Origin of the sequence: Pedobacter terrae, from assembly GCF_036946585.1 — a bacterium.
In the GTDB taxonomy this organism is placed as follows: domain Bacteria; phylum Bacteroidota; class Bacteroidia; order Sphingobacteriales; family Sphingobacteriaceae; genus Pedobacter; species Pedobacter terrae_C.
This window is the reverse complement of sequence record NZ_JAQIIV010000002.1, coordinates 57,672-519,044: the sequence shown is the minus strand read 5'-3', so window position 1 is coordinate 519,044 and position 461,373 is coordinate 57,672. Positions and strand designations below refer to the sequence as shown.

Below are 461,373 nucleotides of genomic sequence, written 5' to 3'. Positions count from 1 at the left end.
GGTCGGTTAATGCCTAACACACATGCTGATTCGCATGGTGCCGGACAAATTCTACCCGTAAATTCCGGAAAATTATTGGTGCTTAATAAAATGTTGGTGGCTAATTCCCATTGGCCCTGATAAACAGCATCGTTAAATTCCGGTATCACATTACCCAGCGGGCAACCTGATTGGCAGAAAGGCACACCGCAATCCATGCAACGGGCAGCTTGATTGTTTAATTCTTGTTGAGGTAAATTATTTAAAAATTCACCATAATGTTTTACACGCGTTGCAACCTCTTCTCTAATGGGTGCAACTCTATCGTATTCTTGAAATCCTGTTACTTTTCCCATGGCCTAGTGTGTTTTTACTTGTTGGTTACGTTTGCTTAAAACTGCTTTGTATTCTTTAGGGAATACTTTAACGAAATGAGCAGACTGAGTTTTCCAATCACTTAAGATAAATTCTGCTACCTTACTATCCGTTAAGCGGATATGTGCTTTAAGTAAAGCTAATATACGCTCCTCGTCTTCTGCTTGCAGTGGATCTAAATCAACCATTTCTTTGTTGCATTTGCGCTCAAAAGTCCCGTTGGCATCATAAATCCAGGCTACACCGCCACTCATACCAGCAGCGAAATTGCTTCCGGTATCCCCTAAAATAAGCACTTCACCGCCCGTCATGTATTCGCAGCCATGATCGCCAACACCTTCAACAACAGCTGTTGCACCAGAGTTACGTACAGCAAAACGTTCACCTGCTTTACCACGGGCAAATAACTCACCCGAAGTTGCACCATAAAGGGCCACATTACCAATAATAATATTTTGTTCAGGAACAAAAGTGGAGTTTGAGAAAGGGTAAATAGCCAATCTCGCACCTGATAAACCTTTGCCAACGTAATCGTTCGCTTCACCTTCTAACGATAAGGTAACCCCACGGGTATTAAAAGCACCGAAACTTTGTCCGGCTGAACCCACAAATTTAAAATTGATCGTATCTGGAGGTAAACCAGCGCTTAAATGAACCTTTGATATTTCATTAGATAACATGGTACCTATTGCACGGTCAGTATTCTTTACATTAAAGCTGGCAAATACAGGCTCGTTATGATCAATGGCAGGTTGAGCAGCTGCAATCAACTGATGATCTAAAACATGATCTAATCCATGATCCTGGCTTTCTGTGTTATATAAAGGCAAGCCATTTTCTTCCGCTTTGTATAATATGGCGGATAGATCAAGGTGTTTTAATTTCCAGTCTTCAGCAGGCAGCTCGCGTAATTTTAAAATATCAGCCTGGCCAATCATTTCGTTAATCGTTCTGAAACCCAGTTCAGCCATAATTTCACGTAATTCTTCAGCAAGAAAATAAAATAGGTTCACTACATGATCTGCATCACCGGTAAATAATTTTCTTAATTCCGGATCTTGTGTGGCCACACCAACCGGACAAGTATTTAAATGGCATTTACGCATCATGATACATCCGGTGGTTACCAACGCTGCAGTAGCAACACCCCATTCTTCTGCACCCAATAATGCTGCAATCGCGATATCTCTACCTGTTTTAAGCTGACCGTCTGTTTGTAAAACGATACGGTTACGCAATTTGTTTTTTACCAATGTTTGGTGTGCTTCCGCCAGTCCAAGTTCCCAAGGTAAACCCGCATGCTGAATAGAGGTTAATGGTGAAGCACCGGTACCGCCATCAAAGCCTGATACGAGAATTACATCGGCATGCGCTTTCGCTACACCGGCTGCGATAGTACCTACTCCAGCTTTAGACACGAGTTTCACATTAATCCGGGCTGCACGGTTAGCATTTTTCAGATCGTAAATGAGCTGTGCCAAATCCTCGATTGAATAAATATCATGGTGCGGAGGTGGCGAAATTAAACCTACACCTGGTGTAGAGTGACGAACTTTTGCAATCCAATCATCTACTTTGTGACCAGGTAACTGACCACCTTCACCTGGTTTAGCACCCTGAGCCATTTTAATCTGTAACTCATCAGCATTGGTTAAATAATAACTCGTTACACCGAAACGTGCTGAAGCTACTTGTTTAATCGCTGAACGCATGCTATCGCCATTTGGCAATTTTGTATAACGCATTTCATCTTCACCACCTTCTCCCGTATTACTTTTTCCACCGATACGGTTCATGGCAATAGCTAAAGTAGAGTGTGCCTCATGAGAAATTGAACCGAAAGACATAGCTCCTGTTGCAAATCTTTTTAAGATAGATTCAGTAGACTCTACCTCGTTTAAAGGAACGGAAGGACGGCTATAATTAAATTCAAACAGTCCACGGATGGTATAAGCCTGTTGTGTTTGCTCATTTACCAGTTTAGAATATTGTTTAAAGATGTTATAGTCGTTTTTACGGGTTGCGTTCTGCAACAAGTGGATGGTTTGCGGATTAAACAAATGTGCTTCACCTTTACGACGGAATTTATATGTTCCTCCTGCCGGCAACAGGTTTTCTGTCTGTGTAAGCGGACCAAAACTGCGGTGATGTTTAATCAAAGTTTCTTTTGCAATTTCATCCAAACCTAAACCACCTATACGGGAAACAGCACCGGTGAAGTAAGTATTGACCACTTGTTTGTTTAAACCTAAAATTTCAAAAATCTGTGCACCCTGGTATGATTGCAGGGTAGAGATTCCCATTTTTGAGAAAATTTTAAGTAAGCCACTATTTACGGCATAAATGTAATTCTTGGTAAGCTGTTCTGCTGATAAACCTGATTCTTGCTGAAAACCATTAATGGTTTCTAAAGCCAAATACGGGTTAATTGCTGTCACACCAAAACCCAATAAGGTCGCGAAATGATGTACCTCCCAAATATCTCCAGCCTCTATTACAATACCTACAGCACCACGGTAACCTTTGCGGATTAAATGATGGTGTACTGCTGAAACTGCCAATAAAGAAGGCATTGCAGCATGTTCAGAATCGATAGCCCTATCGGTTAATACAATTACCTGGAAACCATCTTCAACCGCATCAACCGCATAACGGCATAAACGGTCTAGCGCTTTCGCCATAGCGCCAGGTTTACCATCTGCCCTGAAATAAGTCTGTAAAGTTTTTGCCTGGAAAACACCAGTATCAATACTTCTTAATTTTTCTAGTTCCTGATTGGTTAAAATAGGATGTTTAATGGCTACACAGTGTGCCTGTTTTGGCGTTTCTTCCAGCAGGTTACCCATACTGCCCATAAAACTGGCCAAACTCATCACCACTTTCTCCCTGATCGGGTCAATTGGTGGGTTGGTTACCTGCGCAAATAATTGCTTAAAATAAGACGATAAATGTTGAGGGCGTTTTGATAAGATAGCCAATGGCGTATCCGTTCCCATTGAACCGATTGGCTCTTTGCCTTCAATAGCCATTGGTTTAAGCAGAAGATCTACATCTTCCCTACTGTAACCAAAAACCTGTTGATATTTGAAGATAGATTCAGTTGATAGCCCGGTAAACATTACACGTGGTTCAGGTAATTCCTCTAAACGGATCTGGTATTGGTTGATCCAATCGCCGTAAGGGCTTTTACCACAAACTTCTTCTTTAATTTCGTTATCGCTAATGATTCTGCCCTGCTCCATGTCTACTACGAACATTTTGCCAGGGGTTAAACGGCCTTTTTCGATAATCGTACTCTGATCAATGGCTAATGCACCAGCTTCAGAACCCATAATTACACGGTCATCAGAAGTAATGGCATAACGCGAAGGGCGGAGACCGTTACGGTCTAAAGTAGCACCAATTAATTTGCCGTCGGTAAAAGCAATGGCTGCTGGCCCGTCCCATGGCTCCATTAAGGTAGCGTGGAATTCATAAAAGGCCTTTTTAACAGGGTTCATATCTTCGTTGCCATCCCAAGCTTCTGGCACCAGCATCATTAATACATGAGGCAGGCTTCTTCCAGAGTGAAGCAACAGTTCAATCACATTATCCAAACAACCTGAATCTGAATTGGTTTCATCGATTACAGGCAATAACATATCAAGTTCTTCTGGTGTAAAGTAAGCTGAAGCAAAAGACTTAACACCTGCTCTAAACCAGTTTAGATTTCCTTGTAAAGTATTGATCTCGCCATTGTGTGCAATAAAGCGGAATGGCTGTGCCAACCTCCATGAAGGAAACGTATTGGTAGCGAAACGCGAGTGAACCAAACCTAGCGCAGAAACCATACGTTTATCGGTAAGATCGGTAAAATAGGTACGTACCTGTAATGAGGTTAGCTGACCTTTATATATAATAGTTTGTGCGGAAAGTGAAACAATATAGAAATCTTTACCACCGTGAACGGTATTAACGATCAGTTTGATGAGGTAATTTTTAAAAATATATAGTTTACGCTCAAAATCTGCACCTGGCGCTACTGCGTAAGGGCGGGCGATAAATACCTGCTCAATTTCGGGTTCAACTGAAAGGGCCATGTTGCCAATATCTGTAGTATCAACATCAACCTTTCTAAAACCTAAAATCTCCAGGCCAAGTTTTTCGGCAGCACGGTAAATCAATTCCCTGCATTCTTCCCTGGATCTGATATCCTTTGGCATAAATAACATACCAACACCGTAATTATTGGTTTCTGGTAAGCTAAAGCCAGCTTTTAAACATTCATCGTAAAAAAATTCGTGAGGAATCTGTATCATAATACCAGCTCCATCGCCAGTATTTGGTTCTGCCCCGCATGCTCCTCTATGATCTAGATTCTCTAAAATAGTAAGTGCATCAGAGATGATTTGATGCGATTTCCGCCCTTTCACATGTGCAACGAACCCAATACCGCAGGCATCGTGTTCAAATTGCGCGTCGTACAATCCACTGTTTGGTTTCATTCTTTGCTCGTTAGTTGTTAGTGTATAGGAAACACTAAGATATGAAAAAGAAATTTTAAATTACAGAGTTGATATAATTTTTGGAAAAATTTTAGTTCCTAGGTAATTTAAAGCGTTTAAATTTAAAAAATGACAAATATCTACTCTATGTTTTACTAAATTAATAATGTCAATATTGAACAATAAATGCGCATTTTGAGCTAAAATCGCACCTAAACCGTTTTAATAGTTATTTTAAATATGAAAATTTTATTTAAATATAAAAACAGGTAAGAAGTCTTGAATTTCATGAAAAAATTAAATATACAAATTTTGATTTTATTAATTTACTAATCAGCTACATAGCTCAAAAGTTAAAAAAAAATGCAAAAATGCACTTTGCGAAACAACTTCTTTTTCTACCTTTGTGGCCGGGCAAGTCTTTTACGACCAGCTCCCTTTGAACTCCCCCAGGGTGGGAACGCAGCAAGGGTAGAAGGTTGTAGCGGTGCGATAGAAGGTGCTTGCCCTTTTTTTACCCCCTTAATCCCCTGAAGGGGGGATACTAAATTCTTCAGGGGTTCTAGCAGCAGAACCTAATAATCATTTTAAGAATTTATAAACATGAAATTTTTTATTGACACAGCAAATCTTGATCAAATCAAGGAAGCGCAAGATCTTGGCATTTTAGATGGTGTAACCACCAATCCTAGCTTAATGGCTAAAGAAGGTATCACCGGAGATGAAAATGTAATTAACCATTATAAAGCAATTTGCGATATTGTTGACGATAATGTGAGTGCAGAAGTAATTTCGACAACTTTTGATGAAATTATCAAAGAAGGTGAAGCACTAGCAGCTTTAAACCCGAAGATTGTAGTTAAAGTTCCAATGATTAAAGATGGTGTTAAAGCCATTAAATATTTCTCTTCAAAAGGAATTAAAACAAATTGTACTTTAATTTTTTCTGCCGGACAGGCTTTATTGGCTGCTAAAGCGGGAGCTACTTACGTTTCTCCATTTTTGGGTCGTTTAGATGATATTTCCAGCGATGGTTTAGTTTTAATTGAAGATATCAGAACTATTTTTGATAACTACGGTTACGAAACTCAAATTTTAGCGGCATCCATACGCGGACCATTGCACATTGTAAACTGTGCCAAATTGGGCGCTGATGTAATTACGGCACCATTGGCTGCTATTGTTGGTTTGTTAAAACATCCATTAACAGATAGCGGTTTGGCAACATTTTTAGCTGACCACGCTAAAGCAGCGGGTAAATAGTTTTAAAAGTCTAAGGTCTTTAGTCCTAAGTCTTGAGTCGGATTTCCGTTTAAGACTTAGGATTTTTCTGTTTTATTGATAATGTAAGGTAGGATGGATAATGTAAGATGTATAATGAGAAATGATGAAATTGCGGATTAAATCTCCTGTCTTCGCTGTTACATTTTACATTCTTTGGTATTAAGAGTTAAGGCAATCAAGCTTTTTATTGGCGCTTGGTTTACAAATAACAGCTTACATCTTTCACTTTACGTTTTTTGGAGAGCATGGTCAGTACAAATCGGTTTCTACAGTCCTGCTTTCCATTATATTCCGGTAAATTTTCTGTAAAGACAAATTGATCTATTACCGGAATGCCATTTCAATCAGGTCTAGATTGCAATTACAGGAGTTCTTTGGCCAGGTGAAATAAGTATTAAAGCCTTACTGTGGTGCTTGCTATTCAAATTACAGATTACATTGTCCATTTTCCCTCTTCCATTTTACATTTTCCGTTACTACAGTCCGGCTTTCCATTATATTATTGCTAATATGAAAGATTGCTTCATCGTTCCTCCTCGCAACAATAAATCTATGAAATCTGTCATGTTTATTTGGATAAAGCACCGGTAAAGATATAATGTATATCCTAACTGGATGCCTGATTGATAATTCAAATTTTAAGTGATTGCACGGAAATTTCAGACAAAAAGCTCACGGCTAAGGACTTCTTTCACCTTCTCATAACTGATCTGTTCATCGGGTTCTATTAATATACCCTTCACTCCTGCCCCATTTGCGGCTTCTACATCTCTTGGTTTATCGCCTATCATAACAGATTGCGCGGGATCGATATCGTACATGTCAATGGCATCCAGAATCATTCCTGAGGCAGGTTTTCTACATTTACACGCTCCACCGACAGTTGGATGATGCGGACAATAATAAAAGCCGGCAATATCAGCGCCCTTAGCCAAAAAAGCATTACGAAGCATCTGATGCATGATAGCCAATTCTTGTTCAGTATAGCGCTTTAAAGCAATACCACCCTGGTTTGTAATAACAATCAACAAAAAACCCTCGTCAAAAAGTTTCTTTAACACCGGGATTTGATAATCCAAGATTTTAAAATCTTCCACACGGCAAATGTAATCGTATATTTCGTGGTTAAGTACACCATCGCGGTCGAGAAAAATAGCTTTGTTCATTCTAAAGATTTGAGTATTGTGATGTAAGATATGAGACTCGATAGCTATCTCTCACTTATAATTCGCCAAAATAACTGAAAATAAAGCACAAAAGAAAGCCTGACCTCACTAAAGAAGTCGCGTAATCATCATTTTATGTGATTTTATTATTTTAGATTTACCCCTACTTTATGCCCTTTTATCGCGAAATAAAGGATATATAAATAACATGGCAGTATGGTTAAAAGATAAGCCAATTGAAAGTTGATGTGCAATTTTTCATTTAAGAAAGCATATAATAATGGCATCAAAGCACCCCCTGCAATACCCATAATCATGATGGCTGAACCAATTTTGGTAAACTTACCTAAGTGGCTAATGCCCAGAGGAAAAATTGCCGGCCACATTAATGAATTGGCTAAGCCTAATAATGCCACAAAAATTACAGCGAACCAGCTAGAAATTGCAAAAGATAAAATGGTAAATATGATTCCTAAGATAGCACAAATCCTAAGCGCCTTTTGTTGTGAAATATATTTCGGAATGGTTACGATACCAATAACATAACCGATTAACATACTAAAAAGGGTAATGGAAGTTAATTTTCCGCTAATTTCAGTGTTAATACCTAACTCCCTGCCGTAAATTCCGATGATGTCGCCAGCCATAACTTCTGCCCCTACATACACAAAAATACAAAGCGCGCCTAAGAACAAATGTGGAAACTGAAAAATGCTGTTGTGTTTTAATACTACTCCTTTGCTTTCATCAATTACATCTTCTTCAACCTCTACCTCAGGCAAATTGGTAAATTTAATCAGCACGGCAAAAAGACAGAAAACGATTGCTAAAACGATGTAAGGCATATTCACACGGCCTAATACGTCATTTAACAGCTGCTCATGAACGGCACCCGTAGCTGCTTTGATCTGCTTTTCTACTTCAGAAGCATTTTTTAAAAACAGACTGCCCATAATCAAAGGCACAATCATACCGGCAAATTTATTACAAATACCCGCAATACTGATGCGTTTGGCTGCACTTTCTATTGGACCAATAATGGTTAAATATGGATTTGATGCCGTTTGTAGCAAAGCTAAAGCAGCACCCTGTACAAAAATACCGGTTAAGAAAAGGCTGAAAGTACGGGTTTGAGCTGCCGGAATAAAGATCAATGAACCAAGGCCTAAAATCACCAAACCTAAAACAATCCCATTTTTAAATCCTACCTTTTTGAGTATCCAGGATGATGGCAGCGCTAAAAAGAAATAAGCCATGTACGAGGCAAAGGTTACAAAGAATGCCTGCAAATTTGATAAACCAAAAGATAATTTAAAGAAAGGAATCAGGGTACCATTTGCCCAGGTTACAAAGCCAAAAATAAAAAATAAGGCGCAAATAATAATGAGCGGTTTTGGCCCCTGCATGGAGGCCGGTTTTGTTGTTGTTTGCATAAAGTTTGGTTCGGTTTATTTGTTATGCCAAACTAAACAATAATTTTTAATAAATATGGATCAAAGCTTTCGTAATTTCAATTTTAACAGCGCTCTACAGCCTGTTTTCGCTACGGCATATCTACATACTGAATATAGAAAGCATGGTCAGATGTCTTTAAAAAAGAGCGGCCAAATAATTAATTCACCTATAAATCAATACACTACCGCATTTAACGATTTTTTATTTGCATGAAACAGTCTATACGCCTATATTTGCACCACTTTAAAGAAAACGGATAACGTTTTATGTAAAGTAGATTCCGTAGCTCAGCTGGTAGAGCATTACACTTTTAATGTAGTGGTCCTGGGTTCGAATCCCAGCGGGATCACACCAAAGACTATCAAAACGTATAAAACCCTGCAATCGCACGATTAGCAGGGTTTTCCCTTTTAGGGAATTGCCAAAATTCGCACGAATTCACAAAACTTTGGTGAGTGATTCGGTGAGTAAGGCAAAATGGTTAAAATAGACTCACCGAATGATGCATAATCATTTAATGTACAGGTTGTTACAAACCGAACATCTTGTGTGGATTTAGTTGCAAAGCTATGTTTGCATCGCTGTTATCTATTGTTTTTTAACGGCGATGCAGCTCTTGAACCGAAAATCGGTTCTCGGGTTGTTTCACTTTAATCGTTAGATTATGAAGACCAATTTTAGCCTGCTTTTCTATCTGAAAAAGCAAAAGCACTATGTATGTGGAAATGTGCCGATCTACATGAGGATTACCGTAGAGGGAAACCGTGCGGAGATGGCCACCAATCGGGATTGCGATCCCAAGCGATGGAACGCCAAGGGCGGCCGAGCCATCGGTTCCAAAGAAGAGACCAAGGTATTGAACACCCATCTTGACCAATTGCAGAATGCGATTTATTATGCCCATCAACGTGTTTTCGATATGGGGTTGCCGATTACTGCCGATGCCATCAAATCAAGTTACCTTGGTACGCTTATTAATTCACATACCCTATTGGAAGCGGTTGCCGATCATAATTTAAAGATGGAGCAGCTTGTGGGTAAAGATTATGTGCGTGGCACATTGAACCGTTATAAAGTTTTGGAAACGCATCTTAAGGTTTTTATTCCTTTGAAATATGGTGTAGCCGATATGGACATTAGAACTATCGACCAGGCATTTCTGAACGGATTTGACCATTATCTAAGGTCTGACAAGAACTGTGCAAATAATTATGTGGTAAAAAACATCAAAAACCTAGGAAAAATCCTTCGCATCTGTATGGAGAATGAATGGATAGATAAATCACCATTTACAGCTTATAAGGGCAAAACAAAGAATGTTGACCGCTTTTACCTAAACAAGGAGGAATTAGCTCATATCGCGGGAAAAGAGTTTTTATCGGAGAGATTGAAACAGGTAAGAGACGTTTTTATTTTCTGCTGTTTTACGGGTTTGGCTTATGTCGATGTCTTCAAACTGAAACAGGAGAATATCAGAAAGGGAATTGATGGCGACCGATGGATCTTTACCAATAGGCAGAAAACCAAAACAAGGTCATCGGTTCCGTTACTTTCAACAGCTGTTGAAATTGTCGATAGATATTCCACCAACAAAGTTTGCCTCAATAAGGGATCACTTCTTCCAGTTCCCAGCAACCAGAAAATGAACGAATACCTAAAGGAAATTGCCGATCTGTGCGGAATTGAGAAAAAACTCACCTCGCATATTGCCCGCCATACCTTTGCCACTACTGTTACGCTATTGAATGGTGTACCTATAGAAAGCGTTTCAAAGATGCTCGGGCATACCAATATCAGGACAACACAACATTATGCGAAGATCTTGGATATTAAGGTAAGCGAGGATATGGCGCTGTTGAAAAAGAAGTTTGCGACTTTTGATACCTATAGCAATAGTAATTGATAGTTAACGACTTTGTATTCGAGAACGTTAATTTAGATTTAGCGGGACTGGACGGAGATCATTCCCGCTTTTCTTTTCCCTTAACGGCGTTCTAGCCATGTTTTTGTGAATTGGCTTACTAAACGTTTGCCTTTCCAAGTCCATTTATAATCTTCCTTTCTATCAAATTTTATCGCAAGCCCATCCATTCCCATAGATTTTAGAATGCTAAAAGCCATTTGCCTTACCACATTCCATTCTGGATTGATAGCTAACGTTAAGTCATCCCAAAATTCAGGTAATTTATCTCCACTCCGTTGTTCCAAAAAAAACATCCAAATCAGTTAGTTTAACAACTTGGTCAGTTTCCATAAGACCATATTCTATGTAAGAGTTAAATGACAATGTAAAGTAGGTATGAAAGTCTTCCGCCATTTCATCGCATACAGCACCATAACCGATAATTTCAATTTGTCTCTCGGCATTACTTGATAAAGTGATGAGGTTTTTGATCAGCTCAGCAAATTTATATAATACAAGGTTTCGTTCGTCTGATAAATCTGAAGAACCATAATTAAAGGTGGGATCAAATTTTACTCCCTCCGTTTCTATTTCAACATCGGTTAATAATCGGAGTTGATATCGCCATTCATTAATTATATCGGGATGGTTTTCCAGAATTTGATTTGATAGATTTGGATCTTCTTCGCTTAATTTAAAATCTATAGTATCTGTCATGTAAACACTGATATTATAAATGTGCTGAGGGTTTTTGTCAATCAGATAAATCATAAGTTCATAAACAGCAGCGGAGGCATTCAATGCATAACTTCCATCGAAGCTGCCAAAATCTTCTGTATCTGGAATAATTGGGTCTAGTTTATTCAGATAGGATTTAATATCAGAACTACTAACCACTCTTCCTTTACTAAAACGAGCAAGCTCTATGCATTCTTTTAGTAATTCTACATTACCCCAATGATGCTTTTCTGAAAACGAGATATATTCTGGAAGAAGTCTTTCACAAATATTTAAACCAAATCTAATGAGTTGGTCCGAATTTAATCTATCAGTTTTGTCATCAAATAGGTTTTTGAATTCGTAACGCGTCATGATGCACTTCTTTTTTGTAAATCGAATTAGTACTATCTATTGCTATTTTTTTTCTCAAACCATTTATACAGGCCATTCTCGCTCAACACGCCGTCACTATTAAAATATACTTTCAAGAATTCAAAAATACTGTTCGTCAAAACTAGCTGTTGGTTTTCTTTATGATTTCCATTGGTGATGAAATAAGTGTCCGAATTTTCAATTTTTATTCGCCAATTGTCGGTATAGATCATATATTCTGCAAAATAGAATTCCGATAGTTTCAATTCAGATTTGTAATAGAGTATCTGCTCTATCGAAAGTACGTTAAAAATCCAATCTTCAGTATCAAACCCATTGCAATAAGAATAAAAGCTTTTAATGTCCTCGGGGAGAACATGACCTACTGCAATTTCAAGTTTACAAATATCCTCGTTAGTTGAAGGCGGGTTCAATTTTACTCCAAGTGCGTTCATTCTGTCCTTGTGTTTAGCAAAAAATGCTTTGAATTTACTCATTTAATCATTCGTCAATTTAGTAAAATAGATTTTCAATTTGCAATCTAAACAGGTATAGAACAAAAACAACCATTATTGCTAGTAAATATGATTTTGCATGAATAAAGTTTTGTCGCATAGAGTTGAAAATTAACGCGATCGTGGAGCTTGCCAAAACTAAAATCAAAGCTCCCCAGTTTCCAATGAAGATATTGATTGGCAAACTTTCAATTCTTGCAGATTCCGCTCCTTCACCAAATGCTAACCAATATACGATAGGTATTGCTAGTAAGTATAAAAAAGCCCATAAAAGAACTGACGAAATAAGTACTAGTGAAAGATGCCAAAAGGAAATATTTGACCTTAATATTTGTTTCATTTGATGGATGCATTTATAGATAGAATAGCATAAAAATATTTTTTAATTGTGCTAGTAATTAGGGTGATGAAGATATTTTAGAGCACTAATACAACGTACTCCCCGCTGATTTTCAAATCCCCATTTCAGTAAGTGTTCGGTCTTCCGATAACTCTAATATATCATCAGGAATCCATTATAAACTTAACAACCGATTCACTCGCTTCCACTTCGGGTCAAAATCTATTTCGTAGGTAAAAGATACCAATCTGTTTTCTGCCAGACTAACCTTTCTTAAAAATTGCTCGATAGGTTCATTCTCTTCCGAATAACACTCGATTTCCATTCCTCTATCTGATACCAGCCTAGAAACCAAGTGGCAAATGCATATCCTCTTCAATTCATCTGAAAAGAAATCCTCAATTGTGCCCATATCCAAATCTGGATTATTCTCGGCAACTTTATCAGTGAGATCAATACTTATCCCGATATGATAAGGGCAAAATTCTTTGAACCCGTAATTTCTATATGATTTATCAACCCAGCCGGTGCCTAGCTTGCCATTTTGCATGGTTAGCTTTAAGAGGGTAAAAGAATGTTTCGGATATACCTGACCCGAATATTTTACCATCTCCCAGTCAACCGCAGGAGCTTTGTTTCCAAAAAACTTGTTTAAAAAGTTCAATTTTTAGGGGTTTATTGTTATTAGTTACGAGGCCTTTTGCTTATCCTCCTTAATCCTCCTGTAAAGCAGTTTAACTATGCAATCAAGTTCGGTCTGCTCACACCAATATTCATTAATATCTCCATAAGTCTGGTATGTTGATACGTTAAAGCCTTCCTCAATGTCATTGTAAAAAACGAAAGAATTACCGAAGATTGCGACCACCCAAAATCCTCCGCCCTCGTTTCCATATTCGGTTTCCTGCCATTTCTGTGGCGGAATTTTAATCAGCTTCCAGAAATTCAATGGCTCACCATCGAGTTTTGATTCTCCTCTTGAGATCCATCCTTCTAATTCGGTTAATGAAATCGGTGTCCACATGCTAAAAGTCGTAAACTGCTACTTCAATATTTGTTTCAGCCAAAGCAGATTTGATCAATGGCTCGATTTTATCCCATGTGCCGCCAGCCAGACCGCACCCAATCCTAGGCATATGCACCGTTGCATCATTTTCAGATGCAAATTGGGCAACTTTTTCTAAACCCGATGATATTGCCTCATACCGAATTGGCGCATTTCCCATTTCGTCCTTGTTAATTTTATGTTGGCCAATCAGATTCGCAATCCAAAGATCGTCTTCAACTTTCACGAACTGGACTTCGCCAAGAGAGAAGCCAGTCTTCGACTTGAACCACTCTCGATATCTCTTTTCGGGTTCTTTCCAGCGTTTCGAGATTGCCATCACAAAACCTTTTCCCCAACCGCCAATATCATTGCAGACGTGTACAATTACCTTGTTACCACTAGATGAAGGATTAGTAGCGTCACCTTTTAAATAATTTATCTCCATTATTTCGATCGTTCAATTCGATCATAATCCTCATTAAAAAATTCGCTCAAACTCACGCCAAAACAGTTTAAGATGTTAATCAATGTGCCAATTGTGATATTGGTATTTCCTGCCTCATATTTGCCGTACTGCGAACGGTTCAGATTGTTCTCATAGGAAAACTTATCTGGACTACTATAACCTTTGGATTTTCGGAGGGCTTTTAGTCTCAAGCCTATTTTCTTCAATTCCTTTTCGCTTGTTAGGAGATTGCTTTTTGCCATGAAATAAAGTAAAGCAAATACTCCATTTTAACACACTCCATAAAAAGAGTATTTTTATTTGGAGTATTGCAAATAACTGATTACCTTAGGGTATTGTATAATCGGAATATCGAAGATTAAACAACGACAAAATATTAATGGTCTTGCGGTTGCATTTCTGAAGCCGTGACGCAAGACAGCAGATTACCCAGCCTATTTATTAATATGCTATATTTGCATATTCCTAAAATAGGTGCGGGACTGCTGTACACTCGTGTTACGTAAGGCTTCAGAAACTTTTATGCAACCACGAGATGCAGTTCCGCACCTATTTCTGCATCTCCAAGACTCATTTAAATGCTATTAACTAAATGAGATCAATATGGAACCATCAAAATTATCAGCAACAGCCAATTATGCCATCCATTTCAGGGAGTTTATCCATCGGGTCGCCCAGAAGTTCGAACCGCTACGGATCTTCAGCTTTTCACAGAACAGCTATACTCATAATTCCCAAAGCTGCTTTAATGACAATCAAGGCTGCTTTAAATGTGACCATTGCCTATTGGTAGTTACCGAAACTGCAACCCGAATAGATTATGAAATGCAGGATTTTGCCAACAGCTATTATCAGCATGGAACAATTACTGTGATCTGCCATGGCAGGCAATCAGTTATCGAGGCAGTACAGCAAAACAGCCGCTTTTTTATCGGCGTGCTTACCTATGGCAAACTACTCTATAGTAAGGATGGAATATTAGACAATGATCCAATATCTGCGTTTATCCCCACAAAGAGCGCAATCAAGGCGCTGAAACATTATGAACACCGCATACCGCTGGCTGATGGATTTCTGATGTGCGCATCCGAATGTCTGGAGAAGGAACAGTTTCGAATTTGTGCCTTTATGCTCCATCAGGCCGTAGAACAAACTTGTATCTGTTTGGTGCGGGTTAATATCGCTTACCGTTCGGAATTCCATAACCTTTACCGCCTGCTCCGTTTGTGTACTTGCTTTTCTGAAAAGCCTTTTCAACTTTTCCTGTCCACTCCCGAAGATGAGCGGTTATTTGATGTAATGGCAAAAAGTTATTCTGGTTCACGTTATAAAGATGATTTTATGGTTTCCCGACAGGATGCGGAGCGTCTTTATCAAAGGGTCGCATCTTTTCTTTTGTTGGCAAAGGAGATGTGCAACGAAAAAATAGAACTGCTGGCTAAATCGGCATCAGATTATGCAGTCTTAAAAAACGCTGATCATGTACAGATCTAAAAAATATTACAGACCAATATTTAAACTATGAAGAAGCTAAAAAAAAATACATCAGATAACAGGATTGTTTATCTTGACAATGATGAAATAACAGATCCGATAAAGGTGGTACACGAGTTTTTCAGTCACTCCTGGTTGCCTAATCATTTGAAGATGCTGAAACGCTGGCGAAACGATGCAGCGTTTGAATCCGAAAACCAAAAAAATGTAGCCCAGCCTTCCTGGTGTATCATTACGAACTGACCATAAAGCTGATAGAGGCTACCTGGCTCTTAAAGCGCCACAAGCCTGGCAAACTTGATGTTGATCACAAACAGGAAAGTGAATTCGTAAAATGCTACATCAAAACGGAGGAGAATAAGCTACTAAACTATCCAAAAAATCTTAGCATTCGGGAAAATCGTAAAGCCCTCATCTTTGCTCAAGAAAATGTTTAGGATCTATCAACTGGACGGTTACAAAAAAATCCTGCACACTTCGCTTCACGATGCGCTGAATACCTCCTTCATGGAAGAAAGGCTGATCAAATTTGAAGTAATTATGGTTTACGAGCAATTGGTCAAGCTGTTCGAGGCTACCTGGCTGATCAGTGAGCATATAAAGGATGGTAATTAAACTTTATTTTCCGTCCCCACTGAACGAGTGGCCTAGCCGAAAGACAGGTCAACCGCCAAACCTTTTCCGTAGATACCAGAGTAAAAACAGCGGGGCTGTGTGGGCTGGCCGTTTTTGCAGGCCGCAAATGCGCGGGGGAGGGAATCTGAGACTACCTCCAAAGGCCTTGGTTTTGTTGCATCTTTCGCTTCCGCTTTTTCCGTTCTGCAAACTCCACTGAGTTTATGTCAGGTTCGATAGACTGCATTGCTTGATACTTTAGGAGTGTTGGACACCAATGTTAGTTTTGTGGGAGTTATTAATTGAACAGTTATTGTAGATAACCCATAATGGCGTTAGGAATAGTTAGCATACTGTTTAAAACGAAGGGCTATTGAATTATGTACTTCAGTCCGCCTGACGCAAAAACCCTTGTTATGGCCAGTTTTTTATGTTTCCAAAATTTCCCCTACTCCTAACGTCCTTGCTGCTTCATTGATAAACCACTTTTGTCCGACCAAAATATATTTTTCTATTTCCGGCAGTTTCAAAAATCTAACTGTCACAATTTTAGTTTCTCCAGGTTCTATTAAATCTTGGTCGTCAAACTGTATGTCACCAATATAAGTTCTTGAGTTTTTGAAATTATCTGGTAGTTCAAATAGGTGATTTGGTCTATAACCTGATTTAAAACCAGATTGTCGTCCACCTTCTTCGGTTGTTTTCATTGTGATTTTGGCTTTCACAATTATTAAGTCATTAGTCCACATACGTTCTTGCTTTATTCGTAAATTTTTGCTCCCCTGAAAATGTCTGCAAATGTTGACCAGTCGGGTTTTTCGGCATTTACATTTCGTTTCATATTATCGTAATAGCCTTGGATATCTTCCGTGTATGAACTCAACGCTTCCAGAAAGTCAGGTAAAGTTTTGTTTTCCCAGCTTTCAGGATTATCGAAAAAGTCCTTGCGTAATAAGTCAAGAAACTTAATGAAAGTTTGTCTGTCAGTTACGTTAAAGTTGCTAAGTGTGTCGTTCATAAATTAGCTATAACAGTTTGGAGCTTGCCGAAGGCGGGGATTTTTAGCACAAAAGTTTAACAGAAATACTGCTGTTGAACCTTGCACAAATGTTTCATAGAAGCACTTCAGTCGCCTTATTGCAAATACGATGTCAGTGGCAGTTTTTATCCTTTTAGTTCCTTTATCATTTTTAGTTTCTCAAATAGTTCGTCATACGTAATTATTGTCAGGTTATTCAAGCTGTTTCTAAACAAATCAAATGAACGCATTTGCTTACTATCCGGAATCTCAATGCTCAAATTTCCAATTATAACCATACAAGTAGGTTCTACAACTTCAAATTTTTCTGTTGTTTCATAAACCAATCTATGAAAGTCTCGCTGGATTTCTGTTTTATAATTCAATGTTTGTATAACTGCTCCAGATAAGTCACTCGAAATGGAATATGAATTGGTTCTATACTGTGAACCAAGAACTTTTGTTTTTGGTGTTTTTATTTCAACAATGACTACTGATTTTGCAAGTTTGTTTTGAAAAATGTAATCGCCAATATTTCCGCCTTTGTTATTTAAGTCTTTACCACCAAAATACGTCTTCTCACCAAGCTTCACAATTGGATTAGGAAACAAGAATGAAATGATTTGAGGATGATTTGAAAAAAATACTTGCCAAAACTCTTCGTTTGGATTGTCCTTATTGTCGTCCCAAAACTTAAGTATTTCGTCCAGATATAAGCCCGATGGAATTTCAATTTTGGTTATGGACGGTGTAATGACCGAATGAAATTGGATCTCGTTCTTCAGTTTAATTTTTTTCAGAAATTCTACAGAATAGACCTCGGGTTCTATGTCTATTAATCTGTGGTGAGTTGGACACAGATAGATGAGATTTTCCTCTGAATAATATTCATCAATTGTTGCTAAATTAGCATGTCTTGGTCCATTTGGGCTTATAGGTTTAATTGTGGCTATTTCGCCTATTAGTCGACCATCTGAAGTAAGTAAACTTGAATTGCAGTCAGGGAATGAACATTTGTTACCAGCTTTATTACGAAGAGTGATTAAAATATTTTTTGGTATTCCTCGACTCTTTAGTTTTTCTATTTTCTCTGTCATTTGAATGATTCGATCGTTTCTATAAATTACCGCTAACTTATATATATGCGTAATAAAACTACATAAAAAGTACAAAAATTTGTTGGCTTTATAAAGTAATTATCTGTACAATCGTTCATAATAACTTTTAATAATCATCATGTAATAGATAAAAGTTATCGTCCTAATCCTTGATCTATCGAATGTTTTTTTCTTTTACGTTTTTTGGTTTTATCAATATCTTGCTGTTCCGTTTCAAAAGTGGGCGCTAATAGCAGTTCAAAAATATTTGAGTGGTTAGTTTTCGATACCATATCGATAAGGGTTGGAAATTCTCGATTTGTAATCCTATCGACCAAATTGTTTTTTAAGAGTTTATTGTCTGGGACATTATCTAAGACGTCCAATTGCATTCTCTGTTCCAAACTTCTATTCTTTTGAATATTCGCATAGGCCATCTTATCTTTTAGTTGCCTATCGAAATCAAATGTCCTGTCAAAAAGTTCTTCGCCCCCTTGCTTGAAGGCGACACGGTTGAACTGTCCCAGTTTTTTGGAATGTGCCTCGTTCTTTCCTTTCGAATTGTTCATTGGGCTCAGCTTGATTTTGTTGCTGGCATCCTTTCGGCTTACGATGATCTGAATGTGCATTTGGTTGCCCTCTTTTCTCTCACCACGTTTCTTTTCACCGTTTAATACTTCTTTGTCCTTGTGGCCGTAGTAGCGATGGTGCTCGATCTTGCCAAACCACATCAGGTCTTTGGCGGAACTGATGCCTTCACGCTTGAAATTTCTTGCATATTCGTCCATTACCTTTTCGGCGTATTTCCTCAGCTGTTTGTTCATCTCCTTTTTGCCATAGCTTTCTTCAAGGTATTTTAGCTCTTTTTGGCTGGGACTGATGTTGACCAGAAAGAACTTTGCATCGGTCTTGCAGAGCTTGGCAATATTGCTATCTATTGCATTGCGAACCTCATAGGATTCAATGCGGTTGCCAGTATGATTAAACCAAAATTCCGGCTCAGGTTTATCCTTGATCCTGTTCTCCTTTTCAAGATAGTGTACTAATTCTCTGCTGCTGCCATGGTTGTTTGCGGTTTCGCTGTCGGTAATATTGATGTACATATCAGAGTAGTTCTATTTGTTTACGCGTCTGTTCGGCTAGTTCTTCTTTTTCCTTACCTGATGTCATCATGCCCATTCGTTCACGTTCCCTGATGTAGCTGTTCATTATCAGCATGAAATTCTTCTTCAACCTTTCCTTTGTGATTATTTTCATCTCGATGTTGGTGGCTACTTCGTGCAAAGTGCCCAGTCTTTTTGCCTGTGCCGACTGGTTTGACAGCATCTCATCATTATGCTTCAGTATCTGACCATTGAAGCGGTCAATTATCTTCTTCATCGCTTCGATCATCCTAGCCGAATCACGTTTGATGGGAATGAGCAGTTCGGTCTCCTGTGTCTTGATGAAGCCGATGTATTCCTTTTGTCCTTTAAGGATGGTGTTCTTCAACAGTTCATCGTTCATGTCGGTAGGATCTTTTTTGCTCCGATAGAAATAGTCCAGCATCTGGGAAAATACCAAACGCTTTGACCTGCCGAGCTTGAGGGCGATCTTCTCGAATTTCACATCATCCCGCAACGAATATTTTACCGTTCTCAATGTTTCCTGCATATCCATATATCTTTATAACCAATTATATCGCACCCTTAGTGGGGTTCCAATTTTGACTCCCATGCCACTTTAACATTGGACGAGAACCCCTGGAGGGTTCTCGAAACCCCCACCGCGCAGCGTGGGGCAAGCAAAGTAGGGCTCTGCCCAACTTCCGCTTGCTCCTTTTCCCGAAGAAGGAAAAGGACTTTTCTGCAATCTGCCTACCCATCATGATTCGCTATTATTATCCAACAAGGCAACACGGCTAGCAAGTTTTGGATGGTACGACGGTTCGTATTCGATAAGGCCGTTTGCGATCAGCTCGCCCATGCATTTGTGGTAGGTCGCGTAGGAATGGATGGCCGAATGTTTCATCAGTTCCCGCCTTGAAACCCGAAACGGATTTTGGCGCGATGCCTTGTCGTAGTACATGAGTAAGGCCGAATAAAGGCTGAGGTGTGATTGACGGAAACGCCTGTTCCCGCTGGCAAGCTTTAGAAAACTGACCAGTTGTTCTGCCGTTCCCATTACGAATTTCCAATTTCTCCCAACAACTGTACAATGTCCGCATGTGCATAGTAGAATATGCCACCGATCTTTTCATAGGGAAGTATTCCCTTTATGCGAAGGTTCTGTAAGGTTCCAGAAGAAATATTCAATAGCTTCCTTACTTCCGAACTTCTAAGGAATTGTTTGTTGGTTAACGTTTCATCGGTTCTGATGGTCTGTTTGATCTCCGCTAAAAGTTCGGACTTGAACCTGTGGAGCTCTTCTCTCGTTAAGATCTCGATCTGCATAATGCCTCCGTTTTTAAGTTTACGGAAGCAAATTTGTAGCGGGAAAGGTTGGAAACAATGACCATCCGATTGGTCTGGTCATATACAGCAGATGTACTGCCTGCTATTTTTTGGCAGGTTCTATTGGTATAACTTTGAAAAGGCGGTGCTCTGGTTGTATCGAAGTACCTTTAATAGTTACATCTCCTTTTTTGTCAACAAAGTAGTTGCGTGCCGTTTCGATGGGAATGTCCTTTCCTCCATGTGAGAAATATTTGGCGATCATTTTTGCGTAAGGGATTTTGTGGTCGCTTTTGAGTAATTTTCGGCCCGATGGCAGTGGTACTTCTCGCAGTTGTTGGATGATATCAATAAATGTTGGCAGGTGGCCATCATCGATAAGGATCTTTAGGGAAACTTCGTATTCGTTAAGTTCTGCTAGTTTCGCACTTAGTTTTTCGATGTCTATTTTCTGGTTCTGTATGAGTTCGTCTTTTTCGGCGATAACAATGTGTGATGGCCTTGCGTTCCACTCGTCTATGCTGGTCAGGTATTTTTGGAATTGTTGGAGCTTTCCGAGCTGCTGCCTGTGCATAGCATGGTTTCGAGAAAAAGGATCTTGTATCTCGAAATGTTTGATCCTAGTTTGTACGATCTGCCAGACATGGCAGAAGAAATCTTCTTTATTACTTAGATTGTTTTCTAATGTATAGTTTAGATGATAGCTATAGTAATTACTGAACTCCTTTTCGTCCATTCTGTATATCTTCAGCAGAAAATGATTGTCATCATGGTTGTGCCATAAGCCCATATATGTTCCTAGATCATATGGATGAGAGGAAAATGAAAAGGGCTTACGGGGTTTGAAGTAACTGACGTTCATAAACTATGATTCTTGAAAAAACTAATTTAAGTTTTTTTCGAAGAATGCACATCTAACACCTATTTGTTACGGATTGCGTGAGAATGCCATTTCATGGGTCATGAAAACTATTGCTATGTTAGTGACTTCAAATCAGGTAAAAAATAGTTATCCGGTTTTGGGAAACAAACAAAATAATTATATGGTTCAGGGCCGGGCTGAGCTTTCAGCCCGACTTTATTGGTTGAATCGTTTATATATAATATCTGAAAGATGTTGGGATGCTTTCGATATTCTTCACATTTAGTTCAGCGAGAATACCGCCGACTTGTCTTGAGAAAAATAAAGTAACAGGCTGCCCGCCGGTTATGCTTGAGGTGTTCCAATTCATTCGCGCTAAGCCTAAAATGTCTTTTGCCGCCGCATCGATATCCAAATCTTCATTGCTACGGATTTCTATGGGCCGTGGTATATGAGCACCTGGATAAGTTCCAAGTTCTTTAATATATCCCGTTGAGAATAGATAGGATTGTTTCCCATTAACAGTGCAAAGTGTTCCGCGATTGACGGGATAGGCGTTATGTTTAAGTAGTCTGAACGATGTCGGTAACAAATTGATCAAGTCAACAACTGGTATGCTGTTAAAAGCACGTCTAAAACCTTCTTCCTCACTTTCATTAAAAAAAGATGTTTTGTGTAGTACTACGCGTTGAGGATTGAGACCTGTACGGTAGGTATATTCCTCAATAATTTTTAAACCAAGATCGTAGGCCTGATCTTCTGATAAGTGAACCATTTTAGTCCGGTCTGGATCATAAGCAATGTCTCCACCGCGTAATGCAAAACCTTCACCGTCAGACGAGAATGCTTGTGCCAGACAGGATTTCACAACCGCTTTTTGATTGGTTTTTACGTGATGGAATGTTATGCCTACAAAACAAGTATCCGTAGACGTTGATTTCAAGCGCCAAGGTATGCCGCCCGCTTTGTAATACAGTGCAACGGAAAAGTTCCAGGCACGGGTTGCAGCATCTTGATTATCGTTTTGGTCTGTAAACAGACGGTTATGACCGATTTGAATAGGTATTTTAGCCAAAATCGCTTTGGCCTTTAAAGCACGGCGAAAATCTCGATACAGCAAATCTTCTTCTGTTTCTTGGGTGGCTTCTTCAAAAAGGGACAATTGTTGTGTGACCTTGTTGACATTGGACATTTTTTTAAAAGCAGTTTTTTCTTCTTTTGTCAGTTTCCGCTCCACATGGTGACAGGCTTCCATGACGCTGTCAGACAATGCACAAATGATCACATTAGGCCTATTATTTTCCAATTCTGATATGCGTTTAATGCCTTCTCCATACAACTCCAGCACAGCCTCAAAACGTTCCGTATTGTCTTTGAAAGATATGGCCTTTTCCAAATGATCTGCCGGGATATTAAATGTCCAGAATGGATTGGTATTTAGTTGTGACCTGAAAATTGTTTCAAACCCGTCATAATCCGGATATTGTTTGAAATTTTTCATGGTGGTAGGAATATTTGTCTTGCAAGCTTCTACCCATTGTAACGCTTTGGTAGTCATCTCTTCGGTTCCGACCAGTCCTATCCTAATCTCTTTCAACTGGGCTGCGCCGAATCGAAGATCAAATGGCCCTGCTTCTTTTAGCCCTACTTTTGGATCGGAAAAAACACCCGGTCCTCCAAATTCTAACTGTGCCGGTTCGAGTTCTACAATGCGGATTTTCATAGTTCTTCCTCCATATTAGTTGTCTCTTCCGTTTCATCTATAGCATCCTCTTCTTCTTCAGCGATCTTCGCGATTTCTTCGTCGATATCCGAGTCGTCTACGGTCAGGTCTTCATCGCCGATCTCATCTACATTCTCTACGTAATTCAGGCTTGCAGATAAATAATCATTGGATAGGATAATATCATCGTCCCAATCCTCATGTATTGAAACTGATAAACGGAAAACATCCTGTGCTCCTTTTGAAAGCACCCACATCCAAAAAGTGATATCATTCAATACATTGATATTATAATCTCGCGATGCTTTTTTTGTAGCAAGTGGTCCAATCCTTTCGGAGGCCAATAACAATTTACCGCCATCACGGGTAAACACATAAGTCGGTTCGATCAGTAGCCCCCATTGTTCGCCGAAGCGCTTAACGGAATAACTGAATGCTTTGTGCTCCCAATAACGTATTTTATCTTTCGCGGCGTTGTATCGCGGCCTCACTATGGTGCGAGTTGCTCTTTTAAACCGGGCTTGATAGGTGACTATTCGTTCGCCGTCTTCAGTTTTTGGAAAATAAGCCCGCTTTTTATCCTGGTCGACAATTAATCCTAATTTATACAGATAGGATTTCAGATAATCGTTCATCATTCTGATAAAGCGCCGGTCGCCTTCTTCCAATGCAAGGAATTCGTCGATAGCGCAATCTTGAACATTTTTTACGTCAATGATATTCCGCAAGGTATTTGTTGATTTGCGCGGGTCAGAGAAACTAAATACTTGTTTTTCATGCAGATGGAACGGTGGAAAAGAAATATTATCATAGGTGGCAAACATTTCCTTAGCGGTCCCATAAAGTGATGGGGCATAATAAATGCTATCCGGGATAGTCTTGAATTCAATGATGTTTGTTGAAAATTTGGTGGTTATTATAGAAAGCGATGACGCAGTATTTGTGACCTCATCGATAGCCTCAGGACGGCACCACATTTGAACACTGAAGACTGTATTGTCTTCTGTTGGCGAAAATTCAACGAACCCAGAGTTCTGCTCCACTCTCGTCACCACATCATAAAGACCGGAGCCTTTTTTATCCATGTCTCCGGAACTATAGAAAAGGTCGGCCAAAACGGGATTCCGGTAACCTTTAATACCACGACGTCCTTTTTTGATCTCTTCATACATAATCTCATCGTCGAAATACGGCTTTACCTCTTCGGTAAGACCGCCCGGATTTTTAATTACTAATTTATCCGGATAAATTTCAATGATATTAGGTTCATTTATTTCATAATCGCGGTGAACAAAAGAGTTGACCACAACTTCCTTCAATGCCAGGGAGTCATAGGGTAATACGTTTTCTGATTTTTCACCTTTCAATCGGAACGGCTTGTTCACCAGTGCCAAGGCGTTAGTAATTTCATTCAATTGATTCCAGAGGTTACCTTCGATCTCCTTTTCATAAACTTCACCAGTAATATCCTTATCGTCTAATATTTTTTGAAGCCAAGCGACCGTCCCTATAAAACGAACTTTGACAACGGCGCAGGGTATATATAATCTGGGTGATTTACCAAACAATAATAGTCCCGCGTTAGTAGCGTAAGTATGTTCTTTGACGTTTCGTATTAAATTCAGGTAGACCATTTGGTCTTGAAGCCAGCTGTCATCCACTTTATCGGGCATGGCAACATTTAATTTGCTGCAGTAATTGGTTACCCTTATCCTAAGTAAGGGGCGGTCAAAATCCTCCGGATCGTATACTTTACTATTTTTCAGATCGAAGTTTTGAAAATCGACCTGCCGTTCGTCTGATGCCATCACTGGTTGAACCGGCGTGATTTTCGATTTCTGCTCTTCCAGGTGCGACCAGATAACCTTATCGAAAAGATGGTCAAAGCTTTCAATTTCGACAAACTGGAAATTAGAGCCGATAGAGGCTGCTAGTGTTTTTACATAATCTGTGGCGTCTTCCGGTTTGTCGCCCTTTCGGATGCACCAATAGATACCGTTTTTAAAGTTGAATAGCTTTTCTGCGTTATTAATCAACAAATGCTGCATGATCGACGCTTCGTAACCTCGATAGCCGAGAACCACCAGCGGATAATCCTTGAGAAGAGGTTGCAAGTGTTGAATGAAAGTTTCATCCATTTTACCGATTTCCTCGATCACGTTTTTATCCGTGTAATTTTCTACAGCGCCATGCAAATAGATCGCGGCTGGATAAGGCGGCGTAGAAGAAATTTTAGTATAATCTGAAGGAGTTTTAATAATATCGATATGATGGGGTCGATTAGTTTGGTTTCTTGCCTTGGCGATACACTCGTCGAAATTAGTAGTCAACACATTTGTGATTTTCTTGAGGTGCATCAATTCGACCAGGCGCAGGTACCCAATACTAATCGGTACATCGGGATTGAGTATTTGTATCCAAAAATCCTTCCTTACTTTTTGAGGCTGCAATAGGTGTTCGACAGCATAGGGAAATAGCGTGGCTTGCGGAACGTCTTCTTTGAACCAAGATTGAGTGGCTAACAGCCATGGGTACCAGTCGCTCCTGGTAATGCGTGGGTCATTGGCGTCTTTTCCATTTTGACGTGCATAAGCCCACTTGGCCGCCAAGCTCACTACCTCGCCTGCCAGTGGAATGCCTGAAGTTACCGAAGCACCTGCACCTAATAAAAAAACAGGTTTAGGGTTTTCTTTCAATAAAGTGGCAATGATTGCCGAACTTTGAATATTCATTAATCTGCAAATAAAAAAGCAATTTACTAAAGTTTTTAGCGCACTTGCTTTTTAATTTTCCACATTCACCTGAACCTATGAATTGGCAAGAATATTGGAGATCTCGAAAATAGTGAGCAGTCCTTTCAGACCAAAGTGTCAAGTTCAAATTTGCCAGACAGCTGCCATAGTGTCCGCAGACGTCAATTAAGTTGATCAGTTTAGATGTCAGCTTCGGCGGTAAGCTGGATTACATAACCAACCATGAAAGCATCGATCATTGAAAGCGCATAATATTCAGCCCTTTTGATTTAAACACAATGGTAATCACTCAGGTTGCCAGTTGTAATATCGTATCCAGTCTATTAATTCACCAACGAGCAAATGAACCCCGGTCGAGGGGTTGGCCTGGATTGGTGGCTTGGCCCCGTGGTAGGCAAGCAATAGTTCCGCGCGCCTTGTTGCCTCTTCCTGGTTGCCAATCGCAGCGATCACCGGAACGACGGCTCCACCGTCAGTGTAGTGGTCATAGATATAAGCAGCGTATTCAGGGAAGCCCTGTATCGCGGCACCAAGCCTTTGATAAACGGTTTGCCGAGGTAAAGCAACAGTTGGATCGACATCCTCAAAATGCAGCAGGAACCAAAGTTCAAATACCTCATTGCTCATGGCCGTTCGGAATTTATTAGTAGCTATCTCCTGATGGGCCCGGTTCCAAGCTGCCGTCCGACCGGCATACAGGTCGGCATCATCCTTATCGAAAACCACCCAAGTAAAATCCACCTCTTTACCGGATTCCTTTGTTACAAGCGCTTTTTCCCTAACAGCCCGCTGTACAACACCTTCAGGGTCGCGTCCAGCACCAACCGGCTTGACATACATGGAATCGGGTGGAAACTGGGCGGCGAATAAATTGAAATAGGCAGGTTCCGTAACAGAATCCTCACATACGATCAGAAATAGTTGTTGATAACGCCTCCATCGGATAGGTCGCTCGGTCTGTTCCTGCCTGGCAGGTTTAACCAGATTGCCACGTTTTCCCATCAGATATTCAATTTGCCAAGCATTGGTATTGCGCCATAACGCCCTTCTATATAGCGCTTCTCTTTATCCGTATCCGGTCGCTCTCGACTTTTTACACCCGGCGTATCCCCGACATAAACAAAATCTGAAAGAGAATAAATTTCGGTTGATTCCCAATCATTCTTTTCGGCAAAATATATCTGATCACGACGCAGCTCGGCATAGGTAAGCAGGTTGGTGTCATGGGTGGCAAATAATATCTGTGCATCGTTTTTGTTGATGGTATTGTCCAGAAACAAGTTGATCGTGTCCAAAGTCATGATAGGGTGCAAGTTGGCTTCCAACTCATCAACGATCAACAAACCACCTTTTAAGAGTGTCCAAAGTATGGGACCACTCAGCTGGAGCGCGCGGTTAGTCCCCGCAGATTCCTGCGCGTCAAAACGCCACATGATCTGATCGGTTGTTTTCTTGCCTTGCCAGTCATAGATGTGGTGATAGGCCATCGGAATCCTTTTTTTTCGGTTGTAGCGTTCCAGGCCAGGTTTTATATCGGAATGATGGGTAGGCCCGTCATCTTTGTCCTCGATCAGGATATCCATATTGGAAAACCCGGTTTTCATGCGGGTCATGAAGTCAATGATGTGCGCCCGGTATTCAATATCGTCCCACATTTCCAGCGTCTGTTGTGCCTGCTCAGCATCATTCAATCCGTTGATGACCTTCAGGCTGTCAAACCAACGGAAGATTTCCTTACCCTCCTCGATATTAAATGCGTCGCAACTGGAAAGAAACAGGCCATTATCCCTGGTTGCGTCTATTGCACCATTAATAAGTGCTGCTGGTGCTTTAAAGGATGATGTTGCATCGATCACGTCGTTTTCGCGAAGGAATACAGGGACTTCACGTCCAGGACCTTTGCGATGCAACCATTCGGACTGGACAGTTGTTGTAAACTCAAAACCGTAGCGATAACGCAGGCCATTAAGCACAAAGATCACCTCAAAACGTGTTGGCTTCTGCGTCCATCCCTCCCTTAGCATAAAAGGCTCAAAGGGCAACGGACTGGTTGACGACAGTCGCGCAGAAATTCTGACAATCTCATTGAAAAGTACGAAGGCCATTAGCACATTGCTTTTACCGCTTCCGTTGGCTCCATATACTGACACGGCATTCAGCGCCTCATATCCCTGTAACTGTATTATATTATCCGGAAAATCGCGCTGCTTGGCAGCCGGGATCAGGCTTAGTATCTGTTTTTCGCCTATTGAGCGATAATTCGTTACATTAAATTCTAACAACATAGCATATTCGGAAATAATATCTCCAAATAACGTTATTTCAATTAAAAAAAACAAGCTCAACCAATACTTACCAAAATAATTTATTCAAAAAATTATAACCATGGAACATTTAATTGTAAAGGAATCCCGAGGGAACGAAATATTTGAAAGCAAAGAATTTCCTTTTCATGACCTGCTTTTTCGGTTCTAAAATGGCAATATACTTTTCTCCGTTCCTTGCCATCGCGTGATGGGGCTAAAACAAAATGAAACTGTATTAAAACCCAAATTCGCTTGTCGCCCTCAATTTGTATTTTCCGTCCAATTAATGGCGTATAGTATTTTACAAAGGCATCTTGATGTTCGGCGTAAATGGTCGAATGAATGAAATTGCTACCTTTCATGTTTTCCTCAGAAATACCTTCGAAATCGTCGGGATAATCTAGAGATAGATGAGCTATAAAATAGGCAGCTCGCCCCATGTAAACTTTACCGCGATCTTCTTCAGCTATTTTTCCATCGGCAACTTCTTTGTCGAGGTCGTCCAAAATAATGGTTAAATTTTCATTTATAATTTCCATTAGTTCTTTGTCACGTTTTCGCCTCATCAAATCGTTTCCCAAAAATCGAACTTTGGCTCCTGTTCTTCGGTATTTTCAAGATGGAGTTCGACTTTTTGATCTAATTTGTCTCCCGTTAGCGCATCTTGATGATAGGAAAAATCCACATCCGGACCGCTGTAATCGTTGTCTAAAATTGTGTAAGCGCACAATACGTTGAATAGCTCTAAATATGCTATCAGTTGCTTTGTCTCTGGTATTGAGCGGATCAAAATTAAATGCGAGGTTTCATCAGTAGCTGGTTTTCGAACCTGCTGTCGAAAATTACATAGTTTAACATTGGCTTTTGACTCATCAATTTGGTATATACTCTCCAGACGATCGGAAATGCTCTCGATATTAAGCCCACAATGTGCATAGTATTCTACCATGATTTTCTCTATCGCTAAGAGCAATCTAGGGGTCACTTGTAAGGGATTTTCAGCTACAAGTTCATTCGGCACAATCTGCTTCTCGACCACAACAAATTGGCGATTCATAACTGCGTTGAGCGTTTCTTCTTTTCCAAAGGTCCTCACCATTTTCTTTGCAAAAGCTTTTGCGGCCTGCTCCATCTGCCCACTAACAGCAACGCCTGGCATCCCATCTTGTTCAATTTTCTCAGCTGTCACTTTTATGCCAGTGATTTTGCCATTTTTATCCAGTTTATATTTTTCGCCTTTATCATCACTTAGTATCAGTGATGGAGCATTGTCAAACCCAAGAAAATGTAACTGTGCGCCTAAAGCCTCTTTGAGTATAGGATCAAGGTTGGTACCAAAATGTGCGTTACATTTTTTGCAGATTAGTTCTTTTGTATGCAATCGACCATTCAAACTGTCAGGAATGATATGTTCGTCGGAATTATCAAGTGGCTTAGCACAAAATATGCAGGTCTGTCTCATGCTCTTTACTCACAAATTATTACGCCTCGCTGACAAGATGATGTGCTTTGCGTCGTAAACAGCCTGTATAGCGATATCCTGCTTTTCGCCGAGCAATCTAAAGTCAAGAAATACTTTCTGACCGAAGAGATTTATAAAAGATTCAGTACAAACCTGCAAAGCATTAGTAAGAACAATAGTCATGTCATTCAATATTTGTTCGTTTGTCAACATAGGTTTAAGTGCGATCTCCTTTAAATGGGTGGTGGTGGTGGTTACATTCTCGACGCTGTTAATTACCGAAAGATTGCTTAAAAGCAGAGCATAATTTGAGTAAGAACCTGAAATGAACTTAGCATATTCTTCACTGAGTTGTTTTTCGTTCGGGGAATATCCAATGTATCTGTTTCTAACAATTTCTTTGCTGATCTCGCTATTGTCCCGGCAAATACTTTTTAAATAGTATTCACTGCTGACTATTCGTTCAAATGGCAACAATCCCATGCGTAAACTGAAGGTGTCGTCGGTTATTAACAATCGATTTGGATCATCAGTCATTAGCAACAATGTGCTAATTGCAAAATCAATAATTGGGTTTTCACCAAGATTTACCGGAGTTTGTTTAAGGGCATCGATTGTTTGGTCTGATAAAAGTACATCACAGTTGTCTGCAATCCAAGTAAGCAGACTTTCGAGGTAAGCAACCTGATCTTTCAAAAAATCAAAAGATGGATCATTGATTGCAACTTTTCCGACCTCGATCCCTGACGAGTCGAAGCGGTCAACTTTATATTGTAAACTGCTAAGCTCGTACCTGATCCGTTCAAGAACATATTTCGACAAGATGAATTTGGCGGGAAACTGGTACTGATGAAAAGTTGAGATCTGATGAAACAACAATAATGCGCTAAAGTCGATGACCATTTGGTTGCTTGCAAGGATTTGCCGGTTCGCGAATTCCTGAAGACGGATTGTGTTTATCCCATTATGATAGCGTATCAGGTTATAATAGCCACTGATAAACTTTTGATTGTACTCTGACGAGATTATTTCAGACAAGGAAATGTCGCCACGGTAGTATTTGTTAAACGATATTTCCTTCGTTTGCTCTGCAATTTTATGGCTATCGCCGAACATCGCCCACATGGTCTCGAAAAAACTGCCTGGATTTTCGGCATCTATATTCATTACCGAGAAGGGCAATCCAGCGTAAGGGTCTTCCCTTGACTGATTTAAGATCTGGTCAAATAACGCCAGATATTTGTTCATTACCCGTGTAATTTTAAAAGTATCAGAAAGATTGTTAAGTTGTCGGGTAACGGTCACCGAATCCCCCTTTCTTTTTCCAGGAAATAGTTTGTAGACCCGATGATTTAAAGCGTCCCCCGCCAGTTCGACATAAGAGACCTGGCCCTCCCGTTCAAATTTCACAAAATGGCCTGCTTCTACAGTATCATACTCCTTAAAGAAATTATAATTATCATCCCGGTTAAGAACAAGCTTTGCATAGGCCGCCCTTAATTCAATTGCCGCCGGATTTAAGGCTTTTGGGTAAAGGAGTTCAAAAGCCGCCTCGGCAAATCCGTGCATAAATAATACATCACAAACCGCTATTAAATGATTGGGCCGGTGAAAGTCGCTTAAGCGGGCTCGTTCAGCCAGTGTTGATATTTTTTGATTATACTGCGAATCATTAAGCAAATGCAAGCTGTTCGCATAAAGCGCAAGTATTGCTGAATCATCCGGCAGATGTTCAAGATAGTACTCGCAAATATCTACTATAGTTTTCCAATCTACCAGATCCTGACGTAGCTGAATTTCAAGTCTGCAAAACTGGTGGCTAAACGGAGAATTTAGCCGCCAGTGCTCAAGCAGCGACAGCAATTCGATATAGTCGCTGCCCGTTTTGTTTGCGGCATGAATATATTGATACAGTTCTCTTCCAGCAGACTTTCCATTGATATTCCGTGCCAAAATGTTAAGGGCGACCTGATACACTCCGGAAGCAAAAAAAGCAGAGCCTAAAATATCTACCAACTTCGAGTCTTCGCTGGAAAGTGCGATTTGTTGTAGGTAGGCTGAATCCTCTTCAACAGTGCTATCAAAAATTAAGGTGGCAACTTCGGTTACAAGTTGCTCCGTTTCCTGGTCGGAGAAAGTCTTGCCGGAAATGAAATCGTCTTTCGAGAAATTCTCCAGCAGGTTCATCAGTTTTATTTCAATCATCAAGTTGAGATACATCAGCAGATATTTGCTGTCGAAAATGGTTATTGATGCTGCAAATCTTTTAGATGCATCGCAATAGCCTACCCAGTCTTCCTTTTGTTGGTAACAATTCAGTAGCAATAACAGCGCTTCGGAAATAAGATCTGTCTCATTTTCCAATAGGTTGATTGCCCTGTCGACCATGCCACTTAACTGCAACGCGTTGGCCGTTTGAATAGCCATCACCGGTTCCTTCCTTACGGTTCGCTGGTAGATAGTTTCCATCTCAATCGCCTTTTCCTTATCGCTCGTCAGGCTGAATTCGGTAAGCGCCAGCAAAAACTCCAGCCGCTCAAAGCTGTCTGTAATTTCCGATCCCTTTACTTTTCCCAAAAAACGCGTCAGCATACTGTTCAGGAGCGTGATTTCTCTTCGAAATTCCTGGTTATTCTCTCGATAGTCTAAGAAATACATTCGAAAAATCTTTCTCACGGCGATATTGATCCAAAAAACAGCCTCGTAGTAACCATCAACGGTTACCTCTTTCACCTGATAATCAAAAAGATCAGGGACGATACCCTCATCTAGCATGAACCTTTGAAATTCTTCACTGGCTTCACTAAACAAGACACGTTTGAATGTAGGATCGTTATAAACCACGACGGGAACATTAGCAAGTGCTCCGGTCAGTTGTCCCGGTTCAGTCTTCGCCAAAGTATCCAATGCCCAGGCGACAGGGTTAAAAGGGTCCAATGCAAAAATCTCTGTAATAACCTGATTGGCCTGGTTTGTATCCCTTGCACGATAAAGGCATATAGCGGCCGACTGACCATAGAGAACATTGTGCCCGTCAAGATTCCAAGCCTTCAGTTTTGCACGAAAAAGATCGCCCCGGCGACTTAAAAACCCAAGACATTGACCTTTTTGGTATTCTAAAAAGGCAATGAAGTTCTGCGATGGTCTATTGGTACTGGTTTGAATACTGCTTTCCAGGCTTTCCAAAAGTCCCAGCGCGGTTGCGGGTTTGAAATCCTGTAGTGTTTTTACATAAGTTGTCACTCTGTCTTTCCATTGCAATTCCAAATCTGCTGTATATTGTTTTGCGAGATTTTCAATCCGGGCGGAAAGCTCTGTTATCTTTCTTGAAATGGCGAAGATTTCCTGGGTGTAAGTTTCTTTAATCTCCAGTTTTCGGAGGTTTTCCGACTGCGAAACCTTCGACATAAACAGATTATAAAAATTTTCCAATTCACCATCTGTTGGTGGAACTATGTCAGCTTCGTTCTCAAGCGCTCTTATCAGCTCGCTGGTATCATAATCTTCGGGTGCCATTACCCGGAACTTCAATAAACCTTCAACTATACTCGTTGAATGATAAAAAGGAGACTTTGGACCGTAATTTCTATTGTCATTATCTGAATATTCAACGACAGTATCCTGAATAACATCTTGCAATTCATCTTTAAGTGAGACACCTGGGTCGAGAAATTTGTCCATCCCTTTGCCTATAAAATAACCAGCAAGGGTTTCAGGTAAGAATGCTGACAATGCAGCTAAAATTGTGGTCAAAGGCATATTTGGTTTATATTGTTAGTTGTGTAGACTTAGTGTTTATTTGCTTGACTACAAATTGATTACCAAGTATAAATGAACGTCACTTTGGCATTTTGTTTCGTTAAACTACGTTCTGAACTTTACCTTTCTCCGCTTTAATTAAACTTTAACCTTATAATTTATGGACAAAACGGCAGTAATATGATATCGGTGCCGCCGAGCAATTTCCGACTATTTCAAAAGGTACAGCGCTATTGCGCCGATCATCATTAGCATGCCTACATAATATAAGATCGTTTCAAAAATGGTGACGATCACCGCACGGTAAGTTGGAGAACAATTGCTTTACTTTCGGTTGCACCCTATCGAGCCTACTATCCACTAATGACAATGTTTGTTTCATTTCTTGAAAAAAAGTTATGGCTCCATAGATGACATTCCCCAGATTATCATCCCCATTTTCGATTGAGATTGATTCAAGTTTTCTTCTGATCTGGTCCATCTCGCTAAAACCTGCCCTCAGCTAATTATTTTGCTTTCGGATAAGGTTGAGCCGCTCATCTATCTCCTTTAATAACAATGTGATATTCTGTATTTTATGCTTAAATTTTGCCTCACCTCCACAACCGGGTGGTCAATTTGGTGATCCAAAAAATCTATCTGTTGCCTGAGTTGGGGCTGGAAAGTTCTAAAATGGATATCAAACAAATCCTTAAGCTTGCTCGTATTATGCACTCCTCAAGCCTTTCTCGTAGTGCAAGGAAGATCTTTTCAATAAGCGTAGGATCAAAACTTGCTTTTAACGTATTTCTAGCACGTCTACAAAATTCGTTTGCGTACTCTTTAAGCTTATATACTTGCCTTGTTTGATCATAATATAAAAAATACTCTTGCAGATCGGCAATAAGCCTGTTATTAAACTCTCAAGAGTATCGCCCGGTCATGGAACCATTGATTTTAGCAGCAAAAGAAAGTGCTTGATGAACATCATTTTCGGTAAATGTTTTATCAGCAAATGAGCCATTTTCAATGCGCTCATATAGCCAAATGACATCAATACCAGCCCTTGGATCTGGAAAAAGAAGACTATATGTCGAGCCTTTTGATATTTCCTTTAGAAAATCAAAAGCATTTTCATTACGATTATCCAAGAGCACAGATTTGATTAACAATAAATCTACGATTTTAATAATAAGAGACGAAGTTAAATTTTCAAAGTTATTGACTAAAATCCAATTATATCATTGTTAAATCGGCCTAACTATCGAAGAGTAAGTAGCAATGTTAGCTGCTAGCTAATTCTATATTTTTTTATAATTTATGTCAAAAATTATTTATCTTTAATCTAGCAATTGCAACTAAAAAATACAGACAAAAAGGTGAGTGATTCGGTGAGTCGCTTTTAAAAACCCTTCCAGATAGCCATTAAACGCTGACAGTTGAACGAAGTTCACATCCCAGCGGGATCACACCAAAGACTATCAAAACGTATTAACCCTGCAATCGCACGATTATCAGGGTTTTTTTCTTTTAGAGATTTTACCAAAAAATGCACAAAATCGACTATAAAATGCCCGTCATTCGGAACGTCGTTCTTTATGATCTGAAAGCAGCTAGGCATAGCCCCCTCGATTAAACAGGTTAAAATTAACATATTCTTACCAGAGCGCAAATGTTGGAATTGAGCATTTTTTATTTCGCAGACTGGCAAGCATGGCATATGAATATTAACAAACTCACAGATTAAATTATAGAAGAAAACAGTAAGTATTGCATCGCTAATTCTTCATCCAGAGAACCTATTTCATCGGAAAATATAGGCTTCGCTGCATTTTTATATTGAGTTTTTGATTAAACTCTTTTAAGTCAAATTTATTTGCCTCATATTCTACCCGAACAGCCTCTTTGGCTCTCTGCATACATTCTTCATCTTTCCATATAGCAATTGTCATTATGGTGAGGATATTTGCACCTTCATTTTGTATCAGAACATCATCCTTTATAAATCCTTCCAGATTTTTGATCAGATCTCTATTGTAATCGAGCCTCTCTTTAAATGAAACAAAGGATGTTTCAGGGACTAAAAATTCATCAATAAAATAAACCTCATTATGCTGGCCAGGCTTTTTTTCGAGAAAATTCTTCGAAATAACGCCTAACTGTATAAAAAACTCCAATTTATCAGGCTTAGCCGTGTTACTGATTATCTTACCATTTTTTAGTTTATAGATGCTAATACCGCCTACTGTAATTTTTTTATTCGTGGCAATTATACCTTGATAATCATTTCGGTGTGTACCCGTCCAGTCATAGCATGTGATTAATTTACCGGAATCCTCAAATATCTCTTTTATCTCAAAATTTATATCAGGAAATGCTCCAAAGAGTAGTTTGTTGGAATTATTAAATTCCTTTACATAACCTTTATCAACAAATTCCTCCACTCTTTCTGTTTTCTTTTGATTTAAGATCGTCTCATACATATCGATGATCAGTGCTTTATTCTTATTCTTTCCCATATCATCCTTTTTATTTTGCGCATTGCTTGTCTGTAAGGTTGCAAAAAGAAGAAAGGGCAACCAAAAGTTCTTTTTGCTTTGTACATCCTATTTTTTACTACAAGTTTACCGATCGTAAAAATCAGATTCTTGTAAAAAATCATTGATTTAGCAAAACATATCTGGTGATTTGAAGAATTCTAAAGGTGTAAATCCAGTAAATACCTTAAAACATTTATTGAAATGTGACTGATCGTAAAAACCGTTATTAAGTGCAACCCGGACTAAAGAATCACTTAATGGTCTCGCTGTAATATTTTTTAGTTGAACGATAGAAGAAAATTGTTTAGGAGAAGAACCCACGGCTTTCCTAAACCGCTTTTCAAAAGCATCTTTGCTGAGATACAGATCGTCAGCCATTTTTTTTATTCTTATAGAACCATTTGAAGCATATATTTTTTTTATTGCTGTTGATATTAAACTATCATTTCTCTCCCTTTTAAGATTTGATAGTAAAAAGTTTTCAACTGTTACAATTTTCTGGACATTGTTTTCCGCTTCAGCTAACCGCTCCACTAAAATTTCTAAATCTTGTTTTTGAAAGAAATTATCGAGAGATACAGTTCCTTCAAACAATTCGTAAACAGAATGATCAAAGAATGCCTTCGCCCCCATTTCCGTAAATAAAATGATAACTGTCGCAGATTCATCAAAATAATGAATAACTCGGGCTGACTTTCTCAAGCCTGTAATGGTTGAATTAGGTAGATTTAGCTGGTTACTTGTATGCAAATAACTCACTTGCCCTTTGTAACAAAGGGAAATAGCAATAGAAGTATTAGGCAAAACAATGTTTGTCGTTGCTTCTGGGCTTTCAATAACTTTGAACGACCGAATGAAAGGCCGTAAAGCATCTGTTGGTATATAATTTCCGATTCTCATCATTGTCAAGTCTAATGCATTAACTTGGATTTTCAACTATCAACCTTCGAATTTTGCTGACCTTAAAACATGCCCCCAAATTTATCAATTTTACGGAGTATGGCTTTTTCTAATTTAAGCAAAAAATGCGCATTCACCGCACCAAAAATAGGGATGCAGAAATTATGCAGAAAGAGGTTTGTAATACGATAAAAACTGTAAAAGACAAATTTGAGATAACGGTGTATGACTTTATCCCCCACGAAATTAAGCATATACGTTTTATCTGCAGGGTCATCATTCAGTAAAAAAAGACACAACGATAAATTTTAAAGCTGATCCTACACGAGAAGCACAGACCATCATTATGCCTTTTGAAAACTTCAATAACAACGACGGCCTAATCGTTGTTATTCGAAATCGCTCATATATCGTCTCGGGATTCAGCTATAAAGCTGGTTATAAGTACGGGATGCTCGGACCAGGCGGACAATGTGAATGTGAGGGTGGCACTTACGAGAAAGTCAACGGAGTAGAGGTAGTTTCAGGCTGGTTGGTTAAAAAGGATGGGCTATTGAATTATAAAGTGCATTGATACCTTAATCAAATCTGCTATATGATTATCAAAATTAGGATTTAAATCAGGATAAGTTTGGATCACATATCTAAACGGATAAATTATCCTTACGTCAATCAATAAAAATTAAATAACTACAATAGCACAAGGGAGATTAGGAAATGTTTAAACTTTGGTCTGACGTATGTTTTTTCGCCATCTAACATTCCTATAATAGTTTCTCTATCTTGAACTTGCAATTCCTGTCTTGTCCATCGCTATCAATAAAGTTCACTTCAATATCTTTATTTTCATTCAACAGCATTTTCCGATAATCCTTTAAATCCTGGGTTTTCAATTTATTGATGGCGGTAATTACCTGTCCCTTCCGAAGGCCGCAGCGATAGGCCGCAGACTGCTCGAAAATTTCATCTATAACAACCTTGCCCCCTTGCAGGATAATTTTAAAGGGCGCAACAGCGGTAGTAAAATCCTGTTGATATAAAAAATTCGGCTTCAGGTAAAGTTTTTTGTTGCTATAGTCCAAAATAAAATCGAAACGATGTATAATCTGGCTGCCCAATATACCCAGGTATTTTTTAGAAGAACTTACTCCTTCTTTGTCTGAGGATATACTTACGGGAAGCTTTCCATTGAAAACATACGGACCGATTGAAAGAGAACTAATGGCAGCAAGTGTATTGGCGCTTTTAGTGGTTAAACTATTATGTGAACCCGAAACAGTTTTGCCGACTTTTCCTATCAAATTATGCTCTTGCTGGAAAGGTGTATTAAAAAACAGAACCAGGGCTGCACCGCTATCAAACAATATATCGCCGGAAAGTTTTTCCCCATTCAATAAATGAACATCAACGGCAAAACGCGGAATGGGTACTCCTTCATCTAAAAAGAAGTCTATGGCTTTGTAATTCGATGTGTCCAACCTGGTTTTAAAAGGATATAGCAATATCTGTCTTTTGGTAATATTTATAACGGTTAAATAATTACTCAAAATATCATTACCAATAATACCATCAAACTTTCTACCGACCGTTGCATTTAGCCTGGAAAGATCATCGAGAACAAAATTCAGATGATCAATAGTTACCGATTCGTTTAGAAAAATTTTTTGCCCCGTAGTATAGCTATACATCTTGGTACCCCCCGCCCCACGAATCTCCTGATGCAGATCTGCTTTGATATTAAATTTTTCGGCTACATGGCTATCAAGCAAAATGGTAGAGGCACCTGTATCAAAAAAAAAGGTTAACGAATCCTTACCATTCAAGGCGGGCAATTTGACCAAAATACTTTTATTATCATATAATTCAAATGGAAGTATAATTTGTGAATACGTTAATACATGAAATAAATTAAATAATAGAAAAAAAACAAGGGATGCACGCAGTTTCGATGGCATTGGTTGATCGATTAAGATTTACGGACGATTAATTTCGTGTAATTTATATAAATTATTCCTTTTATGGTATCTAGAATTAATTCATTTATCGATTACTCAAAAGAAAGCCACTATTAAAATTAATATACTACCGAACAAACTTTCGAATTGGGATATGAAGCGTATTGAAAGGTAAATCCTCAAGAGAATTTCTATGATATTTACTTACCATACCTTAGACCAACTTTCTCTTTACCTATTAGTTACCTATTATGAACCATTCAATTCACAGCGAGGCAAATATTTGATCTACCTGGTCTACATCAGGGCTACAACTCTACCCAAGCAAGTGCTTAGCAGTATGCAAGCAGACACCGCACGAGCCTGGCTGGAAGGTGACCCAAACGTGGGGTAAAGGTGGCATGAAGCAGGAGTTGGAAAACTTTTTTTGGAACTTTTTTTCAGATGGATTGATTTGGGCAATCATCCCTGTTGATTATTCCAATATAATCAAATTATGGTGAAACAAGTAAAAAAGCTTATTAATTTTCGGCAAGGTCAGTAGAAAGAAAATTATTTGTGTCTGGCCCAAGCGTTGCGAATATCCTACTGATTAATAGTGGAACAGCGTTCGTAATTCGCTTCGTGGAGTTGATCAACTCAATTTTATTCACCTATCCAGAGGTGAGATTGCTAACTATTAGTCGGGTAAACCAAATGAAGCTGTTTTGTTTCCGGTTACCTCTTCCCCATCCATACCTGTATGTACTAAATCAATGTAAGCTGAAATATCTGCTTTAAAGCATTAGTGAGGATTTTAAGGTTTGAATAATTAAATGAGGTATTAGCTCAAAGCATAACCGCAACTGTAGAGCAACACGAAACCTGGTTCAATACCTCTTTTATATGCTATTTTATGATTGCTGCACCTCAAGCTGCAAACCACTTAGATACTTATACAGTCCTTATTCAATTCTCATGAGTTCCTGGTGGGTGCCTGATTCAACAATTTGCCCCTTTTCCATGACCAGTATCCTGTCTGCTTCACGAATGGTAGATAATCGGTGCGCGATGATGATAGACGTCCGTCCGCTCATTAATTCTTCAAGTGCTTCCTGCACCAGGCGTTCCGATTCAGAGTCGAGCGAAGAAGTGGCTTCATCCAAAATCAATATAGACGGATTTTTTAACAGCGCCCGGGCGATGGCAATACGCTGACGTTGCCCGCCCGATAGTTTTACGCCACGTTCTCCAACAACTGTTTCGTAGCTTTCTGGAAATGCACTGATAAAATCATGTGCATTTGCCCTTTTAGCAGCCTGTATAACTTCTGTTTTTGTGGCCGTTAGCTTTCCATAGGCGATGTTCTCCAATATCGTTCCGCCAAATAACATCACATCCTGTGGCACAATCGCGATCTGACTCCGTATATCTGTAAGCGAATAGGAAGAGGCTGGTTTGCCATCGAACAGTATTTCGCCGCTTTGAGGATGGTAAAATTGTAGTATCAGTCCAGCAGTAGTCGATTTACCTGAGCCACTTGGACCTACTATAGCTATTTTTTGTCCGGCTTTAGCTTCGAAAGATACCTGGTTTAAAACCTCTACTTTCGGCCTTGAGGGATAGGCAAAATTGACGTTTTTAAAAGCGAGGTTCCCCGCTATTTGTTGTTTTGCCACCTTATCCTTTTCGACTATAGATACAGGTTCTCCCTGCTCGCCCAATATCTCCAGCACCCTTTCGCTGGCGCCTACAGCCTTTTGCAGGTTGGCAAAAAGTTCGGGAAAACTACCCAAAGAACTGCCGAGGAACATTGCATAAAGTGAAAATTTTAAAAGTTCGCCAAAGGTAATTTCCTGCTGACTGACCAGGATACAGCCATAACCGATCACCCCAAGTACACTTCCAAAAACACAAAGTACGATGAAGGATACAAACATGCCCCTGAATTTCGCTCCCTTAATGGCAATATCGGCTACCTCACGGATGGTATTCTTATACCTTGCGGCTTCAAAAGCTTCATTTACAAATGCCTTTACATTTGAAATGCCCGATAGGGTTTCTTCAACAATGCTGTTTGATTCGGCCATTTTATCCTGGGCCTGGCGCGAAATCTTTTTGATAAATCGCCCAAACAACACAGCAAACACAATCATTACGGGTAAAATCAAAAGCAGGACAAAAACCAGTTTTTTCGAAATGATGGCCATAAAAGCAAGGCCACCTATAAACAATACAAACTGCCGTAACATTTCAGCGATGGTGGTAGTTAAGGTATCCTGAACCTGCGATAGGTCGGCAGAGATCCTGCTGTTAAGCTCTCCAACCCTGCGGTTGGAAAAAAAGTTCATCGGCAAGGTGATCAACTTGAAATAGGTGTCGCGCCTGATATCGGCAAGAGAACGCTCTGCTACATTGACAAACCATAAGATTCTAAAATAAGATACCACCGCTTGCAATGCCAACACGAAAAAGGCTAACATTAAGATTCCGGGTATGGTATCCGGCAAATAATTATTAGAGCGTTTGCCCTGTGCTGTATCAATTAATGCACCGATAAAAGACGGAAAGGCCAGTCCAACCAAACTCGATAAAAAGAGAAAAAAAAGCGCTGCAATGAATTTTCCACGATAGGGTTTTAGATAAGTGAGTAAACGGTTAACATTGCTCAAACTTTTCCTGTTTATTTTTGCTTTTGATAATTCAACGCCCGGTGCATTACCGCTGTTTAGCTGTTTTCTCGCCATTATTTTGATGTGATCCTGTTTATGTTGCGATTTCCGCTCTATTGCTTATACTTGCGCCAAAGGGGGTTTTGATAGTGAAGACGGATCAATGCCGAAAATACTTTAAATATCTTCATACATTTAAGCAGTTTATCCTCTTCGCGTGGTTAATTTTCTCCAGCTTTCCAGAAATGGTTTCTTCGGCTAAAACAAGCCTGTAAAATGTCTTCGCTACACCAAAATTGTTCGTATTTGAAAAATAATTTGATAATATCATTTAATAAAAACATAATCACTTTGTTCCGAACACCATTCTATTCTACTGATTATCAGAACACTATTTTTTTTGTCGTTTAGTCGGTTAAAACTATCCAATAAGTACTCAATTACCGCTTAAATTCTAAAACTTATTTAATTAAACTCATTGATGTTTCGAATATTTACATTGGGCATATTTTTAAATATATCCTGCATGTACTTTCTATGGTTTGCTCCGGCAATAACAACTACTTTTTTAGCACCTGCTATTTTAGCCCTGTTCATTACATTTTGACACATTCCTTTATTTCTCATTATCCACCAATGTATTTTAGAAAGCATTTCTTCTTTAGGAAATCCTTCTAAATTATACATAACGGGCAGGTAGAAATCTCCTGAGGCTGAAATGCCGGCAGCCTCATCAGTGTTTAGCCATTCGGTTACAGTATTCGAAGAATTTTCAATATTTTCATATTTCTTAAAGCCATCATTCATAACAGCCAGCGCTAATTTCAACTTAGATTCAACTACAGCCGTCATATCCTTTTTAAATAAATTAAACGCGATGTCAAATGCTGTCCAGGAAGCCTGCCAATTTAAATCGAAGTCCTGGCAATCCATTGACAGCAATTCGCGAATTCCAAATTACTGCATCATCGGAAATGCAATAAAAGCATATTCCGATGTTTTCAATCTTTTCATACTTCGTCCGGTGGTATCTAATTGAGGGCTAAGCAATTTTTGTACATAATTTTCCAGTTCGACATCAGGTTTTTGTTTTAAAAAATTATGGACCTGCCAGAATTGATAGTGTCCATTCGCCACGTCCTGATCAAGGTAATAAGCGTGCGCAAGGTCAGCTTTAATGCGAAAATCATTAGGTTTAAGTAGAGCGCGTTTTTTTAAACTGTCAATCGTAGGCATTAATAACTCATTTTTGATATTCCGATTATTTCTTAACCTTTTTAGTCGGATGATATTCTGTTGTTTACACCAATAATCCATTACCAGCCGCTCGTCATCTTTACTCAGAAACTCACCAAAAAAGGCATCGGGTTTAAACTTTTTGATTTTTTGATAGATGCTGGAAAAATCCTGTTTGGGATATTTACTATAATCATGGGAAACCCCTATTAATAAGATATCAATATCCTGTGCGTCAGCTTTTATTGAAATAAAAAAAAAAGAAAAAAAAGATATACTTCATATTTTTATAGATAATTAGCTTATTTGGTATTTGAGTTGGTCTATATGCTAAAATATGACTTTGAAAACCGGTTCCACGCTAAAGTTAAAGATAAATCAGATCGTTTTTACATCATTAACCGGTTAATTTAATTTGACCGACTAATCAATTTTCTCTGTCCGGTTGAAAATTGTACTTTTCCAAAAGAATACAGCCGGTTATACCATTTAGCTATAAAATGAAAAAAATCTTTGTACTTACCCTTTTACTTTTTTCTACGACCTTAGTTTTCGGACAAAAAAAGAGTTCGATAGAAACTAACAGAAGTAAACCTTTTGTTTTAGGTCTAATAGATGAAATCCAATCAAAAGTATTGGCGGAGAAAAGAATCCTGAACATCTATCTTCCGGAAGGTTATCAACAAAGCGACACCATAAATTATCCGGTAATCTATTTGCTGGATGGCTCCGCTGATGAAGATTTTGTTCATATTGTAGGGCTTGTACAATTTAACAGTTTTGAATGGGTAAATCAGCTTCCTAAATCAATTGTAGTAGGCATTGCCACAGTTGACCGTAAAAGAGATTTCACTTTTCCAACATCGATTGCACGCGATCAAAAAAGCTACCCCACTACCGGCCACTCCGATCATTTTATTTCTTTTATTGAAAAAGAGCTTGAGCCTTACATTCAGTCAAAGTATAAAACGAATAACAACAAAACCATTATCGGTCAGTCTTTAGGAGGTTTGCTGGCTGCTGAGATTTTAATTAAAAAACCTACACTATTTAATCGATATATTATTATTAGCCCTAGTATATGGTGGGACAATGGTTCGTTATTAAAAGAGGAATCAAAAATCAGTGACGGCAATTTTAACCAGCATATAAAGGTTTATATTGCAGTTGGAAAAGAAGGCTTAACGCCAACCGAAATCCCCCGGGTAATGGAAGTGGATGCAAATTTATTGACCGAAAAGATCAAAAGCTATAAAAGTAAAAATGTAAAAGTGTATTTCGATTTTTTACCGCAAGAGAACCATGCAACCATTATGCACCAGGCAGTTTCCAATGCTTTTAAATTTCTTTATCCTATCGCAAAAAAGGACTAGGACTGGTTAAATGCCTACCAATCAAAATAGGAAGTAAATGACTTTCGGCTACAAGAAAATACTTTTCGGCTACAAGGGTGGAGAAACCAAATCTGAACTTTGCTTCATTAAATGATATCAAAATGAAAGTATTTGTTACAGGTGCTACAGGTTTCGTAGGAACGGCCGTAGTGAAGGAATTATTAGCTCATGGGCACCAGGTTTTGGGATTGGCCCGCTCGGAAGAATCAGAAAAAAAATTGCTTGCAACCGGTGCAGCAGCACTGCGCGGAGATTTAAACGACTTTGATAGTTTAAAATCAGGTGCTATAGACTCCGATGCGGTGATTCATCTTGGGTTTGTTCACGATTTTACAAAATTTGAAGAAATGTGTAAACTTGATGGAAAAGTAATTGAAGCCATAGGTGAAGCTTTAATAGGGACAGGCAAACCTTTTCTCATCACTTCAGGAACGGCACTTTTTTCAAAAGACGGGATCACAACAGAAAGAGATCTTACTGTAAATAATCCTTATCCCCGAATCGCAACAGAAAATGCAGCCGATGCCGTAGCGGCAAAAGGGGTAAAAGTTGCGGTGATCAGGCTCTCACCATCCGTTCACGGCAAAGGAGATGTTATTGGTTTTGTTCCAACATCCATTAACATTGCAAAAGATAAAGGAAAGGCTGCGATGATTAATGAAGGCAGTAATTTTTGGCCGGCCGTACACGTGCTGGATGCGGCCAAATTATATCGTTTAGCTTTGGAAAAACCTTTTATAAGCGGAACTAGATATCACGCAGTTGCTGAACAGGGCGTTCAATTCAAAGAAATTTCAGCTTTTATTGCCGAAAAATTGCAGATTCCACTTGTTTCCTTAACTAACGATGAAGCGTTAGTGCATTTTGGCTGGTTTGCACATTTTGCAAAACTTAATAATTTATGTTCTAGTGAGGAAACCCAGACAAGGTTAGGCTGGAATCCTCAGCACCCTACGTTGATGGAAGATTTGAAAAGTGATGTTTATTTCCCGGAGGTAGAATAGTCTTTACTCCTAAATTCATTAAATTTGATTAAATATTAAACTGATGTCTGATTCGCTGATAAGAATAAAAACCATCTCTCAATTTCATACTTTGCGTGGCTTGCCAAAGCCAAAACATCCGCTCATCAGTGTGATTAATTTTGAAGATATGGCGCCAGCGCTGGAAAGTGTGAAGCAGCGTTTGATATTTGATTTTTATATGATTTCTGTCAAAAGAGGGATGGATCATAAATATAAGTACGGACAACAGGATTACGATTTTGATGAAGGCGTGATGTTCTGTATGGCACCGCATCAGGTACTAAGCGTAATGCGGGAAGAAAATGGCAAAAATCCGTCTGGATGGATGATGATGATCCATCCGGATTTTCTTTGGAACACAGCTTTGGCAGGTGCAATCAAAAAATATGAATTCTTTGATTATTCCGTAAACGAAGCCCTATTTTTATCTGAAGATGAAGAAATCAAAATCCAACAGATTACGGAGAATATTAAACAGGAGTATCAGACCAACATCGATAAATTTAGTCAGAACATTATTATTTCTCAGCTGGAAACACTGTTGAACTATTCGGAGCGGTTTTACCAGCGACAGTTTATTACGCGTCATAAAGCCCATCACCAGTTTTTGGAACGTCTGGAAATGCTGCTCAAAGACTATTTTGAAGGAAATAATCTCAAAGAAAATGGTCTACCCAGTGTTCGGTTTCTATCAGAAAAATTTAATATGTCGCAGTACTACATGCGGACCCTTCTAAGAACGTTGACCGGACAAACTACACAACAGCACATCCACGAAAAGTTGATTGAAAAAGCCAAAGAAAGACTTTCCACAACTGAACTTTCAGTGAGTGAAATTGCTTACGAATTAGGATTTGAGCATTCTCAATCTTTTAATAAGTTATTTAAAGCTAAAACAGATATTTCGCCGCTTGAATTCAGAAAGTCGTTAAATTAAAATCATGCTGATTCATCAGGTTTATTCACAGGAGTAAAAGGTATAAAATTTTTATAGATGTTGGTGTCGAGACGATGTATTTGTCAAAAGCGACCATCTATTTGAATGCTCACCAAGGCTAAATGCAATTCCTCGTTTCTTATCGCTAGCTACCATGAAAAGACTATTTATCAGGTAGTTTTTACTGCTTATAAATTCCGCTATCGTATTCAAAAAAAAAGTAACATTTTATGCAATGTCCAAGTGAATAGAGCTGGAATTCTATAATTAACAGCAGTCAGTTTACGCAAAATTGATGTTTTTAATTAAAAGAATAATTAAATTTTTTAATTCAAATAAATAAACGTTAATTAGACATTTATTTATTGTTATGAGCAACGCAAACTATGTAATTGGAGTAGATTACGGGTCAGATTCTGTCCGATCAGTTCTAGTCGATACCGCAAACGGAAAAGAAATCGCATCATCAGTTTTTCTTTATCCAAGATGGCAGAAAGGTTTATACTGTAAACCAGCTGTTAACCAGTTCCGCCAGCATCCCTTAGATTATATTGAAGGTTTAATCCACACCATAAAAGATTGCCTGGCCAAAGCCGGCGGTGCAGAAATTGCACGTTCGGTAAAAGGTATTTCGGTTGATACAACGGGCTCCAGCCCGGTTGCTGTTGATGCCACAGGTACTCCCCTGGCCTTAATACCTGGTTTTGAAGAAAACCCAAATGCCATGTTTGTGCTTTGGAAAGACCATACAGCCGTTAAAGAAGCAGCAGAAATTAATGAGCATGCGACTAAGTTTAAAACCAATTATTTAAAGTATGTAGGCGGAATTTATTCATCTGAATGGTTTTGGGCAAAGCTATTGCGTACCCTAAGAGTCGATCAGTCTATTCGGAATAGTGCGCAATCGTGGGTGGAACATTGTGATTGGGTGCCGTTTTTACTTTGTGGTGGTAAGGATGTGAGAACGATCAAAAGAAGTCGTTGCGCTGCCGGACACAAAGCATTATGGGCAGAAGAATTTAATGGCCTACCACCAGAAGATTTTTTTAGCAGCCTGGATCCGCTTTTGACTGGTTTCAGGGAAAAATTATTTAATGATACCGATACTTCTGATGTTGCCGCCGGAACTTTATGTGAAGAGTGGGCAAACAAATTAGGCTTAAATACTGATGTGGTAGTTGGTGTAGGTGCTTTTGATGCACACATGGGCGCAGTTGGCGGGCAAATTGAGCCTTATTATTTAAGTAAGGTAATGGGTACCAGTACCTGCGATATCTTAGTGGCTCCTAATCAGGATTTAGACGGTAAATTGATTAACGGGATCTGTGGACAGGTAAACGGTTCTGTAATTCCGGGTATGGCAGGTTTAGAGGCAGGTCAATCTGCTTTTGGCGATGTGTACGCCTGGTTCAAGAATTTAATCAGCTGGCCACTAAACCATTTGTTAACTGAATCTACATTAATTGATGAGGCTACAGCAATTACGTTAAAAGAGGAGCTGGAAGCTAAGATTATTGCCAATTTAAGCAAGCAGGCAGAAGCTTTAGATGATGAAGATTATGCAGAACTGGCTGTAGATTGGTTAAACGGAAGAAGAACACCGGATGCCAACCAAGAACTTAAAGGTGCAGTTACCGGTTTAGGTTTAGGCACTGATGCCCCACGTTTTTTCCGCGCATTGGCAGCAGCAACTTGTTTTGGTGCCAAAGCCATTGTAGATCGTTTTAAAGAACAAGGCGTACCTGTAAAAGGAATCATTGGTATTGGCGGTGTGGCTAAAAAATCGGCATATATTATGCAAATGATGGCTGATGTACTCGAAATGCCTATCCGGATTCACCGTTTTGAACACACCTGTGCTTTAGGTGCAGCCATGTTTGCCGCAGTGGCAGCGGGTATTTATCCAAATATTGAGGCTGCCATGCAAGCCATGGGCACTGGTTTTGAAAAGGAATACAAACCTAACGTGAAAAAGCAAAAGCTTTATCGCTCACATTACCAGCAATATCTAGGTCTGGGCCGTTATCTGGAGAAATATAGTAAAAAAGACGTTAAACCTTATTTATCATGAGCAACTATCAGGATATAAAGCAACAGGCTTACGAGGCCAATATGCAGCTCCCAAAATTAGGATTGGTACTGTTTACCTTCGGTAATGTAAGTGCTGCTGACCGTGCAAAAGGTGTATTTGCCATCAAACCCAGTGGTGTTCCTTATGAGGATTTAACACCTGAAAAAATGGTCATTGTAGATTTTGATGGGAACACGGTTGAAGGCACACTTCGCCCCTCTTCAGATACAAAGACCCATGCAGTTTTGTACAAACACTGGGAAGATATTGGTGGTGTAGTGCATACCCACTCTACTTACGGTACCGCATGGGCACAGGCACAAAAAGCCATTCCAATTTTTGGGACCACCCATGCCGATCATTTAACAGTAGATATTCCCTGTGCGCCACCAATGGACGACGCCATGATTAAGGGCAATTATGAATATGAAACGGGTTTTCAGATTATGAACCATTTTGAAAGCTTAGGCTTAAGCCATAAAGAAGTAGAAATGATTTTAGTTGGTAACCATGCGCCCTTTACCTGGGGTAAAACAGCAGAGAAAGCGGTTTATAATAGTGCCGTAATGGAAGCAGTCGCGCAAATGGCTTTATTAACGCAGCAGATCAATCCGCAGGCACCTAGGTTAAAAGAGTCATTAATTGAGAAACATTATGAGCGTAAGCACGGTGCGGGAGCTTATTACGGACAGAAGTAGTTAGTTTGGAGTCTGAAGTCCTCAGTCTGGAGTAAAGGAAAAGCGAATAGTCTAACTATCGGTTGGTGCTTCACCGAACGAAAAATAAAAAACCTCAGATTTTAAAAACATGTGAGGTTTGATTAAATAAATTAAAAACTATATAAAACATAATGATTGATTTAAAAAAATTACAAGTTTGGTTTATTACCGGTACACAACATTTGTACGGTGAAGAAACCTTAAAACAAGTAGCAGAACATGCACAGCAGGTTGCTGATTCGTTAAACCATAACCAAAATATCTCGTTTTCAATAGTTTACAAGCCGATTGTAAAAACTACCGAAGAGATTTTTGAAACTTTACAGCAAGCCAATATTGATGAAAACTGTATTGGAGTGATTACCTGGATGCATACCTTCTCTCCTGCTAAAATGTGGATCAGAGGCTTAAATGTATTACAAAAACCTTTGCTACACTTGCATACTCAATTTAACCGCGATATTCCATGGAATACCATTGACATGGATTTTATGAACCTGAATCAAAGTGCACATGGCGACCGCGAATTTGGTTTTATGATTTCGCGTATGCGTAAAGACCGTAAAGTGGTTGTTGGACATTGGCAGGATGAAGAGGTAGCAAAACAAATTGATACCTGGTGTAGGGCTGCTGCCGGATGGAACGATTGGCAAGGTGCTAAATTTGTCCGTTTTGGCGATAACATGCGCTTTGTTGCCGTTACTGATGGTGATAAGGTTGAAGCGGAACTGAAATTCGGTTTTTCTGTAAATACTTATGGTATTGGCGATTTAGTAGCTGTAATTAACGGAATTGATAAGGATGCTATCCAGGCCTTATTAAGCGAGTACGAAGCTACCTATGAAATGGCCGATGATTTAAAAGCTGGTGGTGCCAGACATCAATCGGTATATGATGCTGCTAAAATTGAGTTGGGATTACGTAAATTCTTGGTTGATGGTGGCTTTAAAGGTTTCTCAGATACTTTTGAAGATTTACATGGCATGATTCAGTTACCAGGTATTGCAGCGCAACGTTTAATGGCCGATGGTTATGGATTTGCAGGTGAAGGCGATTGGAAAACAGCAGCTTTGGTTCGTGCCTGTAAAGTAATGGGTGCTGGTTTACCAGGTGGAAATGCTTTTATGGAGGATTATACGTATCACTTCGATCCGGCAAATGCGATGGTATTGGGTTCACACATGCTGGAGGTTGATGCCAGTTTAGCATCTGGAAAGGCAAGTTTAGAGGTACACCCGCTTGGGATTGGTGGTAAGGCCGATCCGGCACGTTTGGTGTTTAATGTGGGTGGTGGCGACGCCCTGAATGCGTCTTTAATTGATATGGGTAACCGTTTCCGTTTACTGGTAAACGAAGTTAAAGCTGTGGAAGCGGAAAATGACCTGCCTAACCTACCTGTTGCACGTGTGCTTTGGAAACCACTTCCAGATATGAAAACAGGCTGTGCAGCATGGATTTATGCCGGTGGAGCGCACCATACCGCTTACAGTCAGAATTTAACTACCGAGCACTTATCTGACTTTGCCAATATTGCCGGTTTAGAATACATTAATATTGGCGCCGATACGAAAATCAATCAGTTCAGAAATGAATTGCATTGGAATGAGGTGTTTTATAAAGGTTAAGTTTAAAAAAACCTTAAATATACAAAAGCCGATAATGATTTAAATTATCGGCTTTTTTGTGTGATTATATTTTGAATTTTACTGCTGCGATGAAATCGCTATTCTCGTTCATCCGCGTTACAAACGCGGCCGATTTTATTGTTTTAATGCAATCATCACCCTGAACTCACGCCCGGCCAGTCGGACGGGTGTTTCAGAGTCTTTAAGTAAATATGCTGATTTCATAGATGCTTAAATAAATTCAGCATGATATCCTTTGGTTAAATTATGGCTATTGTCAAAATATTCATTTTAGTTGCCCTTCCGATTTGAGTATTCAGCTCCACATATGACAATATTTGTTAATATTTAGGCAAGAAGATAAAATTTTTAATTAAGAATATTTATTTTATTTGTAGTTGCATGCTAATCAAATTAATATCGACCGCATTAAGTAAGACTATATTGTTCAGGATGCCTAACCAAAAAAGTATATTAAATCATCAATCATTTAAACCAGAAACATGTTTTCACTCAAAAATAAAAAAGCAGTAGTTACAGGCGGTGGAAGTGGAATTGGCAGGGCTATAGCCACTATTCTGGCTAAGCAAGATGCCGAAGTGCACATTATTGAACTGGGTATTGCGCAGGCACAAGATACGCTTGACGAAATTAAGGCAGCTGGCAAACAGGCTTTTTGTTATGCATGCGACGTTTCAGATCACCAGGCTGTTAAAGCTGTTTTTGAACAGATTGGAAGCATCAATATTTTAGTCAATAATGCTGGTATTGCACACATTGGTAAAGCCGATACTACAGAAGAAAGTGATTTCGACCGCATCATGCGTGTAAATGTTAAAGGGGTTTACAATTGCTTATATGCTGCTATCCCGCAAATCCGCTTGACTGGCGGAGGTGTAATCATCAATATGGCCTCAATTGCAGCCCTTGTAGGCTTGCCGGATCGTTTTGCTTACAGTACGGCGAAAGGTGCAGTAAAAGCCATGACTATGAGCGTAGCGAAAGATTACATTGGAGAAAACATCAGGTGCAATTCTATCTCGCCAGCTAGGGTACATACGCCATTTGTTGACGGCTTTTTGCAGGAAAATTATCCGGATAACATTTCTGAAATGTTTGATAAGTTATCCAAAACCCAACCAATTGGCCGTATGGCCAAACCTGAAGAAATTGGTGCCCTGGCTTTGTACTTATGTAGCGATGAAGCATCATTTATTACCGGTTGTGATTACCCGATCGACGGCGGATTTACCACCCTAAACAACTAATAAAATACAATAAGGACCTTTTTAATATGAAATTAATACGATTCGGAGAAGCTGGTGCCGAAAAACCAGGTGTAATTATTAACGATAACTATTTTGATGTTTCGGCTTTAGTAACTGATTTTAATGAAGATTTTTTTAGTGGGGATGGCCTCGAAAAACTTAAGACAGCTATCCAATCTGCTGAATTACCCCAGGTAGATAAAAATGTACGTCTTGGCCCTGCTTTGGCCCGCCCTTCAAAAATAATTTGTGTGGGTTTAAATTATAAAGATCACGCAGCCGAAACCAATGCCCCTATCCCGGCAGAACCGATTCTATTCTTTAAAGCGACCTCGGCTATTGTAGGCCCTAATGATGATCTTATTATCCCTAAAAACAGTAAAAAGACCGATTGGGAAGTGGAATTAGCAATTGTTATTGGTAAAAAAGCCAGTTATGTAACGGAAGAAAACGCATTAGATCATATTGCAGGCTATGTATTGCATAATGATTACAGCGAGCGCGAATTTCAGTTGGAGCGTAATGGACAGTGGGTTAAGGGCAAAAGCTGTGACACTTTTGCACCAATCGGTCCATTTATAGCTACCCAGGATGAGATTGCCGATGTGCACAACCTTCGCCTTTGGTTAACCGTTAATGGCAAAACTTTACAGGACGGCAATACCGCTAACCTGATTTTTAATGTACCCTTTATGGTTTCATACATCAGCCAGTTTATGACCCTTTTACCTGGAGATGTAATTACTACTGGCACTCCTGCAGGTGTCGGCTTAGGACAAAAACCGGAGCCATGGTATTTAAAACCTGGCGATGTGGTAGAATTGGGTATTGAAGGCTTAGGTACCAGTAAACAAATTGTTAAAGCCTATAGCGAAAATTTTTAGTGAAATGATTGATACCCACGTACATTTTTGGAATTTTGATCCGATTAGGGATAATTGGATTACCGACGATATGAAGATCATCCGCAAAGATTTTGCTCCAGAAAACCTTTTGGATATTTATAGTGATTTAAATATTAAAGGATGTATTGCCGTGCAAGCATGTCAATCGGAAGAAGAAAATCATTTTCTTTTGAAACTGGCTGCTCAGCACGAGATTATAAAAGGTATTGTAGGCTGGGTTGATTTGCGTGATCCAGATCTTGCTGAACGTTTAAGCTACTGGCAAAACCACAAAATCATTAAAGGCTGGCGACATGTGTTACAGGCCGAGAACCGTGAATTTATCCTGAATGCTGCTTTTATTGCAGGTGTCAGGCAGTTAAAAAAATACAATTATACGTACGATTTATTGTGCTACCATAATCAATTGGAAGCAATTATACAAATGGTTGATCATATTCCCGATCAGCCATTTGTATTGGACCATTGTGGTAAACCCGATGTAAAAAGCCAGGATTTGAAAGAGTGGACTGCAAACATTAAAACTTTGTCGGCAAATCCAAATGTACAATGTAAAGTATCAGGCCTATTAGCTGAAGCCGATTGGCAAAACTGGAAGGAAAAAGAATTATTTAATTGTTTTGATGTCATATTTGAAGCATTTGGCCCTGAACGTGTAATGTATGGTAGCGATTGGCCGGTAATGTTGATCAGCAGGCCTTATCAGGAGTGGTTCAATCTGGTCAATAAATACACGGAAAAGTTTACTGTTGAAGAAAGAAGAATGATTTTCACAGATAATGCAAAAGAATTTTATGGTATTTAAAAGTGCTTTTGATTTTGCAATGAGCAGAAAAACAAATGTATAACCGATAGTACAGGACGGAGACCTCAATGGATTATGTTAGTTTTCGGTTTTAAAATGCCACGGCCACGACAATAAATTAATAATGAGCAAAAAAATTACTTTCCCATATCATTCTCAATATCCTTCTGTAGCCGACCTTAGAAGTAAAGCAAAAAGAAGAATACCCAAATTTGCATTCGATTATTTAGAAGGTGGCTGTAATGAAGGACTAAATCTGACCCGTAACGAAGCAGATTTCGACAATATATTCCTAAAACCAAACTATTTGCGTGTTGGTGGAGACATTGATATGTCGGTTGAGCTTTTTGGACGTAAGTACAGTGCGCCTTTTGGCATATCTCCCATCGGTTTGCAAGGTTTAATGTGGCCTAATGCGCCCGAAATTCTGGCCCGGGCTGCAGCCAGGCACGATATCCCGTACACATTAAGTACGGTATCAACCAGTAGTATCGAACGCATTGCGGAAGTTTCAGAAGGAAAAGCCTGGTTTCAACTCTATCATCCTACGGAAAACAAATTACGTGATGACATCTTATCCCGTTTGAAAGCAGTTGAGTGTCCGGTGTTGGTTGTTTTGGTAGACGTGCCTGCTTTCGGTTTGAGGTATAAGGAGATTAAAAGCGGCCTTTCCATACCACCTAAAATGTCGGTCAGCAATATTTTACAGGCATTTGCCAGACCGTTATGGGGCATTAGAACCTTGCAACATGGTATCCCCTCTTTTGCAACTTTAAAACCTTACATGGAAAAGGGAATGGACATGTCGCAGCTTGGACAGTTTATGAACAAAACCTTTACAGGGAAAGTTGATATCGAAAAGGTTTCCGCTATCCGTGAAATCTGGAAAGGCCCCCTGGTGTTAAAGGGAATAGCTACCGATGAAGATATGCAGGCCGCTATACAGATCGGAGTTGATGGCGTTATTGTTTCTAATCACGGCGGTAGGCAAATCGATGCGGGCGAATCATCCATCAATTCCCTAATTAAACTTGCAGAAAATGATGCTTATAAATCGAAACTTAAGATCATGCTGGATGGCGGAATCCGTTCAGGTGTTGATTTGGCAAGAGCACATGCCGTAGGTTCTGAATTTAACTTTATGGGCCGTCCGTTTATGTACGGCGTTGGGGCATTAGGGAATGAAGGTGGAGACCATACCATCAATATGTTTAAAACCCATTTGTACCAGATTATGCAGCAGTTAACCATAGAAAAGATTTCGCAATTTCCTGAAAGGTTGTTGTAATAAACTATCTAATGGTTGGTGTCGCATCAACCACCTTAATTTTATTTATTGGTGCTTAATCTGTTTCGGTCGGTGTTGACACTGATAAAAAAAGGCCTCACAGGCTTTTAAAACCTGAGAGGCCTATTATAGAATAAATCCTTAAACAATAATCTTATTTCGAGAACTTATAAGTAGTGCTTGTTTTATAAGTTTCACCTGGTTTAAGCACGGTTGATGCAAAGTTCGGGTGGTTTGGCGCATCAGGAAAATGTTGTGTTTCCAGGCAGAAAGCCGAGCGATGTGGGTACGATTTGCCGCCTTTACCATCTTTATCGGCTCCTGTTAAGAAGTTACCACTGTAGAACTGCAAGCCCGGTTCAGTGGTAATCACTGACAGAATAATACCTGTTTTACTGCTTTTTACCACAGCCACAGGCGCTTTACCATCATGGTGGGTTAGAGCAAAGTTATGGTCGTAACCTTTACCAAATTTTAACTGCTCATCATTATCGCCAATTTGCCTGCCAATTAATTTTGCTTTATTAAAATCGAAAGCGGTACCTGCAACTGGCTGTAATTTTCCGGTCGGGATCAATGTCGAATCAACCGGTGTGTACGTATTTGCATCAATCATCAGTTCATGATCCAAAATAGTACTATCGCCTTCGCCATTAAGGTTAAAATAGGCGTGGTTGGTTAAGTTTACAATAGTGGTTTTATCAGTAGTGGCTTCGTAATCAATCTGCAGTGAATTGTCATCAGTTAAAGTATAAGTTACCTTAACATCCAGTTTGCCTGGATAGCCGGCTTCACCGTCTTTAGAAACATAACTTAACTCCAGCTTTGTGCTATCCAGTTGTTTGGCATCCCAAACCTTACCGAAAAAACCATCCGTTCCACCGTGTAAGGTATTTACACCATCATTAAGCTGTAATTGATATGCCTTTCCGTCTAAAGTAAATTTACCTTTGCCAATGCGGTTTCCGTAACGGCCTATCAGGGCACCAAAATACGGCTCACCTTTTTTACGGTAGGCACCAATGCTATCATAGCCCAGTACTACGTCGGTTAATTTGTTGTTTTTATCGGGTACCAACAACGAAACTACACGTCCGCCATAATTTGTAATCGATACCGAAGCGCCTTGTTTATTTTTTAGGGTATAAAGTTTTACCTCTTTACCATCAATAGTGGTGCTGTATTTTAAAGAATCTTGCTGTGTGCTGCTTATTGTGCCTTGATCAGCTTTAGGATTACAGGCGCTGAAAGCAAGGGCTAAACATAAAGTAGCCAATGGTAATGCTTTTAGAAATGGTTTTTTCATCAGTTTATAATTTTTTAAGTTGATGAAGCGATCGTGATTTTTACATAGCAAAACTCCTGATGCTTGCATATAGATTTATTTTTGGTCACGGCTAAAGTAGTAAAAAATAATTAACGTCAGCTTAACGATTATCATATTATTTCTGTTAATATTGATGATCATTCCCTACATCCAAAAAAATCATATAATTTAGCAAGAATATGCGCGATTTAAATTTCAGGCCTAAAGCTTTTCTGTTTGATTTAAACGGTACCATGATTAACGACATGGAGTACCACACCCTGGCCTGGTACAGTATCATGACCGAAGATTTAGGAGCAGACCTTGACTATGCAAGCGTAAAAAAAGAAATGTACGGCAAAAACCACGAAGTGCTGGAGCGCGTTTTTGGAAAGGATAAATTTAGTCCCGAAGAAGTAGAACAGCTTTCGGTAGAAAAGGAAAAGCGCTATCAAGCTGGTTATTTACCGCATTTGGCTTTAATTGCCGGTTTGGACGATTTTTTAGCGCGGGCTAAGGCCGCACAGATTCCAATGGCCATTGGCTCGGCAGCCATTCCTTTTAATATTGATTTTGTAATAGATGGTTTGAACATCCGACATTACCTGGATGCGATAGTAAGTGCAGACGATGTGCAAATGAGCAAACCTGATCCGGAAACCTTCCTGAAAGCTGCTGCTGCTCTTGGTGTTGCACCGGACGATTGCCTGGTTTTTGAGGATGCGCCCAAGGGTGTAGAATCAGCTTTGAATGCGGGTATGCCATGTATGGTGTTAACGACTACGCACGCTGCTGAAGAATTTAAAGGTTATTCAAATATTTTGGGTTATATTACCGATTACAACGATGCTAAATTAAATCTGCTTTTTTAAAAATGGGAAAATACATAAACCAGAAACCTGTATTGGTTGCTGTTGACTGCATTATTTTTGGTTACGATGGCGAACATCTGAAACTTTTGGTTATTAAAAGGGCTATTGAACCCATAAAAGATCAATGGAGTTTAATGGGAGGCTTTATCGGCGAAAATGAAAACCTGGATGGTGCTGCAAAACGGATTCTTTTAGAACTTACCGGCCTCCATGATGTCTATTTAGAGCAATTTCACGCTTATGGTAGTCCCGATCGTGATCCGATTGAACGTACGGTATCCGTAGTATATTTTGCGCTAATTGACATCAATAAATACAGCAAACAGATTAACGATCAGTACCACGCCGAATGGTTTAAGGTTAAAGAAGTACCTGAACTGATTTTCGACCATAACCTAATGGTTAAAGCGGCAATGGATAAAATCCGTTATCAGGCTGCCCTCCACCCTGTTTTATTTGAGTTGTTACCAAAACGTTTTACCATACCACAACTACAGGCTTTATATGAACAAGTGTATGATACACCGATTGATAACCGCAACTTTATCCGTAAGATAACCGCCAGTGGTTTGCTCATCAAACAAAATGAGAAAGATAAATCAAGCTCCAGGCGCGGTGCTTTCTACTTTAAGCTTGATAAAAATAAACATAAAGCGCAGTTTCAGTCGTTTTTGAACTTTATACCTAAAGTAGCCAAATAAAAATTTCAGTTTATTAACTGTGATTTTTCTATTGGATAATTTTTTTTAAAAATTAAGTATAAAATATTTTCAGGCTTAGCGATTTTAAATGAATGGATTATAAATAGATAACCTATTTTCGCCGTTAAGGGCTAAAACATTTTTAGGAAAATATTTGCAAAGCAAGTATTAATCTCTATATTTGCACCTCCTTAAACAAAAGGAAATGATTCCGTAGCTCAGCTGGTAGAGCATTACACTTTTAATGTAGTGGTCCTGGGTTCGAATCCCAGCGGGATCACGAAAGGCGCAAGAAATTGCGCCTTTTCTGTTTAAAAGACTTTTTAAACTACGATTCGCAAAAAATAATAGGTCATTTCTAACCATAATAATCCAATACAACTGGTGCCCATTTTGGTGCCCAAATGCATTAGGTAAATTTGGGCACCAGTTATCAAGAATATCTTGAATAACATTTGAAGGACAATCTGAAACAACATGTTTTACTAAAAGATTGAGAAATGAGAAGTAACCAAACCCTAAAAATCCTGTTCTGGCACCGCAAATCAAAAGCGGACTTAAAAGATTATGCCCCTATCATTTGTAGAATTACTATTGATGGCAAAGACGCTGAATTTTCGACTGGGCAAAAAGTCCATATCAACAATTGGGACGTCCAGTTGAAGAAAGTCGTTAGATTGGAAAATGCAAAGAAGATTAATTCCGAACTTAATCGTATATCCAGTGTTTTGGAAGTCAACTTTACAGTTTTAAAAACCAAGTATGAATATATTACTCCAACAATGTTAAAAAATTCATACAAAAATATTACGATTGAAAGCCACGGACAGATAAAGTCGCATAATCTGGACAAGGTGTCCTCATTATTGGAATTGGTCGATTTCCATATCAAGGAATTTGAAAGGCTAGTAGAGAAGTCCTTGAGGTCAAAAGAGACCTTGAAACAATGGAAGGCCACCAAGAATAAGATTTTAGAATTTCTACAGGTAGAATTTAAGGTAAATGATATGGATTTATCAGATGTTGAATACTCTTTTGCCCAAAAACTTTATAACTATCTTGTCTTAAAAAGATGCCCAACATTAGGAGATGCTGCTGCGATGAAGCAGATTAAGAACCTAAAACAGATATTGAATATAGCTGAAGCAAATCAATGGTTATTAAAAAATCCTATTGAAAAATTCAAGTGTGGTTCGGAAGATCCAGAAATAATACCTCTTGAAATCTCTGAGGTTGAAAAGTTATGGCGTAAGAAACTTACAATTGATCGTCTAATAAAGGTCAGAGATGCATTTATTTTCCAATGCTTCACAGGTTTTGCCTATCAAGATATCTATAGCCTCAGCAAAGACCATATTATATATGTGGGATCAGATAAAGAAAAATGGCTTGTGAAAGAGCGTGGGAAAACAAAGGTAATAGAAATGGTTCCCGTTTTACCGATTGTCGATGAGTTGATTCAAAAATACGAAAAAGCGCCATATTGCAAGATACATAACCGTTTAATACCCATTAACAGTAATTTAAGGTACAATTCTTATCTGAAGGAACTTTCCGATTTATGTGGTATTGGAAGGCCGTTGAACAGCCACCTTGCACGTCATACTTTTGCAGATATGATGCTGAATGTACTTCAATTTCCTTTGGAAGACGTGAGCAAAATGCTAGGTCATAAAAATATCCGAACGACTCAGAGATATGCAAGAATCAAGAAAAGTCGGATTGGAAAAAAGATGAACGAAGTAAAATGCCTAATATTTGATGATAGAGGTAAACTTAAGCGTTTCTCCCATTAAAAGTTAATATCATGGCATGATCTTTTTGGCACCCCTTATGAGGAATACTTTGAACATTTAAATTGCTTTCAATTGCTCTTAGAGCCTATAATTGAAGATTTAAAGAAAAAAAAGTTCATATAATTTGCATCTAAATTTAAGTCTTGTCAAAGTAGTACATACCTTGACAAGATTGTTTTAGAACTAAAAAGTTGATAAATATGATATTCAACTTTATTATGATAAGTCGTATAAAAGTTATTCAAAAGTGATTAAAGATTATTTCAAAATATGTGTTGAAGTATTACCAAGTGATAAAACTTCCTGTAATTTTTTTGTATTCCGAAGTCATCATTGCTTCTGAATCTTTTGGAATATTGGTAATGAGGTAATCCAAAACCTCTTGGTATTTTGGTGTTACTGCAGTACTTCGTAGCTGCTTTAATATTTGCATAAATTGATTTATTGAAATACTATTTCTGAGCTTAGTTCTCACTTTGATCTTTGTTATGAGGGCAAAAAAAGCTGGAAGAAAATCTTCTCGCATTAAACTAAAAAATTTTTCATATAACGGCTTGCTTTTTGGAGAAACTCCGTTTTCGTAGTTATAGCCTCTACCAATCCTACATCTAGTTATTATATCAATTAGCTCTTCTGCTATTTCAACTGGAAGATCCTTTGGAGAATCAATAAAAGTCATGATTTTTGTAATAATAGGATATTCATAATAATAATTATCATATCCAGAATGAGCAGATTCTAAGTCATCAACTAATCCACTTAAAGCTGATATAACCTCTGACTTTGGCAGGAAATTATTTCCTTGAACTAAATCAAAAAATTCACTGGCTTTTTCTAATTTATATACGTGAAGGTTTGTTTTATAGCCTTGAAGTGTAATACCTAACTTTCTCTTCAAAGCTTCATTTGAATTTGACCACAATGTGGGTGCTAACAGAGATATATTTTTCCTTAATGTTGTAGTTGTTTGCGAATCAATGTACAGCCCAAAAAAAGTTTGTAATATTCGACTGCATTGATGCGAATTAAGCTTATTTAATTCAGGTATTACGCTGTCAAGGGTATTTTGATCTAATACTACAGCATGATTTTTGAAATTATCTACGAAGCCCTTAATTTGGATAGCCCTATCAGACGGTTGATCATGCAGTACTTCTTTTACACAAGTTGTCAACCAACCAAGCAATTCGTAAGCATTTATAACGGCATTCGTTGGGTGAGATATACCGATATCATTTCTCATATCGAGTATGTGGCAAAGCTTCTTATAGGTAGTATCACCAATTAGCTCAAGCTTTTTACTAGCATCTAGAAGAGTACGATCTTTAATTCCACTAAGGTCTTCCTCTGTTGCATAAGAAGCTCTTATATTAGCACCAACTGCAGCATCATAAAACATATCTAAACCATAAGCAATAGCTTTTTTACGTAGTGCTAAAGTAACCTCATTCCATATTGCATTTAGCGAGTAATCAAACAAACCGAAACCTGCACCAACGACATATTTAGACAAATATCTTGCGTCGTGTTTTACTTCATCAGGAAGATTAAAAATCAATTCAGGAAGGTTTTTATTAATTATTGCTCTCGCTTCATCAGTAGCAATAATGTTATCCGAGGGCAGTCCTATCGCATCTAAAAGACCTACAATATTTTTTTCTTTAATGCCCGCGGCAATTTCAGAATTTTCAAGTTTGGATAAATCTCCCATATATTTTAGCGTTTATTTACAAGTTTAGGTAAAAGGAACATCGTCAGGCTCAGCAAGTTTACTAGCAAGGAAATCTTTTGTCATAATTTCGGTTAAGAATGTTTTTGCTGTTGCATCTTCAGAAATAATTTGATTAGAATCCCGTAATTTTAAAGTTGCTGATATTTCATTGGAGGCTTCGACAGTAGATTTTTTTCCAAATAATGGACTTATGTTCAAAATTCTAAGCTCTGTTCTCGAATTTAATGCTTGCGAGAATATATTATTAACATAATCATCTGCATAAGAATATCCGATAACGACAATCAATTTAGCTTCATTCAAGCATGCTTCCCTCAACTTAGATGAATAATAAAAATAGGGATCAACTGAGGTCATCTTATGTTGAATACCGAAAATAAGCTCTGGATTCTGTTCTTGACGTTCGCTTTTCATCAATTTATTTCCTACATCAATATACCAGTCAATTGAACCATGAAGTTTATAGAGATTATAACTTTTGTCGTGGTAGTTTTCAAAATTTGAATAGTGCCATTCATTTGTACCTTTTGTAAAACCCAATTCTATCTCCTTTTCCCTACCTACCACTGTTTCAAAGCAAAGGTCATAATTTAATGTGAATGCCTTTATTAAAGTTCCTATCTCACTTGCCAGAGCACTAAATGAAGTAAAATAATTTGCATTGTCGTAATTTCTTAGGCCAACCCACTCATTTAATTGCTTTCTTATTATTTTCTTGAATTTGGTAACGTTTTCAAAATTCAATCCTGCAAGATCTAATAATCTTATGTTCCACGTTCCAATGAAAGGATACATAATGTTACGTTCACGTTCTTCTATCTGAGAAATAACAACAAGAAGTCTTTCTACATTGAATGGTTCGTTAAATTTGCCCATGATGCCATCCGAATACTGGATACTGCTTCTTAAATAAAAATAAAGATCCTTAAAAGGTTTCCAGTCATCATCTTTAGTTATCAATTCTTCAATTTCTTCAACCATTTTATTGGAAATTGGTATTCCAGCCTCGAGACTAGCACCTGCCCCAAAAAGAAATATTAAATCTTCCCCTTTTATTTCCATTTTATCTATTTATAAAAACCAAGGTCGTTCATTTGACAAAATACTTTCATCGTAACTGTCAAGTGTTTCAAAAGCCTTTGTATATTTTGCAATAATTTGAGAATAGTATATAGAAATTGGTATTGACTTGGCATTGAATCCACGCCAATTAGCACCTGATAGATTTAAAACATCCTGAAGATATTTACGTTCGTCAAAAGATTTAGTTCCGGGAAGATTTAAAAACTGAATATGTACCGGGTTACCCATTCTCTTATCTACAATTTCCTTTCCATACAATAATCCCTCAAACCAAACTAAGTATTCATTTCTAGAAAGCTTGATAAAACTGCTTTCATAAGGAACATAAGTATTGTGAGTACTATAACCAAAAAACTTATTATCTAAGTTTATTTTTATAACGATAAATTCCATGGAAGAAACTTGTGCCAATGCTTTTGTGAGTGCTTCGATTTCTCTATGTTTAATTTTGAAAGGAAGATGTAATACACATGAAGTATAATTGCTATACTTACCTGAATTTAATAAGTTCACAAGATTACTTTGAAGTTTTTCTAGATAATGAGAGTGTTCTGTTTCATCGGCTAAAACCTCTAAGCTTTTGTATAGACCACTTGAATCTAAACACACAGAATAGGCAAAATATTTTGAAACTTCTCCGGTTTCATGATCTATTTTATGTGAACTACCAATACCTAAAATAAGACAATTTGTGTTGCTAGGTTTAACAATCCAAGGTATGCCACCCAATTTTGAAAAGATTGCAAGTGCAACATTTGATGTAGACCACTTTAAGGAATTCTTCTCGCCCAAGGTTCTATAATTGACAACCTGCAATGGAATATCTTCCTTAATAAAATTATACTTTAGATAATAATAGTTTGGAGATGTGGTGATTTTATTCTCTTCATCATGATCCTCAACGAATATTCCTATTACTTTTTCATAACCAAAGGCTAAATTTTTTACTGTTTGAGCAACATTTTTCAACTCATTTTGATCATTTGAATTCAAACTTATTTGCTTGACGTTACTTAATCCGAATTTAAGTTTAAACATTGACTCGAAACCGGAGAAAGTACCTGGATTAAGCTTACCTAATAAGCTTAGATACAATTGATTTGCAAAAGACTTAAATCTAGTTTCAAAAATAAAGACAAATAAAACATCCTGATCAATCTTTTTAAAAGGCCCATAATTCCTTAAACCTTGGAATTGAGAATACGCGGCGTTGTTTATATTAAAAAGATATTCTTTTTTGCCAAGCAGGAAACTAGGCACTTCTGTTAGTTGATTAGATATTTCTAATGGCAAATCATTACCAATTTGGATTCTTGCCCAACTGGGATAGGAATTTGAAATAAAATTTTGAATAATATGATATTTATCAGAATAGTAATTTTTATTACTTCTGAAATTATCATCTAAACTCAAACTTAATCGTTGAACATGCTTATTGAAAACAACATCTTTATTTTTAGCAAATTTAAAATCTATCAAAAAACCAAATTTATTCTGCTCCTCCAAATAATAAGGTGTTAAAACTATAATTCTATTTCCTTCAGCAAACTCTTCCAGTACAAATTCTATTTGTTCGTCAGTAAAAGACTTGTAATGATAAAATTTATAGGTATTGGAAGAATTACTTATAGAAGAAAGCAATCTTAAAAGCAAGAATTTCTTTGTTAATCCAATGAAATCGTGTGATGAAACTTTATAAGGTTCAAAATTTTGGTCGCTAGAGAATGATATTATATAATTGCACCGCAATTGGGTTTCCTCATTAGTGAATGAGTAAGCCATCTGTGTTTTATCAAGCTTCTCACCAACATCTTTTGGTTTACGAAAAACTGTGAAGCTAAAAGAACTGTCACTGAGAGCGAGAAAATTTAATCTTATTTGAGCCATCCCAAAAATGTCTTTTTATAATTTATTATTTGAAAAAAATTATCGAATAATAAAATGCAATATAAAAAGATTTCAAAATTTTACATCACTACTCTTTTCAACAAATGAATTTTTACACAACTTAAAATATATTGATGCCCGCAAGGGCCGCCCGAAATTTTGGGCATAATCAAAGCACTAAGAGCAATCTGCCCTTAGTGCCTAATTAAGTGTAGAAAATGGATTAATTCAACGCATTTACGCCAATCCTCGCAAAACCATTGCACAAATCAAATGTTGCTTGCGCCTTTCCCAATGCATTTCCAGACATAATCGAATTAAATTTTGCTTCGTCGGTCTTGTAATTTTTTACGTTCTGAAAATATCCAGTAACGGAATTGTAAGCACCAAACAAAGTTCCCTTCGTGGTCTCGAACTGCTGTGTCGGGCTAGTCTCGGCATATTCCAAAACCTTGTCTACGGTATTGGTAAACAGAGTTGAAAACTCGTCAATCTTGCCTTTCTTTAGATTTTCCAATATTTCTTTATTTGGCGCCATAGCCATTTGCACCAACTTCTTAACCTGCTTATCGGTAATCTTGACCTTTGCCCACTGGTTAAAAATCTGCTCCATTTCTCCACCCAATTGGTTGGTGATGCCTAACAGTTGGTGTGCCTGTTTCAACCGTTCGTGTGCGCTTGCGGTATGTCGTATTTTTATCGCCCCTTTTTGGTTTCGCAATCCGGCATTCAACGTATTTTGGCAACAAATCCTAATTGGTGTAAAAGAAGCGTTTATACTTCCAAAACCATCGTGCGAAGTGGTCAAAAACAAATATTGTTCAATTACATCATTTCTTCCCACCTTGATAAATTCGGGCAATTTTGCCGTTATAAAAATCCGCTCCCCCTTACCTAATGCTCCCGCGGTCTCGTACATAATCCCATTTCCACCGCCAACGATACTATCAAAGAACGAAAAGGCGTCCACATTCTGTACCACTTCGTAATCTCTACCGACTACGCCCAAAACCTGCTCGGTATCGATGCGGACGGTGGCAAAATAGTCCGGGACTTCTATTTCCGAATGTACCAAAAAATCGGGTTCGTCCTCGTTTGGCTGTCCGTTGTCAACTGTAAACAACCTACGTTTTTCGACCGTATAGTTTAAACCTGCGTGTTTGATGGCTTCCGCGCTTGTCGGATAGTCCTCTATGATCGTGCCCAGACTGTGCCACGCTTTTTGCTTCACACTAAAAAAGCTATGCTTTTCGGTCTTGCTATTATAATTTATGTTGTGTGCCATGATTGATATTTTTAATGTTCCTAACCCTTGATAATAAAATCTCCGTTTCCAGTACATTGATATTTGCCGTATCGCTAAGGGTCATTTTCGATTGGGTCTCTACCTCGTGTACGATATCTGATAGCTGTTTAAGGTCTGCGTGGACTGCCACACGTACCATGATAAAAATCGTTTCGTATTTCATCGTTTTTGGATATGTTGTTTCTTGAACTTGTCGAGTTGCTGATAAAAAGCATTCGGGTTTTCCTCCTCGAATTCTAAGCCGTAGCCAGTCCAGTACAAGTGGTCTAAAAATTCTATAAATGCTTCAAGCATGATTTATTAATTTGATTAAGAAATTAACCGCCCCCGATTTGGAGGCGGTCATTGGTTAATTGATTGGGAAATGAATATCCCCCTCGATTTCAGCAAGCTTGTCGATGCATAGTTTATTTACCATCGCTGCAACTGCATTGATGATAAAAGGGTTCTTTGTTGTAAATTCCCTTCCCTTGTCATCCTCAATCGTCAATTCGCATCTTTGGTAGTGGTTACTCTCGGTCTCGTCCGCATCATCTTTTTGCATTACCTCGAACTTTTCCAATGTGCTAATCGTCTCTAACAACTTGCCTCTTTGATTGATACGGCGGTTCAGTTCCAACGCAAATTTGATAGTGGCATCCAAATTAAGTTGTGGCTTCTGCTCCTGCAATTGCTCCCTCAATTCTGTTTTTGTCGGCCCTGCCTTTGGTGCTTCGGTCTTGGTTTCGGTAGGTTTCACGGTTACGGCTTCGCCCTTTGGATCTTCCTTAACCTCTTTTTTTTCCGCATCCTTTAAAGGCAGGTTAGGACGGATTGCCCCTTTTTCTGTCGATTTGTTAACTGTTGTTGCTGCGTTGTCTTTTCCGCTTCCGATTACTGTTGTTTTCATGATTTCTAATTTTTAGTTTATGTTCAATAAATATTTCTACTATCTGCCCCAAAAGGGCGGTTCTCTTCGCGTCCTGTACTCTGACTGTATAGGCTGCTAGTTGGGTGGGTGGGCTTCTGCCATTGGTTCTGCTCATGGGTTTTCTCCTTTTAAAAATGGTGTCGGCTGAAGCCTCCTGCCTTTTTGTTAAAAGCCCTCACTTGATACAATCCAATAGGCAGGCAAGACTTTGCCGAAAAAAAAACCTCGTGAGCGCAGCGAGCAGGGAAGATTTTTTTCGAGCAAACCCAAAGGGCTTGGTCTTGACCAGGCTAGCGGATTGTTCAGAAATTTTGAAACAAAAAGGTTGAGGGAAATTTTGACTATCTTTAATCAATAATTAAAGTACATGTCAAAAGAAGAATTCGAGAAAATAGATCAATCACTAAACGCCGTTGAAGAGCTAAATCAAAACTGGGCTGAAATACATGAAAAACTTGGAGAGATTTTGACAACAGGTAATTTTAAAGACATTACTGATGGATTTGTCAATCAAACAGAGTTGTATGTTCTAATTGATCAAAATATAACCGACAAGAAACTATTACATGGGTCATCAAGTATCTCATTATTTCTTGTACAATTCGTTTTCATCCATTACTATTTAGCAAATGGCAAGAACAATCCGGAAAGTCTGGAAGCTGTGAAAAATTTTGTCAATGACTTCCCTATGCTGAAGAGCATATTAGGTGATTGGAGCGGGTATTATAAAGTCGTTATATACCAAGATTATTTCAAAAAACATTCTTGGAACGACTATGTAAAATCTTCGACGTGGGCATGGAATGAAATCAATCTTTTGGATCATAGTATATTAAACTGCAAAGTAAGCTTTGAAACTGTATTAGAATATCTCACATCAATCGTAACTAAACATCCAAATGATTATGGAGTACCAAGGGTTGGCAAGAACATCATTTTGAAAATGGAACTCGATGGACTGTTTAAGCGTGAGGTTGAAAATAATATCGAGACAATTATTTCAATTGAAAGTGCGAGTGTATTTCTCCTAAGTTTTTTGCGTGGGATGATTGTATCAAGGACTGATTTTGAGAAGTGGTTTAAGTTGCTCTCGAAGCAATACCCTAAAGGTAAAGCTTTTAAAATATTATATGCTCTTGGAGTAGCATGTCCAACTGAACAATCTTGTCAAGAAGAACTTAAACAGGAAATAGATAACACTCTTGCTACAGGTAACATTTCATCAGCCGAATGCGTACAGTTGTACTCCATAAAAAACTTCAAGTCCGAAGACATACTCGATTACTTAATCAAGCTATCAGCTACATCAGTATCCCAGGAGGACACAAATGCCCTTATACATTTTCTACTGAATAATCTGGACAGTGATATCGATAGTGATTGGTTCCGTAAAATCCTTTTCAACATTGTTAAAATAGATGACGAAAAAAATCTTGGGATTTTAAACAACCTATTTTATTCTCTAATCGAAAAGGATATTAAGTTTGCCTACGAACTTATTGAAGCAAGGTATGAACTTTTAGGGCCAAAATCTTTCCTTACTGATCATTGGCATGAACTGGTCATTGCTGACAAGGATTTATTTAGTGCCAAACTTACACAATGGTTAAATTCTGATGTAACAAATATCCACTGGGCCTTATTGAAGCTTTGTACCATAAATGAAATTTCACCTTCCGATTTTAAGATCAATGCTACGATTTTCCGTAGCCTAGCATTAAGGGACAAGTTGTATATAGCAATTAAGATAATTGGCTTCATATACTCCAAAGATCACTTGCAATCTTTGATGTTCTCTTTGGTAGAGTACGTCGAACAATCTGAGACAATCCTTATCGATAATCTTTTTAGGTTCTTTTATAACTATGTAATCTATAATTATAGAACGTCATTAGACACAATCAAGGATATCTTAAAAGCGAAGGAGCTACCATCACATTTGCTGAAATTCTACGATGACCTAGATAAAAGCTATTACCAATATTTCAAAGACTTGGGAATAATAAAGGATCTTCCTGAACTCTATCCAGATAGTAGGCTCGTTCAGCACATACAATTTTATACCCAAAGTCATTTCGCAGAAAAGTCAAAGGATATTGGTAAGACGGGTTTCGCAGCTCTATTCAAGAATACACCTGTACACTCCCATAGATGGGCAATCAGACAAGATGATGATTCTATACATGCACCGAAATCGTTAGGATATTTTAAAACAAGTATGGAATTTCCTTCAGGTGAAAGGTTAAATCCAATTTATCAAGAAACTATGCGTAGAACATATCAAAGAATGAAACGAGATGAGATTGATATTAACTGAATACATTAACTCTTTAAAAGAAGACGGAGAGCTCGACAAATTAATACAGGATATTCTAAGGGCTTATCAAATAGAAATATTTTCAAGTCCAGAAAAAGGCAGACAATATGGTGTAGATATATACGCTGTAGGAAAGGACTTTGAAGATGGCAATAAGAAAAAAGTGTTTTTAATTACAGTTAAACAGGGTGATTTAGATCGCCAGAACTGGAATGTCCACCAAAATAGTGTTCAACAGTCAATCGATGAAATCAGGACAGTTTTTGTCAGGAATAATCTAGCGTCTCAACACAAAAAATTGCCGGTCAAAATCGTCGTTGCATTTAATGGTACACTCAAGCAAAGTGTCCAACAAAATTGGCGTGGATATGCCGATGCAAATCCAGGATTTGAATATGCACTATGGGAAATAGACTTTCTTGTCAATAATTTCCAGAACAAATTGCTCAATGAGCATGGCTTTTCGAATGAAGTAAGGTCATTGATCAGAAAGACAATCATTCACCTCGAAAATCCCTTTTATGATTTAGCTGATTATACTAAGCTATTGGAAACAATATTTGATCAGTTTAAACTTGCTAGTTCGAAAAAAGCCAAGTTAAAACTATTAAAAGAACTTCATTTAATCGTTGCAATAATTATAAAGTATAGTGCGGAAGCCAACAATCTAAAACATGCTATTAAATGTTCTGAAAAATATATTCTTAGGCTTTGGCATGAACTTTCGCCATTTGACTCCGAAAAGGAATATATCCATGCGATCATAGCTGGTTATAATATTGTTTTAGAAACATATCTTAGCTATTACAAGAAAATTGGCTTCATCGGGCATATAAAAGATGGGTTTAGCAGAAGTGCGAATGATTCGCTGACTTATAATTATACAATATATGAGCAGGTGGGCATATTATCTATGTGCGGTCTATCGATTCTTCAAATGCACGAGATAATATATAAAATTGAGAATATTTCACAGTTCGTGGATGAATTAAAGAAAAGCAGCCTAGAGATAGCAGACACAATAATTTGCACGTTTAACAATAATCCTATTATATACAGTCCCCGTGCCGATGACCAACACATAGAAATTTGTCTTGCGTTTATTTTCCTATATAAACTTGATCGTAAAAATGATATAAAAACTCTCCTAAGACTGTATAACCAGCAAATTGGAGAGGGGAAGATATTCTCGAATATTTTCCCCGAATTCAGTAACCATAGAAAAGTTATCGCTGAGCTCGAAGTAGATATAGATAAGCGGATGGAGTACGATTATCAGGCGAGTAATCTTTTTACGGTACTTATCGAATGGACTGCAGTATTAAGAGATAAAGGGCTTTATAATATGTATAAACTATTAAAAGACCAACTCTTATCAGAAATGGATTTGCTGTTATGGTTTCCTGAAGAAAATACGGAGGAAATGCTATATACAAAATATGCCACTTTAGAATCAGGCTATGCATTATCAGGCATTAAGTTACCCAATGATTTTGAAGAATTCTGCAATACCATTTTTAAAGAATATTCAAACAATGCCAATGAAAAAGAGTTTGGTTTCATAAAGCAGGGCATTTGGGCGATTGGCCTAATAGCTTCGAGACACTATAGAACTTATATATTTCCACATTATTGGCGTCAATTCTTGGAGGATGAGGCTGTAACCTTAAATGAAAAAGCCTAACCGTTTCTGGTTAGGCTCCAACCTGTTTACTTGATATTTTTCTTTTCAGTTATTTCCTTACGGATTTCGGTCGCCAAAATCTTTAAGTCCTGCATACCTTTACGTACTCTAGTACCTGCAGCACCATTAGCCTTGTTGTAGAATTTGTCGGCATCTGCTTCGATTGAAGCAATTAGTTCTTTTACTTTTTCGAATTTTTCCATGTTTTTTAAATTTTTATGTTCAATGAATTATTTACACTTGTTAGAACGAATATATCATTTTCGATCTACATCGTCATTCCCTGGCCTTGGGCAACATCTTTTTGCTTGCCCTGCTCGATTTTCTTATTGAATGAATTGCTGACTTCCAGTCCCGTTTCCTTTAAAAACTGCTCACGCTTTTCGGGTTTACCATCCTCTCGATAGAAGTTCAGTTTGCCATAGCGGACTGCCGTTTCCAGAAACATCTTGTTTTCTTGGCCATCCTTAAATACAGTAATCAATGGCCTATTGCCGTTTAACAGTGCATTCTCTAGTTTCTGCGCTGTCTTTGGGTCTTCCATTTCCTTAATTCTGTAGTCATTCAATTGCGCCTTAACATCAAAACCATACGCATCGGTGAAATGGCGCATGGTCAGGTTATCGTTCCTGTCTCTTGCCTTATCGGTATCTAACTGCACCCAGGCATTGTAAGGAACGCCATCTCGATTAAGCAAATCATCACGGTAGACCGATCTTCCCTGAACAAGGTTGGCCGCATGCTCACGCCCGAAACCCTCGCCATGGTTCAACCAGAAGGTCTGTGGCATAGGTGGTGATTTGAATGTACGCTCAAAATCCCTTGCCACATAGTTGATCTTGCCATTTTCCATATTGGCCAGCATGGTCTTGCTCGCCGCACTCTTTCCCACTGCAAGTTCTACATTTCCACTCTGTTTTTTGAAATAACTTATGGCCTCGTTCAGGTTCTCCATTTTCTTGACCCCGTTATCCTTTCCCTCTGGTGTATGGGTAATGATGATATACTTTTGGCCTTCTTCCAAAGGTTTGGCAAGGTTATGCACTGCTTCCAAACGGTTCAGGTAATAGTAATCAGACTGTCCGGATTGCTTGAATTGTAAGGTGATGTCCACTTGACCTCTCGTCGCCTTAACTGTGTCGTGGAGCTTAAAAAAAGGTTCATCTTTTCTCATATGTTCTTCCATCTTCGCGATGTGGGCATCTCCAAAGCCCAGTTTTTTCATCTCTTTCTTGAGATCTTCCAAATTGTTCAAATTCATGATATGATTTGTTTTTAGTGATAAATCAGAGTGGCTGTTTCGGTTTTCATAGGGATGTGATAGCCAATTTCTTTGAAGTTGCTTCAGTTCATAGAGCAGATTGCCTATGGGTACAGCTTCGTGCCAATTGAAAATCTGCTGGTATTCCCTGGCATCGTCAAGGGCATCTATTTCTTCAAAAAAAAAGTCTAATTCATAAGGAGAGCCTATTGGGTTATCTGTATCATAAACTACCCATTCGTAACCCTCTTTTGCCTTTTGATTCAGAAAATCAGTAAGCTCATTAACGGTCTCCTGTTTTTTTACAAGTCTAGACATAGCCACTTTTTCATGGATTAAATTATCTTGCCCTATGCTGGTTGTTTCGCAACAAAATGGAATAACCACCTTTCAGCTTTACTTTTATCTTCTTCACCTTTCTGCTGATCAGTTGCCTTGCCGCGTCAATACCTGCACCAGCGACCTGTGTGGCGATCGATTGGTCGAAACCAAAACCAACGCTACGTACGGCATTATCGGTTCCGTCATTTAGTGCGCCCGTTAGAGCAGCCTCTGGAGCTGTGATACCGATCATGCCATCGAGACCATAGACCGAAAGGTCTACGGGAATAATGGAAGTGCCCAATCTGATATTACTGATATCGATAAGCAGACGCTGGTTAGCTATACGGCAAGCCCCGAAAATAATATGCTCCTTGGGAATGACCATATTGCCGATACGAAGGCTGTCCTGCAACCTTATCTTTACGGTTGCACCTTGCACGACTTTTTGGTTGTCCACCAATGCGGCCGGCGTTGCACGGAATAGACTGTCAGGCGTAACTGAGCGGGAAGACCTTTGACGTTCTGCAATGCGCTCTGGATGCTGGATATCCAAAATGTTCTGCATCATACCGTTGAGTTGTGCCATTTCAGGGTCTTCTGATTTGTTCTCCTGCATCGTTTTCATTAAAGCCTCCAATCGATCTACATCTGATTTCATTGAAGTAGGTGGTGATTTTGGTTGATAGGCTGGCTTGCCAAAATTTGCTTCCGGGCGATTGATTTCCTTATGGAGCGCTTCAAGCTTTGCATTGATCTGCTGGGTCTGCTCAATGCCATTGACACTTGCAGAACTTCTATCTACATCAAAACCCAACTGTCCAGCGATAACCGCAATGCCCTGCTCATTTTTCTTTTGATCACGGTCTGCCTGTGCATAATAGTCGGCCTTGGTCTTTGGTGTATCTGCAGAGAAACTGGCATCTGGTAATCGGGTATTGATACCTTTCGTACTCGTTGATGATGCTCCATTTTCTTTTTGCTTTCGGAGCATATAGAAACCGAGTACCAACAATGGTACGATCAATAGCGGAAGGAATAATAGCGACTTTCGCCAGTCTTTTTTAGTTTTTTTGTTCATTTCAATATGTTTTTTGATTTTAACTGAATGCATTAATCATAATGTACAGCAGATAACTTGTGGCTATTGTACAAAAGACGATTAAACCATACATCACCGATTTTCTGGGAACATCGTTGGTTTTGATGTTCAGCCAATCGGCAAGTCTGCGCTGTCTTTTTTCTAGATAGCGAGCAATATGGTCGGTTAACTTTTCATTTGTTTCCCCGTTCTTTTTCTTTCCGAATAATTTCATGGTCTAGAAGGTTTATCGATATTTTTCAATGTTTCCCACCTTTGGATAAGAAAGCCGTGTGGATTATTATCCGACCTTGATACGTTCCTTACGTAGCCCTTGGTGATCAATATTTTCTGCATCACTGAACTAGAACGTATGAGCCTCTGTGTCGCATAGCATCTGAAATAGAATGGATATTGGCCGATGTCTAGGCTAATACTGTCCACCTCAATTTCCTGTGAAATATTGGCAGATATGATATTGTTATAATAGCCCTGTTCCTTAAGGTTGTCGCTCATTTTTTTGGCGCTTTCATCTGCTAGATATAGAGCATTTGCAATGTTTCTGTTAATGACTTTATCATCGGGATCGAGCGAAAAGAAATAGTTGTGGAAGGTTTTAATATGGTCACGGAGCTCTACAGGCAGGTTGTCCTTCCGCGTGGTACTGAACGCCTCGATCGCCTTCCCATTAGCCAAGATGTAAACCTTTGACTGCATTTCGCTGACCAGTTCTGTGCTCTTATAGATTGAAAAGCCGGATAGAAGTACACATGCCACAATGAGAAACAGGCTGAACCTCTTGATATGCCTAAAGGCGGTATCGATATTTTTAAACTGTGTAAACATAATATACTATTTAGAGTCGCCACTTAATTTATCTTTGAAATAATCTTGTCCTGAAGTTTCGGCCATTCCACCCATTTGCCTTTTGCCGTCACCGTACGCATCGGACACCATTCCACTTATCGCAAGTCCCGCACGCTTGGCACCACTTGCGGCAAGTCCACCTGCCATTGAACCTGTACTGCTTCCCCAATTTCCCATCCCTCCAGCCATGCTATTCACCTTGGTCAACACCGAATTACCACCTCCGGCATGCACTACATAATTGGCAACCGTTGGTACACAGAAGTAGCCCACGATACCGATCAGCATAAATATCATGTAGGCGGTGTCCTGACTTGAAAAGAAGGTATCACCATTATGTGCCACTTCATTGATATCTAGTTTGATCATGTTCTGCTGTATCTTGCCTAGTATTGCCCCGAAGATGTTGGCAATCGGCAGCCACAGAAAAATGTTGATATACCTTGCTACCCATACCGAAAGCGTATGTTGCAATCCATCAAATACGGCAAAGCCCAATACCAGAGGCCCGAGTATGGCCAGTACGATGAGAAAGAACGTGCGAAGCGTGTTGATACAGAGTGCTGCTGTCTGATAGACCAGTTCCAAAAGTTCGTTCATGAATTGCTTGAAGCTATGGCGCATCTTGAAATCCTGACGGTCTGCCCAGAATTTAATGTCATTGCCGATGGCCTCCACCCAGCCCTCGTCACTGCCGTTGGGGTCTTTAGGATGTGAATATTTGTACCATTCACTCCTTGAACCGCCGCCGTCCTCGCCAACGTACATTTTCCATTTGACCGACTTTTTAAGTTCGGCTTCCTTGCGTTTAAGAAGTTCCTTGATTACAAGATTACTATCTTTTACCATCGCACCCGTAGCCGAAACGGTGGGCTGAAGCATCCCATTGAACACCGAGAGCAGGGCGGGAAAAAGGACGATGGCAAGTCCAAGGGCAAAGGGTCGCAATAACGGATAGAAGTCGATGGGCTCGGCGGATGCAATCTGGCGCCATACGCGACTGGCGATATACCAAAGCGCACCAAATCCAGCAATACCACGCGCGACGGCGATAAGTCCCGAACAGAGCGGTATCATTTCATCGTATACCTTTTCCAGTACTGCGTGCAGTCCACCAATTTTTCCTGCCAGTTCCTGCGCATTGGAGACCATCGGAAAGACAAGTATGCCAAGCAATACTATCAGAATTCTCTTAGATTTTAAATTTTCCATAATCATGTTATTGATAAAGATTTCGAAGCTGTACCAGTTCCGCTTTTTGTTTTTCCCTTGCAAGGAAAAGAGAGGTAGCTTTGGTGTTGAAGTCACGTAGGAACATCAGTTTATCCTGGACATCCAGAAATATGCGGTCGATGGCGACCAAACGTTCCGCATCGCTCATACGAAGTTTGGAGGAAGTAATTATCATTGCCAGCTCGTCTAGATTGTCCATACTCTGGCTGAACAGTTGCCCATAAACTCGTCCGAGATAGTCCAGTTCATCGGAATTAAAGATATCGGTGGCACGAAACCTTTTAAAGGCCGCTTTGTATTCCGAAACAATATTTTTCTGAAAAGTGATGATGTCGGCAACACGCCTGTACTTTTTGACCTCGGGACTGACCAGCATTAGACCGTCCAAGAAAACCTCGTGCAGGGAAAAGTTGCCCTGCGATATATTCTTAATGGTATTATAGCCGCCCGAGATGACTTTATACCCTTTCTTCATGTCCGAGAGGATGTTCTTCAGCTGGCTGAGCTTCTCTACGTTGAGCAACAATTGCTGTGCTTCCTGTGATTGGGCATTGGCACCAATCATAAAGAACAAAGACAGCACCGCTATGGCAATTAGCCTCCTTATGTTATTCATGTACTTCATAATTTATCCTTAATTGTTCGGTGTCAGATTTTTCAAGTTGTTTTTGCAGGATCAGCTGTTCAACTTCAGTGGTAAAATGTTGGGTGAAGGATGACTTTTTCCGCATGGACAGATAGATCTTATCCAATCTCTTTAGTCGCTGTGTATCGTCCATTTCCAACTTGCCAGAGGTGATAACTAAAAGCAGTTCTTCCAGATCCTTTAGGCATTCCCCCCATAGGTTGTCCCTCACTTCCTGAACGTACAACTGGTTGGAAAGCGACAGGTGCACATTCGATCTGATATTGCCAAAAGCCTTTCCAATAGCTATCTGCATTTCAATGATTTCTGCAACCCGAACATTGTTCCTCACCACTGGGCTAACCTTGTTCAGTCCAGTGATAAAGGCATTGTGCAAACTAAATTCGCCATTTGAAAGATCCCTAATGGTATGCAGTCCCGAACTCGCGATCTCATAACCCTTCTTAAGGTAACCGGTGTAGACCTCTAATGCTGCGATCTGCTGTAGGAGATATTTCTTTTGGGTTTTTTTCTGTCGGAATAGCTCGTTCCAAGTTTGTGAATATCCTTGTCCTGTCCCAACAAAAAGCATGATTATGACGATCAAAAGCACCTTTATTCTACTCGACACCATAAATCTCCTTCAGTTTGGCGGTTTCGTCCAGTGAGGCCGACCTTGAGATGGAAAGGCCGATATTGCTTGCATTGAATTTCTTTAGTGACGAATAGTTGCCGTCCATCTCATCGGCTGCCTTTGCAATTAGTTCCAGCCTTGCCGCATCGCTCATTTGGGTCTTAAAAGAATTGATCACCAAAAAAATCTGGTCAAGGTTTTTAATACTCTCATCCAAAATCCCACTGTAGATTTTTCCCATGTATTCCAATTCCTCGGGCTTGAAATGTTTGTCCTTTTGAAACAGCCCCCATGCCCATTTGTATTCATCTACAATGGCTATCTGTTTTTCGGTAAGGTCTTTAATCCGCTTATAATAGGCAATGGCAGATTTGATGCGCCATAATTCATCATAATACTTTGCGTACTGTTCTTTCTGCTTTTCCGTCCAATCGGCAATTTCGGTCAGCTTAAGTTTTGACAATTGGTTTTCCAAAACCTTCTGCGCATTCTGTAGCCAAATGGTCTCGTTCTGCAAGCGCTGTACTTTGAGGTCAACGGCCTTGATGACCTTTTTTACTCCTGCCTTAATCACTTCCAGCACCGCCAGCTGTGCACTTGCCCCCTTGGGCAAGCCTACAAATAGCGTCATGGCGCTTAACGGCAGGACGATCATATATTTTTTCATAAAACTTCCTCCTGGGTTTACCTTAAATGGCTGGCCCAAAATTTTTAATAGTGATTTCATAATTCTGTTAATTGAGTTTTTGATACTCCCTGCTGCCGACCATCAGCATCCCTTTATCGGGATAAAAGGTCAGTGTTTTTCCTTTTTTGGTTTCAGTAAGTACGCCGGTCTGTTCATCGTAGGTACATTGCCATTGTTCGGTTTCATGTTTACGCCTACCTTTTTCGCCATCCCTGATGAGGTTGAATCCTGTTCTGCGGTAGATGAGGTAATTGTTAGCACTGGTATGTTCTATGGCTAGCGTATCGTCGGCTACACTATAATTACCGCCATCGTGATTGACATAGCTGCCTTCGATGAAAGATTTATTGCTATCCGAATTGCAACCAATAAAGATGGCTAGCGAGCAGAACGTTAAAATGATGGCCAAGGTGATCGTTGTTTTCATGATATTTTTAATTAGGGTTTACAATTTTGCTGTTCGATATCGACCACGAGCATGGCAATGCCTTTTGCGATACTTCCATATTTCTGGGCATACTCCTGAACGAGCATCTTTTCGCTTTCTTCGGTAGTGTAAGCGTAATATTCGCTAGGCGAAACCTCGGTACGATAGACCTTGCTATACTGTCCGCCTAATGAGATAAAGACTTCCTTGTACTTTCGCTTGGGATCATTCGCTTTGTTCATTGAAAGGATCAGCGCCTTTTCCTTATCGGTCAGTCCCAAAAGTTCCTGTACATGGTCAAACTTATTCTGGTACTTTGATTGGTCAAGTAGTATTTTACAGTCGGAATTGTTGATGATGGCCTGCTTTACGATTGGCGAGGAAATGATATCTTCTACCTCTTGGGTAACCACAATGGCCTCTCCGAAAAATTTCCTGACAGTCTTGAAGACATACTTTATATACTCTGCCATACCATCTTTTGCTATCGCTTTCCAGGCCTCCTCTAAAAGTATGACCTTGCGAATGCCCTTCAGTTTGCGCATCTTTGAAATGAACATCTCCATCAGGATCAGCGTAACTACGGGGAACAGAATAGCATGGTCTTTTACAGCATCCAGCTCAAATACGATGAAGCGCTGGTGCAATAGGTCGAGGTTCTCGGTGGCATTGAGCAGGTAATCAAACTCGCCACCCCTGTAATAGGGATTGAGTACATACAGAAAATTATCCACGTCAAAATCCTTCTCCTTAACCTTACCGTCTTTTAGCACCTGCAAATATTCACTTTGCAAGAATTCATAAAATGAATTGAAGCAGGGAAAGATATCTGCGTTCCTGTCCAGATGTGCATAATACAAGGTCAGGGCATTGGATAGTGCAACATATTCTGATCTGCGGAAAGTCTCATCATCTTTTTTCCATAGGGCAAGCAATAAGGTTTTGATGCTCTCTTTCTTTTCTGTATCCAATATGTCCCCATCGGTAAGATAAAATGGATTGAACCTAATAGGGTCTTTCTCGTAGTAGGTGAAATAGTAGCCACCCACCAGGTCGCACAATCCCTTGTAGCTATGGCCTACATCCACTAGTACCACATGTGCACCCTGCTCGTGGTAGCTCCTGACCATGTGGTTAGTAAAAAAAGATTTGCCCGAACCGGATGGCCCAAGAATAAATTTGTTGCGATTGGTGGTCAGTCCCAGCTTCATCGGTTCATCCGACATATCTACATGCACTGGTCTACCGCTCAAACGGTCGCCCATTCTCATACCGAAGGCAGAAAGCGATGACCTGTAATTACTTTCCAGATTAAAGAAACAGGTAGCCTGCTCCACGAAAGTATCAAACGTGTCGTTCATCGGAAAATCTGCCTCGTTGCCTGGAAGCCCTGCAAACCAGATTTGCGCTTGCCCGTCTGTCTCTCTTTTAGCCACCGCATCCAAAGCAGCCATAGCCGAGCCCACAAGATTTTTAAGGTCTTTTGTTTTCGTACCATCTTCCGACCATGCGACCACATTGAAATGTGCTTTAATTGGCAACTTTTGGGTAGCAATAGCCTCATCTAAAAAATCATTGACCGCATCACGGGATATTGCATTTTCTCGGGAATAGCCCGAAAGCGATTGCAGGCGGAGTTTTTTGGCCTCCAACTTTTTGATGGTCTTCTGCGCATCTTCGATAAAAACAAACTGGTTCAGAATATGGCTACAGTTCAAAAGACTACCCAATGGACTGGCAAAGCCGATTGAAAATTTGGTTCGGTCGGTAGAATATTTGTCATAGTTGATACGGCTGCCGCACATCGAGGGCAAGTCTTCCACATCCGATAGCGTGTAAACTTCCACTTTTTTAGCACCCACCTCAATACTGTCCCTTATCTTTATATCTGACAGTATCGGCATTTGTGCCTCTCCTAGAAGAAAAAGATACCTTTCGATAATACCCGCACTATTTGCCGTACCTGTAAGCTCATCATCAGACAATCTAGCGAGCGAAACAAATCCGCTATCGATGAGTATTCGCTCGAACTGGCCCGTACTGTCCAGAAAATCGCTGTATAATACCGAATTGACCGTTTGAGCAGGCACAATACTTTTTCGCAAAATATTGCTGTAGGCCGATGAGGAAAGTTTCCTACCGGAAGGCTTCCTCGTTAAGAAAATGTAGCAGCTATGATCAAGGCATTCACGTTCATTAAAAAACTTCTCGCTTGCTCTTGAAAGGAAAGCATTTCCAGCTTTTTCATAATCAGCTCTATAGCCACTTTCTAAAAACCAGTCCTGTTTGTGAAGGATACTGAAAGTCGGCAACACTTTTATCGCTTTTACCCACGCCTGATGGTAAGCTTCATAATCCCTGTCAGATAGGGTAAATATTTCGGGGAGCGTTGCTTTGTAAGCGATAGTTATATCACCCTGCATCGAAAGGATGCAGCTATGCTCCACTTTATAGATCGGCAATATGTCTTTAGCTTCTACCATGATGATTGTACTTAAGTTGTGTGAATAGCCGTCTTGAACGGAACTTCAGTGTTTTCGGAAGGCCGCGCTTGGCTAGGAACTTCATCAACCCGTGTTCGCCGAACCTATGGCTCAATTTGAAAGTTGAAACAAAAAGCCCTATGCCGAGCAACGCCACCAGAGGCAGTATGACAAGTAGGCTTACCCTAGAAATATAGAGGACAGCGAAGGAAATCAACAGCAGGACAAGTCCAACTGCCAGATAGGCAATGTACTGTGCCTTAAGCCCCTTAAAGACTATCGGCTTGGAAACCCCTTTGTTGATTTGATAAATACTGGCCATAGCTATATCCCGAAAAAAGATTTAAGCACGGTAGCCACTACCACTAAAAAGATGCAACTACCAAACCAAGCAGCCGCAACCTTATTGGTATCTGGTTCTCCGGCGTTCCACTTATTAAAGACCTTAATAGCGCCGATGATACCTACTACTGCGCCGATAGCATACATCAGGTCGCATCCGGTATCGAAATAACCTTTTACCTTGTTGGTTGCCTCGGCGATGCCCGCATTGCCGTCTTGTCCAAAACAGTAATTTAAAGTAACAGCTAAAGCCAACACCATAAGTGTCTTCAGCAAGGCTTGTTGCCTTGGACTGTACGGGATATGAGTAGCTTCCATACCCAAATGCATTCTAAAAAACGAAATGACTTTTTTTATTCTTTTCATCGACTTATAGATTATATTGAAATGTGATATTAGTCCCAAAGATTTTCCAGTTCCTCTAGCGTGAGATGGAAAGAAGCATGGTCTAAGATGAATTCGTTGATTTGCGTGATGTTAGGGTGACCAGCCATTTTAGGATATACACCTTTCATCTGGTCGAACATGATAAAAAAGTCCTTTTTTTTACCGTCCTTTTCCGCAAGTGTTTTAAACACTAGTCTGATATCTTGAAGGATATCTGGAACCAATCCCAATTGCTGTTCCTTGTCTTTTCCTTTTGTGCCCGCAAATCCAAAATCTGCACTACTCAAGAGAAACATCCCTTCAGGTAATTTCGCCTTTCCCATCACTTCTGATTCATCCTGATCGGCTAAAATATCAACGCCTTTTTCCCAGCGATGCGGTAAGGGAGCCGTATCCTTCAGATTATCACTAGTTGCTTCGGATTGCCTGCCAAGCAGATTTAAAACTTTCCTTCGGTAAAACAGAAGGATGACGGCCAAGTACCAAACGAGGGTAAGTACCGAGGCGGCAACCAGAAAATGTTGCCATGTGAAATTTTGTAACATAACTTTGCTTTTTGTAGAACACTACATTGTGTCCTAACGGTGAAGCAAAGTTTCAAAGGCTACGATTTTTTGATTGACAACTACTTAGTGACCTACCTAAAAATTTATTTGAAAAGTGCATTAGTAAGCAGGTTTGTACTCATCTTCATCATCTAATTTTTTAGTGATTGCTGAAGCCATTTCATCTATATATTTCGTTCGGCTCAACCGTTTGCGTTGGCGAATTTCTGATAGCCTTCTATACGGCCTGCCGATATTTACTTTAAATACTTGTTCTATTGTTTTAACAATATCAATAATGTTTGCTTTTCCATCGTTGATCTGTCCGGTAAAATACCATCCATAAGCTATTTCCAATAAATTAATTGTATCTCCTGTCCACTTCAATTTAGTGTCAATAGAATTTTGGTTTTTAGAATCGGGATTTTTGACTTCCATTATTTTATGCTCAAGCCAATCTTTAAGCATCTCATATGCTTTCATCTTCGCGAATAGATAATCGCTGTTGGTAGAAAAATTGGGATCTGGATCTGGTAGTTCGGGTAAGAGAACACTCTGAATCTCTACACCTCTAATAAAATACAGGTCGTCCAATTCATTGGCGTTGAGCTTGTAATATTGATAATGAAACTGATACTGGGTAAAGAACCTCTCTATGAAAAGTAATTCTTTACGGAAATGTTCTAGTCGGACTTTTGTTTCGCCTACAGGTATTCTGCTTTCAATGATATACAACTCTGTAAAATATATTTGCCAACAATAGAAATTAGGCTTTATGTACTTGAAAAATCGTATTTCATCTTCCTTTGCACTGAAAGGATTCTCATTGAGGAAATTCCGCAATTGCTTTAATGCAAATGCAATTGGCTTTAGAGCTGTTTTCATCTTTAATAGCGGGTCGCTGACCTCGATAGCAATTTGTTCTAACTCTCGTTCAAGCTTTTGATAAAGCTTCTCACTAAACTTTTGAATCATCTTGATATGGATTAAGTAACTCCTGCCGCCAGCTAATTATTTAGCTACCAAAACGGTCAGGGAAAAGGTAAGCTTCGCTTCATAGGCAATTCACGTTAATGTTTGCAGATATATTGATGTATACCAAAAATTGATGAAGCAAATTTGTAGAACAAGAGGAAAAATTGAAATAAGTGACATAGCGTATTTTGCTACGTAATCACTACGTATTTTAACTGAAAAGGCTTTTTCGGATTTTAGATTGGGTTGTAACTCATTGTTTTGATGAGTTCTTCGCGGTTATTGACAGCTGTTTTGTTAAAGATGTTTTCAGCATGTTTATCGACAGTTCGGGGTGATATAAACAAGCGTTCTGCGATTTCTTTATATTTTAGTCGCTGACAAATCATTTTTACTACTTCTATCTCTTTAGCTGTGAGGCCGAACTTTTTACCATTAGCTTCTATCAGCTTCTCATCATAAGATAGCAAAGCTATTTCCAAAAGCAATTTGCTTTCTCTTCTAGCCGTAGTAATTGAACGCCTGATAAATATAATGGTAATGATGATAAACCCTGTATTGGTGAATAGCACTTCTGTTAACTGAGATACATGCAGATAAGATAATACTGGCATTGATAGCCATGGGGCAACCGCACAATACACCGCAAGCATTTCCACAATATCACGCTTTTCGCCGTCTTTTAAATATTTAATCCAAATTGCTCTAAGTATGGCCGTTAACACAACAAAAGCGTAAACAAAGGGAATGAATGTTCCAAACTTAATGGCATCATCCAGATTTTCATCAACCCAATACCCAATAACGAAAAAAACAACATAAGGCGCTATCAAGAATAATGGAACACCATATATTGCATGGAATCGTAACTTCCTTAACCCAAAGCCTCTGTAAAAGTAATATGGAAAATAACAGGCAACCAGAAAACCGCTACCATAGGCGATAATATTTTGTGCTTTGATAGAAAGATTAATTTCTGGATCGGGAAACAGGCCTCCCGTAGTATTATAAATGATGAGTAGGAATAATAGAATTGTATACCACAATCTACTCTTTTCTTGCGGTCTAAATAAGTAATATACACTCTGATAAAAGAACATAGCGATTTCCAGAATCACGAACATGAAGGTCACGATGTGCATCTCTGTGCCAAATACTAGCATAGTTCTTAAATCCTCTCTTTCTCGTCACTATTACTGTGAGTCGCGTTTTAAAAAAATTAGTTTATAGCCCAAATCGAGCTGATCATATATTTTAAAGCCAAATTTTTGATACCAGGGTAAATTTAGCAGTGTGGAAGTTTCCAAATAAAGCGGTCTATCCATCTGCATACTGTCTGCAATGATCTCTTCTAATAATTTTGAGCCAATTCCTTGTTTTTGACTTGCTGGGTCTACCCCAACGAACCACAGATAATATATGGAGAACTTGGGTTGAAGTTTTTTGATTTTTGATTCTCTTGAAAGGGCTTTACCGATATTAGGTATGCCTATAGTATTAAGAATAAGTCGAATATCTAAAAGAATAGATTTGAAATTAGTCTTTTTTTTGTCGGGAAATAAAATTAGTGCGCAAGCATTTTTGTCGTTTGAGAGAAATACTTTGCCGAACGCGTAACAGATGTCAAATGAATAGGACATTAAGAACTCGATACGCTCCCTGACTTTGCTGTCCTGCTGAACAATGTAATTTACGCTATGGTTGTTTTCAAAGGATTTTGAGAGTATATCAATTACTTTATTTTTATCTGCGTAAGTAGCTGTTAACATACATGTAGTCTTAATTTTTAATCAATTTTAATAAGATTTAAACTACATATAACAAAAACGATACCATTAATTTGAAATATTTATTGACTACCAGATGCTTATCAAATTGACATCATTGAAAGTTTTAGCGAGACGATTGATTCGAAAATTAAAAAGCCCATTGTTACGGTAATTGTCATCCATAACAATGGGCTATGTTATCTTGAAGTAACTGCCTATTTCTTGTTTAATAGTTCATTTTTCTCCTGCTCACTTTTCAAGAGGCGTTCGTAGAGTTCAACAATCTTGTCGATAGGATTAAAGTTAGGACTAATAAATACCGATGCTGATTGATCATGATTATTTACAGTGTTCGCTATAATATTGACCACAGCTTCTTCACTAAAATTTTTGATTGCGTCAGAGCTTACTCCCAGAGCCTTAGATATTTTATCTAATGTTTCATCATCTACATCTTCACTCTGCTCAATCTTCGATATAGTCTGTTGACTAAGGCCTAATTCCATAGCTAAAGCATCTTGTTTAATGCCTCTAATCTCCCGAATACGACTGATTTTTCTGCCTAAATGTGTCTTTTTAAATTGCTCTTTGGTCTCCATAAAACAAATATAAAAAAAATTACTGTGAGTATTATACTCTCCCTATGTGGTAAAAAACCACCGGTTTTGGTAGGTTACGGCAAATAAACTCTGGAAATTTGCATAACAAGTAAATCTAAAGGTATGCATAATGACGATATCATTCCTAAAAACAGAGGCGAAACCGTAGACGCGCAACTTTCTATTATAAATGCTAACGTTAATCTACCTACCATGAATAATAATTACAAGAGAGTTATGGAAAAGACCCTAAAGAAGCAAAATCAAGATGCAAACTTTGCGAGGTTCAAAGAAGGTGATGAGAAAGGGCTAGAGTTTTTCTACAAACGATTATACCCAGCTCTATATTTCTATAGCTTTAGATACATCAAGGATGATATCAACGCGGATTGCATAGTTAATGAAGCTTTTCTAAGGCTATGGCTGGTTAGAAAAAGTATTGATGATCCGGACCGTATTGAGCCGTTTATTAAGAAGCTTACGACTCAGGCCTGCAAGGCATATTACAGGGCGTCTAATAAGAGGTTCCAGCGGAATATGCTAAGACTTGATGAAATCGAAAATTATGATGACTTTATTTTTGGACATGATCCTGAAATTGAAGAGGACATGGAGGTAATTTGTCAGGAAGAACTTGAAAATGAATTGAAGGAAAAGTGGACTAGGTTAAAAACACTGATCCCCAACCTCACTCAAGATCAACAATTAATTGTCAGGTTATGCTTAAAATACTCATTCAACTATGACCGAATTGCGTGGCATATCGGAGGGATTTCTGACTATCAGGTTGCAACAAAAGTGGAAAAGACACTTGAATCCCTTAAGGCCATTTTTACAAATAGCCAAAAGCTGGAGATCGTTGGAAACAATAATAGGTTCAGATTTGAAGGGGATTTAAATGAAGAACAATCTTCAATCCTCCATATGCGCTATCAACTGCAATATAGTTTCGAGGAGATTTCTTCTGCCTCGAATCTGGATCAGGGCTATATCAAAAAAGTGTTTGTAGGCGCAAGTATCAAAATTAAGAAAGTAAAAATGTAAGGTTATGGAAAGTAATAAAATGGTAATTACGCGAAAAATTCAGTTACTTATTGATTCTGAGGACAAAGAGGAAGTGAAAAAGATGAAGGATCAGCTTTACAACTGGCAATGGATCACCTATCGATCCGCAAATATGATAATGAGCCATCACTTTGTTCAGGAGCAGGTGAAGGATTTCTTTTATCTAACAGAAGGCGTTAAGCTCAAAATTGCTGATGAAAAAAAAGAACAAAATGGCATTTTGAAGTCCTCTCGTCAAAACACCACTTATCGGTTACTTTCCAATCACTTTAAAGGACAAATACCAACCAATATCCTTAGCAACCTCAACAATACCCTAATTTCCTATTTCAACAAGGAAAAGTCAGCTTATTGGAAAGGTGAAAAATCGCTAAGAAACTATAAAAAAAACATTCCCATGCCCTTTGAAGCAAGCGTAATCTCGAAGTTTGTCTACACTTCAGACAAAAGAAATTTTTCATTTAAGCTTTTCAAAATTCCGCTTAGAACATATCTAGGAAAAGACAGAAGCGATAAAAAAGTAATGCTTGAAAAGATTATGAACGGAACTTTGAAGCTTTGCGTTAGCAATATCCAATTGAATAAGGGGAAGATATTTCTACTCGCAGCCATTCAGGTGGATAAAGAACAGCATAAATTAGATACGTCTATCATTGCAGAAGCTTCGCTGGGCATAGAACACCCTATTAATGTTAAAATTGGACAACATGAGCATATAATTGGTACAAAGGAAGAATTTTTACATCGCAGATTAGCTATACAATCTGCCATCTATCGTGTACAAAAAGCTGTTAAATTTAATCGCGGCGGCCACGGAAGCAAACGTAAAAGAAAAAGTCTCGTAGATTATCAGCATCAAGAAAAACGTTATGTAGAATACAAGTTGCACGTATATAGCCGGATGCTGATTGACATCTGCGTAAAACATCAGGCTGCAACATTGTTACTTATTAACCAAGAGCAAAAAGAAGAAATAGCTAAAAATGATGCCTTCCTCCTGCAAAATTGGAGTTATTACACTTTGAAAGACAAGATCGCCTATAAAGCTGCAAAAGCAGGAATTCAGGTGATCGTGGAGTAATAACATAATTTAACGTCTGCATTTTGGAAGTCAATAGTTCATCGAAGGGAAGTCATCATTTTGAGGCTGCTTGTACAGCCATAGGGTGAGGTTAGATTAATACTCACCAATTGTTTGATTTAGGTTTTTTAAATTGTAAACTATGATGTTCCACTCCATTTGAAAGCAAATACAATTTTCTGGCAGAACATGTGAGAAATGGTATATGGAGAAGTCTCATAAATTATCTGTGTCAGAGCTACGTTGAATAAAAATTGCAAATACACAAGCGAATGCTGAATTAAAATGATCTGTAAGTAAACAACGGTACTAAATTCTTTGCAAATAAATTAATTATCAGAGGCTGCTTGTACAGCCATAGGGTGAGGTTAAATTAATACTCACTAATTGTTTCAATTCATTTGAAAACTAAGTACAATTTCTTGACGGTACCACATTACTTATTAAATAAGAGCGTGAAGCCCAATGCTAAAAGTTCTTTGAAAAGAAATATGAGAGGCCGCTTGTACAGCCGAAGGGTGAGGTTAGATGAACACTCACTAATTATTTCATTTGAGATTTGGTAAACTGTAATGTTTTGACTCATTTGAATGCAAATACAATCTCTTAGCGGTGCACATAATTTCGCAAACAAGTTCTTGTGGCCGCAATTTGGAAGCAAAATACAGTTTCAGGTGGCCTTAACAGCTAGGAAAATGCTGTGTAGAATACAAAATTAAATGCATATGGATGCTATTTGACAAATTTAGAAAGGTTACAAACTATTATGTGTGGAAAATAAAACAATTATTTGAGGCTGCTTGTACAGCCGTAGGGTGGGGTTAAATTCACACTCACTAATGTTTTCATGTGGGTTTTCGTAACCTCTAATGTTTCAATCCATTTGAAAATAAAATACAATTTCTTAGCGGTACCGTAGTTTCGCAAACGAGTTCGTCTATACAATTTCAAAGGCAAAAAAAAGATCTTTGCCTTGGCAATCGTATGTTCGATAGGCCCTGGTGGGTATGTTCTCTGTACATTCGAAGGTGGTATTTAATGTCAATGAAACGATAAGGATTTTTGTCACCTACACCACAGTTTTTAAGTTACTTACTAACCTAGTAGGAACCAAATGGTAATAGAATGATTTCTATTTGGAGGAAAAAATCATCTACGATTTAAATGGATTTTGAAGCAAGTACAGTATACCTTTCTTGTCCATATAATCAGCTAACTGTCCTAGCCAGGTATATGTAAATTCTTTTTTGTTAATTAGTTTTTGCGGGGAAATTGAACAAACATCCTTTAATGTTCTAAAACCCATCCTTTCACTTAATTCGCAAAATGCGGAATTAAATCCTAATTCTCTGAAACTGGTGGAGAGTACTTTGTCGAGTTCATTTGTTTTATCATTCATTTTTTTGTTATTCTATCTTCTGAACTGTATTTTGAGATTTCTAATTCTTCAGATTTTAATATTTACATCTAGCTTTTTTAGGACTCGCTCAGCTCAGATTAGCCGAGAAGACTTATATCATTGAACTTTGTATTGAACTGGAAAAAGTTATATTTACGTAAAATCTAAATTAATGAATAAATATATCATATTTTTTGGGACGTTGTGTATCTCTTTTGTTCTAATACTTACAAATCCGGATCGGCCAACACATGCAATGGCTGTCAAAGAAATTTTAACAAAAGAATTTAATAAGGCTATGACCGAGGAATTTCGAAAAAGTAAAAATAATTATCCACTCCTAGCATCGTAAATCATCATTAAAACGGCCACATATTTTCATAAGTGGCCGTTTTCCGCCCATAAACCGGAAGCGAACCGCTGCACTTGTTGATCTCAGTATTCATGCAGCAGAAAATTTTCGTACTTATTCCATAGCATGACACTTATACTTTTATTTCCATTTATCTAGCCCGAACCCGCCTACCAAGTGCACTGTTTTTATTTTTTCTGGCTGCGATAGCCGCTTTTCCAATTCAGCATACTGATAGAGTACTTCACCGAAATGTTTTGTTTGAATGGCATCGTAATCAAATCTATTGCTGTTATGGAATTTAAGAATAAGTTCCATCAAACGCTTTGTAATTTTGAGTTTGTACTTGTCCGCATAATAAAATGTATTAACCACACAGAGCCCATAGTTTGCATTTGCCGGTTCTACATAATCCAATTCCCTGTATTTTAAGAACCGGAGAAAGTGTTCGGTATAATAGAACTTCTTCCAGTTAATTAAATATACAATGGATGAAAAATTAAAAAACGCTGTTCTGGGGATATTTTCTCTGATCTGAAAATTCAGTGTATTATGACTATTTTTAAAAGCCCATGTATTTTCCATAAACCATAAATCCATGGCTGACTGGTTAAAAAAAATCTTGAAACCGCCAAAACTATTTTTAGTGATTTTCCTATCCCCAAAAAAGTAATCAATATCCAAAGCTTTCTCTAAAACGATATCAATGTCCCTATATTCCTCAACTTTTAGAAAATAGTTCCTGATCAGCCCACTGAAAAGATAGACTTTGGTATAATGCTGTAGTTCATTCAGCGGTATTTTAACCTCGTCCTCAAATATCTTATCAAGATGAAGAAAAAATGCCTGTGAAGAAGCGTCAACCTTATTTTTTATGTCAGCTAATCTTTTGTCCACTTAGTTTTTGGTATTGGATTAACGCGAACTGGTCCGTCATTCCACTAATATAATCAACAATCACACGGAGTTTATAATAATTATTCAAATCTTCAAACTCAGCTTTACCTGTTTCCAACAAAGCAGCTCGGACAATACTGTTTGAAAGCATACCCAGCGCTTTTTTTCTGTACTTTTTGTCATCATGAAATAGAAAATCTGTATAAAATTTAAGCAGACCGCTAAGCACCGAGTGACCTGTCATTTCCAGACTTAATATTTCCCTATTCGGTAATATTTTCTTCCTACAAAATTCGTGCAGTTTTTTTGCCAGACCTGCCGCTGAATCCTCTATTAATTCATGTTTATATGTACCGTCGTGGATCAAATCAATATTTGATATAAAGTTGTCTGATGCAAGCTTCACCAATCTCCTGATAACTTCTATTCTGAACTTTACCACTCTGGTAACTTCCAACTCCGCTCCAGGGTGCTTTTTATCCAGGTCACTGAAAACTTTTCCCAATCCGGGAGTTTCTTTAAAAAAATCCCTTATATCCTCATATTTATACCACTTCTTATTGAAACCATCTTCCATATCCATAACCAGGTAACAAATAGAATCAGCTGCTTCCATTAAAAAAGCAAGCGGATGCCGTTTATAACTATCTCCGTGGTTTAGTTCACATCCATCCGCAACCTTTCTAAAATAGTCTATTTCAGACTGGAAAATGCCCCTTTTATGCTTTGGCAGATCACCATCTACGATTTTTCCATAGTTTGGGTATTTACAGTACGCACCAAGAACCCCCAAAGTGAGATTGAGTCCAAAGGGATCATTTAAAACCTGTAATTTGGTTAAAATCCGAAAGCCCTGTGCATTGCCATCGAAGGAAGTGAAATCTTCTTTCTCTTCCTTGGATAGACCATATTTTTTTGTACCAATTTCATTTTCAGCAAAATGCTTTGAGAAAAACTCCTTGATGACTGTTTCGCCGAAATGCCCAAATGGAGGGTTGCCAATATCATGCACAAGGCATGCGCTCTGAAGCATAACTGGGATAATCCTTTCGAGTTTCCCTCTACTCAAACCAGTTTTTTTAACAAAAGCCCTATTTTTAAGGATATCCATGCCCAGTGAATATCCAATCGACATCACTTCCATTGAATGGGTCAGACGAGAGTGTATGTTGTCATCAGCAGTTAGGGGAAAAACCTGGGTCTTATCATGCATCCTGCGCAAGGCGGGACTGAACAAAACCCTGCCGTAATCGCTTTCAAATTCATTTCTTGAGTCCTTTATTCTTCCAGAAACCCTTAACCTTTCAGCATTTAAAATCTTTTTCCAATCCATTTTATTCTATATTATTTTTCCAGTGTTCAAAAATCATTACCATTGCCAGCGTATCCAGCTCACAATATTTTAATAGTGACTCAGCCAGCCGCTGTCTCTCTTCATTCCCCATCTGCGAAAACTGCATTTTTGCATAGGCCGCCATTGCAGCGCCCCCATCTGATATTTCGACGTCCTCATCGCTAATGAATCCATCAAGCACTTCCTGATCCACCCCAGCAAATGTAGATTCCAATGTCTTATAAGGATTTATAACTCTGCCCGATTCATCAAAAGTTATCCAAGTTTTTCCCTGAAAATTCAGACTCTGGATTTCGTTTCCGTAAATTGGCTCGCGATACTTATCCTTTATGAAAGTACTGTGTTCCAGTATAGCTGGTAAAACATCCTTTATCGAATTTGAGCCATTAGTAAGCGGCGAATAATAGTATTTCAAGACCAGCTCCCTTAAGTCTACCATGTTCCGCTTTCCTACCCAGTTTTCTTTACTTGAACCTGCCGAAGTGGTTATCGTTTTTATAAAAGCACAAAGCGCTTCACGGTCTGCTTCATTCGAATCCTCTAATTGTTTATAAATTGCATTGAGCACACTGTTTTCATGTGCAGCGTATCGAAATATGGTACCTTCGTCCTGACTGAGCTGCGCTTTCAGTGCCCTTAAAAATTCGAAATTGGGAAATACACCCGCCTCCAAATTTAGCCACTGCCCCTGATGCCTTATCGAGCCATCCCGTTCAAGCACATGATGAGAAAATTGAAAAGCTATCTGTTCGTAAGGTCTTCTGCCGATATTAAAGGGGATCGCAACAGTACAGGTTTCAAAATCAATGAAATGCAACGGGTAGGTGAAAGATTCAAGAACTGCTTTTAACCCAGTTTTATCTATAAACTCCGAATTATCACCCTTGATGGATCTATCCAACTGTAGCATTTGACGTTCTACACGGCTCATGCCATTGCCCTGCTTGGCTCTTTCCTTTTTTGGCTTGAGTTCTTCAGGCGAAATTTCGCTCTGAAAATAACGGCCTTCCGTTAAAAACTTATCTTTTGATCTGTAATCCCAAATGTTCATCACAGAAGGCTTAGCGAAATCCTTCAAACTAAAGCCGGCTTTATTCTGCCAGCATTCATGGTAACCGCTCTTAAATTCACCATTTCCATTCCATCCTGGCACCTTGAATTCACATTTTGAACAGCCTGCTTTTATGGGCGTTTCTATCATAGAATCCTCCTTGTACTGCCGTGAAAAAAAAGTGATCCATTCCTCAAAGCTCCTTTCCCCATCTTCGAAATCGAAAGGTGCTTCACCATATAGGGGATCAATGAGCTCATCTACCGATATGGAACAAAGTAACTGTTTGCCCAATGTCTGCTCCGATACATCCCCAATTACATGAACTTCGTTTCGGTCATTTTCACCCTTGACAAGCTCGAATTTCTGATTCAATGCATCCACGCTTGCTATGGCACTCTTATCCGCCAAGATGAGATAAGCATTGACCACATAATCAGGAAATGCTTTTTTGACCACATATTTCTGAAATGCTATGTCGTATACATAAGGTTTCCACTTGGCCTCAATTCCACCCTTTGTCCCGGTAAGACCGCTTTGTCCATCCTTAATAGACTTTGCTTTCACCTCATAAAGGTCTAGTTGGTTTCCCTTTTTGACAACGATGTCAGCCCTTATGAAAAGATTTTCATATCGAAAAGCTGCTTCATAGATTATTACATTTTCTTCGGCTAACAAGGCATTGGTTTCAGCAAGAGCAGTTTCGTAATCCAGACTCTGAATGTCATGACCACCCGGAAAATAGCACTTGGCCAATTCCCCCACCTGAAAACCTCCACCAGCAAGCGCCTTTAAAAAACGGTCATCTATTTTGCTATTGTAATAGCCTGGTTTGCCTGTGTAATAAAGTTTCGCCGGACATTCAAGCGCTAGCTTGAAACGGCTCTTTGTCAGATATCTTTCTTTTTCGCTCATGGAAGTTTAATTTGGTCCACTCACGAATTTGACAGCAAAAACTAAAATAAAGCGTTAAAAAAACAAGATATGTTTCTATCAAACCTTTCTTTAGCATCGATACCCTTTATCTATTCTGTGAGAGTGTTAAGCCCAAATATATATTTTTTATTTAAAGATGAGCAACATTTTATTGTTCATTTTACCTATCGTGTTTTTGTTTATATCTTTTACTCTAATTTTTAAGATACACCTTTAAAAAACCTTAATAGTACAACCTTAGTCAGTAAAACAAAAAGCAGATTTATACATTAGGACGATCAGTCCTAGAATAGCTGCACCATCCGGCCGTCGCAGTTAGGAGAACTATCCCCGACTCGATCGAAAAGATTAAAATTTTAAAGGATGCAAGGGCTACGGCGCTTTATGGTTCAAAAGGCGCCAACGGTGTGATACTGATTGAAATCAAAAAAGCATTCCGCAAAAAGGTCAAGTTCTCCAAATAAGGCTTAATTGGCTGTACCTATGCGGGAAAAGAAATCGGTAAACTGATGTTTAATTCTGGGGCAGTAAAATTAAAAAAACTGCAAAGATAATGACAGGCTAGCACTACCCGTTCTACTTGCAGCACTGCCCCATGGTTCACCACAAGCCGTCTCACGGGTAGATGCAAAAAACTTCATGCGAAGCTGATAGGTCGCAAAAGTGCGATGGGAAAACCCTCACAAATACCAGGCACATAAAATGTTCAGATCGAAGGATTTTGCAATTGTCCGTATCGACAGCAGCGTGAGCGGGTGCAGCGGCATCCTCCCGCAGGGAGATACAGCGGAAGACGCGACCCTTTAGGGGCACGCCCACAAAAAAATTAAAAGAATTTAGTTCGACATCTCCTTACTATAACCCTAACTCCCCCCTACCAGAAATAATATTGCACGCGTTCCAATAATACTTGAATAGTGCTTTTTAATTGAATTGTCATTGCTTTTTCGATCTGTTATAAAAAAGATACAGTGTGCCCCAATAGATTACGAAGTTAATTGAAAATATTTTCTGATTTTCGCTACTTATAAAAACCATAAAGATTATCACAAATACACTGAATTCCAGACAAAACATCGAATTATAAGTAACGAATAAAGGCGTAATCCGCAAATACGCCTCTTTACTTTTTTCTGTCCCAAGTCGTATATTGTTCCTAAAAAAAATACAAAATCGATATTCGGAATAGGCGGTAATCCACAAAAAGAAGAAAACGGGAACGATCAAATTAATGACATCCCCGCTTTACTAAATTAACACTCTCGGAAGCAAATATAGTAATTATGATAAATCCGTTTTGTTCAATTTTGGATTCTCAATCAAAAACTTATCAATATTTAACCCTAGTTCGTCTACCATGCTTTGCGGGTGCTGAATCTCGGGCCCGCAAGACTGGTACCAACCATTTTCTCCCTTTTTCATCTCTAGATAAAAATCCAAACTGCTGAATTTGTTCACAAAAAAATAGGACTTGTCATCACACGTGGTTATTGGACCGCGTACAAATTCACCATTGGGTAATTTTGCTTCTACGTCAATTATATATTTATACGTGGCCATTTTTATTTTAAAGGTACGAATAATTCTATAAATCAACTAATTTGCTACATTGATACAGCTTGTGACTCATTCTGTTCATTTGCATGTTTTTCTGACTGAGATTGTTTTTCCTTTGGATATTTGGCCTCAATTTTTTTGCACTCTTCTAGGAGCAATTGCTCCACATCGCTCTTGATCTTTTTATAATTTTCGGCAACATCGTTTGCCGATACTTTTTCTATGATAGGAATAGGTTTATAACTGGCTTCTTCAGCGTAAATGGCTTTGTGGTCATTCTGTATCTCGCAGTGGAACATCTTCAACTTAATTTTCTGTTCTGGATTATCGGCTACAATGCCCACAAATTCGCCAGAAGATAAAGCTGAAATCTTCGAAGCCGGAATGGCATAGTCCATTTGGGTTGATTTTGAAATCGAAATATCGCTGCTGTTGATACTTTTACTTTCCCTATCCTGCATAATTTTGCCAAAATTTTCACTTAATTTCTTGGCCGTATCACCAGTAACCTGACCACTGATGATATTTCCCACAATCCCCGTAATCACATCGGCCTGCTCTGCGCCATAATCCTTTTTCAATTGGCTGAAATCCTGCACCGCTAATGTAGTAGCAACCTTATTGCTACGCGCTGTGGCAATTAGGCTATCCATATTGTTGAAGTAGATTGTCGGGAACTCGTCGAACACCAAACTACTTTTCAATTGATCTTTACGATTAACGAGTTTAATCATTCTTGAAATATAAAGCGAGAGCACAGCTCCATATACTTGCAGCTTCTGCGGATTGTTACCAACGCATACAAGCTTAGGCTCCTTGGGATTGTTTACGTCCAGCGTAAAATCATTACCACTTAATACGTAATACAATTGAGGAGACGACAATCTTGCAAGACCAATTTTCGCGCTAGCAATCTGTCCCTCTAATTGTGCCATAGCTTTGTTTTGGTACGCAGAAATGAAGGGATTGACAAGCACCTTGATTTCTTCCTCTTCCTGCAATACCGCAAAAAGCCGGTCATAATCCGCCTGCATCAGTTCGATCACGTGGGGCAGCGTACAATATTTTCCATTTTCATATTTCCTTAAATACCAAATGATTGCCGTTAGGAAATTAATTGGGCTTTCCACAAAAAAGTCTCCCTGCTTCTTGATCCAATCACGGTTAAGCCCCATCATAATCGTACGGCTGGCCTCTGTTGCATCGGTTATATCGTCCATCGCATTGGGGTCTAAGGGATTGCAACGATGGGTACGGTTTAGGTCGTCAAAGTTGATAATGTAGAATTTGGGCATAACTTTATAATTAGCTTTATATTTCGAAAGCTTATTGTAGGCAATCTTTGAAAGGTCATCGAACTTAAAATCGTAGAGGAATAGACTAAAACCTTTTCTGATGTGCTGGTCGATGATGTGCCTAATCACAAAATAGGATTTACCTGCGCCAGGTGTTCCCGCCACTAGCATCCCACGAAAGGGATTGATGAAGTTGATCCAACTTTCTCTTACTTTATCTTTCAGCCTGTATTTTGCAGGTAAGTTGATGGAATACTCGTTTTCTAGCAACCGTTCCTCCTGCGGAAACGTTTCGTTCTCCGAGTTAAAGACATCATTGTTCAAACTGTCTTTGATCCGCCTGCTTAAATAGGTGCCACCCGTTAGAAATAGTAGATATCCTATAGCAGTAATGCCCATATACGCTATGGCAATGATATCCGCTGAGGCGTTAAGGTAAAGGCAAAGTCCACTCATGAAATATAGTATTAAACCCGTCAATACATAAGCTATAATAGTTTTTGCCTGCATCTTTTCGTCCTTCTTGCCCTTTACAGCAATTAGAGAAATGATTAATAATAGCAGTGCGGAAAGTTTGGGTATCAGCATACCCTGGAACAGACTCGTTTTGGCGATATTGGCAATTAGCCTATCGGTTATTTTAGCTGTCCAGCCCCATTGCGCAAAGGCCTGATGACAGCTTAGGTAAAAATGAATGGCGAGTATAAAAATACTGATCAGTCTTGTAAAGTCGATGATCTTTCTTAATCCTTGGATGTCTTCACCTGTCTGCATAACAATGGGGCTATCGGGTTAATTGTTGTTGCTGCTTCCTTCTTTTTTTCTTTTTTGTCAGTCCTCGCTCTATCGGGTCAAATCCCTGTTTTTCCAAAACCATATCTAGCAGATTGCCCGGTTCGCGTTTGATTTGTTGGAGCTTTTCTGGGGTTTTGAGGTAATTGGTCTGGGTACCTTTAGGCAGGTAGGTTTTTAGCTGGTCTGTCATTGTGAAATGTTGGGTAAGCGCCTTTGCTGTATAGGCTTTGTCAAGATCACTTCCCTTGAAGGCACATTTAGTACGATGGTCGATAAAGGTAACGCCATAGGTAAAGCCTTGCTCATTCTGACGAAATACAGCGACAATTTGCTGTTTCAGGAGCTCTTCCATAAAGGTTTGTTTGGTGATGGTTTGGTAGCGATCAATTACCTTAGCGATACGTTCCCTGATGCTGTCCCTATAGGTCTTGCGGATTTCTTTGCTCCGCTCGAACTTGCTTTCTACCTTATCGAGCGTTGGCCTACCACTCAATTGGCTGGCCTTAAATGGGATGCCAATACGTTTACCACTAGGGTCAATCATCGAATAGACCAGTCCACGTTTTTCGAACATGATGGTTTCTTGCTTCCCTCGGTCTGCGGTGATATTGAACTGCTTAAGGATGGTGTTGTATTCGGTAAAGGAGGTAAATTTGTAGCTTCGCAATGTGGCTGAAACTATGTTGTTGATCGCTCTTTTGGTGGGTGTTTTGCCATAAATCACCTTTTCGATATCAATAGGTGAAATAGCTAATGTCTCGCTCTTTTGCCTTCCCTCGGCCTTGACAAGGCCAAATTCAACTTCCAGCTCTTTACGGGCAGTTTCCGACGCGGTTCGCCCGATGCCGTGGATATCCATTCTTTCTCCTTGTGCATTGATATTGGTGGTAACGATGTGCAGGTGCGGGTGATTGGCATCTTGGTGCTCATAGACAAGGTAGGGCTGTTCTCCTAAACCAATGCTTTCCATATAGCTGGCAGCGATTTTCTGAAAGGTTGCAAGGTCAATTTTGTCATTTCTATCAAAATTCAGCATGATATGGATGGCATTGGTTTTGACATTTGGCTTTAAGAAAGTAAGGTGCTCGAAACGGGCAAGCTTGGCATCAAAGTCAAGTTTATTAAGTTCTGTACCGAAACGGCTGGCCATGATGAGCTTGGCGTCGCCACCACTGACTTTGTGCTCGTTGTAGAGTAAAAGTCCCCTAATGCTCTTTCCACTGATTATCTTTGTAACCATTTTTCCGTAAGTTGTGAGATGAGAAATAGCAAACGTTCTACTTTAAGATCTACTTTCTTGTAGAGCTCGGCTATTTGCAGAACGTATTGTTGCCTGTGGTTATCTTTGAATTTCTCCTGATTAAATGTCCTTGTGATTTGGTTGATGTTGATTCCTATGGCTTTGAGTTCCTTTCGGATGCTGGTGAGTTCTTCCATGGGTGCATTCATGGTTACATCCGTATGCGTGCAGTTGATCTTTTCCCTTGTGATGAGCTTGCGGGTAAGTTCGCCCATGCTTTGGCAGGTGCTACCAGCAAGTAGATTTTCCAATCGCTGATAAGTTTCTTTGTTAACCCTTGTCCTGATGGGGTAGTCAAGATTTTTCCGTCGCTTATCAATGTTTATGATACTCATATTCGCACATATCAAAAGTTCAGGCAGGCACGAGTTCCGAGTGGCTGCTCCGACCATAAGGGCGGCAAGATTTTTTTGTCCTGTGGACAAAAATACATCTTGCCAAACACTCGGGTGTTTGCACTTAGCCCATAGAACAGTGGTGCTGAACTTGGATTTCTACTTGATTAATGGTTGTTGGGATTGTAGTATTTCGATCTGTTTTTGGAAAAATTAGTGGCGAGCACTTTTGTTTCTTCCCTCGATCAAAGCCGCCACATCATCGTACTTGTAAAACATCAATCCACCGACTTTGCTAAATTTTAATGTCCCCGTGTCACGGAGACTTTGCAGCGTTCCAGGTGAGATGCTCAAAAGTTTGCGGACTTCATAGCTTTTCAGCCATTCCTTTTGTTCACTTGTTTTATGCAGTTTTTGCCCCGGTCTTCTTAATTCGGAAAACAGTTCTTGTTTGAACTGTTCTAGATCTTCTTTGGTTATAAATTCAATAGTTACCATAACATGCTTTTTAAAATGATAACTCAAAATTGGGGATGACGGCTGAGAATTTTTGGGTACTACTTGGGTAGTACCTAAAAATAAATTGGAAATGCTCGAGTGTGAGTATTTTATAATGGGAAGCATCTCAATAGTAAAACAGTTTAGTCTAAGAACGTTACAGGTTTGATAATGGAGCTAATTATACTAATCAACAGAAAGACTTTTTTAACTAAATTGTCTCTTAGCGCCGTAGTTCAATATAGTAAGTTGTGTAATTTTTTGATTCTAAATGTGTTTTTAAGCAGCCCAGACATAGGTGCTATATGGTTTTGTCTAAAATTTAAAGTTTTCACTTTATTCAATTCACTCATCCCAGTATGTTTGGTAATCATTCCTCTCAGATTAGGGTATTTAAATTAACCATGAAAAAATTAACACTCTTTAAAGGCAGAGCCGTGGCTTGCCTGTTCTTGATGTGCTTTCTTTTGGCGCAAGGTTGTAGAAAAGATCTACTTCAATCCAATTCACCTGTACTAAAACGTTCATTATCTGTTGATGAGGCTAGGGCCTATTTCGACAAAAACGTCCGAAAGCAGATAAGGTCTAAAGTGGTAATGGGTACAGGGCCTGTGACTTCTTCCTTTGACGCACAGGATATTGTAAATAGCAAGCAGCCCATGTGGGATGCTTCAATGCTTAAAGACCTTTCCATCAAAACCAACGCCGTTCTGACACCTCTCCATAAAGAGGGAGTATCTGTTCATGTTTCAGATAAGAAGATGGTGAAATTCGGCTTCTTGAATTACATGATGATGTACAAAAATGAAAAAGACAGCATCATTACAGAATGGATAGAATTAAAGCCGTGTATGAACTGGATCAATTCAACGGTGTCCAGAAGATATGAGGGTAGAATTTTAGTTAGAGATTGGGACGGTACAATAAAAAGGGTTATCGCATTTGGTGAAGATAATCTGAATAAAACTTCTACAATTGGAATCGCTACAAAAAAGTTGTCTGGAATAAGAGGGACGGTTATGACTGGTGGAGACCAGGTTTGTTTTTATAGAACTACTTATAGTATTACTTCTGGTGCTAGTACCTGCAGCTGTAAAGGGCATACTTACGCACAATGGGCCGCTGGAGGCTGTACCTGTGGAGATGTACCTAGACAAGGTTATACAACTACAATATCATACGAAACAACCGTTGATTGCATCAATATTGAACCAGACGAGCCGATTGGACCTGGAGGAGGAACGCCACCAAGTAGCGGTGGGGGCCCACCGCCCTATCCAGGGCATAACGGAGGCGGGGGAACAAATCCGGGAGACTATAATCCGATACAATGTAATCCTAATCCAATAGACACGTCGGTACCGCTTCCTTCCGGACAGGAATATGCAATACCTTGTTCTGAGATTTTGATACCTGATGATGACATTCCAGGGCCTAATAATCCTACAACTCCTTTAACAGCAACTGAACTATTAATTCATTATTATAACGCTGATCCCAACATAGATATGCATTTAAGTGATGCGGATGTTGGATTTTTAAATAGTCATTCTCATGTAGTTGAAGAATTAAGAAACTATTTGCAGGCTGAAACCGTCGAAACAAAAGAAACCGGAAGATGGGTTATTGGGTATTTAAGTGCAGACGAGAGCCGTTTTAACCAACAATTTAGAAATTTTTTAAATAGCAGTGATGATGCTGTTGGTGAAAATGAAAATTACAATTCTTCTTTAAATCTTAATATTCCCTCTAATTTAACCACAACTTTTTCATCAAATGGTTTTGGTGTTTATAAAACCAATGGATTTCAGACAGATACTTATCCAGAAACGCATCCGGTATCTGTAGCTATAGCAAACTATAATGAATTTATATACCGAGCACTAATAGGGGCGAATAACACTTCAGTGAAACACATGCATTTGAATAGTAAAGGATTGGCCAGTTCAGATGCTTACGCAAAAGGCATCGGGGCAATTGGAGAAGGAATATTTGCCCAAAGGGTTACTACCGAATATCCAACTAGTCCCGGAGGAAACATGTACATTGGTTACTATATCAATACTACACATATAGATGCTCTGCAAGAGCACTTTTTGCCTGGTGTTGGAGGCAGTTATTATGGATTACAGGTTAATTACACGGATATTTACGGCAACCCACTAAGCAAGAAAATGGAGTACCCAGACCCCAATCATAGCACAACTTTAGAAAAGGGTCGTATTGCCTATGAAATTAAAACTAATAGTGCGAATAGAAACTCTGAATCAACATTATACCAAACATTTTTACTTGGCATTAACCAAACAGTTCATAGAGCTAACATCTCGGGTATTGACGCTGGCGTATTAGTAATGGATTTTGATGCTTGGAAAAAGCTGATAAACTCTTCGTACAACCAACAAGTTATTGCTAGGCTAAATGAAGTTTACAACATTAAAAATTCGAAGAACGAGCAAAAAATATATCTGAGAATTGAGAAAAATTTATGGTCTGACGCTAACAAAGCATACTGGGACATCCTTGGTAGGATAAAAAATTTATGATAAGAAATATATTAACTTTACTAACTATTTATCTGAGTATTATGAGTTCTGCAGCAGGCCAAACTGATCAAAAAGATTTGATGATCAATTACTTGAAATTTGTTTCTACAAATAATTTTGAAAACGCTGATCAGATTGAAAAAATTTATGTTTTTAATGACTCAACATTAATTTTTCCAGTTATAAATGGCGAGAATATGCCAAAGAATGGCATTAAAGTAGAAATACCCAAATGGATAGGTGATTGTAAAAATTTAAAAGAATTTTATATGGTTGGTTTATTCATTTCGGATCTCGACAGTAATATGATGAAGCTGGACAATTTAGAAAAACTTAAGTTTTCAATACCTAAAAATACTAATGTCGAAAAAATAATTTCTGATCTTGCTAAGTTTAAAAATCTAAGAGTTTTAGATATATCGGATTCCGTCATAGACAAAAAGCAACTGGAAAAACTTGAAATCGGTCTACCTCAAGTTAAAGTTATTGACTCAAGTTTTTTTAAGTAATCGCTGTATTTTTATGGTGTTTATTAAGACAAATAAAAGTTATTATAATAAAACTGGAAAGATATTAATATACTCAAATTAAAGAGAAATTTAAATTAATGGATTATACAAGTTTTTTTTTTATTGGATGTAGAAGGCGGGGTTAAATATATCGTTTCAGAACAACTTAAAAAAGAAATAGAGGAGCCAGGTTGTACAGGGATTGAATTTATGCCTACAGACCTATCGTTAAATGAGTGGTTACAAGGTGGTGCTAGGGAGAGGATTTACGGAAAAGTTTAGACCATGCTATGTATGAAGAAAATAGTTGACAAAATTGATGAACTATTTGACGGTCAGGCGAGGTTAATTCTTGATTTAATTTCGCCTGCTATTGGTATTAGGATGCAAAATCAAAGTACCCGAGAAGCATGGCCTAAATTAGTGGATGACGCTTTCATCCAATCTAAGATTGGGGGTATGCCTGATATAGGAGAAGATTTTATTTGGCCAGAAATAAATAATTTACCCTTAACTTTTTTAGGGCAGATAAACTTAACTAAAGCCTCGATGTTCAATCCTGACTTACAGCTTAGAGGTATTTTGTATTTCTTTGTTGCCAATTGCAAATCGGAAGACTATAGCGAGTTAATAAACAATATTAAAATCATCTATTTAGAGAATGTTAATCCAAAAGATTTATTAGGTTATAAAGCTTCAGAACAAGATAGCGGATACCCTGTCGAATTTTACCAGCATTATACGTTGCCATCATACCAGGAGAAAATAATTCGTAACAATAGTTTCTATTCCACGGTACTAGATGAACTGGACGAACTTGAATGGTATATTTCTGAATTAACATACGGTGAAGAGGATTACACCAGGCATCATATGCTAGGTGATCCAAATGCTGTTCAGGGCTCGGTAAGAATGTTTTGGGGGGCTGCGGTAATTAAGCCGGAAGATATTTACTATCAGAAAATAAATGAATATATGGATTTGGCAGAAGAAATTGGTGATGAATTTATTCTGCTTTTACAGATAGATCTATGTGATAAGCGAATTAGTCTACCAAATTATGGCGACAACTGTTTATACTTTGGTATTCACAAGGATGATTTGAAATGCAAAAACTTCAATAATACAAAGCTTGTTATCCAAAGTACTTAAATTGATGACTTCAAGTATATTCAATAGGCTGGTATGTGTTTCAATAAAATGAAAAGAAGATAAATAGTAATAAGTTATTAAATATCAGATAAAAAACTTATATTTGGTTTACAATAAATTGTTCTTTAAAGTTAGTCATATCGTATCAAAATAACTGGTGCCCAATTTGGTGCCCAGTCAGAAATGACGATTAACTATTATTTATAACTTGCTCATTTAGTATCGCTTGGATTATTCGGTTATTATCCCAGCGGGATCACAAAGATCACTATCAAAATGTATAAAACCCTGCAATCGCACGATTAGCAGGGTTTTTGCTTTTAAGGAATTGCTAAATTTCGCACGAATTCACAAAACTTTGGTGAGTGATTCGGTGAGTAAGGCAAAACGGTTAAATTGACTCAACGAATGATACATAATCATTTATTGTACAGGATATTACAAGCTGAACATCTTGTGTAGATTTAGTTGCAAAGCTATATTTGTTTCACCTTTAATCGTTAGATTATGAAGACCAATTTTAGCCTGCTTTTCTATTTGAAAAAGCAAAAGAACTACCCAAAAGGGGCTGTCTATTTTATTTTTTTAAGAATTATGGTAAACGGGGTTTATGCGGAAATGTCAACAAGCAGAAACTGCGAGCCGGAGCGATGGAATGCAAAAGCCGGAAAAGTCATTGGCACAAAGGAAGATGTTAGAACTTTGAATACCTATCTGGAAAATATGAAAGCGGAAGTTTATGCAGCCCATAGCCAGTTAAGCGTGAACGGAGCCGAAATAACCACCGATAGTGTAAAATGCAAATTCTTAGGCAAAGAAAAAAAGCGCACACCATACTAGAAGCCATTAAAACCCACAATGAAAAAATGAAAACATTGGTGGAGAAAGAAGAATATGCGCCTGGATATCTCAGCAAAGGTGTTATCCTATGAACTAAGAGAACTAGAGCAAACCTCCTCATCTTACGAACCCCAGTAGCCAGCAATCCTCTGATTTATTCCTCTTGGATATGATGTTGGCCAGATGGCTCAGGCTTGGACCTCTGCGAGCAAATCAAGTCGGTTCGAGATATACCAATATTGGTTTTAAGTGTGCATGCTATTCAGGTTTTCAAAATGAACACCATCTGATAAACGCCCAGGTACACTTTCGCAATATTGAGGTGCAACCAAACCAGGACTGTTATTTTGGACACCAAGATAAGATACAAGAGAAACATGTAGACTATAACACTTGTCACCCCTGTTTCTTAACACAAGTGTTTTATGGTCATTTCTAAATCGTTTTTGTAAAATATTCGTTGCGCCAGCCATTACTGTATATTTTTAATTACAAGTATGTATATTCAGATGATTAAAAATCATTTCGTTATACCGCTAACCAAATACATCCCATCTATAAACATTATTTTAACTATGAAAAAGAAAATTACCATTGAGCCAAGAGGATTACATTCCTATGGACTGAAATTGAGCAACAGAAAACAACTCTTAGCAAGCCTATTCGCTTTCAGCTGTTTCTTTACTGCCTGTAAAAAAGATCCATCAGACATCGCACTTTTATCACCTGACAAAAGTGCTTTAAATGCAAAATCTAATGTGGTGGCAACCCTTTCCATTCCTACTAAAAGTGAGGCCTTAGTGGCCATGCAGGTTTATAACAATCACTTTTATAATCAATACGGCACATATGGTCCTTCATACAAGGCATACTACTGGAAGGATGATAACCATACCGGCCGGATGGATTTCTGGACCCAGCAGGAAGCGATTGAAATGCTGATAGATGCCTATAATATCAATCCCAGCACCGATTTAAAAAATAAGATTTCTTATTTATACAATGGAGTAAGGGATGGTTATGGTTTATTGTGGTCGGACAATAAGTTCAATGATGATATTGTTTGGGGGGCACTGATGTGTGTAAGGGCTTTTAAAATAACCAATGATGGCGGCATGTTGGACATGGCAAAAAATAACTTTAACATGATGTGGAACCGCGCCTGGGATACTCAATCGTTAGGCGGTGGCTTATGGTGGACCACCGATAATCAAACTAAAAACACTTGTGTAAACGCGCCGGCAGTGATATGTGCGATGCTGTTATACCAGGCAACAGGTGATGTAAGTTATAAAAACAAGGCTAAGCTCATTATGGATTGGATGGTCAGCAGACTTTACGATTCATCAAGCGGTGAAGTTAAGGGGGCAATCAACAAAGCCGGTACCATTACCGAAGGTGCACTTTCTTATACGCAGGGAACTTTTATTGGCGCCTGTGATTTATTACGTGCTGATTTTCCTGCAGTAAATTACCTGTCAATGGGCACCAAAGCGATGGATTATGCACGCAATAGCCTTTGTAATTCCCCCGGAGGAATCTTAAAAGATGAGAATGGCATTGCTGATACTCAGGGGATGAAAAGTATTTTTGCCCGCTGGGCCTGCCTTTTTGTAAAAAATACCGGTACAGCAGGTAATTACGGGCCTTGGCTTGATGCCAATGCAGCACAGGCATGGTCTATTCGCAATAGCCAGGGACTCATGTGGAATATATGGGGAACCCGCACGCCAGAAAGCACACGTAATGCTTTTGAAACTACCTGCGGCGTTGCTATGGTTAATGGTATCTACTATTATCGTTAATGATTAAGGCGTAATAAATTAAATTTAACCTTAAGTATTTTGATGTATTTGGACATTGAGCTTCCGATTATCATATCGGAAGCTCTTTTAAATGGTGACCTCACCTGGCCTAGCAAAAAAAAATGGCGGGCAAATGGAGCGAAAACAGGGCGTTCAATTGACGACGTCCCAGCCAATATAGATGCGACCCTCGATAAGCTCCAAATGTGAGCAATATGGTAAATTCTGCTCACAGAACTAAGGACCTAAGCGAAAATAGATGTCGTAGGCACCTGGACAAATTAATTCTGATGGTCTTATTGCATTTTCATTAGCTTGCAGGCAAGCAAGACATTTCACCAACTTGAGTACTAGTTAATGGATATGATATAATCCATTTGCACAGGCGTAGCCTGATGTTGATTTGCAGCCCAGCCAATCAAATCCACAATTTTAATTCGCTCAGCGGATAAAATATTGCATCAGCAGATTGGACTGGTGAACGTTTCTCCCCCGCAATTGCAGCAGCTAATCTCTTTTTCATTATTCGGCAACTCTCCACAATTGATGCAAACCTTATGCTTTTGCCGGGACTGACGGTTTAGAAATTCTTCATCAAAAGCCGGCAATACCGATAGCCCGGGAGTTGGCTGATCTTTTTTCAACATTGTAAATTCGCCATCTACCTCCAGATACAATCGTTGAACCTCGCCAAGATGGCGTATGCCATGTGATCTCAACTGGGCAAATAACCGGTCTTCAGTCAGACGTACCCTAAGCATTTCCTTTTTATCAATTACCCCATTTTCAATCAGTAAACTGACATCGCCATGAGCAAATTGTTCCATTAGCTGATTTCCATACGCTCTTGTTGCTATAAGCCTTTGAATCGTTATCACAACCAACGCCACCACCAGAGCCGGTAGAATACCCCTATCAGGCGATTGGATAGGAAGGCCTATTGCTGCTGCCAGGGAAACCAGAGCTGCCATCTCATTACGGGATAATTGTGCGGCCATCCTCTTGCCCATTGCGCGCATCGAAAAAATTAACAAGATAAAAACAAAAGTAACCCTGATTAATAGTTCTACGTAAAACTCGGCTGGTAAATCGCCAAGAAGAATTCGTTGCCAATCGTATAAGTGTATATCTTCTTTCTTCATCATTTGGCTATTATCACGGCTTCGATCCATTCATCGTGTGTACAATTTGAACATTTATGAATTGCTTCAACCTCCTCCGTGTAACCGCAATTTTTGCAGGCCATTAAATTATCATGCTTATCCTGTTCAGTCCAAAGCATATGATCTGTTGGAGGGAAAACCGACAGCCCCGGCTTTGAGTGATTGAAACAGTAAATACTGAAAATCCCTGAAGTTTCCATATACAGGCGTTCTACACAACCGAGTGACATTACCCCATTTTGCCTGAGTTGTGAAAAAATCATTTGCCGGGTGATCTTATTTTGACGTAGCTCGGCTAACTCAAATACACCATCCCGTACGAGCATAATTGGTTCGCCCATATATAGTTTTTCAAAAGTGGCACTCTTGTACCCAAACCAACTCATTCCCCGTTGAAAAGTTAAGGTACATACAAGAAGCAGCATGCCCTGTGCCAGTCCACTTCCAGGCAACTGCATCGGCACGGAAACGATGGCTCCCAAAACAAGCATCACAGCCATCTCGTTTATAGATAGCTGACCGCTCATCCTTTTTCCAAGCCACCTGATGATCAATAATAAAAATAAATACATGAGCAGTGTCCTGATCAGGGTCTCAATTAAAAAGATCCCCGGAGCTTCTCCGAATAAAATTCTTTTAAAATCATTTAACTTAACTTCTTCAGGATCCATATAAGATTTAAATTTTGATTTACGTTAGGTAAAGCCATGATATTAACATGATGAATCTTTAAAGGTTTGAATAAGACGATTATAGTTAGTATTATTTTTTCCCCGATTTTTAATAATTACTAATCAATTAGCTTAAATACCTTTAGTTTTACAGCTAAAATCTCGCAAACACACAGAAATTTTAAGTTTTTCCCTCTTATTCCGTATATAAATGCATATAAAGCGCTTACCAACGTGTTTTTTTTTTAGATAAATGCAGCCTTTGCCGACAAACATTAAACGATCATCTTTTTACGATGAACCCTAACCTGATGTTACATTTGTTTTTCGGCCTGAGCGATAGTTTTGATTAAGTCGCGATGATTTAACATCACTAATTGTACTACCTCTACCCTTAAGATTACCTCCAGCTGAAATAAACGGTCAATGGTTAACCTACTATAACCAAGTTCAATTTTGCTATAAGCATTTTGGGATATGCTAAGCTTTGCAGCGAGATAGCCCTGGGTGTAACCTCTGTATTCTCTAACCAATCTGATGTTCATGGCAACAATTTTTGCCTTTTGGGAAAGTACATTTTCCATAGGATGCGCATAGTTTAAATATTTGTAAAATATGGAACATGTACTACAGGGTCTGATGGTAAGCTTTTAATACACGAGGGGTTACACAGGAATGAGAACATGACCTATAGATTAACAAAATGATCAACTAAATGTTTAGACATGTCTTATCATGCTTCGGATAGCTTCCATTTTAGCATCATTAACCCCGTAGTTAGTAAAGCAGGGTAAAATGCTGAAATGATATTTATTAGCAATCACCAACCAATTTTGCATGACCATTGATCATCTATCAAATTTAGTTCTGATCATTCAGAATTACTGCGAAGTTGATCAGGGAATCATATTTTAAATTTAACGCCTATGTAACAAACTATTGATATTCTAAGTTGGTCATATTGTAAATTAACAATGGATATGAGAAATTATCTTGTATCACAATCCCGCAAAGCGTATTGCTTCCCCGCTTGTTGGATATTGACCTACGATACGGCCCAGTTCGTGCCATGCTTTTTTCTTAACCGAAAAAAATGAATACTCACCTGTGGTTTGGTTTAAATTTAAATGGTGTCCCATGATTTTAAAATTTTTAAATGAGTGATAAGAATGGTTTAAAATGGCAGATCATCGTTTCCAACACCACTATTTACTACACTTGCCTCCGCATTAGGCTGCATAACATCGGTGCCATCCAATCGATTTTTTACCACCTCCGTGAAATCTAATCTGTGGTGTGTTAAAATTTAAACCTGCTTGTGGCTCTCCGTCCCGGCCCGTCCAAGCCCTTGCAAAAACCCTCCCCGTAAGTTCAACAAGGATGCCTTTTGTAAGGAATTCTGCTACTTTTGCGCTCAGCCAGTATGCGCAGTCAAAAAAGGTTGTTTGCTCAACTTTTTCCCCGTCTTTGTTCGCTGTAGCTGTTGTTAATCGCTACCGAAAAATTTACAACTTGTTTGTCTTCTGCCACGTTGCGCACCTCCGCATCCCGTGTCAATCGTCAGATAATGTTCATAATCGTTCCTTTTAAAGGTTATACATTATTTCTTATGCCTTCCTTTTCCGCTGTAGCCCTGAGCTGTCTGCCCCTCCCGCAAATTTTCCAAAAGAAAAACCGGAAAAAAGAAAGCAGGTCATAAGTGCGGCCAAAGCGCAAGACCAAAGGAAACGGAATAATTGGAGGGGCCCCATTTATGGGGGAGGAAACCGTTTATGCCGTAGTCTTTTGGTGGGCATAGAGTTGGGTGGCCGCAATACCTTGGCTGCCTTTTTACCGGTTGATTATGGAAATGTTTCTTTTACGATTGATTAATAAACACCAATTATTGAGCAGTTATGGAAGAAAATCCAGATCGATGGTCTTAAAAACTATAGCGCTAGATGAGTCGAACATATTGAAAATCAACACGGAAAATCTTTTTAACACTTACCTGCCTGAAAAATTTCACAACGTAACCCCCTATGTTTTGTGAGGGAAAGGGTTGCCCACGAGTATCCATACGTAACAGCGGAAAATAAACCCTCTAGTGAGTCAATGTGGTTTGCTTGACAATCTGATCAAAGAGGTTTTTTCAAGTTTTATTTATGAAGTGTTGATAATGAATAGAAATCAGGAAACAGGCAGCCAGGCTTCGGTGTATACAAGTGCACACGAGAAGGAACTTTGGCAGGAAATGAAAAGCGAACTCTGCAACACTAACCTTCAGAATTGGTTATTCAATGCGACAAGCGGCAAAACCAGGCATGGCGATCTGGGCTATAGGATGGGATATAAATAGCGGAATCTTTTTATAAGAATCTGAAGAGAAAACGACGGCCATAAAAGAAATGATCGAGACCGATAACCCGCTGGTGTTATTGGATAAGAGAGAATATAATCTGAAATTTAGATAAACTGTAAAGCTTATTTTGAGCACTAAAGAAGCTGCATGGAAATGAGTGATTAAATCAGCGCTTCTGCTTTTTTTATTTGATGTGACATCCGGAAAAGAAAAGGATTTCTAATTCGATATGTAATAGGTCATCCACTAATCATATTCTATTAAATCCCTATCAAATTACCGCCATGTATTGGAAGCACTATTGCAACTCATAAATATTTCATAGTTTCGCGGCATGACATTACCGGAAGTTATTGCGTTGGAAGAGTGGTTTAAAAATGTGGAATTACCAAAACCACCAGTAATGCTGTTTCCCGGGACGGACATCGCCGACGTCAATAAAATTCCTTAAGATTCAGTTTATTTCTTTGAAAATGATCCGAGTAAAACTAATGCTCCGGTGATCTATCGGCTAAAGGCTTTAAAGCTGCTTATAGAATCTAATCTTCAATTTTTTTTTCAGCTGAATAGAACTGACTTTCAAAAGCAATGATGTGCTGTGGCTGTTCAGTCCATTTTGATTTGCTAGTAGTTCTTTTTGGCTCCACATGTTTAGCTTTTGAAAAATGGTCCTTACAAAAATAAGGAATGGATCAGGTATTTTATTATGGTCATACAGCTGTTTCTGCTTTGTAATTTCTCCAGGAAGATTTTTAGCCATGGATAGCGTTACACACCTGATTATTTGTCACTGCCTATTTTTGCAAAAAGTAACCTTGGGTTTGAGCATTCTTATCTAACAAATCTATCATTGCCTGTTCAGAAAGCGGTTTAAGCAAATAACCTATTACCATTGGAAATTCTGCAGCACGAATTTCATCGCTGGATTCCTTGGAAGAGGATACAATTACCACATGAATTGAGGATAATGTTGAATGTTGCTTTAAATATTCCAAAAATGCCCATCCATCCATGCCGGGCATATTGATGTCAAGGAGGATTAAAAATTGTTTGTCTTTATTATCAGGGTGATAAAGATAATTGATTGCAAGTTCCCCTGAAAGAAAATCAAACAGGAATATAGGATTTAAATTTGCTAAAATAACCTGATGAATATACAAAATCACCGGATCATCATCAACCAAAAGTAATTCCCTAATCACGTTATTTTTATCAGAAATAATCATTTTTAAATAAATGTTTAACCAAAATTAGCTGAAAATTTTTGTTTTGCTGGCCGGAGATATACTTTAGTTCCAAACATAATTGATAGAGCAGTCGGTTCATGCCGGCGATATATATTATTAAAGTATGATAATCTTATATTTAACTACTTCTTGTTGAAGACGATAGTCTCTCTAATCAGCTTAAAAGTGGTTAGGCAAGGAGATTGATCTTTGAATACCAAGTTCACTTTAAAATTAAATTGGAAAAAGCTGGGATTCAACTGTTTTGGTAAGCTCATTAAGTGAAAACGGTTTTCCGATAAACCTCCCAGGCATATTACGCCATTTTTTTTCTACCATGCAGCGTTCACTACTTGACATGATGATTACAGGGATTTCTTTTGTTTCGTCGACCACTTTTAATAAATCGTAAATTTCGCTGCCGTGCAAACAGCCTAAGTTGACATCGAGTAAAATGAGGTCCGGCAAGAATTTTTTAGCAACAGCAATGACATGATCAGTCTCACTGGTGCAACATACCTTAAAACCTTCATCTTCCAGAATAAACTGGCAGATTGCTAAAATCTCATCACTATCATCAATCACAAGAATCTTTTTCATAAACAACTAACTCATCAGGTACGTAACTTGGTGATATAAAGGTTTTAAATTATTTTTGTTTGGTCAAATCAGATTGTTCAGCGTGTCAAATGAAGAAAAATGATTAGCGTTTTAACTTCTGGGGTATGTAGATTTATCATTTAAGGGAGCTAAATCGTTTTAATAATTTTCTGAAAATAATTTGTATAATTTTTGCTTATTTCGAGAAAAAATGGTGCGCATGAAGAAAGAAGATGTTGTTACGCCAGGAACGGTTAATAGATTCATTGATTTAAATTTGACTGGAAATTATGAATTCCAATCTATCCTAGATATGGTAACTGATATATGCAGTAAGTCAATCGCTTTTATCACTTTGATCGATGATAGCAGGAACTATGTGAAGATTGCCAAAGGGATTCATCCTGATCAAATTGTCAAGGAAAGCGATTTTTACCGAAATGCGATAAAATCTTCGGTTATAATGATTGTCTCTGACGTATGTAATGATGAAAGGATAAGTAGTAATTCGCTGGTTACAGGGGAACTGGATGTAGGTTTTTTTGCGTTGGCCCCTTTGATTACGCAAGGCGGTGAAATTATCGGTGCACTATGCCTATTAGATCAGAAAGTTGGAAAACTAACACCTCAGCAACTACAGATGTTTGGGATATTATCTCGTCAGATGATGTATTTGATGGAAATTCAATCGATTACTGAACAGCTTAAGGAACAACTCCAACGTGCAGAATCACAGAACAAATCGTTACAGGAGATCGCGTTCATTCAGTCTCATGAAATAAGGCATCCCTTAACAATAATCATGGCTCTGGTCAACCTAGGCTCTAATGGCCAGATGAGGCTAGATAAAAAATGGTTCGAAATGCTTTCTGATGCAGCTTTTACCTTGGATGGCCGAATAAAGGCAATAGTGAATGAAACCATCAATGAAAAAGACCTAAAGCTTGCCAGGTTTAATAGAATGGTTCAGGAGATAGAAGACTATGCTATTTTAATGTTAGATCAAGAAGGAAATATTGAAAACTGGAACCGGGGCGCACAAATCGTTAAGGGATATCACGAGGAGGAAATAGTTGGCAGAAACTTTAGCATATTTTATTCATCAAAAGATATTCAGGAAGGCAAGCCCCAAAAACTAATACAAGAAGCAAAAGCCCTCGGCAAGGCAACAGATGAGGGATGGAGGGTAAAAAAAGACGGAAGCACATTTTGGGCTAACGTAGTGATTACCGCTATCCATGATAAAGACGACAATGTGATAGGATTTACAAAGGTTACAAAAGATCTGGGTAGACATCATGTGTGTGATTCATATAGATCCTTTCCATAACTTTATATTAAAATGATGGAAAAACCGTTGGTTTTACCACATTACAACATAAATAACAACAATGAATAATGAAGTAAAAAAACGCCTTGAATGGGTTAAGCTTTATGAATCCATTGGTGTGGCAGTTATTGTTTACTTGCGTTGCGGTATCAGCCGTCCAACACTACGAAAATGGATTAAAAGGTATAAGGAACGTGGTATTGATGGCCTTAATGAACACAGTAGAAGACCTCATAAAATACACACTCAAATAACCTTAGAAGATGAGCAGCGAGTTCTCGATTTAAGAGACAACCGAAAGCTCGGCCACTGTAGTATTGCCAACGAAATGAAACGTTTATATGACCGGACCTTATCTACCGCCACTATCCATAAGTTACTGATCAGAAATAATAGGCAATACTTAAAACTTAGGCGAAATTACCGTAAACGATTACATCGGTACAACAGGCCAATACCTGGCGACCGCGTTCAAATGGATGTTTGTAAGATAGCTGGCAAGCTTTATCAATATACTGCAATTGATGATTGCAGCCGTTTTAAAGTTGTTGAACTCTTCACCAGGCGAACAGCAACTAATACTTTGAGATTCCTTGAAACAGTAAAAGAACAGATGCCTTTCCCTATACAACGCATTCAAACGGACAGAGGTAAGGAGTTTTTCGCCTATACATTTCAAGAAAAGCTTATGGAGTATGGCATTAAGTTTCGGCCGATCAAGCCGCGCTCTCCACACCTTAACGGGAAAGTAGAAAGGACTCAAAGAACCGACTTAGACGAATTGTATTCGACTATTGATATTAAGGACCCAGATTTGCCCAATCTGCTATCGCAATGGCAATTTCACTACAACTGGTTTAGGGAACATAGCTCGTTAAAAGGAAAATCTCCCATGCAAGTGGCTAATGATCTGGCAGATAAAACACCTGTATGGGACGAATTTGGTAACATGTATGATCCTTTGAAAGAAAGAATTAAGGTGCAAAATTATTGGCTTGATTCTAAGCTATATAAGTGAAACGATCTCTGTAAATCCCACACCTAATACCCTATTTCTTCTATTCAGGAGAATGATCTTAAATTCTTCGATCAGGTCTATCCCATCCTGATTCCAATTGTTGACGAGCGCATGGTACGCTTTATCGGAGCTATCAATCTGTGGCCGCTCCATGGCCTTAAACTTCAGGCGGCAGCTGATTTCGATCTCCGCAAGCTGAGAAAGTGAGTTTTCCATAATATTTCGATTTAATTATGGTGCTTCGCCAGGTTTGCCGGCCGCCAAAGCAAAAGAAGCAACGGAATAAATAGCAGCGCGCGCAAACGCTGCTAAAGGGTTTATGCCGGAATTTCTTTCTGCGTGCCGGACGTAAAACCTAAATTTGTACATTGATCAATTGAATTCCCCAATCTTTTCAACACCCAGTTAAGGGGATTCCAAAGAATAATTTTCTTTCTGCATTGTGGGAAAGTTGGTGAAGTTAAGTAAACAGATGTCAACATTATTATTGGTATGACCATTCAACAATATGTAATCCTATCCTTATCCGCTCTATCGCTTGCTGATGATGGATCAGCATTTGTTCTTTCATTAACCCTTCCAAAAACAAAGTGATTTTTTATTTTGGAGTTGACGGTGCCCTTGTTTAGCGAATCGTTTTATACGGAAATGCGCAAAATCATTCTGTAAGTTCAAGGTATTGTTTTTGCTTGAGCAACCTTGCCTTCAGTTCGCTATAGCTGATCTCCTGTATTCCGATATGATGATCAATCGCCAAGGCAGCGGCAGTGGCAGCTGATTCCCCCAAGATCATAAAAACCGGTTCCATACGTATTGACCCATAGGCAATATGCGATGAAGACAGGCATACCGGAACCAGCAGGTTCGCACACTCTCTTGCTTTGGGCACAATCGCATCATACGAAATGCTGTAGGGCCTGGGTGCTTTTACGCCAATATCTCCTTCATTCTGCACATACCCCTCCGGTGTAATGTACCGCTGTGTATTATGGGAGTCTAATGCATAGGAACCCATGCCAATCGGCTTTGGAACATTTTTCCTACCCAACACTTCATGCTCAGTCAACACATAATCGCTTACCATTCGCCGTGCCTCACGTACATAAATCTGGTAGGGCCAGTTTCCATTATCAACAAATTCATCTTTTGCAAGCCCCCATTTCTGCATTGCTGTCCTGTACAGCTCCGGAACCTTTTCATCATTGGCCATAAAATACATCAGCCCTTTCTGGTAATCTTCATGTGCCTTGATGATCTTTTTTCGCTCTTCGTAGGAAGCTTCAGGATATCCATAATTCATGCCAATGAAATCTGTGCTGAAAGGACCATGGTTATTGGTATCCGTTTTTCGGTTTGGTACAGGATCATATTTATTGAAAAGTTCATTCCAGCCGCTTTGAAAAAGACGCGCCAGTAGCTCATATTGCATTGGATCATAGAGATCAGGTTTGGTAAAGGCTTTTCGGTTTTCAGGCTTATCAGTAAGGCACATCCTGTAACAATAAGCCTGCAGTTTATGGTCGCCGCTACCTTTTACTGCCACCGGCTCATTGGACACTCCAGGTAGTAACCCGCTGTTTTTATCACCTGATATGCGATAGGGGCTTATTTTTGTTGCAAAATGATGATTGTGCTGGAACGCTAATTGCTGGACACCATTCCAGGTTTCCTTATATACCGAATTAGCTTCCCTTCCAATATGATAGCTTACTTTGGCAGCAGCCATCAGGTCACCCTCATAGGTTGCATCAATAAACATTTTACCCTTAAACTCTTTTCCAGACAATGTCCGGATAGCCGAAATGACGTGCTGTTTCATTTCCACTCCATTTTTTCTATCCAACCATTCACCGCGGAATACCTGAAGATTATTTTCTTTTACGAAATCCTCCATAATGGATTCAGCAACATGTGGTTCAAAGATCCACATCGTTCTATCAGCCCCATCAATGGCAGGCGTCCCCTGCCCTTTGTTACCATACTCTTCTTTGTGTTGCCATTTCCAGGCTTCTCTCCCCTGGTAATGCAAATAAACCCGATGGTAAAATTCTCTGGCTATCCCGCCTATTACCGACTTGTTTCCGGTATCGGTAAACCCTAGTCCGGAAGATGAAAGTCCGCCCAAGTGCTGGTCCGGGGAAACGACTATGACCGATTTCCCGGAGCGCGATGCCTGCACCGCAGCAATGACCGCCGCAGAAGTTCCCCCGTAAATAATAATATCTGCCTCATAGGCTTTTACGGTTTCTGCATGTGCACGGGAAGTTATATTTGCCAGAAATAAAACGGCTATTATGATCTTTTTTAAATATTGAACGTTCATTTCAGGATAACAATTTGCTTAAATATGCCGGATAACTGTCTTGGTCAATCGACCCGTCGCCCTTGGTTATACTATCACCGAAGCAAACGATAGATCTGGAGGCATGTAAATGATTAGCTTTCAGATAATCATACACGGAAAGGGCGATAAACCGATAACCATTGGCCGTTGGATGGATTCCATCTGTTTTATTGGTATTTGCCATGTTCTGGATAAGTGAATCTTTTTCAATTCCTATCTTCCCTATGGCTTCAAAGCGATGGCAGATATCCAGAAAATGTACATTGTTTTTCCATACCAATCTTTCCAAGGCACCATTTAGCTGTTTCCGTCTTCCAGCGACACCCTCGGGTTGATAAAATGCTTCAGGGTGGCGGGTGAAAAGGTAGGGTTCATAGGCAGGAAGGATGTTCAGTACCAATAAGGCACTTCCTGCAGATGTAATGCGCTTCATCATGGAATCCATGTTAGAGAGGTATTGCGTCAGCTGAACATGTTTGACACTGTTCATGTCGTTTGTTCCGGCCATTAGTATGGTTAGCTGTGGTTGGTAAGCCAGGCAGTCCTTATCCAGCCTGGCGATAAGATCGTTTGTGTTATTACCGCCGACCCCCGAATTGATCACTTTAGGAATGAGTCGGGCTAGACCGGTCAAATTAAGGGAACCATCCAGAGCGCTTTCAGCAGCTGGAAGCTGAGCGATTGTCCCCATTCCCAAGGCTGTAACAACACCTGCTTTTATGAGCTGTCTTCTTTTCATTATTTAATTACTGGTTACCTTCTCCGCCCCCATTGCTTATGTTAGCGCTGAAGTAAACTGATTCTGCTTATTAGGCTTATAAATATAGCTTGGTTAGAAAGATGTCTGATAAAATAAATATAGCAATTTTCTTTTGATCATCAATCGAAACAGCATATAATCCCTATCCTAATCTGAAAGTGTAAATGGTGAAGGGAAAAATTATCACCAAACCAGATTATCGTGAGCAATGATATAAAACCTGCTTTAATAGGCAACTATCGGGGGAACGTTTAATCATCAACCCCATGTCGTTCCTTGTTCTTGGTAGCTTAGCACAAATGCTAAAATTTGCAATAAATTCTTATCAAATATAACTTCATTACCGTGCTATTGCTATCATAAATGCTATATGGCCCAAGAGAGGATGAAGTGATCGATCAGTTGTTATGTACCGTTCAATGCTTAATTAATGGAGAAATTCAAAGATTATATTTTATAACAAACGATGATATTAAGAAACTATTTGAACTTTGATTGGTTGTAATGTAAGTATCGACGCTTATGAGAAAGACAATTATGGTGGTAGAAGATGATGAAGGTATTAGAGATATTATCTCCATTCTACTATCGGAAGAAGATTATGATGTAAAGCTTTATCCAGACGTAGGGTCTTTTAAAAATGAAATTAAATCAATGTCCCCTGATTTATTGATAACAGATGTCATGTTGCCGGACGGCAATGGTCTGGAGCTTTGTAGTGAAATGAGAGCCGATAACCGCACGGATCAAATTCCGATACTGATGATGTCAGCCAATGCATCGATAAATGATTTTGGGTCAAAATGCACACCAGATGATTTTATCGCAAAGCCGTTTAATATAGATGACTTCATCAACAGAGTTACGACAATACTAAACTAAACCCACTCTTTTAACACTTATCTTTTTCCATAATATAACATGTTCGATTTATTGTAGAACTTATAGCGGAAACAAATCCTTAGTACATGTATAGCTCAATGCCTGTAGATATGAGCCTGATAGAATCGCAGAGTTCATCACCATCCAAGTGCTTCAAAAGATATCCTGCCACACCTGCCTCCCTGGCCCTTCTGACAAAGTCTTCTTTTGTATGCATCGTTAGGACAATGACTGTTATCATTGGAAATTCTTTTTTTAATTTTAAGCTAAATTCGAACCCGTCCATTACTGGCATACTGAGATCTGCAAGTACAATATCACACTCGACTCCTGAACGCAGACGTTCCAAGGATCGCTGGCCATTAGATTCGGCAGCGGCGATAGAAATGTCCTGCTGGTTGCCAAGTAGTCTTACCAGCTCAGCCCTGACAATTGGATTATCTTCTGCGATCAGTAGTCTTATCATAACTATATTAACTCGGCTATAAGATTAAGTTTCCTCAAATGTTGATCATTTAATTTCTCATTACTTTAATTATCCGAAAATCTCTTTGCCTGCTGATTTACACTAGCAGAACACATAGGCTAGTCGACACCCTAAAATAAGCATTTATCTCAAAACATGATCATATCCAGAGAAGTTTTGGAATCTTCAAGTTATGCCTAAAAGTAATCCAGGCTTCTTTATCCCGACCCAAAACGTATGTTAAATAAGACCATTTGGATTATTATACCTTAATTCCTTCTTACGAATCGGTGTTGTCGTATAAATCAAATCCGTTATTTATACCCGCCGGAAGAGTGGTAAATACTTGTTTTTATCATTTGTCGCTAAATCATGTTAAAATGATTAACTTCAAAAAACCCCGGATCTGAATTTAAGTGTCATTTAACCCGAAAGTTCTCAATGATGAAGCTGCCGTACTTGGCCAATTCTAGTACCCTATTAAAGAAAGCTAATGACATTACCCTCTGACGAACAACTCACCCATATGCGATTGCTTCAAGCAGTGCTAGATTCATCGCCATACATCATACAGGTCTTTAGTGCTGTATTCAATGAAAAAAATGAGATTATCGATTTTGTATGGACCATGAATAATCAAAAGGGTGTCGAACAAAATGGACCAGTCATCGGAAAGAGTTTATTAATGCAAAACCCGGCAGTTGCAGAGACCGGGATATTTGATAAGATGAGGCAAGTCGCAAAGACAGGCGTTCCGTGTACACAGGAGATCAAATATTCGTACGAACAGTTTGATGGCTGGTTTCGTCAGTCACTGGTGAAACTTAATGATGGTGTGGTGATGACCACCGAAGACATTACGGAGCTCAAGGCAAGCAGGGATCTGGCACAGACCGTTTTTGAAGTAGCAAGTAATCCTATGGCCTATCACAAAGCCATCCGCGATGAAAAGGGCCAGATTGTGGATTTTGAATTCAAGCTGGAAAACAAGGAAGCCCGCAAGTATTCGGAGATTGACCGTAAAGGACAACGATACTCCGATGTTTATCCAGGCATTAACAATACTCACATTTTCCAGCTCTATTGTGATGTAGTAGAAACCGGCCATCGGTTGGACACTGAAGTAGAGATAACGTTGAAAGGGGTCGCGCAGTGGTTTCACCTGACTGCAGCTAAATTAGATGATGGCCTAATCTCATCCGCAGTAGACATTTCGCAACGTAAAAAAACGGAAAAGGAAATCCATGAGCTAAAAGACAAAATAGCCCTTAATCTCAAGGACAGATATTACTCCATTTTCAATGCTATTGATGATGGCTTTTGTATATATGAAGTATTGTATAATCAGGAAAACAAACCTTATGACCTGAAATGGATAGAAGTCAATCCTGCGTATCAAATCCAGACCGGCTTAAGCGATGTTGTCGGTAAATTACACAGCGAGCTTTCAGCAGGTACCGAACAATATTGGTTTGATCTATTTGACCAGGTCATCAGGACTGGTGAAGCCGGCAGGTCTGAAAACCTTCATGAACCGACCGGCCGTTGGTACCGCGTTCTTGCTTCACGTGTGGGCGAAGCAGCAGGCAGGCAGGTCGCTGTAATTTTCGAAGACATCACAGAACGCAAACAAAGGGAGCAGCAGCAAGCCTATCTCTTAAAACTCAATGACGCTCTGCGATCGCTTGCCGATCCGATAGCCATCCAACAAGTGGCTATGCAACTGTTAGGGGAATTCCTGAAGGCAGATCGGGTGGTATATGCAGATGTGGAGGGCGAAGAATTTGTTTTGAATGACAATTATGTTGGAGAAGGTGTGCAGAAACTTACGGGCCGGTTTCCTTTTGGGACTTTCGGTGCTTCCGTCAGTATACTCAAAAAAGGTAAGGCCGTAATTACAGATGATGTGAGTCTTGGGAATTACGATGATCTGGAGAGAGAGAATTTTTTTGCGGTAGGCGTGCATGCGGTTCTTGCTATACCGATTGTAAAAAATGGCATATTCGTCGGCAATCTGAGCGTACACCATCAAACGCCACGGAAATGGAAGGAGGATGAGATCGCATTGACTACAGATACGGCTGAACGCGTCTGGACTGCATTGGAACGCGTAAAAGCCGAACAGGCGCTGCGCAAAAGTGAAGAAAAATACCGTACGCTTTTTGAAAATATAGATGAATCCTTTGTACTCGTCGAGCTCGTTTTTGATGCATACGGCAAAGTCAGCGATTTTATCTATCTGGAGGAAAATCCAAAACATGCCGAAACCACCGGAATTCCCAAAGTGATCGGCAAAAAAGCAAGCGAACTCTTACCAAACCTTGAAGCGAAATGGCTTGCTTCATTCAATCATGTTTACGATACAGGAGAAGCGATACGCGGTGAAGATTATAATGCAGATACAAATCGGTGGTACCGGTTCTACCATTCCCGTGTCGGAGGATCTGGAAGTCGCCTTATTGCCAGCGTTAGTTTAGACACCACTGAACAAAAGCGCCGCGAGCAGCACCAGGCTTTTATACTTAATTTTTCAGACCGTCTTCGTAAAGAACCTAATCCTGACGCCATTGCCAATCTCGCGCTCGAGCTGTTGATCGCTTACCTCCAACTTGATCGCAGTTACATTGTATCCTATTATCTGGACGAAAATAAGGCGTTGTTGGACTATCAGATGGGAAACGATACGGTGCCGCCTTTGCCAGAAATTTTTGACCTCTCCCAATATCCAGAAGCATATAAGGCGATCCTGGACCAAACGCTTGTCATAGAAGATGAACTTGAAAGACAGGGCCTGTCAGAGGCCGAAAAAGAAAAAAGCAGTAAGCTTGGAATGAGGGCAATGGTGGCTGCTACGCTACGCAAAGGTGAATATTCACCACTTTGGTCAATGGTAGCGATCAGTTCAAAGCCCCGCCGATGGCAAACTGACGACATCCAGCTCATCGAAAAAGTTGCCGAACGTACCTGGTCAGCGATCGAGCGGTCAAAAGCTGAAAAGGAAATGGAGGAGTCAAGAAAACGCTTCCAATCGATTGCCAATTTGGTACCTGACCTACTCTGGGACAGCGAGCCGGACGGTTCAACAAACTGGTACAACAAGCGTTGGCTTGCCTACAGGGGCCAAAGTTTGGAGGAAGCTATCGGCCTGGGATTGATCGATGCCATTCATCCTGATGACCGGGAAGGCTGGACGATCGGCTTTTATGAAGCTGTCCTGACCGGCAATGAACTTCGACAGGAACATCGCATACGCAGACATGATGGCGCATACTGCTGGTTTGTCGTAAATGCATCACCAGTCATTGACCCAAATGGTCAGGTGGTAAAAATGTACGGATCCGCAACAGACATTCATGATCGAAAGATAGCAGAAGAAGCGCTCCGCGAGAGTGAAAAGCGCTTTCGAACGCTCACGCAGACATCCCCAGTTGGAATAGCCGTGAACTCCCTTGAGGGTCGGATCATTTACGTTAATCAAGCTTATGCAAATATTATTAATTACAGCCCCGAAGAACTATTACAAAAGCCCTCAGGTTTTGTTTATGACGAGCCCCGAGAGCGGGAGGCTTGGTTGAATGACATCAGCAAACCATATACACTGTCTAACCATGAGGTCAGGTTCAGGCAAAAGAATGGCAACCCGGTATGGGTCTCAATCAGTGCAGCAACGATAGAATATGGCGGGCAGCAGGCCATGCTTGATGTTGTGCTAGATGTCAATGAACATAAGCAGACTGCGATAGCATTACGAGATGCCGAACTGAAGTACCGTACACACCTGGAACCAGAGGTCCAAGAGCGCACAGCGGAATTACAACAAAACCGCGAGCTATTACAGGCGACACTGGATAGCAACCATGAAATGATCCAGGTATTTCAGGCCGTGAGGAATGCTGATGGAAAGATCACTGATTTTATTTGGATATTGAATAACCATGCCTCGGAACAGATCTATGGCGATGTGATCGGAAAAAGCCTGGTGACCCATAACCCAGGAGTCAAAAAAGAGGGTATATTCAAAGCTTTTGTGGAAGTAACTGAAAGCGGTATAGCCCAGCAGTACGAAAAGAAATACAAGTATGAGCAATTTGAAGGATGGTTCGATCAATCCGTTGTAAAACTTAATGATGGCGTCGCCACCACAACATTGAATATTACCGCCCGAAAAAAGGCAGAACTCCGGCTCAAGGAAAACCGCGATCAACTAAGTTCGATACTCGATACAACCCTGGTTCAAATGTCTATCCTGAAAGCCATACGGGACAGCGGAGAGCAGGTCATAGACCTGGAGATCATCGCAGTCAACAAGCAACTGGAAAGTGTCACGGGCCGAACTGATCTGATCGGCAAAAAATACACAGAAGAATATCCCGGAATCCGCGATGCGGGCCTCTTTGATCTCATTATCAAAACTATCGAAACCGGCCAACCTCAGTCGACAGAATATTTATATAGTTATGATGGGTTCAACCAGTGGTTCTCCTGCGCCTTCGTAAAACTCAATGATGGCGTAGTGGCGACCAACATGGATATCACAGTCCGCAAAGCGGCTGAGGAAGAGCGTCTCAAAAATTATACACTATTGAAGCAATCCGAAGATCTTGCCTTTCTTGGAAGTTGGGATTATGATATCATCAGTGGGACGTTTAGCTGGTCGGACGGGATGTATCGCCTCTTCAGTATAGATAAAGGAACGCCAGTCAAACCTGAAATCTATATGACACATGCTACAAAAGCGACAAGCGCGGCGGTTAAAGATTTAGTCCGTCATATTCTCTCAGGTGATAAGGATTTTGAAGAAACCATAGAATTAAAAATTGATGGAAGAAGAAAAGTACTCCATCTCAAAGGTGCCGTAATCAGAGATGAAATTGGCAGGGCCTTGCGTGTGCTCGGCGTTGATATGGACATTACGGCCATGCGCCAGGCGCAGGAAAAAATTCACAGCATGGAGGCCGAGCAGCAATTGGAGATTTTCAGGGTAACGCTCGAAACCGTAGAAGAGGAACGGCACCGCATTTCTGAAAGCCTGCATAATGGAATCGGACAGATTCTCTATGCGGTCAAAATCGGCTTGTCCAGTGTAACTTACGGAGGCGAAGAGGATCAATTCAAAAAAAACAAAGCTTACATCAGTAAACTGCTCACCGATGCAATTGTCGAAACGCGGCGTATATCCCATGAGCTGATGCCCACTACACTCGAAGAATTTGGACTAAAAAGCGCCATTGACGATGTTTGTTCACAGCTGAGCGGCGCGACAAGGTTCCGCTGCCAGATTTCAGGCTATCAAGGTAGAATGGAAAAATTCCTGGAACTTGCGGTCTACCGTACTGTTCAGGAGCTGATGAACAATGTGGTCAAACACGCTAATGCCACTATCTGTAACCTCGGCATCCACATCACCGCTGCACAGATCAGAATATGGGTGAGCGATAATGGACAGGGTTTTGCAGATCAGGAAAAAGCCAAGCCAGGGATCGGACTTGCCACTATCCGGAGTAAGATCAAACTCCTTAAGGGAAAGGTATCAGTGAATTCGGTGCCTGGGCGTGGCACTGATATCCAGGTAATTATCCCACGGGCATTAAAAACAAAAAATAGCCAGTCTGGCTGATATAATAACTTTCAATGCGCCTTCCCATGCAATCCTGGACCGCCTGTATGGCAATCCGCGCGAACTGGATATGACCAGATCGGTTTTTATTCCTGAATTGCTCTCCGGTTCGTGCTCACGACAACGCCGTGTAAAGATGTAAGGACTCTCTTTTGAATAATAAATTTAAATCGCAACACAACCCGTAAATTTTGATTCTTATTCCGCAAAGGACCAGGCATTCTAACCCGCTAATGGAAATGAGAGCACAAAAGTACTTCCGCTGCCTTCCTCACTTTCGATTTTTATAGTTGCCCCATGGCGGATGATAATTTTCTTCACCGTGGCTAATCCCACACCGTTGCCTTCAAATTCATCCTGCTGACCAACCCTGGTAAAAAGGCCAAAAACTTTTGTTTGCTCTTCCGAGTTGATCCCAACACCGTTGTCTGTAATGCGGTAGACAACATTGTTTTCAACTATGGCCCCATCAATGGAAACAATAGGAAAGGTAGTTTTATGAGAATATTTCACTGCATTTTCAATAATGTTCAGGAAGACCTGAAAAAGAAGGACGGGATCGCCATCAATATCCGGAGTTTCCAGGATATTGAGTTTAAGATTTTTATTGATGTCGCCGATTAAAATCTGATCCTTGATCTCAGTTATCAGGGAGGTCATATCTACTTTCTCTTTATTTAAAAGTTTCTGACCTACTTTAGCGTATCCAAGGACAGTATGGATCATGTTACCCAACCTTGCAGAATTATCCACAATTTTGTCAGACATCTTTATAATCTCATTCTCTGTTGACCTGCGGGAAATCAATTCAGCAAAAGCTTTAATGGCGGTCAGTGGCGTTTTTAAATCGTGCGAGATTGTATGTGCAAAAGTGTCCAGCTCAGCATAAGCATCACGGAGCTTTTCATTGAGTATGCGCAACTCTATCGTTTTACGCCCTATAGCGAAATTGATTTCATCCCTGATTTCCAGAAATGTTTCTATCTCTAGACCAGACCACATTTCGGAACTCCCCTTAACCTCCTGCAACCATTGATCAAAAGAGTTTCTTGGCGAAATATATTGGTTGCCATTTTCATCAAAACGGATGATTTTAGCAGGGTCACCTGCCCATTTCACAGTGAGGGAAATCTCTGTCCTAAATATAAAAATACAATCTTTAACATCTTCGGTAAACTGGCATGCGATCAAACCCGCAAATTTACTATCGCAAGCTGTAGCTGAAGGAACATCCTGTGATATATTCTGTGAAATGATGAGGCCTTTGTCCCGTCTTCTGAGTTCTTCGGTCAAGCAAAAAATATCGCCAATATCCGGAACCTCTCCCCATGAATAATATTCACCTTCAAAATATAAAGAGATCCCAGATGCTTTGTAAGCATTCAATATGGTGTCGCCACAATCTTTTATAAAATCAGGAATTTTGTTGTTGTTCAATAAACTCCTGGTAACCTCCATCACGACGCCTTGCAACTTCAAATTATCCTGATGAATCTTTTCCTGATTTCTCAGCCCAACACAGGAACTCAGTACCTGACCAATCAGTTTAGCGGTTTCCCTCTGTCTGAAATTTATAAAACGGCGTGAATAATTATGACAGGCAATGAGCCCCCAGAGCTCATTATCTACAACAATGGAAACACTAAAACTTGATTGAACACCCATATTTTTAAGATAGGTAATATGGAAAGGAGATACTGCCCTGATCGTGCTATTGGTCAGGTCTGCAGGAATACTGCTCATAGCCAATATCGGAACAGGCACATCATCAACATTTGCAATCAACCTGGTATAATTCTTTTTATAGAGCTCCCGTGCCTGTAGTGGAATGTCGGAGGCCGGATAATGCAATCCAAGCCAAGTTTCCAGATCAGGTTGCTTATCCTCGGCGATTACTTCCCCATGTCCGTCTTCGTGAAACTTATAGATCATGATCCGATCATAATTAATAACCCTCCGGATCTCAACTACGGTATTTTCAAGAATGGTCTGCAACTCTTTCGCCGCTAACATTTGTGATAAAGCAGCCCCTACGGTGTTCTGGGGATCTGCGAACAAGTCGGATGCTTCAGGTTCAAAATCGAGTATGTAGTAATCACCCGATAGTGAAATGATCATATTATAAACCTGTCCCTTAATCTCTACAATATAGGGATTGTGCGGTTTAAATTCTTTTCCTTGCCATGAAAGGTTAATGATATACTCAATAAATTTATCATTGGCCGGTTTACCAAGAATAGCACTCACGGCGGTGATATAACTTTCCAGAATTTCAATACCAAGTTCCCTTCTCGCCAGTTCCTTAAAATTGGCACTGCAGTATTTTACTATCCCAATAGAATCAAGGATAACAAGATAACCGTGTGCCTGCACGTGACCAGGAATATGTATTGGTTCACGACTACATAAATCTAGTGGATCAACTTTACTCATTCTTTTTTAAATTACGCAGATTTGATGATATCAGATTGCTTATCGTCACACAAATCTTTTAATTAATCTTGCTGATACGAATTTCTCAAGATGGATTCCCTATCCTGAAATCATCACGCTTAAAGAACACGTGATACCAGCAATAGTTTAAGAAAAGCGAAAACATCATTGCTGCATAATAACCGGGCTTTAGCAATTTGAAACTGGCTGATCGACGCGTTTATGGTGGGAGCCGGTAATCCTGAAAATTGGACAATCTGTATTTTTCGGGCTTTGATCGGTTGAGCGCATTCCCAAATAGAATCTGGAAAAAGGTCAATGCTATCCCGGAAGCAACGCTTCAATTAAAAGATGATTATGTCTCAACGTTGTCGCTTTCAGTGAAGGATTTTTTACAATTTATAGTAACTATTGTTCAACCGTATTAACATAATCAGGATACCGCTGCAAAGTCCTCGGAAGGATTGCTTAGTGGTAAAGTAAATATAATGCTTGTACCTTTCTGCTCGAGGTCTTCCACCCAGATGCTGCCCCCATGGCGAACAATAACCTCTGCGCAAAGATACAGCCCTATTCCAAGGCCATCCACTTTCAAATTTGTATTGGCCCTGTAGAACTTCTGGAATACTTTTTTACGGTCTCCTGCAGGTATCCCTATCCCATAATCCCTGACCATGAACCTGATCTGATCAAGACCTGTGGCTATGGTAATTTCCAGGTTCGGTTCATTTTCAGAATATTTGATGCCATTGTTAATCAGATTGGTAATGACCTGTGCAATCCTGTAACGGTCAGCATCCACTAAAACTTCATCCGCATCAGCATCCACTTTGATCTGGGCATTGATGTGAATGACCATCGCATTGTCCGCCATCTCATCGGCAAGCCTGCGAATATCGAAAGTTGATTTTGCCAGATTAATTTCTTTTAGTTTTGCATTGACCGGTAAGGCCATCTCCCCTAAAAGACGGTTGATCCTTTCGGTTGATCCCAGTGCCCTGGTCACGATACTGGAAGCTCTTTCATCATTTCGCGACTGCAACAGACGCTCCAGTAATTGCAAGGAAGCCCTTACAGTAGAAAGTGGCGTTTTCAGTTCATGCATGGCCACATTCAAAAGCTCATCACGTAGTATTTCCAGATCTTTCTTACCAGTAATGTCTAGTGTGGTTCCCAACATCTCATATGGTATGCCATTTTCATACAGAACCCTACCATTTGCCTCAATCCAGTAAATGACGCCATCAGGATGCTTTACCCGGTACTCTGACCGGTAAAGCTGTTGCTCTTTTATCGCGTATGAGACCCTGGACTGCATTTCAGAAAGATCCTCTGGAAGTATGCAACTTAACATGTCAGCATAACTAAATGCTGTGGACGGATCCCATCCGAAATTTTTCTTACACTGCTGGCTGCAAGCCATAAAGTTGCTATCCGCCAGATTCACTCTCCAGAAACCCATAGACACCTGTGCCAGGGCAATATCCAGATGCTCGTCAGAGATATTAAATGTTTGATCTGCGTGGGGAAGTTCAGCACTCATAACTAATTTGCGAATATTTTTAGCAAAAGTACAACATTAATGTGAATTTCCTAACACAACATGGTACGTTAAATTAGATAGCTAAACTATTTATCCTAATCATCAAGGAAAAAAAACTGGTTGGCAAAGAAAGGTGATCTTGTAAAATAATTGGATGATCTGGTGCCACTACACATCACTGCTTGAGTATAAAGTCCATTAAATAAAATGTCCGCAATCAGCTAATCCGACTCATCTGAATCATACGGGAGCCTGGGCCCTCAATGGCATCGTTCATTTGGACTGCGCAGAAACCTGCGTCTTTAAAAATACCTAACCTAAATTTGCTTTTCTTAACAGACGGGTATCTTAAACGTAAATTTTGCTCCACGCTCGCCTTGGATCTGCTCAGCCATGATTTCTCCCTGGTGTAATCGGATAATCTCCGCACAGATAAAAAGTCCTATGCCAAAGCCCGCTACTGTATAATTTTTTTGATTTCGACTTCTGAAGTACCGGTTAAACAATTTGTCCTTTTCCTCTTCCAAAATCCCCATTCCCCTGTCCCTGACGCTCAACAGAACATTTCCATCAATAAGTCCAAAGCTGACGTTCACCTCCGAGCCCATTGGCGAATACTTGATGGCATTGCTTATTAGGTTGTGCGGTACCATTTCAAGCCTATCCTTATCTGCATTAACGGTTACCGATTCCATTTCATTAAAGGTAATCTTATGGGTTGAAATTTCATTGATGAACTCCTGTTTACAATCCTCGATGAGTGAAGCAAAATCGAACTCACTCTTTTTGATTACCATTTTGCCTAGTTCGAGTCTGGAGACATCGAGAAAACCCTCTATCATCCTACCCATTTTTTCCAACTGTCGCTGAATCTTTTTGCAGATTGGAGTAAAGTCTTGCGTTTCTGCTTTCAATGCTTTGTGTACTAAAATCTGGGTAAACCCGCCGATTGAAGTCAAAGGGGTTTTAAGCTCATGGCTGATCATGGATATGAACTCATTTTTCCTGTTTTCTTCTTCCATTTGTCGGCTTACGTCCATCACCACTGCATAAATCGACCGGGGAAATCCATCGTTATCCTTCCGGACTTTACCTACAACCCGCATCCATTTTCTTTCTCCAGATATCAAATGCCGGATGGGATACGTAGTGTCCACCGGAGTGCCATACTTTGCTGACCGGGCAAGTACCTGGTTTACTTCTTCCCTGTACTCTGGTTCCACAGCATCGGTGACCATTTCCCAGTTGATCTCTCCCGATATCGGCAGTCCATAGTGGTTACGATATTCCCTGGACATCTCAGCTTTTAGCGTCGCGATATCAAGGCTGCAGCTTCCCATCTCAGCTGCGTCAAAAGCGGACTGAAGCTTCTCGTTGCTGGAAATAAGATCAGCATGGGATTTAGTAAGTGCTGTATTGATCAACACCAGCTCAGCCATCCGTTTTTTTAGTTCGCTAATTTCAATTCCGGTGCAGATGTAACCTAAAAACCGCCGCTGTTCGTTGAACCTCGGGGTTCCCTTGATCTTTAGCCAGCGAAAAGCCCCGTTTTGATCCATCATCCTAAACTCAGAGCTGAATGCACTTTGTTCTGATATCGCATCGTAAAGCGCTTTTTGAACGGATTTTATATCATCAGCATGAATGGCATCTTCCCATTTAAATCTTCCCTTATCAGGCATCTCCTCCCCCATATATCTAAGCCAGGCGGGGTTTCGGTATTCCATATTTCCGAAATTATCCACAATACTGATCAGGATGTCTGTATCATCGGTCATGCTGGTAAAAGCCATCTCTAGGTCTAAAACGGTAGCCTCATCTTTTAATGGTGCCCCGACACCGAAATTGATGATAATGGCGGCAAGCTCATGATCTTTTTCAATGGTATTATAGCACACCCCGGTAAATCTATTGGCAAAATCATCTTTGGCCTTCTCGCTCTCGAGGATCGCATGATTATCAGAAAACCACGTGTCCATACCATACAAGTGCGAAAGGGACTTACTGTTCCATGTTTCTAATACCGTTTCCAGGGAATACTTAAAATTATCCCCAATGATTTTATCAGCAATACCTCGCAGGCATTGCTGAAAGTGATGATTGACCATCAGTACTTTATTTTCGGGCGAAACCGTCATCAAACAACTGGGAATTAGGCTCATGGTATCCGCCAATTCATTTAACGAAGGTGTTTTCATAGGTAGGTCGATGTTTTTGGCTGCAATTAATCGTATCAGGTAGCTGGCCGATATTTTACAGTTATAAAAAATTATTGTTCTCAACTAACCAAGAAACCCTAATGAAAGTTTGCGGAAAGTTTCTATAACTCCTTTTGACAAACCAAGTATTTGTCGCCCTCTAGTGAAGACCAGCATAACAATCATTTTTCCACGTTGCGTATTTTTATTAATAAGCCTGATTCGAGAATTTCACTCCTATAGCCATTATAACTCACGCTTTATTGTTGCAGACTTTATTCAATTAGCAAACTCTATACGGTTCTTTTAATTTTAAACAAAAAAGTAATAGTATTTTACAAGAGATGCTTGACTTGTCGAAAAGCACCTCCGTCAGAATGAGTGTTAGCGTATTACACTGATTGTTCAAACCTAAAAAAGTCCCTGACCTCGTTCTAAGCAAAGACCGTTACCGCAGTAAGATCTGATTAATGAGAGATAGCATCCTGGTCTTTGTTTTGCTATTTTAGCCGCACGAATGATTGATCCCTTGCAATATGAGACTCACGACCTGCTGATCCACCCCTTCAGACCGGAAGACCTGGAAAATTTTGAAAAGCTGGCAGTTGATATTTTTTCAATTCTTTCAGATGAACAAACCTTAAGATATATACCTGAAAAACGCTTACATAACATTCAGGACGGGGAACTTTTCCTCCAAACTATGGTAATGAACTACCATGCCGGATTCAATTACCTGCACTTTATCACCGATAAAAAGCGGGACAATGTTATCGGACTTATCAACCTCATATCTCCGTAAGTTGCCAAAAAGCATTACAAAATTGCAAGCTACCCTTTCTTTATTGAATTCTCTCTTGCTGCAATGGAAACCGGATGTTATATTATGATGGAAATACTCCCACCGCTCATCGACAATCTGCTTTTGCAAGGCATCACCAGGATTGGCGCAGTAGTCAACAGGGATAACACCGCGACGAGAAAACTATTGGAAAATGCACAATTTTCATATAAAGAACCATTTGATTCGCTTCAGGATCTATACGAAACTGCGTAGCCCTCATCACTTTCTGTAAAAAGCGATGAATATCATTTTATTTGAATGCAGTAATTTTCTTTTCCTCAAGATCTTTCTGTCACTCATTTGTCTATTCGCAGCGTTATAAGCAAATTATTCTTTAGGACTTTGCAGCAAATTGACGGCATATATCAGATAGATTTTACCAAGGTACATTTTATAAAAAGAACTATGGAACCCTGGCAAAGAAAATCTGGTAAGCGTGATTATAATTGTTGCGGTATGTAATGCCCAGCACGTGGCCGTTTACAATGGCATCCTCTTGTAGCGAGGTATGTTGGATGAGACAGTTTCGATGGCCACGCTAACAGGTGATTAATAAAACCTTTTCGCTACGCATTTTATAGATAATCATAAAGAAGGAGGTATTTTTACCTCCTTCAGATAACCTGCGCTTCCGACAGCTTGGTAAATTAGAAAAGTTGAAATGACGAATTATTAAATGATTCTCGATTTCCCGATTAAACTCATCAATATTAGTTTGTAGTTGATATAGACATTGAAAGGATTTTAGGAGGTGCTTCGCCAAAGTGTTTGGTATACCATTCAACCAGTTTTTCCGATTTGAACTGGCTATTCCCATTTACTCCTCTAATGAATCTTTTAGCAGATTTAGTTCCATCTTCACCAGTCATGGCTTGGCAAATCACATAGTCGACGATGATCTTGTCTTCAGGCTTTGGTCCTCTGTAAGATAAAATTGCCCCGTCTTTTCCAATAATGAATGGTGCAGGATCATTAATTTTTAAAATATTTCGGAATTCAGCTGATGAATCATTATTAACCAGCCTGTTCGTATTTGATGCACTATCTGAACCGATACAAAGTTTAGTAAAAACAACATCAGGATACTTAGCAAAACGTTCCTTCAACAATAGGTATGATTTTTCCTGTTGGGCAGACAGTTTTTTATCCTTCCAAACATATAAGTAAACTGTTTTCCCCTTATATAAGTCGTTAAAAGTTTGAAGTTTTCCATCTGGATCTATCACTTGTATATCAGAAATATGAGTACTGGTGTAGTCATTGTAATTTTTAACTACGAGTTTAGCAATCCCCTTAACCATCATGGTACAAGAACTTGCAAGAACGCAAAAAGAGAAAATAAGAAAGTAAATAGATTTTTTCATGTTCAGAATAATTTGATACGATAAGTACTTTGAATAAGTATGTAGGAAAGACGGCAAGAATCTGATTAAGGTTGCATCATCATTTATTTTTATTTAAAATGGCTCGTATCGAGTAAAATAATTAAACAACCAAGAAGTGGCCATAGATACTAATTTCATCATAATTTTTATGATGGGCCTATCCTCTGCAGAGCTTGATGAAGTAACGGAACGTTTTTATGGCTATTGCGCTTTAATGGTTGAAGAACACAGGTTATCCCCCTGCAACCTCTAATAGGCAGTGCTGCCGAAGCCAGATAGCCCACTGGCTCTTAAAGGGAAGATAAAACGTTATCCCCACAACAACGAGTTATGAGGCAGCGAAGCGCAAAAAGCAAATACGCTACCTGTTTAACATAGGGCTTGCGCGCCAGGTAAACTAATCATTAGCGCTCTTGTATTGCTGCCTCAAACTTCTATTTGGTACCAATTTCTACCTTCCCACCATTCTTAAACAGATCATGAGAGATAAAATATCCATTACTCACTTTGCCGTTCACTTTAATCTGGTTAATCCCCCTGCCCTTACCCGGTTTACTAATCGTTAATAGTTTGCCGCTATTGGTTTTCCATTTAATTTCATCAAAAAGTGGCGCAGTAACCAAATATTCTGCATCAGTTGCCGAAAATGGATATAACCCCAATGCGCTGAATACATACCATGCCGACATTTCGCCGGCATCATCCATTCCCGAAAGTGCCAAACCATCGTCACCAATTCCGTAGAGTTCATTTAAAATTTTATCAATAATTTTTTGTGATTTTTCTGGCTTGCCGATAAAAGTGTAAGCAAAAGGTGCTTCATGATCAGGCTGGTTGCCCTGGCAATACTGTCCGATCATGGTTTCCACATTCCGGGCTATATATTTCGGATTCCAGGGTACGGTAAATAGTGAATCCAGTTTGGATTCGAAACCTTTTGCACCGCCATACAATTCGATTAAACCTTCCATATCATGAGGTGCATAAAACGAAACCTGCCAGGCATTGGCTTCCCTGTACATATATTCATAGTAAGGATATTGAGGGTTAAAAGGTTTGATCCAATCGCCATTTTCCAGTCTGCCCCTCATAAAGCGCGTACCCGGATCGAACACATTTCTATAATTTTTTGATCGGGCCATCAGTGTGCGGTAGTTACTACTGTCGCCTAATTTTTTGGCAATTTGGGCCAGCGAATAATCATCATAAGCATACTCCAGCGTTTTTGATACTCCAGCCTTTGCTTTGGTTTCCACATGCGGATTTTTGACATCCGGATCTGAAATATATCCTTTTTCTATATATTCTTTCACAAACGGACGGGCGCCACCATTTACATTGGCATTTCGCAATAAAATCTGGTAGGTAGCTTTGATGTCGAAGTCATCGATTCCTCTCAAATAAGCTCCTGCAATGGAAGAGGCACCATGGTCGCCATGAAAAAACGTAGGGATAAAACCCGTTTTATCGCCAACATCTTTCATAGATTTAATTACATCTAAAGTCACCTTAGGTGTAATCAGACCCAAAAGCACGTCTTTATTGCGATAGGTATCCCAAAGTGATGGTTCCGTATAATAATTGAAGTTTCCTTTTACCACATTGCGTTTTGCATCTCTAAACTCACCGTTAACATCACTGCGCAAAGCCGGCCATAAAAAAGATCTGTACAGACAAGAATATAACAGCTGCTTTTGTTTTTCCGTTCCACCCTTCACCTGAATGTTAGCTAATAGCGCTTCCCATTTTTCAGTTGCTTCCTTACGGACCTGTGTAAAAGTTTTATTGCCGATTTCTTTAGCGAGATTTTCTTTGGCGTTGGCGATACTTACAAAAGATAAACCAATTTTAAGTTCCACAGGTGCTTTATCACCGTTGGAGAGGTGTACGATGGCATAACCTGAACGTTTTCCAGCATCAGTGATCTCAAGTTTATCTATCTTTCCATTCACTTGCGCATAAAAATATACGTTCTCTCCACCTTGAAAACCCTGTATGGCCGATGGCCCATCTTGCGCAATATTCCAGGTATTAACGCTACTGTTGGCTTTGCCCATACTGAATAGGATTTGCCTGTCCGTATTATCTTCATAAGTGTATTCGTGAAAACCACATCTCAATGTTGAAGTGAGTTTCACATTCACTTGATAGTCATCTAAATATACCTGATAAAAGCCCGGTGCCGCGCTTTCCCTTTTGTGCGAAAACTTTGAACCAAATTTACCTTTCGGATTAGATAGTGGTAAGATGGGAATATTACACAAATTCCAGTGCCCTTTATTGGTGTGTGCAAAACCATAAATGGTATCGTCTTCATATTCATAGCCAGCACCAGAGCCAAATTCTGTAATCGGACTCAACTGCACCATCGCATTTGGTAACGAGCTGCCCGGAAAGGTTAACCCTGCCCACGATCGCCAACCTTCAGGTAACTCATATCCCAGGATTTTAGGATCAGTTAAAGGCGCAGTGCCGATAAAAGTATTTACATACTGTGTTAATTTGGTTTGCGCCTGTGATTCCTGAAGAATCGCAACAATCAATATTAAAAGAATGGTAGAGGATTTGGTTAGCAACTTCATTACATAAAACGTTTTAGTGTTTCGCCAAATATATAAATTCTATCACGCTGATGCATAAAATATCATAATAATTACGGTATAGGTTATCAGAATTCGTCATTGCAGGAAAGGACTAAGACGTGAACTTTCATGCTAGCGATTCTGCTCATAAAAAATTGCTTACCGAAAAGTGGAGACAGGCTGGCTGCTGAAAAAAACTTCTTTTAGCGATACCTATATAGGTGATAATCAATATATTTTTCTATTATACAAACATGAGGGTATATCAGTTTAAAGCATCATCGGCATTTTCTTTAGGTAATTCTCCTAGAGATTTCAACAATCCCAATGCTGAAATTATTGAATAATATGCCAATAATCGAGATGCATTCGCCTGTACGCAACAAAACTATTTAGCTGATAATCTATATCTTTGGTTTACACACTAATCAAATAACCACCATGCTTTTAAATTTCAGGCAAAATAGGATTTGCGCCATGTTATTGTGCATAACCTTCTGCTTCACCAGTCAGCTTTTGGCACAGTACAAAGAAAATCCAGCTTTCACAATGTGGGATGTTAAGCCTGCACAGCAATGGATGACCGAGGCCTACCCTATCGGCAACGGTCGTATTGGCGGGATGATTTTTGGTGGTGTTGATCAGGAACACATACAGTTTAATGATAACACACTCTGGACAGGCGATGAAAATGACAGAGGTATGTACCAGGCATTTGGTGATCTGTTTATTGATTTTAATAATAAAGAAAAAAGATTTACCAACTACAGCCGTAAACTGGATATTATCAACGCTATACATACCGTTAATTATACTCAAAATGGTACGCAATTTAAACGTGAGTATTTTTGCAGCTTTCCAGATAAAGTGATGGTGTTGCGTTTTACGGCAAACCAGAAAAAAGCTTACTCGGCAGTGATAGGTTTAAAAGATGCCCACGATGGGATAATTACCGCTAAGGGAAATGCCATTTATATCAATGGTAAATTACCAAATGGCATGACTTACCAGGCTACTGCTGTAATTAAGGTAGAAAATGGAACAGTTGAGTCGATAAAGGATGGTAATAGTGAGCAATTAAAAATAACAAATGCTGACGCTGTTACCCTTATTTTTACTGCAACTACCAATTACATCAATAAACGCGAGCTAAACTGGAAGGGTGAAGAGCCGGCAACAAAAATTGATCGTGTTTTAGATGCGGTTAAAACCAAAAGCTACGATAAACTTTTAAAAACGCATATTCAGGATTATCGAAATTTATATAATCGCCTCGTGATAAACCTGGGAACAAGCGATACAGATACACAAAAACTACCTACCTACCAAAGATTGATCAACTATAAAAAGCAGGCCGATCCTGCACTTGAATCTTTAATTTTTCAATACGGTAGGTATTTGTTGATCAGTTCATCGAGAGCGGGTGGCCTACCTGCCAATTTGCAAGGTCTCTGGAACGAAAGTAATACACCACCATGGGGAAGCGATTACCACTCAAACATCAACATCCAGATGAATTACTGGCTGGCAGAGCCGACCAATCTTTCTGAATGCATGATTCCTTATCTGGATTATATTAACAGCATGCGCGAGGTGAGCGCCATGCATACCCGCAAGCAATATCCAAACACCAGAGGCTGGACGGTTAAAACCGAAAACAATATTTTCGGTGGCATGAGTTTTCTTTGGAATACACCTGGCAGCGCCTGGTATGCACAGGCCCTTTGGGAACATTATGCCTTTACAAAAGACAAAAATTATTTAAAAAATTTCGCTTACCCGATCATCAAAGAAATCGCTGAATTTTGGGATGATCATTTAAAAAGGAGACCTGATGGAACATTGGTATCGCCAATGGGCTGGTCGCCAGAACATGGACCGACCGAAGACGGCGTTACGCATGATCAACAAATTGTGTTTGATCTGTTTACCAACTACATTGAAGCAGCTGAAGTTTTAGGCATTGATACCGATTATAAAAAACATATTGCCGATTTAAAAGCACATTTATTAAAACCTAAAATCGGAAAATGGGGCCAGCTGCAGGAATGGGAAACTGATCGTGATGATCCAAATGACCAGCACAGACACATTTCACATCTATTTGGTTTACATCCTGGAAGAGAGATCAGTACCATTAACACACCAGAACTGGCAAAGGCTGCCAGGATAACCTTAAGTGCCCGTGGCGATGAATCGACTGGTTGGTCGATGGCCTGGAAAATGAATTTCTGGGCCAGGCTACAGGATGGAAACCATGCTTATAAAATCTTGCAAAATTTTATTACGCCCGTTGGCGGCTCCGGGACAGATTATAATAAGGGGGGAGGGATTTATGCCAACCTATTCTGCGCGCACCCACCCTTTCAAATTGATGGAAACTTTGGCTATACAGCCGGCATTTCGGAAATGTTATTGCAAAGCCAGACTGGAGAATTGCAACTTTTGCCGGCCTTGCCAGATAAATGGGCGGTTGGAAATATTCAGGGATTACGAGCCCGTGGAAACTTCGAAATTACCAATCTGGAATGGAAGACTGGTAAAGTTATGGCTGTAGCTATCAAATCATTATCGGACGGGGAATGTATTTTAAGAAGTCCAAATCAGCTAAAAGGAAATGTAAATGGTATAACAGAGAAAATATCAGGTAAAGATTTTAGGTATAGCTTTAAAACGCAGGCAGGAAAAACCTACTACTTTAACTAATTATCTTAGTTCGAACATTACCCTGGCTCACGAAGCAAATTATATTTTGGTATCGTCACTCCCAATTTAATTGGAAATCCTAATGCTATTGCACGGGGCTTTAAGATTCCTGCATACGCGGGAATGACTATAGCACTAATGGATTCTATCAATGATACAGTAGCTTAGGAAGCTTCGCTAAATAGTTAATTTAATTGCTAAAATAGATTATAGTACCTCTGTCCGGCGGTTGATATAAACATTAAGCTAACAAATCTGTTTAAGTTTTCTTACTTCAATTTCGCCATGTGCCAATACAAAGCGGAAACTTAAAAACTCGTCAGTTTCGCTGATCTCTATCTTTTCGATGATACCGCTAAGTCCGTGACCATTGATGATTTCGTCGCCAACTTTTAATTCTAAAAGTGTGGAAGTTGGAAGTTTATCGCTAAGCAACATTGTTCTGAAAGTTTAAAGTGAAGCAGGTTTTTTCACTATTTGAAGTTACTTTAAGGGTACCTTGATGGGCGCGGGCAATTTCCGAGGCAATATACAAACCTAAACCCAGGCCTTTTTGGTTCGGTTCAACTTCTCCACGCGAAAATGGCTGAAACAAACGTTCCATTGCCCCTGCAGGTATCGGTTTACCCGAATTGATTACACACAAAGTAAAGTCATTGCCGGCACTGGTAGCGTTTACTTCTACAATAGAATCAACAGGTGAATAATTAAGCGCGTTTGCAAGCAAGTTAGAAAAAAGTTGCGCCAGTCGTTTTCCGTCAGCATGGATCGGTTGTGCCATATCAAAAGATGCCATAATTTTTCTGGAAGGCCAAATGGCTTGCAGTTCTTCAATTACTTCAGTAAGCAAACGTTCATGATCTTCGTCGCTATTGCGGTTGATGGCAATACCATCTCCCAGACTACCACTGGCAAAATCGAGTATATTATCAATTAAACCATTCATCCTGAAAGAGGCGTCTTTAATGATTTTTGTTAAACGTCTGCCTTTCTCGTCCAAATTCACCCGTGATAAAAGCTGTACGCTGTTTGATATGGCATTCAAGGGATTTTTCAAATCATGTCCAAGTATAGCAATAAACTGATCTCGAACGATAGCAATTTCCTGCTCCTTTTTAAGTTCCTGTTCTGCTTCGGCCACCTTTTCCAGAGCGTCCATGTGGGACGCAATCAGCTTGGCAAACATGGTAAACATCCCAATAATGGCCGGATTCTTGAGCTTGGCTGGTTTGGGGTCTATAGCACAAAGCGTTCCGAAGAAATCGCCGTTTTTGAGAAAAATCGGCATCGAAATATAACTTTGGAAACCATACATTAAGGGCGTATGGTGGCTTGCAAAATCCGGATCTTCGGCAACATGATCGATAATAACCGCTTCCCGGTGCTGCCGGATTTCATTGCAAATGGTAGTTTCGAGCCGAAGTTCGCCTCCGGGCACTAAGCCAAAGTTAATCTCATCTCGAACGACACACGCTACCCATGCATCAGATGTTACGCGGGCAACTGCAGCAAATCCCATGCCTGTTGTGCGGCATACAATTTCTAAAATATGTGATACTGCTGGGATGTTATTAATCGCTTCAATATCAGCCTGAATGTTATATTTGGGATTTTGCAAAGCTTAAATCAGTAAATTTTCAGCAATTTAGCTAAATTTAAGTTCCCAAAGACAAGACTTACTTAAGTTTGCAGTTATTTTACACAGATCAATGTATATCACCAAATTTTGTGGTATCGGGATCACAAAAATATAATGATCTGTGCCATGAGTTGCAGAGAAATTCTTATTTAAAAATCAAAAATTGCATGAATGTAATTACCTGATTTACAGTAGTTATTAGTAATACATACATGCAATTTTAAATTTCACTGTTTATGCTTTTAATAAAGCAGGTTTTTCATGATAAGTTTTCCAGAGCAATTCTCCAAATAAGGTGTTAGACCAGGCAAACCAGGCTCTTGTAAAATTGGCTGGATTATCTTTGTTAAAAGATTCATGCATAAAACCTTTTCCTGCATGTGTTTTACGTAAAGTATCAATACAGTGTTTAATCTCTGCATCATCTTTAGAAGTGAGGGCCCGCATGGTAATACTCATCGGCCAGATCATATCCTGCCCCGCATGTGGACCACCAATACCTTCAGCCGCTGTACCTTTGAAGAAGTAGGGATTATCTTTAGAAAGTGCAAATTTTCTGGTATTTTGATAAATTGGATCTTCAATTTTCATCGCACCCAGATAAGGCAAGCTCAACAAACTTGGTACATTCGAATCGTCCATTAAGTATGAACTGCCAAAACCATCCACCTCAAAAGCATAAATTTTGCCATATTTAGGATGATTTACAATGGCGTGTTTTTGAAGTGCAGCATTTACCTCATTGGCAAGATTTAGCAAATTGCTTTCTAAAGTTCTGTCGCTGTTTAGTGCTTTAATCATTTCTGCAGCCTGCTTTAGGCTCGATACTGCAAAAAAGTTTGATGGAACCAAAAAAGGAAAAATGGTGGCATCATCACTCGGACGGAAGGCAGAACAGATCAAACCAACTGGATTTACCGGAAAACCGTAGCCCGCCATAGGTAACGAATCAGTGGGTCGCGTAGTTTCCCGCTGGAAATGATATGGTCCCTTATCGCTTTTGCGCTGCTGCTCTTCAAAAGTTTTTAAAGTTGCTTCTATTCCTTTCTTCCAATCAGCATCGAAGGGGGTTTTATCACCTGTTTTTTTCCAGTAATGGTAAGCCAGACGGATAGGGTAACATAAAGAATCGATTTCCCACTTGCGCTCATGTACACCTGGCTGCATAGCGGTTTTATCGGTTTTCCACTCGCCTACCTTATTGGCATCGCCATAGAAAGCATTGGCATAAGGATCCTTTAAAATGCATTTGGTTTGGTGAATAATAACGCCGGCAATCAGTTTTTTAAGTGGTTCATCCTCATTCACAAATTGTAAATATGGCCAAACCTGGGCCGAACTATCGCGTAACCACATGGCATCAATATCGCCTGTAATGACATAAGTATCAGGTCTGCCGTCTTTTTCAGCATGATAAACAGTTGTATCTAAGGTATTTGGGAAACAATTTTCAAATAGCCAGGCTAATTCAGGATTTTTAACATTTGCCTGGAAAGTGTTAATGGCCGCATCTACCGCTTTACTCTTAAAATGTCGTTTTGCAGCAGCTACACGTACCACAGGAAATTCAGGCGCCAGATTAGTGGCGAAAGAAAATTTTGATGCAACAACCCCTGCCCCTAATAAGCCTGTGTTTTGTATAAATGTCCTTCTTTTCATTATGATTGATTATGATATTTTGGTTTAATTTTTAGTGAATGTTCCCCGTTACAAGACAAAATTTATCTTACTGGCAGCGGTAGATATTATTCGGTTAGTCTTAAAACAAATATTATCATAATTTTTCGAACATCAAAATCAATATAGTCAATTAAACCATTCCTAAATCGATTTTCTTTTGGATTATACGTAACATTTCATTTGATATTTATTAGTCAATGTCATCAATCAGGCATATAAAATAAAGCAGCGTAATTGTGTTAAAAGAATCAAACCTAATGTTTTTATGTGATAAAGCCGACATTAGCAATGGTGGTTAAGCTATGTTTAACCTTTGTTCCATTTTGATAGCTGGTTTATCTAAAGTTTAGCAAAGTATTTTTTAATTCAGTTTCGCTAAATTCTTTTTCATAAAATTGCCTTGTTGTCTTGTTTACAAACAAGGTAGCAGGAATCGCTCCCAACCATTTTTTGTCAATCCGATTTATATACTGTTGTTGGTTGGTTTCATTTAAAAGAAATACCTCCGCATTGATGTTGTTCTGCTGTACAAATGGAATCACTGTCTTTTGTAATTTTGATTTAAAATCCAGGCTCACCAAAATCACCTTTACCGGCTTTTTTAGATTCGCTAAACGTAATTTCTCGAAATTTGGCAACTCGGCTACACATGGCGAACACCAGGTTGCCCAAAAATTGGTTACATAAGTGGTGTCTTTTCCGTTTGTGATTCGTTTATCCAAATCATTAAGCGTGAGTAATTTTACTTGTGCATGGGCGGAATAAGTAATTAAGGATAGGCAGATTATGAGGAATAGGCGCATAGCTATATAGCGTAAATAATTGGCAATTAGTTTACAGAACATCTGTCTATTGCTTTGGGTTTAAACCCAAGCAATGAATTTAATTTACCGAACCTGATTTAGCCAGCACACGTTGATAGGCAGGTAAAGTCAGATCGTCAACAATTACACCTCTAGCTGTACTGGCATGAACGAAAAAACCATTATTGAGGTATACGCCAACATGATCGACGTCGTTTCCGCCGAAAGAAAAAAACACCAAATCGCCTTCTTTTAAGTTATCTACATTTTTACGCTTTATAACATTTGCCTGATCGCGGGAAATCCTTGGTAGCGTAACTCCATAAATTTCCTTCTCTAGCAAGAAAGCAAAACCGGAACAATCAATACCGTTTTTATCTAAACCTCCGAAACGATATTTTACACCTGTCCAATCGGTAATGAAACGATAAAGCGATTTGCTTTTTAAATTTGCCATTGCATCAGCCGCTTTTGCAGCTTTCGTATCACTTTTAACCGTGTATCTTCTGGCACCGCAGGAAGAAAGCAAGAATATCACGGCTACAAAAAAGAATAAGTTTATTTTGAGGCGGAAGTTAAAAGGCTTAAGGTTTAAGGTTCTTTCCATAGTATAGTATAATAATTGTGCGCGATAAGATTTAAAACCTCATGCCTTAAACCCTATACTCTTCTTAATTCTTGATCAATCGCTGTATTTCATCCAGTTTTAATAAGGCTTCTACTGGTGTTAACGCATTAACATCTAAATTATTTAATGTGTCACGTATTTTTACCAGAATTGGATCATCAATAGCGAACATTTGTAATTGATAAGCCTGGTTCTGTACTTTTTTAATACTGTCTTTTATGCTCTGTCCTTCGGTACGGTCTATTTCTAGTTTTTTCAAAATCTCATTCGCACGGCCTATTAATTTTGTAGGCATACCAGCCATTTTTGCTACATGTATACCAAAACTATGTTCACTGCCACCGGGTACAAGTTTGCGTAAGAAGATTACCTTATTGGTCATTTCTTTTACGGATACATTAAAGTTTTTAATCCGTGGCATGGTGTTGGCCAATTCGTTTAGCTCATGGTAGTGGGTGGCAAATAAGGTTTTTGGTCGCGCTGTAGGGTGCTGGTGCAAAAATTCAGCAATGGCCCAGGCAATTGAAATACCATCGTAGGTACTCGTTCCACGACCAATTTCATCGAGTAAGATCAAACTATCATCGGAGATATTGTTCAGAATACTTGCCGTTTCATTCATTTCTACCATGAAAGTACTTTCGCCAGAAGAGATGTTATCTGACGCCCCTACCCGGGTAAAAATTTTATCTACAATACCTACTTCTGCATCTTTTGCCGGCACGAAAGATCCCATTTGTGCCATTAATACAATTAATGCGGTTTGCCTTAAAATAGCCGATTTACCCGCCATATTGGGTCCGGTAATCATAATAATCTGCTGACTTTCGGTATCAAGATATACATCGTTAGTAATGTATTCTGTGCCAACAGGCAATTGTTTTTCGATTACAGGGTGACGCCCCCCTTTAATATCCAGAACCTTTTTTTCCGTAACTTTTGGCTTGTTATAATGGTTTTTAGCTGCCAATTGCGCAAAACACAACAAACAATCAAGCTGTGCAACCAAATACGAATCCAATTGGATGGGCTTAATGTAACCGGCCGTTTCATACATCAGTTCATTGTATAAGCGGATTTCAATGGCCTGTATTTTTTCTTCAGCACCTAAAATCTGATCTTCGTACTCTTTAAGCTCAGGTGTAATGTACCTTTCAGCATTTACCAAAGTCTGTTTGCGGATCCAACCATCAGGCACTTTATCTTTATGGGTATGGGTAACTTCTAAATAGTAACCAAAAACATTATTAAACGCGATTTTTAGCGATGGAATACCTGTTGCTTCTGCCTCACGCTTCTGAATCTGAACCAGGTAATCTTTACCACCAAAAGCTATTTTACGCAAGCGGTCTAAGTCTTCGTCAACCCCATCAGCAATAACATTTCCTTTGATCAGCAATGCTGGCGGCTCGGCCTGCAATTCCCTTTCTATCCTTTCACGGATCGCCAGACATGGATTTAATTGATCCGCTATCTTAATTAGGAAAGGATTTTTAGATTCTGCAGCCAGTTTTTTGACGGCCTCAATATGATAAAGTGCACGTTTTAAAGCAACCAATTCCCTCGGACCAACCCGCTGCAGGCCTACTTTGGAAATCAAGCGTTCTAAATCTCCAATCTGTTTAATTTGCGAAAGAAATTCTTCCTGTAGCGTTTCGTTTGCTACAAAATATTCAACCATGCCCAGACGTTCCTGAATAGGTTTCAATTCTTTTAGCGGCATAACAATCCACTTCTGTAACAAACGTGCGCCCATTGGCGTACAGGTATGGTCTAAAATATCGAAAAGGGTTACGGCATTATCGTTAGGCGAATTCACCAATTCGAGGTTTCGGATGGTAAAACGGTCTAACCACATATAGCGGTCTTCCTCTATACGGCTAATCGACGTAATGTGCTGCAGGTTGCGGTGTTCGGTTTCACCTAAATAATGTAAAATAACACCAGCTGCAACAATCCCACTCTGTAAACGCTCAACGCCAAAACCTTTCAAAGAAGATACGTCAAAATGTTTCATCAGGGTTTCGTTCCCGAAATCAGCGGTAAAAGGCCATTCGTCTAAACCAAAAGTGTAAAAACGGTCGCCGAAGTTTTCCGTAAAAATTTGTCGCTTTGATTTTTGAAAAATAACTTCTGTTGGTTTAAAGCCTTGTAAAAGTTTATCAATATAATCACTATTGCCTTGTGCAATCAGGAATTCACCTGTTGAGATGTCTAAAAATGAAATGCCCAACTGTGTTTTATCAAAGAAAACACAGGCCAGAAAATTGTTCGATTTCTGGTTTACAATATTATCCCCATAAGCCACGCCCGGCGTAACCAACTCTGTTACACCGCGTTTTACGATGGTCTTGGTGGTTTTAGGATCTTCCAGCTGGTCGCAAATGGCTACACGTTGTCCCGCCCTGACCAGTTTCGATAAATAGTTATCCAAAGAGTGATGCGGAAAACCAGCCAGTTCTAAAGCACCTCCATTGGGGCCGGTACCTCTTCTGGTTAATACGATGCCTAAAATCTGCGCCGTTTTAATGGCATCTTCGCCAAAGGTTTCATAAAAATCGCCAACCCTAAAAAGTAAAAGTGCGCCTGGATACTTCGCTTTTATCGCGTTGTACTGCTGCATTAGTGGGGTTTCTTTATTCGTGTCTTTAGCCAAAACTGATATTAATTTACAAAAGCCATAAAGATAACACGAATAAGCATTTTACAACTGTTTTGTTGAAAAGTTGAAAGATTGTTAAAATCGAAAGGTTAATGGGTTAACCATTTTTTTGAAAATAAAGGGTTCTGTATATTTCGGGGCGCGTAGTCCTGTTAACCGCTTTACTTCGTTAAACTCCGTGCCCGCTCTTACCAGGTTTAGGTAAAATGGTCGGTTCTAATCTAGTTGTATGATCATGCGCTCAATGCTACAGTTAATCAGTTTATACAATTAGCCATTTTTTGAAAATGAATGGTTCTGTGCATTGCAGGGGCTGTAGTCCTGTTATCCGCTTTACTCCGTTACACTCCGTGCCCGCTCCTACCAGGTTTAGATACAAGGGTCTGCTCTAACCCAATTGGACTATACTCCGCTCAATGTTACAGTTAACCAGTTTGTACAATCAACCTTACTAAACAATTCACTTACTTCTCTGTTAATAATAACATAACTTTAACTTAATATTTTCAATATGACGATCCAACTGAACACCGACAAAAATTTAACTATACACCAGGAATACGAGGAAAAAATCAATAACCAATTAAATGAAGGCCTAAGTAGGTTTAGTGATTTAATTACCCGATTGGAAGTTCATCTTTCTGATGAGAATGGCAGTAAAGATGGTTTAGATGACAAAAGATGTTTGCTGGAGGCTAAAGTTGCGGGAAAAGACCCCATTGCAGTTACCAATTTGGGCAATACCTATGATTTAGCCATCACAGGGGCGTTATCAAAATTAAAAAGCGCCTTAGAAAAGGTGGCTGGGAAAATGAAGGCACATTAATCTATTTAAAATTTTAAAAAAACAGTTTCTTAAATAAATAATATCGTCATTTCGAGCGGAGTGAAACGTAGTCGAGAAATCTTAATAACAGATCTCTCCATTTCACTGCGTTACAGTCGAGATGACGATTTTGCTTATATACTAACGTTTTCCAGTTCATCTATATATCCCAAAAACAGATTCAAAGCTTTCTTTCTATCTTCTGTAACTTCAAATTGAAGTTTATGATACAGATAATCTTCCAGGTCGAAATTTGGTGACTCAGGTAATTCTGCTAAAACTTCCTTTCTATGATCTAATCCAAGTTTCAAAGCAGCATTAAATTCAGCTTTAAACTCGTCTGAAATTTTTTTGTTAGCTACCCAGGCGGCATACATGAATGGCAATCCGGTAAGGTTTTTCCATTCCTCTCCCATATCATAAGCATAAGCAAAATCATTTTTCTTACCAAAGGTCCTATCTCCGATCAAAACGAAAGCATCTGTTTTTGCATCAGGATCAGTCGTAAACTCCACTTCTTTTTTCCAATGGAACTTCAACAACACTTTGGCTAAATTATTTGATGTACGCGAGTGGGCATCCAGCCTCACCGTCTTTATTTCGTGAGCTGGAACATTACTAAAAATAAATACAGAGTTTACACCACCATCGCTTCCTATACAATAATCGGCAACAATGTTGGCATTTGGAACCAGCGGAATGGCTGCTACTGGCATTAAACCGATATCCACCTGGTCATTAATTACTTTAGCTGCGCAATCTGAAGGGATGTCTAAACTTAAATCAATTTTATTGATGATATCCGAATGTTTTAATCCGTATATAAAAGCTTTGGTGTTGGTGTAAGCAACTGCCGATATTTTAATCTTATTCAAGGTGTTATGTTTTGCGCCCCGCGTTTAGCGAAAAGCGTGTTATTCAATTATTAAACTGCCTTGGTTCGTGTTTCCACGAACCATCATAAAATTCTATTAATCCTTAGATCCTGAAATACCCGTCCACCCGGGCGGAAGTTCAGGATGGCAACCATGGCGTGTGATTTGTTTCATGGGGAGTAGAACTTAAGCCGTTTATTTACATTGGGTTATCCCATTACCAAACCGTCTAAATGAACTGCACTGTTAAACTCAAGCACCGTAAATTTACCACCTTCGAAACCAATTTTATAAAGAACTGTATTTTGATGGGGAAATTCGGTCATTTCGCTCAATGGTTTTCCTAGCAGTAAGCATAAGAAAACGCGCATGGCCCGACCATGCATACAAAGCAATACTGTTTTTTCTTCTGGCCGGGTCATCAAAACCTCCATAGGCTGTTTTAACCGTTCATAAACATCCTGAACGCTTTCTCCCCCCTCAAAATGAGCGGTGTAATCACCATTCTCCCAGCTTTGTAACATCTCACGAAAAGCCTCACGCGCCTCTTCGGTATTCGGTTTTCCTTCCCATATACCCCATGCAAGCTCATCTAAACCCGAAAGTTTTTCCCAGGGTAATTTAGCGTCAATAAACTTCTGCACCGTTTGCCAGGTGCGTTTCAAATCTGATGTATAAATCTTATCAAAAGGAACATCCTTATATTTTTGATAGAAAGCCTCAGCTTGTGCCCTTCCTAAATCATTTAGATCAGAATTTATTCCCCTGCCCTGTACTATGCCTTGTCTGTTGAGTTCTGTTTCGCCGTGGCGTATGATGTATATTTCTTTCATCTGATAAATTATTGAATGAGGGATTTTTGAATGATTGAACGCTAAATTTAACGCTCAAACCCTCATGCACTCATTCAGTCATTCTCTAATTCAATCCTTAATTCACCACCGGTAATTTATAATATTGCGGTTTTTTCTCTTCCTCAAAAATAACATTATCGAAATCCGTAACTACGTTGTATAATGTATCCCGTTCTATTGCTTTCCTACCTACCTGTTTAATCAGACTGACCAATTCTTTTGTACTCATTGCCGGATTCTGTTCTTCAGCTCCTGCCATAGAGTAAATTTTAGTGGTATCATCCAAAGTACCGTCGATGTCGTCAACACCATAATTTAATGACAACTGTGCAGTTTCGCGACTGATCATGGCCCAATAAGCTTTAATATGATCGAAATTATCCATATAAATCCTGGCAATTGCATAGTTTCTTAAATCTTCAATTACTGAAGACTCAGGCACATTGCTCATTTGGTTATGCTGATTGCGGAATTTTAAAGGAATAAAAGTTTGAAAACCACCTGTGCGGTCCTGCAGTTCGCGGAGCTTTTCCATGTGATCTACACGGTGCCAGTACTTCTCGATATGGCCATAAAGCATGGTTGCATTACTGCGCATGCCTAGTTTGTGCCATTCTTCATGTATATCTAACCACTGCTGACCAGTACATTTATCTTTTGCAATCTGTTCTCTGATTTCTGGGTGAAAAATCTCTGCCCCCCCACCCGGTATCGATTCCAGGCCAGCTTCTTTCATCAAACGCATACCGGTTGCATAATCAATTTTAGCCTTTTTGAAAATGTAATGGTATTCTACAGGTGTCAACGCTTTTACATGTAAATCCGGACGATGCTGCTTAATTGCGGTGAACAAGGCCGAATAAAATGCCACATCATATTGAGGAAGCACCCCGCCTACAATGTGTACCTCTGTTACCGGTTCGCCATCGTATTTTTTAACAATATCAAGCATCTGCTCCATTGTTAAGGCCCAACCTTCTTCTTTTTGTTTAATTAAACGGGAATAAGAACAAAATTTGCAATCGTAAACGCAAAGATTGGTAGGCTCTAAATGGAAATTCCGGTTGAAATAAGTTTTATCGCCATGCTTTTCTTCGCGGATAAAGTTGGCCAGAACGCCAAGATAACCCAGTTCTGCATGTTCGTATAAGTAAACACCTTCATCAAAGGTGATCCGTTCTCCATGAAGAACTTTGTGTGCGATGTTTTGTAATTCAGTTGATAAATTGGTATCAGCTAATATTTTTTCAACTTGCTCAGTTGTATTCATTCCTGATTTATTTTGAACAAAAATACAATAATGAGCCGATCTGAAAATCATTTTCTTGTAACAAACCGCGTTTTTTGAATGTAAATGATATTATTTAACCGCCAATGAACAGTGACACTGATTTCTTTTTAGCGTGAGCTTTGGTATAGGCGTTGATATTAGGCGCGGAAACACAGAAGTCACGGAAAATAACTATCAAACTCCAGTATAAATTTATGTTTCAGCGCTTGACGGCAGTTTATGTGCGATAAAACCTGAATCAAGTTAAATCAGTGCTAACAACCTGCTAAAAATAATTCTAAGAAACTCCGTGTAATCCGTGTTTCCGTGGCAACCGTAAAAAAAAAGAAACAAAAAAGCACCTCTTTTAAGAAGTGCTTCAGGGTGTGTTTTTCAGTGTTAAATATTATCTTGCTGCTGGCACAAAAGTTAATATGATATTAGCCGTTCTGCCGCCAAACTCAATTGGTGATTTTAATACCATTTGCGTGCTTGAAAGTTCCGTTAATACCAAACGGTAACCTTCTGTTACGTTTTTAGCTTTATCACCTTCATAGATTTTCTTAAACTGGAAAGTTTGATCTTTTGGTGCAGCTGACCAGAAAATAGTCTGCATGACAGAACCACAGGCGCTTGACGCGGGTAAGGTATAAGATCCATTACCACTATTGGTTAAATTCCATGTACTTCCCTCAAAACATTTGTAAGATTTCTCCCCAAATAATCCTTGAACAGCACCATCGGGCAAACCTTCTAAAGCTACATTACTCACCACCCATTCGCGAACTACTGTACCTCTGCTACCGGTTACACCTGCGGTTACTCTTTTTGCAGTATTACAACTCTGTAACATTACTAACGTAGAACATGCAATGGCGATAGCTATAAATAATCTTTTCATTTTCAATGTAATTTAAATTTTGTCAAACTAGTTACATAAATCTTGCCAAAACCGTTACTAACCTTAAATTAGCGCTAAATTTGTAAATGTATCCCGAATCACTTCGTTCAAAATAAATAACCATGAAACCAGAAACCCTTGCTATTCACGCTGCTAATCTTGTGAAAATCAATACAGGTGATGTTACACCGCCTATTCATTTATCCACAACTTTTTTTCGTGACGGGGACGGTGGTTATCCTGGCGGACACATGTATAGCAGGGTAAGCAATCCAAACCGGTCTGCTTTAGAAAACACTGTGGCCAAATTGGAATATGGTGAAGATGCAGCAGCCTTTTCTTCGGGCAATACCTGTGGTTTAGCTTTGTTTCAGGCTTTAAAACCTGGTAGCCACATTATCGCTCCAGACGATATGTATTGGGGCATTAAAAAACAACTACTCACTATTTTTAATGATAGTATAGCGTCCGATTTTGTTGATCAGACCGATTTAGATCTGATACGTTCGAGTATTAAATCCAACACCAAACTGATCTGGATCGAAACACCATCCAATCCACTATTAAAGGTTACAGATATTGAAGAGATTGCTAAAATAGCCAAAGCCGAAAATATTACTCTTGTCTGTGACAGTACGTTTGCCTCTCCTATTCTACAAAACCCAATCTTATTAGGAGCTGATATCGTGATGCATAGCAGTACAAAATACCTCGGGGGTCATAGCGATGTGCTTGGAGGAATATTGGTGACAGCAAAAAAGAATGAACTATGGGAGAAAATCAAAAATATTCAGCAAACCGGTGGCGCTGTTCCTTCTCCTTTTGATTGCTTTTTGCTAACCAGAAGCATAAAAACGCTTGCTTACCGGATGAAAGGACATTGTGAAAATGGAAGGATTGTAGCTGGTTATTTAAATAACCATCCAAATGTTGAAGCTGTTTTTTATCCCGGTCTGGAAGATCATCCACAGCATGAAATTGCCAAAAAACAAATGAAAGATTTTGGCGGCATGATGTCGTTCCTGGTAAAAGGAGGTGTTGAAGCTGCCCATAAAGTCGCTAATCATGTTGAGTTATTCGCCCAGGCTACCAGTTTAGGCGGTGTAGAGAGTTTGATTGAACACCGTTATTCGGTAGAAGGACCTGATAGCAAAACACCTAAAAACTTGCTTCGTATCTCTGTTGGATTAGAGCATGTAGATGATATTATTGCCGATTTAGCGCAGGCCTTAGGGTAAGTAGATCCGTCATTGGGAGTAATCATCATGGGTCTTGCCTGAAAAAAATAAGGATGAGACTTGAAACTTATATGCGCTCATATGTCCTGTATGGTAAAAAATACACTGATTATCAGTCGTTTATATAAACGTCATTATAAGAAGGCTTTTTCAGCCGACAGCCATTCCCGAATTTTCGGGGAAGCAATCTTAATGCGAACGCTGGTAGCTGTCGTTTGAAGATTGCTTCGTCGTTCCTCCTCGCAATGACGATTTATTTTACTTAGGATTACAAACCGTGGATAATTTCAGCGAATAATTTGCTTCTACCGGCTCATTCGTCTGTGCTAAACGTTGCGAGCCTGTATTTGCAGGGCATGCAATATCTCCTGCTGCATCATAAACCAATCTGTTTCCGTTCGCTAACAATTCTCTAGGAACATATACCTGTACTTTGGTAACTGAATAACCCGAAGGGAAATAACGTACATAATAACCGTCAGGATGTTTAGTCCAGATGCCGCTTGGTACATCGCTTCTTGGCGGAGCCATACCTGCTATAATAGCGTACTTTTCCATGTCGGCATAAGTGTAATTGCCAGAAGCGACTAGTTGTCGGATGTTGTTCTCTGCTTCAAAAACGGCCTTTACGCCCTCAGGTAACTGATCTTTAGCCTTTTCCATTACATCGAAAGGTAACACACCTAGCGCACCACCCTCTAATTGCGTAATTTGTTTCGGGGTTAGTAACTTCACAGCAGCAATTTTAACTTGTCCACTAAAATCGGCAAATTTTGTTCTGGCGATTATGGTCCATAATAATGCCTGAATATCATGCTGATCAACTTCAGGATGTTTTTCAGCACTTTTCAGTATAGCAACTACAATTTCCTCTTTCTGACCTAATACAGGGGCAAACATGTAACCATCACCTTTGGATGGTGCAAAGGTTCCGGCTTTTAAACAATAACTCTTGTTAGTCATTTCATAAAGCCCCTCACAAAGCACGAAACCACCTTCCGGGTTTTTAGGCAGCAAATACAAGGGTTGAGCTTTTAAATTTAATGAAGTGATAAAATCTGGCATTTTTTCACCATCTCTGTTTACATCTTCAAAACTGGTTGTAATGGCAGCGGGCTGTTTCAAAAACCTGTCTACTCCTAAAGCCTTAGCACCTTGTGCGGTACCGATTTTTAATAGTTTGTCCTTTAAACCTCCAAACTGCGCACTTGCAGTGCTAAAAGATATTACTGTGAATAGCAAGGCTAAGCCTGTAACGCCGGTATTTTTCATCATCATATTCAGATAGGTAGCACAAACTTAGAATTTTAAGCGTTAAGTTTATATGAAAAGTTTTGCTTATTAACGGAACCAATCAAATACAATACTCATTTTCAGTTACTTATTTTAAATTCAAAATTTTATTTTGCAGATTAAAAATAATTTCAGACATTTGAAATATTATTTGGCGGAAAGCTAAATAAAAGTCAATCTTCATAGGTTGATTTATAAAGAAGTGGCGAGAGACTGGCTCGACGACCCACTGGCAACCCTCAGAAAGAGAAGGTGCCAATTCCTGACCAAATAACATGGTGCTGTTTGGTGATATAAATTAAAACTGATGAAAACATTAAATCTTCGATCGCTAAGCGAATCTAATGCAAACCTGAAAAAGGTAAAACAAACTTCTATTTCCTTGATTTGTAGCCATATGCCTACGATAACTTGTATGTGCTGTTGCATACAGTAATTTAAAAATCTTCCTTTTTTGTTTCTTTCAAACTGGAAGGTCCCGGATAATTGGGATACGCCCTGCCTTTTTAGGATTAACCTAATCTCTTAACTCATTATTAACAATTAAAAACAGAAATTATGTCAACATCATATAAATTTGAAACTTTACAATTACACGCTGGTCAGGAAATAGATCCAACAACAGGTTCAAGAGCAGTACCAATTTACCAAACTACTTCATACGGGTTTAACAGCGCCGAGCATGGCGCCAATTTATTTGCCTTAAAAGAATTTGGCAATATCTACACCAGGATCATGAATCCGACCAATGATGTTTTTGAAAAACGTATTGCCGCATTAGAAGGTGGTGTTGCGGCTCTGGCTGTGGCATCCGGGCAGGCTGCTCAGTTCATCGCTTTAAATAATATACTTGAAGCTGGTGATCGCATTGTTTCTTCTTCTCATATCTACGGTGGAACGTATAATCAGTTTAAAGTAGCTTTTAAACGTTTAGGTATCCATGTCGATTTTGCCAATCCGGACGTACCTGAAGAATTTGAAGCTAAAATCACTGATCAAACCAAAGCGATCTATCTGGAAACCATTGGTAACCCTGCGTTTAGTGTACCTGATTTTGAGAAAATTGCAGCCATAGCTAAAAAATATGATCTGCCATTGGTGGTTGATAATACTTTTGGTGCAGGCGGTTATTTATTTAAGCCATTAGAACATGGAGCCAACATCGTGGTAGAATCTGCGACGAAATGGATCGGCGGCCATGGAACGAGTATTGGTGGGGTAATTGTTGATGGTGGAAACTACAACTGGGGCAATGGAAAATTTCCACAGTTCTCTGAACCTTCGGCAGGTTACCATGGTTTAATTTTTAGCGATGTTTTTGGTATTGGTGGGCCGTTTGGTAATATTCAGTTTATCATCCGTGCCCGTGTAGAAGGATTAAGAGATCTTGGTCCTGCCCTATCACCTTTCAATTCTTTTTTGCTGTTGCAAGGATTGGAAACCCTATCTCTCCGTGTACAAAGACACGTAGATAATGCGCTTGAACTGGCCACCTGGTTAGAGAACCATCCACTGGTTAAAGAGGTGCAATATCCTGGATTAGCAAGCAGCAAATACAACAACCTTGCAAAAAAATATTTAAGCAATGGTTTCGGTGCCGTACTATCTTTCGAATTAAATGGAAGTAAGGAAAACGCCACACAGGTGATTGATAATTTAAAGTTGGTTTCACACCTCGCAAATGTGGGCGATGCCAAGACACTAATTATACAGCCATCGGCAACAACCCACCAGCAATTGAGCGAAGAAGAACAATTGGCTGCAGGTGTAAAACCAAACGCTTTAAGGGTTTCGGTTGGTATTGAACATATTGATGATATTAAGGCCGATTTTGAGCAGGCTTTTGCAGCCATTAACGCACAAGTTCCTACTGAAAGTTTATTAGCCTAAGCCCGTTTATTTTCCGAATACAGCAAAACAATGAGTAAAGCATCAACATATAATTACAATAAACAGTTCAAACTAGAAAGCGGAAAAAAAATCCGTAACCTACAGATCGCCTATCAAACATATGGTAAATTAAATGCAGCTAAAGATAATGTAATTTGGGTTTGCCATGCACTTACTGCCAATGCTGATGTTTTTGAATGGTGGGAAGGTTTATTCGGTCAAAATGCATTGTTCAATCCAGAAGAGCATTATATTGTTTGTGCCAACGTTTTGGGTTCTCACTACGGTAGTACCAACCCATTAAGCACCAATCCGGTAACGGGATCGCCTTATTACCTTTCGTTTCCGCAGTTTACTATCCGCGATTTGGTATCAGCACACCAGTTATTGGCTTCGCATTTAGGGATTGATTATATCAAATTATTAATCGGTGGGTCTTTGGGTGGGCAACAGGCTCTAGAATGGAGTATTTCGGAACCAAATAAAATTGAAAACCTGATCTTAATTGCCACTAATGCAGCACATTCTCCATGGGGAATTGCATTTAACGAAAGTCAGCGTTTAGCCATTACCACCGACAGAACTTTTTACGCCAACCAACCAAACGGTGGCAGCAAAGGTTTAAAAACAGCGCGTAGCATTGCACTATTAAGTTATAGAACCTACAATGCCTATGGCAGTACACAGGTAGAAAGCGTTAATGATAAGACTGATAATTTCAGATCATCTTCTTACCAGAATTACCAGGGCGAAAAATTAACTAACAGGTTTAATGCTTACAGCTATTATTATTTAACCAAAGCCATGGACAGCCATAACGTGGGCCGTAACCGGAAAAGTATTGGGGATGCCTTAAAATTAATTACAGCGAATACGCTGGTTATTGGTATAGAAAACGATGTATTATTTCCAATTTCTGAGCAAAAATATCTGGCAGACCACATCTCTGGAGCCGAATTTAGCGCTTTACATTCTGATTATGGCCATGATGGTTTCTTAATCGAAACCAATGCTTTGACCAATGTAATCGGAAACTTTATGAAAGAAAGCCGTGATAAAAAGATTATCAAGTTACAGCATACCGCTTAAAAGAGGTAAAAGGTTGAAGGTATAAAGGTGTAGGGTGAAAGGCGATGTTCGCGTAAAATTTAAAAACAAATTGCAAAAATAGAACAGCTATGTTGAAGTAATCTACGTATCTGTGTAATCACAAAAATAATAATGAGTAAGAATTTAAAAATCGGTTTATTTGGCTTTGGTGTTGTAGGACAAGGTTTACTGGACATCATCCAAAGCCAGAACCTAAACCTGGAGATCATTAAAATCGCGATAAAAGATCCAAGAAAGAAGCGTACCCTTAATAAGGAGCTGTTTACTACTGATCGTAACGAAATATTGAACAATGCGGAGATCAATACCATTGTTGAATTGATCAATGATGCAGATGCAGCCTATGAAATTGTAACAACTGCGTTAAAAAACGGCAAAAATGTAGTTTCTGCCAATAAAAAGATGATCGCTACGCATTTAAAACAGCTGGTAGATTTGCAGCAAAAGTATGGCACTTCATTATTATATGAAGGTGCAGTGTGTGGCAGTATTCCAATTATCAGGAATTTAGAAGAATACTATGATAATGAATTGTTTCATGCGTTGAGCGGAATTTTCAATGGTTCATCTAATTATATTCTTTCGAAGATATTCAACGAAAACCAAAGTTACGATTCAGCACTAAAAGAAGCACAGGACTTAGGTTTTGCTGAAACCGATCCGATTTTAGACGTAGGCGGTTACGATCCAAAATACAAACTTGCTATTGCTACTGCACACGCCTATGGATTGTTTGTAAATCCTGATGCCATTTTAAACATTGGTATACAGAACCTATCCAACAATGACATTAAATATGCACGTGAGAAAAATTTCAAAATTAAATTAGTTCCTACGGCACGCAAAGTAAATACGAAAGATATAGTGACCTACGTACTTCCAAAACTGGTAGCAAAGGATGATTTTCTGTACAATGTGGAAAATGAATACAATGCTGTTGCCGTTCAGGCAGCTTTTGCAGATAAACAGTTTTTTTATGGCAAAGGTGCGGGCGGCCATCCTACTGGCGCTGCTGTACTTTCTGATATTGCTGCCCTAAGGTACGACTACCGTTACGAATACAAAAAATATCATTCAGAAAACGGTGTAAAACACACAGAAGAGATTCTTTTGGAAATTTATTTGCGTTATGCAGATGAAGACCTGATTACCTTATTGGAATTTGATAACATTAGCGAACGTTATGCAGCCAGCAGTTACAAATATGTAGTGGGTACACTTAAATTAGATAGTTTGATAAAAAACCGCGATTTGCTTTTAGATCAATCTGTTTTTGTGGCTTATACCGGCAGACAGATTTATAAACAAGAGCAATTAAGCGAAAATGTTTTTGCCGCAGAACTGGCCAGTCTATAATTATTATTCAGGGTTAATTTTTTTATTTGTTTTGTTGTTAAGTATAAAGGTCGGAGCGAGTCTGGCCTTTTACACTATTTAAAGTTTTCTAAAATACGCTGCCGGTCTTCATTTTCCTTATCATTTTTATGATAAAGTTCAATAAATACGATCTTTTTTTCCTCTTGAAAATAAGCATAGATGAGTCTTAAACCAGAGTTTACTCCTCTGCCCTTTAAACTATTGCATGTAATTTTCTTAACTTTAATTACACAGGTAGTTATGCCTAAATTATCAATACGAAAACTAAAGGGATTACGCTCGTCAGGTTTCACTCTTAAAATCACTTTTACATCTTCCAGATCAGATTGCAAGCTGCGAAATCGCTTTAAAAGTTTTTTAAAATCCTTATTAAACTCGTCTATTGATTCAAAAAGCATCATTAATTATTTTCTTCTTCATCGTAAACGCGGACAGAATAAGGTAGTTCACGATAGAAAGCCAAGTTATAGCTAATATCCTTTCCTTCCTCTGTAACTTCCCAGGGCAGATCTTTATGCGAGTAATCGCTTATGGCTGTGGCCGACCAATCGCTCATCTGTTCAATAACTTTATCTATAACATCTTTTTCGCTGGCTTTAAACACGGTTAAATCAGCTTTTTCAAGTGGTAGATAACGCTTTTGCGGATAACCTTTAAATTCTGTTTTGATCCGTTGAAGCTGGTTGGCCTCTATCATTTGATTAATAATAGCATCCAACTTTTGGGGAATAGGGCCATAGGGCAGTTTCTTGTACTTCGCCCCTGTTAAATGCTCTTCGTATAACTCATAATAATTAAAATCACAAAAATAAAGCAGTTTATACAGTACCGTTTCACCAACATTAGGTTTTCCGGCACAACGCTCTAAAATATAAAGCAGAACATTTTTAAACTTATTGATATTTAAGGTCGGCACAGAAATACGTTCTTCTGTAACTTCGTCCTGTAAGTGATCTGATGGCTGCAGACTTTGCTTGGTCAGAAAATCCCTGGTCATAAAGTCGTCCAGTGAAAAACCTAGCACTAAGGAGAGTTTTTGCATTTCATTTAGGCTAATACTGCGATTACCCAGCTCAATCTGCGTTAGGGACGGCCTTGAAATGCCAATACTTTTTGCTAAATCTTCCTGAGAGAAACCTTTTTTTAACCGCAAACCAGCTATTCTTTCGCCAATTTCTTTTTTTGATAGTTCAAATCCCATAACCCAAAGATGCAACATGTTCTAAAACAAAACAACATCGCGATCGAATTAAGAACATTCTGATGAGCTCGAGCTATCAAGAAGAGCAAATGAAAGAACTTACTATTTTTGTATTTTAATATATTTTTCAATGATCACGCGGTCTACCCCAGCCTTTTCTACTTTCTCTATGCCTTTCTGAACCAACGTATCATTTTGGATGGCGAGTTTAAACTTAAAGGTTTTGCCTTCCCAATCTTTGTCTTTATAATATTCAAGCGTTTCGATATAATCATTGCCATTTAAGCTGAAAGTTCCTCCACCTGCATCAAAACTGCTGCTATCTTTCGGATCATGGCTATGTTTCAAAAAAGCAAAATGTGTGTGATTAAATAACTTGATCATTTTGAGCTTTCCGGAATAATCAGTGGTTTGACTGGTTCCATTTTCAAGCGTTGTAGCTGATACCAATTGCCAGGTCCCCTGTACATCAAGAACGAAATCTTTTTTGTTCTCATCTTTATTCTTACAAGCGAACAAAGATAAAATGGCCAATAACATTAATATATCTCTCATAAACAGATGATTTTTTATCCTCTTCCAGCCATTTTAATCAGCTTGTGGGCTAAGTCCTTGCCTAAATAACGATCAATAATTGTATGTACAATATACAAAATCGGTGTCATTAAAATGGCGACTATAAATTTGTAGGTGTAGTTAACCAAACCGATTGCAGCAACCATTTTCCAGCTGTAATGGTATTGCGGATTTAAATAAAATGCGATAAAAATGACTACAAAACTATCGATCAGTTGAGAAACCAAGGTAGATCCTGTTGCACGAAGCCATAAAGCACGTTCGCCCGTAATTTTCTTAATGCGATGGAAAATGAGTACATCTGCCATCTGCCCGATAATAAAAGCCGTAATGGAACCAGCGATAATCCACATTCCTTGCCCAAAAATCCCGGCAAAAGCATTATTCATATTAAGATCTTCTCCATTAATATTCTGATGTACCCAAAAATCAGCGGCGCTTAAATGCATCGATCCCCAAACCACCAAAAAAGCGAAAGCAATTAAAATGGAGGTAAGGATAGATAAAAAACGAACCTGTTTTACACCAAAATATTCATTTATGATATCTGTCATGATAAAAATAACAGGCCAGGTTAAGACCCCTGCAGACATGACAAAAGACAAATTAGGGACACCAAGTAAATTGATATTGAACTTTTTAAAACCCAGTGTTTCTTCGACGCTGAATAACTTAACCCCAATAAATTCTGATAGTATAGCATTTGCCACAAAAAAGCTACCCAGAACGAGTAGCAAACGGCTTTCTTTCGTCTTAAAAGTCATAGGCAATAAATCTAAAAATAATCTGGCGAATTACCGCAGAGATTGATTTATTTTAATTATTGCCATTTAAGCACTCAACCTACTATGGTTCCAGACTAGAATTTTACAATCTTTCAACCTGCAGATTAGGTTGGCAAATTAAATCTCACAATCTTTGCGCCTCCGAAAAACAATCAGATCATGGCTAAAAAACAACATTTTCTATTAATCCTTATTCTTGGCTCATTGGCTGCCCTCGGTCCTTTTTCAATTGACATGTACCTGCCTGGTTTTGTTGATATTGCGAAAGATTTAAAAAGTACCGAATCTACCGTATCACTTTCATTATCCAGTTTTTTTTATTGGGATTTCTGCCGGTCAATTGTTGTACGGTCCACTTTTAGATAAATTTGGAAGGAAAAAACCGCTATACTTTGGGTTGTTGCTTTATATTTTTGCTTCTTTTCTATGTTTAGCAGTAACTGATGTAAACCAATTGATTGTGCTGCGTTTTGTACAGGCCATCGGAAGCTGTGCTACCGCTGTAGCATCGGTTGCCATGGTTAGGGATCTGTTTTCTGTAGAAGAAAGCCCAAAGGTATTTGCTTCTTTAATGTTGGTGATTGCGGTTTCACCCATGCTGGCCCCAACTGCAGGTGGATACCTAATTTCGGCATTGGGCTGGAAATATGTATTTGTATTTTTAGGATTAATGGCCATCTTGATGCTATTGGCTTCACTTTTCAAACTACCGGAGAGTTATACACCAGACCCTAACTATTCCTTAAAACCCAAACCCATTTTAACCAATTTTTTTACGGTTTTAAAAGAACCCCAATTTTACACCTATGCTTTAATCAGTTCAATCACCTTTTCGGGATTATTTGCCTATGTATCTTCATCCCCAACCGTGTTTATGAAAATATACGAAGTAAGTAAAACTGGTTACGGCTGGATTTTCGCACTGTTATCGGTAGCATTTATTGGGTCGAGCCAGATCAATAGCCTGATATTAAAATGGTTTACCAGCAAAAATATTGTTACTTACGCGCTAATTGCCCAAAGCATTTTCAGCTCAATTTTTTTAATATTTGCTTTAAACAACTGGCTTGATTTATACAGTACGATCGGTTTTATCGCCTTATTTTTGGCCTGTTTAGGGTTAATTAATCCCAATGCAGCGGCTTTATCTCTGGCCCCATTTTCTAAAAATGCAGGTAGTGCATCGGCCTTAATGGGTGCTTTGCAGATGGGATTGGGCGCGCTGGCTTCAATCATGGTGAGTTTGTTTAGTGAGCACTCGGTAGTACCAATGCCTTTGGTGATGACAGCCGCAGCTTTTATTGCCCTATGTTGTTTACTAATTGGAAAGAGGTTTATTACTACCGAAGTGGAGTCCTCCACAGATGCTGCAATTGTAGCGCATTAAGCTTTTTCCTATAATTTCTATATCTATTAATGTATTTAGGAGTCTGGAATAAATATATCAGACTAAGTGTTTAGCTTTTAACATATTGCTATTGGTTTTAGGTGAGTGCCTAACAAATTTGCGAAGAAATTTATGAACTACAATTACGACACCATGGCTGGGCTTTTAGCATAGGCTTTTAAGTCTTAATCTTTTTTTCCTATTTTCGCTTATACGATGCTTCATATACAATCTAAACTTCCCGGCGTAAACACCACCATCTTTTCGGTGATGAGTAAACTTGCCACCGAACATAATGCCATTAATCTATCCCAGGGATTTCCGGACTATGCCTGTGATCCAAAACTAATTGAATTGGTAAATAAAGCCATGCAGGATGGTTTCAACCAATATTCACCAATGCCTGGCTCAACTTTTTTAAAGGAAACCATTGCAGAAAAAGTTGAAAACCTATACAACATCAAGTATAATCCCGAGACAGAAATTACCGTTACAGCGGGTGGAACGCAGGCAATTTTTACTGCATTGGCGTCCATTATCAACGCTGGTGATGAAGTAATCATTTTTGAGCCGGCTTATGATAGCTATGCACCTACGGTTAAGCTATTGGGAGGTTTGGTTAAAACTTACGAACTGGCCCCACCCGATTACGGCATCGACTGGGACATGGTTAAGAAGTTATTTACGGTAAAAACCAGAATGATAATCTTAAATACACCTCAAAATCCTACAGGTAGTATTTTGTCATCAGATGATATGAAATCGCTTATTAAACTCGTTAGCGGTACCGATATTGTGATTTTAAGTGATGAAGTTTATGAACACCTCATTTATGATGAACAAAAACACCAGAGTGTAATGTGCTATCCGGAATTGAGGCAAAGAAGTTTTGTGGTGGCCTCTTTTGGTAAGCTTTTGCATGCTACGGGCTGGAAATTGGGTTATTGCCTGGCACCGGAAGATTTAACCAAAGAATTTAGAAAGGTACACCAATTTAATGTTTTCAGCGTTAATAGTCCCATGCAGCAGGCCATTGCCCAATACCTTCAGGAACCAGAAAATTACACCAAAATCGGCAGTTTCTTTCAGCAGAAAAGGGATTACTTTAGAAACCTTTTGGCGGAAAGCCGCTTTGAACTTTTGCCTTGTAACGGTTCGTATTTTCAATGTGCAAGTTATAGCAGTATCAGCGATGAAAAAGATACCGATTTTAGCGTCAGGTTGATCAAAGAATTTGGAGTGGCCACCATTCCGGTTTCTGCGTTCTACCAAAAGGCAACTGATCATAAAATTATCAGGTTTTGCTTTGCTAAAGAAAATGCTACCCTCGCCTTAGCTGCAGAAAAACTTAAAAATGTTTAACCAGACTAAACCGATATAAAATGGAAGCACCTGTTTACACCCAAATTGAAAACCTGAAAGTAACTGTTTTTCAAGCTTATCTTTTCTGGGAAAACATCGAGAAAAATCTTCTGAATCTGGCACTTCGTCTGTCAATGGGTGTGAGGGAGAAAACTGATATTATCATTCTACCCGAAATGTTTAACACTGGTTTTAGCATGAATTCTGAAGCTTTAGCAGAAGAAATGGGTGGCAAAACGATGCAGTGGATGCAAAAAATGGCGCACCAGTACAGTTGCGTGGTTACTGGGAGCTTAATTATTAAAGAAAATAACCAATATTTTAACCGCCTGATCTGGATGGAGCCAGATGGTAAAAACCAGCATTACGATAAACGCCATCTGTTTGGCATGGGTAATGAGGATCAGCATTTTAGTCCCGGCAAGGAAAAACTCATAGTAGAACTTAAGGGTTGGAAAATCAGGCTGGCCATTTGTTACGATTTACGATTTCCGGTTTGGCTGCGCAATGTAGATCAGGAATACGATATCTTACTTTTGGTGGCCAGCTGGCCTGATAAAAGATCGGCACACTGGAAGGCCTTGATCCCGGCCAGGGCGATTGAAAACCAAAGTTATGTAATTGCCGTAAACCGTGTTGGGCACGATGGTAACCAGATTTATCACAGCGGATTATCCATGTGTTTGGATCCATTCGGCAATACCGTTTATTATAAACCGGAAGACGAAGATTTATATACTTTCAGTATCAATTATGAAGAACTGGTTAAAGTCAGGAGACAGTTTCCATTTTTAAAAGATGCAGACCATTTTACGATCGAATAGGCAATATGCAATGATCGAACTACTATTTAAAAACCTTAGTAAAACGATTATTTATGATCGGAAATATTCAAAATTAAATCGCAATTTTCAGGCGACATCAATAGATATACCAATAAACCAGTTAACCAACCAAACAAATGTTTAACCGTCGTAAATTTATAAAGGCTTCTGCCCTATCAGCCGGATTGATGGCTATTGATAAAAGCAGTATTGCTAATGCTATTCCTAAAAAATCGTCAAAAGCAGCAAATTTTCCCATTGTAATTTCTACCTGGGATTTTGGAATTGCGGCAAATGCTGATGCCTGGAAAGTTTTATCATCTGGCGGCCGTGCGCTAGATGCCGTTGAACAAGGTGTATGGGTACCAGAGGCCGACGAAAAAAATCAATCTGTAGGTTATGGCGGTTTGCCCGATCGTGATGGCCGTGTAACGCTCGACGCCTGTATTATGGACGAATTGGGTAACTGTGGTGCTGTTTTGGCACTTGAGTATATTAAACATCCTATCTCGGTAGCACGTAAAGTGATGGAAAAAACACCGCACGTCATGTTGGCTGGCGATGGTGCATTACAGTTTGCATTGGAACAGGGGTTTAAAAAAGAAAACTTGCTTACACCTGCCAGCGAAAAAGCATGGAAAGAATGGCTAAAAACGGCAAAATATGCGCCGGTCATGAATATCGAAAACAAACTTTACAAAAAAGCCGCTCCACAAAAACTTCCGGGCAACCAATACAACCACGATACCATTGGAATGCTGGCTATTGATGCGAAAGGTAATATTTCTGGCGCCTGCACCACCAGCGGGATGGCTTATAAATTACATGGGAGAATTGGCGATAGCCCGATTATTGGTGCCGGCCTTTATGTAGACAATGAAGTTGGTGGTGCAACATCAACCGGTGTGGGCGAAGAAGTGGTACGGAATGTAGGTTCGTTCCTGGTTGTAGAGCTGATGCGCCAGGGTTATACGCCGGAAGCAGCATGTAAGGAGGCAGTAATGCGAATCATCAAAAAGAAGCCGGAAACGGCCAAAAACATACAGGTTGGGTTTTTAGCCATCAATAAAAAAGGCGAATACGGTGCTTATGCCATTCAACAAGGTTTTAGTTATGCCGTTTGCACTGCAGAAAAGCAAGATCTATTAATTAAAGGCAAAAGTTATTATTAAGTTGGTTTCGAGTATTTGGCGAAAGTGAATATTTACTTTTAACCAGCTAATAAAGGCTAGAGTTTAATATTCTTAGTTTAGTTGGAGGCCGTATCGTGAAGGATAATTGTCATCCTACGCTTGTAGAAAGAGCGCTTTGAATTTTATAAAGGCGTTTCGAAAGGCTTAACGTGACAGATTAGTGGTGAAACTACAACTTATGATACAGCCCCTGAAGATTAGAGAATAAAAACCGTTCAATAAAAATTTTCCAGCGCTGTAAAGCCTCTTTAAAGAATATAAGTCGAAATATCATGAATGAAGGAGCAATTCCCTGCTTAGAAGTTTGTGCCAATTCTTATCAATCGGCATTGGCAGCCCAAAATGGTGGTGCAAAAAGAGTTGAATTTTGCGATAACCTGGCAGAAGGTGGCACCACACCTAGTTATGCCCAAATATCACTAGCAAAGAAAAATCTATCTATCGAAATTTGGCCAATCATCCGTCCCCGGGGAGGAGATTTTCTATATTCTGAAACGGAATTCGAAATCATGAAAGAAGATATAAAAGTCTGCAAATCATTAAATTGTGAAGGAGTAGTTATCGGGATACTTAAAGCTGACGGTACAATCGACAAAAAACGTTGCGCTGAACTTATTGAGTTGGCCAAACCGATGGAGGTAGCATTCCACAGGGCTTTTGATATGAGTAACGATATGGATCAGGCGCTGGAAGATATAATTTCCCTTAAAATTAAAAGGGTACTCACCTCCGGAGGTGCTTCTTCTGCAATGCTGGGTGCAGAAAAATTAGCACAGCTGGTAACACAGGCCAACGGGCGGATTACCATCATGCCCGGTGCAGGGATCAATGAAAACAATATAAAAAACCTGATTGATCAAACTGGTGCCACACAATTCCATGCCTCTGCCAAGGAATTTGTTCCAAGTAAAATGGAATTCAGAAATACAGAAACCAAAATGGGCACAATTGAAGACGAGTACCGCTATGAGTTAACTTCGGAAAACAAGGTGAGGGCGTTAGTTAATTGTATAAATGAGGCATTTAATTTAAAATAACATCTGCTTAATAGCGATCGTAAACCTTAAAGAAGATATAATCTCCCAGAAAAATCGTCATTAGGAGAAGGCTTTTCAGCCGACAGCCTGTCCCGATCTTTTCGGGGAAGCCTGCCTGCAGCAGCTACTATTAGGACACATCTTAAGTTTTAAATGCCGCAAGTTTCCAGCCTTGATAGATATCTTCAAATTTATCCAATCCTCTTTTTATTATAATGGGTCCTGCTGGTTGGGATCTAACATTTCCTTTCCATCCCCCAAGTCTTGCGATAATCCAACTTGCCCAGGAGAGTTTGTCTTTTCGGTATGGATTAATCGTTTTCGGTGTTTTTGGCAGATGATTTTTCTCAATAGCTTCCAGACAATCAATTTCCTGTTGATCAAACACTTCCTTAAGCTCTTGACAGTCCTCTTTGCCATAGGCCAGATAAAGCTGCATCACCCTCAGTGCTGCATTTAATACCATCAAAAATAGTTTTCTAATTGCCCATCCTGTTTCCAACTGGCTCTCTTCTATCTGAAAACCTTGTTTTTTTAGTATGCGGAACAGTTGCTCGATATACCATCGCTGTGTATACCGATAAACTATCTTCAGGGCTTCCTCTAAGCTTAAGGTGGGCTGGTCTGTGAGCAGCCTCCAGCACACGCCATCTTTGGTGTCATTATTCTTTTCCCTTGCTTCTATAGCATATAGTTCTTTTTCTTCAGCTATCTCTTTGCCAACTCCGTTCCTTGGCTTTTTGATACTTACCTTTTGACACCTTACCTCCATTTCCACGACTCTTTTGGTTTTATCTTTGCGCAGGTCGGCCGGTAAGGTTAGTAGGTATCCGCCCAGAACTGGGGCGTTCCTCAATACCGAATGTAATTTGGAACCATCAGCCAGTCTTCGGTTATCCCTGCTCCGGATGATCAAACTGGTACGGGAATCTGGAACTAAACAGAACTGCTCATAGATATCGCCCTCTCTATCCTGGATAATGGTAACATGGGCTGCCTGTGATAAAACATCTTTGGTTTTCTTGCCCGCTTTAATCCATTTATAAGATTCCTTTTCTTCAATCGCTTCTGTTTTGTAAACCTTGGTGGTATTATTCGACTTGTCCCTGGTTCTGTGCCATAACTGGAGGTCGCAATAGCCCAATATGTCTTCACTACCGGCATCAAGTACCAAACTCACATGGGAAAGAAATCCTAAACCTGTTTTATTCCCAACCAAACCGAGTCCACTTCCAGGTTTAATGTTATTGGCATTTTTGCTTAGACCGAAGGAACTGGTATCCTGAATTACCAATACATCTTTACCCATCGTGTTTTTAACACACCGCTGTATCATCTCTTTAATCAAAACGGACTCATTAACAGCCTCATTGCCCAGAAAACGATAAAAACCTCTCTGTTCTGCTTCATTTTTTGTAGCTGAATGAATGCTGGAGCTCCTGCTTTGAAGTAGGGATGAAGATATCAGCTCTGCTCGACGCTCTAATCGTTTATCTCCCAAAAGCCCATCAAAATCTGGTTTATGTCCTATGCGATCCATTCTGCAAAGATATTTTTTATTTGTGTCCTAATAGTAGCTGCAGCAGGCAGGCAATCTTTATAGCAGGGATCTTTAGTATGAGAAATTGCCAGTCTGTTGCCGGCAGGATTCGTCGTTCCTCCACGCATTGACGATGTTGCTTACGTATCTATCACAATTTTAAATAGTTTATCAACGCTAATCTCCACTTCCAGGCACGTAGTGTAGGCCCGGTGTAAGGTAATGAAGCAAAATCACCCTCGAATAGCGATAATTAATCGGCGACAATAATAAAACACCCGCCAGGATTAGTCCCACATAGTACCATAGGTTATCATACACTAAATCCAACCCTAAAATATACGAGGCTACACCAATGGTAATAATTTCGGCAACATTCATGGCATAACTTACGAACATGGCTACGTAGAAAAAACCTGGTTCGCGTTCAAACTTTAAGTTGCAATGCGGGCAGTTTACATTTGTTTTTTGTAACCTGAATGAATAAGCACTTCCTGTAAAAATATCTCCTTTGCGGCATCTCGGACACTTACACTGTAAAAAAGCCTGGAATTTTGATAACTCTGCCATAATCTAATAATTTGATAGGACAAAGATAAGCCTTATACTGAATACCAATTTATGATCTAGGTCATGTTTGAGGCATCAGTTTAACAGTTCGATAGTTATTTGTTATTGAACATATACCTGTTTATCGTCCGATTGTATAAACCACCTAAGGGTAATTAAAGTTTAACAATTTTGCCTTTAACTGTTTTGATCAGGCCGTTTTCGGCTAGTAATTTTGTTCCCCTGATCACTGTCTCTACTCTTAAACCAGTCATGTCAGCTAATTCCTGTCGCGTTACTTTTAAATTTTCACCTACATTAATATCACCAAGGAGGTAATTAATAATGGTTAACAGGCGATGATCAGCTTTTTCGCTTGCCAGCTCCTCCAGCATCATCGATTTATAAAATAACCGTTTACTTAAAGTACGAATCAGCTCCATGCTAAAATCAGGGTCGTTTTTAACCAATTCGAAAAAGTCTTCTTTACTTACTGCAATAAGCTGCGAATCTTTATTGGCAATGGTAAAGGCTAAATAAGGACGATCGATTAATAAAGCCGGCTCACCAAAATATTGCCCGGTTTTAAAAATGCCCTGAATAAATTCCTTTCCTTCATCGCTCACGGTGACCATTCTCACCTCACCCGACTTGATAAAATACACATAGCGGGGCTGCTCTCCAGGCTCATAAATCACCGAACCTTTTGGGTAGCTTTTGAGTTTTAAACCTTTATCAATCAGTATTTGAATGTTCATGGCTGTGCGGGCTTTGGCGAAATATGATGTAGATATATCATTTTAAAATACCGACTTAAGAACACCTCGTAAAAAAACAAATATACATAAATACGCGGCCACTATTTAAAGATTCTTCATTGCATTCAGAATGACAAAGCTAAAGAAAACTATCCCAGCGTTTCTTTCATTAAACGGGTATAAAACTCTTTCAGGGTAATGCCCATAGCCGCTACCTGTTGTGGAATAAAACTCGTTGCTGTCTGTCCTGGGATGGTATTGATTTCGATAAAATAAAACTTATCAGTTCCTTCTTCTAAAAAGTAATCTACACGCACCACTCCTCTACAGTTCAGTTTCAGATACACCTCTTTTACCACCTGTTGCACCCGGCTTTGCTCTTCCGCATTCATTCTGCCTGGGGTAATTTCTTCTGTCGCACCTGGTGTATATTTAGCTTCAAAATCGAAAAACTCATTCTGTGGGATCACTTCTGTTGCAGGTAAAACAATCACTTTGCCTTCTGAGCCAAAAATGCCGACCGAGAATTCCCTGCCGCTCACAAATTCTTCGATTAAAATTTGGTTGTCCTCTTTAAATGCTTTTTCTAAGGCTTCTTCCAGGTCGTCGGCATGTTTTACCTTAGTCATGCCAATACTGCTTCCCCCGCTGTTGGGTTTAACAAAATAAGGCAAGCGTAAATCCTGCTTAATCTGATTTAAATTATGGTTTCCACCTTTAAATATCTGAACGGATTTCGCGGTATGCAGGTGATCAATATCTGCTACAATGGCTTTGGTATAACCTTTATTCATCGTAATGGAAGAAGTTAATGCATCGCAGGCGGTATAAGGAATGCCCAGCATATCGAAATAGCCTTGCAACTTTCCATCCTCGCCGGGAGAACCATGTATGGCAATAAAAACGCCATCAAATCTAATTTTTCTTCCTTCCAGCATTAGGGAAAAATCATTTTTATCAATTTCAATTTTAACAGAATCAGCGGGCTCGTAAAACCAACCTTTTTCGTTCAGCATAATCTTATACACATCGTATAAGTCGGAGTCGATATTTTGAGCGATCGTGGCTGCACTTTTTACTGAAACAACCCATTCGCCTGTGGTACCGCCTGTTAACAATGCTATCGTTTTCTTCATGTTAAAAATCCTTTTATAAATAGAAATTGAATATAAATATATCCTCAAAAATATAAATATCTTTGTGCTTTAGTATGTTTGAATGAGAATTATTGAAGGAGTGTGTGATGGAATGATTGAGTGAAGAAATAGATTCGATCATCCAATCCATCATTTAAATAGTTACATTTGAGCTTGTACGCATAACCCAAATTAAGATTCATGTCTAAATTTATAGAGTATTTAAAAACCAAATCATTTAGAAACAACATTTTAGCAGCTATAGTAACTGTTATAGTAATTTTATTGATTGCTTTTTTTAGTTTAAGATATTACACCAAACACGGACAGGGTCTTAATGTACCTTTGGTAAAAGGTTTATCTTTTGAGCAGGCCGTAAACAAACTGGAGGGTGCCGGCCTAAAATACGAAGTAGATTCAGTTTTTATTATGGATCAACCTCCCGGAATAGTAATTGATCAGGATCCCGACCCCAATACTTTTGTTAAAGATAACCGTACCATTTATTTAACCATTAATGCGGGCAAAACACCAAATACAAAATTCCCGGATATCGCGTTTAAAACTTTAAGAGAAGCACAGGCGATTATAGAGAGTTCGAGATTAAAACTTGGCGATACCACTTACAAGCCTGATGTAAGTCGTGATGTAGTCCTGGAAGCTTCATTTGGTGGCCAACCGATCACAGCCGGTCAGGTGGTGCCTGTTGGCTCAAGGATTAACCTGGTATTAGGCGATGGCCGAGGAAACGAAGAAGTGGATATTCCGCAACTGATGGGATTAACCATGGATGAAGCCAAATTTAGCCTAAGGGGATCAAACCTGAGCTTAGGTAACATACTTTACGATGGGCCTATTACCGATAGTGCTGCAGCGGTTATTGTTAAACAAGACCCTATGCTGCTTGATTCGGTAACCAAAGTGCCTATAGGTACCAGAATTAACATTACGCTATCTAACAAACAACCATAAACAAGTATCATTATTACATGACTGAAGTAGAAAAAAAGAATATGAGTACAGGCAAAAAAGCAGCAATCGTGATTGCGCTTGCTGTTGTTTTAATCGCCGGTTACTTTGCATTGAATATTTACAGGCTTTATTTTGCCCCTAACGTTACAGAAAATCAAAAATATTTATACATCAAAACCGGAAGCAATTACGATGATCTGGTTTCAGAGTTTAAAAAGAAAGATCTCTTAAAAAGCATTTCTTCTTTTACAGCCGCCGCGGGAAAAATGAATTTAGCCGCAAGTGTTAAACCGGGCCGTTACCGCCTGAAAAAAGGAATGACCAACCGAACCTTAATTAACATGATCAAAGCGGGAAACCAGGATCCTGTTAAATTAAAATTCCATAACATCCGCAAAAAAGAAAATTTTGCAGCCTATCTGGCCAACAATCTGGAAGCCGATTCGCTAAGTTTTATCAAGGTATTGGATTCTACAGCGTTGATTAGCAAATATGGATTTAACCAGGATAATGTGTATGCCATGTTCATCCCAAACACCTACGAAATGTACTGGAATATTTCGCCGGTTGATTTCTTTGAGCGCATGCACAAGGAGTATGAGAAATTCTGGACAGCAGATCGTAAGCAAAAGGCAGCAAGCTTAAACCTTAGTCCTGCACAGGTGTATACGTTGGCCTCTATTGTAGATGCCGAGGCACTTTATGATAAAGAAATGCCAATTATAGCAGGTTTGTACTTAAACCGATTAAATAAAGGTATATTGCTTCAGGCCGATCCGACGGTGATTTTTGCCAATAACGATTTTACTGTTAAAAGGGTAACCGGAAAATTATTGCAGGTGCAATCGCTTTATAACACCTATAAATATGCAGGTTTACCTCCCGGACCGATTATGATGCCGAGCATTAATGCCATTGACGCTGTACTTAACCGCGATAACAACAATTACATTTACATGTGCGCCAAAGAAGATTTCTCTGGCTACCATAACTTTGCTGAAACCAAAGCTGAACACGAAGTAAATGCAAAGAAATACCGTGAGGCTTTAAACAAAAGAAATATATTTAAATAATGTTTAGTCACAGTACGAAAATCAGGGTTCGTTATGGCGAAACCGACCAGATGGGTTATATGTATTATGGCAATTATGCGCAGTACTATGAAGTTGGCCGGGTAGAAATGTTAAGAAGTTTAGGTATGAGCTACAGCTCAATGGAAGCTGATGGCATTATGATGCCTGTATTGGAACTAAAATGCAAATACATTAAGCCTGCTCTTTACGATCAGGAAATTACTGTAAAAACCATCATTAAAACCCTACCAGGCATTAGGATCTTTTTTGAATATGAACTATATAATGAAAAAGAAGAATTGATCAACATTGGATCAACCACGCTGGTTTTTGTTGACATGAAGAAAAATAAACCAACAAATCCACCCGAAAATTTTATGGAAAAATTATCGGTGTTTTTTAATTAATCAGAAGAATGGAATGGTTACACCGGCAGTTATTACATCTTAAGCTCTATTCTAGATTTATAGAATGGACCAAAGAATGCGTTTTGCCTGGATTTAGCCCACTTCCCCTATATACGGTAGCTACATTTTTCTTTCGTGAAATAGGAAAAGATGCCTTGGTAAATAAGTCATCATCTCTAGCCTACAGTTTCATGCTGGCCATTTTTCCTGGCATTATTTTCTTGTTTACGCTAATTCCTTTTATTCCGATTAAGGGTTTCCAGGATCAGCTTCTAAATTTAATCCAGCTGGTATTGCCGCACAATGCTTTCGATGCCTTTGAAGCAACATTAAAAGATATCATTAAAAATCAAAATCGCGGTTTATTGTCTTTCGGTTTTCTATCTGCACTGTTTTTTGCCACCAATGGAGTTAAAAACCTGATGAAGGCATTCAATAAATCATCCTTGATCATCGAAACGCGGAGCTGGATCAAACAACGTTTAATAGCGCTTGTACTTACCCTAATTATCTGTTTTTCGATCATCATCTGCATCAGTGCGATGGCCCTGGGTGAAGTTCTGCTGAACAAAATCAATGATGAACTGCATCTGCAGGATAGTTTTTTGAGTTATACCATCAAATTTACCCGTTGGGCTTTACTGGCTATTTTGTATTTCATTACCATTTCCATTTTATATCGTTACGGCCCCTCGCATACCAAAAAGTGGCGCTTGTTTAGTGCAGGTTCCTGGCTTGCCACTATTCTGGCCTTTCTTACCATTTGGGGTTTTTCCTTTTACATCAACCATTTTGCTTCCTATAATAAAGTTTACGGCTCTATCGGGACATTAATCGTAGTAATGATTTGGCTTTACCTCAATTCATTGATTTTATTGATCGGTTTCGAACTAAATGCCAGCGTTGATGTAAGCAAAAGAAGTGTGAAGATTATCCGCCCTACGTTCAATTTATTCAAAAAATCGGAGCCAATTGAAGAAAATATACAGAAGAAATAATTTTTTCTCCCTCTGTGTTAAGTAATTATCAAGTTTATATAAAAAAAAAGCTTTCGGAGTTTGCAGAGTTAAGCCGAGTTTGTACTTTTGCAGCGGAGAGCTGGCAGAGTGGTCGAATGCGGCAGTCTTGAAAACTGTTGACTGTAACAGGTCCGGGGGTTCGAATCCCTCGCTCTCCGCAGCAAAAAAGGAAGAATTAGATTTAATTCTTCCTTTTTTTGTATCTACAAAATCTGAATCTTTAGGAAGATGGAAGCAATCCTATTTTGTGGCATTCAGGCAACCGGAAAAACTACTTTTTTTAAAGAGCAGTTTTATAAATTTATATGCATAAAAAGTTAACTATCATCACTTCCCAATTTTCCTGTCATACTCCACCTGCAGTTCATCCAAATAATCGTAAAAGTTTTTTACATCCATAAAAACAGCTGGATTATAAGGATCTCCGGATTTGTGTTTTTTTAGAAGGTCGAATTGTACACCGTGAGAAGCCACCCAAAGGTCGAACTTGAGGTTTTTCATACTCCGCAAAGTGTAGGCGTAATCTTTCGCAATTTGAGGATAGGTAGTAATATCTGTAAACTTTTTGTCTGTTACAATCGTCGGTAAATTGGCAATCAGTACCCTGTAATTCTTTTTTTGATCGTTAACGGTAAGCAGAAAACTGCATGAACCTTTGGTATGCCCGGGGTGGTGAAGCATAATTAATTCCGTCCCTCCTAGCCTGATGATATCCTTATCGTGCAAAATGCGGTCTATTTGTACAGGTTTGAAAACAGCAACATCACCATCCAAATCATAATCAGAACGGCCACCATCAGCTGCAACCTGTGCATCGGCATAATCTACCATAAACTTAGCTCCGGTAGCCTTTTTAATGGCTGCCATTGCGCCAAGGTGGTCAAAATGTGCTTGTGTGGTCAATAATATTTTAATGTCTGAAAGTTTAAACCCCAGCTTTTGAATGCTTTCCCCAATCAGCTTCTCTGATGAGGCCAATCCTGTATTGATCAGGATATTTCCTTTTGGCGTAACAACGAGATAGCAGGCCAGATCGGCAGTACCTACGTAATATAGATTACCAACAATGCGAAATGGCGGAAAAGATTTTGACCACTCGGGATGATTTTTAGATGATGGCTCATGTACTTCTTGCGCCTGAATGAAGCCATAAAAAAAGAAATGAAGATCAGCAATAATATTTTTTTCATATATCGTTGAGGCAATTTTATACGTTATTTCCTAAGTTCGACACCATAGCGGTAAAGATCTTCATAGATGTCGAAGAATTTATTTTCTTCCTGTTCGCTCAATGAGGTATTGACAAATAGGATGACGGCGACTTCTTTATTGAGATCAGAAAGCATAAAAACCCTTACTCCCGGGTCAGATCCATTATGCCCAATCCTGGTAGCGCCCATCTTTGTTGCCCAGAAAATACCCGAATTCAGTGTTTTTGGTTTTACATTTTGAGGTGCATGGGTTTCATCAAACTGGAACCGTAGCATTTCGTTGACGGTTTCTGCCTTTAATACCTGCTTGTTTTGATATTTTCCATCATTTAACAGACAGATCAAAAAATGACAAAGGTCATCTACCGAGCTACGAACACCTCCGTCCGGATAAGTAGTACAGCCATAAAGTGGGATTTCCTGAATTTTATTGTCCTTTTTTTCGTAAAGTTTAGTATGTTTTTTGAGGTTTATTTCTGATAGAAACCATCCGGTATCCTCCATTTTCAATGGATTGAACAGGTATTTTTTACTGTATCCGTCCAATTTTTGACCAGTCCTGATTTCAACAATATAACCTGCCAATGCCGCCCCAATATTGGAATACTCTCGGAATGTACCAGGTTGGTGATTTAAAAAATTTTCTTTCGAGTAATATTGTCCGCCTGGCATAAAATACTGCCGTAGAAAATCGCCCAAGGATTGCGGCGAATCTTTTCCATTGAAGTAGAGACTATCGGTATAAAACGGATACCTGTCGGTAAGACCTGACGTATGGGTAGCTAAATTTCGCAGTGTTACTTTAGCTTTTGGAAAATAAGGATTGTGAATTTTGAATGGAAGGTAGTGGTTAATATTCTCATCAAGTGAGAGTTTCCCTTGCTCTACTGCTTTCATCAGGCAGGCACCGGTCACTGTTTTAGAAACCGATGCAATGTTCATTAAAGTTGAGGTTATAAAAGCGGCACCAGTTTGCCGATCAGAAAATCCGTATGCTTTTTTCCAAGCCACTTTTTTATCAATGATAATCGCAGCACCAAGTCCCACAAACCCATTTTCAGCCATTCTTTTTGTGATTAAGCTGTCAATGTTGGTGCTTACGAGATTAGGTTGTGCAGAAACATTTGTAGTATGCAATAATGTGATCGAGCAAAAGATAAGAATTCGAGTATAATAATCCATAAAACTGATTGTAGAAATTGAAGTTAAGATTTTTATGATTGGTTTAACTAAATTAACCCACTTAATATCCTCATCATTTTCTCGAATTTTATATTACTTAAATAGCTGATGATTCTATTTTCAAGGCTATACAAACAATATAATGTTCATCCTTAGGAATAAGTTATGTAATACAAATTAATGTGATTAACAGATAACTAGATTTAATAACCGGTTAAAGCTATCTCCCACCCAACGTTGGGACTCTGCCTCAGTCGACATAATGATTTTTTGTTGGGAGTTCCTTATTTACTATTTCCTAAACCCAGCAACCTGAAAGTTACTCACCAGTACCTTTGCTCCATTAGCATATTCCCAGGGAGCAGATATATAAAAGTTTTTAGCCGCTGTCGGGCTGAACAGAACCGTATCTGCAAGTTTAACATTGTTGAGGTAAACGGCCATCTCTTCTCCATTGACGGATAGCACAACATGAAGCGGACGGTAGAGCCATGGTGCAAGGTCAAACGTGGTACTTACAAATTTTTCAGGCTTATTGCTACCTATATTTACTTGATCAGTATCGTAATAGTGCAGTTGTACATAAGTGCCGATGTTGCTTTCGTGTTGGCGAACACTGTTATCACTTGCAAACCCGAACGACATTGGTGCAATGTCCTTGATCTGATCCGCTATTGCAATGATATCAAAAGACAAGGTAAACTCTTTTGGGTAATTGAGCTGGCGTGAAAATTTATAAATGGCCTTATCCTTTATATCCATCCATTTACCTTTCTGGCCCTTTATGGTTACCATATTGGCCACTCCGTTTGTTTTGAAACTGGTTGCCGTTGCACCAGTTTCAAATAAAGAAAAATCTTCTGAAAAAATAGATGAATCACCAATCACCACCTTGCTGTTTCCTGCATTAATAGTTGCTTTAGATTTTGTAGCTGTGGAATTTTTATCAATCTTATTTTCAAGGGCTTTTTCTGCTTTCGCTTTAGCCTTTTCAAACAGTCCGCCGAGTTGCGCATGTACTTCTATACCGGAGATCAACAACAATACAATTGTTATGGCTAGGTTTATTTTAGCAGTTTTCATAGGGTAGACATTATAATTTCTGAATTAGTGCAATTTGACCTTCACCATCTCTCCGTTTTCTTTAACCTCCACAAACGTTTCGATGCGGTCCTGAATGTTCTTGTAATAATCTTTTTGCTGATAATAATCGGTTCTTCCGCCATAATCGTTATAACCTGAACCTGTATAAGCATTATATGTACCTCTTAGTGTGTAATCTAACATACCTTGTAAAAAATATTTACCAGGCTTCATATCTGGAAAGGTAAATTCACCGTCGCTATTGGTAACGGCTTCCAACCTATAACGGTAAGCCTGGTCAGAGAGGTAGACAAAGCGTCTTCTTTTGATGTTTTCTTTATCTTTTCTCAACCTGTACCATTCTTCAAAATAAGGTGTTACAGGTAATAGAACAACCGTAATTTTATTGGCAAGTATGCGAGGAGAAAACGGAACACTATAGCCTAGTGGATGTTTCTGCTTAGTGTAAGCGACACCTTTAATCACTGCAGTGCCTTTAGCAAGCATTTTTTTTGCCAGCAAAGAATCAAATGGCATTTCTGGACGGTAAATCTCCGCTTTATCTTTTTTCTCTGGTTCTTTATACTGGGCAGAAACTACAGTTACTGCTGATACCACACAAAAAAGTGTAAGGACATATTTTTTAAGCTTCATGATATTGATATTAAGGATTAATAATTGTTTCGTAAGGAAGATTAAATGTACCTTCGGTAATGCTGATGGCCTCTCCTGCCAGGCTTCTTACCGTGCCGGAAAAAGTTCCCTTGATACCTGTTTTGCTGATCGCTTCAATTTTTACGGTAAATACATCATCGCTATAGGCCGTATTGTATAACAAAGTGCCATCGCTTTTTTGTATGGCATAACGGGCAATCATATTTTCACCAGGTGTAGCATAAGTTCCGGGGGTGATATTGCCACCCACTTTCCAGATCTCAAAGTCAAGCGATGGCGACACCGGCCCTGATGCAGGATAAGAAGTCTCGTGACCACCAATAACAATGTGTTCAAACCGGTTATCATCGCCGCCGCCCTGAAAATTCACTTTGTAGAAATTGATAGCTTTTCCGCCAACTTTTGCACGGAGATAATAATCCCCGGTAGGTGCACTGCCACCGTCATCATTTTTTGAACATGATGAAAGGCATATGGCGATCATGGTAAAACAAAAGATAGCCAATGCGTTGCTTAATGGCTTTCGGATCAGATTAGCTTTAGTTAAAAAAGCCTTCGAAGATAATATTTTCATAGTTTTATGCTAATTATTAGGTTAAGGGCAAAGCTATTGCAAGTATTGGCCAAAAGAAATACCGGTTTTTGCCGTTTTTCTTCTACTGGTTTTCAGGTATTTTTCATTACGACCTGCTGAAATGATGGTGGGACAAGAATTATGTTTGATATTTAACGGTAAATTTGCCTTACCGTCGAGATAAGCTCATTTCCATCCTGGCAAATAAATTTAGTTTAAAGCATGACCAGATTTTTTTTATTCCTGATAGTGATTTCCATCTCATTTAAATCTGTTGGCCAACAACAGATTCCACTGAATGAGCAGCATTATCTTGATAGCCTGCAGCATATTTTACAGAAAAAAATTCCAGACAGCTCAAGAGCAAATACCAATTTCCTTTTGGTAGAATATTGGAAATTTAAAGATACCTTAAAAAGTAAAGCCTACCTCATAGCAGGTACAGCTGCCGCAAAAAACGATAATTATTTAAATGCATTGGCACTTTTCTACAAAGGTCAGTATTATTTCAACTGGAATAAATCAAAGGCATCCGATGCCTTTAAAAAGGCTGCCGAAGCATTGTCACCATTTAATACGAAGATTGCCTATGCCAAGCAGGCTGCATCGTGGTACAATTACGCTATAATGAATGTAGACAGAAAGGGTTATGATTTTATCATGAAAATAACCCTGGAAAAGGCTATACCTTTTGCAGAGAAAACCGGTGATCCCAAACGTATTGCTTACTATTATACCCAGCTCGCCACAATTTTGATGAATAACTATCAGTTCTCAAAAGCAGCTGCATATAATGAAAATGCCATCGCTTTACTGGAAAAAAAAGGGTCTGAAGATACTGATCTATTGTTTTCCTATCTTACTGGTGTAAGCATTTATTGTTATGATAACAAGGCAAACAAAGCCCACCTACTTTTGGAAAAAGCACAACGGTTACTGAAGCCCTATCCTTCCTCTTTAAACTATCCGCTTTATTACTACAATGAATCTCTTTACTACTTCACAAAATCATTATTTGATGAATCACTTGCGAGTATTGATAAGGGCATTACCCTTGCTAAAAAGTATAATCAGAAGCAGCTTTACCAACAGTTTTTATTTCGCCGATATGAGATTTATCAGCAGCAAAAAAACTATGTTAAAGCCAGGCAAATTTTACTAGATATTATTAAAGAAGGTACTTTAACTGCTAAAATTAATGATCGCGCCATGCTTTATTCTGAACTATCCAAAGTAAGCGAGAAACTTGGTGATTATAAAGAGGCATACCGATGGCTCAGCAAATACCGACAGACCAACGACAGTATAACCAGCGACCAGACGAAGGTAAAAATCAATGAACTGGAAACAAAATATAGAACGGCGAAGAATCAGCAAAAGATACAATATCTTCAATCGGAGAACAAACAGGTACAGTTAAATGCCCGTAATGAGCGTTTATACAAATTGATACTTGGTTTAGGATGCCTCTTTTTGTTGCTTCTATTGGTTTTTGTTCTGCTCACCGCCCGGAGCAGGCGTAAATTAGCAGCGCAAAAAGAGATTAATTACAAACAGCAGCTAAACGAAATGGAAAAAAAACAGCAGCTGAAGATTACCAAAGCCATGCTTGAAGGTGAGGAGCTGGAAAGAGAGCGGGTAGCGCGAGATCTTCATGACGGCCTCGGCGGCATGCTATCGGGCGTTAAAATTGGTCTTTCAGGATGGACAGATACCCAACCGACGATCTCGGATGATAAAGACCTGCACCGCATTATCAGTCAGCTGGACACCTCGGTTACCGAACTGCGACGCATTGCACGCAACATGGTACCTGATACGCTACTAAAATTTGGTCTTGAAACCGCCTTGAAAGATCTGTGTGAATTCTACATGCGCGATGGGTTACGCATCACCTCTGAAATGTTCGGCATTCAGAAAAATATTGCAATGAATGTGCAACTCAATATCTACCGGATTGTACAGGAACTCATCTCTAATGCAATCAAACACGCACAGGCAGACAACATCATCCTGCAATGCAGCCAAAATGAAAATACTATTTTCATTACTTTTGAAGACAACGGTCGCGGTTTCGATATGGCCACGCTTTCCCAGAAAAAGGGAATGGGATTGGACAATCTAAAAAACCGTATCGCCTTTTTGCAAGGAAAATTTGAAGTGCATTCTGCTCCCAGTGAGGGAACCAGTATAGATATAGAACTTAAAACCAGTATCGATGAATAAACTGCGTACAGTTATTGTAGATGACCACCCTATTGTTATTGAAGGGCTGAAAACCTTGCTTAAAAATGAAAGCAATCTGGAGATTGTGGGCGGTTTTTCAAATGGCACACAACTACTTTCTTATTTAGACAGCAATCCTGTAGAACTGATATTGCTGGATGTTACCTTACCAGATATCAATGGAATGGACCTTTGCCAGATGATTAAAGAGAAATTTTCCACCATAACCATTCTCATTCTCAGCAATCATACCGAGCGGAGCATTATCATGCAAACCATACAAAATGGTGCCAATGGCTACCTGCTTAAAAACAGCTCACTTGATGAACTTAGGCGATGTATTTCATCAGCAGTAATGGGAAATATCTGTTACAGCAAGGAAGTAGTAGAAATTATCAGCCGTCCGACCAAAAACCAGTTGCGCAATACACCACAGCTTACCAGACGGGAAAAGCAGATACTATCACTTTTAGCGGAAGGAAAAACCAGTCAGAATATTGCCCAGGAGCTTTTTTTAAGTCCACTGACAGTAGATACGCACAGAAGGAACCTGATACAGAAATTTGAAGTGAAGAATGTGGCCGAACTGATAGCAGCCGCCCATCAGCAGCAATTGTTGTAAATTATAAAAACTTATTTATTGGCCAACCATATGAGAACAATCGCATACAAATTCACATTGCTCTTTCAACTTTTGTCATTATTTGCATTTGCGCAGAAAAACGCCAGGCTTAAAACACTTTTAAGCAAAAATCAGGAGTTTATTTTCCCTCAAACACCAGAGAAGATTTCTGCGATACTAGGTGTAAAAACAGTTTTTTACGAGGATGCCAACGAGCAGCCCTATGCAAAGTGGCTGAGCAAATCCGGGCTTGAACTCTATTGTGGCCTTCAGGAAGACAAAAGCATAACTGAAATGTTTTTTGATGTTCCAAATGATCAGCTTATTGTAATTGAAGGTCTGCCATATAATCTAGTAATGAATAAGACGAGCCCCCAGGAAAGCATGTTAAAGTTCAGCAAGTACAAAATCAAGAAAGAAAAGATTGGTGAGGATAGTTTGTATCCTGGAGGTACGAAACTTTACTTCAAAAAAGGAGATCGCTTTATCACCCTTTTTTACGACAAGAAAGATTTACTTAAATCTTTATCAATTACCGTTGGGTTTACTGATTCCTCTGTTAATTGATTTAACAACCTGATTTCCAACATTTATTTTTTTTTATAAAACACTATTTTTTTTATAAAATCAGCCAAAACGATCATCTTGACGATTTATTGTCGTTGGGTTTAATTGACAAATAAGAAAACACTTTCTTTTGAGGCCATTAAGTTTGCTTATGTCCTAAAATCATTTTTCAAGGCCCAGATTTTTAGGCTGCTGACATTTGCTTTTCTACATTTATTTATTGGGAGACAAGGACCTTATTTTATAAGGCCTTCTACCCTTTTAAACAAATTTTAACCCTCGTCTTAAATAACCGTCACTATTGCTGCCTTTCAATTAATGAAGTAACTTCTTCGATCTTATCTTTTTAATTTTTGGACTTACGAAATATAGTTTTCTGAACATCTGAATGTTATATAATTTACTTATTCTAAAAAGCTTAAAACCCTTTCATGCGAGACCGTGTTATGCATATACAACAAAAACAATGTATATGAAAAAGTTTATTTATGTAATGGCGATTTCAGCCATGGCCTTTCAGGCTTGTAATGGAGGAAATAAAGACGCCAAAGAAAGTGCCGATAGTTTAAACATGGCCAAAGATACGACCACCAATACTGCCGCTACAGGAGGAATTGCTGTAGAGGAAGCTGATGCCAAATTCACCACTCAGGCAGCTGTAGGTGGTATGGCAGAAGTAGAATTGGGAAAAATGGCGCTTGAAAAAAGCAGTAATCCGCAGGTTAAAGAGTTTGCAACCATGATGGTTAAAGATCATGGTATGGCAAATACAGAGTTAATGGCGATCGCAAAGCAGAAAAATATTACGCTTCCAAGTACAGTTGATGATGAGCATAAGAAAAAAATGGAAGACCTTAGTAAAAAAACAGGTTCAGATTTTGATAAAGCTTATGTAGATGCCATGGTTGATGGGCACAAGTCTACCTTAAAACTGATGGAAGATGAATCAAAGAATGGAAAAGATGCAGATCTTAAAGCTTTTGCAACCAAAACTGCGCCAATTGTTCAAAGCCATTTACAGATGATCAATAAAATCAATGATAGCATGAAATAACATGCTTATATATTAATCTTCATATTGACCGAAGGAACGCAAAGTGGAGAGATCTTTGAAGCGGATTATTAAATTAAAGTTTAAAAGGTCTCTCCCCGCCTGTACCTATCGTGTGGACACATCTCTGTTAGCCTCCATTTCTTCTTTAGCACGTTTTTCTAAAGCAATCGTCATGCTGAATTTATTTTACAAGTAGAAATATGGTTTCAATTGCCCTGTAGCTACTTCGTGGTCAGCATCTTTCTTGCTATTAATTCCATTGATTAGGAAAATTATTTTCAACAAAAATATTGTTTTTTCGCTCTATGCCGCTGGGGCATGGTAGTTTTTCGCAATTGTTAGTTTTTCAATTGTGCTCAAAAATGCTGCGCATTTTGGAGCGCCAAAGTACCCAAAGCGCTTTGTCATCCAATGGCTATCGGATCCAGCTAGGAGCCGTTCACACAATCATACTCACATCAAAAAAACAGTGGCACTTCGTTTAATCAGTTTTTGTTTGTGGTTTCTTTGGGCTGATTGAGCCCTTCGGGGTTTGTGTTCAATTCTCTGTAACAATTAAATTAGTATTATGAACACAAAACCACTGCGTTTTATGTTTGGTAATGCTATTTGTTCTTTCCTGCAACTGTTTTTTTGATATCTCAGGCTCTTGGGATTGACGGCGTTTTTCGGTAAAACCTGTAATCTATTAAAGAAAGCTAGCAAAGCGTATAAAAACAAACAAACAAACCAAAAGATGTGTCTACACGATAGCGCCTGTACGAGAAGGCCTGTCCGTACAGGCGGGCACTGCGGTCGAAACGATGTTGAACCGATAGAATCCACCATAAAGGGCTTCTACCAACTTTATTTAACGACCATTTTATCTTTGCCTAACATTCTGAAGACATGCGGCATTCTAAATTTCTGGCGGGGTATGCCAATCAATAAATGTTTTTCTACTCAGCATTTTTAGATAGGGATAATTCCCATTCAACTGTTTCCGTTGTTTAAGTTCATATAAAAAATGGCCACCTAAATCAACAATAATTTTAGCGGTGGCTGCATACCATACGCGATGAGGCTGTTTCCAGCAAAAAGAATATAGGTTGGAGGTAAATTTTATCTCTTTCAGTTCAGGATGGTAAAAATTAAGTATTTTCGGATTGGATATTCCCTGTATTACCTCCGCTTTCCTAACCATGGAAAGGTGGTCGGAATGACAAAACTCATATCCATCTAATCTTGCATCATCCACATCAGGCAAATGTTTTAATATTTTAAAGCCCTTAAATTTCTTACCATTTAATACCCATATCAAATTTGGATAAAAGGCCTCCCGGCTATTCAGTTCGGCAAGTGTTAGCGGTGAATTTTGAAACTCTATTGTATAACCCGAAGGCGTAAAGATATCTGCCCGGTGAAGATCGGAATGCGTAGCATCAAAAAAGGCAACTTCTCTAAACGATGGTGGAAATGCCAACTTCCAATCGCGATGCCAAGCAGTTTCTTTTCGATAATATTCTTTTTTAGGTAAAGAAATAACCGGAGCCACCTCATCACCTGGAATATTTTTTCTGATTTCACCATTATCCATTCTCTGTCCACAATAAAAACAATAAATTAGGGAGACACAAATTTAAACTAAAATTTTCAGTAAGGAAATTAGATCTTGCCAGAAAGAAATATATTTTGGATAATTATATAAAGTTTTCACTTCGTGCAACTTTTTTCAAAATTCCACATCTTTTATATAAACAATATTTACATGAAAAATACCAGTCGTTTATTTTTTATAATCTTATCATTATACGCTACTTATAGTTATGCTCAGACTTCAAAGAATATTTTTAGCGAGGATTTAAGATTCTATAAAGACAGTCTTCCTGTTAAGCACAAAAATCTCTTTGCAAAACTTCCTAAATCAGAATTTAATGCAATGATCACGCGTCTTGAAGCGCATACAAATGGTATTTCCACTGAACAATTTTATTTGGAAATGATGAAAATACAGGCGGCAATTGGTGATGAGCACAGCACAATAATCCCTCCATACACCACTAAATATCCAATAAAATTTGAGCGGTTCGACGACGGACTGGTCGTCACTTCAACTAATGAGGCAAATAAGAAACTCCTGCTTGCAAAGGTGATCAGAATTGGCAATAAAACTTTATCAGAAGCTGAAAAGGCCGTTTCTTCAGTAATTATTTCTGGCAATATCCCTTATTTTAATATTGCTGAAGCAAGTTATCTGGCAAGTCCGGGTTTGCTTTATGCATTAGGGTTAAGTCAGCATTTAGATGATGTAACGCTGGAACTTTTAAGTCCTACCGGAGAAATATTAACGGCGAAATTAGACGCCATACCAAAAAACAAACAGGTAGATATGGTATTTGCGCCCGTGTATGGCAGCCTACTAGCTAATACCCATCAAGACAATTACTGGTATTTAATGGAAAAAGGTAACCTGTACTTTAATTACAACAAGTGCGGAGATGATCCGAAAAAACCGTTCAATGCCTTTAATGATCAGTTATCTAAAGAGATTGAAAAGCAAAAACCAAAACGTATAATTATTGATTTAAGGATGAATGGAGGTGGGAATAGTGCGGTATTAGAACCTTTTATCGAAAAGATTAAAAATAGCGATTTGAATAAAAAAGGCAAGATTTTCGTATTGGTCGGCCGGGCTACATTTTCTTCTGCCATTATGAATGCCATAAAACTGAAAAAGGAAACCAAAGCCATTTTGGTTGGACAGACAACAGCAGGTACCATTAACCATTACGGTGAAGTGCGTGCATTTACATTACCGAACACCAAATTACAGATAAATTACTCCACCATGTATTGGGAAAACTGGAAAGGACATGATGGACCGCTTGTACCCGAATTTAAAATAGAGAGAAATCTATCAGACTTATTTAAGGGGAATGATAAAACATTGAATTATGTAATGGCAAACTAATCAAAGAATCCGGTCATGATATGACCTTGGAGAATTGTAAAATTTAGATTGAACATGAATGAGATACTCATTCATGTTTAGTTTGTTTGGCTCAACTCCCTATATAATGATAACTTTGCAACATGACCATTCAAGAAATACAGCAGTTAGAAGATTTTTTTGCCCGTGCTGGTAAGCAGCAGGTTCCCATTTATCTTAATGAGGCCACGGTGATTACCGATTATGATCATTTTTTGGAAAGTCATCTGATGCCGCTAAAGCTAAATCCTGATGCAAAAGTTAATCTACCGATTATACACAGGCTCCAAATGTTGAAGTTATTAATAGAATCAAATATTTAGGATATTAGAATAAGTAAATCACTAATATAGAAACTGTGGTTGTGATTCAAATTTGTAAATATGCTCGTGGAATCGTTATTTTGAGGGGGCTTTTCAGCCGACAGCCTGTCCCGATTTTTCGGGCAATCTATGGAAAGAATCGCTAGCAGGAAAGATTGCTTCGTCGTTCTTCTCGCAATGACGAGCGGACTAATAGATTCTATCAATTTTAGCCTGTTGAAGGATATGCTAACACAAGCACGAATCCACCTTGGAAAACTATTCGTGATAACTTAATAAAATGATTGTCATCACCATCAAATAATTATCTAAGGAGGCTATATGGACATGAAAAGCATTTCACTTAGTTTAATCGCGCTATCTAACAAGCCATAATGCATCAACCAATAAATAACTTAATGCACTTTAATTTTTAAAATAAATATTTCCAACTATATTGGGCATAATTCGTTATTGATATGCATTTGCGCCTTTATTATGACTAAAAATATATTCATTGCCTCAGCCGAACCTTATACCGGCAAATCAGTAATTGCTTTCGGGATGATTAATATGTTGTTGGCAAAAACCCAAAAAGTGGGTTATTTTAAACCCATTATTGCACAAGACGATCCGAATAAAAAGGATGCACATGTAGAAGCCATGTTAGATTGTTTTTCGCTGCCTGTTAACTATGAAGATGCTTTTGCTTTTACCCGGCAGGAAATGCTCCACCAATCAGAAGACAGTGGAGGAATCATCAATACCATCATCAGTAAATATAAAAAACTCGAGGATAACTACGATTTTACCGTAATTGAGGGCAGCGATTTTTTAGGTGATGGCACGGCATTTGAGTTCGAATCGAATGCTTTGATGGCCAAAAACTTAGGTGCTCCTGTTTTAATCGTGGTATCGGGAAAAAACAAAACGGCAAGTCAGCTTTTTAAATCAGCCATTAATATTTACCGTAACTTTTTGTTGCGCGATGTACAGGTATTGGGCGTAGTGGCAAATATGGTAAATCCGGAAGAGGCGGAACGTATTAAGCAAGCTTTGAGTAATCAATTACCAGCTGAATTATTAATCGCTGTAATTCCGACTGAAATAGGTCTGCAAAGTCCAACCATGAAGGAAATTACGTTGGCCTTAGGTGGCCAGGTACTATTTGGCACGGAACTGCTGGATAATCAGGTTGATAATTTTGTAACGGGTGCCATGATGTTGCCCAATTTTTTAAGGCACATTAAAGATAACCTGCTTATTGTTACGCCAGGCGATCGTGGTGATATTATTATTGGTGCACTTCAGGCCAATTTATCAGCCAATTACCCAAAAATTGCAGGCATTGTTTTAACCGCAGGCAGTTTACCCGATGAACCGATCATTAAATTAATTGAAGGTTTACAGACCATTATCCCAATTATAGCCGTACCAAAAGGAACGTTCGAAACCACCACGACTATTGGCGGGATCCACTCCAAAATTACTATTGAAAACAAGAAAAAAATTGCGCTAGCCATAGAGCTTTTTGAAAAATATGTGGATATCAAAGCGCTTGATGATAAAATCATCACCTTTAGCTATCAGGGCATTACCCCACATATGTTTCAATATCAACTGGTTAAATGGGCCAAAAGCAATAAAAAACATATTGTTTTACCAGAAGGTAATGATGAACGTATTTTAAAGGCTGTAGAAAAGCTTATTACGCAAGATATTGTAGACATCACCCTTTTAGGCGATCCTGCAGAAATTACCAACAGTATTAAGAGGCTTGGATTAAACCTTGATATCAACAGCTTTAAAATACATAATCCCGCCCAGTCAGCTCATTACAGTGATTATGTAAACACCTTACATGAATTGCGCAAAAACAAAAATGTAAACCTGGAAATGGCCCGAGACATGATGACAGATGTTTCTTATTTCGGAACCATGATGGTATATAAAGGTGATGCTGATGGAATGGTTTCTGGCGCCGTTCATACTACTCAGCACACCATTAGGCCTGCTTTACAATTTGTTAAAACAAAGCCAGGGGTATCTGTAGTTTCTTCCATTTTCTTTATGTGTCTGCCAGAACGTGTGGCCATATTTGGCGATTGTGCAGTTAACCCTAATCCTACGGCCCAGCAATTGGCAGAAATAGCCATCTCGTCAGCTGAAAGTAGTGCAAAATTTGGCATTGAGCCACGTATCGCGATGTTATCTTATTCTTCCGGTACATCAGGCGAAGGTGAAGATGTTGAGCGTGTTAGAGAAGCCACTGCAATAGTTAAGGCAAGGCATCCGGAATTAAAAATTGAAGGGCCAATACAATATGATGCAGCTGTAGACCCGCTTGTGGGTAAACAAAAACTTCCGGGATCTGAAGTGGCAGGAAGGGCAAGTGTATTGATCTTCCCTGATTTAAATACCGGCAATAATACCTATAAAGCAGTACAGCGCGAAACCGGTGCATTGGCTATTGGCCCAATGTTGCAGGGATTAAACAAACCTATAAACGATTTGAGTCGCGGATGTACCGTAGACGATATTTTTAATACTGTTGTGATTACAGCTATCCAATGTCAAGACATTTAAATATGAACATTTTAGTCATCAACTCTGGAAGTAGTTCCTTAAAATACCAGCTCTTTAAAATGCCGGAAAAAGCGCCTGTTTGTAGTGGACTGGCAGAACGCATCGGTATTGAAGGTTCTTTTATAAAACATACCGTTTACAGCGAGGGCGAAAAACGCAGTATTGAAGAGCCGGGTTTCATTGGCAATCATGGCGAAGCCTTGAAGCAGGTTTTAGCGTTATTGACTGAAGGAGATTATGCCGTAATTGCAAGCCCTGACGATATCGCAGCTGTTGGTCACCGTGTTGTACATGGCGGTGAACATTTTTCAGGACCTACCCTAATTACTGAAGATGTAAAACATCAGATTGAAAAACTTTTTTCGCTTGCTCCTTTGCATAATCCTGTTAACTATAAATGTATTGAAGTAGCGGAACAGACTTTTGTAAAAGCCAAACAAATCGCAGTATTCGATACCGCTTTTCATCAAACGATACCCGAAAAGGCTTATCGTTACGCCATTCCAGAATCGTATTATAAAGAAAATGGCATCAGGGTATATGGATTTCATGGTACCAGCCATAAATATGTAAGTGAACAGGCTGTTAATTGGTTAGGTAAAAAAGAAAGTAAAATCATCAGTATCCATTTAGGAAACGGTTGCAGCATCACTGCTATCAAAAACGGTCAGTCGATAGACACAAGCATGGGATTTGGCCCTTTAAGCGGATTAATGATGGGCACACGATCAGGAGATATCGATCCCTCCGTTATTTTTCATTTAATGGAACATTCCGGATATACTTTATCACAATTGAGTACGCTGGTCAACAAACAATCCGGACTTTTAGGCGTAGGCGGCTCTAGCGATATGCGCGACATCAGAAAAATGGTAGACGAACACAACGCAGCGGCTGCTTTGGCCATTAAACTATATGCTTACCGGATTAAGAAATTTATTGGGGCTTATGCAGCTATTTTAAATGGAATAGATGCCATCGTATTTACTGCAGGTGTTGGCGAGAATGACATGCATATGCGCGAGGAAGTATGCTCAGAACTTGAATATTTAGGCATTGATTTAGATTCAGAACTTAATTCAGGGTATAAGGGTAAATTAAAAGAGATTAATACAGCAACTGCGAAGGTGAAAATATTGATTATTCCAACTAACGAAGAATATGAAATCGCCCACCAGTGCTTTGGACTTTTAATTTAATCCAGGTACGACTTCCAAAGTTTGGCAGGGAAAAGATTTACGAAGTTTGCACTGTGCCTTTGTGCGTTTTGCTAACTTTGGAAGCCTAGCCAAGCTTAGGAGGTTTCCAAAACAGACAAAATGTTACCTGCTGGATCTCTAAACCACGCAATGTTTGGTCCGCCGTTTCCCCTCGAAATGCCTTTTTGATCAGTCTTAATTGATTCCTGATTATAAATCTCAAAATTCACTCCTTTTGCAATCAATTCATCAACAGTTTGTTCAATATTGTCCACTGGAAAGTTAAGCACTGTAAAAGTTGCCGGAACATGATTAGGTTTTGGGTAAAGCAAAATATTTGAGGAACTAGAAACCACCAATTCAATCACACCCATTGAGTTATCTTTAACTTCAAGGCCCAATACGTCCTGATAAAATTCTTTTGCTTGCTGTATATCGCTTACAGAAAATGAGCTGAATGCTTTTGAGTTTTGCAACATAGCTTAATTGTTTTAATTCTTTTTTGCAGAACGGACAGTTAAAATTTGGCTGTTTGTCGTGCGATAATCACTATTTTGACAGCAAAATGCTAAAGTCTAAAATTAATGTTAACTAGGTTTCCCATGCACCCAACAAACGCCTGATGACTACAATTTCGGCAATATGATAAGCATTATGATCTGCAATCTGTAAAGCCTCAGTCAAAATACGCTGTCCATTACCGTGAGGTATCGTCTCGTATAAGTTTGATGAATCCAAAAGCGATATAAACAACTGAAGATCGGCTTCGATCTGCTTTAAAGTATTGTTCCAGGTTTCTTCGTCTTTTGGAGACACTTCTTTAGGCCAATATTCATCAGGCCATTTTGGCGATTGGTGAGTGCCGTCTTTACTAAATTGTAGCATATCCCATTGAGCGATTCTAATATGTTCTACCAATTGCCAAATGCTATAAGGTAAGTTGTAAGGCTTTTCACCCAGGAGATTAAAAGGTAAATTGGCAATTGCATCGTTCAATCTCACATGTGCTGTACCCCCGTTTAAAAGCTTTTTCAATTCAGTAATCAATATTGCACTTTGATTTTCCATAATGCATGACTGTTTATAAAACAACAACTCTGATTCTCATAGGTTTGTATAAAAATTAATTTATGGATGGCGGGCGCCTGATTTTAATGCACAATTTCCTTAATTTAGGGCATGAAGCTATCGTTCCCCATCCTAGAAGGATACACCTACCTTAATACGGCCAATTCGGGCATTTTATCAACTAGCTTAGCTGAATGGCGGTCCCACCATGATGAAGGGTTTATGGCTGGTGGGAGTATTTTCAAAATGGAAAGTATGGCCCTTATTACTGACCTCAGAAATAACATCGCAAAAAATTTTGGATCAAAGCCTAAAAACACCTTTCTCGCTCAGAATTTTTCAATAGGCTTCAATATTTTACTGAATGGATTGGATAGGAATCATCGTTTTTTACTTTTAGAAGAAGAATATCCTTCGGTAAGTTATCCCATAATGAGTATGGGTTTTGATTATCATAGTTTACCAATTGATGAAAAACTAGAAGAAAACATCATCAATGCCATTGAAAAATTTAAACCGACCATACTGGCATTTAGTATGGTACAATACATTAGTGGCTTCAGAATGGATGATGATTTTATCCAGAATTTAAAAACAACTTACCCTAACCTATTATTGGTTGGCGATGGCACTCAGTTTTTAGGCACCACTGGCTTTAATTTTGAAAAATCGGGCTTGGATGCATTGATTGGCAGTGGATATAAATGGCTTTTAGCCGGATATGGAAATGGTTATGTAATGTTATCCGATCAGATGAAAGATGAAATTTATGCAAAGAACAAATTGGCAAACCTGCCTACCGCACCATTCTTAAAAGATAAAGATCATTTATCCATGTGTTTTGAACCCGGGCACCTGGACACGTTAAACTTTGGCACCTTAAACGAAAGTTTAGATTATCTAAGCAAAATCGGATTCGATTATATTGAACAAACTACGCAATTGCTCAGTAACCAAGCAAGGTTAGCCTTAAATGCGAGGGGATTAGTTCCCGATTGGATGCTCAAGAGAAAGTATCAATCTACAATTATGAGTATGCCGCTGGATCAAAAGACAGTAGATAAACTGGTTGCGGCTAAAATTATCTGCTCACCCAGAGGCGCTGGCACCAGGATTTCTTTCCATTTTTACAATACAGAGGAAAATTTGAGCCAGCTGCTTGAAGTTTTAGATGGGAAGAATTAACCTACCCTCCAAATGGCATCTACAAAGTAATGTTTATGATCAAAAAAACTTTGAAGCGGCTTAAAACCAGTTTTTGTTGCCAATTGATTAATATCTTCTAAAGAATATTTTTGCGAGATTTCCATATATATGTATTCATTTTCGGCAAAATGAATCACGTTACGGCCGATGTTTACGATCTGATTTTGTAAACTAATAAGGTAACTTTTGCAGGCTCCTGATGCCGGATCATAACTGGCATAATGTTCAAACTGATCAATGTTAAAATCACCGTCAAGTTCTTTATTAATGCGGCGAAGCAGATTAAGGTTGAAAGACCTGGTAATTCCCCCTTTATCATTATAGGCATTTAAAATCTGTTGCGGATTTTTTTTAAGATCAAAGCCAATAATCAGTAAATCATTTGGAGAAAGCAGTTGCTTTAGCGAGTGGCAAAAATTCTCTGCATCAATAACAGTCATATTACCAATATTTGCCCCCATAAACAACACTACCTTCCGGCGGCGGGATATTTCAGTAGCCTTTTTCAGCATATCAAAATAATCACCATTTAAACCGGCAATGTCCAAGGAAGGAAGTTTTTCAGGCAGATTTTCCTCCAGATCAGCAATAACATGTTCAGAAATATCAATGGGGAAATAGCTAAATTCCATTTGAGCATCTAACAGGGACTTTAGCAGATGTATAGACTTGGTGGCATCGCCGGCACCTAACTCGATCAGATCGAAGGCCGTCCCATCTGCAGATATGGCCTGGGAAAGTTGAGCAGACTGATTTTGGAGAATCTCCATTTCTGCATTGGTCAGATAATATTCATCCATATTCATAATCTGCTGAAATATGCGGTCCCCATCAGCATCATAAAAATACTTGGAAAGCATGAATTTAGGTTCAGATTGTAGCCCTGCTAAGGTTTCCTGAAGAAACTGCGTTTTGTTGTCAGTTGGTATTTCAATGGTATTGATGCTCATAATAATTTTATTTTACCAGGCGTATGCCCGTATATTGCCACCTTAAATGCGGATGAAAAAAATTTCGATAAGTAATACGTGAATGATTTTGCGGTGTAGCGATGGAAGCCCCTCTAAGTACTTTTTGATTGACCATAAACTTGCCATTATATTCGCCGATGGCCCCTGGGGCTTTACTAAAACCTGGATAAGGGAGATAAGCACTTTCGGTCCACTCCCACCTTTCGCCCCAGTTGAAATTTTTAGCCGCTACTTCCCATTCAAATTCGGTAGGCAAACGCATGCCTTTCCAACTGGCATAAGCATATGCTTCATAAAAGCTGATATGGCTTACCGGCGCCTTCGGATCAATTGGCAAAAGTCCACCTAGCGTATAATTAAACCGCTCCCCATCTATTAAATGCCAGTACATGGGTGAATTGACTTGATTGTTTTTCACCCAGTCCCATCCCTCGGAATGCCAATAGTTAAAATCTTCATACCCACCAGCATGTACAAATTCCAAAAAATCGGCATTGCTTACCAATGCTTTACTGATGGCAAAACCCTGCAGATAAACCTTGTGTCTGTTCAATTCATTGTCGAAGCTAAAACCTGTTCCTTGATAACCTATTTCGTAAATTCCAGCTGGGATATCAATCCAGCCTGATTCATTTTCTATGGCTAAAACTTCTTTTTTATCTTTAACATAAACCGGAAATAGCAGATTATTACCTAATATATATTTGATATCCGTTAACAACAATTCCTGATGCTGCTGCTCATGATTAAAGCCTAAGACCAACAATTCCTTAACTTCATCATTTAGCGTGGTACTTAAAAAACTTACCATAGCTTCATCTACATAAGCCCGGTATTGATAAATTTCATTCACGCTTGGGCGACTTAAATTGCCCCGATCAGTACGTATTACCCGATTGCCTACGGTTTCGTAATAACTATTGAACACAAAATTATAATCATCGTTATATAGCTGATAATTAACCGAAAACGGCTTTAATATGAAAGTTTCGAAGAACCAGGTAGTATGACCTAAATGCCATTTTGGTGGACTCACATCTACAACTGGCTGCACTACATAATCTTCAGTTTGTAAGGGCTCACAAACCTTTTCGGAATATTTCCTAATCTGCAAGTATTCTTCTACAAGTGTCATTAATTTTTATCTAAGTAGTTTGCAAGGTCTGTAATCGTATTAACATTCAGTTCTGTCGATTGTTTTCGACGCATCATTAAAGCATAAGAATTATTAAAACCAATAGGCTTAAGCCATTTAATTTTAAATCTTTTTTCAAATTCTGCACTTACATAATGGTAAGTTTTCTCTTTGTCGTGAGTCATTTGCTTTGCAATTTTTGGATCAGGCTGCAACAAAACCAAAAGCCCTGTACCTGTATACTCAGGATAAAAGTCGATTTGGTTGTTCATCAGTGCGTCAAAACAGATTTTCGTTCCGCCCAGTCCGGTTTTGGTGGCTACATTGTAATCGGTATAGCCTTTAATTAGCATGCTGTATATTTCAGCAAGAATATACTGTTCACCAAAAATCTTAGATCCAATCCTAACAACGCCCTTATGTCCATTTTTGGGCGCTTTATACAAGCCCTTGCTGATCAGGAAATCCTTAGCTACACGCTCAGGTTGTTGATGCTGATAATCTGTTCTGTAGTTCAGTTCGGTCATAATCGAATCAGTAATTTTACCAGCGAGTAGATTTAAAGTTTGTTCCAGTTCGGGAAATTGTTTTAACGCTTCATCGCGAACGATGGGTGCAGCATAATAAGGAGGAAAAATGTTCTTGTTATCCTTTAAGATTTTCAGATCGAAAGCTTTTAAACGTCCATCAGTAGAATAACCGCTGATGACATCTAATTCTTTCGCGTAAGCAGCTTTGTACATCACGGCATCGCTGATCACAATAGTATGAATCTTTAGGCCGTAAGTTGATTTCAATCCCAGATCTCCATCCTGCCTACCCATAAATTCTGGGGTAAATCCAGCGGTTAAAATAGAGCCATAAGCTGAGGGCAAAGCATAAAACCCGCCTAAAACCAAAATTACGACAGGAAAAATGTATAAGGCTTTTCTTAATTTTTTAACGTTCATTTTTTGAACAAGCGAAAGCAAGGCATCGAGTATAATTGCCAATAAGGCGGCCGGAACGGCTCCAGCTAAAATCATATTGGTATTATTGAGTGATATACCACCAAAAATAAATTCGCCCAGGCCTCCAGCGGCAATAAATGACGCCAACGTGGCTACACCTACATTAATTACGGTGGCAGTGCGTATACCTGCTAAAATAACGGGCATGGCGAGTGGCAGCTCCACCTTTAATAAAATCTGGCTTTTACTCATTCCCATAGCCCTGGCACTCTCCTTAACATGTAAATCGATACCAACAATGCCTGTATATGTATTTCTGATAATCGGTAGCAAAGCATAAATTAGTAGGGCCACAATCGCTGGTTTGGCACCGATGCCCAAAACAGGAATCATAAAACCCAATAGCGCAATACTTGGGATTGTTTGTAAGACCCCGGCAATACTTAAAACCATTCCTGAAAGTTTCCGCTTCCTGGCAATGAGTATGCCTAAAGGTAAACCGATGGTAATAGCAAGAATTAAAGAAATAAAAGTTAAACCTAAATGTTGGAAGGTTTGAGTGAGCAATTTATCAGACTGCCCAGACATAAATTGCCATAAGGTCTGCTGTTGCTCATTCATGTTGTTGTGTATTTTGATATCGGTTGAATGCTTTGGTTAACTGCTCGAAATTGACAGACTTGATGGTTTTGTTGGCTCCTGATATAAAAAGTTCAGACCTCTCACTATCCCTTAATAATTCCATAGCTTCCCAGATGCTTAAATTGGCCGCTACACTTTCTACGTCATCAATCGTTTCTTCAGGTAAGTAATCCCAAATATCCTGAATACTAACAACTTTAAATTCTAGCACCAATCTTTGTCCGGCAAGAAAACCCTTCACGATATCATTTATAGGCTGGTACAATAACTCTTTGGGGGTGCCGATCTGAATCACCTCACCCTTATCCATCAAACAAATCCGGTCTGCCAGTTCAAAAGCTTCCTGCACATCATGTGTTACCATTACAATGGCTTTCCTTTTCAACTCCTCTAAAGCTTTAAATTCTTTTTGGATACTGGTCCGCGTAACGTTATCCAGGGCTCCAAATGGCTCGTCCATTAGCAAAACAGGTGGATCGGTAATCAACGCGCGGGCCAGGCCAACACGTTGCTGTTGTCCACCACTCAACTCATGCGGGTACATGGCCAAAATACTGTCCGGAAGATGAAGTTTTTTAATCAGTTCCTGCGTACGACTTTGAGTTTTTAACTTATCCCATTTCAGTAGTTTGGGTAGAATTGCAATATTTTCGGCTATGTTATAATGCGGAAAAAGTCCGATATTCTGCATCACATAACCGATTCCTTTACGCAACGTATCGGGATCCTCATCAGTGATATTTTTTTCATTAATCAGGATCTGTCCTGAATCAGGCTCAATTAAACGGTTGATCATTTTTAGCGTGGTGGTTTTACCACAGCCACTGGTACCCAGCAATACCAATGTTTCTGCCCTGAGTATACTAAAAGAGACTTGCTTTACCGCCTGGGTATCTCCAAATTTCTTGCTTATCTCTTTCAATTCGATCATATTATTTATCGAGTTTCATGAAAAGGTTATTCAGCGATTCAGTATAGGTTGGATGTGCAAAAACGCAGTACCTGATTCTATCGTAAGTAATATCTCCTTCCATAGCCATTTGTAAGACAGACATGATCTCCCCGCCCTCTGAAGCCAAAATGGCTGCCCCTAAAATCTTTTTTGTATCCGGATCGACAATCGCTTTCATAAGCCCTAAAGTTTCATTGGTCTCTATCCCGCGAGCCACCTGCGACATTGGAATCACGGCTACTTCATAATTTAATTTCTTCTCTTTCGCTTCTTTTTCCGAAATGCCAATCCTGCCCAGTTGAGGGTCGGTAAACATGCAATACGGTAAAGGCCGATCTTGAATAGAATAATTTTTTTCTTCTATCAAATTACGGTAAACAATGGTATAATCATTATAAGCGATATGCGTAAAGGCAGGCCCACCTTTTACATCCCCCAATGCGTAAATGCCCTCAATATTGGTTTCCAATTTTTCATTCACCACCACATGACCTTTATCATCCATTTTAACGCCACAATTTTCGAGTCCTAAATCAACAGTTTGCGGCATTCGCCCTGCAGCAATAAGTACATGACTGGCTGTAATGTTCTTTTTGGTTTTACCACAATGGAGTGAAATATGTATCTGTTTTTGTTCTTTACTGATTTTATCAACCTTTACGTCGGTAATGACTTCAATTTTTTCATCGCTTAAGATTTCGGTTAGCGCTGATGAAATATCTTCGTCTTCTTTAGCCAATATACTAGTTGACTTCTCCAAAATGGTGACTTTACTACCAAAGCGGCTAAACATTTGCCCAAACTCTAGCCCAATGTAGTTACCACCAATTACCACTAAATGTTTTGGAACCGCTTCCAAATCCAAAATTGTTGTTGAGGTAAGATAGTCAATTTGATCCAATCCATCTATATTTGGTATGACGGTTTTTGCACCGGTATTAATAAAAATCCAATCTGCGGTCACTTTTTCTTCTCCACCTTCACTCAGGGCAATGGTTAATTCTTTTTCAGCACTGAACTTTGCCGTTCCGAAAATAAGCTTAAGACCTTTGGTTTCGTCGATTCCTTTTTCTGACGAAGACCTGAATTGTGCTACAATTTCGTCTTTACGTTGAACAATCTTCTTAAAATCAATTTTGACAGCTTCGATTTCGACGCCTAATGCGGAAGCTTTTTTAGCCTGATATACAGCCTTTGCAGAAGCAATCATGGCTTTGGTGGGTGTACAACCATCATTGATGCAGGTACCACCAACCATTCTTTTCTCTACAAGCAGTGTTTTTTTACCAGCTTCAGCAAGCTTTTTAGCTAATGGCACGCCGGCCTGCCCAGCTCCAATAACTATCGCGTCGTAATGTTTCATCAATGGGTTTTGTTTTGTTGTACTAGTAACCTGAATTAGTAGGTCAATGTTTGAGCAGTAGTGATTTATTCTTGCGTTGGACAATCTCAGTTAAATTAAAAAAGTTACAAACTATATTCGAAAATTCGCGTTACATGATTATAAACAATTGAATTGAGAACATAAATCCCTAACTCATGCAAACGCAAACAACAGAAAATACGAACCTTACCGTTTTTATACAGGATGATATTACTATTGAAGATCAAAGAGAAATTTTATTGAATGGCTTATTGGAAGATTTGAATAGCCAGACAGAATCTTTTAATTAAAAAGAATAGATAGGCAATCCTTTAAAATATTGTAAACTAGCGTTATCATTAAGATTTGTTCTTGCCTCAAGATGACTGGCTTATTTAGAAAAGAATGTTTAATTCAATACAAAAGAAAAGGGCAAACAAATGAATGCTTACCCTTTTCAAATCTAAATTAACGCTCTCGCGACAAAAGTAAAAATTCTTTTCAAACCTGTATGTAACAAATTTAGTCAGAAAAGCTAAAATTATTGCACGATTTGTTGTGCCCGCCTTAGGTTATCTGTGGTTTGCAAAATCTTCTCTTTTAGTTTTGGATTATAATCGGGATGGGATTTTAAGAAATCCTGTACCACTGCATTTGCCTCTTCATTATTATAAGTTGAAAAGGTGGCGGCTAGCCAGGATTGCGGAAAAAATATATCGCCTGTTTTCTGTATTTCCGTCAGTAAATCCAAACTTTCTTTCAGGTACCGGACAGATGTTTTTTGCCTAAGTGGATGATGCAAATAAGATAGTGCAGTTGTTACCCAGGCTTCTTTCTGCCTGTTTTTTCTGTCTTTTAAGCTATTAAAGAAAAGATCTCTTTCTTTAACAGCTAAAGATAGTGCAGGCATTAAATAAACCAATCGATTTTTACGGTCCTCATTTTTGGTACGTGCTAACTGTTCTTTTAAAATGGTGTTTGCTGTGTCTGTTTTAAGGGCCAGCGTTAAAGCAAGGGCACTATAATCATCTTCCAACAACTTAATGCCATCTGGTGCAGTCTGCTTCAGCCAGAAATCGTACATCCTTCTTCCCGCTTCGGCACTTAGATACACATTTTGATAAGCATTGAACAAAATTTTCTTATTGTTTTGAGTCTGCTGCCGCTCAATTGCATTCCATATGCTTTTTTCCATACTTTCGTGCATAACATTCCGTACGTCATCTTTAAGAAAAGTCCAGTAAATATTAGTGAGGTATCCTGTAATCAGCCTAAGGTTCATCTCATTTTTCTCGACCGCCAACCCCTGCAGAAATATAGCTAAAAGTTCTTTTGGTTTACTGTCTTTTCCAGAAAGCATGTTTTCATAGGCGTTGATATAAGCAGACGCCCGCTCTAAAGGATCGCTGATATGATAAAGATTTGCCATCATCTCTTTCTCAATTGGGAAAAGACCATATCCTGCGCCATTTGCGTTAAATAAAATATATTGTGGCTTAGGCAGGCCTTTTGCTTCTATTAAATCTGTTTTCGCAGTTTTAGCATTAACTACAAGTAACTTACTATAGCTTGGATAAACCAACTTAACCGTAAAAGATTGTGGCCATATCCGAGCCTGCCCCTGCTCACTGTTTTGGTTTAAACTGAAATGACTTATTTTATCCTGGTCATATATAATATGATAACTAAACGCTGGTCTGCCAGGTTCATTTACCCAAACTTTGTTCCAACTGAACAGATCACTTTTACTGTATTTGCTTAAAATGGCAATCAGATCATTCCAGGTAGCATTGCCGTAACTGTATTTTTTTAAATATTCTCTTATTCCCTTCTGAAAATCGTCTCTACCCATTAATAATTCCAGCTGGCGCATCATAATGGGCGCTTTATGGTAAATGATATTTCCATACATTGATCCAGCTTCCTGTAGGTTATCCAATTGCTGACGAATTGGATTAGCACCCAAAGTTCTGTCTACGCCATAAGCTGCCGGATAGTGATCTTGTAAAAACTTTAGATCAAAAGTGCTTTTACCCATTAGTTTTTCGGTCACCTTATCGGCCATAAAATTGGCAAAAACCTCTTTCATCCAAACATCATTAAACCATTTCATGGTAACCAGATCGCCAAACCACATATGGGCTGTTTCATGCGAAATAAGATTAGAACGCGAAATAAACTGATCTTTAGTTGCGCCTTGATCTAAAAACAACGATGATGCTTTATATTGTACCTCACCGGGATGCTCCATTCCACCAAACTGAAAATCAGGAATGCTCACAAAGCCAATTTTCTGAAAGGGATATTTAATTGCTGTCCAGTCTTCCAAAAAATCGATGGCATCACGGTGTGCTACAAAAACAGAATCAACACTAAACTTAATCTTTGCTGAATCGGTTTCACGATGCAGAAATTCCATGTTATTATTTTCCATTTTCCGATTGATAAAAGTGTATTTACCAGCCGTAAAAGAAAATAAATAGGTTGGCAATTTGTCTGACGGGTTAAAATGATAAGTAATTGCTTTTTCCTGAACCAGTGAGTCTTTTTTTGATGCATTAGCCATTACTTTCCAATCCTTTGGAACGGTTAATGAAAGTAAAAAATTAGCCTTCAAATCAGGCTGATCAAAACACGGAAATACAGTTCTGGCATGATCAGGTACGAAAAGGGCATATAAAAAATTTTCGTTTCTATTTAATGATTCGTTTCCAGCGAAGAATTCAGTTTCGATATGGTTATTCCCGATCCTTAAATATTCCTGCTTAACCAGGATATGTTCTGACCTAAAATTAATCGGTATGTTTTTTCCATTAACCGATATCCGTTTTATATGATCTGAACTTTGCTTAAAGTCAACCTGCAGATGAATTAACTTATTTAATTTAAAATCAACTCTTTCTGTCGATTCAATTGAAGCGTTTGGTTCAGCAGGTATGATAAAGTGAAGCTTGTATTTAATATTACTTATCGCAGCACCTCTGGCGTTTGCCAGCGCCAGAGACACGCCAGGTTCTACAGCTACTGTTGTTGGATGCTGCTGCGCAAAACAGGTTGCAATTAATAATGGTAACAAGCAAAAATATTTAAGTTTTATATTCATTTTATCAAATTTATTCTCCGTTTATCATCTGTACAATGGTACCATAACTCATCCAAACCATGGTTAATACCACGGCCAGGCCTGTCAAAGTTAACCATAATGGTTGCTTGTAATTTGCAATAATTTTGGTTTTGTAAGCTGCAATTAGCATAATACCCAATGCAATAGGTAAAATAAAACCATTTATGGCTCCTACGGTAAGCAATGTTTTAACCGGTTTGCCTATCAACAGAAAAATGACGCAGGAAATGGATATAAAAACGATAATGATCTCTCTGTTAAACTTTAATATCAGCGGATGAAAACTTTTGATGAAAGAAATTGAAGTATATGCTGAACCTACTACAGACGAAATTCCTGCAGCCCAGATCACCACTCCAAAAATCTTATACCCTATTTCGCCACTGGCCAGTTTGAAAACTGAAGCGGCGGGATTGGCCGGATCTAGGCTAAAACCTTTGCTTACTACACCTAATGCGGCAATAAACAGCAATAATCGCATAATAGATGCGATTCCGATAGCACTCAATGCACCTTTATTTACGGCATCTAAATTTTCTAAGCCGGTTTGTCTGGCATCAAGTAAACGGTGAGCGCCTGAAAAAGTGATGTAGCCACCAACGGTTCCACCAACGATGGTTAATACTGCAGCAAAACTAAACTGTGTTGGGTTTACAGCTCTTAATGCAGCCTCTGCCAATGGCGGTGAGCTGGTATAAGCGATAATTAAAGCAAGTACAATTTTAATCAGCCCCATGGTTTTGGCAAAAACGTCCATGGCTTTACCAGCTTCCTTATAAATAAAAATTCCTATAGCCAAAATAGCACTGATTACAGCACCCTGCCCTACACTGATGCCAAATAATACATTTAGTCCTAAGCCGGCGCCAGCAATATTGCCGATATTAAATGCCAAACCACCCAAAAAAACCAGAAAAGATATAAAATAGCCTAAACCGGGGAAAACCTTATTGGCAATATCTTGCGCCGGTTTGTCAGCAACGGCAATAATCCGCCAGATGTTTAATTGTGCAATGGCATCTAACAGGATGGATAACAAAATGACAAAAGCAAAACTTGCGCCAAGTTGCTGGGTAAAAACAGCAGTTTGTGTTAAAAAGCCAGGCCCTATGGCTGAAGATGCCATTAAAAAAGCTGCCCCTAAAAGTACACTCCAATTGTATTTTGGCTTCATATTGCTGGTGCTTTAATCATGATACCTTCTTTTTCTAACTTTTCGGATATCAATTTAGCAAACTCAACCGCATGTTTACCATCGCCATGCAAACAAACAGTTTCTGCCTTAACTGCAATATGATTTCCATTTACACTTTTTACTTTCTGTTTTAAAGCAAATCCCAATACCTGATTAACAGCATCTTCGTCATTAGTGATCAAAGCATAGTCTGAGGAGCGCGGGGTAAGTAAACCATCGTCCTGATAGCTCCGATCTGCAAAAACTTCCGATGCGGTTACAATACTCAGTTTTTCAGCTTCTTCTATCATCTTACTTCCTGCCAAGGCATACAAAATTAAACCAGGATCAAAATCGAAAACAGCCTGCGCTATCGCTTTTGCCAAAGCAGCATCCTTTGCAGCCATGTTATATAATGCGCCATGTGCCTTAACATGATGCAATCTGCTTCCGGCAGCTTTTACAAAACCGCCCAGGGCACCAATTTGGTACAGCGTAAGCTGATAGGCATCATTCGGGCTAATTTTCATTTCTCTACGACCGAAACCTTGCAAATCGGGCAAACCAGGATGCGCACCAATAGATAGCCCCTTTTTTATGGCTAAATTTACAGTTTGCTGCATCACAGCCGGATCGCCCGCATGAAAGCCGCAGGCTATATTTACCGATGAAATATAATCCATCAGTTTTTCATCATTTGGCATGGCATAATTTCCAAATGCTTCTCCCATATCGCAATTCAGATCGATCACTTTCATTTTTAAGTATATTTAACGTTTATTGCCTTGGTAATCAATGATAAATCATACTCACGTTCAAGGTAAAGTTCTTCTGCTTCTACTCTCGAAATCTCTGAAAACTGAATACCATCTCCTGGTTTAAGCTGGGCACATAAAGGCAAATCAACCGCCGCGACATGAGCGATACGTGGGTACCCGCCTGTTGTCTGGCAGTCGGCCATGAGTATAACCAAATGGCCATTCCCAGTTACCTGGATCGTTCCTGGACTAACGGCAGTACTAAGCAATTCTTCTTTGACTTTCTTTACCAATGGTTTTCCGGTCAATTGATAACCCATACGGTTACTCCTTAAATCGATTGCATAGGTATTGGTCAAAAACGAAAGAATGGATGTAGCATCGAACCAACAGATTTCATTGGCCAGCACAACCCTAATTTTTTTCCTGTTCTCTGGCAATAAACTGTTGCGAGAAATGCTCCAATTTGGATAGGTCAACGATCTTTTGGTCAATTGATTTAAAATTTTATATGATATTTCGCTAAGCTTGGAACCGCTCACCAGTATATCAGTTTTTTGCAGGGCTCTGCCTTTATAGCCTCCAAAAGCCGCGGTAAGGTAAGTACTTTTGCTTTCCATCACATCAGGCACATCCCATCCACCGGCAATGGCCAAATAAGTACGCACCCCAAGTGGATTATTGATCAATTTGATCACCGAGCCTGCTGCAACAAACAATGGCTTTTCTGCAGGCATTAATTCATTATTATAAACTAAAAATGCGCCATCACCGGCATAAGCTATCAAAATTGACGTTTCAGCTTTAAATGAAGCGTCAGCATAGGTAAATTCAATGGTGGCACAATGATCATCATTACCAACGGCTTTGTTAGCTAAACGATGGGCCAGTTCATCCATGGCACCTGCAACGGGTACAGCTTGCGAAAGATATTGGTACCTTCCCATATCCTGAACAGTACTCAACAAACCGGGCTTGATGATGCTGATTTTCATATTCCTATTTCAGCATAAGCATTAAACTCGGCCTGATCAATGGCTTTGAAGCTGACCCGATCTCCACCCCCCAAAAGCGATGGCTGTTTACGGTTTACATCAAACATCTTTAGCGGCGTTCTGCCAATAATCTGCCAGCCACCAGGTGTCTCCATAGGGTAAATACCAGTTTGATTACCTGCGATACCTACAGATCCGGCAGGGATTTTAGCAGCAGGCATCTGTTTCCTTGGCGTTGATAATCTATCATCCATCCCTCCCATATAAGCAAAGCCCGGGACAAATCCGATCATAAAGATGGTATAATGTCCAGCCGTATGTATATCAACCACCTCGCTTTGAGTAAGATTATTGGCGTTGGCTACGGTCAAAATATCCTTCCCAAAATCGCCTCCATAACATACCGGAATAACCAGCTGATTGGCTATCGCCTCTGATTTTTCAATTTTTATCTCTGCAATTTTGTTTAAATGTGCCGATACCTTTTCGAAACAAGCTTCGCCCGGAAGATCAGATAACTTAACTGTTAACGGATCATAAACAACAGTTAAGGTAGTATAAGCAGGAACTGTAGTGATTAAGCCAGAAAAAGGGTTATCTAAAAGCAACTGATTAAAGTTGGTAATCAGATCCAATAAACCACTATCAACTGCCGATCCAAATGTTATAGTAACCGATTTCTCACTCAACCCATAAATTTTTAAAGGAATGTTTGCCCGAAGATATCTTTCCTCCTTAATCATACAAAACGGAAAGACTTATTCATAAATCATCTTCATTATACCGGCATCATAACTAAATTACCGCTATAAAAATGGCTATATATTATTAAAATCACAAAAATTTTGGAAGTTGACTCGTTAAATTTATTTATAGGTTAGAAATTAAACAGCTACAGGTTGATATCAGACCATTTTTTAGTTGGTTCAAGGCCTTTTATCAGCTGCTGTAGTTCATGCTGTTCTTCAGCTTCTAAATCAATCAGGCCATTGAACATTTCGAAAATCTCATCATGGAGGTTGGCACGCATTAACAGGTCAATCAGGCGTACAATCGTTTTCTTTTGATCAATATTTAAGCTGCCAAACAATTTGGGTTCTATTTCATATAAACCTTTAAGTAAATTAACCAATGCAGGTTTGCTTAAGTCCCTCGCTCTCTCATCGGCATAAACCGGAAATACCCCATCCTGCTCATAACTTTGAATTAAGTTACTGGCATATTCTTTTAAAAATGGCTTGCGTTTACTTTTGAGATATTCTGTTAATGCTTTAATCAAAAACCTGTATTCGTCAGAAGATTTAGCTGCGCCAAATATCGCAACCTGTCCTTCATTTTCGAAACTCTTAAAATCGAAATCACGAAAAAAATCACTGTCGATATACACACTGTGGAAATAATCGTCGCTCTTTTTATTTAAGGTGGTGTAGTCTTTATAAATTTCTTCGCCACCAGCTAAAAAATAATATTTGGATAATTCTTTGTGCAAGTTTTCTTTCCAGTGAACATACTTGATCTTAAAAGTAACAGCTGTATCAGGATAAACAAGTTTAAACTCTTCCATGCTTTTAATATTGCTGTTAAAATCCAATGCTTCGCCATTCACAATAATGGAGTATTTCTTGTGCTTATTCAATTCTATAAACCAACAGAATTCGTTGATTAAAAAAGGAAGAACAATCTTTTCTAGATCTTGCTGGCTGATTTTCAGATTGCTAAAAGTAACGGTTGTACCTGTTTCACCTGTTTGGCTAACAGTTGAAGAAAAATCGGAACTATAACTGTTTAAACCGGCCGTGTTAATGCGGATTTCGCCATCATAAAAACCTTGTTCGGATTGATAAGTGGTATGCCAAACGGCATCGTGCGCAAAAGTAAAAAAGGTAAGCCTACCTACCCCATTACGGCCATGCATTTTGGAAGTATGTTTTGGCGCTATAATCTGAATGGCTTTTTCAGATTCGAAAAAAGGATCGAATTTTTGTTGTAAGCGTTCGAAATTAATTCCATAACCGTTATCAGCTATCGCCAAATGAGTTAAAAGACCTAAAGGATTGGCCTCATAATCTAAACAGATGGTATTTGCGTTGGCATCAAAACCGTTCCAAATATATTCCGCAATTGCCTGCCTTTCATTATAGTTTTTAAGTACTCTTTGTATTCCCTTCGAAGTGATATTAACTTTTACCGACATATTTACTAATATAATTAGCAAATATATTATAAAATTCGATCATTTAAGGATCGCTGAATGCAAAATCTACAAGTCATTCACAATTACATTTCAGCTTTCCGCTACAGATAATGCTCAAACAATTAAAAACCAAGCAAGATCAATTTAGGTTCAACCAAAAAGATCGCTGCTCAAATACCGATCTCCCCGATCGCAGGCGATAAAAACAACGGTACCTTTATCTAATTCGCTGGCAAGCTTCAAAGCAGCTGCACAAGCACCACCCGAACTCATACCAGCAAATAAGCCTTCTTCTTTAGCCATTCTTCTGGCCATCAAAGTTGCTTCTTCCTGTGCAATATCCACCACACGATCTACCCTTTTGGGATCAAAAATTTTAGGCAGATATTCTTCAGGCCAACGCCTGATTCCTGGAATGGATGAACCTTCTGTAGGTTGACAGCCTACAATCTGAATATCAGCATTTTTTTCCTTAAAAAATCTCGAACAGCCCATAATCGTCCCAGTTGTTCCCATAGAACTAACAAAATGTGTAATCTGCCCATCAGTATCTTTCCATATTTCTGGTCCGGTTGTTTTATAGTGGGCCAGGTAATTATCCTGATTGGCAAATTGATTTAACAGATAATATCCTTTTGAAATACCTTTCTCTTCAGCATAATCCCTACAAGCTTCTATACTTTCCAACAAGGTAACTTTTGCGCCAAAGGCTTCCATAGTCACTTTCCGTTCTCTCGTAGAATTGGCCGGCATCACCAATTCAATATCTAAATGATACAAACTTGCAATCATGGCTAACGCAATTCCGGTATTACCACTTGTAGCCTCCACCAATTTAGTGTCTGGAGTAACCTCGCCACGTTCAATTGCACTTCTGATCATATTAAGCGAAGCCCGGTCTTTAACACTGCCACCTGGATTGTTGCCTTCTAATTTAGCAAATACTCGAACGGCGGGGTTTACATTCAGCTTTTGGAGTTCGGCCATTGGCGTGTTTCCGATCAGATCGATTATTCCTGCCATATTTAATATAATTAATGGGTTTCTTTATGATTTCTTATGGTAATGATAGGCGAATGGTAAGCAGTAGAAAATGCAGGGATACTTTCAGTAAGCCATACGTTCCCTCCAATAATACTATCATGCCCAATGATGGTTTCGCCGCCTAAAATGGTTGCACCGGAATAGATCACCACCCGATCTTCCACTGTAGGATGACGTTTACTGCCCGCCAACGTTTTTTTAACACTTAATGCACCAAGTGTTACGCCTTGATAAAGTTTAACATAACGACCTATGATGCTGGTTTCTCCAATAACAATCCCTGTTCCATGGTCAATATAAAAATATTCGCCTATACTGGCTGCCGGATGAATATCGATTCCCGTTTTAGAATGCGCATATTCAGTCAGTATCCTGGGAACGAGCGGAATACCAAAATTGTAAAGCGTATGAGCAATTCTGTAAAAACAAATGGCATAAAAACCCGGATAGGTCCTAATTATCTCAAACCTGCTCTGTGCTGCAGGATCACCCTGATAAATAGCCTCTATATCGGTGTTTAAGATGCGATAGAGTTTTGGTAAGCTTTCGAAAAACTGATTTGCTGCATTTTGGCATGCACTATTTTTTAGCTGGCAACTTGCTGATATGATATCATAAAGCTCAAGTTCCAAAGCTGTAACATATTTCTTTAGTTCTGTAATGTTCGAAAACACTTTTGCAGAATTTTCTGAAAAAAGTACCTGAATAAGCTTTTCTGCCCAAAGGGATATGACTTCATTGGGCGGAATGTTTTGTTGTTCAAGAGGATTCTTGAGAATTTGTTCAAAAAAATGGTCTTCCATAACTGCTGGCCGATCTGCTCATCGACTAAATATATAGATTTAATGGCTAAATGTAAGTTTTGTTTTTTTAAACTGAAACTACAAGCCGGATTTTATGGACAAAAATGGCGGGGAAATAACAAATTAGTTGGCAGTTTTTAGTCTGGAGTCCCGAGTATTTATCGGTTAATGCTTTGGGAAAGTTCGTTCGATCTTGTTGTTATTTATGCTAACAATTTAACTTGAGATTAATCCAGGTAAAGACCCTGAAACAAGTTCAGGGTGACGAATAAAAAAAACGTACTGTTGAAATAAGAACCTTTACTATTGGACTGAATCTTCCCTAAAGACACATAGCGAAGATTTCTATAGAATAGAAACCTCCGCTATGGCCTAAATGAAAATACTTTGAGATGATTATTGCTTCTGTTCTGATAAGAAAGAAACTAAAGAAGCCAACTCTTCATAAGATAATGAATTGGCCAAACCCTCCGGCATCATCGAAGTTTCCATTTCTTTTCTCGAAAGAATATCGCCGGTTTTAATGGTAAAAACTTCTCCTGCAATATTACGAAGTACCACTTTAGCTGCAGTTTCTTCCGTAATAAAACCCATATAGGTACGGTCACCTTTAGCGGTGATCATTACCGAAGCAAATCCCTGAGAAATTGAAGCATTGGGTTTTAATATCGATTCTGCAATCTGCTCACGGTTCATAATCGAACCAATCTGTCCCATAAACGGACCTTTCATTTTTTCGCTTTTGCTTAAACTATGACAGGCTATACAACCCTGACTATTGAAAATATTTTTTCCTTTTAGCGGATCGCCCTGTAATTTATTGATGGCCAACAATACATCTTCAATAGATGATTTACCCACCTGGCCTTTTTTATTTTTGATCTTATTCAGATCAATTTTTGGTTCTTCAACTGCTGCGACTTTTTCTTCCACGTTAAATTCAGGGATATCCATCCTTTGCCGCTCATTTAAGTCAACATAAAATTGTTTACCTTTCGCACCAGCTTTAGTGGCTTCTTCTTTCAGAAATTTCTCGATGATAGGAGAACCTTCCCACGAAACAGCTTTAAAATAAGGACCATGAGAATCAGGACGAGTGCCCCACCACCAGCTTGCATCATAAGCAATTTCCTTTTTATACAAACGGCCCAAGGTAAACAATATCTGCTGTTTTAACTTTTCATCTGTTGCTTGCTTATAATTTTCAATCAATCCGTTAACCGCTTTTTCGGTATGTATATAACGTAAAGCCCAAAGTGCAAGCGTAGAATTTTCCGTTTTAACTGCGCCAAGCAAAGCATCTTCAGCCTGAAGATCAACTAAGGCCCTAACCGCTAAATGAGGTAAGATAATGGCCGAGTTTGGTGTTGCATGAGGTCCTTCAATACCTTTTGCAGGGGCTGTAAATGAAGCTGGTACTTTGGTTTGTAAAAGCACATTAGCAACTTCTGGTCTTCCTAAACGGTTTAAGCCAATGATCGAAGCTGCCTGAACGCGAAGATCAGCATCCTTTAAGCCCTCTAAAAATGGTTCAACCGGTACTCTATTTATATAAGTTTTACGGTCAGCGAGTGCCTTCAAGGCAAACTCCTTTATTGCTTTATCTTTTGTAAATTCAATCAACGTTGCAATGCCATTTTCTTTCGTTAATTGTGCATAAGTGTACATACCTGCTATACGCACATCAAGTGCTAAACCCTGATCGGAGGCTACTTTTAAAGCTGTTGAAATAGCCTGTTTATTGTTCCGCGAAATCAATTCCTGCGAAGCTGCTAACCTACCTACCGCACTATTTGATTTGAGGAGCTCGGTTAGTTTTTTAATGGAAGCTTTTTTAACATCTGGAAAAGCTTTATAGGTCCAGTTATTAGGCACTGCCCGAACAACGTAGCCTTTATTTGGGCTGCCGGAATAACCTGCGCCATCCCAGGCTGAAAGGTATAACCTTCCTGATCCATCCACGTCAAGATCTGTAATTTGAGGTAGTTTAATAAATTCTTCGTCTTTCTGCGTAAAGGTTGGTCCATCAGCATTAACTCTGTGGATATAGAGCATGCTTCTGCCCCAATCGGCCATCATGGGTACACGGTTATATTGTGCTGGCCAGTTGGGTTCATCCATAAACAATGCTCCAGTTCCTGATCCACCACCTAAATCAGCAAGTGCCGGAATAATTTCTTCGGTAAAATTCTGGAATAAAACCGGATAACCGTATTCGCCAGATTGTATATGATGGGAGAATCGTACATTCCAACCTCCGCCATCATTGGTATTTTCCCTGGTAAAAACGTTCATGTAAGGATCAATAGCCACATCGTAAACATTACGGGTTCCGTGTGTATAGACTTCCATTTCTGTTCCATCCGGGCGAACGCGCAAAATTCCTCCGCCCAGCATGGTTAGCTTTTTACCTGAGCGGTCTACCGCATCATGGAATCCAAAGTCCCCCACAGAGATATAAATCCATCCGTCGATGCCCATCCTGATCCCATTGGTGGCATGATCGGTACCGCGTTCGCGGATATACTTGGCATTGCTGATATGCTCAATAAGCGGCTTTTCGGGGCCATCGGCCTTTCCATCGCCATCTTTATCTTCGAAAACAACCAAGTTCATGCCTGTAGCCTGTTTTGTTTCTTTCGAAAAAGTAGTATGCAATACATAAACCTGGCTGCCTTGAACAATAATGCCACGCGGATTATCTACTTCCGCAAAATCTACGTGTTCATCCATTTTGCCATCATTATCCTTATCAATCAATTTAAGGATATGGCCTTTACCGAGATCTTTCCCTAAAGACCCGATCATATCAACACCTACATACACTTCGCCTGTTGGTGCTACAGCTAAACAGGCCGGGCTTGGTGTAACATCGGGTCCGGCGAAATTTGAAATAGTTAATTCAGGGGGCGATATGTGCTGTAGCTGTGGTTCGCTAAAAAAGTTTCTTAATCCAAAAAAAACTAATGTAAAAGAAATTAAGCTTAGAGAAAATTTAATCATTTGTGTGTTATTAATTCTGGTTAGTTTGTGCGTGGTAAACTTACACAAAATATAAATTCCTTATTGCCACAATTTTGTGCTGTTTCGTGATATTCAGCTATTGATCTGGTTAAAATGTAGGCAGTTTTAATCATATTGAAAATGAAATTGATCTTTTCTATGATTACAAAATCATAGAGTGGCTAAAATTTCAATATTACTCCACATAGAAAGCTGAATATCTCATTAGAAAGCGTATTTTGCATGATAAGCATCACAATCAGGTAAATTATTTCAAAAACTATTGATTTTTGACAAAATTTTATTATATTTACTTAATTCAACATTCATAAAATCAGTTCGTTATGAAAAATATTCTTTATTTCTTCCTGACCACTCTGATCTCCTCTGTTGCGTTGTTAATAACAAAGGATTCTTTTGAACCTGAATTGGTGTATAGCACAATTGTTTTGATATGGATCCTATATATCTGGTTCCATGTTTACGCTGCTGATAAGAGGAATTACAGTAAGTAAGTCGTGATTAGTTAGACTTTGAAGCCCGCCCTAAACAGTTGGGACAGATGGACTGTGCGTTCAAATTTTACGATCCATTTGGCGGTTGGTAGTTTTCAATTAACAGTTCAGCTTACAGAGCCAGTTTTTATTATATTTGGTTAGATAGAGAATAAGCATAAATTTGATTCTGTTCTTTTTGTCTTATGAAATGTAGTGCATTCAGGTTTGTTTTTTTGAATGAATAAATAACTAGCCCATTACCCGACTCCCGGTAACGTAAACTTAACATACAGTACATATCATCAAGTAGCAGATCTTTATATCTTTATCGATATGTACTGGTACGAAGAAGAAGTCAAACTATTGGAAAGAGCACATCGCTTAGACCGGGAACATCCTGGCGTTATTTTTTATGGTAGCTCATCTATTCGGCTATGGAACAGCCTTGAAGATGATTTCGATTACATGAAAGTAACGAACTTAGGCTTTGGAGGCTCTACCTTAGCGGCATGCGTATGGTTTTTTGAACGGATAATGACAGATTACAGGCCAAAGGCTCTTGTGGTATATGCAGGTGATAACGATCTTGGCGATGGACGAAATCCGGAGGAAATATTTATTTTTTTCCAGCAGCTAATGTTTAAAGTTAACCAACGGTTCGGCCTGTTGCCCTGCTATTTTATCTCTTTAAAACCCAGTATAACCCGCTGGCAAATGGCCGATCAGTTTAGGTATACCAATAACCTTATTGAAAGCGAAATTATTAAACTCAATAGCAATTGGAAATTTATTGACGTTTATAAGAAAATGCTGAACAAAGATGGACAGCCAAACCCGGCACTTTACGATCATGACGGGCTTCACCTTAGCGAAGAAGGTTATCGATTATGGGCCAGTACAGTTAAAGAAAAAATAGGTTAATTATCACGCTTAATTAATATTCCGATAACATAGATGCATTAATTTTCCGCAAAGGAATTAACGCAATGAAAAGGGAATATCACAAATGGTTCAGCCAAAATCTTCAGCGAGATATGGAGCTTCTTGTTTTCGGCCATGCAGGCAGGGCGGTTATTTTCTTCCCTACTCGTATGGCCAGGTTTTACGATTACGAAAACTGGGGAATTATTGCTTCATTGAGTGAACAGATTGGAAACGGTGAAATTCAGATTTTCTGTGTGGATAGTATAGATGGAGAAAGCTTTTATAACGATGAAGTGTTTCCATCAGTACGGATAGAAAGGCATTTACAATACGAAAAATACCTTCTAGAAGAAGTATTAGCACTTATTTACCAAAAAAATCATGGCAATTATATTGAGACTGCAGGCTGTAGCATGGGTGCTTACCATGCGATAAACCTGGCCATGAAATATCCGTGGTTGTTCAAAAAAGCAGTTGGCATTAGCGGCCGATACGACCTGACCAATAACATCGCCGATTTTAGAGATCTCTTGAACGGATTTCATAACGACGAAGTTTATTTTAATATGCCTGCTCAATACATGGCTAACTTAAACGATGATGAATTATTATCGGCTGTTAGAAATATGGAAATTATTCTTGCAGTAGGTGAAACTGACCCTTTTTTGAGCGAAAACCAACACTTAAGCAATTTGCTATGGGAAAAAGGGATTCCCAACCAGTTTCATACCTGGGAAAGCAATGCACACAGGCCGCATTATTGGCGAAAAATGGTGCCCATGTATCTTTAATTAGTTATAAGCTTTCCTTACTATTTTACTGCCAGGCTAAAATATTGCTTAATATGAATGGTATCTACAGGTATTTTAGACTTTTCGGCTGCTAAAACAATATGCGCGTCCAATAGCCAATTTTCTGCCGAACTATTGGCATTTGCTACCTTGATCCCCTTAACCGTACCTGCAATAGGCGTTACCTTGATATAGTCGCATGAAGGACAAGAAAACAGATATTTCACCTTTCCGGCCTTTATATCAGCATCCGTGATCAGAAACTTATCCTCATCCTGCATTGGTGCCTGCATGTAGATGCGTGTTGTACTTAAGCTATTATGCTTCGTAACTGAAAAAATCCGGTATTGCCCAGTTTTAATTGTGCCCTGCTCATCTGGCATTGCTGAATAATTAACATATTCAAACCTGCAGTTTCCTTCTGTACAAGGAGTCAGATCTTGCGCATTAATGGAAAAATCCATGGGATTATCAGTTTTCTTTTTGCAAGCAACTACAGTGGCTAACCCAATCAAAAAGATCGCGGTAACTATAAAAGCATTTCTCATGATTTAATTTTATATGAATACGTTAGAAATTTAGCATACGCTACAATCGAACATTATTTTTTTAATAAATCAAAAAAATAGCTAACTCAAAGCTTTCCCGCAAGTAGACTATGAGAGACGATTATTCTTAATCCGATCTAATCGCTATCGGATGGAACCACATAGTGGTCATCATCACCCGAAATAAAAATACTCATGGATAATCTTAATAAAGCGCTTTAAGATTTCCAATCAAGTTGGAAATGATGACATTGCTGATTGATTCTATCAATAAAGCATAACTGCGAATTGTGGATGTAAAACCTCGTCTTAACATTAATTGAACAAGAAAATACTAAGTTTGCAGATAAACAGATTAACTTTTATCGCATGAAACAAGGATTATTAATCGATATGGACGGTGTAATTTACAGTGGAGAGGCACTCATTACCGGAGCAGACAAATTCATTAAAAAACTGATTGACGAAGACATCCCGTTTGCGTTTATGACAAACAATAGTCAAAGAACCCCATTGGAGGTGGTACGTAAATTAAAAGGATTGGGAATAAAGGTTGAAGAAAGCCATGTATACACCAGTGCAATGGCTACTGGAAAATTTCTTTCCGATCAAAATCCCAACGGTACCGCCTATGTATTGGGAGAAGGTGGTTTATTAAGCAGTTTACACAATCATGGTATTACTTTGGTCAATACCGATCCGGAATTTGTGGTATTGGGCGAAGGCAGGAATTTTACACTTGAAATGGTTCAGCGTGCAGTGGATATGATTTTGGCAGGCGCTAAATTCATTACTACTAACCGAGATCCATCACCAAAGAAACCGGGATGGAATAACCTTGGGATTGCAGCCACCACAGCCATGATTGAAGAAGCAACCGGCAGAAAAGCTTTTGTTACAGGTAAACCAAGTCCGGTAATGATGCGCTCGGCCCGGAAATTTTTAGGCTTGGAAACCAGTGAAACCACTGTTATTGGCGACACGATGGAAACAGATATACAGGGTGGCGTACAGATGGGCTATAAAACCATTTTGGTACTCTCGGGAATTTCAAGCAAAGATACTTTGGGGCATTATGCCTTTAAACCTGATATGATCGCAAGCTCTGTTGATGAAATTACATTTCCACTAACCTGGTGGGAGAATAAGTAATTGGGAGTTCATAGTCCTGGGTCTAAAGTCTTTATTCTAGAGTTCTAAAGTAGACCGACTATCTGCTAATGCTAAAACTTTGGCCAGGATCAGGATGTGCAGGCTTAAAAAGGCTTAAGCGATGGTCTGTTGAAAATACAAAAGGCATTCCATTAAACTTAGCCACTTCATCATCGCGATCAAACCAATTTAATTTTATTGAATCATTTGTAAGCTGCCTATGCACTGGTGTAGCTGGCATTTTTTTATGGATAAATTTATTTGAATTGGTTAAAAGCCCAATTGCTGGTATAACCATCAATAGCGCTACGCAAGAAATCAGTCTCATATCATCGTGCTTAACTCGTATTATTATTTGGTTCGCTGCTCCAAACAAATATGCACAGACGTTATTAGCAAGATAATTAGCCAGCATTATTAAATTGTTAAAGTTATGATGCAGATTTAAATCAATATTAAGTACACCGACCTGAAGATCAAACCATTTGGAGTTTTTTTTTTGCAGTGGCACGAAACACGGCAACAAAATGTTGACTGCATTTAAGGATTTATATCTAAATAACATCCCAGCTCGGTTAGCCCAGTGATTCTTCTCAATCAACTCGGTGGTTTAATGACATACATTATTATATATAAGTGGTTCGTGTCGCCACGAACCACAGCGACACGCCATGGCTACAAAATATTGATTTCATTTAAGGATTTGTATCTAAACGACATCCCAGCCTGGTTAGCTCGGTGATTCTTCTCAATCAACTCGGTGGTTTAATGACGCACATTATTATAAGTGATTGGTGGCGACAAGAACCACAGTGGCAGCGACACGAACCACTGCAACATATTTAATTACTTAACTTCCTCAAACTTCAGCACTACACTCATTCTTTCGGTACTTAAAATTGGGTTGAATCCAATATTCATTAAAAAATCTCCTGTATAGGTTTTGCTGTCATCAATTGGCGATTTGGTATCAGGGTACAAGTTGATCTCCCTGATCTGGTATTTTTTTGCTGCATCTAAACCATTTAACTTAACCGGATACTTACTGCCTTCCCCATAACGGTAATTGACGAGGTAATTAAAAATTACACCTTCCGTTTTTTGTTCATTCACATACAATATCGAGGCCACGCTCCCCTTGCGCGGATCGGCCAAACGATATTGTTCGCCCTGCCAGATAATTCCTTTTACCTCATTATAGTTTTTAATTGCCTCCTGACAAAACTGAAGTTCTTTTTCGGGCAGTTTGTTTACCACAATATCAAAGCCCAGTTTTCCCATCATGGCTACATCGGTACGGAATTTAATCGGTTGTTTGCCCCAATCGGTTACGTGGTTGGAAGTGCTGATGGCTGGATAAAAATAAGAATATTCCCATTGCATAAATATACGTTCCAGTGGGTCGGTATTGTCGCTGGGCCAAAACTCTGTAAAATACTGGAGTGCAGCATAATCTACCCTACCACCACCGCCAGAACATAACATCATCGGTACAGTTGGATATTTGGCACGGATGCGCTGCAATACATTGTACAAACCCTTAACATAATTGATATAAAAATGTGATTGATTCTTCTGGTGAGCCGAGTAAGCGTTATAAATTACCGCATTACAATCCCATTTAATATAGGCCAGTTTTGGATTTTTGGTAAACAACCCATCAACTACCCCGAAAACAAAATCCTGTACCTCTGGATTCGAAAGATCAAGTTCCAGCTGGTTCCTGAAATAATATTCGGGACGGTTTGGCTGTTTCACTACCCAATCGGGATGTTTTTCATATAGTTCACTTTTTGGGCTCACCATTTCTGGCTCAATCCAGATCCCAAACCTAGTTCCAACCTTATCGGCTTCTTTCACCAACGAGGTGATCCCGTTAGGGAGTTTCTTTTTATTTTCCTGCCAGTCGCCAAGTGCTGCATTATCGCTGTCGCGTGGATATTTATTGCCAAACCACCCATCATCCAGCAAAAAGAAATCTACACCTAGTTTTTTGGTATCTTTTAACAATTCGGCCAGTTTCTGCTCGTTAAAATCGAAATAAGTGGCTTCCCAATTATTCAAAAGTGTTAAACGACTCCCTTTACCATCTAATATTTTATAGTTGCGCGCCCAGCTCTGCAATTTTCTGCTCGCATCTCCTTTCCCCTGGTCGGAAAATGTATATAAAAATGCCGGCGTGTTAAAAACTTCACCTGGTTTTAAACTATAAGGTGAAGCATAATTATTCATCCCTGCAATAATGCGCAGGTTATTCTGATAGTCGAGTTCCAGGTCGATCTTAAAATTACCGCTCCACTCCAAAGCACCGTATAAAACCTGACCTGCATTTTCTTCTGCAGGTTTATCCATCGAAATCATGAAAACCGAAGGTTGAAAAAGGTTGGCCCTTGTACCCAGTTTGCTATCCAAAGTTTTAATGCCATGGGTAATTTCACTCTGCTCAGGCTGCATTTCCTTCGCCCAATCGCCGTGATACTGATTAAGCCAGAAATGTGGTGATTTTAAATAAAGGTTTGCCGAAGCATATTTATTCAATATCACCGTTCCTCTTTCGTGATGCTTAATTTCGGTCCATTGTTCGATTACATCCTGTTTATAAAATGATTTATAAAATAATGTTACTTCGAAATTATAAACCGGATCTTTTAACCTGACTTTCAACAGGCTTACATTATCATCTACTTTGATAACAGTATGATCAGCGTATTTCAGATCAAGCGAATTATTGCCATCGGCATGGGTAACGCTAATGGCCGGTTCAACCAGATTTCTTGCGCCCGAAGGTGTGTAAGCCGAATTTAGCTGTCCGGTATAGTCTTCTGTTTGTTTGTACTGACCGCTTACCTGCTTATACTCCTGTATATCAGCAAGTTTTTTTCCAAAAAATATAGTATTTACATCTTTTTTAGCATCGGCTTGCAAAACCAGCGCATTGTGGGCAGTTTCGATGGGTATTATGGTTTGGGCATTAAGCCTGGTAAAGCCGAAAACTGACAGTGAAATAGCTAGTACTCCATACCTGATACAACCTGTAAATTGATCTGATTTTTTCATTTGCGTTTTAATGGTATCGTTGATATTTTTATAGATAGCGGGTTGATTAATGGTTAGGGTTTGAGCGTAATTTTAAAAATTGCAGCATCCTTTTCTGCTAAATAGAGTACTTGATTATTTTTAAAATCAGCTGTTTTTCGGTTAATCAGGTTTTCAGTGTTATAAGTCTCATTTACTTTTAAACCAATTCTCGAAAAGTCAATAGTAAAAGCTTTTATCTCAGCGCTGTAATTAAATATGGCCAGGTATTTTATATTTCCAACCTGTTTAACAAATAACGGTGATGCCGATTTGCCCCTATTCCCTTCTACCGGAACAAATGCTTTTCCGTCTTCCAAAACCTTCAACATTTCGATGTTGTTCAATAACCGTTTTGCGGTACCTATCCATTTGCCCTGAATGGAAAAATCATCACCTGTAATGCAAGTTCCCGTAACTATGGCAGATAAAAACCTTGCGTTATTTTCACCATCTGACTGATCAGAAAAAACTACATGATCGGCATCGATATGGTCATATCGGTAAGTTTGCCACCAGCCATTACTTACACCGTTTAAAGTATATTCTGTGTCTTTTATGGATTTAAAGGCATCACAGGCAATGCGACGTACATGTACATATGGCCCAGAAGCCAGATTTGGCGAAATGGCCGCATAAACCATCATTTTGCCATCAAGCTGTTTTAATAAAAACTCCATTCCGTTTTTATAGGCCTGCATACCGGTAGTGATTTTGGGGTCGTAAAAATGATCAGACTCGATGGCTGCATGACCTAAAAAATCAATCTTAATCATTTCGAAACCGCATTCTTTAAATTTTTTGATTACCAATGCAATACGCTGCCGTGTACCCGGATGTGTTGGATCTAATGCCCTCGTGCCATCTATATCATGATAACCAGTACCCACTTTTGTCCACATCTCGCCAAAAGTGTAATCTGATCCTTCAGCTTTCCTGTTGCTGCCACCAGCAAACCCCCAGTCAACAAAAGGTGCCCAGTAGATACCTGGTTTCAATCCTTTTGTTTTGGCGTGATCGGCAAAGGCTTTCAACTTACCATAATCACCCGTTAAACCACCATTTAACAATTTATCCCAATACGAATCGAGGTCGATATACGCTACGCCCCCGCTCCTGAAACTTTTTAAACTATCGGCAAAAAAATCGATTACCTGATTGGCTTTTTGGAGTGTAATTTTCTCCTGCATCGCACCCCAACTGTTCCAGCCTACCGGCGTGGCCTTATTCCACTTAAAAACACTGGGTGGTTCCGAGATCCTATTTAGTTTGGCGTAATTTTCCATTCCTGAACGCCAATCATCATAAGCTCCGAAAAATAATTTTGCGGAACTCACTGTACTGCCCTTTAAATAACCATGTGCAATTTTATCCCGGGTAATATTTTCACTTGTAAAACCACAGATAGCCTGTATACTGATCTTTTTGATACTATCCATTGAGGTGATGACACCCGTTTTCCAATTGCCATGTTCAATAGAGCCGATTACAAACCCTTTCCGCGACTGATTATGGTATAAGGATGTAACCTCGGCACTTGAATTGGTCGTATTAGCTGTTAAAGGAATCGTATTGTAAGAAATGAAAGTATCGTTATCAAAAGGTACAAATAGACTGATAGGCACGTCAGTATATTCCTGATCGATCAGATTGCCGTTTAAAGGGATAATACGGTTAACCGCTAAATCAGCACCACTTAGTATCATACTGATCATGAAATAATTTTTACCATTGTAAGTATAGAACACTTGTTGCATGGTTGGTAAGCCAGCTTGTTTTAACAAAAAAACGTGTTTAAAACCTATACCAAATCTATCTTTAACAGCCTTTTTACTATAGCTTATGTTTTTATAATCCTTTGAACTGAACTGCTTTTCCTTGTATTTGGACTGAGAAAAGCCATTAAGCAGCAGATTTTTCGCCCCGTTTGACACATTAAATATCCCGGTTTTCAGGTTATAATCTATTTTACCACTTTTACCGTAATTGATCGTAATTGCGGAAGCGGGTATGGACAAAAAAACTAAGAAACCTACGAGGATAAACACATAAAGTTTGAATAATTCAAGATCTTTAATTCCATTGAACAATCTTTCCTTATGCATGCAATAATATTTGGTTTAATCGATTTATTAGCGGTTAATTGTCCGAAATATATAAATTTAATAGAGATAATTGGCAAAAATTTATGAATGATGGCACTATACTATTGAATTTATCAATCGTTGTTTAATACCTGATGGCACAAACATGCAAATGCATATTTGCAACGGAAACACGGATAAGTACGGAAAATCCATGAATGTACAAAAGGCGTCATTTCGAAAGCAGTGGATAAATCTTTGAACTCTGTTAAAAGACTGCTCCCAGCCCGCACAGGTAGGCCTGTCCGCACAGGTAGGCATTTCGCTGCGCTTCAGTTGAAATGGCGGTGATCATTTAAATCTGTCATTGGTAGCGGAGTTGGAGGATCTCACCGATTAAAATATCGATCTACACTAAATCACCAGGCTAACAGATGGCCAGGTAGCACATTATTTGTAACTACAGTTATTTAGCATTGTCTAAAACTTTTAACCACCTCAAAATGTTAATTTTAAAAAACAGAAAAGAATATGGGAATTTTAAGAACAGCCATTATTGGCGCGGCAGTATATGCAGGCGTAAAATATATCACGAAGAAAGATCCAATTACCGGACAATCGATCGTTGACGAATTATTAGATCGTGCACCACAATGGGCCGACAAAGCAAAAGGATATACAGAAGACCTGAAAAGCAGAGTGAGCAACGCCGCTGAAGATTTGGCAAGATGAATGCCTGGAGAAAAAAAGGAACCCGAAGAGGCTAAATATTTATTTCTCTGATTAAACAGAAACGTCCCGGTCTAAAACCGGGACGTTTTTTTATAAGGTCAGGTGGTATCACCCGAAATCACATTCAGACTGATCGTCTTTTCAGCGCAGGTGGGAATCTTAAAGCGTGTGGCGTTTAAGAACAATTTTCTTTTTTTTAAGATTAAACTAAAAAGCATCAAACCAAAGTTTGGTGGTTAATAAATCGGCCCCCTGACTGCTTACTGCATTTTTATAATTCTGTCCGTTTAAGGACTGTTCAGTTCCCGGATAGATAAAACGCACAGGAATTTTGCCGTTCAATACGGTATTTACCGAAGCGGTTAATTGTGGATAATCCAATCTGCGCTGTTCTGCCCAGGCTTCCAAGCCCTGACCAAATAAAGCAATCCATTTCTGCTCACCGATTGATTTTTTATAATTTGCAGCATCATACTGTACCGCAGCGCTATTTAAATATGTCTCAATATTACTGTTAAGATTAGTCAAACCATACTGTGCATAAGACGCCGTGATGGCCTGTTTATATAGATCCTGCGCATTTTCTGTAGTAAAACCACGGGCCGCCGCTTCTGCCCTATCAAAAAGCACTTCAGCATAGCTTAAGATCACGGCCGGTGCTTTTGGATCAAGAAAATAAGCACCCGGTTTTGAAGAGTTGGCCAAACCAATAGCACTTGCTTCGGAGTTGGTAGAGCCGTTCGGAATCCCTACATAACCGTTTGGCGCATTTTCCGTTTTACTGGCATAAATAGGCAACCTCGCGTCACTTAATGCCGTAAGTCTATCTATAATGGTTTTACTGATCCGGTAATCGTTTCTGGTTTCAAATGAAGCTGCTACTGGATTTTGCTGAGGTGAAACATCATAATCAAGTTTGGCATTTTCCGAATTGTCAGAAATGTATAGGCCACCTTCAGCTTTTATTTCGTCTATTACCTGCTTCGCTTTGGCAGGATCTTTATCTGCAATACGCAAAGCGATACGAAGGCGTAAAGAATTGGCAAATTTTTTCCAGTTTTCGGTACTTCCCTTGTAAATGATATCGCCGGCAATACCATTTCCGGATTTTAAATTTAACGCCGTCAGCGCTGATTTCAAATCTTCCAAAACACCGTAATAAACATCTTTTTGTTTATCGTAAACCGGTGTAATGAATTGTTTAATTTTTCCTGCCTGCGTATACGGAATATCACCATACGAGTCAGTAAGCAATAAAAATGTCCACGATCTTAATACCAGTGCAACTCCTTTATAAACAGAATTACCCTGTGCATCGCCCAGTTCGATAATTTTATTATAACCGGGGATACTTTGCGCATAACCTGTAGACCATAATGAAGTAAAACTACTGTTTGAATAAATAAAACGGTCTTCTTCGGTATATTGTACTTTAGCCCAATGCTGCGCAAAAAGCAGGCTTGAGTTCATGTTATTGCTTACTCCCCAATAAGCATCTACCGTAGCTTTGATTGTTCCGGTAAGTAAATAATCGGGTACCGGAATCTCTGGAGCATTTGGATTAATATTCACCTCATCCAATTCTTTGTTACATGATGAAAATGCAATTGCCAAAATGGCCAGTATATATAGTTTCTTATTTTTCATGATGATGATATTTAAAATTTAACATTGAGGTTGATGCCATAACTGCGGGTACTCGGGTTTGAAAGACTTTCTAAACCCTGGCCGTTACCCGTATTAAAAGCCACTTCGGGATCGATATCAACCGTATTGCGGTGTATAATCCAAAGGTTACGGCCCACAAGTGATACTGAAACGCCTTGTAAACTTAGCGGACGGAGCCATTTTGCAGGTAAATTATAGCTTAATTTCACCTCACGGAGTTTCACATAAGAAGCATCGAATATATTAGCTTCATCTATATTTCTAAACGTTTTGTAATACTGCTGCGCAGGTAATATCTTCTCGTTGCGTTTGCCATCAGCCGTTACGCCATCAAAAATAATTCCATCATCATACACGGTAACACCTGCCGGAGCTGCTCCATTTACCCGAACTGTTCCATTGGCTTTATCGTTACCGGGATAATAATAAGAAATACCTCCGTATTCAGCTGCCCTTCCCGGAAGTGTAGAAGCTAAAACGCCGGTATAAGTTCCGGTAGCATAAGTTCCGTTATAAATAGAACCGCCAAAACTGGCATCAACCAATACACCTAAACTAATGCCTTTATAGCTAAAAGTATTGTAAACTCCGCCAATCCAATCTGGTGTATATTTTCCTAATACCTGTTTGGTTGGGTTTGTAGCCGGCGCGCCCGTTGCGTTAACAATGATGTTTCCATTGGCATCCCTTAGGAAAGCTGTTCCGAACAATGATCCGTAAGGTTGACCTACCGTTGCGATTACCTGGGCTGAGTTTGAAGCCACAACATAATTGGTTAAGAATTTTTCAGCATCCAGCTCAATTACCCTGCTCCTGTTTGCAGCGAAATTAATATCAACATCCCAGGTAAAAGCTTTTTTAATTGGTGTAATCCCCAACTGCGCCTCTATTCCTTTGTTGTTGATTTTTCCGGCATTTAATAATTTCGAACTGAAGCCCGTACTTTGACTTACATCTGCAGCTAAAATTTGATTATAACTATTCGTATTGTAAGCACTTAAATCAAATCTTAATCTTTTATTAAAAAATACAGCCTCAACTCCAAGTTCGGTAGAGGTGGTGGTTTCTGGCTTAAGATCAGGTTTTAAATCAATAGAACCAGTGGTGAGCTGTGGATTGCCTGTAAATGGCGCGCCAAATGCGTAAGTGTTGATCAAGCGATAAGGATCAGCATCTTTACCAACTTTAGACCAGCCTCCACGTATCTTCAAATAGTTAAGTGCCTCACTTTTAATATCAAATGCTTCGGTTGCTACAAAACTTCCGTTAAATGAGGGGTAAAAGTAAGACCTGTTCTGCGCTGGAAGAGTAGACGACCAATCGTTCCGAGCGGTGATGTTGGCGAAAAGGTAATTTCTGAAACCGATTTGTCCGGAAGCATAAACACTGTAAGATTTCAACCTCGATAAATTATTTGACGAGATGAGCGGATCGCGGGAGTTTTTTAGCGTATAAAGTCCTGCAATAGCCAGTTTAGGTGCGCTTTGGTCATTTTGTTCAATGTATTGCCTGCGGATATTACCACCACCCAATAATTCGAAGCTGAAATCATCGTTTAATTGTTTGTTAAAGTTTAAGGTTGCATCGGTATTATTTTCATTTACAGTAAACGCACTTTCGGTATAAGAACCAAATGGTGTTCCGTTGGTGCCGTAAGCAATTCTAACTTTACGCCTGTCGTTGTAATAATCTGTACCTGACCTGAAGTTGAAATCTAATCCATCAATAATTTTATAATTAAGGGCCAAACTTCCAATAATCCGGTTACGGTTTTGCGAAACGGTATTTTCATAAGCTACCCAATATGGATTGCTGTAGTAGCTATTGTTCCAGTTAAACGTTTTTCCATTTTCATCCAGATAGTTTTTCAGTTGGTTGATATCCACCTGACGGCCAAACCAGGTAAACTGCAACATGGTACTGGTTGATCTTGAACCACCTGTACCAGGCAAATTATCCGAACTCAGTTTGCTGTAATTTGCATTGGCTGTTAAAGTTAGTTTTGGTGTTATTTTTAATGAAGTATTGAATACAAATGAGTTTTTGCCCTGTCCGGAGTTAGGCACAATCCCAACCTGTTTCAGGTTATTATAAGAAATCCGGTAATCGTATCTTTCGCCTGCATCTGCAACCGATATGCCGTTGTTTAAAGCATAACCCGTCTGGAAAAAATCGCGTACATTATCCGGATGGGCTACAAATGGGACGGCCACACCTTTTGAAAAAAACTGTGGAATTAATCTGCCGTCCATTTTTGGTCCCCAGCTTTCATCTACCCCATCATTAAGGCCTTTACCAGCGCCATCTACATAACTGAATTTACCTTCTGACCCCTGTCCGAATGCATTTTGATAAACCGGTAGGGTAAGCAAGGTTTCCAGCACAGCATTGGAGTTAACATCAATGCCTAATCCTTTTTTTGATTTACCTGTTTTAGTTTTAATTAAGATTACACCCGCCGCGGCCCGCGAACCATATAATGCGGCTGCATTTGGTCCTTTTAAAACACTGATTGATTCTATATCTTCCGGATTGATATCGGAAATGGCATTTGCATAGTCTCTTGCGCCGGCAGAATTTAATTGGGAGTTATCTACCGGAATTCCATCAACCACAAACAAAGGCTGATTATTTCCGGCTATAGAGGTTTCTCCCCCTGATCACCACACGTGATGAACCCATACTCCCCTGGCTATTGGTTACCCTTACACCGGCAATTTTTCCGGCCAGTGCATTTACCAGGTTAGATTCTTTTGCTTCGGCTACACGATCTCCCTTCAATTCCTGGACAGCATAGCCCAACGATTTTTTCTCTCTGGAAATACCCAAAGCTGTAACTACCACCTCATCTAACGCATTATCGCTCGATTGGAGGATGACTGAGATCGGCCCGCTTTTGCTGATCTGTATCTCCTGGCTTTTAAAACCGATATAAGAAAATACTAATGTGCCTTTTTCAGGTACACTAATAGAAAAAGCACCTTTGCCATCGGTAATGGCAGTTTGTTTGGTTTCTTTTATTAAAATGGAAACACCTGGCAGTGTTTCTCCATCTGCCGACTTTACGGTTCCGGTAATGGTTGCATTTTGAGCAAATAACTGCTGCGTAATAAAAAGCAGCAAGATAAACGCTATTGATTTAAAATTGGTGAACATGTGTGTGTAATTAATAATAGATTAAGGATAAAATTTGGCAAAACAATTCCACCACGGCTAAAAACCGTATTTTCAGTTTAATAAGAAAAGGAATGGTTAGCTTAACAGCCTGTTAAAACAACATTACTTCAACAGGGCATGCGCATTCGGAAATAGGCATCATCAATGGATTTTAATTCGTCTGTTTTTTTCATTTCAATGGTTTTATATAAAACGTATTACCTATCAAAAGCAGCATTGGGGTAAAAAAAAAGAGCACCCCTTAAAATCAGAAGTGCTCCATATATTTTAGATAAGGATCATGCAAACAACTGACTTAACTACCCCAGATTCATCCGGGATGGAATTAGCACCATTTCTAAAATTAGATGGTTGCTAAGGTTTCACAGGGCCATTCCCTCCGCCTTTCTTGATAAGTATTTTAAAATAACTGGAGCAAAGGTATAATTAATTCCATTTATCCTATAGTTTTTATAGATTTTTATTAAAATATTTTTTCTTTGGTCATTCCCTGCGTATATTTGTCGACTAAATTAGTAGATTAACACACCAATGAAAATAAGGTCCCTTTTAGCTGCCGTATTGGCCATATCAATATCTTTAAGTTACGCACAAAACAGCACCGTAGCCAAGCCTATAAAAACCACGGCTTTTGTGGCATTGGGCAACTGGCGTGGTGTAGCTAAAGTAAAAGAGGGATTAGAAATTCCTTTCAATTTTGAAATCAATGAAAAAAGTGGTCAACAGAAATTGTACTTCCGTAATGCGGAAGAAAGTTTCGAAGGCGGTTTGGTAAAACAAACGGCCGATTCGCTCTTTGTGAAACTGGATCAGTTTGATAATGAGTTGGCATTTGCTATAAATGGCGATCAATTAACAGGGACTTTGAGAAAGCAGGACAAAACCGGCAAAGCATTAATAATTGATGCCGAACGCAAAAACTATCGTTTTAAAACAGATAAGCCTGCCTTGGCAGACTATTCCGGAAGTTATGATGTGATTTTTACCTCGCCGAACGGCAAAGAAGAAAAAACAGTAGGTTTATTTAAACAAACAGGAAACAAACTTACTGGAACTTTCCTTCGTGTTACCGGCGATTCGCGTTACCTGGAAGGTATTGTAGAGGGAAATGAATTCCAACTTTCGAGTTTTATCGGTTCCTCTCCTGCCTACTATAAAGGAACGTTCCAAACAGACAGCACTCTGAAAGGTGAGGTTTTAAGCGCAAGAGGCAGTCAGCCTTTTACCGGAAATAAAAATAAAGATGCTGCTTTGCCAGATCCTTACCAACTTACTTACTTAAAAAAGGGATACAAAACACTGGATTTCAGTTTTCCTGATATAAATGGCAAAAAAATTTCCTTAAAAGACCAAAAGTATAAGAACAAGGTAGTGGTGTTAACCATTACCGGAAGCTGGTGCCCTAATTGTGTTGATGAAGCTACTTTTATGGCGCCATGGTATAAAAAGAATAAAAACCGCGGTGTAGAGATTATTGCCTTGCATTATGAACGTTCAACTGAGCCCGAATATGCAAAAAAAGTAATGACCCGTTTCCGTGAACGCTTTGGAATTGAATACGATCAGGTATTGGCTGGCACAGCAGATAAACAGGTGGTATCTGAATCTTTGCCCGCACTCGATTCTTTTTTGTCGTTCCCAACCACAATAATAATCGATAAACAGGGAAATGTTGCCCAGATTCATACCGGTTTTAACGGCCCCGCAACTGGTAAATTTTATGATGAATTTGTGAAAGAATTTAATACAGAAATTGATACGTTATTGAAAAAATAAGCATTTTAAGCCATTCCCTTATCTGTCATTCTGAATGTAGTGAAGAATCTTTTAAAATGAAACGATAAATGAAACTTTGACATTGGTCGGTGAAATCGAAATGACGATTTTTCTAGAAAATGAACCTGCTTTCTTTTGGAAAGCAGGTATAGTGCTGTTCGGTTCCGGCAGTCCTTCTTTCCGCTTCTATCTTTTTGTGAGGATACCTCTATAATGAAAAACCACTGCAACAAAAAGGATAGCCGCTGCAATAAGGTTTATTGAACAAAGTTCTTTACAGGAAACAAAATAACATTTCATACTTCGTTAGTTTGTTCTTGGCAGGAACCGCGTTTTTAGACCCCTGCCCGGGCAGGCGAAGCGGCATCCCTTGAGCGTAGCTTAATGACATAGAGGAGAAAGGGAACTACCGTCAATAATTGCTAATGTTACAGCGCAACAAAAAAATGTATCTGTTAAACAGTGGTCGGCGGGACACCGACCAATAGAAAAATCTTAAAACGCTTGCATTAAGATCCCCAATCAAGTTGGGAATGACGATTTCTCGAGGGATATTACCTAATAAAATTTCTATCGCTCAGAACTTTCAGTTAATTTATTCAATATAGGCTATTTCACATGCTTCGTAACAAATTCAACAATGGTTTTCTTTGGAATCACAACGGTAGTCGTGCGGCTGAATCTAGCGATATTGATTCCGTAAAAACGACCTTCCCAATCAAAAACAGGCGATCCGCAATCCTCAGTTTTAATGGCGGCGTCATGCGTAAAAATGGCATTAAAACCATCTCTTCGAGCTGATTTCCCACCTTCAAATTTATCTGCCGGATGATTGGAGACCGATTGTCCCCTCCTATCCAGTTTAAAAGTTTTGGTCATCTTACCAGATGCATTTGTCCATTCAAAAGCAACCTCATCATCTGCCCAATATTTCAGTATTTCAGGCGCAAATTCACTCGCTTTTTCGATGGCTTTTCCATTAATACTGATCAACTCATCGCCAACTTTTATTCCTGCTTTTTCTGCCGGGCTGCCTGCTTTAATTAATGAGAACTGAACCGGACTGGAATTATATACCACCATGGCGCCTAAATAAGGCTGACTATTTATTTTTGGTAAGTTAAATAAGGTACTGCCTAAAACACTGCGCATTACTTTGTCAGCAGCATTTATACTGTACAACAGTTTACCCATTTCTATTTTTTCGGTGCCGGTTTCAGCAATATTCAAATCAATCCCACCGGGTATGTTTTTTTAAGCGCAAATAAAACCAGGTCATTTTCCTGATCTTTTCCAATGAACTCAATTGGCATTCTGGTTCCGTTCATATCACATTGTGCCTCTTCACCAACCATGGTATTGTTGCTTAACAAAAACTGTTTTTCGCTACCTCCTGTTGTTTTAACATTTAACAAACAGGCATTGATTTGCTGTTTCTGCCCTTTTATCGTGCTGATAATAGTGAAACAACTATTTTTGGACATTGGTACAATAAAATCCGGATGCAAGGCCTTTTTTATACTTTCTTTCTGCAATTGCATAGACAGCGGATCAATTTCAACACGATCCGTTTTTTCGGGAAAAACCGTGTAAAGCGTTTCACTGTTCAGGGCTGTCCAATAGCGGCGATAAAGATCAACAGGAATTTCAAAATTCATCTCCTCTGAAACGTCAATGGCGCTATGCAAGCCAACTACACGACCGTGATAGTCGAATAAAGGTCCACCAGAGTCGCCAGGCTCCATTTTGCAGGTTGAACGGATAAACCCGTATTCATTTTTCACTTCCGCAATATTACCCAACCTTAAAGTTGGCAGGGTTTGGTTCAGGCTTTCGGGATAAGAAATACTGATGCAAGGTTCATTTTTAAGCAAACTGCCCGAATATCCCATCTCTGCAAATGGATAGCTGCCCTTATCCGTAATTTTCATCAGGCCAACATCTGGAATACCCGGGGTTTCTTTATTTTCTATTTTACCAAGCGCCACAGCAATACATTCGCGCCCGCCTGGAAAAAAAACCTTGTAATTTTTACCCGGTGAAATGGTATGTGCGGCCGTCAAGATGTAACCGTCTGCACTTACTACCACACCACTAAATTGTGCACTTGTCCTTTGGTTCTGCTGCACATCGAAACCCCACATCCGCACACTGGCGGGGTACGCTTTTTTAACCGCCTGGCTAATGACGTACTGAAACTTAGCCACCTGCTTTTTCTGCGCAGTAGCATCTAGGCTAAACAGCAACGCAAAGGTTGCTATTATGGCCTTTAGGTAGTTATTCATTATTTTTTATGATTTTTAGGGCGGCGGCTTTACTGGCGCCACCCTCTGAAAGGTTCATCAAGCTCAGTATGACATTTTAGTTTAGTGAAACCAGCATTAGCCATGCTATTAGCATCAATATCATCCAAATCGGTTTAGCCAATAACTAATTAAAAATTTCAGCAAGCTTTTTGTTTAATGGTTCTCCACGAAGACCATTTCCGATAATTTTGCCCTGCGCATCTACCAGAAAGCTGGCAGGTACTGCACGAACGCCATATAACCGGCCCACTTCGTTGTTCCAGCCTTTCAGGTCAGATACATGAATCCAGTCTAAACCGTCTTTCTCTATCGCTTCTAGCCAATTCTCTTTTACATGATCCAATGAAACTGAAATAATCTCAAAGCCTTTATCTTTATAAGTTTGATATTGTTTTACCAGGTTAGGATTTTCTGCCCTGCATGGGCTGCACCAACTTGCCCAGAATTCAACCAATACGACTTTTCCCCTTAAACTGGCCAATGAAACCGGCTTGCCAACCACATTGTTCTGGGTAAAAAGGGGTGCTGCATTTCCGATGGCAGTAATACCACTTGCGGCAATACGCTGTGCCAGCTCTTTACCCATGTCGGTCTCCCGGTATTCTTTGTTTAGTGCATTAAAAATCGGCTGAACTTTGGCAACATCCACCTTGCTGCCTGCTGCTTCTGACAGGGCTACCAAGGCGAAATAGGAAGTTGGATGTTCTTTAGCAAACTGAAACTGTTTGTCTGTTCTGTTCTGGATGTTTTTTCTGAAGCGCAGATCCACCGCTTTCATGTAGGCAGTATCTTTCTGCTGCTCGGGTGTTCCTTTATTAAAATCAATGTTTACTGCTTTGGTAAGCGCCATGATGGTACCGCCAATGGCTTTGTTATAGGCATCATATTCCTGATATACCTTGGACCCCGTAAAAACAGCATTATCTAAAGAATCTTTTGAGCTAATGTTAACCTGCTCTTTCCCGAAGTAAAAGTAAATGACATCCCCTGTATAAACCGCCTTGTTTTTACCAGCACCGGTATGATCAAGCGCCATACGGGCATAGGCATTACCGGAAATATGTCCGGTAAATTTGAAGCTTCCGTTAACCAGTGCTACGGAATCTTCGTGACTTACACCGTTATCCATGTAATCGATATAGGCTTTTGCCGGAGCACCCAGCGTTCCTATTTTACCCGTTAAACTAAAATTTGGCGTTTGTGCCCAGGTTAAAGCTGGTAGTAAAAGGGCTAATAAAACTAATTTTATATTTTTCATTTGTATTTTTTTTATGATTATAATTTCTATTTACTGTATCATTAATTGTAATTTAATCGAATTGGTCACGTTGAGCCGAGCTTTAAAGCGCTTGATGAAGTATATAAACGTCTTGTAACACATTTCAAACATTTCCTTGGACAAGATAACATTGACAGAAATCCAGTGGAACAACCATCATCTCGACCAGAGCAACGTGAAGTGCCCGCCTGTGCGGGCGGGGAGAGATCTTTGGAACAGATTATTGAATCAAATTTTAAAGATTTCTCCGTTACGCTACCGATGAAAAATCGGTGAGCTTCAGTCGAAATGACGGTACTATTCATTTAAATTTTTCTGTTACTCATATTGATTTTTATACAATAAATTATTCAGGATGAGAATTCTATATTTATTAAATAGCCTCGAGAAGAAAGTTATTTTCTGATTGCGATATCTACCGGGCTGCCTGGTATACCTTCAATCTTTTTAATAAATGCCCCATTCATTCCTGTTGCTATGTTCAAAAAAGAAACAGCTTCTTCTGTGCCGACCATCAGGGTCTCCTCATCTTCGCTAAGTTTCAACATTGAAATTGTTTTTCCGGTAAAACTGGTCGCCAGTTCCCTCAATTCTTCATTTACGGGGTTATAACGATAAACTTTACTGCCATTGGCCATGTAGATTACCCCATTTTTAGCACCGCTCCATTTAGTATTTTCATTAATCAACTCCTGGCGCACAAATAAGCGTTTGTGTTGTGGGGTAAAGGTAAATGGCCCGTTAAACTGAACGTTAAACTTGAGCTCATAAATTTTACCATCGGTTCCTTTGCAATAAGCAAAACAGTCTGCGTTGTTAAGTTGCTCCATATGAACAAGATCCATCCCCACATTTAGCGGATCAAAAACATTGGCAGTAACTGAATATTGGGTACCAAAGTAAACAGGGGCACCATACAGGTTAATCCGCACGAATTGTTTTCTGTTCCGGTCAAATCCAATAAAATAAGTGGCCGATTGCGTAAAACTCATCACAAAAGAAGGAGCCAATTCATAGTCACCATCAGCTGGTAAACCAAACATGCCGTAAGTGGCAGCCTGATCCCAGGTACTGGTTGTGCCACCATAAAATTTACCGTTTACAACGCCCATCATCACGCCTTGTGGATGCGAGATCAGTGACCCCACTTCCAAATTATCTGGCGATGTAAAAAAGTTGTCTTTCAGCGTATTGGGATATTTTGGATCTTCCTGCATGGTATTGGGCTCCAACCTGATGCCACCATTTTTGGTAATGATCCAATAACCCAACAAGGTACCACCTGTAAATGTATTTCTTAACAGGAACAAGTTGGTAGGGTTTGAGGGTAAATCTTTACCTTGCATGGCACGGTACAAGCGGGCCTGGACACTACCATCTGGTTTTACAAAAGAAAATTGAGTGACTCCATTTTCAACGCTTAGTACGGTTGTGCCTTTGGCAAATTCGGTAGCCCCCTCTATGTAAAACTTATGGAAATATTTCATTCCATTTGCTTTATTGTAAACCGTAAGGCGGGCTGGATATCTTTTAGCCTGTAATCCGAAAATGATCCTTAATGCAGGGCCATTATATATCACATCATTCCCCTCAATTACACTAATTCTCCACTGAAGTTCAACATTGGCGGCATCAGCCCCTTCTATTTTCGGTTTGATGATCAAACTATCGCCTACACTTGCTGTGTAAACAGAATCGAGGTTGGCCACTTTTGGCTCTAGAGGCATTTCGATGTCGTAATTGCCCAGGTCTTTATGACATGCAGCTAAGGAAAGTACACCAATAATGAGTATGGTTAATTTTTTTATGTTCATGTTCTTCGAATTAAATAACCTCATTGCCATTTTCATCTATAAAATAATATTTACCGTTCTGCATATTTTTTCGCAAAAGCGTCTTTTTAGCTGGATTACTTTTGTTATAGAAGTAATAGCTATTGGTATCGCCTGCGGTTACTTCTTCGATGACATAACCTTTTGTTGCATTTTTGGTTACCCAATTAAATGGGTTGTTTAACATGGTGGTTAATAAACCGATGTAATACAGGTTTTTTGGTGCGTCTAGTCCATCGGTAGTAAGAGAAGTCTGCGCAGTTACCAGAATAAACAATTCATGTTTGGTTCTCGAGTAAGGCGGCAACGGCCAGGTATCCCACCAGCTTGGTTTTTCCAATTTGGATGAGAATACTACTTTTGCCCTGATCAGGTAAGGGTTTTCGATACCCAGATCCGGAGTTTCGGTTAATTTGATCAGTACCGAAACCGATCTGTTTTCCAATTGCCGGTCCTTATTATAAATCACCACCGGGATATAACCTATTCCTTTATTCGGAAGAATGGAATATTGCGGTTTCAAAGCTTCATAATGTAAACCAGGCGTAGCGGTAGAAGAATCAGCATCTACGCGTGCACTGAATTTGCGATCCGCATCGGTTCTGATGCCGGATAGACGTACCGGGAGCCATACGGTATCCTGGGCCAGCGTAGGGTTATAGGCAAAGGTTCTTACGATACTGTCTTTATCTCCATTATAAATATCGAAATAAACATTTGCACTATGATCAAAACGCATCTCTTCTGCTTTCTTACAGGAAGCCAGACAAATGACTGCGAATATTAATATGTATATTTTCATAATTTGCTATTAATAAATTTCAAATTTTATTATCTGCCTCCATAAACTACCTCATCGTTAGGCAGTGGGAGCACAAAAATATTATCAGATGCGGGAATGATTACACCAGTTTGCCCAACGATACCCCTATTTAGCCTTTTATACATGTAGAACAGCTGGCCTTCTGCCAACCATTCTTTACGTGCATCTTTAAGTAGCTCCTTTAAAAGGTCTTCTTCGCTATTAATGGATAAAGGATCACCTATCTGCCTCGCTTCGCGAACCTGTTTAAGGTAATTTACGGCTTCAGTTGGACTAATTGCATATGAACATTCGGCCGCGATATAATACATTTCACTAAGCCTGATGGCAGGAGCCATTAAATAATGTAAGTTTGCATTTGCTTCAGCGCTTAAAGGGTTTCTTCGGTATTTAACAATATCGTAAGATCTTGATGATTGGTTAGATGTTGCAGATAACCAATATTTATAACGCGAATCACTCGCGCCTGCGGTAGCCTTTTCATAAATATAATCTGCGGCATCCTCAATTAGATAAAATCCCCGGGTACCACTTTGAAACCAATTGTCTTTAATCTCCTTTGCAGCACCTGGTATATACCACCCAAAAACGAGCTCCTTATAAAGAATCCGATCTTTTTTTGAATCTTCAAAAGCTTCAAAATCACTCTTAGCGGTCCAGGGGAATTTTTTAGAGTCGATTACCTCTTTTGCGTTTTGTAAAGCTTTGGTTTTATCATTTTTATACAGGTATACACGGGCAAGTGTACCACATACGGCATAATAATTTAAACGGTGTCTTCTGTTCTGTAAAAACAGACTTGGATTCCGTTCTTCTGTATTTTTGAGTGTATCGGTAACCAGGGGATAGTTAACAACATAACTTGCACTGCGGATGGGATCGGCCATTAACAATTGTTTAGCTTGCTCCAGATCTTTAATGATGAGATCAATCGTTTCTGATACGCTTGAAACCGGCGTAATGTCTTTCGTATATTTATTTGCATACGGAATACCTTTTGCAGTGGGATTTTTCAGGTAAGAAGGCGCAAAAAGACGTAATAAATCGAAATGCAGATATGCTCTCAATGCAAGGGCCTCTCCTTTCACAATAGCGTAATTGCTACCATTGAAGACATTCTTCTTTGCATCTACGTTTTCCAGAATGAGGTTGCAATTTACGATTGCATTGTATAAACCAGCCCAAATCTTATCCTTCCTTTTAATAAATTCGCCATGTTTATAATTATATAGCGAGGTTTCCCTATAATTTTGTCCGTCATCACGCATCGAAAAATTTTGCGCCAGTACTTCTGTTGTACCAAAAGTAAGTTCTTTGCCATACAAATCTGATTCGGTACTGCGGTTATACACGCCGTTTATGGCTTCCATAAAACCACTTTCTGTGCTGAATAAAATTGGTGCCGCAATTTCTGATTCAGGTTCCACTTCCAGCCATTTTTTACAGGAACTAAATACTCCTGTGATTACGATGAGGCAGATTAACAATTTAATCTTCATATTTTTATATTTTAAATCTGTTATTAATATCGCTTAAAAAGCTGCTCTGATGGAGAAGGTTAAACTCCTGGTAAATGGATAATTAATCCCTCTTTCTTCTTTTACCGATGACCAACGCACCACATCATTTGCGGTTACCTGAAACATCAGGCTAGACATAGCCAATTTTGACGCGATCTTTTTGTTCATATCATAGGAAAGATTAACTGATTGCAGGTTGATCAGGTTATCAGGCTGTATAAATCTCGAGCTCACATCCGTTTCACCATTATCTGCTATGTTTTTATAAAAAGATAGGTCGCCGGGTTGCTTCCATTTTTCCTCGAACACCCGTTTATCCACATTATATCTCGGGTCGGCATTCTCAACACGTTCTACCAGGGTGAGGTTATATTTATCACCTCCAAAAAACGTTTGAAACTGTACATACAGGCTAAACCTTTTGTAGTTAACGGTTCCACCAAAGTAACCGCTTACTTTAGGGTTTGGATCGCCGATTACCACATAATCCCTCTTATCATAATCGTAAGTAAGCGTACCATCTTTTTTAAGGTATAATTCCCGTCCATTTTCCGGATCAATGCCTAATGAGCGTACACCATAAATGGCATTAAATGGTTGCCCTTCGCTAAATCGAAGCAATGGAATACCCCTGTAACCTCCATCTCCCGGCTTTAATGATTGGAGTTCGTCTGCTCTATCGTTGTATTTCTTTAAAGCGTTTGAGATCCTTACCACCTTATTTTTATTGGTAACCATATTCGCGTTCAGATTTACCGACCAGTCTTTGCTTCTTACAGCCTCAACGTTTATACCCAATTCGGCGCCTTTATTTTCCATGTCTCCAAGGTTTTCTTTATAAGATAAAAACCCTGTTGACGGAGGTAAGGTGATATCGGCCAAAATATCTTTGGTAAACTTTTTATATATCCTTGGCGTAATCATTACTCGGTCTTTAAAAAGTCCAATATCTACACCAATGTCCGTCATTTTGGTTTTTTGCCACCCCAGGTTTTCATTGCCGTAACTGTTTACGCCAGCACCTATACCTGATGAATACCAGTTTCCGGTATTGTACCTGTAAATGGTTTTTGATAGGTAAGGATCAAACTCTACCGACCCGGTAAGGCCTGTTGAAGCTTTTATTCTCAACTGGCTAATTACGGGATTTCCCTTAAAAAATTCCTCCTGGTGTACATTCCATCCTAATCCAAACGACCAAAAGGGAGCCAGTTTATTGTTCACGCCGAATTTTGATGAACCATCAATACGAACAGTTCCATCCATCAGATACCTGTTTTTGTACGAATAGTTTACTGAAAAAAACGAACCGAACAAACGTGCCTTTTCAAGCCTGCTTTGCGGTTTTCCATCTTCTGCGTAACCTTTAGCAAAGCCAATGCTGGTAAAGCGATCATTAGCAAAGCCAATCGCTGTAAATTCTTTTTGGTCGCGGAGCTCTGTACGGGCATTTACCCCTACCAAAGCGTTAAAATAGTTGCCACCAATCTGCTTTAACCAGGTTAACCTAATGTTACTATCCCAGTAGGTTTCTTTCATTTCCCGGTTGGTATACTCCCCTTTTTCATCAATCTTATCGGTGGTATACAGGTAATATTTATTAGCCTGTGGCGAGGTGAAGATATCATCTGAATTAGCCCGTGTGGTTAAGCTCATTTGCGCCCTTAACCTCAGGTCTTTGGCTACTTCTAAATCTGCAGAAAGGTTATCGATAATTTCGGTGTATTTAGATTTGTTGAAACTGCTTAAATTGGCATCAAATAATGGGTTAAATACATATTCTTTTGATCGATCTTGTTTTTCATACACGTCCGAAATCCTCATGGCCATCCCATTGGCATCTTTTAAGGGATAATAGGGATTCATCTTTACATAATTTGAAAAATCGCCATACGGAGATTCGGTAGCCCCCACTTGTGTTACCGATAGTTCATTTCTGAACTGAAGTTTCTTCACATTATATTGAAAACTCATTCCACCGGAGTATTGATCTCTTTCGGAGCCTTTCATCGCGCCAGGTCTATTCTGGTATCGGAGATTTACATTGTACCGAAATGCCTGCGAACCGCCATCCAGGTTTAGCGCATGTTTATGACCTACGGTATTACGCAGCGGTTGTGATAACCAATAACTATTCACCCCACCAACAACATTGGCTTTTTTATGATAATAAATTTCATCCAGCTGATCTTGGGGTACCTGTTGTTTTGAAGAATTGTATATTCCTGCCAAAACTTCGTAATCCAGTTTTTCAGCCGCATCTAAAACCTGGTAATCACTTAAATCAGCAGCAGTCAAATTCAGTTCATAGTTGTATTCTACACGTAGTTTCCCTTCTATTGGTGTTTTAGTGGTAATCACAATTACACCGTTTGCCGCACGCGAACCATAAATTGCTGTTGCGGCAGCATCTTTTAGGGAGGTCACCGATGCAATCCGGTTTACGTCCAGGTCAAATACTTTCTGTACGCTCACTTCATAGCCATCAAGCATAAAAACGGGCATATTTGCCGTTCCAAGAATATCATCTCTTCTCAGCACCTGTCCATCACCGCTGGGCAGCGCAGAAGCCCCCCTAACATTGATAGAAGGAATGCGGTTGGGGTTTGAACCTGCAAGGTTATTGTCGATCAGCTTAAAGGATGGATCGAAAGTGCCGATACTTTGCAGCAAATTCTGTGGATTTACCCTTCTCAGCTGTTCTCCTGATATCGTTACTGCGTTACCGGTATAGTTATCCTTCTTGATGGTTTGATAACCGGTAACTACTACATCATTCATTTGAGTCATCTTCGCAGTAAGCTTAACGTTTAACGTTTTAGTACCTGAAACCTTGGTTTCAAATAACTCGTAGCCTACGTAACTAAACACTAAAACGCTTCCATCATCTACACTGATTTTGAATTCACCTTTCTCATTAGTGATGCCTACGCTTGCGCCATTTTTAATGGAAACGTTAACCCCCGGAAGGGTTTCGCCAGTAGTTTTATCAGCAACCACACCTCTTACCTCAATTTTTACTGCCGCGCGCGTGGTAACAAGTGGTAAATTTTCTTTGAGGCTAATTACAACGGTTTTGTTAACAATGTTATAACTCAAATTTTGATCTTTTAGAGAAGCATTCAGTGCATCTTTCAGTGAAGCGTTATTGAACTCTACCGTAACATCGGGTTTATCCTGTAGCAATTGCCCCTTGTAGAAGAAGAAATAGCCCGTTTGCTTTTTTATCTCTTTAAAAACCTGTTTAAGTGAAGTTTTTCTTCGAGAGAGCGTTACTGTCTGTGAAAAGGTGGCTGCCGACAAGTGTAAGGCACCTACCAATAGTAAGATTGTAGTCAATTTCATGACCAATAAAATTTTAATCTTTACCCTCCGCATGTCGCACACGGGGTTGTAAAGGGTAGTTAATTTCATACCTTTGTTATGAATGAGGTTAAAAAATAGCAGCTGGGTTTCGAAGCAAGCTGCTTGTCCAAATTTCTACCGGAAGCGTTGCCGCGCTTTCGGTTTTTTTTAGGTATGCCGTTAAATTTCTGGTAGTTTTTTCATCATAAATTTTAGTTAGTTTGTGAATTGGTTGGTTGATTTTTGTGGCTGTTTAAAGAAAAGCCCTTCTTATTAATTTCCTTTTATGGTCAGTACTTTTCCTTTAGCATCAATATGAACGTGGTTCAGTTCCAATATTTCAAAAACCTCTGCCAGGCTGCTATTTCTTGGTATTTCCCCCTCGTATTTTTCTGATGTAATTTTGCCCTGATAAACTACATCTACATCATACCACCTCGAAATTTGACGCATAATGCTCCGCAGATCCTCGTTATCGAAAGCGAAAACATTATTTTTCCAGGCCATTTCTTTATCTACATCTACCTGCTCATTAAGCGATAACCTATCACTAGTTGCATTCAATAGCGATTGCTCACCCGGATGCAGATTTACTGAGCTCAATGGAGTACTTACTTTTACTGCGCCTTCTAAAAGCGTGGTCTTCACAATCGCTTCATCCCGATAGGCATTAATATTGAAATGTGTACCTAAAACCTCCACCGTTTGGGCTTCCGTTTTTACTCTAAAAGGACGGCTACGATCTTTATAAACTTCAAAATAGGCTTCACCATTTAACTCTACGAGTCTTTCATTTTTTGCAAAAGCATAAGGATATTTTAGGGTTGTGGCTGCATTCAACCAAACTTTTGTTCCATCAGGAAGAGTTACCTGATACTGTCCCCCCCGTGGTGTAGCGATCGTATTTGATCCTGTTACCGTTCCATTCGGAATTTCTTTAATGATATATTCGAGCTGACCGTTTTTTGCCTTTCTAATCACAATGCCGCTCTGATCCGCAATCTGACCAGTTTTTACATCGTCCAGGTTGACAACAGATCCATCGGCCAGGGTAAGTACCGCTTTATTTCCACCAGGAAGAATGTTTTTTAACGATCTTTTAGCAGTTAAAGGAGCCAAATCATGTCGCTTAATAAAATATAACCCAACGCTAAGGCATAAAATTATGCTAGCCGCGATGGCAACCCATTTAACGATAACCAATTTTAATGATTTACTGTCAAGGCTTAACCTCTTCCAAACTTCTTGCTTGCTTGCTGCTATTAAAGAATAATTGGGGGCTGCTTTTCCAACAGGCAATTGATGATACCAGTCTTCAATAATGGACTTCTCCTCGGGCGTACAATTACCCGCAATGTACTTATCTAAAAGCTTTCTCGCATTTTTCTCCATTGAAAAAGAAGTTTGTTTGGTTGATTATTGTATATACGGCGAAGGTGTAGGTATGGGGGTATCAGAAAGTTATTTTTTTTAAAATTCTTCGGAAACAGGCTCAACCAAATAAAAAGGAATGAGTTAATCACACTTATGGGACGTTAGTGATAATTTTTAAACAATAAAGTAACATAAACAACCAAACCCAATCTCGATTTCAGAATTCGAAGGGCTTTTTTAACCTGTGTTTTAACCGTTAATTCAGAAATACCTAATTCCAAGGCAATTTCCTTATGAGATTTGTTTTCTTTACGACTCAAAATAAAAATCTCACGCATTTTGGGAGGCAAAGCATCAATTTCCTGCTCTATCAATAATGCCATTTGCTTTTCGCGCACCATATAATCAGTCAATACATGATCTTGATCAATATAATCCTGCAAAGAATCTACATATTTATTTTCTACTTTTTGATGAGCAAATACATCCAGCACGCGGTTACGTACAGCTGTATATAAATAGCCTGATAAATTGCCATCAGGGGCTACCTGTACACGTTTAACCCAAAGTGATTCAAACAACTGGTGCAGTACGTCTTTTGCTTCTTCTTCATCATTTAAACGCTTGCTGGCGTGGATGAAAAGTAATCCATAAAACCGATTGTAAATTTCGGTAAAGGCGAGCTCATCACCTTGAGTTAACAAGTATGCCAATTTGCTATCAGAATATGATCGGTAAATACCCATAGAGATCACACAAAGATAATACAATACAATCGGTTTCATTGTATCACATTGTCCGTTATCTCGCTAATAACCTTACGTTTCCAATTTTTTACATACCCATTCAATGTAAAAGGCATCTCGATAGTTCGTCGAGCTCGGTGCAGGCCTCAAATAAAATTAAAGTCGAAACTACATTTAGAAGATGGCCTCATGCTGTCTAAAGAACAAAAAATATGATAACTTAAGCCAAAGCTTGAGGAGATAAAAAAATCCTATCTAAAAAAGGAGCGCTAATTTAGATAGGAAAGAGAGATAATTTAGATACTATGTTGTTTATAGGCAGCTATTAATTTATTCATCAATGTGATATGACATGTATTGAAATCCATGCATTTTCTCATTGTCTACTAATATCGCATTCTATTCTCATTTTCAACGCCAGCTTACACAGATCGGTGTGTTTCCGTTATAGATCGTGCAAATAGTAATCAAATCTGTAGTCAGTACCGACAAATATTTCGACCTCCGATCCAAGCATTTATACGTCAATATGAAAAATTTAGATCTACATACAAAAGATACATTTCTCTACTTCTAAATTTAAAATAAATTATTTCGTTTCTTTTTCAGGATCAGTAATTTTAAAAAATCTGACCTAAGCAGGCCAGTTGATCGTTTTTACCCAGATTAAAAATTTTCTTTTGGATTTAAGATACACTCTTGAAAAGAAAATTAAAGGTATTACAGGATAATTTTTCTATTTTCAATGCAAAAAGGTGTAAATTCGTTATATATACAAAAAAGATTAATAAATGATTAGGTGTATAGCCATTGACGACCAGCAAAATTCAATCTTAGGTCTTGAAAAATACATAGCGGATACTCCGAATATGGAACTTTTGGCTAGTTACACCGATCCTATGGCGGCTTTGAGTGAGCTAAAAAACATTGATCTGGTAGATGTGATTTTTATGGATATTCAAATGCCGCAGCTTTCAGGCATTGAACTTTCTAAAGCAATCCGCTCCAAAACCCGAAAACTGATCTTTACCACCTCACATGAGGAATATGCCTTTGAAGCTTTTGAAGCCGAGGCAGATGCTTATTTACTTAAACCTTATGGTTATGCCAAATTTGCGTTAACGCTGAACCGGGTTTTTGGGGACGAAATAGAAGATATTAAACAGGAAACCTACTTCTTTGTCAAAAATAAATCTGAAGCCCATAAAGCTGTTTTGGTTCGATATGCAGACATTATAGCTTTTGAGAGTTTTCACAATTACATCAAAATCCACACAAAAGAAAAAGTAATTATTTCTTACTTAAGTCTGAAAGATGTTAAAGAACAGTTAAACATCGAAAAAGGCTTTATTCAACTGCATAGGGGTTATATCATTTCCATCAATCATATTTTACATGTTGAAGGTACCAAGGTAACACTTTCTAATTACACTAGCTTTACGGTGGGCGACCTTTACTACAATGATTTCCGTGACTTTCTCAATGATAAACTGGTAACCAGCAAACGCAGTAAGTAAAGCTAACTATAGCTTAAAGCATTAAACTTAAATACGTATATCTACAAGAAAGCCCATCTAATTCTTGATGAGCTTTCTGTTTAATGCGAAAACAAATTATTTTACGCTATTTTTTTTATCTGTTACTTCAGTTCTAATTTCTTGAGCTAAAACTTTTAAATCTTGCATGGCTTTACGTACACGTGTACCCGCTGCAGCGTTACCGCCATCATAAAATTTAGTTACATCTGCTTCAACAGAAGAGATCAAATCTTGCACTTTTTTAAATTTGTCCATAATTTTTGTTTTATAGGATGACATCACATCCGTTAATAAATAATATTCCTTTCCGTCAACAATAAACGGGCCGCAAAACTATTGCTTTTTATAAATTAAACAAACGTTTATGCCACATCAATATTGCAAGCGATAATAAAACCGAATGAAAATACAAGAGTTAATTACCGGTTACTCGCATTTGATTACAGGATGTTCATTTTAATGTTGCAAAATTCATCATTAAGAAGTTAAAATCATGCAATTTAATGTTGTAATTATCTCTTATCTTGCCTGCAAATATGCAGTCGTTAAACCTTCTCATTAGTACCACTTGTTTATTCTTACTTTTATTCTCTATACATCTTTTTTTCGCTCAAAGAGGGAATAGATTATTAAACATATTACTTTCAGTTATATTTTTTGCAAGATTTGGACAGATCATCACCTCATTGCTCTTTAAAACTGAGCAATCCTATACTTTAGCCATCTTTCATCAAACTTTTACACCGTTTTATTATGCTGCTCCAGCTTGTTTTTATCTATACATTACCGGCTTTCTTCAAGATCGTAGAAGTTTGGAAAGTGTAGAGTGGCTTCATTTTGTGCCTGCGCTATTGGCCATTATCCATGTTATCCCCTGGCACATCTCTACTTCAACTGATTGGAATTTAGTAGGCACTCAATTAGCCTATAATGGTTACTTTTCGTTAAATGCTAAAACTGGTCTTTTTCCACCGTATTTTCATTACATCTTTAGGCCTTTATTGGTAATTAGCTATTTATGCGCAACATGGATTGCAGTAATGCAACTGAAAGATCAGCCCCAACAACTACTGGAAAGCGAAAGCAGAACATGGATTATCTTCTTTCTTCGGATTGCAACTTTTTTTCAGTTATTCGGTTTGGTACCCATAATCCTAAAATGCTTACACATCTCCTATGTTAATACTTATTTTATCGTAATTAACTGCCTGGCACTACTGCTCATTTTTTTATATACACTTCATAAACCTTATATTTTTTATGGTTATTTGCTTGTGGCGGTAGACTGGACTAAAAAATCTACACCCGAACAAACAGGTACTGATCATATCTTTGTTCCATTAACGGCAGATAATCCGATACGTAATTCTTCAACAGCAAAAAAAATTAACCTGCTAGATGAACAACTGGCTGATTATGCTTTTGCCATGAAAGAAATAATGGAAAGGGAAGAGCTTTACCGCCTTCACGATTTTCAGATTATTGATCTTGCCGCAAAACTTAATATGCCGATCCACCACTGCTCATTTGTGATCAACAAAAAGATCGGTAAAAATTTCCGCGATTGGATAAACGGTTACCGAGTTGATTATTTTTTAAAACAATACCCTTTAAGGTCGGATAAAATAACCATCGAAGCTATTGCGTCAGAAGCTGGCTTTAAAAGCCAGGCCACATTTTATAATGCATTTAAAAAGGAAAAAGGTTTGATGCCAAGGGCTTATTTCGCTCGAGAAATAAGCCATTAATGTGCTGTAAAACCATTTTTACTCTAACTATCGTATCGTTAGAGATTACAAACATCATATTCTGTAGTACTAAATAAAAAACAGGATACCTTTGGTTCCAGATCGTTATAGCTATATGTCTATTTGAGCGAGTATGCTTAAATCCGTTGCCAAAACTAACACAAGCACTAACTATGCCTTATTCAACCTCATTTTTACGCCCCCTTTTTGATTATCTCGAGCAAATCTGTCCTATATCTAATGTCATTAAAGGCGAACATGAAAAATGCTGTAAGCTTATTCATGTTAAGAAAAATAAATATATTCTTTCTCCTATAGATAGTAATGCTTTTTTATATTTTTTAGTAAACGGACTAGTACGTGGCTTCATTCGTGATGGTAAAAAAGATATCAGTACCTGGTTCAGTTTAGGAAATGAATTTATAAGTGCAATACGCAATCCTGATCAGCAGACGTGTCCTTCTATAGAATATCTTCAGGCCTTAGAAGAATGCCAGCTCATCTGCATTCCATACGACTTAATCGACCTGCTGAATAATAACTACCCGGAGACCAACCTAATTGGCAGAAAGCTGTTGGCACGTCATCACTACGCAGCTTCAGAGCGCGCTATTCTTTCACGTATCCCTAAAGCTATTGGTCGCTACCGTAAACTTCAGGATAGCGGCCTGGACATCGACAGAATACCACAGCGTTATCTGGCCAGTTACCTTGGAGTACGTGGAGAAACGATGAGCAGACTCCGGAATAAAGCCTTACCCAAAGATCAATAATTTAATTTGCAACTAATGCAAAGTCTAACAGATATAATACCAACATACATACAAATTCTTAGCTTTCCCGCTAATCAATAGCTTTTACCATAACAGTTACAAAAAATGAACATGGAAAGCGTTAAGTTATTTTAATCATAAGCACACTCAAATAAAACATAGCACCCATTCAACTTCTTTTGTTAAATTTGCAGCAATGATTTTATATAAAACCAACGAAGAAGTAGAACTGATGCGGATTAGTGCGCTGTTAGTGAGCGATACTCTTGCAGAAGTAGCTAAAATATTAAAGCCAGGCATTACTACCTTAGAGATAGATCGGGTTGCCAACGAATTTATACTGGATAACGGAGCTGTACCTTCCTTTTACAATTACAATGGCTTTCCTTTTCATATCATAACCTCTGTAAATGATGTGGTTGTACACGGTTTTCCAACCAAAGATGAATTAAAGGATGGCGATATAATTTCTGTAGACGTAGGTACGATTAAAAATGGTTTCCATGGCGATCATGCCTATACGTTCCTCATTGGTGAAGTATCACCAGCGATATTAAACTTGGTTAAAACAACTAAAGAATCACTTTTTCTTGGAATTAAGGAAGCTGTTGTGGGCAAACGCATCGGCGATATTGGTGCGGCTATTCAAACTCATAACGAAAAGCAGGGATACGGGGTGGTGAGAGACCTGGTTGGCCATGGCTTGGGTAAAGAGATGCATGAGGATCCACAAGTACCTAATTACGGCAGAAAAGGTACTGGTTTACTATTGAAAGAAAACCTGGTAATGGCCATTGAACCGATGATCAACATGGGTAAAAAAGATGTGTTTCTGGACGAAGATGGGTGGACAATCAGGACGGCAGACGGTAGTCCGTCAGTACATTTTGAACACGATGTATGTGTTAAAAAGGGCGAGGCACTTATTCTTTCTGATTATACTCCTATCGAGGCTGCAGAAAAGCAAAACAGCAACCTCAATACTACTTATTATTAAATGTAAGGTAAAACGCAAGAAGATCTTGTAAAGATTAGATCCCTTGCGTTTTACTTTTCTATATAATTTCCATCAAAAAGCTACCCTTTCTCAATTCCTGATTTGGTAGCCACAGGTTTTTTCTTCCTAAAAATAGGGAAAGTCATCGGACTTCTGGCCGGGCGTTCGTCTCCTAGTAATACACCCCATTGTTTAAATGACTCTGTACGATCGAAGATAATTTTCAATACCGCCACGATTGGCAAGGCAAGAAACATCCCTGATATACCCGCTATGCTGCCACCAATAAATACCCCAAGGATGGCAAATAGAGCATTTATTTTCACTTTTGAGCCTACTATACGTGGCATCAGGATGTTATTATCCAAAAACTGAACAAAAGCAATCACTCCTAAAACGGTGAGCACCGGCCACAATTCCTGCGATGAGGTGAGCGTTAGCAACACTCCTATCACGTTACCGATTAATGCGCCGACATAAGGAATCAGGTTCAAGATGGCAAAGATTACTCCAATTAACAGGGCATGTTTGATACCCACCAACATTAATATCCCGCCCAACAAAATAGTCATATAGGTGATCTGAATTAACAGGCCGATCAAATAACTTTTAATGATGGATTCTGTTTCATAAATGGCTTCCTTAACTTTTGGATGATCGTCTGCTTTAAACCACATAAAGATGAAGCGCAGTATGATGTCTTTATAAAAGAGCATCAGATATATATAAATAGGCAACAGACCGATAAACACAAAGATGCCGCTTAAGGTAACCGCAGCACCACCAGCCATTGAGGTACCCATATTCATCAAATCGTCGCTTTTGGCCTGGATGAAGGCTTTTTGCTGTTTATCATTGTAATGAGTAATGCGACTGATCCAATCACTTAGTGAGTTGATATGCTGGGTAACATTGGCCTTTATCTGGGGAAAATCTTTAACCAAAATCCCAATCTGGTTCGAAAAAAACCAAATAATCAAAGCCACAAACAAGGCCACCAACAAAATAGGTAAGATAATGGCTAACGATTCGGGCACTTTTTTTCTTTTTAAAAAGCGATACACAGGTAACAGCATAATACTGATGAAAAAAGCCATCAATATCGGCATGATAATGTCTCGTCCAATAACCATTACAGCTGCAATGGCAATCAGTCCCAATAATTCTATTGATCGTTTTACAGTTAGGGGTAAATTATTCGTCATAAAAGCTTATTCTGATTTTGAGATTTAAACACAAGGCAGGGTTGAAATGTTTTAAATAATTGCTTTGCATGTGGGGCTTTGCATTTGGTGGCGGGCATCAGTTTGGAACCAATTGACCGATTAAACAATTGACTGATTAACCAACGCTTAAAAAAATTACTTCCCTTACACCATATCCCCGTAGATTAGCTTTATTTTTGCAGCTTTAATACCACATATGAACAATCAAGATACCATTATTGCTTTATCCACTCCTTCTGGCTCTGGTGCCATTGGCGTAATTCGTTTATCTGGTCCAGAGGCTATTTTATTGACCAATACCGTATTTGCTGGAAAAGATTTGGAAAAGCAGGCCTCGCATACTTTACATTTTGGCCTGGTTAAAGATGGCGACCATATCATTGATGAAGTGGTAGCGGGTTTATTTGTTGCCCCAAAATCGTATACAAAAGAAAATGTGGTCGAAATTTCCTGCCATGGCTCTAACTACATTATTCAACAGATTATTAACCTGTTAATCAGCAAAGGTGCCCGGGCGGCCAAACCTGGTGAATTTACCTTGCGTGCCTTTTTGAATGGTGCTTTCGATCTAAGTCAGGCAGAAGCTGTTGCCGATTTAATCGCCTCTAATTCCAAGGCTTCGCATGATGTGGCCATGCAACAGATGCGTGGTGGTTTTGCCAACGAACTAAAAGGTTTACGCGAACAATTGATCCATTTTGCTTCGATGATTGAACTTGAACTTGATTTTGCGGAGGAAGATGTAGAGTTTGCCAACCGCGAACAGCTAAAAAATCTGGTAAACAAAATCAATTACGTTTTACAACGATTAATCTCCTCTTTCGAAATGGGAAATGTAATTAAAAATGGTATGCCCATTGTAATTGCAGGTAAACCAAATGTCGGCAAATCTACCCTACTGAATGCCCTCCTGAATGAAGAACGGGCCATCGTTTCCGACATTGCAGGTACCACACGCGATACCATTGAAGATGAACTTACCATTGGCGGCGTTGTTTTCCGTTTTATCGATACGGCTGGAATCCGCGATACAGCCGATATTATTGAAGCTTTAGGTGTAGAACGCACCTTAGAGAAAATGAAACAGGCCAAACTGATCATATACATGGCCGATGCGGCACAAAGCACTGCCGAAATCGAAGAACAAATCCGCGGTTTAGCCCAATTGGGTATCCCCTATTTAGTTTTGGTTAATAAGGCCGAACTCCTTAATGATATACAGCGCAAAGCTTTGGAAGCCTTAAACATCGTTTTTATATCAGCCAAGGAGAAACGAGGTATTGATGAATTAAAAAACACTTTACTGGAGCAGGTTAATTTACATCATATTAACACCAGCGAGACTTTAGTTACCAATATCCGCCACGTTGAGGCCTTAAAACAAACTGAACATGCCTTGCAAAGGGTTTTGTCCAATGTAGATAATCCGGTAACCTCTGATTTTCTGGCTATGGATATTAAACAGGCCCTGCATTATCTGGGTGAAATTACCGGAACCGTAACTACCGATGATTTGTTGGAAAATATTTTTACGAAGTTTTGTATCGGTAAATAGACTACTTGCTTTCATTAGCCGAATCGTGGTTCTTTGTTATTTAAACAAAGAACCATTTTCTTTTCCTACTGATTTTTTCGTTTTATTAAACATAAATTCATTTTTTCAATAGCCAGATTAGTCTAGTAAAGCCAACTGCAAGACATCTCTAATCACCCACGTACTATTTAACTTTTCGAAGAATGCTGATACAATTGCACCTCCGGAGTTTGCACCTTGGTAGCTTATTACAAATAATGCTTTATTATTTCTGTTGTTGAAAGCGATTGGAGAAAAGGATAAAATTATCTTTCTACTGCCGCTTTGTTTAAAAGTTTTAAACCAAGATTTACGGTCTGTTTTGAGTGTGTATTCTTTAATCGCCGAAGTATCTATTTTACTGAGGAATTCACTCCAATCTTTGTTATGCCAAAATTTGGTGTTGGTTGTATCTAAAGTATTTAGGGAAGGATTAGATAGATTGATGTTATGATAAAGCTGTCTGTTTGTTGTTGGTCTGACTATTTTCACAAATTTGGCCAACTGCATATGCCTTAGTGCAGCTTGATATAGCTTAATACTATCCAACCGGGTTTGAGCAGTTGCCATTGTAAAAATGCATAACATTAAAAGATGAACTAACGGTATAACTTTTTTCATTATGGATAAGGTTTTAATTTTGTTGATGTGAATGTATTATTTGGTTTTGTTATGCAGTTACATTGATCAAGTTAAAATTTTTAGAAATTTATAGTCGCGCTTATAGCAAATCCTTAAATTATTCCATAAAGATGAGATTCCAAAAAAATATCGATATGTTTTTATAACAATCCTTTATCTATGGCTTGAAAAAGGAGATATTTTAAATGAGGATGCTTTTGAACTTTTTCCGAATCGACGCACCGAAATATGACAGCGTCTATTAGAAAAAATATTAGCAGCAAAAATTATCCAATAAAGCTAAATATTGTTAGCTTTTAAAAGCTAATTAATAACATATAATCTGTAATCTATTTGTTGATTTTGAAATCATAGTATTTCATTGCTTTTTCTTTTAGTGGATTTGTACTCCACTCACTCCATTCTCCAGTGTAAGGGTCATATCCACATTTCAAAGGTTTAGAGGTATCTAAACCTTCTTCATTTTGATGCGTTTTTTCAGTAAAGGCCCGGCAGTCTGTGCATATATAACGGAATTCACAGTCTTTGCATATCTCTATATGATCTTTGGTGAGATTCCAATATTTTTTAAATCCAGCCATTTCTAATACTTTTTCTAAGCTAGTATTATGGATGTTTCCAAAATGATCTGGCATTAGCGGACAATTCTTTATATTTCCCTCTTTATCAATACCAATTTTCTTAAATAAACAAGAATTATAATTTTTACTCTCAAATATTTTGGTATTGTTTGTATTAAAGTACTTCAAATCAACAATTCCACAGTTTTTTATAGTTATATCATCTTTTGTATATTCTAAACTAAATTTGAGGTTTTCATTGGTAGAAAACGTAAATTGATCACAGTTATAAAGTACCAGTTTATAAATTCGCTTGCTCTTATTACTAAGGTCAAAAAGAAAAGCGTCATTAATCTCATCATGATAAGGGCAATATATTTCAATGCCTTCCAACGAGGTATTTTCGAAAATAAAATCAATCTCTTTCAACTCATCTTTTGATAACGGACGAATGCTATATATGACTAAATATCGAATATTTAAAGTGTTCATTGATAATCTAATTTTATGCAACAAGGAAAAATTATCCAATTCTAAAAATAGATTACTTATCACATCAGAACTGTTATAGTCAAAAGAAAGAGGATTAAAGCTGTTGTCCCAATCGTGATGGGAAATAAACCCGTATTCATTCTCTAATAAAAAGTCGATATATTCGTTAATAATTTCTCTGGAATCATGATCGTATTCTTTAATAACGTCTTCAATTGAGTTTAATTTAAGATCCTCAATTAAATCATAGAGATCAAGCGACTGTAACTCTGATACATTTCTTTCCAAATCAGAAATCAGTACTCTACTAGCTCCTTTTGTTATTAATACGCTGCTAAATAAATTAAAATATTTCATAACATTCTAGTAAAAGCCTTGAAAGGAGTTACTCTGGTCATAAAATCAGTTTGGAATTTGTCACATTTGACATAGAATATTTTGTTATTCAATTCTTTTGATTTTTTTGAGCCCAATTTGTTGAGATATTTAAAGTTAAGAGGAAGCTTATTCTTTTCTTCAGATAGTATTCTATTTTCCATATATTAGAGATAATCAGCTATTTCTTTTTCCAGTGTATAATTACACATATCGGATATTCCTAAAAATTGTCCTACAGGATTGACTTCTAAAAAATAGAATTTTCCATCAATTGATTTTATAAAGTCAATTGAACCACAATTATAATCCAGATCAGTCATTAAAATACAAATTTTATCGTGTATTTCAGGGGGTAGGGTATATCTAACATTTCTATTGGGCTTTCCATAATTATAGATTCTGTTATCTATTTTTGTCTGTTCATCATTTTGAGAAAATATTGCACATGACCAAACCTTCCCATTCAAATAGAAACATCTGATTTCAAATTCTTTCTCAACTTTTTCTTGAAAAAATGTTGGAAAAAATACTTCATCTTCATGCTTATCTATTATGGAAGTATATAAAATTCCATCAAAATCGTCAAAGGCAGACTTAACAATTATATTTTCAGAAATAGATTTGGTAATTGTTTTCCCCAGATTTATATTATCAGTAGTGTCAGCCAGAAAATAAGATGGTACATTTAATCCTGCCGCTACAGCTTTTTCTAAAATTAACAGTTTATTAGTGCGGTTATTACTTTGTTTATTTATATGTCTTTTTGATTCTAATTTTTTTATTACATAATCTTCCAACCAAAATTGTGTTTCATTCATAATCTCATTAACAGAATCATTTTGAAACTGTAATCGATTAAATTTTATCCCCCCTCTTCTAAACCAAACGCTAGTAATATCATCAATGTAAAATGAATTCCTTTGACTTTTAAGCAAAATTTTTTGATCAATTACTTTAATTTCAAATAATTCAAATTCATGAACCCTGATATACTTTTTATCAAAAATATGAAGCCATTTAATAACTTCATTTGTAGTAAAATCTTTATTCGCAGATAATATCAATATCATGTAGACAATAGGGAAAATAAAAAAACCGTTTCAAAAAGATGAAAACGGTTTAATTTTTTTTGAAAAATAACGGATTTAATTCACATCGAAACTACCTTCAGGAACTCCTACCGACAATGTTCTTCTTCCTAAATATTGTCCGGTTCCATTAGGCCCTGAATATACATCCCACTCTGCACATCCATCACCACAATCAACATTAGATCTGATAACAGATTTACCACCCTGAATAGATTGAAGATCTTTTAATTTTTTGTTTTCAAGAGAAGAAATTGTCTTCCTAAAAGAATTTAAATTTTTCATAATTGATTTGCTTTAGATATAAAATTTGAATTAAATTAAAGGCATTTGTAGGTAACAATAAAATTATTTGTAATATTTAATTTACTTTCTATACAACGAATATATACAATTAGATTTGATATTTTTATAACACGTTTTTCTAATTTTTAGAAAAAAAATTCTAAATTATTCTTCTTTCAAATATGGTAATAGGTGCAAAGCTTAAGCAAGCAAGAGAAAATAACAGAATGAGCCAGGAAGAACTGGCGCTCATTTTGAAAACAACGCAAAAAACAGTTTCCAACTGGGAAAGTGATAAGGGTCTTCCCTCATTGGATTATTTAGCCAAAATAGAAACTGTTTTGGGAGTAGATATTTTATCCTGGTTGGCAGAGAACGGTATTGTTTTTAATCACCATAACGAGAAAAGAGAGAATGCTGTAGTCAACAAAAAAAATTTTTCTGAAGAACTGAAGGAGCAATATGAAAAAAGGCTGGAGGATAAAGACAAGAACATAGAAGAACTTAAAAAAGAAATTCATTTTTTACGAAATATGCTGAAGATAAACTAAACGGTTATAAAAAATGAGACATTTTAATTTAACAGAACTTTTATACAATTCACGAGGGTGCTGTGTTAATTATCCGCGCTGACCTTTGAATTGATTGTTATAGATTACTTCAAAAACGAATTCAACAAGCATATACAGGAATCGGTGATGCAGATGCGAACATCTTTGGTCAAGGCGATTTTAGAGTTAAAAGTAGCAGGTTTTACATCATACCCGTTATAGCCAACAGTTTGCCAACAAGTATTATCAACCCCTTGAAAACAGTAAGGTCAATTACTTCCCATGGCCAAACTGCATGCCTATTAAAAAGACTTCGCAGAAGCCAACCTACCCGATCGGATTCTCATTCAGAATCATCATATCCCAAGTGTGGAAGCAACATTTGGCGTCACGCCCAAGGATCAAGGGACCGCTACAATCCGTTGATTCAGAACTTCTCCGAAAATGGTCAATAGAACACCTGACACAACATCAGATCCTGCCTGGAATATCAACCTCAAACCGCATGATTAATCCAAAAAACCCAAAATGTGCCTACCGAAACAAAAAACAGTACAAGGGGGCTTGAATTTCCAATAAAATATACCGGCAGTGCTTAAATTTAGCGGAAAAAAAACAATGAAGTCTGAATGCATAATTTATCTAGGCGTGCAAAAGTGATTTTAGATTTTACCAAACCTGGATCGCTGATTTCTGTTGGTAATGGTATACAATTCATAAGTGATGGAGAAAAAGGCAAATGTAATCAAGGTAAAGGGCGCAAGAGAACATAACCTGAAAGATATTTCCCTCGAGATCCCAAGGGATAAACTCGTTGTATTTACAGGAGTTTCAGGATCTGGAAAATCATCCCTGGCGTTTGGAACGCTCTATGCGGAAGCACAGCGACGCTATCTGGAATCCGTTTCCCCTTATGCGCGCAGGCTTTTCAATCAGATGAATGTTCCAGAAGTAGACTCCATAGAAGGATTGCCTCCCGCAGTCGCACTCCAACAACAGCGTTCCGGAGCCTCCACCAGATCTTCGGTCGGCAGCGTAACCACTTTATCGAACTTGCTCAGAATGCTTTTCTCCCGTGCCGGAGACTATCCGCCCGGTCAATCCATTATCTATGCAGAGGGCTTCTCTCCTAATACACCTGAGGGTGCCTGCCTTGAGTGTCATGGCATGGGAAGTGTTTTTGAGGTAAATGAGCAAACGATGGTACCGGACGATACGCTTAGCATCAGGGCGGGCGCAATTGCTTCGTGGCCACGGGCCTGGCAGGGGCAAAACCAGCGGGACATCTTGGTATCTCTGGGCTTCGATATCGATACCGCATGGAAAGATTTACCCAAAAAGCAAAGGGATTGGATACTGTTCACTGAAGAGACACCTACAGCACCGGTTTATCCAGGCCTTTCACCAGAGGAAACCGCTTTAGCAGTTGCCAAAAAACGTTCGCCGGACTATATGGGCACCTTCATTGGTGCCAGGGCTTACGTATTGAAAACATTTTCATCAAGCCAGTCGGAACTCATGAAAAAAAGAGTCTCGAAATATATGATCAGCAAGATATGTCCGGTTTGTTCAGGTAAGCGGCTGAAGAAACAAGCACTGTCTGTGAAATTCAAAGGCAAAGATATTGCAGAAACTTCCGGAATGACATTAGCAGAACTTTCAAAGCTTTTCAGCGAATCAGCCATAAATCAAAAACCTCTAAAACCCGAAGAAAAACAGTTGGTAATAGAACGGATTTCAACAGACATCCGTTCCAGAATTAGTGTGATGCTGGAACTTGGTTTAGGTTATCTCACGTTGGATAGAAGTACCCCAACCCTTTCCCCCGGGGAATTACAGCGTTTGCGTTTGGCCACACAGGTGCACTCCAATCTTTTCGGTGTCGTTTATGTGCTTGATGAGCCTTCTGCAGGATTGCACCCTGCTGATACCGAAGCTTTATTGAGCATACTGGATAAACTAAAAAGTGCGGGGAACAGCATTTTTATCGTTGAGCACGAAATAGAAGTGATCAAACGCGCAGACTGGATCATTGATGTCGGCCCGGGCGCAGGAGAGCAGGGCGGGCAAATTATCTACAGCGGCACGGTCTCGGGCCTGAAGAAAAGTTCGGCCTCCGCTACTGGAAGATACCTTTCAGACACAGCCAGCCGTCCCGAGCACCAACCAAGAACCTCCATAGGGGCGCTCGCCGTCCGTGGAGCCAGAAGACACAACCTGAAGAATCTGGACATCGACTTCCCACTTGGCGTAATGACCTGTGTAACGGGCGTTTCAGGTTCAGGAAAAAGCACTTTGGTCAGCCAGGTACTTGTAGAGTTACTTTCCAAGCAATTGGGAATCAAAACTGAAAACCCCAGCGATTCCACAGAGGAAGGCTCATTATCCAGTAACTCGAAGCCTGCCGAAGGAAAAATCGTCGCTGGAGCCGATCAGATAGCCAGATTGGTTGTCGTCGATCAGCGTCCCATTGGCAGAACACCGAGATCAAACCTTGCTACCTATACCGGACTTTTCGACCATATACGCAAACGCTTCGCCGACACGCCAGCAGCTAAAAAAAAGCGGTATGACGCCGGACGTTTTTCTTTTAACCTTGCCAAGGGCCGCTGCCCAAATTGTCAGGGTGAAGGATTTGTTATGGTGGAATTACTGTTTCTGCCGAGTGTATACACCCCCTGCCCGGCCTGTGGAGGTACACGGTACAATCCTCAAACTTTAGATGTGACTTATAGAGATAAAAATATTGCCCAAGTTCTAGAAATGACAGTCGAACAGGCCTGTAATTTTTTCGATGAAGACTTGCAAATTTACCAGGGCCTGGATATAGTACGTGAGGTTGGCCTGGGTTACCTCAGGCTCGGGCAGTCCGCAACTGAACTATCCGGCGGAGAGGCACAGCGCATTAAATTGGCCACTGAACTGCAAAAAAATAGCAAAGGCTCCTCTCTTTACATCCTTGATGAACCCACGACCGGGCTCCATCCATCCGACGTTGAACGGCTGCTCTTACAGCTGAACCGGCTCGTTGATAGCGGGAATACCGTAATTGTTGTGGAGCATGATATGCAGGTCATCACACAAAGCGACTGGGTCATTGATATTGGACCAGATGCCGGGGACCAGGGCGGAAAGATTGTATTTTCGGGCCTACCCGAAGCACTATGCAAACAATCAGACAGTAAAACCGGTAAGTATCTGAAAATGTATAAAAACCCCTAAACAATAATCTTAACCCGTGCTTTAGAAAGGATGAGTAATCCACCCAAATCAGTATAGATCCCAGATTAATACAGCAGATCAAAATAAAACCTATCCAAACTTGATGCTCATATACAATAATGTAAATACGAAAAGCTCTCTTTAGTAAAGCAATTAATTAAAATCTGATGTTCAACCCGGGAGGGATTTGATTCATAAAGCCAGCAGATAATGAAAGTATATAATTAGTTGACAGGCCCATTTTTGTAGTCACGAGGTATAATTTTATCGATCATCACATAAGGTCCGCTGTAAGCACTTGATGGGTTGGGAAATGCAACAATCACCACTTTAAATAGCTCATTCCCACTTTTGCTAACCGCATTAAACGCAAATGAAGAATTATCCAAATTTACTAATACAACTGTATCTCTACAGCCCTCAATAATAATTTGCCCACAGTAGCTAATCTTCTTGATGTCCAATCCATTTTGTAGCGCTATTTTTTTCAACAAAGGCCCCTTATGTACCTTGACACTCGCTATTTTCTGGGCCAGGACCGTAACCGATTTCTTCTGATTGGAAAGCAGTTCTTTTAAGATTTTACAGGATCCCGTGTTCTGAGCGAATGATAGAGCTGATGTCAGTAAAATCATTAGGGTAAAAAAAAACTTGATCATGTCATTAAAGTTTAGGAACACTTTTTCTTTCTTGTGTAACAATGTAGTCGTGCCCTGAAGTAGATGATTGTGAGGTATAACCCGCCTGAGCTGGTCCACTAATTTTATAAGTAGTTGAATTATAATACAACCGATTTGGATCACTTGTGCTTTTGGTTGAGTTATTGGTAGATGAATCATAAAAATTAAAATAATTCCCATTTACCGGATCTATCCCCACTTCCAACTATCAGCACAAAGTGATCCGTTACGTTATCAGTATTGGAGGAACCAGCAAACGCGTCCACTCCTGCCAACACAGGGATCCTTTGATAAAGAGCACTTTGCAAATAGGTGATTGCTTTTTGAATTGTATTCAAGTTTACACCATTCTATCCAAAAGTCTGGAAAGTTTGCGTACTTCGCAATATGCGGAACAGGTATTCTCCTTTTTAGCTAACATCTCTTTGCATAGTCAAAAAATTAACTGCGAGCCCGTTTACTGTACGAAAAGTAACAAATTTTATCTATTGCTATTACATTTGTCACGTTTTCAAAAGGTCCATTCTGAAGGATCAAATTGTTTATCTCCCGCCCAGCGGGCAACAGGGCATTGCACCCTCATATTCACACCTAAGATACCGCACCTTCAACACACCTGATTCCTTATTCCCCACACAAATTTAAAAAACCTATCCCATATTTTTATTGTTAACAATAAAACGCAGTTAACAAAACTATTATGGAGACAAATCCGCAGCACCCGCAGCCCCAAGGGGTGGAAAACCATTTAATTACCCTGAAAATAAATGGCGAGCACCATAGCATTAATATCCGCCCCTGGGTCAGCCTATTGGACTGCTTACGTGACCGCCTGGATCTGACCGGAACCAAAAAGGGCTGTGACCATGGACAGTGCGGCGCCTGTACAGTAATCTGCGGGGGAAAGCGCATCTTAAGCTGCCTGACCCTGGCGGTGATGAAAGACGGGGCAGAAATCACTACTGTAGAAGGAATTGCAACCGAAACTGGTCTTCACCCCCTGCAACAGGCTTTTATCGACCATGATGCCTTCCAATGCGGCTATTGTACTCCGGGACAGCTGTGCAGTGCTTTAGGCCTTTTATCGGAGGGCAGGGCCTCCTCCCGAGAAGAGGTGAAGGAACTGATGAGCGGCAACCTTTGCCGTTGCGGGGCCAATGTGGGCATCATAGATGCAATCATGCAGGTAAAAGATGGAGGAAGTTATGAATAGTTTCAAGTTTCTAACCGTTCCTGATGTCCCTGCTGCCATCCAGCTTAACAATGATCAGCCCCTTTCCGCCTTCATCGCCGGCGGAACCAACCTGCTTGACTTATGGAAGTACAATCTGGTCAACCCTCAGGCGCTGATCGACATCAGCCAGCTGGCTGCGCTCTCGGAATTCAGTGAACTTGAAAATGGAGGTTTCCGGCTGGGCGCCGCCGTAAAAAATGCTGAAACTGCCTACCACCCCATTATAGAATCCAGATATCCCCTGTTGTCCAGGGCCATACTGGCAGGCGCTTCGGCGCAGATCCGCAACATGGCCAGTAACGGGGGCAACCTGCTCCAACGTACGCGCTGTTATTATTTTTATGATCATCAGGTACCCTGCAACAAAAGGGTCCCGGGATCGGGCTGTCCGGCAAGGGAGGGTTACAACAGGATGCATGCCATCCTGGGTGCCAGTGAAGCCTGTATTGCCGTGTTTCCATCGGATATGTGCGTAGCATTGGCCGCGCTGGAGGCCAGGATCAATACAACGGGTGGGGACGGCGAACGCAGCCTGGCATTTTCAGACTTCCACCGCCTGCCCGGCGAAAGGCCCGATCTTGACAACAATCTGAAACCAGGTGAATTGATTACCTCAATAGATCTGCCCGAAAAAGGCTTTCCCATAAACTATTCCTACCTCAAACTCCGTGACCGCCACTCTTATGCTTTTGCGCTGGTTTCGGTAGCTACGGCACTTGAAATGGAAGGCAATACCATCAAAGAGGCAAGGATTGCGCTTGGCGGGGTGGCTCATAAACCCTGGCGTTCCCTGGAAGCGGAAGAGTTTCTGCGCGAAAAAACGGCATGCCGAGAAAACTTTGCCGCCGCGGCTGATATTATTCTTCAGGGAGCAGTAGCATTTGAATACAACCGCTTTAAGATCAAACTTGCAAAAAATGCCATTATACGCAACGGCATGATGGCACTCGATCCGGATTCACAGCTTCCCGGCGCACAACCCTCATTGTAATAAACACCTAACAAGATCAAAATGAATACAGATAAAAACGTAGGCCGGCCGATTAGCCGTTTGGAGGGAAGGGAAAAAGTTACCGGATCGGCCAGGTATGCTGCTGAATACCCATTAGAAGGCCTGCTCCACGGCTATGTGGTGAGCAGTCCTATCACCAGGGGTAAGATCATGGAAATCGATACCTCGGAAGCCATGGCCATATCAGGCGTGGTGGATATCCTCTCGCACCTCAACCGCCCTAAACTTGCCTGGTTCGATCTGCAGTATACCGATATGGATGCCCCTCCTGGAACCGTTTTTAAACCGTTATATGATGAAAACATCCTCTATAATGGTCAGCCTGTTGCGCTGGTCGTCGCTCGCGACTTCGAGACGGCAAGATATGCATCCACAAAGATAGTTTTACGTTACCATCAGGAGCCGCACCAAACTTGCCTGGAAAAACACCTGGATAAGGCCCGGGAGCCTAAAAAAGGCTTGGCAACCGCACTTAAACCACCACCCCCGCCCCCAACAGGGGATTTTGAAAACGCGTTCGAAAACGCAGCAGTTAAGGTAAGCTCAACGTACCGACATGGTACCGAGCACCATAACCCTATTGAACTCTTTGCAACCACAACCCTTTTCCAGGGGGATGGAAAGCTGACCATTTACGATAAAACCCAGGGCACGATCAATAACCAGCTTTTTATCGCCAATGTATTCGGGCTCCATTATAAGGACGTCAGGGTACTTGCCCCGTTCGTCGGGGGCGCATTCGGTTCCGGGCTGAGGCCGCAGTATCAGTTGTTCCTGTGCGTAATGGCCGCCCTGCATTTAAAAAGCAATGTACGTGTTGTACTGGACAGAAAGCAGATGTTCTCCTTTAGCCACAGGCCACCGGCGGTACAACAGATGCGCTTTGCCACCGACATTAACGGAAAACTAACTGCGCTTGGCCACAGCACGTTTGCCGAAACCTCGAATTTTGAAGACTATACCGAACCCACCTCCAACTGGAGTCATAAACTCTACCCTGCCCCAAATACGCTTTTTGAACAAAAGGTTGTCCCGTTGGACGTTTATACCCCCATGGATATGCGCGCACCCGGCGGTAGTACGGCACTCCATGCCATCGAATGCACCATGGATGAACTAGCCTATAAACTCAAAATCGATCCCTTGGAACTCCGCCTGCTCAACTATTCGGATGTTGATCCCTCGGCAGGAAAACCATATACCAGCAAAGCGCTTAGGGAATGCTACCTTAAGGCGGCGGCAAAATTTGGATGGGATAAACGCAGTGCAGAACCACGTAGCATGCAGCGCGGCAATAAACTCGTCGGTTACGGCATGGCGACCGGGATCTGGGATGCCTTCCAGTTTCCCTCCAGGGTGCAAATCATGATCAACAGCGAAGGAAAAATGGTAGTCGACAATGCCACTACCGATATTGGTACAGGAACCCTAACGGTAATGACCCAGATTGCAGCAGATGAACTGGGACTGGAGATAGCCGATGTGGAATTCAGGTACGGGGACAGCAAAAAACCGTTTTCCATGTTCCAAGGCGGATCAGCGATCACCTCCTCAACAGGGGTTGCCATCGTGGTTGCTGCCAGATCACTGCGTAAAAAACTGTTGAAAAAAGCAGCGGCGATGGACGGCTCCCCTTTCAGGAAAGTAAAGGAAGAAGAGGTCGTGTTTTCATCGGGCCATATCTATCTTAAAAATGATCCAACCCTAAAAATAAGTCTGAAGGACATCGTTGCCTTTAATAAAGGTGCGGCCATCAGAACCACAAAAATGGGCAGACCCCACATGCTCAAACTGCGGAAATACAGCCTGGCAACACACAGCGCATCGTTTGTGGAGGTGGAGGTTGACCGCGACCTTGGAACCGTCACCCTTACCCGGGCAGTAACCGCTGTGGCGGCTGGAAAAATCATCAATCCCAAAACAGCTAAAAGCCAGATCCTTGGATCAATGGTCTGGGGTATCAGTAAGGCATTTCATGAGGAATCTATTATGGATCCGCACCTTGGCAAATACATCAATGCTAACCTGGGAGAATACCATATCCCCGTACATGCCGACATTGGTGACCTGGAAGTGATATTTGCCGATGAAAAGGACAGCATGATCAATGAGCTGGGCACCAAGGGTGTTGGAGAAATCGGATTAGTAGGCATGCCGGCCGCAATCTCCAATGCCATTTATCATGCCACGGGCAAACGTATTTACAAGCTTCCGATCCATTTTGATGAATTGATCTGACTGCCAGCAACAAAGCCAGGGAAAAAGATAGCAAAAGTGGTAAGAGATTGATAGCAAGAAAAACTAAAGGATTAAACGGCAATAAATGATATCATGTCCGTGCATTCGTCCCAGCTTTAAAGGAACGGCCACTTTTAACGGCCTTTTCATTTTTTAAACGAAATCGATAAAGATGAGTATACAGAATATAGACTACCTGAGTTCCCTTTTAAATGCAGATGAGATGAACTCGCTTAAAAAAGCGGCAGAACGGCATTCGCAGCAGTCCAATATCGATTTCGCAATCGTTTCAGTTGACGGTAAGATGGTAGAAATAGAGACAAGTCAAGGGGAGACAGCCTCTGGAAAATATGCTACCCAGCAGGTGCTGCTTAAAAGAACAGCAGAACTGTTCAAAAAAAGGCTTCCTGGATTGGAGCTGCAGATAACGGCAAATGCTGTTCTACCCGCTCCGGCCGATGTAGTTGATGTTCCATGGATTGACCAGAAAATGCAGGAAAAGGGATTGCGGATCAAGCAGATTTCCTTTGAAACCGGCATTGACCGCGAAAGTATTTCGGACTGGGTGACAGGTAAAAAAGCTATGGGCAAAACCGTTAAGGCGATGTTTTATTTTTACCTTTCAAGATAATTTGCACATCAGCCGATCCAAATTGAAAATTAAATCATAGACCCTATACAACAGATCAAAATGAAAGAACAAGGCAAAAGCATCCAGCCGTTTGAAATGGATATAGATCAGGATGGTGAGCGTAAAACAATCAGCATACAGGAGGAAAACGGTGTATTTGAAATTATTCACGATGGAAGGTTGATCGGTGCACTAAGGCCACCAGGGGAAGAATGGCAGCTGCTTGATTATAGGGAGATTACAGGTAAGATCGCATTGTTTGAACCCGATCTTGAATCTGAAAAAAAAGGGATCGAATTGCACTCACCCCTGCTGAACCAGATCGTTGGTGAAATTGAGAATCATCTGAATAACCGCTAAGTTATTGGGAAGGTGGCCAGCTTGGCCGAAATTTAGTTTGGTGGGTATATGGGTCTTTTTTAATCTCAAAGCTATCTTTTTGGTTTTTGGTAAAAGAATTAAAAGAACAATTACCAAGATAAGCATCAGGTTATCATAATCGCAGGTAAGCCGCACCAATAGCAGTGGTCTTGCATTTTATTAAAATAGCCTGTTGATAACGCCTTAGAAGTATACCTATCATTGCCTGCTGTGGCATATTCATTTTGCATATTTAGTATAATAACATGTAAATACGGATTGATTTCCGTGATGGTTTCCTAACTTTTTCCTCCGACGGCTGATTTGCAAATAACTGAAGTTCATTGCTGAATGCCGAACTTCCCGTAAATCCTTAACTCCTCTCCTAAAATTCCTTCTAAAAGTATTTCACAGACAACTTGTCTTTCATCAATAGATAATCGGTTATTAGTATTTTCGGACTTGATCCTTATTTCAAATATGCCATCATCATATTTTAACAACACATATTCCTATGTATTGCGTTTACTTCAATCTGTTCCCCAGAATCTCTTTAGAAATCAAAAATAAAATCCTATTGCTTTGGTGGTTTAGATTGATTTTTGACTGCACTTCCACGCGGCCTGTCTGCTCACTTAGGATATTGATCATACAAAAGGTCTTTTTCAGATGATTCCTTAAAATCTTTATGCAGAACCAAATCTGCAATTTCTTCCAATATCACTTTAACCTGATCCGATACGAACCGCTCTCAAATATCATATTCAGATCAGCGTGACGCATCAATCACAAAGTATATGCTCATCGAGGTAGCTTGGTCCAAAGATAATCGGGTTTCCGCCCTTCATTCCCAGGTAAATAAAAAGTGTTTTGTCGCGAAAACTAAAATTTTACCGTTTATAGCTATTAGACAATAATCATATCGTAACCTGTGGCGGCGTTTAGTGTAACTTTATTTGTTACAGGTAGAGCACAACTTAAAGATTTTGATGAGTTGTTTTAAAAACGTATTTATTATGATAGAAACATTTTTTAGAAGGGGAATAGTGGCAACCGCAATACTGCTTATTGCTGCCAATAAATTAGCTGCGCAGGAAAACTATATTTTTTTTAGTCATCGTGAACAATCGGGCAAGAACATCCGGGACGATAAAGCGCTGCTCGACCCTCGCTTTACAGGCGCTCAAATAGTATATACCTGGAGAAATTTGGAACCGAGTAAAGAACAGTATGATTTTAGTGCCATCAAGGAGGATATAGACTATCTAAACGCTTTAGGTGGCAAAAAGGTTTGGATCCAGCTTCAGGAAAAATCTTTCGCTCCGGATAAAAAAAATGTACCCGATTATATTTTAGAAGATCCGCGCTATAACGGAGGTGTTATTAAACAAAGTATGCTTTCGGCACCTGAACGTGATCCGGATAAAGCGGTTGCAGCAGATGAATATGGGTGGTCAGCAAAAATGTGGGAAATACCGGTGAGGGATCAGTTTCAGAAATTGATCCTTGCATTAGGAAATGAATTTGATGGGAAGGTTGAAGGAATAAATTTTAGTGAAAGTGCTATTGATATCGGTACAGAAGCTGCCGATGGCACAACAAGTTTTCCGCCAGACTTTAATCCGCGTAATTATGTAGATGCTATTGAAAGCAATATGATTGTACTATCCCAGGCCTTTAGGAGATCTACACCAATGGTATATTTAAATTTTTTGCCTGGCGAGTGGCTACCATGGGATGACAAGGGATACATGAAAAGATTATTTACCAAAGCTAAAAGTTTGAAAATGGGAATCGGCGGGCCAGACTTGATGCCTTACCGCAAAAGCCACATGAACCAGACCTACGGTTTCTTTAAGGAATATCCAAAAGAGTTGGTAAAAGGCATGGCTGTTCAGGACGGAAACTTGAGGCAAACAAATCCCCGCACCAATCAGAAAAACACCGTAAATGATATTCTTAAATTCTCACGGGATTATCTGGGCCTTGATTATATTTTCTGGGTGGAAGAGCAGCCATATTTTGAGCAGAAAGTTTTGCATGATCTTCCTGAAAAAACGTAGACTTACATGCGATAAATGGTTTAAAATCATTAATCATTTTGAAGGTGAAATTTAAGGCGGCTGAATCACTTATCATTACATTAAACAGCCTTATATTGATCCTAATAGTGATTTTACATGGATTGCTTTACCATAAAATATGCTATAAAAAAATGGTAGACCATCGCGGCACTACCATTTCATCATTAACTAATCCTGAATCAAATCAGGTTAAGATCATTCGTGCTTTACTTAAGAAGGCCACTACTTTCTGCATTGAATTTACTATCGATCAATGCGATCATTTCTTTAAGGTGGAGTTTATTAATTGAATCCAAACCTGGTTTTGACAAAGCTTTTTTAAATAATGTCTGTTGCTGCCTTAGTTCGTTTCTTATTAACGCATTGATATCGGTAACTGTGAAGCGGTAGGTATCAGGTGGATTGATTTGCACCATATCGTTGGTGAAAAATCCCTGCACTAAAAGTCGCCAAACATATAACTTTTGCATATTCCTTCTGTAGACATCGGAATTTTGCCCCTGGTAAACTTCTTTAAAGATTCCTTTGTTGAGATCGGTAAATAACTCACTTATGGTGTAAGTATTTTTTTGATTCATTTCAGCGGTCAGCATTCTGCTGAGCCTGTTCCTGGTGATCACACTATTGATGGTATTTTCCTGGATGTTGCTCAATTCTACCCCGAACTTAACATTAAGCTTTGAGTTTAAGCTTTTATTGTTTAGCCATGTAGGTGTTGAAAATACCTGATCATTTAAGAATTTCACCGCATCTCTTTGTCTCGATACCGGAGTTAGCGCATTTGCTGCTCCACTTTCTCCAACAACTTTTGGGGTATTATATTCACCGGCGATATTTTTGGTTACATGACCGATATATAATTCATACTGACTCCATATTCCTTCATAGGCGGAAAAAATTTTGCTTTTATCATCACCCGGTATGCTGACCCAGCTTTCAATTTTTGGCAAAATATACTTTAGATTTTTAATTCCATAACTACTCGCAAGCATCGCATTATCACCTAAATCTTCATTTTGCGAGCGGGGATCATAAGGATCTGCCTCAAAACCGAACCAAAGCCTATGATTATTTCGAAGTGAATCGCTTACTTCCTGCACCAACGCTTTACTCTCTTGCTCTGCAGACTCGTATTGGGGATGCCATGTATAAGCCCATTTGATCGCCCATTTATCATAGTCGCCTATACGAGGAAAGATCCCTTTTTGACTGATGTTATCCTCTGGTTGAGCTACATAGTTGAAACGTGCATAATCCATTATGGACGGAGTGTGTCCATTGGCTTCCACCCAGGCTTTGTTCCGGAGATTTTCAACCGGCACCGTTGAACTTGATCCAAAGTTGTGCATCAAGCCTAATGTATGGCCTACTTCATGGGAGGAAACGAAACGGATCAGGTTACCCATAAGTTCATCATCAAATTCAGGCTTCCGAACTCTGGGATCAACAGCCCCCGCCTGTGTTCTATACCATTTTTGAAGAACCGACATTACATTATGATACCAGAAAATATGGCTTTCTATAATTTCTCCGCTGCGCGGATCAGATGTACTTGGCCCCATTGCATTTGCAATGGCAGACGGCCGGTAGATAATAGCGGAATGACTGGCATCATCAATACTCCAGGTGCTATCCTGCGCTTTGGTAGGCGCTTCTTTCGCTATAATTGCATTTTTAAAGCCAGCAGCCTCAAAAGCCTTTTGCCAGTCATTAACACCTTCAATAAGATAAGGAACCCACTTTTTTGGGGTTACCGGATCGATATAAAACACAATTTGTTTTGCCGGTTCAACCAATTCTCCTTTTTTGTACCGTTCTATATCTTCCGGCTTTGGCTCCAATTTCCAACGTTTAACATAGGTAATCGTTTTTACACCTTGTGGATCAGCATCAAAATCCCTAAAAGAAGTAGAAAAATATCCTACCCTGGGATCTGCCATTCGTGCACGCATGGGCTTACTGTCAAGCAAAACCAGCGATGAATTTATACCAACGGTATAACTTGATCCGGTAGGGTTTAATCCGGCAGAATAAGTTTTCACCGCACCTATCTCAATATTCCTGGCGTAGGCATGAACATAGTCAATATAGCTTTTGTCGTTCTGCTGAGCGGCAAATCCCGCCTTATCCTTCAGGTATTTTTTCTGAAAGTATAAAACATCATTATCGCTATTTAAAAATTCAGTTACCTCTACAACCACAGCCGATGAATCTTTTGGCATGGTGAGTACAGGGAATGAAGCTACAATAGCACTTACATTATTTTTTTGCAGACTGGCAAACATGGTCTTGGTACTGTCTGTTGACATCTCGGAAAAAGAGATTCTTCTTAGAAACAGTTTCTTATTCGGGCCTTTTTCAAAACGGTAGACTGTTTCACCAATCTGATCGCCGGCGTATCCCGAATTCCCGTTTCTCATATCCGCTGAAGCTTTGGAAATGCGGTTAACAATCAAGATATCCCGATCCAAGATCTGATTGGGAATTTCAAAATAGTATTTTTCGTTATTCTGGTGCACGGTAAAAAAACCTTTGCTGGATTTTGTTCCAGAAGTGATGATTTCCTGATATGGCTTAAGCGCAGAAAGTTTTTTTAAGCTATCCGCCTTTTTCTTAGCGGGGTCTACGGGCACAGTAGCCTGAGCCGGTACCTTTTTCTTTTGAAACAATGCGCAGCTTGTTAAGATAGCAGTGAAACTAACCGCTGTTGCAAGCAAAACTGATTTTTTATTCAACATTTGTAAAAATTTATCTTGGATTTTGTGTGATTTCTGGATTCAGGGTGATGTACTTATCTGCAATTGCATAGGTATAGCGGTTTGAGCCGGGCTGTAAGGTATAGGTAATTCCTTTAAAGACTCTGATCACCGGAGCAACCAAACCGGGGTCTTTCGCCAGTCTTCGCTGATCAAACCATCGAAAACCCCTGCCTACAAATTCTCTTTTGCGCTCATCAATCACCAGGCGTAATGCATCGTCAGCCGAGGAAGCAGAAAGCGCGGGGTAAGCTTGCGTATTATCAAAACGCTTACGCCGAAAATCATTTAAGGTTGTCAGACAGGCTGTTAATTGCCCTGCACGGGCCTCACATTCCGCCTTAATTAAAATGATCTCAGGAACGCTGGGTCCAACGTATCCCCCATCATTGGTAATGAATGCTTTATAATAGGCTCTGGTGGTGGTAAATTGGGGAAAGCGTCCGGATGATCCCTGAATAGTCAATACGGTGTAGCGAAGATCTCTTGTTTTATCATACATATTTTCGGCATCGGCACTCAACGGAAAAGCCGAAGGATACTGACCTGTTTTTTTAATCATCAGCTCTTCACTGTTGAGCACTTTTGAAGGAAAGGTAGAAGGGCTTGCCTTATAAGCATTCAGATCAAGCAATGTACTTTTGATAGCCAGAGCCATTTCTGCATAGCGCTTTGCATTTGTAAAATCGCGCTGATGTAAATATACTCTTGCCAGCAAGGCATAGGCCGCAGCTTTTGAAGGATTGGTATTGAAATCTGGCACGTCCCTTAAACCAGGTAAGGCAGTAGTCAGGTCAGTGGTAATCTGATCGTAAACGGATTGAACGCTGGCGCGTGTCAAATCGGTGAGAAACTTTGGCGCAAGGATCAAGGGCACAGCAGGATCAGTTGATGCGGTTGCACGATCATACTGCTTGCCGTACAAGTTAACCAGCACAAAGTAATCATAAGCTCTGTTTACCAACGCGTACGATAAACCTGTTTGTTTCTCAGCATCTGTACCCTGGCTACCCATTATTCCATCGATCACCGTATTCCAGATAAAGATTTTCCTGTAAGCAGTTTGCCAGTCAAAATCTTCTTCATTGCTGCCAAATACCCGGTCTGCCCAGGTATAAGCATTGGCAACCGGTACATTGATCCCGTTTTGCCAGGTGCTTTCTGTACTTCCGGCATCATCACCAGAAAGAACCGGATAATAATAGCTTTGCTCATTGGTAAAGGAATTGTTCATCAGCATCATATAATCTGAAGTAGTACTCAGCACACGTTGCTGTTCAGGTGCGATCTCCACATACTTCCTGCACCCCGCTATAAAAATCAAAGATGTAATAGCCAGTATAAATAATAATTTTTTCATGAGCATTTAAAGCGTTACTTTTAAGTTAAAAACATAACTGATGGTTGGAGGCAGATTGATAAAGGATCCGGTCATCTGGTAATCGGGATCCACATGTTCTTTATTTGCAGTCCAGATCAAACCTAAGTTCGCCAAACCCAATCCTGCACTCAAATTTTTAATATAGGCCACCTTTTTTAGCATGTATTGAGGTAAGCTATAGTTAAGCGATACCTGCTGAAAACGAATGTTCCCCGCATCGCGGACATTCAGGTCTCCGTATATATATCTGTTTATGCTGTTAAAATTATTGCCGGTCAGTCCAGGAACATCAGTCAGCGCCTCATCTCCCGGATTTTGCCAGCGATTGACAAGCGTTTTACTGGTAGCGAGTAAACCTGTTGAAGAAGTCCCGTTCGGATAGTTTGAACTACTGATGTTCTGTAGGATAAACTTATGACCAAGGCTGTATGTAATCCTGGTAAACAGTTCAAAGTTTTTATAGGAGAAAGTATTGATAAAACCGCCAAAATACGGCGCAGTTGTCCGCCCTGCATATGTTCTATCTTCCGGCTTTAGCGCAACAGGACTATTGGATTTAATTATCGTTCCATCAGCGGTATAAACCTGTGATTGGCCCGTATTGTCCAGTCCTGCCCAGCGGTAAACAAAAAGATTATCAATCGGATACCCTGTTGTGATTACCGGCAGGCCAACAGTAGCCGTTGTCGCCGGAAATCTTGCATCGGTAACTTTATTGGTGTTATATGAAAAATTCAAAGTGGAAGACCAGTTCCATTTCAGATTCTGGATGATCCTGCCTGTTAAGCCAAGGTCAACACCATTACCTGCAAGCGTACCACCATTGAACATTAATGTCGTAAATCCATAAGCAGCGTTAATTGGCTGGCTGATTAAAATGTCAGTGGTGCGTTTACTATACACATCAAATGTTAAACTGATCCGGTTTTTTAAAATGGATGCATCGATACCTCCGTTGACCATTTTGGTCGTTTCCCAACCAATATCCTGGTTTGCAGGAGTGGATATGGTGGCGTAAGGCAACTGTGTATAACTATCTACAAGACCAGTTGTTATGGTAGTAAAATTAATAGAAGAGTTTGGTGGATTACCCGCAGTTCCCAATGTTCCTCTCAAAGTAAGTGAAGACAACCATTCTACATTAGCCAAAAAGCGCTCCTTTTTAGCATCCCAACGAAGTCCGGCAGACCAAAGCGGACGAGCCCGGTCTCTACGCTCAGCGCCAAGGATATTAATATCATCAAAGCGCATGCTTCCACTTAAATAGTAACGGCTTTTATAACTATAGGTACCATTGGAATAATATGACAAGAATCGCGTTCGGTTTTTAAACACAATGCCTGGAGTAGACAATCGGGCACTTGATCCAACAAGCGTAGAATAATTTACGGTTGTACTAACTGGTACCGAACTGGAGGTAACCTCATCGTATCCATACAAGGTTTGTTCGCTACCCTGATATTTTGATTGGCGGATTTCTGTTCCTGCGATGAAATCAAGGTGATGATCTTCGCCAAATCCCCTATTAATATTGAGTTGTCCGCGAAGTCCGTAATCATCTACAGTTCCCCGGCTTGACCGGTAAACGCCACCTTTTGGAACTGCATTTGCCCGTAAGAAACTGGCATTTGTCGCATTCGCAGGATTGGTTGAATTATTAATTAAATCTCTTGTTGCGTAACTATTTAGATTTTGCAGGTTGATTTGATCATTGATTGATTTTTGGTATTGTCCGGAAACGGTTACATCCATCCAGGAAGTGATTATTCCTTTTAAGGAAGCGTTCATCCTGATATTATTTTTATTGCTGATGGTACTATTATAATCCAGTTCATCAATGGCATTATAAGTCCAGGGATATAAATTTTTGGTTCTGGTTAAGCTATCAGATACTCTTTTGGTAAAGGCAATGCCCCTGTAGATTTTGTTTCCCTGTCCATCAACCAATAAATCATAGGGTGCGAGTCCAAAATTCCCTACACCAAGTGCCTGAAGGGCGGCTCCGTTTACCATTGCTGACTGATAAGTATAAACCAAACCAGTATTCAGTGATATACGCTTTTTTAAAAAATCATTTGTAAAGTTGGTATTGACATTATAACTTTCGGATCCATTGCTCTTATAGATAGGCTGGTCTTTAGTATAATTTCCGGAGATGTAATAAGAGCTGTTTTCTGTACCACCTGAAAACGAAATATTATATTGCTGCGTAACTGCCCGTTGCAAGAGATAATCTTTCAGCTGATTCACGTTTGACCGGTTTCTTAAAACATTTAAAGCCGAATCACGTTGCGCGGCATATATAGGATTTCTTTTTGCTTTAAACATCCATTCCTGCGCTTCTGATACAGGCGTGGAGCGGTATCCGTTTGCCGGAGAGGCTATGATAGCGGCAACCGGATCCTGAACAAAACCTTTGTCGACCAATTCTCTTTCCAAATCGATATATTCAGCGCTATTCATTGAGGTCAGCTTCGAAAAATCTGCAGGAGCGGAAGTGGATAGTGTCGTGCTGAAATTAATAGTATTAGCACCACGCCTTCCTTTTTTGGTCGTGATTACAATTACCCCATTTGCAGCCCTTGCTCCCCATATCGATGATGCTGCAGCGTCCTTTAAAAAAGTGATATTCTCAATATCATCAGGATTAAACTGACCTAGAATAGCATTTCCGGAGGTATTGGTAACGGTCGGGCTGCCTGGATTACCGTTGATCAGTCCTGAAGAAACCGTAGTTAGGCTTTGATCAATCGCAGGAAAACCATCAATCACAATTAAGGGCGAATAGCTGGAAATAAATGAGTTTACTCCTCTTACCTGAATTTTATTGTTTCTGACGTCGACATTTACTCCGGGCGTTGTTCCCTGAATACCCTCCAAAATATTGATTCGCGGACGGCGTTCAATGTCCTTTGCGGTAAGCACACCAAATGATCCGGTTGTACTTACTTTTTTCAAAGTCTGATATCCTGTTGATACCACCACCTCATCAAGCTCTCTACTGGCCATTACCAGCTTCACTACCATATTTGGTGTGGCTTTGATTTCCTGGGTCACATAGCCCACGCAGGAAAACACGAGTATGGCGTCATCAGGCAGCCCCGCGAAACGAAATGTTCCATGCTCATTTGCAAGCACACTTCTTGTCGTCCCTTTTAAAGTAACTGAAACATTGGGAACTTCCGACCTCGTTTCAGCATCCAGAATTTTACCGTCAATATCTATCGATTCAAAAAAATTTACAATTTTATCGATTAAAGGTATTTCGGCTTTTCGGACAACAATTGTTTTGTTGACAATTTTATAGCTTAGGGCATTTGACTCGAGCACACTGTTCAATACTTTAACGAGTGGTGCCTTTGAGAAATTTGCTGTTACCCTGACCGCATCATTGACCTTATTGTTTTCATAAAGAACGTTATAACCTGTCTGCCTTCTGATCTTGGAAAAAAGATCTTTCAGGGAAACATTCTTTGCGTGAAGGGTTACTTCCTGTGCAAAACCCTCGGCCTTTACCTGTATAAGAAAAACCGTGAGCAGTAATATGGTGATCTTCATAGCGCGAACTACAGATTTATTTATCCAGGCAGAATGCCAGGAAGGGATCGGATCCTTAAATTTCATTACATTTGTTTGTTTAGTGGTTTATTGTTTGGTATGATACTTACATTATTGCGCTAAATTCTTTGACCGGTGGTGTTGGCGCACCCCCGGTTTTTTCTATCGCAATTCATTTAATTGAGTTAAATTATTCCTTTACGAATACCCTCCTTCCTTCAATTGCAAAATGAACTGAACCTGTTGACTCCAGCACTTCAAATAGTGCTGAAATATCTTTAAACCGCGAAATGCTTCCGCTGAAAGTGTGTTGCTTTAGCGATTCATTTTGGAAAACAACATCTACATCATACCATCTGGACACTTCTTTCATGATGGTTGCTAAATTTTGTCCGTTTAAAATGAAAAGTCCATTCTTCCATCCCATCTGCTCTTCAATATCTACTTGATTAATTTTAATCTGTGAGCCATTGTTAACACCCTGTTCCCCTGGCCTTAAAACAGCTGATGAAGAGATTATCCCTTTTTTATCTATTAAACTTAAGGCTACAGCACCTTCCAATAAGGTTGTTGAAACAAATCTTTCATCCTGATAAGCGTGCACGTTGAAGTGGGTGCCCAAAACTTCTACGCGTTGATTGGAAGTAAGGACATAAAATGGAAGACGAGTCCTCTTACCCTTCCCAGCTTTTGCAGTAAAGTAACTTTTGGCCACTTCAAAATAAGCCTCACCCTGCAAACGGACGCTTCGACCCTGCTTTGAAAATTTAATTGGAAAAGTCAGTTTCGACTCGGCATTTAGCCAAACTTTCGTACCATCAGGCAGATTAATCTGAAAATGGCCACCTTTAGGTGTAACTATGGAATTTTCCTTGTGCTCATCCACCTGAGCGTTTTGAGAAACGGTGTAGGTTAAAAACCCATCTGATGACTTTGAAATATTAACTCCGTCCTGTTTCAGAATTTTTCCTTCTGCCAGGTTATCCAGGTTAATTCGTAAACCGTTAGTGGTTAGGAGATAAGCTTTATCTCTGGCTGGCGCAATACTTTTTCCGATAATCGCTTCAGAACCACTTTGATGAATAGTAAACAAATAAACGCCTACAGATAAGATAAAAAATACTGCTGCAGCGGCCGCATACCTCATCCAGGCCTTGACTGTAACTAAGCCATTACGCTTAACCAATTTAGATTTTGCTGCTAATAATTTTTGAAAAATAAGCTCTTCTTCCTGAGCGGTATGGTAGCGCTCCTCTTCCTGCTGCTGAAATAGATGTTCCAGCACAGGTAAAAATTCGTCCGCTGTGCGATCTGAATTGAGCAGTCCCATCAATTCATCATAATCTGGTCTGGATATAGTTCCGTCTGTATATTGGGTAAGCAGAAAATTTACTCTGGACGGATTAACCATAACTTTACTTTGCCTTTATATTTCGTTTATAATTAGATTACACCACAAAACAATAATAGGACTAGTCGGAGAGAAATTATTTATCACTTTTTCATGAGAAAAGAGCAAAGAACAAGAAAACACCCCATATCAGAGGTATTAAAATGGTTTCGGAGCGTCTTCAGCGCAGCAATCAGATGGTTCTTAACCGTATTTCTGGATATTCCGAGCTTCTCCCCGATTTCATCATAATTTAACCCATCGTATCTGCTAAGTTTAAATACGAGCTGTTGTTTCGCAGGCAAAATAGCTATTGATGAAGTGGTGAAGCGTTTTAGATCCGAAAGCATAACGGATTCCTCCGTATTGTTACTCACCTTTTCAATGTCAAGCCACAGCTGATTCATCATTTTTTCCGAAGTTGCAATATTCCTTAACGCATTTAAGGTAAGTCTTCTGGTGATTGTATAAAGATATGGAGCAAGCGGTAGATCTTCGTTAAGCTTAGCGCGGTGAACCCAGACACTTAGAAGCGCATCATGACAGACTTCTTCAGCGAGTTCTCTGTTTTTGAGCAAACGAAAACAAAAAGCATAAATTTTTTTGAAATGCTGATCGAACATCCATCTAAAAGCTGAATCTTGACCGTTCTTCAAATGATGGATCCGGTCTTTTTCTGTTAATTCTTCTGTCAATGCCAATTAGAGACCGTACATGAATATCTAGGTTAATAACAGAGCGCTTTTAGTAGTATTTATACAGGCGTGCGACACAAGTGAGTGATAGCTTGTATAAAACACAAAAATAATACTTATAGGCAATTCTACAAAATCGCATATCAACATTATTTCCCAAATAAGTAAAATTTAATATCTATAGGGTTGGCAATTCACGTAGTTTCCCGGGGAGTTATGTACCGGAAAGATGTTAAACTGACCCATTTCTCTTTGCAGGTACCGGGCATCCAGATATGCTGACCTTGTGCTTGTGTGAAATCTAACATTGTACTATTGTTTACTAGAGGTTTGTTGCCCATATCGATGCATCAGGAACGAAGCCGACATCTCTTAATGTAAGCATGTTTAAAACCACCTGGGCAATTTGAAAAGGCTTTAATTTGCTTTCCTCGTTTTGGATAGCCATTCGGCTTTTGATATAAAATCAGTAATTACCTCAATGGGATTGATCTGCATCACCCTCATTGTACGGACGAAGTTCGGCACGCCAGCATTCGGTAAGACCTGCCACAGCAAATTACTGGATACGTAGGCCGAGCCTTTAGCATATCCCTTTAGTGATGCCGTTGAACCGATATTGATGATATTACTATATTGTTGTTGCTGAAAAATTTTTGCTGCCTGCTTTCCCGCGAGGAAATAGCCTTTCACATTTACTTCCCACATTTTTTGAAATTCCTCCACATGCGTATCTGTGAGCGTGTTAAAGGTTCCGATACCCGCGTTATTGATCAGTACATTGACGCCCCCCACTTTCTCTCTCGCAAATTCGAATAATGCAACCACATCATCCTCTTTAATGACATCTGCTTTTATACCGTTAAAGCCTAATTTTTGCACAGCCTTTTCGACTTTGTCCGGGTCCCTTCCTGAAATCACAACTTCGGCACCTTGTTGCTTCAGCACACTGCCGATTTCGTAACCTATTCCACCCGTTGCACCTCATTAAATGATACAGATTGCCCCATTGTTTGTTTGCACAAATCAAACCGATAGATGCAAAATTCAAACATTTTATCTGTAAACAACTATCGGGATAACAAATATCTACACATCATCCAAAACCATTAGGCCCATCAGGTTGTACTAGCTATATCTAGGTTTCAGCCAAGGCAATTTTCAAGGAAAAACCTAATAAATAAAAACTGATTAAAAATTCATCAATCAAAATAATTTCTTTCCATAAATTAATATATGTCAGAACGTTCCGATAAAATAAAAGCATTCAATAAAAATCGATTACCATCCATCATCAGACTTAAATACAGTGCCATGCTGGAAAACGCATTCAGATTTTACCGAGGCACCTGCCATCTGTTCTACGAAAGGATTGCTTCCCTTAAAACAATGCCCAAATCGCCGGTCGGATGGATCAGCGGCGACCTGCACCTGGAAAATTTCGGCAGTTATAAAGGTGATAACAAACTGGTGTACTTTGATCTCAACGATTTTGATGAAGCGATAAAAGCGCCAGTGCTTTGGGAAGTGGTGCGTTTGGTGACCAGTATCTTTATCGCTTTCCAAACCCTGGAGATCGACGGAGAACAGGCCATGAATATGGCTACGCTATTCCTGAAAAGTTATGGTTCAACCCTAATCGGTGGAAAAGCCATGGACCTCGACCCCAGAACGTCCCGGGGCATCACTGGTGATTTTTTAAGACGTGCGGAAAGGAGTTCTGCAGATGAGCTACTACAGAAAAGGACGTTAAAAAAAGGACGAAAACTCCAGCTTGATACCAGCGATGAGCGTCACTTCAAACTGAAAAAAGAATTGAAAACCGAATTGATCAGCCACATGGAAAATTGGCTATTAAATAACAGTGACAGCCCATATAATTACCGAGTAAAAGATGTGGTCTACCGCCTGGCCGGAACAGGAAGCCTTGGACAAAAACGATACCTGTTCCTGCTTAAAAGTACACGCAAAAGAGACCGTTATCTACTGATGGATATGAAACAGGCCTATCCATCTTCGATAGCGCCCTATTCAAATATTCCGCAACCCAAATGGGAAAACGAGGCTCAGCGGATTGTTTCAATACAAAAACGCATGCAACATGTTTCCGCATCCCTGCTTTCTACCGCAACATTTAAAGGCGAGGATTACGTGGTTCAGGAATTGCAACCAGTAAAAGATACCCTTAAATTTAAACTCATTAAAGAAGAATACCGTAAACTTTATCAGGTGATTGATGACATGGGCATGCTTACTGCATCCTCCCAGCTAAGGAGTTCGGGGATGGACGGCACTGCCACAAAAGATGAGCTGAAAGCTTTCGCTATAAAAGCAGGATGGCAGGAGCAAATCCTTCACATCGCCACCGAACAGGCAGCATTGGTATGTGCAGACTACGGGGCCTTTCAGCAGGATTACAGAAACGGGGCTTATGAAAACCAACAGGAAAATAAGCGGAAAACTGAACCAGTCATGGATTAATCCTTTGGAACAACACATTTTTCAAAGCATTTTACGATGTTCTAAATTTTATGGCATTTAACTAAACTTATTACCAATCGGAAAACGGCAAAGAGATCGCTTCAATAGAAAATAAAAAGGAGTATGCAATTTTGACTCTGCTTCAAACCAATTAGCAGTAAATTTGTATTACAATAACATTTGCAACAAATGCAAACCAATAACTACCACTATGGAAAACTCAACATTATCAGAAAATGCAAAAAGGTTTATGGACTACGCCATAGACACGATTAATGCGATGGATGGTGCTCCCGAGCACAGTTCAGCACAAAAAGATGAAGTGACCGCTAAAATCAGTACACTCAAAACCTTACTGAATCAACTTGAACAGTCTTATCTTGATAATACGCCGAGTAATATGACATTACCTGTGGACCCTGAATATATTGCAGCTGCTGGACACAGCTAAATAATAAGAGCTTGTCTTAAAGCAGCATATTTTTTCACCACGCACAATAAATATCAGAAAATTACGCTTATCTATTTGAGAGCGTTAATTTAGATTAAACGGGAAGCTGTCTTAAGATAGTTTCCCGTTTTTCATTTCTCCATAAACGCATTCTCCGATTCGCCGCACTTACCTTGCAATTTTAGTAATCATGATACCTAAACCAAAGGATATGATATTAACCTCACGCAAGAAACTTTCAAATAAAAGAGGATCAGCAATTGTAAAATTTAATACAGGCAATAGCCAATAAGAATCATATCACCGATTACTTATTTTTCCCGCTAGAGCATAAGGAACCAAGTTTAGCCATTTCCTGTTAATCGTACAATCTGAATACTAAAGCCTGAATCATATCCTTTTTAAACTAATTTACTCCTTTGCTGTTATGATTGATATGAATCTGCAGCACCTAAATCATCACTCCACCCAATTCCTCTTAATTAATGGTTAGTATTTCCAGTAACCAAGAATTATCACCCAGCATTCGGTTACCTCATCTCTTCATTATATTTTTCGGAATCTTAAAATTCTTGATCCATTTAATTGCCTTAAAGGGATATGGCTATCATGCCGATGAAATTTATTACGTTGAACTTGGAAAGGAGTGGAATTGGGGTTTCCCTGATATATCACCCTTTGTAACCTGGATGGCTTATATTTCAAGACTGTTTTTTGGTTCGACTTTAATCGGCTACCGAATGCTACCTTGTTTGTTCTCCGCTGCAACCGTCGTCATGACTGGTTATATCACTTACTTTCTGGGAGGAAGACGTTTAGCCATTACGATCGCTTGCTCAGCAATCATTTGTTCGCCTGCATTTTTAGCAACTTCTTACCTTTTGCAACCGGCTGTCTTCGATGAGTTCTTTTGGACACTTCTTTCCTTCGCCCTCATCGCTTACCATAAAAGCCGTAAAACGTCTTTCTTATGGCTTATGGCAGTAGCATTGGCATTTGGCATACTCAACAAATACAGCATCCTGTTATTGGTATTTACAATATTTATCGGCTGGTTAATCTGTAAACAGATTACAAGTGCGCCCCACTGGAAGAAGCTATTATTTCCCGCAATAATTTTTCTGTTGATTTTGACACCACATCTCGCTTGGCAAATAGAACAAAGTTTTCCTATTTTTAAATTCACTACCCATGTGGCAAAAACAAACTTCGACATTGACCTCGGCGATTACTTTCTTCAACTATTTTTCTTTCATGGAGCAGCGGTAGCTGTCTGGTCTGCAGGATTGATTTTCCTGATGACAAACCGGAAAAGCAAAGAATACGTTTTTCTAAGCATAGCATCTTTAATGGTGATTGCACTACTATCCGTATTAAAGGGTAAACTGTATTATGGACTGGGTCTTTTCCCGCTGCTATTTGCCGCCGGTGGCTATTGCTGGGAGCTCATGTTGAATCGCTTTAGAATTACTCATAAAGTGATATTTGTTGGAATGCTTTATGTTTTTGCACTTTTTAGTTTCCCTATAGTGGTTCCTATATTTTCCGTCACCAATAATAAATTTTACATGTCTGAAATGGTTAGGCTAACCGGTTTTTCCCGACCGCTCCGTTATGAGGATGGCTCTTATGGTAAACTGCCACAATTTTTCGCCGACATGACTGATTGGGAATACCTCACTGTGAAAGTACAAAATGCCAGCAAACAACCAAGCCAATTGGGTAAAGCCAAAGTAATTTTAACAGACGATTATGCCATCGCCGGCGCATTAAAACATTACGGCAATAAGGAGTTACCCTTTGTAATATCAGTAAAAAACAGCTTTCTAAGCCAATCGCCAAAAAATCTGGATCAGCACACGATCATCTACCTCACTAAATCATCTGTACCTTCCATTCGAGGTGCTGCCGGTAACGTAACCCTCATCGATACCATTCGTTCGAAAAATTCACATATTAATGGGCTATGTATCTATAGACTATCCTTCCCTAGCAAGGCATTTAAACAGCAATATGTTGAGGATCGGCTGATATTCGTCGAAAATTAACCACTAACTGCCTCCTTTAAACTTATCTAAAAGTCCCATCTATTCCGGCACTAATTATGCACCCGCATCTTTATTTTAAGTGTTTGCCTATTTAGCTTGAATCGATTGTATTCAACAAAACGCTCTCCAAAATATATTGATAAAAAAAAGCCATCGATTTAATTTCGATGGCTTTTTATTAAAATTTGGATCCATTAAGCGTGAGCATCTCTTAATGCTTTGATCGCGTCATGGCTGGTATTAATGCCTTCCTGTTGTTTTAATAATACAGATCTAACATTTTCCCCAAGCTCATTTTCTGCAAGTGCATCACGGTATGCTTTCTTAATCGCATCTTCACCACGTTCACATTCAGCCAGAATACTGTGTCTGTCATCGCCACCAAAGCTCGCTTTGATATCGATCCAGGCTCTGTGTAATGTTCCTAAAATCGTATTTCCAGTATCCGGGGTTTCAGCTTTTCTACCCACTAAACCGGCCAACTCTATCACGTTCTCGCGGCTATCAGATGATAGTTTATCAAAAGTTGCTTTTAAATCAATGTTTTCTTCTTTTAGATCGGCTGCTGCTTTATCAAAACCATCGGCTCTATCATTATTGATCTGGATGAGGTCATTTAAGATTTCAACTGTTTTTTCTGTATTTTCCATAGTTTAATGTAATTTCTAAATACAACAAGGGGAGTATAAATATGTTTGGTTCAAGAAAAATAAATCGCAATACCTATATGTATTTTGCTTAACCTCATCTTCGATAATATGCGTCAAACGCGTATCAATAGGCTTTTTATAGCAATAAAAAAGTTCAGATTAGCATTTAAGGTCAGTTGTCTGGGCATTGAGATCAGATGAATATCCGACTGCGATAGTTTACCTTTTAGCTAAACAAATCATGAGAAAGCAGTGTTGCATAAACGATAGGATAACTAAAAAGCTTGCATTAACAGTTATCTGCAAATTAATCGACCTATAAAACAAAATAACAATGTCTGAAAACGAAAAAAAAATCGAAAGTCCATTAACGAAATATCCAAGGCCACCATTTGTAAAACAACCACAACAGGTACCCGGACTGGCGTCAAAAATGGATCCGATTCCAGATCATGGAGAACATAGCTATAAGGGCTCTGGACGATTGGCTGGTCGTAAAGCCTTGATTACCGGTGGTGACTCTGGAATAGGCCGAGCGGTAGCCATAGCCTACGCACGCGAAGGCGCTGATGTAGTGATCAACTATCTTCCGCAGGAGCAATCTGATGCGGATGAAGTGTTAGCACTGATCGCCGAAGCCGGAAGAAAGGGATTTGGTATAGCAGGAGACATTACTTCAGAAGATTTCTGCCGTCAACTAGTTGAAGAAGCTGCAGATAAAATTGGTGGGATCGACATCCTGGTCAACAATGCCGGACACCAACAAGCCATTGAATCATTGCTTGACGTTACAACTGAAGATTTTGATACCACCATGAAAACAAATGTATATGCGCCATTCTGGATCACCAAAGCTGCACTTCCGCTGCTTGAAGAAGGCTCAGTCATCATCGCAACCAGTTCAGTGCAGGCCTACGACCCATCAGAAAATCTTTTTGACTACGCTCAAACCAAAGCTGCAAATGTTGCTTTCGTAAAGTCGCTTGCAAAGCAGTTGGGGCCAAAAGGCATCAGGGTTAACGGTGTGGCACCTGGTCCTGTGTGGACACCGTTGCAAACCAGTGGAGGCCAACCTCAGGATGCGATCGTAAAATTCGGTGAAGTCACCCCATTAGGACGCCCAGGTCAGCCCGCCGAATTGGCATCAATCTTCGTGCAGTTGGCTGATAGTAATGCCAGTTATGCAACCGGACAGATTTATGGTGCCGCTGGAGGGAATGGTCACCCGTAGAACAGAAGCTGGTGCCGGAAGCAACATTTCATCCGGCACCAACTCAATTGGGTTGAGTAAGAGCCCATAAAAGTACTAAATTTTCACCTTTTACCTGATTCGCAATCTGCATTCGCATCTACTCCCGTTCAAGCTAAAAAAAAATAATTTTTTAAACTTTTTAACTTTCTATTCGTCTGTTTTATATGATAGAAACTCAAGAAACCTTCAATTTCACCACTATGCCATTTATTAGTGGAATTTTAGCGCTGATTTTCGGAGCATTTATTTTCATCTTCGCAATGTGGCGACGAAACAAACGGCGAAAACTAACGGGTATTAGCGAATTCACCTGCAAAGACAGGATGGTAAATACCAAAGGTACAGAAAAGCTATTGCAATTTTTGGCACTGGTGTTGTTGATATCAGGTTTTATGCTTATCACCTTTGAAGCATTAAGAATTGAAGATAAGGTAAAAAACGAAGTCACCACAAGCTAGAAAAAGATATAATTAAATTCAGGTTTTCAAAAAAGATTATTGATGTCTGATCGGAAAAGACCAGCTCAAATGTACTCATAGCGTCATGATTTCGCGATAGGCCTGACTTTTTCAGCTAAAAAGGCTATATTACTATTGCTGTCCAAATTAACCACTCCATTAATAGAATTTTTCACTAAAACTTATCAAATTTGGCATTAAAAAAAGCAGGATTTTATAGGGGGCCACGCTTACCCTTCAGAAAAAAAGAAGCAGAACATAAAATTAATGAATTCATAACCGCACTAGAGGTGCGTTTGACGGGAGAAAATGTTGAAACCAGTATTTACCCGCTCGCCAAGGCAGTAGAAATGGCGAAAGAACTGGATCTGGATCTGGTTGAAATCTCCCCAAATGCCGTCCCACCCGTTTGCCGGGTCATCGACTATAGTAAATTCCTTTACGAACAGAAAAAGAAGCAAAAGGAAATTAAAAGTAAAGCCAAGCAAACCATTATCAAAGATATCCGTTTCGGCCCGAATACTGACGATCACGATTTTCAATTTAAACTTAAACACGCGGTTTCGTTTTTAGAAAGTGGTGAAAAAGTACGCGCCTTTGTTCATTTTAAAGGTCGTTCTATAGTATATAAAGATCAGGGCGAAATTCTACTGTTGAGATTTGCGCAGGGCCTGGAAGATGTTGGTAAAGTAGAACTGTTGCCAAAACTGGAAGGCAAGAGAATGTTTCTGACCCTGGCACCGAAAGTTGGGAGAAAATAAGTTATGGGCAATCTAAATCATCAAAAATTTGAGGCTTGCACCACTATCAACCGCACAAGGTTCGAAACCAGATCGCTATTTTATCGGTAAACTTTATCTGTATAATAAGCAGCTGATGATTTTATATTAAATGGTAGCGGTACTTTCCGCTACCATCTTTCATCAATCAGTGAAATATTTAGGCAATACCGCTTGGTTCCTCCCTGATTTCCGGAATGATTACTTCCGTATAAAATCAATTAAATCTGCATTCAACCGATCTTTTGCAGTAATGAACAGACCATGTGGCTCGCCCTCATAAACAATGTATTCTGCATGAGGTAAAAGTTGTGCAGCCTGCTCACCAGTTGGTTTGATTGGCACGGTCTGGTCTTCATCTCCATGAATAATCAGTACAGGTACATTTATGGATGATATTTCGGCCCTCAGATCAGTCGAAGAAAATGCAGCTGCGCAGCCGAGAGTTGACTTTAAAGTGGCCTGCATCGCAATAGTCAGATCTGTTGCCAACCTTTCGCTGCTCACCGGTTTATTAAGTAGTCCTTGTCCATAAAATTGTTTAGTGAAGGTGCCTAAAAACCCGGGGCGGTCATCGATAAGACCTGCTGTGATCTCATCTATTTTCTCTTGTGGAACCCCATCCGGATTATCGGGAGTTTGCAACATAAAAGGCGCTATAGAACTGATTAAAATTGCTTTTGAAATGCCCTTACCCCCATATTTGCTAAAGTAGCGCACCACTTCACCGCCACCCATTGAAAACCCGGCCAACACCGCATTTTCCAAACCAAGCTCATCAATGATCGCCTTTAAATCGTCAGCCAGTGTATCATAATCGTAACCCTCCAGCGGTTTGTCTGATTTACCAAAGCCACGCCTGTCATAACTGATTACCCTAAATCCGGCATCAGTAAGGGCGGCTGATTGGTAATCCCACATCTGATGATCAAGCGGCCAGCCGTGAATCAGGATTACCGGTATACCCGCCCCGAGGTCCTGATAGTGCAGGTTAATTTCTCCGCCATTTGCGGCTGTTGTTTTTACGAATTTCATAGGTTTTAATTTTATTATTGTTTAAAGAATACAGATTTAAAACACCCGCTGGGAGGCAATGTTTTTGATTTTCAATCCACTGATCCTAAATTCACAAAACCAGCGGTTGTTACAGCCAAATTTAAGTGAACGTGTAAGCGGCAAATTTTAATGATATTAATTTCTCCCAACGGCAGTCCATAAAATGACCAATTGTTGCTTTCCACTTTATCTTAATATGTCTTTCTGTAATACAGCCAAAATCAGCATATTTGATTATGCGATTACTAAAAGTTTTTTTTCTTTTCACTCTATTCTTATCCGTTAACGCCGTTGCCAAAGATTGCAATTGTAGCCAGATACTTCAACATAGCATCAAAGGCATCGAAGATAATTATGCCCTCTTTAAGATCAAGGTCAATGCAAATAATTACGAAGGCTATCTGGCGTTTAACCGGCTTTACCTCAAAAAGGCTCAGTCCGTTTATCAAAGTGATGTCTGCCAGAAATTGCTTAACGATTGGGTTGCTTACTTTAAAGATAAACACCTATGGGTCACTGTCGACACTGAAGCCGAAAAAATTAATTATATTCAGCATCGTTTGTCGATAAAGTCATTTCGAAAACGTTGGAGCGATACTAAAATTGCTAAAGATCCCGTTGAAGGCTTATGGGAGATGGATGGCTACCGGGTCGTCATTATCCCGGATCCCAAAGCGTATGGACACTTCAATGCCCTGATTGTCTCAGCCGACAACGACATTTTCAAGCCAGGTATGCTAAAGATGCACCTGATAAAAAGAGATGGCTTTTATAACATGAACTTCTATCGGCGCGACTCGACGGTGGTAAATTCAACGATCAGATTTACCAGCAAACACACCTTATTGGACGACGATGATCTTCGCTGGCGTAGATTGGAACCTACCCTGCCCACTGACAGCATTCCCACATTGGCCGAAATGAACCGACCTTCTTCATACGAACCGACGCTTAAATGGGTAGACGCAAATACGGCTATCTTCACCCTGCCAAGCTGTGCTCCGAGATTTGGACCCGTGGTTGATAGCCTGATCAGCGTGCATAAAAATAAATTAGAGCAGTGTCGAAATCTAATCGTAGACATTAGGGGCAACGGAGGCGGAAGCGATAGGACCTACCGAGCCTTACTGCCCTATCTGTTAACTAAAGCGAGTGTACAGCCTAAGGTGGGCTACTATCTCAGCGATGAAAACATCAAACTTTTCCGTGAATTGGGGATCCTGCAGAAACTGTCCCCTTCAGATACGACCAAACGGGGAATATGGGCAATTACCTCGGAAACCCCTTACTTAAGCGCAGCTCATTACGCCAAATATCCTCAAAGAGTGGCTATACTCATGGACTCCAAAACTGCAAGCAGTGGTGAAACTTTTGTGCTGAAGAGTAAAACAAGCGAAAAGGTAACCACTTTTGGTACTGCCACAGCCGGCTGCATAGATGGTTACAATGGGAACATCATCCGGCTTAACGGTGCCAGTCTACGCTACCCAACTTCTATCCGCACCATGAATCTTCCTCAAGAAGCCATTGATCCATTTGGAATCCTTCCCGACATCCCCATCCCAGATACGGTATCAGATCCGATCAGGCTGGTAATGGACTATCTTGAACAGATATAAAGGAATCAACAATTAGTACTGCAGAACCAGATATGATTTTACGCTAAGGTGTTTATTTGCAAAAAAATAGATTTGACAAAAAATTTAAGCATCTAAAGGCTTTGATAATTCTGTAAGGTGATCTAACATTGGGGCTGAAGCGATTAAACAACATTACCTATTGAATAAAAACATATTACAACAAACAATACGATTTTGCTACACCACAATTCCATCTCAAAATTTTTCTTTTGTATTGGAAGAGTGGCTAAAGTTTTTTAAATTCTATTTCTATTGTTTCCTTTCTGATATCGCCTTGTTGATTGTCTGGCAATTTATGATCCAGAAATAACTTCATGCTACTTTTATCAATAACATTAATATTGAAATCATATACAGTGTCAATAATGAGTCTTGAATTACCGTTCGCATCGATTGATACCTTATAATTAAATGTCTTTTCCCCACGGTCATCATTAAGGTAAAGCATATCGTTATCGCGAAAATCCCAAACCGGAGCAGGTTTGCTTCCTGACATATCTTCCTGGTTAATTACCTGCCCGTTGACCCCGTAGTAAGTGGTTATCCCTTTAGTTAATTCCCATTTACCAAGAACATTAATTTTTAGCGAGGCAGCAGTTTCTGGCCGCTCATCCCCTACGCCCTTTTTCTTACAAGATGGAATGATTAATGACGTTGTTAACAGCAGCGTTAAAAGAAGTAATGTTTTTTGTAAACCTTTTTTCATGATTTATTTTTTGTAACCAAAACGTCCCTACGAAAAAAATGTTTGTTCGTATGACCCCGGAAAGTAAAAACTTATTTAAAATTTTTATGACCAATAATTATAACTGCTATCCAAATTTTGTGTACGGGAAACAATTTTTAACAGCATCATGATGCATTTGAAAAAAACTGTTCAACAAGTGATATGGCTTAATTGCAGTATTTTTTTCTACTGGTATTTCGGTATTTTTCATTACCAAGGGGAGATATTGATGTGAATTTGGAATGATGTTTAATTTTTACAGCTAAATTCGTTACAGCATTTTTGGTAAATCGGGAAATTAAAACCCTGAAAAACTAAAAAAGCAATCTTGTTAATAGACTAATCGTTTAATCCCTAAGTGAATTTATACCTATGAAAAAAATTGGATTTTTATTTGCAATAGCCGCCATTGTTATTTCCTGTAAACAAAAGCCAAAAGAAGATGAAGCAAAAACCGTTAAACCGGAAGAACCAACTCAGCAACAGGTGAAGCCAGATACCACACAAGATTTTAGCTTCGAAACAATTCCATATACCAAGGCAGATCTCGGCGTATTTCCTTTTTTTACCTTGCCAAAAGGGTTGAAAGAAATGAACAAACCCCTGTTGAATGATTTTGATATCTGCTTTTTCCCAATAAAGGGCGTGATGCAAGGGTTCGAAGGCAGATTATACAAGGCCTATATCACGAGCCAGGAAGGAACACAGTTCTCTCAACGCTATTTTGAAAGTAGCGTAGACAATTATCTAAAATCAATTGGAGCCATTAAGGTTTTTTCCGGAACCATTACAAATGAGGAATATCAGCGCTACAATAAAAAAGACCCGAATAAAGGTGGCGAGGGCGACATTGGCTATGATGGTGAGCAAATTAATGTTTATGCCATTCGAAGTAAAGCTCAGGGAAATATTCTGGTGCAGTATTCATCTACAAATGCCAGTGCCAAACTGAATATCTTACAGCAAAAAGCACTCACCCAAACTATTGGAAAGATTACGGCTGACGTGATCGTGAAGGATCTCACTAACACCGGGAAGTCCATTTTATATATTAACTTCGATATCGATCAGTCTACCATCACAACAGATGGTAAAGAAACTGTAAATCAAATTACAGAGGCTTTAAATAAAGATAAAAGCCTGAAAATTAGCATCGAAGGTCACACTGATAACACTGGTGATGCGGCGCACAACAAAAAATTGTCAACCGATCGGGCGAATGCCGTGATGGCCGCACTGGTTAGCCAAAATATAACAAAATCACGTCTGTCAGCCAGGGGTTTCGGTGCAGAACGTCCGTTGGTTGCTAATGATTCTGAAGAAAATAAAGCAAAAAACAGAAGGGTTGAGTTGGTTAAAGTAAACTAACAGGGATATTTTTGAATGATCTGAATGAGGCCGGAATCCTTCGTTTTATATAGCGGATTCTAACTTTTTATTGAGTAAAGCAAAATCATTGAGCTGATAGGCGATGCAAACATTTTTAAATCGAATATGATTTGCGGACGCACCAGGTGGTCATGGCCCTCATGTTCTGTACGTTAGTCGTCTTGATCGGTTCGTACAGTTGTCCGCCAAGGTTTTTGGTGAGCCTTAGCAGCATTTCCTGATTAACTAAAAACCGCGTTGACCCGTCTGGAAGCATATATCTGCCATTTCCGATAAAATAGATCAATGGTTCGATACCGATTTCCGAGGCCAGTCGACAAAAAATATACCCACCGGGTTTAAGTACACGCCATATTGAATTTAACATCGCTTCAAAATGCTCCTGGTTTTCGGCAAAATGAAGTACTGCAGAACTGATTATCAGATCAAAACTTTCATTTTCAAAAGGCATTTTTTCTACACATGCGATACGGAAGTTTTCTTCAAGATTGATGTGGGGGAAGGAACTTGCCAGAATTTTAGCCTGTGCTATCGCTTCAGGATTTTGATCTACTCCATAAACCTGCGCACCGCTTCTTAAAAAGTAAAGCAGGTTTCTTCCTGTTCCACATCCGGCATCCAACACAGTTTTGCATTCATTATAAGTACCCTTTAATAACTGGTCGAATAAATAAATATCAATGTTCCCGAAGGTTTGCTGTAGCTGCTGGCTTTTCATCTATGCTGTAAAGATAATTACAAATTGCCGGAAGGGAGAAATAATCAATAATTTCTAGAAATTCAGCGAAATCACAAAGGCTTACAATAAATTAGAATTTATTGCAGTAAATTCAGCTGATTAAAACTGTAATAGCGTATAAATACTCCATAACTTTAACATCCCGACTTATGGAATATTTTATTACATTCTCATCAATTAATCCATTGTCTCGTTGCTATATATACAAGCAAAAACTACTGCCATTCGAGACAGTAATAAGAATTAAGTCTTAAACAAAACATATCCCTCCTTCAACATGTTTGTAAACTAACAATCACCAAGTCATGATAGTTAAGGTTATCCTGATTAATCTTTTATTACTAGCCGTTTATTGCGCGCTGATTTTGATGGGCTCAGCTGATGCCCATAAGGGCTTTAATATGGCCGTTGGCGCGGGAGTTTGTATAACTGCGCAGGTTGTTCTTAATATTTTCATTGGCCTTGTAATGCTGGTGATGGCCAAACTGGAAATTGGCAAAGCCCTTTTAATAAGTGCCCCCGTAGTAGGCATTGTTGGATTTTGCAGCTGGTTGATCTTGCTCAGTATTTATGGATAGATTTCACGCGAGGGTAAACGCGTTCCGCGTTTCACACATCATCAAACAAATATTAAGTTCGTCATTCCCAGGTCTCCCATTCACCGTTCTGGCGATCGTATTTTGCATATTCTCCTGAGTCTGTAAATTCAGAAACAGTCATGCCCACTTCAAAAATCGAATCCTTATTCCAGCCGGCTGTAAAGTAGACCGCTCCTTTTGTTAACAAGGCAGTTCCGTAATCTTCGTCTGGATGATTAAAATGCAATCCGTAACTGTCTTCAGCCGACAATTTGTAACCATACTTTAATAACCGTTCTTTTAAGGCTTGAAACTGTTCTGCTGTAAATGGAACCAAGTTTTCTGTATTTTCGAAAAACCCATCATCATTGCTTGTCTGCTCTTTTTCTTTGGTTTCAATTTTATAAAGGGAAATGTCGTAACTCATTTTTTTGGTTTTAATTTTGGGTTCAAATCAATTTAAACTATAGATGTAATTATTTTCTTCATTTATACAACAGTTTGTCAGAGGATTTGTTAGTTACCATTAGGAAAATATCTATTTCACCATTGTAATACTATCGCTATCATGAACAAACCATTGAAGTCATTTTTGATCAAATCCAGTATCGTTTTATGCTTCATACACCTAGCCTACTTTTTATATGGTTTTTTTAAGTTTACGGGCATCAGGAAAATCAATATTTACACTGAGTTTTACCGTTTTAAGTTTTACGATGATGTATCTATTTCACACTTTTTTATAACCGGTTTATTTTTACTGATTGTTCTTATTTTACTGATAAGAAATCATTCCAAAGAAAGATATAATACGCTAAATCTAATTAAAATCGGGGGTATATTGCTTTTTATCGTCTGCTTATCCCTAAGTTTCTTTATGAGTTATAGCTTCGGGATGAATGCCAAACTTAAACAGGAATTATCGGTGAAAAATTTCAACGCAGATAAAAGGCTGCTAAACGTTTTGAATCCATTTTTGTATCCTATCTCTCACTACAATTCAGAAACACTGTTTAATGTAACCAATATCCTATATCCGAAGCCCTATCCCGTAATGGAGGTAATTGATACGGTTTTTTATGATCCGACAAACAAAGAATATTACAACCTGCAATCTGCCTATTACAGTATTGATACGTTGAAAATGCTTACCAAGGCTTATGATAAGCTAAAAAGCGCGGCCAGCACTGCAGATGAATTGCTGGGCTTTGATCAACAAGAATTACAGCATAGAATCCTATCAAAAAACGTTAAAAAGGATAGTACCGAAATTATATTCAGAGGGGCTAAAGTCGACCCAAAATACGACGATAACATTTGTATCTTTCTGGAAAATAAAACATTGATCAGTCCGGTATACGGTGAAGATATAGCAAAACAACAGCGGCAAAGTGCCATCGATCGATATCAATTACTTTATCAATTACCCCAGGATTCTTTACTTCACGCATTTCAAAAACTGGATTCACTGTTAGAAAGATATCATGTTGAATCTTCTATCAAACCATTAAGCCTTACACAGGATGTATTCCGTTTTAGGAATAGAAATCGTGACCAGTTATATCAGATTAGGAACAATTTTGATCGAAATGCGCTAACGGAAAAAATTAAAGTTTTGAACCGGCTCTTTTATCAGCCCAAATTTTTTCATCCATCCATCAGCGCAATTTTCTTTATCGTATTAGTTTCAACATGGCTTTTTGGATTTGCCATTTTTGTGATTTCGATTTACTTACGAAAGCCAAAGCCTGGTATTTTAACATAGTGAAATTTTCCCTGGTTAATTTACAGAAAAAAGTATTGGTTCATATGTGCTCTGTATTCGATTAAAATTAATAATTTAGCCTCGACAGATTCCTTCGCGAACGAATTATAGTGAAGCCTGTATAAACATGGAAAAAAATCTGTTGAAAACCATCATCGTAAAACCTGAAAATATCGTATTAAAGCGGTATGTAGAATATTTTCTTTTTCTGCGGAAAAAAGATGATGTATCTGTTCAATATACTACCTTTCCTAATAACAATTTGTGTTTGGCCATTTATCGGCATAATCATGTTGACTATCAGTATGGTGCAAAAATGAACCATTGCCTCATCAGTTCGGGCAGGCAAGAATTCACCAGCCGCATTTATGGCTTTCATAACATGCCCTTCCGGGTGGATATTCAACAGCAACTCGATCAGATTTGTATCATTTTTCATCCTGCTGCTTTAAAAGCTTTTACCCGGCTCAATTTTGATGAAATTGACAACGCTGGTTTTGTATTTGAACAATTGTTTAAACCAAAAGATCCGTATTTTCTTGAACAACTATTCGGAGAGCCTGATCCTATCCAACAATCCAGGCAACTCGAGGGATTGTTATTGGATCAGCTGGAAGAACACCGTATATCAAAAATCTGGCAGGCACTTTACCATTTGTCGCCAGCACAACCAAGTCAACAAAATGTGAGCACGGAAATGCTTTGCCAAAAACTTCGGGTTAGTGATACCACACTCTTCAGGCTTTTTAAAACCAATTTAGGGCAAAACCCCCAGAAATACCTCAAAACCATCCGATTTAGGCGGGCATTAAAAGACCTCACCACTACGCACGATCCGCTTACAACCGTAGCCTTGCGCCATTATTATTATGACCAGGCGCATTTCATCAAAGATTTTAAAAGCTTCACAGGTTATTCTCCCAAAAAGCTGCTTAAGGAAGTATCTGTGCAACAACAATCCCTCACCTGGATTTACCAGGAAAAGTAAGCTGAATGATTTTTACAATTTCTTTTGCCTGCAATGCTTTTTCTTTGTCGAAAATCTTATTTCATGCGATACTTATTCATGCTTTTAGCCATTTGTTTGGCAACTTCCTGTGCGCTTAAACAAAAACAATACGCGTTTAGCCCCGCTCCGTCTCCTGATCCTTTACCGCAGTTAACTTATCAGCAAATGCGCGCCGAGCATGATACCCTGGTTTCTTATATCAAACAGGTAAGCCCGGTAATCCAATTCAATAAAGAAGTTAGGGGAATCGATTTTAGCTGGCACGCCGCTTGCTTAAAAAAACAGATCGGTCCAAAGACCACTATGGAATCGTACCTACATATCATTAAAAAGACACTTAACGCAGCACAAGACGGTCATACCAGCCAGCTCAATACGGTTTTGTTGGATATTGCCAAGAAATACTGGATCCCAAGTGGTGTAGTTTCCTTCGATAGTGCATCTACTAAAAACATGTACAAATATGTAAAATACCTAAAAGAAAGTTTCTATTCCAAAGTTGACCTTAACCTTATTTACATATCGGGATCGTACTATAATTTAATGCCATTCAGCTATGAGGGTAAAGCGTACCCTGCAGCCATGAAACTGATTAGCTGCAATGGAAAAAATATTCATGAATTTGTGGCTACCCTTACCGAACTTTATTCTCCACTGCGCTGGGACAGGGTAAATAACAGGGTTTACGATGAAAATTTCTATTGGCCAGCTGAAATCTATCAGCAGGATACTTTGAAACTAAATTTTGTTGATCAAAAAAATATTCAGCACCAGCTTAATATCAACAAGAATGATTCCGTAACCTATCTGGCAAAAAAGGTAAATGAATATGGCTATTTCAGTCAAACCGACACGGTGATAACACATTATTTTGAAAAAGAAGGTATATTTTATGCCAAACTCCCGGCCATGCGGACGGAGTTGGGTGATACGATTAAACGGCGTATGGGAGCCGTTTTCGCTAATCATCTGGTAAATAGCGTGGTCATCGATATCAGGGGAAATGGTGGAGGATCAGACAATACCTATAATATATTTTTGAAGAAACTAGTGAGGGATACCTTGAAAAAAAATGTTGTGGTTGGTCGAAACTTTAGTCCCGAAATCCAGAAAAAATATCATCTAAACCGAGATTCCATACGAACAAGCAAAAACAAAACCTTTAATCCTGGCTTACCTCAATTCAAATCGCAAGAGATGTACTACATAAAACAATCTTTTAATTTTGTGGTGCCAGATAGTGTCAAATTTCCATTTAACGGAAAGATTTATATCCTTCAGGATAAATTTATCTACTCTTCAGCTAGTAATCTTTCCAGCTTAGCGCAAAATACCGGGCAACTGATCAGCATTGGTGAAACACCAGATCTACTTGGGGGACTTCAAGCCGATGTGCTCATTAAAATGCTGCCTTATAGCAAATTTATTTTCAGGGTTGAACCCCAGGTGGATTTTACCGGCATCAAAAAACTTGATGATGTTTTCCAAAACCATGTAGACTACTCTGTATCTTATCCTATTGAAAACCTTTATTTGAGAACAATAACGAAAGATATATTTGGAAAAACATTTCTATTAGAAAATGATCCCATGTTCAGAAAGGTTCTGGAACTGGAACAAAAACAATAGTAGGTAATTATAACAGATGTCAACCTGGCATAGCTATCTTTTAACATCTTAAATTAACTAGTAACGGCCAGCCTGAAAGATAGCTGTCCCATTCATTAGCATTGGAGTTACAGCTTATTAACAGCCGCTTAGTTTACTGCTGTTTTGGAGCTTATCCAGGTTAATTTTTTATAATTAGTATATTGATATACATTTCTCCACCAGTTTGCTCCGCCCCTACAGGCTGTAATGAGCCATTTGTGCTGCTTATCCAGCGTTACATCACAAAATCCAGCACATTTAGCGCGCGGATCATCTGGTGCTGTGAGCAATTCAAACCGCTTCGACACCGGATTATACAAATAAATGGTAAAAGTCCGGTAAACACCCATTCCAGCATCGGGTATCGAAAATGCCACATCATCGTAACCGTCAAAATTATAATCTGCTATGGTGCCTTTGCGTTGGGGTTCGGGACTGTCGAAACCGGTTAAAAGGGCTGTCTTTATCATTTTGTCTGGGTATCTGAACGTTAATTTGTCATCCATACCTGCTGAAAAAGATATGATTACCCCATGTAACAGGTAGCTTGCCTTTTCAGAGTTATCTTCCAGGCCTTTCTCCTGCTCCAGCTTAAACAACTTTTGATCTTTAAGTCTCAAATACGATGCCCCTGATATCAAATTGGCTTGCTGGCTCAATTTATACGTCCCCGTCACCTTCCCTTCCACTACTTCATCCCAAACGTAAGTAACTTTTAAGGCTGATGTTTTACCCTGTTCGGTTCGGCTTTTTAATCGAAGGGCAATAAACCCCTGCTGCCCGTTATACTTTACATAAGCTCCCTTTCCTCCTGTACCATAATAGATATGCATCTGAAAGGTTTTGGCTGCTGAAATTGATTTGAGCCCAAACGGCTGTGCCTGAACACCGAAGCTTATCATGGCCAAAATGATTATTAGTTTTAAATTTCTCATCACGTCAGCTTTAATATTTATATTAAAAGATTAAAAAAGTTGACCACAACTAATGATTAAAAAATATGGTCATCGAGACCGCTATTTCACACGCTTATCGCTAATTGCGGCTACCCATTCCTCTTGGTTACAACGACTGCAAGCCTGTTGGTGCGCTAGTTGTAAAACTTCTGCACAGTGTGTACAGGCATAAAGTCCGGGTTCAGCTATCGCTTTAGATTTCTTATTGTATAGCTTTGGGTAAATGGGCAAACCTGGTTTTACGCCTTCATCTTCGAAAAGAAGAAAACTGACCTGACCATTTGTTTCAAGCAACGCCGTCCTCACCTGGCCTACATGTTCAATGCCCTGTACCCCGCATTTCAGCAAAAAATTCATCTTGTGCAAAATTCGCATCCCCTTCCTCATTCATCGTAAACTTGCCATTCTCAATAATATACATCGGTATACCTTCCAGTATATTTTCCACTTTCTGATATTTGGCCGCAAAAAAGGTAATAACCCTGTAAACCAGTAAAATCACCAGAAAAACCAGTACTGATGGAATGATGGCTGATTCGCCACTCAACATCGGGTCGCCGGCAGCGCTACCCAATGCGATAATGATTGCCACCTCGAAAATACTGAGCTGACGCACGCCTTTTTTGCCGGTAGATCTTAGGAAGATCAGTACCAGGGCAAACATAATTACAGTACGCATGCCAATCTCTACCGCAATGGTGAGGTCGAGATCTTTCAGAAATATGTTTTTCCAGTTAAAGGATTCCACAGTCGTCAATTAAATAATCACTTAAAACTTTTTTAATTAAAATGGCAACCAGCTAAATCGTTATGGATACAAACGTACTTGTGCCGTAAGGTCAGCTAGAGAATGAACCGCGCAAAGCATATTTATCCTCTTGGTTCCAAAATCAACTTCAGTTCCTTATCCAACCAGATAATTAAATGTGGCAAAACAGTTGCCCTTTCGAGTGCGGACCGTGCCCTTAAAACAGTAAGGATAGTTACTGGTAGATTTCCAAAATTTCTTTGCTGCCTGGGCAAAAAGTAATAAATCAGTCCCATCATGAACAATAAATGTGATGTTGTGCTCATCTTTATCGGATGTGGGGATGCTTTCCAAAAAATGATTTTGATAATATTGGTTGCTTTGTGCTAATTCTTGATTTGAGTAAGGGATAGGAGATGTAATGGCCATTAAGCTAAAATTGTGAATAACTGCATTGTTATTCTTTCTTCTACACTTAACATTAAATGGCAGGAAAGGTTTATAGATTTCAAAAGCTTTTTAATTTGGTAAATTATTTATTCGATCCTTTTATTTGAAAAAAATTTAGCTTTACCGGAAAACCGCTTGATCAATTTTTGTGTAAATGGTGATCTAGAGTATAAGAGTCCTACAGCAGGTGAAATCCTGAGAGCGTTAATTTAGCTTGAGGGGATAATTATGGATATAATTAATTCCCTTTTTTTAAACTAATAATTGGTTAAATCACCTTTAATCAGTTCATGGATAGCATGATTAACTGTACAGAAATAAATTGATTTATTGGCAGTTGCAGGTTCGATACGGTATATCATCGCTAATATCTCCTTATTGGGTGCCATGGTCTACTCATGCTACTCCAACCCACTAGGCCAAAACAAGAACGAATTTGCCTCAAACACCCGTTAACTAAAAAATGCAAGCTTACATCATCATATACTACGCCACAACCTTTTCAAACAATACCCCTTTCTTTGCAATGCCAGGCCAGCAAAAAAGTTGACGAAATATTTAATTTCTCTCTTAGGTCTTTAAGTTTTTTCTCGATATGGCTCAGACTAGAGGAAGACATCTCCTTTTTTTTGAAATAGGCTGCTATCGATTTTTGCTTTACCCCTTCGGTAATGAGTGTTAAAATAAGTTTTTCCTCCCCTGTCAGTTCAGCTAAAATTTCATCACCCGGAAAGCGACGAAGATTGACTGAACAATATTTCTGACCATCGTTAACTGCTTTAATCGCTGTTTTAAAAGCGTTAGCTGCGCCAAAAGATTTATGCACGTAAGCATCAATCAGGTAATCTTTAAAAAGCCGGTCAGCAATATTTTTACGGTCAGCAGCAGAAAAAACCATTATTTTGATTGCCGGATGTATTTTCCTAACGGCCAGGATCAATTCCCATCCGGAAGAAATTTCCCTCTCTTCTGGATCTCCTTTAAAAGATAGATCAGCGATAAGCAAATTATAGGGATTAGCTTCGCTGATGGCCTTTTTTACCCGGCTATAGGCCTGATCGCAGTTCACTACATAATCGCGGTTATCTTGTATAACGCCCAAGTCTTCCAGCGCTATTCTCAGTGCAATATTCATAAAATCTTCGTCTTCTGCGATCAGTACTTTTTTAAACATATATCACTATCATAAATTATTTAAGCCTATTGAGGTTCCAAGCCCAAAATTAAAAAGAAGTAACCGACATCAGTTACGGTTTCCCTTTCAAATATTTTGTGTCAAAAGATGAGTCGATAGTCACCAAATAAAATCTAAAATCATGGTCGGGATCAAAAAAAATTGCATTAACTAGAAATAAAATTTACTGCTTCAAGTAACCGACGATTTTTTCGTTTGGAAAGTCATAGGATAATTCTGCGAGCTAAATTTAGTGACAGAAACGAATGCGGTCAGTTTCCCTGGAATTTTTCTAGACCTGCCGTAAATCGCAGAATAAATATTTGCGGTTTCCTCGGACGGGAAATAGTTTTCTTTTAGCTGGATAAAGGCATAACCATTGGCTACAGAATTAAGCAAATATGATGCAACACGGTTATAATGACGATTTTAAAGAGCTTACATTGAAAATGGTGATAAAGTTTATCAATTTTATTTAAGAGGATTTGATTTGGCAAACAATGCTTCTAACCTGTTTGTTCGAATGCTATTATTTAAGCCAATACCGTCTTAAATCAGTTTAAAATCAAATGAAACATTTGAATGATTTCAATAGTCATATTTTTTTAATCAAAGGGTAAAAAATGAACAATCCATTAATTTTAACGCTAAAGATGGATGAAAAAAGCCAGTCTTTTTTTAACAGCAAACGAAAGGTACATTTCCCTCCTGAAAGGAATTTTCTTGAAGCGCATTTAATGGTATTTCACCACTTGCCCTTCAATGAAGAAACGATATCCTTTCTTAAAGCTTTTAGATTTCCCGGTTTTGTGGCTGAAGTAACCAGGCTGATGAAATTGGGACATGGCGTGGCCTATCGTGTGGAATGTACTGAAATGGTGCAGTTACATCAATTATTATTCAAACATTTTTTTCCGGTGCTACAAGCACAGGACAGGCAAGGTTACCGGCCACATGTTACCATCCAGAATAAAGTAAGGCCCGAAACAGCCAGCCAATTGTACAGCGAGCTGAACAGCAATTTTGTAACGTTCAACGTGGGCATTAGTGCCATCCAGGTTTTCTCTTATCTAGGGGGGCCTTGGCGTCATGAATTTGATGTGGACCTGATATAATTAAACTTTTTTGATGGCTACCAAAAATTTCATTACATTATTCCATGTTAACCAAACCAGTTGTTTATATGGATAGGGCAAATTTACCTTTCAGCAATCATCAATTTAAATTTCTCGCGTAGGATATCGGCAACCCTGCCCTGGGGATTCATCTCTTGCACCTTTGATGGTTTTACCTTGCGGTAAGTAATGGATACCCTACGCCCACGAAGCCGGACAGTCCCATCAATCAGGTCTTTTTTCCTCGGCGGTATGCCATGGTCCCATTTTTTACGGGCATCATCCTGCATGATATATAGCGAACGTCTTGGCAATTCAATATCTACCACTTCCCGGGTCTTCCCATTGGTGAAACGCATGATACAGCCGCTTGCCAAATTGATCCCGCAGATTTGGTTTTCATAATAATTCCTGTCTTTATGTGGCCTGATGCCTTCACCGGGCTGATATTCATTGATGATCACCTGATCGGGATCATGCTCCAGATTTTTTTCGGTAAATATTTTCCTCGCAACTTCGTTAATGATGTGCGGGATAGGCAGCGGGATACTAATAAGCTCGTATGGAGCCTCCAGCTCATTGCGGAAACCATAGTACTGCAACCGTCTGGAATAATCCACCATCCATGGCTGCGCATCAATTTCCTCAATTAATTGTTGTTCCAGTGCTTCGTTGATAAAATCAGGGTATATCAAAAATCCGGGTATTGGTGTCTCCATGCTTATAGAACAGTGAAAGCAACGCGGGAGTTTTTATTTATTAGAATGGTCTTTTCGGATCCATCTTAATCAAAAAATAAAACGTCTGACCATTTTTCGGCAGACGTTTTAATAATATTAATGATGCAAGAAAATGGGCGATCAGATTATAGTTTAGCCAGCATTTTTATAGACTACTTCAAAACTTCCGTACATGGCCATTTCTGCTGTGTGCGCTACTGAAAGTTTTAGCTTTAACTTTTCAATCACCTCATTGGCGTAAACAATACTTTTGTTTAAATCCTTAATCCCGCGCACCTCTATTCCCCTCGCCAAGCGTTTAAACTTAGAAGGTTCAAATTTTTCAATGAATTTTTCGATATCAGATGTTTGTGTCATTTTACTCATAGCTTAATGATTTTACCATAGCAAACCGAACTTATGAAGTTTTGTTTGCATGTTGCACGCCCTAAGATATTAACAATTCAACAACATAAAATCCATTTCATTCATAATCAGATTATTAATCATTAAAAATCGTTAATAAATCCTTAATATTGAAAACAAAAAATCAAGGCTGGTTGATCCGGTTCAATATGCAATGTTCCGGCGCATAGTATACGCTTTTAGTTGGGTGGGCCACTTTCCATTGTAAACGCAGGCCGGGCAAAAAAAACAGTTTAAAATTCCACTTGTCTTTTGCGGTACCAAAAAAACTATAAAATTTTCCAATTAGTTTCCCATGCTGGATGCTGCCAGCTTGGTTATAGATCACATCCGGTTCACAATCTGTTTTTCCTCCACTTTGGGCATGGCGCAGTACTCAATAGCTGCATAGATCGTGAATACACATCCCTCCAACCAAGGTGTCTTTACCTTTTATTAAAAGTACAGATAAACCCTATCGACGCAAAGGGATGACAGCAACAGACCCATTCGGTGCAGAATCTACCATTGCATCATATTGAGTATGATTCTTCATTTATTTAATTTTAAGAGTGGATGCTGATAGCTTGATTTTCTGAGCTCAACATACACCGAGTCATTGTGATCATCCCTGCCGCTCAAAATCAAAGTACGCGCATCAGGTTTTTGATAAGTTAGTCTCATTTTTTCACTTCTATGATGTTTGTTTTTATTCACCAGTTTAAGCACCTGTTTAACAGTATCAATTTCATAATAATAAAATACCCGACCTTGTATACCTGAAAATTCCCAATCAATCCGCAAATCTCTTGGGGCTTTAAATTCAGGCTGTAGTTTTCCATTGGCATCTAAGTGATACCTCCGCAAGTCCCCTCTCCAATCGAAACAGATTTTACCATTATACGGCTCGTTTAACCGCGGATAACTTCCTGCAGAAAATGGTGCAATCTGTTGTGGCTTGTTCACATATCTCACCCCCATTGATGACCATTTTTCGAAAATAACATCTTGCCACCTGTTGTTATCTAACGGATTGTAGGGCACTTCAATACCGTTACGTTTAAATTTTGCCACCTCATATATCCCCACTGCATTTACCAATCCCGGGGTATTAGGTATTTTATAAAAATCATTTTGTACTACAGCCCTCACTTCGTAATAGGCAAACAACAGGACTAATAAAAAATTAAAAATCACTTTTAAACCAGTTCTGGTCCAACGTTGCCAGGCTTTATTAAATTCGGGATAGTATTGCAACAATACAGCATCTTTTTCTTTAATAATGAGTTGGTAAATGGCAGGAATATCCTTACAAAGCAGGAAAAAAGCTAAAAGGGCCATCAAAGCGCTTGGAACTTGTTCTCCTATATCATAAGCATGGTTAGAGATGGCGATATTACCAAAGACAACGAAGGCCAATGCTGCTCCGATAGAGGTAGTTTTTCTGAACAGCAACAAAAATCCGGCAAAAAACTCGGCAAAGCCTAAGTAAATTTCATAAGTAGGGGCTATGCTTAACACTTCCCAATACAAACGCTTGGCAAAAAAGTTTATTAAATCAGTATTCCAAATGGCCTCAAATTGTGCAGGCATTTGCATTACAAATATCTTTTTGTAGCCCCAGCCTATACCTGCATAAGCTACCCTATAACGCGCAAATACCCTTACCCAATAATACAACTTATTATACGAAACGCTGCGGCGATCAAAATAGCCCCAAATCAATCCGCTAATGACGGCCAGAAACAAGACAAATGGCCAATTGATATAACTTGCGATGCCGAAAAAACCACTTTCCGAATAAACATTGATAAACTGCGGATTGAAAAAAGCTGCCATTTCAGTTAGCTGCCTGTAGTTTAGGTTTACCCAATCGAAATTGGACAGCATCACATAATATCCGTAATCTGTAGGTATACTCATCAAGGTGAAGAAAATAAACGCAATCCGGAAGGCAGACTTTTCGGTTTTAGTCCAGGGCTTTTGATTAGGGCTTTTTTCCCCAAGTGGGAAAGCCTTATTTTTTGATTTAAGAAAACTCATCTTATTCTGATTGTTAAGGTATCCAAATATTTCGTTGCCCGCGATCTTGAAATAAGAGATAAGTTTTAGGCTTTCGCTTCAATACCATTTCTATGGGTTGCCCATATTCATTATTGCCTTGTAGCCACAGTTCGTCCGCATGGGGTCTTTCATAACGGAGCGTTAGTGATTGCGCTTTATATGCCTTGTTCTTGTTCCTTAAGGTCAATACTTTGTTCAATGTATCTATCACATAATAATAGTGTCTGCGACCTCCGCCCGTACCTGCTGATTCATAGGTTCTGTCAATATCCTTGTATTGCTTTCCCCTACCTGCCTCGCCATGAATATTGAAAGTATTAAATACCGTAAAAGATAGCGTAGACCATTTCTCGAGGCTTACATCTTGCCATCTTAACGAATCTAAAGGCGAAAAAGGTATTTCCTTTCCGTTTACCTTAAAGTGCTCTACCTGATAGAGACCTCTGGCGTTAGTTAGACCTGGTGTTTGTGGTACCTTGTAAGAGTCGTAAAGGTAATTTTGCCAGTGCAGGTAAGCGCTAAGCAAAAAAAAGAAAAAGAATATAAAACTTTTGAAAGCAATCCTAAGCCATTTTTCCCATGGCTTTTTGAAAGGGTAATATACAATGTTAAGCCTGGTATTTTTCTCTCTTACAATCAGATTGCATACTGCAGGCAGGTAAGGCCATAATACAAAAATACCGCCTAATATATAAAATGAGGCAAGTAGATGAATACCACCATCGTAGGTGTGGTTTGCCAGCGCAATTACGCCTATCATGGCAATACTCAGCGCAGCACCAATCGCCCGTGTTTTCCTAAAGAACAGTGTAAGCATAATTACCAATTCAGCAAAACCAGCATATCGCTCAAAATTGTGGACAAAACTGAACTGAATCCAATATAGTTTCTGGGCAACGAAATCGCCAAATGGTGTATTTAATTGTGTTATAGCCAAATCGGGCATTTGCGACGGAAATATTTTCGAGAATGTAAGGCCTTGCAACCTTATGATCATCGAGTAGCTTACCAATACAGCTAAAAAGTAATAAAGCATATTGTAATTCGTAGACTTTTGTTCAAAGATTGTCCAGATCGCTGCCCCTACAATACCAATACCGAACGCTATAGCCCAATTGATGTAGCTCCATGCACCATATTCGCCAGACTCGGGATAGATGATGTATTTATATTCCTTTTTTTCGGGAGCACCTCCTACATCATTCCCTCCGGGCCTTTTTGTAGCCACTTCTACAATTTTAAAACTTGATCCACTTAGCGTACCCATATCCCTGATATGCAGATTTTTCCAGTCTGTGGTAAACCATTGCTGATAATATTTACCATCGGTTGGAATTATCATGACAATAAAAAAGACAAAAAACGTTCTGAAAACAATTTTTTGAAAACCAGTCCAAACCTCTGCTCTTAAATAGTTATCTTCTATTATAGCTCCCATATTCTTATAGCTTTATAGGTTTTCTCCTACCTTCGAAAAGAAGATATTTTTTATTGATCCTGTTTAGTTCAGCATAGATAGAATCTCTGTGTTCATTTATACCGCTCAGTACAATTGTGCTATCATTAAGCCATTGATAGCTGAGGTCGAAGTGTTCTGTCTTGTGGTGCGGGTTTTTGTTTACGAGCTGTATCGTCGTGGACAGCGTATCAGCCTGATAAGCAAAATACCTTCGTCCCCCTACTCCAGCAGATTCAAAGTTCCTATCTGCATCCAGGTCTGTAAACTGATCTCCAAATCCTTCATCAATTACGATAGGCTTAGCCGTTTTAATACTCAATGTTGCCCATTTTTCGAACACTACATTTTGCCACCTGTTTAAGTCGGTTGTAGAATAAGGTAACTCTACGTTGTTAAATTTAAACACCTTAACGTTAAAATAGCCATAGCTGCCTTTTAAGCCTGCGGTTTTAGGATATTTGTATGGGGCAGTGTTAAAATTATGGTAAGTAGCATAAGATAATGTCAAAACAAAAACTAAAATAATTGGCCTGACAATAGTTCTAAACAATTTTTCCCTTTTACCGAACCGGGGATGGTAAGTATTAGCCACCGTATATTTCTGGGTAACCAACAGCCTGTACAGACGAGGACCGTCATAAATGAATAGTGCAACCGCAAAAAATGCCAATTGCAAGCTGAATACCGTATACCCCATCTGATAGGCTGTGTTGGAAGCGAAAACATTGCCATAATAACCTGCCAGAATACCAGCACCGAACACAACTGTTTTACGATAAAGCAATAACAGTCCGGCAATTAGCTCCACTGAACCTAAAAACGCTTCAAAAGGCGGTGCTATGGCCGTGGTATGAAAGTAAATTTTCCACGGTAAAAAATCACCATAATTGGTATGCAGGTTACTTAAGCTGGGATAAGGCATTTGCAAAGGAAACACCTTAATCAGCCCATAAGCTATGGCTGCCAGTGCCAAACGATAACGTACAATCACCCTCAGCCAATAATAAAGCTTATCGAAATCCTGAGGCTGTTTGCGACAGATTTTATCCCACAAAAAACTCCCTAATACCGCAACCGCTACAAAAAGCGCCCCATTTAGATAGATATTGTGTCCATAAGAATTTGGGGGGTAACTGGCGATTTTGAACAAGGCATAGAAACCTTTTTCTCCGGCACTGCCTTTTAACAGATCGACATAAAACTTGTAATCCAAGGGGATATACAGCAAAAGGATGAAGATAAAAAAAAAGCGTAATGTAAATTTGTTTGTCCTGTTCCAAGAAACAAACACATGATTAAAAAAACTCATTGTTCTCATTTTAAAGTTAATAACCAGGGTTTTGCTCCAAATTTTTATCAAGCTGAATTTGTGTCACAGGAATAGGAAATATATATTCATAATCAGCCACTTTCGTATTCGGATCTAACGCTTCCAATACCGCCTTCGCCCTACCCGTTCTTGCCAAATCAAACCAACGATGTGGTTCGAAAGCGAACTCAAACCTTCTCTCCTCTTCTATCGCTAATAAAATACTTGTTTTATCGACAGCTGCAGACGGCAACAAACCTGCCCTATCCCTCACTTTATTGAGATCGAACAAAGAACCGGTGGTAGCTGAAAGGTTATTTTGCTGTGCTCTTGCCTCAGCCCTGATAAGATACATTTCGGAAATCCGGAAGATATATGCCGGATCGGTAGCGTCTCGCCTGTAATACAGATTACCGAACCAGTTGGTAATGCCGCTCTGGGTAACACTTCCTATCAAAGCCTTTCGGCCGCCCCCAATGTTCGGATCGTTTAACAACTGTACAAACCTGTCATTTGGCGCATAGCGATACTGACCTCCGTTGGTAGAGTGTGCCATTTGAATGCGGGTTGAATTTGGATTGTTTACGCTGAACTGTAGTTCGAAGACAGACTCCTGGCTTGCTTTTACATTATCGGCAAACCAGGCGCTAAATGGCTTTACGAGGGTATAATCTGCAGATTTGTCAATAAGTTTTGTAGCATAGCTTTCGGCCAGCGCCCATTCTTTTTTGTATAAATGCAACCTGGCTCTTAGTGCCCAAACCGTTCTTTTGGTGGCCCTAATTCTATTTACCGCGTCTGGCAGCAAGGGTTCAGCATCTTCCAAATCCTTTAGCACCTGAGCATAGGTTTGCGCTAAAGTACTTCGTTTCACCTGCGGGGTGCTTTGCAGCGAAGTAGTCGGTTCCAAAATAATCTGCACGCCACCCCAAGCCCGTGCCAAATCAAAATAAGCAAGTGCCCTTAAAAATTTTGCTTCTCCTATGTACTGATTTTTTAAGGCGGCAGTAAGTAAGGGATCATTAACTGTTGGCACTTTGGCAATAACGTGGTTAGCGCGATTGATTGCGCCATAAATTGCTACCCAAGTGGCATTAAAGAGCACATCATCTGACCGGAAATTGACGTTAACAAAGTTTGCAGATCCGCCTGTAGTCAGGTTTTTGATATCGCCGCTGGGGAAATATCCGAAAGTAACATAATTTTCACCATAGTAACCGATATTGCCAAATTGGCGATAAACTGCCCTGAGAGCGGTTTCTGCCGATACCTTGTCTATAATAGTGGTTTCATCTGAAACGGCATTCACAGGTTCGGTGGTTAAAAATTTCTCGCAACCGGTAAGAGCAATTAAGCTGGCGGAAAAAAGTATATATCTTAATATTTTCATCTTTTTAGTTTTAAGGAAAGTTACAGGGAAACATTCAGGCCAAACTGGATCGTTCGAGGTTGTGGAGGCGTGTCGTAGTCGTAGCCCTGGATATTTTGTGTACCTAAATTTGATTCTGGATCCGCCCCGGTATACCTGGTAAATAGCAAAAGGTTATTGCCGGTTACATACAATCTTACTTTATTAATTTTAGCACGTTGTGTAAGCGATTTTGGAAGTGTATAACCGAAGCTGAGCGTACGCAAGCGTAGGTAGGAAGCGTCCTCAAAAAAACGGCTGTTTTCCTGTCGTGAATAATTAGCGGCAGTAAGCCTGGGTGTTTCGGTAATTTGTCCGGGAATGGTCCATCTATCCAGCTGACTGGCTAAAAGTACCCTACCCGCATCAAGCGTTCCACCGGTTTCACCCAGCATGCGGTTATGGTTCCAGATGTAGTTACCGTATGAAAAAACAAAAAATGCCGACAAATCAAAGGCCTTATAGGTAAAGCTATTGGTAAGTCCTCCAAAAAATTTCGGCCAGGTACTTCCTATAATCTGCCTGTCTTCTGCAGTAATCTTACCATCGCCATTATAATCTTCAAAAATGGCATCACCTGTATCAGGGTTTACGCCAAGTTGTTTATATAACCAATATGCATACAAAGAATTGCCTTGTTGTAATCTGATCAGATCTCTTCCTGCAAATGGAATATCGGCGGGTATTTTTTCGATTGTATTTTTGTTTCCTGCAATATTAAAATCAGTTTTCCAGGTGAAAGATTGGTTGCGGATATTAATGGAGTTAATGGATACTTCATAACCGTTATTACTAATTTCGCCGTAGTTGGTCAGATATGAGGTAAAGCCGGTGATACCCGGCGTTGCCACTTGTAAAAGTGCATCGCTGGTATACTTGCGGTAATAATTAAGTTCGATACCCAACCGATCATTGAACAAGCCAATATCCAAACCTGAACTAAACTGGGCAGTGCTTTCCCATTTTAAATCGGGATTTGCAATTTGTAAAGGACCTGTACCTGGTAATTCTGATCCCCCGGCTACATCGGCATAACCAAAACCGCCAGTCCATAATCCCCTGGAGGCAAAATCGCTTACCCCACCCTGATTACCTGTAATGCCGTAACTCAGCCTTAGTTTTAAATTAGATATTTGTGGTATTTTCTTAATAAAATCCTCTTCACTTAAACGCCATGCTCCGCCTACAGCAGGAAAGTACCCCCATCGGTTATTGGCGCCAAACTTTGATGAACCATCGGCACGGATGATAAATTCTGCATAGTATTTCGAATTAAAATTGTAATCTACCCTAGAAAAAAAAGAAGCCAGTGTACTGTTATTCTTATACTGAGAGGCGGTTTGTGTGGCTGCCGAAGAAATTTGGGTGTACGAATTGTTAGGAAAATTAGTTCCCGTAGCTGAAACGTTTTTAATCTCTATTCCCTGCAATGTGTTTCCTACCAGCACGCCAAAACTGTGCTTGCCTATTTTGTCGTTATAGTTTAACGTTTGTTCATTTATGGCGGTAGATGATTGAGTTATACTTTGTGTACCACGACCACCGTTATTGCCGAGTATAGTCCTGGTGTCCCAGTACTCATTTTCTTCGTAATTGTTATAATCTACCCCAACTGTAGACCTAAAATTTAATTTAGAAGTTATTTTATAATCTAAATTCACATTACCTACGTAGTGATAACTATTTGACCATAGGTTTTGCGTACTGGTAAGTACCGCAATATTATCAAAATTCACCCATTTTAAAGGCGTACCCGCAGCATCAAAAATAGGCAGATAGGTAGGAATATTTAATGAAGCCTGTAATAGTGTACCGTTTGCTCCGTTGGCTGGCCTTGCCTGGTCACGATGAGTTTTACTGATACTATTGCTGGTACCGATACTGATCTTATCAGAAATTTTGTGATCTAAATTGATTTTCACAGCACCACGAGCTAAACCCATAGGACGCCATATAGCTTCCTGTCCGGTATATCCCGCTCCAAAATAAAACTTCGTTTTTTCACTGCCGCCTTGAAGTGAAACATCATAATTGCGAAGTTGAGCATGACGGAATAGATAACTCAAACGATCGTAAGTGGGCTGTTCAGAAGGTAAGCCCCTACCTGCTACTCCATTAATTACAATGTTCTTATCTCTGAATGGCTCCGCAGTGCCCATGTTTCTATTATATTCGTTAATCAGGATGGCATGTTCCTCTCCCGTTGTGGCTTTCCAGATTCTATCGCCGGGCGCCCAGGCTATGCCTTCAGATGCGTTGAAATCTATCCTGGTCTTCTGACCATAATTACCTCGTTTTGTGGTAACCAACACAACGCCATTAGCTCCTCTGGAACCATAAATAGCTACTGCAGAAGCGTCTTTCAAAATTTCTATACTTTCAATATCGGCCGGATTGATATCAGCTAAAGGAGAAATCCCCCTATCCTGAGCAATATTTTGCAGGCTTGAGTTATTCACAAAAACGCCATCAATGATATACAATGGATCATTGGAGGCGTTAATCGATGTTGCACCTCTAACCCTGATGAAAACATCTGCTCCAGGCACACCGGAATTGGCATTAATTTGAACGCCGGCGGCCTTACCTTGCAGTTGGACGTCGAAGCTGGCTGCGGGAATAGTTTTGCTATCTGAGGGATCTATTTTTGATACGGAGCCAATTAAATTTTTACGGCTTTGCGTACCATAACCTACCACTACCAGATCATTTAATTGATTTGACAACTCCCTGATTGCGATAGTTACAGGACTACCGTTAACTACAACGGTTTGCTTTTCGTAGCCGATGTAGGAAATTTCCAAAGTATAGGGAAATTTCTGCCCGGTAACGAAATCAAAATTTCCATCATTATCGGTTTGTACAGTATGAGTAGTTCCGGTGATATGGATACTGGCACCTGGAATACCGGTCTTGGTTGCGGCGTCGATTACCTTACCTGTTAAGGTAGAATTGATTAATGGCCTCGTTTGGGCTTTTAAGCGGGAGGAAAAGGTTAATGAGAGGAAAAATGCATAAATTAATACACACTTAGGCTTTCCAAAAGCAAAAACATTGGCAAAATGTTTTGATCTTTCAAAATTTTGCATAATTTTAAAAAGGTTTTAATTACGAAACAATTGATTAAAACTAGATGCTGACAAGTGATTGGCGTTGCGTGTCAGCGCATCGGAAGGACAGGTTCAAGCCTGTCTTTTTTTCAATAGCAACAACACATCCGGTTGAAGCTTACTAATATTTTGGTTTTTGAGAAAGCGCTACCTAATTGTAGAAATGCATCCATATTGCTGTATTTTAGTTTATTGACTGCGAAAGTATAAACAAAAAACACAAATAGCAACTAAATCTATAGATTTAGTAGATTAATTTTCGTACACACCGCTTAAGCTATTTATTAAGCCCGTTTAAAGCTCATCACATAACATCCTTTCCGGGGTATTCTTGAAACAATTTGTTGAGGTGTACCGGCGAATTTTTGATGTTTTAGAAAGCGTCAATAGTCACTAAATTTCAGCAAAACTGGGCCAGACAAATTTGATCGTCATAGCCTTTGGAGAATTAGCCGTGCAAACATGCAATTCTTTATAAAGCTGCATATCGAATTAATGGGGAGCTTGTCTATTTGGTTTTTTCATGATGAGGCGTTATCAGTTACTACAATTTAATCAATAAAATAAATTATATACCCCTATAAATTCTTCAAGCCCTACTAAAATATCAGATCGAAATTAAGCTAAACAAACAGCATAGCTGTAAGGGAAACCATATGGTTTAGCAGTTTTTTTGATATAGATAGATTGATTGAGGATAAGAAAAGTAAACCCTATTTCTGATATTAATTATTATAGGCGAATAATCTGTTTTTTTTACTGCTGAAAAACAAATGAACATCTAAAAGACTTAATTTTAATTGCTTCTATTTTAACCACTTATTTAAATTAGAAAAAGTACGTTCTAAATAGTTTAAAATATATTTTTACATATTAAATAGAACTTCTATATTTGCAGCTCATTAAAAAACGGGCCTCGGTAGCTCAGTTGGATAGAGCAACGGTTTTCTAAACCGTGGGTCAGGGGTTCGAATCCCTTCCGGGGTACAAAAAAAGCTTTCAGATCTGACCTGAAAGCTTTTTTCTTTTAGAAACCACTTCTAATTTAATAAACCTAAACCCAAAATCAAGCATCTTCCCCATTCCAAACATCATCATCGGCCTGCCTGATTCTTTTGTGACCCGAACTTACACTTTTTAATTCTTCGTGGTGATAGTTTCTTTCCGGATTTTCTGGTAAGGTATCGTCATGATCACTGGGCATTTTACGCAAGTGCTTATTTTCTTTAGCCTCTGGCAAATCATCGTGTACAACAGAGGGTTTTAAGATTTTTTTTGTGGGATTGTTGCTGTTTTCCATGCTTTAAAGCGTAACAAATTTTAAGCCATAAGCAAAGCTGATTTTGAAATGGTAGCCATTGGGTGTGTTGTTAAGCTTCAAGGCTTGGCAGGAGATTCATAAATGTGGCCCACAGAGAAAATTTGTACAGATAAATGTGCAGCGATAGTAATCATATTTAAAAGATCATTCTACTGCATTAGGGGGGATAAATAAAGGAAAGAAATTAATAATAAACATGCAAATAAACCTTTTGTGTTTAGCTGCACAGAGCGATATTGAATCAAATTATCCTATAGATTAATCTCACACAGACTCAAATAAATGAGCTTGAAGAATGAGGAAATGAGCGGCATGTGGTTCTTGGACGGTTTGCAACCCCGCTTCCGCTTATAGATACAAAGGTTAGTAGGCCCTGCAAACGCAAATATGAAATGCTGCAGAGCAATTTAGCCCTGGCTGGAGCGGTTACCCTGCAGCAACGAGGAACGAGGAAGCGAAGCGTAAAAGCGAAAGACGGGAGCACGCTACCCTATTTAGCAAAGGCCTAGCGCTCCAAATAAAATTTGACCAAATGCGCCTAAACCGATGATACTTTACTGTATCGGGATAACAGCAAAAAAAACCGCAGGTCTTTCGATCTACGGCTTAAGTTGTTCCATTAAGATTAACGCATGCGCGAAAATGACGACCTTACCAACGGATTTACTTTAGGGATATCACCTAGCAAAATTATCTGTCACTGATATTGACTTTTGTACCATAAATTATCCCTAAGGATGACAAAAGAAAAAAATTAATAATTCCCTGTAACCCCTATTTCCAACCCCCTTAATTCAGCCAAACCTCTTAATCGTCCAATGGCCGAATAACCCGGATTGGTTTCTTTAGCCAGGTCATCCAACATTTGGTGGCCGTGATCTGGACGGAAAGGAATGGGTTGATCGCGTAGTGCATTTTCTTCCGTGAGCGCTTTCATGATTTCGTACATGTTTACATCACCACCTAAATGATCGGCTTCATAAAAACTACCATCTTCGTCCTTTTTAACATTACGCAAATGCGCAAAATATACCCTTTCTTTAACTGCATTGAAAATTTCTAAAGTATTATTTCCCATACCTGCGCCTAAAGAACCTGTACAAAAACATACCCCATTAAAATGCTGATCCACTGACTTGATAATGTAGTTAAAATCTTCGAGTGTGCTGGCTATCCTTGGTAAACCTAAAATGGCATAAGGAGGATCATCAGGATGAATGGTCATTTTAATCCCTTCTGTTGTACATACTTCTGCGATGGATGACAAGAAAAATTTGAGGTTTTCTTTTAAACCTGCTGTACCAATGGCTTTGTATTCATTAATGCTGTGGCGGAGGGTTTCCAGTTCAATTTCCTTTTCGTTGGGTATGCCCATTAAAACGTTTATCCGGAGGTCAATTAGATCCTGTTCGGTTAAGGTGGCAAATTTAGCGGCAGCACGATCTAAAACAGATGTTGAATAATCTGCCTCTGCCCCTTCGCGCTTTAAGATATAAAGATCAAAAATGGCCAGATCGATCCAATTAAAATAGAGTGCTTTTGATCCATCGGTCATTTCGAGATCCAGTTGCGTACGTGTCCAGTCTAATACCGGCATAAAATTATAACAGACTGTTTTAATACCGCAGGCTGATAGGTTGCGCAAGGAGCTTTTATAATTTTCGATATACCGCCCGGCATCAGCCCTGCGGGTTTTAATGGCTTCGTGTACGGGAACACTTTCTACTACTGACCAGGTTAAACCTGCAGCCTCAATAATTGCTTTTCTCTCCCATATATCTTCCACAGGCCAAACTTCGCCATGCGGAATATGATGTAAGGCAGTTACAATACCCGTAGCACCTGCCTGTTTAACATCTTGTAAGCTAACCGGATCATTCGGGCCATACCAACGCCAGGTTTGTTCTAATTTTTTCATTTATATGATTATACTGATTTAAGGGAAAACACAGATTATTTTTCAATATATATGTGACAGTTAGACACCGGAAAAAGCAGTAAATCCACCGTCTACTTTAACGCTTTCGCCATTTACAAATTTAGCGGCATCACTTAGCAGATATACCAATGCCCCTATTAATTCTTCGGGCACACCAAAGCGCTTGAAAGGGGTTTTAGCAATAATGGCCTGCCCTCTAGCGGTTAAGGAACCATCTTCATTGGTTAATAATGTCCTGTTTTGGTTGGTAATAAAAAAACCAGGTACAATGGCATTCATCCTGATTTTATCCTGGTAACGGTTAGCCAGTTCAACAGCCATCCACTTGGTATAACTTTCGATAGCTGCTTTGGCCATTGAATAGCCCAGTACACGGGTGAGCGCCTGGGTAGCTGAAACCGATGATATATTGACAATACTACCCCCATTTTTTGCGATGGCCGGACCAAAAACCTGGGTGGGCATAATGGTTCCGAAAAGGTTTAAATCAAAAGCCTGTTTTAAAGCAGGAACGTTCAGTTCAAAAACGTCGCTCCCTGGCTGAATTACGGCTTCAGCCACATTACCGCCAGCTGCATTGACCAATGCATCAATGCGGCCATAGGTTTTAATGATGGTTGCGTTTGCTTCCACGAGGTCTTGTTCATTCAATACATCGGCAAGTATATAAATGGCTTTACCACCGGCATTAATAACGTCAGCAGCCCGCTGTTCGGCTATTTCTTCGTTTCTACCAATTACCACGATGGTTGCTCCCGCCGCGCATAAACCATTAATAAAGGCCTCGCCCAAAACACCTGTGGCACCAGTAACCACCACCACCTTATTTTCCAACGAAAACAGGCCTGCAATTTCATTTTTCATTTTTAATATATATTGTATGCGAATATTAATTTTATACTTTAAATGAATCCGTTATATTCCTTAAAGAAAAGCATATATTACCATTAGAAATAGCCATGCACGATCTAAAAATATTATTTTTCACTTCTCAGCAAAGCCTCCAAATAATAATAGTCGGCATAATTGATCGGCACATCTATTTCAGATTTGGCCGGCCGATGCCCTGTACTATGTTCTAGAATAAAACCATAGTTTGAACCAATTTTACTGACGTATTTGGTCTTGAGTGCGTTTAAGATTTTATTGGCTGCGGCTTTATATTTTTTACTGTTGGTACTGTATTTCGCCAGTTCGTAAAGTGCAGAAGCGGTGATTGCAGCAGCAGATGCATCCCTTGATGCTTCAGGAATTTTAGGATCATCATAATCCCAATAAGGAATACCGTCAGCCGGGGTAATTTTATTGTTTAAGATAAAGCCTGCAATACCATCAGCTTGAGCCAAATACGATTTAGTTTTAGTTTCGCGGTAACACATGGTATAACCATATAATGCCCATGCCTGCCCCCTTGCCCAGGCTGATTCGTTCGCATAACCCTGTGCCGTTACTTTTTGCAATACTCTTCCTGTCAAGGTATCATAATCGATAACATGATAAGAACTAAAATCGGGCCTGAAATGTTTTTTCAACGTGGTATTGGCATGCTTTACCGCAATTTGATAAAAAGATGAGTCCCCTGTTAATTTCGTGCTTTCGAACAACAGCTCAAGGTTCATCATATTATCAATAATTACAGGATATTTCCACTTGTCGCCATTATGATCCCATGATTTGATTACGCCCGCAGTAGCATTAAACCTGGTTGATAAGGATTTTGCAGCCTGAATAATGACCGCTTTGTACGCCAGATCGCCTGTTAACCGGTATCCATTTCCGAATGGGCAATAGATCATGAAACCGAGATCATGAGTCCCTTTGTTAAATTGCTCTTGTTTAATGTCTTCGGTATATTTTTTAGCTAATTCCAGCCATTTTTGATCTTTGGTATACTGATAAAAATACCAAAGTTCAGCAGGAAAGAAACCGCTGGTCCAATCTTTTGAACCAACCATTTTGAATTCCCCATTTTCTACAGTACGCGGCGAGACCAGATTGGGTTTAATTTTTCTGGCTGAATCTACATTTTTGATCAATATATCTGTTTGTTTCGCTGCCGCCGAAAATGCCTTTGCTACATCGACCTGTTGCGACCTTACCCTATTAAATGCCAGAATACTTACGATGACTAATATCAATTTTATCTTCATATGATCACCACGTTTATTGGGGTACGGATAGATAGCCAAAAATTACCTTCATTAACAACTTGCTTTGATTTAAATTTGCCAAACATGATTTTTTTAAGCCATTTGTCCTAATCTGTTTATTGTACTATTTATATTTTTCCTGCATTTGGCCGTAAAAAGCTTTAAGTACATAAAACGCTTTCTTCTTCTGGCCTGTTTCACTGATCAAACCTTTACGGTTCCAAAAATTCTGATAGATGGGATGCTGTCTTCTTGGTGACCTGAAATCAGTCAAAATCCATGGCGTCATACCGCGTAAGGCGCCGATTTTGCTCAACATGGTAATCTGGTTCTTGTATAAGGCTTCCTGATATTCTTCGCTCCAACGAGTATTCTCATCCGCGTGGAAACCAGCCAAAGCACCACCACCAAATTCAGAAACGACAACCGGTTTTTTATATTTGATATCGAAATTATATTTGGCAATTTCGGACGGATTGCCTCCCCAGTACCAGCCAGCATACTCATTAAAACTGACCAGATCTATTTTTTCGCCTAGTGGATCATTTAAAACCATATTATTTCCTTCGCGGTGCACCTCTAAAGCAGCGGCAATTAATCGGGTATCATCCAGCGTGCGGGCAGCATCTGCCAAATTGCTCATAAAACTCAAACGGGCATCGCTAAGTGGCGTTTCATTGCCGATTGACCATACAATTACACTTGCCCTATTTTTATCACGCAGGATTAAATCAGTTAATTGTTTTTTCGCATTAGCATAGGTTGCCGGGTTAGTCCAGCTGATGGTCCAGTAAACAGGCACCTCAGCCCAAACCAACAAGCCCATTTCATCAGCAAGGCGGATCATCTCTTCATTGTGCGGGTAATGGGCCAGGCGCACATAGTTACAATTCAGATCTTTGGCCCATTGTAACATCATACGCATATCCCCTTCAGAGCGTAAACGACCGGCTAAAAGCGGATTCTCATCATGAAGCGAGATGCCCCTTAAAAAAACTGATTTGCCATTTAACAGGATGCTATCGCCATTCACCTGAATGGTTCTAAAACCAATTTTATCATTGATATTTTCTTTATCGGTTTTGATGTTTACCTCATATAATTTTGGTGTTTCCGGCGACCATAAACTTAAATTGTTCCAGGTAAACTCATCAGCAATTTTACCTTCACCATCTGTTTTATATTTCTTTTCGAGCTTAAGTTCAGGGATGGAAAGCGTAATTTCCTGCCCAGCGGTTGCATCAGCCAGTTTTGCCGAAAAATTTAACAGGTTATTATTTCCTTTAACCAACTGCAATTTATAATCACTGACGAAATGCTCGGGGAACTCTGCTAAAAAAACATCGCGGGTAATGCCTCCATAATTCCACCAATCGGTATTTACTGTCGGAATTTCATCCTGTTTGCGAATGTTATCAACCTTGAGCACAATGGAGTTTTCGCCTGTTTTTAAATTATTGGTTACATCGAACTGGAACGGTGTAAAACCGCCTTTGTGCACGCCGAGTTTTTTACCATTGAGGTAAACATGGGCTTCGTAATTTACTGCAGCGAAGTAAACGAAATATTTTTTTCCTTTTTCAGGTTTAGCATCAAACTTTCTGCGCAGCCAAATATTACCTTCGTAAAATTCCAATTTTTCTGATTGTGAATTCCAATCACCAGGAACGTTCATCTGTGGTGAATGGTCAAAATCATATTCAATCAGCTCTGATTTATCTTTCTGCACTTTATCGTCATAAAAACCTCCTGATCCGGATTTAGATTGATCAAACGGATCGTGACGATAATCATAATAACCGTTTTCGTATGGATCTATAATATAATTCCATTTACCGTTAAGACTCTGTATTTTTCGGCCCTGGATGTTCTGTATAGCCGTAACCTGACCGTAACTGAATGATGAAAGAAGCGAGAAGCAGATTAAAAATACGCTATAGGTTGTTTTTAGCATAACTTAAATTTTAATATGATTAATTGATCGTTTCAAAACTAACAATTAATTGCGGACGGTTTCGCTTTCACTGGTCTAAATTTGAGTAATATGCCGTTTTTGCCTGGTTGTGTTACCATCACGAATTTAGAAAAGCTTAACAGATTAAATGGCTTTAAATTGGACAAAACTCCATAAAACCTAATCAAGCCCTATTTCAAACGTTTGAAATAATGGCATTTTTTATTAATTATGTATAGCGATTGAAAAAGATGATAAACAATACCCCCGTTACCCTGAAATTCTTGGCTGAAAGGTTAAAGATGTCTGTTTCTACAGTATCAAAAGCCCTTAATAATTATCCCACTATAAATGCCTACACCAAGCAGCGCGTTCAGGAAATGGCCCGCGAGTTGCATTTTACCCCCAATAAATCAGCCATCAATTTAAAGGAAAAAAGGTCTCGCATTATTGGCGTTATTCTGCCCAACCTTTTAGACCACTTTTTTACCAGAAGTATATACGGCGTAGAGCAGTTTGCGACAAATAATGGCTACAATGTGATCATCAGTCAATCACACGATGAGCTGGAAAAGGAAATTCAATCGGCAAATATGATGTTAAGGGGTCGTGTTGACGGTTTAATTGTTGCCATCTCCAAGCATACACAAGATTTTGAACATTTTAATCAGTTTGAAAAGATGGGCATTCCCATAGTGTATTACACACGCAACCCTAGTTTTAATTTGAACTGTCATAAGGTATTGGGCAACACTTTTCAGGGTTGCTACCAGGCGACGAAATTTTTAATTGACAGAGGACATCTCAAAATTGCTTATCTGGGCGGTCCAAAGATGACCAATTTTACACACGACCGCTTCAATGGCTATATCAATGCATTAAAGGATCATGAAGTACCTTTTTCAGCAAAACTTGTCGCTTATACTGATTTTGACAAGGAAAACACAATTACTGCGATCAAGAATTTATTTGCTCATCCAGACCACATGCCTACTGCGCTTGTGGCTTTTAAAGAACCTATCCTGTTTGACGCGATAAAATATCTGAAATCTATCAACCACCCGAACTTTAATAAAATTGAAAGTATTGGATTTGGAAACAATGCTTTTATCACTTACCTCGATTTGCCGCCTATCGCCTCTATTGAAGAAAATCCCGAATCGGTGGGTGAAAATGCCATAAAACTCCTGCTTCAGTTAATCAATAAAGAGATCGATATGGAAAACTATCAAAAAGTGATGGTCGATTGCAAGTTGGTGGTGCATAGCAGTTAGCGTGGGGAGTTTAGCGTGGCTTTCCGTGCAGTCAGATGTTAGCGTGTAACTAATTTTTGCTTTATTTTACACTTCGATTATTCAACAGTGTAAGTTGGAAACATCTTACACCACTTACTATACTCCAAGGAAAATACTAATTCAATGACATTGCCCTGCTATTCAATTGATTCCTATGTTTTTCATTATACACAAAGGCAGCTACAATTAATAATCCGGCAATCCCTTCGAAAGCAACCACTACCTGCGTGCCGAAAAGATGCGCTAGATATCCCATTAACAAACTGCCAATTGGCAACACGCCTTGGTAAGCCATAATATAGTAACTCATCGTCCTGCCCCTCATCGTATCATCAGCATGGGTTTGCAGGTAAGTGTTAATAGAAGAGTTTTGCGCCATTAAACCTAAAGCAGCTAAACTGGTACAAATTAAGGCTAGAATAAGTGACGGTGATATGGCCAACGCTACAACCGAAACGGCCAATAGAATACCAGACATCATGACGATTTTCTGGAGATTCTGGCTTGCTTTTAAGGTAGCCATATAAATGGCCCCGAAAAAAGCGCCAAGCCCCGCAGCACTTTCAAACCAGCCAAACGTAGTGGCATTTCCATTAAAAATATCCTTAGCAAAAACGGGTAATAAAGTGGTAAACGGAATGACCAATAAACTTGATGCCGCCATGGTTAATACCATTGAGGCAAGATCTGGGGATGATTTGAGGTAATCGTAACCTTTCTTCAGATCGACCCAGATATTTTCTGTAGATTTTTGATGTTCGGTGAGGTTAAGCTTCATCATCACCATACAAGCCAACACCGCAATAAAACTGATAAAGTTTAGGATAAAACAGGTATCCTCTCCCAAGGTACTTAAAATGACACCTGCCAGTGCTGGTCCGATTAACCTGGCCGCATTAAACATAGATGAGTTGAGTGCAATGGCATTGGGCAAATCTTCTTTATCATCAATTAAATTTACCATTAACGATTGACGTGCAGTCACATCAAAAGCGTTTACCAGGCCCTGAACCAGCGAAAGCACTGCAATCCAGAACATATCATACACTTTAAACCAGATCATTAATGCAAGCGCACCAGCCTGCAGCATTAAAATGACCTGGGTAATCACCAACACTTTATATTTATTATGCCTGTCTACATAACTACCTGCATAAGGCGCCAGCACCAGTGAAGGAATTAAACTTAAAAAAGTGATCAAGCCCAGCAGAAAAGCTGACCCGGTTAAACGGTAAACTAACCAGCTTATGGCAACGCGTTGCATCCATGTACCAATTAATGAAATTGCCTGACCTGTAAAAAACAGCCTGTAATTATAATGCCTTAACGAACGGAAAATACTCATGATTAAAATAGTAAAGTAACTTTACAAAATTATAAATTATTACGAAAATCTTAAAACCAAAAAAGCCATTTTTTATCATTTCAAAATCAAAAATTACATATTTTAAAAATATGTTCTCAGTTTGGTATAAAAATAAAATATTATATTTGTAAAGTATATTTACTAATAAGATGCCTACTCAAACACAGGAAATTGCCGCAAAGTTAAGAAGCACCGTTACCAGGTTGACGAGAGAATTGCGCAAACAGAACGTCAGTTCAGACTTTAGTAACGCTGAATTACTGACCATGTCGCTACTCGAACAGCATGGCAAAATGCTTTCTACAGAACTGGCGGATATGGAAAGGGTATCTAAACAGGCCATTTCACAGATCATTAATCGGCTTTTCGATGCTCAATGTATAGAGCGCTTTCCTAGTAAGGAAGACAAGCGAAAGATTTTTATCGGATTAACCAAACTTGGTGAGAAACACCTCGTTGCTACCAGGAAAACAAAAGAAGAATGGCTGGTTCAAACCATGGAAAAAATCTTTTCTTCAGAAGAAATCAATTTAATCCAGGCTTTCCTGCCCCTGCTTTCGCGTTTGGTAGAACACAGTGGCACAAGAGTATAGCAGGGAAATCGCGTTTAAATTTTCTCTCATTATTCTTCTTCTTTCTGTTCATGCCTGCGCATTATGTTTGCCAAGGAAGCACGAAAAACAAGGAAAAAATTTAATTTACTCCGTGATTTCTGTGTTTGCATGGATAATTAATTTTTGCAAATGTTTTAAAAGCAATTTCTCTGAAGAGTATAGTTTTCTTTTTTCCTTCGCCGAATAAGCCGTATCTTGCAACCTCAAATGGCACTATACTTTACCTCAATTAATTCGGGCAGTAATGGTAATTGTTACTATATTGGTAACGATCAGGAAGCTGTTTTGGTTGACATAGGCCTAACCTGTAAAGAGGTTGAAACCCGAATGAACCGTTTGGGTTTGCCTTTAAGTCGAATAAAAGCGATCTTTATCTCGCACGAACATAGCGACCATATTAAGGGATTAGCTGTTTTTGCTAAAAAGTATAAACTCCCGGTATACATTAGCCCGGCAACGTTAAAAAAGAGCAGACTTCTTTTAGATGCGGATAATACTTTTTCCCTCGGTCATCAACAGCATATTCAGATCGGCAGTTTAAAGATCGCTGCCTTTTCCAAATTCCACGATGCGGCTGATCCTTATAGCTTTACAGTAGAATGTAATGAAGTGCGTGTTGGGGTTTTTACAGATATAGGTTCTGTATGCGATCGTCTGATTACGCATTTTAAAAATTGCCATGCCGCTTTTTTAGAAGCCAATTATGATGTGCAAATGCTGGAAAATGGAAAATATCCTTATTTCCTGAAGAGAAGGATTACAAGCGGTCATGGCCACCTCAGCAATGCCCAGGCCCTGGAGCTTTTTATTAACCATAAAGCGCCGTACATGAGCCATCTTTTATTGAGCCATTTATCAAAAGACAATAATGATGCTACACTTGTAGAAAGCCTTTTTAAAAATGTAGCAGGTGAAACTTTTATCAAGGTAGCTTCTAGATATGAAGAAACGGAGCTTTATTATGTTAGCGATAGCCGAAATACGCCAGAAACTTATTCTTTCGATCCAAGTCTTTACCAGCCTGAACAGCTTAACCTGTTTTAACATCTAAAAGTCAAAAACGCTTTGTTTTTTCTCTTGATTTGGTTAGAATAAAGCTTATTTCCTGCTATACGCACGATTAAACCATTTTGGAAAACAACTAACAGAATAATTTAATTTTTACGAAAACTATTTGTCTGTGATAGGCGTTATATCTATACTTCATAAATAGTTTGTTTGGTTTATTTGGGGCTTATGGATTTAAGCCCCTTTCTTTTTTCTAAACCTCTGCTAATTCGTTAACAATACCTTAGTTCCATTAATAATACTCATTATTGTTCTGTATAAATATTTTGCATAGACGGGGCGTCACCCTGATCCGACGGTTATCGGATTTACTTCAGGGTCTTTGCCGCAATTAAGATGCTGACCACGGAATAGCTATAGACCTTTAACAACAGCATAAACAGCTAATAAAATAAATTCAGCATGACGCGACGAATAGACAAAGGCGGGATAACAGGCAGATACTTGTTGCAAATATTAATCGCACTTAAGTTAATAAAAAAAAGGCAAAATGGCTGTTAACCACCTTACCTCTCTAGTTAGCTGAAACACGAAAGATTACACATCTTCCATCTTACATTCACCATTTTAGATCCTTTTTACAGGTATTTAGTAATGGCTTCGTCAGTAGGTTTCGTTTTTGAACGGAAGCGGTGCACTAACTCACCTTTCTCGTTAATTAAAAACTTCTCAAAATTCCACTTAATATCACCTTGCTCCTCTGTATTGGTTTGAGAAGTTAAATATTTAAACAAGGGATTGATATCCTCTCCTTTAACACTGCTTTTTTGGGCTAGCAAAAATGAAACATTATATTTTCCGCTACAAAACTCTTTAATTTCTGCATTAGTAGAAAATTCTTGTCCGCCAAAGTTACCTGCCGGGAAACCGATTAATACGACCTTTTTACCATACTGTTTCTGAAGTTTTTCCAAATCTTCATATTGCGGCGTAAAACCACATTTGGATGCGGTATTTACAATCAGGATTTTTTTTCCTTTAAATTTAGAAAGCTTAATTTCCTTACCATCAATGGTTTTAAAGCTAAAGTCGTAAACATTTTTTGGTGGCGACACCAGTAAGTTTAATAGGATTAGAATTGTGCTGATCATCGTTTTTTTTATTTTAATATACGAATATAGGGACAAATAGTTTTTTAAGGTATGATTTACATATAAATTCTACGATATCCATCCTCAACATCATTGAGGTATTCTGGTTATGCCAGCTATTGATGCTAAATCATCATTTCTTTAGGTTCGTAAATGAACGGGTAGCAGTTCTTAGGAATTTACAGTCCCGCTATCGCTTATAGTCCTCTGCCGACGGGATGTCGGGATCCGGGCTATTCCGCTCTATCTGGTTTAATTAACAGCAGCCTATGCGCTTTTGTAACTTCAGTTTTAGCACAAAGCTATTAAACCTCAATAGCAGCATCGGCCATGCCACCTGGACCCGACTGAAGCGGAAAACCCGGAGACCGAGGAATGAGGTTGAGGATTTGTAGCAAAAAGCGGGATCATACCTTACCTATCCGGTACTGAAATTGATTTTCAAAAGAATTAAGACCAGATTAAAATCACCGTAAAACTCAACAGATTTTACCGGCATTTCAGATTTTTTTTGTATTAAATTCTCCTCAGGTTTGGAATTATGCCCTAATTATAGCTTTATTTGCACAAAAACGTATTTCATGGCCAAAAACTTATTAATCGTCGAGTCACCCGCAAAAGCCAAAACCATAGAAGGCTATCTAGGCAAAGATTTCCTGGTGAAATCTAGCTATGGCCATATCCGTGATTTAGTTAAAGGTGATATGGCGATTGATATCGAGAACAATTTTGCCCAAACCTACGAGGTACCTGCCGATAAGAAAAACGTAGTTTCAGAATTAAAAAAACTAGCTAAGGAAGCCGAAATGGTATGGCTAGCATCCGATGAGGACCGCGAGGGAGAAGCGATCTCGTGGCACTTATTCGAAACCTTAGGACTAAAAAAGGAGAAAACGAAACGCATTGTTTTCCATGAAATTACCAAACCGGCCATTTTAAAAGCAATAGACAGTCCACGTGGAATTGATTATAACCTGGTAAATGCCCAACAGGCACGTCGTGTGTTAGATCGTTTAGTGGGTTTCGAACTTTCTCCGGTGTTATGGAAAAAAGTAAAGCCATCACTTTCTGCAGGCCGTGTACAATCGGTAGCAGTACGTTTAATAGTAGACAGGGAACGTGAAGTTTTAAACTTTAGCGCCAGTGCTGCCTATAAAATTACAGCTCAGTTCTTAACCGGCAAGGGAAAAGAAATGGTGAAGGCAGAACTGCCACAACGTTTCGAAAATGAGGCTGATGCAGAAAAATTTCTTCAGGACTGTGTAAATGCAAGATTCAACATTACCAGTTTAGAAACCAGGCCTGCCAAACGTAATCCTGCAGCCCCATTTACTACGTCTACCCTACAACAGGAAGCTTCCAGAAAATTAGGTTTCTCGGTGGCGAGAACGATGCAGGTAGCACAGCGACTTTACGAAGCCGGTAAGATTACTTACATGAGGACTGACTCTGTAAACTTATCGGAAACAGCGGTTAATGCTGCCGCTGCTGAAATTAGATCAGCTTATGGCGAAAAATATCACCAGCCGAGGGTATATAAAACCAAGTCGGCAGGTGCACAAGAAGCGCACGAAGCCATCCGCCCTACTTATTTCGACAGACATACGGTAGATGGGGATATTTCAGAAAAACGTTTGTATGAGTTGATTTGGAAACGTTCCATTGCATCGCAAATGAGCGAGGCTCTATTCGAAAAAACCACCGCTCAGATTACTGCATCAACCAGAAAAGAACATTTGGTTGCCGAAGGAGAAGTATTAAAGTTCGACGGCTTTTTAAAGGTCTACCTGGAATCTACCGACGATGATGAAAATGAAGAAAAAGAAGGTGGTGCAATTTTACCTCCTTTAGCAAAAGGACAGGAACTATTTTTAAAAGAAATGCAGGCTACGGAACGTTATTCACGTCCACCAGCAAGATATACCGAGGCCAGTTTAGTTAAGAAACTAGAAGAACTGGGCATTGGCCGTCCTTCTACCTATGCACCAACCATTTCTACGGTACAAAACCGTGGCTATGTGGTTAAAGAAGATAGAGAAGGAAAACAACGCAATTTTACGGCCATTGTTTTAGCAGACGGACAGGTTAAAAAAGAAATTAAAACAGAAATTACCGGCGCTGAAAAATCAAAACTCTTCCCCACTGATATTGGTGAGGTAGTAAACGATTTTCTAGTAGAACATTTTAAAGGAATCGTCGATTTTAACTTCACTGCAAAGGTGGAGAAAGAATTTGATGAGATTGCACAAGGTTTACAGGAATGGACTAAAATGCTGCATTCTTTTTACAACCCATTTCACACTGAAGTAGAAACCACACTCGAAACTGCAGAACGTGCCACCGGCGAGCGCTTGTTAGGTATTGACCCTGCAACGGGTAAAAATGTATATACCAAAGTTGGTAAATTCGGTCCGCTGGTGCAGATTGGCGAATTGGATGATGAGGAAAAACCGCGATATGCCAGTTTGATGCGAACACAATCTGTTGCAACCATTACTTTGGATGAAGCGCTTGAACTGTTCAAACTTCCTTTCCAGCTTCCTGATTTCGAAGGTAAAGAAGTGATGGTTGGGGTTGGCCGTTTTGGTCCATATGTTAAATGGGGCGAAAGTTTTATTTCTCTTCCTAAAAACGAAGAACCTTTATCGGTAACTTATGAGCGGGCAGTTGAAATTATCAGGGAGAAAATGGATGCCGATGCACCCATTGCTTTTTATGAAGGCATAGGGGTAACCAAAGGAAAAGGCCGTTTTGGTCCATTTATTAAATGGAATGATCTATTTATTAATATCCCGGCAAAAGGATACGATTTCGACAATTTAACACAAGAGGATATTAATACCCTAATTGGCAAAAAAGTAGAAAAAGAAGCTAACAGGTACATCAAAACCTGGGATGCTGAAAAAATTTCAATTGAAAATGGCCGTTGGGGACCTTTCATACGTTTTGGCAAGCAAATGCTCAAATTACGGAACAACGAGCTCACCAAGCAGAAATATACACCAGAAGAACTTGCCGATATCGACCTGGAAACCGTTAAGAAAATGATTGTGGAACAAGTGCCAAATGCTTTTGAAACCAAGAAGAAAGCACCGGCAAAGAAAAAAGCGGTGCCGGCAAAAAAGGCTGTAGCGAAGAAAAAATAAAACAAAAATCGTCATGCTGAACTTCCGCCCGGTCGGACGAGTGTTTCAGCATCTTTTACTCAAGACTCTGAAATAAATCCGATAGCTATCGTATCAGAGTGACGTAAACAATGGTTATGAAAGCAGATTTACCAGAAAATACAGTTGAAGATATTGCCATGGCTGTGGTATTAATGGGCGAAACGCCTGAAGTAAAAAGCTGGACGGTTTATCTTGTTAATCTCAAAAGTGAGCCGATAACCAATGTATTGATCAGCTCTAAAGGTTATGGTGAAAAAAATGGTAAACAGGTAAAAACTTCTGTATTAAGGCATTTTATAGGAGATATGGAAGCAAACTCTTTTGCAGGAGTAGAAGCCATTGATCCTGAAGTATTTGGTTTAACGAATGAATACTGGCTAAGCTATTATATTGGCAGCACCATTTACGACAAAAAATTTATATTCCTGCCCGAAAGCATTATCGATTCTAATCTGATTAAAGTTCCATTGGTAAACAAACCTGGGGTAATGATTAAATAGTTGAGAGTTTGGAGTACCGAGTTCTGAGTCTCATTCACAGTTTTAAAGTAAAGTTGCTATTTCGAACTACGTCTATATTATAAAATAGAGATGAAATAGGATATAACAATATTCCATCTAAAGCTACAAACGCAAAAACAACAGGACGTATTGTAACATTCTGAATTGTTCTGCGCACAGAACTCATAACGCCAAACCAATACTTTGAACGAACTAACGCGTTTCAACTACCTGGATGGTTCTGCACCCAGAACTGAAAACTTCAAACTGAAAACTCCAAACTATTTTAAGGTACCTTAACCGCTTGTCTGCCAAGCAACTTCCACCCTGCTTTTTCCTTGCTCCAAATCAAAAGGATATATAAGTTTACGCTCCCTCTTACGCCTTTATCATTAGTTTGCGCCATTAGCTTATGCCTTACCAGGGCAGTATTTCCCTGAATAATTGTCTTAGGATCGCCTAGAACGATATCGTCAAGGAAATCAGACTCGCCAGAAAGCAGAGAATGCATGAATTCGTGTTTAGTTTGCACTTTCCCACTGGAATGACCGTAACTCAAATTTTCCAGTAACAACTTATCCAGCCCTAAGCTATCTGGATGAATCATTAAGTCTATAAGTTGATCTACCGCTTTGTTGACTTCCTTTTCGGCATTTGTCTTCTGCGCAAAACAAAACGTTGTAGAAATTAGTAAACACGAAGAAATAAAGAGTTTCCTGATCATATCTGGTCATTTAAAGTTGAAGCTGTAAACTTATCCAAAAGCCCTTACACGAGCAACACTTTCGTTATAATTTTCAATATTATTTCATTTAGTGTTGCTTTTAATTAATTTTCGATGAAATCTATTTTTTTGGTTAAAATAGACTAATTACGGCATAGCAATTGCTCCAACCGGAAGATTATAATCTCATTTATCTTAACGAATTTCATTTATGGAACAACCATCTACCTACCAATCGTCCTCAAAAAAGAAATTTATTTTTATTGGCTTGCTTGCGGTCTCAATAGCGGCAATTGTATTTATCTATTTTAATAGAAAAAAGAAAAGCAACGAAGGAAACCAGGCCTATGCAAAATACATCGAAGCTTATACTTCGGGTACCATTTCAAAAAAGAGTTTTATCCGTGTACACCTTGCCAATGCTGCAACAGGCATGCAGGATCTGGGTAAAGCCGATGCACGAGAGCTTTTCGACTTCTCTCCTTCTATCTCAGGGAAAGCCTATTGGATAGACCCTCAAACCATTGAATTCAGACCTGATGAAAACCTTAAACCAGGCAAAAACTATGAGGCCACCTTTAAACTTTCAGAAGTTTCTGATACCGAAAAAGGGCTGGAAGATTTCGATTTCGAATTTAAAGTCATTACCCCAGGGCTAATGCTCACTCAAAATGGGCTGGTTTCTCAAAATAATACTTCTTTAGATTATATGAAACTCACTGGTGAAGTGGCTACTGCCGATGTGGAAGAAACCAGTAAGATAGAAAAAAACGCTTTCGCTGGACTTTGATCAGAAATTGCAAATTAAATGGCAGCACGATCCGGCAAAAAATAGTTCAAAATTTACTATCGATAGCATCAAAAAGATAGGCAACGATCAAAATTTAAAAATAGAATGGGATGGTGACGCCATTGATGCAGATCAAAAGGGTGAAGTGGACGTTCGTGTTCCCGCGGTAAACAAATTCGAAATCCTGGATATAAAAGCCATTCAAGGTGAAGAGGGTTATGCTTTGGTGCAATTCTCTGAACCCATTGGCGTTGGTCAGGATTTAACCGGTATGATTACACTGGGCAATCTGGGCGATTTAAGATATACTATAGATGCCAGTCAGGTTAAGGTTTATGCCCCAGAAGAACTTAAAGGCAATTATGCGCTGAACGTAAATGCAGGGGTTGAAAACATCAATGGAAAAAAATTGGCAGGCGGTAAAACGGCCAATCTCATTTTCGAAGATAAAATACCTGCCGTTACCATTGCCGGTGCAGGTACCATTTTACCAAACTCCGGAAAGCTGGTTTTACCTTTCGAGGCGATTAATCTAAAAGCGGTTGATGTTACAGTAATTAAGATTTACGAAAATAATATTCCACAGTTTTTTCAGACCAATAGTTACAAAGATGGCAATGAACTCCGTAGAGTGGCGAAACCTATTCTGCAAAAAACGGTACGCTTAGATGAAGATAAGGCACTTAACCTCCACAAAAAGAACCGCTTTACACTCGACCTAGATAAGATGATCCGTACGGAGCCTGGTGCGATGTACAGGGTTACCATTGCTTTCAGACAGGAATATAATGCTTACAATTGTAAAACCGGAGAAGAAAAAACAGATGGCAATGATGAAGAAGGCGAATACGGTGATTACGAAGGTTATGGTGAAAAAATTGATGAAGATGATGATTTTTGGCAGCGCTACAACAACTATTACCCTCGAAATTACAAGTGGAATGATAAAGATAATCCATGTACGCCTTCATTTTATACCAACGAGCGCTGGGCAAGCAGAAACTTAATTGCTTCGAATATAGGTTTGGTGGCCAAACGTGGTAACGATAACAGCATGCTGATTGTGGCAACTGATTTATTAACTGCAAAACCATTAAGTGGTGTAAACCTGGAATTAATGGATTACCAAAAGCAGATCATTTTTACCACTAAAACTGATGGCGATGGTTTTGCCAGATTCGACCTGAAACGACAACCATTCTTACTAATTGCTAAAAATGGTTCGGAACGCGGCTACCTTAAACTAGACGATGGCAGCTCGTTACCTTTAAGCAGATTTGATGTAGGCGGCGATGTAGTACAAAGTGGCTTGAAGGGCTTTATTTACGGAGAACGTGGTGTTTGGCGGCCAGGTGATAGTTTATTTGTTTCTTTCGTTCTGGAAGATAAACTTAAAAAACTTCCGGCCAATTATCCGGTAACCATGGAATTCTATAATCCAAAAGGTCAGCTGTACAAAAGACTGATTAACGGCAAGCCTTTAAATGGATTCTATACCTTTAAAACCGCAACAGAAAGCACTGCGCCAACGGGAAACTGGATGGCTAAGGTGAAAGCGGGCGGTGCTACGTTTACCAAAACCTTAAAAATTGAAACGGTGATGCCAAACCGTTTGAAAATTGATTTCAACATTGGCAATAGAACCTATCTAAGTGCAGGAACTTCAGCCGCTACCCTATCGGCCAAATGGTTATTTGGTGCAGTGGCACAAAACTTAAAGGCAAAAGTTGATGTAAACTTAAATACCACCGAAACCAAGTTTAAAGGCTTTGAAGGCTTCAGTTTCGATAACCCTACGGTGAACTTCCAATCGCAGGTTAAAACCATTTTTGAAGGAACTTTAAACCAAAATGGTACCGCGCAGATCAACACCAACCTCAACGAGAACAATACCGCCCCTGGTGTATTGAGGGCTAACTTTACCACTAAGGTTTTCGAACCTGGAGGTAATTTCAGTATCGATAATTTTAGTATTCCTTATCATGTGTACAAGAGCTATTTGGGTATTCGTACCGAAAAAGGTGACCGCTTAAGCGGTATGTTGGTTACAGGAAAAGAACATAAAGTTGAAATTGTTAATGTAAATACTGATGGAAAATTATTGAGCGGCACCAAAACCGTTACTGTAGAATTATATAAAACCCAATGGCGCTGGTGGTGGGAACAGGATGACCAGTATACCTATGCCAACTTTACCCAAAATCAATACAATAAATTAGTTGAAAGCCATCAGGTAAACTTATTTAATGGAAAAGGAAGCTGGAATTTACGTGTTGATGAACCAGAATGGGGCCGTTATCTGGTTCTGGTACGTGATGTAAACGGCGGACATGTCACCGGAAAATCGGTTTATATTGATTGGCCGGGTTGGGCACAGCGCGAACAAGGCACCAACCCGACAGAAGCCTCTATGTTATCATTCACCGCTAATAAAGATAAATTCACTGTTGGAGAAGATATAACCTTAACTATACCCACAGGTAAAAACGGAAGAGCACTCATCTCGATTGAAAATGGAAGCCGCGTATTAAAAACCTTCTGGGTAGATACCAAAGCCGGTCAAACGCAATTTAAATTCAAAGCGGAGAAAGAGATGGCACCAAATGTTTTTGCCAACATTACTTTACTTCAACCGCACGCACAGACGATTAACGATTTGCCTATTAGAATGTACGGCGCTATTCCACTTTCTATTGAAGATCCGCAGACGATATTAAAACCGACCATTAAAATAGCGGACAAAATTAAACCTGAAACTGAAAACACCATCACCGTAGGTGAACATAACGGCAAAGCGATGACCTATACCATTGCGTTGGTGGATGAAGGTTTGCTTGATTTAACCCGCTTTAAAACACCAGATCCTCATGCTGCATTTTACGCCCGTGAAGGTCTAGGGGTTAAAACATGGGATTTATTTGACTATGTTCTTGGCGCCTGGGGTGGAAATTTAGAACGAATTTTAAGTATTGGTGGTGATGGTAGCATCAATAAAAATTTAAATCCGGCAAAAGCCAACCGTTTTAAAGCAGTAGTTAAATTTATGGGACCATTTACTATTGGTAAAGGTGAAAGTAAAACGCATAAGTTTAAGTTACCACAGTATATAGGCGCTGTAAGGGCCATGGTAGTTGCCGGACAAGATGCAGCATATGGTTTTGCTGAGAAATCAGTTCAGGTTAAAAAACCATTGATGGTTTTGGCTACCCTGCCAAGGGTTATTGGTCCTGGCGAAAGTTTCACCTTACCGGTAACCGTTTTCGCCACAGAAAAAAACCTTAAAAATGTGTCAGTACAACTGCAGGCAAATAATTTAATTGTTCAGGGTAATAACAAGCAACAGCTGTACTACAAACAAACAGGTGAGCAAATGGCCTATTTTGAGGTGAAAGCACCGAATGCCGTAGGTATCGCCAAAGTAAAAGTGATTGCACAAAGTGGAGCTGAAAAAACAGTTTACGATGTAGAAATGGATATCAGAAATCCAAATCCGTATGTAACCAATGTAGTGTCTGCTACTGTTCAGCCACACACCAAATGGGCTGTAAACTATTTACCGATCGGGATGACAGGTACCAATTCTGGTTCGCTGGAAGTATCTTCTATCCCCGCAATTAACCTGAGCAAAAGGTTGGGTTACCTGATCCAGTATCCACATGGCTGTATCGAGCAGACCACATCGGGCATATTTCCTCAATTATTTTTAGATCGCTTGAGTCCATTGAATGAACAGCAAAAAGCTAAAACAGAGAAAAATATCAAAGCCGGAATAAACAGGCTGAAAGGTTTTCAAACTACTGATGGTGGTTTATCTTACTGGCCTGGAGAAGGTACGTCTGATGAGTGGGGCAGTAATTACGCAGGCCATTTCTTAATAGAAGCTCAAAATGCTGGGTACACCTTGCCTGTTGGTCTTTTAGATGAGCTATTGCGCTTTCAAAAATCAAAAGCCACAAACTGGGCACCAAACAGTAATAATTTTTATGGTGGAGATTTATCACAAGCGTACCGTTTATATATGCTTGCGTTGGCAAAAAAACCAGAAATGGCTGCTATGAACCGTTTAAAAACTTTCCAATACTTATCTGTAGCCGCAAAATGGCGTTTGGCAGCAGCTTATAAACTGGCCGGACAAAATGAGGTGGCTCAAAACATGATCAGAGGTTTGGATACCTCCATCCAACCCTATAAACAATTAGGAGGAACTTATGGCTCAGAGGTACGAGACGAAGCGATGATTTTAGAAACCTTAACCTTACTCGGTCAGAAAGCAAAAGCCGCAAGTTTATTGCAGCCTTTAGCAGCTAAATTAGGAGAACATACCTGGTATAGTACACAAACAACCGCCTATAGTTTGCTGGCAATTGCTAAATTCTGCGGATCAAACCAATCGGCTAATAAGCTGCAATATCAATATGTATTGGATGGTAAGTCTGCTCCTGTTAATTCAAATCAGTATATCAATAGTACGCCGCTAACCTTTAAAGGAAACACAGCTTCGGTTACTAACAATGGAAACAATGTACTTTTTGTTCGTTTGGTTTTAGAAGGACAGCCAGTTGCTGGTCAGAATAACTTTTTGCCAAACCGCCCTGATGTTTTAGATATGAGCGTGACCTACAAACGTTTAAATGGAAAAGTTTTAGATCCTGCCACGCTAAAACAGGGAACAGATTTTTATGCAGAGGTAACGGTAAAAAATCCTGGCAGAATGGGATACTACGAACAGATGGCATTAACGCAGATTTTTCCCTCAGGATGGGAAATTATCAATACCCGGGTGAATGATAATCAAAGTATCTTGGCTTCATCTCCATTTACTTATCAAGACATCAGGGATGACCGTGTTTTTACCTATTTCAATATAAGAGAAGGCGAAAGTTTGGTATACAAGGTACTGCTTAATGCCTCTTACCTGGGTAAATACTATCTATCGGCCGTTCAATGTGAAGCGATGTATAATAATGATATTTCGGCTACAGAGCCTGGTAAATGGGTGCAGGTGGTGAAATAGCCGGTAAAGATTATTGCTAATGGTTCGTGGAGACACGAACCATGGCATTAGTTTTCATGCATCGGTTCGCGTCCAAGCATTCAGCCTCGGTTCGTGTCTCCACGAACCGAAGTTCCAGTTATTTTGTATCTGCATTTTCATAAATAGCAATCTAATACTAATGGATAAATTATTTGGAGCTAGAAGAAAGAATTTTATTGAAATCGGAAAAATTTATTTTTGGACGGCTACCATTAACAAATGGCAAAAACTTTTAGCGAAAGATATCTTTAAACAAATCATATTAAGTTCATTTGAACACTTGAGCAAATTGAATAAACTTGATATTTTTGGCTTTGTCATTATGCCAAATCATATGCATGCAATCTGGCGGACTAATGAACTAAACGGAAAAGAAACCGTTCAGGGATCATTCTTGAAATATACAGCACATGAATTTAAAAAGCTTTTGAATCAAAATGAATTGAATAATTATTTTTCAGGCTCAACAAATAAGAATTATGAATTTTGGCAAAGAGATCCTCTGGCGATACCTCTGTACACTCCGGAAGTTGCTTATCAAAAGCTAGATTATCTATACAATAATCCTTGCACAGCACATTGGCAATTAGCTACAGAACCTGAAGAATAATTATATTCCTCGGCTTCCTTTTATGAAAAGAACGAATTAAAGTATGCTTTTTTGAAAGACTTAAGATTAGAATTTTAAATAGCAAAATGGTTCTTGAAGACACGAACCATGGCAGATTGGCAATTAGCTACAGAACCTGAAGAATACTTATATTCATCAGCATCTTTTTATGAAAAGAATGAGTTAAGGTACGCTTTTTTGAAAGATTTAAGATTAGAATTTTAAAAATGGTTCGTGGAGACACGAACCACGGCCTAGGATTTTTTGTGGAGACACGAACAATAGCGTACAAATACTAATAAGAGCCTCGGTCCGTGTGGACACGGACCGAAATTTATATTAACAATTAAATGAACAAAACACCAAAAGCTTTCCTCATTTCTGATCTTATTTGCTTTGCATTGATTTTGGGTTTTCTATTTTCATTACCTTCAAAACTTTTCAAAACACCTACCTCCTATGTTATCGAGGCCAGCAATGGTCATTTACTAAGTGCCGCAATCGCCAGCGATGGACAATGGCGTTTCCCTGAAGCAGATAGTGTTCCCATAAAATTTAAGAATTGTATTATTGCCTTTGAAGATAAAAGATTTTATAAGCACTTTGGTGTAGACATATTGGCCATGAGCCGGGCCATACGACAGAACTGGAGCGCCAAAAGTGTGGTCAGTGGCGGTAGTACTTTGACCATGCAGGTCATCCGTTTATCGAGAAAGCAGGATCGAACCATTTGGCAAAAATTATTAGAAGTGATTTTAGCTTTCCGTTTGGAAATAAAATATTCAAAAGAAGAAATTTTAGGCCTGTATACAGCTAACGCTCCTTTTGGCAGTAATGTGGTAGGATTGGAAGCCGCAAGTTGGCGATATTATGGTCGCGATGCTAAAACGCTTTCCTGGGGTGAAATGGCTACCTTGGCCGTTCTTCCCAACAGTCCATCCTTGGTTCATCCCGGGAAAAACTCCACCAGACTGATTAAAAAAAGAAATGACCTGTTGGATAAGCTGGCTCAATTTAAATACATCGATCAGGCAACAGCCAATTTATCTAAGCTGGAGCCTGTTCCGGGCAAGCCTATGCCATTGCCTCAGCATGCACCACATTTATTGAACCGATTTAAGATAGAACGAGCTAATCTTAATATTCCTTCTACCAGAATTACCTCTACATTGGATGAAGATATACAACTAAAAATTAATGCCATCTTAAAACGATATCATAATCGCTATCGGGCAAACGACATCAATAATATTTCTGCATTGGTACTTGATGCCAGAACAGGTCAGGTGGTAAGTTATGTAGGCAATATCTATCAACCGGAAAACACCGAACTACAAAGCCATGTGGATATGATTAAGGCTCCACGAAGTCCGGGGAGTACTTTAAAACCATTGCTATATGCCAGTATGATGAATGATGGCTTTATATTACCACATACCATTATTCCCGATATCCCTACTCAAATAGCAGGCTATTCGCCACAAAATTATGACCTGGGTTATGATGGCGCCATTGCTGCTGATAAAGCGCTTAGCCGTTCATTAAATATTCCTGCTGTGAAAATGTTGCAGCAATATAAATATGAACGTTTTTATGACAAATTAAAAAAGCTGGGAATAGGCACATTAAACCAGCCGGCAGATCATTATGGATTATCGCTAATTTTGGGCGGTAGTGAAGTCACGATGTGGGATCTGGCCAATACTTATATGGGCATGGTGCGTACATTGAACCATTTTAATACCTATAAAGGTCTTTACAATCCGAAAGATTACGAACAGGCAACCTACTTTAATCTTCAAACTAAAGACGAACAAGACTATCAGCGCAATTCGTTTTTAGATCATGGCGCCATATGGGCTACCTTTAATGCCATGGAAGAAGTAATGCGCCCTGGGGATGAAGGTTTATGGGAACAATTTTCTTCTTCGCAACGGATAGCCTGGAAAACTGGTACCAGTTTCGGTTTTCGCGATGCCTGGGCCATAGGTTTAACACCAGATTATGTGGTATGCGTTTGGGTAGGTAATGCCGATGGTGAAGGTAGGCCAGGACTAGTGGGAATAGAAGCAGCTGCACCAGTGCTGTTCGATATTTTTAGGCTATTGCCAAATGATAAATGGTTTGAAACCCCTACTACCAAACTCAAAAAACTCAATGTATGCAAACAAAGCGGTTATAAAGCAGGTGAATATTGTACCGATGTAATACAAGAATTGGATCCTGTTGCTGGAGAAAAAACAGCTGTCTGTCCTTTTCACAAATTGGTTCATTTAGATAAAACCGGTACATTTAGGGTTACCGACCAGTGTGAAAGTATAACACAAATGCAACACAAAAGCTGGTTTATCTTACCTCCAGCCATGGAGTATTATTATAAGATAAAAAATAGCGACTATAAATCGCTCCCCCCCTTTTAAGGCCGGTTGTGATATTTCAGGAGGAAACAGTGTAATGGAAGTTATTTACCCTAAAAATAATGCGATAGTTTATATTCCTCTGGAACTGGATGGATCAAGAGGAAAAATCGTGATTAATGCAGCACATAGAAATCCAGCTGCTAAAATATACTGGCATATTGACAATGAATATGTAAGCACCACTACCAACTTTCATCAATTGGACATTAGTCCGCCGCCGGGTAAACATACTTTGACACTCGTTGATGAAAATGGCGAAAGGCTCGTGCAAGTTTTCACGGTTTTGGATAAAGAAAAAAAATAATTAAAAATTTTAGGCACAGTTTTGAACTGACAATTGATGCTTTAAACCAGCAGTTCTTTACTAAAACACTCAATATCAAACTAATATTAACCACAAAAAATATTCTAAACACAACTTAAAAGCCGCAATTATTTTTCTTACCTTTGTATCCCGTACAAAAACAATTAACAAGGTTTAAAAAACCTGGTTAATATCACAAATTATCAATCATGACAAAGTATATTTTTGTTACGGGCGGTGTAACTTCCTCATTAGGTAAGGGCATCATTTCCGCATCTTTAGCTAAACTTTTACAGGCACGTGGCTACCGTGTAACCATTCAAAAATTCGATCCGTACATTAATATTGATCCAGGAACATTAAACCCTTACGAACATGGCGAATGCTTTGTGACTGAAGATGGTGCCGAAACCGACCTGGATCTTGGTCATTACGAGCGTTTTCTTAACGTTCCCACTTCACAGGCAAATAATATCACTACAGGCCGCATCTACCAAAATGTAATTAGCAAAGAGCGCAAAGGTGAATATCTGGGCAAAACGGTACAGGTTGTTCCACATATTACCGATGAGATTAAACGCAACATGCGCATTTTAGGCGAAAGCGGCGAATACGATATTGTGATTACTGAATTAGGTGGTACAGTTGGTGATATTGAATCTTTACCGTTTATCGAAGCCGTTCGTCAGTTTAAATGGGAAGAAGCCAGTACCAATGCCATTGTCATCCACTTGACCCTGGTGCCATATCTAGCCGCTGCAGGTGAATTAAAAACCAAACCTACACAACATTCAGTTAAAGCATTATTGGAATACGGTATACAACCAGATATATTGGTTTGCCGTACCGAGCACCACTTAAGTGCTGACTTAAGAAAAAAAATCGCCTTGTTCTGTAACGTTAATATCAATGCAGTAGTCGAATCGATGGATGCATCTACTATTTATGATGTGCCATTGTTGATGTTAAAAGAACAACTGGACAAAACGGTTTTATCGAAATTAAAACTGCCTACCAAAAACGATCCGGATATGGAAAGCTGGAAAGATTTCCTGGGCCGTTTGAAAAATCCGACAGCTGAAGTAAAAATCGGCTTAATTGGCAAATATGTAGAGTTACCGGATGCTTACAAATCTATTATCGAATCTTTTGTACACGCAGGTTCGAAAAATGAATGTAAGGTTAGGGTAGAATATATCCACTCTGAAGGTATTTTCCCTGATAACGTAAAAGAGAAATTGGGTCATTTACAAGGTGTTTTGGTAGCACCAGGATTTGGTAGCCGTGGTATTGAGGGTAAAATTGATGCTATCAAATACGTTAGGGAAAACAATGTGCCTTTCTTTGGAATCTGTTTAGGTATGCAATGTGCCGTTATCGAGTTTGGACGTAATGTTTTAGGGTTAAAAGATGCGCACACGACAGAAATTGAAGAAAATTCGGCAAATCCTGTCATCAATATGATGGAAGAGCAGAAAAAAATAACCAATAAAGGTGGTACCATGCGTTTAGGTTCTTACCCTTGCGATATTAAAAAAGGTACAAAGGCTTTTTCTATTTATGGTAAATCTCATATTAATGAGCGCCATCGCCACCGTTACGAATTTAATAATGCTTATTTAAAGCAGTATGAAGATGCAGGTATGACGGCATCTGGCATTAATCCTCAAACCAATTTAGTTGAAATTGTAGAACTTAAAAATCATCCGTTTTTCGTTGGCGGACAGTTTCACCCAGAATTAAAGTCAACAGTTGCTAATCCTCACCCACTTTTTGTTAAATTTGTCGCCGCTGCAATGGAGTTTGCAAAAAAGAAAACGAATTAAAAGCAGTACATACATAAATAATGGATAGAAATACCTTTACAGGACTGTTCCTGATTATGATCATTTTGGCAGGATCATTCTACTTTTTGAAGCCTAATGAGGCCGAAATAAAAAAAGCCAAAGAAACAGAGCGTTTAGATTCTTTGAAAAAAGCCGGTATCACACCTGCACAAAAAGATACCACCAAAACAGCTGCAACAGCTAACCCTGCTGTAGATTCAGCAGCTTTAAAGGGTCCCTTTGGTACTGCCATAAATGGCACCGAAACCAGTACTGTTTTGGAAAACGAAAATTTGTTGATCACTTTAAGCAATAAAGGTGGTAAGATTACTTCAGTTGAAGTTAAAGGACAGAAAACCTTTACCGGTAAACCGGTTATTTTATTCGATGGGAATCAGAATAAATTTGGTTTAAATCTAAATGCTGGCGGTAAAGTAATTAACACCAACGGTTTATACTTTACGCCGACTAAAACCGGCAATACGGTTACCATGAAGGCCAATTATGGCTCTAACGCTTATGTAGAGTATATTTACGATTTAAAAGCTGCAAGTAACAAAGTTGGTTTTAACATTAATTTAGTTGGTTTACAGCAGGTAATTGCCGGCAATAGCATTGATTTAAACTGGCAAACCACTTTACTGCAACAAGAAAAATCAATCGAAAGCGAACACCGCTACTCTGCACCGTATTATAAATATTTAGATGGTGATGTAAACCATTTGAGTGTTTCAAAAGATGAAAAAGAAGAATTAACGAAAGGTAAAATCCAATGGTTTTCTTTTAAACAGCACTTTTTCTCAGCTTCGTTAATTGCTAAACAGGCTTTCGAAAAAGGAAGCTTAGAAGTTAAAATTCCAACCGCTCCAGGCCAGGTGAAATTTTACGATGCCAATATGCAATTGCCATATGCGCATAGCGCTAACCAGGTTTATGAAATGGAGTTTTATTTTGGCACCAACAAATTCTCTGCCTTAAAAGCACAGGGATACGATTTGGAACAGCAGGTCGACATGGGCTACTGGCCTCTAAAATACATTAACCGCTTTATTGTATTGCCGGTATTTAATTTCTTAAACAGCTTTGGCTGGAACTACGGTTTAATCATCCTGGTACTAACTATTTTGTTAAAAGTTGCCTTATCGCCGCTTACTTACAAATCATACCTATCAATGGCTAAAATGCGGGTATTGAAACCAGAAATGGACGAAATTAAAGCTAAAGTAGGTGAAGATAACCCAACACTGGTGCAGCAGGAATATTTAAAACTGTACAAAAAAGCAGGTGTAAATCCACTGGGCGGTTGTTTGCCGATGGTATTACAATTGCCTTTGGTAATGGCCTTCTTCTTTTTCTTCCCGAACTTGTTTGAGTTACGTGGCGAGAGTTTCCTTTGGATGAAAGATTTGTCAACCTACGATGAATTTATCAAATTTGGTGTTAAAATCCCTTTCATTGGCGATCACTTAAGTTTAATGTGTGTATTGATGACGGTGTCAACACTGATCATGACTTATTTTAATAACCAGGTTTCTGGTGCTACCGGACAGATGAAATACATCGGTTACATCATGCCGATTATTTTCTTAGGCGTATTAAATAGCTACCCTGCCGGCTTAAACTATTATTACTTCTTAGCCAACTTAATGACTTTCGGACAGCAGTTCCTGATCCGTAAAATGGTTGATGACGAAAAAATCCATGCTTTAATCCAACAGAACAAAGCAAGACCGGCTGATGAGAAAAAGAAAAAATCTAAATTCCAACAGCGTTTAGATGACTATATGCGTCAGCAACAACAACAACAAACTAAAAAGTAATTTTGCTTTTACACTATATGAGATCCCCGGTTACTTAACGTGAACGGGGATTTCTGTTTTGGGTATGGCGTTTAGCGCATAGCGTTCATGCTCGGCATTTAGTTTTGAGCGTTGATAGTTAAAGATCTGATTTCCTCACAAATTCATTTTCCATCCTACACTTTACAGATTCCTTCTTGATTGTAATATTTGGTATACAAGTTTCCTAATAAGCTAAAAATTTCCAATTTTAGAAGATTAAATCTCAACCAACAAATTAATTTAAAATGCAAAAGAGACTAACTGTTATTCTGTTTTTCGTTGTCAGCTTTGCCTACGCACAAAAGAAACCATTAGATCATTCCGTATACGATACCTGGGAGTCGATAGGGTCAAAGCAATTATCAAATAACGGCCAATGGGCAATGTATAGCATCTTACAACAAGAAGGCGATGCACAATTATACCTAACCAATATTAAAACCAATACCAGGATCAATGTTCCTAGAGGGATGAACGCACAATTTAGCAATGACTCTAAATTTGCGGCTTTTAACATCCGTCCACTCAACAAAGATTTGCGTCAGGCTAAAATCAAAAAGAAAAAGCCAGATGAGTCACCAAAAGATTCATTAGGCATAGCCAACCTGACGAGTAATTTGGTTACAAAAGTAGCAAGAGTAAAATCTTTCAAATTTCCGGAAGAGGGCGCTGGTGTATTGGCCTATTTAACTGAAAAGCCAGATACAGCACAAAAAGGTACAAAACCTGTAGAAAAAAAAGATGGCGAAACTGATTTTGCAGATGATGATCCTGCCGGAAAAGGTAAAACAGAAGAGGGAACAGATCTGGTTATTAAAAATCTGATCACGGGAACAGATAAGACCTATAAATTTGTCACTGATTATTATTTCAGTAAAGATGGTAAACAGTTGGTTTTTGCCTGCAGTGGATCTAAAAAAGACAAAATGGCTCCTCAGGGCGTGTTCTTGCTTAATACGGAGAAAGGCACCTTAAAAACATTGATTAAAGGCAAGGGAAATTTCAAAAATTTCACTTTTGATGAGGAAAGCGAACATTTGGCATTTGTGGGTGAACAAGGCCCGGAAAAGCAGGAAATAAAAAATTACAATATCTATTATAACTCTTTAACGATTGATACAGCGCAAATCCTGGTTGATTTTGATATGCCAGGGCTGCCTGAAAAATGGTCGGTTAATGGTGATGGCAAAATTACTTTTAGTAAAGATGGCAAAAAGATATTTTTTGGCATATCCCCTGTCAAAAAACTAAAAGATACCACGATTGTAGATTTTGAGGTGGCCAAGGTTGATGTATGGAATTATAAAGACGATTATTTGCAGCCCATGCAGCTTAAAAATATTGAAAGAGACAGCAAAAAAAGTTACTTATCCGTAATTGATGTTTACAGCAGTGATCCAAAAGTAATTCCACTAACAGACGTAAAATTGCCTGATGCCAGTATCATGGCCGAAGGTGATGCACCGCAGGTTCTAGCTTCTACTGATTACGGCAGACGGGTAGAATCGCAGTGGAGCGGTTCAACTTCAAAAGATTATTACCTGGTTGATATTAAGAATGGTCAGAAAAGAAAGATTATTGAAAACCTTAACGGTTATGCCATGCCTTCGCCAGCAGGAAATTATGTTCTTTATTTTGATCGGAAACTGGGCAGTTGGAATACTTACCAAATAGCCACAGGAAAGATCACCGTTTTAACCGCTGGTTTAAGCGAAAAATTTGTTGATGAAGAAAATGATGTACCGGATCTTCCCTCTGCTTATGGTTTAGCCACCTGGACCGAGGGTGACAAAGCTGTTCTAATTAACGACAAATACGACATCTGGTCGTTCTCGCCAGACGGAAAATCAGCACCTAAAAATATCACTGCGGGTTTTGGGAGAGCGAACAACATCACGTTCCGTTACGAAAACGTACAGCTAAACAGAACAGAAAGGAACGCTAATAAATTTATTAAAGCAAATGAATTAATCTGGTTATCTGCTTTTAATAATCTTACCAAAGAAAATGGTTTTTACCGTACCAATGTAGGTACTGCCAAAGCGCCCGAGCTAGCCATAATGGCCAAATTTAAATATGCCAACCTGGTAAAAGCTAAAGATGCTGATATTTATATCTATGATAAAGCCAATTATGTAGAATCGCCAAATGTTTACATTACTACCGATTTTAAAACGGAAACCAAATTAAGCAACACCAACCCGCAACAAAAAGACTACAACTGGGGTACAGCAGAACTGGTAAAATGGACTACACCTAAGGGTTATAAAGCTGAAGGTATTCTATATAAACCGGAAAATTTCGATCCAAGCAAGAAATATCCGATGATTGTTTATTTCTATGAAAAGCTAACTGATGGTTTGTATACCTATCAGGCGCCTGCTCCCACTCCATCACGCTTGAATATCTCCTACTTCGTGAGTAATGGCTATCTGGTATTTGCACCAGATATCAGTTATGAAACCGGGCATCCAGGAAAGTCGGCAGTTGAATATATCAACTCCGGTGTAGAAAACCTGAAGAAAAATAGCTGGGTAGATGGTAATAAAATTGGAATTCAAGGTCAAAGCTGGGGTGGTTACCAGGTGGCTTACCTTATTACCCAAAATAACATGTATGCTGCTGCATGGGCGGGTGCACCGGTAGTAAATATGACTTCTGCTTATGGGGGTATCCGTTGGGAAACCGGTATGAACCGTCAGTTTCAGTACGAAAAAACACAAAGTCGCATTGGTGCAACACTTTGGGAAAAGCCAGAATTATATATCGAAAACTCTCCTTTATTTATGCTTCCAAAAGTAAATACTCCTGTTGTAATTATGGCGAATGATGCAGACGGAGCTGTGCCCTGGTACCAGGGTATTGAAATGTTTACCGCATTACGACGTTTAGGTAAACCAGTTTGGATGTTAAACTATAATGGTGAAGCGCATAACCTGGTTCAACGCCAAAACCGTAAAGATATTCAAATTCGTGAACAACAATTTTTCGATTATTATTTAAAAGGAGCCAAAGCTCCGGCCTGGATGACCAATGGAATTCCAGCTACCGAAAAAGGGAAAACCTGGGGTTTTGAATTAACGGATGACAAGCCTTAGTTAGTCGGAGGTCCGAAGACCGATGTCAGAAGTCCATGGTTGCTAGTATACTCACTATTTGCCATGGATTTTCTGTTCAGGGATATAATAAATCTAATGTATACTTGTAATCGTCACCCTGATCTGATAAATTTCAGGGTCCATTCAGCAAGAAAGATGCTGGCCACGAAGTAGCTTAAAAATTTCATCGCTGCTTGTAAAATAAGTTCAGCATGACAATCGCAAATAGAAAAATGATTCTTATGAAATTCGGCTTAAAAAAACTATTTTCACGCATAAAATAAACTAAACAACCCTAATGGCATTAAGCAGAATCTGGTCGGCATTTATTATTGTGGCTATTGTTGTAGCAAGTATTAAATGTTTCTTTTTCGGACATAGCGATATCTTTAATTGGATGGTGATCGGGAAATCAACCGATCCTTTAAATCCTTTAAAATTAGATGGCATTATCGAAACCTGCTGGATTGCGGTTGACCTTTGTATTAAATTAGTGGGAACATTGGCTTTATTTATGGGTTTAATGAGCATCGCTGAAAAAGCAGGCGGTATCCGTTTATTATCCAGGATTATTGGTCCCTTCTTTTCAAAACTTTTTCCGGAAATTCCAAAAGGGCACCCTTCTATGGGACACATGATCATGAATTTTTCTGCCAATTTATTAGGTTTAGATAATGCGGCTACGCCATTTGGTATAAAAGCCATGGAAAGTTTGCAGGAGTTAAATCCCAATAAAGACGTGGCCAGTAACTCCCAGATCATGTTTTTATGCCTGCACGCGGCTGGTTTATGCTTAATTCCGGTAAGTGTAATTGCCATCAGGTCATCTCAAAATGCGCAAGACCCTACCGACATTTTTATCCCTTGTTTAATTGTAACCTTTGTGGGTACCATGGCGGCCATGCTCATCGTTTCTTTCAAACAAAAAATAAATTTACTTCAACCTGTTATTATTACCTGGGTACTTAGCATTTCTGCTGTAGTGGGTTTATTGGTTTGGTATGTAAGCAAACTAAATGCAGAAAGTATAAAATCATTTTCAGGCTTATTAAGTGGTGGGATCATCTTATTGATCTTTTTATTGATTGTATTAGGTGCACTCTATAAAAAAATAGATGTTTTTGATGCGTTTATTGATGGTGCTAAAGGTGGATTTGAAACGGCATTGAAGATTATCCCTTATCTGGTTGGTATTTTGGTTGCCGTAAGTATGCTGAGAACCAGCGGAACTTTTGACGTAATCATGAGCGGGATCAAAAACATATTTATATTTCTTGGAGCCGACACCAAATTTGTTGATGCCCTGCCTACGGCGTTAATTAGACCGCTAAGTGGTGGTGCTGCCCGTGGCATGATGGTGAGTACGATGATTTCGAGCGGACCAGATTCATTTGCGAGTAAACTTTCAGGAGTTTTCCAGGGCGCTTCAGATACTACATTTTATGTGGTAGCTGTTTACTTTGGTGCAGTTGGGATAAAAAATACACGTTATGCCATCGGTTCAATGTTGCTCGCCGATCTGGTTGGCGTTTGTACAGCAATAGCGCTCAGTTATATGTTTTTTAGTTAAGTTTGGTTTATAGGTCATTCGTGAATTAATCCTCCAATCATTATTAACAAACCAGTTTTTTTTAACTGATGAAGCCATCTAACATTCGCTTCGTTATGGAGATAATTAGGCTTCAGATTTAGCTTTTAATCAAGATCTTCATTTGCATTCAGAATGAAAAGAAAGGAAAACAGTGCAAGAAATCCCTACAGAAATCAATTCTGGCAGGGATGGTAACATACTTTGAGTTAATGATGGGATTTATGCTTTAACACTTGATAATGTGGCATTAGCAAGAAGTTTGAGGAGATATTCTATTGATGATTTCATCAATTGCGTCAGGATCAATCACAGCATTTTTAGAAGCACACCATTTTTCTGTCTTATTATCTAACCAGATACAGAAAGAATGGTAACCATCTAAAACTACAGCATAGGTTTCATGAAAATCATCTTGAATACGCATGCAAAATCCCTTAAAAATTTTGCCTCTCACATCAAATTGCAGGGTTGAATAATTTTCTAACATGGCTCATTATATTTTTGGTTAATTTACAACAATATATAAATGAGAATGTTTTGTTAATTTTAAGGAATTAACAATTTATTCTTAAGCGTTGTGCGTTAACTTAACCTATGTTTAACATATTAGAATAACCTTTAGCAATCAGGCGATTTTTCGATGGTAAAGATAGTTCACATTGCAGATTTAAAATCGTGCGTCCTCTTTTTACGATTGCAGTTTCGGCTATAACTTCGTCGCCTTCACCTGCGGTAGCGAAATAATCGATGTAATTATTTACGGTAGTATACCGCTCATTTAATCCCATCGTAAAAACCGTTGCACCAATCAAATCGTCAATAATACCTGCGGTTACGCCACCATGCAAAATCTGATATGGATTGGTCATTTCTTTTCGGATTGTATATTGGCAGACCAAAATCCCATATTCTGCTTTAATTAAAACAGGTGCCAGCCAGTTCATAAAGTTAGAAGGCGAACCGGTAATTACCTTACCAATCGATTGTCTTAAAAAATTCAGTCGCTGCTCGCTCAAAGAGGCTTCCATAAATGTAAACGTTTAATACTTGATGCTTTAGGTAAAGATAATGAAAATGAGCGATAGTCGCTAAACTGACTTTTTATATCACCGATTCCATTATTTTAAGTGGATTGATAACGGTTTTATCATTCGGTTTATAAATCTGATCTGATGATTAAACCATATGAGAAATATAAGAGTCATATAAGCTTATATTTACTGTCCTATCTATATGGTAAATCAGTTGAGTTTGGGCAAAAGCAGATCTTCATAGCAGCTCTTAAATCGGAACAATCACTTTAAAACTTACATTTCTACCCATATTGTAAATTCCCGACCGGCCATTGGGCGAGCTATTATAGTATTCAAAATACTTCAATCTGTTTAAATTAGATTGATAAGCAATATTAAAAATGTTATCGGCCTGAAGGAAAATATCACAGATGGTTTTTCCTTTTTTTGTTGTCAGCGTCGATCCTATTCCGCCGTTAATTAAAGTATAACCTGCGGTAAAACTTTCTGTATTATCGAGCACATAAAATCTGTTCTGATCGGCGAAAAAAGCCGCATCGATTTTGATATAAGGTTTATCAAAAATGCCTACAGGTTTTTGAGCTGTCGCTTTAATTTCCGTTCTGATTTGTAGAGGCGGAATAAAAGGCAGGTATTTGGCGTCATTACCATGCTGATCCAATAGTTCCCGATTTTGATTGAGTCCTACTGTATAGGCCAAACTATTATTGAAACTGATCCATTTTAAAGCTGTAGGATGCAAATTGATAGAAATTTCTGCACCATATAACCTGGCTTTTGACTGTTGGTACTGATAAGTGAGATTTCCCGGAACAATAACAACCGGATCTCCATTGACATCGGTTAAGCGCGATTGATAAATGTAGTTTTGAATCTGGTTGTTAAATAGCTCTATAGTGATATCCGCATCTTTTAAATACGCAATAATACCAATGTCTCGCTGCAGGTTAAATTCCGGTTTAAATGTTCTGTTACCTAAATACACGATGTGTGCACCTGGATCTAGTCCATTAGAGCCGATTTCTGTAATATTTGGAGCGCGGTATCCCCTAGCAATATTGGCTTTAATCAAAAACCTTTCTGAAATATTGTAGGTTAAGCCTAAACTACCAGATAAACCATAGTAGTTTTTAGAAAATGATGGAAACTGCAATTTGCCTGTAAGGTCGCCTGCACCAACCTGTTTATCAAAACCCGTTTGCGCATTAGTACCTACATAAAAATTATCCCAATTGATGTTACTTCTGTCGATCCTGATTCCTCCTGAAATGGCTACTTTACCCATCGATTTCTTTGCGAAGTAAAATGCACCGATATCAAAAAGGTCAAAGTCCGGGATAGGGAAATCGGTGGCATCTTTGCTCCTGTTTACCTGGTACATACCATTAAGCCCCACCGTACTTTCTATACCTGCGAAATCAGGCAGGTTGTATTTGAAATCGTAATTAAAGGTATTTAACACCACGTAAAGCCCGGCCTGATTGGGCCTTGTAGGGTGATTATATTCTCTCCTCACACTCTGCTGCCCGCCAATTAATACATTTAAATCGCTGGTTCCAAATTTCAACTGGCTGGTGTTGTAAAACCTGATGTGTTGAATGTGTTGATGCAAAGGATTAATGGCATAGGTTCGAAGATCACTTTCCGGAACAATCGGTCTGTTTTTAATATCGTCTCCATCATCCAAAACCTGCCTGGTAAATTTTCTGGATAAAGAATCTCTACTGCCATCAGGAATTTCCATAACATTATCATAATAGGTAACGGCTGTTTTAGAATAACCCCAGCTTTTATCTAATCTGGCACTGGCAGATAAATTATACTCCCTAAACGCAGTTCCATACACCCATCCATCAATTTTATTCCGGTAATGATGTGCCGTTTTTCCAGTAGCCCTAAAGCTATATTTCCAATCGTTTTTAATGTAAGCCAATCCAATCGACGAACCCATCATGCCATTATTACTTTGATAATTTGCGGTAAAATCGCCTTTCAATTTTCCGTTTTCAAAATTTGGTGTGTTAGGGATCATATTAATGACGCCCGCCAAAGCATCAGAGCCATAGGTTAAACTGGCCGGACCTTTTACTACCTCGGCCCTGGTAATCCCGTATTCATCCACCTCAATTCCATGTTCATCGCCCCATTGCTGCCCCTCCTGCCTTAACCCATCATACAAAGTTAATACACGGTTATATCCTAAACCCCTTATAAATGGCTTAGAAACATTTGGACCGGTTGTAACTGCTGTAATGCCAGGTATGCCTTTCACAATAGCCTCTATTAAATTGGTATTTACGTTTTGGTCCATCGTTTTTTTGGAAATTACAGCAATGGGCACCGGGCTTTTCCGTAATTGTGTAGCCCTGTTTACCCCAGTAATCACCACATCATTTAAGTCGGAAACTGAACTTACCAAATCTGCATTAACCAGAACTGTATCTGCTGTTAAAGTAATCCTCACTTTTTTAGATTGGTAACCAATGCCTGAAAAGACGAGATCGCAATTTCCGTGAGGAATACCGCTTAATTGATAATTTCCTGCACTGTTTGATTTTGTCGAACTTTTAGTACCTACAACCCTAATGGTGATCTGATCCAGCGCTTCACCATTTGATGTAATTATACCCTTAACTGTTGCTTTCTGGGCAATGGCGTTTAGCGATAGAAGAAAACAAAAAAAATAAAAGGATAGTGATCTCATGAACATAAATGATTTATCTAAATATAATGTTAGACAAATCTAAATTTTAATTTAAATATATCAAATAAAATATTTAGATAACAATTAAATCTCTTTAATTCTGTGTTTAAAGTCTTGACAAGGTAGCTTTGTAGCGCACGGACTATCTTGTGCCGATCCCACAAGGCCTTACTGGTGCTCTTAATTGAATCTCCTACAATAACCCTATCCTATCATAATTCTTACGTTATCGCCGTGCACAGCAGCCTAACTTGTGTTTTCATCTCCAAACCAGAACGAGTTTTAGTTCCTGATGCTAACCAAATGCATAACTAATGCTTAAATTATCTGATCACTATTTTAGTCATAGAAAAGTAAATGAAACTATATTCATGATGAGTTGTTGTGCCTAAGCATTTTAAAGCGAAACAAACTTTATAAAGAAAATATATGTTGGTGATCAATAATTTCGAAGAATACGAATCCTAGGCAAAGAACTAGGGATTTCGCAATGGCATACTATAGACCAGGAACAAATCAACAGATTTGCTGATGCAACTTTAGATCATCAATGGATACACACCGATCCTGAAAAAGCTAAAAATGAAGGGCCATTTAAGGCAACAATTGCACATGGCTACTTAACCTTATCGTTAATTCCCTATTTATGGAAGCAAATTGCAGATGTGCGCAATATTAAAATGGAAATCAATTATGGTATTGAACGTTTTAAATTTGGTCAGCCTGTTTTAGTGGATAGCCAGGTTCAGTTAAAAGCCAAATTGATGTGCATCAGCAACTTGCGGGGTATTACCAAAGTAACCATTCAGGCTACACTGGTAATTAAAGACCAGCCTAAACCAGCCTATGTAGGCGATGTACTATTCTTATATCATTTTATATAAATGCGGAGGTGGTATGAGGAATTCAAAACTTTTATTTTATTCTTTTTACTACTAATTTCACTTAATGCGGATTAATACCTTTTCCTGATTGTTACATTGGTCATGAAACAATTCAATTGGTTAGTCGTTAAATTATATAGATTAGATCATTAAAATTTTAACTATGGAAAACATTATCACCCCCAACCAACTAATCATCAACCATGCGAATAACGGTAATAAAGCTACTTTAAAAATTGGAAGTAAATTTCAATGGGATCCTAGATATGCGTCGAAAGATACACCTTCTTTTGATTCTTTTAAAAGCGAAATCGAAAATTTTTACGAATATAAGTTGGTGTTTGGTTATGAAGGTGCAGTTGGCCAGAGTGTTTATATGGTAACCGCCGTGAAATGAACTATATCAAACAGTTCTCAACTGTTATTAAAGGAATAGCCTGTGCTGATCAACTAGCTTAGTTAAATGAAATATTTGGTATAAAGCTTAAAAATATAAAAGCCCGGATATCCATCTGGGCTTTTTTATCAACTAACCTAAACTTATAAATACTAACCAAATATTTATAGCACAAAACTAAATATCGATTATTAATCCAGTGTTAAATATTTATCACCTGTTGAGATAGCTTGATTCTTTTTCATTAGCGATATTGAAGTCAGGGTTATTTTTTATCAAAAATTTGGAAAATATAAACGATTATTTTACAGCCCTCGTGGCCTTATCAAAAGATAGTACCAGGTTCTTTTGGTCAACCTGATTTAAAGGCACCTTATGTACATTTTTACCCAGGCCTGTCGTAAAATAAACTTCCGCTTTGGCCGTTTCTCCTTTGTCAATACCATCATCAAATAAAGCAATACCAAAGAGGGTACTGTCTACCTTCGACGATGCCGTAATACTTACTGTGCCTAAAGCATATTTACCGCTATTTTTCAGGGTAACAATGCCATCCTTGTAGGTATAACTCACTCCTTTCAACGTTTCGTTGTAGGTTTTATTTTTGCTGGTAATCGGTTGATAGGTTTGCCCGTAACCTGAAAATCCACAGGCTGCCAGTGCTAAAAGAAAAAAGATTTTTTTCATGATTTATAGAGATTAAACAACAAATAAATTTCATTAAAAAGCTGGTCATTATCGCAAAAATTTACTTGATATACATGTTTTTGACATTCAAAAGACAAGGTCACAATAACATTAAATGGCATTTGTGAAATTGAAGGTTTCTTAGACCTAAAATGAGTACTATATTGATAGCGTATCCAATTGATTAACTCCAATTGAGTAAAATCCACAACACTAAAAACACCGGGATTGCGGTTAATGTATTCAAAAAATTAACCATATTATTGCCGATGATGCCTTTGCGCTCCAATACAGCGCCTAGGATAGAATCAGTCAGGTTCCCCGCCGTACCTGCAATAACCACCAGGTAGAAGTTCACGTTCCATCCAAACCCCAGGGCATAAATAGCAGCAATGATTCCACTACCCACCACACCAATTAAGGTCCCCTCTAAACTGATTACCCCATCCAACCCACGTTTATCGGGCCTGAAAGAAATGATATTAAAGAAACGCTTTCCATAAACCATTCCCAGTTCAGAAGACAAGGTATCTGCTGTGGCTGAGGCAAAAGCTGCCGCCATTGCCGTAAGCATCAAATCAGTAAGCAGAGGATAAAGCAAAATTACTACAGCCGCCACACTGGCAACCCCGGCATTAGCTAAAACCTGCAGTGATGTACGTCCATTCCTGGTTTCCGTAATGGTAGCAGAAGCCTGCTTTTTATCTCGCTGCCATGAAGTAGCTGCAGAACCAAAAATAAAAAACGTAGTCATCATCGCCACGCCGGTGTAACCAGCCGCAAAATAAATCAAACAGGTCAATATGGCGCCTGTACAAGCTGCTGTAACTGTGAGTTTTTTAGCCAGGATACTGTAGGCCATACCGGCCATAACAATAGCAGGCAAATACATAGCGCTGTTGAACATTTGGCAAATATATTTGAATTATTGATAAATTTAATCCCGCCAAATTAGCAGATGAGCAATAACCTATACTCTCCTTCTTTTTCCAGCGGTGCCCGGTGGATGCAGGGCAAACAGGATTGATCAGGATGATCTACCGCCAGCCTCCACAAATGGCCCAAGCCCAATTTTATAGGTCTTGCGCCGGGTTTAGCCTCATAATGCAAGTCGAAATAATGCTCCGTCAAAAAGTGTTCAAATTCTTCCTCCCTTCCCTCATGCAGTTCTTTAAGTTTGAGTCTAATCGCTGGTACCAGCAGCTTTTGTTCAGCTTGATGGTTGGGTAAAATTTCACTCACAGCACCATAATAGGTACATAAAAAAGTATCAGTACCAATTGGCGATCGGTCTACATGAAAAGAATATACATCTGTTGGAATGAAATCGAATTCTTCATCCCGCTCGTAACTTTTAATTAAGTTCAGCGAAGGTGATGCGCCAGCATCGGTTAACAGCTGAAAATCGTTTTTGATGCGCGTTCTGGCTTCACAACCCTGTTCTGAAAGTTCGAGCGACCGGAGATCATCCATCGAAATTTCAGTCAGGTTTTCTTTTAGCTCTAGTTTAGATACAATTTCCTGAAAATCTCCACTAAGTGCTCTTTGCCAACAAGCTGCGTTTAGTTTCCCGCTAAAAACTGTATTTATCAGATGGGAAAAAGTAGAAACTACTGCAACCTGTGTTTGATCAGAAAATGTGCTATCCATTTAATTAAGCCATTTAGACATTATTCACTGCAAAAGTAAAAATTAGCGCAGAAGATGTGTCGCAAGAGCAATTATTTATTAAAAAAACGAGGGATTGGCTTTACCGGTTTCTTTCAGTTGCAATATTTACGCGAACGTAAATTGAGATTAATTATATTCGGCTATATAAAAATCAGTTGACCTATTTTTTTGTATCGTTAACATATTAACTGGTTGACAATAGCTTTACCAAGCCTGGCGGACAGCTCAACTAAAACATCATGCCAGATATTATTTTTAATAACTTAAAACATACTTTACGATAATGATTTCAAGCATGAAACCCAATTTTAAGATTTTACTCTTTCTGCTGTTTTTAACTACAGCCTGCAAAGATCGTGAACCCAAAAATCTTGAATTAAAACCCTTATCTCCTGTTACTTACGAGTTCACTTCTGGCGCTAGCACCAATAGAATCGACTATTTTTATATTTCCGACGGCTTTTCGTATCAAAAATCATACTATACCATACTGGAGAAAAAAGTACAACAAAAAATCAAAAAGGTAAACTTGAAAGCTTATAATTTATATTCCGCGTACATCTATCAGCAATCTGCTATTCTTAATGGCAAATACAATGGCGGCAGGGCTGGTTTGGAGGGACAGAGTAACAAGCTGTTTGCATATATAAGATATCAGCAAAATCATACGGATATTTTTTACCTCATCCGGGATGGAAATGTGGTTTACAATCTTTTATCACAAAAGGAGGAGCATTTTGAATTTGATAATTAGTTTTGAACATATTGTTAGCAAATCCTCCACTACTCTCGTAAAATTAGTTCATGTTCGAGAAAAGAGCTAAATCTTTTGTTTTTTCCAAAACCTGTAATTGCAATTAAAAGTAAGTGTAAATATTCTGATTCTATTTTTAAGTATCGATTAAATTCAGCAGCAAGTTATTGCAATTATATAACCTCTTAATTCACCACTGCGTTTACCCTGGCAACAAAATCATCAATATTAAATGGTTTAGGAATGAAATCATCTGGATGGCATTTTCTATTCACTTCGGTTGCTGAGCAATGTGCAGACATCATCAGTACTGGAACATCCAAAGTACGTTGGTCATTTTTGACTTCCCGGCATAGATCATGGCCATTCCCATCTGGCAGTCGAACATCCAAAATCATCAGATTCGGCGAAGTGAAAAGTAAATCTTTTCTGAAGCTTCTAATATCAGGATATAATTTAACTTCATAATTCTCTTCGTCCAATAACAAACCTATGATCTCTCTAATATCATGATCATCCTCTAAAACCATTATCTTCTTTTTCATCATCGTTCCAAGTGTATTAGTATAACCATTTGGATCCCATTTAGTTTTAGTAAAATAAAAACAGTTAATAATTTGCCTGAAAAGCGGTTTAAAATGAGTATCTCGCCATAACGAAATTGATTCAATCCAGTGGTTGCTTAATCCGAACCGGCCCTTTTATCTTTTCTACATCAACAGCCTTACCTTGCTGCGTAATTGAAATCTTTCCCTCTATATACAGACCAATTGCCACTTCCATCACATTACTCATGTGTTCTCGCCAATGATCGGGGAAAAGCATTCTGGCAATTTCAGACGGACAGGTACTCTTATCGGCTCCCCGCTGCGAGGCCATATGCAATATCTGCTCGGCTATTTTTTGCTTCTCTTGCATTATCAATAAACGCTAACTTTTAGCAATTGGTTTCAAACCAATCGAAATTGTATTAATTAAAAAACCATTGTGTTTCACCTCAATATTAATAAAGTTTAAATACGCGAAATAATACAATAAGGGCTGGGCATCAGAATTACTTAAAACTTTAACGGTTTTATCAAGTTGTTAGAGTAACATCTTTAAAAATCCTAATGAATATCGGAATAATAGCACATCTAAAACATCCCATCCGTAAGCCATACATGGGCGGACTGGAGGCTTTCACCTACGAAGTTACCAAAAGACTCATTGCCAGGGGACATACCGTTACCTTATATGCGAGCGAACTAAGCGATCCTGATCTCAATGTTAATGTGATACTCACAGACGTGGATTATGATAGGGAAACGCTAAGTAGGTTCAGGTCACATGAACTTAGCGAAGATTTTATATCTACACACCATGCTTATTTGGAGCTAATGCAGGATATTGATGGCCGTGAACATGATGTGATTTTCAATAACAGCCTTAATTATGTACCGTTAACCATGTCAACCATTACGGCAACGCCGATGGTTACGGTACTACATACGCCTCCTATCTTCGAAATGAAACGAGCGATGTTACAAGAGCGTAAAACTGGACGTATCCGCTATGTAAGCGTTTCAAAGCCCAATGCACTTGCCTGGCAGCCTTTTCTTAACCATTGTGAGGTGATCTGCAACGGTGTGGATATCTCATTATGGAAATTTTATGCCCAACCCACCGGAGATTACGTAATCTGGTTTGGAAGAATTCATCCAGATAAAGGTACGCACATAGCCATACAAGCTGCTAAACTTGCCGGCTATCCTATTAAACTAGCAGGCAGTATTGCAGATTCTCACTATTTTCAGACCTATGTTGAACCGTTGATTGGTGAGGGCGTGGAACTGCTTGGAAACTGCAGCCATGAAACACTTAATGAATTAATAGGCAATGCGAAATGTGCGCTCATTACCCCTTGCTGGGACGAGCCATTTGGTCTTGTTGTAGCTGAAAGCCTGGCCTGCGGTACACCTGTAGCAGGTATCTCTCGTGGAGCATTGCCTTATCTGGTAACTGCAGGAACTGGTTGTTTAACCAGCAGCAATGATCCTGAGGAATTAGCAAATTGTATAACTAAGGCCGTTAACATGGATCGCGCAACCTGCCGCCGCCAGGCCGAAGAAAATCTGGATATTGAACGGATGATAGATGCTTATGAATCGCTGTTAATGGAAACAGTAAGTCATGTAGCCTGATATGGAAATTGCATTTTACGTCCATCACCATGGATCAGGCCATTTAATGAGGTGCCTGGCCATTGCTTCTGCACTTAAAAATTGTCATGTTACCTTTTTGGGAAGTGCGCTGGGACAGTACAGATCACTGATTCCCAATGATATCAACCTTATTTTTTTACCGATGGATACTCCCGGTGATCAAGATCCTGACTTTCTGGATAAAAGCCTGGAGGGACTGCATTATGCACCGCTTAACATTAATGGACAACTGCAACGGGTAAATATGATAACCAGTTTTTTGACCAGCCGTCCCAAACTGCTATTTATTGTAGATGTTTCGGTTGAAATCGCCATGCTTTCCAGACTCTGCGGTGTACCCACTATCGTGGTTAAGCAACACGGTTTAAGAGGTGATTTACCTCATCAAATCTGTTACCGCAACGCAGTTGGATTGTTGGCCCCGTTTGATGAGCAAATGTCTGGCCAGGTGCCCAAATGGATAAACAAGAAAACCTTTTATACTGGCGGACTTAGCCGGTTTGCACCGAGTGAAGATCTATCTGATGCCAGCAAAAAGCATGTTGCGGTACTGATTGGCAGTGGTGGCACAAGCATCAATAGCGAATTTCTGGATTATTTATCTAATAAATGTCCTCAATGGACATTTCATGTCATGGGCAACATCCAAAATACGCAAAACATCAAAAACCTACATTTCCATGGAAAGTTGGAAGATCCACGGGATATTTTAGCAGACTGTTGTATAGTGATCGGTAATGCTGGCCATAATACGGTGATGGAATGTGCTTCACTTAATAAACGTTTTATTGCCATAGCCGAAGAGCGTCCGTTTAAGGAGCAGGAAGAAAAGGCCCGTATTATCGATGAATTGGCATTGGCAGTGCACATTCCCGCCTATAAGATATTCGATGTTGACTGGAAAGAAATGCTCGAAAATTTGCTAACGAGTCGCCCGAATTGGAATGGACTGATCAAAAGTAATGCAGCCGAACGGGCAGCAAATTATTTAACAGATACCCATCGCGATCTTTTTCAGCGTCATTAGGTAACTTTAAGTGCGATTTCGATTTCCGAGGTTGAAGGCATGCGCCTTAGCTCAAGCCGATCTTGTGACCATTCGACTAATCCTGCGCGTTCAAATTTACTTAGCCAACCTTCCATAGGCCAAATGCCCCATTTTTCCCTAAAAGCTTTTGCATTGCTGATGATATCCAAAAGATGGTTCATCGGCGGATCGTAACTTGGATGGTATTGATGGAAAGCCATTGCATTTATGGTCATCAAAGGTACCGACTTTGCTTTCGCGGCAAAAGCAAAGTCGGTGTCTTCTGCCCCATAACCGGTAAAAAGTTCATCAAATCCACCGATTTCTTTAAAAGTGTTTTTATTACAGCCAAAATTGAGCGACCAAAAAAGTTCGTATGAATACTGCTCAATATTTTCGCGTACGGGATCTGCTATGCTGTATTCCATCATATGCTCGAGTAGATCGTTTTTTTTCATCGCTTCGGCGGTAAGGTAACGGACGCGGCCGGAAATAAGTGCATCAGGGCGATTAAAGGCTTTATAATAAACAGAAAGAAAATCTGGTGCCGGAATACAGTCAGCATCAAGGAAAACGACCTGATCATAATCCGCTAATAACATCGCCGCATTTCTTGCTGCAGCCAATGGCAGATGATGCAAACTGTTCACTGTTTGCTGTCTGATTGGAAAAGTAGCCGCAGGTAATTGATAGGGTTCCTCATTCATGTGTATAATTACAAGTTCAGCAGGTTTTGAGCTGCAGCATTCTAAACCGCTGATCATATTGATAAGCGCAGCCCTACGGTTTTTGACGATCGTAACCAATGAAATATTCATATTATAATTAACCAATCCTAATATCAAAAAGTTTAATAGAAATCCTTCTGTAATCACTATTTAAGCAAAACCGTATACATCAGGAAGAACTCATCTCACAGCATAGGCATGTATTTATATCATCATATAATTGTCAGCATTTAGGTTATATTATTAAATCGCTCCCCAATGTTGTATATTTGTTACATAATCAAATCCGAACAGCCTATACTATAAAGCCCTACTTAAATCATTTCAATTAGTTATCTATGAGAAAATACATTCTGGGCATCTTCTGTATCATTTTATCTTTAAGCCTTTTCTTAGTGGCAATGAGCGATAAAAAAATTGAGCATCCAAAAACCGTTGTCGATGTTTCAATGCCAATTGAACCAAATTATGCAACGTATGCTAAATCGCTTTATAATCAGGTTGATTTAAAAGGTTCCGGCCTGACTTACTCAGTGTTTGAAAAAGCACTTACCGGCTATTATAACCTTAAAGAGGCTGGCAGGTTATCGAACCACGCGCTTTTGAGCATTGCAGACTTTGACCAAAAAAGCACCAGGAAAAGGCTTTATGTGCTTGACTTAAGTAAAAAGAAAATTATCCTAAATACCTGGGTAGCCCATGGCCAGCGTAGTGGCGATGATGAGACAGTAACTTTTTCCAATCAAAACGACTCTTACAGCAGCAGTATCGGTTTTTACGTTACAGGTGAAGAATACGTAGGTTCACATGGCAGATCACTCCGCTTAGACGGCATGGATGCAGGTTACAATGATAATGCACGAATGCGTTCCATTGTCATTCATGGCGCACCATATGTAAGTCAGGGTACTATTGAAGCTTTAGGGCGTTTAGGTCGCAGTCAAGGCTGTCCTGCGGTAAGTCCGGAATTATCTGATCAATTGATCAGCGCTATGGGTGAAGGCAGTGTGCTTTTTATCAATAAAAGTGCAGAGCGATATGCTTCACGTTACCTGGACGAGAAGCATGCCGCATTGGCTGTTCTTCCAGCCCTGAACAATGGCGTTGATCAGGGCCAGTTCCACGTGAACTAAGCTTTGTTCAAGTGCGTATAAAGCACCGCATCCTGACCATAAATATCATTGGCAAACATGAGCTTACCGCTGCTTGAATCTTTCCAACACGTGAAGTATACTAAGTAAACGGCAACCTGCTTAGGAAGAGAAAGGTTTTCCGCTTTTGGATCTTTGCTTTGCATGCCTGCACTGATCTTATCGAATTTTTCGCCCGGACCAAAAAGCACCCTGGCAAGTTCCAAAGGCTTTTCCAGCCTTACACAACCATGGCTTACGGCCCTCACCGCTAAATTGAAAGCCGCTTTTGCCGGTGTATCGTGCAGGTAAACACTGCTTTGATTATTAAAGAGGAATTTGATTTTACCCAGCGAGTTGTCTGCCCCAGGTTGCTGCTTAAAGGTATACATCTTACCCGCATCAGGTGCTGACCAGTCTATGGTTTCCGTATCTTCAACCTTTTTTCCTTTATAAAAAACATCAATATTTTTGTTGCTTAAATAATAGGGATCTTGTGAGGCATACTTTACAATTTCATTACTGGCTATACTTTCAGGGATATTCCAAACCGGGTTAACCTGTACGCTGTGTATCATGCTTTTCAGTTGAGGAGTTTCGCGGTTAAAGGCGCGGTCTTTTTTCAGGTCATTTTCATCATATTCCGTCAAGGAGGTTGCCTGCCCGGTATTGCGTCCTTCACCCACACAAACTTTCATACTTAAAACCGGCTTTTGTTTTTCAATTACCTGAAGTTCAAACGCCGGAATATTTACCCATACATATTTATCTTCCTGTTGTGCAGTGTGCCATCTCAGGCGTTCCAAATTCACTTCAATAATCCGTTTGGTTTCTTCAGCGGAGTGACCGGGGGCAGCAATATTTTGAATCAGGGCGGTCTGTAACATTTTATAGGTTTCAGCGCTCGGCTGAATACTATCTAAAAAGGCGGTGATATCCTTGGTTTGATATGGTTTTTTAAATGAAATAGAATCTGGTCTGAGCACCTTGGTATAAAACTGTGCAAATATTTTCCTGGGACTTACAATTCCGTACTGCATAGCCGAAGCATAATCGGTAATGGCACCACTAGCGATCAATTCAAGATCAATAACTGCATCATAAGCTTTATCAAGTGTATTTACCGCTGTTTTAGAATAAATTTTCTCCAATGCGGCGTTTAATCTTGCCGCCTGAAAGTTTTCAGGCGAAAGACCATGTTCTTTTGCTGCATTGATCTTTCTTGACGCATTTCTTAATCCACTGTCAGGAAGAAATTTTGCTACTAAAATAGGTTGATAATCTGCCTGTTCATAAATCTGCTGAGTAAATTTTGGGTTAGACATCGATTTCGACCTTTTGCTTAATGCAGTTTTCAATTTGTCGCTCAATACCTCCGCATCAAGGTCTTTATATAATTTAATGCCAGTAATTTTTGTTAGTTCAGCACCCGTTTTAGATTTAGGCTTGTTACAAGCCTCAAATAGAAAAAATAAGGGTAAAAGCATCAACAGGCTTCTCAGGAATTTAGGTGAAGTTTTTTTGTTCATGCTCATATAATTAGTTTTTAGCAAAATTGTTTTCAATAATCGACTAATTAACTGTAAATTAAGCTCTTAATTTTTTTAATACAAAAGAGAAGAGCGATTCCCTACCCCAATTCTCTTTGCTAATCTGGAGTGTGCTAATTGATAGTTGATTCGAAGTATGCTTTTAATGTTTTTGTTTTTCTACCTAACAAGCGCTCTAAATCACCTGATTGATATTCAAATTCACCTGCCTCCATTGCGGTTATCCAGCTCGTTATAAACTCGGCCACATGAAGCGGAGCTCCTTTTGCCACCATCCCATCGATATATTCTACTGTTGTAATCGTAGTAAAAGGAATGGATTGACCTTTTATTTCGGAAAGGATTTTCGCAATGTCAGCGAATGAAACAGCCTGGCTGCCTCCTAATGAATAGGTTTTGTTTTCATGTCCAGGTGTAGAAAGTATCGTTGCATGGGCTTCAGCCAGTTCATTCCTTGTAGCAGGAGCTATTTTTCCGTTATTGGCCGGAACTTTTATTCCGTTTTTGAAGGGATTAGGATCAAAATATAATGATAAAACATCAGTAAATGGTGGATGGTATACAATGGTGTAATCAAGTCCTGATGATTTAAGAACCTGTTCGGTAAACAGATCTGAGTCCGTAACCTCAGGTAGGATATATCCGGAATCCTCCTTACGCATAATTGCCATGTATACCAAATGCTTAACACCAGCCTGACGTGCGGCAGTAATTGCATTGTAATGTTGGGCAGAACGGTCTGTGAAAGCTACGGTACTGGTTAGCATCACCTTATCAATGCCTTCAAATGCGCTTAATAATGAATCATAATCAAAATAATCGCCAAGACGTACTTCTACGTCTTGCTTAGCCAGATCTTCTATTTGTTCTTTTTTTCGGGAGAGCCCGATAATCTGGCTTGCCGGAATTCCTTTTTTTAATAATTGCTCAACTGTAGCTTTTCCCATCGAACCAGTAACCCCTGTTACTAATATTTTTTCATCCCGTTGTATTGCTGAATAGTCTTTCATCTTTTCTTTATTAACTTAAAATCATTAAATTCGCTTTTTATTTGCAAGTTAAAAACCAGATTTAAACTTGCAAATTGCAAGTGCAAAATTATAAATTTACTTTCAAAATGCAAGTAAAATTTTAAAAATATGAAAACCAATGAAAAGCGTTCCGATTGCCCCATCAGTTCATCGCTCGATATTTTCGGAGACAAGTGGTCGCTACTGATCGTGCGCGACCTTATGCTTCATAAAACGCGAACTTATGGTGATTTTACAAAAGCGAAAGAAAAAATAGCGACTAATATATTGGCCAATAGGTTACAGGCATTGGAGGAACAGGGAATAATCATTAAATCACCTTATCCTGATAACAAAGTGAGGGGGCTTTATAAATTGAGTGAAAAAGGTGTTGATTTAATACCTGCTGTGATCGAAATAGCCCTTTGGGGTAACAATCACCTATCCGATACGGATGAATCTTCCCCATTTATCGAAGAAGTAAAAAAGAACAAAGTTAAATTTCTGAAAAAAATAATGGATAAACTAATGGCAAACGACGCGGCCTGATAAAAGCCCAGCAGCAAAACCATCACTACGATATGCTTAAGCCCGTTTCGACGAACTAAAATACGAGCATATCTACATCTCAACATGAAATTGCATGAATGGATCAACCGATATTTACCAGCGAAGGATTAATGAGGTAATTGACCACCTTAACCAAAACCTGGATAGATCCGTTTCTCTGGAAGAGCTGGCATCGGTCGCTTGTTTTTCGCCATTTCATTTCCACCGCATATTTACAGCTCTGATGGGCGAAACCGTTCATGCTTTTACCAGTAGGATGCGGATCGAAAAAGCTGCACGTCTTCTCAAATTTTCTAAGGAATCCATCACTGCAATCGCAACAGCATGCGGCTTCTCCTCCGCAGCAACTTTATCCCGTCAATTTAAACAATATTTCGCTACCTCCCCTGGCCGTTACCGTAAAGGTGGTAAAATAAAAAACAGCAAGATCTGCAAAGAATTACAGCCAGTAAATAAATATCATTGTGACCTGAAACAAGAAGAACTGGAACAACTTTTTCCTGTAGTGATAAAAAAAATGGAGGAAAGAAAAATTGCATACATCAGGGTAACTGATGCGTTTAGGCATTGAGTGGTAATTTTAGCGTTTTCAAAACTGATCAATTGGTCAAAGGAGGTGGGTATTTACAAAACGGAAACCATTTTTGGTATGTCTAAAGATGACCCGGAGGTGACTCCAAAAAAGAAGTATACTTATGAGTCTTGCATTACCCTGCCGGAAGGCTTTAAGTTAAGCCCGGAAAGCCCGGTACAAACGACAGTTTTGCCGGCATGCAAATATGCATTTACCAGTGTTTGCGGTGATATCAAACTGGTTGGAGCAGGCATCAATTTTCTTTTCGACAACTGGCTGATTAATAGCAATTATGAATGTGAAGCCCAGCCTGGGCTAGAGGTATTTTTAGATAAGGAAAATGTATGCAACTGGATCCATTTCGATCTGGAGATTGGCATACCCATTAAAGCAGTAATCAACTATAAGGCAGAATGACAATAAAAGTAAAGAAAACAGGATTAATCTTCCTCATGTTAGCAGCTTCCTTTCTTTCCGGCTTTACCGCCAGTACAATGATTAGCAACAATAAACAAAAAATGAAAAGAGTAACCGGTATAGGGGGCATATTTTTTAAATGCAAAAACCCAAAAGAAATTAACCAATGGTATAAAACACATCTGGGTTTCGACACTACACCTTACGGAACGAGTTTCGAATGGCGCGATTTGACAGACAGTACAAAAAAAGGACTTACGCAATGGAACTCTTTCCCTGAAGATACGAAATATTTCGAGCCCTCGGAAAAGGATTTTATGATCAATTACAGGGTTGAAAACCTGGAGCAACTAGTTGAAGTGCTTAGAAAAGAAAATGTGACCATTGTTGATCAGATGGAAACCTTCGACTACGGTAAATTTGTCCACATTTTGGACCCGGAAGGCAATAAAATTCAACTTTGGGAACCAAAAGATTAAGTTGGTACCATAGCTATTAGCGTTCTAAACGTTTTCCTGCTTGATAATAAATTTCCGCCATCGCCTTTTGCAGATTAGCCAAAAGCTCGGCTCGCTTTACCTGCATTTCGATAAGTTTGGATTCCCTGGCATTGATTAGAAAAAGATTGCTCTCCCCCAGCTCAAACTTCTGCTGTTCACCATTAACCAGCGTACGTTGGCTTTCTACATTTCTGGTTTGCAATGCAAGCTGCCCCTGGTAGCCTTTATATTGGTTAAATGCAGTCAAAACAGCGGTCTGGATCTCCCTGCCTGTTTGCTGTAGACCGTATTCCATATCAGCTTGTTTAATTTTCACTTCTCGGAGCTTACCTCGCTCCTCTCTTAAAAATAAAGGGATGGAAAAATCGATACCGACTTTATAATTTGCTAGACGAAAATCATAGCTATCTGCTACATAAGAAAAATCTCTGCGGCCAGCTAAAAAGGCTCCCTTTACGCTCAGCTTGGGCTTTAACATTTCCCTTCTATATTGTTCCTCTACGCTTAGTTGTGCCTGCTTGCTCCTGATCTTCAACAGCGTTGGATGAGCTTCTGTGGCATGACTTACCAGTGAATCGAGCTGCAAACTGTTCATTAAATGCTGCGCAGCTGCTACATTTTCTGGAACAGCAAGCGAGGGAAGTTCCTGTGGTACACCATCAGCAGACCATAAATTATTAGACAGCACAAGCCTTGCGTTATTTACTTTAACAATCGACTCCTGAAGCTGAACCCTGCGGTCTTGAAGTGTAATGGATGCTTCTACAGAATCAATTGGTGGCTTATCTCCAATAAGCACCTGTTCTTTTAAAGCGCGGAACCTTTTTTCGGCGAGATCAACCCCTTCAGCAGTAAAACGTTGCTGTTCGAAAGCGTAATACCAGTTCCAATAATCTTTAAGTGCATAAAGCCATACCGCATTGATCTGCGAAATTTTATCTGCTTCTGCATAATCAACCATAATTTTTGCCTGGCGCAGGGTATTTCTGCGCGAATCGATTAAAAACCCTTGCCCCAGCGGAATACTGAGACCTATCCCTGTAAGCCCCGTATTACTGGTCCTGGTTTCCGGATTATTATAAGTACCGACATTACGGTCGTACCCAATATTTAAATCAGCACCTGCGAGCCACAGCGGAACCTTTAACTGACTGTTCCAGTGGTTATAATATTCGGTGCCACCAAAGATTTTCCTACCAAATGAGGCCACCACCTCGGGATCAAAATTTCCAAGCGATTGTAATACCTTTGCTTGTGAGGCTTTAGGGAGCAAGGCTGCCTGTTTAACAACGGGATGTCCTGTCAATACAATTTCCTGAAGATCGCGGATCGAAAATACCTGAACACCTGCACCAGGCTTTGGCTGGGCCGATGCAGAGAATACCAAAATAGACAGGTATGCAATAAAAATATTGCGCTTAAATGATGCCGCCAACCATCCTGGCCCGGAAGCCTGTTTTGCGTTATAAGTTCTCATCTATTTGTTATTGATATTTTCAGCTGTAGGCGCTTTCTCCAAACTTGGTGGAAACCCATTAAGCTGTCGCCAGATCTCATACCATACCGGAACCGAACGTAGAATTACCCTACCATAAACCCCAGATCCCTGACGTAATTGAATCGGCCACGGCTCATCGCCTGCAGGCACTTTATTCAGCTGCCTAACCAAAATCCGATACTTGCCATTTGTACTTACCCTGTCAATAACCGATACTTTACCTCCAAAGGTACCTACTGCAACAGACGGCCAGCCAGAAAACTGGACAGACGGCCAGCCTTCAAACTGAAGCCGAACGTTAGCACTGTCCAAAATCAGCGGAACATCCATTGCATCAACATAAATTTCAGCAGCAACTTGTGGAGATAATGGCTGCAACGTTGCCACAGATTCCCCCTCTTTAATATTTTCTCCAATACCCGCCTTATATGTTTTTACGATATAACCATCTTGTGGCGCCCGCACGACGTAAAGTCCTCTTCTGATATCAATATTTTTCATCTCGTTGCGCAATTTTGATATCTCTTCCCTCACAGATGCTTTGCCGGAAATTGCTGAGCTTAGGTCAGCCTGAGCAGATGCTAATGACTGCGCATACTTTACCTTGATATTATCCAATTCGATAATAGCATTGGCCAATGATTGCCTTGAATTATTAAGTTTGTTCTGTTGCGCAACTTCTTTTGCTTTATCTTCAGCCAGTTTCAACCTTCTTGATTCGATATCAGTCAAAGAAAAAAGACCATTTCGGTAACCAACTTCATAGCGTTCTAATCTTACTTTACTCGTCTGATAAATATTTTTTACTGCCACTAATTCAGCACTATCAATAGTCACCTTATTTCTTGCCTGCTTCACGTCGTTGCGGGCAGCATCAAGCTGTACCCTGAGGCCGTTATTCAGGGCATTGATCTTAGCGTCGCTTGCTGAAATTTTCTGACTGGCTGCCTGCTCGCTCCCCCTTTTGGCGTTAAGCTGTTCATCTAACCGTTCAGGCAGTTCGGGATTGAAATAGGAATGACTGGTTTCAGAAAGCACTAAAATGGTGTCGCCTTTCTTCACTTGTTGTCCTTCGGTTACAGCCCAGCGCTCAATACGCCCCCCAATTTGGTTTTGTATGGTCTGCGGTCTGTCTTCCGGGCGTAATGCCGTAACGGTTCCCCTGCCAGATATGGTCTGTCTCCATGGGAGTAGTAATATAATCACAAAAAGTACGGTTATCCCAATCATTATTCTTCCCAACAATCTTGGTCCGTTAACCGAAATCAATTGCCCCTTAGATAATACTGCATGTTCATTCACCTTCCTTACCACCAGTTTTTTTGTCTGACTAATCATGCTCCAGTTCTCCTTCCTCCAATTCCATATCGGTTACTACAGCAAGTTTTTCACTTCCTGTTACCATATCGAAAACGGTATTTAAACTGGTCATCAACTTCTCAACGGCATAAGTAATTTGAACAATAATCACTTCAGCAGCAACAAATTGACCAAAAGTCATCTCCCTTTGAACAACAAAATAAGAACCGAGGAGCAAAAGAGCACCCATCAAAGTTGTTCTTAAAACTACAGCGCTGGCAAACAGTCTTTTTAAAATACTAAAATGATCATTTCTGGCTTCCACATACCTGGCAGTAATTTCATCTGTTACCTGTGCAATTTTATCCATCTCATGTTTTTTTCCACGGTAGGCGTCTAAGTCTTCAGCAACGTTTTCCAGATAAGCCACAACCTCGTATTTATACTCCGATTCTTCGATGCTGGTTTCTACTCCCCTGCGGTAATAAATGGCAATAATTACGACGATACAGGTGATGGTAAAAATTCCGAAACCAATAAATATCGGGTGGTAGAACGACAGCAGTATGGCACTGAAAAATATCAGAACTCCTGATGCTACAATATCGATCAATAGCTTGGTAAGGCCTTTCTGAATAGTGAGCACATCAAAAAACCTGTTCACCAGTTCTCTCGGATCCTCCCCTTCAAACTCCTTCTTTTTTATTCGGGGCAAACGATAAGCAAATCCAATAGCTGCCTTGATAAAGATCTTCTGCTCCAGGTATTCTACCAGTGAAAGCTGCCCCAGTAGAAGCATTCCGCCAACCACAATACCAATTAAAATCGCAGCAATTAAAATATAGGTTGAACTGTACATAGAACCATTGGCTAGCAAATTAAACACAGCTGCCGTTCCTAATGGAAGGGATAAGCCGATAACCCCAATGAAACCTGCGTACAGAAAGATGTAATTAATTGTAGAGCGCTCTACATGAAGCATTTCTACAAGCCGCTGCCAGGGCGTAGGACTGTGGTTTGTATGGTGTTTTTTCATAAATCGTACACCTAACACCTATCCAACACGTTATGTTTTTGGAAAACGATTTTTTTTCAGCCTTGCTCTTCCCGATTATAAAACTATAATATACATCGCCTTAACTCCAATTTGACAGTATTCTCAATTACTCATTGAAACAGTATCTGTTACCAAAGCTTTAAAAGGTTTTAGTAATTTACCCAGCTTCTTCTGTCTATCAATTTAATGGTCCACAGAAAACAAAACATTTCCCAACTACTTTATCTTTTATGGCAAAAAAATGACGCTGTTTATCTCGCTTTGATCAAGCATAATAAAAGCTAAGCATAAGTTTTTTAAGTAATCCGGCCTTGCAGATGACACATTATGTGTGAGATCAGGTATGATTTATTGCCAAGATTACCTATATTAAAGAAATATTCCCCGCTCACTTAATGCTACAACATTTACTTACATTAAGCGATTCCTGCCTATAGCTGTGCAAATTTCTAATATCTTTGATCATTCCAGCTATGTCAAAAAAATCACAATATATCCCAGTTAACATTTTACCAAAGGGTACCAACCGAGGCATCATGATGTTAAGGAAGTATTTCGACGGATATCCTGACAATGAAAACGTTAGTCGACCGCATCGTGATGATGGCTATACCTTTATTTTGCAAGAAAAAGGAATTACACATATTGAGATAGACTTCAAAATCTACAGTATTCAGGCACCGGCTATCATCTACCTTCATCCAAGCCAGGTCCACCGGCTGATTACCTTTGAAAAAGCCAAACTTAGTACCTGGATTATTAAAGAGGAAAACCTCCATCCAGCATACCTAACGATACTAAACGACCTTATGCCAACTAGTGCTTTGACACTGAGCGATAAAACACTTTCCATTTTTTTACAAATGGCTTCTCTATCTTTTATCCTTTATACGGAACCGGAAGAAAACTTATATCATGCCGCACTGACAGATAGCATCAATAGCCTGGCAGCACTCATCAGTTCGCTGTATCAGGCCCAATCCAGTCTTAATGAAAACCATAACAGGTTTCATTTGGTAGCCAGAGCTTTCAGCAAGGAATTAGAACGCAGTTACAAAACAGTGAAACGTCCGGCCATATATGCAGATCTCCTGAACATCTCAATTTCTTATCTCAATGAATGCGTAAAAACTGCTACAGGGCAATCGCTTTCAAAAAATATTCAACAACGCGTTATATTAGAGGCCAAAAGGCTCCTTTATCACTCAGACAAATCGGTAAAAGAAATTGCAAACGAACTGGGTTACGATGATTATTCTTATTTCGTACGGCTGTTTGTAAAAGTTACAGGATCAAAACCGCTATACTTCCGGAATAAAAACCGCGAATAGTCCTATACTTACATGGTTTAGCCATTTTTTAAACTGGTCAGACAACGTTCCTTTGTGCTGATTAAACATTGCATATGGAAACTTTGAAAAAAATAAATCTAATAAATGACCACCAAATCGCAATTGTTGGTGGAGGGCCCGGCGGGCTTGCTCTTGCTCGGTTGCTACAGCTCAAGGGTGCAAATGTAAAAGTATATGAGCGGGATCTTAATCAAAAAGCGCGTGTACAGGGTGCAATTGTGGATCTCCATTATCATTCAGGCTTAAAAGTGCTTGAAGCAGCCGGCCTAACGGATGCTTTTAAGGCCCGATACATGCAAGGGGCAGATAGCTTCAGGTTGGTTGATGAACATGCAAATATTTTATTGGATGATTATTTACAAAGTGGCACATATACATTCGGCGACGAACATTTTCGTCCCGAAATTGACAGAGGTGCGCTTCGGGATATCCTGATTGATTCACTACTGCCTGGCACGGTGATATGGGATAGTCAATTGCTCAACCTCTCCTTTAGCAACGGTAGATGGGAATTGCAATTCAAGAACGGCACATTAGCCAGTTCAGATCTGGTTATTGGCTGTGATGGATACCGATCCTGCGTTCGGCAATACCTAACTGATGTCAGTCCATTGTATTCGGGTGCCAGCATCATTCAGGGAGAAATTGATAATCCCGAAACAGCTTGTCCCGGGTTGTATCGTATGATCAACCAGGGAAGCCTTATGGCGGCAGGGCCGGGTAAAATGCTGGTGGTTCAGCCAAGGGGCGATGGCGGGCTAACCTTTTATGCGGCATCAATGTACCCGGAAAATTGGAAGCATGTTAATGGTATAGATTTCCATGTTCATGAAGAGGTATGTACTTATCTTACCCAATTTTATCATGACTGGCATGCGTCATTCCATTCCATGTTTAGCGCTTGTTCAAACTTCACCTATAGGCCACTCAATTACCATCCGTTAAAACTACGCTGGCAAACCAAACCCAACATTACGATTTTAGGTGATGCCGCCCATCTGATGCCGCCAAATGGCGAGGGCGTAAATTTGGCGATGCTGGATGCACTTGACCTAAGTGAGTGCCTGACGAACGAGACTTATCAAAATATAGAAGCTGCATTGAAGGCTTATGAAGATATAATGTTTGAGAGAGCTTCTCCTATCTGTGAGGAGACCGTACAGGGGATTGGGGATTTCGCTTCACCCAACAAAGAAGCCATTCAAAAACTCATACAGATTTTCGGAAATGACGAAAACGTTTGAAATAAAACGCGGTAGAATTGCAGCATTTTATTTAGGAATCAATTTTTTTCTTATACCGTTTGAAATGACATTTAAGTATGTAAATCACCCAGAAGTGAACCCGAAAGTTAAAAATTTCGGGTTCACATTATGCAGAAATTAAATTGGCGTAACTTCAGATAATTTATCTGTGGATGTCGTCTCATTCAACAGATCGATAAGCGCCTTAGCCGTCGGGCCAGCTGATAATGGATTTTGACCGGTGATGAGTAATCCATCCTTCTCCACATGTGATAAAAATGGCACGAGTGCTGTTTTTACCTCTGCACCGAACTCTTCCAGTTTGGTTTGAAGTAAATAGGGAACGTTTCCACTTCGGCCCACTAAAGTTTCCTCGGCATTGCTGAAAGCAGAGATGATTTTCCCCTTCAAAAACCCTGGCCGTTGCCTTTCTGCACTGATCAATGCTGCCGGTCCATGACATACAGCAGCAACCGGTTTTCCAGCATCAAGGAAATCGAGAATTAAAATTCCACTGTTATTATCCTGGGCAAGATCCCATATCGGGCCATGACCTCCAGGATAGAACACTGCATCATAGTCATCAGACCTGATCTGATCCAGAACCTGGGTATGCGAAAAGGCTGTGTTTGCTGCCTCATCGTCACTAAACCTACGGTTGGAACCCGTTACATGTTCCGTTAATTCACTCATTGGATCTACCGGTGGCCTCCCTCCTTTCGGGCTGGCTAACGTTATCTGATAACCGGCATCTATAAATTCATAGTAGGGATCTGTAAACTCACCCAGCCAAACACCTGTTTTACCATCGGTATTTTCCATCCCACTATGTGATGTTAATACCATCAATATCTTTTTCATAAGGTCTTATTTAATATCATCAGGTTCTAGTTCATTACCTTCCTCATCAACGCTTTGGTGTTCACTCCAGTTTGAATCCTGGCTAGTGTTATCATGCTGCTCCACATTTTCGTCTTGCGCTTCCGCTTCCTTTTCTTTTGGGTCTATCATAAAAATGATTTTAGTTTAAATGATAACAGCGTCGGACATCAAATAGTTCAGTAAAGTTGAATAATGTATTTTAATTTTCGATTGCCTACTACTGCTTGCAAATTACTGTTGATAAAAATTAATGTATATATTTATCTGGAGAGACTAATCATGATCATAACGGAAATCTTAACAGACAGGCTGATATTGAATGAACTGGAAATAAATGACCATGCGTTCATTTTTGAACTGGTCAATTCTGCAGGCTGGCTGGAATTTATTGGCGACAGAAATATCAGGACAATTGAAGATGCGTTAGCCTATGTCGAAAAAATAATCGCCAATCCCTTAATTCAATATTGGAAAGTTAAACTGAAGGCGGATGATCTTTCGATTGGAATTATCACACTTACTAAAAGAGATGAGCTGGAACATTACGATATCGGATTCGCTTTTTTACCTGGTCATACAAAAGCAGGATATGCCTATGAAGCGACAAGCGGCGTACTAAATGTACTCCCTGATGCGATCCTGGCCGATAAAATACTGGCCATTACGGCAAAAGAGAACATCCGTTCAGTAAAGCTGCTGGAAAAATTGAAATTTAAATATGAGAGCCAGGTAACCACAACAGGAAAAACGCTGCTGCAATATGCTTTAAAAACAGATGAAATAAAGATCGGTAAAGTTACCCGTTCGTTTTTTAATCTGTTTAACAATACTTTGAATGAACCTGATTTTGAACCGGTTTCTCAGCTATGCCTTGCGTCTGCAAGCATTATCAGAAAGTCCGCTGCGCATGCAGATGTTTATGGGCTGGAATCTTTTATTGAACCCAGAAAAAAGATATTGACGGACGGGACTTTACAGCAATTTAGTGAATTTGAAACATTTGAAGAAACCAGGATTATCGGGAATATCGCACAGCGTTATTCAAAGTACCGTAAACAAGGAATGCTAAACGACGTTTACTTTGAAGGCCACGGACATAAGTTTTTTCATTTTATGAAGGAGGCTGACGAATGGAAAATTGCACAGGTTATTTGGGAAGATGAAGTTTAAAGCGAATAAGAAAGCCATAAACATTTCCAGTTCCATATAAAGCCCCAGCTACTTTTAAGCCTCTCTAAAGGTTAGCGGCTTCTGCTGATTTTAAATCATTTGTTTTCCTGATCAGTAAATGATAAATGGCAAGGCATCCCGGAATCATCGGAAGAACCGCAGTCCACATGCCCGGAAAATAATACTGCCCGGTGGTTTCAACGTAAAAATTGGGCATATGTGGAATTCTGGTGCCTTTGATTGATGCGGTTAATGAATGTGGATCATGCGGAAGCAGCTCAGGAGCAATTAGCGGAAAAATAAAATGAGTAAATTCTGCCACACCCGGGCCAATAAAGATAAACCAGGCTACAAATCCGGCTATCGGCACCTTGTAATACAGCCCAAGTGAAGTAAGGGTGTAAATAACCGGACCAATTAGTGCAAAAACCATTAAAAAACTTTTCTCACTCCATGGAATACCAAACAGCCTGCTCATTGCAGGTGCAAAACCCATCAGGTATTCTTCAACAATATGAATTTGTAAACCGGCAACAGTAAGGATGAAAAGTGGGAGGATAATGTTCGGATCTGCAGGCTTTTTAAGATATGTAAAGTACCAGCAAAATAACCCGATTAATGCGGAGCCTCCTACGATAATAACAGGTGGAAGCCCGATAGAGAAATAGCCCATAACGGGCGCTACAAACGTAAAAGTACAGGCAACCAATAAACTTAATTTTTGGGATGATGATAGAGGGTTTTTCATAACAGATTAATTTTTACCCAAAATTACCTTCCATAACTAGCCCTACATTTATCAAATGATAAAAACTATTTCATGGCCCTGATCCGGCTTAAAGATACCTGTGTAATACCGAGATAGGAAGCCACATCGGCCAGGCTAAGTCGTTGCAAAAGCATTCCGTGTGCTTTTAGGAATCTATGGTAGGCAACATGGGCTTTTTCTTCCAGGTTGCTGCCAATCCTGTCCATCATATTTACCGCGGCCATTGAAAGGAGTTTTCGGTAAAAGGTTTCGATGACGTGATGCTGCTGGCAAAGCATTTCCAGGTCGTTATAATTTAGACAGGTAATCACGGTATCTTCAAGGGCCATAATACCGTATGCAGACGGGCGTTGAGATATAAAACTGTCGAAAACAGTAAACATATTCCCTTCAGCGAAAAAGCGCATAATAAATTCACGGGTATCAGTATAAAAGAAGGTTTTGACCAAGCCGCTGTCTATAAAACAGATCCGTTTACAAATTGTTCCACTTTCCAGGATCAGTTCTCCTTTACAATATCTTTTTTGATAAAGTTTGGATCGCAAAGTATCCTTTACTTCGTTTTCAAGAGGTGAAAGAGAAGAAGCAAAACCCAAAAAGTCAGTTGCATTTAAAAATCGATTGCTAATCATGACAGCAAGTTACAAAAGGATAGCCTTAATGCAGCTCTCTTTTTTACCATAAATTTACGCTGCGCATTGCCTTTAACGGTTCTTTAACGGTGCTTTAATGTGATCTGATCATCAGTTAACTATAGAATTCTATTCAGCACATGATCAATCATAAGCAATCCGAAATTCCATAGGTGAAAGACCCGTCCGAGCCCTAAACATCTTACTAAAAGATTGCGGATGTTCGAATCCCAATTCGTAGGCGATCTCTGCCACCGTGAGGTCAGTACCAGTTAGTCTCTCCTTTGCTTTTTCGATAAGCTTGCTGCGGATATATTGCTGTGCGTTCTGGCCGATTAATGTGCGTAACATGTCACTTAAATAACCAGAAGAGATATTGAGCTGCTCCGAAAGGTAATGTACCGTTGGAAGGCCCTGACGCAATGCTTCCTGATTGTTAAGATAGTTATCAAGAACGCTTTCGGTTCTTTGAAGAATATCATTATTGGCCATTTTCCTGGTAATAAACTGCCGTTTGTAAAATCTATTGACATAGCTCAGCAACAATTCGAGTTGGGCAATTATGACCTCCTGGCTGAACTCATCTACTCGGCTATTGAGTTCCTGCTCCATGATTTGATAAACTGATAGAATAATCTCTCGTTCAGCATGTGACAGATGCAGTGCTTCATTGGAGGCATAAGAAAAATAGCTGTACTGTTTTATTTTCCGGGCGATGAGGTGCCCCAGCAGGAAATCAGGATGGATCAGTAAAATGTAGCAATAGGTTTCGCTATTATAATCAGTGCTTCCAATCAGTTGATTTGGTGCCATGAACAGCATGCTTCCCTCATCAAAGTCATAATAATTCCGGCCATATTTTAATCTGCCGCTATTTCTGGTAATGAAAGTAATCTTATAAAAACTTAACACGTCATAGATTGGTGCCATTGCCGTATTGAACGGATTGTTCTGATTGAAATGAACGAGACTGATCAGCGGATGCTGCGGCGCTGGCAGCCCAAATGCCTGATGGCTTTCCGATATTGATATAAAACGGATCAATTTATCTTCCTTACCTTTCATGCTATAAATGTATAAAAAACCTATGATTGACAATCATAGGTTTTAAATGTTAAAAATTACCAGGGAATAATGTTGTTTTCGCCGCTGAAATTGGCCGGACCGGTAAAACTTCCGTTCGGAAGATCTTCGGCCAGGGCTACCCTGATCGGCTCTTTAGAGCCTTCTTCCACAGTGTCTGTTCCCTGAAAGTTATTAAGTGCCGTAGCAGTAAAGCCCGGACTTACCAGATGAACCGTGATGTTGGTGTGCTCCAGCTCGATCGCGAGGGAAAGGAAAATCCCATTCAGTGCTGTTTTTGAAGCACCGTACACGGCGTCGAAATTTAAACGGTACGGGTTTTCCGGATTGGCATTGATGGTTAGCGATCCCAGTGCACTGGAAATGGTTACAATTCTCGCATTTGTGGCTTTTTGCAATAAGGGCAAACCAGCCTGTGTTAAGGCCAGTGTTCCAAAAACATTCGTTTCCCAAACCGTCTTCAGCTCCTCAACTGGTACAATGCTGGCGCGCTGCGAAGCCAACACATTCTCCATGGTGCGGCCCGGCTTACCGGCGTGAGAAACCGCTGCATTGTTGACCAGAAGCGTCAGGTATCCGAATTCATCTTCAATAGCTTTAACTGCTGTTCTGATCGATTCATTATCCGTAATATCCAATTGAATCGCGATAGCTGATTCGCCAAGCTCTTCAGCCGCCGCTTTTCCCTTTTGCGGGTCGCGCGAACCAACATACACCGTATACCCGTTTTCCACAAGGGCCTTGGCAATCTGAAAGCCCACACCAGTATTCGCACCCGATACCAATGCCACTTTGTTTTCATTTATCTGCATAATTTTTCATTTAAAGTTGATACAGCAAAGATGAGGATCAAATTAACCATCAACGTAACCCAATCGAGATTATTTGAAGCCGAATCGAAGGTGATATATGATTTTAGACTTGGTATAGCGATGGGTTAAAGCCAATAATAGATGATGAACTACCTAAACATTCTTCCAACAGTTAGATATAGAAATCAAGCTGACCTTCCAATAAAAACAACAGTGTAACATATTAAATGGTATTGGATTAAAATTAACAATAATGCAATAAAAATTATCAATCAGATGCAACGCGCAGATAAATCTGGTGTCTTATTCTTAAATTTTATATTTATGAATAAAACTGGAATTATCGCTCTTCTATTGCTTAGCTACACTAACCTTTTTGCCCAGAAGGCCATCAGTGCCAAGTTAGATAGCGTGTTTACCTTCATGTACAACCAAAGACAATTTAACGGTTCAGTACTTATAGCCGAAAAAGGCAAAATATTGCTGGCAAAAGGTTATGGTTTCCGCGATACTTTATCCAGGTACCAAACAAATAAAAATACTATTTACGAGCTGGGTTCCTGCTCAAAGCAATTTACAGCCGCAGCCATTATACTGTTACACCGGCAAGGCTTGCTGCAATATGATGATGCGATAGACAAATACATCCCCGAACTGAAACGATGGCACGCTGTGACCATATATAATCTGCTTAGGCACACGAGCGGCCTTCCTGAATACATCGGAGATATGGCCAGAGGATGGGACCATCAAAAAATTGCCACTAATAACGATCTGATAAGATTTTATGCAGCCCGGAAAGATACGTTGAGTTTTGAACCTGGCAGCATGCACAGGTATAACAATACCAATTATGCACTTCTCGCCAGTATAATCGAGCACATTTCTGGTAAAACTTACGCAGATTACCTTAAAGAGAACATTTTTATCCCCTTAAAAATGAAATCTACCTCCGTTTATAACAGAAGATTAAATCCCAAAAGAATAAAGAATTATGCTACCGGCTATGTGTGGAAGCGCCAATCTTTCGATAAAATCACATCTGAAAATCCAAATTACGGAGACAGCGTAGTATACTACCTGGATGGCATTGTAGGAAGTGCAAAGGTCAATTCCACCATCGTCGATCTGTATAAATGGGAGAATGCACTAAAATCAAATACATTTTTCACTCCCGGCGAATTTGAACTGATGACAGAGGTGACCAAAACCCCAAAAGGGAGAAACATCCCTTACGGTTTCGGGCTTGAACTTTCCGGAGGAAAAAAGAATCTTTCATATGGCCATACAGGCAGCTGGGATGGTTATGCTTCTTTTATTTACCATACCGTAAATAAAGACCGTACGATTATTACCCTACAGAATTTCAAAATGGGTGCTTATCCCTTCAAAACGATTAACCAGATTCTAGACAATCGTAAAATTGAGATCGAATACCCTAAGAAGATCAAATTGCCTGATGCCCAGATCGCGAAGTTTGCAGGCAATTATAAGAGTAATGATGGAGAAGAACAGCTGATTACCTACCTGGAAGGTCACCTGGTTCATAACACCAAAAAGATTAACTGGGATATGCGTTTCTTCCCCATTGCTGAAAACGAATTTCAAGGCATCAGGCAGGGAGGTGCAGATGGTGTACTTCGATTTACCCAATTGCCCAACCAGGAGACAAAACTCGAAATGCTGGAATATGGAAAAGTGATAGGAACCGCTTTTAGGAAAAACAATAATTGATGTATACTTTGACAATGCTACATCGCTTAATTTCCAAGATTGATATTATTTATCGCAGCAGTGTAACCAAAATCCATCAATCCACATCTAATAGAGAAATCTGTATAGCATGCAAAGTACTTGCCTAAGAATAACCTATTTAATTTTGTTACTCAGTTTTGTTTTTTTTAGTCGTTCAATTGCACAGGATGCAACAATAAAGCCGAAGGAGAAACCTTTTTCACTGCCCCTGCAATTGGAAATGCGCATACCATATGGTCCCACCGCTTTCCCGAACGGATCAAATTTTTTCCTGATCTATGAACTTTACCTTACTAACTTCAGTACTTCACCGGTACGCTTACAACGCATGGAACTGCTTAAGGGAGGCCTAAAAAGCAACGTTCCAATCGTATCTTTTGATTCCCTGGAACTCAAAAGCATGGTGAAAATTTTGGGTAACGAAAATCCAGAAGACCGCCTAAGTATTGGAGCTGGGCAAAGTGCGGTGGTATATATTGAGGCCAAAACGAGTAAAGAGAAACCTTTTTCTAATAATTTGAGGCATCGGATCATTACCTCAGCTGATTCTTTAGAAGGAGCAATAGTCAATATACATACCACTAAACTTCAAACGTTTAAATCTCCTGTAGCAGGTCCAGATTGGATTGCTGCCGATGGTCCTGGAAACAGTATTGATAATCATCACCGTCGCGGAAATCTCATTCTCGGCGGACGTACAGTGAATTCAAGGCGATTTGCCATTGACTGGAAAAAAGTTAAAGATAGCCTATCATTTTCAGGCGATCCGGCAAATGTACAATCGTATTTCTGTTATGGCGAAAAAATATTTGCCGTGGCCGATGGGACAGTCGTCTCTGCTACGGACGGATTACCAGATAACGTTCCGGGACACGGAATGGCCTTTCATCCGGCAGTAACGCTAACATTAGAAAAACTGCCAGGTAACCATATCATTATTGATCTTGGTGGAGGGCATTACGCCCATTATATGCATATGAAGCCGGGTAGCGTATGGGTTAAAAAAGGAGATCATGTAAGTAAAGGACAATTATTGGGCAATATTGGTAACTCTGGCGATGCACGGGAACCGCATTTGCATTTTGAGGTGACCACTTCAGCCCAACTCCTTTTGGGAGAAGGTATTCCTTACGTAATTGACCGTTACCGATCGGGCTACCAAAAGGGTTTTGATGATTTACACCATAATGAGTTGCCTAAAGAGAAAGATATTGTCGATTTTGGAAAAGTAAAGAAGAAATAACCTTCAAAGGCATTTATTATCGACTATTCAACTTTGCTAAATGATTATAAGAGGTTTAGCAAACAGTTTTAACAGCGGCGTTATTTGCTGGCAGATATGTTTATTATTGCTTATGTTTATTTCAAATATCTATTCCTTTATTAAAAAATAACTCGCTTGAAACCATCTACCTTATTATTACTGCTATGGCTATGTTTTTTAAAAGCAAATTCCCAAAATATACATCAACAAATCATCACATCTGATATTAAAAACTTTTGGACGGCTTACGACTTGATTAAAGAGACCAGCGATAGTACTTTGCACATGGGTTACATCAACGATCTGTTTATTAAGAAAGGTACTGATGGCTTAAAGTCGATCATGAAAGCGAGAGGATATACCGCTAAATCTTATTTAGATGCCATTAATCATTATCCGCTTTTTTGGCGTTCGATAAGGGCCAATACCCTACGTGCAGATGAATTTGCAGATAGCATTTCCACAGAAATAGATAAATTGGCCAAGATTTACAGCAAGCTTAAACCTGCCCATATTTACTTTACCATCGGAGCCTTACGCACCAACGGAACCACATTGGATGGAAATGTGCTGATTGGCAGTGAACTCGCGCTGGCTGATGAAAATACCGTTTCTTCTGAATTCCCGAAAGCACTATCACACTTGAAAACTTTTTTTAGCAGCAACCCGATCAGCGGAACGGTATTTTTAAATGTGCATGAATATGTGCATACCCAACAGAAAAGCAGTATTGGCTATAACCTCCTCTCGCAGTGCATTATTGAAGGCGCGGCTGAATTTGTAGCAGTTACCGTTACCGGGAAGCCTTCACCAACACCAGCTTTTGAGTTTGGAACGCAGCATTTTGAAAAGATAAGAAGCGTATTTTCCAAACAAATGCTTTTTGAAGATAGTGGCTTCTGGTTATACAGCAATGCCGATAATGAATTTAAGATGCGCGATTTAGGCTATTACGTTGGCTATGAAATCTGTAAACAATATTATCAGCATGCCAAAGATAAAAACCTGGCCATTAATGAAATGATCAATCTGGATTATAATAACCCATCTGCTTTATATCGATTTGTTGATCGCTCAGGTTATTTTGATAAACCGTTATCCAAATTTCACCGGGAATACGATAAAGGTCGGCCGACAGTTGTGGGCATTAAAGAATTTAAAAACGGAAGCAAAAAAGTTGATCCGAATTTAATGCAGATTACCATCAAATTTTCTTCCAAAATGGATAAAAGATACCGGAATTTTGAATTTGGACCTTTAGGAGAAACACATGTATTGAGAATAAAGGAATTTAAAGGCTTTTCTGATGACGGATATTCTGCCTCATTTAATGTAGTTTTAAAACCCAACAACCAATACCAGCTTATTTTAGGGAGCGGTTTTCGTAATGAAAATGGAATACCACTTAAACCATATCTGATTGAATTTACAACTGCAAAATAGTATTTATAGGCGGCTTCTTGATTATCACACTTCGGTTTGACAACTTCCAGCAGCTTTTGATTTAAAGCAGTAGTTACCCTAAACACAGATCTGGTTTAATTACTTCATTCTGGCATCCGTTCAACCTAGACCAGGCAAACGCATAACTATTGAACCACGAATGCTCTATCTTAAGAAATTTTCATCATGTTAGCATGATAGCGCGTTACTAGCACAAAAAGCCTTTCTTTTGAAAGGCCTTTTGTTGCTTGGAAGCAAGTATTATATTTTGCTTAAACTTTTTTGACGTTTATAGCTTGTAAACCTTTTCTGCCTTCAGCTACTTCAAACTCTACTTTGTCGTTTTCTTTCAAACTTTCAATTCCGCCCAACACATCTTTGAAATGCACAAATAGGTCTTTATTGTCTTCTTGCACAATAAATCCAAAGCCTTTTTGCGTATTAAACCATTTAACTCTTCCGGTTGCCATAAAAAAAATTAAAAATTGTATAAATAAATAAACATTTTACGCCTTGATCAGCATTTAATTTAAACAATTGCGTATAATTTAAATAAAACAACCCGTTTAAAGCATTAATATTGAAACAAAACTACCAAATATAATAACTTACGCCTATAATGCAAGTCATTTACGCCTATTCAACAAGAATGTTGCGTTAAAATCTACATCATTTATTCGGTTGAGGTGTTGTGCGTAAATAAGGTTTAATCACCTGGTGTCCCTTAGGAAATTTAGCGGGGATGTCTTCAGTCTTAATGCTGTTCACCACAATTACGTCTTCACCATCTTTCCAATCGGCCGGAGTAGCTACGCTATAATTGGCAGTAAGCTGCAAAGAATCAATTACGCGCAACACCTCATTAAAATTACGTCCGGTTGATGCTGGATAGGTAATGATCAACTTTATCTTTTTATCAGGACTAATCACAAACAACGACCTCACCGTTAATGTTTCTGAAGCATTCGGATGGATCATATCATAAAGATTCGCTACGATTTTATCCGGATCTGCAATAATCGGAAACTCTACGGAAGTATTTTGAGTTTCGTTGATATCATTTATCCATCCCTTATGCGACTCGGCAGAATCTACGCTTATCGCTAAAACTTTAACATTCCTTTTTTCAAACTCATCTTTCAATGCAGCAGTTCTGCCTAGTTCAGTGGTACAAACGGGTGTATAATCAGCTGGGTGAGAGAACAGCACACCCCAGCTATCGCCTAAATAGTCGTAAAAATCTATTTCGCCAATGGATGTATCAGCCTTGAAGTTTGGTGCGGTATCGCCTAATCTTATACTCATGATCTTATTGATTTAATTTTTGATTATAACAAATTTAAACAATACCCCAGTAAATACATAGACTTAATGTTTATTTTAGACTTCCAAATTACAAATTCAGTAAAAAAGCCCTGAAGAAACGATCTTCAGAGCCTAAAAGTATTAATTTGTTTGGGGGTATATTTTAATATGCTTTAATCATAAACACGTAATCTTGTATTTTCTCAATCTGTTTGGTTCGCTTTAAACCAGAAAGCAAACTCTTTTTGTTGGCAGAAAGTTTATTTACGCCCAAAGAATCTTGAGGAATAGCCCTCATGGCTTCTAAAATATATTTTGATTTTATGGCAAAAGCTGCACCTTCAGTTTGATCTGGCTTGCCACTAATAATACCAACTAAATTTCCATTATTATCTAAAACCGGACCGCCGCTATTACCTGGGTTAACCGAAATGGCTACCTGATATTGTGTGGTATCTCCTATAAAACCATTTTTAGAGCTTACATAACCTTCTCCAAGTACCGCATCATCTTTCGGGTAACCTAAAGTGTATACAATTTCACCAATATTACTGGTATTTCTTTTAATGGTATAAGGAATAGAAGATAAATTGCTGAAATGTTTATCACTTATTTTAAGAATGGCGATATCATTTTGAGGATCTGTATAAACCGATTTTACCTTAAACGATTCTCCCTTGCTATTTTGTACGTATAAAGAATCAGCACCATTAATAATATGTAGATTGGTTAAGATGTAACCATTTGTAGAAATGGCAAAACCAGTACCGCCAAAACTATTCTGATTATTTGGCTTATCAGAAGTGGCGTTATTATGCTTGATGTTTCTGATTAAGCTGTTTTGTGTTTTAATGGCGTTATTTACCCGGTTACTTAACTGTCTATAACGCTCGGCCTGTTGAGTGCTGTGTTGAATAGAGTAAATTGAAACCAAAGAAAGTACAACAAAAGATGCTGCAACTGCAATGGCAGATTTATGTTTCCGCCATAGTTGGACCACTCGCGATGGATGCGGCCTAAGTGTAGCGGCCAAACCTTCCACATCAATTTCTGAATGGATATGATTTAACTGTTCTTTTAAGCGCAACTGCTCCGCAAACGTATCCATAGAAGCTAAGAAGAACTTATGCGAAACTACCTTATGATCTACTGTAGCATCATTGAGACGCAACTTTTCAAAAGCTTCCATTTCCTGTGCATTAAGTTTACCTAACAGATAATCTTCAATAATTGCGTCTAACTCCAAATCGTTTCTCATTTCAAATTATGGTTGAAAAAATATTTTCTTTAACCTCTGCAGGCATTTATACTTCTGCGTTTTTGCGTTATCGGTATTGGTATAGCCGAATTTTTCGCATATTTCCTGCATGGATAAATTGTGGATATAAAAATCCTGAATAATGGTTTTGCAAGGTTCGCCAAGATGATCAAGCGCTGATTGCATTTTTACAAATGATGCATCTTTTTCTTCGTGGTGCTCAATATCTTCCTCTACAGCGAAAACATCCTCATAATCAGTAATACTCCCCGTTTTTTTACTATTGAGACTTAGTTTTTTTAGCCAAATACGCCTGCAAACTGAATAAATATAAGTTTTCAACTTGCTGCTAAGCTCAAAGTTACCTGCCTTAATTTTGTTATATAAAATAATTATGCCTTCCTGATATACGTCTTTCGCATCGTCTTCGTCACCATTATTGTTCAGGATAAACTGCAAAACCATCGCATAATAAGCTTTGTATAACTTGTTAAGTGTATCTTCAGAGTTATTTAGAACGCCTAAAATAACTTCTCTATCTGTTGGAACTGAACCCTTTAAACTGTTATTCACTAGTTAATACATTTTTCTGTAAATAGTAACCCAATATTAGACAAAAAAATATTTATAGCTACTATATTGCTTAATACAAACATCGAGCAAACGGTAACCCAAATTCAACCGAAAAAATATTTTAACTTTTCTGCAAATTTTCGGGTTACCTTTTTACCTTTGCGGCATTAATAGAAAATAAATTACTAAAAAAATTCAAAAATGAAAAATGCATTCAAATTAGGCTTTTTAGCTTTAGCTTTATCTTTATCAGTTGTTGCTTGTAACTCAGAAAAAAAAGCTGAAGGTGCTGATACTACTTTAACTGATTCTTCTACTATCGTTACTGATACTACTGCAAAAGATACTTCAGTAAAAGATTCTACAGTAAAAGATACAACTGTAAAAACTACTACAGAGAAAACTGAAGTTAAACACTAGTCTAACTTTATTATATAAAAAGCGTCTTGAAGTCAACTTTAAGGCGCTTTTTTGATTTTATCCATTTTTTTTTTATTTTTTATGGGTTACCTTTTTAAATATGCGGTATTAACAGTAAATTAATTAATTACTTAAAAAATATTCAAAATGAAAAATGCATTCAAATTAGGCTTCTTAGCTTTAGCTTTATCTTTATCAGTTGTTGCTTGTAACTCAGAGAAAAAAGCAGAAGGTGCTGATACTACAGCTACTGATTCTTCAACTGTAATTACTGACACTACTGCAAAAGATACTACAGTTAAAGATTCTACAGTAAAAGATACTACTGTAAAAACTACTACAGAAAAAACTGAAGTTAAACACTAGTCTAACTTACTTATAAAAAAAGCCTTTGAAATTCATTTTCAAAGGCTTTTTTCTTTTAGCAGAAAAAAGGCGGTTACCTTTTGAAATTTTTGGTATTAAGAGTATATATTAACCCTAAAACATATATCAACATGAAAAATGTATTCAAATTAGGCTTTTTAGCCCTTGCTTTATCTCTAACAGTTGCTGCTTGTGGCGATTCAAGTAAAAAAGCGGATGGCGCTGATACAACAGTTACAGATTCTTCTACCATTATTACTGACACCACTAAAGTGGATACCGTAGTAAAAGATTCTACCGTAAAAGATACTTCTGTTAAAGCTACTACTGAAAAAACCGAAGTTAAACACTAGTTTAATACGTTAATCGAAATAAATAAGGTCTTGATTTTAATAATCAAGACCTTATTTATTTGAATCCGGGTTAATTACTTATTCTGGTATTAATTGATCATTTTTTTTAAGACCTAACCAGAAAAGAAATGAAAAATGTATTTAAAACTATTTTTTTTAGCAATCGCTTTATCTTTATCAGTTGTAGCTTGTTAATCAGAAAAGAAAGACGGTGGAACAGATTCATTTGAAGTTGACTCTACAGTTAAAAAGATACAAAATAAAAGTTACGACCGTTGAAGACAAGATAAAGCTGATATTACTAAAAAGTCGTTTTACCAAACCAGTTAACGAGCCGTTGTATAACTAACGCTTTTTTATTTTAGACATCAAGGCCTTAAAATCCATCAATTGTAGTACATTTGCGGCAAAATATAATCCGCATAATGAATTTAACATCACTACAAGCTATTTCACCTATTGATGGCCGTTACAGAAAAACTACAGAAGGATTAGCCGCTTACTTTTCTGAAGAAGCCTTAATTAAATACCGGGTATTTGTAGAAATCGAATATTTCATAGCGCTTTGCGAAATCAACTTGCCTGGCTTAGCAAATTTCGATCGAAATCGTTATGCTGAATTACGCAAAATTCATGAAAATTTTTCTGAAGCTGACGCTTTAGAAATCAAGGAAACTGAAAAAGTAACCAATCATGATGTTAAAGCAGTAGAATATTTTATCAAAAATAAATTCGATGCCTTATCTCTTCAAAATTATAAAGAGTTTATCCATTTTGGTTTAACCTCTCAAGATATCAATAATACGGCCATCCCATATTCCATTAAACTGGCTTTAAATAAAAGTTACTATCCGTTGATCAATGCTTTAATTGAAAAAATAACTGCGCTGGCCACAGAATGGAAAGATATTCCGATGCTGGCACATACCCATGGGCAGCCAGCCTCTCCCACCAAATTAGGTAAAGAGTTTTTGGTTTTCGCCGAGCGTTTAACCATCCAGGTAGAAAGTTTAAAAAGTATTCCTAATAGTGCAAAGTTCGGTGGAGCAACCGGTAATTTCAATGCACATCACATTGCTTATCCTCAAGTAAACTGGGTTGATTTTTCGAATCAATTCGTTAATGAAACATTAGGTTTATCACGTGCTCAGCATACTACACAGATTGAACATTATGATCAGTTTGCAGCACAGTGTGATTCCTTGAAACGAATCAATAATATCATTATCGATTTAGACAGGGATATCTGGACCTATATCTCCAAAAATTATTTCAAACAGAAGATCAAAGCCGGAGAAATCGGCTCATCGGCAATGCCACATAAGGTTAACCCTATCGATTTTGAAAATGCAGAAGGTAACGCCGGAATCGCAAATGCACTTTTCGAATTCTTCGCTGCCAAACTACCCATTTCACGTTTGCAAAGAGATTTAACAGACTCTACTGTTTTAAGAAATATTGGTGTTCCTTTCGGACATACATTAATTGCCATTCAATCGACTTTGCGTGGCTTAAATAAAATTTTGTTAAATGAAACTGCTTTGCATGCAGATTTAGATGAAAACTGGGCGGTCGTTGCAGAGGCTATTCAAACTGTTTTAAGAAGAGAAAACTATCCTAACCCTTACGAGGCACTGAAAGAATTAACCAGAACAAACACTAAAATTAACGCAGCAAGCATTGCTGAATTTATTGAAGGTTTGGCCGTTTCTGAAGAAATAAAGGTACAATTGAGAACCATTACACCTTTTAATTACACTGGCGTTTTTTAGTTAAATTAAATTGACGTTAAGCAGACAGCCAACAGCGGTTTTATTGATGACTAATTGTTAATTTTGTTTATTCAAATTGATTAAGACATGACGATTAACGTATATACAGAACAGACTCCAAATCCAGCTACCATGAAATTTATGGTAAATAAACTGTTAGTAAACGGCAGTGAGGATTTTGCGAATAAAGAGAGTGCTGAACATTCACCTTTTGCAAAAGAATTGTTTAAGTTCAACTTTGTTTCTGGCGTTTTTTTCGCCAGTAATTTTGTTACCATTACCAAAACAGATGATGCAGAATGGTCGGATATTGAAGCTATTTTAAAAGAATTTGTTAAGGGCGCAGTAGAATCTGAATTAAAAATTAAAGAAGCAGCTGCTGAAGAAGCACCTACGTTTGAAGGTACGGAGACTGAAATTAAAATACAGCAGATTTTACACGATTATGTACGCCCTGCTGTTGAACAGGATGGTGGCGCTATTACATACAAATCTTTTGATGAAGGTATAGTAACCGTAGAATTACGCGGCTCTTGCAGTGGCTGTCCGTCTTCTACTATTACGCTTAAATCAGGTATCCAAAACTTATTGCAACGAATGGTTCCAGAAGTAACTGAAGTGGTTTCTGAAGCACTTTAAAATTGAGCATTTTTTCATAGTATATATAGTGAAAAGGTCGCGATGAGAGTCGCGACCTTTTTTTATGCTTTCTCTATTATTTAATTTCTTAAATAAAAAAGGGCAAACATTCATCATGCTTGCCTCTCCCTTGTTTAAAGTCATCAAAAATTTAAACAATTCCCTAAAACATGCATGATAGATGGTAAACTCATGCTATCACAAAAATAATACTATCTGGTTAAACTATTTCAATTCATATTATTATGTACTTGATAATAATCAAAGCATATCCACAGCTCGCCAATTAAATACTAAAGCAATTAAATATGCATTATAATTACTTTTTGTATCAACTTGATGGTGGTTAGCTTTAGCGTTATAGTCTGCTCGTTAAAGTCTGCTATATGACTGTTCGCTGTCGCACATTAACTGTTCGTAAATGAACAGCTTTATGCTGGAAATAAGCTACAACATTACTTAGAAAGCAATTGAGGGCACATTTTTATTTTGGCACCCGCTTGGTTAAGCTTGCTGTAAATAATAACGGTGCAAACTGATTTCCATGAGTGAACACCTTAACCTAAGAAATTTAAAATTTAATTTAGTAAAGCAGACAATGAAAACATCAATTAAGACATTAATTACCCTACTATGCGCGGCAACAACATTAACGGTTATCCATCCAAACAATTTAAGGGCTGCAGAAAATAACAGCATGATATTTCAAAAAATACAAGATTTTAGAAAGATTGTGATAAGAGGCAATATAGAAGTGACGTTGGTTCAGCAACCAAAAATTGGTATATCCTATACAAATGATAATCAAGGAAAGGTGAAAGTTACCCAGCAAGGTGAGGTGCTAAACATTATCAACGCTGATACAGAAAAGTGCAAACTTATTGTTTATATAAGTGATATCTACCGTATTGAAGCGAACGAAAATGCAATAGTGAAAACTGAAGCAAGGCTCTCAACCAAATTCCTCCAGATTATCCTCAAGGACAATGCTATTGCAGATATCGAAACCAGTAGTGAGGGGTTATACACTGAAATCCTGGATAACAGCACATTAAAGTTAAAGGGTAATACCAATCACCATGCTTTGGTTATGGGTAAAGCACCTAGTTTAATCATTGATGGTTTTGCATCAGTCCAAACAGAAGTTAGGCGTGTAGAAATACCTAAAGAAGAAATTACAGCACTTGTTCCATAACTTAAGCACCATGAGGGGATTTATCGCATAAAATCAATATAAATGATAGCTTTCTTCTCCGAACTGTGAACTGCGGGAGATCGTTATTCACAAATGATCCGATAGCCATCTGATGGGAACCGTAATGCAAGCACTTTAAGGTTCCCGCAGGCGCGGGAATGACGACCACACCAGTTGATTCTGTAAATCGTAGCAAGTGCAACGAAGTCGGCGAAATCTTTGCTGATTATCGTCACCCTGAACTTCCGCCCGGCCTGGTCGGACGGGTGTTTCAGGGGCTTTCAGACTAGAGAGATCATTTGATTTTAATTCAACTTAAAAAAGCAGTTCTTTTCAGAACTGCTTTCAAATTTCGGTATTGGAAAACGCTGTTTAGCTTTGCTCAATTTCCTTCAAACTATTCATTTTTTTATAAGCTAAAAATCCTTTGATATCTTCGAAGTGCTCGCGAACACGCTTATTTCCAAATTCAAATACCTTTTGCACCAATCCATCGAGGAAATCACGATCGTGTGACACCAAAATCAACGTTCCATCAAAATCTTTCAATGCATCCTTAATAATATCTTTAGTTTTCATATCCAAGTGATTGGTAGGCTCATCGAGGATTAATACGTTTACAGGCTCTAACAACAGTTTAATCATGGCTAAACGGGTTTTCTCGCCGCCAGAAAGCACTTTAACTTTCTTAGTGGTATCATCCCCGCTAAACATAAAAGCACCTAAAAGGTCTTTGATTTTTATCGAGCCATCACTTAGTGGAATCTGATCAATGGTTTCGAATACCGTAAGGTTCTCATCTAGTAAAGCAGCCTGATTTTGAGCAAAGTACCCAATCTTAGCATTATGACCAACTTTTAAACTGCCTTCAAAATCGATCTCTCCCATAATGGCTTTAATCATCGTCGATTTACCTTCGCCGTTTTTACCTACAAAAGCCACTTTTTCTCCACGCTCAATGACCATTGATGCTTTTTCAAACACAACATGATCGCCATAAGTTTTGGTAAGTTCTTCTACCATTACCGGGTACTGACCTGAACGTGGTGAGGGTGGAAACTTCAACCTTAATGCTGATGTATCCACTTCATCAATTTCGATTACTTCCAGCTTCTCGAGCATCTTTACACGAGACTGCACTTGTAAAGTTTTAGAATAAGTTCCCCTAAAACGATCAATAAATTCCTGATTATCGGCAATAAAACGTTGTTGTTCTTCGTAAGCCTTTAATTGGTGGATCCGACGGTCAGCGCGCAGCTGAAGATAATGGGTGTATTTAGCTTTATAATCGTAAATCCTGCCCATGGTTACCTCAATGGTACGGTTGGTGATATTATCAACAAAAGTACGGTCGTGTGAGATGACCATCACCGCCTTTGCCGAATTGATCAGGAAATCTTCCAACCATTGAATACTTTCAATATCCATATGGTTAGTAGGCTCATCCAATAAAATCAAATCAGGTTTTTTTAGTAAAATCTTAGCTAACTCAATGCGCATCCGCCATCCACCCGAAAACTCTGAAGTTTGGCGGGTAAAGTCTTTGCGTTCGAATCCTAAACCTTTTAGCACTTTTTCTACTTCTGCATCATAATTGGTTTCTTCAATCGAATAAAATTTCTCACTTAGTTCCGATACACGCTCAATAAGCTTCATGTAGTCATCGCTTTCGTAATCGGTTCGGATAGTAAGCTGCTCGTTTAGCTCATCAAGCTCTTTTTGCATCTGGTTAACCTCTGCAAAGGCTTTCATGGTTTCTTCAAAAACAGTTACATGATCTTGAGTGAGTAAATGCTGTGGCAAATAGGCAATTACAGCTTCTTTCGGGCCTGTAACGCTACCCGAAGTAGGCTTGGCCACATCAGCAATTATTTTTAGTATGGTCGACTTGCCTGCGCCATTTTTACCCATGAGGGCGATTTTATCGTTCTCGTTTATGGAGAAGGTTACATCGCTAAAGAGGGTGGTTCCGCCAAATGAAACGGAGATATTATTTACATTGATCACGAAATGGGAATATTAAATTAAGGCAAAGATAAAGTAAAGCAGTTGAATTTCAGTTAGAATAAAATACTTAAAGAACAGCAGTCACCTTAAACCTCATTTTTGATTTGGCATATAAAACAAAATAAAAAATGACCTTCTCAACAAAGCAAATTGACACGCTAAACAAAACTTACCCATGGTTACCTGCCTAAATTTGTCCTATACATTTAATTTAAAATCAATAATGGAAAAGAACAATTATCAAGGCGCATTACAACACCCGTTGGGTTCGGGTTTTAACGCAAATTCAACATCAACAGAAGTCATCTTCGGTATTGACTTAACGGGAAAAATCGCCATTGTAACGGGTGGTAATGCTGGTATTGGTTTGGAGACCACAAAAACACTGGCTGCAGCGGGAGCCACCGTAATTGTACCAGCCAGGGATACTGATAAAGCCAGGAAAAATCTAGAAAGTATTCCAAACATAGAAATTGAAGCAATGGATCTTGTAAAGCCAGAAACCATTGATGCATTTGCTGAGAAATTCCTGGCGACAGGCAGACCGCTGCACATTTTAATCAATAATGCGGGAATCATGTGGGTCCCTTTGCAGCGGGATAGCCGCGGATTTGAATCTCAGCTTTCCATAAATTACTTTGGACAGTTCCGTCTGGTAGCCAAACTATGGCCAGCGCTTAAACATGCAAATGGTGCGCGTGTGGTCAATGTTTCTTCACTGGGGCATCATATGGCAGATTTTAATTTCGATGATCCCAATTTTGAACACAGGGAATATCAAACGCTTCTTGGATATGGGCAATCGAAAACAGCCAGTAACCTTTTCGCTATGGAATTGGATCAACGTGCAAAAGCACATCAGGTAAGGGCCTATTCGCTACATCCGGGATCAATTGCTGGAACAGAACTGGCCAGAGATGCTGACATTGAGCTTTTTAAACAGATGGGATTTTTTGATGAAAATGGAAACATTCATCCGGAAGTATTAGCCAGCCTCAAAACTATCCCACAGGGTGCTGCAACTTCGGTATGGGTAGCCATCAGCCCGTTGCTTAATCACATTGGTGGTGTATACTGTGAAGATGCAGATATCGCTGAACTTCTATCAGACAATCCGTCCATTCCAAACCATGCTAAATTGCATCAAAGTGGTGTAATGCCTTATTCGCTGGATGAAAGTAATGCTAAAAAACTATGGGCATTAACAGAAGAAATGACAGGTATTGAATTTAAATTATAGGCTTTCAACAACTTAGCTGGAATCCCTGATTTACAGTTGGCAATATTGTTATTGATTATATTGCTGCCAAACAACTACCAAAACGGCACCTATCACGAAAAGAAGAAATTTGAAAGGGAAAAGGCCGTATTTGAACTGGCATAACTGTTTTAATTGCAGATCAATTAAATTTAATAGCCATCCGATGATGACAGTGTATATAATGGAAATGACACAAAAACCATAACTTTATCGCAATGGAACATATATCTAAATATCTCACCAAGGAAATTAAGCTTTCCAGTTATGAAGATAGGCTGTTTAAATCTGACCTGATGTTTGATGACCATATGTTGGTATGGTTTATTTCGGGAGAAACCAAAATCATCCAGGCGGAATCTACTTTTAGTTTTAAAACAGGCGATATTTTCCTGATTCCGAGCAACGAACTGGCAACCATCATTAATTACCCGAAAAATGGCTTACCACATAAAACTGTGGTGATGCACCTATCGACCGAGCGATTGAAAAAGTTCTATGAAAAAACCGAGCATAAAAAGAATATACAGCCACAGCAGAAGATTTATCGCTTTAACAATCATCCATTATTGGAAAGCTGCCTGGCTTCGTTAATTCCCTATTTTGATATGAAAGGCGAATTCCCGGAAAGTTTAGCTAGCCTTAAAATTGAAGAGGCCATAAATATTCTGCGGTTGATCGACCCCAGTGTGGACAGCGTTCTGGCTAATTTTGATGTCCCAGGTAAGATCGACCTGGTTGATTTTATGCAGCGCAATTTCATGTTCAATATGCCGTTGGAAAAATTGGGCTACCTAACAGGCCGCAGTTTGTCTACATTCAAAAGGGATTTTAAAAAATTGTTTCATACCACACCTCAAAAATGGCTAACCGATAAAAGGCTGGAACTGGCATACTATCATTTAACCGAAAAGAAGAAAAAACCGACAGAGTTTTACCTCGAAATCGGTTTTGAAGACCTCTCCCATTTTTCCTTTATTTTCAAGAAAAAATACGGCGTCTCTCCAAATCAACTTTCATTCAACAGATAAAAAAGTTCAACTTCGAGCAACCAATCAGCTTTTTCCGGGCAATAGCAAACCTAGCTTATCAGCTATAACCTGAACTCAACCAACAATATGTTTTAAAAACTATTAAGAGGTATTTTCAATTCAATTGCTAAATATTGGTGCGAAAGGTGTAACAATTGAATTTCTGTTTTCCCTTTAGATCCAAGAGGAGGAAAATACACCTAGATCAATAAAATAAAAAAAAGCACTGGTAAAAAAAACACATTACATCATTTGCTGTTGTATATCCTAAATCCAACCCTATAACGAGCGCTATCAGGCAATGATTGAGGAAAAATCAAAAACAACGGACCTTGCGGCGCATATTCATGCCAAGCTTAACCACAGCAGACTGGCCTTAGCTACTCCCCCATTAACTGTTCTCGAAGATCTTTTCGAATGTCTTTTCTATACTTCAATGAGGACAGAAGAGGGCGAATTGACCAAGGTAGCCGTAACGCTGATTGATCCTGCTAACCCTGATCCTACTCCGCCGAGAAAAATCGTTTCTGAAAGATGGAGCTGTGTAGAATTTACCCAGCACATTCCGCTCGACATCAGATCTTTGGCTAAACTTTCTAAGGCAGCCGACCCATCTGGTACCTCCCTTGCCATTTATTATGATCAAAATGGAAAATTATTTATCTGGGGAATGATCGATCAGGCCATGCACTACCAGAGTTTTCTGAACTATGAATCCGAATCGGGATCGGAGCAACCTGGATTGTTTCAGGTATTTATAGACGATATTGCTACACTAAAGGTAATGTTTGACTATGAACTGCTGGCCACCTTAAAACAAAACGTACTGGTTACCCGCTACCTGGATGTATTTACCATCGGGCCAGTATCTAAAATCATCAGAAAAAACGCCGGTGTAATCAGGGAAGAAATTAAAGACTTTCTGGCCGCATCGCATCCAGGGGAAGATTTTGCAGACTGGGAAGAATTTGTAGACAGTATATGGACCCAAACATTATCCAGGCTTTTGCTAAAAATCCAAAATTATCATCATGGCGGCGCGTTGCTGATCTCAGGAGATAGCAGCGATGTTGATATCAAATATGCGGTAAACTATAAGAGATTGCAACTAGCCATCAGTGCTTATCTAAAGCAGACCATCAACAGCTATATAACAGAAAACAGGATCGACCAGCGGCTGGCTTCGGGCAAACAAACGGTAACTAAATTACTCTATGAGCAGGAAACTATCGCCCTGCATGCCAAAACTGAAGTAGCCAACGAAATTAAAGGTTCGGTGAGTTTCATCGCCTCGCAAAGCTGTGTAGATGGTGTGGTATTATTTGGACAGGATATGGTGGCACGGGGATTTGGAGGCGTAATACGCTCGAAAAAGATGCCTGGAAAAATCTATATTTCGTCCACCGCCACCGCAACACCAAAATCATTGGCACCTACAGATCCGAAACACTTTGGTACCAGGCACCGCTCCATGATTGCCTACTGCTGGGCACACCCTGGCAGCTTGGGTATTGTTATTTCTCAAGATGGAGATATCCGTGTATTTTCCAGAATCGAGGACAAACTGATTATGTGGGAGAACATTAAAACGCAGCAGTATCAAAAAAGTGGAAAGCTCAAAGCAACAAGAAGCTAAACACAAATTAAAAATTTAACGCTACAATTAAACATAATTTGGATAACATAGCAAAACTTCACGAAAATGAAAATCAGCGGCTACAGGCCCTAGAATCTTATCAGATTATGGATAGCCTGGCCGAAGAAGATTTCGATGAGCTGACTCAGATGGCTTCACAGATCTGTGGAACACCTATTGCACTGATTACTTTGGTAGACAGTTCGCGCCAATGGTTTAAGAGCAAACTCGGCATCGACGTTCAGCAAACACCGCGTGAGCACGCTTTTTGTGCACATACCATCATTGACCCAACTGGGCTTATGGTGGTGAGTAATGCAAAGGAAGATCAACGGTTTGCAGAAAACCCCTTGGTTACCGGCGATCCTAATATAGCATTTTATGCCGGAGTTTCGCTAATGACTCCGGAAGGGATGCCGCTCGGTTCGCTATGTGTGATCGATACGGTTCCAAGAACGCTTGACGAGCGGCAGTTATGGTCGCTCAAGGTACTGGGCAAACAGGTAATTGCACAGATGGAAATGAGAAAAAAACTGTTGCTGCTTTGTGAAACGAACAGACGCCTTGCAGAGACCAATCAATTTATGCAACAGTTCGCCACCACCGCTGCACATGATATCAAAAACCCGTTAACTACCATTTCAATGAGCACGGAACTATTAACCAAACATTTGTACAGTAGCGGTGATCAAAAAGGTTACAAACTGGCATTGGTTAGCTTTAATGGTATAAAAGCCCTTGGGAAACTCATTAACGACATGCTCGAGTATTCTATCAGGCCAGAAATCCTGACAGCCCAACACGAACTTATTGAACTTGGTAGCTTTCTGCGAAAAACGGTATCAATGCTTAGTATTCCTGAAAATGTACAGATCAATTATCCTAAAGCCGGAACCGAGATCAGCACTTCAGCCATTGCACTACAGCAGATCCTGATCAACCTATTAACCAACTCTGTACGGTACAATGACAAACAGACTTGCCTTATTCAGATAGATTGTATAATTGTCAACGGCCTAGCCAACATCACCGTTAGTGATAATGGGATGGGCATCAGACGAGAAGAGTTGGAGCGTATCTTTCAAAGGAATGTCACCCTGAACACATCTGACCGTTTCGCCCAAAGTGGAACAGGAATTGGCCTTGCTACTGTAAAACTTTTGGTAGAGAAACTAGGTGGTGAGATCAGTGTGCAGTCTACCCCTGGCGTAGGCAGCGCTTTTACCTTTACCATCGGATCAAATAAAACCAGTGTAAAAAAGAGTTAAAATAACCCAAGCTTTAAAAGATAATGTTTAAAATATTTGCTGCTATTGCTTTTTTTATGCCCCTTTTTACAACTGCACAAATGAAATTCAGATCTGTTGGTACAACGAAACCTATAGCATTTACATTTGGCTTTCAACACCCTAAAGGTGCTTTTGTATGGTACAAAGGGCAGAAAGAACCTATTCCATTAAAATTAAAAACAAGTGATGTTGATAGTTCTGAAAGAGAGAGCGGTCAGCCTGATTTTCACACTTACAGGTTTACCGAAATGTATAAGGGCAAAGCTACAGGTGAATATGGCATTACCGAGTGGCCTCGAAATGTCGATGACATTTATTATATCCGATTTAAAGACGGTAAGAAATTTAAATTCGATTTGATCAAAGATGATGAATTTTATGATGGAAAGGAAATGGTTCTTTTAAAAGATATAAAAGTATATTACAATGCCTTCTATGATGATAATCTAATCTTCGTATACCCTGATGGCAGCAAAGTAAAATTCCTTTTAAACCATTTGGATAAGAACCAAGCCAGAAGGATAGGAATTAAGGATTACAATTTTGACGGCATAGATGATATTTCTTTTGAAACATCCAATGGTAATATCCAAAACCTTTCGTACGATGTTTTCATCTATAATCCATCAATCAAAAAATTCACAAGGCTTAAAGAACCAAATAATACAGGTTGCGGCCTTTTGAATAATTTAAAAGTTGATCAGGCAAATAAATGGCTTATTACCAAATGTAAACGTGGAGCACGATTGAACAGCTTTATTTATAAATTTAACCCATCAGGTGAACTCATATTGGTGAAATAAAACTTTAAATGAGCATATTTTAACGCTTCTTTTTTCTGTTGGCGATGATGGATTTTGAAATTTTACTTTGCCTTTATCAGAAATAACTGCCTGTAGTTTGGCGCGTAGAATGAAAAACCATTCGGCGAGTGATAAAAGGCAGGATTATAAAGTTCAGCGGAAGATCCAGCTTCCCAAACCTGGTATAAATGTGGCGTATATCCATTGTGCTTCTCTTTCTCTACCACCAAATCAGGAACCATAAATTCAAAATTCCTACCTGCAATATGGGTTTCAAAAAATCCCTGACCACGCCAATTGTAAACACCGAAGCCACCGTCGCCACCACCGATAATGTGGTAATATTTCATCTTTTCTTTTGGATGAAAATGCAGGAGTTTAACATTTTTCGGTATTTCAAAACTTACTTCTCCACTGCGAAAAACATCTTTACGATACCTACTGCTACTTTCCTCATCCGGCACATTCATATAACCTTCCATTTTTTGCCATAACAATTGCCACTTTTCATCAGCGTAAAAATAGATTTGCCTGTACTTAACGTCGTTATTTACAACTGAGTTAAAAAACCAATATTTGGCGCTAGTTTTTATTTTATTAATCGTGGCTTCAACCTTTTCATTAGTCCAGCTCGAATCAGCATTTAGCTCAATCACTTTACGCTTGGTGGCATCACCATTAAGCGGCCAAGTATTATAATAGGCATGCTTGTCGCTGGTATAAACCATAAAATCATCTATGAATTGTGTCCAATAGCCATTACCAGCCACGTAAATAGAGTCAGTAATTGCTCCTGTTTTATCTATTTTATAATAACGGTTATCATACTTTGTTTCCTCATCAACCGTCGCGTCGCAATCTATAATCACTTGATTATTGACTGACGAAAAAATACGAATGGGATTAGGAGATGCCAAGCTTGAAACCACTACCTGGGCAACCAGACTTACCTCGAAAACATTTGATCTGTAATGCTTATTAATTTCCTGAAACGCAGCATATTTCCGATCCAAAGGTTTATCATTGCGTGCTATAATGAGTTTATCAATTGGATAAAAAATATAGATTCCAAGGGCAATTATTATAATTATACCGATCCATAACCACATTTTTTTCATCTTAACTACCTATTAATTTAGTGCATGTTCCGTGTTAGGAAGTGACCGAAAGACTGTATGCTTTAAAAAGCTTCGACTATCCCATTGATTCTACCTTTATAATTCGAACTCTTACCTACCTGACAACAGTTTAAAACAGACCTTATTAATTAGTCCCTAGTCTGCTAATTCTTGACCTAACGCTTAAAACTACGGGCAAGTTGGGTTTCAATATCCTATTTATATAGCTATCTTTATTCAACCGCTCAATTACAATATCAGTTAATTACTTTAATATGACTTTAAGACAGCACATCACCACTTTATGCAAGAAAAGAAGATTTCCCAGGCCGAACTTGGTAAGATTGTACAAACATCGGGCGACATCATTGGCCGATACGAAAGGGATGAGGTAAAGCCCTCTATCGAGGTCGTGATACGTATGGCCGATGCCCTTGAGGTTTCGCTCGACTACCTCGTGGGCAAAACAGATATGGAACTTGACAGCTCTACCCTCAACCGGATACAGGAAGTGGCAAAACTTCCTGAAGAAGATAAAACACAGGTGTTCCTTGTAATTAACGCAATTGTAAGAGATTTTAAAGCTAAAAAAGCCTATGCAGGATAACAACAGACATCTGGAGATTCTCCAGGCCCTGGCCGCTGGTACCGACCCCATAACCAGAGAAGTATTCCCTGCAGATAGCCCATACAACCACCCCGAAATCATCAGGGCATTATTCTTTGCACTTGATGAACTTAGGGCAGTAGCCGAAAAAGGAAACCAGGGAATGCCCTGGAGTGAAGAAGAAGATGAATTGCTGTCACAACGTTTCGATGAGGGCATCAAGCTTACCAGCTCGCTAACTGCACTCCATAAATTATGGAGCAATTAAAGCGAGGCTAATTAAACTTGGGTTAATAAAGAAATAAACAACAACTTCAGGTCAAACTAATTTAAACCAGGATGATTGAATTAATACAAGGTGATATTACAACAATGAAAGTAGATGCTATTGTAAATGCTGCAAATTCGTCATTACTTGGTGGCGGTGGTGTTGATGGCGCTATACATAGGGCCGGCGGGAAATCAATACTTGAAGAATGCCAAAGAATTAGGAATAAACAAGGTGGCTGTAAGGTGGGAGACGCTGTTATAACAACAGGCGGCCAACTTCCTGCGAAGTTTATTATTCATACCGTAGGACCTGCTTGGAATAATGGAAAAAGTAATGAAGAAAATTTGCTATCATCTTCTTATTATAATAGCCTTAAACTTGCATTAGAGAATCAAATACAAACGATAGCTTTTCCAAATATAAGTACAGGAATCTACCACTTTCCTAAAAATAAAGCAGCTCAAATTGCCATTAAAGTAGTTTCAAGCTTTTTACATGCTACGGACAAAATCAAGAAAGTAATTTTTGTTTGTTATGACGCAGAAAACTATAACATCTATAATAAACTTTTAAAGAAGTAGAACCCTTATTTTGAGGGTTCTACTCGCTAAACTATAATAAAAGATGTTGCAATTCTTCAAACACTTTCTCTTTTTCTTCTTCTTGATTTGGCTCAAGCAAGATATTCAATAATTGTTTTTCCTTTTGATAATCCCAAACAAAGAAACCAATCCAACCCAATTCCCAAAAATCAATATTACCACCTATCTGACTCGAGTTAAACTCGACTTGATTTAGTGAACCAAAATCACCATTCTTAAAGGATTTATACTCCAGCTTATATCTAACAAGTTTTGGCTCAATTTTATTTTTGAACCATTCAATATCCTTTATTACTTTCATTTTATTTAACTTTTAAAATTGGCGAAAGATTTTCAACCTTAGGTAACAACTGACCTCCTTGCTTTTGTAAAGCATTTTGCATTGCCTTACCAGCATTAGGCCTCATTGCTTTAAACCATCCACTTTTTACACCCTGCAAAAGACTGTTTGTCGGGACTTGGAATTCTGCATAAAAAGAACCCTTTGCTGCAGCATTGAATGCACTAGGGCCACCAGTAGCCACAAAGGTTTGCCCTCCGGCACCTTCAACCATTTGACCGCTTGCCGACATTGTCTCATATTCCGCTTTAGACATCCAACGAACTACGGTTGTCATTTCAGCTCCTGCAGTTTCTGCTGCCCCCACTCCGATTCTGCTTAGTAGTGCACCTAACCCTGAAAAAACAGGTTTGAATATTGCTCGGCTGTTTTGTGGCCAATCCTGGCATCCATATCTTTGGATATTGCATAATTCTCCCCGGTATCTTCAACTGTTTCCTTCAATAGGTTCAGTTTCTCCTTTACTACAGGGATTTCACTTAGTGCTTCATCAGACTCGATAAGTTTTTGTAGTTTATTGCAGTATTCTATTTCCTTTAGGATATCATTTGATTCATTCTTCTCGGCCATCCGGGTTTTGAAATCATCATCCATTGAATATACTGCTCTTCGCAGCAACTTTGAACGTTGCCTGAGTACCTCAACAGGTGAGTACAGGTTGGATCTTGAAAGTGAATGTGTAGCATCGACAATGATGGACCTGGATTTAATAATACCTTTTTCCAGGGCTAAAGAAACGGTTTTTCCAATCAGCAGGTTTAAAAGATCCATGTCCTTAAGACGAAGCTTGCGGAACTTGGTCAGCGAGCTTGGATTTATCACCTCCTCTTCAGGGGACATCTCCAGAAAATATTTAAAGGACATATCGTAGCGGGAACGCTCTACCACATCAACATCCGAAACGCTATAGATCGTCTTCAATAACAAATATTTGAACATGCGTACCGGACTCTCTGCCTTACGCCCGTTGTCAGGGCAGTACTTACTTATTAGTTCATCATAGATAAAGCTAAAATCTATAAGCTCATTAATCTTGCGCAGTAAATTCTCCTTGGGAATAATCAGCTCATAAAGCTTGGAAAACTCACTAACTGGATTTTTTGTTGGTGAAGAAGCATCTTAAAAGCAGTAATAATATACCTTTAAAATACAAAAAAAGGAGTACAAAAACTAGTTTTATACTCCATTTATCCCTTTTCGATATAGGACTTTTTCAGTGCCCTCCTTTTATATCAACAGGCTTTGCTACAATTATATTCATCTCTCACACGCGTGCGCCAGCTTAGGATATCACTCTTGAATATCTTGACTTTGAGAAAATTCCGGATCCCGTTTAAGTTCCAGTTCAAACCCTGTAGAAAAAAAACTAATGCTACCAACATTTGTTTTGACAACATATTCATTTTCTATCAGTAAGCCATTTGGGGTATTTCTTTTCTTACTTCTTGATATATCTTCAGCTATTAAATCAGACATATCGAGAAATGAGATTTTGATTTCTAAGTCCGAAACATTTTGAAAAGAAAGCTTTGCGGGAGCAACCCAATAACCTTTAAAGTTCTTCTCCCATTTGTAGATATAATCAAGAGAAAGACTGAAGACAAAATCCTTTTCAAAAAGCAGAGCACGAATTCTATTATCATGCCATCCCAGATCATTAAAGTCTCTTTCATTCCAAATGTATCTTTCTGGCTTCATACTTTTTTTCATAATTAATTTTGTTTTTCAAGAAATTTTCTAATTAACCTTATCTGTTCCTGTGTTATTGGTGTTGCTGGCCCTCTATCTTTGTTAAGAAAAGTCTGTCCAGTTCTTGTATTTACATTTTTATGACTATATTGAACATGTGGTGTCGGTGAACCTTTATGTGATGCTCCCTGTAAATCAAAATGAGTTGCTCCTTTCTCCGTTTTAATTGTTACAGAATTCTTTCCTCCATTTAATTCCGTAGATATTTTCTTTGCCTGGGCTTCTAATGATGTTGCTTCCTTAATTAATTTGTTTGCAACACTTGTCGTCATTCCTTCAGATTGCGCTTTTGCAACCATTACACCTGTTGTAACCTTACCCAACATACTAAGTGGTGCAGCAACTTCGATACCATTTACCAAGTGTCCTAGCATGTCCTTACCAATTCCTTCACTAGGTACTTGTCTCATTTCAGAAGAATAATTACCTTCTTTATCCTGTACTTCAATTGCCTCCCATTTCATTCCAGGGTCGGTCTTAGCAACAGCACTATAAGCGAGGGTCTTCAAAGCGCGATAGCCATTCACAAACAATGCTCCTATTTGAATACCAAAATTTGCTGCATCAGGGGTGTCACCGATAGTTGCTCTGTGTGGGCAATCTGGCTGGTCGCATTTACCATCGGGATCTATCCTATTCATCGGATTATTAGAACAATAGTGATAGGGATTTAGACTCTCCGAATGCTCTGACATCGGGTCAACCACGTTCCATCTCCCAATCACCGGATCATAGAACCTAGCGCCGTAATCGTACTGTCCTAACTCCTCTTGCAACTCCTTGTCATTGTAAAGATACTTATTTACATTGGAATTTGGAGAGCCTACTTTTCTTAAACCGAAAGCGTAATAACCGAGGCACAGCCGAGTTCATGAACTCCGTTAAAAATATAAACTAGCGGTGAATAATCGTCACGCTGTATTACCTCTAAAGCATATGGAGCTACAGGGCTCTTTTTAAAAGTTACCCGTACATTACCCAAATGGTCGCTCAAATTGTATTCATAACTATATACGCCACTACTATTTCTGGCAATGCCTTCTTCAGTGTGAATAATATCAATTGTTGTGCCGTCTGATTTCTATTCAATGCCATCAATATAGTTCCTCACCGTGCCACTGCTGTTCCTGGCCAGTTTGTTGCCAGCAGCATCGTAAGTATATGTCAGGTTAGATAATATTTTGGTCTTAGCGAGACGCTAAGACCAGATTGGAGATTTACATTTACGCCTTAGAAAGACGCTAAACCGCGCGGGTAAATACGTATTCGTTACGTTTCAATAGTTCTCTTATTTTCCTTAAGATGAATATCGAAACTTCCTATTGATTCAGAATTAATAATACTATCATAATTTATTGTCATCGAAAATTTAAAATTTTCATCAACTATGAAGCACGTATTACTATAACCATATTTTGCAACATTTAAACAAAATTTTTCAACAAAATTCGATTTAGCAAGATACATTCCACAAATATCATAGTCATCAGAAAACATGTAGCATTCTGCAAGATTATCACTACCACTAAATGCTATTGATAATAATTTAGAACTTACTGTATCTTCACTATCAATTAACATTTCAGTTTTCTCTTCGATTGGCGGAAAAATCTGTTTAATGTTAGCTATTATTTTATCTGAAGTTTCCAAGTCAACATATTTGATATCTTTCTCGACAAAGCCCGCATCCAGAAAGAGTTGTTTATATTTATTGTAAACCTTTTTCCCTTTATTTTTTCTTATTAAAAAATCTAGTTTAGAACTACCCATCATTTAAAATTTAGCCACTAATTACTAATTCAAAATAATCTAATATATTTATATATAATTTTAAAAGCTGACAAAGCGTTAAACACTTAATTTGGATTAACAACTTGTCAAACATTATTTTCAGAAATCCTTCAATCCTTAATTCACATTATCAATTTATGGCTTGTAATATACTTTACCTTTAGGTTGTTCCATTCTTGGCTTATTAGTTTATGATCTACCATTTCCACTTCGATTTAATCCATCGGGTTTTGTTGGATCTTTTTTGTTTTACCAGCTTCCCAATGTGGTTGACCTTTATGGCTTTCGTCATTTTTAGCATCTTGAACCGTATCGTTGCCATCTCTATCTAGAAGTACTGCATCTTCCGATTTTGTATCCTTATCTTTATGTAAAGGCTGACTTGTAGGAAAACCTGCTTTCCGCATCGCGCCACGTCGGGCTGCTCTACTGGTCGCCTCTGGATTTTCAGGAGTATCACCTTTCTTATCGGAAGATTTTGAAGAATTACTACTTTTAACAATAGCCTTGCTATAGTCAATACCACTTGAGGTATAATCATCTCTTTGAAGTGAATAACGGTTATTATTATTGATGTAATTTCTTCCATTATTGATGACAATAGCCGCAGTGATTACAGCTGCTGTCCCAACCGCTGCCTCATAAATAGAAACCCCTTCGGCGATAGCCCATATTATTGGACAGATCGGACAGTTACCATCAGGATCCTTAAGGTTTACCGGATTGTTCCACCCATAAGCATATGGAGATTTATCAATTTGATTAGGATGGTCAGAAAGTGCATCTACAACATTAAAACGCCCGATCACCGGATCATAGAACCTAGCGCCGTAATCATACTGTCCATCTAACTCCTCCTGCAATTCCTTGCCGTTGTAAAGGTACTTATTATCTGTTGAACTTAAAAACGCAGGCGTTTTACGTTTACCGAATGCATAGTAGTCATCTGACTGCATACTTGGTTCCATTCTGGTTAAAACTGTAGTGTACGTTACCTAAATGATCGGAAAGGTTATACTCATAAATATAATTATTCCCGCTTCTGCGTGCAATACCCTCTTCGGTATGGATAATATCGATCGTTGTACCATCAGGTTTGTATTCTATCCCATCAATATAGTTCCTCACCGTCCCACTGCTGTTCCTGGCCAGTTTGTTGCGTAGCATCGTAAGTATAATGTCGGGTTAGATAATATTTTGGTCTAGCGAGACGCTAAGACCAGATTGGAGATTACCCAACTCGCCAAACTACATTCCCGTACCTACGGAGTAATTAAAGCCAGGCTAATTAAACTTGAACTCCTGCAGAAATAACAAAGCCCGGCAATTTTTAAACTGCCAGGCTTAGAATATGTTTTTATGTTAAGGTCGTAATAAGATGCGAAGATCGAAAAGAGGCTTTCACCATTATACTTGTCTTTTGGACACTCCAAGTGAGTTCAAAATATCATTTGAGTGTTTCCTTGCTTCCTCCCAATAAATATCTTTCCTAAAAGCATCTTTATTCCACAAAGCTACAGGAATTTTACTAATAACATTTTTCAGTTCAGCTATATTATTCATTTGATCTTTAGTCAACATTCCAGCTTGTTGTAATGGCAGTAAATTAATCATATCAAAGAAAGTATAATAATCACCTTCTAGTTCACTTAAATAATCTTCTATCTCACTATCTGAAATTATATTAAAATCTGGGCAAACCATAATTAACACATCTACTAACAAGTCATATACTTTTAATAATTCAATCATTTTTTAATTCTCGACATTTATTATTTTTGATTTGTCATTTGTAGTTGGTTTATAATTTCCGCCAACAACTTTGTTTTTACCTTGTCCACTGTTAACCTTATAATATTCCGAATTACCATGTCTTGGATTACCTTCGGTATATGAAACAAACCCATCTTTACCATCCTGTAAAAATTTCCATCCTGACGACCCGTCATTTAGAGTACCCTGTGTCCAGCCTGGTCCTAGACCAGTAGCGACCTCCTCGGCAGACTTACCCCAGATCTTAACTGGATCATTTGCTAAATCCGCAAATGATTTTATTTCTAAGCCTGATAAATCTGCAGCTGCACTCCCAGTAGATATAGTTTTTAATGTACCGACAGCTTTACCGACTAATGAATTCGCTCCCTCTGTCACAACTGCTGTTGTTGTATTTGCTGCCTGACGCCCAACCGCATCACCAAATGATTTTCCATCGCCACTTGCGAGAGCCTTTACTCCTTGAACAACGTCTTTGGCATTATTAATTACAACATTTATCGGCAGTGCTTTTGCATAAGTCTTTACGTAAGTTTTGGCTAATTGCCCAGTAGACATATGTCCCAAACTCTTAACTTGAGATGGGATACTTTGGACAGCACGAATCGCAGACGAATAATATCCTTTAAAAGACTTTTGTGCTGAGCTCCATGCATCACTAAGAAACCCTTCCCCAGGCCACATACCATCAGGATCTAAAAAGTAAATGGGATTGTCAAAACCATAGTTGTATGGGGACCATCTTCTTCCAAGCTCTGCTTTAGGATCAATCACATTCCACCTACCAATTACCGGATCATAGAACCTAGCGCCGTAATCATATTGCCCAAGCTCTTCCTGCAACTCCTTCCCATTGTAAAGATACTTGTTAAGGCCAGCTTTTGCAACCGGTTCTTTCCTCAATCCAAAAGCATAATAGTTGTCTTGCTGTAAAATCTCCAACTGATTGGTTACATGATTTTTATAGAATGTAGCTCTTATATTACCTAAATGATCACTCAGGTTATACTCATAACTGTAACTGCCATTGTTATTGCGGGCTATCCCCTCTTCAGTATGGATAATATCAATAGTGGTACCATCTGGCTTGTATTCTATCCCATCAATATAATTCCTCACCGAGCCACTGCTGTTCCTGGCCAGTTTGTTGCCCGCAGCATCGTAAGTATATGCCAAATTAACTGCAGTGCCGGTTGCTCTTGTGGCGGTTGCCGGTAAGTTCAGGTAGTTGTAGGTAAAATCAATTTTGGTTAGACCATCCTTAACGGCATTCCCGTTGGCATCATACTCATAGTCCCTTAAGGTCAAACTACCAACATTCTTCAGCCTGTTGCCAAAATCATAGTTATACGTTTTGATGCCTGCATTGTCGCGGTTAAGGCTTTTAATATTGCCATTACATCATAGGTCAAAACTTCGTTCATCGAAACACCCGCCACTGTGGCCGCTGTTCCCAACCGGTTCAGTTTATCGTAACCATAGTTAAATATGTTTCCCGTTGGATTGACTGTATTTGTCCAGTCCCAGTATTGCTTGGTGATGTTACCGTTGTAACCCTGTGCATTACCGTCCTGGTAATCGAGTTTCATGCTGAACTGATCAGAGATACTGTTCTTCATCCAGCCACGCTCATTATAGGCAAAGGTAGTGGCCTGGCTATCGTTATGCAGGTTCTTTTTGGTCAGCTGGCCGATCTCGTTGTATTCGAGGTGATTCAGCGCAATATCTCCCTGGTTGTTGATGTTTTCAAAAGTGGCGATCTTGCGACCAACATGGTCATACTCATAGCGGTTGGCAAGGCGCTTATAAAAGATTTTAAAGCTAAAAAAGCCAATGCAGAACAACAATCGACACCTGGAGATCCTCCGGCTTCGGCAGCTATCGACCCCACAACCGGTGAGGTATTTCCTGCAGACAGCCCGTATAACCAGCCCGAAATCATAAGCGCACTTTCCTTCGCTATTAACCAACTCGAAACCTTGCCGAAAAAGGCAACCAGGGTTTAGCATGGAGCGAAGAAGAAGATAAACTGCTGGCAGAACGTTTTAATGAAGGCATCAAGATTACCCAGCTCGCCAAACTTCATTCACGGACTTTTGGAGCCATTAAAGCCAGGCTAATTAAACTTTGAACTCCTGCAAAAATAACAAAGCCCAACATTCTGATGGGCTTTGTTATCTAAGTTACATTTTCGTCTTGGCCAGACGCTAAGACCAATTAGGACCTAATATCTCCGATGGCTTTGGCTGTTAAACTCATGTTTCGGGAACAATGACAAATAATATTTGATTAGTGCTTAGCACATTATATTTTTCAATATAATCTCTTGCAACTTGAATACTTCTAACAATGAAGTCAGCATCCGATTCACCTAGATTTCTATCACAATACCAATTATCGTAATTATATTTAATCACACCATTCTCAGATTCGCACACATCTCCTCCAAGTACAGCTATATTATAATACAAGAATTGATCTAATGATTTTAGAGCTGCTTCCCTGGATAATCCCCAATTCTTTACTCCTATTGAATCCAATGAAATTCCTTTATTTAAAATTTCATCAGCCTTTTTTGACCAAACTACATTCATATTTATGGCTTTACATTAATTTGCATTAAATAATCTATGATTAATTGAACCGTTGGCCTCTTTAATAAATTCAAAAAAACCTTTCTTACCTCCGTATTCACCTGGAATTTTTAATATCTGTCTTGTAACACCATCGCCTCCTGTAATTGTACTAACAATGCCGCTAGATTCAAATGCTTTTACGCTTTCAGGAAATGCGTGGTAATCACCCTTTTTCATTTGTCCTAAAACTTTATTTGTATACGATGTTCCGTCAAAAAATGATTTACTCGCAGCATCTCCAGCCGCTTCAATCCCTTCTCCAACTATCTTCCTTAAAGCAGGGCCCAGTACTTTTTCTGTAACCTTACTTGCAATTTTACCTCCAAAAGCATCCATTAAAGCAGCTCCGGCACCGGCAGCGACAGTTGTATTGTCCTTTTCTGCTATTCCTTTGGACATTTTCATTGATGCCCCCAAACCAGGAATGTAGTCAAGGCTTTCAAGATTTTTCTCTACTTTTTTATTTTTGGCAGTTATCCTGCTAAGTCTTTCCTGTCCCTCTGCTTTCTCGATTACCTCTTCTTTTGATTTTGGCTGTGAGGTACCAATTCCCAAGAAATCCATCGCTTTTTTTAACCAACTAGGAGGATCATTCGCATACATTCCATTAACATCAATGAAGCGTATAGGATTATTTAAGGCATATCCGTAAGGGCTATTTCTCCTGGAAATTTCAGAAAGCGGGTCTATCGTATTAAAACGACCTATAACCGGATCATAGAACCTTGCGCCGTAGTCATACTGTCCATCTAACTCCTCCTGCAATTCCTTGCCGTTGTAAAGGTACTTATTATCTGTTGAACTTAAAAATGCAGGCGTTTTACGTTTACCGAATGCATAGTAGTCATCTGACTGCAACTTGGTTCCATTCTGGTTAAAACTGTAGCGTACGTTACCTAAATGATCGGAAAGGTTATACTCATAAATATAATTATTCCCGCTTCTGCGTGCAATACCTTCTTCTGTATGGATAATATCGATTGTACCATCAGGTTTGTATTCTATGCCGTTGAGGTAATTGCGCACACTACCATTAAAGGTCTTGGCCAGTTTCTGCCCCGCAGCGTTATAGGAGTAAGCCAGTGCAGCACCCGGTTTACCAGCTGTTGCAGGCAAATTCAGATAGTTGTAAGTCAAGCCCATGCCGTTTCTTCCATCCGTTGTCGCGTTTCCGTTTACATCATAAGCGTAAAGGCCTGTTAAATTGTTGACAGAAATTAACCGGTTTCCTTTATAACTATAGACGTTAGCGCCCGTATTATCGCGGTTCAAAGTTTGGATGTTGCCCATCACATCATAAGTAATCACCTCACTCATGCTGCTACTTATCCCACTTTTCAACCGGTTCAGCTTGTCGTAATCATAGGTATAAACATTGGGAAAACTGTTTACGCTGCCCCAGTGCTGGTTTGAAATATTGCCGTTCCATTGTGGGATGCTGCCATCCTGGTAATCGAGTTTCATGCTAAACTGATCAGAACTGCTGCTTTTCATCCAGCCACGCTCATTGTAGGTAAATGTAGTAGCCTGGGCATCATTATGCAGGTTCTTTTTGGTCAACTGGCCGATCTCGTTGTATTCGAGGTGATTTAGTGCAATATCTCCCTGGTTGTTGATGTTTTCAAAAGTGGCAATCTTACGGCCTGCGTGATCGTACTCGTAGCGGTTGGCGATGGTGGTCACCGTACCACTTACCGTATGGGTACGGATGCTGGCTTTCAGGCTGCCATCAAAGTTCCAGGTATTGTCTACCACATCGGTACCGTTCAGGTGGTTACTGCTTTTGCTCTGTATGATGCGTCCTTCCAGATCGTAATAGTTTACGGTGAGTAGCATCGTACCCGTGCCCAGGTTCTTTACCTTGGTGCCCGTAAGCAGGCTTTTAGTTCGCTCCTTTGGGGCCTGGCCAGTTCCCGGAGGGCCAAAGCTATTTTCGGTAAAATCATAATCGTCGTAGTAGTTTACCGTTAGCACATTACCACCAGTTTGTGGAAAGGACTTTCCGTCATAATCTGCAAGGTTACGCGTTTCCCATAAGGATTTTGAATTATCACCATTGGCAATCTGCTGTGCCTGGGTATCCAGTTCATCCTGCAGGGCATTTTTGCCGGTTCGCTGGGGAACTATTGCATTATCGGCAGTGGTACCCGCCTTTACATAAAGCCCAGTAATTACGGTACGGCCAAAAGCATCATATTTGGTATAGATCCACTCCTGCGGAGTTTTGTTCCGCTGGTTGGCATCCTGGCTCATCACCACCTGATCAAGTTTGTTGTAGAGCATAAAGTCCCAGCCCTTGCCCGGGATCTTTTTCTCTGTCAGTCTTTTGCGGCCATCGTAACGGTAACCGTAGATAAACTGATCAAAAACTGTCTGGCTTTCATTAAAACTGCTGATCGGCGCAGAAAGCCTGTCTGTATGCTCGTTTACCGCCGGTGGCAGCACGTAACGCAGGTTGCCCAGGTCGTCGTACACATAATAGGTATCCAATCGTTTGGCATCGGTTTCCCATACCCGTTTGAGTACCACACGCCCTTCAAAATCCTTAAACTCTTCGGTGGTACCGGCCTTTATATCTGCTTCTTTCCAGTTCTCATCCTTCATGATGGTTTTGTAGAGTTTGCCCGGGAGGTAAACACTGGCCGCTGCGCCGTTATCTGTACCATTAATCGTCCAAAGTTTTACCTCACCCTGCACATTGGTACCATAAACGGTTTTAAGCGTATGGCCGGCACTCACCTGCCAGTCGGCACCGGGGGCGCCCTGCTGCTGCACACGGTTTAACGGCGAAGCTTCGAAAACTGTTTCGGCAAAAGGATAGGCCGTTGCCTTTATTCCTGCTGTCGGGCTGTTATAAAAGGCAAGCTGATCGGCCAGCGCCCCTGTACGGTAACTGCCGGTTGTACCTGTCTGTGCTGCATAGGGCTGGTATTTAAATTGCTCCCGACCAAAGGCATCGTAGACCACAGGCTGTACAATATCCTTAAAACCAGGACTACCCTGTACCTGCACGGTCTGTAAAGGTCTGCCCAATCCATCAAAATACTGGATGGACTGGTTTTCTTCGCATACGTCGCGGCTGTTTGCAAGGGTGGCATCGTTAACCGGTTTTTTAAAGGTACGGGTAAGAATATAGTTCTGGTTAGTGCTGGGTGTTGAAGATAGCGGCTGGCAGTTGAGGTAGCTTAGCCCAGTGGTGAAAATCCGCACAGGCCCCATGGTATGGAAACCGTCGGTAAGCGTGACACTTGTGGGAGCGCTGATTTCGCTTTCTCCGTTATAAACCGATACCACTTTCTGAGCCATTGTACTCACAACTGAAAAGCAGAAACCTAAAACGAATAAAAAATATTTAATATACTTTATCATGAGATGATTAACTTGATATTAAGAGACTATAATTAATTTAGTACATGCCGATTGAATTTTCATATTGGCTACCTGTCCCATTACTGATATTCACATTGCTAAAATTAGCGTAGGTACCTTCAATAGCGCTTCTACTACCCACATACATTCTTCGTGAATTAGATGAATTAATAACGCTGATCGATACACTGTAAATCCCTCCGGGCAATGTTAATGAAGAATTCCCCGGTGGACAAACATAACTTTTATAATAGCCTGAGCTTGTTGAAAAGCTAATCCCAAAACTATCTGATGTTGAATTATGAAATGATACCTGAACAGCTGGAACGCATACACCGTTTGCGTTAGCGTAATTTTGTCCATTAGCAAGAATATCATTTTGCGCCAAATTATCTGCCTCCTCTTGAGAAATAGCGGAATAGTAAGTTGATGCAGGAACTTTGTAATATAATTGGCTCGGAATACTGTTTGCCGGACAGTTATTCTTTGTAAAATAGCCGCCTTTTTCCACATTATTAAAACCACAGCCGCCTTTTGCATTTGCATTTGCCTGTCCATTCAGTGCAATTTCATTCAACGCCTGGGCATCGGCATCTTCCTGCGAAATAATCGAAGTATATTTCCCAGCAATGACACTGTATAATACCGATGTTCCATTCACGCCTGCATTACAGTTGTTCTTTGTGAAGAGCTGTTCTTTAGCCTGGTTTTTGAAAAAACAAGTACCGTTTGCATTTACAAAATTTTGCCCGTTCGCATTCAAGTCAGCCTGCGCTTTCGCATCGGCGTCAGCCTGAGATATGTTTGAAGAATACTTCTTTGCCGGAACACGATAAGTTAAACTCGTTCCATAACCAGTAGTACAGTTGTTCTTCGTATATGAGCCACTTAAATATTGATTAAAAAATAAAGTGGTCGAGGCTACTCCATCAGTATAACTGTATTTGAAATTCTTTAAAATATGATCATTCTGATCCTTAACATTTATTAATCGCAGGTAACCATCATAATTATACGAGGTGGTCATCCCCTTACTATCTGTACTTGAAGTCAAACCAAAGAAGGGCTTATAAGTATAAGTGGTAACTAAACTATTTTTCATTTCAGTTGCTGTAAATAGCGGAGATAAAAAGGTATTTAATGCTGCGTTTGTAGGGTTAATCTTAGCAAATGCATTTACAACAGAACTACCTCCCAATAGTGCCACTATACTATTATAATCTGCATTCTCAATTTTCGCAATCGGATACTGATTATGATAACTCCAAATATAGTTCTCTTTGGCACCATACTCCCTTGACATGCTCAGGATATTACCTTTATCATCATAATTAAAAAAACGAACCCTAGTTTCGTAGGGGAGTGAGCCACTTTTAGCTTCAATAGCCTGAGGATAAATTCTTGGAAAATTACTTCCCCAATTAAAATATTTAGTTTTAGTTCCGTTTACTATCACGTTATTTTTCGATTGAATTTTTTCAACCGGAAAATTCAACATATTGAGTGAAGGGTCTGCCATCTGCGTTAAAACGGCGTCATTTTGATAATCGAAAGGATAAGTTAACTGCGTATTAATTTCTTTTTTATCAGAGGTTCTCACTGTACTTAGATTAATATATTGATGAGAATTGTATCCATAACCTGTTGAAGTGGTATCGCTAGCGCCATTTTTATGATAGTTTATTTCTGCTGACCCTGTTAAATTTTTATAACCAATAGGAATTCGATACTCACCAAAACCGTAGGGCACTTCCATACCTTCACTTCCTCTAATCACAGCCCAAGGCTCGGGATACAAGGCAGGTGGCGTTGGATCGCTAACGCGGCCAGCCTGCGGAAAATTATTGATACGCTCTACATGCAGACCAGAAACATATTCAGTAGTAGTTGTACTATAACTGTTGGCAATCATCTTTCTTAGCTGATAAGGCAGTCCTTGATTAGAAATAATTTTATATTCTTTTTGGGTTAATAGTGAAGGTTTATTCCAATAATTGTAATCATAAATGTGCTGTCGGTTAATCGTAAGTCCTCTGTTAACCTGAAGATTTGATGGTGCCCAGCCACTGTAATCGTAAGTATATACCGTTTTCCCAATGTTATCTAACGGAGTACCCAAATACTCAGTAACAGTAGTGTAATTTACCGGTCTGCTGGCCAAGTCTTTTAAACTGGGAATAAAATCAGAATAAAAAGTCCTTTCGCGGTAGGAGTTTATTCCAAATCCAAAAGGACTTTGCGGATCACTTGCAGGGAGATAATAATAATAGGATTCGGAAGCCATGTTGTTCATAATAGGTACCATATCTATCGAACCATAGCCACTCTCATCTTCGCCATAGGTATATGTTTTATAACTTAAAGTTCCATTATTATCATTATTTTTAATCTGATAAATACGTAAGCCGGGTCCATCTTTAATAGTATTATCAGAATAGTGTTTGTAGAGGTTTTTTTCGTAAATGAACTCAGAACTTCCTCCTGTAGGATAACTAATTTTCTTGAGCACGCCGGACGTTAGTCCAGAAAGATTTGGATTTCTGTTTGTCGCAACAGAACCAACACTGTAATTAAAATTGATACTTGAAGGGCCGACATACTCAAGGTTATTGTATTGCGGTATCATGTTTTGCTGACCTGAACCATTGTAATAGCCCCACCAATCGCTCGATCGTACGTTAAAAGTATTACTGGTATAATTGTATGTTGGATAATATTCGAAAGCATAATTTTCGATACTGTTCCCTACATTATCTTTAAAAACAATGTTATCTAACTTACTGGTATAATTTCCTATTTCAGAAGCGCCGTCCAGGTCAGAACGTTTTATTTCAATTGTTTTAATTAAGATATTCTCTTTATTAAAAACTTGTATATTTTCAATCTTATCGCTATTGCTTACCAGGTTAAAAACCACTTTACCATATCTAAAGATGATTTCGGTCAACCTATTTAATTGGTAATAATCAGTATTTGTATTTTCCCGCTCAACTTTTGTTTCAGGTGCAGTTGAAGGAGGTCCGGTGAATTTGTCTATAAGTGTTATGGTCTGATTGATCGTTTGTCGCTTTTGGTTAAATCCTTTACCATATACAAATGAAATCGTATCTGCTTTATCAGCCGAAATAATCCTCGACAAACTATATTCATTATTAACGGTAAAGCCAAGATTATCACTATAGCTACCTCTGGCATTAAACTCATAAAATATTCCCTTATCATCTAAAATATTAATCGCGGTTAGGGATGTAGAGTTATAGATTGGGGTTACAATATATGGCTTGTAAGGCATTAACGTAGGCGTTTTTACACCATTGTTATCCTTGAATAAGAAATTGCCACTGTTGTTCCCAAAATAGTAAGAGAAGATATCGTATTCACTATCCTTCCAATCACCCACGCCTACATCATCAGTATTGTTCTTAAAATGAGTGATTTTCTCAAAATGCAAATAATCGTTTCTATTACTCAATGTTGGGGTAACCAGTGGCGAAGGAAATGGATATCCACCAAAATCTACTGAGCCATAAACCGTTCTTGATATTGTACCGCCTGCATTTAAATTCCATCCTAATGCAATTGCTCCATCTTGATCATATACTCTTCTTCCCGAGGCGTGATAGCTTAACCCGATAGGAACACTCAGACTACCACTTTTGATTTCGTAAATGGGTACATTGATTTGTGGCAATCCGGTTGAATGATCTACTGGGTAATTTTGAAACCTGAAAAGAGCAGCCGTTTCCGGAGATGGAAGAATGACTTTAGGTACTTCTTGAGCAATGGAGTTAATAGCAGTACACCATATCAACCAAAATAGTAAGGCGAGTAGTCTGCCGATTGGTCTTTTGATGCGATCAAGAATGATGGTTAAATTAATTAACCTGGTAGACGGTTCATACAGATTGTTCGTAGCGTTAAATAAAAAGAGGCGCATAATTATATATTATATGTAAGTAAAAGATATCTCAATAAACTAAACTTAGAAGTTATCAATCTCTGTTTGCATTATCAATTTTATTTTAAATTCAATACTATCATTTATGAATATAGTTACCAAAGCTTTTTGACGAACGATGCTTTTCGAGTGATGAACGTGTGTTTTGGAGTGACGAACATGATTTCTTCATTTATAAAAATGCAAATCAGTTCAGCAGAAATTTTAGAAAAAAGACTCAATTCTCCTTTCCTACAAGTTGTAGTTCGAGGTTAAGTTTATCCGTCTTTTCTTCGTTGCCATTTGCTGTTTTCTTCAGCAGTTTAGTCTCAGCAATTTTGCCTATGCCGGGGCTTTTCGCTAGCGTATCGAGCAGTTTTACGATATTGAAATAACTGCCCTTAAAGATGAATTTCTGTGCGACTATACCCCGCGCAATTTCGCTGGTATCCTTTTCGGCAGTGATAATGTTGGGACTGAAGTTGATTTCTACATTTTTGGCAATCGCCATGGCCGATACGGACTGCCATAGGCGGTTTTCGCGGTCTTCGGTACGAACTTTATAACCTTTTAATACCGATTGATAAAAAGTATGTTTGCGCTCCAATTGAGGAAAAGCAGCATCGGGTTCCTGGCTTGGCTGTTGCGCCGCTTTTAACTGCCTGTTCAGCGCAAATGCCGAGATGGCCTTTTCAAAAGAGAATGAATAAGCCAGGTATAGTATGGCCAGCATGAGCAAAACCAATACGATTTTCTTATTTTTCAGGTTTAATTTGGCGAGCATATCAATATTGGATCAAGAGGTTAAACTGAAAATTTTCCGATTCTGTATCCTGCTGATAGCGCAAAAGTTTAACCTCTTTGGCCCATTTTTTTTCTTTAAGCAGAAAAATCCAGTTGTTTACGGCCGTTAGGTTAGCGGTTTCGCCAGCTATCTTGATTGAGGCGAGTAAATCTTTTGCATCCTTTGGATCCTCTTTTAGCTGATCGAATATCACCTCGTTTAAAGTAAGCGCCCTGGGTTTGCTACTACCAATATCGTTCAGTAAAAAAGCATAACTATACCCACCGTTCCAGCCCAGTTTGTTTAATAATATCTTTTGCTCCGTAATATCTTTCTTCAACAAGTCGCTTTGGTCAGCTGTTGCCGTCATTGCCCCTACCTGTTCATTTAATTTTGCATTTTCGGCATTATAATGGGTTAAGGCCAAAAAGCTGATGAGTAAAAGGCCAAGCAAAACAAAAATGAAAATTCCCGCAATTTTTTTAAGTTTCGATTGTTCAAGAAAATCTCTAAAACGCTTGTCTACCTGCGTATCATCTGCTTTAATCACCAATAACTTATCGTGTAAAAAAAGCTGAAAGGCCAGTGCATAAGGTAGCAGCAAAGCAGGCTTAAGTCTGGTCTCGCCTAGTTTTAAATTGCGATTATTTTCGGTGCCTTCGGCATAACGATAGCCAGATAATATGCCTGATTCATCAACCTCAAACTGATGCCCATTTGCCGAAAAGCCATTACCAGTTGCACTTAATAACTCCCAGATCGAAATTACCGGTAATGCCCCCAGGCTCAGCGCGTACACCTGTAAGCCAGCAGTTTGCAGTTTTCCCACCATATCATCAGCCAAAGTTTGCCTGATGATACTGATCCAAACCAGATCGTTTGAAAAAGCCTCCTGTACATAAAAATCTTTTCTTTCTACCGAAGGAAAGGCCGTTCTGAACAAATCCTTATTTTCTGTGCCATCACTTTTAATCTGCTTATGAATAATCCCCTTGCCGCTTAAAGCCAAAGCTACCGGAAATTTGCGTGGGAGGCGCTCCAGCACTTTTACCAGGGTACCTTCAACCGTGTGGTGTTCTGCAGCATCTATGTTGTCGCCCTTACGTGTAATTACCGCATACGTACCGCGATAGGTTTCGTTTTGCAACAAGGCAAGTTCAATAGCCAGTATCTGCTCAAACGGTTCGAACATGCCTAATATAAAATTGTAGGTTTAATAAAAACCAGTGTAACCACTTTGTTGTTCGATTTCTCCCTGCTGCTGAACAGCCATTTCAATATCGGGATCCGCGATAAAACAGGTACACCTGAACCGTTCTCGCTGCTTTCGGTGCGTTCTAAACCGCCAAGTACAATCATATCTTCATTTTTAGCCCTGATGATTGAACTGAATTTGCTGGTCGATTTAGGCGGCGGTGCATTTAGCGGTGGGTTGCCAATAAAATCAGAAATATTAACCTTAATGTTCAGCGTTACCTGGTCATCTCCTGAAACCACAGGTTTAATATCAATTTCGAGATTGGCATTAACTTCTGTAAACTGCTCGGTTACAACCGTTTGAGCATTTAATGAAGGAATAACATTCTGGGTTTTCTGACTGTAAAACCGTGAGCTACCGATACTTAAATTAGCCGAGTGGCCATTAAGGGTTGATAATTTAGGTACCGAGCGAATATCAACATTGTTATTGTTCTCCAAGGCACTGAGCTTAACATAAAAATTAGGGGTTACCCTACCGAGATTTACCGAACCGTTTCTGCCCAGCCTAGCCAGGAAATTATTAATAGAATTGGCGCCAAATGTGTAGTCAATGCCCGGCAATATGGTCCCACCGGTTTTTACACTATCAGAAACCCCGGCTGAAATACCTGTTTTAACCGTTTTACCTTTGCGTACATCTACCAGGGTAACTTCTATCAGTACCATAGGCACTACCCGGTCGATCTGTTTAATATAATTTTCAATTTCATTTACCTGTGGCGAAGCTCCGGAAAGCAGTAAAGTATTCTGCTCCCTGAACTCTTTAATCTCCACCCCTCTTTTCCATTCAGCAGGGATCATCATCTGTATGGTATCGAGCGAGCGATGCTGCAATTGTACAATCCTATTGGCGCGCAATCCCTCCAATTTTCGATCGCCGATCAAATAAACACCGCCGTCTTTTTTAAAGGTGTATTCGGTTCCCTGTAATAATGCTGTCAGAAAAGTATCGTAGCCAATCCCATTCAGTTTGGTGGTTACCGTACCTTTGATATCGGAATAGATAAAGTAATTGGCGCCTACTTCATTTGAGGCCGATTTAATCAGGTCTAATATGGGCGTATTCAGCGCGTCAACACTCACGGTGCGGTTGCCCTGGTTATCTTTCCGGCCGTTCAGCGTAAAGTTTGATGCCCCCTGACCTGCACTGGTTTTATTGCTTCGTTTTACCGCAGTAGCCTGATCGCCGTTTACATAAAGTTCTTCTCCCTCGCCCAGGGCCTGAAAAATAAATACCCCATCGTTGGTTTTATTCATTTTAAGCTCATTGGCATAAGCCAGTTTTTCCAGCGCGACTTCAAAGGGAGCCGCAGTAATAAAACCACTCACTTTTTTAACCATCAGGGCAACAGGTACTACCACATTTTTTTGTGAAAGCTGACTGACTTTCTTCGCTACCTGGCTTAAGGTATCGTTATTGAGCTCGAAACCCAGGTATTCGTTGGAAGCATTATAACTCACCCGAAAATCTTTCGGAACCACCACTGGTTTGGGCGATTGCACTTTGGTGACCGACATAATGGAACCAATGAGGTTGATATCCAGGTCGTATTCTTTGGCCATAAACAGGATCACGTTCATCGCGGTTTCATTACGAAAATTGGTATAAACCTTAAAGTTCAATTGCGGGTCGATATTGATGTTCAGGTTATTGGCCTGCGCCAGTGCCCTTAAAAATTCCTGCGCAGAAGCTCCCGACATGGACAGTTGAACGGGTTGGTTTAATCCGGGCACCGTTACCGAAAGGTTACGGAGGCGCTCTTCGATGGCTTTTAGCCGTTCCTGACTGTTGATTTGTGCGGAGGCAGTTAAAACGAATAGATTTAACACGATAAAGGTCAAACCCATCAACATTTTTAGTAGCGTTTTATTCTTCATTTAGATAGCGAGTAACAAGGGATAAATTTCTTCGATGGAGGTTAATCCATCGGCAAATAATGCAAAAGCGTTTTTAGATAGTGTACTGATTTGTTTCTCTTCGAGCACGGGCTCGATAGCCATATTCCCTTTCCTGATTTCCTGCGAAAGCTCTGCATCGATCGGGATCACCTCATAAACGGCTTTCCGGCCACTGTAACCGGTATAATAACAGTGTGCACAACCGGTAGCCACAAAATGACTAATCACTGTTTTAGGCGGATTAAACTGCCGGGGATATCGTCCGGCCTCAAGCGGTTCTTCATTTTTACATTTCGGGCAAAGCAACCTCACCAGGCGTTGCGCTACTGTCGTGTTCAGCGTATTGGCCACCAAAAAGCCGGGGATGCCCATATCCATCAAACGCGATACCGTGCCCCAGGCCGAGTTGGTGTGGATGGTAGACAGTACCAGGTGACCAGTGAGTGCAGCCCTGATGGCCATATTAGCCGTTTCCGGATCGCGAATCTCGCCCACCATAATCACATCAGGATCCTGCCTTAAAAAAGTACGCAAAGTAGCGGCAAAACCCAATCCGATATTTTCCCTCAACTGTACCTGGTTTACCCCTTCGAGGGTATACTCAATCGGATCTTCGATCGTAAGGATATTACGGGTACTTTTATTTAAAAGTTTTAAAGTTGCATATAAGGTGGTGGTTTTACCTGATCCGGTTGGCCCGCTGATCAGAATAATACCATTGGGCCTTTGCACACCCTCCATATAGTGCTGCATATCCTGTTCAGATAAACCCAGGGTATTCAGATCGATATCGGTGCTGCTGTTGTTTAATAGCCGGAGTACAATTTTTTCTCCGTAGAGGGTTGGCAATACCGATACCCTGATATCAAAAGCAGCAAACCGTGCAGAGGTAAACTGAATCCTGCCATCCTGCGGCAAACGCTTTTCGGCAATATCCAGGTTGGCCATGATCTTGATTTTATTGATCAACGCGGGATAATCTTTCTTTTCGATCTGATACCGCTCAATCATCATCCCATCAATCCTTACCCGTACACGGGCCCGTTTTTCGAAAGTTTCGATATGGATATCACTGCTTTTTAAACGTCTGGCTTCTTCAATCAATACATTCAAAAAGTCGTCATTTGCAGAAATTACTGAAATTTCCTGATCATTACTTTCTGCCGATACATCCCCCAGGTAATGTTTGGATAACAAGCGGCTGATTTCCTGTTGATCAAGCGGTAATAAGGAGATATTACAGCCCAGCATCACCTGCAGTTCGTCTTTTAGCTGATTTTCATCGCCCAAGCCATCCCAGCACAACACCAAACTCCCGTTTGCGCCGCGTTCTTTCGGAAATACACGGTACTCCATCGCAAATTCTTTGGAGATCAGTCCCAGTATTTCGGGTTTAATTTCCATAACCAAGCAAGTTGATAAGGTGATCATCTGCAAGCAGGTTGATGGCAGGTGTAAACCGACTAAGCACCATCAATATCATAAATAGCAAGGCCTGATAGCCTGCCAAGGGTATTTTTTTCCCATGCGCGGTAGACTGATAGCCCAAAATAGCGGTAAACAGGATAATGAGCATGAGGCTCAAGAGATAAAAAAGCACATAATTTAGAAAGGAAAAACCAAAACACAATACCAGCAGGAATAACAGATCGCCCAATCCAAAAAAGCCATCGAATAAATTGGTCAGTTTTTTTTGTTTGATGGAAATATATCCGGTTAATACCGCAAATTGTAAAGCTAAAAACAGTCCACTTTTACCTGCCTGTGCAATGGTGCCGGTAAAACCCAATACCTGTACTGTAGCTGTTGCCATCAGCACAAAAAGTACCGGAAACATCCACCAGTAAATTCCACGGTATTTAAAATCCTGATAAACCATACCCGCTAAAACCATAAAAATCGCCCCCTGCAACAAAAACATTAATCGGCAACAATTTCCTTTAAGTTTTTATCCTGGTCGATCTGCCATACGTTATAGGTACCATCACCATCAAAATCGGCCACAGCCGTGGCTTTGGCAGTAAAGGTATTGTTGGTAGCAGCTGTAATTTCTATTTTGTAATTGGCTTTACCATCCTTAGCGTCAGAAGTTAACTTTTCCTGAATAAAGCCGATTTCTGATAAATCTGCGGAATATTTTGAGTGTTCGTAAAAGTAACTCTGTTCCAGCTTAGCCACATGCTCCAACTGCATTTTAGCCTCGGTTGTTTTGGCCTTGGTAATGAGTGGCATCAGGTTAGGCAAGGCCAGCAGGATCAATATACCAATAATAGCCAGTACAATCAGGATTTCGGTTAGGGTATAAGCATTAAGCTTTTTTGAAGTATTAATTTTCATTGCACACGTTAATTTGTTTGGCACATTTCCTGAAAGAAATGTGATGAGGCTGTAAAATGCAAAGAAATAAATAAATTTCCCAATATTTTTGACGAACAATGTAAATTGGGTGATATTATTGTGTTTTGGAGTAAAAAAATTAATCCGTAGTTCCATTATTAATGTTCGTGTTATATTGATGCATCAATGGTAGATCTTAGAATTCTTGAATACAAAGGTGGGTTGACAGATTTGGAGGGGTCGTCATTTCGACCGCAGTGCCTGCCGGTACAGGCGGGGAGAAATTTTTGAACTATTTTAAAAAGATTTCTCTCCCGAAATTTCGGGACTGCGCTTCAGTCGAAATGATGGTGATTCCTAACTCTGTCATTGATAGAGGTTAGAATTTTTCAAATACATCGGAGGGCTGATGACAAATTCGCAATTTGAAAGAACATATCTAGCTTTACCAACTACATACAATGCCTGTCATTGGAAGCTTGTCGAAAGGCCATGTTTTAAATGCGTTTCGACAGGCTATAATAGTTATTTTGATTATCAGCCCTTACTCACGTTCAACATTAATTAATCCGTAGTCTCTTTACACTCAGCCTAGCGCCCAAGGACTATGGAAAGATAGGGTTTGTCTCCTGCAAATGATCTAAATCACGCTGATTTGCACTTTTTTTGCAATCAAACGCCTTAATTTAATCATCAAGATTTATTTGTGATTTGAAATTTTATTTCTAAATTGCTGATGCGAATTACTAATTAATATCATCATTCACTTAAACACAGAGCTAAAATCAATTAAATTTCTTTAACAATATTCCTGGTCGAGTGGTAGCCCCACATTTCAATTTCTCTGTGAAGAGTTATTTGGTAGTTCGCAGCGACCAGGATATTTTATTTTACGGTTATGCGAACTACCAAAAGTAAAAACCTACACACACAGCTCCCTGTTCAGGTTGCAGCTGAAGCCAATTACATGAATGTATTGCCTGCCATTTGCGCGGTAAAGGCTACCTTACATCACATTGACGGACATGTTTCAGAAATCACGATGACTTTGCCATGCTACAGCGGTTGGGCAGAATTTTTAGAGGATGGGCAAAACGCGATCAGGGAATACGTGTACCAGCTCACGCGGCACTGGATCCAGATTAGCCATTTCTTTATTGAAACCGGAACCATCACACCCAATGGTACAATAGCTTCATGTTTTTTGCCCCGCCGGTTTGATATCCCTTTAGGCAAATTTTATAAACCGATGGTGCGTGGCGCCTGGGTAACCGCCAATCAGCACCCACACCATCCAAAATATCACCAAAAAGGATCGGGCAAAGTTTATCCGAATTAATGGCTATTGCAAGCAACAGAAATGATGTTGTTTATCATTATGTAAAACCCAGTATTATTCTTTGTGGCATTCCTAAGGAAAGCAAAACGGCTTATTTTGAAAAAGGTGATATTCCTATTGGGCATTTCGAAAAGAATGGCATCGAATACATACTGATTTACAGTTATAGTGTTGATGGGAAAGGAATTTTTGAGTGATAAATGGGTAAACTGAGTTAAAGCCCTTGCAAATAATAAGGGCTAACCTTTCCAATACCTTTAATAAGAATTAAGAACTAATAGAAATAGCAAAGCGCAGCAATTTCAACTGCGGCGCTTTGCTTTGTAAGTTAAATTTTGGTTTTAGTGAGACGCTAAGACGGTTAGGAGTTATACTAATAACTGTAATTGCTATTGCGTGCTATACCCTCTCAGTTCGGATAATATCGATCGTTGTACCATCGGGTTTGTATTCGATACCATTGATATCATTTCTCAACGTGCCACTGCTGTTCGTGGCCAGCTTGTTGCCACTTTCATCATAAGTACATGCTAGGTTACATAAAATTTTGGTATTAGCAAGACGCTAAGACTAGTTAGAGCCCAGCAATTCTCACTTCGCTGGGCTTATAATCCTGTTCTAAGGTACGAGCGACACGCTCGCACCAGAAAAGGGATCGACCTAATACAACAAAGCACAAAGCCCGGCATTTCTCACATCGCCGGGCTCATAATTTTATTCTAAAGCACGAGCGACACGCTCGCACCAGCTCAGGGACATACAAAATATCAAAACTTAATCTCTTAGTAGTTTGTATTATTTTCATAAACATAACTCTTATCCCATAGTTGATATAGTTTTATTGCCTTATCTAATACTAAGTCAATATTTTGTTCATAGAAAAATAGGCTTTCATTTTCCGAGATAAACTGTTTTACAAAATATCTACTCTCTAATTCGTCATAACTCTTGGTAACATAGAAAGAGAATACAGCTCCATCAGGATTGTCTATACAAACAAGTCCAATATTCCCCATAAACAATCCATCATCAGCGGTAAAATCAACAATTAAAGCATCATTCCCTTCTACTGAATGTGTTAACTTAAAACCATAAGAACTAAGCTTATCGATCATTATTATTTCAATAGAAGCCAATCTTTTTTCTATTTCCAGAAATTCTTCGTCATCAATATGGTTATATATATTATAGTTTAGCATATATTATTTTTTTAGTTTGAAGCCTCCAATTACAGGAAAGGGCTGGGAAATGATCGCCTCTCTTCCTCCTCCAGGCTGTCCATACTTAGGGCGTGCTCTTGAGTAATTACCAGGTCCGGAAGGAGATTTTGTTTGAAGTATCAATGACTCAAAGGTAAAAACCCCTAGCTGTGGCGCATTGGGAAGAGCCAATTTAGATTGGGCTCCTTTACTGGACAAATATGCATCAGGGCTAATGTACTTATTAGAAAATGTCCCGTTTCGATCAAATGGCAACACATAACTTTGTCCATCCCCCGTGGTATATATATTGTCATATTCCCCTTGGGAAACATACCTAAATACAATTTTATTTTGCTGGTTCCTTGATTGCGTGTTCCAATTGGTGACCGCTTCCAAAAAAGATTTTGTATCCCCTTCATTCAGATAATCAACTAGCTGTTGGCTAAATTTCTGCTGTCTGACCACAGCAGACTCATTATCTCCTGACAAAAACAGCATACCTAATAAGCCGTAGATTAATCTAGAAGCCCCCGCCCTTACACCTGTTGAAACCGCCGTTTCAGCTACAGCACTTTCTGTCATTGCTCCCGCCAGAATAAAAGCATTATTGTTTTTTTTCTTTTTAGGATCATCCTGGCTTGAAGACATTTGGCTCTGGAGCTGTGAGAATAGAGCCTGGGCATCCTCGCCAGTATATCTAGTTCCGCCGTTAATCTCTTCAACGGCCATTCCATCCGGATCAATGAACCTGATTGGATTGTTTGCTGCATAATTGTATGGAGACATTCTTCTATCCATCTCCGCTAACGGATCCACCACATTCCACCTACCAATTACCGGATCATAGAACCTTGCGCCGTAATCGTACTGTCCTAGTTCTTCCTGCAACTCCTTGCCATTGTAAAGATACTTATTTACATTGGAATTTGGCGAACCTATTTTTCTTAAACCGAAAGCGTAATAATCGTCACGCTGTATTACCTCTAATGCATATGGAGCTACAGGGCTCTTTTTAAAAGTTACCCGTACATTACCCAAATGGTCACTCAAATTGTATTCATAACTATATACGCCACTACTATTTCTGGCAATGCCTTCCTCTGTATGGATAATATCAATAGTGGTACCATCTGGCTTGTATTCTATACCGTCAACATAGTTCCTAACCGTACCATTGCTGTTTTTAGCTAGTTTGTTACCGGTAGCATCGTAAGCATATGACAAGTTAACAGCTGTACCTGTTGTCCGCACTGCCGTTGCCGGGAGATTAAGATAATTGTAAGTTAAACTGATTCCGCTCAATCCATCTTTGGTTGCATTACCGTTCGCATCGTACTCATAGTTTTGCGTAGTCAGCCCGCTTACGCTCTGCAACCTGTTGCTGCTCCCTAAATTGTAATAGTTATATACTTTGGCACCGGCACCATCACGGTTAAGGCTTTTGATATTGCCCATTACATCATAGGTCAAAACTTCGCTCATCGAAACACCCGCCACTGTGGCCGCTGTTCCCAACCGGTTCAGTTTATCGTAACTATAATTAAATGTATTGGCCGTTGGGTTCGCCGTATTGCTCCCGTCCCAGTATTGTTTGGTGATGTTACCGTTATAGCCCTGTGCAGCACCGTCCTGGTAATCCAGCTTCATGCTAAACTGATCAGAAGTACTGTTCTTCATCCAGCCACGTTCGTTGTAGGCAAAAGTAGTGGCTTGGCTATCGTTGTGCAGGTTCTTTTTGCGTAACTGGCCGATCTCGTTGTATTCGAGGTGGTTCAGCGCGATTTCACCTTTTCCATTGATGTTTTCAAAGGTAGCGATCTTGCGGCCTACGTGATCGTATTCGTAGCGGTTGGCAATGGTAGTCACCGTACCGCCTAACGTGTGGGTACGCTTACTGGCTTTCAGGCTGCCATCAAAGTTCCAGGTATTGTCTACCACGTCGGTACCGTTCAGGTGGTTACTACTTTTGCTTCGTATGATACGCCCTTCCAGGTCGTAATAGTTTACCGTAAGCAACATGGTACCCGTTCCCAGGTTCTTTACCTTGGTACCCGTAAGCAGGCTTTTAGTACGTGCCGCAGGGGCCTCGCCTGTTCCAGGCTGGCCGAAAGTATTACCTGTAAAATCATAATCGTCGTAGTAGTTTACCGTTAGCAAATTACCGCCACCCTGTGGAAAGGACTTCCCGTCATAATCTGCTCCGCTACGCATTTCCCATAAGGATTTTGAATTATCACCATTGGCAATCTGCTGTGCCTGGGTATCCAGTTCAACCTGCAGAGCATTTTTCGATGTACGCTGTGGAACCATTGCAGTATCGGCAGCAGTTCCGGCCCTTACGTAAAGCCCAGTAATCACGGTACGGCCAAAGGCATCATATTTGGTATAGATCCACTCCTGTGGGCTTTTGTTCCGCTGGTTCGCATCCTGGCTCATCACCACCTGGTCGAGCTTGTTGTATACCATAAACTGCCAGCCCTTGCCAGGGATCTTTTTTTCCGTCAGCCTTTTCCGCCCATCGTAACGGTAACCATAGATAAACTGATCAAAAACCGTCTGGCTTTCATCAAAACTGCTGATCGGTGCAGGCAGCCTGTCTGTATGCTCGTTTACCCCAGGTGGCAGTACATAACGCAGGTTGCCCAGGTCGTCGTACACATAATAGGTATCCAGTCTTTTGCCATCCGTTTCCCATATCCGTTTCAGTACCACACGCCCTTCAAAATCCTTAAATTCTTCGGTGGTTCCGGCCTTTAGGTCTGCTTCTTTCCAGTTCTCATCCTTCATGATGGTTTTGTAGAGTTTGCCAGGGAGGTAAAAACTGGCCAATGAACCGTTATCGGTACCATTGATCGTCCAAAGTTTTACCTCACCCTGCACATTGGTGCCATATATGGTTTTGAGCGTATGGCCGGCACTAATCTGCCAGTCGGCGCCCGGAGCGCCTTGCTGCTGCACACGGTTTAACGGCGAAGCTTCGAAAACTGTTTCGGCAAAGGGATAGGAAGTTGCCTTTACTCCTGCTGTCGGGCTGTTATAAAAGGAAAGCTGATCGGCCAGCGCACCTGAACGATAACTGCCGGTGGTCCCTGTCTGCGCTGCATAGGACTGGTATTTAAATTGCTCACGGCCAAAAGCATCATAGGCCACAGGCTGTACAATATCCTTAAAACCAGGGCTGCCCTGTACCTGCACGGTCTGCGAGGGTCTGCCGAGGCCGTCAAAATACTGGATGGACTGGTTTTCTTCGCATACGTCGCGGCTGTTGCCCAGCGTGCCATCGGTAACCGGTTTTTTAAAGATGCGGGTAAGGATATAGTTTTGGTTGCTGCTCGGTGTTGAAGTCAGTGGCTGGCAGTTAAGGTAGGTCAGCCCGGTGGTAAAGATCCGCACAGGTCCCGTGGTATGGAAACCGTTGGTCAGTGTTACGCTCAAAGGCGCACTGATTTCGCTTTCTCCGTTGTAGACCGATACCACTTTTTGGGCTGAAGTTTGGCCACCAAGCAGCAATAGTACTGCCGCGGCACAAAAATATTTTAGATGTTGTTTCATGGAGCGCCTTAGTTTTTATAGTGGTAGTCGGTTTGTTTTAAAATGTTTCCATTCTGATCTTTAATCGTTTTTAAACGCTGAAAGGCATCATATTCGTAATAGGTGGTCATGCCTTTGGCATCGGTCATACTCGTCATACCCACAAGAGGCTTATAAGTGTAAGAGGTGATGTATGCGTCCGGAAGATTAACCCGTAGGGGTGCAAGAAAATTTATAATTTGCGCATCACTAGGCTTTAAGATTTTCTCAAACACAGAAATTCCTGATTCTGTAAGAATATCTAACACAGCTGAATAATCTACATTTTTAATCTCAGCAATAATATACTCTCTATTGTAACTATATATGTATATGGTTTTTTGCTTGGTATTCTTTTTCTGAAAAACGGGTTTTCCTAACCCATTGATTTCCTGATTTGACAATCTTTTTATATAAGAAGTCGGAATATTTAAAAAGTCATAATGATCGGAGACTAATGTTGTCTCAATGTCTGCCTCATATAAGCCTTTTAAATAGAACGGCTTAAACGATTGGCCAGAGATATTACCGAAATCATATTCATAAACAATGCCAGATCTAATATGTTCAACTCCGTTTCTAATGATCGAACTTGTTTCCTGAATTGGTAAATTTACCAGATTCTTTTCTAACATTCCGCTAAGAAGTAGGGAGCTTGCATTATTTAAGTAATAATCTTGCGCATAATAGTATTTTTGCCTATTCTCCAATCCATTACTTCCAAAACTCCTTTGCTCTTTCAATTTATAATTTAATGGGGAATAAATATAGGCATTTGAAGCTATGGTGTTACCTTGATTTGAGTACGTTATTAAAGTATCACAAGACAATAGAAACGCATCTGAATCAATAGGGTATGCTACAGCGGTTAACCCGTTTACGATGATATTAGTCCCAGTGGGAAAATTGTATACTGTATTTGCCCCGATCTTTATACCGAAGGCCCTTGTCAAAGAGCCAGAAAATATATTATAACTATATCTTTTCTTCAATTGGAGTTCGAAACTGCCATTTGCGTACTTAAATATAGACTCTTCAATAGGTAGGCCACGCTTCCAATCCTGAGGCGAATTAGGAGGAAAAGGAGCATAACTTTCATTATTTATATCATCTGCATAACTGTAACGATAAGTAGTCTTTCCTTGTACTCCATCTAAACCATTCATAACTGTTACATCTGTATATCCGACATAAGATCCCTTAGTATTTATTAATGTATAGTTTGATCCAGAACTATAAACCACGTTATCGCAATAATAATGCTCATTCTCAACCCTTATATCTCTAGTATAATTTGGGAGTCCACTTACCTTGCCACTACTCTCACTAGTTTTAGGATCATTATAGTCATAACTTGTCCAAAGTATATCTGTCGGGGAAAATTCTCTTTTTATTTTTTTTATCCTGAGGCCTGGTCCGTTATAGGTATTTAATCCTGCCACAACAGCAATTTTACCAATGAGGCTTGTTGCAAAATAAACACGTTGGAGCATATGAAATTCCACTGTTATATCTCCATATATTGTATATGTGCCAGGTTCTGTTATAAGGAATGATTCTTCAGTATTAACGCGTATTGGCATCAAAGAATTATCTGGCTTCCTTAAACTTACGTTAATGGAACAACTGCACTGAGAATCATATCCATCTACATCGGTTTTTGATCTTACTTTCATTGGTCCACCTACCAGTTGCTCAGGAGTAACTACGAATGATTTAGAATACGAATAGTTTAGACCATCTACAGTAGCACCAGGTTCACTGTTTGTACCAGAAAGCCCCCCAAGATAGATTTCCTCTTCATCGCCATCAATGTTCCGAAGTGAACGGTACGTATTACCTTCATAATTATAAGACACTTTTCCCCCGCTTGGATATATTATATCTGTAAGTATTGTTTCTTTAGTATATTGAGGATTAACCTTCTTCTTAGCTCCAGCAGAACGTCCAAATTCAATATACGACACAGAGGTACCGTAATTATCTGATCCATTAAAAAAACCCCAATGATCTTGAGCATGTGAGTTTCTAGATGGAAGTCCGTTACCATAGTAATAAATGAACTTATAAGCAGGAAGGATGATTCCATTAGATTCTTCTTTTAATGAATCTAATCGTAGCCTATAATGATCCATTGGCCTAAAGATCATAGGAGTATTTACACCAGTTCCATTATTCTCAAAATAACTTGTAAAAAGTTTAAATCTTTTCAACATATGATGAGAATTATATATTTCGATAGAACTAAGACTGCTGTCACCTGGCAAATCCGTTCGTTGTTCTCCAGCTGTTCGAAAATGAATTTCCCCATCCGAAAACCGTATCTCACTTAATCTTTTAGCCATTACAGTATTCTCTGAATAACTGAATATCGTACTTTTGTTGCAATCGATATTGAGTGTTTTAGGAACTGATATAGTTTCTCCACCTTTAGTGACAAAGTTTTGAATATGATTTTGATAAAAGAACTTGACATTGTTCCCCCTTGAATCTTCGATTTCTGTTAATAACCATGAACTGATTTCCGAACTGTAACCTGAAGTATTGGCTGGATGAGTAGAGAAAATAGTTGTCACACTGCTTTCAGTAAGCTCCCTATCCTTGAACTTATACTTAACTCCACTGCCATCAGTTATTATCCAATCGAACCCTTCGATGGCTTCTTGCACTTTAATGTTTTCACTCTTCGGCATAGTAACCCAGGCTCCATCTAATCCTTTAAACATCTTACAATTTATATCTCTCAAGCTCAAATAATAAATATCTGGTTCGGCATCTTTTATTCCCTGATGTACATTATACAGATAATCCATTCGCTCCTGATATGCCATTTGATTATTTATATATCTATTAACATCTACCAAAGTTAAGATATCATCTGGACGGCCACGAGCAGACCGAGTTATTGTCCCAGAGGCATTTAATGCCCACCCAAGACCTACTCTTGATGCAATATCGTCTACTTTATTGCCACCTGCATGATAGCTCATGGCAATATCAACTACGATATCTCCCTTCTGTACAGTATAAATGGGTATTGATATTTGTGGAATTCCAGTATAATTAGAGACAGGAATCTCCGAAAATTTCTGTAAAGAAGCTGCTTCTGGAGATACGGGAAGAATAGATACAGTTGATTCGCGACTAAAACCTGTCGAGTTTTGAGCGAATAAATATTGAAAAAGTAATACCTGTAGAAATAGTACAATACAAAATGACTTCATAGATTTTGTAGTTTGATTTAAAAGTATATTGATAACGATAAAAAATAAAACCTCTTTGACGAACGATCCTTTGGAAGTGATGAAGTTAATTAGGTCATGATAAATCGGGCAATTAAATACCATTTTTTGCGATCTGCAATTTGTACTTTTCATTTGAGGAAAATTGTTGTTGTAATGCATTAATATTAGATTATTTAAAGATTTAAAAACTACTGCTCATCTGGAACATCGGCAGGTACATCGCAATCAGGATTACCCCTACCACCAGCCCTAAAAAGATGATGATTAAGGGTTCCAGCAAGCCACTAATGGCGTTCGTTTTGTATTCTACCTCTTCGGTATATTGCTCGGCCAATTGTTCAAAAAAGTATTCGAGGCGGTTTACCTCTTCGGCAATTTTGATCATCTGGATAAATTTGCCGGGGTAAAAATCATATTTGGACAGTGCTGCCGAGAGGCTGCTTCCTAAAAGGATGTCTTTTTCGGCCAGACGCAGCGAATTTTCTACCGGGTAAAAAGTAATCATCTGCCTGACCAGTTCCAGGGCCTGTAGCAAAGGGGTATTGGTTTCGGTGAGTAAGCGCATGGTATTTGCAAAACGGGCCAGGTAAACCTTACGTGTAATTTCGCCCACAATTGGAATGCGCAGTAAAAGCAAGGAAGCTCCTTTTTTAAACCAGAATTTATTGCGGTTAATAAAATACAGCGCAACTATTGCCACGATTACAAAGAGCATGAGGTAGATGTAGCGGTCGAACCAATCGGAAAAACTGACAATAAGGGAAGTGATATAGGGTAACTTGCCACCAAAACGTTTAAATACGTCGGCAAACATAGGTACCACAAACTTGATCATAAAAAACACCGCCGCAAAAGAAGTGAACAATACCAACAAAGGATAGGTAATGGCACCAATAATTTTGCGTTGCTGGCTAATTTTAGATTTGTAATATTTGGCCAGCTCGCCCAATACCTCGCCCAGTTTACCTGTTTCCTCGCCTATTTTTACACTGTAATACTCGTATGGACTGAATTTCGATTCAAACTGCATGGTTTCAGAAAGTGATTTACCCGCTATTACTTGCTTTTGCACTGCAGAAAAAAGTTCCATATCTTTTTTTTGGGTATAAGAACCTGCGGTAATTTCGAGAGCGGAGCGGATATCAATTCCCGACCGTATGAGCGTGCCCAGTTCATTGTAAAATCCTTCCTTTTTCTTGTCGGACAATTTACCCTTGCCAAAAGAAATGTCTTTACTCAAAAAATCAGCAAGACTTGCTGTTTCCTTTTCTTTGGATGCACTTGTTTTTTTCTGGATTTTTGAGATATCTATTGATGGCATGCTATTTTAGTAAATCGTGAGCACTGTAAAATTTCCCTAAGGTGACCGGGATCGTCTGTTGTTTTTCCATTTTAAGCACCAGACTAATGTGGTCAACGGTATCCATTTCCAGCGCTTCTCTTTCTTCAAAGCGGAAGCGGGTTTCGACCGGTGTGAAATGAAAGCTATCGGTACGCAAATTTTCTAACTTTCGGAGGATGGCCGTGTCTGCAAATTGGTAGGTGATATTCAAACTATCTCCAGTAATGTTGAAACCTTCGGCTGTTCTGATCAGGTAGCGGCCTTTAGCCACATCTTTTTCCATTGTTCTGCGTAAAGTAAGTACCTCTTCTGCAACAGCATTTTTTTTCTGAAAGGCCCGAAAATAGTCTCCAACCATTTTGTATGCGGTGTAACAGATGTTCATGCATATTGCAGCAAGCAGCATGGCAATTGCTATTTCCATCAATGTATAGGCCTCAATTTTCTTTGTTTTCATCCTTCATTTTTAAAAGAAACCTGATATGACCTGCCGGAGCTCCATGGTCATTTGCCTTGATCTCTACTGTTTGCACGGTTGAAGCGGCCTGTTTAACCTCAGTTATTTCGTAATTGACACTATCCATCTGAAGTTTTTTCTGTTGAATACTTCCGCGTTCCATAACCTGCATCCTAAGGACCTCCATCTGCTGACCAATCTGTACCTTCCGCATGGATACACCACCGCTCAGCACATTAGAAAAAAGCCCCATCGCAATAGAAAACACCACCATAATAATCACCATGGCAATGAGTACCTCTATCAGTGTAGAAGCTTCCAGCTTTTTGCTTTTCAATTTTGCCATCTCAGTATTTTTTGCGTTTCAGCCGCCCCTGTAAATATGGCCGAACTGAGGTACACCCGGCTCCTGGCCTTTCTGTTTAGTATTACATCAATGAGGAAATTCTCATAGAGCGTGGCAGGCGTTTGCATGATAAAGCGGTTACAGGAAACCTTTCCGGCTACCTTTACCTGCTTGCCGAGTTTAATCAATCCGGTGGCATACACTTCACCTTGGACGATGGTTTGCTCGCCCAGACCTATTAAGGTTTGCAGCGCCGATCGTTTGGGTTCGTAACTAAAAATGATGCCTTCAAAGCGGTTGTTTTTCCCCAGCGTAATCTTGGCCTGATCGACCATTTTTTCCTTACTAACCAGCCCCAGCACCGATGGGTAACTCAGGTTAACATCATTTCCGATCACAATCGAATCCCTGGCGAAAAGCTGGCAATTACCTTTAAAACCATCAGCCACTACAATGCTTCTGGCATAAATGATGGTATTATCCAGCTTTGACGCTGCTGATACCTCCACCGTTGTATCTGAATATAGAATAACCTGACCTGAAAACTGGTTGGTAATCTGTCCCAGGGTTGATATGTTAAACTTTTTGGCTTTGGCGAAAAAAGAAACCTGCTCATCGCCTCCACTTAAAATGGGAAGCTTTGTATGATCAAAATCAAGCTCCGTTTCTATTTCCTTGATCCAAGTATTCTCTAATCCGGCCAGGGTTCGTTTACTATCGGCAATTTTACCGTACACCAGCTGATCGCCCGAATAGGGCCGGCTATCTACATACGATTTACGCATGCCCGCTTTGGGCACTTCCACATTGCCGGTAATGCGGGTATCGCCGCTTACCGATAGCGGCCTGTCTTCATCACTCAGGTAAAGTACCACCGCATCGTTGGTGGTTTCCTGTCCCATCAGAAAACTCCGTTTTAGGGTATCAGTCAGCACAAAACTTTTAACGGTAGCCAGGGTAAAAATGCCCCAGTGTTTGGTTTCAATGAATACACTATCGGTCTGGTCGCCAAAAAGATCTAATGCAATATTATTGTCTTTGGCATTCGCATTTTGAGTCAGTACATACGCTATTCCCGAATCCATATTTCTGCTGAGCCGGGCCATCCGGATCTCTTTCAGGTAACTTCCGCGATAATGCGCGGCCAGCATGATCAGCGATGCACAGATCAAAGCGATAATGAAAGCGACAATAATGGAGAAATATAAAGCGCCGGCTTTTAGCATAATTGAGGTTCATTGGTTTATTAGTCATTGCTACACGGGTCATTAGTCAATGGTTCATTAGTCATTAGTTTATTAGTTCATGGTCGATGGTCAAATTGCCTATTGCGATTGTTAATAATTGCTCATTAAAAAACTGCGAACTGAAAACTGCCAACTGGAAACTGATACCTGTTTACTATTTTACTTTCTTCTTCAGTTCATTGATTTCTTTCTGCTGGCTGATCATGTGAAGCGTTAGTTCTTCTATTTTTTTAAGTAAAAGTTTATTCATTTCGCCCAGTTCGATTCCATTTTCTTTTACATCTTTAGCAGACGGGATATCGGGCAGGTGTTTGTTTGCCTTGATGTAACCTTCCAATGCTTCCAACGTTCCAACCTTATAACCCTTATCAAAAACATAATCGGGCCAGTTAGTGGCTTCTACTTTGAGTTCCTGTGCCCTGATTTTACCGTTTACAGCGAGTTTAAATCCTTTTGTGTCAGTTGTACCTAAACCCAAATTGCCATTCAAATAATTTAATCCACTGCTACGACTGTAAATTGTCCCCTCATCACTTTTTCCTGAAGAATTGACGTAGGAATCTATCGATGTTTTAAAGCTATGGGCAGGTCCGTTAATCTCCTGGTAAGGCAACGCGTTTTGTACACCATCAAAAATGCGCGGATTCTGAACAGCATCAGATTTAACATAATAAGTGGTTCCACCACCTTTAAGCCATATTATAAAATCATAGGACGTATTACTGCCGGTTGCATCCCTGTATCCAGATATGAATGCCACATCCGGATTCATACCGCTATTACCAGCCTGATTTATATACACATCGGTAAACCTGGCACCATTTCCCCATCTTGTATTATGAAAAATAAATTTTGACATTAATGAACCTCTCCAGTTCCCATTCTGGTGTACATCTGATCTGCCGATTTCTAGTTGAGTTGGCCGGCTGCTATCAAAGTTAACATCAGAAAATACTACCGGATAAAATTTATCCAGATCACCACCAACAGTAAAGGATGTTTGAGCGAGTACTGTTATGAAGAATGACATAAACAGGACGGAAAGCATCAACTTTTTCATTTCTTAATTTTATTTTTTTTTGTTTTTTGATTTTGTTGCTGAAGTGTTACTACTTTTTTATTGATGGCAATCAACTGTAAAGTAAGTTCTTCTACTTTTTTTAACAGGAGCTTATTCATTTCGCCCAGTGCTATTCCACTTTCTTCCACATCTTTAACACTCGGCATTTCTGGCAAATGCTTATTTATTTTAATATAACTTTCCAAGGCTTCCAACGTCTCAACTTTGTAATCTTCAGCAAAAACATAATCGGGCCAATCGGTTGCTTGTACTTTAATTTCTCTGGCGCGGATGTTGCCATTTACGGAGAGTTTTTCGGGTGCATTAATTACTCCGATACCAAGGTTCCCGGTGTTGCTTAGATTCATCATTACGTGTTCTGTATCCGTGCCAGCGTCTCTTTTTAGCCACTGAAAAAGTGGAAATGTAGGCCTGCTATCAATCCTAAATGCAGCACCCAAAAAAGCATTGTTCTTGTTGACTTCTCTGAAGTTTACGCTCATATTGAAAAGCGGTGCAGTTCCGCCAACTTCTGTATTTAATCCAAGCGGTATATCGGCGTTTGAAATCAGGATGTTTCCTTTAATATCTAGTTTTTCTTGCGGCGTTGATGTGCCGATGCCCACGTTCCCTTGAGCAGGAAATGTATTTACTTGTGCAAAAACGAATTTTACAGCTGAAGTAAATATCAATGTCAATATTGTCTTTTTCATTTTAATTGTTTTATAAATTCCAGTTTTTTTAATCTTTCCTCCACCTTTGATAGCTTTTTAGCCTGTATTCCTAATTGCTTCTCTTTTTCGATAAGATGCAAAGTGAGTTCTTCCACTTTTTGTAAGAGTTTAATATTTAGTTCGCCCAGGTTTACACCTTTTTCTACCATCTCCTTCGCTGTTGGGATTTCGGGCAGGTGTTTATTGGTTTTTACAAATTTTTCAAGTTCTGCCAGTTCTGGTAGTTTATAATCATGCTCAAACACAAAATCGGCGCCTGCATTAGTAGAAACCCTTATTTCGCGGGCTCCGATTTTACCTGCAACGGTGAGCATATCAGTTGGGCTGGTTGTGCCGATGCCTACATTTCCATTTGCCAGTGCTTTTATCGCAATTGATGCTCCTTTTTGAGTATCCGTTAAATTTCCGACATAAAGTTCCCATTCGTTTGTCATGGGTAAAAATTTGTTGACCGTTAAATCATTGCCCGTAGCGCTTAATGGCGTAAATGAACTGTTAAAGTTTATGGATCTTATTTTGATATCAACCTTAAGTGGTGCATCTGTTGATCCATAGTTATTTATTGCCCGAATCCTAAACCTGGGGTAGCCATATTGGGGATTACAATCAACCGTAAAATTTTGATACCAGTCTAGATATTTGTTCCTGTTTATACAGCCGGTTTCCCGCCAGGAATTCGGGTTGACATGAGAAATTGCTGCAATGTGCGTAGCGGCTGCAGCGATATTCCCCCGAGTATAATTAATTGAAATTTCATAATAGCCCGAGGCACCTGCCGAAATGGGCTGGACACCCACAAATTCTATATAATCGCCAATGGCAAAGTTAGCTGGGAAGGTGACACTGGTTTCGTAATTATCAACACTTGAGTTTACAACCGTATTTTCTGGTGTTTGTTCAGCTGCATTTATTTGACCTTTTACGAAGATCAATAAGAGCATTAAGATGGCATAGCGTTTCATTTTTGTTTAGTTTTAAATGTAGTTTTTTGTTTTTCTATCAATTGTCTTTCGAGTATTCTAATTTTCTTTTCTTGCGCCACGATATGCAGGGTAAGTTCTTCCTGGCTCTTTAACAGTTTTTTCACCAAATCGCCCAGGTCTATACCATTGCTTTCTACTTCTTTTGCACTCGGCATTTCAGGCAGATGTTTATTCAGCTTGATATAACTTTCCAATTCTTCCAACGTTCCAACCTGATAACCCTCCTCAAAAACATAATTGGGCCAGTTAGTGGTTTCTACTTTGATTTCTCTTGCACGGATATTGCCATTTACGGCCAATTTTTCGCGAGGCATGCCAGTGCCTATGCCTACATCGCCATTAGCTTTAATTGTCATTGAAATACCCCATTTAAAGATCTGACATTCAATTACTTAACTTGGTGTATTGGTATAAAATAAAATACCTCCCTGATGATTCTGCCCATTTCCTGGAATTACGATGGAAGCTCCAGACATTGAGGGATGTGTATTGGCAATCTTCTGATCATCATTGTCAGAAAAAAACAGGTTAGAAGACATAAGCACAGTCCCATGATTATTAGAGCTAAAATTGGCATAGTTCTTTGTGCTCGTGTTAGCGTTTATTTGACCAAAAGCAGCATTAAAGTTTTTAATATTACCAAGTACATCCAGTCTTGCTGTTGGATTGACAATCCCTATACCCACATTTCCTGAACTTACCCTCAGTCCTCCTCGCTGGATATCTATATAGCTATTTTGATATGAAATTCCCGGATCGAGTATGATGCCTGTGTCCCAGCTAAGTTTTAATTGTTGACATGCTGGCGCAAGCCAAGACCCAGGTGTACGGTAGATCCCATAATTCAAAGGTCCTCCATATACCAGGTAATCCCATCGGGTGTATCGCTCCATCATTAAGATTATTAAAACTAATTTTTCCGCAGGGTTTAAGGTACCAATGCCAACATTTCCACCGTTGGTAGGAAATACACTTTGTGCTGAAACCGGCCCAAAGCTTGAACTAAAGAATACAAGAGCGAGAATTTTCTTCATATTTTAACCTTTGATATTTTTCCTGATGATTAACAATTCTTTCATCACGCGATCAATCTGTTGCTGTTGTTTTTTATTGATTGCTTTTTCATCATAAAGCTGTTTTTCTTTTTCAATAAGGTGAAGGGTAAGCTCCTCAACCTTTTGCAACAGCTTAATATTTAATTCTCCCAGGTTTACTCCGTTTTCTATCATCTGTTTGGCCGTCGGGATTTCAGGAAGATGCTTATTCGTTTTTACGAATTTTTCCAGTTCGGCTAATTCAGGAAGTTTATAATGAGGTTCGAATACGAAATCGGCACCGGCATTGGTAGAAACTTTAATTTCACGGGCACCGATTTTACCAGCTACAGTAAGCATATCGGTTGGGTTGGTTGTGCCGATTCCTACATTTCCATTGCCCATCATCCTTAATAGCTGTTTCTCCTGACTAGCATTATTATAACTATAAAAAGCAAACCCACCCTGAGATCCGGCACCTTCGTTAGCAACAAAATCAGTCTCTCCATCTCCGGCAGTCCTATTCCAGCCCATCAGCATTTTACCTGTACCTGCCAGGCTTTGATACGCAACAGGGTTTCCGGACATATCAAGGTTTGCATACTGTCCTCCAAACTTTACCGTACCCATCACATCTAATGTCGCACTAGGATCTGATGTACCAATGCCTACATATCCATTGTATTGCCAGGTCATAGCGTGCTGATCTGGCACATTGTTTTGATTGGCTGCTCCGTTTACAAAAAGGTCTAACCTCGAACCCCACACATTCGGGCCACCATGAGCAATCCTAAATTCTGCCGATTCAGGATAACTGTAATTGGGTGTCCCTGACCGCGAAAACTTCAACAACGATTGTGCAGCCGAAACTACACCAGCTGGTTTGCTATCTGGATTAACTAATATATGTAATGGCGCATTGGGATTAAGCGTACCAATTCCTGCCGGGCCATTATTAGGAAAGGTATTCTGTGCATAAGTCAGGCTGCTTCCAAACATTATGGAGCAGAGCGTTAAAAATTTAAATTTCATATTTAATGTTTTTGTTTATCAATTTTTGATTTGTCCGCTTCTAACAGATCCATCCTTTTAATCAGCGCATCGATTTTCTTATCTTTTTCAATCAGATGCAAAGTAAGTTCTTCTACCTTTTGTAACAGCTTAATATTTAGTTCACCTAAATTTACTCCGTTTTCTATCATCTGTTTGGCAGTAGGGATTTCAGGAAGGTGTTTATTGGTTTTTACAAATTTTTCAAGGTTAGTTAAAGTAGGAAGTTTATAATGAGGTTCGAATACGAAATCGGCACCGGCATTAGTAGAAACTTTAATCTCGCGGGCACCAATTTTACCGGCTACAGTAAGGGCATCCGTCAGATTTGCGGTACCAATGCCCACATTTCCGTTCACACCAGATATAACCAATGAATTATTAGTAACCAGACTGCCATCGCCATTATACACCTGAATATGCAGATTTTGATCGTTGCCACCATTATTGATCTGAAATGCTTTACCCGAAGGATCGAATATGGCTCCTGTGCCTGACTCTCTGTTAAAAGCCAAAGTGCCAAAATATGGATTGGCACCGGGGTTGATACTTACACCAGTACTTTCAGAGCGAATGGTAAGTGTAGAGTTAGGGGTTTTGGTACCAATACCGACATTACCATTAGTCTCAAGCAGAACTTTTGACCATAATTGCCCTGCATTATTGCTAGTCTTTCTAAAATACAGTTCTTGATCCCAAAAACTACCCGCAAATTGCATGGCAAAATTATTAGCGGAATTGCTGTGGCGAACATCTAACAAATGCCACCAACTATTAGCGCCTGCCGGGTAGTTTACCGGATTAACGGTTTCAAAGAAGCCTGATACTGCACCAGCATCGCCTTGCAAACCTGCATTGTCTCTTGTACCGGTTTGTGCATTAACTATTAACGAGGTAAAGCAGAATAAGGTGAGGGCTATTAATTTGATGTTTTTTTTCATTACTTTATTTTATTTAAAATTTCATTAAGCATTTTCTCTTGCTTGGCCAACTTTGTTTCCACATCTGAAACTTTAACACGTTGAATATTTAACTGCTTATCTTTTTCGATGAGGTGTAAAGTCAATTCTTCAATTTTCTTTAATAATAACTTATTCATCTCACCCAATTCTAGTCCATTAGCAGCAACTTCTTTTGCAGATGGTATATTAGGCAAGTGTTTATTCGCCTTAATGTATCTTTCCAACTCTTGCAACTTTCCAATGTTATAACCTTCTTCAAAAACATAATCTGGCCAGTTAGTAGCTTCTACTTTAATTTCCCTTGATCTTATGATTCCATTAACAGCTAGCCTCTCAGTTGGGTTAGTGATTCCGATTCCTACGTTTCAGAGAGGTGTCCCATCTGTTTTCGTTGCTAGAACAGTATTTCCATCTAAAGATTTAATCACATCCAGATCTCCTCCATCAGCATTCACGCCCACTCCGTTTCCATGTTGGTATACTCCTCTAAGGGACCAGTTTTTCGCCCCTGTAATGCCTGAATATCCTAATGAGACAACGCCCATGACATTTTTTTCCGGTAAGTTGGCCTGATCCAAAATAATCTTGAGATTACCATTTACTACCAATCGTTCACTGGGTGCTGAAGTGCCGATCCCAACATTACCGGTTCCCATTAAAGTCAAAATTGTTTTCGGGCCATTTTTATAGGCTCCTAACATGATGTATGGGTTAGCGGGGTCACTCACATAATTTAAATGAAATTCATCTTCAGAACCATTTGTACTTTCTGAAAAAGCACCTTTAAATAAGATAGTACCAACATCGCCACTCAAACTTGGGGCGAGCCTAAGTACCGCCCGGCGACCTTCGATCTGAGCTACTGTTCCACCGAACCAGGAAGTTGGATTTAATGTACCAATACCCACATTTCCCGGGTTTGGGAAAGTATTTTGGGCAAACAATAATTTGCCTGTAAATAAAGAGAGGCCAATTAAGATGATTTTTTTCATTGCTTTGTTTTTTTATCTTTTTTAAAAATAGATTTCAACCAACGCGTAATTTTCACTGCCCTGCTGGGTTGGTAAGCCATAACCTTACCTTTTTTATAGCTAATTACCTGAATGCTATCTGCACTCATCCGCTTTTCCAGTTTTCCATTTAATAAACCATCACAGTATTTTCCTCTTTCCAACAGAATACCATCCTGATCGTATTTTTCAAACCTGCCGTTGGCTTTACCTGAAGAATAATTTACAATTGAATCCAGTTTTCCGTCCTCACCCCAGTTTTTCCATTTACCTGTTTTCAGGCCCATTTCGTATAACCCTTGGGTTTTAAGTCCTTTGGTATCGTAAAATTCATTATATATACCATCCAGCAGTTTACCACTATAACCACCTTGGGTATAACGGATCTGGTTGCCGCTAAACCAGGCATAGCTACGGTCAGATTTCATATTACCTAACCCTGTTTCTGGTTTTTGCACATAAAAAACGGCTTTGTAATGATCGTAATTAACGGTATGGGTATAATGATCTACGTTAAAATAGGAGGTTATACGTTGCGCATCGGCTTTAAAAAACAGCATGCACAATAAGAGCATGGTGATATAAACTAACTTCATTGTTTTATTGATAAAAATTTTGTTGCATTCTGGTACTCGACTTTTATCGAATCGCCAATCCTTTTTATAAATTTTAAGCCATTTGCACGTTCACCCTCACTAAGCATTACTTCTTTCCCATTCACGCTGATAATGGCTACATGCGTTTTTTCTGCACGGTTATAAATCTGTCCACTGTAAATAATCCCCGACCAATTTACCTGAGGTTTGAACGGAGCAGGCGCGGAAGGTATTGCTGGTGTGGATGGTTTAACCAACGGTTCGGGTTCTGGACTGGTTAAGGCAAAAGGGTCTGCATAGTTCATTGCCAATGTAACCTCATCTTTTGCATGATCAACCATATTAAAATAAGGTTCTTTGATTGTCCTCGAATTAACAGGTACATCATCTTCGGCATTCAGTCCGGCAAAAACCCGATAAAAAATGATACCCCATACAGCTGCCACACAACAGATGAGTAAGTAAGTAGTTCTTTTACTCTTCATCATTGTTGTATGGTAAACGTCCTGATCTCACTATAGGCTCCGGCATTCCCAGCCTTATCAAAAGCCCTTACTCTCCAGGCAATGGTTTCACCCACGTTGCCTGCATCAAAAACGTGTTCGGTAGAAGTTACCATCTGCGGATAACTTTTACTGTAGGGTGTCTGCTCATCGCTTTGGTATACCGATATTTCATAGCGTTCAGCATCAGCGAGTTTATTCCAGGTTAGCCTTACCGGCCGGGATACGGCTTGCTTGTTAGAGGGGGGTACTGAGCAATACACGTTCAGGCCCTGTAGCATCGTAGGTAAAGCTTCTTACATTACTCCATTTCGAATTCTCTGCACTGTTTTCTGCCCGTACACGGAATTGATAGGTTCCTTCTTTGCTCAAGGTTTGTAAAAAGCCCAGGTTATCGGTTGTAATGTTAAGCGTCATGTTATTTTCATCCAGAAAATTATTATTATCTACCTGCAAGCGATATACTTTGGCACCAAAAAGCTTAAGCCATTCGTATCTTACATCAGGTTTTGAAAAATAAAGTCCACTTGATGGAACGGTAAGCTGTACACTCTGCTCTTTAAGACTGGAGGGAAATATTTCGAGCGAACGGGTACTATAGCTACTCGCACTACTCCCGTTTTCGCCCCTCACCCGCCATTCATATTTTCCCGGGTCCATGGTATATACAAATTTTTCAGTTTTGATCAAGGTATCCAACACCATTTTACTTACACTGTCAAATTTTGGCTCAACGATCTGTAACCTGTAAAAGAGGGCATCAGCCATTGGATCCCACCAAAAAGTTTGCTGATAGCTATTGGTTTCCAGTTTATTGGCCGGAGCCAGAATGGCTATCTCCCTGTTTTCTATAGAAGGCTCTATAAATTCACTGCAGCCCGTCAGCAATAGCAAAACACTTCCCACTAAAAGATTTATATTTTTTTTCATCGTTTAAAACTGTATATTAATTTCGCCCATGGCCTGCAAATTTATCAGAATTCCGCCAAGAGTAATTAGAGCTGCTGCCAATCTGGAGTAAGAAAAGATTTGAACACCAGCCTTTTTTTTAATCATTTTTTGTGCTTTTTTTTCAAAAAAAGCCTTCCGGTATGTGCTACCTATCAGAAGTTTATCCGTTTCATTGCCATTGAGCATGACGGTATTCCCTTCTATAGCGGTAATTTTTTCATCATTAATGATGTAAGATTTATGTATCCGGCTGAAACAGCTAGCAGGTAAACTATCTTCCATTTCTTTCATAGAATTGTGGCAGGAAAAACGCTGGTCGTTTTCCATATGGAGGACAACATAGTTCTGCATGGCCTGTATGTAGATCAGTTGATCGCATTTGATTAGGAATTCTTTCAGGCCTTTGGAATCTGCTTTGATAAAAAAAGAATCTACCACCTGCTGCTTCCTGGTGCCATGTACCGAATGGGCCAGTTGCGTAAGATGGTCAAATTTATTGATACATTTTACAAAACGGTTAAATGTAACCGGTCTGAGCAGGTAATCAAATGCGGAATGCTCAAAAGCTTCGAAAGCCATCTCCGTATTTCCGGATATTAAAACAATAGAGGAAAACTGTTTGATACGCTCCAGCCAGCCATTGTTACTGTTTAAAAATGCAACATCAACAAAAACGACATCTGGTCTGATGGAATATACCGGATCAAAATTTTCTGGCCGCTGTACCGCATATCCCTTTAATTGAGAAAGCGGATAGTCATTTATGTACACACATAAAGATTCTATGGTATGTAGTTCACCAATTACGTAACAGCTGATCTTCATGCTTTATTCTAAAATATACCATTGCCATGCCACTTACAAGACATTAAAATTTATTATTGATTAAAGCAGAAACCGACTGGTTTGTTTATGAATCCTGGGATGGAATAATACCTGTAAAGCAGGATATTTTGAGAGAAGCATTAACAATAGACGAGTACATTTTTTTGCCGTTTAACCTTGGTCTAATATCTTTAAAAAAATAGAAATAGCAAAAGAACAGCAAACAAAAAAATAATTAATTGCATTAACGAGCAGTAATCAGGTAAATACAATTGAAATTTTAGTTGACGCGAAAAAATAACGCCACATAAGCACTTAAAATCGTAAGCATTTCGTTACAAAAAGAATCTAATAAATTACATCTGTCTTCTTAAAATGCGCTAGGTGCATACACTCATTATTTAGCTTGTGATTTTCTATTTAAGATAGTTTCATTACCAATAATTCATTACTTAAAAAATTATCATTTTTGGATCAATGTCAATTATACACATCTTGTTTCATGGCAAAAACGTTTCAGTGAATTAAAGTAGATGATACCAAAAATCAAACACAAGGATGTGGTAAAGGAACTGAAAATATGGAAGTAAATGGAATTGTTACCAGAACCTTTTTTGCAACCGTGCCGCCAACAGTAGAATATACTTTAACCGATCAAAGGGGAAAAATTAGAGCCTTCTATCAGCGAACTTTATAAATGGGGACTGAAGGACGTAATTGAGGTTGATGTTAAAATGGTATTAAGCTAAGGATTTGTAAAACCTGAATAAGCGCGTGAATTTTCCTTTATCAAATTTGCTGCCAGCGCGTGTTTGCCAGAATTTAAAGAATTTTCTGAGACACCAAAGCTAGTTGCATACATTAATGAATCAACAGGTAAACTTATAAAAGCAAAATCAGTAAAATAATTTATGAACTGAAATAATCATCTGCCAGATAAAAGCTCATTTAAAAAAAAGAAACTATATTAAATTCGCTTACTTTAAATTTTCACCATCTTTAAAATGTAACCGTCTAAATACAAGGCCTGATAGTATCGTAAGCACACCCACTACAAGAAAGGTATACCTGAATGCGTTGTGTATATCATCATGGATAAGTTTAACATCTCCCCGAAATATTTTTAAAATAATCAATCCGAAGGCAACCCCAAAGCCGATTGCCAGTTGCTGATTAACAGAGATTAAAGAATTGCCACTACTGGTATGATACTCGCGCAGATCAGCAATAGAAATGGTGTTCATAGCCGTAAATTGAATGGAGTTAAAAAAGCCCATCACCACAATGATTGGTACATAATAATAAATGGACGAACTAATGGCAGGTATCGCCATCGTGCAGATCAAACACCCGATGATAAAAGTATTGGCCATTAAGGTGGTTCTGTAACCAAACCTGTTCAAAATTTTTATGACCTGCGATTTTGCAAGAATAGCGGTAAGTGCCATTGGAGCAATAATCCAGCCCGAAACTACTGCAGATTGGCCATAAGCAATCTGGATCATCATGGGTAACAACAGCGGTATTGCACTGATGCCGAACCGGGTGGCAAGGTTACCAAGTATACCTACCCTAAATGTCCTCACCTGAAATAAATTAAGTGGAAAAATAGGATTATTGTCTGTTACGGCATGTCGATAATAGAAATAAAGCATCAATACACCAAGTGATAAAATAGCCAGGGCGGGTGTAGTGTAAACCTCATCTCCCAGAAGTTCAAGCGAAATGGAGAGCAACAAGGATGCAGCAGCAAATATCAGAAAACCGCGTAAGTCAAAATCAATTACATCAGATCGATAATCAGGCATGTAACGCAAGCTGAGCACAATACCCAAAACGCCCATCGGGATATTAATCAAAAATATCCAGTGCCACGATAGGTAGTCTACCATATACCCTCCAACAAGCGGACCTAGAACCGGCCCAATGAGCGCAGGTATAATGGCAAAATTCATCGCTTTCAATAAATCTTTCTTTGAAAAACTCTTTACCAGCGCTAATTTACCAACCGGTGTCATCAGACTTCCTCCTACCCCCTGTATTATTCTTGAAATGACCAGTTGAGTCAGATTTCCGGAGAGCGAACAGAAAAGAGATCCCGCACTGAAAAGTATTAATGACAAAATAAAAACCCTCTTGGTTCCAAATTTATCAGACAGGAAACCACTTACCGGCATAAACACTGCGAGTGTTAATACATAACCGATAATGGCGTTTTGCATATTCAATGGAGATTGATGGAGATCTTTTGCAATAGCGGGCAGCGATGTGTTGAGTATCGTCGAATCCAGCATCTGCATAAAAATAGCAGTAGCCAAGATCATCGGCAGCACACGTTTTGTAGCTTCTATATTTTTTGATGGTAAATGTTGTGGCATAGCTAAATTGGTCTGTTTTGATCCTATAATTTCAGGTATTTTAAAGTTCAAATATCTTGTCCGGGCACTATGTTAAGGCTCTGGATATAAGCAATAACATCGAACATACAAATTTGGTTGTTTAAATCTCCAAACTTCAATACCTATATAATCATATCAAACAGTTGGATTGATAATCCGCCTAAAGGTTAGGTTTACCCTTGGCCCAATATGTTGAGTAGTCTTGGCAATCCGGTGTTCCCATTTGGCCTGCAAATCACCTTTCATGATTAAAAGAGATCCATGTTCCAGCCTGACAGCATATTTCTCGCGGTGATTTTCTTTCTTTCTGATATCAAAACTCCTCACTGCGCCAAAGGACACTGAGGCAATAACCGGGTGCGATCCCATTACCGTTTCCTTATCACTATGCCAGGCCACCGAATCATTGCCATCACGATAGTAATTGAGCAATACACTATTAAAGATTATTCCAGAAATGGATTCTACCGATTTTTTAAGTTCCAATAGTAATGTTGTCCATTCTATTGGCGTGGATTTGCCAAGGGCGCCATAGTCAATACCGGCAACATCCCCATACCAGGCCGTAAGCCTCGGTGTAAGTATTTCCCGATCGTACATTTTTACAAGCCTTTGCTGCCAGGGGGTGTTTTCAACAAGTGATGTCAGCAACAGATCGCTTTGTTCCTGATTAATAAAACCTGCACGATATTCGAGCACATCTGCGGGTAGTCCTGCAGATTGTCCGCCAGGTGCAAAAAGAGTCAATTGTTCCATTACCTGTTCACCTCTTCCCATCCAAATGATTCTTTTTTATAAACCAGTGGCCTGGCACACAATGAAAAATCATCCGAAAAATCATAGTTGAATACCTGGAAGTTTACCGGCCACTCATCCTTGAGCAGGTCTGGCACAAACTTTGAAAATATGCGTTGAAAGCTTTTAAAACTAATCCCCTCTTTGCAGATGATCATATAAGCAGTATCAGATCTTAACACCACCTTTTCAACCAGATTTGGCCAACGCGAACAGATCTCCTGTGGAAGGCAGTTAAAATACTGTGCATCAATATGTCTCGCCAAACTAATCAGAAGATCTTCGTTCAGCTCATCACCGCTCTGTTGCCTCCAGGTTCCTTGCCATTTTTCCATACTGCCAATTAATTCACCATCCAGCACAATCTTCCAGGGCTCCCCTGCTCCAAAGCGGATCAGCTGATAAACTTCTGATATTCCATCTTTACCCTCAAAAAAATATTCCAACTCCGTCATAAAAACGATCCTTTTTTATTTTTCAAAGATCAAATATAATTAAATTTACTAATTAAATTAGTATTTATTAACATTTTTATATTGCAAAGGCCTGCTATCGTTATCTAAAATCAACTTTGAATAAATTTGTCCACAATTTAAGTATACTAATATTTTTAGTATTATTTTTGCGTGGGTGGTATCGGGATCTTCTCTATATGATTAGCAAAAGGATATGGCGAGTGTTAAAAAGGATATTATTGGCAAACTTCAGGAACAGATCCTGCAACTTCAGGGTTTTAAGCCTGAAGGGAATGCTCATGCAATAGACTTCGGACTGGGCATAATTTCTAACGCTTTCCCGGGTAATGTATTTCCATTGGCTGCCCTGCACGAATTTTTAGCAACAAACCTGGAAGATGCAGCGGCAAGTGGTGGCTTTATCTCCATCCTGCTTGCTGCCCTGATGAAAAAGGGAGGCCTTTGCCTGTGGATCAGTACGCAACGCAAAATCTTCCCACCTTCGCTCATTACTTATGGCCTATCGCCAGATCGTATCATTTTTATTGACCTGCAAAGCGAAAGGGATGTATTATGGGCCAGCGAGGAAGCCCTAAAGTGTGAAAGCCTGGCCGCTGTGGTAACCGAACTGGATGAGATCAGTTTTGCGCAAAGCAGAAGGCTCCAGCTGGTGATCGAAAAAAGCAGGGTTACCGCTTTTGTAATCCGAAAAAATGCTGAAAAGCTTACTTCTACCCTGGCGGCAGCCAGGTGGCGCATATCGGCTATCCCAAGTGGGGCCATTGATGAATTACCCGGACTAGGCTTTGCCAGGTGGCAAGTTGAACTGCTTAAGGTTAAAAACGGAATACCAGGCAACTGGATGATCGAATATGCAGCCGGAGTTTTTAAACCAATAAAACAAGTATCATTTAACGATCTGAAAATCAGGAGGGCGGTGTGATGCAAAAAAGATATATGTCTATATGGTTTTCTACGATGCTTACCGACTGGATCCGCATTAAGCGGCCAGCACTAAAGGATTTGCCGCTTGTTTTTTCAGATAAGACTGGTAACCGAATGGTGATTACTGCTGCCAGTAAAGAAGCTACTTTGCTCGGTATCCATTTAGGAATGCCGCTGGCTGATGCCAAGGCGATTGCTCCTGATTTGGAAGTCATTGAAAACCAATGCCACAAATCCAAAAAACTATTGGCCGCACTTGGCAGGTGGTGCATCCGTTATACACCATTGGTGGCTGTGGAAGAAGACCAGGGCCTGATTTTGGATATCAGCGGCTGTGCTCATCTGTGGGGAGGTGAAAAAGCATATCTGCGCGAAATCGTCAACCGCTTACGTGGGCTGGGTTATGCCGTAAGGGCTGCCATTTCAGATACCATGGGTACATCCTGGGCAGTATCCCGTTATGGAAGGGTTTCGCCCATCATCAAAAGTGGTGAAGAGTTGAATGCACTTCTGCCTCTGCCGCCAATGGCGCTCCGCATTTCGCCAATGGCCAGTCAAAAGCTGATTAAGCTTGGATTAAAGACGATCGGCAGCTTTATTTCCATGCCCCGATCGGTACTGCGCCGAAGGATTGGAGAAGAAAGTATGGAAAGAATCGAGCAGGTATTAGGGCAAAAAGAAGAATTTTTTTCACCAATTACGGTACCCGAAGTTTATAGCGAAAGATTGGCCAGTATGGAGCCGATCAGAACGAGAAAAGGCATTGAAATTGCCATAGAAAAACTGCTATCGCAACTCTGCGCCAGTATGCAAAGAGATGGAGTGGGACTTCGTTCGGCACTATTGCAAAGCTATCGGATAGATGGCCATATTATCAAAACCCGAATTGGCACCAATAGCCCAAGTATCAATACGGGCCACCTTTTCAAGTTGTTTTCACTCCAGATCGATAACATCGAACCCAAAATGGGTATTGATCTTTTCACCATGGATGCGGATAGGTTTGATCAGCTGGATCCAGGTCAGGAAACTTTATGGATAACAGAAAAAAGTATGGGCAACCAAAAAGTCATTGAACTTTTGGATAGGTTGGCAGGAAAACTGGGTACCCAGGTCATTCAACGTTATCTGCCACAGCCACATCACTGGCCGGAACGATCCATCAAAAAAGTAGATTCACTTATTGAGCCGCTTTCTTTACCCTGGCGTACTGATCGTTTGCGCCCGGTACAGCTCCTTAAGGTACCAGAGCCTGTACAGGTTACTGCCCCTATTCCTGATTATCCACCCATGCTGTTTCGTTATCAGGGCGTTACCCATCAGGTAAAAAAGGCAGACGGGCCAGAGCGCATTGAACGTGAATGGTGGCTGGAGGAAGGTGAACACCGGGACTATTACCAGTTGGAAGATGCAGAGGGAAAACGTTACTGGCTCTTTAGGTCCGGACATTATAGTGCAGAGAAAGCCTCTGAATGGTTTATACACGGTTTTTTTGCTTAGTGAAATGGAATATATAGAACTTCAGGTAACCAGTAATTTTAGTTTTCTTAGGGGAGCTTCACACCCGGAAGAACTGATTGATCAGGCGGCAGCCATGGGTTACCGCAAGCTGGCCATTACCGACCGCAATACCCTGGCAGGAATTGTACGTGCACATGTAGCGGCCAGAAACCATACTATCAAATTGATCCCAGCCTGCAGGTTAGATATACTGGATGGCCCGTCGTTATTGGCTTATCCAACAGATAGAGCAGCCTATTGCCGCCTTTCTGCTCTGCTTAGCCTGGGCAATAGCCGGACAGAAAAAGGTAGCTGCCATCTTTATCAGGCTGATGTGTTTGAATACAGTAAGGGAATAAAGTTTATTGTAATTCCCCCAGGTGAAATAAATTCCATTTTTGATTATCACGAGAATTTTAAAGCGCAACTCGCAGGTTTTAAATACAAACTAGGCGAAAATCTGTTTTTAGCTGCAACAATGGGTTATACCGGAGATGACCACAAAAGACTGTTCAGGCTAAACCAGTTATCAGAAATGTTGGATATCCCGCTCATTGCCACTAACGATGTACATTACCATCATCCCGACCGCCGTGAATTGCAGGATATCCTAACCTGTACGCGTGAAAAATGCACGGTCCAGAATGCCGGATTTTTGCTCCATCAAAATGCAGAGCGGCATTTAAAGGATCAGGCAGAAATGATGAGGCTTTTCAGGCAGTATCCTCAGGCCATAAATAACAGTATTTTATTGGCTGAGTCCTGCCAGTTTTCACTTGACAGTTTAGAATATGTGTATCCGGAAGAAGTTACTACGGATGGAAGATCGCCGCAGGAGGAACTTAGCTATTATTCCTGGAAAGGTGCTAAAGAGATGTTTGGCGAAAAAATCCCCGAAAAAATTGCAAGCAACATTCGGTATGAACTTAAATTTATGGAAGAAATGAACTATGCTTCCTATTTTCTTACGGTATATGATATTGTCAGGTTTGCGCGTTCAAAGGGTATTCTATGTCAGGGCCGCGGATCTGCAGCCAATTCTACGGTGTGCTATTGCCTGGGCATTACTTCGGTTAATCCCACCAAGTTCGACCTTCTATTTGAGCGCTTTATCTCTTCGGCCAGAAATGAACCGCCGGATATAGATGTGGATTTTGAACATGAACGCAGGGAAGAAGTGATCCAGTATATTTATCAGAAATACGGCCGCGACCGGGCAGCCATAGTGGCTACCGTAACCCAGCAGCATCAAAAAGGTGCGATACGTGATGTGGGTAAGGCCATGGGACTTTCGGTAGATACCCTGGCTAAATTATCCGGGGCAATCTGGGAATTTACCGACGAATGGTTTGAAGAAGCGCGGATATTGGAAGCGGGACTCAATCCAAAGGATCCGCTTTTAAAAAAGGTATTGCAGCTCACCGGGCAAATGATGGGTTTTCCCCGCCAGCTGGGCCAGCATACCGGTGGATTTGTGATTACACAAGGAAAACTGACTGACCTCTGCCCGATCATAAATGCACGTATGGCAGACCGCACCAATATAGAATGGAACAAAGACGATATTGATGCATTGGGCTTTCTGAAAATTGATGTGCTGGGATTGGGCATGCTCACCTGTATCCGGAAAGGATTTGAGCTGGCTAAAAAGCATTACAACCTTGATTTAACCCTGGCCAATATCAACGAATACGAAGATCCTAAGGTATATGAGATGATCAGCAATGCAGATACCATAGGCGTGTTTCAGATCGAAAGCCGTGCACAGCAGTCGATGTTACCACGTTTACGCCCTAAGTGTTTTTATGACCTGGTGATCGAGGTGGCGATTGTACGCCCAGGACCTATTCAGGGAGACATGGTACACCCCTATCTAAGAAGAAGAAATGATGAGGAGACCGTTGATTACCCTTCGCCAGAATTGGAAGAAATATTAAAAAGAACGAAAGGTGTTCCTTTGTTCCAGGAGCAGGCGATGAAAATTGCCATAGTCGCGGCAGGTTTTTCACCGGCAGAGGCAGATGCTTTAAGGCGCAGCATGGCCACTTTCAAATTTAAAGGTCTCGTAAACCAGTTTGAAAAAAAACTCATCAACGGGATGTTGGAACGCGGCTATAATGAGGATTTTGCCAAACGCATCTTCAAACAGCTGGAGGGTTTTGGAAGTTATGGTTTCCCGGAGAGCCATGCCGCGAGCTTTGCGCTATTGGTTTATGTGTCTTGCTGGCTGAAATATTATTATCCGGATGTTTTTGCAGCGGCACTGCTCAACAGTATGCCAATGGGCTTTTACCAGCCAGCACAGATTGTAATCGATGCCAGAAACCATGGCGTGGAGGTACGTGAGATAGATATTAACTATTCGGATTGGGACAATATCTTGGAGGAAAAAACCGGAAAATATCATGCCATTCGCCTGGGCTTTCGCCAGATCAAGGGCATTGCCACAGAAGAAGTGGAATTACTTGTTAAAGGAAGAACGAATTCTTATAAAATGATACATGAGCTTATGGATGCCGGAGTATCACAACACACGCTGGAAATTTTGGCTGATGCCGATGCCTTCCGTTCGTTGGGAATGGACAGAAGAAAGGCCCTTTGGGAGGTTTCGGCACTGGCAGACCGACCTGTTGCCTTATTTGAAAAACAAGCTTCTGAAAGTGAAAAAGAGCCACAGTTATCACTTCCATTGATGCGTAAATCTGAACATGTAGTACATGATTATGCCACTACCGCACTATCGCTCAAAGCACATCCTGTGAGTTTTGTACGAGAAAAGCTGAGTTTGCTTAATATCCTTTCTACAAAAGAAGCCGCAGCATCATGGGATGGTAGATTGGTAAAAGTTGCAGGGCTGGTGCTGGTACGCCAGCGGCCCGGGACTGCCGGCGGAGTCTGCTTTATCACGGTCGAAGATGAAACAGGAGTAGCAAACCTGGTTGTTTTCCAACATCTTTTTGAAAAGTACCGAAAGGAAATACTGGGCGCAAGACTGCTGATGGTAGAAGGAAAACTACAACGCGAGGGTGAGGTGGTGCATGTGATTGTTAAGCGCTGTTTTGACCTGACCAAGCTATTTAAAGGGCTCACCGATACAGGGCAGGAAGAACTCCCTTTATTAACGCTTTCAAGGTCAGACGAACGTATGCCTTACCCCGCAGAGAACAAACGTACACAGAAAAGAGAGCAGGCAGATGGAACGGTATTCCCTCCAGCCAGGAACTTTAAATAGTAACAGTTAATTGCCCAACCTGCAAATCTGAACGGCATGCCATATTATAAATTCATCTTACTGATTTGAAGGTGGAGGAGCTGGAAATGATGATGGGAAGAATGGGATAAATCATGCATTAAGACAATAGCGCTGGCCCCCATTTATTTAATTTCGACAGATTAAAATGCGCTAAAATAATAATGATAACCTGGAGACCATGCTCCAGGATTATCGAAATGTGTGCCAACCAGCCCTATGAGAGGAGGCTGCGTAGTACCAAATACAGCACACAAAACTTTACTTTTCCAATAGGGCAAACGTACACCACAAGTATGGCGACTGCCCGTGCGAATCGCCCACGTTTCTCGGGCGGTCATAATAATATTGTTTATCATTTTTCTTGTTTGTACCTACACATACTTCCGCAACATCCCCCTTATCATTGATGTAAGGTACCAATGCCAACCAGGCTTTACGGGCCACCGGTGCATATTCCTGCTTATCCAGCCACCCCTGTTTCACTCCGCTAATCAGCGCATAGGTAAACATGGCTGATCCAGATGTTTCGGCCCAACAATCGGGCTCATCAATTAACTGGTTCCACATACCGCTTGGCCTTTGGTAATCTTTCAAACTTTTCATCATCGTTTCATAACCTTTCAAAATCCGCGGGCGGTCTTTATTGTCCTTTGGCAGCAAACGCAATAGTTCAGTCATGCCTGCAGCCATCCAGCCATTGCCACGCCCCCAGTAAAAAGGCACATCGGGTGCATGGTAAAAAAGGCCGTTCGGGCGCTGTAGTTCATCCAGATAAAGTACCATTTCACGGGCGGCACGATCAATGTATTTCCGGTCGCCGGTGGCTTTATAGGCCTGAGCCTGCACAATGGTAATCATATACATATCATCGATCCATAGGCGCGTTTGCCAGGAAAAGCCTTTATCTGCCCATTCTTTCTGCTTTTGATCAGCATTAGGCGGAAGCGTCCATTGCGTATCTGCATAAGGCATACCCAGGTCGAAATAACGTTTGTCTTTAGTAATCTGATAGAGTTCCAATGGCAGACTACCAAACATATTTAAATCAACATGGTTCATAATCGGTAACAGCTGTCTTTCCTGCGAAGTAAGTTTCTCAAACCTTTCTTCCAAAAGTGATAGGAGCTTTTTATCTTTTGTTAGTTTGGCATATCTAAGCGCCCCTGTCCAATTAAAGGTTTCAGGATAGCTGATCCATTTGCCCGCATGGAGCATATGTTTTCGGTCAGGAAAGCGGTACGCTAAGCGTTTCCCTACTTCCTTTGGTCCAAAACCTTCCGGAAAATCTTTTAACAGGTTGTTCTGGGCAAATAAGAATTTACTGGTAATTAGGAGTAAAAATAAGGCAATTGATTTTCTACACATATACATTTATAATTTGGTCATCGTTCTTTAGTGGAAAATTTTTTCTTTCAAAAAAATATAGTCAGCTACCACGTTCAGCATGGTCTGATAATAAATATTCTTTTTTGATCTTTCACCGGCAAAGCAGACTGCATGGCCTTTACCTCCTTCAATTTCAGAAAAAACAAATTTAAAATCAGGTGAATAAAGCCAGGAATGCAGAGTAGCATCAAAATGAACAATGTGGCATTCGATACTATAGGCCCTGGTTGGTAAACTGAAAAATTCAAGCCAATAGGTTATTTTCAATTCAACAATGCCATAACCAAATAAATCAACCAGGACTTGTGTTTTTTCAACTGCTTTTTTCATTTTTTCAGCTTCACGTTTTGCATGTAAACCGGCTATTAGTAGCCAGGGTTCTGTTCGAGTCTTGCCCCATTATTACGCTCAATTTCTGAAGCAGGAATAGGCCATAGGTTATAAGTTGTAAGCACATCGTTATAATAAGGATTACATTTCTTTACACGATCGTAAACCAGACCAAGCCTCATCAAGGTGATCCTTCTTTTTTCTTCCGAACCCAGCTCACGCATCCGTTCGTCTAAAATATAATCAATGTTCACGTTCGCTGGCAATACCGGAGATGCATTTGATCTGGCGCGCACCACGTTTATATCGGCTGCAGCTTTATCCAGCTGGCTCAAACCTATATAGGCTTCGGCCCTGAGCAAATAAGTTTCTGCCAACCTGAACATGTACTGATCGGCATAGGTTCCACCTGCACTCGCCTTAAGCAGCAACTGTGATTTATCCTGAAACATCCCGTCAGGATGGTCGCCGGGTGTGGTTACTTTTGATTGAAAAGCGTAAAAATCTCTCCGCGGCACCGTAATGCCCGCAGGCGGGTTGATGGTGGATATGGTTTGCCCAAAGCGCGGATGTGCCGGATTGGTTACCTTAAACTCGCGAACAAAGTTGAATGGTGCGTTCCGAAGGTCTTTGTTAAAATCACTCTGCCAGATTACATCCGAAAAATATTTGGTAGGTATTGCCCAACCGATTCCCCTACCACCGCTATAATCGCTGATGGGGTATAAAAATGGCTGGATACTGCTTCCGGCAAGCCTGAAAGTGAGAAACTGTGGTGAAAAATGCCGCTCCATCTGGTAAGAGCCACCAATTCCTGTGGAAACTGCCCCACCGCCAGGTACATCGGTTTCAAACTGGATTACCCAAAGGCTCTCCCGGTTGGTTCCATTTTTCCGGTTTTGGTTACCACGCTGAAAAAGATCCCAATATACATTTTTTGTAGCATCTGACGCTTTCACCCCAAACCTGGCCGTCATCAGGCCAACATTGGGGTTAGTGATTACAGTAGAAGCTGCGTCCACCGCATTTTGAAACTGCCCGGCCGCCAGGTAAACTTCTGACAAGAGATGATAGGCAGCAAGATTATTAATTTCTCCATCCTGCACCACGTTGATGGCAGGCAGGTTGCCTGAAGCAAATTTAAGGTCGCTTATTGCTTGCTCCAACACCGCAGCTTTCGGTGCCCTTACATAATCTGTTTTAGGCGATACCACCTCAGTGGTGTTTAATGGCACGCCGCCATACAAATAAGTAAGGGTACGGAAAGCTAGGCCCCTGAAAAATTTGGCTTTAGCTTCCATTAGGGTTTTATCTGCAGGAGACAAGGCCGAAGCCGGAATCCGATCGATAATGGTGTTTGATTCCGCAATAATTTTATAAAGAGATGTCCAATGAATTAAAGGAATTTCGGTGCTTAGCGGAGAATAAGCTGCAACCATATTGGTATGCCTGGTAGTAGCCGGTTGACCATCAAAAACAAGGTCGCAACCAAACACATAATCGAAAGGCCGTTGCTCGCCGCTGTTATAAAACTCGCTTCTTACCCTGCTATATAAATTGTTTACGGCAGCATCAAAATCCTTAACATTATTGTAGGCATTTGAGGTGCTAAGAAAATCCAGTGGTTTTTCGTCCAAAAAAGATTTTTTGCAGGCAAAAAACGTCATGATGAGGGCAGCAGCTATAATCGTAAAGGTTATCTTTTTCATCGCTTTTTATTTAAAATGTAACATTGAGACCTAAAGAATAGCCTTTAAATACAGGCCTCCCGTCATTGGTCAATCCCTGGTTGGTTTCCGGATCCCAACCGTCCCACTTGGTCCAGGTAGCCAGGTTTCTTCCACTTATAAATACATTCAGGTTCTGCAGTTTCATGCGTTCAATCAGTTTACCGCTGAATTTATAAGAAAGAGAAACATCCTGTAGCCTTACAAAACTGCGGTTCTGAAAAAGTGGCGGGTTTAAGGTTGCAGAAACAATAGAACGGGGATACTTGCCATCGGGGTTATCTGGTGACCAGAAATCGATACCACTGAGGTAATTGTTCCTGATGGAATTGTCATCTCTGATCAGCCGCGCGGTATTGCCGGAAAGGTATGATTTATCTCCGCCCTGAACTGAATTTAAGAATATGCTCAAGGTAAAGTTCTTGTACTGAAAATTGTTCAGCAAACTGATTCTGTAGGCTGGCGCTGATGATCCGAGTATCGCCCTATCGCTCGCATTAATTACGCCGTCACCGTTTTGATCTACTATCCGATAGGTACCTGGTGAATAACCTGTTGGAATTTTTTCGCCTATTTGCCAGATTCCGTTCACCTGATAATCGTAAATTACAGCGGTAGGCTGGCCGATAAAAAGGCCACTCTGTGGAAGGTCATCTTCAACCCCGTCGCCATTAAGATCACCCAATAGCTTAACCACTTTATTTACATTCCTGGCAAAATTTAACGAAGATGTCCATTTAAATTCACCACTATTGATGTTTTTGGAGTTCAGGGAAAGCTCAATACCTTTATTATTCAATTGCCCGATATTGGTGAGGATGTTTCCGAAACCGGTAACGACAGGAATATTTACAGAATAAAGGAGATCAGTTGTTTTGGTATCATAATATTCGATTACACCTGACAACCTACTTTTAAGCAAGGTAAACTCCAGTCCTAAGTTGGCACCTGTGGTGCGCTCCCACTTTAAATCTGGATTAGATAAAGAATTAACCTGCTGGCCAAATTGTGTGGAACCGCCATCACCAAAAACATATGAAGCACTTACGCCTACATTGGCGAGCGATGAATATCTTGTAGTTTGATTTCCTGCAACGCCATATCCTACCCTTAGTTTCAGGTTATCTACCCAGTTAACTTTAAAAAATGGTTCTTTCGAAATATACCAACCAGCAGATACTGACGGAAAAATACCGTATTTGTTGTTTTCTGCAAAACCTGAAAATCCATCTCTCCTAATGGTACCCGTAAACAGGTATTTGCTATCGTAATTATAATTAAGGCGGAACATCTGGTAGTTCAGGGTTTCCTTCCATGCATTGGATATAGCAAAACGATTGGTGCCCTGCTGCAGGTTATCATAACCCAGGGTTAACCTTGAAAAACCTGTTGAATAAGCCCTGGTATAGCTGTTATCGCGCGCGATTGCACCGTAAAGCAACGTCCCTGTAAAACTGTGTTTACCAATTGCTTTATTATACGTTAAAAGATTATCAAAGGTATAATCATAATAGGTGGTATTCTCTTTCGAGGCCTGCCCGGTAAGGTTGGCATCGTACATGTTCGATATGTTTTTAAAATCGAGACGGTAATTGTTTCCAAAGCTAATTTTATAACTAAGACCTCTAACGGGCAGCTGCACATTACCATAAACATTGGCAAAGAAATAATTGTGGCGATCGTAATCTTTAGCCTGATAGTTAAGCAAGGGATTAGTTACGTTGGTATTGAAGGGATTGATTTTCAGGTTACCATTATTATCCCAGGGCAGAATTAGGGGAGACATCAAATTAATATCGACAAAATTTGGCTCTACCCCGTCTTCATTTACAAAAGTACCAAACGATTGCAGGCCAATGGTAAGCCAGTCTGTTGCTTTAGTTTCGATATTTGCCCTGATGGTTTTCCTTTTGAAAACATCGTTTTTGATAAAACCTGAATTCCGGGTTAAACTTCCTGATAACAGGTAGTTAATTTTATCTGTTCCGCCTGATACACTCAGTTGATTATCCACTATTGAACCCGTTTTAGTCGCTTCGTCATACCAGCTGAAATCATTTGGTAACAGATTGCCCTGCGCATCCTTCATGGAAGCATCTACCTTACTTACCAGATTAAATGCAGGATTAGGTTTGGTAAAATCGGGTGCAAGAAAAGCCTCATCATAGTACAGATATTTAATATGGTCTAAATATTCATCCCTTGCCATTGATCTGAGGTTTATATTCGGCTTTTGGGTTGCGTACTGGGAAGAAAAAGAAATTCTGGTCCGGCCGATGGCACCTTTTCTACTGGTGATGAGGATTACCCCATTTGCGGCCTGTGCACCATAAACCGCCGTAGCACTTGCATCTTTTAAAATATCAATCGAAGCAATATCATCCGGATTAATAGAAGTTAATGAACCATTATATTGTACTCCATCTAAGATAATCAATACATTCTGGTTACCTCCCAATGTATTTTGCCCCCTAATGCTGATGCCTGGTGTGGCACCCGCACGGTTTACCTGCCCCACATTTAACCCCGGCACCGTTCCCTGCAAAAGATTTGCCACGTTAGTGGTAGGTGAATTCCTAAAATCATCGAGATTTGCCCTCACCACCGATCCGGTCACATCTGCTTTTTTCTGTGTGCCATAACCTACTACCACCACTTCATCCAGATTGGCCTGTGAAGATTTTAGCACTACATTGATGTTCTTCAGGTTACCTACTGTTATTTCCTGTACATCGTAACCGATATAAGAAAATAAAAGCACCGTTTGGGCATCGGGTACACTGATTTTATATATCCCGTTCTCATCTGTAACAGCAGTAGCGGTGCCATTTTTTACCTTAACTGAAACCCCTGGAATCGGTGATTTTGTTTTTTCGTCTGTCACCTTACCGGTGATGCTGATATCGGCTTGCCCGAGAGTGGCAATTGCAGCTTTTTTATCCGGCACCATCCCTGCCTTTACATTATTGCTGGCGCTTAGTGTTGTGGAAATGGCCAACATCGCGAGCAGCAAAAAAGTTGTGGCTATAATTCTTTTTGGTAGAATGCTATACTTCATATTTGGTTAAATGATTGAATACGCTAAACCAGGTAAATGGGCATTACTGGCTTAGCGGATTGAACAAAGCGGTGATGCAGGTTGTTATATCTGGTTTTCAGGTATCAAAGTAAAAAAATGCTGTTTACAAAAAATGTTCATTCCTTTGTCGTTTTATCTCAAAATGGTATGAATGGTTGAGCACATTAAACACCTGTAAATAGCCGGGATCGCATTATTCGCCCACTGGTACAGGAATATTCACGCCAGTGGCCGTAGCCGTTCCGAAATTTGGTGAGCCATCTGCATTCCAGGTCAGTTTTTGCATCCTTGGTGTTCTTGATCCATTGCTGGTATTGGCTATGCTACGGGCATGGTAAATAAACCAGTTTTCGCTATGCAACACGCCATTCGGATCGGTATAACTACTGGTAAAAAAACCATTGTGGCCAGGACCATAAACCCCATTTGCATCGCTTTTAACAAATACCTGTTTTTTATTGATCCAATCGGCTGCTACCATCGGGTCGCCCCCATCTTTCAGCTGAATCTGCGCCAAACAATAATTATCGCTGCTGTAGCGGCTGGCAGAATATATAATAAATACCGGACTGCTGGCATCTTTTCTGAGCATAATAGGGCCTTCGTTAACACCCGCCCCTAAAGAGCCGCTGGGTTCATATTTTTCCCAGTTATTGGTGGGCGAGGATATTTTTACCCTGTCGCTACTTATTGTCCATGGGTTAGACATCTGAGCAATATAAATGTATTGTTTGTATTTGGTGGCTACATTCTCCCATCCCGACCAAATGAAATAGTTTGCAGATCCAACGGTTAAAACCGATCCGTCAATCGCCCATTGATCGCTGGGATCACTGATTTTACCTTTAAATGTCCAGGTACCTGTAGTAGGATCGGTATTGGAATTTTCGAGCACATACATCCGGTGGGTAACGTCGCCTTCATCATTCGCGGCAAAGTAGAGGTACCATTTACCGGAAAGGAAATGCAATTCTGGCGCCCAGATATTGGAAGAATAAGCTGCACCTGCAGGAGGAGTCCACACCACTGTTTCAGCTGCCGTAGAAAGTAAAGACATTGTTTTTGTTTTCCTCAAGCCGATATTACTCCCACGGGTGTACATAAAGTAATAATAACCATCCTTTTGAGCAACATATGGATCGGCCCGGCTTGCATTAATCAGTGGATTCTGGAAATTAGTATCATGAAAATTAAACATTCCCTGTGTACCGGTTAAGGTCGTTTTCTGCCTGATTTTAGCACCTGGCGTACTACCTTCGGGGTCAACGGCCATTTTCATACCGGTAGCCTTATTGGTAAGGGTATATATATTATTACTGCCGGTATAATTAATAGCCCATTGTTGTGCATCGCTGCCATCATCGGTACCTTGTTGCAAAATATCGCCTGATGTAGCCGATGGCGATTTGAGGCATTTATTGCTGGTCATATTAACCAGTTTGTAATAAGTGGCATCCGTTTTCACCAGCTTCCATTTTTGGCCATTGTTCGGAAACCACGACCATTGCTGTATAGCAGCATTTTCTGCCGTTGAATTACCGGTAACTTCTACCACCGGGCCATCAGGTAATGACGAATTTCCACGGATGCGGTATATTGCCCCATCAATCAAAGTACCCAATGGTGGCGCAGCGGCGATTACATTTAAGGCAGATAGTTTTCCGATTTTGCTTCCATCAGCACCTTCGGTTGCTGGACCTTTCTGGCAGGAAGCTATTAAAACAACAAGGGCGGTTGCCAGATGAATGAATAAGTTATTTCTCATAAGATAAATGTTAAAACTGCAAAGGATTGGTTAGCAGGCAGAATGATTTGCAGTAAGGTGATTAATTTGGTTAAAGCAGTTCAAAGTAAAGAAATGATGGCTTTAAAATTTGTTCATCTTTTTGTCGAAATGTCTCAAATCATATTCACTAAAACACACAAATAACTGATAATCAATAACTAATAAACAGCTTATTCAAAAACCTTTAAAAAGGCACCTAAACATAGATTACACCACAATCGGATTTATATATATTTGAGATTAACTTGAATATGCGTTTTGTATTATTTTTCTCGTTATTGAATTTGTTTTTTGCAGTTGCTACCTGCGAGGGGCAATCCCATTATTTCAGGCAATACCAGGCCGACGATGGTTTGGCACATAATTCGGTTAATACGGTTATACAGGATAAAAAGGGCATGATTTGGGTAGGCACCCGAGGTGGTTTAAACCGCTTTGATGGCTATACTTTCAAGACCTTTAAAAATGACAAAAGCCGCTTCGGAAATATTGGCAACAACATTATTGTAAGTCTTGCTGAAGATAAAAACGGCATATTATGGATAGGCACAGGCCGTGGCATTTTTAAATACGACCCTGTAAAAGAACTTTTTACACCACTAAAAACCGACTTTAAAAAGTACATCAACACTATTCTGGTGGATCATGAAAACAACCTTTATTTTTTAGCGAACAGGGTACTTTTTAAATATGTACAGCAAGATCACAAGATCATAGACTTAAAACTAAGTGCAGCCTGCCTTGCCATTGATGAACATCGGAACATTTTGGTTGGCAATGATAATGGCGAACTGGTTACTTACAACCCAAAGGATGGATCAAAAAAAAAGGTAAGAATTATAAGTGAATACATACCTGCAAACCTCCGGTCGATCAGCAAAATATATCCAACAGACAACCATAATATCCTGGTAGGATGTTTTAAACAGGGACTGAAAAGTTACAATACCAAAACCGGCTTGATCAGATCGCTAATCCTCAAAAACAGCGACAATACGGATCTTTACGTACGCGATATCACCCCCGGTGAAAAAAACGAATATTGGATTGCCACAGAATCCGGTATTTACCTTTATAACCTGGCCACGAATACGAATATTAACCTGCGTAAACAGCCCGGAGATCCGTATTCCTTACCCGACAATGCGGTATACACGGTTTGTAAGGACAATGAAGGTGGCATGTGGGCCGGTACTTATTTCGGGGGATTGGGTTATTTCTCCAGAAACAATGCACGGTTCGAAAAATATTATCCGCTGTTGGGTACCAATTCTATTTCCGGCAATGCAGTAAGGGAAATCTGTCCTGACGATAAAGGCAATTTGTGGATCGGCACTGAGGATACGGGTGTTAACAAATTCGACCCAAAAACCGGCCTTTTTACCAATTACAGAGCCAATGGCAAAGCAGGCAATTTATCGTACCCCAATATCCACGGCCTGCTCGCTTTGGGAAATCAGTTGCTGGTGGGGCCTTTTTTACACGGCCTGGAAATTATGGATATGGACAAGGGAAAAGTAATTGAACGTTTTAAGACCATCGGTGAAGAAAACGAGGAAACGAGCGATTTTGTACTTTCGATCCGCCGCACAAAAGATAACACTATTTATGTGGGTACAGGCTATAATATGGGTTCGGGGCTATTTATCTTTAATCAAAAGAAAAGAACATTTAAACGGGTTAAAGAAATCCCCGTAAATTCATATGTCTACGATATCTGGGAGGATCGGTTTGGCTATATCTGGACTGGCAGCGTATCGCGTGGGGCATTTTATTTTAACCCAAAAACGGGTAAACATGGCAACATTTCTTTTGGCGAAGAGGTGAATAATAAGGTTATCCATAATTTTCCGGTATGTGGCATTATGGAAGACAGCAATAATGCCATGTGGTTTACAACCGAAGGCGGTGGCCTGATCAGGTTGAGTGCAGACCGGAAAGTACTGAAAAAATTTACAACCGAAAACGGACTGCCTACCAACATCTTGTTCCGGGCTTTAGAAGATGACTCAAAACATTTATGGATCAGCTCGGTTAAAGGGTTGATCTGTTTCGACCTGCGGACCGAAAAATTCAAAATCTACACCAAATCAAATGGACTGATTACCAATCAGTTTAACTTCAGTTCAGCCTATAAGGCACCAAATGGCAGAATGTATTTCGGATCGGTAAGGGGAATGATTTCTTTTGACCCTAAAGATTTTGAACACAAAGACACTGCCCCTCCTACTTTTATAACCGGTTTTCAGCTTAACAATAAGGAAGTTCTCCCTAATGTTGAAAATAGTCCGCTGAGCAAATCCATTTCTTATACCGATACCATTGTATTGGCCCATAATCAAAATAATTTTAGCATCGAATTTGCTGCGCTCAATTATTCTTCACCTGAAGTAACCAGGTACGAATATATGATGAAAGGTATAGATCAGGCTACCACTTACCTCAACAATAATCGAAAAGCTTATTTCACAGATTTATCTCCTGGTAATTATACTTTTTTGGTCAGGGCAAAAAGCAATGTAGACAGCTGGACGGGCAAAGAGCGTCGCCTTTTTATTCAAATCCTTCCGCCATTTTGGAAAAGCACTACGGCTTATATTTGTTATCTGCTGATGATTGCCACAGGCCTTTTTCTGGCCATCCGCTATTATCATCGCTATATTGAACGGAAAAACTTCAATAAATTACAGCTGTTCGAACACGAAAAGGAAAAAGAGATTTATCAGGCCAAGATCGAATTTTTCACCAATATTGCCCATGAAATACAAACGCCGCTTACACTGATTTTAGGTCCGGTGGAAATGATGCTGGAAGATGCACAGGAACAGCCTTTGAAAAGCAGTTTGCTGATGGTTGAAAAAAATGCGAACCGCCTGGCCAAACTAACCAACCAACTGCTGGATTTCCGCAAAACCGAGATGCACCAGTTCGGCTTAAACTTTGTAAATACCGATATTAACCACCTCTTAAAAGAACAGGTGAATGCTTTTCAACAGGAAGCCCTGAAAAGTAATATTTCACTTGATCTCGAACTGCCCAAAACCCATATTATTGCATTTGCCGATCGTGAAGCACTGATCAAAATCTGCAACAATTTAATCTCCAATGCCATCAAATATGGAACAAGCCAGGTCATGGTGCGCCTGGGCATATCTGGCGAAACCGATGAGCACTTTAGCATTACCTTCGCCAATGATGGCAAGGGAATTCCCCTGCAATACCGTTCGCAAATTTTCGAACCGTTTTTCAGGTTATACGGTAAAGATAAACCGGGTACAGGTATCGGGCTCTCATTGGCAAAGTCGTTGGCAGAACTGCACAACGGTTCCCTACGGCTTTTGGAAAGTGATATGGATAAAGTGGTTTTTGAATTAATTTTACCTATACACCAAAAATTTGAATTTAAATTGAGTAGTTGGAAAAAGATAAAATAGATATGACGGAAAGTATTTTAATTATTGACGACAACGAAGAGATCCTTGAGTTTTTAACACAGGTATTTGGCAACAGTTATAAACTGCATTTGGCCCTTAACGGAGAGCTTGCACAGAAAATTCTGGATAATGAAATCGTTGACCTGATTATTTCGGATATTATGATGCCCGGTATTGACGGATTCGAACTTTGCAGGCTCATCAAATCCAATGTAGCATATTGCCATATCCCCATTATCCTGTTAACCTCCAAAAATACGTATAAAGCTCATATTGAAGGACTGGAAGTGGGTGCAGACCTGTACATTAAAAAGCCATTTTCGCCACAGCTATTAAGGGTACAGGTAGCTAACCTGCTTCAAAACCGTTTAAAAATAAAGGCCCATTTTGCCAGTTCACCTTTCGAGGATGTACGTGTGATAGCAAACTCTAAAATTGAAGAGGCCTTTTTAAAAAGGCTGGATGAATATGTGCGCAAGAACATTCAGGATCCTTATCTGGATATCGACCAGTTAGCCGAACACATGCACATGAGCCGACCAACCCTTTATCGCAAAATAAAAGCCATTTCGTCCCTATCGCCAAAGGAGCTTATTGATGTGAGCCGTCTTAAAAAAGCAACTAAACTGATTGCCCAAAATGAATTTACTTTTTTTGAAATTGCAAAAATGGTCGGTTACAGTTCTCAAAGTTTATTTAACAAAAATTTCCTGAAGTATTTCAAAGTAACCCCACAAGACTATATGAATTCGCTGAGTAAAGATACAAACCAACAAAATACCGTAAATGAGTAGCTTAAAAATACAAAGCTTTGTATGAAAGGTCTGAGGACACAGACCCTGGCTGCTTAGTGAGCATAGGTGCTAAAGGTGGTGATAACATAAAAAGCCTTTTTAACAATAGCGTTGAGGAAAGATCTCTGTATGCAATTGCACCAGGTAATAAATATAAAAATATACAAGCTGATGTGTCCCTTAAATGTCTGGCATGGTAAAACCAAAGACAAATGGTTTAATAAGGTCTGTGAAGACACAGACCTTGGAACTTTGTTGTTTGAGGCTGTTAATATTTAAAAACTTTTCCTTCTACCATTACTTCCTGGCGGGTGGCATCAAAAGTGGCCTTTCCGCCGGTACGTACCGCGGCATTTGTCATGATATTTGCAATAGAATGCTGATAACCTGCTTCTACCGGGGCGTTAGGTTCTTTCCTGTCGCGGATACATTCCAGCCAGTTGCGCATGTGATTGGAGCTTAATATATCGGCACCTGTGTTGGCCGACGCAGCAGCAGCAGATGGGGCGGCAAGTTTAATTTCAGGCAGCAGGTTAGCTTTCATTTTCATGGCCGCTGCCGCCCTTTCAGTTAAACCACCACGCGGTGAGATGGTATTGGTAATCAAGTTAAGTTCCCCTCCATTCGAATAATAAATCTCTGCAGGTTTTTCCTCCCCATTGTGCATCCTGGAACTAAATACCACCTGGAAACCTTTTGTTAGGTCATCAAATGGCCCGTAATCGAAAACGGCTGTGGTGGTGTCCCAATTGCGTCGGCCGTCTTTCCATTGATAGATGCCTCCATTGGCGGTTACGCTGCGTGGATGTGACAAACCCGTAAACCAATGTACGGTATCAATCTGATGGCTCATCCATTGGCCTGGCATACCAGATGAATAAGGCCAGAAAAGACGATACTCCAGGTAAATCCTCGGATCAAAGGCCTCATATGGGCGGTTCAATAAAAAGCGTTTCCAATCCGTATCTTCCTCTTTTAATTTCGCCACCAGATCAGGACGGCGCCACCGGCCCGGCTGGTTCACATTCCAGCTGAGTTCCACCATGGTAATATCACCAAACTTACCAGCATTAATAAAATCGGCAGCTGCTTTGTAATTTTGTCCGCTACGACGCTGTGAGCCGATCTGCAAAATCTGTTTAGAAGACCTTACTGCTTTTAAAGCAGCACGGGCATCTTCCATGGTTTCGGCAAAAGGTTTTTCGCAATACACATCCTTTTTATTTTTAACCGCCTCAATGGCATGCAATGCATGTGCAAAATCGGGCGTACTGATAATTACTGCATCAAGATCTTTTAGGGCATAAAGTTCATCATTGTTTCTACAGGTGGTGATGCCATGGCCGATTTTGTTTTTGATATGTTCAGCACCTAAAGTACGACGGTAATTCC

400 protein-coding genes, 4 tRNA genes, 1 other RNA gene, 4 pseudogenes and 2 riboswitches (2 of these 411 running past the window's edge) are annotated in these 461,373 nt (G+C 39.4%); of the genes and pseudogenes, 152 read left to right on the top strand and 257 right to left on the bottom strand.

Annotated features, from left to right (window positions below; translation table 11 throughout):
- Together PGN18_RS04815 and gltB are read right to left on the bottom strand one after the other, a co-directional pair.
- Positions 1-335: the start of a glutamate synthase subunit beta gene (locus PGN18_RS04815; RefSeq protein WP_335318219.1), read on the bottom strand. Its footprint begins 1,132 nt before the window's first position; only the first 335 of its 1,467 coding nucleotides appear in the window; it begins with the start codon at positions 333-335; the stop codon falls past the left edge of the window.
- 3 nt (positions 336-338) lie between these two features.
- A complete protein-coding gene (gene gltB / locus PGN18_RS04810) occupies positions 339-4,838 on the bottom strand; it encodes a glutamate synthase large subunit (RefSeq protein ID WP_335318218.1) in 4,500 nt (1,499 codons plus the stop codon).
- A gap of 412 nt (positions 4,839-5,250) precedes the next feature.
- Between gltB and ffs the strand changes: the two genes are divergently transcribed.
- Positions 5,251-5,350: signal recognition particle sRNA small type (gene ffs / locus PGN18_RS04805), an RNA gene on the top strand.
- A gap of 91 nt (positions 5,351-5,441) precedes the next feature.
- Positions 5,442-6,101 carry a fructose-6-phosphate aldolase gene (gene fsa / locus PGN18_RS04800; RefSeq protein WP_175633162.1) on the top strand — a complete coding sequence of 220 codons (660 nt, stop codon included), beginning with the start codon at positions 5,442-5,444 and terminating at the stop codon, positions 6,099-6,101.
- A gap of 680 nt (positions 6,102-6,781) precedes the next feature.
- On the opposite strand, the gene PGN18_RS04795 is transcribed toward fsa, so the two are convergent.
- Complete coding sequence (locus PGN18_RS04795) at positions 6,782-7,288, bottom strand: D-glycero-alpha-D-manno-heptose-1,7-bisphosphate 7-phosphatase (RefSeq protein WP_335318217.1); 507 nt, start codon at positions 7,286-7,288, stop codon at positions 6,782-6,784.
- A gap of 146 nt (positions 7,289-7,434) precedes the next feature.
- Positions 7,435-8,721: a sugar MFS transporter gene (locus PGN18_RS04790; RefSeq protein ID WP_335318216.1), complete on the bottom strand. Its 1,287-nt coding sequence runs from the start codon at positions 8,719-8,721 to the stop codon at positions 7,435-7,437.
- Between the two features lie 298 nt (positions 8,722-9,019).
- Here PGN18_RS04790 and PGN18_RS04785 point away from each other — a divergent pair.
- Both PGN18_RS04785 and PGN18_RS04780 read left to right on the top strand, forming a co-directional pair.
- Positions 9,020-9,092 (top strand) — tRNA-Lys (locus PGN18_RS04785).
- Positions 9,093-9,407: 315 nt separating this feature from the next.
- The gene (locus PGN18_RS04780) at positions 9,408-10,646 is read left to right on the top strand and encodes a site-specific integrase (protein ID WP_335318215.1); all 1,239 of its coding nucleotides are present in this window, start codon (positions 9,408-9,410) and stop codon (positions 10,644-10,646) included.
- An 80-nt stretch (positions 10,647-10,726) separates the two neighbouring features.
- On the opposite strand, the gene PGN18_RS04775 is transcribed toward PGN18_RS04780, so the two are convergent.
- The 8 genes from PGN18_RS04775 to PGN18_RS04740 all read right to left on the bottom strand — a co-directional run bounded on the left by PGN18_RS04775 (position 10,727) and on the right by PGN18_RS04740 (position 14,349).
- Positions 10,727-10,960: a hypothetical protein gene (locus PGN18_RS04775; protein ID WP_335318214.1), complete on the bottom strand. Its 234-nt coding sequence runs from the start codon at positions 10,958-10,960 to the stop codon at positions 10,727-10,729.
- Entirely contained in the window at positions 10,929-11,738 is an 810-nt protein-coding gene (locus tag PGN18_RS04770; RefSeq protein WP_335318213.1) for a DUF416 family protein, read from the bottom strand. Before PGN18_RS04770 ends, PGN18_RS04775 begins: the two co-directional genes overlap by 32 nt.
- A 32-nt stretch (positions 11,739-11,770) precedes the next feature.
- Complete coding sequence (locus PGN18_RS04765) at positions 11,771-12,235, bottom strand: SMI1/KNR4 family protein (RefSeq protein ID WP_335318212.1); 465 nt, start codon at positions 12,233-12,235, stop codon at positions 11,771-11,773.
- Positions 12,236-12,251: 16 nt separating this feature from the next.
- Entirely contained in the window at positions 12,252-12,593 is a 342-nt protein-coding gene (locus PGN18_RS04760) for a hypothetical protein (RefSeq protein WP_335318211.1), read from the bottom strand.
- Positions 12,594-12,768: 175 nt separating this feature from the next.
- Positions 12,769-13,257, bottom strand: coding sequence for a hypothetical protein (locus tag PGN18_RS04755; protein WP_335318210.1), 489 nt, complete (start codon positions 13,255-13,257; stop codon positions 12,769-12,771).
- 24 nt (positions 13,258-13,281) lie between these two features.
- On the bottom strand, positions 13,282-13,617 hold the full coding sequence (locus PGN18_RS04750; RefSeq protein WP_335318209.1) for a hypothetical protein: 336 nt from the start codon (positions 13,615-13,617) through the stop codon (positions 13,282-13,284).
- A 1-nt stretch (position 13,618) separates the two neighbouring features.
- Positions 13,619-14,086: a macro domain-containing protein gene (locus PGN18_RS04745; RefSeq protein WP_335318208.1), complete on the bottom strand. Its 468-nt coding sequence runs from the start codon at positions 14,084-14,086 to the stop codon at positions 13,619-13,621.
- On the bottom strand, positions 14,086-14,349 hold the full coding sequence (locus PGN18_RS04740) for a helix-turn-helix domain-containing protein (RefSeq protein ID WP_335318207.1): 264 nt from the start codon (positions 14,347-14,349) through the stop codon (positions 14,086-14,088). The genes PGN18_RS04745 and PGN18_RS04740 overlap by 1 nt, the downstream gene beginning before the upstream one ends.
- A 361-nt stretch (positions 14,350-14,710) precedes the next feature.
- On the opposite strand from PGN18_RS04740, the gene PGN18_RS04735 reads away from it, so the two are divergent.
- From PGN18_RS04735 to PGN18_RS04725, 3 genes are all read left to right on the top strand, one after another.
- Positions 14,711-15,601, top strand: a complete 891-nt coding sequence (locus tag PGN18_RS04735) for a HEPN domain-containing protein (RefSeq protein ID WP_335318206.1) — start codon at positions 14,711-14,713, stop codon at positions 15,599-15,601.
- Between the two features lie 27 nt (positions 15,602-15,628).
- Positions 15,629-15,844 (top strand): hypothetical protein, encoded by a 216-nt coding sequence (locus tag PGN18_RS04730; protein WP_335318205.1) that lies wholly within the window; start codon positions 15,629-15,631, stop codon positions 15,842-15,844.
- A 186-nt stretch (positions 15,845-16,030) separates the two neighbouring features.
- On the top strand, positions 16,031-16,216 hold the full coding sequence (locus tag PGN18_RS04725) for a hypothetical protein (protein ID WP_335318204.1): 186 nt from the start codon (positions 16,031-16,033) through the stop codon (positions 16,214-16,216).
- 428 nt (positions 16,217-16,644) lie between these two features.
- Here the strand turns inward: PGN18_RS04725 and PGN18_RS04720 are convergent, their stop codons facing one another.
- The 22 genes from PGN18_RS04720 to PGN18_RS04615 form a co-directional block, all read right to left on the bottom strand.
- On the bottom strand, positions 16,645-16,965 hold the full coding sequence (locus PGN18_RS04720) for a hypothetical protein (protein WP_335318203.1): 321 nt from the start codon (positions 16,963-16,965) through the stop codon (positions 16,645-16,647).
- Between the two features lie 11 nt (positions 16,966-16,976).
- Positions 16,977-17,234, bottom strand: a complete 258-nt coding sequence (locus PGN18_RS04715; protein WP_335318202.1) for a DUF7660 family protein — start codon at positions 17,232-17,234, stop codon at positions 16,977-16,979.
- Positions 17,235-17,380: 146 nt separating this feature from the next.
- The gene (locus PGN18_RS04710) at positions 17,381-18,331 is read right to left on the bottom strand and encodes a Shedu immune nuclease family protein (RefSeq protein WP_335318201.1); all 951 of its coding nucleotides are present in this window, start codon (positions 18,329-18,331) and stop codon (positions 17,381-17,383) included.
- 155 nt (positions 18,332-18,486) lie between these two features.
- A complete protein-coding gene (locus tag PGN18_RS04705; protein WP_335318200.1) occupies positions 18,487-19,434 on the bottom strand; it encodes a DUF5712 family protein in 948 nt (315 codons plus the stop codon).
- 1 nt (position 19,435) lies between these two features.
- Positions 19,436-19,990: a BfmA/BtgA family mobilization protein gene (locus PGN18_RS04700; RefSeq protein WP_335318199.1), complete on the bottom strand. Its 555-nt coding sequence runs from the start codon at positions 19,988-19,990 to the stop codon at positions 19,436-19,438.
- A 204-nt stretch (positions 19,991-20,194) separates the two neighbouring features.
- Positions 20,195-20,494 carry a hypothetical protein gene (locus PGN18_RS04695; protein ID WP_335318198.1) on the bottom strand — a complete coding sequence of 100 codons (300 nt, stop codon included), beginning with the start codon at positions 20,492-20,494 and terminating at the stop codon, positions 20,195-20,197.
- Complete coding sequence (locus PGN18_RS04690; RefSeq protein ID WP_335318197.1) at positions 20,494-20,763, bottom strand: helix-turn-helix domain-containing protein; 270 nt, start codon at positions 20,761-20,763, stop codon at positions 20,494-20,496. The genes PGN18_RS04695 and PGN18_RS04690 overlap by 1 nt, the downstream gene beginning before the upstream one ends.
- 103 nt (positions 20,764-20,866) lie before the next feature.
- Positions 20,867-21,499, bottom strand: coding sequence for a hypothetical protein (locus PGN18_RS04685; protein ID WP_335318196.1), 633 nt, complete (start codon positions 21,497-21,499; stop codon positions 20,867-20,869).
- Positions 21,500-21,857: 358 nt separating this feature from the next.
- Positions 21,858-23,348 (bottom strand): argonaute/piwi family protein, encoded by a 1,491-nt coding sequence (locus PGN18_RS04680; protein WP_335318195.1) that lies wholly within the window; start codon positions 23,346-23,348, stop codon positions 21,858-21,860.
- Positions 23,345-26,080 carry an ATP-binding protein gene (locus PGN18_RS04675; protein ID WP_335318194.1) on the bottom strand — a complete coding sequence of 912 codons (2,736 nt, stop codon included), beginning with the start codon at positions 26,078-26,080 and terminating at the stop codon, positions 23,345-23,347. The genes PGN18_RS04680 and PGN18_RS04675 overlap by 4 nt, the downstream gene beginning before the upstream one ends.
- 306 nt (positions 26,081-26,386) lie before the next feature.
- Positions 26,387-27,103 carry an RloB family protein gene (locus tag PGN18_RS04670; RefSeq protein ID WP_335318193.1) on the bottom strand — a complete coding sequence of 239 codons (717 nt, stop codon included), beginning with the start codon at positions 27,101-27,103 and terminating at the stop codon, positions 26,387-26,389.
- Positions 27,103-28,386 (bottom strand): AAA family ATPase, encoded by a 1,284-nt coding sequence (locus tag PGN18_RS04665; protein WP_335318192.1) that lies wholly within the window; start codon positions 28,384-28,386, stop codon positions 27,103-27,105. The genes PGN18_RS04670 and PGN18_RS04665 overlap by 1 nt, the downstream gene beginning before the upstream one ends.
- Positions 28,387-28,478: 92 nt before the next feature.
- Positions 28,479-28,946 carry a hypothetical protein gene (locus PGN18_RS04660; protein ID WP_335318191.1) on the bottom strand — a complete coding sequence of 156 codons (468 nt, stop codon included), beginning with the start codon at positions 28,944-28,946 and terminating at the stop codon, positions 28,479-28,481.
- 26 nt (positions 28,947-28,972) lie between these two features.
- A complete protein-coding gene (locus tag PGN18_RS04655; RefSeq protein WP_335318190.1) occupies positions 28,973-29,869 on the bottom strand; it encodes an HNH endonuclease in 897 nt (298 codons plus the stop codon).
- 9 nt (positions 29,870-29,878) lie between these two features.
- Positions 29,879-33,628 (bottom strand): PIN domain-containing protein, encoded by a 3,750-nt coding sequence (locus tag PGN18_RS04650; RefSeq protein WP_335318189.1) that lies wholly within the window; start codon positions 33,626-33,628, stop codon positions 29,879-29,881.
- 902 nt (positions 33,629-34,530) lie between these two features.
- Positions 34,531-34,758 (bottom strand): hypothetical protein, encoded by a 228-nt coding sequence (locus PGN18_RS04645; RefSeq protein ID WP_335318188.1) that lies wholly within the window; start codon positions 34,756-34,758, stop codon positions 34,531-34,533.
- A gap of 648 nt (positions 34,759-35,406) precedes the next feature.
- Positions 35,407-36,126 (bottom strand): ester cyclase, encoded by a 720-nt coding sequence (locus tag PGN18_RS04640; RefSeq protein ID WP_335318187.1) that lies wholly within the window; start codon positions 36,124-36,126, stop codon positions 35,407-35,409.
- 147 nt (positions 36,127-36,273) lie between these two features.
- Entirely contained in the window at positions 36,274-37,050 is a 777-nt protein-coding gene (locus tag PGN18_RS04635) for a helix-turn-helix domain-containing protein (RefSeq protein ID WP_335318186.1), read from the bottom strand.
- A 761-nt stretch (positions 37,051-37,811) separates the two neighbouring features.
- Positions 37,812-38,888, bottom strand: a complete 1,077-nt coding sequence (locus PGN18_RS04630) for an aspartyl protease family protein (protein WP_335318185.1) — start codon at positions 38,886-38,888, stop codon at positions 37,812-37,814.
- Between the two features lie 1,058 nt (positions 38,889-39,946).
- Positions 39,947-41,728 (bottom strand): ABC transporter ATP-binding protein, encoded by a 1,782-nt coding sequence (locus PGN18_RS04625; protein WP_335318184.1) that lies wholly within the window; start codon positions 41,726-41,728, stop codon positions 39,947-39,949.
- 390 nt (positions 41,729-42,118) lie between these two features.
- Positions 42,119-42,505 (bottom strand): DUF5694 domain-containing protein, encoded by a 387-nt coding sequence (locus PGN18_RS04620; protein ID WP_335318183.1) that lies wholly within the window; start codon positions 42,503-42,505, stop codon positions 42,119-42,121.
- A 105-nt stretch (positions 42,506-42,610) separates the two neighbouring features.
- Positions 42,611-42,889, bottom strand: coding sequence for a hypothetical protein (locus PGN18_RS04615; protein ID WP_335318182.1), 279 nt, complete (start codon positions 42,887-42,889; stop codon positions 42,611-42,613).
- A 500-nt stretch (positions 42,890-43,389) separates the two neighbouring features.
- On the opposite strand from PGN18_RS04615, the gene PGN18_RS04610 reads away from it, so the two are divergent.
- The 10 genes from PGN18_RS04610 to PGN18_RS04565 all read left to right on the top strand — a co-directional run bounded on the left by PGN18_RS04610 (position 43,390) and on the right by PGN18_RS04565 (position 54,926).
- Positions 43,390-44,262, top strand: a complete 873-nt coding sequence (locus PGN18_RS04610) for an alpha/beta hydrolase (RefSeq protein ID WP_335318181.1) — start codon at positions 43,390-43,392, stop codon at positions 44,260-44,262.
- 122 nt (positions 44,263-44,384) lie between these two features.
- Positions 44,385-45,287 carry an SDR family oxidoreductase gene (locus PGN18_RS04605; RefSeq protein ID WP_335318180.1) on the top strand — a complete coding sequence of 301 codons (903 nt, stop codon included), beginning with the start codon at positions 44,385-44,387 and terminating at the stop codon, positions 45,285-45,287.
- Between the two features lie 43 nt (positions 45,288-45,330).
- Positions 45,331-46,245, top strand: a complete 915-nt coding sequence (locus PGN18_RS04600) for a helix-turn-helix domain-containing protein (RefSeq protein ID WP_335318179.1) — start codon at positions 45,331-45,333, stop codon at positions 46,243-46,245.
- A 370-nt stretch (positions 46,246-46,615) separates the two neighbouring features.
- A complete protein-coding gene (locus tag PGN18_RS04595) occupies positions 46,616-48,316 on the top strand; it encodes a ribulokinase (RefSeq protein WP_335318178.1) in 1,701 nt (566 codons plus the stop codon).
- A complete protein-coding gene (locus tag PGN18_RS04590) occupies positions 48,313-49,014 on the top strand; it encodes an L-ribulose-5-phosphate 4-epimerase (protein WP_335318177.1) in 702 nt (233 codons plus the stop codon). Before PGN18_RS04595 ends, PGN18_RS04590 begins: the two co-directional genes overlap by 4 nt.
- 152 nt (positions 49,015-49,166) lie before the next feature.
- Positions 49,167-50,660, top strand: a complete 1,494-nt coding sequence (araA, locus tag PGN18_RS04585) for an L-arabinose isomerase (protein ID WP_335318176.1) — start codon at positions 49,167-49,169, stop codon at positions 50,658-50,660.
- A gap of 503 nt (positions 50,661-51,163) precedes the next feature.
- Positions 51,164-51,928 (top strand): SDR family NAD(P)-dependent oxidoreductase, encoded by a 765-nt coding sequence (locus tag PGN18_RS04580; protein ID WP_335318175.1) that lies wholly within the window; start codon positions 51,164-51,166, stop codon positions 51,926-51,928.
- 26 nt (positions 51,929-51,954) lie between these two features.
- On the top strand, positions 51,955-52,812 hold the full coding sequence (locus PGN18_RS04575; protein ID WP_335318174.1) for a fumarylacetoacetate hydrolase family protein: 858 nt from the start codon (positions 51,955-51,957) through the stop codon (positions 52,810-52,812).
- 4 nt (positions 52,813-52,816) lie between these two features.
- The gene (locus tag PGN18_RS04570; protein ID WP_335318173.1) at positions 52,817-53,638 is read left to right on the top strand and encodes an amidohydrolase family protein; all 822 of its coding nucleotides are present in this window, start codon (positions 52,817-52,819) and stop codon (positions 53,636-53,638) included.
- A gap of 124 nt (positions 53,639-53,762) precedes the next feature.
- The gene (locus PGN18_RS04565) at positions 53,763-54,926 is read left to right on the top strand and encodes an alpha-hydroxy acid oxidase (RefSeq protein ID WP_335318172.1); all 1,164 of its coding nucleotides are present in this window, start codon (positions 53,763-53,765) and stop codon (positions 54,924-54,926) included.
- A 154-nt stretch (positions 54,927-55,080) separates the two neighbouring features.
- Here the strand turns inward: PGN18_RS04565 and PGN18_RS04560 are convergent, their stop codons facing one another.
- The gene (locus tag PGN18_RS04560; RefSeq protein ID WP_335318171.1) at positions 55,081-56,232 is read right to left on the bottom strand and encodes an aldose epimerase family protein; all 1,152 of its coding nucleotides are present in this window, start codon (positions 56,230-56,232) and stop codon (positions 55,081-55,083) included.
- A 200-nt stretch (positions 56,233-56,432) separates the two neighbouring features.
- Here PGN18_RS04560 and PGN18_RS04555 point away from each other — a divergent pair, with 200 nt between their 5' ends.
- From PGN18_RS04555 to PGN18_RS04540, 4 genes are all read left to right on the top strand, one after another.
- Positions 56,433-57,104 (top strand): HAD family hydrolase, encoded by a 672-nt coding sequence (locus PGN18_RS04555; protein WP_335318170.1) that lies wholly within the window; start codon positions 56,433-56,435, stop codon positions 57,102-57,104.
- 2 nt (positions 57,105-57,106) lie between these two features.
- The gene (locus tag PGN18_RS04550) at positions 57,107-57,805 is read left to right on the top strand and encodes an NUDIX hydrolase (RefSeq protein WP_335318169.1); all 699 of its coding nucleotides are present in this window, start codon (positions 57,107-57,109) and stop codon (positions 57,803-57,805) included.
- Positions 57,806-58,012: 207 nt separating this feature from the next.
- A tRNA-Lys gene (locus tag PGN18_RS04545) sits at positions 58,013-58,085 on the top strand.
- A gap of 220 nt (positions 58,086-58,305) precedes the next feature.
- The gene (locus PGN18_RS04540) at positions 58,306-59,601 is read left to right on the top strand and encodes a site-specific integrase (RefSeq protein WP_335318168.1); all 1,296 of its coding nucleotides are present in this window, start codon (positions 58,306-58,308) and stop codon (positions 59,599-59,601) included.
- A gap of 283 nt (positions 59,602-59,884) precedes the next feature.
- Here the strand turns inward: PGN18_RS04540 and PGN18_RS04535 are convergent, their stop codons facing one another.
- The 6 genes from PGN18_RS04535 to PGN18_RS04510 all read right to left on the bottom strand — a co-directional run bounded on the left by PGN18_RS04535 (position 59,885) and on the right by PGN18_RS04510 (position 66,498).
- On the bottom strand, positions 59,885-61,312 hold the full coding sequence (locus PGN18_RS04535; RefSeq protein WP_335318167.1) for a hypothetical protein: 1,428 nt from the start codon (positions 61,310-61,312) through the stop codon (positions 59,885-59,887).
- Positions 61,313-61,336: 24 nt separating this feature from the next.
- Positions 61,337-62,395: an SIR2 family protein gene (locus PGN18_RS04530; protein WP_335318166.1), complete on the bottom strand. Its 1,059-nt coding sequence runs from the start codon at positions 62,393-62,395 to the stop codon at positions 61,337-61,339.
- A 9-nt stretch (positions 62,396-62,404) separates the two neighbouring features.
- Entirely contained in the window at positions 62,405-64,303 is a 1,899-nt protein-coding gene (locus tag PGN18_RS04525) for a Piwi domain-containing protein (protein WP_335318165.1), read from the bottom strand.
- A 223-nt stretch (positions 64,304-64,526) separates the two neighbouring features.
- The gene (locus PGN18_RS04520) at positions 64,527-65,588 is read right to left on the bottom strand and encodes a DUF932 domain-containing protein (RefSeq protein ID WP_335318164.1); all 1,062 of its coding nucleotides are present in this window, start codon (positions 65,586-65,588) and stop codon (positions 64,527-64,529) included.
- Positions 65,566-65,772, bottom strand: coding sequence for a hypothetical protein (locus tag PGN18_RS04515; RefSeq protein WP_335318163.1), 207 nt, complete (start codon positions 65,770-65,772; stop codon positions 65,566-65,568). Before PGN18_RS04515 ends, PGN18_RS04520 begins: the two co-directional genes overlap by 23 nt.
- Before the next feature lie 186 nt (positions 65,773-65,958).
- Complete coding sequence (locus tag PGN18_RS04510) at positions 65,959-66,498, bottom strand: hypothetical protein (protein ID WP_335318162.1); 540 nt, start codon at positions 66,496-66,498, stop codon at positions 65,959-65,961.
- A 388-nt stretch (positions 66,499-66,886) separates the two neighbouring features.
- On the opposite strand from PGN18_RS04510, the gene PGN18_RS04505 reads away from it, so the two are divergent.
- Both PGN18_RS04505 and PGN18_RS04500 read left to right on the top strand, forming a co-directional pair.
- Complete coding sequence (locus tag PGN18_RS04505; RefSeq protein WP_335318161.1) at positions 66,887-68,836, top strand: hypothetical protein; 1,950 nt, start codon at positions 66,887-66,889, stop codon at positions 68,834-68,836.
- Positions 68,817-70,520, top strand: coding sequence for a hypothetical protein (locus PGN18_RS04500; RefSeq protein WP_335318160.1), 1,704 nt, complete (start codon positions 68,817-68,819; stop codon positions 70,518-70,520). The genes PGN18_RS04505 and PGN18_RS04500 overlap by 20 nt, the downstream gene beginning before the upstream one ends.
- Positions 70,521-70,546: 26 nt before the next feature.
- Here the strand turns inward: PGN18_RS04500 and PGN18_RS04495 are convergent, their stop codons facing one another.
- The 18 genes from PGN18_RS04495 to PGN18_RS04410 all read right to left on the bottom strand — a co-directional run bounded on the left by PGN18_RS04495 (position 70,547) and on the right by PGN18_RS04410 (position 84,757).
- A complete protein-coding gene (locus tag PGN18_RS04495; RefSeq protein ID WP_335318159.1) occupies positions 70,547-70,723 on the bottom strand; it encodes a histone H1 in 177 nt (58 codons plus the stop codon).
- A gap of 65 nt (positions 70,724-70,788) precedes the next feature.
- Positions 70,789-72,099: a hypothetical protein gene (locus PGN18_RS04490; RefSeq protein ID WP_335318158.1), complete on the bottom strand. Its 1,311-nt coding sequence runs from the start codon at positions 72,097-72,099 to the stop codon at positions 70,789-70,791.
- A 22-nt stretch (positions 72,100-72,121) separates the two neighbouring features.
- Positions 72,122-73,183: a conjugative transposon protein TraM gene (gene traM, locus PGN18_RS04485; protein WP_335318157.1), complete on the bottom strand. Its 1,062-nt coding sequence runs from the start codon at positions 73,181-73,183 to the stop codon at positions 72,122-72,124.
- A 19-nt stretch (positions 73,184-73,202) separates the two neighbouring features.
- On the bottom strand, positions 73,203-73,418 hold the full coding sequence (locus tag PGN18_RS04480; protein ID WP_335318156.1) for a hypothetical protein: 216 nt from the start codon (positions 73,416-73,418) through the stop codon (positions 73,203-73,205).
- Positions 73,415-74,029 carry a conjugative transposon protein TraK gene (traK, locus tag PGN18_RS04475; RefSeq protein WP_335318155.1) on the bottom strand — a complete coding sequence of 205 codons (615 nt, stop codon included), beginning with the start codon at positions 74,027-74,029 and terminating at the stop codon, positions 73,415-73,417. Before traK ends, PGN18_RS04480 begins: the two co-directional genes overlap by 4 nt.
- A 6-nt stretch (positions 74,030-74,035) precedes the next feature.
- Positions 74,036-75,262 (bottom strand): conjugative transposon protein TraJ, encoded by a 1,227-nt coding sequence (traJ, locus tag PGN18_RS04470; protein ID WP_335318154.1) that lies wholly within the window; start codon positions 75,260-75,262, stop codon positions 74,036-74,038.
- Positions 75,263-75,269: 7 nt separating this feature from the next.
- Positions 75,270-75,908, bottom strand: coding sequence for a TerB family tellurite resistance protein (locus tag PGN18_RS04465; RefSeq protein ID WP_335318153.1), 639 nt, complete (start codon positions 75,906-75,908; stop codon positions 75,270-75,272).
- Entirely contained in the window at positions 75,892-76,500 is a 609-nt protein-coding gene (locus tag PGN18_RS04460) for a hypothetical protein (RefSeq protein WP_335318152.1), read from the bottom strand. The genes PGN18_RS04465 and PGN18_RS04460 overlap by 17 nt, the downstream gene beginning before the upstream one ends.
- A gap of 28 nt (positions 76,501-76,528) precedes the next feature.
- Positions 76,529-77,269: a conjugal transfer protein TraI gene (locus PGN18_RS04455; RefSeq protein ID WP_335318151.1), complete on the bottom strand. Its 741-nt coding sequence runs from the start codon at positions 77,267-77,269 to the stop codon at positions 76,529-76,531.
- A gap of 7 nt (positions 77,270-77,276) precedes the next feature.
- Positions 77,277-77,657 carry a hypothetical protein gene (locus PGN18_RS04450; protein ID WP_335318150.1) on the bottom strand — a complete coding sequence of 127 codons (381 nt, stop codon included), beginning with the start codon at positions 77,655-77,657 and terminating at the stop codon, positions 77,277-77,279.
- 11 nt (positions 77,658-77,668) lie between these two features.
- Entirely contained in the window at positions 77,669-80,140 is a 2,472-nt protein-coding gene (locus PGN18_RS04445; RefSeq protein WP_335318149.1) for a TraG family conjugative transposon ATPase, read from the bottom strand.
- Positions 80,127-80,462 (bottom strand): DUF4133 domain-containing protein, encoded by a 336-nt coding sequence (locus PGN18_RS04440; RefSeq protein WP_335318148.1) that lies wholly within the window; start codon positions 80,460-80,462, stop codon positions 80,127-80,129. The genes PGN18_RS04445 and PGN18_RS04440 overlap by 14 nt, the downstream gene beginning before the upstream one ends.
- Positions 80,463-80,464: 2 nt before the next feature.
- Positions 80,465-80,743, bottom strand: a complete 279-nt coding sequence (locus PGN18_RS04435) for a DUF4134 domain-containing protein (RefSeq protein ID WP_244278882.1) — start codon at positions 80,741-80,743, stop codon at positions 80,465-80,467.
- Between the two features lie 134 nt (positions 80,744-80,877).
- Positions 80,878-81,414 carry a hypothetical protein gene (locus tag PGN18_RS04430; RefSeq protein WP_335318147.1) on the bottom strand — a complete coding sequence of 179 codons (537 nt, stop codon included), beginning with the start codon at positions 81,412-81,414 and terminating at the stop codon, positions 80,878-80,880.
- 120 nt (positions 81,415-81,534) lie between these two features.
- Positions 81,535-82,389, bottom strand: coding sequence for an RteC domain-containing protein (locus PGN18_RS04425; RefSeq protein WP_335318146.1), 855 nt, complete (start codon positions 82,387-82,389; stop codon positions 81,535-81,537).
- A 236-nt stretch (positions 82,390-82,625) separates the two neighbouring features.
- Positions 82,626-83,552 (bottom strand): response regulator transcription factor, encoded by a 927-nt coding sequence (locus tag PGN18_RS04420; protein ID WP_335318145.1) that lies wholly within the window; start codon positions 83,550-83,552, stop codon positions 82,626-82,628.
- 30 nt (positions 83,553-83,582) lie between these two features.
- Entirely contained in the window at positions 83,583-84,158 is a 576-nt protein-coding gene (locus tag PGN18_RS04415) for a GNAT family N-acetyltransferase (protein WP_335318144.1), read from the bottom strand.
- Between the two features lie 215 nt (positions 84,159-84,373).
- Positions 84,374-84,757: a helix-turn-helix domain-containing protein gene (locus PGN18_RS04410; protein ID WP_335318143.1), complete on the bottom strand. Its 384-nt coding sequence runs from the start codon at positions 84,755-84,757 to the stop codon at positions 84,374-84,376.
- 237 nt (positions 84,758-84,994) lie between these two features.
- On the opposite strand from PGN18_RS04410, the gene PGN18_RS04405 reads away from it, so the two are divergent.
- Positions 84,995-85,801 carry an RNA polymerase sigma factor gene (locus PGN18_RS04405; RefSeq protein ID WP_335318142.1) on the top strand — a complete coding sequence of 269 codons (807 nt, stop codon included), beginning with the start codon at positions 84,995-84,997 and terminating at the stop codon, positions 85,799-85,801.
- A 4-nt stretch (positions 85,802-85,805) separates the two neighbouring features.
- The gene (locus PGN18_RS04400) at positions 85,806-86,903 is read left to right on the top strand and encodes a hypothetical protein (RefSeq protein ID WP_335318141.1); all 1,098 of its coding nucleotides are present in this window, start codon (positions 85,806-85,808) and stop codon (positions 86,901-86,903) included.
- A 1,153-nt stretch (positions 86,904-88,056) separates the two neighbouring features.
- Here the strand turns inward: PGN18_RS04400 and PGN18_RS04395 are convergent.
- From PGN18_RS04395 to PGN18_RS04380, 4 genes are all read right to left on the bottom strand, one after another.
- Positions 88,057-88,302: a hypothetical protein gene (locus PGN18_RS04395; protein WP_335318140.1), complete on the bottom strand. Its 246-nt coding sequence runs from the start codon at positions 88,300-88,302 to the stop codon at positions 88,057-88,059.
- A 493-nt stretch (positions 88,303-88,795) separates the two neighbouring features.
- Positions 88,796-89,551, bottom strand: a complete 756-nt coding sequence (locus PGN18_RS04390) for a hypothetical protein (RefSeq protein WP_335318139.1) — start codon at positions 89,549-89,551, stop codon at positions 88,796-88,798.
- Entirely contained in the window at positions 89,532-90,764 is a 1,233-nt protein-coding gene (dgt, locus tag PGN18_RS04385; protein WP_335318284.1) for a dGTP triphosphohydrolase, read from the bottom strand. Before dgt ends, PGN18_RS04390 begins: the two co-directional genes overlap by 20 nt.
- Before the next feature lie 121 nt (positions 90,765-90,885).
- Positions 90,886-92,871, bottom strand: a complete 1,986-nt coding sequence (locus PGN18_RS04380; protein ID WP_335318138.1) for a DUF2779 domain-containing protein — start codon at positions 92,869-92,871, stop codon at positions 90,886-90,888.
- 314 nt (positions 92,872-93,185) lie between these two features.
- Between PGN18_RS04380 and PGN18_RS04375 the strand changes: the two genes are divergently transcribed.
- Positions 93,186-93,356 (top strand): hypothetical protein, encoded by a 171-nt coding sequence (locus PGN18_RS04375; protein WP_335318283.1) that lies wholly within the window; start codon positions 93,186-93,188, stop codon positions 93,354-93,356.
- Between the two features lie 817 nt (positions 93,357-94,173).
- Here PGN18_RS04375 and PGN18_RS04370 read toward each other — a convergent pair.
- The 5 genes from PGN18_RS04370 to PGN18_RS04350 form a co-directional block, all read right to left on the bottom strand.
- Positions 94,174-94,452 carry a hypothetical protein gene (locus tag PGN18_RS04370; RefSeq protein WP_335318137.1) on the bottom strand — a complete coding sequence of 93 codons (279 nt, stop codon included), beginning with the start codon at positions 94,450-94,452 and terminating at the stop codon, positions 94,174-94,176.
- 44 nt (positions 94,453-94,496) lie between these two features.
- Positions 94,497-96,518 carry a conjugal transfer protein MobC gene (gene mobC / locus PGN18_RS04365; protein ID WP_335318136.1) on the bottom strand — a complete coding sequence of 674 codons (2,022 nt, stop codon included), beginning with the start codon at positions 96,516-96,518 and terminating at the stop codon, positions 94,497-94,499.
- A gap of 10 nt (positions 96,519-96,528) precedes the next feature.
- Positions 96,529-97,779: a relaxase/mobilization nuclease domain-containing protein gene (locus PGN18_RS04360; protein WP_335318135.1), complete on the bottom strand. Its 1,251-nt coding sequence runs from the start codon at positions 97,777-97,779 to the stop codon at positions 96,529-96,531.
- A complete protein-coding gene (mobC, locus tag PGN18_RS04355) occupies positions 97,764-98,174 on the bottom strand; it encodes a plasmid mobilization relaxosome protein MobC (protein WP_335318134.1) in 411 nt (136 codons plus the stop codon). Before mobC (PGN18_RS04355) ends, PGN18_RS04360 begins: the two co-directional genes overlap by 16 nt.
- Before the next feature lie 213 nt (positions 98,175-98,387).
- Positions 98,388-98,672 (bottom strand): helix-turn-helix domain-containing protein, encoded by a 285-nt coding sequence (locus tag PGN18_RS04350; RefSeq protein WP_335318133.1) that lies wholly within the window; start codon positions 98,670-98,672, stop codon positions 98,388-98,390.
- 404 nt (positions 98,673-99,076) lie between these two features.
- Between PGN18_RS04350 and PGN18_RS04345 the strand changes: the two genes are divergently transcribed.
- From PGN18_RS04345 to PGN18_RS04325, 5 genes are all read left to right on the top strand, one after another.
- Positions 99,077-101,218, top strand: coding sequence for a hypothetical protein (locus tag PGN18_RS04345; protein ID WP_335318132.1), 2,142 nt, complete (start codon positions 99,077-99,079; stop codon positions 101,216-101,218).
- A 41-nt stretch (positions 101,219-101,259) separates the two neighbouring features.
- Positions 101,260-101,727, top strand: coding sequence for a hypothetical protein (locus PGN18_RS04340; protein ID WP_335318131.1), 468 nt, complete (start codon positions 101,260-101,262; stop codon positions 101,725-101,727).
- Positions 101,728-101,850: 123 nt separating this feature from the next.
- Positions 101,851-102,009 (top strand): hypothetical protein, encoded by a 159-nt coding sequence (locus PGN18_RS04335; RefSeq protein ID WP_335318130.1) that lies wholly within the window; start codon positions 101,851-101,853, stop codon positions 102,007-102,009.
- 12 nt (positions 102,010-102,021) lie between these two features.
- On the top strand, positions 102,022-102,879 hold the full coding sequence (locus PGN18_RS04330; RefSeq protein WP_335318129.1) for a DUF1963 domain-containing protein: 858 nt from the start codon (positions 102,022-102,024) through the stop codon (positions 102,877-102,879).
- A 507-nt stretch (positions 102,880-103,386) separates the two neighbouring features.
- Entirely contained in the window at positions 103,387-103,719 is a 333-nt protein-coding gene (locus tag PGN18_RS04325) for an Arm DNA-binding domain-containing protein (protein WP_335318128.1), read from the top strand.
- Between the two features lie 245 nt (positions 103,720-103,964).
- On the opposite strand, the gene PGN18_RS04320 is transcribed toward PGN18_RS04325, so the two are convergent.
- On the bottom strand, positions 103,965-104,192 hold the full coding sequence (locus PGN18_RS04320) for a hypothetical protein (RefSeq protein ID WP_335318127.1): 228 nt from the start codon (positions 104,190-104,192) through the stop codon (positions 103,965-103,967).
- A 102-nt stretch (positions 104,193-104,294) separates the two neighbouring features.
- On the opposite strand from PGN18_RS04320, the gene PGN18_RS04315 reads away from it, so the two are divergent.
- Entirely contained in the window at positions 104,295-105,524 is a 1,230-nt protein-coding gene (locus tag PGN18_RS04315; protein WP_335318126.1) for a glycoside hydrolase family 76 protein, read from the top strand.
- Positions 105,525-105,985: 461 nt separating this feature from the next.
- Here PGN18_RS04315 and PGN18_RS04310 read toward each other — a convergent pair whose 3' ends face one another.
- From PGN18_RS04310 to PGN18_RS04295, 4 genes are all read right to left on the bottom strand, one after another.
- Entirely contained in the window at positions 105,986-106,669 is a 684-nt protein-coding gene (locus PGN18_RS04310; RefSeq protein ID WP_335318125.1) for a DUF421 domain-containing protein, read from the bottom strand.
- A complete protein-coding gene (locus PGN18_RS04305; RefSeq protein WP_335318124.1) occupies positions 106,666-107,358 on the bottom strand; it encodes a DUF421 domain-containing protein in 693 nt (230 codons plus the stop codon). Before PGN18_RS04305 ends, PGN18_RS04310 begins: the two co-directional genes overlap by 4 nt.
- Positions 107,359-107,672: 314 nt before the next feature.
- Entirely contained in the window at positions 107,673-107,942 is a 270-nt protein-coding gene (locus tag PGN18_RS04300) for a helix-turn-helix domain-containing protein (protein ID WP_335318123.1), read from the bottom strand.
- Positions 107,943-108,356: 414 nt separating this feature from the next.
- Positions 108,357-108,497 carry a hypothetical protein gene (locus tag PGN18_RS04295; protein WP_442955336.1) on the bottom strand — a complete coding sequence of 47 codons (141 nt, stop codon included), beginning with the start codon at positions 108,495-108,497 and terminating at the stop codon, positions 108,357-108,359.
- Between the two features lie 17 nt (positions 108,498-108,514).
- Between PGN18_RS04295 and PGN18_RS04290 the strand changes: the two genes are divergently transcribed.
- From PGN18_RS04290 to PGN18_RS22340, 3 genes are all read left to right on the top strand, one after another.
- Positions 108,515-108,646 carry a hypothetical protein gene (locus PGN18_RS04290; RefSeq protein ID WP_335318122.1) on the top strand — a complete coding sequence of 44 codons (132 nt, stop codon included), beginning with the start codon at positions 108,515-108,517 and terminating at the stop codon, positions 108,644-108,646.
- An 870-nt stretch (positions 108,647-109,516) separates the two neighbouring features.
- Positions 109,517-109,696: a hypothetical protein gene (locus PGN18_RS04285; protein ID WP_335318121.1), complete on the top strand. Its 180-nt coding sequence runs from the start codon at positions 109,517-109,519 to the stop codon at positions 109,694-109,696.
- Positions 109,697-110,033: 337 nt separating this feature from the next.
- Positions 110,034-110,150: a DUF6965 family protein gene (locus tag PGN18_RS22340; protein WP_442955335.1), complete on the top strand. Its 117-nt coding sequence runs from the start codon at positions 110,034-110,036 to the stop codon at positions 110,148-110,150.
- Positions 110,151-110,493: 343 nt separating this feature from the next.
- Here PGN18_RS22340 and PGN18_RS04280 read toward each other — a convergent pair whose 3' ends face one another.
- Together PGN18_RS04280 and PGN18_RS04275 are read right to left on the bottom strand one after the other, a co-directional pair.
- Entirely contained in the window at positions 110,494-110,925 is a 432-nt protein-coding gene (locus PGN18_RS04280) for a response regulator (RefSeq protein ID WP_335318120.1), read from the bottom strand.
- Positions 110,926-111,159: 234 nt separating this feature from the next.
- The gene (locus PGN18_RS04275) at positions 111,160-111,525 is read right to left on the bottom strand and encodes a response regulator (RefSeq protein WP_335318119.1); all 366 of its coding nucleotides are present in this window, start codon (positions 111,523-111,525) and stop codon (positions 111,160-111,162) included.
- Between the two features lie 220 nt (positions 111,526-111,745).
- Here PGN18_RS04275 and PGN18_RS04270 point away from each other — a divergent pair, with 220 nt between their 5' ends.
- The gene (locus tag PGN18_RS04270; RefSeq protein WP_335318118.1) at positions 111,746-112,855 is read left to right on the top strand and encodes a PAS domain S-box protein; all 1,110 of its coding nucleotides are present in this window, start codon (positions 111,746-111,748) and stop codon (positions 112,853-112,855) included.
- A gap of 61 nt (positions 112,856-112,916) precedes the next feature.
- The gene (locus tag PGN18_RS04265; RefSeq protein ID WP_335318117.1) at positions 112,917-113,873 is read left to right on the top strand and encodes an IS481 family transposase; all 957 of its coding nucleotides are present in this window, start codon (positions 112,917-112,919) and stop codon (positions 113,871-113,873) included.
- On the opposite strand, the gene PGN18_RS04260 is transcribed toward PGN18_RS04265, so the two are convergent.
- The 3 genes from PGN18_RS04260 to PGN18_RS04250 form a co-directional block, all read right to left on the bottom strand.
- Positions 113,862-114,089 (bottom strand): hypothetical protein, encoded by a 228-nt coding sequence (locus PGN18_RS04260; protein WP_335318116.1) that lies wholly within the window; start codon positions 114,087-114,089, stop codon positions 113,862-113,864. The genes PGN18_RS04265 and PGN18_RS04260 overlap by 12 nt on opposite strands.
- Positions 114,090-114,531: 442 nt before the next feature.
- Positions 114,532-116,196 carry an FAD-dependent oxidoreductase gene (locus PGN18_RS04255; protein WP_335318115.1) on the bottom strand — a complete coding sequence of 555 codons (1,665 nt, stop codon included), beginning with the start codon at positions 116,194-116,196 and terminating at the stop codon, positions 114,532-114,534.
- 1 nt (position 116,197) lies between these two features.
- Positions 116,198-116,956 (bottom strand): SGNH/GDSL hydrolase family protein, encoded by a 759-nt coding sequence (locus PGN18_RS04250; RefSeq protein ID WP_335318114.1) that lies wholly within the window; start codon positions 116,954-116,956, stop codon positions 116,198-116,200.
- A gap of 543 nt (positions 116,957-117,499) precedes the next feature.
- Here PGN18_RS04250 and PGN18_RS04245 point away from each other — a divergent pair.
- Positions 117,500-117,859: a response regulator transcription factor gene (locus PGN18_RS04245; protein WP_335318113.1), complete on the top strand. Its 360-nt coding sequence runs from the start codon at positions 117,500-117,502 to the stop codon at positions 117,857-117,859.
- Between the two features lie 79 nt (positions 117,860-117,938).
- Here the strand turns inward: PGN18_RS04245 and PGN18_RS04240 are convergent, their stop codons facing one another.
- A complete protein-coding gene (locus PGN18_RS04240) occupies positions 117,939-118,325 on the bottom strand; it encodes a response regulator (protein ID WP_335318112.1) in 387 nt (128 codons plus the stop codon).
- Positions 118,326-118,818: 493 nt separating this feature from the next.
- Between PGN18_RS04240 and PGN18_RS04235 the strand changes: the two genes are divergently transcribed.
- Positions 118,819-123,942, top strand: coding sequence for a PAS domain S-box protein (locus PGN18_RS04235; protein ID WP_335318111.1), 5,124 nt, complete (start codon positions 118,819-118,821; stop codon positions 123,940-123,942).
- Between the two features lie 222 nt (positions 123,943-124,164).
- On the opposite strand, the gene PGN18_RS04230 is transcribed toward PGN18_RS04235, so the two are convergent.
- The 3 genes from PGN18_RS04230 to PGN18_RS04220 all read right to left on the bottom strand — a co-directional run bounded on the left by PGN18_RS04230 (position 124,165) and on the right by PGN18_RS04220 (position 130,116).
- Entirely contained in the window at positions 124,165-126,375 is a 2,211-nt protein-coding gene (locus PGN18_RS04230; protein ID WP_335318110.1) for an ATP-binding protein, read from the bottom strand.
- Positions 126,376-126,808: 433 nt separating this feature from the next.
- Positions 126,809-127,918, bottom strand: coding sequence for a PAS domain-containing sensor histidine kinase (locus PGN18_RS04225; protein WP_335318109.1), 1,110 nt, complete (start codon positions 127,916-127,918; stop codon positions 126,809-126,811).
- 332 nt (positions 127,919-128,250) lie between these two features.
- Positions 128,251-130,116: a PAS domain-containing sensor histidine kinase gene (locus PGN18_RS04220; RefSeq protein WP_335318108.1), complete on the bottom strand. Its 1,866-nt coding sequence runs from the start codon at positions 130,114-130,116 to the stop codon at positions 128,251-128,253.
- A 517-nt stretch (positions 130,117-130,633) separates the two neighbouring features.
- Here PGN18_RS04220 and PGN18_RS04215 point away from each other — a divergent pair.
- Positions 130,634-130,918: a GNAT family N-acetyltransferase gene (locus PGN18_RS04215; protein WP_335318107.1), complete on the top strand. Its 285-nt coding sequence runs from the start codon at positions 130,634-130,636 to the stop codon at positions 130,916-130,918.
- Between the two features lie 84 nt (positions 130,919-131,002).
- Positions 131,003-131,173, top strand: a complete 171-nt coding sequence (locus tag PGN18_RS04210; RefSeq protein WP_335318106.1) for a hypothetical protein — start codon at positions 131,003-131,005, stop codon at positions 131,171-131,173.
- A gap of 497 nt (positions 131,174-131,670) precedes the next feature.
- On the opposite strand, the gene PGN18_RS04205 is transcribed toward PGN18_RS04210, so the two are convergent.
- Both PGN18_RS04205 and PGN18_RS04200 read right to left on the bottom strand, forming a co-directional pair.
- Positions 131,671-132,324: a hypothetical protein gene (locus tag PGN18_RS04205; protein ID WP_335318105.1), complete on the bottom strand. Its 654-nt coding sequence runs from the start codon at positions 132,322-132,324 to the stop codon at positions 131,671-131,673.
- Positions 132,325-132,779: 455 nt separating this feature from the next.
- Positions 132,780-134,927: a GH92 family glycosyl hydrolase gene (locus PGN18_RS04200; RefSeq protein ID WP_335318104.1), complete on the bottom strand. Its 2,148-nt coding sequence runs from the start codon at positions 134,925-134,927 to the stop codon at positions 132,780-132,782.
- 477 nt (positions 134,928-135,404) lie between these two features.
- On the opposite strand from PGN18_RS04200, the gene PGN18_RS04195 reads away from it, so the two are divergent.
- Positions 135,405-137,633 carry a glycoside hydrolase family 95 protein gene (locus PGN18_RS04195; RefSeq protein ID WP_335318103.1) on the top strand — a complete coding sequence of 743 codons (2,229 nt, stop codon included), beginning with the start codon at positions 135,405-135,407 and terminating at the stop codon, positions 137,631-137,633.
- Between the two features lie 246 nt (positions 137,634-137,879).
- Here PGN18_RS04195 and PGN18_RS04190 read toward each other — a convergent pair whose 3' ends face one another.
- The 6 genes from PGN18_RS04190 to mutS form a co-directional block, all read right to left on the bottom strand.
- Positions 137,880-138,071: a hypothetical protein gene (locus tag PGN18_RS04190; protein WP_335318102.1), complete on the bottom strand. Its 192-nt coding sequence runs from the start codon at positions 138,069-138,071 to the stop codon at positions 137,880-137,882.
- A complete protein-coding gene (locus tag PGN18_RS04185; protein WP_335318101.1) occupies positions 138,061-139,251 on the bottom strand; it encodes a GAF domain-containing sensor histidine kinase in 1,191 nt (396 codons plus the stop codon). The genes PGN18_RS04190 and PGN18_RS04185 overlap by 11 nt, the downstream gene beginning before the upstream one ends.
- Before the next feature lie 255 nt (positions 139,252-139,506).
- Entirely contained in the window at positions 139,507-140,931 is a 1,425-nt protein-coding gene (locus tag PGN18_RS04180; RefSeq protein WP_335318100.1) for a glycoside hydrolase family 125 protein, read from the bottom strand.
- A gap of 356 nt (positions 140,932-141,287) precedes the next feature.
- Positions 141,288-141,755 carry a TlpA disulfide reductase family protein gene (locus tag PGN18_RS04175; RefSeq protein ID WP_335318099.1) on the bottom strand — a complete coding sequence of 156 codons (468 nt, stop codon included), beginning with the start codon at positions 141,753-141,755 and terminating at the stop codon, positions 141,288-141,290.
- 79 nt (positions 141,756-141,834) lie between these two features.
- The gene (locus tag PGN18_RS04170) at positions 141,835-142,362 is read right to left on the bottom strand and encodes a C40 family peptidase (protein WP_335318098.1); all 528 of its coding nucleotides are present in this window, start codon (positions 142,360-142,362) and stop codon (positions 141,835-141,837) included.
- Positions 142,363-142,426: 64 nt separating this feature from the next.
- Positions 142,427-145,006, bottom strand: a complete 2,580-nt coding sequence (gene mutS / locus PGN18_RS04165; protein ID WP_335318097.1) for a DNA mismatch repair protein MutS — start codon at positions 145,004-145,006, stop codon at positions 142,427-142,429.
- Between the two features lie 550 nt (positions 145,007-145,556).
- Between mutS and PGN18_RS04160 the strand changes: the two genes are divergently transcribed.
- Positions 145,557-145,871, top strand: coding sequence for an HPF/RaiA family ribosome-associated protein (locus PGN18_RS04160; RefSeq protein ID WP_335318096.1), 315 nt, complete (start codon positions 145,557-145,559; stop codon positions 145,869-145,871).
- A 134-nt stretch (positions 145,872-146,005) separates the two neighbouring features.
- Here the strand turns inward: PGN18_RS04160 and PGN18_RS04155 are convergent, their stop codons facing one another.
- From PGN18_RS04155 to PGN18_RS04140, 4 genes are all read right to left on the bottom strand, one after another.
- On the bottom strand, positions 146,006-146,746 hold the full coding sequence (locus PGN18_RS04155; protein ID WP_335318095.1) for a menaquinone biosynthetic enzyme MqnA/MqnD family protein: 741 nt from the start codon (positions 146,744-146,746) through the stop codon (positions 146,006-146,008).
- A 209-nt stretch (positions 146,747-146,955) separates the two neighbouring features.
- Positions 146,956-147,579, bottom strand: coding sequence for a histidine phosphatase family protein (locus tag PGN18_RS04150; protein ID WP_335318094.1), 624 nt, complete (start codon positions 147,577-147,579; stop codon positions 146,956-146,958).
- Positions 147,580-147,676: 97 nt separating this feature from the next.
- Positions 147,677-148,870, bottom strand: coding sequence for an aminofutalosine synthase MqnE (gene mqnE, locus PGN18_RS04145; RefSeq protein ID WP_335318093.1), 1,194 nt, complete (start codon positions 148,868-148,870; stop codon positions 147,677-147,679).
- Positions 148,871-149,276: 406 nt separating this feature from the next.
- Complete coding sequence (locus PGN18_RS04140; protein ID WP_335318092.1) at positions 149,277-149,771, bottom strand: hypothetical protein; 495 nt, start codon at positions 149,769-149,771, stop codon at positions 149,277-149,279.
- A gap of 122 nt (positions 149,772-149,893) precedes the next feature.
- On the opposite strand from PGN18_RS04140, the gene PGN18_RS04135 reads away from it, so the two are divergent.
- Positions 149,894-151,009, top strand: a complete 1,116-nt coding sequence (locus PGN18_RS04135; RefSeq protein ID WP_335318091.1) for a trans-sulfuration enzyme family protein — start codon at positions 149,894-149,896, stop codon at positions 151,007-151,009.
- A gap of 258 nt (positions 151,010-151,267) precedes the next feature.
- Here PGN18_RS04135 and PGN18_RS04130 read toward each other — a convergent pair whose 3' ends face one another.
- Entirely contained in the window at positions 151,268-152,287 is a 1,020-nt protein-coding gene (locus PGN18_RS04130; protein WP_335318090.1) for a hypothetical protein, read from the bottom strand.
- A gap of 204 nt (positions 152,288-152,491) precedes the next feature.
- A riboswitch (SAM riboswitch) is annotated at positions 152,492-152,602 on the top strand.
- 258 nt (positions 152,603-152,860) lie between these two features.
- On the opposite strand from PGN18_RS04130, the gene PGN18_RS04125 reads away from it, so the two are divergent.
- The 3 genes from PGN18_RS04125 to PGN18_RS04115 all read left to right on the top strand — a co-directional run bounded on the left by PGN18_RS04125 (position 152,861) and on the right by PGN18_RS04115 (position 156,658).
- Entirely contained in the window at positions 152,861-154,192 is a 1,332-nt protein-coding gene (locus tag PGN18_RS04125) for an O-acetylhomoserine aminocarboxypropyltransferase/cysteine synthase family protein (protein ID WP_335318089.1), read from the top strand.
- Between the two features lie 30 nt (positions 154,193-154,222).
- Positions 154,223-155,281 (top strand): homoserine O-acetyltransferase family protein, encoded by a 1,059-nt coding sequence (locus PGN18_RS04120; RefSeq protein WP_335318088.1) that lies wholly within the window; start codon positions 154,223-154,225, stop codon positions 155,279-155,281.
- Between the two features lie 132 nt (positions 155,282-155,413).
- A complete protein-coding gene (locus tag PGN18_RS04115; protein ID WP_335318087.1) occupies positions 155,414-156,658 on the top strand; it encodes a homoserine dehydrogenase in 1,245 nt (414 codons plus the stop codon).
- A gap of 74 nt (positions 156,659-156,732) precedes the next feature.
- On the opposite strand, the gene PGN18_RS04110 is transcribed toward PGN18_RS04115, so the two are convergent.
- The 4 genes from PGN18_RS04110 to PGN18_RS04095 all read right to left on the bottom strand — a co-directional run bounded on the left by PGN18_RS04110 (position 156,733) and on the right by PGN18_RS04095 (position 159,220).
- The gene (locus PGN18_RS04110; RefSeq protein WP_335318086.1) at positions 156,733-157,080 is read right to left on the bottom strand and encodes a hypothetical protein; all 348 of its coding nucleotides are present in this window, start codon (positions 157,078-157,080) and stop codon (positions 156,733-156,735) included.
- The gene (locus PGN18_RS04105) at positions 157,080-157,880 is read right to left on the bottom strand and encodes a type II toxin-antitoxin system antitoxin SocA domain-containing protein (RefSeq protein ID WP_335318085.1); all 801 of its coding nucleotides are present in this window, start codon (positions 157,878-157,880) and stop codon (positions 157,080-157,082) included. Before PGN18_RS04105 ends, PGN18_RS04110 begins: the two co-directional genes overlap by 1 nt.
- A 102-nt stretch (positions 157,881-157,982) precedes the next feature.
- Entirely contained in the window at positions 157,983-158,435 is a 453-nt protein-coding gene (locus PGN18_RS04100; protein ID WP_335318084.1) for a lipocalin family protein, read from the bottom strand.
- A 14-nt stretch (positions 158,436-158,449) separates the two neighbouring features.
- Positions 158,450-159,220: a queuosine precursor transporter gene (locus PGN18_RS04095; RefSeq protein WP_335318083.1), complete on the bottom strand. Its 771-nt coding sequence runs from the start codon at positions 159,218-159,220 to the stop codon at positions 158,450-158,452.
- A gap of 180 nt (positions 159,221-159,400) precedes the next feature.
- On the opposite strand from PGN18_RS04095, the gene PGN18_RS04090 reads away from it, so the two are divergent.
- The 6 genes from PGN18_RS04090 (at position 159,401) to PGN18_RS04065 (ending at position 165,044) form a co-directional block, all read left to right on the top strand.
- Positions 159,401-159,607, top strand: coding sequence for a hypothetical protein (locus tag PGN18_RS04090; RefSeq protein ID WP_335318082.1), 207 nt, complete (start codon positions 159,401-159,403; stop codon positions 159,605-159,607).
- Positions 159,582-160,628, top strand: coding sequence for a multidrug effflux MFS transporter (locus PGN18_RS04085; RefSeq protein WP_335318081.1), 1,047 nt, complete (start codon positions 159,582-159,584; stop codon positions 160,626-160,628). The genes PGN18_RS04090 and PGN18_RS04085 overlap by 26 nt, the downstream gene beginning before the upstream one ends.
- Positions 160,629-160,844: 216 nt before the next feature.
- Positions 160,845-161,990 carry a methionine aminotransferase gene (locus tag PGN18_RS04080; RefSeq protein ID WP_335318080.1) on the top strand — a complete coding sequence of 382 codons (1,146 nt, stop codon included), beginning with the start codon at positions 160,845-160,847 and terminating at the stop codon, positions 161,988-161,990.
- Between the two features lie 20 nt (positions 161,991-162,010).
- Positions 162,011-162,814 carry a nitrilase family protein gene (locus PGN18_RS04075; RefSeq protein ID WP_335318079.1) on the top strand — a complete coding sequence of 268 codons (804 nt, stop codon included), beginning with the start codon at positions 162,011-162,013 and terminating at the stop codon, positions 162,812-162,814.
- A 137-nt stretch (positions 162,815-162,951) separates the two neighbouring features.
- On the top strand, positions 162,952-163,986 hold the full coding sequence (locus PGN18_RS04070; RefSeq protein ID WP_335318078.1) for a N(4)-(beta-N-acetylglucosaminyl)-L-asparaginase: 1,035 nt from the start codon (positions 162,952-162,954) through the stop codon (positions 163,984-163,986).
- 293 nt (positions 163,987-164,279) lie between these two features.
- A complete protein-coding gene (locus PGN18_RS04065; protein ID WP_335318077.1) occupies positions 164,280-165,044 on the top strand; it encodes a copper homeostasis protein CutC in 765 nt (254 codons plus the stop codon).
- 142 nt (positions 165,045-165,186) lie between these two features.
- Here the strand turns inward: PGN18_RS04065 and PGN18_RS04060 are convergent, their stop codons facing one another.
- The 4 genes from PGN18_RS04060 to PGN18_RS04045 form a co-directional block, all read right to left on the bottom strand.
- Positions 165,187-166,584 carry an IS4 family transposase gene (locus tag PGN18_RS04060; protein ID WP_335317453.1) on the bottom strand — a complete coding sequence of 466 codons (1,398 nt, stop codon included), beginning with the start codon at positions 166,582-166,584 and terminating at the stop codon, positions 165,187-165,189.
- A gap of 177 nt (positions 166,585-166,761) precedes the next feature.
- Positions 166,762-167,154 (bottom strand): DUF983 domain-containing protein, encoded by a 393-nt coding sequence (locus tag PGN18_RS04055; RefSeq protein WP_293788175.1) that lies wholly within the window; start codon positions 167,152-167,154, stop codon positions 166,762-166,764.
- 155 nt (positions 167,155-167,309) lie between these two features.
- Entirely contained in the window at positions 167,310-167,891 is a 582-nt protein-coding gene (locus PGN18_RS04050) for a Crp/Fnr family transcriptional regulator (RefSeq protein WP_335318076.1), read from the bottom strand.
- A 149-nt stretch (positions 167,892-168,040) separates the two neighbouring features.
- Positions 168,041-169,027 carry a D-alanine--D-alanine ligase gene (locus PGN18_RS04045; RefSeq protein WP_335318075.1) on the bottom strand — a complete coding sequence of 329 codons (987 nt, stop codon included), beginning with the start codon at positions 169,025-169,027 and terminating at the stop codon, positions 168,041-168,043.
- A gap of 201 nt (positions 169,028-169,228) precedes the next feature.
- Between PGN18_RS04045 and PGN18_RS04040 the strand changes: the two genes are divergently transcribed.
- The 5 genes from PGN18_RS04040 (at position 169,229) to PGN18_RS04020 (ending at position 172,656) form a co-directional block, all read left to right on the top strand.
- A complete protein-coding gene (locus PGN18_RS04040) occupies positions 169,229-169,999 on the top strand; it encodes a PASTA domain-containing protein (RefSeq protein WP_335318074.1) in 771 nt (256 codons plus the stop codon).
- A gap of 17 nt (positions 170,000-170,016) precedes the next feature.
- Entirely contained in the window at positions 170,017-171,072 is a 1,056-nt protein-coding gene (mltG, locus tag PGN18_RS04035) for an endolytic transglycosylase MltG (protein WP_335318073.1), read from the top strand.
- Positions 171,072-171,479 (top strand): acyl-CoA thioesterase, encoded by a 408-nt coding sequence (locus tag PGN18_RS04030; RefSeq protein WP_335318072.1) that lies wholly within the window; start codon positions 171,072-171,074, stop codon positions 171,477-171,479. Before mltG ends, PGN18_RS04030 begins: the two co-directional genes overlap by 1 nt.
- An 8-nt stretch (positions 171,480-171,487) precedes the next feature.
- Positions 171,488-172,477 carry a YihY/virulence factor BrkB family protein gene (locus tag PGN18_RS04025; RefSeq protein ID WP_335318071.1) on the top strand — a complete coding sequence of 330 codons (990 nt, stop codon included), beginning with the start codon at positions 171,488-171,490 and terminating at the stop codon, positions 172,475-172,477.
- Between the two features lie 94 nt (positions 172,478-172,571).
- A tRNA-Ser gene (locus tag PGN18_RS04020) sits at positions 172,572-172,656 on the top strand.
- 169 nt (positions 172,657-172,825) lie between these two features.
- On the opposite strand, the gene bla is transcribed toward PGN18_RS04020, so the two are convergent.
- From bla to PGN18_RS03995, 5 genes are all read right to left on the bottom strand, one after another.
- Complete coding sequence (gene bla / locus PGN18_RS04015) at positions 172,826-173,692, bottom strand: subclass B3 metallo-beta-lactamase (RefSeq protein ID WP_442955337.1); 867 nt, start codon at positions 173,690-173,692, stop codon at positions 172,826-172,828.
- Positions 173,693-173,712: 20 nt separating this feature from the next.
- Positions 173,713-174,891, bottom strand: coding sequence for a serine hydrolase domain-containing protein (locus PGN18_RS04010; RefSeq protein WP_335318070.1), 1,179 nt, complete (start codon positions 174,889-174,891; stop codon positions 173,713-173,715).
- 291 nt (positions 174,892-175,182) lie between these two features.
- The gene (locus PGN18_RS04005) at positions 175,183-175,974 is read right to left on the bottom strand and encodes a hypothetical protein (RefSeq protein WP_335318069.1); all 792 of its coding nucleotides are present in this window, start codon (positions 175,972-175,974) and stop codon (positions 175,183-175,185) included.
- Between the two features lie 24 nt (positions 175,975-175,998).
- On the bottom strand, positions 175,999-176,628 hold the full coding sequence (locus PGN18_RS04000; RefSeq protein ID WP_335318068.1) for a carboxypeptidase-like regulatory domain-containing protein: 630 nt from the start codon (positions 176,626-176,628) through the stop codon (positions 175,999-176,001).
- 10 nt (positions 176,629-176,638) lie between these two features.
- Positions 176,639-177,223, bottom strand: coding sequence for a hypothetical protein (locus PGN18_RS03995; RefSeq protein WP_335318067.1), 585 nt, complete (start codon positions 177,221-177,223; stop codon positions 176,639-176,641).
- Between the two features lie 222 nt (positions 177,224-177,445).
- Here PGN18_RS03995 and PGN18_RS03990 point away from each other — a divergent pair, with 222 nt between their 5' ends.
- From PGN18_RS03990 to PGN18_RS03975, 4 genes are all read left to right on the top strand, one after another.
- Positions 177,446-179,449 carry a tetratricopeptide repeat-containing sensor histidine kinase gene (locus PGN18_RS03990; protein WP_335318066.1) on the top strand — a complete coding sequence of 668 codons (2,004 nt, stop codon included), beginning with the start codon at positions 177,446-177,448 and terminating at the stop codon, positions 179,447-179,449.
- Entirely contained in the window at positions 179,442-180,071 is a 630-nt protein-coding gene (locus PGN18_RS03985) for a response regulator transcription factor (RefSeq protein ID WP_335318065.1), read from the top strand. Before PGN18_RS03990 ends, PGN18_RS03985 begins: the two co-directional genes overlap by 8 nt.
- A 30-nt stretch (positions 180,072-180,101) precedes the next feature.
- Positions 180,102-180,638, top strand: coding sequence for a hypothetical protein (locus PGN18_RS03980; protein ID WP_335318064.1), 537 nt, complete (start codon positions 180,102-180,104; stop codon positions 180,636-180,638).
- 472 nt (positions 180,639-181,110) lie between these two features.
- Complete coding sequence (locus PGN18_RS03975; RefSeq protein WP_335318063.1) at positions 181,111-181,692, top strand: DUF4142 domain-containing protein; 582 nt, start codon at positions 181,111-181,113, stop codon at positions 181,690-181,692.
- 898 nt (positions 181,693-182,590) lie between these two features.
- Here the strand turns inward: PGN18_RS03975 and PGN18_RS03970 are convergent.
- The gene (locus PGN18_RS03970) at positions 182,591-183,268 is read right to left on the bottom strand and encodes a competence protein (RefSeq protein WP_335318062.1); all 678 of its coding nucleotides are present in this window, start codon (positions 183,266-183,268) and stop codon (positions 182,591-182,593) included.
- A gap of 171 nt (positions 183,269-183,439) precedes the next feature.
- Between PGN18_RS03970 and PGN18_RS03965 the strand changes: the two genes are divergently transcribed.
- From PGN18_RS03965 to PGN18_RS03950, 4 genes are all read left to right on the top strand, one after another.
- A complete protein-coding gene (locus tag PGN18_RS03965) occupies positions 183,440-184,642 on the top strand; it encodes a hypothetical protein (protein WP_335318061.1) in 1,203 nt (400 codons plus the stop codon).
- Positions 184,643-184,764: 122 nt separating this feature from the next.
- Entirely contained in the window at positions 184,765-184,983 is a 219-nt protein-coding gene (locus PGN18_RS03960) for a DUF6965 family protein (protein ID WP_335318060.1), read from the top strand.
- A gap of 477 nt (positions 184,984-185,460) precedes the next feature.
- Positions 185,461-187,548, top strand: a complete 2,088-nt coding sequence (gene pta / locus PGN18_RS03955; protein ID WP_335318059.1) for a phosphate acetyltransferase — start codon at positions 185,461-185,463, stop codon at positions 187,546-187,548.
- 2 nt (positions 187,549-187,550) lie between these two features.
- On the top strand, positions 187,551-188,747 hold the full coding sequence (locus PGN18_RS03950) for an acetate/propionate family kinase (protein WP_335318058.1): 1,197 nt from the start codon (positions 187,551-187,553) through the stop codon (positions 188,745-188,747).
- A gap of 95 nt (positions 188,748-188,842) precedes the next feature.
- Here PGN18_RS03950 and PGN18_RS03945 read toward each other — a convergent pair whose 3' ends face one another.
- Positions 188,843-189,226 (bottom strand): VOC family protein, encoded by a 384-nt coding sequence (locus PGN18_RS03945; protein WP_335318057.1) that lies wholly within the window; start codon positions 189,224-189,226, stop codon positions 188,843-188,845.
- Between the two features lie 112 nt (positions 189,227-189,338).
- Complete coding sequence (locus PGN18_RS03940) at positions 189,339-189,815, bottom strand: DinB family protein (RefSeq protein ID WP_335318056.1); 477 nt, start codon at positions 189,813-189,815, stop codon at positions 189,339-189,341.
- Between the two features lie 111 nt (positions 189,816-189,926).
- On the opposite strand from PGN18_RS03940, the gene PGN18_RS03935 reads away from it, so the two are divergent.
- The gene (locus tag PGN18_RS03935; RefSeq protein WP_335318055.1) at positions 189,927-191,000 is read left to right on the top strand and encodes an aminotransferase class V-fold PLP-dependent enzyme; all 1,074 of its coding nucleotides are present in this window, start codon (positions 189,927-189,929) and stop codon (positions 190,998-191,000) included.
- Here PGN18_RS03935 and PGN18_RS03930 read toward each other — a convergent pair.
- From PGN18_RS03930 to PGN18_RS03910, 5 genes are read right to left on the bottom strand one after another with little or no spacing between them, the layout of a single operon-like run.
- Positions 190,997-191,971, bottom strand: coding sequence for an L-histidine N(alpha)-methyltransferase (locus PGN18_RS03930; RefSeq protein WP_335318054.1), 975 nt, complete (start codon positions 191,969-191,971; stop codon positions 190,997-190,999). The genes PGN18_RS03935 and PGN18_RS03930 overlap by 4 nt on opposite strands.
- A gap of 7 nt (positions 191,972-191,978) precedes the next feature.
- Positions 191,979-193,127, bottom strand: a complete 1,149-nt coding sequence (gene egtB / locus PGN18_RS03925; RefSeq protein ID WP_335318053.1) for an ergothioneine biosynthesis protein EgtB — start codon at positions 193,125-193,127, stop codon at positions 191,979-191,981.
- Complete coding sequence (locus PGN18_RS03920; protein ID WP_335318052.1) at positions 193,127-194,698, bottom strand: ABC transporter permease/substrate-binding protein; 1,572 nt, start codon at positions 194,696-194,698, stop codon at positions 193,127-193,129. Before PGN18_RS03920 ends, egtB begins: the two co-directional genes overlap by 1 nt.
- Entirely contained in the window at positions 194,691-195,650 is a 960-nt protein-coding gene (locus tag PGN18_RS03915) for an ABC transporter ATP-binding protein (protein WP_335318051.1), read from the bottom strand. The genes PGN18_RS03920 and PGN18_RS03915 overlap by 8 nt, the downstream gene beginning before the upstream one ends.
- A gap of 1 nt (position 195,651) precedes the next feature.
- Entirely contained in the window at positions 195,652-197,034 is a 1,383-nt protein-coding gene (locus PGN18_RS03910) for a mercuric reductase (protein ID WP_335318050.1), read from the bottom strand.
- 176 nt (positions 197,035-197,210) lie between these two features.
- Here PGN18_RS03910 and PGN18_RS03905 point away from each other — a divergent pair, with 176 nt between their 5' ends.
- Positions 197,211-197,345, top strand: a complete 135-nt coding sequence (locus PGN18_RS03905) for a hypothetical protein (protein ID WP_335318049.1) — start codon at positions 197,211-197,213, stop codon at positions 197,343-197,345.
- Between the two features lie 230 nt (positions 197,346-197,575).
- On the opposite strand, the gene PGN18_RS03900 is transcribed toward PGN18_RS03905, so the two are convergent.
- The 9 genes from PGN18_RS03900 to PGN18_RS03860 form a co-directional block, all read right to left on the bottom strand.
- Positions 197,576-200,137 carry a M1 family aminopeptidase gene (locus tag PGN18_RS03900; protein ID WP_335318048.1) on the bottom strand — a complete coding sequence of 854 codons (2,562 nt, stop codon included), beginning with the start codon at positions 200,135-200,137 and terminating at the stop codon, positions 197,576-197,578.
- Between the two features lie 10 nt (positions 200,138-200,147).
- Complete coding sequence (locus PGN18_RS03895) at positions 200,148-201,332, bottom strand: NRAMP family divalent metal transporter (protein WP_335318047.1); 1,185 nt, start codon at positions 201,330-201,332, stop codon at positions 200,148-200,150.
- On the bottom strand, positions 201,329-202,090 hold the full coding sequence (locus tag PGN18_RS03890) for a 5-oxoprolinase subunit PxpA (RefSeq protein WP_335318046.1): 762 nt from the start codon (positions 202,088-202,090) through the stop codon (positions 201,329-201,331). The genes PGN18_RS03895 and PGN18_RS03890 overlap by 4 nt, the downstream gene beginning before the upstream one ends.
- A 2-nt stretch (positions 202,091-202,092) precedes the next feature.
- A complete protein-coding gene (locus PGN18_RS03885; RefSeq protein ID WP_335318045.1) occupies positions 202,093-203,085 on the bottom strand; it encodes a biotin-dependent carboxyltransferase family protein in 993 nt (330 codons plus the stop codon).
- Entirely contained in the window at positions 203,082-203,828 is a 747-nt protein-coding gene (gene pxpB, locus PGN18_RS03880) for a 5-oxoprolinase subunit PxpB (protein WP_335318044.1), read from the bottom strand. Before pxpB ends, PGN18_RS03885 begins: the two co-directional genes overlap by 4 nt.
- Before the next feature lie 149 nt (positions 203,829-203,977).
- A complete protein-coding gene (locus tag PGN18_RS03875; RefSeq protein ID WP_335318043.1) occupies positions 203,978-205,279 on the bottom strand; it encodes an ATP-binding protein in 1,302 nt (433 codons plus the stop codon).
- Positions 205,280-205,429: 150 nt separating this feature from the next.
- Complete coding sequence (cysM, locus tag PGN18_RS03870; protein ID WP_335318042.1) at positions 205,430-206,302, bottom strand: cysteine synthase CysM; 873 nt, start codon at positions 206,300-206,302, stop codon at positions 205,430-205,432.
- 11 nt (positions 206,303-206,313) lie between these two features.
- Positions 206,314-207,126 (bottom strand): serine O-acetyltransferase EpsC, encoded by an 813-nt coding sequence (gene epsC, locus PGN18_RS03865; RefSeq protein WP_335318041.1) that lies wholly within the window; start codon positions 207,124-207,126, stop codon positions 206,314-206,316.
- A 396-nt stretch (positions 207,127-207,522) separates the two neighbouring features.
- Positions 207,523-210,129, bottom strand: a complete 2,607-nt coding sequence (locus PGN18_RS03860) for a DUF7133 domain-containing protein (protein WP_335318040.1) — start codon at positions 210,127-210,129, stop codon at positions 207,523-207,525.
- 830 nt (positions 210,130-210,959) lie between these two features.
- On the opposite strand from PGN18_RS03860, the gene PGN18_RS03855 reads away from it, so the two are divergent.
- Both PGN18_RS03855 and PGN18_RS03850 read left to right on the top strand, forming a co-directional pair.
- Positions 210,960-211,547 (top strand): SGNH/GDSL hydrolase family protein, encoded by a 588-nt coding sequence (locus PGN18_RS03855; RefSeq protein WP_335318039.1) that lies wholly within the window; start codon positions 210,960-210,962, stop codon positions 211,545-211,547.
- Positions 211,548-211,612: 65 nt separating this feature from the next.
- Complete coding sequence (locus PGN18_RS03850) at positions 211,613-212,341, top strand: esterase family protein (protein WP_335318038.1); 729 nt, start codon at positions 211,613-211,615, stop codon at positions 212,339-212,341.
- Positions 212,342-212,361: 20 nt separating this feature from the next.
- Here the strand turns inward: PGN18_RS03850 and PGN18_RS03845 are convergent, their stop codons facing one another.
- The gene (locus PGN18_RS03845) at positions 212,362-212,889 is read right to left on the bottom strand and encodes a hypothetical protein (protein ID WP_335318037.1); all 528 of its coding nucleotides are present in this window, start codon (positions 212,887-212,889) and stop codon (positions 212,362-212,364) included.
- Between the two features lie 369 nt (positions 212,890-213,258).
- Here PGN18_RS03845 and PGN18_RS03840 point away from each other — a divergent pair, with 369 nt between their 5' ends.
- Positions 213,259-214,041 carry an HAD-IIA family hydrolase gene (locus PGN18_RS03840; RefSeq protein WP_335318036.1) on the top strand — a complete coding sequence of 261 codons (783 nt, stop codon included), beginning with the start codon at positions 213,259-213,261 and terminating at the stop codon, positions 214,039-214,041.
- A 58-nt stretch (positions 214,042-214,099) separates the two neighbouring features.
- Here the strand turns inward: PGN18_RS03840 and PGN18_RS03835 are convergent, their stop codons facing one another.
- The 3 genes from PGN18_RS03835 to PGN18_RS03825 all read right to left on the bottom strand — a co-directional run bounded on the left by PGN18_RS03835 (position 214,100) and on the right by PGN18_RS03825 (position 219,221).
- Entirely contained in the window at positions 214,100-214,642 is a 543-nt protein-coding gene (locus PGN18_RS03835) for a hypothetical protein (RefSeq protein ID WP_335318035.1), read from the bottom strand.
- A 245-nt stretch (positions 214,643-214,887) separates the two neighbouring features.
- Positions 214,888-217,098 carry an alpha-galactosidase gene (locus tag PGN18_RS03830; protein WP_335318034.1) on the bottom strand — a complete coding sequence of 737 codons (2,211 nt, stop codon included), beginning with the start codon at positions 217,096-217,098 and terminating at the stop codon, positions 214,888-214,890.
- A gap of 53 nt (positions 217,099-217,151) precedes the next feature.
- Entirely contained in the window at positions 217,152-219,221 is a 2,070-nt protein-coding gene (locus PGN18_RS03825) for an alpha-galactosidase (RefSeq protein WP_335318033.1), read from the bottom strand.
- Between the two features lie 510 nt (positions 219,222-219,731).
- Between PGN18_RS03825 and PGN18_RS03820 the strand changes: the two genes are divergently transcribed.
- The gene (locus PGN18_RS03820; protein WP_134204881.1) at positions 219,732-219,932 is read left to right on the top strand and encodes a YtxH domain-containing protein; all 201 of its coding nucleotides are present in this window, start codon (positions 219,732-219,734) and stop codon (positions 219,930-219,932) included.
- A 207-nt stretch (positions 219,933-220,139) separates the two neighbouring features.
- Here PGN18_RS03820 and PGN18_RS03815 read toward each other — a convergent pair whose 3' ends face one another.
- Genes PGN18_RS03815 through PGN18_RS03805 form a run of 3 tightly spaced genes read right to left on the bottom strand, consistent with a single transcriptional unit; the run spans position 220,140 to position 224,756 of the window.
- Entirely contained in the window at positions 220,140-221,579 is a 1,440-nt protein-coding gene (locus PGN18_RS03815) for a SusD/RagB family nutrient-binding outer membrane lipoprotein (protein ID WP_335318032.1), read from the bottom strand.
- Positions 221,580-221,590: 11 nt separating this feature from the next.
- Positions 221,591-224,215, bottom strand: coding sequence for a SusC/RagA family TonB-linked outer membrane protein (locus PGN18_RS03810; RefSeq protein WP_335318281.1), 2,625 nt, complete (start codon positions 224,213-224,215; stop codon positions 221,591-221,593).
- Between the two features lie 13 nt (positions 224,216-224,228).
- Positions 224,229-224,756 carry a carboxypeptidase-like regulatory domain-containing protein gene (locus tag PGN18_RS03805; RefSeq protein WP_335318031.1) on the bottom strand — a complete coding sequence of 176 codons (528 nt, stop codon included), beginning with the start codon at positions 224,754-224,756 and terminating at the stop codon, positions 224,229-224,231.
- 313 nt (positions 224,757-225,069) lie between these two features.
- A riboswitch (SAM riboswitch) is annotated at positions 225,070-225,175 on the bottom strand.
- A 133-nt stretch (positions 225,176-225,308) separates the two neighbouring features.
- Between PGN18_RS03805 and PGN18_RS03800 the strand changes: the two genes are divergently transcribed.
- The gene (locus PGN18_RS03800; RefSeq protein ID WP_335318030.1) at positions 225,309-226,553 is read left to right on the top strand and encodes a peroxiredoxin family protein; all 1,245 of its coding nucleotides are present in this window, start codon (positions 225,309-225,311) and stop codon (positions 226,551-226,553) included.
- Positions 226,554-227,162: 609 nt separating this feature from the next.
- On the opposite strand, the gene PGN18_RS03795 is transcribed toward PGN18_RS03800, so the two are convergent.
- The 9 genes from PGN18_RS03795 to PGN18_RS03755 all read right to left on the bottom strand — a co-directional run bounded on the left by PGN18_RS03795 (position 227,163) and on the right by PGN18_RS03755 (position 239,817).
- Positions 227,163-227,783 (bottom strand): PDZ domain-containing protein, encoded by a 621-nt coding sequence (locus PGN18_RS03795; RefSeq protein WP_335318029.1) that lies wholly within the window; start codon positions 227,781-227,783, stop codon positions 227,163-227,165.
- Positions 227,780-228,838, bottom strand: coding sequence for a S1C family serine protease (locus PGN18_RS03790; RefSeq protein ID WP_335318028.1), 1,059 nt, complete (start codon positions 228,836-228,838; stop codon positions 227,780-227,782). Before PGN18_RS03790 ends, PGN18_RS03795 begins: the two co-directional genes overlap by 4 nt.
- Positions 228,839-228,983: 145 nt before the next feature.
- Positions 228,984-230,117, bottom strand: a complete 1,134-nt coding sequence (locus PGN18_RS03785) for a TlpA disulfide reductase family protein (RefSeq protein WP_335318027.1) — start codon at positions 230,115-230,117, stop codon at positions 228,984-228,986.
- A gap of 416 nt (positions 230,118-230,533) precedes the next feature.
- Entirely contained in the window at positions 230,534-231,952 is a 1,419-nt protein-coding gene (locus tag PGN18_RS03780) for a PKD-like family lipoprotein (RefSeq protein WP_335318026.1), read from the bottom strand.
- A gap of 10 nt (positions 231,953-231,962) precedes the next feature.
- A complete protein-coding gene (locus PGN18_RS03775) occupies positions 231,963-232,772 on the bottom strand; it encodes a DUF4843 domain-containing protein (protein WP_335318025.1) in 810 nt (269 codons plus the stop codon).
- A gap of 29 nt (positions 232,773-232,801) precedes the next feature.
- Positions 232,802-234,292 (bottom strand): RagB/SusD family nutrient uptake outer membrane protein, encoded by a 1,491-nt coding sequence (locus PGN18_RS03770; RefSeq protein WP_335318024.1) that lies wholly within the window; start codon positions 234,290-234,292, stop codon positions 232,802-232,804.
- A 33-nt stretch (positions 234,293-234,325) separates the two neighbouring features.
- Positions 234,326-237,727: a SusC/RagA family TonB-linked outer membrane protein gene (locus tag PGN18_RS03765; protein ID WP_335318023.1), complete on the bottom strand. Its 3,402-nt coding sequence runs from the start codon at positions 237,725-237,727 to the stop codon at positions 234,326-234,328.
- A gap of 204 nt (positions 237,728-237,931) precedes the next feature.
- Positions 237,932-239,050, bottom strand: coding sequence for a FecR family protein (locus tag PGN18_RS03760; protein ID WP_335318022.1), 1,119 nt, complete (start codon positions 239,048-239,050; stop codon positions 237,932-237,934).
- Between the two features lie 143 nt (positions 239,051-239,193).
- Positions 239,194-239,817, bottom strand: coding sequence for an RNA polymerase sigma factor (locus PGN18_RS03755; protein WP_335318021.1), 624 nt, complete (start codon positions 239,815-239,817; stop codon positions 239,194-239,196).
- A gap of 752 nt (positions 239,818-240,569) precedes the next feature.
- Here PGN18_RS03755 and PGN18_RS03750 point away from each other — a divergent pair.
- Positions 240,570-241,295, top strand: coding sequence for a LytR/AlgR family response regulator transcription factor (locus PGN18_RS03750; protein WP_335318020.1), 726 nt, complete (start codon positions 240,570-240,572; stop codon positions 241,293-241,295).
- A gap of 96 nt (positions 241,296-241,391) precedes the next feature.
- Here PGN18_RS03750 and PGN18_RS03745 read toward each other — a convergent pair whose 3' ends face one another.
- Positions 241,392-241,571, bottom strand: a complete 180-nt coding sequence (locus PGN18_RS03745) for a histone H1 (RefSeq protein WP_335318019.1) — start codon at positions 241,569-241,571, stop codon at positions 241,392-241,394.
- Between the two features lie 431 nt (positions 241,572-242,002).
- On the opposite strand from PGN18_RS03745, the gene PGN18_RS03740 reads away from it, so the two are divergent.
- The 3 genes from PGN18_RS03740 (at position 242,003) to map (ending at position 244,834) form a co-directional block, all read left to right on the top strand.
- Positions 242,003-243,064 (top strand): helix-turn-helix domain-containing protein, encoded by a 1,062-nt coding sequence (locus PGN18_RS03740; RefSeq protein WP_335318018.1) that lies wholly within the window; start codon positions 242,003-242,005, stop codon positions 243,062-243,064.
- A gap of 173 nt (positions 243,065-243,237) precedes the next feature.
- Entirely contained in the window at positions 243,238-243,837 is a 600-nt protein-coding gene (locus PGN18_RS03735; protein WP_335318017.1) for a Crp/Fnr family transcriptional regulator, read from the top strand.
- A gap of 196 nt (positions 243,838-244,033) precedes the next feature.
- Complete coding sequence (map, locus tag PGN18_RS03730) at positions 244,034-244,834, top strand: type I methionyl aminopeptidase (protein ID WP_335318016.1); 801 nt, start codon at positions 244,034-244,036, stop codon at positions 244,832-244,834.
- An 80-nt stretch (positions 244,835-244,914) separates the two neighbouring features.
- Here map and PGN18_RS03725 read toward each other — a convergent pair whose 3' ends face one another.
- Positions 244,915-246,039 carry an AI-2E family transporter gene (locus PGN18_RS03725; protein ID WP_335318015.1) on the bottom strand — a complete coding sequence of 375 codons (1,125 nt, stop codon included), beginning with the start codon at positions 246,037-246,039 and terminating at the stop codon, positions 244,915-244,917.
- Positions 246,040-246,256: 217 nt separating this feature from the next.
- On the opposite strand from PGN18_RS03725, the gene mnmE reads away from it, so the two are divergent.
- The gene (gene mnmE, locus PGN18_RS03720) at positions 246,257-247,615 is read left to right on the top strand and encodes a tRNA uridine-5-carboxymethylaminomethyl(34) synthesis GTPase MnmE (RefSeq protein WP_335318014.1); all 1,359 of its coding nucleotides are present in this window, start codon (positions 246,257-246,259) and stop codon (positions 247,613-247,615) included.
- 117 nt (positions 247,616-247,732) lie between these two features.
- On the opposite strand, the gene PGN18_RS03715 is transcribed toward mnmE, so the two are convergent.
- The 4 genes from PGN18_RS03715 to PGN18_RS03700 form a co-directional block, all read right to left on the bottom strand.
- Positions 247,733-248,254, bottom strand: coding sequence for a hypothetical protein (locus tag PGN18_RS03715; protein ID WP_335318013.1), 522 nt, complete (start codon positions 248,252-248,254; stop codon positions 247,733-247,735).
- 350 nt (positions 248,255-248,604) lie between these two features.
- On the bottom strand, positions 248,605-249,684 hold the full coding sequence (gwsS, locus tag PGN18_RS03710) for a grasp-with-spasm system SPASM domain peptide maturase (RefSeq protein WP_335318012.1): 1,080 nt from the start codon (positions 249,682-249,684) through the stop codon (positions 248,605-248,607).
- Between the two features lie 185 nt (positions 249,685-249,869).
- Positions 249,870-250,775 carry a grasp-with-spasm system ATP-grasp peptide maturase gene (gene gwsG, locus PGN18_RS03705; protein ID WP_335318011.1) on the bottom strand — a complete coding sequence of 302 codons (906 nt, stop codon included), beginning with the start codon at positions 250,773-250,775 and terminating at the stop codon, positions 249,870-249,872.
- 75 nt (positions 250,776-250,850) lie between these two features.
- Positions 250,851-251,078, bottom strand: a complete 228-nt coding sequence (locus tag PGN18_RS03700; protein WP_335318010.1) for a hypothetical protein — start codon at positions 251,076-251,078, stop codon at positions 250,851-250,853.
- A 182-nt stretch (positions 251,079-251,260) separates the two neighbouring features.
- Between PGN18_RS03700 and PGN18_RS03695 the strand changes: the two genes are divergently transcribed.
- Together PGN18_RS03695 and uvrA are read left to right on the top strand one after the other, a co-directional pair.
- Positions 251,261-251,629, top strand: coding sequence for a helix-turn-helix domain-containing protein (locus tag PGN18_RS03695; RefSeq protein ID WP_335318009.1), 369 nt, complete (start codon positions 251,261-251,263; stop codon positions 251,627-251,629).
- Between the two features lie 723 nt (positions 251,630-252,352).
- On the top strand, positions 252,353-254,851 hold the full coding sequence (gene uvrA, locus PGN18_RS03690) for an excinuclease ABC subunit UvrA (protein ID WP_335318008.1): 2,499 nt from the start codon (positions 252,353-252,355) through the stop codon (positions 254,849-254,851).
- Positions 254,852-255,075: 224 nt separating this feature from the next.
- Here uvrA and PGN18_RS03685 read toward each other — a convergent pair whose 3' ends face one another.
- Positions 255,076-255,711, bottom strand: coding sequence for a hypothetical protein (locus tag PGN18_RS03685; protein ID WP_335318007.1), 636 nt, complete (start codon positions 255,709-255,711; stop codon positions 255,076-255,078).
- Positions 255,712-256,267: 556 nt separating this feature from the next.
- Here PGN18_RS03685 and PGN18_RS03680 point away from each other — a divergent pair.
- The 6 genes from PGN18_RS03680 to PGN18_RS03655 all read left to right on the top strand — a co-directional run bounded on the left by PGN18_RS03680 (position 256,268) and on the right by PGN18_RS03655 (position 263,069).
- Positions 256,268-256,744 (top strand): (2Fe-2S)-binding protein, encoded by a 477-nt coding sequence (locus tag PGN18_RS03680; protein ID WP_335318006.1) that lies wholly within the window; start codon positions 256,268-256,270, stop codon positions 256,742-256,744.
- Positions 256,737-257,756 carry an FAD binding domain-containing protein gene (locus PGN18_RS03675; RefSeq protein ID WP_335318005.1) on the top strand — a complete coding sequence of 340 codons (1,020 nt, stop codon included), beginning with the start codon at positions 256,737-256,739 and terminating at the stop codon, positions 257,754-257,756. Before PGN18_RS03680 ends, PGN18_RS03675 begins: the two co-directional genes overlap by 8 nt.
- A gap of 21 nt (positions 257,757-257,777) precedes the next feature.
- On the top strand, positions 257,778-260,015 hold the full coding sequence (locus PGN18_RS03670) for a xanthine dehydrogenase family protein molybdopterin-binding subunit (protein ID WP_335318004.1): 2,238 nt from the start codon (positions 257,778-257,780) through the stop codon (positions 260,013-260,015).
- Between the two features lie 172 nt (positions 260,016-260,187).
- Entirely contained in the window at positions 260,188-260,646 is a 459-nt protein-coding gene (locus PGN18_RS03665) for an XRE family transcriptional regulator (RefSeq protein WP_335318003.1), read from the top strand.
- Positions 260,647-260,706: 60 nt separating this feature from the next.
- Entirely contained in the window at positions 260,707-261,006 is a 300-nt protein-coding gene (locus PGN18_RS03660; protein WP_335318002.1) for a hypothetical protein, read from the top strand.
- Positions 261,007-262,022: 1,016 nt separating this feature from the next.
- Entirely contained in the window at positions 262,023-263,069 is a 1,047-nt protein-coding gene (locus tag PGN18_RS03655) for a hypothetical protein (protein ID WP_335318001.1), read from the top strand.
- 227 nt (positions 263,070-263,296) lie between these two features.
- On the opposite strand, the gene PGN18_RS03650 is transcribed toward PGN18_RS03655, so the two are convergent.
- The 6 genes and pseudogenes from PGN18_RS03650 to PGN18_RS03625 all read right to left on the bottom strand — a co-directional run.
- Positions 263,297-265,828, bottom strand: a complete 2,532-nt coding sequence (locus PGN18_RS03650; RefSeq protein WP_335318000.1) for a zinc-dependent metalloprotease — start codon at positions 265,826-265,828, stop codon at positions 263,297-263,299.
- Positions 265,829-265,838: 10 nt separating this feature from the next.
- Positions 265,839-267,206, bottom strand: coding sequence for a RagB/SusD family nutrient uptake outer membrane protein (locus tag PGN18_RS03645; RefSeq protein ID WP_335317999.1), 1,368 nt, complete (start codon positions 267,204-267,206; stop codon positions 265,839-265,841).
- A gap of 6 nt (positions 267,207-267,212) precedes the next feature.
- The gene (locus PGN18_RS03640) at positions 267,213-270,851 is read right to left on the bottom strand and encodes a SusC/RagA family TonB-linked outer membrane protein (protein ID WP_335317998.1); all 3,639 of its coding nucleotides are present in this window, start codon (positions 270,849-270,851) and stop codon (positions 267,213-267,215) included.
- A gap of 124 nt (positions 270,852-270,975) precedes the next feature.
- A complete protein-coding gene (locus PGN18_RS03635) occupies positions 270,976-272,196 on the bottom strand; it encodes a FecR family protein (RefSeq protein ID WP_335317997.1) in 1,221 nt (406 codons plus the stop codon).
- Between the two features lie 83 nt (positions 272,197-272,279).
- Positions 272,280-272,870, bottom strand: a complete 591-nt coding sequence (locus tag PGN18_RS03630) for an RNA polymerase sigma factor (protein ID WP_335317996.1) — start codon at positions 272,868-272,870, stop codon at positions 272,280-272,282.
- A gap of 417 nt (positions 272,871-273,287) precedes the next feature.
- Positions 273,288-273,842 (bottom strand): annotated as a pseudogene (locus PGN18_RS03625) (SDR family oxidoreductase); the annotation flags it as partial.
- Between the two features lie 264 nt (positions 273,843-274,106).
- Here PGN18_RS03625 and PGN18_RS03620 point away from each other — a divergent pair.
- The 3 genes from PGN18_RS03620 (at position 274,107) to PGN18_RS03610 (ending at position 277,850) form a co-directional block, all read left to right on the top strand.
- Positions 274,107-275,351 (top strand): DUF2252 domain-containing protein, encoded by a 1,245-nt coding sequence (locus tag PGN18_RS03620; RefSeq protein ID WP_335317995.1) that lies wholly within the window; start codon positions 274,107-274,109, stop codon positions 275,349-275,351.
- A gap of 211 nt (positions 275,352-275,562) precedes the next feature.
- Complete coding sequence (locus PGN18_RS03615) at positions 275,563-275,802, top strand: hypothetical protein (RefSeq protein WP_335317994.1); 240 nt, start codon at positions 275,563-275,565, stop codon at positions 275,800-275,802.
- Positions 275,803-276,287: 485 nt separating this feature from the next.
- Positions 276,288-277,850: an ArnT family glycosyltransferase gene (locus tag PGN18_RS03610; RefSeq protein ID WP_335317993.1), complete on the top strand. Its 1,563-nt coding sequence runs from the start codon at positions 276,288-276,290 to the stop codon at positions 277,848-277,850.
- Between the two features lie 194 nt (positions 277,851-278,044).
- On the opposite strand, the gene PGN18_RS03605 is transcribed toward PGN18_RS03610, so the two are convergent.
- A complete protein-coding gene (locus tag PGN18_RS03605) occupies positions 278,045-278,500 on the bottom strand; it encodes a PA2169 family four-helix-bundle protein (protein WP_335317992.1) in 456 nt (151 codons plus the stop codon).
- 334 nt (positions 278,501-278,834) lie between these two features.
- Here PGN18_RS03605 and PGN18_RS03600 point away from each other — a divergent pair, with 334 nt between their 5' ends.
- The 3 genes from PGN18_RS03600 to infC all read left to right on the top strand — a co-directional run bounded on the left by PGN18_RS03600 (position 278,835) and on the right by infC (position 280,971).
- Complete coding sequence (locus PGN18_RS03600) at positions 278,835-279,731, top strand: SDR family oxidoreductase (RefSeq protein ID WP_335317991.1); 897 nt, start codon at positions 278,835-278,837, stop codon at positions 279,729-279,731.
- A gap of 221 nt (positions 279,732-279,952) precedes the next feature.
- Positions 279,953-280,210, top strand: coding sequence for a hypothetical protein (locus tag PGN18_RS03595; protein ID WP_335317990.1), 258 nt, complete (start codon positions 279,953-279,955; stop codon positions 280,208-280,210).
- Between the two features lie 191 nt (positions 280,211-280,401).
- Positions 280,402-280,971: a translation initiation factor IF-3 gene (gene infC, locus PGN18_RS03590; protein ID WP_335317989.1), complete on the top strand. Its 570-nt coding sequence runs from the start codon at positions 280,402-280,404 to the stop codon at positions 280,969-280,971.
- 219 nt (positions 280,972-281,190) lie between these two features.
- Here the strand turns inward: infC and PGN18_RS03585 are convergent, their stop codons facing one another.
- Complete coding sequence (locus PGN18_RS03585) at positions 281,191-282,024, bottom strand: alpha/beta fold hydrolase (RefSeq protein WP_335317988.1); 834 nt, start codon at positions 282,022-282,024, stop codon at positions 281,191-281,193.
- Positions 282,025-282,281: 257 nt separating this feature from the next.
- Between PGN18_RS03585 and PGN18_RS03580 the strand changes: the two genes are divergently transcribed.
- On the top strand, positions 282,282-283,664 hold the full coding sequence (locus tag PGN18_RS03580; protein ID WP_335317987.1) for a S41 family peptidase: 1,383 nt from the start codon (positions 282,282-282,284) through the stop codon (positions 283,662-283,664).
- A gap of 247 nt (positions 283,665-283,911) precedes the next feature.
- Here PGN18_RS03580 and PGN18_RS03575 read toward each other — a convergent pair whose 3' ends face one another.
- Positions 283,912-284,391, bottom strand: coding sequence for a hypothetical protein (locus tag PGN18_RS03575; RefSeq protein ID WP_335317986.1), 480 nt, complete (start codon positions 284,389-284,391; stop codon positions 283,912-283,914).
- A 393-nt stretch (positions 284,392-284,784) separates the two neighbouring features.
- On the opposite strand from PGN18_RS03575, the gene PGN18_RS03570 reads away from it, so the two are divergent.
- The gene (locus PGN18_RS03570; RefSeq protein ID WP_335317985.1) at positions 284,785-285,780 is read left to right on the top strand and encodes an OmpA family protein; all 996 of its coding nucleotides are present in this window, start codon (positions 284,785-284,787) and stop codon (positions 285,778-285,780) included.
- A 115-nt stretch (positions 285,781-285,895) separates the two neighbouring features.
- Here PGN18_RS03570 and PGN18_RS03565 read toward each other — a convergent pair whose 3' ends face one another.
- The gene (locus PGN18_RS03565) at positions 285,896-286,519 is read right to left on the bottom strand and encodes a class I SAM-dependent methyltransferase (protein WP_335317984.1); all 624 of its coding nucleotides are present in this window, start codon (positions 286,517-286,519) and stop codon (positions 285,896-285,898) included.
- 326 nt (positions 286,520-286,845) lie between these two features.
- On the opposite strand from PGN18_RS03565, the gene PGN18_RS03560 reads away from it, so the two are divergent.
- Positions 286,846-287,118 (top strand): hypothetical protein, encoded by a 273-nt coding sequence (locus PGN18_RS03560; protein ID WP_335317983.1) that lies wholly within the window; start codon positions 286,846-286,848, stop codon positions 287,116-287,118.
- 61 nt (positions 287,119-287,179) lie between these two features.
- On the opposite strand, the gene PGN18_RS03555 is transcribed toward PGN18_RS03560, so the two are convergent.
- Entirely contained in the window at positions 287,180-287,545 is a 366-nt protein-coding gene (locus tag PGN18_RS03555) for a hypothetical protein (RefSeq protein ID WP_335317982.1), read from the bottom strand.
- A gap of 450 nt (positions 287,546-287,995) precedes the next feature.
- On the opposite strand from PGN18_RS03555, the gene PGN18_RS03550 reads away from it, so the two are divergent.
- The 3 genes from PGN18_RS03550 to PGN18_RS03540 all read left to right on the top strand — a co-directional run bounded on the left by PGN18_RS03550 (position 287,996) and on the right by PGN18_RS03540 (position 291,521).
- On the top strand, positions 287,996-288,883 hold the full coding sequence (locus PGN18_RS03550) for a hypothetical protein (protein ID WP_335317981.1): 888 nt from the start codon (positions 287,996-287,998) through the stop codon (positions 288,881-288,883).
- 127 nt (positions 288,884-289,010) lie between these two features.
- Positions 289,011-289,871: a helix-turn-helix domain-containing protein gene (locus PGN18_RS03545; RefSeq protein WP_335317980.1), complete on the top strand. Its 861-nt coding sequence runs from the start codon at positions 289,011-289,013 to the stop codon at positions 289,869-289,871.
- A 63-nt stretch (positions 289,872-289,934) separates the two neighbouring features.
- Positions 289,935-291,521, top strand: a complete 1,587-nt coding sequence (locus tag PGN18_RS03540; RefSeq protein ID WP_335317979.1) for a S41 family peptidase — start codon at positions 289,935-289,937, stop codon at positions 291,519-291,521.
- A 128-nt stretch (positions 291,522-291,649) separates the two neighbouring features.
- On the opposite strand, the gene PGN18_RS03535 is transcribed toward PGN18_RS03540, so the two are convergent.
- The 6 genes from PGN18_RS03535 to PGN18_RS03510 form a co-directional block, all read right to left on the bottom strand.
- Entirely contained in the window at positions 291,650-292,477 is an 828-nt protein-coding gene (locus PGN18_RS03535; RefSeq protein WP_335317978.1) for an XAC2610-related protein, read from the bottom strand.
- Between the two features lie 81 nt (positions 292,478-292,558).
- The gene (locus tag PGN18_RS03530) at positions 292,559-292,855 is read right to left on the bottom strand and encodes a hypothetical protein (RefSeq protein WP_335317977.1); all 297 of its coding nucleotides are present in this window, start codon (positions 292,853-292,855) and stop codon (positions 292,559-292,561) included.
- Positions 292,818-293,246 carry a hypothetical protein gene (locus PGN18_RS03525; RefSeq protein WP_335317976.1) on the bottom strand — a complete coding sequence of 143 codons (429 nt, stop codon included), beginning with the start codon at positions 293,244-293,246 and terminating at the stop codon, positions 292,818-292,820. The genes PGN18_RS03530 and PGN18_RS03525 overlap by 38 nt, the downstream gene beginning before the upstream one ends.
- 156 nt (positions 293,247-293,402) lie before the next feature.
- A complete protein-coding gene (locus PGN18_RS03520; RefSeq protein ID WP_335317975.1) occupies positions 293,403-293,675 on the bottom strand; it encodes a hypothetical protein in 273 nt (90 codons plus the stop codon).
- A gap of 278 nt (positions 293,676-293,953) precedes the next feature.
- The gene (locus PGN18_RS03515) at positions 293,954-294,085 is read right to left on the bottom strand and encodes a hypothetical protein (protein ID WP_335317974.1); all 132 of its coding nucleotides are present in this window, start codon (positions 294,083-294,085) and stop codon (positions 293,954-293,956) included.
- Positions 294,086-294,198: 113 nt separating this feature from the next.
- Entirely contained in the window at positions 294,199-294,870 is a 672-nt protein-coding gene (locus PGN18_RS03510; protein WP_335317973.1) for a response regulator, read from the bottom strand.
- A 623-nt stretch (positions 294,871-295,493) separates the two neighbouring features.
- Between PGN18_RS03510 and PGN18_RS03505 the strand changes: the two genes are divergently transcribed.
- Positions 295,494-295,985: a 2'-5' RNA ligase family protein gene (locus tag PGN18_RS03505; RefSeq protein ID WP_335317972.1), complete on the top strand. Its 492-nt coding sequence runs from the start codon at positions 295,494-295,496 to the stop codon at positions 295,983-295,985.
- An 83-nt stretch (positions 295,986-296,068) separates the two neighbouring features.
- On the opposite strand, the gene PGN18_RS03500 is transcribed toward PGN18_RS03505, so the two are convergent.
- From PGN18_RS03500 to PGN18_RS03470, 7 genes are all read right to left on the bottom strand, one after another.
- Complete coding sequence (locus PGN18_RS03500) at positions 296,069-296,704, bottom strand: alpha-ketoglutarate-dependent dioxygenase AlkB (protein WP_335317971.1); 636 nt, start codon at positions 296,702-296,704, stop codon at positions 296,069-296,071.
- A 153-nt stretch (positions 296,705-296,857) separates the two neighbouring features.
- On the bottom strand, positions 296,858-297,091 hold the full coding sequence (locus PGN18_RS03495; RefSeq protein WP_293741203.1) for a hypothetical protein: 234 nt from the start codon (positions 297,089-297,091) through the stop codon (positions 296,858-296,860).
- A gap of 570 nt (positions 297,092-297,661) precedes the next feature.
- Positions 297,662-299,152 carry a hypothetical protein gene (locus tag PGN18_RS03490; protein ID WP_335317970.1) on the bottom strand — a complete coding sequence of 497 codons (1,491 nt, stop codon included), beginning with the start codon at positions 299,150-299,152 and terminating at the stop codon, positions 297,662-297,664.
- A 13-nt stretch (positions 299,153-299,165) separates the two neighbouring features.
- Positions 299,166-300,611, bottom strand: a complete 1,446-nt coding sequence (locus PGN18_RS03485) for a hypothetical protein (protein WP_335317969.1) — start codon at positions 300,609-300,611, stop codon at positions 299,166-299,168.
- Positions 300,612-300,615: 4 nt separating this feature from the next.
- Complete coding sequence (locus PGN18_RS03480; protein WP_335317968.1) at positions 300,616-301,941, bottom strand: DoxX family protein; 1,326 nt, start codon at positions 301,939-301,941, stop codon at positions 300,616-300,618.
- A gap of 16 nt (positions 301,942-301,957) precedes the next feature.
- Positions 301,958-303,331 (bottom strand): RagB/SusD family nutrient uptake outer membrane protein, encoded by a 1,374-nt coding sequence (locus tag PGN18_RS03475; RefSeq protein WP_335317967.1) that lies wholly within the window; start codon positions 303,329-303,331, stop codon positions 301,958-301,960.
- A gap of 20 nt (positions 303,332-303,351) precedes the next feature.
- A complete protein-coding gene (locus PGN18_RS03470) occupies positions 303,352-306,438 on the bottom strand; it encodes a SusC/RagA family TonB-linked outer membrane protein (protein WP_335317966.1) in 3,087 nt (1,028 codons plus the stop codon).
- A gap of 934 nt (positions 306,439-307,372) precedes the next feature.
- On the opposite strand from PGN18_RS03470, the gene PGN18_RS03465 reads away from it, so the two are divergent.
- Positions 307,373-307,446: transfer RNA gene (locus tag PGN18_RS03465), tRNA-Arg, on the top strand.
- Positions 307,447-307,525: 79 nt separating this feature from the next.
- Here PGN18_RS03465 and PGN18_RS03460 read toward each other — a convergent pair.
- From PGN18_RS03460 to PGN18_RS03440, 5 genes are all read right to left on the bottom strand, one after another.
- On the bottom strand, positions 307,526-307,759 hold the full coding sequence (locus tag PGN18_RS03460; RefSeq protein ID WP_335317965.1) for a hypothetical protein: 234 nt from the start codon (positions 307,757-307,759) through the stop codon (positions 307,526-307,528).
- 775 nt (positions 307,760-308,534) lie between these two features.
- Positions 308,535-309,698, bottom strand: a complete 1,164-nt coding sequence (gene uxuA / locus PGN18_RS03455; RefSeq protein WP_335317964.1) for a mannonate dehydratase — start codon at positions 309,696-309,698, stop codon at positions 308,535-308,537.
- A gap of 60 nt (positions 309,699-309,758) precedes the next feature.
- Positions 309,759-310,583, bottom strand: coding sequence for an SDR family oxidoreductase (locus PGN18_RS03450; RefSeq protein WP_335317963.1), 825 nt, complete (start codon positions 310,581-310,583; stop codon positions 309,759-309,761).
- A 113-nt stretch (positions 310,584-310,696) separates the two neighbouring features.
- Complete coding sequence (locus PGN18_RS03445) at positions 310,697-311,869, bottom strand: glycoside hydrolase family 88 protein (RefSeq protein ID WP_335317962.1); 1,173 nt, start codon at positions 311,867-311,869, stop codon at positions 310,697-310,699.
- Positions 311,870-311,993: 124 nt separating this feature from the next.
- A complete protein-coding gene (locus tag PGN18_RS03440; protein WP_335317961.1) occupies positions 311,994-313,823 on the bottom strand; it encodes a glycoside hydrolase family 2 protein in 1,830 nt (609 codons plus the stop codon).
- A gap of 251 nt (positions 313,824-314,074) precedes the next feature.
- Here PGN18_RS03440 and PGN18_RS03435 point away from each other — a divergent pair, with 251 nt between their 5' ends.
- Positions 314,075-315,097 carry a LacI family DNA-binding transcriptional regulator gene (locus PGN18_RS03435; protein WP_335318279.1) on the top strand — a complete coding sequence of 341 codons (1,023 nt, stop codon included), beginning with the start codon at positions 314,075-314,077 and terminating at the stop codon, positions 315,095-315,097.
- Positions 315,098-315,233: 136 nt separating this feature from the next.
- Here the strand turns inward: PGN18_RS03435 and PGN18_RS03430 are convergent, their stop codons facing one another.
- A complete protein-coding gene (locus PGN18_RS03430) occupies positions 315,234-316,463 on the bottom strand; it encodes an MFS transporter (RefSeq protein WP_335317960.1) in 1,230 nt (409 codons plus the stop codon).
- Between the two features lie 170 nt (positions 316,464-316,633).
- Between PGN18_RS03430 and PGN18_RS03425 the strand changes: the two genes are divergently transcribed.
- Positions 316,634-317,077 (top strand): MarR family winged helix-turn-helix transcriptional regulator, encoded by a 444-nt coding sequence (locus PGN18_RS03425; RefSeq protein ID WP_335317959.1) that lies wholly within the window; start codon positions 316,634-316,636, stop codon positions 317,075-317,077.
- Between the two features lie 228 nt (positions 317,078-317,305).
- Positions 317,306-318,142 (top strand): MBL fold metallo-hydrolase, encoded by an 837-nt coding sequence (locus tag PGN18_RS03420; RefSeq protein ID WP_335317958.1) that lies wholly within the window; start codon positions 317,306-317,308, stop codon positions 318,140-318,142.
- Between the two features lie 602 nt (positions 318,143-318,744).
- On the opposite strand, the gene PGN18_RS03415 is transcribed toward PGN18_RS03420, so the two are convergent.
- Positions 318,745-319,257: a glutathione peroxidase gene (locus PGN18_RS03415; protein WP_335317957.1), complete on the bottom strand. Its 513-nt coding sequence runs from the start codon at positions 319,255-319,257 to the stop codon at positions 318,745-318,747.
- A gap of 581 nt (positions 319,258-319,838) precedes the next feature.
- On the opposite strand from PGN18_RS03415, the gene topA reads away from it, so the two are divergent.
- Both topA and PGN18_RS03405 read left to right on the top strand, forming a co-directional pair.
- A complete protein-coding gene (gene topA, locus PGN18_RS03410) occupies positions 319,839-322,403 on the top strand; it encodes a type I DNA topoisomerase (protein WP_335317956.1) in 2,565 nt (854 codons plus the stop codon).
- A 116-nt stretch (positions 322,404-322,519) separates the two neighbouring features.
- Positions 322,520-322,924 (top strand): hypothetical protein, encoded by a 405-nt coding sequence (locus PGN18_RS03405; RefSeq protein ID WP_335317955.1) that lies wholly within the window; start codon positions 322,520-322,522, stop codon positions 322,922-322,924.
- A gap of 286 nt (positions 322,925-323,210) precedes the next feature.
- Here PGN18_RS03405 and PGN18_RS03400 read toward each other — a convergent pair whose 3' ends face one another.
- Positions 323,211-323,648, bottom strand: a complete 438-nt coding sequence (locus PGN18_RS03400) for a nuclear transport factor 2 family protein (RefSeq protein ID WP_335317954.1) — start codon at positions 323,646-323,648, stop codon at positions 323,211-323,213.
- Positions 323,649-323,859: 211 nt separating this feature from the next.
- Between PGN18_RS03400 and PGN18_RS03395 the strand changes: the two genes are divergently transcribed.
- The 9 genes from PGN18_RS03395 to PGN18_RS03355 all read left to right on the top strand — a co-directional run bounded on the left by PGN18_RS03395 (position 323,860) and on the right by PGN18_RS03355 (position 341,142).
- Positions 323,860-324,438, top strand: a complete 579-nt coding sequence (locus PGN18_RS03395; RefSeq protein ID WP_335317953.1) for a hypothetical protein — start codon at positions 323,860-323,862, stop codon at positions 324,436-324,438.
- Positions 324,439-324,445: 7 nt separating this feature from the next.
- Entirely contained in the window at positions 324,446-329,452 is a 5,007-nt protein-coding gene (locus PGN18_RS03390; RefSeq protein WP_335317952.1) for an alpha-2-macroglobulin family protein, read from the top strand.
- A 160-nt stretch (positions 329,453-329,612) separates the two neighbouring features.
- The gene (locus tag PGN18_RS03385) at positions 329,613-330,083 is read left to right on the top strand and encodes a hypothetical protein (RefSeq protein WP_335317951.1); all 471 of its coding nucleotides are present in this window, start codon (positions 329,613-329,615) and stop codon (positions 330,081-330,083) included.
- A 350-nt stretch (positions 330,084-330,433) separates the two neighbouring features.
- Complete coding sequence (gene pbpC, locus PGN18_RS03380) at positions 330,434-332,503, top strand: penicillin-binding protein 1C (protein ID WP_335317950.1); 2,070 nt, start codon at positions 330,434-330,436, stop codon at positions 332,501-332,503.
- 34 nt (positions 332,504-332,537) lie between these two features.
- Positions 332,538-332,807, top strand: coding sequence for a hypothetical protein (locus PGN18_RS03375; protein WP_335317949.1), 270 nt, complete (start codon positions 332,538-332,540; stop codon positions 332,805-332,807).
- Positions 332,808-333,016: 209 nt separating this feature from the next.
- Positions 333,017-334,633 carry a CTP synthase gene (locus PGN18_RS03370; protein ID WP_335317948.1) on the top strand — a complete coding sequence of 539 codons (1,617 nt, stop codon included), beginning with the start codon at positions 333,017-333,019 and terminating at the stop codon, positions 334,631-334,633.
- 20 nt (positions 334,634-334,653) lie between these two features.
- A complete protein-coding gene (yidC, locus tag PGN18_RS03365; protein ID WP_335317947.1) occupies positions 334,654-336,453 on the top strand; it encodes a membrane protein insertase YidC in 1,800 nt (599 codons plus the stop codon).
- A 266-nt stretch (positions 336,454-336,719) separates the two neighbouring features.
- Positions 336,720-339,572 (top strand): S9 family peptidase, encoded by a 2,853-nt coding sequence (locus PGN18_RS03360; protein ID WP_335317946.1) that lies wholly within the window; start codon positions 336,720-336,722, stop codon positions 339,570-339,572.
- Positions 339,573-339,870: 298 nt separating this feature from the next.
- Positions 339,871-341,142, top strand: a complete 1,272-nt coding sequence (locus PGN18_RS03355) for a nucleoside recognition domain-containing protein (protein ID WP_335317945.1) — start codon at positions 339,871-339,873, stop codon at positions 341,140-341,142.
- 268 nt (positions 341,143-341,410) lie between these two features.
- On the opposite strand, the gene PGN18_RS03350 is transcribed toward PGN18_RS03355, so the two are convergent.
- From PGN18_RS03350 to PGN18_RS03340, 3 genes are all read right to left on the bottom strand, one after another.
- Positions 341,411-341,650, bottom strand: coding sequence for a hypothetical protein (locus tag PGN18_RS03350; RefSeq protein ID WP_335317944.1), 240 nt, complete (start codon positions 341,648-341,650; stop codon positions 341,411-341,413).
- A 100-nt stretch (positions 341,651-341,750) separates the two neighbouring features.
- Positions 341,751-342,191, bottom strand: a complete 441-nt coding sequence (locus tag PGN18_RS03345; protein ID WP_335317943.1) for a PaaI family thioesterase — start codon at positions 342,189-342,191, stop codon at positions 341,751-341,753.
- Positions 342,192-342,444: 253 nt separating this feature from the next.
- A complete protein-coding gene (locus tag PGN18_RS03340) occupies positions 342,445-344,901 on the bottom strand; it encodes a TonB-dependent receptor (RefSeq protein ID WP_335317942.1) in 2,457 nt (818 codons plus the stop codon).
- 429 nt (positions 344,902-345,330) lie between these two features.
- Between PGN18_RS03340 and PGN18_RS03335 the strand changes: the two are divergent.
- Both PGN18_RS03335 and PGN18_RS03330 read left to right on the top strand, forming a co-directional pair.
- Positions 345,331-345,785: pseudogene (locus PGN18_RS03335) on the top strand (MaoC family dehydratase).
- A gap of 163 nt (positions 345,786-345,948) precedes the next feature.
- Positions 345,949-346,182, top strand: a complete 234-nt coding sequence (locus tag PGN18_RS03330; protein ID WP_335317941.1) for a hypothetical protein — start codon at positions 345,949-345,951, stop codon at positions 346,180-346,182.
- A gap of 300 nt (positions 346,183-346,482) precedes the next feature.
- Here PGN18_RS03330 and PGN18_RS03325 read toward each other — a convergent pair whose 3' ends face one another.
- The 3 genes from PGN18_RS03325 to PGN18_RS03315 all read right to left on the bottom strand — a co-directional run bounded on the left by PGN18_RS03325 (position 346,483) and on the right by PGN18_RS03315 (position 348,519).
- Positions 346,483-346,869 (bottom strand): hypothetical protein, encoded by a 387-nt coding sequence (locus tag PGN18_RS03325; RefSeq protein ID WP_335317940.1) that lies wholly within the window; start codon positions 346,867-346,869, stop codon positions 346,483-346,485.
- A 184-nt stretch (positions 346,870-347,053) separates the two neighbouring features.
- On the bottom strand, positions 347,054-347,776 hold the full coding sequence (locus tag PGN18_RS03320) for a DUF92 domain-containing protein (RefSeq protein WP_335317939.1): 723 nt from the start codon (positions 347,774-347,776) through the stop codon (positions 347,054-347,056).
- Between the two features lie 44 nt (positions 347,777-347,820).
- Complete coding sequence (locus PGN18_RS03315; protein ID WP_335317938.1) at positions 347,821-348,519, bottom strand: DUF1826 domain-containing protein; 699 nt, start codon at positions 348,517-348,519, stop codon at positions 347,821-347,823.
- Between the two features lie 304 nt (positions 348,520-348,823).
- Here PGN18_RS03315 and PGN18_RS03310 point away from each other — a divergent pair, with 304 nt between their 5' ends.
- Complete coding sequence (locus tag PGN18_RS03310) at positions 348,824-349,294, top strand: hypothetical protein (protein WP_335317937.1); 471 nt, start codon at positions 348,824-348,826, stop codon at positions 349,292-349,294.
- Positions 349,295-349,479: 185 nt separating this feature from the next.
- Here PGN18_RS03310 and PGN18_RS03305 read toward each other — a convergent pair whose 3' ends face one another.
- Entirely contained in the window at positions 349,480-349,842 is a 363-nt protein-coding gene (locus PGN18_RS03305; RefSeq protein WP_335317936.1) for a response regulator transcription factor, read from the bottom strand.
- Positions 349,843-349,960: 118 nt separating this feature from the next.
- Positions 349,961-350,212, bottom strand: coding sequence for a DUF3253 domain-containing protein (locus tag PGN18_RS03300; RefSeq protein WP_335317935.1), 252 nt, complete (start codon positions 350,210-350,212; stop codon positions 349,961-349,963).
- A 194-nt stretch (positions 350,213-350,406) separates the two neighbouring features.
- Here PGN18_RS03300 and PGN18_RS03295 point away from each other — a divergent pair, with 194 nt between their 5' ends.
- The gene (locus PGN18_RS03295) at positions 350,407-351,477 is read left to right on the top strand and encodes a glycosyltransferase family 4 protein (RefSeq protein ID WP_335317934.1); all 1,071 of its coding nucleotides are present in this window, start codon (positions 350,407-350,409) and stop codon (positions 351,475-351,477) included.
- Between the two features lies 1 nt (position 351,478).
- Complete coding sequence (locus PGN18_RS03290; RefSeq protein WP_335317933.1) at positions 351,479-352,525, top strand: glycosyltransferase; 1,047 nt, start codon at positions 351,479-351,481, stop codon at positions 352,523-352,525.
- On the opposite strand, the gene PGN18_RS03285 is transcribed toward PGN18_RS03290, so the two are convergent.
- On the bottom strand, positions 352,522-353,343 hold the full coding sequence (locus PGN18_RS03285) for a glycosyltransferase family 2 protein (RefSeq protein ID WP_335317932.1): 822 nt from the start codon (positions 353,341-353,343) through the stop codon (positions 352,522-352,524). The genes PGN18_RS03290 and PGN18_RS03285 overlap by 4 nt on opposite strands.
- Positions 353,344-353,591: 248 nt before the next feature.
- Here PGN18_RS03285 and PGN18_RS03280 point away from each other — a divergent pair, with 248 nt between their 5' ends.
- Positions 353,592-354,386: a murein L,D-transpeptidase catalytic domain family protein gene (locus tag PGN18_RS03280; protein WP_335317931.1), complete on the top strand. Its 795-nt coding sequence runs from the start codon at positions 353,592-353,594 to the stop codon at positions 354,384-354,386.
- Here PGN18_RS03280 and PGN18_RS03275 read toward each other — a convergent pair.
- Both PGN18_RS03275 and PGN18_RS03270 read right to left on the bottom strand, forming a co-directional pair.
- Positions 354,383-355,918, bottom strand: a complete 1,536-nt coding sequence (locus tag PGN18_RS03275) for a L,D-transpeptidase family protein (protein ID WP_335317930.1) — start codon at positions 355,916-355,918, stop codon at positions 354,383-354,385. The two genes, PGN18_RS03280 and PGN18_RS03275, sit on opposite strands and share 4 nt — an antisense overlap.
- Before the next feature lie 128 nt (positions 355,919-356,046).
- Positions 356,047-356,943, bottom strand: coding sequence for an SDR family oxidoreductase (locus PGN18_RS03270; protein WP_335317929.1), 897 nt, complete (start codon positions 356,941-356,943; stop codon positions 356,047-356,049).
- Between the two features lie 129 nt (positions 356,944-357,072).
- On the opposite strand from PGN18_RS03270, the gene PGN18_RS03265 reads away from it, so the two are divergent.
- The 4 genes from PGN18_RS03265 (at position 357,073) to PGN18_RS03250 (ending at position 358,983) form a co-directional block, all read left to right on the top strand.
- The gene (locus tag PGN18_RS03265) at positions 357,073-357,492 is read left to right on the top strand and encodes a winged helix-turn-helix transcriptional regulator (RefSeq protein ID WP_335317928.1); all 420 of its coding nucleotides are present in this window, start codon (positions 357,073-357,075) and stop codon (positions 357,490-357,492) included.
- Between the two features lie 94 nt (positions 357,493-357,586).
- Positions 357,587-358,084 (top strand): AraC family transcriptional regulator, encoded by a 498-nt coding sequence (locus PGN18_RS03260; RefSeq protein WP_335317927.1) that lies wholly within the window; start codon positions 357,587-357,589, stop codon positions 358,082-358,084.
- On the top strand, positions 358,085-358,504 hold the full coding sequence (locus PGN18_RS03255; protein ID WP_335317926.1) for an AraC family transcriptional regulator: 420 nt from the start codon (positions 358,085-358,087) through the stop codon (positions 358,502-358,504).
- A 101-nt stretch (positions 358,505-358,605) separates the two neighbouring features.
- Entirely contained in the window at positions 358,606-358,983 is a 378-nt protein-coding gene (locus PGN18_RS03250; protein ID WP_335317925.1) for a VOC family protein, read from the top strand.
- Positions 358,984-358,999: 16 nt separating this feature from the next.
- Here PGN18_RS03250 and PGN18_RS03245 read toward each other — a convergent pair whose 3' ends face one another.
- From PGN18_RS03245 to PGN18_RS03235, 3 genes are read right to left on the bottom strand one after another with little or no spacing between them, the layout of a single operon-like run.
- A complete protein-coding gene (locus tag PGN18_RS03245) occupies positions 359,000-360,481 on the bottom strand; it encodes a TolC family protein (protein ID WP_335317924.1) in 1,482 nt (493 codons plus the stop codon).
- Positions 360,482-361,840 carry an HlyD family secretion protein gene (locus PGN18_RS03240; protein ID WP_335317923.1) on the bottom strand — a complete coding sequence of 453 codons (1,359 nt, stop codon included), beginning with the start codon at positions 361,838-361,840 and terminating at the stop codon, positions 360,482-360,484.
- Positions 361,833-362,837, bottom strand: coding sequence for an ABC transporter transmembrane domain-containing protein (locus tag PGN18_RS03235; protein ID WP_335317922.1), 1,005 nt, complete (start codon positions 362,835-362,837; stop codon positions 361,833-361,835). Before PGN18_RS03235 ends, PGN18_RS03240 begins: the two co-directional genes overlap by 8 nt.
- 494 nt (positions 362,838-363,331) lie before the next feature.
- On the opposite strand from PGN18_RS03235, the gene PGN18_RS03230 reads away from it, so the two are divergent.
- Complete coding sequence (locus PGN18_RS03230) at positions 363,332-364,189, top strand: helix-turn-helix domain-containing protein (RefSeq protein WP_335317921.1); 858 nt, start codon at positions 363,332-363,334, stop codon at positions 364,187-364,189.
- Between the two features lie 74 nt (positions 364,190-364,263).
- The gene (locus PGN18_RS03225; RefSeq protein WP_335317920.1) at positions 364,264-365,454 is read left to right on the top strand and encodes an FAD-dependent oxidoreductase; all 1,191 of its coding nucleotides are present in this window, start codon (positions 364,264-364,266) and stop codon (positions 365,452-365,454) included.
- Positions 365,455-365,592: 138 nt separating this feature from the next.
- Here the strand turns inward: PGN18_RS03225 and PGN18_RS03220 are convergent, their stop codons facing one another.
- Together PGN18_RS03220 and PGN18_RS03215 are read right to left on the bottom strand one after the other, a co-directional pair.
- On the bottom strand, positions 365,593-366,315 hold the full coding sequence (locus PGN18_RS03220) for a type 1 glutamine amidotransferase domain-containing protein (RefSeq protein WP_335317919.1): 723 nt from the start codon (positions 366,313-366,315) through the stop codon (positions 365,593-365,595).
- 6 nt (positions 366,316-366,321) lie between these two features.
- Entirely contained in the window at positions 366,322-366,465 is a 144-nt protein-coding gene (locus tag PGN18_RS03215; protein ID WP_335317918.1) for a hypothetical protein, read from the bottom strand.
- Positions 366,466-366,615: 150 nt separating this feature from the next.
- Here PGN18_RS03215 and PGN18_RS03210 point away from each other — a divergent pair, with 150 nt between their 5' ends.
- Positions 366,616-367,506 carry a GNAT family N-acetyltransferase gene (locus tag PGN18_RS03210; RefSeq protein WP_335317917.1) on the top strand — a complete coding sequence of 297 codons (891 nt, stop codon included), beginning with the start codon at positions 366,616-366,618 and terminating at the stop codon, positions 367,504-367,506.
- Between the two features lie 64 nt (positions 367,507-367,570).
- Here PGN18_RS03210 and PGN18_RS03205 read toward each other — a convergent pair whose 3' ends face one another.
- The 4 genes from PGN18_RS03205 to PGN18_RS03190 all read right to left on the bottom strand — a co-directional run bounded on the left by PGN18_RS03205 (position 367,571) and on the right by PGN18_RS03190 (position 370,802).
- Positions 367,571-368,254, bottom strand: a complete 684-nt coding sequence (locus tag PGN18_RS03205) for a hypothetical protein (protein ID WP_335317916.1) — start codon at positions 368,252-368,254, stop codon at positions 367,571-367,573.
- A 65-nt stretch (positions 368,255-368,319) separates the two neighbouring features.
- A complete protein-coding gene (locus tag PGN18_RS03200; RefSeq protein WP_335317915.1) occupies positions 368,320-368,907 on the bottom strand; it encodes a Crp/Fnr family transcriptional regulator in 588 nt (195 codons plus the stop codon).
- A 144-nt stretch (positions 368,908-369,051) separates the two neighbouring features.
- Complete coding sequence (locus PGN18_RS03195; protein ID WP_335317914.1) at positions 369,052-369,972, bottom strand: helix-turn-helix domain-containing protein; 921 nt, start codon at positions 369,970-369,972, stop codon at positions 369,052-369,054.
- A gap of 56 nt (positions 369,973-370,028) precedes the next feature.
- Positions 370,029-370,802, bottom strand: a complete 774-nt coding sequence (locus PGN18_RS03190; RefSeq protein WP_335317913.1) for an SDR family NAD(P)-dependent oxidoreductase — start codon at positions 370,800-370,802, stop codon at positions 370,029-370,031.
- Positions 370,803-371,126: 324 nt separating this feature from the next.
- On the opposite strand from PGN18_RS03190, the gene PGN18_RS03185 reads away from it, so the two are divergent.
- From PGN18_RS03185 to PGN18_RS03175, 3 genes are all read left to right on the top strand, one after another.
- Positions 371,127-372,536: a serine hydrolase domain-containing protein gene (locus PGN18_RS03185; RefSeq protein ID WP_335317912.1), complete on the top strand. Its 1,410-nt coding sequence runs from the start codon at positions 371,127-371,129 to the stop codon at positions 372,534-372,536.
- A gap of 241 nt (positions 372,537-372,777) precedes the next feature.
- Positions 372,778-373,800, top strand: a complete 1,023-nt coding sequence (locus PGN18_RS03180; protein WP_335317911.1) for a M23 family metallopeptidase — start codon at positions 372,778-372,780, stop codon at positions 373,798-373,800.
- A 156-nt stretch (positions 373,801-373,956) separates the two neighbouring features.
- Positions 373,957-375,264: a hypothetical protein gene (locus tag PGN18_RS03175; protein WP_335317910.1), complete on the top strand. Its 1,308-nt coding sequence runs from the start codon at positions 373,957-373,959 to the stop codon at positions 375,262-375,264.
- Between the two features lie 272 nt (positions 375,265-375,536).
- Here PGN18_RS03175 and PGN18_RS03170 read toward each other — a convergent pair whose 3' ends face one another.
- The 4 genes from PGN18_RS03170 to PGN18_RS03155 all read right to left on the bottom strand — a co-directional run bounded on the left by PGN18_RS03170 (position 375,537) and on the right by PGN18_RS03155 (position 378,400).
- Positions 375,537-375,734, bottom strand: coding sequence for a cold-shock protein (locus PGN18_RS03170; RefSeq protein ID WP_335317909.1), 198 nt, complete (start codon positions 375,732-375,734; stop codon positions 375,537-375,539).
- 199 nt (positions 375,735-375,933) lie between these two features.
- Positions 375,934-376,569: a peroxiredoxin gene (locus PGN18_RS03165; protein WP_335317908.1), complete on the bottom strand. Its 636-nt coding sequence runs from the start codon at positions 376,567-376,569 to the stop codon at positions 375,934-375,936.
- Positions 376,570-376,732: 163 nt separating this feature from the next.
- The gene (locus PGN18_RS03160; protein WP_335317907.1) at positions 376,733-377,827 is read right to left on the bottom strand and encodes a S1C family serine protease; all 1,095 of its coding nucleotides are present in this window, start codon (positions 377,825-377,827) and stop codon (positions 376,733-376,735) included.
- Positions 377,828-377,833: 6 nt separating this feature from the next.
- Positions 377,834-378,400, bottom strand: coding sequence for an RNA polymerase sigma factor (locus PGN18_RS03155; protein WP_335317906.1), 567 nt, complete (start codon positions 378,398-378,400; stop codon positions 377,834-377,836).
- Positions 378,401-378,601: 201 nt separating this feature from the next.
- Here PGN18_RS03155 and PGN18_RS03150 point away from each other — a divergent pair, with 201 nt between their 5' ends.
- From PGN18_RS03150 to PGN18_RS03125, 6 genes are all read left to right on the top strand, one after another.
- Positions 378,602-378,820 (top strand): hypothetical protein, encoded by a 219-nt coding sequence (locus tag PGN18_RS03150; protein WP_090985534.1) that lies wholly within the window; start codon positions 378,602-378,604, stop codon positions 378,818-378,820.
- Positions 378,821-378,967: 147 nt separating this feature from the next.
- On the top strand, positions 378,968-379,186 hold the full coding sequence (locus tag PGN18_RS03145; RefSeq protein WP_121283151.1) for a hypothetical protein: 219 nt from the start codon (positions 378,968-378,970) through the stop codon (positions 379,184-379,186).
- 131 nt (positions 379,187-379,317) lie between these two features.
- Positions 379,318-379,539: a hypothetical protein gene (locus tag PGN18_RS03140; protein ID WP_335317905.1), complete on the top strand. Its 222-nt coding sequence runs from the start codon at positions 379,318-379,320 to the stop codon at positions 379,537-379,539.
- A 425-nt stretch (positions 379,540-379,964) separates the two neighbouring features.
- Positions 379,965-381,311, top strand: a complete 1,347-nt coding sequence (gene purB, locus PGN18_RS03135; RefSeq protein WP_335317904.1) for an adenylosuccinate lyase — start codon at positions 379,965-379,967, stop codon at positions 381,309-381,311.
- Between the two features lie 87 nt (positions 381,312-381,398).
- The gene (locus tag PGN18_RS03130) at positions 381,399-381,950 is read left to right on the top strand and encodes a NifU family protein (RefSeq protein WP_335317903.1); all 552 of its coding nucleotides are present in this window, start codon (positions 381,399-381,401) and stop codon (positions 381,948-381,950) included.
- A 598-nt stretch (positions 381,951-382,548) separates the two neighbouring features.
- The gene (locus tag PGN18_RS03125; RefSeq protein WP_335317902.1) at positions 382,549-383,145 is read left to right on the top strand and encodes a GIN domain-containing protein; all 597 of its coding nucleotides are present in this window, start codon (positions 382,549-382,551) and stop codon (positions 383,143-383,145) included.
- Positions 383,146-383,517: 372 nt separating this feature from the next.
- Here the strand turns inward: PGN18_RS03125 and abc-f are convergent, their stop codons facing one another.
- On the bottom strand, positions 383,518-385,152 hold the full coding sequence (gene abc-f, locus PGN18_RS03120) for a ribosomal protection-like ABC-F family protein (protein WP_335317901.1): 1,635 nt from the start codon (positions 385,150-385,152) through the stop codon (positions 383,518-383,520).
- A gap of 223 nt (positions 385,153-385,375) precedes the next feature.
- Between abc-f and PGN18_RS03115 the strand changes: the two genes are divergently transcribed.
- The 5 genes from PGN18_RS03115 (at position 385,376) to PGN18_RS03095 (ending at position 391,169) form a co-directional block, all read left to right on the top strand.
- The gene (locus tag PGN18_RS03115) at positions 385,376-386,392 is read left to right on the top strand and encodes an SDR family NAD(P)-dependent oxidoreductase (protein ID WP_335317900.1); all 1,017 of its coding nucleotides are present in this window, start codon (positions 385,376-385,378) and stop codon (positions 386,390-386,392) included.
- Between the two features lie 236 nt (positions 386,393-386,628).
- Positions 386,629-387,441, top strand: coding sequence for a helix-turn-helix domain-containing protein (locus PGN18_RS03110; protein WP_335317899.1), 813 nt, complete (start codon positions 386,629-386,631; stop codon positions 387,439-387,441).
- 301 nt (positions 387,442-387,742) lie between these two features.
- Positions 387,743-389,077, top strand: coding sequence for a putative sensor domain DACNV-containing protein (locus PGN18_RS03105; protein ID WP_335317898.1), 1,335 nt, complete (start codon positions 387,743-387,745; stop codon positions 389,075-389,077).
- Positions 389,078-389,115: 38 nt separating this feature from the next.
- Entirely contained in the window at positions 389,116-390,345 is a 1,230-nt protein-coding gene (locus PGN18_RS03100) for a sensor histidine kinase (RefSeq protein WP_335317897.1), read from the top strand.
- A 23-nt stretch (positions 390,346-390,368) separates the two neighbouring features.
- Positions 390,369-391,169, top strand: a complete 801-nt coding sequence (locus tag PGN18_RS03095) for an XAC2610-related protein (protein ID WP_335317896.1) — start codon at positions 390,369-390,371, stop codon at positions 391,167-391,169.
- A gap of 62 nt (positions 391,170-391,231) precedes the next feature.
- Here the strand turns inward: PGN18_RS03095 and PGN18_RS03090 are convergent, their stop codons facing one another.
- On the bottom strand, positions 391,232-392,287 hold the full coding sequence (locus PGN18_RS03090; RefSeq protein ID WP_335317895.1) for a hypothetical protein: 1,056 nt from the start codon (positions 392,285-392,287) through the stop codon (positions 391,232-391,234).
- A 304-nt stretch (positions 392,288-392,591) separates the two neighbouring features.
- On the opposite strand from PGN18_RS03090, the gene PGN18_RS03085 reads away from it, so the two are divergent.
- From PGN18_RS03085 to PGN18_RS03075, 3 genes are all read left to right on the top strand, one after another.
- On the top strand, positions 392,592-392,894 hold the full coding sequence (locus tag PGN18_RS03085) for a helix-turn-helix domain-containing protein (protein ID WP_335317894.1): 303 nt from the start codon (positions 392,592-392,594) through the stop codon (positions 392,892-392,894).
- On the top strand, positions 392,884-393,162 hold the full coding sequence (locus tag PGN18_RS03080; RefSeq protein WP_335317893.1) for a hypothetical protein: 279 nt from the start codon (positions 392,884-392,886) through the stop codon (positions 393,160-393,162). Before PGN18_RS03085 ends, PGN18_RS03080 begins: the two co-directional genes overlap by 11 nt.
- A 71-nt stretch (positions 393,163-393,233) precedes the next feature.
- Entirely contained in the window at positions 393,234-393,746 is a 513-nt protein-coding gene (locus tag PGN18_RS03075) for an O-acetyl-ADP-ribose deacetylase (RefSeq protein ID WP_335317892.1), read from the top strand.
- Positions 393,747-393,777: 31 nt separating this feature from the next.
- Here PGN18_RS03075 and PGN18_RS03070 read toward each other — a convergent pair whose 3' ends face one another.
- The 12 genes and pseudogenes from PGN18_RS03070 to PGN18_RS03020 form a co-directional block, all read right to left on the bottom strand.
- Complete coding sequence (locus PGN18_RS03070) at positions 393,778-394,068, bottom strand: hypothetical protein (protein WP_335317891.1); 291 nt, start codon at positions 394,066-394,068, stop codon at positions 393,778-393,780.
- 1 nt (position 394,069) lies between these two features.
- Positions 394,070-394,414 carry a TreTu family toxin gene (locus tag PGN18_RS03065; RefSeq protein ID WP_335317890.1) on the bottom strand — a complete coding sequence of 115 codons (345 nt, stop codon included), beginning with the start codon at positions 394,412-394,414 and terminating at the stop codon, positions 394,070-394,072.
- 53 nt (positions 394,415-394,467) lie between these two features.
- A pseudogene (locus PGN18_RS03060) lies at positions 394,468-395,225 on the bottom strand (transposase); the annotation flags it as partial.
- Between the two features lie 172 nt (positions 395,226-395,397).
- Positions 395,398-395,817 (bottom strand): hypothetical protein, encoded by a 420-nt coding sequence (locus PGN18_RS03055; protein WP_335317889.1) that lies wholly within the window; start codon positions 395,815-395,817, stop codon positions 395,398-395,400.
- Positions 395,818-395,819: 2 nt separating this feature from the next.
- The gene (locus PGN18_RS03050) at positions 395,820-396,497 is read right to left on the bottom strand and encodes a polymorphic toxin type 24 domain-containing protein (RefSeq protein WP_442955334.1); all 678 of its coding nucleotides are present in this window, start codon (positions 396,495-396,497) and stop codon (positions 395,820-395,822) included.
- A 36-nt stretch (positions 396,498-396,533) separates the two neighbouring features.
- A pseudogene (locus PGN18_RS22335) lies at positions 396,534-396,719 on the bottom strand (RHS repeat domain-containing protein); the annotation flags it as partial.
- Positions 396,720-397,125: 406 nt separating this feature from the next.
- Positions 397,126-397,629, bottom strand: coding sequence for a hypothetical protein (locus tag PGN18_RS03045; RefSeq protein WP_335317888.1), 504 nt, complete (start codon positions 397,627-397,629; stop codon positions 397,126-397,128).
- Positions 397,630-397,862: 233 nt separating this feature from the next.
- Positions 397,863-398,615 carry an RHS repeat-associated core domain-containing protein gene (locus PGN18_RS03040; protein ID WP_335317887.1) on the bottom strand — a complete coding sequence of 251 codons (753 nt, stop codon included), beginning with the start codon at positions 398,613-398,615 and terminating at the stop codon, positions 397,863-397,865.
- Positions 398,590-398,814, bottom strand: coding sequence for a hypothetical protein (locus tag PGN18_RS03035; RefSeq protein WP_335317886.1), 225 nt, complete (start codon positions 398,812-398,814; stop codon positions 398,590-398,592). The genes PGN18_RS03040 and PGN18_RS03035 overlap by 26 nt, the downstream gene beginning before the upstream one ends.
- 240 nt (positions 398,815-399,054) lie before the next feature.
- A complete protein-coding gene (locus PGN18_RS03030) occupies positions 399,055-399,399 on the bottom strand; it encodes a hypothetical protein (RefSeq protein WP_335317885.1) in 345 nt (114 codons plus the stop codon).
- A 3-nt stretch (positions 399,400-399,402) separates the two neighbouring features.
- On the bottom strand, positions 399,403-400,728 hold the full coding sequence (locus tag PGN18_RS03025) for an RHS repeat domain-containing protein (RefSeq protein ID WP_335317884.1): 1,326 nt from the start codon (positions 400,726-400,728) through the stop codon (positions 399,403-399,405).
- Between the two features lie 14 nt (positions 400,729-400,742).
- Positions 400,743-401,039, bottom strand: a complete 297-nt coding sequence (locus PGN18_RS03020) for a hypothetical protein (protein ID WP_335317883.1) — start codon at positions 401,037-401,039, stop codon at positions 400,743-400,745.
- A gap of 45 nt (positions 401,040-401,084) precedes the next feature.
- Between PGN18_RS03020 and PGN18_RS03015 the strand changes: the two genes are divergently transcribed.
- On the top strand, positions 401,085-401,426 hold the full coding sequence (locus PGN18_RS03015) for a hypothetical protein (protein WP_335317882.1): 342 nt from the start codon (positions 401,085-401,087) through the stop codon (positions 401,424-401,426).
- A gap of 249 nt (positions 401,427-401,675) precedes the next feature.
- Here PGN18_RS03015 and imm40 read toward each other — a convergent pair whose 3' ends face one another.
- The 9 genes from imm40 to PGN18_RS02970 all read right to left on the bottom strand — a co-directional run bounded on the left by imm40 (position 401,676) and on the right by PGN18_RS02970 (position 415,642).
- Entirely contained in the window at positions 401,676-402,014 is a 339-nt protein-coding gene (imm40, locus tag PGN18_RS03010; protein ID WP_335317881.1) for an Imm40 family immunity protein, read from the bottom strand.
- A gap of 15 nt (positions 402,015-402,029) precedes the next feature.
- On the bottom strand, positions 402,030-405,425 hold the full coding sequence (locus PGN18_RS03005; protein WP_335317880.1) for a DUF6443 domain-containing protein: 3,396 nt from the start codon (positions 405,423-405,425) through the stop codon (positions 402,030-402,032).
- A gap of 37 nt (positions 405,426-405,462) precedes the next feature.
- The gene (locus PGN18_RS03000; RefSeq protein ID WP_335317879.1) at positions 405,463-409,362 is read right to left on the bottom strand and encodes a DUF5977 domain-containing protein; all 3,900 of its coding nucleotides are present in this window, start codon (positions 409,360-409,362) and stop codon (positions 405,463-405,465) included.
- 238 nt (positions 409,363-409,600) lie between these two features.
- Complete coding sequence (locus PGN18_RS02995; protein ID WP_335317878.1) at positions 409,601-410,146, bottom strand: hypothetical protein; 546 nt, start codon at positions 410,144-410,146, stop codon at positions 409,601-409,603.
- A gap of 1 nt (position 410,147) precedes the next feature.
- On the bottom strand, positions 410,148-411,338 hold the full coding sequence (locus PGN18_RS02990; protein WP_335317877.1) for a hypothetical protein: 1,191 nt from the start codon (positions 411,336-411,338) through the stop codon (positions 410,148-410,150).
- Between the two features lie 2 nt (positions 411,339-411,340).
- Complete coding sequence (locus PGN18_RS02985) at positions 411,341-413,284, bottom strand: type II secretion system protein GspD (RefSeq protein ID WP_335317876.1); 1,944 nt, start codon at positions 413,282-413,284, stop codon at positions 411,341-411,343.
- Positions 413,285-414,709 (bottom strand): GspE/PulE family protein, encoded by a 1,425-nt coding sequence (locus PGN18_RS02980; protein WP_335317875.1) that lies wholly within the window; start codon positions 414,707-414,709, stop codon positions 413,285-413,287.
- Positions 414,699-415,226, bottom strand: a complete 528-nt coding sequence (locus PGN18_RS02975; protein WP_335317874.1) for a hypothetical protein — start codon at positions 415,224-415,226, stop codon at positions 414,699-414,701. The genes PGN18_RS02980 and PGN18_RS02975 overlap by 11 nt, the downstream gene beginning before the upstream one ends.
- Entirely contained in the window at positions 415,226-415,642 is a 417-nt protein-coding gene (locus PGN18_RS02970) for a type IV pilin protein (protein WP_184470220.1), read from the bottom strand. The genes PGN18_RS02975 and PGN18_RS02970 overlap by 1 nt, the downstream gene beginning before the upstream one ends.
- Positions 415,643-416,540: 898 nt before the next feature.
- On the opposite strand from PGN18_RS02970, the gene PGN18_RS02965 reads away from it, so the two are divergent.
- Both PGN18_RS02965 and PGN18_RS02960 read left to right on the top strand, forming a co-directional pair.
- Positions 416,541-416,981 carry a hypothetical protein gene (locus tag PGN18_RS02965; protein WP_335317873.1) on the top strand — a complete coding sequence of 147 codons (441 nt, stop codon included), beginning with the start codon at positions 416,541-416,543 and terminating at the stop codon, positions 416,979-416,981.
- Positions 416,981-417,178, top strand: a complete 198-nt coding sequence (locus PGN18_RS02960; RefSeq protein WP_335317872.1) for a hypothetical protein — start codon at positions 416,981-416,983, stop codon at positions 417,176-417,178. Before PGN18_RS02965 ends, PGN18_RS02960 begins: the two co-directional genes overlap by 1 nt.
- A 585-nt stretch (positions 417,179-417,763) precedes the next feature.
- Here PGN18_RS02960 and PGN18_RS02955 read toward each other — a convergent pair.
- From PGN18_RS02955 to PGN18_RS02840, 24 genes are all read right to left on the bottom strand, one after another.
- Positions 417,764-418,180, bottom strand: coding sequence for a hypothetical protein (locus tag PGN18_RS02955; RefSeq protein WP_335317871.1), 417 nt, complete (start codon positions 418,178-418,180; stop codon positions 417,764-417,766).
- A gap of 3 nt (positions 418,181-418,183) precedes the next feature.
- The gene (locus PGN18_RS02950) at positions 418,184-421,735 is read right to left on the bottom strand and encodes a DUF6443 domain-containing protein (RefSeq protein ID WP_335317870.1); all 3,552 of its coding nucleotides are present in this window, start codon (positions 421,733-421,735) and stop codon (positions 418,184-418,186) included.
- An 8-nt stretch (positions 421,736-421,743) separates the two neighbouring features.
- On the bottom strand, positions 421,744-425,130 hold the full coding sequence (locus PGN18_RS02945; RefSeq protein WP_335317869.1) for a hypothetical protein: 3,387 nt from the start codon (positions 425,128-425,130) through the stop codon (positions 421,744-421,746).
- Positions 425,131-425,179: 49 nt separating this feature from the next.
- Entirely contained in the window at positions 425,180-426,319 is a 1,140-nt protein-coding gene (locus PGN18_RS02940) for a type II secretion system F family protein (RefSeq protein WP_335317868.1), read from the bottom strand.
- Position 426,320: 1 nt separating this feature from the next.
- Entirely contained in the window at positions 426,321-426,797 is a 477-nt protein-coding gene (locus tag PGN18_RS02935; protein ID WP_335317867.1) for a hypothetical protein, read from the bottom strand.
- Positions 426,778-427,143, bottom strand: a complete 366-nt coding sequence (locus PGN18_RS02930; protein WP_335317866.1) for a PulJ/GspJ family protein — start codon at positions 427,141-427,143, stop codon at positions 426,778-426,780. Before PGN18_RS02930 ends, PGN18_RS02935 begins: the two co-directional genes overlap by 20 nt.
- Complete coding sequence (locus tag PGN18_RS02925; RefSeq protein WP_335317865.1) at positions 427,131-428,369, bottom strand: hypothetical protein; 1,239 nt, start codon at positions 428,367-428,369, stop codon at positions 427,131-427,133. The genes PGN18_RS02930 and PGN18_RS02925 overlap by 13 nt, the downstream gene beginning before the upstream one ends.
- Positions 428,370-428,544: 175 nt before the next feature.
- On the bottom strand, positions 428,545-429,450 hold the full coding sequence (locus tag PGN18_RS02920) for a hypothetical protein (RefSeq protein ID WP_335317864.1): 906 nt from the start codon (positions 429,448-429,450) through the stop codon (positions 428,545-428,547).
- Positions 429,447-430,163 (bottom strand): hypothetical protein, encoded by a 717-nt coding sequence (locus PGN18_RS02915; RefSeq protein ID WP_335317863.1) that lies wholly within the window; start codon positions 430,161-430,163, stop codon positions 429,447-429,449. Before PGN18_RS02915 ends, PGN18_RS02920 begins: the two co-directional genes overlap by 4 nt.
- Positions 430,160-431,146, bottom strand: a complete 987-nt coding sequence (locus PGN18_RS02910) for a hypothetical protein (protein WP_335317862.1) — start codon at positions 431,144-431,146, stop codon at positions 430,160-430,162. Before PGN18_RS02910 ends, PGN18_RS02915 begins: the two co-directional genes overlap by 4 nt.
- Positions 431,143-431,523: a hypothetical protein gene (locus PGN18_RS02905; RefSeq protein ID WP_335317861.1), complete on the bottom strand. Its 381-nt coding sequence runs from the start codon at positions 431,521-431,523 to the stop codon at positions 431,143-431,145. The genes PGN18_RS02910 and PGN18_RS02905 overlap by 4 nt, the downstream gene beginning before the upstream one ends.
- 36 nt (positions 431,524-431,559) lie before the next feature.
- Positions 431,560-432,201: a hypothetical protein gene (locus PGN18_RS02900; protein ID WP_335317860.1), complete on the bottom strand. Its 642-nt coding sequence runs from the start codon at positions 432,199-432,201 to the stop codon at positions 431,560-431,562.
- Between the two features lie 3 nt (positions 432,202-432,204).
- Positions 432,205-433,233, bottom strand: coding sequence for a hypothetical protein (locus PGN18_RS02895; protein ID WP_335317859.1), 1,029 nt, complete (start codon positions 433,231-433,233; stop codon positions 432,205-432,207).
- 2 nt (positions 433,234-433,235) lie between these two features.
- Complete coding sequence (locus PGN18_RS02890) at positions 433,236-434,192, bottom strand: hypothetical protein (protein WP_335317858.1); 957 nt, start codon at positions 434,190-434,192, stop codon at positions 433,236-433,238.
- Positions 434,192-434,437 (bottom strand): hypothetical protein, encoded by a 246-nt coding sequence (locus PGN18_RS02885; protein ID WP_335317857.1) that lies wholly within the window; start codon positions 434,435-434,437, stop codon positions 434,192-434,194. The genes PGN18_RS02890 and PGN18_RS02885 overlap by 1 nt, the downstream gene beginning before the upstream one ends.
- A 141-nt stretch (positions 434,438-434,578) precedes the next feature.
- Positions 434,579-435,205: a hypothetical protein gene (locus tag PGN18_RS02880; protein WP_335317856.1), complete on the bottom strand. Its 627-nt coding sequence runs from the start codon at positions 435,203-435,205 to the stop codon at positions 434,579-434,581.
- Positions 435,202-435,819 (bottom strand): toxin-antitoxin system YwqK family antitoxin, encoded by a 618-nt coding sequence (locus tag PGN18_RS02875; RefSeq protein WP_335317855.1) that lies wholly within the window; start codon positions 435,817-435,819, stop codon positions 435,202-435,204. The genes PGN18_RS02880 and PGN18_RS02875 overlap by 4 nt, the downstream gene beginning before the upstream one ends.
- Entirely contained in the window at positions 435,816-436,307 is a 492-nt protein-coding gene (locus tag PGN18_RS02870; RefSeq protein ID WP_335317854.1) for a hypothetical protein, read from the bottom strand. The genes PGN18_RS02875 and PGN18_RS02870 overlap by 4 nt, the downstream gene beginning before the upstream one ends.
- Positions 436,304-436,603 carry a hypothetical protein gene (locus PGN18_RS02865; RefSeq protein WP_335317853.1) on the bottom strand — a complete coding sequence of 100 codons (300 nt, stop codon included), beginning with the start codon at positions 436,601-436,603 and terminating at the stop codon, positions 436,304-436,306. The genes PGN18_RS02870 and PGN18_RS02865 overlap by 4 nt, the downstream gene beginning before the upstream one ends.
- Entirely contained in the window at positions 436,560-437,252 is a 693-nt protein-coding gene (locus PGN18_RS02860; protein WP_335317852.1) for a fibronectin type III domain-containing protein, read from the bottom strand. Before PGN18_RS02860 ends, PGN18_RS02865 begins: the two co-directional genes overlap by 44 nt.
- A 3-nt stretch (positions 437,253-437,255) precedes the next feature.
- The gene (locus PGN18_RS02855) at positions 437,256-438,098 is read right to left on the bottom strand and encodes a LytR/AlgR family response regulator transcription factor (protein ID WP_335317851.1); all 843 of its coding nucleotides are present in this window, start codon (positions 438,096-438,098) and stop codon (positions 437,256-437,258) included.
- Positions 438,099-439,075: 977 nt separating this feature from the next.
- Positions 439,076-440,527, bottom strand: a complete 1,452-nt coding sequence (locus PGN18_RS02850) for an MFS transporter (RefSeq protein ID WP_335317850.1) — start codon at positions 440,525-440,527, stop codon at positions 439,076-439,078.
- A 105-nt stretch (positions 440,528-440,632) separates the two neighbouring features.
- Entirely contained in the window at positions 440,633-441,274 is a 642-nt protein-coding gene (locus tag PGN18_RS02845) for an alpha-ketoglutarate-dependent dioxygenase AlkB family protein (protein WP_335317849.1), read from the bottom strand.
- Positions 441,253-441,747, bottom strand: coding sequence for a hypothetical protein (locus PGN18_RS02840; RefSeq protein WP_335317848.1), 495 nt, complete (start codon positions 441,745-441,747; stop codon positions 441,253-441,255). Before PGN18_RS02840 ends, PGN18_RS02845 begins: the two co-directional genes overlap by 22 nt.
- 214 nt (positions 441,748-441,961) lie before the next feature.
- Between PGN18_RS02840 and PGN18_RS02835 the strand changes: the two genes are divergently transcribed.
- Genes PGN18_RS02835 through PGN18_RS02825 form a run of 3 tightly spaced genes read left to right on the top strand, consistent with a single transcriptional unit; the run spans position 441,962 to position 447,424 of the window.
- Positions 441,962-442,690 (top strand): ImuA family protein, encoded by a 729-nt coding sequence (locus tag PGN18_RS02835; RefSeq protein ID WP_335317847.1) that lies wholly within the window; start codon positions 441,962-441,964, stop codon positions 442,688-442,690.
- Entirely contained in the window at positions 442,690-444,192 is a 1,503-nt protein-coding gene (locus tag PGN18_RS02830; RefSeq protein ID WP_335317846.1) for a Y-family DNA polymerase, read from the top strand. Before PGN18_RS02835 ends, PGN18_RS02830 begins: the two co-directional genes overlap by 1 nt.
- A 4-nt stretch (positions 444,193-444,196) precedes the next feature.
- Positions 444,197-447,424 carry an error-prone DNA polymerase gene (locus PGN18_RS02825; protein ID WP_335317845.1) on the top strand — a complete coding sequence of 1,076 codons (3,228 nt, stop codon included), beginning with the start codon at positions 444,197-444,199 and terminating at the stop codon, positions 447,422-447,424.
- A gap of 279 nt (positions 447,425-447,703) precedes the next feature.
- Here PGN18_RS02825 and PGN18_RS02820 read toward each other — a convergent pair whose 3' ends face one another.
- The 5 genes from PGN18_RS02820 to PGN18_RS02800 form a co-directional block, all read right to left on the bottom strand.
- Positions 447,704-448,810 (bottom strand): glycoside hydrolase family 88/105 protein, encoded by a 1,107-nt coding sequence (locus PGN18_RS02820; protein WP_335317844.1) that lies wholly within the window; start codon positions 448,808-448,810, stop codon positions 447,704-447,706.
- A 27-nt stretch (positions 448,811-448,837) separates the two neighbouring features.
- The gene (locus tag PGN18_RS02815) at positions 448,838-449,161 is read right to left on the bottom strand and encodes a hypothetical protein (RefSeq protein WP_335317843.1); all 324 of its coding nucleotides are present in this window, start codon (positions 449,159-449,161) and stop codon (positions 448,838-448,840) included.
- Positions 449,162-449,196: 35 nt separating this feature from the next.
- Positions 449,197-450,870, bottom strand: a complete 1,674-nt coding sequence (locus PGN18_RS02810; protein WP_335317842.1) for a RagB/SusD family nutrient uptake outer membrane protein — start codon at positions 450,868-450,870, stop codon at positions 449,197-449,199.
- Between the two features lie 10 nt (positions 450,871-450,880).
- Entirely contained in the window at positions 450,881-453,946 is a 3,066-nt protein-coding gene (locus PGN18_RS02805) for a SusC/RagA family TonB-linked outer membrane protein (RefSeq protein ID WP_335317841.1), read from the bottom strand.
- A 214-nt stretch (positions 453,947-454,160) separates the two neighbouring features.
- Positions 454,161-455,732 carry a family 43 glycosylhydrolase gene (locus tag PGN18_RS02800; protein WP_335317840.1) on the bottom strand — a complete coding sequence of 524 codons (1,572 nt, stop codon included), beginning with the start codon at positions 455,730-455,732 and terminating at the stop codon, positions 454,161-454,163.
- A 272-nt stretch (positions 455,733-456,004) separates the two neighbouring features.
- Between PGN18_RS02800 and PGN18_RS02795 the strand changes: the two genes are divergently transcribed.
- Positions 456,005-459,187, top strand: a complete 3,183-nt coding sequence (locus PGN18_RS02795; protein WP_335317839.1) for a ligand-binding sensor domain-containing protein — start codon at positions 456,005-456,007, stop codon at positions 459,185-459,187.
- Positions 459,188-459,189: 2 nt separating this feature from the next.
- Complete coding sequence (locus tag PGN18_RS02790) at positions 459,190-459,981, top strand: response regulator transcription factor (RefSeq protein WP_335317838.1); 792 nt, start codon at positions 459,190-459,192, stop codon at positions 459,979-459,981.
- Positions 459,982-460,249: 268 nt separating this feature from the next.
- On the opposite strand, the gene PGN18_RS02785 is transcribed toward PGN18_RS02790, so the two are convergent.
- Positions 460,250-461,373, bottom strand: partial view of a Gfo/Idh/MocA family protein gene (locus tag PGN18_RS02785; RefSeq protein ID WP_335318277.1) — the 3' portion only. It continues 232 nt past the right edge of the window; the window shows 1,124 of its 1,356 coding nt (coding positions 233-1,356); its start codon lies beyond the right edge, outside the window; it ends in the stop codon at positions 460,250-460,252.

Coding starts and splice junctions, on each gene's coding strand:
- gltB (WP_335318218.1), bottom strand. CDS start 4,838: ATGAAACCAAACAGTGGATTGTACGACGCGCAATTTGAACACGATGCC.
- fsa (WP_175633162.1), top strand. CDS start 5,442: ATGAAATTTTTTATTGACACAGCAAATCTTGATCAAATCAAGGAAGCG.
- PGN18_RS04795 (WP_335318217.1), bottom strand. CDS start 7,288: ATGAACAAAGCTATTTTTCTCGACCGCGATGGTGTACTTAACCACGAA.
- PGN18_RS04790 (WP_335318216.1), bottom strand. CDS start 8,721: ATGCAAACAACAACAAAACCGGCCTCCATGCAGGGGCCAAAACCGCTC.
- PGN18_RS04780 (WP_335318215.1), top strand. CDS start 9,408: ATGAAGACCAATTTTAGCCTGCTTTTCTATCTGAAAAAGCAAAAGCAC.
- PGN18_RS04775 (WP_335318214.1), bottom strand. CDS start 10,960: ATGTTTTTTTTGGAACAACGGAGTGGAGATAAATTACCTGAATTTTGG.
- PGN18_RS04770 (WP_335318213.1), bottom strand. CDS start 11,738: ATGACGCGTTACGAATTCAAAAACCTATTTGATGACAAAACTGATAGA.
- PGN18_RS04765 (WP_335318212.1), bottom strand. CDS start 12,235: ATGAGTAAATTCAAAGCATTTTTTGCTAAACACAAGGACAGAATGAAC.
- PGN18_RS04760 (WP_335318211.1), bottom strand. CDS start 12,593: ATGAAACAAATATTAAGGTCAAATATTTCCTTTTGGCATCTTTCACTA.
- PGN18_RS04750 (WP_335318209.1), bottom strand. CDS start 13,617: ATGTGGACACCGATTTCATTAACCGAATTAGAAGGATGGATCTCAAGA.
- PGN18_RS04745 (WP_335318208.1), bottom strand. CDS start 14,086: ATGGAGATAAATTATTTAAAAGGTGACGCTACTAATCCTTCATCTAGT.
- PGN18_RS04740 (WP_335318207.1), bottom strand. CDS start 14,349: ATGGCAAAAAGCAATCTCCTAACAAGCGAAAAGGAATTGAAGAAAATA.
- PGN18_RS04735 (WP_335318206.1), top strand. CDS start 14,711: ATGGAACCATCAAAATTATCAGCAACAGCCAATTATGCCATCCATTTC.
- PGN18_RS04730 (WP_335318205.1), top strand. CDS start 15,629: ATGAAGAAGCTAAAAAAAAATACATCAGATAACAGGATTGTTTATCTT.
- PGN18_RS04725 (WP_335318204.1), top strand. CDS start 16,031: ATGTTTAGGATCTATCAACTGGACGGTTACAAAAAAATCCTGCACACT.
- PGN18_RS04720 (WP_335318203.1), bottom strand. CDS start 16,965: ATGTGGACTAATGACTTAATAATTGTGAAAGCCAAAATCACAATGAAA.
- PGN18_RS04715 (WP_335318202.1), bottom strand. CDS start 17,234: ATGAACGACACACTTAGCAACTTTAACGTAACTGACAGACAAACTTTC.
- PGN18_RS04710 (WP_335318201.1), bottom strand. CDS start 18,331: ATGACAGAGAAAATAGAAAAACTAAAGAGTCGAGGAATACCAAAAAAT.
- PGN18_RS04705 (WP_335318200.1), bottom strand. CDS start 19,434: ATGTACATCAATATTACCGACAGCGAAACCGCAAACAACCATGGCAGC.
- PGN18_RS04700 (WP_335318199.1), bottom strand. CDS start 19,990: ATGGATATGCAGGAAACATTGAGAACGGTAAAATATTCGTTGCGGGAT.
- PGN18_RS04695 (WP_335318198.1), bottom strand. CDS start 20,494: ATGGGAACGGCAGAACAACTGGTCAGTTTTCTAAAGCTTGCCAGCGGG.
- PGN18_RS04690 (WP_335318197.1), bottom strand. CDS start 20,763: ATGCAGATCGAGATCTTAACGAGAGAAGAGCTCCACAGGTTCAAGTCC.
- PGN18_RS04685 (WP_335318196.1), bottom strand. CDS start 21,499: ATGGACGAAAAGGAGTTCAGTAATTACTATAGCTATCATCTAAACTAT.
- PGN18_RS04680 (WP_335318195.1), bottom strand. CDS start 23,348: ATGAAAATCCGCATTGTAGAACTCGAACCGGCACAGTTAGAATTTGGA.
- PGN18_RS04675 (WP_335318194.1), bottom strand. CDS start 26,080: ATGAATATTCAAAGTTCGGCAATCATTGCCACTTTATTGAAAGAAAAC.
- PGN18_RS04670 (WP_335318193.1), bottom strand. CDS start 27,103: ATGGGAAAACGTGGCAATCTGGTTAAACCTGCCAGGCAGGAACAGACC.
- PGN18_RS04665 (WP_335318192.1), bottom strand. CDS start 28,386: ATGTTGTTAGAATTTAATGTAACGAATTATCGCTCAATAGGCGAAAAA.
- PGN18_RS04660 (WP_335318191.1), bottom strand. CDS start 28,946: ATGGAAATTATAAATGAAAATTTAACCATTATTTTGGACGACCTCGAC.
- PGN18_RS04655 (WP_335318190.1), bottom strand. CDS start 29,869: ATGAGACAGACCTGCATATTTTGTGCTAAGCCACTTGATAATTCCGAC.
- PGN18_RS04650 (WP_335318189.1), bottom strand. CDS start 33,628: ATGCCTTTGACCACAATTTTAGCTGCATTGTCAGCATTCTTACCTGAA.
- PGN18_RS04640 (WP_335318187.1), bottom strand. CDS start 36,126: ATGGGAAAGAATAAGAATAAAGCACTGATCATCGATATGTATGAGACG.
- PGN18_RS04635 (WP_335318186.1), bottom strand. CDS start 37,050: ATGATGAGAATCGGAAATTATATACCAACAGATGCTTTACGGCCTTTC.
- PGN18_RS04625 (WP_335318184.1), bottom strand. CDS start 41,728: ATGGCGAGAAAACAGCTAAACAGCGGTAATGCACCGGGCGTTGAATTA.
- PGN18_RS04620 (WP_335318183.1), bottom strand. CDS start 42,505: ATGACGGCTGTAGTTGAATCTAAGTTGAAATTAGCGCTGGCTGTTATG.
- PGN18_RS04615 (WP_335318182.1), bottom strand. CDS start 42,889: ATGCCTACGATTGACAGTTTAAAAAAACGCGCTCTACTTAAACCTAAT.
- PGN18_RS04610 (WP_335318181.1), top strand. CDS start 43,390: ATGAAAAAAATCTTTGTACTTACCCTTTTACTTTTTTCTACGACCTTA.
- PGN18_RS04605 (WP_335318180.1), top strand. CDS start 44,385: ATGAAAGTATTTGTTACAGGTGCTACAGGTTTCGTAGGAACGGCCGTA.
- PGN18_RS04600 (WP_335318179.1), top strand. CDS start 45,331: ATGTCTGATTCGCTGATAAGAATAAAAACCATCTCTCAATTTCATACT.
- PGN18_RS04595 (WP_335318178.1), top strand. CDS start 46,616: ATGAGCAACGCAAACTATGTAATTGGAGTAGATTACGGGTCAGATTCT.
- PGN18_RS04590 (WP_335318177.1), top strand. CDS start 48,313: ATGAGCAACTATCAGGATATAAAGCAACAGGCTTACGAGGCCAATATG.
- araA (WP_335318176.1), top strand. CDS start 49,167: ATGATTGATTTAAAAAAATTACAAGTTTGGTTTATTACCGGTACACAA.
- PGN18_RS04580 (WP_335318175.1), top strand. CDS start 51,164: ATGTTTTCACTCAAAAATAAAAAAGCAGTAGTTACAGGCGGTGGAAGT.
- PGN18_RS04575 (WP_335318174.1), top strand. CDS start 51,955: ATGAAATTAATACGATTCGGAGAAGCTGGTGCCGAAAAACCAGGTGTA.
- PGN18_RS04570 (WP_335318173.1), top strand. CDS start 52,817: ATGATTGATACCCACGTACATTTTTGGAATTTTGATCCGATTAGGGAT.
- PGN18_RS04565 (WP_335318172.1), top strand. CDS start 53,763: ATGAGCAAAAAAATTACTTTCCCATATCATTCTCAATATCCTTCTGTA.
- PGN18_RS04560 (WP_335318171.1), bottom strand. CDS start 56,232: ATGAAAAAACCATTTCTAAAAGCATTACCATTGGCTACTTTATGTTTA.
- PGN18_RS04555 (WP_335318170.1), top strand. CDS start 56,433: ATGCGCGATTTAAATTTCAGGCCTAAAGCTTTTCTGTTTGATTTAAAC.
- PGN18_RS04550 (WP_335318169.1), top strand. CDS start 57,107: ATGGGAAAATACATAAACCAGAAACCTGTATTGGTTGCTGTTGACTGC.
- PGN18_RS04540 (WP_335318168.1), top strand. CDS start 58,306: ATGAGAAGTAACCAAACCCTAAAAATCCTGTTCTGGCACCGCAAATCA.
- PGN18_RS04535 (WP_335318167.1), bottom strand. CDS start 61,312: ATGGGAGATTTATCCAAACTTGAAAATTCTGAAATTGCCGCGGGCATT.
- PGN18_RS04530 (WP_335318166.1), bottom strand. CDS start 62,395: ATGGAAATAAAAGGGGAAGATTTAATATTTCTTTTTGGGGCAGGTGCT.
- PGN18_RS04525 (WP_335318165.1), bottom strand. CDS start 64,303: ATGGCTCAAATAAGATTAAATTTTCTCGCTCTCAGTGACAGTTCTTTT.
- PGN18_RS04520 (WP_335318164.1), bottom strand. CDS start 65,588: ATGGCACACAACATAAATTATAATAGCAAGACCGAAAAGCATAGCTTT.
- PGN18_RS04515 (WP_335318163.1), bottom strand. CDS start 65,772: ATGAAATACGAAACGATTTTTATCATGGTACGTGTGGCAGTCCACGCA.
- PGN18_RS04510 (WP_335318162.1), bottom strand. CDS start 66,498: ATGAAAACAACAGTAATCGGAAGCGGAAAAGACAACGCAGCAACAACA.
- PGN18_RS04505 (WP_335318161.1), top strand. CDS start 66,887: ATGTCAAAAGAAGAATTCGAGAAAATAGATCAATCACTAAACGCCGTT.
- PGN18_RS04500 (WP_335318160.1), top strand. CDS start 68,817: ATGAGATTGATATTAACTGAATACATTAACTCTTTAAAAGAAGACGGA.
- PGN18_RS04495 (WP_335318159.1), bottom strand. CDS start 70,723: ATGGAAAAATTCGAAAAAGTAAAAGAACTAATTGCTTCAATCGAAGCA.
- PGN18_RS04490 (WP_335318158.1), bottom strand. CDS start 72,099: ATGTCTAGACTTGTAAAAAAACAGGAGACCGTTAATGAGCTTACTGAT.
- traM (WP_335318157.1), bottom strand. CDS start 73,183: ATGAACAAAAAAACTAAAAAAGACTGGCGAAAGTCGCTATTATTCCTT.
- PGN18_RS04480 (WP_335318156.1), bottom strand. CDS start 73,418: ATGAAATTATTCGGAAAGAAAAAGAACGGGGAAACAAATGAAAAGTTA.
- traK (WP_335318155.1), bottom strand. CDS start 74,029: ATGTTTACACAGTTTAAAAATATCGATACCGCCTTTAGGCATATCAAG.
- traJ (WP_335318154.1), bottom strand. CDS start 75,262: ATGGAAAATTTAAAATCTAAGAGAATTCTGATAGTATTGCTTGGCATA.
- PGN18_RS04465 (WP_335318153.1), bottom strand. CDS start 75,908: ATGAAGTACATGAATAACATAAGGAGGCTAATTGCCATAGCGGTGCTG.
- PGN18_RS04460 (WP_335318152.1), bottom strand. CDS start 76,500: ATGCTTTTTGTTGGGACAGGACAAGGATATTCACAAACTTGGAACGAG.
- PGN18_RS04455 (WP_335318151.1), bottom strand. CDS start 77,269: ATGAAATCACTATTAAAAATTTTGGGCCAGCCATTTAAGGTAAACCCA.
- PGN18_RS04450 (WP_335318150.1), bottom strand. CDS start 77,657: ATGAAAACAACGATCACCTTGGCCATCATTTTAACGTTCTGCTCGCTA.
- PGN18_RS04445 (WP_335318149.1), bottom strand. CDS start 80,140: ATGGTAGAAGCTAAAGACATATTGCCGATCTATAAAGTGGAGCATAGC.
- PGN18_RS04440 (WP_335318148.1), bottom strand. CDS start 80,462: ATGGCCAGTATTTATCAAATCAACAAAGGGGTTTCCAAGCCGATAGTC.
- PGN18_RS04435 (WP_244278882.1), bottom strand. CDS start 80,743: ATGGTGTTGGCTTTAGCTGTTACTTTAAATTACTGTTTTGGACAAGAC.
- PGN18_RS04430 (WP_335318147.1), bottom strand. CDS start 81,414: ATGTTACAAAATTTCACATGGCAACATTTTCTGGTTGCCGCCTCGGTA.
- PGN18_RS04425 (WP_335318146.1), bottom strand. CDS start 82,389: ATGATTCAAAAGTTTAGTGAGAAGCTTTATCAAAAGCTTGAACGAGAG.
- PGN18_RS04420 (WP_335318145.1), bottom strand. CDS start 83,552: ATGCTAGTATTTGGCACAGAGATGCACATCGTGACCTTCATGTTCGTG.
- PGN18_RS04415 (WP_335318144.1), bottom strand. CDS start 84,158: ATGTTAACAGCTACTTACGCAGATAAAAATAAAGTAATTGATATACTC.
- PGN18_RS04410 (WP_335318143.1), bottom strand. CDS start 84,757: ATGGAGACCAAAGAGCAATTTAAAAAGACACATTTAGGCAGAAAAATC.
- PGN18_RS04405 (WP_335318142.1), top strand. CDS start 84,995: ATGGAAAAGACCCTAAAGAAGCAAAATCAAGATGCAAACTTTGCGAGG.
- PGN18_RS04400 (WP_335318141.1), top strand. CDS start 85,806: ATGGAAAGTAATAAAATGGTAATTACGCGAAAAATTCAGTTACTTATT.
- PGN18_RS04395 (WP_335318140.1), bottom strand. CDS start 88,302: ATGAATGATAAAACAAATGAACTCGACAAAGTACTCTCCACCAGTTTC.
- dgt (WP_335318284.1), bottom strand. CDS start 90,764: ATGCATGATAAGACCCAGGTTTTTCCCCTAACTGCTGATGACAACATA.
- PGN18_RS04380 (WP_335318138.1), bottom strand. CDS start 92,871: ATGAGCGAAAAAGAAAGATATCTGACAAAGAGCCGTTTCAAGCTAGCG.
- PGN18_RS04370 (WP_335318137.1), bottom strand. CDS start 94,452: ATGGCCACGTATAAATATATAATTGACGTAGAAGCAAAATTACCCAAT.
- mobC (WP_335318136.1), bottom strand. CDS start 96,518: ATGCAGACAGGTGAAGACATCCAAGGATTAAGAAAGATCATCGACTTT.
- PGN18_RS04360 (WP_335318135.1), bottom strand. CDS start 97,779: ATGGTTACAAAGATAATCAGTGGAAAGAGCATTAGGGGACTTTTACTC.
- mobC (WP_335318134.1), bottom strand. CDS start 98,174: ATGAGTATCATAAACATTGATAAGCGACGGAAAAATCTTGACTACCCC.
- PGN18_RS04350 (WP_335318133.1), bottom strand. CDS start 98,672: ATGGTAACTATTGAATTTATAACCAAAGAAGATCTAGAACAGTTCAAA.
- PGN18_RS04345 (WP_335318132.1), top strand. CDS start 99,077: ATGAAAAAATTAACACTCTTTAAAGGCAGAGCCGTGGCTTGCCTGTTC.
- PGN18_RS04340 (WP_335318131.1), top strand. CDS start 101,260: ATGAGTTCTGCAGCAGGCCAAACTGATCAAAAAGATTTGATGATCAAT.
- PGN18_RS04330 (WP_335318129.1), top strand. CDS start 102,022: ATGAAGAAAATAGTTGACAAAATTGATGAACTATTTGACGGTCAGGCG.
- PGN18_RS04325 (WP_335318128.1), top strand. CDS start 103,387: ATGAAGACCAATTTTAGCCTGCTTTTCTATTTGAAAAAGCAAAAGAAC.
- PGN18_RS04320 (WP_335318127.1), bottom strand. CDS start 104,192: ATGGCTGGCGCAACGAATATTTTACAAAAACGATTTAGAAATGACCAT.
- PGN18_RS04315 (WP_335318126.1), top strand. CDS start 104,295: ATGAAAAAGAAAATTACCATTGAGCCAAGAGGATTACATTCCTATGGA.
- PGN18_RS04310 (WP_335318125.1), bottom strand. CDS start 106,669: ATGATGAAGAAAGAAGATATACACTTATACGATTGGCAACGAATTCTT.
- PGN18_RS04305 (WP_335318124.1), bottom strand. CDS start 107,358: ATGGATCCTGAAGAAGTTAAGTTAAATGATTTTAAAAGAATTTTATTC.
- PGN18_RS04300 (WP_335318123.1), bottom strand. CDS start 107,942: ATGGAAAATGTACTTTCCCAAAAGGCAAAAATTGTTGCCATGAACATC.
- PGN18_RS04295 (WP_442955336.1), bottom strand. CDS start 108,497: ATGGGACACCATTTAAATTTAAACCAAACCACAGGTGAGTATTCATTT.
- PGN18_RS04290 (WP_335318122.1), top strand. CDS start 108,515: ATGAGTGATAAGAATGGTTTAAAATGGCAGATCATCGTTTCCAACACC.
- PGN18_RS04285 (WP_335318121.1), top strand. CDS start 109,517: ATGAATAGAAATCAGGAAACAGGCAGCCAGGCTTCGGTGTATACAAGT.
- PGN18_RS22340 (WP_442955335.1), top strand. CDS start 110,034: ATGACATTACCGGAAGTTATTGCGTTGGAAGAGTGGTTTAAAAATGTG.
- PGN18_RS04280 (WP_335318120.1), bottom strand. CDS start 110,925: ATGATTATTTCTGATAAAAATAACGTGATTAGGGAATTACTTTTGGTT.
- PGN18_RS04275 (WP_335318119.1), bottom strand. CDS start 111,525: ATGAAAAAGATTCTTGTGATTGATGATAGTGATGAGATTTTAGCAATC.
- PGN18_RS04270 (WP_335318118.1), top strand. CDS start 111,746: ATGAAGAAAGAAGATGTTGTTACGCCAGGAACGGTTAATAGATTCATT.
- PGN18_RS04265 (WP_335318117.1), top strand. CDS start 112,917: ATGAATAATGAAGTAAAAAAACGCCTTGAATGGGTTAAGCTTTATGAA.
- PGN18_RS04260 (WP_335318116.1), bottom strand. CDS start 114,089: ATGGAAAACTCACTTTCTCAGCTTGCGGAGATCGAAATCAGCTGCCGC.
- PGN18_RS04255 (WP_335318115.1), bottom strand. CDS start 116,196: ATGAACGTTCAATATTTAAAAAAGATCATAATAGCCGTTTTATTTCTG.
- PGN18_RS04250 (WP_335318114.1), bottom strand. CDS start 116,956: ATGAAAAGAAGACAGCTCATAAAAGCAGGTGTTGTTACAGCCTTGGGA.
- PGN18_RS04245 (WP_335318113.1), top strand. CDS start 117,500: ATGAGAAAGACAATTATGGTGGTAGAAGATGATGAAGGTATTAGAGAT.
- PGN18_RS04240 (WP_335318112.1), bottom strand. CDS start 118,325: ATGATAAGACTACTGATCGCAGAAGATAATCCAATTGTCAGGGCTGAG.
- PGN18_RS04235 (WP_335318111.1), top strand. CDS start 118,819: ATGACATTACCCTCTGACGAACAACTCACCCATATGCGATTGCTTCAA.
- PGN18_RS04230 (WP_335318110.1), bottom strand. CDS start 126,375: ATGAGTAAAGTTGATCCACTAGATTTATGTAGTCGTGAACCAATACAT.
- PGN18_RS04225 (WP_335318109.1), bottom strand. CDS start 127,918: ATGAGTGCTGAACTTCCCCACGCAGATCAAACATTTAATATCTCTGAC.
- PGN18_RS04220 (WP_335318108.1), bottom strand. CDS start 130,116: ATGAAAACACCTTCGTTAAATGAATTGGCGGATACCATGAGCCTAATT.
- PGN18_RS04215 (WP_335318107.1), top strand. CDS start 130,634: ATGATTGATCCCTTGCAATATGAGACTCACGACCTGCTGATCCACCCC.
- PGN18_RS04210 (WP_335318106.1), top strand. CDS start 131,003: ATGATGGAAATACTCCCACCGCTCATCGACAATCTGCTTTTGCAAGGC.
- PGN18_RS04205 (WP_335318105.1), bottom strand. CDS start 132,324: ATGAAAAAATCTATTTACTTTCTTATTTTCTCTTTTTGCGTTCTTGCA.
- PGN18_RS04200 (WP_335318104.1), bottom strand. CDS start 134,927: ATGAAGTTGCTAACCAAATCCTCTACCATTCTTTTAATATTGATTGTT.
- PGN18_RS04195 (WP_335318103.1), top strand. CDS start 135,405: ATGTTATTGTGCATAACCTTCTGCTTCACCAGTCAGCTTTTGGCACAG.
- PGN18_RS04190 (WP_335318102.1), bottom strand. CDS start 138,071: ATGTTGCTTAGCGATAAACTTCCAACTTCCACACTTTTAGAATTAAAA.
- PGN18_RS04180 (WP_335318100.1), bottom strand. CDS start 140,931: ATGAAAAGAAGGACATTTATACAAAACACAGGCTTATTAGGGGCAGGG.
- PGN18_RS04175 (WP_335318099.1), bottom strand. CDS start 141,755: ATGCGCCTATTCCTCATAATCTGCCTATCCTTAATTACTTATTCCGCC.
- PGN18_RS04170 (WP_335318098.1), bottom strand. CDS start 142,362: ATGGAAAGAACCTTAAACCTTAAGCCTTTTAACTTCCGCCTCAAAATA.
- mutS (WP_335318097.1), bottom strand. CDS start 145,006: ATGCAGCAGTACAACGCGATAAAAGCGAAGTATCCAGGCGCACTTTTA.
- PGN18_RS04160 (WP_335318096.1), top strand. CDS start 145,557: ATGACGATCCAACTGAACACCGACAAAAATTTAACTATACACCAGGAA.
- PGN18_RS04150 (WP_335318094.1), bottom strand. CDS start 147,579: ATGAAAGAAATATACATCATACGCCACGGCGAAACAGAACTCAACAGA.
- mqnE (WP_335318093.1), bottom strand. CDS start 148,870: ATGAATACAACTGAGCAAGTTGAAAAAATATTAGCTGATACCAATTTA.
- PGN18_RS04140 (WP_335318092.1), bottom strand. CDS start 149,771: ATGAAAAGATTATTTATAGCTATCGCCATTGCATGTTCTACGTTAGTA.
- PGN18_RS04135 (WP_335318091.1), top strand. CDS start 149,894: ATGAAACCAGAAACCCTTGCTATTCACGCTGCTAATCTTGTGAAAATC.
- PGN18_RS04130 (WP_335318090.1), bottom strand. CDS start 152,287: ATGATGATGAAAAATACCGGCGTTACAGGCTTAGCCTTGCTATTCACA.
- PGN18_RS04125 (WP_335318089.1), top strand. CDS start 152,861: ATGTCAACATCATATAAATTTGAAACTTTACAATTACACGCTGGTCAG.
- PGN18_RS04120 (WP_335318088.1), top strand. CDS start 154,223: ATGAGTAAAGCATCAACATATAATTACAATAAACAGTTCAAACTAGAA.
- PGN18_RS04115 (WP_335318087.1), top strand. CDS start 155,414: ATGAGTAAGAATTTAAAAATCGGTTTATTTGGCTTTGGTGTTGTAGGA.
- PGN18_RS04110 (WP_335318086.1), bottom strand. CDS start 157,080: ATGATGCTTTTTGAATCAATAGACGAGTTTAATAAGGATTTTAAAAAA.
- PGN18_RS04105 (WP_335318085.1), bottom strand. CDS start 157,880: ATGGGATTTGAACTATCAAAAAAAGAAATTGGCGAAAGAATAGCTGGT.
- PGN18_RS04100 (WP_335318084.1), bottom strand. CDS start 158,435: ATGAGAGATATATTAATGTTATTGGCCATTTTATCTTTGTTCGCTTGT.
- PGN18_RS04095 (WP_335318083.1), bottom strand. CDS start 159,220: ATGACTTTTAAGACGAAAGAAAGCCGTTTGCTACTCGTTCTGGGTAGC.
- PGN18_RS04090 (WP_335318082.1), top strand. CDS start 159,401: ATGGCTAAAAAACAACATTTTCTATTAATCCTTATTCTTGGCTCATTG.
- PGN18_RS04080 (WP_335318080.1), top strand. CDS start 160,845: ATGCTTCATATACAATCTAAACTTCCCGGCGTAAACACCACCATCTTT.
- PGN18_RS04075 (WP_335318079.1), top strand. CDS start 162,011: ATGGAAGCACCTGTTTACACCCAAATTGAAAACCTGAAAGTAACTGTT.
- PGN18_RS04070 (WP_335318078.1), top strand. CDS start 162,952: ATGTTTAACCGTCGTAAATTTATAAAGGCTTCTGCCCTATCAGCCGGA.
- PGN18_RS04065 (WP_335318077.1), top strand. CDS start 164,280: ATGAATGAAGGAGCAATTCCCTGCTTAGAAGTTTGTGCCAATTCTTAT.
- PGN18_RS04060 (WP_335317453.1), bottom strand. CDS start 166,584: ATGGATCGCATAGGACATAAACCAGATTTTGATGGGCTTTTGGGAGAT.
- PGN18_RS04055 (WP_293788175.1), bottom strand. CDS start 167,154: ATGGCAGAGTTATCAAAATTCCAGGCTTTTTTACAGTGTAAGTGTCCG.
- PGN18_RS04050 (WP_335318076.1), bottom strand. CDS start 167,891: ATGAACATTCAAATACTGATTGATAAAGGTTTAAAACTCAAAAGCTAC.
- PGN18_RS04045 (WP_335318075.1), bottom strand. CDS start 169,027: ATGAAGAAAACGATAGCATTGTTAACAGGCGGTACCACAGGCGAATGG.
- PGN18_RS04040 (WP_335318074.1), top strand. CDS start 169,229: ATGTCTAAATTTATAGAGTATTTAAAAACCAAATCATTTAGAAACAAC.
- mltG (WP_335318073.1), top strand. CDS start 170,017: ATGACTGAAGTAGAAAAAAAGAATATGAGTACAGGCAAAAAAGCAGCA.
- PGN18_RS04030 (WP_335318072.1), top strand. CDS start 171,072: ATGTTTAGTCACAGTACGAAAATCAGGGTTCGTTATGGCGAAACCGAC.
- PGN18_RS04025 (WP_335318071.1), top strand. CDS start 171,488: ATGGAATGGTTACACCGGCAGTTATTACATCTTAAGCTCTATTCTAGA.
- PGN18_RS04010 (WP_335318070.1), bottom strand. CDS start 174,891: ATGGATTATTATACTCGAATTCTTATCTTTTGCTCGATCACATTATTG.
- PGN18_RS04005 (WP_335318069.1), bottom strand. CDS start 175,974: ATGAAAACTGCTAAAATAAACCTAGCCATAACAATTGTATTGTTGTTG.
- PGN18_RS04000 (WP_335318068.1), bottom strand. CDS start 176,628: ATGAAGCTTAAAAAATATGTCCTTACACTTTTTTGTGTGGTATCAGCA.
- PGN18_RS03995 (WP_335318067.1), bottom strand. CDS start 177,223: ATGAAAATATTATCTTCGAAGGCTTTTTTAACTAAAGCTAATCTGATC.
- PGN18_RS03990 (WP_335318066.1), top strand. CDS start 177,446: ATGACCAGATTTTTTTTATTCCTGATAGTGATTTCCATCTCATTTAAA.
- PGN18_RS03985 (WP_335318065.1), top strand. CDS start 179,442: ATGAATAAACTGCGTACAGTTATTGTAGATGACCACCCTATTGTTATT.
- PGN18_RS03980 (WP_335318064.1), top strand. CDS start 180,102: ATGAGAACAATCGCATACAAATTCACATTGCTCTTTCAACTTTTGTCA.
- PGN18_RS03975 (WP_335318063.1), top strand. CDS start 181,111: ATGAAAAAGTTTATTTATGTAATGGCGATTTCAGCCATGGCCTTTCAG.
- PGN18_RS03970 (WP_335318062.1), bottom strand. CDS start 183,268: ATGGATAATGGTGAAATCAGAAAAAATATTCCAGGTGATGAGGTGGCT.
- PGN18_RS03965 (WP_335318061.1), top strand. CDS start 183,440: ATGAAAAATACCAGTCGTTTATTTTTTATAATCTTATCATTATACGCT.
- PGN18_RS03960 (WP_335318060.1), top strand. CDS start 184,765: ATGACCATTCAAGAAATACAGCAGTTAGAAGATTTTTTTGCCCGTGCT.
- pta (WP_335318059.1), top strand. CDS start 185,461: ATGACTAAAAATATATTCATTGCCTCAGCCGAACCTTATACCGGCAAA.
- PGN18_RS03950 (WP_335318058.1), top strand. CDS start 187,551: ATGAACATTTTAGTCATCAACTCTGGAAGTAGTTCCTTAAAATACCAG.
- PGN18_RS03945 (WP_335318057.1), bottom strand. CDS start 189,226: ATGTTGCAAAACTCAAAAGCATTCAGCTCATTTTCTGTAAGCGATATA.
- PGN18_RS03940 (WP_335318056.1), bottom strand. CDS start 189,815: ATGGAAAATCAAAGTGCAATATTGATTACTGAATTGAAAAAGCTTTTA.
- PGN18_RS03935 (WP_335318055.1), top strand. CDS start 189,927: ATGAAGCTATCGTTCCCCATCCTAGAAGGATACACCTACCTTAATACG.
- PGN18_RS03930 (WP_335318054.1), bottom strand. CDS start 191,971: ATGAGCATCAATACCATTGAAATACCAACTGACAACAAAACGCAGTTT.
- egtB (WP_335318053.1), bottom strand. CDS start 193,127: ATGACACTTGTAGAAGAATACTTGCAGATTAGGAAATATTCCGAAAAG.
- PGN18_RS03920 (WP_335318052.1), bottom strand. CDS start 194,698: ATGAATGAGCAACAGCAGACCTTATGGCAATTTATGTCTGGGCAGTCT.
- PGN18_RS03915 (WP_335318051.1), bottom strand. CDS start 195,650: ATGATCGAATTGAAAGAGATAAGCAAGAAATTTGGAGATACCCAGGCG.
- PGN18_RS03910 (WP_335318050.1), bottom strand. CDS start 197,034: ATGAAACATTACGACGCGATAGTTATTGGAGCTGGGCAGGCCGGCGTG.
- PGN18_RS03905 (WP_335318049.1), top strand. CDS start 197,211: ATGCAAACGCAAACAACAGAAAATACGAACCTTACCGTTTTTATACAG.
- PGN18_RS03900 (WP_335318048.1), bottom strand. CDS start 200,137: ATGAATATAAAACTTAAATATTTTTGCTTGTTACCATTATTAATTGCA.
- PGN18_RS03895 (WP_335318047.1), bottom strand. CDS start 201,332: ATGAAGCCAAAATACAATTGGAGTGTACTTTTAGGGGCAGCTTTTTTA.
- PGN18_RS03890 (WP_335318046.1), bottom strand. CDS start 202,090: ATGAAAGTGATCGATCTGAATTGCGATATGGGAGAAGCATTTGGAAAT.
- PGN18_RS03885 (WP_335318045.1), bottom strand. CDS start 203,085: ATGAAAATCAGCATCATCAAGCCCGGTTTGTTGAGTACTGTTCAGGAT.
- pxpB (WP_335318044.1), bottom strand. CDS start 203,828: ATGATTAAGGAGGAAAGATATCTTCGGGCAAACATTCCTTTAAAAATT.
- PGN18_RS03875 (WP_335318043.1), bottom strand. CDS start 205,279: ATGTCGGTAAAAGTTAATATCACTTCGAAGGGAATACAAAGAGTACTT.
- cysM (WP_335318042.1), bottom strand. CDS start 206,302: ATGGCAGGAATAATCGATCTGATCGGAAACACGCCAATGGCCGAACTC.
- epsC (WP_335318041.1), bottom strand. CDS start 207,126: ATGGAAGACCATTTTTTTGAACAAATTCTCAAGAATCCTCTTGAACAA.
- PGN18_RS03860 (WP_335318040.1), bottom strand. CDS start 210,129: ATGATTAAATTTTCTCTAAGCTTAATTTCTTTTACATTAGTTTTTTTT.
- PGN18_RS03855 (WP_335318039.1), top strand. CDS start 210,960: ATGTACTGGTACGAAGAAGAAGTCAAACTATTGGAAAGAGCACATCGC.
- PGN18_RS03850 (WP_335318038.1), top strand. CDS start 211,613: ATGAAAAGGGAATATCACAAATGGTTCAGCCAAAATCTTCAGCGAGAT.
- PGN18_RS03845 (WP_335318037.1), bottom strand. CDS start 212,889: ATGAGAAATGCTTTTATAGTTACCGCGATCTTTTTGATTGGGTTAGCC.
- PGN18_RS03840 (WP_335318036.1), top strand. CDS start 213,259: ATGAAACAAGGATTATTAATCGATATGGACGGTGTAATTTACAGTGGA.
- PGN18_RS03830 (WP_335318034.1), bottom strand. CDS start 217,098: ATGAAAAAATCAGATCAATTTACAGGTTGTATCAGGTATGGAGTACTA.
- PGN18_RS03825 (WP_335318033.1), bottom strand. CDS start 219,221: ATGCATAAGGAAAGATTGTTCAATGGAATTAAAGATCTTGAATTATTC.
- PGN18_RS03820 (WP_134204881.1), top strand. CDS start 219,732: ATGGGAATTTTAAGAACAGCCATTATTGGCGCGGCAGTATATGCAGGC.
- PGN18_RS03815 (WP_335318032.1), bottom strand. CDS start 221,579: ATGAAAAATAAGAAACTATATATACTGGCCATTTTGGCAATTGCATTT.
- PGN18_RS03805 (WP_335318031.1), bottom strand. CDS start 224,756: ATGTTCACCAATTTTAAATCAATAGCGTTTATCTTGCTGCTTTTTATT.
- PGN18_RS03800 (WP_335318030.1), top strand. CDS start 225,309: ATGAAAATAAGGTCCCTTTTAGCTGCCGTATTGGCCATATCAATATCT.
- PGN18_RS03790 (WP_335318028.1), bottom strand. CDS start 228,838: ATGAATAACTACCTAAAGGCCATAATAGCAACCTTTGCGTTGCTGTTT.
- PGN18_RS03785 (WP_335318027.1), bottom strand. CDS start 230,117: ATGAAAAATATAAAATTAGTTTTATTAGCCCTTTTACTACCAGCTTTA.
- PGN18_RS03780 (WP_335318026.1), bottom strand. CDS start 231,952: ATGAACATAAAAAAATTAACCATACTCATTATTGGTGTACTTTCCTTA.
- PGN18_RS03775 (WP_335318025.1), bottom strand. CDS start 232,772: ATGAAAATATACATATTAATATTCGCAGTCATTTGTCTGGCTTCCTGT.
- PGN18_RS03770 (WP_335318024.1), bottom strand. CDS start 234,292: ATGAAGATTAAATTGTTAATCTGCCTCATCGTAATCACAGGAGTATTT.
- PGN18_RS03765 (WP_335318023.1), bottom strand. CDS start 237,727: ATGAAATTAACTACCCTTTACAACCCCGTGTGCGACATGCGGAGGGTA.
- PGN18_RS03760 (WP_335318022.1), bottom strand. CDS start 239,050: ATGGAGAAAAATGCGAGAAAGCTTTTAGATAAGTACATTGCGGGTAAT.
- PGN18_RS03755 (WP_335318021.1), bottom strand. CDS start 239,817: ATGAAACCGATTGTATTGTATTATCTTTGTGTGATCTCTATGGGTATT.
- PGN18_RS03750 (WP_335318020.1), top strand. CDS start 240,570: ATGATTAGGTGTATAGCCATTGACGACCAGCAAAATTCAATCTTAGGT.
- PGN18_RS03745 (WP_335318019.1), bottom strand. CDS start 241,571: ATGGACAAATTTAAAAAAGTGCAAGATTTGATCTCTTCTGTTGAAGCA.
- PGN18_RS03735 (WP_335318017.1), top strand. CDS start 243,238: ATGCCTTATTCAACCTCATTTTTACGCCCCCTTTTTGATTATCTCGAG.
- map (WP_335318016.1), top strand. CDS start 244,034: ATGATTTTATATAAAACCAACGAAGAAGTAGAACTGATGCGGATTAGT.
- PGN18_RS03725 (WP_335318015.1), bottom strand. CDS start 246,039: ATGACGAATAATTTACCCCTAACTGTAAAACGATCAATAGAATTATTG.
- mnmE (WP_335318014.1), top strand. CDS start 246,257: ATGAACAATCAAGATACCATTATTGCTTTATCCACTCCTTCTGGCTCT.
- PGN18_RS03715 (WP_335318013.1), bottom strand. CDS start 248,254: ATGAAAAAAGTTATACCGTTAGTTCATCTTTTAATGTTATGCATTTTT.
- gwsS (WP_335318012.1), bottom strand. CDS start 249,684: ATGAAATATTTTAATTTATTTAGCAGCGTATTAATAACAAAAGGAGCT.
- gwsG (WP_335318011.1), bottom strand. CDS start 250,775: ATGATATTGATATTATCTGCGAATAAAGATTTTACTACAAATGAAGTT.
- PGN18_RS03700 (WP_335318010.1), bottom strand. CDS start 251,078: ATGAAAAATTTAAATTCTTTTAGGAAGACAATTTCTTCTCTTGAAAAC.
- PGN18_RS03695 (WP_335318009.1), top strand. CDS start 251,261: ATGGTAATAGGTGCAAAGCTTAAGCAAGCAAGAGAAAATAACAGAATG.
- uvrA (WP_335318008.1), top strand. CDS start 252,353: ATGGAGAAAAAGGCAAATGTAATCAAGGTAAAGGGCGCAAGAGAACAT.
- PGN18_RS03685 (WP_335318007.1), bottom strand. CDS start 255,711: ATGGGAATTATTTTAATTTTTATGATTCATCTACCAATAACTCAACCA.
- PGN18_RS03675 (WP_335318005.1), top strand. CDS start 256,737: ATGAATAGTTTCAAGTTTCTAACCGTTCCTGATGTCCCTGCTGCCATC.
- PGN18_RS03670 (WP_335318004.1), top strand. CDS start 257,778: ATGAATACAGATAAAAACGTAGGCCGGCCGATTAGCCGTTTGGAGGGA.
- PGN18_RS03665 (WP_335318003.1), top strand. CDS start 260,188: ATGAGTATACAGAATATAGACTACCTGAGTTCCCTTTTAAATGCAGAT.
- PGN18_RS03660 (WP_335318002.1), top strand. CDS start 260,707: ATGAAAGAACAAGGCAAAAGCATCCAGCCGTTTGAAATGGATATAGAT.
- PGN18_RS03655 (WP_335318001.1), top strand. CDS start 262,023: ATGATAGAAACATTTTTTAGAAGGGGAATAGTGGCAACCGCAATACTG.
- PGN18_RS03650 (WP_335318000.1), bottom strand. CDS start 265,828: ATGTTGAATAAAAAATCAGTTTTGCTTGCAACAGCGGTTAGTTTCACT.
- PGN18_RS03645 (WP_335317999.1), bottom strand. CDS start 267,206: ATGAAAAAATTATTATTTATACTGGCTATTACATCTTTGATTTTTATA.
- PGN18_RS03640 (WP_335317998.1), bottom strand. CDS start 270,851: ATGAAATTTAAGGATCCGATCCCTTCCTGGCATTCTGCCTGGATAAAT.
- PGN18_RS03635 (WP_335317997.1), bottom strand. CDS start 272,196: ATGGTTAATCCGTCCAGAGTAAATTTTCTGCTTACCCAATATACAGAC.
- PGN18_RS03620 (WP_335317995.1), top strand. CDS start 274,107: ATGTCAGAACGTTCCGATAAAATAAAAGCATTCAATAAAAATCGATTA.
- PGN18_RS03615 (WP_335317994.1), top strand. CDS start 275,563: ATGGAAAACTCAACATTATCAGAAAATGCAAAAAGGTTTATGGACTAC.
- PGN18_RS03610 (WP_335317993.1), top strand. CDS start 276,288: ATGGTTAGTATTTCCAGTAACCAAGAATTATCACCCAGCATTCGGTTA.
- PGN18_RS03605 (WP_335317992.1), bottom strand. CDS start 278,500: ATGGAAAATACAGAAAAAACAGTTGAAATCTTAAATGACCTCATCCAG.
- PGN18_RS03600 (WP_335317991.1), top strand. CDS start 278,835: ATGTCTGAAAACGAAAAAAAAATCGAAAGTCCATTAACGAAATATCCA.
- PGN18_RS03595 (WP_335317990.1), top strand. CDS start 279,953: ATGCCATTTATTAGTGGAATTTTAGCGCTGATTTTCGGAGCATTTATT.
- PGN18_RS03585 (WP_335317988.1), bottom strand. CDS start 282,024: ATGAAATTCGTAAAAACAACAGCCGCAAATGGCGGAGAAATTAACCTG.
- PGN18_RS03580 (WP_335317987.1), top strand. CDS start 282,282: ATGCGATTACTAAAAGTTTTTTTTCTTTTCACTCTATTCTTATCCGTT.
- PGN18_RS03575 (WP_335317986.1), bottom strand. CDS start 284,391: ATGAAAAAAGGTTTACAAAAAACATTACTTCTTTTAACGCTGCTGTTA.
- PGN18_RS03570 (WP_335317985.1), top strand. CDS start 284,785: ATGAAAAAAATTGGATTTTTATTTGCAATAGCCGCCATTGTTATTTCC.
- PGN18_RS03565 (WP_335317984.1), bottom strand. CDS start 286,519: ATGAAAAGCCAGCAGCTACAGCAAACCTTCGGGAACATTGATATTTAT.
- PGN18_RS03560 (WP_335317983.1), top strand. CDS start 286,846: ATGATAGTTAAGGTTATCCTGATTAATCTTTTATTACTAGCCGTTTAT.
- PGN18_RS03555 (WP_335317982.1), bottom strand. CDS start 287,545: ATGAGTTACGACATTTCCCTTTATAAAATTGAAACCAAAGAAAAAGAG.
- PGN18_RS03550 (WP_335317981.1), top strand. CDS start 287,996: ATGAGTTATAGCTTCGGGATGAATGCCAAACTTAAACAGGAATTATCG.
- PGN18_RS03545 (WP_335317980.1), top strand. CDS start 289,011: ATGGAAAAAAATCTGTTGAAAACCATCATCGTAAAACCTGAAAATATC.
- PGN18_RS03540 (WP_335317979.1), top strand. CDS start 289,935: ATGCGATACTTATTCATGCTTTTAGCCATTTGTTTGGCAACTTCCTGT.
- PGN18_RS03535 (WP_335317978.1), bottom strand. CDS start 292,477: ATGAGAAATTTAAAACTAATAATCATTTTGGCCATGATAAGCTTCGGT.
- PGN18_RS03530 (WP_335317977.1), bottom strand. CDS start 292,855: ATGAATTTTTTGCTGAAATGCGGGGTACAGGGCATTGAACATGTAGGC.
- PGN18_RS03520 (WP_335317975.1), bottom strand. CDS start 293,675: ATGGCCATTACATCTCCTATCCCTTACTCAAATCAAGAATTAGCACAA.
- PGN18_RS03515 (WP_335317974.1), bottom strand. CDS start 294,085: ATGGCACCCAATAAGGAGATATTAGCGATGATATACCGTATCGAACCT.
- PGN18_RS03510 (WP_335317973.1), bottom strand. CDS start 294,870: ATGTTTAAAAAAGTACTGATCGCAGAAGACGAAGATTTTATGAATATT.
- PGN18_RS03505 (WP_335317972.1), top strand. CDS start 295,494: ATGAACAATCCATTAATTTTAACGCTAAAGATGGATGAAAAAAGCCAG.
- PGN18_RS03500 (WP_335317971.1), bottom strand. CDS start 296,704: ATGGAGACACCAATACCCGGATTTTTGATATACCCTGATTTTATCAAC.
- PGN18_RS03495 (WP_293741203.1), bottom strand. CDS start 297,091: ATGAGTAAAATGACACAAACATCTGATATCGAAAAATTCATTGAAAAA.
- PGN18_RS03490 (WP_335317970.1), bottom strand. CDS start 299,152: ATGAGTTTTCTTAAATCAAAAAATAAGGCTTTCCCACTTGGGGAAAAA.
- PGN18_RS03485 (WP_335317969.1), bottom strand. CDS start 300,611: ATGGGAGCTATAATAGAAGATAACTATTTAAGAGCAGAGGTTTGGACT.
- PGN18_RS03480 (WP_335317968.1), bottom strand. CDS start 301,941: ATGAGTTTTTTTAATCATGTGTTTGTTTCTTGGAACAGGACAAACAAA.
- PGN18_RS03475 (WP_335317967.1), bottom strand. CDS start 303,331: ATGAAAATATTAAGATATATACTTTTTTCCGCCAGCTTAATTGCTCTT.
- PGN18_RS03470 (WP_335317966.1), bottom strand. CDS start 306,438: ATGCAAAATTTTGAAAGATCAAAACATTTTGCCAATGTTTTTGCTTTT.
- PGN18_RS03460 (WP_335317965.1), bottom strand. CDS start 307,759: ATGGAAAACAGCAACAATCCCACAAAAAAAATCTTAAAACCCTCTGTT.
- uxuA (WP_335317964.1), bottom strand. CDS start 309,698: ATGAAAAAATTAGAACAAACCTGGCGTTGGTATGGCCCGAATGATCCG.
- PGN18_RS03450 (WP_335317963.1), bottom strand. CDS start 310,583: ATGAAAAATGAAATTGCAGGCCTGTTTTCGTTGGAAAATAAGGTGGTG.
- PGN18_RS03445 (WP_335317962.1), bottom strand. CDS start 311,869: ATGAAGATAAAATTGATATTAGTCATCGTAAGTATTCTGGCATTTAAT.
- PGN18_RS03440 (WP_335317961.1), bottom strand. CDS start 313,823: ATGCTAAAAACAACCTATAGCGTATTTTTAATCTGCTTCTCGCTTCTT.
- PGN18_RS03435 (WP_335318279.1), top strand. CDS start 314,075: ATGATAAACAATACCCCCGTTACCCTGAAATTCTTGGCTGAAAGGTTA.
- PGN18_RS03430 (WP_335317960.1), bottom strand. CDS start 316,463: ATGAGTATTTTCCGTTCGTTAAGGCATTATAATTACAGGCTGTTTTTT.
- PGN18_RS03425 (WP_335317959.1), top strand. CDS start 316,634: ATGCCTACTCAAACACAGGAAATTGCCGCAAAGTTAAGAAGCACCGTT.
- PGN18_RS03420 (WP_335317958.1), top strand. CDS start 317,306: ATGGCACTATACTTTACCTCAATTAATTCGGGCAGTAATGGTAATTGT.
- PGN18_RS03415 (WP_335317957.1), bottom strand. CDS start 319,257: ATGATCAGCACAATTCTAATCCTATTAAACTTACTGGTGTCGCCACCA.
- topA (WP_335317956.1), top strand. CDS start 319,839: ATGGCCAAAAACTTATTAATCGTCGAGTCACCCGCAAAAGCCAAAACC.
- PGN18_RS03405 (WP_335317955.1), top strand. CDS start 322,520: ATGAAAGCAGATTTACCAGAAAATACAGTTGAAGATATTGCCATGGCT.
- PGN18_RS03400 (WP_335317954.1), bottom strand. CDS start 323,648: ATGATCAGGAAACTCTTTATTTCTTCGTGTTTACTAATTTCTACAACG.
- PGN18_RS03395 (WP_335317953.1), top strand. CDS start 323,860: ATGGAACAACCATCTACCTACCAATCGTCCTCAAAAAAGAAATTTATT.
- PGN18_RS03385 (WP_335317951.1), top strand. CDS start 329,613: ATGGATAAATTATTTGGAGCTAGAAGAAAGAATTTTATTGAAATCGGA.
- pbpC (WP_335317950.1), top strand. CDS start 330,434: ATGAACAAAACACCAAAAGCTTTCCTCATTTCTGATCTTATTTGCTTT.
- PGN18_RS03375 (WP_335317949.1), top strand. CDS start 332,538: ATGGAAGTTATTTACCCTAAAAATAATGCGATAGTTTATATTCCTCTG.
- PGN18_RS03370 (WP_335317948.1), top strand. CDS start 333,017: ATGACAAAGTATATTTTTGTTACGGGCGGTGTAACTTCCTCATTAGGT.
- yidC (WP_335317947.1), top strand. CDS start 334,654: ATGGATAGAAATACCTTTACAGGACTGTTCCTGATTATGATCATTTTG.
- PGN18_RS03360 (WP_335317946.1), top strand. CDS start 336,720: ATGCAAAAGAGACTAACTGTTATTCTGTTTTTCGTTGTCAGCTTTGCC.
- PGN18_RS03355 (WP_335317945.1), top strand. CDS start 339,871: ATGGCATTAAGCAGAATCTGGTCGGCATTTATTATTGTGGCTATTGTT.
- PGN18_RS03350 (WP_335317944.1), bottom strand. CDS start 341,650: ATGTTAGAAAATTATTCAACCCTGCAATTTGATGTGAGAGGCAAAATT.
- PGN18_RS03345 (WP_335317943.1), bottom strand. CDS start 342,191: ATGGAAGCCTCTTTGAGCGAGCAGCGACTGAATTTTTTAAGACAATCG.
- PGN18_RS03340 (WP_335317942.1), bottom strand. CDS start 344,901: ATGAGATCACTATCCTTTTATTTTTTTTGTTTTCTTCTATCGCTAAAC.
- PGN18_RS03330 (WP_335317941.1), top strand. CDS start 345,949: ATGGAAAACATTATCACCCCCAACCAACTAATCATCAACCATGCGAAT.
- PGN18_RS03325 (WP_335317940.1), bottom strand. CDS start 346,869: ATGAAAAAAATCTTTTTTCTTTTAGCACTGGCAGCCTGTGGATTTTCA.
- PGN18_RS03320 (WP_335317939.1), bottom strand. CDS start 347,776: ATGTTCAACAGCGCTATGTATTTGCCTGCTATTGTTATGGCCGGTATG.
- PGN18_RS03315 (WP_335317938.1), bottom strand. CDS start 348,519: ATGGATAGCACATTTTCTGATCAAACACAGGTTGCAGTAGTTTCTACT.
- PGN18_RS03310 (WP_335317937.1), top strand. CDS start 348,824: ATGATTTCAAGCATGAAACCCAATTTTAAGATTTTACTCTTTCTGCTG.
- PGN18_RS03305 (WP_335317936.1), bottom strand. CDS start 349,842: ATGATGAAAAAGAAGATAATGGTTTTAGAGGATGATCATGATATTAGA.
- PGN18_RS03300 (WP_335317935.1), bottom strand. CDS start 350,212: ATGCAAGAGAAGCAAAAAATAGCCGAGCAGATATTGCATATGGCCTCG.
- PGN18_RS03295 (WP_335317934.1), top strand. CDS start 350,407: ATGAATATCGGAATAATAGCACATCTAAAACATCCCATCCGTAAGCCA.
- PGN18_RS03290 (WP_335317933.1), top strand. CDS start 351,479: ATGGAAATTGCATTTTACGTCCATCACCATGGATCAGGCCATTTAATG.
- PGN18_RS03285 (WP_335317932.1), bottom strand. CDS start 353,343: ATGAATATTTCATTGGTTACGATCGTCAAAAACCGTAGGGCTGCGCTT.
- PGN18_RS03280 (WP_335317931.1), top strand. CDS start 353,592: ATGAGAAAATACATTCTGGGCATCTTCTGTATCATTTTATCTTTAAGC.
- PGN18_RS03275 (WP_335317930.1), bottom strand. CDS start 355,918: ATGAGCATGAACAAAAAAACTTCACCTAAATTCCTGAGAAGCCTGTTG.
- PGN18_RS03270 (WP_335317929.1), bottom strand. CDS start 356,943: ATGAAAGACTATTCAGCAATACAACGGGATGAAAAAATATTAGTAACA.
- PGN18_RS03265 (WP_335317928.1), top strand. CDS start 357,073: ATGAAAACCAATGAAAAGCGTTCCGATTGCCCCATCAGTTCATCGCTC.
- PGN18_RS03260 (WP_335317927.1), top strand. CDS start 357,587: ATGAATGGATCAACCGATATTTACCAGCGAAGGATTAATGAGGTAATT.
- PGN18_RS03250 (WP_335317925.1), top strand. CDS start 358,606: ATGAAAAGAGTAACCGGTATAGGGGGCATATTTTTTAAATGCAAAAAC.
- PGN18_RS03245 (WP_335317924.1), bottom strand. CDS start 360,481: ATGAGAACTTATAACGCAAAACAGGCTTCCGGGCCAGGATGGTTGGCG.
- PGN18_RS03240 (WP_335317923.1), bottom strand. CDS start 361,840: ATGATTAGTCAGACAAAAAAACTGGTGGTAAGGAAGGTGAATGAACAT.
- PGN18_RS03235 (WP_335317922.1), bottom strand. CDS start 362,837: ATGAAAAAACACCATACAAACCACAGTCCTACGCCCTGGCAGCGGCTT.
- PGN18_RS03230 (WP_335317921.1), top strand. CDS start 363,332: ATGTCAAAAAAATCACAATATATCCCAGTTAACATTTTACCAAAGGGT.
- PGN18_RS03225 (WP_335317920.1), top strand. CDS start 364,264: ATGGAAACTTTGAAAAAAATAAATCTAATAAATGACCACCAAATCGCA.
- PGN18_RS03220 (WP_335317919.1), bottom strand. CDS start 366,315: ATGAAAAAGATATTGATGGTATTAACATCACATAGTGGGATGGAAAAT.
- PGN18_RS03215 (WP_335317918.1), bottom strand. CDS start 366,465: ATGATAGACCCAAAAGAAAAGGAAGCGGAAGCGCAAGACGAAAATGTG.
- PGN18_RS03210 (WP_335317917.1), top strand. CDS start 366,616: ATGATCATAACGGAAATCTTAACAGACAGGCTGATATTGAATGAACTG.
- PGN18_RS03205 (WP_335317916.1), bottom strand. CDS start 368,254: ATGAAAAACCCTCTATCATCATCCCAAAAATTAAGTTTATTGGTTGCC.
- PGN18_RS03200 (WP_335317915.1), bottom strand. CDS start 368,907: ATGATTAGCAATCGATTTTTAAATGCAACTGACTTTTTGGGTTTTGCT.
- PGN18_RS03195 (WP_335317914.1), bottom strand. CDS start 369,972: ATGAAAGGTAAGGAAGATAAATTGATCCGTTTTATATCAATATCGGAA.
- PGN18_RS03190 (WP_335317913.1), bottom strand. CDS start 370,802: ATGCAGATAAATGAAAACAAAGTGGCATTGGTATCGGGTGCGAATACT.
- PGN18_RS03185 (WP_335317912.1), top strand. CDS start 371,127: ATGAATAAAACTGGAATTATCGCTCTTCTATTGCTTAGCTACACTAAC.
- PGN18_RS03180 (WP_335317911.1), top strand. CDS start 372,778: ATGCGCATACCATATGGTCCCACCGCTTTCCCGAACGGATCAAATTTT.
- PGN18_RS03170 (WP_335317909.1), bottom strand. CDS start 375,734: ATGGCAACCGGAAGAGTTAAATGGTTTAATACGCAAAAAGGCTTTGGA.
- PGN18_RS03165 (WP_335317908.1), bottom strand. CDS start 376,569: ATGAGTATAAGATTAGGCGATACCGCACCAAACTTCAAGGCTGATACA.
- PGN18_RS03160 (WP_335317907.1), bottom strand. CDS start 377,827: ATGAGAAACGATTTGGAGTTAGACGCAATTATTGAAGATTATCTGTTA.
- PGN18_RS03150 (WP_090985534.1), top strand. CDS start 378,602: ATGAAAAATGCATTCAAATTAGGCTTTTTAGCTTTAGCTTTATCTTTA.
- PGN18_RS03145 (WP_121283151.1), top strand. CDS start 378,968: ATGAAAAATGCATTCAAATTAGGCTTCTTAGCTTTAGCTTTATCTTTA.
- PGN18_RS03140 (WP_335317905.1), top strand. CDS start 379,318: ATGAAAAATGTATTCAAATTAGGCTTTTTAGCCCTTGCTTTATCTCTA.
- purB (WP_335317904.1), top strand. CDS start 379,965: ATGAATTTAACATCACTACAAGCTATTTCACCTATTGATGGCCGTTAC.
- PGN18_RS03130 (WP_335317903.1), top strand. CDS start 381,399: ATGACGATTAACGTATATACAGAACAGACTCCAAATCCAGCTACCATG.
- PGN18_RS03125 (WP_335317902.1), top strand. CDS start 382,549: ATGAAAACATCAATTAAGACATTAATTACCCTACTATGCGCGGCAACA.
- PGN18_RS03115 (WP_335317900.1), top strand. CDS start 385,376: ATGGAAAAGAACAATTATCAAGGCGCATTACAACACCCGTTGGGTTCG.
- PGN18_RS03110 (WP_335317899.1), top strand. CDS start 386,629: ATGGAACATATATCTAAATATCTCACCAAGGAAATTAAGCTTTCCAGT.
- PGN18_RS03105 (WP_335317898.1), top strand. CDS start 387,743: ATGATTGAGGAAAAATCAAAAACAACGGACCTTGCGGCGCATATTCAT.
- PGN18_RS03095 (WP_335317896.1), top strand. CDS start 390,369: ATGTTTAAAATATTTGCTGCTATTGCTTTTTTTATGCCCCTTTTTACA.
- PGN18_RS03090 (WP_335317895.1), bottom strand. CDS start 392,287: ATGAAAAAAATGTGGTTATGGATCGGTATAATTATAATAATTGCCCTT.
- PGN18_RS03085 (WP_335317894.1), top strand. CDS start 392,592: ATGCAAGAAAAGAAGATTTCCCAGGCCGAACTTGGTAAGATTGTACAA.
- PGN18_RS03080 (WP_335317893.1), top strand. CDS start 392,884: ATGCAGGATAACAACAGACATCTGGAGATTCTCCAGGCCCTGGCCGCT.
- PGN18_RS03075 (WP_335317892.1), top strand. CDS start 393,234: ATGATTGAATTAATACAAGGTGATATTACAACAATGAAAGTAGATGCT.
- PGN18_RS03070 (WP_335317891.1), bottom strand. CDS start 394,068: ATGAAAGTAATAAAGGATATTGAATGGTTCAAAAATAAAATTGAGCCA.
- PGN18_RS03055 (WP_335317889.1), bottom strand. CDS start 395,817: ATGAAAAAAAGTATGAAGCCAGAAAGATACATTTGGAATGAAAGAGAC.
- PGN18_RS03050 (WP_442955334.1), bottom strand. CDS start 396,497: ATGAATAGGATAGATCCCGATGGTAAATGCGACCAGCCAGATTGCCCA.
- PGN18_RS03045 (WP_335317888.1), bottom strand. CDS start 397,629: ATGATGGGTAGTTCTAAACTAGATTTTTTAATAAGAAAAAATAAAGGG.
- PGN18_RS03040 (WP_335317887.1), bottom strand. CDS start 398,615: ATGGAACCAAGTATGCAGTCAGATGACTACTATGCATTCGGTAAACGT.
- PGN18_RS03035 (WP_335317886.1), bottom strand. CDS start 398,814: ATGCTACGCAACAAACTGGCCAGGAACAGCAGTGGGACGGTGAGGAAC.
- PGN18_RS03030 (WP_335317885.1), bottom strand. CDS start 399,399: ATGATTGAATTATTAAAAGTATATGACTTGTTAGTAGATGTGTTAATT.
- PGN18_RS03020 (WP_335317883.1), bottom strand. CDS start 401,039: ATGAAGAACAGTATCTCTGATCAGTTCAGCATGAAACTCGATTACCAG.
- PGN18_RS03015 (WP_335317882.1), top strand. CDS start 401,085: ATGCAGGTTCTTTTTGGTCAGCTGGCCGATCTCGTTGTATTCGAGGTG.
- imm40 (WP_335317881.1), bottom strand. CDS start 402,014: ATGAATGTAGTTTGGTCAAAAAAGGCTGATGAAATTTTAAATAAAGGA.
- PGN18_RS03005 (WP_335317880.1), bottom strand. CDS start 405,425: ATGATAAAGTATATTAAATATTTTTTATTCGTTTTAGGTTTCTGCTTT.
- PGN18_RS03000 (WP_335317879.1), bottom strand. CDS start 409,362: ATGCGCCTCTTTTTATTTAACGCTACGAACAATCTGTATGAACCGTCT.
- PGN18_RS02995 (WP_335317878.1), bottom strand. CDS start 410,146: ATGCTCGCCAAATTAAACCTGAAAAATAAGAAAATCGTATTGGTTTTG.
- PGN18_RS02990 (WP_335317877.1), bottom strand. CDS start 411,338: ATGTTCGAACCGTTTGAGCAGATACTGGCTATTGAACTTGCCTTGTTG.
- PGN18_RS02985 (WP_335317876.1), bottom strand. CDS start 413,284: ATGAAGAATAAAACGCTACTAAAAATGTTGATGGGTTTGACCTTTATC.
- PGN18_RS02980 (WP_335317875.1), bottom strand. CDS start 414,709: ATGGAAATTAAACCCGAAATACTGGGACTGATCTCCAAAGAATTTGCG.
- PGN18_RS02975 (WP_335317874.1), bottom strand. CDS start 415,226: ATGTTTTTGTTGCAGGGGGCGATTTTTATGGTTTTAGCGGGTATGGTT.
- PGN18_RS02970 (WP_184470220.1), bottom strand. CDS start 415,642: ATGAAAATTAATACTTCAAAAAAGCTTAATGCTTATACCCTAACCGAA.
- PGN18_RS02965 (WP_335317873.1), top strand. CDS start 416,541: ATGCGAACTACCAAAAGTAAAAACCTACACACACAGCTCCCTGTTCAG.
- PGN18_RS02960 (WP_335317872.1), top strand. CDS start 416,981: ATGGCTATTGCAAGCAACAGAAATGATGTTGTTTATCATTATGTAAAA.
- PGN18_RS02955 (WP_335317871.1), bottom strand. CDS start 418,180: ATGCTAAACTATAATATATATAACCATATTGATGACGAAGAATTTCTG.
- PGN18_RS02950 (WP_335317870.1), bottom strand. CDS start 421,735: ATGAAACAACATCTAAAATATTTTTGTGCCGCGGCAGTACTATTGCTG.
- PGN18_RS02945 (WP_335317869.1), bottom strand. CDS start 425,130: ATGAAAAGTACAAATTGCAGATCGCAAAAAATGGTATTTAATTGCCCG.
- PGN18_RS02940 (WP_335317868.1), bottom strand. CDS start 426,319: ATGCCATCAATAGATATCTCAAAAATCCAGAAAAAAACAAGTGCATCC.
- PGN18_RS02935 (WP_335317867.1), bottom strand. CDS start 426,797: ATGAAAACAAAGAAAATTGAGGCCTATACATTGATGGAAATAGCAATT.
- PGN18_RS02930 (WP_335317866.1), bottom strand. CDS start 427,143: ATGGCAAAATTGAAAAGCAAAAAGCTGGAAGCTTCTACACTGATAGAG.
- PGN18_RS02925 (WP_335317865.1), bottom strand. CDS start 428,369: ATGCTAAAAGCCGGCGCTTTATATTTCTCCATTATTGTCGCTTTCATT.
- PGN18_RS02920 (WP_335317864.1), bottom strand. CDS start 429,450: ATGAAAAAGTTGATGCTTTCCGTCCTGTTTATGTCATTCTTCATAACA.
- PGN18_RS02915 (WP_335317863.1), bottom strand. CDS start 430,163: ATGAAAAAGACAATATTGACATTGATATTTACTTCAGCTGTAAAATTC.
- PGN18_RS02910 (WP_335317862.1), bottom strand. CDS start 431,146: ATGAAACGCTATGCCATCTTAATGCTCTTATTGATCTTCGTAAAAGGT.
- PGN18_RS02905 (WP_335317861.1), bottom strand. CDS start 431,523: ATGACAATTAAAGCTAATGGCGATGTAGGCATAGGCACTGGCATGCCT.
- PGN18_RS02900 (WP_335317860.1), bottom strand. CDS start 432,201: ATGAAGAAAATTCTCGCTCTTGTATTCTTTAGTTCAAGCTTTGGGCCG.
- PGN18_RS02895 (WP_335317859.1), bottom strand. CDS start 433,233: ATGAAATTTAAATTTTTAACGCTCTGCTCCATAATGTTTGGAAGCAGC.
- PGN18_RS02890 (WP_335317858.1), bottom strand. CDS start 434,192: ATGAAAAAAAACATCAAATTAATAGCCCTCACCTTATTCTGCTTTACC.
- PGN18_RS02880 (WP_335317856.1), bottom strand. CDS start 435,205: ATGAAAAAAATCATCTTAATTGGCCTCTCTTTATTTACAGGCAAATTA.
- PGN18_RS02875 (WP_335317855.1), bottom strand. CDS start 435,819: ATGAAGTTAGTTTATATCACCATGCTCTTATTGTGCATGCTGTTTTTT.
- PGN18_RS02870 (WP_335317854.1), bottom strand. CDS start 436,307: ATGATGAAGAGTAAAAGAACTACTTACTTACTCATCTGTTGTGTGGCA.
- PGN18_RS02865 (WP_335317853.1), bottom strand. CDS start 436,603: ATGCTACAGGGCCTGAACGTGTATTGCTCAGTACCCCCCTCTAACAAG.
- PGN18_RS02860 (WP_335317852.1), bottom strand. CDS start 437,252: ATGAAAAAAAATATAAATCTTTTAGTGGGAAGTGTTTTGCTATTGCTG.
- PGN18_RS02855 (WP_335317851.1), bottom strand. CDS start 438,098: ATGAAGATCAGCTGTTACGTAATTGGTGAACTACATACCATAGAATCT.
- PGN18_RS02845 (WP_335317849.1), bottom strand. CDS start 441,274: ATGGGAAGAGGTGAACAGGTAATGGAACAATTGACTCTTTTTGCACCT.
- PGN18_RS02840 (WP_335317848.1), bottom strand. CDS start 441,747: ATGACGGAGTTGGAATATTTTTTTGAGGGTAAAGATGGAATATCAGAA.
- PGN18_RS02835 (WP_335317847.1), top strand. CDS start 441,962: ATGGCGAGTGTTAAAAAGGATATTATTGGCAAACTTCAGGAACAGATC.
- PGN18_RS02830 (WP_335317846.1), top strand. CDS start 442,690: ATGCAAAAAAGATATATGTCTATATGGTTTTCTACGATGCTTACCGAC.
- PGN18_RS02825 (WP_335317845.1), top strand. CDS start 444,197: ATGGAATATATAGAACTTCAGGTAACCAGTAATTTTAGTTTTCTTAGG.
- PGN18_RS02820 (WP_335317844.1), bottom strand. CDS start 448,810: ATGTGTAGAAAATCAATTGCCTTATTTTTACTCCTAATTACCAGTAAA.
- PGN18_RS02815 (WP_335317843.1), bottom strand. CDS start 449,161: ATGAAAAAAGCAGTTGAAAAAACACAAGTCCTGGTTGATTTATTTGGT.
- PGN18_RS02810 (WP_335317842.1), bottom strand. CDS start 450,870: ATGAAAAAGATAACCTTTACGATTATAGCTGCTGCCCTCATCATGACG.
- PGN18_RS02805 (WP_335317841.1), bottom strand. CDS start 453,946: ATGAAGTATAGCATTCTACCAAAAAGAATTATAGCCACAACTTTTTTG.
- PGN18_RS02800 (WP_335317840.1), bottom strand. CDS start 455,732: ATGAGAAATAACTTATTCATTCATCTGGCAACCGCCCTTGTTGTTTTA.
- PGN18_RS02795 (WP_335317839.1), top strand. CDS start 456,005: ATGCGTTTTGTATTATTTTTCTCGTTATTGAATTTGTTTTTTGCAGTT.
- PGN18_RS02790 (WP_335317838.1), top strand. CDS start 459,190: ATGACGGAAAGTATTTTAATTATTGACGACAACGAAGAGATCCTTGAG.